Source organism: Phycisphaeraceae bacterium (assembly GCA_015709595.1).
In the GTDB taxonomy this organism is placed as follows: Bacteria; Planctomycetota; Phycisphaerae; order Phycisphaerales; family SM1A02; genus CAADGA01.
In genome coordinates, this window is the sequence record CP054178.1 from 1554340 (window position 1) to 2015712 (window position 461373).

Annotated in this window: 384 protein-coding genes, 3 tRNA genes and 3 pseudogenes (2 of these 390 cut by a window edge); 215 read left to right on the plus strand and 175 right to left on the minus strand. The window is 67.6% G+C overall.

What is annotated here, in order from left to right; all coding sequences use genetic code 11:
- The 4 genes from fliD to HRU76_06535 form a co-directional block, all read right to left on the minus strand.
- A protein-coding gene (gene fliD / locus HRU76_06520; protein QOJ17246.1) for a flagellar filament capping protein FliD crosses the window boundary here: on the minus strand, positions 1 to 690 show its start. The gene continues 2166 nt to the left of window position 1, outside the view; 690 of the gene's 2856 nt are visible here — the first part of the coding sequence; the start codon lies at positions 688 to 690; the stop codon falls past the left edge of the window.
- 18 nt (positions 691 to 708) lie between these two features.
- On the minus strand, positions 709 to 972 hold the full coding sequence (locus HRU76_06525; protein QOJ17247.1) for a hypothetical protein: 264 nt from the start codon (positions 970 to 972) through the stop codon (positions 709 to 711).
- 114 nt (positions 973 to 1086) lie between these two features.
- Complete coding sequence (locus HRU76_06530) at positions 1087 to 1578, minus strand: hypothetical protein (GenBank protein ID QOJ17248.1); 492 nt, start codon at positions 1576 to 1578, stop codon at positions 1087 to 1089.
- A 378-nt stretch (positions 1579 to 1956) separates the two neighbouring features.
- Positions 1957 to 3015 (minus strand): ParB/RepB/Spo0J family partition protein, encoded by a 1059-nt coding sequence (locus HRU76_06535; protein QOJ17249.1) that lies wholly within the window; start codon positions 3013 to 3015, stop codon positions 1957 to 1959.
- A 510-nt stretch (positions 3016 to 3525) separates the two neighbouring features.
- Here HRU76_06535 and HRU76_06540 point away from each other — a divergent pair.
- The 4 genes from HRU76_06540 (at position 3526) to HRU76_06555 (ending at position 7452) form a co-directional block, all read left to right on the plus strand.
- Positions 3526 to 4383 (plus strand): HAMP domain-containing histidine kinase, encoded by an 858-nt coding sequence (locus tag HRU76_06540; GenBank protein ID QOJ17250.1) that lies wholly within the window; start codon positions 3526 to 3528, stop codon positions 4381 to 4383.
- Positions 4384 to 4537: 154 nt separating this feature from the next.
- Positions 4538 to 5938 carry a PAS domain S-box protein gene (locus HRU76_06545; protein QOJ17251.1) on the plus strand — a complete coding sequence of 467 codons (1401 nt, stop codon included), beginning with the start codon at positions 4538 to 4540 and terminating at the stop codon, positions 5936 to 5938.
- Entirely contained in the window at positions 5935 to 6378 is a 444-nt protein-coding gene (locus HRU76_06550) for a response regulator (GenBank protein ID QOJ17252.1), read from the plus strand. Before HRU76_06545 ends, HRU76_06550 begins: the two co-directional genes overlap by 4 nt.
- 24 nt (positions 6379 to 6402) lie before the next feature.
- Positions 6403 to 7452 (plus strand): response regulator, encoded by a 1050-nt coding sequence (locus HRU76_06555; GenBank protein ID QOJ17253.1) that lies wholly within the window; start codon positions 6403 to 6405, stop codon positions 7450 to 7452.
- A gap of 82 nt (positions 7453 to 7534) precedes the next feature.
- On the opposite strand, the gene HRU76_06560 is transcribed toward HRU76_06555, so the two are convergent.
- A complete protein-coding gene (locus tag HRU76_06560) occupies positions 7535 to 8539 on the minus strand; it encodes a glycosyltransferase family 1 protein (GenBank protein QOJ17254.1) in 1005 nt (334 codons plus the stop codon).
- Between the two features lie 172 nt (positions 8540 to 8711).
- Between HRU76_06560 and HRU76_06565 the strand changes: the two genes are divergently transcribed.
- The 3 genes from HRU76_06565 to HRU76_06575 all read left to right on the plus strand — a co-directional run bounded on the left by HRU76_06565 (position 8712) and on the right by HRU76_06575 (position 12852).
- Entirely contained in the window at positions 8712 to 9407 is a 696-nt protein-coding gene (locus HRU76_06565) for an acyltransferase (protein ID QOJ17255.1), read from the plus strand.
- Positions 9408 to 9592: 185 nt separating this feature from the next.
- Entirely contained in the window at positions 9593 to 9802 is a 210-nt protein-coding gene (locus tag HRU76_06570; protein QOJ17256.1) for a hypothetical protein, read from the plus strand.
- 218 nt (positions 9803 to 10020) lie between these two features.
- Positions 10021 to 12852, plus strand: coding sequence for a serine/threonine protein kinase (locus HRU76_06575; GenBank protein QOJ17257.1), 2832 nt, complete (start codon positions 10021 to 10023; stop codon positions 12850 to 12852).
- A gap of 57 nt (positions 12853 to 12909) precedes the next feature.
- Here the strand turns inward: HRU76_06575 and HRU76_06580 are convergent, their stop codons facing one another.
- The gene (locus HRU76_06580; protein QOJ17258.1) at positions 12910 to 14052 is read right to left on the minus strand and encodes a redoxin domain-containing protein; all 1143 of its coding nucleotides are present in this window, start codon (positions 14050 to 14052) and stop codon (positions 12910 to 12912) included.
- A gap of 559 nt (positions 14053 to 14611) precedes the next feature.
- Here HRU76_06580 and atpD point away from each other — a divergent pair.
- Complete coding sequence (gene atpD, locus HRU76_06585; protein ID QOJ17259.1) at positions 14612 to 16126, plus strand: F0F1 ATP synthase subunit beta; 1515 nt, start codon at positions 14612 to 14614, stop codon at positions 16124 to 16126.
- Positions 16127 to 16300: 174 nt separating this feature from the next.
- Here atpD and HRU76_06590 read toward each other — a convergent pair whose 3' ends face one another.
- Complete coding sequence (locus HRU76_06590) at positions 16301 to 17257, minus strand: alpha/beta fold hydrolase (GenBank protein QOJ17260.1); 957 nt, start codon at positions 17255 to 17257, stop codon at positions 16301 to 16303.
- A gap of 197 nt (positions 17258 to 17454) precedes the next feature.
- Between HRU76_06590 and lptB the strand changes: the two genes are divergently transcribed.
- From lptB to HRU76_06640, 10 genes are all read left to right on the plus strand, one after another.
- A complete protein-coding gene (lptB, locus tag HRU76_06595) occupies positions 17455 to 18189 on the plus strand; it encodes an LPS export ABC transporter ATP-binding protein (protein ID QOJ17261.1) in 735 nt (244 codons plus the stop codon).
- A 168-nt stretch (positions 18190 to 18357) separates the two neighbouring features.
- Entirely contained in the window at positions 18358 to 19008 is a 651-nt protein-coding gene (locus tag HRU76_06600) for a hypothetical protein (protein QOJ17262.1), read from the plus strand.
- Positions 19005 to 19640: a nicotinate (nicotinamide) nucleotide adenylyltransferase gene (nadD, locus tag HRU76_06605; protein QOJ17263.1), complete on the plus strand. Its 636-nt coding sequence runs from the start codon at positions 19005 to 19007 to the stop codon at positions 19638 to 19640. Before HRU76_06600 ends, nadD begins: the two co-directional genes overlap by 4 nt.
- Positions 19641 to 19708: 68 nt before the next feature.
- On the plus strand, positions 19709 to 21604 hold the full coding sequence (gene rimO / locus HRU76_06610; protein QOJ17264.1) for a 30S ribosomal protein S12 methylthiotransferase RimO: 1896 nt from the start codon (positions 19709 to 19711) through the stop codon (positions 21602 to 21604).
- Between the two features lie 108 nt (positions 21605 to 21712).
- Positions 21713 to 22378 (plus strand): hypothetical protein, encoded by a 666-nt coding sequence (locus HRU76_06615; protein ID QOJ17265.1) that lies wholly within the window; start codon positions 21713 to 21715, stop codon positions 22376 to 22378.
- Between the two features lie 94 nt (positions 22379 to 22472).
- Entirely contained in the window at positions 22473 to 22952 is a 480-nt protein-coding gene (locus tag HRU76_06620; protein QOJ17266.1) for a hypothetical protein, read from the plus strand.
- Between the two features lie 117 nt (positions 22953 to 23069).
- Positions 23070 to 24878 carry an elongation factor 4 gene (gene lepA, locus HRU76_06625; GenBank protein QOJ17267.1) on the plus strand — a complete coding sequence of 603 codons (1809 nt, stop codon included), beginning with the start codon at positions 23070 to 23072 and terminating at the stop codon, positions 24876 to 24878.
- A 167-nt stretch (positions 24879 to 25045) separates the two neighbouring features.
- Entirely contained in the window at positions 25046 to 25774 is a 729-nt protein-coding gene (locus HRU76_06630) for an OmpH family outer membrane protein (protein QOJ17268.1), read from the plus strand.
- On the plus strand, positions 25740 to 26408 hold the full coding sequence (locus HRU76_06635; GenBank protein QOJ17269.1) for a group II truncated hemoglobin: 669 nt from the start codon (positions 25740 to 25742) through the stop codon (positions 26406 to 26408). Before HRU76_06630 ends, HRU76_06635 begins: the two co-directional genes overlap by 35 nt.
- A gap of 450 nt (positions 26409 to 26858) precedes the next feature.
- The gene (locus HRU76_06640) at positions 26859 to 27989 is read left to right on the plus strand and encodes a hypothetical protein (protein QOJ17270.1); all 1131 of its coding nucleotides are present in this window, start codon (positions 26859 to 26861) and stop codon (positions 27987 to 27989) included.
- 577 nt (positions 27990 to 28566) lie between these two features.
- On the opposite strand, the gene HRU76_06645 is transcribed toward HRU76_06640, so the two are convergent.
- Both HRU76_06645 and HRU76_06650 read right to left on the minus strand, forming a co-directional pair.
- Positions 28567 to 28767 carry a hypothetical protein gene (locus tag HRU76_06645; GenBank protein QOJ17271.1) on the minus strand — a complete coding sequence of 67 codons (201 nt, stop codon included), beginning with the start codon at positions 28765 to 28767 and terminating at the stop codon, positions 28567 to 28569.
- Positions 28768 to 29345: 578 nt separating this feature from the next.
- A complete protein-coding gene (locus tag HRU76_06650) occupies positions 29346 to 31217 on the minus strand; it encodes an MATE family efflux transporter (protein ID QOJ17272.1) in 1872 nt (623 codons plus the stop codon).
- A gap of 289 nt (positions 31218 to 31506) precedes the next feature.
- Between HRU76_06650 and der the strand changes: the two genes are divergently transcribed.
- The 3 genes from der (at position 31507) to HRU76_06665 (ending at position 35537) form a co-directional block, all read left to right on the plus strand.
- Entirely contained in the window at positions 31507 to 32988 is a 1482-nt protein-coding gene (gene der / locus HRU76_06655) for a ribosome biogenesis GTPase Der (protein ID QOJ17273.1), read from the plus strand.
- Between the two features lie 96 nt (positions 32989 to 33084).
- Positions 33085 to 34446, plus strand: coding sequence for a tRNA-dihydrouridine synthase family protein (locus HRU76_06660; GenBank protein QOJ17274.1), 1362 nt, complete (start codon positions 33085 to 33087; stop codon positions 34444 to 34446).
- A 248-nt stretch (positions 34447 to 34694) separates the two neighbouring features.
- Positions 34695 to 35537, plus strand: a complete 843-nt coding sequence (locus tag HRU76_06665; protein ID QOJ17275.1) for a hypothetical protein — start codon at positions 34695 to 34697, stop codon at positions 35535 to 35537.
- Between the two features lie 404 nt (positions 35538 to 35941).
- Here HRU76_06665 and HRU76_06670 read toward each other — a convergent pair whose 3' ends face one another.
- The 4 genes from HRU76_06670 to HRU76_06685 all read right to left on the minus strand — a co-directional run bounded on the left by HRU76_06670 (position 35942) and on the right by HRU76_06685 (position 40501).
- A complete protein-coding gene (locus HRU76_06670) occupies positions 35942 to 37588 on the minus strand; it encodes a hypothetical protein (GenBank protein QOJ17276.1) in 1647 nt (548 codons plus the stop codon).
- Positions 37589 to 37628: 40 nt separating this feature from the next.
- The gene (locus HRU76_06675) at positions 37629 to 37808 is read right to left on the minus strand and encodes a hypothetical protein (GenBank protein ID QOJ17277.1); all 180 of its coding nucleotides are present in this window, start codon (positions 37806 to 37808) and stop codon (positions 37629 to 37631) included.
- Complete coding sequence (locus HRU76_06680) at positions 37802 to 39052, minus strand: hypothetical protein (GenBank protein QOJ17278.1); 1251 nt, start codon at positions 39050 to 39052, stop codon at positions 37802 to 37804. The genes HRU76_06675 and HRU76_06680 overlap by 7 nt, the downstream gene beginning before the upstream one ends.
- A gap of 222 nt (positions 39053 to 39274) precedes the next feature.
- Entirely contained in the window at positions 39275 to 40501 is a 1227-nt protein-coding gene (locus tag HRU76_06685; protein ID QOJ17279.1) for an NAD-dependent epimerase/dehydratase family protein, read from the minus strand.
- 364 nt (positions 40502 to 40865) lie between these two features.
- Between HRU76_06685 and HRU76_06690 the strand changes: the two genes are divergently transcribed.
- Positions 40866 to 42209: a UDP-glucose/GDP-mannose dehydrogenase family protein gene (locus HRU76_06690; GenBank protein ID QOJ17280.1), complete on the plus strand. Its 1344-nt coding sequence runs from the start codon at positions 40866 to 40868 to the stop codon at positions 42207 to 42209.
- Between the two features lie 73 nt (positions 42210 to 42282).
- Here HRU76_06690 and HRU76_06695 read toward each other — a convergent pair whose 3' ends face one another.
- Positions 42283 to 43110 carry a DedA family protein gene (locus HRU76_06695; GenBank protein ID QOJ17281.1) on the minus strand — a complete coding sequence of 276 codons (828 nt, stop codon included), beginning with the start codon at positions 43108 to 43110 and terminating at the stop codon, positions 42283 to 42285.
- A 45-nt stretch (positions 43111 to 43155) separates the two neighbouring features.
- On the opposite strand from HRU76_06695, the gene HRU76_06700 reads away from it, so the two are divergent.
- On the plus strand, positions 43156 to 44355 hold the full coding sequence (locus tag HRU76_06700; protein QOJ17282.1) for a glycerate kinase: 1200 nt from the start codon (positions 43156 to 43158) through the stop codon (positions 44353 to 44355).
- 318 nt (positions 44356 to 44673) lie between these two features.
- Here the strand turns inward: HRU76_06700 and HRU76_06705 are convergent, their stop codons facing one another.
- Complete coding sequence (locus HRU76_06705) at positions 44674 to 46119, minus strand: UDPGP type 1 family protein (protein ID QOJ17283.1); 1446 nt, start codon at positions 46117 to 46119, stop codon at positions 44674 to 44676.
- A 30-nt stretch (positions 46120 to 46149) separates the two neighbouring features.
- A complete protein-coding gene (gene phoU, locus HRU76_06710; protein QOJ17284.1) occupies positions 46150 to 46833 on the minus strand; it encodes a phosphate signaling complex protein PhoU in 684 nt (227 codons plus the stop codon).
- Between the two features lie 361 nt (positions 46834 to 47194).
- On the opposite strand from phoU, the gene HRU76_06715 reads away from it, so the two are divergent.
- Together HRU76_06715 and HRU76_06720 are read left to right on the plus strand one after the other, a co-directional pair.
- Positions 47195 to 47992: a pyridoxine 5'-phosphate synthase gene (locus HRU76_06715; GenBank protein QOJ19128.1), complete on the plus strand. Its 798-nt coding sequence runs from the start codon at positions 47195 to 47197 to the stop codon at positions 47990 to 47992.
- Between the two features lie 363 nt (positions 47993 to 48355).
- Entirely contained in the window at positions 48356 to 49264 is a 909-nt protein-coding gene (locus tag HRU76_06720) for a 4-hydroxy-tetrahydrodipicolinate synthase (protein QOJ19129.1), read from the plus strand.
- Between the two features lie 37 nt (positions 49265 to 49301).
- Here the strand turns inward: HRU76_06720 and HRU76_06725 are convergent, their stop codons facing one another.
- Positions 49302 to 52022 carry a hypothetical protein gene (locus tag HRU76_06725; GenBank protein ID QOJ17285.1) on the minus strand — a complete coding sequence of 907 codons (2721 nt, stop codon included), beginning with the start codon at positions 52020 to 52022 and terminating at the stop codon, positions 49302 to 49304.
- Between the two features lie 140 nt (positions 52023 to 52162).
- Between HRU76_06725 and HRU76_06730 the strand changes: the two genes are divergently transcribed.
- Positions 52163 to 53212 carry a zinc-binding dehydrogenase gene (locus tag HRU76_06730; protein ID QOJ17286.1) on the plus strand — a complete coding sequence of 350 codons (1050 nt, stop codon included), beginning with the start codon at positions 52163 to 52165 and terminating at the stop codon, positions 53210 to 53212.
- 9 nt (positions 53213 to 53221) lie between these two features.
- On the opposite strand, the gene HRU76_06735 is transcribed toward HRU76_06730, so the two are convergent.
- A complete protein-coding gene (locus tag HRU76_06735) occupies positions 53222 to 54169 on the minus strand; it encodes a hypothetical protein (GenBank protein ID QOJ17287.1) in 948 nt (315 codons plus the stop codon).
- Between the two features lie 260 nt (positions 54170 to 54429).
- Here HRU76_06735 and HRU76_06740 point away from each other — a divergent pair, with 260 nt between their 5' ends.
- Entirely contained in the window at positions 54430 to 54699 is a 270-nt protein-coding gene (locus tag HRU76_06740; protein QOJ17288.1) for an HU family DNA-binding protein, read from the plus strand.
- A gap of 87 nt (positions 54700 to 54786) precedes the next feature.
- Positions 54787 to 55128, plus strand: coding sequence for a DUF952 domain-containing protein (locus tag HRU76_06745; protein ID QOJ17289.1), 342 nt, complete (start codon positions 54787 to 54789; stop codon positions 55126 to 55128).
- Positions 55129 to 55152: 24 nt separating this feature from the next.
- Here the strand turns inward: HRU76_06745 and thpR are convergent, their stop codons facing one another.
- On the minus strand, positions 55153 to 55704 hold the full coding sequence (gene thpR, locus HRU76_06750; GenBank protein ID QOJ17290.1) for an RNA 2',3'-cyclic phosphodiesterase: 552 nt from the start codon (positions 55702 to 55704) through the stop codon (positions 55153 to 55155).
- 8 nt (positions 55705 to 55712) lie between these two features.
- Positions 55713 to 56222 carry a hypothetical protein gene (locus HRU76_06755; protein QOJ17291.1) on the minus strand — a complete coding sequence of 170 codons (510 nt, stop codon included), beginning with the start codon at positions 56220 to 56222 and terminating at the stop codon, positions 55713 to 55715.
- Between the two features lie 163 nt (positions 56223 to 56385).
- Here HRU76_06755 and eno point away from each other — a divergent pair, with 163 nt between their 5' ends.
- From eno to HRU76_06785, 6 genes are all read left to right on the plus strand, one after another.
- Complete coding sequence (gene eno, locus HRU76_06760; GenBank protein QOJ17292.1) at positions 56386 to 57684, plus strand: phosphopyruvate hydratase; 1299 nt, start codon at positions 56386 to 56388, stop codon at positions 57682 to 57684.
- 95 nt (positions 57685 to 57779) lie between these two features.
- Positions 57780 to 58940 (plus strand): AAA family ATPase, encoded by a 1161-nt coding sequence (locus HRU76_06765; protein ID QOJ17293.1) that lies wholly within the window; start codon positions 57780 to 57782, stop codon positions 58938 to 58940.
- Entirely contained in the window at positions 58933 to 59568 is a 636-nt protein-coding gene (locus HRU76_06770; protein QOJ17294.1) for a hypothetical protein, read from the plus strand. The genes HRU76_06765 and HRU76_06770 overlap by 8 nt, the downstream gene beginning before the upstream one ends.
- Before the next feature lie 166 nt (positions 59569 to 59734).
- Positions 59735 to 60520 (plus strand): MotA/TolQ/ExbB proton channel family protein, encoded by a 786-nt coding sequence (locus tag HRU76_06775; GenBank protein ID QOJ17295.1) that lies wholly within the window; start codon positions 59735 to 59737, stop codon positions 60518 to 60520.
- A 58-nt stretch (positions 60521 to 60578) separates the two neighbouring features.
- Complete coding sequence (locus tag HRU76_06780) at positions 60579 to 61418, plus strand: OmpA family protein (protein ID QOJ17296.1); 840 nt, start codon at positions 60579 to 60581, stop codon at positions 61416 to 61418.
- A gap of 183 nt (positions 61419 to 61601) precedes the next feature.
- The gene (locus HRU76_06785) at positions 61602 to 63458 is read left to right on the plus strand and encodes a hypothetical protein (protein QOJ17297.1); all 1857 of its coding nucleotides are present in this window, start codon (positions 61602 to 61604) and stop codon (positions 63456 to 63458) included.
- 56 nt (positions 63459 to 63514) lie between these two features.
- On the opposite strand, the gene hslV is transcribed toward HRU76_06785, so the two are convergent.
- Positions 63515 to 64099, minus strand: a complete 585-nt coding sequence (gene hslV / locus HRU76_06790) for an ATP-dependent protease subunit HslV (GenBank protein QOJ17298.1) — start codon at positions 64097 to 64099, stop codon at positions 63515 to 63517.
- A 197-nt stretch (positions 64100 to 64296) separates the two neighbouring features.
- Between hslV and HRU76_06795 the strand changes: the two genes are divergently transcribed.
- A complete protein-coding gene (locus tag HRU76_06795) occupies positions 64297 to 64782 on the plus strand; it encodes a hypothetical protein (GenBank protein ID QOJ17299.1) in 486 nt (161 codons plus the stop codon).
- A gap of 119 nt (positions 64783 to 64901) precedes the next feature.
- Here HRU76_06795 and HRU76_06800 read toward each other — a convergent pair whose 3' ends face one another.
- Together HRU76_06800 and HRU76_06805 are read right to left on the minus strand one after the other, a co-directional pair.
- Positions 64902 to 65213: a hypothetical protein gene (locus tag HRU76_06800; protein QOJ17300.1), complete on the minus strand. Its 312-nt coding sequence runs from the start codon at positions 65211 to 65213 to the stop codon at positions 64902 to 64904.
- Between the two features lie 61 nt (positions 65214 to 65274).
- Entirely contained in the window at positions 65275 to 65739 is a 465-nt protein-coding gene (locus tag HRU76_06805; GenBank protein ID QOJ17301.1) for a RidA family protein, read from the minus strand.
- 1006 nt (positions 65740 to 66745) lie between these two features.
- On the opposite strand from HRU76_06805, the pseudogene HRU76_06810 reads away from it, so the two are divergent.
- Positions 66746 to 66895, plus strand: a pseudogene (locus HRU76_06810) (prepilin-type N-terminal cleavage/methylation domain-containing protein).
- A 958-nt stretch (positions 66896 to 67853) separates the two neighbouring features.
- Positions 67854 to 68705 (plus strand): prepilin-type N-terminal cleavage/methylation domain-containing protein, encoded by an 852-nt coding sequence (locus HRU76_06815; GenBank protein QOJ17302.1) that lies wholly within the window; start codon positions 67854 to 67856, stop codon positions 68703 to 68705.
- A 74-nt stretch (positions 68706 to 68779) separates the two neighbouring features.
- On the opposite strand, the gene HRU76_06820 is transcribed toward HRU76_06815, so the two are convergent.
- From HRU76_06820 to HRU76_06845, 6 genes are all read right to left on the minus strand, one after another.
- A complete protein-coding gene (locus HRU76_06820; protein QOJ17303.1) occupies positions 68780 to 69817 on the minus strand; it encodes an N-acetylmuramic acid 6-phosphate etherase in 1038 nt (345 codons plus the stop codon).
- Positions 69818 to 69943: 126 nt separating this feature from the next.
- Positions 69944 to 70912: an ABC transporter permease gene (locus HRU76_06825; GenBank protein ID QOJ17304.1), complete on the minus strand. Its 969-nt coding sequence runs from the start codon at positions 70910 to 70912 to the stop codon at positions 69944 to 69946.
- Positions 70909 to 72897 carry a peptide ABC transporter substrate-binding protein gene (locus tag HRU76_06830; GenBank protein ID QOJ17305.1) on the minus strand — a complete coding sequence of 663 codons (1989 nt, stop codon included), beginning with the start codon at positions 72895 to 72897 and terminating at the stop codon, positions 70909 to 70911. The genes HRU76_06825 and HRU76_06830 overlap by 4 nt, the downstream gene beginning before the upstream one ends.
- Before the next feature lie 15 nt (positions 72898 to 72912).
- Positions 72913 to 73581 (minus strand): flavin reductase family protein, encoded by a 669-nt coding sequence (locus HRU76_06835; protein ID QOJ17306.1) that lies wholly within the window; start codon positions 73579 to 73581, stop codon positions 72913 to 72915.
- A 31-nt stretch (positions 73582 to 73612) separates the two neighbouring features.
- A complete protein-coding gene (locus tag HRU76_06840) occupies positions 73613 to 76456 on the minus strand; it encodes a serine/threonine protein kinase (protein ID QOJ17307.1) in 2844 nt (947 codons plus the stop codon).
- Positions 76457 to 76478: 22 nt separating this feature from the next.
- Positions 76479 to 77057: a sigma-70 family RNA polymerase sigma factor gene (locus HRU76_06845; GenBank protein QOJ17308.1), complete on the minus strand. Its 579-nt coding sequence runs from the start codon at positions 77055 to 77057 to the stop codon at positions 76479 to 76481.
- 139 nt (positions 77058 to 77196) lie between these two features.
- Between HRU76_06845 and HRU76_06850 the strand changes: the two genes are divergently transcribed.
- The gene (locus HRU76_06850; GenBank protein QOJ17309.1) at positions 77197 to 80034 is read left to right on the plus strand and encodes a hypothetical protein; all 2838 of its coding nucleotides are present in this window, start codon (positions 77197 to 77199) and stop codon (positions 80032 to 80034) included.
- 89 nt (positions 80035 to 80123) lie between these two features.
- Here HRU76_06850 and HRU76_06855 read toward each other — a convergent pair whose 3' ends face one another.
- The 4 genes from HRU76_06855 to HRU76_06870 form a co-directional block, all read right to left on the minus strand.
- Entirely contained in the window at positions 80124 to 80837 is a 714-nt protein-coding gene (locus HRU76_06855; protein ID QOJ17310.1) for an N-acetyltransferase family protein, read from the minus strand.
- On the minus strand, positions 80834 to 81511 hold the full coding sequence (gene bshB1 / locus HRU76_06860) for a bacillithiol biosynthesis deacetylase BshB1 (protein QOJ17311.1): 678 nt from the start codon (positions 81509 to 81511) through the stop codon (positions 80834 to 80836). The genes HRU76_06855 and bshB1 overlap by 4 nt, the downstream gene beginning before the upstream one ends.
- A 130-nt stretch (positions 81512 to 81641) precedes the next feature.
- Positions 81642 to 83918 (minus strand): glycogen debranching enzyme N-terminal domain-containing protein, encoded by a 2277-nt coding sequence (locus HRU76_06865; protein QOJ17312.1) that lies wholly within the window; start codon positions 83916 to 83918, stop codon positions 81642 to 81644.
- A complete protein-coding gene (locus HRU76_06870) occupies positions 83915 to 84880 on the minus strand; it encodes a succinylglutamate desuccinylase/aspartoacylase family protein (GenBank protein ID QOJ17313.1) in 966 nt (321 codons plus the stop codon). The genes HRU76_06865 and HRU76_06870 overlap by 4 nt, the downstream gene beginning before the upstream one ends.
- Before the next feature lie 307 nt (positions 84881 to 85187).
- Between HRU76_06870 and HRU76_06875 the strand changes: the two genes are divergently transcribed.
- The 5 genes from HRU76_06875 (at position 85188) to HRU76_06895 (ending at position 89978) form a co-directional block, all read left to right on the plus strand.
- On the plus strand, positions 85188 to 85844 hold the full coding sequence (locus HRU76_06875; protein QOJ17314.1) for a sigma-70 family RNA polymerase sigma factor: 657 nt from the start codon (positions 85188 to 85190) through the stop codon (positions 85842 to 85844).
- A 31-nt stretch (positions 85845 to 85875) separates the two neighbouring features.
- Positions 85876 to 86520, plus strand: a complete 645-nt coding sequence (locus tag HRU76_06880) for a hypothetical protein (protein QOJ17315.1) — start codon at positions 85876 to 85878, stop codon at positions 86518 to 86520.
- Between the two features lie 107 nt (positions 86521 to 86627).
- Complete coding sequence (locus tag HRU76_06885) at positions 86628 to 88328, plus strand: PDZ domain-containing protein (GenBank protein ID QOJ17316.1); 1701 nt, start codon at positions 86628 to 86630, stop codon at positions 88326 to 88328.
- A 155-nt stretch (positions 88329 to 88483) separates the two neighbouring features.
- Complete coding sequence (locus HRU76_06890; GenBank protein QOJ17317.1) at positions 88484 to 88753, plus strand: MoaD/ThiS family protein; 270 nt, start codon at positions 88484 to 88486, stop codon at positions 88751 to 88753.
- A gap of 106 nt (positions 88754 to 88859) precedes the next feature.
- Complete coding sequence (locus tag HRU76_06895; protein QOJ17318.1) at positions 88860 to 89978, plus strand: exo-alpha-sialidase; 1119 nt, start codon at positions 88860 to 88862, stop codon at positions 89976 to 89978.
- Between the two features lie 30 nt (positions 89979 to 90008).
- On the opposite strand, the gene HRU76_06900 is transcribed toward HRU76_06895, so the two are convergent.
- The 4 genes from HRU76_06900 to HRU76_06915 form a co-directional block, all read right to left on the minus strand.
- Positions 90009 to 91466: an MCE family protein gene (locus HRU76_06900; GenBank protein QOJ17319.1), complete on the minus strand. Its 1458-nt coding sequence runs from the start codon at positions 91464 to 91466 to the stop codon at positions 90009 to 90011.
- Positions 91463 to 92131, minus strand: a complete 669-nt coding sequence (locus tag HRU76_06905) for a paraquat-inducible protein A (protein ID QOJ17320.1) — start codon at positions 92129 to 92131, stop codon at positions 91463 to 91465. Before HRU76_06905 ends, HRU76_06900 begins: the two co-directional genes overlap by 4 nt.
- A 107-nt stretch (positions 92132 to 92238) precedes the next feature.
- A complete protein-coding gene (locus HRU76_06910; GenBank protein QOJ17321.1) occupies positions 92239 to 93111 on the minus strand; it encodes a serine/threonine protein kinase in 873 nt (290 codons plus the stop codon).
- A gap of 351 nt (positions 93112 to 93462) precedes the next feature.
- Positions 93463 to 94155, minus strand: a complete 693-nt coding sequence (locus HRU76_06915; protein ID QOJ17322.1) for an N-acetylmuramoyl-L-alanine amidase — start codon at positions 94153 to 94155, stop codon at positions 93463 to 93465.
- A 400-nt stretch (positions 94156 to 94555) separates the two neighbouring features.
- Between HRU76_06915 and HRU76_06920 the strand changes: the two genes are divergently transcribed.
- Positions 94556 to 95761 (plus strand): methionine adenosyltransferase, encoded by a 1206-nt coding sequence (locus tag HRU76_06920; protein ID QOJ17323.1) that lies wholly within the window; start codon positions 94556 to 94558, stop codon positions 95759 to 95761.
- Positions 95762 to 95770: 9 nt separating this feature from the next.
- On the opposite strand, the gene HRU76_06925 is transcribed toward HRU76_06920, so the two are convergent.
- The 7 genes from HRU76_06925 to HRU76_06955 form a co-directional block, all read right to left on the minus strand.
- A complete protein-coding gene (locus tag HRU76_06925; protein ID QOJ17324.1) occupies positions 95771 to 98416 on the minus strand; it encodes a tetratricopeptide repeat protein in 2646 nt (881 codons plus the stop codon).
- A 116-nt stretch (positions 98417 to 98532) separates the two neighbouring features.
- Complete coding sequence (locus HRU76_06930; protein QOJ17325.1) at positions 98533 to 99090, minus strand: biopolymer transporter ExbD; 558 nt, start codon at positions 99088 to 99090, stop codon at positions 98533 to 98535.
- Positions 99087 to 99569 (minus strand): biopolymer transporter ExbD, encoded by a 483-nt coding sequence (locus HRU76_06935; protein ID QOJ17326.1) that lies wholly within the window; start codon positions 99567 to 99569, stop codon positions 99087 to 99089. Before HRU76_06935 ends, HRU76_06930 begins: the two co-directional genes overlap by 4 nt.
- Positions 99566 to 100381, minus strand: a complete 816-nt coding sequence (locus HRU76_06940) for a MotA/TolQ/ExbB proton channel family protein (GenBank protein ID QOJ17327.1) — start codon at positions 100379 to 100381, stop codon at positions 99566 to 99568. The genes HRU76_06935 and HRU76_06940 overlap by 4 nt, the downstream gene beginning before the upstream one ends.
- On the minus strand, positions 100378 to 101604 hold the full coding sequence (locus HRU76_06945) for a hypothetical protein (protein QOJ17328.1): 1227 nt from the start codon (positions 101602 to 101604) through the stop codon (positions 100378 to 100380). The genes HRU76_06940 and HRU76_06945 overlap by 4 nt, the downstream gene beginning before the upstream one ends.
- A gap of 80 nt (positions 101605 to 101684) precedes the next feature.
- Complete coding sequence (locus tag HRU76_06950) at positions 101685 to 102818, minus strand: hypothetical protein (GenBank protein QOJ17329.1); 1134 nt, start codon at positions 102816 to 102818, stop codon at positions 101685 to 101687.
- Between the two features lie 183 nt (positions 102819 to 103001).
- On the minus strand, positions 103002 to 103781 hold the full coding sequence (locus HRU76_06955) for a DoxX family protein (protein ID QOJ17330.1): 780 nt from the start codon (positions 103779 to 103781) through the stop codon (positions 103002 to 103004).
- Between the two features lie 147 nt (positions 103782 to 103928).
- On the opposite strand from HRU76_06955, the gene HRU76_06960 reads away from it, so the two are divergent.
- Positions 103929 to 104010 (plus strand) — tRNA-Leu (locus tag HRU76_06960).
- Positions 104011 to 104331: 321 nt separating this feature from the next.
- Here the strand turns inward: HRU76_06960 and HRU76_06965 are convergent.
- Together HRU76_06965 and HRU76_06970 are read right to left on the minus strand one after the other, a co-directional pair.
- Positions 104332 to 107778: a PD40 domain-containing protein gene (locus HRU76_06965; GenBank protein QOJ17331.1), complete on the minus strand. Its 3447-nt coding sequence runs from the start codon at positions 107776 to 107778 to the stop codon at positions 104332 to 104334.
- Positions 107779 to 108141: 363 nt separating this feature from the next.
- Positions 108142 to 109560, minus strand: coding sequence for a DUF1501 domain-containing protein (locus HRU76_06970; protein ID QOJ19130.1), 1419 nt, complete (start codon positions 109558 to 109560; stop codon positions 108142 to 108144).
- Between the two features lie 291 nt (positions 109561 to 109851).
- On the opposite strand from HRU76_06970, the gene HRU76_06975 reads away from it, so the two are divergent.
- On the plus strand, positions 109852 to 110157 hold the full coding sequence (locus HRU76_06975) for a NifU N-terminal domain-containing protein (protein ID QOJ17332.1): 306 nt from the start codon (positions 109852 to 109854) through the stop codon (positions 110155 to 110157).
- A gap of 1 nt (position 110158) precedes the next feature.
- Positions 110159 to 111277 (plus strand): A/G-specific adenine glycosylase, encoded by a 1119-nt coding sequence (mutY, locus tag HRU76_06980; protein ID QOJ17333.1) that lies wholly within the window; start codon positions 110159 to 110161, stop codon positions 111275 to 111277.
- A 93-nt stretch (positions 111278 to 111370) separates the two neighbouring features.
- Here the strand turns inward: mutY and HRU76_06985 are convergent, their stop codons facing one another.
- Entirely contained in the window at positions 111371 to 111919 is a 549-nt protein-coding gene (locus HRU76_06985) for a hypothetical protein (GenBank protein QOJ17334.1), read from the minus strand.
- A gap of 243 nt (positions 111920 to 112162) precedes the next feature.
- On the opposite strand from HRU76_06985, the gene HRU76_06990 reads away from it, so the two are divergent.
- Complete coding sequence (locus tag HRU76_06990) at positions 112163 to 112870, plus strand: hypothetical protein (protein QOJ17335.1); 708 nt, start codon at positions 112163 to 112165, stop codon at positions 112868 to 112870.
- Between the two features lie 9 nt (positions 112871 to 112879).
- Here HRU76_06990 and HRU76_06995 read toward each other — a convergent pair whose 3' ends face one another.
- Positions 112880 to 113503 (minus strand): DUF502 domain-containing protein, encoded by a 624-nt coding sequence (locus HRU76_06995; GenBank protein QOJ17336.1) that lies wholly within the window; start codon positions 113501 to 113503, stop codon positions 112880 to 112882.
- 109 nt (positions 113504 to 113612) lie between these two features.
- On the minus strand, positions 113613 to 115052 hold the full coding sequence (locus HRU76_07000) for a serine/threonine-protein phosphatase (GenBank protein ID QOJ17337.1): 1440 nt from the start codon (positions 115050 to 115052) through the stop codon (positions 113613 to 113615).
- On the opposite strand from HRU76_07000, the gene HRU76_07005 reads away from it, so the two are divergent.
- From HRU76_07005 to HRU76_07035, 7 genes are all read left to right on the plus strand, one after another.
- Positions 115047 to 115499 (plus strand): nucleoside deaminase, encoded by a 453-nt coding sequence (locus HRU76_07005; protein QOJ17338.1) that lies wholly within the window; start codon positions 115047 to 115049, stop codon positions 115497 to 115499. The two genes, HRU76_07000 and HRU76_07005, sit on opposite strands and share 6 nt — an antisense overlap.
- 42 nt (positions 115500 to 115541) lie before the next feature.
- On the plus strand, positions 115542 to 117128 hold the full coding sequence (locus tag HRU76_07010) for a DASS family sodium-coupled anion symporter (GenBank protein QOJ17339.1): 1587 nt from the start codon (positions 115542 to 115544) through the stop codon (positions 117126 to 117128).
- A 73-nt stretch (positions 117129 to 117201) separates the two neighbouring features.
- The gene (locus HRU76_07015; GenBank protein QOJ17340.1) at positions 117202 to 118437 is read left to right on the plus strand and encodes an AAA family ATPase; all 1236 of its coding nucleotides are present in this window, start codon (positions 117202 to 117204) and stop codon (positions 118435 to 118437) included.
- 94 nt (positions 118438 to 118531) lie between these two features.
- Complete coding sequence (locus tag HRU76_07020; GenBank protein ID QOJ19131.1) at positions 118532 to 119599, plus strand: mannose-1-phosphate guanylyltransferase; 1068 nt, start codon at positions 118532 to 118534, stop codon at positions 119597 to 119599.
- A 77-nt stretch (positions 119600 to 119676) separates the two neighbouring features.
- Entirely contained in the window at positions 119677 to 122775 is a 3099-nt protein-coding gene (gene purL, locus HRU76_07025; GenBank protein QOJ17341.1) for a phosphoribosylformylglycinamidine synthase subunit PurL, read from the plus strand.
- 103 nt (positions 122776 to 122878) lie between these two features.
- Entirely contained in the window at positions 122879 to 123346 is a 468-nt protein-coding gene (locus HRU76_07030; GenBank protein QOJ17342.1) for a heme-binding domain-containing protein, read from the plus strand.
- Between the two features lie 187 nt (positions 123347 to 123533).
- Entirely contained in the window at positions 123534 to 124358 is an 825-nt protein-coding gene (locus HRU76_07035; protein ID QOJ17343.1) for a phosphoribosylformylglycinamidine synthase subunit PurQ, read from the plus strand.
- Positions 124359 to 124467: 109 nt separating this feature from the next.
- Here HRU76_07035 and cyoE read toward each other — a convergent pair whose 3' ends face one another.
- A complete protein-coding gene (cyoE, locus tag HRU76_07040) occupies positions 124468 to 125568 on the minus strand; it encodes a protoheme IX farnesyltransferase (protein ID QOJ17344.1) in 1101 nt (366 codons plus the stop codon).
- 144 nt (positions 125569 to 125712) lie between these two features.
- Here cyoE and HRU76_07045 point away from each other — a divergent pair, with 144 nt between their 5' ends.
- The 5 genes from HRU76_07045 to HRU76_07065 all read left to right on the plus strand — a co-directional run bounded on the left by HRU76_07045 (position 125713) and on the right by HRU76_07065 (position 131841).
- Entirely contained in the window at positions 125713 to 127332 is a 1620-nt protein-coding gene (locus HRU76_07045) for a hypothetical protein (protein QOJ17345.1), read from the plus strand.
- 288 nt (positions 127333 to 127620) lie between these two features.
- Positions 127621 to 127884: a helix-turn-helix transcriptional regulator gene (locus tag HRU76_07050; protein QOJ17346.1), complete on the plus strand. Its 264-nt coding sequence runs from the start codon at positions 127621 to 127623 to the stop codon at positions 127882 to 127884.
- A gap of 688 nt (positions 127885 to 128572) precedes the next feature.
- Entirely contained in the window at positions 128573 to 129640 is a 1068-nt protein-coding gene (locus tag HRU76_07055) for a hypothetical protein (GenBank protein QOJ17347.1), read from the plus strand.
- Positions 129637 to 130356, plus strand: a complete 720-nt coding sequence (locus tag HRU76_07060; protein QOJ17348.1) for a DUF1573 domain-containing protein — start codon at positions 129637 to 129639, stop codon at positions 130354 to 130356. Before HRU76_07055 ends, HRU76_07060 begins: the two co-directional genes overlap by 4 nt.
- A gap of 189 nt (positions 130357 to 130545) precedes the next feature.
- Positions 130546 to 131841 carry a hypothetical protein gene (locus HRU76_07065; protein ID QOJ17349.1) on the plus strand — a complete coding sequence of 432 codons (1296 nt, stop codon included), beginning with the start codon at positions 130546 to 130548 and terminating at the stop codon, positions 131839 to 131841.
- Positions 131842 to 132144: 303 nt separating this feature from the next.
- Here HRU76_07065 and HRU76_07070 read toward each other — a convergent pair whose 3' ends face one another.
- On the minus strand, positions 132145 to 133188 hold the full coding sequence (locus HRU76_07070; GenBank protein QOJ17350.1) for a hypothetical protein: 1044 nt from the start codon (positions 133186 to 133188) through the stop codon (positions 132145 to 132147).
- Positions 133189 to 133518: 330 nt separating this feature from the next.
- Between HRU76_07070 and HRU76_07075 the strand changes: the two genes are divergently transcribed.
- Positions 133519 to 134448, plus strand: coding sequence for a tetratricopeptide repeat protein (locus tag HRU76_07075; GenBank protein QOJ17351.1), 930 nt, complete (start codon positions 133519 to 133521; stop codon positions 134446 to 134448).
- A gap of 685 nt (positions 134449 to 135133) precedes the next feature.
- Positions 135134 to 136438, plus strand: a complete 1305-nt coding sequence (locus HRU76_07080) for a hypothetical protein (protein QOJ17352.1) — start codon at positions 135134 to 135136, stop codon at positions 136436 to 136438.
- Positions 136439 to 136472: 34 nt separating this feature from the next.
- On the opposite strand, the gene lipB is transcribed toward HRU76_07080, so the two are convergent.
- Complete coding sequence (gene lipB / locus HRU76_07085) at positions 136473 to 137384, minus strand: lipoyl(octanoyl) transferase LipB (GenBank protein QOJ17353.1); 912 nt, start codon at positions 137382 to 137384, stop codon at positions 136473 to 136475.
- A gap of 138 nt (positions 137385 to 137522) precedes the next feature.
- On the opposite strand from lipB, the gene lpxA reads away from it, so the two are divergent.
- The 16 genes and pseudogenes from lpxA (at position 137523) to HRU76_07165 (ending at position 158362) form a co-directional block, all read left to right on the plus strand.
- Positions 137523 to 138350, plus strand: coding sequence for an acyl-ACP--UDP-N-acetylglucosamine O-acyltransferase (lpxA, locus tag HRU76_07090; GenBank protein ID QOJ17354.1), 828 nt, complete (start codon positions 137523 to 137525; stop codon positions 138348 to 138350).
- 134 nt (positions 138351 to 138484) lie between these two features.
- Complete coding sequence (locus HRU76_07095; protein QOJ17355.1) at positions 138485 to 139330, plus strand: MBL fold metallo-hydrolase; 846 nt, start codon at positions 138485 to 138487, stop codon at positions 139328 to 139330.
- Positions 139331 to 139470: 140 nt separating this feature from the next.
- Positions 139471 to 141081, plus strand: a complete 1611-nt coding sequence (locus HRU76_07100) for an SGNH/GDSL hydrolase family protein (protein QOJ17356.1) — start codon at positions 139471 to 139473, stop codon at positions 141079 to 141081.
- 347 nt (positions 141082 to 141428) lie between these two features.
- Positions 141429 to 142928, plus strand: a complete 1500-nt coding sequence (locus tag HRU76_07105) for an SGNH/GDSL hydrolase family protein (GenBank protein ID QOJ17357.1) — start codon at positions 141429 to 141431, stop codon at positions 142926 to 142928.
- 113 nt (positions 142929 to 143041) lie between these two features.
- Complete coding sequence (locus HRU76_07110; protein QOJ17358.1) at positions 143042 to 144958, plus strand: amidophosphoribosyltransferase; 1917 nt, start codon at positions 143042 to 143044, stop codon at positions 144956 to 144958.
- Between the two features lie 143 nt (positions 144959 to 145101).
- Positions 145102 to 146061 carry a hypothetical protein gene (locus HRU76_07115; protein ID QOJ17359.1) on the plus strand — a complete coding sequence of 320 codons (960 nt, stop codon included), beginning with the start codon at positions 145102 to 145104 and terminating at the stop codon, positions 146059 to 146061.
- Positions 146058 to 147176, plus strand: a complete 1119-nt coding sequence (locus tag HRU76_07120; GenBank protein ID QOJ17360.1) for a hypothetical protein — start codon at positions 146058 to 146060, stop codon at positions 147174 to 147176. The genes HRU76_07115 and HRU76_07120 overlap by 4 nt, the downstream gene beginning before the upstream one ends.
- 135 nt (positions 147177 to 147311) lie before the next feature.
- Positions 147312 to 148268, plus strand: coding sequence for a ZIP family metal transporter (locus HRU76_07125; protein QOJ17361.1), 957 nt, complete (start codon positions 147312 to 147314; stop codon positions 148266 to 148268).
- Between the two features lie 572 nt (positions 148269 to 148840).
- Positions 148841 to 151918 (plus strand): isoleucine--tRNA ligase, encoded by a 3078-nt coding sequence (gene ileS / locus HRU76_07130; protein QOJ17362.1) that lies wholly within the window; start codon positions 148841 to 148843, stop codon positions 151916 to 151918.
- Positions 151919 to 151964: 46 nt separating this feature from the next.
- Positions 151965 to 152375 carry a thioesterase gene (locus tag HRU76_07135; GenBank protein ID QOJ17363.1) on the plus strand — a complete coding sequence of 137 codons (411 nt, stop codon included), beginning with the start codon at positions 151965 to 151967 and terminating at the stop codon, positions 152373 to 152375.
- 97 nt (positions 152376 to 152472) lie between these two features.
- A complete protein-coding gene (locus HRU76_07140; protein ID QOJ17364.1) occupies positions 152473 to 153279 on the plus strand; it encodes an enoyl-CoA hydratase/isomerase family protein in 807 nt (268 codons plus the stop codon).
- A gap of 1 nt (position 153280) precedes the next feature.
- A complete protein-coding gene (locus HRU76_07145) occupies positions 153281 to 154099 on the plus strand; it encodes an enoyl-CoA hydratase/isomerase family protein (GenBank protein QOJ17365.1) in 819 nt (272 codons plus the stop codon).
- A gap of 54 nt (positions 154100 to 154153) precedes the next feature.
- A pseudogene (locus HRU76_07150) lies at positions 154154 to 154513 on the plus strand (four helix bundle protein).
- A 51-nt stretch (positions 154514 to 154564) separates the two neighbouring features.
- Complete coding sequence (locus HRU76_07155; protein ID QOJ17366.1) at positions 154565 to 155776, plus strand: 3-hydroxyacyl-CoA dehydrogenase; 1212 nt, start codon at positions 154565 to 154567, stop codon at positions 155774 to 155776.
- A gap of 55 nt (positions 155777 to 155831) precedes the next feature.
- Positions 155832 to 157064: an RdgB/HAM1 family non-canonical purine NTP pyrophosphatase gene (rdgB, locus tag HRU76_07160; GenBank protein QOJ17367.1), complete on the plus strand. Its 1233-nt coding sequence runs from the start codon at positions 155832 to 155834 to the stop codon at positions 157062 to 157064.
- Positions 157061 to 158362: a YkgJ family cysteine cluster protein gene (locus tag HRU76_07165; GenBank protein QOJ17368.1), complete on the plus strand. Its 1302-nt coding sequence runs from the start codon at positions 157061 to 157063 to the stop codon at positions 158360 to 158362. Before rdgB ends, HRU76_07165 begins: the two co-directional genes overlap by 4 nt.
- A gap of 75 nt (positions 158363 to 158437) precedes the next feature.
- On the opposite strand, the gene HRU76_07170 is transcribed toward HRU76_07165, so the two are convergent.
- Positions 158438 to 160234: a TolC family protein gene (locus HRU76_07170; protein ID QOJ17369.1), complete on the minus strand. Its 1797-nt coding sequence runs from the start codon at positions 160232 to 160234 to the stop codon at positions 158438 to 158440.
- A 179-nt stretch (positions 160235 to 160413) separates the two neighbouring features.
- Between HRU76_07170 and panC the strand changes: the two genes are divergently transcribed.
- From panC to HRU76_07190, 4 genes are read left to right on the plus strand one after another with little or no spacing between them, the layout of a single operon-like run.
- Positions 160414 to 161316, plus strand: a complete 903-nt coding sequence (gene panC, locus HRU76_07175) for a pantoate--beta-alanine ligase (GenBank protein QOJ17370.1) — start codon at positions 160414 to 160416, stop codon at positions 161314 to 161316.
- 59 nt (positions 161317 to 161375) lie between these two features.
- A complete protein-coding gene (locus HRU76_07180) occupies positions 161376 to 161630 on the plus strand; it encodes a hypothetical protein (protein QOJ17371.1) in 255 nt (84 codons plus the stop codon).
- 49 nt (positions 161631 to 161679) lie between these two features.
- Positions 161680 to 163239 carry an aldehyde dehydrogenase family protein gene (locus HRU76_07185; GenBank protein ID QOJ19132.1) on the plus strand — a complete coding sequence of 520 codons (1560 nt, stop codon included), beginning with the start codon at positions 161680 to 161682 and terminating at the stop codon, positions 163237 to 163239.
- 39 nt (positions 163240 to 163278) lie between these two features.
- Positions 163279 to 164217: an aldehyde dehydrogenase gene (locus tag HRU76_07190; protein ID QOJ17372.1), complete on the plus strand. Its 939-nt coding sequence runs from the start codon at positions 163279 to 163281 to the stop codon at positions 164215 to 164217.
- A 68-nt stretch (positions 164218 to 164285) separates the two neighbouring features.
- On the opposite strand, the gene HRU76_07195 is transcribed toward HRU76_07190, so the two are convergent.
- From HRU76_07195 to carB, 5 genes are all read right to left on the minus strand, one after another.
- Positions 164286 to 164687 (minus strand): CoA-binding protein, encoded by a 402-nt coding sequence (locus HRU76_07195; protein QOJ19133.1) that lies wholly within the window; start codon positions 164685 to 164687, stop codon positions 164286 to 164288.
- Positions 164688 to 164840: 153 nt separating this feature from the next.
- On the minus strand, positions 164841 to 165614 hold the full coding sequence (locus tag HRU76_07200) for a helix-turn-helix domain-containing protein (GenBank protein QOJ17373.1): 774 nt from the start codon (positions 165612 to 165614) through the stop codon (positions 164841 to 164843).
- 210 nt (positions 165615 to 165824) lie between these two features.
- Positions 165825 to 167201, minus strand: a complete 1377-nt coding sequence (locus HRU76_07205; GenBank protein QOJ17374.1) for a hypothetical protein — start codon at positions 167199 to 167201, stop codon at positions 165825 to 165827.
- A 75-nt stretch (positions 167202 to 167276) separates the two neighbouring features.
- Positions 167277 to 168122: a hypothetical protein gene (locus HRU76_07210; protein QOJ17375.1), complete on the minus strand. Its 846-nt coding sequence runs from the start codon at positions 168120 to 168122 to the stop codon at positions 167277 to 167279.
- Positions 168123 to 168280: 158 nt separating this feature from the next.
- Positions 168281 to 171868, minus strand: coding sequence for a carbamoyl-phosphate synthase large subunit (gene carB / locus HRU76_07215; protein QOJ17376.1), 3588 nt, complete (start codon positions 171866 to 171868; stop codon positions 168281 to 168283).
- A gap of 132 nt (positions 171869 to 172000) precedes the next feature.
- Between carB and HRU76_07220 the strand changes: the two genes are divergently transcribed.
- The 4 genes from HRU76_07220 (at position 172001) to HRU76_07235 (ending at position 176059) form a co-directional block, all read left to right on the plus strand.
- Entirely contained in the window at positions 172001 to 172768 is a 768-nt protein-coding gene (locus HRU76_07220; protein ID QOJ17377.1) for a 1-acyl-sn-glycerol-3-phosphate acyltransferase, read from the plus strand.
- Between the two features lie 151 nt (positions 172769 to 172919).
- On the plus strand, positions 172920 to 174419 hold the full coding sequence (locus HRU76_07225; protein QOJ17378.1) for a glycosyltransferase family 39 protein: 1500 nt from the start codon (positions 172920 to 172922) through the stop codon (positions 174417 to 174419).
- A gap of 31 nt (positions 174420 to 174450) precedes the next feature.
- On the plus strand, positions 174451 to 175086 hold the full coding sequence (locus HRU76_07230) for an ATP-dependent DNA helicase RuvA (GenBank protein QOJ17379.1): 636 nt from the start codon (positions 174451 to 174453) through the stop codon (positions 175084 to 175086).
- A 34-nt stretch (positions 175087 to 175120) separates the two neighbouring features.
- Positions 175121 to 176059, plus strand: a complete 939-nt coding sequence (locus tag HRU76_07235; GenBank protein ID QOJ17380.1) for a hypothetical protein — start codon at positions 175121 to 175123, stop codon at positions 176057 to 176059.
- Positions 176060 to 176137: 78 nt separating this feature from the next.
- Here HRU76_07235 and HRU76_07240 read toward each other — a convergent pair whose 3' ends face one another.
- Both HRU76_07240 and HRU76_07245 read right to left on the minus strand, forming a co-directional pair.
- A complete protein-coding gene (locus tag HRU76_07240) occupies positions 176138 to 178357 on the minus strand; it encodes a hypothetical protein (protein ID QOJ17381.1) in 2220 nt (739 codons plus the stop codon).
- Positions 178299 to 179699: a glycosyltransferase family 4 protein gene (locus tag HRU76_07245; protein ID QOJ17382.1), complete on the minus strand. Its 1401-nt coding sequence runs from the start codon at positions 179697 to 179699 to the stop codon at positions 178299 to 178301. Before HRU76_07245 ends, HRU76_07240 begins: the two co-directional genes overlap by 59 nt.
- Positions 179700 to 179865: 166 nt before the next feature.
- Here HRU76_07245 and HRU76_07250 point away from each other — a divergent pair, with 166 nt between their 5' ends.
- From HRU76_07250 to HRU76_07265, 4 genes are all read left to right on the plus strand, one after another.
- Positions 179866 to 180336 (plus strand): nuclear transport factor 2 family protein, encoded by a 471-nt coding sequence (locus HRU76_07250; protein QOJ17383.1) that lies wholly within the window; start codon positions 179866 to 179868, stop codon positions 180334 to 180336.
- Positions 180337 to 180392: 56 nt separating this feature from the next.
- On the plus strand, positions 180393 to 180890 hold the full coding sequence (locus HRU76_07255) for a ribosomal protein L7/L12 (protein QOJ17384.1): 498 nt from the start codon (positions 180393 to 180395) through the stop codon (positions 180888 to 180890).
- Between the two features lie 104 nt (positions 180891 to 180994).
- Positions 180995 to 182176, plus strand: a complete 1182-nt coding sequence (locus tag HRU76_07260) for a hypothetical protein (protein ID QOJ17385.1) — start codon at positions 180995 to 180997, stop codon at positions 182174 to 182176.
- Between the two features lie 63 nt (positions 182177 to 182239).
- The gene (locus HRU76_07265) at positions 182240 to 182644 is read left to right on the plus strand and encodes a hypothetical protein (GenBank protein QOJ17386.1); all 405 of its coding nucleotides are present in this window, start codon (positions 182240 to 182242) and stop codon (positions 182642 to 182644) included.
- 171 nt (positions 182645 to 182815) lie between these two features.
- On the opposite strand, the gene HRU76_07270 is transcribed toward HRU76_07265, so the two are convergent.
- The gene (locus HRU76_07270) at positions 182816 to 183796 is read right to left on the minus strand and encodes a hypothetical protein (GenBank protein QOJ17387.1); all 981 of its coding nucleotides are present in this window, start codon (positions 183794 to 183796) and stop codon (positions 182816 to 182818) included.
- Positions 183797 to 183966: 170 nt separating this feature from the next.
- On the opposite strand from HRU76_07270, the gene HRU76_07275 reads away from it, so the two are divergent.
- Entirely contained in the window at positions 183967 to 184371 is a 405-nt protein-coding gene (locus HRU76_07275; protein ID QOJ17388.1) for a multidrug efflux SMR transporter, read from the plus strand.
- Positions 184372 to 184374: 3 nt separating this feature from the next.
- Complete coding sequence (locus HRU76_07280) at positions 184375 to 185784, plus strand: PQQ-binding-like beta-propeller repeat protein (GenBank protein ID QOJ17389.1); 1410 nt, start codon at positions 184375 to 184377, stop codon at positions 185782 to 185784.
- A gap of 10 nt (positions 185785 to 185794) precedes the next feature.
- On the opposite strand, the gene truA is transcribed toward HRU76_07280, so the two are convergent.
- From truA to HRU76_07305, 5 genes are all read right to left on the minus strand, one after another.
- The gene (truA, locus tag HRU76_07285; GenBank protein ID QOJ17390.1) at positions 185795 to 186616 is read right to left on the minus strand and encodes a tRNA pseudouridine(38-40) synthase TruA; all 822 of its coding nucleotides are present in this window, start codon (positions 186614 to 186616) and stop codon (positions 185795 to 185797) included.
- Positions 186617 to 186634: 18 nt separating this feature from the next.
- A complete protein-coding gene (locus HRU76_07290; protein QOJ17391.1) occupies positions 186635 to 187858 on the minus strand; it encodes an MltA domain-containing protein in 1224 nt (407 codons plus the stop codon).
- Positions 187859 to 187890: 32 nt separating this feature from the next.
- Positions 187891 to 188814 carry a hypothetical protein gene (locus HRU76_07295; GenBank protein ID QOJ17392.1) on the minus strand — a complete coding sequence of 308 codons (924 nt, stop codon included), beginning with the start codon at positions 188812 to 188814 and terminating at the stop codon, positions 187891 to 187893.
- A 147-nt stretch (positions 188815 to 188961) separates the two neighbouring features.
- Positions 188962 to 190149: a galactokinase gene (gene galK, locus HRU76_07300; protein ID QOJ17393.1), complete on the minus strand. Its 1188-nt coding sequence runs from the start codon at positions 190147 to 190149 to the stop codon at positions 188962 to 188964.
- Positions 190150 to 190284: 135 nt separating this feature from the next.
- Positions 190285 to 191730 (minus strand): hypothetical protein, encoded by a 1446-nt coding sequence (locus HRU76_07305; protein ID QOJ17394.1) that lies wholly within the window; start codon positions 191728 to 191730, stop codon positions 190285 to 190287.
- A 107-nt stretch (positions 191731 to 191837) separates the two neighbouring features.
- Here HRU76_07305 and HRU76_07310 point away from each other — a divergent pair, with 107 nt between their 5' ends.
- Positions 191838 to 193547, plus strand: a complete 1710-nt coding sequence (locus HRU76_07310; protein QOJ17395.1) for an ankyrin repeat domain-containing protein — start codon at positions 191838 to 191840, stop codon at positions 193545 to 193547.
- Positions 193544 to 195433 (plus strand): ankyrin repeat domain-containing protein, encoded by a 1890-nt coding sequence (locus HRU76_07315; GenBank protein QOJ17396.1) that lies wholly within the window; start codon positions 193544 to 193546, stop codon positions 195431 to 195433. The genes HRU76_07310 and HRU76_07315 overlap by 4 nt, the downstream gene beginning before the upstream one ends.
- On the opposite strand, the gene HRU76_07320 is transcribed toward HRU76_07315, so the two are convergent.
- Positions 195364 to 196134 (minus strand): type II secretion system protein, encoded by a 771-nt coding sequence (locus tag HRU76_07320; protein ID QOJ17397.1) that lies wholly within the window; start codon positions 196132 to 196134, stop codon positions 195364 to 195366. The two genes, HRU76_07315 and HRU76_07320, sit on opposite strands and share 70 nt — an antisense overlap.
- Before the next feature lie 394 nt (positions 196135 to 196528).
- On the opposite strand from HRU76_07320, the gene HRU76_07325 reads away from it, so the two are divergent.
- The 11 genes from HRU76_07325 (at position 196529) to floA (ending at position 209430) form a co-directional block, all read left to right on the plus strand.
- Positions 196529 to 197392, plus strand: a complete 864-nt coding sequence (locus tag HRU76_07325; protein QOJ17398.1) for a hypothetical protein — start codon at positions 196529 to 196531, stop codon at positions 197390 to 197392.
- Positions 197385 to 197864, plus strand: a complete 480-nt coding sequence (locus tag HRU76_07330; protein QOJ17399.1) for a hypothetical protein — start codon at positions 197385 to 197387, stop codon at positions 197862 to 197864. The genes HRU76_07325 and HRU76_07330 overlap by 8 nt, the downstream gene beginning before the upstream one ends.
- A 1-nt stretch (position 197865) precedes the next feature.
- The gene (locus HRU76_07335) at positions 197866 to 198174 is read left to right on the plus strand and encodes a hypothetical protein (GenBank protein QOJ17400.1); all 309 of its coding nucleotides are present in this window, start codon (positions 197866 to 197868) and stop codon (positions 198172 to 198174) included.
- A 205-nt stretch (positions 198175 to 198379) separates the two neighbouring features.
- Positions 198380 to 199960 (plus strand): cysteine--tRNA ligase, encoded by a 1581-nt coding sequence (locus tag HRU76_07340; protein QOJ17401.1) that lies wholly within the window; start codon positions 198380 to 198382, stop codon positions 199958 to 199960.
- A 42-nt stretch (positions 199961 to 200002) separates the two neighbouring features.
- Positions 200003 to 200626, plus strand: a complete 624-nt coding sequence (locus tag HRU76_07345; protein QOJ17402.1) for a dephospho-CoA kinase — start codon at positions 200003 to 200005, stop codon at positions 200624 to 200626.
- Between the two features lie 89 nt (positions 200627 to 200715).
- On the plus strand, positions 200716 to 202365 hold the full coding sequence (gene rho, locus HRU76_07350; GenBank protein ID QOJ17403.1) for a transcription termination factor Rho: 1650 nt from the start codon (positions 200716 to 200718) through the stop codon (positions 202363 to 202365).
- Positions 202366 to 202636: 271 nt separating this feature from the next.
- Positions 202637 to 203455 (plus strand): prepilin-type N-terminal cleavage/methylation domain-containing protein, encoded by an 819-nt coding sequence (locus HRU76_07355; GenBank protein ID QOJ17404.1) that lies wholly within the window; start codon positions 202637 to 202639, stop codon positions 203453 to 203455.
- 283 nt (positions 203456 to 203738) lie between these two features.
- Positions 203739 to 205631 (plus strand): hypothetical protein, encoded by a 1893-nt coding sequence (locus tag HRU76_07360; protein QOJ17405.1) that lies wholly within the window; start codon positions 203739 to 203741, stop codon positions 205629 to 205631.
- Between the two features lie 93 nt (positions 205632 to 205724).
- A complete protein-coding gene (locus tag HRU76_07365; protein ID QOJ17406.1) occupies positions 205725 to 207503 on the plus strand; it encodes a hypothetical protein in 1779 nt (592 codons plus the stop codon).
- A gap of 121 nt (positions 207504 to 207624) precedes the next feature.
- Positions 207625 to 208209 (plus strand): hypothetical protein, encoded by a 585-nt coding sequence (locus HRU76_07370; GenBank protein QOJ17407.1) that lies wholly within the window; start codon positions 207625 to 207627, stop codon positions 208207 to 208209.
- A 222-nt stretch (positions 208210 to 208431) separates the two neighbouring features.
- Complete coding sequence (gene floA / locus HRU76_07375; protein QOJ19134.1) at positions 208432 to 209430, plus strand: flotillin-like protein FloA; 999 nt, start codon at positions 208432 to 208434, stop codon at positions 209428 to 209430.
- A 332-nt stretch (positions 209431 to 209762) separates the two neighbouring features.
- Here the strand turns inward: floA and HRU76_07380 are convergent, their stop codons facing one another.
- The gene (locus HRU76_07380; GenBank protein QOJ17408.1) at positions 209763 to 212879 is read right to left on the minus strand and encodes a hypothetical protein; all 3117 of its coding nucleotides are present in this window, start codon (positions 212877 to 212879) and stop codon (positions 209763 to 209765) included.
- Between the two features lie 288 nt (positions 212880 to 213167).
- Here HRU76_07380 and alaS point away from each other — a divergent pair, with 288 nt between their 5' ends.
- The 3 genes from alaS to HRU76_07395 all read left to right on the plus strand — a co-directional run bounded on the left by alaS (position 213168) and on the right by HRU76_07395 (position 217573).
- The gene (gene alaS, locus HRU76_07385; protein ID QOJ17409.1) at positions 213168 to 216023 is read left to right on the plus strand and encodes an alanine--tRNA ligase; all 2856 of its coding nucleotides are present in this window, start codon (positions 213168 to 213170) and stop codon (positions 216021 to 216023) included.
- Positions 216024 to 216129: 106 nt separating this feature from the next.
- Positions 216130 to 216588, plus strand: a complete 459-nt coding sequence (locus HRU76_07390) for a hypothetical protein (GenBank protein ID QOJ17410.1) — start codon at positions 216130 to 216132, stop codon at positions 216586 to 216588.
- A 193-nt stretch (positions 216589 to 216781) separates the two neighbouring features.
- Positions 216782 to 217573 (plus strand): sugar phosphate isomerase/epimerase, encoded by a 792-nt coding sequence (locus tag HRU76_07395; protein ID QOJ19135.1) that lies wholly within the window; start codon positions 216782 to 216784, stop codon positions 217571 to 217573.
- A gap of 19 nt (positions 217574 to 217592) precedes the next feature.
- Here the strand turns inward: HRU76_07395 and moaA are convergent, their stop codons facing one another.
- The 3 genes from moaA to HRU76_07410 all read right to left on the minus strand — a co-directional run bounded on the left by moaA (position 217593) and on the right by HRU76_07410 (position 220452).
- Positions 217593 to 218624, minus strand: a complete 1032-nt coding sequence (gene moaA / locus HRU76_07400) for a GTP 3',8-cyclase MoaA (GenBank protein QOJ19136.1) — start codon at positions 218622 to 218624, stop codon at positions 217593 to 217595.
- Between the two features lie 177 nt (positions 218625 to 218801).
- Complete coding sequence (locus HRU76_07405) at positions 218802 to 219869, minus strand: NAD-dependent epimerase/dehydratase family protein (protein QOJ17411.1); 1068 nt, start codon at positions 219867 to 219869, stop codon at positions 218802 to 218804.
- A 391-nt stretch (positions 219870 to 220260) separates the two neighbouring features.
- Positions 220261 to 220452: a hypothetical protein gene (locus tag HRU76_07410; GenBank protein QOJ17412.1), complete on the minus strand. Its 192-nt coding sequence runs from the start codon at positions 220450 to 220452 to the stop codon at positions 220261 to 220263.
- Between the two features lie 359 nt (positions 220453 to 220811).
- Between HRU76_07410 and HRU76_07415 the strand changes: the two genes are divergently transcribed.
- Both HRU76_07415 and HRU76_07420 read left to right on the plus strand, forming a co-directional pair.
- Entirely contained in the window at positions 220812 to 221438 is a 627-nt protein-coding gene (locus tag HRU76_07415) for a sigma-70 family RNA polymerase sigma factor (GenBank protein ID QOJ17413.1), read from the plus strand.
- Positions 221435 to 223582, plus strand: coding sequence for a serine/threonine protein kinase (locus HRU76_07420; protein ID QOJ17414.1), 2148 nt, complete (start codon positions 221435 to 221437; stop codon positions 223580 to 223582). The genes HRU76_07415 and HRU76_07420 overlap by 4 nt, the downstream gene beginning before the upstream one ends.
- Before the next feature lie 27 nt (positions 223583 to 223609).
- Here the strand turns inward: HRU76_07420 and HRU76_07425 are convergent, their stop codons facing one another.
- Positions 223610 to 225505, minus strand: coding sequence for a S8 family serine peptidase (locus HRU76_07425; protein QOJ17415.1), 1896 nt, complete (start codon positions 225503 to 225505; stop codon positions 223610 to 223612).
- A 170-nt stretch (positions 225506 to 225675) separates the two neighbouring features.
- On the opposite strand from HRU76_07425, the gene solA reads away from it, so the two are divergent.
- On the plus strand, positions 225676 to 226872 hold the full coding sequence (gene solA, locus HRU76_07430) for an N-methyl-L-tryptophan oxidase (GenBank protein ID QOJ17416.1): 1197 nt from the start codon (positions 225676 to 225678) through the stop codon (positions 226870 to 226872).
- A gap of 214 nt (positions 226873 to 227086) precedes the next feature.
- Positions 227087 to 227926, plus strand: coding sequence for a hypothetical protein (locus tag HRU76_07435; GenBank protein ID QOJ17417.1), 840 nt, complete (start codon positions 227087 to 227089; stop codon positions 227924 to 227926).
- A gap of 39 nt (positions 227927 to 227965) precedes the next feature.
- Here the strand turns inward: HRU76_07435 and HRU76_07440 are convergent, their stop codons facing one another.
- The 4 genes from HRU76_07440 to HRU76_07455 form a co-directional block, all read right to left on the minus strand.
- Positions 227966 to 228157 carry a hypothetical protein gene (locus tag HRU76_07440; GenBank protein QOJ17418.1) on the minus strand — a complete coding sequence of 64 codons (192 nt, stop codon included), beginning with the start codon at positions 228155 to 228157 and terminating at the stop codon, positions 227966 to 227968.
- Between the two features lie 74 nt (positions 228158 to 228231).
- The gene (locus HRU76_07445; GenBank protein ID QOJ17419.1) at positions 228232 to 228882 is read right to left on the minus strand and encodes an HAD family phosphatase; all 651 of its coding nucleotides are present in this window, start codon (positions 228880 to 228882) and stop codon (positions 228232 to 228234) included.
- Between the two features lie 51 nt (positions 228883 to 228933).
- Entirely contained in the window at positions 228934 to 229611 is a 678-nt protein-coding gene (gene tmk / locus HRU76_07450; protein QOJ17420.1) for a dTMP kinase, read from the minus strand.
- Between the two features lie 73 nt (positions 229612 to 229684).
- The gene (locus HRU76_07455; GenBank protein QOJ17421.1) at positions 229685 to 230044 is read right to left on the minus strand and encodes a hypothetical protein; all 360 of its coding nucleotides are present in this window, start codon (positions 230042 to 230044) and stop codon (positions 229685 to 229687) included.
- A 392-nt stretch (positions 230045 to 230436) separates the two neighbouring features.
- Here HRU76_07455 and HRU76_07460 point away from each other — a divergent pair, with 392 nt between their 5' ends.
- Positions 230437 to 232821 (plus strand): HDIG domain-containing protein, encoded by a 2385-nt coding sequence (locus HRU76_07460; GenBank protein QOJ17422.1) that lies wholly within the window; start codon positions 230437 to 230439, stop codon positions 232819 to 232821.
- Positions 232822 to 232888: 67 nt separating this feature from the next.
- On the opposite strand, the gene HRU76_07465 is transcribed toward HRU76_07460, so the two are convergent.
- Positions 232889 to 233467 carry a DUF1801 domain-containing protein gene (locus HRU76_07465; protein QOJ17423.1) on the minus strand — a complete coding sequence of 193 codons (579 nt, stop codon included), beginning with the start codon at positions 233465 to 233467 and terminating at the stop codon, positions 232889 to 232891.
- A 140-nt stretch (positions 233468 to 233607) separates the two neighbouring features.
- Between HRU76_07465 and HRU76_07470 the strand changes: the two genes are divergently transcribed.
- Positions 233608 to 233681 (plus strand) — tRNA-Ile (locus tag HRU76_07470).
- A gap of 56 nt (positions 233682 to 233737) precedes the next feature.
- Here HRU76_07470 and HRU76_07475 read toward each other — a convergent pair.
- From HRU76_07475 to HRU76_07485, 3 genes are all read right to left on the minus strand, one after another.
- Positions 233738 to 234568: a DUF4097 family beta strand repeat protein gene (locus HRU76_07475; protein ID QOJ17424.1), complete on the minus strand. Its 831-nt coding sequence runs from the start codon at positions 234566 to 234568 to the stop codon at positions 233738 to 233740.
- 211 nt (positions 234569 to 234779) lie between these two features.
- The gene (locus HRU76_07480) at positions 234780 to 235778 is read right to left on the minus strand and encodes an ROK family protein (GenBank protein ID QOJ17425.1); all 999 of its coding nucleotides are present in this window, start codon (positions 235776 to 235778) and stop codon (positions 234780 to 234782) included.
- 200 nt (positions 235779 to 235978) lie between these two features.
- On the minus strand, positions 235979 to 236629 hold the full coding sequence (locus HRU76_07485) for a DUF2959 domain-containing protein (GenBank protein ID QOJ17426.1): 651 nt from the start codon (positions 236627 to 236629) through the stop codon (positions 235979 to 235981).
- A 152-nt stretch (positions 236630 to 236781) separates the two neighbouring features.
- Between HRU76_07485 and HRU76_07490 the strand changes: the two genes are divergently transcribed.
- Positions 236782 to 237807: a hypothetical protein gene (locus HRU76_07490; GenBank protein QOJ17427.1), complete on the plus strand. Its 1026-nt coding sequence runs from the start codon at positions 236782 to 236784 to the stop codon at positions 237805 to 237807.
- Between the two features lie 22 nt (positions 237808 to 237829).
- Here HRU76_07490 and HRU76_07495 read toward each other — a convergent pair whose 3' ends face one another.
- The gene (locus HRU76_07495) at positions 237830 to 238096 is read right to left on the minus strand and encodes a hypothetical protein (protein ID QOJ17428.1); all 267 of its coding nucleotides are present in this window, start codon (positions 238094 to 238096) and stop codon (positions 237830 to 237832) included.
- 163 nt (positions 238097 to 238259) lie between these two features.
- On the opposite strand from HRU76_07495, the gene HRU76_07500 reads away from it, so the two are divergent.
- Together HRU76_07500 and HRU76_07505 are read left to right on the plus strand one after the other, a co-directional pair.
- The gene (locus tag HRU76_07500) at positions 238260 to 238658 is read left to right on the plus strand and encodes a DUF3568 family protein (GenBank protein QOJ17429.1); all 399 of its coding nucleotides are present in this window, start codon (positions 238260 to 238262) and stop codon (positions 238656 to 238658) included.
- Between the two features lie 85 nt (positions 238659 to 238743).
- Positions 238744 to 239730, plus strand: coding sequence for a hypothetical protein (locus tag HRU76_07505; GenBank protein ID QOJ17430.1), 987 nt, complete (start codon positions 238744 to 238746; stop codon positions 239728 to 239730).
- 56 nt (positions 239731 to 239786) lie between these two features.
- Here the strand turns inward: HRU76_07505 and HRU76_07510 are convergent.
- From HRU76_07510 to gluQRS, 4 genes are all read right to left on the minus strand, one after another.
- Positions 239787 to 239859: transfer RNA gene (locus tag HRU76_07510), tRNA-Glu, on the minus strand.
- A gap of 101 nt (positions 239860 to 239960) precedes the next feature.
- The gene (locus HRU76_07515) at positions 239961 to 241244 is read right to left on the minus strand and encodes a SpoIIE family protein phosphatase (GenBank protein QOJ17431.1); all 1284 of its coding nucleotides are present in this window, start codon (positions 241242 to 241244) and stop codon (positions 239961 to 239963) included.
- A gap of 87 nt (positions 241245 to 241331) precedes the next feature.
- Positions 241332 to 241847 carry a DUF192 domain-containing protein gene (locus HRU76_07520; protein QOJ17432.1) on the minus strand — a complete coding sequence of 172 codons (516 nt, stop codon included), beginning with the start codon at positions 241845 to 241847 and terminating at the stop codon, positions 241332 to 241334.
- The gene (gluQRS, locus tag HRU76_07525; GenBank protein ID QOJ17433.1) at positions 241787 to 242905 is read right to left on the minus strand and encodes a tRNA glutamyl-Q(34) synthetase GluQRS; all 1119 of its coding nucleotides are present in this window, start codon (positions 242903 to 242905) and stop codon (positions 241787 to 241789) included. Before gluQRS ends, HRU76_07520 begins: the two co-directional genes overlap by 61 nt.
- 225 nt (positions 242906 to 243130) lie before the next feature.
- Between gluQRS and HRU76_07530 the strand changes: the two genes are divergently transcribed.
- The 4 genes from HRU76_07530 (at position 243131) to HRU76_07545 (ending at position 247181) form a co-directional block, all read left to right on the plus strand.
- Positions 243131 to 243478, plus strand: a complete 348-nt coding sequence (locus HRU76_07530; protein QOJ17434.1) for a 4a-hydroxytetrahydrobiopterin dehydratase — start codon at positions 243131 to 243133, stop codon at positions 243476 to 243478.
- 654 nt (positions 243479 to 244132) lie between these two features.
- Entirely contained in the window at positions 244133 to 244996 is an 864-nt protein-coding gene (locus HRU76_07535) for a hypothetical protein (protein ID QOJ17435.1), read from the plus strand.
- A complete protein-coding gene (locus HRU76_07540) occupies positions 244993 to 245403 on the plus strand; it encodes a hypothetical protein (protein ID QOJ17436.1) in 411 nt (136 codons plus the stop codon). Before HRU76_07535 ends, HRU76_07540 begins: the two co-directional genes overlap by 4 nt.
- A gap of 5 nt (positions 245404 to 245408) precedes the next feature.
- A complete protein-coding gene (locus HRU76_07545) occupies positions 245409 to 247181 on the plus strand; it encodes a hypothetical protein (GenBank protein ID QOJ17437.1) in 1773 nt (590 codons plus the stop codon).
- 69 nt (positions 247182 to 247250) lie between these two features.
- On the opposite strand, the gene HRU76_07550 is transcribed toward HRU76_07545, so the two are convergent.
- The 3 genes from HRU76_07550 to kdsA all read right to left on the minus strand — a co-directional run bounded on the left by HRU76_07550 (position 247251) and on the right by kdsA (position 249969).
- The gene (locus HRU76_07550; GenBank protein ID QOJ17438.1) at positions 247251 to 248294 is read right to left on the minus strand and encodes a protein arginine kinase; all 1044 of its coding nucleotides are present in this window, start codon (positions 248292 to 248294) and stop codon (positions 247251 to 247253) included.
- A gap of 221 nt (positions 248295 to 248515) precedes the next feature.
- Positions 248516 to 249031 carry a UvrB/UvrC motif-containing protein gene (locus tag HRU76_07555; GenBank protein QOJ17439.1) on the minus strand — a complete coding sequence of 172 codons (516 nt, stop codon included), beginning with the start codon at positions 249029 to 249031 and terminating at the stop codon, positions 248516 to 248518.
- A 125-nt stretch (positions 249032 to 249156) separates the two neighbouring features.
- Positions 249157 to 249969, minus strand: coding sequence for a 3-deoxy-8-phosphooctulonate synthase (gene kdsA / locus HRU76_07560; protein ID QOJ19137.1), 813 nt, complete (start codon positions 249967 to 249969; stop codon positions 249157 to 249159).
- A gap of 234 nt (positions 249970 to 250203) precedes the next feature.
- On the opposite strand from kdsA, the gene HRU76_07565 reads away from it, so the two are divergent.
- The 14 genes and pseudogenes from HRU76_07565 to HRU76_07630 all read left to right on the plus strand — a co-directional run bounded on the left by HRU76_07565 (position 250204) and on the right by HRU76_07630 (position 266011).
- Complete coding sequence (locus tag HRU76_07565; protein ID QOJ17440.1) at positions 250204 to 251643, plus strand: HNH endonuclease; 1440 nt, start codon at positions 250204 to 250206, stop codon at positions 251641 to 251643.
- 396 nt (positions 251644 to 252039) lie between these two features.
- Positions 252040 to 252372 carry a hypothetical protein gene (locus tag HRU76_07570; GenBank protein ID QOJ17441.1) on the plus strand — a complete coding sequence of 111 codons (333 nt, stop codon included), beginning with the start codon at positions 252040 to 252042 and terminating at the stop codon, positions 252370 to 252372.
- Between the two features lie 194 nt (positions 252373 to 252566).
- The gene (locus HRU76_07575) at positions 252567 to 253424 is read left to right on the plus strand and encodes a transporter (GenBank protein ID QOJ17442.1); all 858 of its coding nucleotides are present in this window, start codon (positions 252567 to 252569) and stop codon (positions 253422 to 253424) included.
- A gap of 67 nt (positions 253425 to 253491) precedes the next feature.
- Complete coding sequence (gene mntR, locus HRU76_07580) at positions 253492 to 253932, plus strand: manganese-binding transcriptional regulator MntR (protein ID QOJ17443.1); 441 nt, start codon at positions 253492 to 253494, stop codon at positions 253930 to 253932.
- Positions 253929 to 254921, plus strand: a complete 993-nt coding sequence (locus HRU76_07585) for a zinc ABC transporter substrate-binding protein (protein QOJ17444.1) — start codon at positions 253929 to 253931, stop codon at positions 254919 to 254921. The genes mntR and HRU76_07585 overlap by 4 nt, the downstream gene beginning before the upstream one ends.
- Positions 254908 to 255744 carry an ABC transporter ATP-binding protein gene (locus HRU76_07590; protein ID QOJ17445.1) on the plus strand — a complete coding sequence of 279 codons (837 nt, stop codon included), beginning with the start codon at positions 254908 to 254910 and terminating at the stop codon, positions 255742 to 255744. Before HRU76_07585 ends, HRU76_07590 begins: the two co-directional genes overlap by 14 nt.
- Positions 255741 to 257141 carry a metal ABC transporter permease gene (locus HRU76_07595; GenBank protein ID QOJ17446.1) on the plus strand — a complete coding sequence of 467 codons (1401 nt, stop codon included), beginning with the start codon at positions 255741 to 255743 and terminating at the stop codon, positions 257139 to 257141. Before HRU76_07590 ends, HRU76_07595 begins: the two co-directional genes overlap by 4 nt.
- A 2-nt stretch (positions 257142 to 257143) precedes the next feature.
- Positions 257144 to 258469 (plus strand): annotated as a pseudogene (locus tag HRU76_07600) (metal ABC transporter permease).
- A 152-nt stretch (positions 258470 to 258621) separates the two neighbouring features.
- Positions 258622 to 260229 (plus strand): hypothetical protein, encoded by a 1608-nt coding sequence (locus HRU76_07605; protein ID QOJ17447.1) that lies wholly within the window; start codon positions 258622 to 258624, stop codon positions 260227 to 260229.
- Positions 260230 to 260433: 204 nt separating this feature from the next.
- Positions 260434 to 262284: an ankyrin repeat domain-containing protein gene (locus tag HRU76_07610; protein QOJ17448.1), complete on the plus strand. Its 1851-nt coding sequence runs from the start codon at positions 260434 to 260436 to the stop codon at positions 262282 to 262284.
- 12 nt (positions 262285 to 262296) lie between these two features.
- The gene (locus tag HRU76_07615) at positions 262297 to 262776 is read left to right on the plus strand and encodes a carboxypeptidase regulatory-like domain-containing protein (GenBank protein QOJ17449.1); all 480 of its coding nucleotides are present in this window, start codon (positions 262297 to 262299) and stop codon (positions 262774 to 262776) included.
- A 69-nt stretch (positions 262777 to 262845) separates the two neighbouring features.
- Positions 262846 to 263913 (plus strand): prolipoprotein diacylglyceryl transferase, encoded by a 1068-nt coding sequence (gene lgt / locus HRU76_07620; protein QOJ17450.1) that lies wholly within the window; start codon positions 262846 to 262848, stop codon positions 263911 to 263913.
- A gap of 102 nt (positions 263914 to 264015) precedes the next feature.
- A complete protein-coding gene (locus tag HRU76_07625) occupies positions 264016 to 264936 on the plus strand; it encodes an ion transporter (GenBank protein QOJ17451.1) in 921 nt (306 codons plus the stop codon).
- Between the two features lie 154 nt (positions 264937 to 265090).
- The gene (locus HRU76_07630; GenBank protein QOJ17452.1) at positions 265091 to 266011 is read left to right on the plus strand and encodes a hypothetical protein; all 921 of its coding nucleotides are present in this window, start codon (positions 265091 to 265093) and stop codon (positions 266009 to 266011) included.
- A 24-nt stretch (positions 266012 to 266035) separates the two neighbouring features.
- On the opposite strand, the gene HRU76_07635 is transcribed toward HRU76_07630, so the two are convergent.
- From HRU76_07635 to HRU76_07680, 10 genes are all read right to left on the minus strand, one after another.
- Entirely contained in the window at positions 266036 to 266752 is a 717-nt protein-coding gene (locus tag HRU76_07635) for a DUF2238 domain-containing protein (GenBank protein QOJ17453.1), read from the minus strand.
- A 57-nt stretch (positions 266753 to 266809) separates the two neighbouring features.
- A complete protein-coding gene (rpoD, locus tag HRU76_07640; protein ID QOJ17454.1) occupies positions 266810 to 268630 on the minus strand; it encodes an RNA polymerase sigma factor RpoD in 1821 nt (606 codons plus the stop codon).
- A gap of 115 nt (positions 268631 to 268745) precedes the next feature.
- Positions 268746 to 270635: a DNA primase gene (dnaG, locus tag HRU76_07645; GenBank protein ID QOJ17455.1), complete on the minus strand. Its 1890-nt coding sequence runs from the start codon at positions 270633 to 270635 to the stop codon at positions 268746 to 268748.
- Between the two features lie 512 nt (positions 270636 to 271147).
- Positions 271148 to 271423 (minus strand): 50S ribosomal protein L28, encoded by a 276-nt coding sequence (locus tag HRU76_07650; protein QOJ17456.1) that lies wholly within the window; start codon positions 271421 to 271423, stop codon positions 271148 to 271150.
- An 82-nt stretch (positions 271424 to 271505) separates the two neighbouring features.
- A complete protein-coding gene (locus HRU76_07655) occupies positions 271506 to 271865 on the minus strand; it encodes a DUF190 domain-containing protein (protein ID QOJ17457.1) in 360 nt (119 codons plus the stop codon).
- Positions 271866 to 271868: 3 nt separating this feature from the next.
- On the minus strand, positions 271869 to 272264 hold the full coding sequence (gene crcB / locus HRU76_07660; GenBank protein QOJ17458.1) for a fluoride efflux transporter CrcB: 396 nt from the start codon (positions 272262 to 272264) through the stop codon (positions 271869 to 271871).
- Between the two features lie 86 nt (positions 272265 to 272350).
- Positions 272351 to 273202, minus strand: a complete 852-nt coding sequence (locus HRU76_07665; protein QOJ17459.1) for a hypothetical protein — start codon at positions 273200 to 273202, stop codon at positions 272351 to 272353.
- 196 nt (positions 273203 to 273398) lie between these two features.
- Positions 273399 to 274751 (minus strand): ATP-dependent Clp protease ATP-binding subunit ClpX, encoded by a 1353-nt coding sequence (gene clpX / locus HRU76_07670; GenBank protein ID QOJ17460.1) that lies wholly within the window; start codon positions 274749 to 274751, stop codon positions 273399 to 273401.
- Positions 274752 to 275081: 330 nt separating this feature from the next.
- Positions 275082 to 277091, minus strand: a complete 2010-nt coding sequence (locus tag HRU76_07675; protein ID QOJ17461.1) for a 1-deoxy-D-xylulose-5-phosphate synthase — start codon at positions 277089 to 277091, stop codon at positions 275082 to 275084.
- Between the two features lie 67 nt (positions 277092 to 277158).
- Positions 277159 to 278091: a polyprenyl synthetase family protein gene (locus HRU76_07680; protein ID QOJ17462.1), complete on the minus strand. Its 933-nt coding sequence runs from the start codon at positions 278089 to 278091 to the stop codon at positions 277159 to 277161.
- 79 nt (positions 278092 to 278170) lie between these two features.
- Here HRU76_07680 and HRU76_07685 point away from each other — a divergent pair, with 79 nt between their 5' ends.
- The 3 genes from HRU76_07685 (at position 278171) to HRU76_07695 (ending at position 280932) form a co-directional block, all read left to right on the plus strand.
- Positions 278171 to 278929, plus strand: coding sequence for a MotA/TolQ/ExbB proton channel family protein (locus HRU76_07685; protein ID QOJ17463.1), 759 nt, complete (start codon positions 278171 to 278173; stop codon positions 278927 to 278929).
- A gap of 17 nt (positions 278930 to 278946) precedes the next feature.
- Positions 278947 to 280227 (plus strand): type II secretion system protein GspG, encoded by a 1281-nt coding sequence (locus tag HRU76_07690; protein ID QOJ17464.1) that lies wholly within the window; start codon positions 278947 to 278949, stop codon positions 280225 to 280227.
- Between the two features lie 63 nt (positions 280228 to 280290).
- On the plus strand, positions 280291 to 280932 hold the full coding sequence (locus tag HRU76_07695) for a methyltransferase domain-containing protein (GenBank protein QOJ17465.1): 642 nt from the start codon (positions 280291 to 280293) through the stop codon (positions 280930 to 280932).
- Between the two features lie 152 nt (positions 280933 to 281084).
- Here the strand turns inward: HRU76_07695 and frr are convergent, their stop codons facing one another.
- Positions 281085 to 281651, minus strand: a complete 567-nt coding sequence (frr, locus tag HRU76_07700) for a ribosome recycling factor (GenBank protein ID QOJ17466.1) — start codon at positions 281649 to 281651, stop codon at positions 281085 to 281087.
- An 86-nt stretch (positions 281652 to 281737) separates the two neighbouring features.
- On the opposite strand from frr, the gene HRU76_07705 reads away from it, so the two are divergent.
- Complete coding sequence (locus HRU76_07705; GenBank protein ID QOJ17467.1) at positions 281738 to 283483, plus strand: amidohydrolase; 1746 nt, start codon at positions 281738 to 281740, stop codon at positions 283481 to 283483.
- A 147-nt stretch (positions 283484 to 283630) separates the two neighbouring features.
- Here the strand turns inward: HRU76_07705 and HRU76_07710 are convergent, their stop codons facing one another.
- Positions 283631 to 284962 carry an ankyrin repeat domain-containing protein gene (locus HRU76_07710; GenBank protein ID QOJ17468.1) on the minus strand — a complete coding sequence of 444 codons (1332 nt, stop codon included), beginning with the start codon at positions 284960 to 284962 and terminating at the stop codon, positions 283631 to 283633.
- Positions 284963 to 285078: 116 nt separating this feature from the next.
- Between HRU76_07710 and amrB the strand changes: the two genes are divergently transcribed.
- Positions 285079 to 286278 (plus strand): AmmeMemoRadiSam system protein B, encoded by a 1200-nt coding sequence (gene amrB, locus HRU76_07715; GenBank protein ID QOJ17469.1) that lies wholly within the window; start codon positions 285079 to 285081, stop codon positions 286276 to 286278.
- A 49-nt stretch (positions 286279 to 286327) separates the two neighbouring features.
- A complete protein-coding gene (locus HRU76_07720; GenBank protein QOJ17470.1) occupies positions 286328 to 286777 on the plus strand; it encodes a D-tyrosyl-tRNA(Tyr) deacylase in 450 nt (149 codons plus the stop codon).
- Positions 286778 to 287193: 416 nt separating this feature from the next.
- On the opposite strand, the gene HRU76_07725 is transcribed toward HRU76_07720, so the two are convergent.
- From HRU76_07725 to HRU76_07740, 4 genes are all read right to left on the minus strand, one after another.
- Positions 287194 to 287937: a uracil-DNA glycosylase gene (locus tag HRU76_07725; protein QOJ17471.1), complete on the minus strand. Its 744-nt coding sequence runs from the start codon at positions 287935 to 287937 to the stop codon at positions 287194 to 287196.
- Positions 287938 to 287998: 61 nt separating this feature from the next.
- On the minus strand, positions 287999 to 289789 hold the full coding sequence (locus tag HRU76_07730) for a radical SAM protein (protein ID QOJ17472.1): 1791 nt from the start codon (positions 289787 to 289789) through the stop codon (positions 287999 to 288001).
- Positions 289790 to 289832: 43 nt separating this feature from the next.
- On the minus strand, positions 289833 to 290657 hold the full coding sequence (locus tag HRU76_07735) for a class I SAM-dependent methyltransferase (GenBank protein ID QOJ17473.1): 825 nt from the start codon (positions 290655 to 290657) through the stop codon (positions 289833 to 289835).
- Between the two features lie 38 nt (positions 290658 to 290695).
- Positions 290696 to 292342, minus strand: a complete 1647-nt coding sequence (locus tag HRU76_07740; protein QOJ17474.1) for a S8 family serine peptidase — start codon at positions 292340 to 292342, stop codon at positions 290696 to 290698.
- Positions 292343 to 292659: 317 nt separating this feature from the next.
- Between HRU76_07740 and HRU76_07745 the strand changes: the two genes are divergently transcribed.
- A complete protein-coding gene (locus HRU76_07745) occupies positions 292660 to 294246 on the plus strand; it encodes a YifB family Mg chelatase-like AAA ATPase (GenBank protein ID QOJ19138.1) in 1587 nt (528 codons plus the stop codon).
- A gap of 10 nt (positions 294247 to 294256) precedes the next feature.
- Here HRU76_07745 and HRU76_07750 read toward each other — a convergent pair whose 3' ends face one another.
- Complete coding sequence (locus tag HRU76_07750) at positions 294257 to 294985, minus strand: UMP kinase (GenBank protein QOJ17475.1); 729 nt, start codon at positions 294983 to 294985, stop codon at positions 294257 to 294259.
- A gap of 245 nt (positions 294986 to 295230) precedes the next feature.
- Here HRU76_07750 and HRU76_07755 point away from each other — a divergent pair, with 245 nt between their 5' ends.
- From HRU76_07755 to HRU76_07785, 7 genes are all read left to right on the plus strand, one after another.
- Entirely contained in the window at positions 295231 to 296211 is a 981-nt protein-coding gene (locus HRU76_07755; protein QOJ17476.1) for a VWA domain-containing protein, read from the plus strand.
- Between the two features lie 3 nt (positions 296212 to 296214).
- Positions 296215 to 297423 (plus strand): hypothetical protein, encoded by a 1209-nt coding sequence (locus HRU76_07760; GenBank protein ID QOJ17477.1) that lies wholly within the window; start codon positions 296215 to 296217, stop codon positions 297421 to 297423.
- Between the two features lie 9 nt (positions 297424 to 297432).
- Positions 297433 to 298227, plus strand: coding sequence for a MotA/TolQ/ExbB proton channel family protein (locus HRU76_07765; protein QOJ17478.1), 795 nt, complete (start codon positions 297433 to 297435; stop codon positions 298225 to 298227).
- The gene (locus HRU76_07770; protein ID QOJ17479.1) at positions 298224 to 298652 is read left to right on the plus strand and encodes a biopolymer transporter ExbD; all 429 of its coding nucleotides are present in this window, start codon (positions 298224 to 298226) and stop codon (positions 298650 to 298652) included. The genes HRU76_07765 and HRU76_07770 overlap by 4 nt, the downstream gene beginning before the upstream one ends.
- A gap of 9 nt (positions 298653 to 298661) precedes the next feature.
- On the plus strand, positions 298662 to 299084 hold the full coding sequence (locus HRU76_07775; protein ID QOJ17480.1) for a biopolymer transporter ExbD: 423 nt from the start codon (positions 298662 to 298664) through the stop codon (positions 299082 to 299084).
- A complete protein-coding gene (locus HRU76_07780; protein QOJ17481.1) occupies positions 299068 to 301722 on the plus strand; it encodes a hypothetical protein in 2655 nt (884 codons plus the stop codon). The genes HRU76_07775 and HRU76_07780 overlap by 17 nt, the downstream gene beginning before the upstream one ends.
- A 110-nt stretch (positions 301723 to 301832) precedes the next feature.
- Positions 301833 to 306089: a hypothetical protein gene (locus tag HRU76_07785; protein ID QOJ17482.1), complete on the plus strand. Its 4257-nt coding sequence runs from the start codon at positions 301833 to 301835 to the stop codon at positions 306087 to 306089.
- Between the two features lie 22 nt (positions 306090 to 306111).
- Here HRU76_07785 and HRU76_07790 read toward each other — a convergent pair whose 3' ends face one another.
- Entirely contained in the window at positions 306112 to 306582 is a 471-nt protein-coding gene (locus HRU76_07790) for a hypothetical protein (GenBank protein QOJ17483.1), read from the minus strand.
- Positions 306583 to 307065: 483 nt separating this feature from the next.
- Between HRU76_07790 and HRU76_07795 the strand changes: the two genes are divergently transcribed.
- Positions 307066 to 307584 carry a response regulator gene (locus HRU76_07795; GenBank protein QOJ17484.1) on the plus strand — a complete coding sequence of 173 codons (519 nt, stop codon included), beginning with the start codon at positions 307066 to 307068 and terminating at the stop codon, positions 307582 to 307584.
- Between the two features lie 100 nt (positions 307585 to 307684).
- On the opposite strand, the gene HRU76_07800 is transcribed toward HRU76_07795, so the two are convergent.
- Complete coding sequence (locus HRU76_07800) at positions 307685 to 307909, minus strand: hypothetical protein (protein QOJ17485.1); 225 nt, start codon at positions 307907 to 307909, stop codon at positions 307685 to 307687.
- 384 nt (positions 307910 to 308293) lie between these two features.
- Here HRU76_07800 and HRU76_07805 point away from each other — a divergent pair, with 384 nt between their 5' ends.
- The 4 genes from HRU76_07805 (at position 308294) to HRU76_07820 (ending at position 314134) form a co-directional block, all read left to right on the plus strand.
- Complete coding sequence (locus tag HRU76_07805) at positions 308294 to 308752, plus strand: hypothetical protein (protein QOJ17486.1); 459 nt, start codon at positions 308294 to 308296, stop codon at positions 308750 to 308752.
- A 235-nt stretch (positions 308753 to 308987) separates the two neighbouring features.
- Positions 308988 to 310211 (plus strand): aminotransferase class V-fold PLP-dependent enzyme, encoded by a 1224-nt coding sequence (locus HRU76_07810; protein QOJ17487.1) that lies wholly within the window; start codon positions 308988 to 308990, stop codon positions 310209 to 310211.
- A gap of 419 nt (positions 310212 to 310630) precedes the next feature.
- A complete protein-coding gene (locus HRU76_07815; protein QOJ17488.1) occupies positions 310631 to 311560 on the plus strand; it encodes a hypothetical protein in 930 nt (309 codons plus the stop codon).
- A gap of 177 nt (positions 311561 to 311737) precedes the next feature.
- The gene (locus HRU76_07820) at positions 311738 to 314134 is read left to right on the plus strand and encodes a hypothetical protein (protein ID QOJ17489.1); all 2397 of its coding nucleotides are present in this window, start codon (positions 311738 to 311740) and stop codon (positions 314132 to 314134) included.
- Between the two features lie 90 nt (positions 314135 to 314224).
- Here the strand turns inward: HRU76_07820 and HRU76_07825 are convergent, their stop codons facing one another.
- The 9 genes from HRU76_07825 to HRU76_07865 form a co-directional block, all read right to left on the minus strand.
- The gene (locus HRU76_07825) at positions 314225 to 314461 is read right to left on the minus strand and encodes an HPr family phosphocarrier protein (GenBank protein ID QOJ17490.1); all 237 of its coding nucleotides are present in this window, start codon (positions 314459 to 314461) and stop codon (positions 314225 to 314227) included.
- Between the two features lie 119 nt (positions 314462 to 314580).
- The gene (locus HRU76_07830; GenBank protein ID QOJ17491.1) at positions 314581 to 315057 is read right to left on the minus strand and encodes a PTS sugar transporter subunit IIA; all 477 of its coding nucleotides are present in this window, start codon (positions 315055 to 315057) and stop codon (positions 314581 to 314583) included.
- Positions 315044 to 315376, minus strand: coding sequence for a ribosome-associated translation inhibitor RaiA (raiA, locus tag HRU76_07835; GenBank protein QOJ17492.1), 333 nt, complete (start codon positions 315374 to 315376; stop codon positions 315044 to 315046). The genes HRU76_07830 and raiA overlap by 14 nt, the downstream gene beginning before the upstream one ends.
- A gap of 37 nt (positions 315377 to 315413) precedes the next feature.
- Positions 315414 to 316340 (minus strand): DUF502 domain-containing protein, encoded by a 927-nt coding sequence (locus HRU76_07840; protein ID QOJ17493.1) that lies wholly within the window; start codon positions 316338 to 316340, stop codon positions 315414 to 315416.
- A 162-nt stretch (positions 316341 to 316502) separates the two neighbouring features.
- On the minus strand, positions 316503 to 317924 hold the full coding sequence (locus tag HRU76_07845; GenBank protein ID QOJ17494.1) for a PDZ domain-containing protein: 1422 nt from the start codon (positions 317922 to 317924) through the stop codon (positions 316503 to 316505).
- A 172-nt stretch (positions 317925 to 318096) separates the two neighbouring features.
- Positions 318097 to 318819, minus strand: coding sequence for a phosphoribosylglycinamide formyltransferase (locus HRU76_07850; protein ID QOJ19139.1), 723 nt, complete (start codon positions 318817 to 318819; stop codon positions 318097 to 318099).
- 11 nt (positions 318820 to 318830) lie between these two features.
- Positions 318831 to 319247: an acyl-CoA thioesterase gene (locus HRU76_07855; GenBank protein ID QOJ17495.1), complete on the minus strand. Its 417-nt coding sequence runs from the start codon at positions 319245 to 319247 to the stop codon at positions 318831 to 318833.
- A 97-nt stretch (positions 319248 to 319344) separates the two neighbouring features.
- Positions 319345 to 320070 (minus strand): restriction endonuclease, encoded by a 726-nt coding sequence (locus HRU76_07860; protein ID QOJ17496.1) that lies wholly within the window; start codon positions 320068 to 320070, stop codon positions 319345 to 319347.
- Positions 320071 to 320072: 2 nt separating this feature from the next.
- Positions 320073 to 321050 carry a site-specific DNA-methyltransferase gene (locus HRU76_07865; protein QOJ17497.1) on the minus strand — a complete coding sequence of 326 codons (978 nt, stop codon included), beginning with the start codon at positions 321048 to 321050 and terminating at the stop codon, positions 320073 to 320075.
- A 317-nt stretch (positions 321051 to 321367) separates the two neighbouring features.
- Here HRU76_07865 and HRU76_07870 point away from each other — a divergent pair, with 317 nt between their 5' ends.
- Positions 321368 to 323071 carry a methyltransferase domain-containing protein gene (locus HRU76_07870; protein ID QOJ17498.1) on the plus strand — a complete coding sequence of 568 codons (1704 nt, stop codon included), beginning with the start codon at positions 321368 to 321370 and terminating at the stop codon, positions 323069 to 323071.
- On the opposite strand, the gene HRU76_07875 is transcribed toward HRU76_07870, so the two are convergent.
- Complete coding sequence (locus HRU76_07875) at positions 322954 to 324639, minus strand: hypothetical protein (GenBank protein ID QOJ17499.1); 1686 nt, start codon at positions 324637 to 324639, stop codon at positions 322954 to 322956. The two genes, HRU76_07870 and HRU76_07875, sit on opposite strands and share 118 nt — an antisense overlap.
- Positions 324640 to 324641: 2 nt before the next feature.
- Here HRU76_07875 and HRU76_07880 point away from each other — a divergent pair, with 2 nt between their 5' ends.
- From HRU76_07880 to HRU76_07890, 3 genes are all read left to right on the plus strand, one after another.
- The gene (locus tag HRU76_07880) at positions 324642 to 325367 is read left to right on the plus strand and encodes a sigma-70 family RNA polymerase sigma factor (GenBank protein QOJ17500.1); all 726 of its coding nucleotides are present in this window, start codon (positions 324642 to 324644) and stop codon (positions 325365 to 325367) included.
- The gene (locus tag HRU76_07885) at positions 325364 to 325609 is read left to right on the plus strand and encodes a zf-HC2 domain-containing protein (protein ID QOJ17501.1); all 246 of its coding nucleotides are present in this window, start codon (positions 325364 to 325366) and stop codon (positions 325607 to 325609) included. Before HRU76_07880 ends, HRU76_07885 begins: the two co-directional genes overlap by 4 nt.
- A 103-nt stretch (positions 325610 to 325712) precedes the next feature.
- Positions 325713 to 326831, plus strand: a complete 1119-nt coding sequence (locus tag HRU76_07890; GenBank protein QOJ17502.1) for a Nif3-like dinuclear metal center hexameric protein — start codon at positions 325713 to 325715, stop codon at positions 326829 to 326831.
- A 177-nt stretch (positions 326832 to 327008) separates the two neighbouring features.
- Here HRU76_07890 and HRU76_07895 read toward each other — a convergent pair whose 3' ends face one another.
- Entirely contained in the window at positions 327009 to 327986 is a 978-nt protein-coding gene (locus tag HRU76_07895) for an SDR family oxidoreductase (GenBank protein ID QOJ17503.1), read from the minus strand.
- Between the two features lie 217 nt (positions 327987 to 328203).
- Here HRU76_07895 and HRU76_07900 point away from each other — a divergent pair, with 217 nt between their 5' ends.
- Both HRU76_07900 and HRU76_07905 read left to right on the plus strand, forming a co-directional pair.
- Entirely contained in the window at positions 328204 to 329325 is a 1122-nt protein-coding gene (locus tag HRU76_07900; GenBank protein QOJ17504.1) for an anhydro-N-acetylmuramic acid kinase, read from the plus strand.
- A 94-nt stretch (positions 329326 to 329419) separates the two neighbouring features.
- A complete protein-coding gene (locus tag HRU76_07905) occupies positions 329420 to 330187 on the plus strand; it encodes a TerC family protein (protein QOJ17505.1) in 768 nt (255 codons plus the stop codon).
- Between the two features lie 103 nt (positions 330188 to 330290).
- Here HRU76_07905 and HRU76_07910 read toward each other — a convergent pair whose 3' ends face one another.
- From HRU76_07910 to HRU76_07920, 3 genes are all read right to left on the minus strand, one after another.
- Entirely contained in the window at positions 330291 to 330722 is a 432-nt protein-coding gene (locus HRU76_07910) for an Hsp20/alpha crystallin family protein (GenBank protein QOJ17506.1), read from the minus strand.
- 357 nt (positions 330723 to 331079) lie between these two features.
- Entirely contained in the window at positions 331080 to 331412 is a 333-nt protein-coding gene (locus HRU76_07915; GenBank protein ID QOJ17507.1) for a hypothetical protein, read from the minus strand.
- Positions 331413 to 332039: 627 nt separating this feature from the next.
- Positions 332040 to 332756, minus strand: a complete 717-nt coding sequence (locus tag HRU76_07920; GenBank protein ID QOJ17508.1) for a hypothetical protein — start codon at positions 332754 to 332756, stop codon at positions 332040 to 332042.
- Positions 332757 to 332892: 136 nt separating this feature from the next.
- Here HRU76_07920 and HRU76_07925 point away from each other — a divergent pair, with 136 nt between their 5' ends.
- Entirely contained in the window at positions 332893 to 334017 is a 1125-nt protein-coding gene (locus tag HRU76_07925) for a PA0069 family radical SAM protein (GenBank protein ID QOJ17509.1), read from the plus strand.
- Positions 334018 to 334055: 38 nt separating this feature from the next.
- Here HRU76_07925 and HRU76_07930 read toward each other — a convergent pair whose 3' ends face one another.
- Positions 334056 to 335882, minus strand: coding sequence for a glutamate mutase L (locus HRU76_07930; GenBank protein ID QOJ17510.1), 1827 nt, complete (start codon positions 335880 to 335882; stop codon positions 334056 to 334058).
- A 193-nt stretch (positions 335883 to 336075) separates the two neighbouring features.
- On the opposite strand from HRU76_07930, the gene HRU76_07935 reads away from it, so the two are divergent.
- The 3 genes from HRU76_07935 (at position 336076) to HRU76_07945 (ending at position 339307) form a co-directional block, all read left to right on the plus strand.
- Positions 336076 to 337119 carry a hypothetical protein gene (locus HRU76_07935; protein ID QOJ17511.1) on the plus strand — a complete coding sequence of 348 codons (1044 nt, stop codon included), beginning with the start codon at positions 336076 to 336078 and terminating at the stop codon, positions 337117 to 337119.
- Between the two features lie 119 nt (positions 337120 to 337238).
- Positions 337239 to 337541: a hypothetical protein gene (locus tag HRU76_07940; protein ID QOJ17512.1), complete on the plus strand. Its 303-nt coding sequence runs from the start codon at positions 337239 to 337241 to the stop codon at positions 337539 to 337541.
- A 71-nt stretch (positions 337542 to 337612) separates the two neighbouring features.
- Positions 337613 to 339307 (plus strand): hypothetical protein, encoded by a 1695-nt coding sequence (locus tag HRU76_07945; GenBank protein ID QOJ17513.1) that lies wholly within the window; start codon positions 337613 to 337615, stop codon positions 339305 to 339307.
- Here the strand turns inward: HRU76_07945 and HRU76_07950 are convergent.
- Positions 339299 to 339469: a hypothetical protein gene (locus tag HRU76_07950; protein ID QOJ17514.1), complete on the minus strand. Its 171-nt coding sequence runs from the start codon at positions 339467 to 339469 to the stop codon at positions 339299 to 339301. The two genes, HRU76_07945 and HRU76_07950, sit on opposite strands and share 9 nt — an antisense overlap.
- A gap of 197 nt (positions 339470 to 339666) precedes the next feature.
- Here HRU76_07950 and radA point away from each other — a divergent pair, with 197 nt between their 5' ends.
- The 3 genes from radA (at position 339667) to HRU76_07965 (ending at position 344679) form a co-directional block, all read left to right on the plus strand.
- Complete coding sequence (gene radA / locus HRU76_07955; GenBank protein QOJ17515.1) at positions 339667 to 341250, plus strand: DNA repair protein RadA; 1584 nt, start codon at positions 339667 to 339669, stop codon at positions 341248 to 341250.
- A 404-nt stretch (positions 341251 to 341654) separates the two neighbouring features.
- On the plus strand, positions 341655 to 342989 hold the full coding sequence (locus HRU76_07960) for a hypothetical protein (GenBank protein QOJ17516.1): 1335 nt from the start codon (positions 341655 to 341657) through the stop codon (positions 342987 to 342989).
- A gap of 265 nt (positions 342990 to 343254) precedes the next feature.
- Positions 343255 to 344679 carry a hypothetical protein gene (locus HRU76_07965; GenBank protein ID QOJ17517.1) on the plus strand — a complete coding sequence of 475 codons (1425 nt, stop codon included), beginning with the start codon at positions 343255 to 343257 and terminating at the stop codon, positions 344677 to 344679.
- Positions 344680 to 344709: 30 nt separating this feature from the next.
- Here the strand turns inward: HRU76_07965 and HRU76_07970 are convergent, their stop codons facing one another.
- Positions 344710 to 345483, minus strand: coding sequence for a type II secretion system protein GspG (locus HRU76_07970; GenBank protein QOJ17518.1), 774 nt, complete (start codon positions 345481 to 345483; stop codon positions 344710 to 344712).
- Between the two features lie 336 nt (positions 345484 to 345819).
- Here HRU76_07970 and HRU76_07975 point away from each other — a divergent pair, with 336 nt between their 5' ends.
- Positions 345820 to 346560, plus strand: coding sequence for a hypothetical protein (locus HRU76_07975; GenBank protein QOJ17519.1), 741 nt, complete (start codon positions 345820 to 345822; stop codon positions 346558 to 346560).
- A 19-nt stretch (positions 346561 to 346579) separates the two neighbouring features.
- Here HRU76_07975 and HRU76_07980 read toward each other — a convergent pair whose 3' ends face one another.
- From HRU76_07980 to HRU76_07995, 4 genes are all read right to left on the minus strand, one after another.
- Positions 346580 to 349999: a UvrD-helicase domain-containing protein gene (locus HRU76_07980; GenBank protein ID QOJ17520.1), complete on the minus strand. Its 3420-nt coding sequence runs from the start codon at positions 349997 to 349999 to the stop codon at positions 346580 to 346582.
- Complete coding sequence (locus HRU76_07985; GenBank protein ID QOJ17521.1) at positions 349996 to 352980, minus strand: PD-(D/E)XK nuclease family protein; 2985 nt, start codon at positions 352978 to 352980, stop codon at positions 349996 to 349998. Before HRU76_07985 ends, HRU76_07980 begins: the two co-directional genes overlap by 4 nt.
- A 29-nt stretch (positions 352981 to 353009) precedes the next feature.
- Positions 353010 to 353783 (minus strand): hypothetical protein, encoded by a 774-nt coding sequence (locus HRU76_07990; protein ID QOJ17522.1) that lies wholly within the window; start codon positions 353781 to 353783, stop codon positions 353010 to 353012.
- Between the two features lie 99 nt (positions 353784 to 353882).
- Positions 353883 to 356336: a S8 family serine peptidase gene (locus HRU76_07995; protein ID QOJ17523.1), complete on the minus strand. Its 2454-nt coding sequence runs from the start codon at positions 356334 to 356336 to the stop codon at positions 353883 to 353885.
- Between the two features lie 403 nt (positions 356337 to 356739).
- Between HRU76_07995 and HRU76_08000 the strand changes: the two genes are divergently transcribed.
- The 5 genes from HRU76_08000 to HRU76_08020 all read left to right on the plus strand — a co-directional run bounded on the left by HRU76_08000 (position 356740) and on the right by HRU76_08020 (position 361936).
- Positions 356740 to 357300: a DUF2752 domain-containing protein gene (locus HRU76_08000; GenBank protein QOJ17524.1), complete on the plus strand. Its 561-nt coding sequence runs from the start codon at positions 356740 to 356742 to the stop codon at positions 357298 to 357300.
- Complete coding sequence (locus HRU76_08005) at positions 357300 to 357983, plus strand: hypothetical protein (protein QOJ17525.1); 684 nt, start codon at positions 357300 to 357302, stop codon at positions 357981 to 357983. The genes HRU76_08000 and HRU76_08005 overlap by 1 nt, the downstream gene beginning before the upstream one ends.
- 68 nt (positions 357984 to 358051) lie before the next feature.
- Positions 358052 to 358759, plus strand: a complete 708-nt coding sequence (locus HRU76_08010; GenBank protein ID QOJ17526.1) for a hypothetical protein — start codon at positions 358052 to 358054, stop codon at positions 358757 to 358759.
- A 340-nt stretch (positions 358760 to 359099) separates the two neighbouring features.
- Positions 359100 to 360368 carry a glycosyltransferase gene (locus HRU76_08015; GenBank protein ID QOJ17527.1) on the plus strand — a complete coding sequence of 423 codons (1269 nt, stop codon included), beginning with the start codon at positions 359100 to 359102 and terminating at the stop codon, positions 360366 to 360368.
- A gap of 323 nt (positions 360369 to 360691) precedes the next feature.
- Entirely contained in the window at positions 360692 to 361936 is a 1245-nt protein-coding gene (locus tag HRU76_08020) for a hypothetical protein (protein ID QOJ17528.1), read from the plus strand.
- Between the two features lie 104 nt (positions 361937 to 362040).
- Here HRU76_08020 and HRU76_08025 read toward each other — a convergent pair whose 3' ends face one another.
- The 6 genes from HRU76_08025 to HRU76_08050 form a co-directional block, all read right to left on the minus strand.
- The gene (locus HRU76_08025; GenBank protein QOJ17529.1) at positions 362041 to 362949 is read right to left on the minus strand and encodes a hypothetical protein; all 909 of its coding nucleotides are present in this window, start codon (positions 362947 to 362949) and stop codon (positions 362041 to 362043) included.
- 83 nt (positions 362950 to 363032) lie between these two features.
- Positions 363033 to 363929 carry a hypothetical protein gene (locus tag HRU76_08030; protein QOJ17530.1) on the minus strand — a complete coding sequence of 299 codons (897 nt, stop codon included), beginning with the start codon at positions 363927 to 363929 and terminating at the stop codon, positions 363033 to 363035.
- A 129-nt stretch (positions 363930 to 364058) separates the two neighbouring features.
- Positions 364059 to 364553, minus strand: coding sequence for a 30S ribosomal protein S7 (gene rpsG, locus HRU76_08035; protein ID QOJ17531.1), 495 nt, complete (start codon positions 364551 to 364553; stop codon positions 364059 to 364061).
- 162 nt (positions 364554 to 364715) lie between these two features.
- Positions 364716 to 365090: a 30S ribosomal protein S12 gene (locus HRU76_08040; GenBank protein QOJ17532.1), complete on the minus strand. Its 375-nt coding sequence runs from the start codon at positions 365088 to 365090 to the stop codon at positions 364716 to 364718.
- A 254-nt stretch (positions 365091 to 365344) separates the two neighbouring features.
- Positions 365345 to 366931, minus strand: coding sequence for an FG-GAP repeat protein (locus HRU76_08045; protein QOJ17533.1), 1587 nt, complete (start codon positions 366929 to 366931; stop codon positions 365345 to 365347).
- 283 nt (positions 366932 to 367214) lie between these two features.
- The gene (locus HRU76_08050) at positions 367215 to 367721 is read right to left on the minus strand and encodes a hypothetical protein (GenBank protein QOJ17534.1); all 507 of its coding nucleotides are present in this window, start codon (positions 367719 to 367721) and stop codon (positions 367215 to 367217) included.
- A gap of 383 nt (positions 367722 to 368104) precedes the next feature.
- On the opposite strand from HRU76_08050, the gene HRU76_08055 reads away from it, so the two are divergent.
- The 6 genes from HRU76_08055 to HRU76_08080 all read left to right on the plus strand — a co-directional run bounded on the left by HRU76_08055 (position 368105) and on the right by HRU76_08080 (position 373497).
- Entirely contained in the window at positions 368105 to 368506 is a 402-nt protein-coding gene (locus HRU76_08055) for a RidA family protein (protein QOJ17535.1), read from the plus strand.
- A 118-nt stretch (positions 368507 to 368624) separates the two neighbouring features.
- Positions 368625 to 369173, plus strand: coding sequence for a sigma-70 family RNA polymerase sigma factor (locus tag HRU76_08060; GenBank protein QOJ17536.1), 549 nt, complete (start codon positions 368625 to 368627; stop codon positions 369171 to 369173).
- 110 nt (positions 369174 to 369283) lie between these two features.
- Positions 369284 to 370189 (plus strand): hypothetical protein, encoded by a 906-nt coding sequence (locus HRU76_08065; GenBank protein ID QOJ17537.1) that lies wholly within the window; start codon positions 369284 to 369286, stop codon positions 370187 to 370189.
- Between the two features lie 129 nt (positions 370190 to 370318).
- Positions 370319 to 371956, plus strand: a complete 1638-nt coding sequence (locus HRU76_08070; GenBank protein QOJ17538.1) for a hypothetical protein — start codon at positions 370319 to 370321, stop codon at positions 371954 to 371956.
- Between the two features lie 160 nt (positions 371957 to 372116).
- On the plus strand, positions 372117 to 372791 hold the full coding sequence (locus HRU76_08075; protein QOJ17539.1) for a sigma-70 family RNA polymerase sigma factor: 675 nt from the start codon (positions 372117 to 372119) through the stop codon (positions 372789 to 372791).
- Positions 372792 to 372807: 16 nt separating this feature from the next.
- Positions 372808 to 373497 (plus strand): hypothetical protein, encoded by a 690-nt coding sequence (locus HRU76_08080; protein ID QOJ17540.1) that lies wholly within the window; start codon positions 372808 to 372810, stop codon positions 373495 to 373497.
- Positions 373498 to 373530: 33 nt separating this feature from the next.
- Here the strand turns inward: HRU76_08080 and HRU76_08085 are convergent, their stop codons facing one another.
- Together HRU76_08085 and HRU76_08090 are read right to left on the minus strand one after the other, a co-directional pair.
- Complete coding sequence (locus tag HRU76_08085; GenBank protein QOJ17541.1) at positions 373531 to 374364, minus strand: hypothetical protein; 834 nt, start codon at positions 374362 to 374364, stop codon at positions 373531 to 373533.
- Positions 374361 to 375557, minus strand: coding sequence for a polysaccharide deacetylase family protein (locus HRU76_08090; protein QOJ17542.1), 1197 nt, complete (start codon positions 375555 to 375557; stop codon positions 374361 to 374363). The genes HRU76_08085 and HRU76_08090 overlap by 4 nt, the downstream gene beginning before the upstream one ends.
- Before the next feature lie 228 nt (positions 375558 to 375785).
- Between HRU76_08090 and HRU76_08095 the strand changes: the two genes are divergently transcribed.
- From HRU76_08095 to HRU76_08110, 4 genes are all read left to right on the plus strand, one after another.
- On the plus strand, positions 375786 to 376562 hold the full coding sequence (locus tag HRU76_08095) for a hypothetical protein (GenBank protein ID QOJ17543.1): 777 nt from the start codon (positions 375786 to 375788) through the stop codon (positions 376560 to 376562).
- A 90-nt stretch (positions 376563 to 376652) separates the two neighbouring features.
- Positions 376653 to 377048 (plus strand): DUF4870 domain-containing protein, encoded by a 396-nt coding sequence (locus HRU76_08100; GenBank protein ID QOJ17544.1) that lies wholly within the window; start codon positions 376653 to 376655, stop codon positions 377046 to 377048.
- 215 nt (positions 377049 to 377263) lie between these two features.
- Positions 377264 to 377560, plus strand: coding sequence for a DUF4870 domain-containing protein (locus HRU76_08105; GenBank protein ID QOJ17545.1), 297 nt, complete (start codon positions 377264 to 377266; stop codon positions 377558 to 377560).
- Between the two features lie 152 nt (positions 377561 to 377712).
- Positions 377713 to 378069, plus strand: a complete 357-nt coding sequence (locus HRU76_08110; GenBank protein QOJ17546.1) for a hypothetical protein — start codon at positions 377713 to 377715, stop codon at positions 378067 to 378069.
- A gap of 15 nt (positions 378070 to 378084) precedes the next feature.
- On the opposite strand, the gene HRU76_08115 is transcribed toward HRU76_08110, so the two are convergent.
- Entirely contained in the window at positions 378085 to 379884 is a 1800-nt protein-coding gene (locus HRU76_08115; GenBank protein ID QOJ17547.1) for an iron ABC transporter permease, read from the minus strand.
- Positions 379885 to 380057: 173 nt separating this feature from the next.
- Here HRU76_08115 and HRU76_08120 point away from each other — a divergent pair, with 173 nt between their 5' ends.
- On the plus strand, positions 380058 to 380798 hold the full coding sequence (locus HRU76_08120; GenBank protein QOJ17548.1) for a hypothetical protein: 741 nt from the start codon (positions 380058 to 380060) through the stop codon (positions 380796 to 380798).
- 18 nt (positions 380799 to 380816) lie between these two features.
- Here the strand turns inward: HRU76_08120 and HRU76_08125 are convergent, their stop codons facing one another.
- A complete protein-coding gene (locus HRU76_08125) occupies positions 380817 to 381398 on the minus strand; it encodes a hypothetical protein (protein ID QOJ17549.1) in 582 nt (193 codons plus the stop codon).
- A 140-nt stretch (positions 381399 to 381538) separates the two neighbouring features.
- Between HRU76_08125 and pyrE the strand changes: the two genes are divergently transcribed.
- Entirely contained in the window at positions 381539 to 382063 is a 525-nt protein-coding gene (gene pyrE / locus HRU76_08130) for an orotate phosphoribosyltransferase (protein ID QOJ19140.1), read from the plus strand.
- On the opposite strand, the gene HRU76_08135 is transcribed toward pyrE, so the two are convergent.
- Both HRU76_08135 and HRU76_08140 read right to left on the minus strand, forming a co-directional pair.
- Entirely contained in the window at positions 382032 to 382985 is a 954-nt protein-coding gene (locus HRU76_08135; GenBank protein ID QOJ17550.1) for a hypothetical protein, read from the minus strand. The two genes, pyrE and HRU76_08135, sit on opposite strands and share 32 nt — an antisense overlap.
- A gap of 50 nt (positions 382986 to 383035) precedes the next feature.
- Positions 383036 to 385465: a hypothetical protein gene (locus tag HRU76_08140; GenBank protein QOJ17551.1), complete on the minus strand. Its 2430-nt coding sequence runs from the start codon at positions 385463 to 385465 to the stop codon at positions 383036 to 383038.
- 248 nt (positions 385466 to 385713) lie between these two features.
- Here HRU76_08140 and HRU76_08145 point away from each other — a divergent pair, with 248 nt between their 5' ends.
- Positions 385714 to 386790 (plus strand): hypothetical protein, encoded by a 1077-nt coding sequence (locus tag HRU76_08145; protein ID QOJ17552.1) that lies wholly within the window; start codon positions 385714 to 385716, stop codon positions 386788 to 386790.
- 52 nt (positions 386791 to 386842) lie between these two features.
- Here HRU76_08145 and HRU76_08150 read toward each other — a convergent pair whose 3' ends face one another.
- Positions 386843 to 387130: a hypothetical protein gene (locus HRU76_08150; GenBank protein QOJ17553.1), complete on the minus strand. Its 288-nt coding sequence runs from the start codon at positions 387128 to 387130 to the stop codon at positions 386843 to 386845.
- 159 nt (positions 387131 to 387289) lie between these two features.
- Here HRU76_08150 and HRU76_08155 point away from each other — a divergent pair, with 159 nt between their 5' ends.
- The 3 genes from HRU76_08155 (at position 387290) to HRU76_08165 (ending at position 391138) form a co-directional block, all read left to right on the plus strand.
- Positions 387290 to 387493, plus strand: coding sequence for a hypothetical protein (locus HRU76_08155; GenBank protein QOJ17554.1), 204 nt, complete (start codon positions 387290 to 387292; stop codon positions 387491 to 387493).
- A 58-nt stretch (positions 387494 to 387551) separates the two neighbouring features.
- Positions 387552 to 388253 carry a hypothetical protein gene (locus HRU76_08160; protein ID QOJ17555.1) on the plus strand — a complete coding sequence of 234 codons (702 nt, stop codon included), beginning with the start codon at positions 387552 to 387554 and terminating at the stop codon, positions 388251 to 388253.
- A 164-nt stretch (positions 388254 to 388417) separates the two neighbouring features.
- Positions 388418 to 391138 carry a hypothetical protein gene (locus HRU76_08165; GenBank protein ID QOJ17556.1) on the plus strand — a complete coding sequence of 907 codons (2721 nt, stop codon included), beginning with the start codon at positions 388418 to 388420 and terminating at the stop codon, positions 391136 to 391138.
- A 19-nt stretch (positions 391139 to 391157) separates the two neighbouring features.
- Here HRU76_08165 and HRU76_08170 read toward each other — a convergent pair whose 3' ends face one another.
- The 3 genes from HRU76_08170 to HRU76_08180 form a co-directional block, all read right to left on the minus strand.
- The gene (locus tag HRU76_08170; protein QOJ17557.1) at positions 391158 to 391439 is read right to left on the minus strand and encodes a (2Fe-2S)-binding protein; all 282 of its coding nucleotides are present in this window, start codon (positions 391437 to 391439) and stop codon (positions 391158 to 391160) included.
- Positions 391440 to 391524: 85 nt separating this feature from the next.
- Complete coding sequence (locus tag HRU76_08175; GenBank protein ID QOJ17558.1) at positions 391525 to 391962, minus strand: hypothetical protein; 438 nt, start codon at positions 391960 to 391962, stop codon at positions 391525 to 391527.
- A gap of 80 nt (positions 391963 to 392042) precedes the next feature.
- Positions 392043 to 392501 carry a hypothetical protein gene (locus HRU76_08180; GenBank protein ID QOJ17559.1) on the minus strand — a complete coding sequence of 153 codons (459 nt, stop codon included), beginning with the start codon at positions 392499 to 392501 and terminating at the stop codon, positions 392043 to 392045.
- Between the two features lie 97 nt (positions 392502 to 392598).
- Here HRU76_08180 and HRU76_08185 point away from each other — a divergent pair, with 97 nt between their 5' ends.
- Together HRU76_08185 and HRU76_08190 are read left to right on the plus strand one after the other, a co-directional pair.
- Positions 392599 to 393255: a tetratricopeptide repeat protein gene (locus HRU76_08185; GenBank protein QOJ17560.1), complete on the plus strand. Its 657-nt coding sequence runs from the start codon at positions 392599 to 392601 to the stop codon at positions 393253 to 393255.
- Positions 393256 to 393442: 187 nt separating this feature from the next.
- Positions 393443 to 394396, plus strand: coding sequence for a metalloregulator ArsR/SmtB family transcription factor (locus tag HRU76_08190; protein ID QOJ17561.1), 954 nt, complete (start codon positions 393443 to 393445; stop codon positions 394394 to 394396).
- Positions 394397 to 394407: 11 nt separating this feature from the next.
- Here HRU76_08190 and HRU76_08195 read toward each other — a convergent pair whose 3' ends face one another.
- Positions 394408 to 394983 carry a hypothetical protein gene (locus tag HRU76_08195; protein ID QOJ19141.1) on the minus strand — a complete coding sequence of 192 codons (576 nt, stop codon included), beginning with the start codon at positions 394981 to 394983 and terminating at the stop codon, positions 394408 to 394410.
- Position 394984: 1 nt separating this feature from the next.
- Between HRU76_08195 and HRU76_08200 the strand changes: the two genes are divergently transcribed.
- Positions 394985 to 397150 (plus strand): tetratricopeptide repeat protein, encoded by a 2166-nt coding sequence (locus HRU76_08200; GenBank protein ID QOJ17562.1) that lies wholly within the window; start codon positions 394985 to 394987, stop codon positions 397148 to 397150.
- A gap of 45 nt (positions 397151 to 397195) precedes the next feature.
- Here HRU76_08200 and HRU76_08205 read toward each other — a convergent pair whose 3' ends face one another.
- A complete protein-coding gene (locus HRU76_08205) occupies positions 397196 to 398431 on the minus strand; it encodes a hypothetical protein (protein ID QOJ17563.1) in 1236 nt (411 codons plus the stop codon).
- 335 nt (positions 398432 to 398766) lie between these two features.
- On the opposite strand from HRU76_08205, the gene HRU76_08210 reads away from it, so the two are divergent.
- Both HRU76_08210 and HRU76_08215 read left to right on the plus strand, forming a co-directional pair.
- A complete protein-coding gene (locus tag HRU76_08210) occupies positions 398767 to 399879 on the plus strand; it encodes a hypothetical protein (protein QOJ17564.1) in 1113 nt (370 codons plus the stop codon).
- A 73-nt stretch (positions 399880 to 399952) separates the two neighbouring features.
- The gene (locus tag HRU76_08215) at positions 399953 to 401056 is read left to right on the plus strand and encodes a hypothetical protein (GenBank protein QOJ17565.1); all 1104 of its coding nucleotides are present in this window, start codon (positions 399953 to 399955) and stop codon (positions 401054 to 401056) included.
- Between the two features lie 54 nt (positions 401057 to 401110).
- Here HRU76_08215 and HRU76_08220 read toward each other — a convergent pair whose 3' ends face one another.
- From HRU76_08220 to HRU76_08295, 16 genes are all read right to left on the minus strand, one after another.
- Positions 401111 to 401653 (minus strand): thermonuclease family protein, encoded by a 543-nt coding sequence (locus HRU76_08220; GenBank protein ID QOJ17566.1) that lies wholly within the window; start codon positions 401651 to 401653, stop codon positions 401111 to 401113.
- Between the two features lie 64 nt (positions 401654 to 401717).
- On the minus strand, positions 401718 to 402008 hold the full coding sequence (locus tag HRU76_08225; GenBank protein ID QOJ17567.1) for a PAAR domain-containing protein: 291 nt from the start codon (positions 402006 to 402008) through the stop codon (positions 401718 to 401720).
- A gap of 78 nt (positions 402009 to 402086) precedes the next feature.
- On the minus strand, positions 402087 to 403697 hold the full coding sequence (locus HRU76_08230; GenBank protein ID QOJ17568.1) for a hypothetical protein: 1611 nt from the start codon (positions 403695 to 403697) through the stop codon (positions 402087 to 402089).
- A gap of 137 nt (positions 403698 to 403834) precedes the next feature.
- Complete coding sequence (locus HRU76_08235) at positions 403835 to 406222, minus strand: hypothetical protein (GenBank protein ID QOJ17569.1); 2388 nt, start codon at positions 406220 to 406222, stop codon at positions 403835 to 403837.
- An 18-nt stretch (positions 406223 to 406240) separates the two neighbouring features.
- Positions 406241 to 408625, minus strand: coding sequence for a hypothetical protein (locus HRU76_08240; GenBank protein QOJ17570.1), 2385 nt, complete (start codon positions 408623 to 408625; stop codon positions 406241 to 406243).
- 123 nt (positions 408626 to 408748) lie between these two features.
- On the minus strand, positions 408749 to 411616 hold the full coding sequence (locus HRU76_08245; GenBank protein ID QOJ17571.1) for a type VI secretion system tip protein VgrG: 2868 nt from the start codon (positions 411614 to 411616) through the stop codon (positions 408749 to 408751).
- Positions 411617 to 411759: 143 nt separating this feature from the next.
- Complete coding sequence (locus HRU76_08250; GenBank protein ID QOJ17572.1) at positions 411760 to 412407, minus strand: hypothetical protein; 648 nt, start codon at positions 412405 to 412407, stop codon at positions 411760 to 411762.
- Positions 412408 to 412535: 128 nt separating this feature from the next.
- Positions 412536 to 413177, minus strand: a complete 642-nt coding sequence (locus HRU76_08255) for a hypothetical protein (GenBank protein QOJ17573.1) — start codon at positions 413175 to 413177, stop codon at positions 412536 to 412538.
- 28 nt (positions 413178 to 413205) lie between these two features.
- Positions 413206 to 413928, minus strand: a complete 723-nt coding sequence (locus HRU76_08260; GenBank protein QOJ17574.1) for a hypothetical protein — start codon at positions 413926 to 413928, stop codon at positions 413206 to 413208.
- A gap of 191 nt (positions 413929 to 414119) precedes the next feature.
- Positions 414120 to 414971 carry an ATP synthase F1 subunit gamma gene (gene atpG, locus HRU76_08265; protein ID QOJ17575.1) on the minus strand — a complete coding sequence of 284 codons (852 nt, stop codon included), beginning with the start codon at positions 414969 to 414971 and terminating at the stop codon, positions 414120 to 414122.
- Positions 414972 to 415068: 97 nt separating this feature from the next.
- Complete coding sequence (locus HRU76_08270) at positions 415069 to 416394, minus strand: DUF1080 domain-containing protein (protein QOJ17576.1); 1326 nt, start codon at positions 416392 to 416394, stop codon at positions 415069 to 415071.
- 106 nt (positions 416395 to 416500) lie between these two features.
- Positions 416501 to 417484, minus strand: a complete 984-nt coding sequence (locus HRU76_08275; protein ID QOJ17577.1) for a hypothetical protein — start codon at positions 417482 to 417484, stop codon at positions 416501 to 416503.
- Between the two features lie 237 nt (positions 417485 to 417721).
- Entirely contained in the window at positions 417722 to 419818 is a 2097-nt protein-coding gene (locus HRU76_08280; GenBank protein ID QOJ17578.1) for a VWA domain-containing protein, read from the minus strand.
- 51 nt (positions 419819 to 419869) lie between these two features.
- Positions 419870 to 420883, minus strand: a complete 1014-nt coding sequence (locus HRU76_08285) for an AAA family ATPase (protein QOJ17579.1) — start codon at positions 420881 to 420883, stop codon at positions 419870 to 419872.
- Positions 420884 to 421049: 166 nt separating this feature from the next.
- Entirely contained in the window at positions 421050 to 422708 is a 1659-nt protein-coding gene (locus tag HRU76_08290) for a PQQ-dependent sugar dehydrogenase (GenBank protein ID QOJ17580.1), read from the minus strand.
- 151 nt (positions 422709 to 422859) lie between these two features.
- Entirely contained in the window at positions 422860 to 425484 is a 2625-nt protein-coding gene (locus HRU76_08295; GenBank protein ID QOJ17581.1) for a S8 family serine peptidase, read from the minus strand.
- Positions 425485 to 425849: 365 nt separating this feature from the next.
- Here HRU76_08295 and HRU76_08300 point away from each other — a divergent pair, with 365 nt between their 5' ends.
- Positions 425850 to 426479, plus strand: a complete 630-nt coding sequence (locus HRU76_08300) for a PH domain-containing protein (GenBank protein ID QOJ17582.1) — start codon at positions 425850 to 425852, stop codon at positions 426477 to 426479.
- A gap of 66 nt (positions 426480 to 426545) precedes the next feature.
- Positions 426546 to 427025 carry a hypothetical protein gene (locus HRU76_08305; protein QOJ17583.1) on the plus strand — a complete coding sequence of 160 codons (480 nt, stop codon included), beginning with the start codon at positions 426546 to 426548 and terminating at the stop codon, positions 427023 to 427025.
- Here HRU76_08305 and HRU76_08310 read toward each other — a convergent pair.
- A complete protein-coding gene (locus tag HRU76_08310; GenBank protein ID QOJ17584.1) occupies positions 427022 to 427999 on the minus strand; it encodes a DUF58 domain-containing protein in 978 nt (325 codons plus the stop codon). The two genes, HRU76_08305 and HRU76_08310, sit on opposite strands and share 4 nt — an antisense overlap.
- Before the next feature lie 118 nt (positions 428000 to 428117).
- Between HRU76_08310 and lepB the strand changes: the two genes are divergently transcribed.
- A complete protein-coding gene (gene lepB / locus HRU76_08315) occupies positions 428118 to 429722 on the plus strand; it encodes a signal peptidase I (protein QOJ17585.1) in 1605 nt (534 codons plus the stop codon).
- A 21-nt stretch (positions 429723 to 429743) separates the two neighbouring features.
- Here lepB and HRU76_08320 read toward each other — a convergent pair whose 3' ends face one another.
- From HRU76_08320 to HRU76_08330, 3 genes are all read right to left on the minus strand, one after another.
- The gene (locus tag HRU76_08320) at positions 429744 to 431714 is read right to left on the minus strand and encodes a hypothetical protein (protein QOJ17586.1); all 1971 of its coding nucleotides are present in this window, start codon (positions 431712 to 431714) and stop codon (positions 429744 to 429746) included.
- 177 nt (positions 431715 to 431891) lie between these two features.
- A complete protein-coding gene (locus tag HRU76_08325; GenBank protein ID QOJ17587.1) occupies positions 431892 to 432683 on the minus strand; it encodes a hypothetical protein in 792 nt (263 codons plus the stop codon).
- A 205-nt stretch (positions 432684 to 432888) separates the two neighbouring features.
- Positions 432889 to 433890 carry a polyprenyl synthetase family protein gene (locus HRU76_08330; GenBank protein ID QOJ17588.1) on the minus strand — a complete coding sequence of 334 codons (1002 nt, stop codon included), beginning with the start codon at positions 433888 to 433890 and terminating at the stop codon, positions 432889 to 432891.
- 206 nt (positions 433891 to 434096) lie between these two features.
- On the opposite strand from HRU76_08330, the gene HRU76_08335 reads away from it, so the two are divergent.
- From HRU76_08335 to HRU76_08350, 4 genes are all read left to right on the plus strand, one after another.
- Positions 434097 to 434789 carry a hypothetical protein gene (locus tag HRU76_08335; GenBank protein QOJ17589.1) on the plus strand — a complete coding sequence of 231 codons (693 nt, stop codon included), beginning with the start codon at positions 434097 to 434099 and terminating at the stop codon, positions 434787 to 434789.
- Between the two features lie 61 nt (positions 434790 to 434850).
- The gene (locus HRU76_08340) at positions 434851 to 436527 is read left to right on the plus strand and encodes a methylmalonyl-CoA mutase (GenBank protein ID QOJ17590.1); all 1677 of its coding nucleotides are present in this window, start codon (positions 434851 to 434853) and stop codon (positions 436525 to 436527) included.
- A gap of 197 nt (positions 436528 to 436724) precedes the next feature.
- On the plus strand, positions 436725 to 437009 hold the full coding sequence (locus HRU76_08345) for a DUF4258 domain-containing protein (GenBank protein ID QOJ17591.1): 285 nt from the start codon (positions 436725 to 436727) through the stop codon (positions 437007 to 437009).
- Positions 437006 to 437248, plus strand: a complete 243-nt coding sequence (locus HRU76_08350) for a YgiT-type zinc finger protein (protein ID QOJ17592.1) — start codon at positions 437006 to 437008, stop codon at positions 437246 to 437248. The genes HRU76_08345 and HRU76_08350 overlap by 4 nt, the downstream gene beginning before the upstream one ends.
- A 27-nt stretch (positions 437249 to 437275) precedes the next feature.
- On the opposite strand, the gene HRU76_08355 is transcribed toward HRU76_08350, so the two are convergent.
- Entirely contained in the window at positions 437276 to 438022 is a 747-nt protein-coding gene (locus tag HRU76_08355; GenBank protein ID QOJ17593.1) for an SDR family oxidoreductase, read from the minus strand.
- Between the two features lie 438 nt (positions 438023 to 438460).
- Between HRU76_08355 and HRU76_08360 the strand changes: the two genes are divergently transcribed.
- The 6 genes from HRU76_08360 (at position 438461) to HRU76_08385 (ending at position 445068) form a co-directional block, all read left to right on the plus strand.
- Positions 438461 to 438796 (plus strand): MGMT family protein, encoded by a 336-nt coding sequence (locus tag HRU76_08360; protein ID QOJ17594.1) that lies wholly within the window; start codon positions 438461 to 438463, stop codon positions 438794 to 438796.
- 246 nt (positions 438797 to 439042) lie between these two features.
- On the plus strand, positions 439043 to 440098 hold the full coding sequence (locus tag HRU76_08365) for a type IV pilus twitching motility protein PilT (protein QOJ17595.1): 1056 nt from the start codon (positions 439043 to 439045) through the stop codon (positions 440096 to 440098).
- A 78-nt stretch (positions 440099 to 440176) separates the two neighbouring features.
- On the plus strand, positions 440177 to 441400 hold the full coding sequence (locus HRU76_08370) for a type II secretion system F family protein (protein QOJ17596.1): 1224 nt from the start codon (positions 440177 to 440179) through the stop codon (positions 441398 to 441400).
- Between the two features lie 52 nt (positions 441401 to 441452).
- Positions 441453 to 442031, plus strand: a complete 579-nt coding sequence (locus HRU76_08375; protein QOJ17597.1) for a prepilin-type N-terminal cleavage/methylation domain-containing protein — start codon at positions 441453 to 441455, stop codon at positions 442029 to 442031.
- Between the two features lie 38 nt (positions 442032 to 442069).
- Positions 442070 to 444451, plus strand: coding sequence for a hypothetical protein (locus HRU76_08380; GenBank protein QOJ17598.1), 2382 nt, complete (start codon positions 442070 to 442072; stop codon positions 444449 to 444451).
- 53 nt (positions 444452 to 444504) lie between these two features.
- On the plus strand, positions 444505 to 445068 hold the full coding sequence (locus tag HRU76_08385) for a prepilin-type N-terminal cleavage/methylation domain-containing protein (GenBank protein ID QOJ17599.1): 564 nt from the start codon (positions 444505 to 444507) through the stop codon (positions 445066 to 445068).
- A gap of 22 nt (positions 445069 to 445090) precedes the next feature.
- Here the strand turns inward: HRU76_08385 and asnS are convergent, their stop codons facing one another.
- Positions 445091 to 446494 carry an asparagine--tRNA ligase gene (asnS, locus tag HRU76_08390; protein ID QOJ19142.1) on the minus strand — a complete coding sequence of 468 codons (1404 nt, stop codon included), beginning with the start codon at positions 446492 to 446494 and terminating at the stop codon, positions 445091 to 445093.
- A 365-nt stretch (positions 446495 to 446859) separates the two neighbouring features.
- Here asnS and HRU76_08395 point away from each other — a divergent pair, with 365 nt between their 5' ends.
- From HRU76_08395 to HRU76_08425, 7 genes are all read left to right on the plus strand, one after another.
- The gene (locus tag HRU76_08395; protein QOJ17600.1) at positions 446860 to 447357 is read left to right on the plus strand and encodes a response regulator; all 498 of its coding nucleotides are present in this window, start codon (positions 446860 to 446862) and stop codon (positions 447355 to 447357) included.
- Between the two features lie 129 nt (positions 447358 to 447486).
- Positions 447487 to 447777 (plus strand): co-chaperone GroES, encoded by a 291-nt coding sequence (locus HRU76_08400; GenBank protein QOJ17601.1) that lies wholly within the window; start codon positions 447487 to 447489, stop codon positions 447775 to 447777.
- Positions 447778 to 447887: 110 nt separating this feature from the next.
- Complete coding sequence (locus tag HRU76_08405) at positions 447888 to 448136, plus strand: hypothetical protein (protein ID QOJ17602.1); 249 nt, start codon at positions 447888 to 447890, stop codon at positions 448134 to 448136.
- Positions 448137 to 448191: 55 nt separating this feature from the next.
- On the plus strand, positions 448192 to 448422 hold the full coding sequence (locus tag HRU76_08410; protein QOJ17603.1) for a hypothetical protein: 231 nt from the start codon (positions 448192 to 448194) through the stop codon (positions 448420 to 448422).
- A 121-nt stretch (positions 448423 to 448543) separates the two neighbouring features.
- Entirely contained in the window at positions 448544 to 450181 is a 1638-nt protein-coding gene (gene groL, locus HRU76_08415) for a chaperonin GroEL (protein ID QOJ17604.1), read from the plus strand.
- Positions 450182 to 450457: 276 nt separating this feature from the next.
- Positions 450458 to 450985 (plus strand): HAD hydrolase family protein, encoded by a 528-nt coding sequence (locus HRU76_08420; protein QOJ17605.1) that lies wholly within the window; start codon positions 450458 to 450460, stop codon positions 450983 to 450985.
- Positions 450978 to 454529, plus strand: a complete 3552-nt coding sequence (locus HRU76_08425) for a hypothetical protein (protein QOJ17606.1) — start codon at positions 450978 to 450980, stop codon at positions 454527 to 454529. The genes HRU76_08420 and HRU76_08425 overlap by 8 nt, the downstream gene beginning before the upstream one ends.
- 9 nt (positions 454530 to 454538) lie before the next feature.
- Here the strand turns inward: HRU76_08425 and HRU76_08430 are convergent, their stop codons facing one another.
- A complete protein-coding gene (locus tag HRU76_08430) occupies positions 454539 to 455042 on the minus strand; it encodes a hypothetical protein (protein ID QOJ17607.1) in 504 nt (167 codons plus the stop codon).
- 142 nt (positions 455043 to 455184) lie between these two features.
- On the opposite strand from HRU76_08430, the gene HRU76_08435 reads away from it, so the two are divergent.
- The gene (locus tag HRU76_08435) at positions 455185 to 455697 is read left to right on the plus strand and encodes a prepilin-type N-terminal cleavage/methylation domain-containing protein (protein ID QOJ17608.1); all 513 of its coding nucleotides are present in this window, start codon (positions 455185 to 455187) and stop codon (positions 455695 to 455697) included.
- Between the two features lie 30 nt (positions 455698 to 455727).
- Here the strand turns inward: HRU76_08435 and HRU76_08440 are convergent, their stop codons facing one another.
- The 6 genes in view from HRU76_08440 to HRU76_08465 are tightly spaced (at most 47 nt apart) and all read right to left on the minus strand, a layout consistent with a single transcriptional unit that may run on beyond the window.
- The gene (locus tag HRU76_08440; protein QOJ17609.1) at positions 455728 to 456276 is read right to left on the minus strand and encodes a hypothetical protein; all 549 of its coding nucleotides are present in this window, start codon (positions 456274 to 456276) and stop codon (positions 455728 to 455730) included.
- Between the two features lie 47 nt (positions 456277 to 456323).
- On the minus strand, positions 456324 to 457496 hold the full coding sequence (locus tag HRU76_08445) for an ABC transporter permease (GenBank protein QOJ17610.1): 1173 nt from the start codon (positions 457494 to 457496) through the stop codon (positions 456324 to 456326).
- 18 nt (positions 457497 to 457514) lie between these two features.
- Positions 457515 to 458666, minus strand: a complete 1152-nt coding sequence (locus tag HRU76_08450; protein QOJ17611.1) for an ABC transporter permease — start codon at positions 458664 to 458666, stop codon at positions 457515 to 457517.
- A gap of 14 nt (positions 458667 to 458680) precedes the next feature.
- Positions 458681 to 459382 (minus strand): ABC transporter ATP-binding protein, encoded by a 702-nt coding sequence (locus HRU76_08455; protein ID QOJ17612.1) that lies wholly within the window; start codon positions 459380 to 459382, stop codon positions 458681 to 458683.
- Entirely contained in the window at positions 459369 to 460844 is a 1476-nt protein-coding gene (locus HRU76_08460) for an efflux RND transporter periplasmic adaptor subunit (GenBank protein ID QOJ17613.1), read from the minus strand. The genes HRU76_08455 and HRU76_08460 overlap by 14 nt, the downstream gene beginning before the upstream one ends.
- On the minus strand, positions 460838 to 461373 hold the end of the coding sequence (locus HRU76_08465; protein ID QOJ17614.1) for a TolC family protein. 862 nt of this gene lie beyond the right edge of the window; only the last 536 of its 1398 coding nucleotides appear in the window; the start codon falls outside the window, past its right edge — the gene reads right to left on this strand; it ends in the stop codon at positions 460838 to 460840. The genes HRU76_08460 and HRU76_08465 overlap by 7 nt, the downstream gene beginning before the upstream one ends.

Sequence of the window (461373 nt, forward strand, 5' to 3'; positions counted from 1 at the left end):
GGCGATGCCAAGGTCGGTGGCGGTGAAGTAGCCGGAGGCGTCGGCGATGGTGAGCGTCCCCCCGCCGCCGGAGAGGTCGGCGATGGTCAGCCGGTCGCCCGAGACCGATGCTCGCACGCGCACGCCGGCGGCGCCGTTGATGGCGTCGAGCACGTCGCCGACGTCGCCCGCCCTGGACAGGTCGATGGTGGCGGACGCACCGCTCTTGTCGGTGATGACGATCTTGCCGCGGCGCACGCCCTCGCCCCCGTTGAGCGAGGCAAGCTGGGTGGTTGCGGCCAGTTGCCCGCGCCCGAACTCGAAGGTGAGATCGGTCAGCCCCAGAGCCGTGGAGTCGCGGTCCGCGAACCCGCGTGAAAGCTGCTGGCTGGTGGAGACGAGCCGATCGACGAGGAAGGTATACGTTCCGGGCTGCGCCCCGGCGCGGGCGGCTCCGCTGAGCACGGACTCGCTCGACGATGCGGCGCGGGCGGACTGAAAGATGGAGTCTGTTCGCAGGCGCGTGGCGGCGCGGCTCATGTTCAGCAGCCGCGCGTTGATATCCAGCATGGCGGTCTGCTGCTGCTGCAGCGAGGCGATGCGTTGCTGAATGGACGCCTTGCCCCGTCCTTCGATGGCCAGCAGGCGCTCGATCAGCGTGGCGGTGTCGATGCCGCTGATAAGTCCCACGCCGGATGAGATCGAGCCCATGTCTGATCCTTGCGGTGGTTACGACGATCCGCGCCCGCGCGGCGCACGACCGGCGCGTGCGGCGCTCCAGCGGGGCGAGAGGGCGCCCGTTCGACGGAGCATCAGCACATCCGATGCCCATCCCGTCAGGACGCGCTGATACATCCGCCGCGCCTCGCGCAGCACGGGATCGTTCACGTCGTACATCGGCAGGAACGCGCCGATTCCTTGTGCATCAGCGTCCTCACGGTGCGGCGGAGAAGACGAGGCGGAGACGGCTGGCGGCGTGGGGGACGGCGTCATGTCCGACTTATCGGCGCGTGCAGGGCATGACTTTGCGCCAAGGTCGGCAAAAAACGAACAGTCCCGCCCGGAACGGGACGGGACTGCTCATGTTCGACTCGGATGACAAGCCGGTCAGCGGGCGGTGTACACGCCCCGCTTCACGCGACGGAAGAGGTCGCTGTTCTTCTTGGAGATGAGCTGCTGATTGGCCATGACGCGCAGATTGGGGCTGTCCGAGGCGTACCCGGCGGCCTTGATGGCCTCCACGGCCTCGGTGACCGACATGCTCTTGCCCTGGAGAATCTTGTGAAGCGTCATGGCGAGACTGCCTTCGCGCCGTCGTCCCCCGCGACCCCCGCCGCCCTTGCGGCGCCCGCCGCGCCGCCTGGGTGCTGCCGCGGCCGGCGCCGCCGCGAACGAGTCGCCCGTCAGCACCGACAGTTCCGCCTCCACCGACGCCAGCTGCGCCGCCAGCGCGTCGCGATGCTTCTGCAGCATCGACACCGATGAAGCGCGCCGCTTCAGTTCGGCCTGCAGAGCGAAGGTGGGGATTGCGGACAGCTTGCTGCGTCGGCCTCGCCGCTTGGGCACGCCGCCGGGCACGTTTGAACGTTTCTTCGCCATGAACACGGTCCTTCAAAATGGGTGTACGCAGGTCGTTGCTCGGGACGCCGCCCGATCGGCCCGCCGGGGAACTCGTAAGATGATAGTGGTGCGCAGGGGTTGCGCCAAATCAGTTGATTCACGCACGTCGAGACATGCTCCGCCAAGGGCCTCATTCGACCGGCGTCGTCCGCGCCGGCGTCGTTGCAAGGAAGGCGTGACGCATGACTTCCAGGACGCGCGGGGGCGATAACGCGATGCGGCGCTGATCGGGGCGTTGTTGTGCTGAGACGAGGCCCGTCGTCCGCAACCGCAGCACGGCGAGGTTTCCTCATCGCTTCGTCACCCGACGCCGCTCGCATCGCCCCAACGGACAGGAACAGAACCAGGCCGTCGGTCTCATTCTCCACCGTCAAATCCGAGGCGCTGCATCAGCCCGTCGAACTCGTCCAGAGAGTAGAAGTCGATGATGAGCTTGCCGCGCCCCTTGCGCCGACTGGGCTGAATGCGGACGCGCGTACCCAGGTGACGGCTGAGCCGCGCTTCCAGGTCCGCCAGGTGACGATTGGTCGTCGCGGCGGGCTTGACCGGGTCGTGCGTCGCCGGCGGCGTCGACACCGCGAGGTGCTGAACGACTTGCCGCTCCGTCTCGCGTACCGACCACCCATGCCGAACCGCCAGCCGGGCCACGCGGGCGCGGACGTCGGGTTGCTCGATGCCCAGCAGCGCCTTGGCATGACCCATCATCAGGGTTCCCGCGCGCAGCGCGTCGCGGCAAAAATCGTCTAACTCATTGAGACGAAGAAAGTTAGAAACACTTGACCGATCCAACCCCACGCGCTCGGCGATCTCCGCGTGCGTGAGCCCGAAGGTGTCGGCCAGGGCTCGAAACGCCTCCGCCTTCTCCAGCGGGTTCAGATCCTCGCGCTGCAGGTTCTCGATGAGCGCCCACTCCGCCGCGACTTGGTCATCCACGTCGCGCACCACCGCCGGAATGGTCGCCAGACCAGCGCGACCGGCGGCGCGCCAGCGACGTTCACCCGCGATCAGCGTGTACCGTCCACCTCGTTCGGGTCGCACCACGATGGGCTGCATCACGCCCGCCGATCGAATCGACGATGCGAGGGCCTCCAGCGCCGACTCATCAAAGTGCTGCCTCGGCTGACTCGGATTGGGAACGATGCACCCCAGCGGCAGATACGCAATGCGGGCCTCATCGGTCGCCGGCTGGAGCCCGCCTTCACGGGGCGTGAATGAAGGTGCATCGCCCAACGCCGATCTGGCTGGATCCGTCTGAACGGCGTTGCCGGATGACTCGGAACCGATGTCTCCGGTCTGCGGATCAGGCATCGCGACGGGATCGAGCCGCCTGGACGGTTCGCCTTCCCCGACGGGGCGTTTCACCTCGATCGTTCGGCCGTCATCGCCGGTGCGATCAATCGGGACGGGTGTTGACATCAGTGATCCGAGTCCCCTGCCGAGGCGTCGTCGCTTGGCCAGTTGCACCGGGTCGGTCATGGTCGATCCTTTCGATCGTGCGGCGGAATGGGCCGGATGATATCGGTCCATCAGGAGGTTCCACGTGGAACTTTCCACATGTCCAATCGTCTGGCGTTCCTGAAGCGGCTGCGGAACGGATCAATCGCCGCCCGACCATCGGCCCGGACCAACGGGCAGCACTTCGTGTTCGGTAGGTTCGACCATCCGCGCGCTGCCCGCGTTCGGCGATGCCCTGGGCGCATCCATGAGCAACGAAGGGGCTCGTGATGATGGTTCACGGTGTTCCACGTGGAACACGCGTGAGTGACCTCAGGACCTTTCCCGGCGGGAAATGGGGTCGTTCGATGATTCTCCCGCGCCAGTAACGTCCTATAACCATTCAACGTCCGATCTGGCGCTCGCGGGATGAACTCATCATCCGTTGAATCCCGACCGATACACGTGTCACCGATTCGCCGAATCCAGTCCGTGCGGTGCGCCACTGCCATGTGCGACGAGACATCCATCATCACGCCCGAAGCGATCGTGGATCGCATCGAGACGTTGCAGCGCGAGGTGGATCGTCTCAATCGCGAGCTGGACGAATCGTCGCGTCTGGCGACGCTGGGGCTGCTCGCCGCCACCATCGCTCACGAGTTGCGCAATCTGCTGACGCCGGTGCTGGGATACGCCCAGCTGGCGCGCTCGCGCCCGGATGATGCGAATCTCTGTCTGCGCGCGTTGGAGAAGACCATTCACGGGGTGGAGAGCGCCTCGCGGGTGCTGGAATCGACGCTGGAGTTCGGCGCGTCTCGTGAGCCGGATGGTCCGGTGGAATGCGACGTGCGCGTCACGGCCGAGGCCGCTCTGTCCCTGCTGGCGAGCGACATCAGCAAGAGCGGGGTGACGGTGACGCTCGATCTGCCCGCCGGTCTGACCGTGGCGATGGGGGGGGTGCAACTGCAGCAGGTGCTGCTCAACCTGCTGCTCAACGCGCTGCGCGCCCACCGCGACGGCGCGGCGGCGAACGCCAGGCGTGGATCTCGCTGGATCCGCATCGCCGGAAACCCCGCCGCCGACAACCGGGTCGAAGTGCGCGTCATCGACAACGGCCCCGGCATTTCCGACGGGATGATCGAACGCCTGTTCCAGCCGTTCGCACGCGGCGCGTCGGACCATGATGGAAGGGTGACCGAAGGCGGCGCTGGCCTTGGGTTGCACATCTGCCGGCGCCTGGTGGAGGAGCGGGGGGGCTCGATCCGCGCCGCGCCCACGCATGGCGGGGGGGCGACGTTCGCCATGACGCTCCCGGCGGGGGCGCGGGGGCGCCTGCGGCGGGCCGGATGAATCAACAGTCAACCCCGATCGTCGATGGACGGCGCGCCCGGAATTCCGCATAATGAATGAACGGTCGGTGCGTGCTGCGGGGCGCGTGCCTCTTCCGGACTCGACGGCCGGACTGTGATCGCGTCAGCCCGCGGACGCGCCGGAGGCACGGCCGATGACGAATCAGCGACCATCTCTCGGTCCACCGCCTGCCGCGTCGTGGTGGCCGCCGCGAGCGCGTTACGCGGCGCTGCTGGTCGCCCTCGGCTACTTCGCGGTGGCGGTGATCTGGATCCTGGTGTCGGACCAGATCGTCGGCATGATGACGAACGATCCGGCGCGGGTGACGATCATTCAGATGTACAAGGGCTGGGCGTTCGTCAGCGCCACGGCGCTGCTGCTCGGGTTCATTCTGTGGCGCTGGGCGGGACGGATGGAGCGTGAGTTCGAGGCGCGCCTCGAGGCGGAGCGCGTGCATCGTTCCCTGGTTGAACACGCGCCGGTGGGCATCTTCGTCTCCGTGGACGAGCGCATCGTCTACATCAACGAGGCGCTGGCGCAGACGCTCGGCGCCCCGAACCGCGCCGCGCTGCTGGGGCGGCCGTTCTGGAGCATCGTGCATCCGGACCGGCATGAGATCATCCGCGAACGCATGCGATCCATTCTTGACAGCGGGCGACCGACGAAGCCGCTCGAGCAAGACATCCTTCGGCTGGACGGATCGCTGGTGACGGTGGAGACGTCGGCCGTGCTGTGCGAGTTCGAGGGACGGACGGGGCTGCAGGTCATCGTGCGCGACATTTCCGAGCGCAAGCGCGCCGAGGATGAGATCCGTCGTCTCAACGCCTCGCTGGAGAAGCGGGTCGAGGAGCGGACCGCGGAGCTGCGGGCGGCCAACGAGGAGCTCGAGTCCTTTACGTACTCGGTGTCGCACGACCTGCGGGCGCCCCTGCGCGCCATGAGCGGGCTGTCGCGCGTGCTGCTGGACGATTACGCCGCGTCGCTCCCCGACGAGGCCCGTCGATACCTGTCGATGGTGTGCGACAACGCCTCGCAGATGGGCGCCCTGATCGACGACCTGCTGTCGCTGTCGCGGCTGGGGCGTCAGTCGATGACGATCGGCCCCGTCTCGATGACGGCGCTGGCCCGCGACGCCGCCGAAACGGTCTCGCGCGCCGAGCCCGTCCGCGACGTGGCCTTGACCATCGCCGACATGCCCGGCGCGCGCGGCGACGGGGCGCTGCTGAAACAGGTGTATCTCAACCTGTTCTCCAATGCGTACAAGTACAGCCGTCCGCGCCGTCCGGCGCGAATCGAGGCGGGCTCGATGGATCGCGGCGGCGAGACGGTGTATTTTGTGCGCGACAACGGCGTGGGCTTCGACATGCGATATGTTGACAAGGTGTTCGGCGTCTTTCAGCGACTGCATCGCGCCGACGAGTTCGAGGGCACCGGCGTGGGGCTGGCGATCGTGCGCCGCATCGTCGAGCGGCACGGCGGCCGCGTGTGGATCGAGTCGGCGATCGATCAGGGAACCACGGTCTTCTTCACCATTCACGGAGAGCATCAGCCATGAACCAGTCGGACGAGGTGGAAATCGTGCTGGTGGAGGACAATCCGTCCGACCTGGAGCTGACGCTTCACGCGCTGCGCAAGGGCCGGGTGACCAACCGCATCCAGGTGGCCCGCGACGGCGAGGAGGCGGTGACGATGCTGCTGAACGGGTCGAGCGGCCCGCCGCCTCACCTGCGGCTGGTGCTGCTCGACCTGAAACTGCCCAAGCTGAGCGGGCTGGAGGTGCTGGCCCGGATCAAGAGCGACGAGATCTCACGCCGGATTCCGGTGGTGGTGCTGACATCCTCGCGCGAGGACCGGGACATCGCCGAGGCCTATCGTCTCGGAGCCAACAGTTACATCGTCAAGCCGGTGGACTTCGAGCAGTTCACGCACGCGGTGTCGCAGGTGGGAATGTACTGGATGCTGATCAACCAGGCGCCGGTGCTGGCGCATCGGTGACCGATTCGCGGGGAGCGCGGGATCATGACGAGTCAGCCGCTGCGCATCCTGATCGTGGAGGATCGCCCGGAGGACGAGGAGCTGGTGCTTCATGAACTGAAGCGCGAGGGTCTGCGCTTCGAACACCGGCGCGTGGATGACGAGAAGGGGTTCGGCGCGGCGCTGGATTGGGCTCCGCAGATCATCCTGGCCGACTACAACCTGCCGCAGTTCACGGCGCGGCGCGCCCTGGAGCTGCTGCGCCAACGGGGGGACGACATTCCCTTCATCGTCATCACCGGCAGCATCAGCGAGGAAGTGGCGGTGGACATGATGAAGCGGGGGGCGGCGGACTATCTCATCAAGGACCGCCTGACCCGCCTGGGCGTCGCGGTGAAGCAGGCCCTGGAGCAGAAGCGCCTGCGCGACGCCCAGCGCGCCAACGTGGACGCCCTGCGCCGCATGGCTGAAATCGAACGGCTGCTGCGGCTGGAGCTCGATCACCGCGTGCGCAACAACCTGGCGTCGCTGCTTTCCCTGGTGGACATGACGCGCCGCACCACGCGCGACGTGGGCGCCTTCGCCGAGTCGATCGGGGGGCGCATCCGCGTCATGGCCGACGTGCACGGGCTGCTCTCCGCGGGTCGGTACAGCGCGCTGCCGGTCTCACGCGTCGTGGAGCTGGTGCGTCCTCCCGGGGCGGAGCGATGCGTGAGCGTGACCGGCGATGACCCGCTCGTTCCCACCTCGCAGGTGGCGTCGCTGGCGATCGTGCTCCACGAGTGCTTCACCAACGCGCAGAAGCATGGCGCGTTGAGCACCCAGGACGGGGGCATCGACATCGCCTGCCGCCTTGCGGAGGACGACAAGGGACATGCCATGCTGCGCCTGCGCTGGACGGAGCGGGGGGGGCCGGCGCCCTCCACGCCCCACGAGCCGGGCAACGGCACGCAGCTGATCGCGGGGGTGGTGCGCTCCGACCTGCGGGGCGAGATCCGGTTCCGCTGGCCGCCGCAGGGGGCGGATCATGAACTGTCGTTTCCGCTGGCGGCGGAGTCCGCCGCGGCGCCGACCGCCTCCGCCGCGGGCGAGTGAGGCGAAGCCCCGGTGCGCCGCGGACCTCACGGAGCGGGCGGCTTGCTCCGCGAGTCGCTCGGCTCGCGGCCTGATTGGTCGGTCACGCCGCCCGGGGAACGAGGTTGTCGAGGAACATCGCAGCACATCGGTCCCACGAACACTCCAGCGCCTGGGCGCGGCAGTCGCGTGGATCGAGCAGGAGGGCCTGCATGGCGGCGATGGCGATGTCCTCGTGCAGCACGCCGGTCACCCCGGGACGCACCACGTCGATGGGGCCGGTCACGGGGTACGCCGCCACCGGCAGGCCGCACGCCATGGCTTCGAGCATGACCACGCCGAAGGTGTCGGTGCGCGACGGGAAGACGAAGACATCACCCGCGGCCATGTGACGGGCCAGATCGTCGCCGGTCTGGAAGCCGGTGAAGACGACATGAGGATGGCGCGGCCGGAGTGAGGCCATGGCCGGACCGTCGCCGATGACGACCTTCGTGCCGGGCAGATCGGCGTGCAGGAAGGCCTCGATGTTCTTCTCCCGCGCCACGCGACCGCAGAAGAGAAAGATGGGGCGCGGGCGGTGGTAGAGGTTCTTCTCCGCGGCAGGTCGGAAGCGCTCGGTGTCCACGCCTCGCGTCCAGACCACCGCGTTGGTGAAGCCGCGGCTCCGCAACTCGCGCTGCACGCTGGGCGTGGGCACCAGCATGCGGGTCGCGGCGTTGTGGAACCGCCGCAGCACCGCGTACGACCAGCGCGTCGGGATGCGGAAATACTGCCGCCCGTACTGGGCGTACTGCGTGTGGTAGGACGTGGTGAAGCGCCAGCGCCGCCTCAGACAGAACCGACGGGCGGCGAAGCCCAGCGTGCCTTCCGTGGCGATGTGGATGGCGTCGGGAGCGAAATCGGTCAGTTGCTGCTTGAGACGTCGCGCCGGTGCAATCGCCAGGCGGATCTCGGGATACCTGGGCAGCGGAAAGGTCCGAAACTGACCCGGATGAACAATGAGCAGTTCGTGACCCTGTTGCCGGAGAAGGGTCGTCACCTGCTCCAGCGTGGTGACGACGCCGTTGATCTGGGGTTTCCACGCATCGGTGATGAGGGCGATTCGCATGGGGGCTCCGGGTGGTCAGGCGGGTTTCTCCGCCATGGATCATGATCGGGGGCTGTGACGGGTCGGTTCGGGCTTCATGGGCGCGGCGTTGGGACTGTGAAAAAAGTTGATGTCGGGGCTTGACAGGTCCGGCGAGTATGTTAGGATACACTAACTCATACGGAGAACCACCATGCGACTTTCAACCGAGCACGGCCAGATGATGCGGATGTCAGCGATCGACCTGGGCGCCCCGATCGGCGGCGGCGTCGGGGGGCAGGCCCTTCGGGCGGACCAGTCGGGGCTGGAGGCGTCCTTCGCCTTGCTGGAGGAGGTGACGGCGGGCCGGGCCGGCAATCCGGAGGCCGGGAATCCGGGGGCGGATGGCGGGCTGGATATCCGCGGGGCGGGTCACGGCATGCTCAACGCGGGTCGCGTGGTGTCGCGCTCGCGCATCGCCTGGCGACACGTCGTCGTCAAGGCGCTGTCGAAGCTGCCGGGCACACGATTCAAGAGCGCACTGACCCGGCGGCTCCTGGGGGTGCGCATGGGGCGCGATGTGGGTTTGGCCTACGGCGTGTTCCTTGACCCGTACGACCCGTCGATGATCTCGTTCGGCGACAACGTGCTGGTGGGGTTCGACAGCGCCATCTTCGTCCACATGTTCACCCTCACCCGTCAGCGCCTCCGCCCGGTGACCATCGGCAGCAACGTGATGATCGGGGCGAAGTGCCTCATCGCCCCCGGCGTGACCATCGGCGACGGGGCCTCCATCGCCCCCGGCACGGTGGTGTCGCGCGATGTGCCCGCCGGCGCCATGGGGATGGGCAACCCGATGGTCATCCGCCGCCGAGGAGAGCGAGGTCAGTCCACCGATGAGCACGGATGACGGGGGGAAGGAGACAGGAGAGAGGGGACGGAATCCGGTGGATCGGCTTGCCGGACGAGTTCATGGCTCGAAGCCCGCCGCGACGATTCTCAGCGCCCAGACACGACAGCGGTGGAGTTCGAAGCATCGGTCCACCAGGTCGGGATTCCCGGACCCAGCACCCGGTACCCGGTACCCGCGACACCATGAGACGTATTTCTTTCTGGCTCATCGCCATGCTCCACGTGACCATCATCGCCTTCTGCGCGGTCGGGTTTCTCGCCACGTTCGAGCCCGGCGATTCGGGCAACATGTGGGCGTGGCGGATCGGTTACGGCGTTGTCGGGTCGGGTTCGCTGGCGGCGATCATCGCGTTGCTCCTGCCCCGGCTCCGTGTTCGGCCGAAGCGGCGGTGAGTCGTTCCGCGAACCGTCGGCGACGGATGTGATACGATGGGAGGCGTCAGCCATGCGATGCCGCCCCTGGAGAACGGGCGGGACGACGCCGGTTCTCAAGCGTGACTTCGCAGTGGAGGCCCTGACGACACGGGCCGCCCAGACGTGCCGGGCGGCTCTGGCGCCGTACGGACGTTGCGAGACGGGCGAGTGCGGGTTGCATCGCACGCGAGGGACGCATGAACAGTGACAGGTCCGACCACAGCCAACCCACCGCCGATCTGCCGTCATCGCCCGCTGGCGACGTAACGGCGGACATGCCGCCTCCCGCCGCGGCGCCGGTGCGCGAGGGGCCGGGCAGCCGCATCGGACCGTACCGGATTCTCAGTCAGATCGGCGAGGGGGGGTTCGGCGTGGTGTTCCTGGCGGAGCAGGAGCGCCCGGTGGCGCGTCGGGTGGCGCTCAAGATCATCAAGCTGGGGATGGACACCCGGCAGGTGGTGGCCCGCTTCGAGCAGGAGCGCCAGGCCCTGGCGCTGATGGACCACCCCAACATCGCCAAGGTGTTCGACGCCGGCGCCACGGAGTCGGGCCGACCCTACTTCGTGATGGAGTTCTGCCCCGGCGAACCGATCGACGCGTACTGCGACCGCAACCGGCTCACCATCGAGCAGCGTCTGGACCTGTTCATCCAGGTGTGCGAGGCGGTGCAGCACGCCCACACCAAGGCCATCATCCACCGCGACATCAAGCCATCGAACATCCTCGTGGCCTCGCGCGACGGGCGTCTGACGGCCAAGGTGATCGACTTCGGCGTGGCCAAGGCCACGGTCAGCAAGCTCACCGAGAAGACGCTCTTCACCGAGCACCGGCAGTTCATCGGCACGCCCGAGTACATGAGCCCGGAGCAGGCCGAGGGAAGCCAGGACATCGACACGCGCACCGATGTGTACTCCCTGGGTGTGCTGCTCTACGAGCTGCTCACGGGCACCACGCCCTTCAGCGGGCGCGAGCTGCGTTCGGCCGGCTTCGCCGAGATTCTGCGCATCATCCGCGAGGTGGAGCCGCCCCGTCCCAGCACGCGGCTCAGTTCGAACACCGCGACGCTGGCCACGGTCGCCTCGCAGCGGCAGGCGGAGCCGACCCGCATCGGCTCGATCGTGCGGGGCGAGCTGGACTGGATCGTGATGACCGCGATGGAGAAGGATCGGGCCCGCCGCTACGACACCGCCAGCGCGCTGGCGCAGGACGTGCGCCGATACCTGGCGGGCGACGCGGTGCAGGCGGTGCCGCCCAGCCGGTCGTATCAGTTCCGCAAGTTCGTCCGCCGAAACCGGGTGATGGCGGGGGCCGTGAGCGCGGTGGCGGTCGCGCTGCTGCTGGGGGCGGGCGCGTTCGCCTGGCAGGCGCAGGTGGCACGCGAACAGCGTGACAAGGCCGTCGAAGCGCAGGCCTCGGCAGATCGCCAGCGCGATCGGGCCGTGCTCGCCGAGGCCGAGGCCAAGCAGCGCGCCGATGAACTGCAGCTCGTGGCCGACTTCCAGGCCGACATGCTGGCGCAGGTGGACCCCACCGAGGCCGGTCGGATGCTCTCCGCCGATGTGGCGGCGCGGCTTGCGGAGTCGCTGCGGAAGGCCGGTGCGGACGATGGCGCACGGGACGCCGCGATGCAGGCGTTCACGTCGCAGTGGGCCAACATCAACGCCACCGACGCCGCGCGCACGCTGATCGACGGCGTCATACTCAAGCCCGCGGCGGCGGCGATCACGGCCCGGTTCGCGGATCAGCCCGCGGTCGCCGCCCGTCTTCAGCAGGCGCTGGCGGAGCGGTATCACGGGTTCGGCATGTACGTCGAGGCCACGGCCCTGCTTCAGGCCGCGCTCGACACGCGCCGTCGCGTGCTGGGCGAGGATCATCCCGACACGCTGGAATCGCTCAACACGCTGGGGACGCTTCACCACGTCAGCGGGCGGTTGGCGGAAGCCGAGGCGGTCTACCGGGATTCGCTGGAGCGGTATCGGCGCGTGCAGGGCCCGGATCACCCGGACACCATCACCGCGGTCGGAAAGCTGGGCGCGCTCCTGTGGGAGATGGGCAAGCCCGAGGCGGCCGAGCAGTATCTGCGCGATGCGCTGGCCGGACATCGCCGCGTGCTGGGTGAGGAGCATCCCGAAACACTGCTCTCCATCAACAACATGGGCTTCGTGCTGCAGCAGCAGGGCAAGTTCGATGAGGCGGAGGCGCATTACCGCGAGGCGCTGGAGAAGTACCGCCGCGTGCTCGGGCCGGAACATCCGAACACGCTGGTGGCGCTGAACAACGTGGGCTATCTCCTTCAGGCGCAGAACAAGCTGGCCGAGGCGGAGCCGTTCTGGCGCGAGACGCTGGAGATCCGACGCCGCACGCTGGGCGAGGCCCACCCCGACACGCTCAACTCCATCAACAACATGGGGTACCTGCTGCAGATGCAGGGGAAGAACGATGAGGCGGAGCCCTACTGGCGCGAGGCGCTGGACGTGCGCCGACGCACGCTCGGGCCTGAGCATCCCGACACGCTGTGGTCGATGAACAACCTGGGCGGGCTGCTGGTGGTGATGGGGCGCCTGGATGAAGCCGATCCGCTGCTGGTCGAAGCGCTGAGCAAGCGTCGTGCGACGCTGGGTGAGGGGCACCCCAACACGTTGATGTCCGCCATCAACCTGGGCGGGCTGCGGGTGACGCAGCGGCGCTTCGCCGAGGCCCTGGCGGTCCTGGAGCCGATCGAGCCGCGGGCGCGCGACGTCTTCACAGGAGGCAATGCGCGGCGGCTGGTGTCGGTGCTGCTGTATCTCGGCAAGGCCCGCGCCGGGCTTGCCTCGGACAGCGCCGGCTATCAGGCCGCCGAAACCCGGCTGCTCGAGGCCCAGCAGTTGCTCGAATCGGCCCCCGGGGCGTCATTGCGGGACCGGCAGGAGTGCGCGAAGGCGCTGAGCGATCTCTACGAGTCGTGGCACGCGGCTGATCCCGGACAGGGGCATGACGCCAAGGCGGCGTCATGGCGCGACCGCTCCGGCGTCGAACAGGCACGGTGAATCACCGTCAGTCAGCCGATCGACGATCTCACATACCCGGCAGCCGATAGACGTTTCTCACTTCCCTCCGCTCCAACGGTAGCGGGAGAGCGTGGTTCCCGCCATGGAACTGTTGGCCGCGATGATCTGGCGCAGCGTCTGCTCGTTGAGTTCCGCCGGGTGGCCCTGCCAGCGGACGACCCAGTCGGCGCTGAGGACGAGGGCGTGCGGCCAGGCGTTGCCGTTCACGGCCTTCATGGTGCGGGTGGCGGGGTCGCTGGCGACGCTGAACTTGATCGACGCCGGGGCGATGTTGTACTTCGTCAGCCCGTCGCGGAAGGCCTGCGGCGTCTCGTTGGTGATGGCGATGATCTCCAGTGAGCCGCGGAATTTCTCCTGCAACTGGCTCATGTGCGGGAAGGACGCGCGGCAGGGGGGGCACCACGTGGCCGAGAAGTCGATGATCACCACCTTGCCCGTGAGGTCTGGTTGCGCGCTCACCCACGTCTCGGCGAACAGGGCTGGTCCCTTCTTGCCCTGGACGTTGGCGGCGCTCAGTCGCCCAGTGTTGTGAGGGGGCCACTCGATGTCGGACGTGTCCTTCAACTCCGGCGCCGGGCGCGGCTCGCCCTTCTTCTCCGGGTCGAATGCTTCATCAATCAACCCCTTCACCGCCTCGCGCAGGCCGTTGGGGTTCAGCCCGGCGTAACGGATGATGCCATGCCTGTCGATCACCACGTTGGCGGGCTTCCGGAAGAAACCGAACTCGTCGCAGAACTTGCCCTCGCGGTCGAGGATGATCGGCATGGTCATTTCGCGCTGCTTGAGGAACTTCTCCGCGGCATCCGCGCCGTCAGGCGTATGCAGCCCGATGACCACCACCTGCTCGCCGAAGGGTTTGAGCACGTTCTCCGCCCGCTCGATGGCGGCTCGGCCGGGGCTGTCCTTCGTCGTCCACGACTGCACCACGACCACCTTGCCTCGAAGGCCTTCCCACGACAGGGGCTTGTCGGTTTCCTTCCACTCCAGCCCGGTGGGCATCTCAGGCGCGGCGTAGCCGATGTTTTCATCGAGCAGACTCCGATCCAGATTGTCCATTTTCTCCAGCCACCGCGGATTCACTTCGGACTTCTTGTCGTCCTGCGCGAACGGCGCCGCGGCCAGACAAGACGCGACCAGTGCGGCGGGCAGCAGCGACAGAACCGGGATTCGTGAGGTCATGGAGTGAGTTCCCGTGGTGAGCAGCGGGGAATGAAAGGAACGAAGTGGTGGGGGAGTGGAGGACGCGAGGGCGTGGGCGCGAACACGCGGAACCGGGAGACGCGGATCGAATCGAGCAGCCGGACGGAGCGAACAAGACGATCAAAGTCCCAAACGGATGAGAACAGAGGCCGGGTGACTCGGTGATCCGCGTCTCCTGATCCCGCGCGGTTGCCGCCATGAATGCGAACAGGCGGGGCGTGCGGCAGGCAAACCATTGTGACGCGATGTCCCTCAAGGATATCCGTCACGCACTCCAGCAGATATCAACGCCGCCGGCGGGTTTTTGTTTCACATTCATCATGGGCAATCGAGCGGCCATTTCTCCACTCTCCGCCTCGGGTGGTTTCGGAGTGAGGGTGCTTCCTCATCGGCTCCGCTGCTCTCCATGTCTGAGCGGGATTCAGTCGGGGTGTTCCGGATCGGGTTCGATTGTGCGCCGTTCGATCTTGGCCTTGGGGCTGGTTGGGCCTATCCTCTTGGCCCGGTCTTCGTGAAGAAAGTCACGAAGTCGGACTCGATGTGTCCACCCGATTTCACGGGTGCAGTTGTCCTGACCTCGGTCCCAGTCCTCTGTCCCAGAGTTCCCGCCATGCCCACCACCGGCACGATCATTCAGGTCATCGGCTCCACCTTCGACGCCCAGTTCCCCGAGAGCGACCTGCCCGAAATCTACAACGCCGTGGAATGCCACATCGATGTGCGCGGCCAGAAGGTCCGCCTCGTCGGTGAGGTCGCCAAGCACCTGGGCGGCGGACAGGTGCGCTGCGTGGCCCTCGGCTCGACCGACGGCCTGCGCCGTGGCGACGACTGCACCGACACCGGATCGCCGGTTCAGGTGCCCGTGGGTGAAGAAGTGCTGGGACGCGTCTTCAACCTGCTCGGGGAACCCATCGACCAGCGCGGACCCGTCACCGCGAAGAAGCACGCTCCCATCCACAAGGCCCCGCCGGCCCTGACCGACCTGAACCCCAAGACCGAAATCCTCGTCACCGGCATCAAGGTCATTGACCTGCTCTGCCCGTTCGTTCGCGGCGGCAAGATCGGCCTGTTCGGAGGCGCGGGCGTCGGCAAGACCGTCATCATCCAGGAAATGATCGCCCGCGTGGCCCGCGAGTTCGGCGGCTACAGCGTGTTCTGCGGCGTGGGCGAGCGCACCCGCGAGGGCAACGACCTCTGGCTGGAAATGCAGGAGGCCGAGTACACCGACGAGAACGGCAACACCGCCCACGTGCTCGACAAGGTGGCCATGGTGTTCGGGCAGATGAACGAGCCGCCGGGCGCGCGTCTGCGCGTCGGGCTCTCCGGGCTGACCATGGCCGAGGAGTTCCGCGACGCCTCCGGCAAGGAAACCCTGATCTTCATCGACAACGTCTTCCGCTTCACCCAGGCGGGCTCGGAAGTCTCCGCGCTGCTGGGCCGCATGCCCAGCGCCGTGGGATACCAGCCCACGCTCTCCACCGAGATGGGCGAGATGCAGGAGCGCATCACCTCCACCAGCAAGGGCGCCATCACCTCGGTGCAGGCCATCTACGTGCCCGCCGACGACCTGACCGACCCCGCGCCGGCCACGGCCTTCGGCCACCTGGACGCGTTCGTCGTGCTGGAGCGCAAGATCGCCGAGAAGGGCATCTACCCCGCGGTCGATCCGATCGCCTCCAGCTCGCGCATTCTGTCGCAGGAAGTGCTGGGCGAGCGTCACTACCGCGTCGCCCGGCGCGTGCAGGGCATTCTGCAGCGCTACCGCGACCTGCAGGACATCATCGCCATCCTGGGCGTCGATGAACTGAGCGAAGAGGACAAGCTCACCGTGGCCCGCGCCCGCAAGATCGAGCGCTTCCTGAGCCAGCCGTTCTTCGTCGCCGAGCAGTTCACGGGCTTCAAGGGCATCTACACCCCGCTGGAGGAGACGATCGACTCCTTCGAGCGTCTGGCCAACGGCGAAGGCGACGACCTGCCGGAAGGCGCCTTCATGTACGTGGGCAACCTGGACGCGGCCCGGGCCAAGGCGGAGAAGATGAAGGCGGAGGTCTGAGAAAACGCCGCATCGCAACGACTGCAAGGCCCGCGTCCACGGACGCGGGCCTTGTGTTTCTTCGGAACGGTTGACGGGGCCATGCTCCGACTCGTGCTTGATCGTGATGATTGAACTTCGAAGTATCCCCGTCACCGCGCGCCGATGCTGCATGAGTTTCATGACGGGCGCCCATCACCGAACCAGGTTCGCGTAGTAATCCACCTGGGCGGGACGGGTCCAGTAGTCGCTGTGATGGTGCGCGTGCAGGTCGGGGTTCAGAATGGTCGTGGAGCGCGGGCTGAAGTCGTGCAGCTGGAACGAGAAGCTGTTGCCGGGCGCGGGCAGGATCTCGGCCACGCGGCGGGTCATCGACTTGAGCGGGTCCATCGACTCCGGGCCGGAGAAGCCCAGCGCCCGGTCCATCTCGCTGATGAGGAACGCCGAGCCCAGCACCTCATCGCCGCGCGACGCCACCATGTGCAGCGACCCCATGCCGAACGGCGCATCGGGAAAGTGGTATTCGTCCTGACGATCCGGTCGCTCGAACACGTCGTTCTCCACCGCCGGAGCCAGCAGCACGACGTTGTCGAATCGCGTGACGGTGCGGCGGCTGTAGCGCCGTTCGCCCAGAATGGCCGCCGCCCGAAGCCCCACGTGCGCCCCGAGCGAATGGGTGAACAGCGTCACGCGCGTCGCTCCGTGCGTTTCGACCGCGTCGCGCACCAGCCGGTACAGGGCCACGCCCGCTTCCTGCGCGAATCTCTGCCCGTCGCTGAACCACAGCGGGCCCACGTCGCCCGGCCAGGTGAAGGTGAGGTAGGCGTAGTCGTCCAGGTTGTGCCCGTCCGCCTGGAGCGACGCCTGCAGCTTGCCGAAGAAGTCCGCCCCCGAGCCGAGCGACTCCCGCTCCGTCACGTTGTATCCGTGGACGAAGAGAACCACGTGTTTGCCGGCGGCATGGCCGAGGTGGCGTGATCCCGCGAAGCGAGGCACGGCATGAATGGCGAAATCCGGCTGCGACAGCGAGCGCGAGCCCTGCGGACCCCGCGCCCCGGCGATGATCATGGGTCTGGGCAGCCCGCTCGAGGCGGCGTCGGCCTTCTGGTCGGATGGCATGACGGTGGGATTGCGGCGTTTGGCGGCGCCCATGAGATGCTCCTTGTCGGTTCGGGTGCGGACGGGTGGGGGGACGGGACGACGGTCTCCCCTCCATAGAGGCGTACGCCGACCCGTCGATGTGACAGGAACATGCGAATTTTTTGAGACATGTCGCCGAGCCGCGGAGATCATCGCCCGGCGGAACGCCCGCCGCGAGGGGGCCTTCGGGGTACACTCACCCTCGCACCATGGCTCTCCTCACCGCCAGACAGCTTGTGAAGTCCTATTCCGGCCGCCGGGTGGTGGACCGGGTGTCGCTTGAGGTCGATGCGGGCGAAATCGTGGGATTGCTGGGGCGCAACGGCGCGGGCAAGACCACCACCTTCCGCATGACCATCGGCATGATCACGCCCGAGGCCGGGCAGGTCATGTTCCAGGGCCAGGATGTCACCGTCTGGCCCATGTACAGGCACGCCCTGGCGGGGATGGGCTACCTTTCGCAGGAGCCCAGCGTCTTCCAGCGGCTGACCGTGGAGCAGAACCTGCTGGCCATCCTGGAGATTCAGGGCGTACCCCGAGCCGAGCGTCGGCGACGGGCCGCCTCGCTCATGGAGCAGTTCACCCTCACGCACAAGGCGGGCGACCTGGCCCGCACCTGCTCGGGAGGCGAGCGGCGACGACTGGAGATCGCCCGCGCCCTGATCGCCAAGCCGCGCCTCATCCTGCTCGATGAGCCGTTCGCCGCGGTCGATCCCCACACCGTCGAGGAACTTCAGGAAGAGGTGGTGAAGCTGCGCGACGACGGCATCGCCATCCTCGTCACCGACCACAACGTGCAGCAGACGCTCAAGATCTGCGACAGGGCCTACATCATCCACGAGGGCACGAACCTGGTGGACGGCACGCCCCGCGAGATCATCAACAACCAGGAGGTGCGCGAAGCGTACCTGGCCAGCACGTTCCGCGGCGACGAGTTTGATTGACAGGGAAGGGTGGCGCGGGCGGGGACGCCTACCCCACCGATCAGGGGACGCCCGCACCATTGACATCGCTTCACGGGTTCTCTCAGGATGCGGCGTGGCGTCGCAGACGCGCCCCAATGCTCCGGGTACGCTGATGGCGTGCCTGGAGTGTCCGAATCATCCCGCCCCGTGATCCTCTGCCCCGTGGAGTTCGAGCGACAGCGCCTGCTCGCCGCCGGGCTGGGCGACCGGGCGGAGATCATCTGCACCGGCCCCGGCGCGGGGCGCGTCGTCCACTGGTCGGAGACGAAAGGCCCCTTCGCCACGCGCGTCATCCTGGCGGGGCTGGCCGGGGCGCTGCGCGACATCAGCCGCCCGGGCGAGGCCTACCTTGTCGGCACGGTGATCAGCCATGACGGGCGCCAGTTCAACGCCGAGCCGGAGCTGCGATCAGAGGGACTGGACGGGCGGCATCACCGCCGGGCCGTGGTCGCCTCAGTCCCCCGCGTGGTGACCAGCGCCCACGAGAAGCGCATTCTCGCCGACAAGACCGGCGCGGACCTGGTGGACCTCGAGTCCGGCGTGTTCGCGCAGGCGGGCGCGATTCTCGGCTGGCGCTGGTCGATCGTACGCGGCGTGAGCGACGGCTGCGATGTCAGCATGCCGCGCGACATCGAGCAGTGGGTCGGACCGGACGGCCGCACGCGAGCGATGCGGGCCTCGTGGTCGATGGTGACGCATCCGTGGCGGATTCCGGGAGTTTTCGACCTTCGCCGCAACGCGCGGCGGGCGATGGACCAGGTGGCGGAAATCATCCGCGAGATGCTGGAGGCGGGATGAGCGACGCCTCGCCCATCCTGGTCTTCGGCGGCACGTTCGACCCCCCCCACAGGGCGCACGTGGAGCTGCCGCGGCTGGTCGCGCGGCAGTTGGGTTGCCGCCGCATCATCTACGTTCCGGCGGCGATCAATCCGCTCAAGCAGGGTGGTCCGTCGCCCACGTCCGCGGCGCACCGGCTGGCGATGCTGCGGCTGGCGCTGCGCGACGTGCCGGAGGCGGAGATATCGACCGTTGAAATCGACCGTCCCCCGCCCTCGTACACCGTGGACACGCTGCGGGAACTGCGGCGTCAGGTCGGTCCCGACGCGAAACTGCTCCTGCTCATCGGGGCGGACGCGGCGGCGTCGTTCCACCGCTGGCGCGACCCGGCGGGCATCGAGTCGCTCGCCGAGCCGGTGGTGATGCTCCGTCCGCCGTGGACGCGGGAATCGTTCATCGAGCACATTCGGCGCGAGCAGGGCGAGGCGGCGGCGATGAAGTGGGCGACTCGGATCATTGAGACGCCGCAACTGGACGTGAGCGCAACGAATCTGCGCGCCGGCGCGGCGCATGGGACGATTGCGGCGGATGAGGTGGACCCGCGCGTCCTGACGTACATCCGGGAGCATGGGTTGTATTGCAGCAAGCCATGACGCTGGTGCACCTCTCTCGGTCATCGTCGGCTCGTTTCCCCAGCCCGCCCGTCTACCATTGTCGTTCAATGCCCGCTTCCGCCGCGACAACCCGCGATTCCTCGACGAAACGGCCTGACGACGCCGGGGGCGTGTCGCGCGTGGCCTTCGTCTCGCTGGGGTGCCCCAAGAACCTCGTCGATAGCGAGAAGATGCTGGGCACGCTCGCCGAGGCGGGCCTGACGCTGGTGAGCGAGCAGGACAGCCCCGACGCCATCGTCATCAACACGTGCGGCTTCCTCGAAGCGTCCAAGGAGGAGTCGCTGGGCGTCATCCGCGACGCCATCGCACGCAAGGAGCGGGGCGAACTCAAGCGCGTCGTTGTGGCCGGCTGCCTCGTGCAGCGCCACCGCGCCAGGATGCTCGACTGGGCGCCGGGCATCGACGCCATGATCGGCGTCTTCGACAGGGATCACGTGGTGGAGGCGGTGGCGGGAGCGGCTGTCGGCCGTCAGCCGTCAGCCGTCAGCCAGGTGGTGGGCCTCGAAGACTCGGCCCATCCTACCGCCTCAGCGGTCAGCACCGACAACCGACAGCCGACAACCGACAACCACTCAGCACTCAGCACTCAGCACCCAGCACTCCCACCCTACTGGATCGCCGCCAACGCGCTGGTCGCGGCGAAGGAGCGCGGCATCAACACGGTCGGGCTGACCGTCAACGGCGCGGACGGCAAGGGCGTGGGGTACTTCGAGGATGACTCACGACGATTCCGGCTCACGCCGCGCCACTGGGCGTACCTGCGCGTGAGCGAAGGATGCAACCAGCGCTGCGCCTTCTGCACGATTCCATCGATCCGCGGCAAGATGCGCAGCAAGCCGATGGACCGCATCATCGCCGAGGCCCGCGCGCTCATGCAGGACGGCGCGTTCGAGATCAACCTGATCGGGCAGGACACGACGAGCTACGGGTACGACATCTACGGGAAGGACGCGGGGCCGCCGGCCGTCAGTCCGCAGTCCTCTCCTCTCGCCCACTCCGGCGACCTCATCGGCCTGCTGACCGCGCTCAACGACGTGGCGAGCGACTTCGGCGGAGCTTCCGGGGGGTGGATGCGGCTGATGTACGTCTACCCCACGTACTTCACCGACGCCATGATCGACGCCATCGCCCGGCTGCCCAACATCGTCAAGTACATCGACATCCCGCTGCAGCACATGTCCGACCCGATGCTGCGCGCCATGCGCCGCAACATCACCGCGCGGCAGCAGATCGACCTGCTAAACAAACTGCGCGAGCGCATTCCGGGGCTGGCCATCCGCACCACGTTCATCACCGGCTTCCCCGGCGAGACGGAGGAGGACCATCGCCAGCTCGTCGATTTCATCGGCGAGTTCCAGTTCGACATGCTCGGCGTCTTCAGGTACTCGCGCGAGGACGGCACGCCCGCCGGCACGATGGACCTCGACCCCGCCCTGCACGTGCCCGACGAGGTGAAGGCCGAGCGAGAGCGCGAAATCATGCTCACGCAGCAGACCATCGCCTTCGAGAACATGGCGTATCTGGCGGAAGAGCGATGCCAGTTCGACGTGCTGATTGACGGACCGGCGCTGGGCGAGGCGTCGTCCGAGCCGATCGAACCGCGTCGCTCTCACACCGAGCCGCGATCCCGCCACAGTGAGCCGCGACCGTCAGGAAGCGGTGACTCCTTCGCACCATCGAACCAACCGCTCCCTCACGGTCGCGGCTCGCTGGAAGGTGCCGAGCACTCGACACGCGAGTCGGGCCAGCTGCACCACCACGTCGGCCGGGCGTACTTCCAGGCGCCGCAGATCGATTCGGTGACGCACGTTCAGAGCATTCGTCCGCTTTCACCCGGCGAACTCGTCCGATGCACCATCGTCGATTCGCGGGGCTACGACCTCGTCGCCCGCCCGACGGAAGACCTGGAGCGGCGCACCTCGCTGCCCCTGCTGAGGCGTTGATGCGGGAACGGACTTGCCGAGGAGGTGGCGAATGAGGACAATTAGTTGTCGGCGCCCGGTGATCGGCCCGTGAAACCCGGCACATCGAACTTTCTCCGGAGCATCCCCATGCGTTCCACCACCATCATGCTGACCGCGTGTCTGCTTTCCCCCGTCGCGCTGGTTCCGGCGGGATGCGAGAGCCAGCCGCAGGCGCAGCCCGCCGCCCTGGGCGGACCTCTCTACTTCGATCCAACGGAGAAGTACGAACTGGGCGAGTGGTGGAGCAACGGCGAGCTGCTGCTGCGCATGCGGCGCAACGCCGCGTACGAACTCTACGCCGAGAACAACCGGTACCGCACGCCCGTCGAGCGCGGGCGGTGGACGCAGCGCAACTACGCCGCCCTGGAGTTCGAGCCGTATGAGCGGGCGGGTTCCCCCGTCGAGCGCGTGATCATCGACAAGGTCGGTCCCGGCGAATACGTGCTGCTGCTGCGCAACCTCAAGCCCTTCGCGAGCATCGCCAGCCCGCCCAATGTGCTGGAGGATCAACTGCTCGGCCAGTGGGTGAGCGACGAGCACGCCATCATGCTGCGCACGGACGGCAGCTACCGATACGACCGTCGCGGCAGCATTCCCGCGGGCCAGGCGGCGCTGGCCGGTCACGAGGGTGCGTGGGAAGTGCGCGGCGACACGCTGACGCTGCAACCCGCCGCCGCGGGACTGACGCCGCTGACCTTCAAGGTGGTGACGCAGGACAACGTGCTCACGCCGCAGGGAATGAGACGGCCGTGAGGACGGCGCGGGTGGCGCGGGCGCCACGCCTGCGATCGTGGCGAGGCGCCTCCCGGGGTTGACCAGGCGCGTCCCCGCCGAACAGGAGACGCCTGTGCCCCGCTGGATGTGGTTCAATCACGTGCCCGAAGGCATCGACCTGTCGCCCGACCAGGTGGCGCGGGTGAAGCGGCTGGTGCGCGACATGGGGCCGGGGCGGAAGCGGTACTCCAACATGTCCCGCCGCATGGTGGTGCGTCTCGTGCCGGGGATGCTGGCCATCACCGGGCTGTTTCTGTGGTGGATGCTGTGGTTCGTGGGGTCGATTCCGCCTGGCGGCACGGCGGCGGCGCTGCTGGTGGCGGGCATCCTGGGCTACAACCTGCTGCTGTGGGTGGTGATCGCATGGTCGATCAACCGGGCGGTGGCCCCGCTGGTGTGGCGGGCGCTCAACCGCATCGGCATCCGCGTGTGCGAGGGGTGCGGGTACATCCTGCAGAACCTGCCCGAGGCGACCCCGCGCTGCCCGGAATGCGGTGAAGGGTGGGAGCCGCCCCCTGGGCCGGATGCGCCGCTCACGATGCAGAGTCCTTGACGTCAGGACACGCGCCGGGGTGTTGTTCATGCGGCGGACCGGTCGCCCGGGAGCCGGCCGCGGACAGCCGACCCGATCGCGGGACTTGGGCAGGCCCCCCGCTAGAATGGCGGTCCCGTGCCTATCCGCAACTTTTCCATCATCGCCCACATCGACCACGGCAAGAGCACGCTCGCCGATCGCCTGCTGCAGGCCACCCACGCCGTCTCCGAGCGCGAGGCCAAGGAGCAGCTGCTCGACGACATGGACCTGGAGCGTGAGCGAGGCATCACCATCAAGGCCTCGGCGGTCACCGTCCATCATCAATACAAGGGTGAGGACTACGAACTCAACTTCATCGACACGCCCGGCCACGTGGACTTCACGTACGAGGTATCGCGGGCGCTGACCGCGTGCGAGGGCGCGCTGCTGGTGGTCGATTCCACCCAGGGCGTCGAGGCCCAGACCGTCGCCAACGCCTACCTGGCCATCAACAACAACCTCGAGCTCATCCCGGTCGTCAACAAGATCGACCTGCCTCACGCCCGGCCCGAGGAGGTGGCGCTGGAGATCGAGCACGTGCTGGGGCTTTCGGCGGAGTCCTGCATCTTCTGCTCCGCCAAGACGGGCGAGGGCATCGAGGAGCTGCTCAACGCCATCTGCGAGCGTCTTCCCCCGCCGCGCCCGCCCGAGATGGACCGCACCCGCGCGCTCATCTTCGACAGTCACTACGACGATTACCGCGGCGTCATCGTCTACTTCCGTCTGTTCGACGGCTCGCTGAAGGTGGGCGATCGCATCCGCATGATGGGGACGGGCCGGTGCTTCACCATCAGCGAACTGGGGCGCTACACGCCGCACCCGATCAAGGTGAAGGAGCTGGGGCCGGCGCAGGTCGGCTACATGGTCGCCGCCATCCGCACGCTCGAGGACGTGCGTGTGGGCGACACCATCACGCTCGACGCCAACCCCGCGCCGGCTCCGCTGCCCGGCTACGAAGAGCCCAAGCAGATGGTGTTCTGCGATTTCTACCCGGCCACGAGCGGCGTGGAGACCGGCAAGAAGGGCGACTACGAGACGCTGCGCGAGGCCATCAACAAGCTGCACCTCAACGACGCCTCTTTCACCTTCGAGCCCACGCATTCCGACGCGCTGGGCTTCGGCTTCCGCTGCGGGTTCCTCGGCCTGCTCCACATGGACATCATCCAGGAGCGCCTGGAGCGCGAGGGCGGCGTGGAGATCGTGCAGACCGCGCCCACCGTGTCGTACCAGGTGGCGCTCAACGGCGGCGAGGTCATCGAGATTCACAATCCCGCCGATCTGCCCGACCCTTCCAAGGTCATGGAGATCCGCGAGCCGATCGTCAAGGTCGAGATCATCTGCCCCAGCGAGAACATCGGCGACCTGATGAAGCTCTGCGACTCGCGCCGCGGGGTCTTCAAGGGCCAGAAGTTCGTCTCCGAGACGCGCGTCATCCTCGACTACGAACTGCCGCTCGCCGAGATCATCTACGACTTCTACGACAAGCTCAAGTCCATCACCCGCGGCTACGGCACGATGGATTACGAAGTGGTGCGATACCAGCCGGACCGGCTGGCCAAGGTGGACATCCTGGTCAACGGCACGCCGGTGGAGGCCCTGTCCCTCATCTGCCACCGCGATAACGCCGAGTTCCGCAGCCGCCACATCCTCACCAAGCTCAAGCAGCAGATCGACCGACACCAGTTCGAGATTCCGCTCCAGGCGGCCATCGGCGGCAAGGTCATCGCCCGCGAGACCATCAAGGCCGTGCGCAAGAACGTCACCGCCAAGTGCTACGGCGGCGACGTGAGCCGCAAGCGCAAACTGCTCGAAAAGCAGAAGGAAGGCAAGAAGCGCATGAAGTCGGTGGGGTCGGTCAATATCCCGCAGGAGGCCTTCCTGGCGGTGCTGGACCAGGGGGAGTAGGCGCTGCCGCCTGTTTCTCCCTCTGGGAGAGGGCTGGGGTGAGGGTCTCTGCAGTGTTCAGTCGTGGAACGCAGGGCTCCCCGATGGTGTCCTTCCGGTACATAGAATCGTCTCACACCCGCCGCGGGCACGCCACGTCGGTACGCCCCGGCGACAAGGAAACCGCCATGCGCTCCCGTGAACGCCTCGTCCTGCTCACCCTGCTCGGTCTGACGGTGGGCGTCAACCTGTTCACCCTGCTCGGTCGCACCGGCAGCCCCGCGGTCGCCTCCAACGGGGGCTTCCGGCTGGATGACCTGGGGCCCGCTGATCGCCTTCTCCTGCGGGGCGAGCGGGAACTCGCCGTGCGCAACGCCGACGGCCGCATGGCGTGGTCGGACAACGAGCACGGCCGGGCGTACTCGATGGCCTTCGTCGATGTCAACGACGTGCTGGTGAAGCTCATGGAGACCGACGGGTACAAGAACGACCGCGAGAAACTCACCGAGACGGTGCAGGCCGAGGAAAAGGAGTGGCTGGCCAAGCGCGATGCGCTGCAGGGCAAGTACGGAAACATCACGCCCGATGACCCGCGCATGGAGCAGGCCCGCGCCGAGTTCGGCGCCTGGCAGGCGGGCGTGCAGCAGTGGCAGCAGGACGCCCAGAACCGCGTCAACACCATGGCCATCGAGCAGCTCAAGAAGGCCTACGCCGAAATCGTCACCGCCGTGGACGTGGTCGCCGACAAGCGCGGCATCGATATCGTCTTCCGCTTCACGCCGGGCGATGAGCCGCTGACCGAAGGCATCAGTGGGCAGACGATGCTCGACATCCGGCTCCGCCCGGTGGTCCGCGCTCCCAAGGGGCTGGACATCACGGTCGATGTGCTGGAGGAAATGTCACTGCCGGTGGAGTGATGGGTTCAATCCTTTCAGTCCACCGACGAACTTGGATGAAGCGGGATCATCCGGGTGGCGCAGGCGCGAGCGCCACAGGCGTCCGTGGCCAAGGCGTCCCACCTGTGATCCTTCCTGTACGCTCAGCTTCACTCCGCGCCGTCGTCGCCACGTGTCTCGAACCTCATTCACTTCATCGGTGCTCATCCGTGGACCACTCCTGAATCAAGCCGTGGACCTGACGCAACCCCAGCCCCAGTCGAGTCACCCCTTCAGCGCGACGAACACGCCGTTCGACTCGCTTGGCGGCATCGACCGCGTGCGCAACCTGGTGGACACGTTCTACGACCACATGGACCGCGACCCCGCCTTCGCGGGCATTCGCGCCCTGCACAAGCCCGACCTGAGCGAAGCCCGCGACAAACTCTTCATGTTTCTGTGCGGCTGGATGGGCGGGCCGCAACTCTACGTGGAGCGCTTCGGCCACCCGCGCCTGCGGGCGCGCCACGCGCCGTTCCCCATCGGCGAATCGGAACGCGACCAGTGGCTGGCGTGCATGGCGAAGGCCATGAATGACTGCCGCGTCGAGGGCCCGCTGCGCGCGTTCCTGGATGCCCGCTTCGGCCACGTGGCGGAGTTCATGCGGAATCGGTGAATGGTTGCTGCTTCGGTGGCACACGCGAACATTCCGCCACTCCGGTGGCGCAGGCGTCCCGCCTGCGATCCTTCTCGTTCACTTGGCCGCGTCACCAGCACCGGCTACCCTCACCGCGTCGCCATTCCCTCAACCAGGAGGTGCGTGTATGTCCGCCATCACCCTTGTCACCGTCGGCCCCCGTCGCCGCGACGCTCGGGCTTGATGCGCACGCACGCCTTGGCTTGGCTCTGACCCCCCGGAACTTCGGAGACTCCGAAGCCGGGAACTTCAGGGCAGCGCAGAAGAACTCCGTGACGCACCACCCGCGCCGCACGCACCCGATTCGGGCGCGTGCCGCATGTCGTGCGACGCGTGGGCCGAACGCTCACACCGTTCACCCCCCCACGTCCGCCCACGCAATGCTGCCGCGCGCTCTCGCGGCGCCCGGCACGCACGGAGCCACACGCCATGCACGGCGATTCCACGTTTCACGAAGCCCTCTCCGACCTGTTCGACGGGGGCTGGATCGATGAGGTGCTGTACGAAGTCAGGAGCGGCAAGGAGGCGACGGTCTTCTGCTGCCGCGCCGGCGCTCGATCACTGGAGCGCCTTTCGGAGTTCTCGACGCCCCATTCCACCGCCCCTCGGCTCTCAGCCGACATCCTCCTCGCCGCCAAGGTCTACCGCGACCTTGAATCCCGCCGCTTCAAGAACGACGCCATCTACCAGACCGGCCGCGTCCACCTCGCCCGCGAGGGCCGCGTCAAACGCGCGGCGGACAACAAGTCGCACTTCGGCCGCCAGGTGCAGTACGGCATGTGGATCGAGCACGAGTGGGAAACGCTGAGGGTGCTGCACGAGGCCGGGCTGCCCGTGCCCGCCCCCATCGCGCGGGGCGAGCGGGCCATCCTGATGACCTACTTGGGCGACGCCGACGGCCCCGCGCCGGCCCTGGCCGAGATCGACCTGCCCCGCGACCAGGCGTGGGACACCTTTGACCACCTGCTCGACGCCGTGTTCGCCATGCTCTCGCTCGACCGCGTGCACGGCGACCTGTCGGCGTACAACATCCTGTGGTGGCCCACCGGAGGAGCGGAGAGTGCGAAGGGCGCGGGGGGTGCCGGGGAGCGCGGACGTGCCGTCCGCGCGGGTGAGGTGGACCCAAGGAGCGAGCGCGGACGTTCCGTTCGCGCGGGTGAGGTGGACCCAAGGAGCGAGCGCGGACGTTCCGTCCGCGCGGGTGAGGTAGGCGCCGGGAAAACCAAGGCGGGAATCTCTGAACAACTCCCTCTCCCACCGGGAGAGGGTCGGGGTGAGGGCGTTCCTCGGCCGGAAACGACGCTCATGAGGCATTCTATCGATGCACGGCAGGATTGTTCGGAGGTCCCATTGGCGCACCGGGCGACGATCATCGACTTCCCGCAGGCGATCGACCCGCGGCTCAACCCCGCCGCCCGCACGCTGCTGGCCCGGGATGTCGCCAACCTCTGCCGCTGGGCGGCGAAGCAGGGCGTACCCGCCGCCGCCTGCGACGGCGCCGCGGCGGAGCGGATCACACGGACGATGTGGGGGCGGTTTCGGGTGGGGGAGGTGGGGTAGGGTGACGCGAACTCGTGACACAGACGGGTTATGCTACGAGCGGGTCAGCCCGCGACCTCGTCGCGGCGCTCGGCGGGCGACATGGCTTCGGGATCGTCGTGATCGAGGCGCAACGACATCGCGGACTCCTTTCCGGAGCGTGGATAGGCGACCGTCCGTGGTCGGTCGATCGTGCTCGGGTTCGTTGCGGCTGTTAACCGCAGCCGCCTACTGGATACCTACGCGATGGCGAGGCGGAGTTGCGGAGCAGCAGATCAGTGCCAGCGCAGAAACTGATCGGCAGGGGGCGGAACTGTGGTGACATTCAGATGCGAATCTAGCAGTGGGAGCAGCACCGATGGTGCTGATGCGAACTGCCAACCGTTCGGGATTGGTGCCAGAGTGAAGGATGGTCACTACTCCGCGATCCTCCCGACGGCCACGGGCCTCAAGACAACCACCTCACATGTCAGGCGAGATCCCGATCACTGGTGCGACTGTAGCCGCACACCAGAGGCGACGAAGCGACAGCGCGCTCGCGAGCCGCATGCGGCATCGCAAACAGCGATCGCGGATCAGTAGCGAACGAGGGCCACGATCAGTCTTGGCGTGTGAGCACCTTAGCTGCGATCTTGGTGCCTTCGACCGCTCCCTTGGCGGTCTCCTTCGCCACATCACCGGTTACCTTCCCCACCTGGTAACCGACCTTCGCGCCTTCGATGGTCCCTTTGAGCACGAACTTCCCCACCATGCCAGCCACCGAACCAGATGCATCCAGTAAATCACCAATGAGTCCCATCGCCGAGGCCTCCTAAAGTGAGAATGCGGAGTGACAACTGCAGGAGGGTAGGATCAGACTGACCGAAGTTCCATGTACGCACCGGGGTGCCCAAGGGCCTTCTGCCCCCCAACTACGGGCTGCGATTTCCTCGATCTGAAAGGCCACCGAGAGCAACCCTGCTGTTAAATTCGCGGGGGTTGTCAACCAGAGAGCGCGAGAGTTCGAGAGGGTTGCGCTCGGTAGCCCGAGAGGAACCGTGGGGGTTGCGCTCGGACCCCGAGATTCGGTTTCGGAATCGAGAGCGCGGCCGTTCCCGGCCGATCGTCGGAAACCCTCGCGGTGACGGCACTTTGGCGCGATCTCGGCCGAGGCGTCCTCTCAGCTCAATCCGTCAACCAGCGGGTCGCCGTACTTCCGCGATTATGGGCAAACTCCCCAAGACAGTCTCGAACCCGCCACCCACAGGTGAACAGCCATGATCCGTGTTGGTGGCCCCTGCCCCAGATCATGCGGCCATTCTGGTGGTGGTTCGCTTCATGTCAACTTGTCCTCTCACAGAATGTGGACAACCAGTGAACAACTCGCCCTCAGGCCTCTCACGAACCCCCCGCCACCGCCTTCCCCTCGCTCTCCGCCAGATCCTCCGTCTCGCCGCTGGCGTCGCCGCCGGGGGCGGTGGGGATGACCGGGGCCACCTTGGCGGCCTCGCGGTGGAGGGATTCCACGGACGGCGCGACCTCGATGCCCGTCGCGCTCGCTCCCGTTCGCTCTCCACCACGACTGGCACCCACCCCCGCTCCCTCACGGTCGCGGCTCGCTTTCAGGCCTGGGCTCGCTTCCCGCTCGTGGCTCGCTTCGCCATCGAGTATCGACGCAGGCACACTCCCACCCGCCGGCCCAACCGCTCCCTCACGGTCGCGGCTCACTTCTTGGTCGCGGCTCGCTTCCGGACCTGGGCTCGCGTGCGCTTGCACGAACTCCGCTCCCTCACGGTCGCGGCTCGCTTTCAGGCCTGGGCTCGCTTCCCGCTCGGGGCTCGCTTCGCCAGCTCCCTTCCGCTCCACCAGATTGATCCGCCGCCACGGTCCGCGCTCGAAGCGCCAGGCCATGGTCAGCCCGAACAGAATGATGTACACGCTCGCGCCGATCCACGGGCCCACGCTGGTCCACTGGGGCACGTACTCCACCAGCAGCCAGCCGCCCAGCACGATGAAGACCCACGAGTAGATCATGGTCATCACGCCGGGCCACACGGTGTCGCCCGCGCCGCGCAGGGCGCCGGAGTACACCACGCCCAGGGCGTCGGCGGTCTGGAAGATCGCGGCGCAGATCATCAGCCGCGCGCCGATGGCGATGATCTCCTGGCGCATCTCGGGCGTCACGTTCTGACCACTGGCGAACACCGCCACCAGCGGTTCGCGGAAGAAGTACATCGCCACCGCGCAGATCGTCATGTAGATCATCGACACCGACAGCCCAAGCCGGGCCCGATGGGCGGCGGTGTCCGGCTGGCCCGCCCCGATGTAGCGGCCGACCAGCGAACTCACGGCCACGGAGAACCCCACTGCGGGCATGAACGACAGGTGCATGTAGCCCAGCACCGCCCAGCCGGCGGTCATGTGGTTTTCGCCGAAGCGGCCCACGAGCACGCTCATGAAGATGAGCCAGCAGATGATCTCGTTGCCGAACTGCACCGCCGCGGGCCAGCCGATGCGCAGCAGGTCGCGCATGGGCGCCCAGCGGGGCCTCCAGGCGGTGCGGCTCCTGAGGGTCTTGTTCAGCCCCGGGCCGAGGAAGATGGCGCAGGGAATCAGCAGTTCGCAGGTGGTGCCGATGATGGTGCCGATCGCGGCGCCGTACACGCCCATCGCGGGAATGCCCAAGGGCTCCACGCCGAAGATGAACACGAAGTTCGCACCCACGTTGACCAGGTTGCCGACGATGGCGGCGACGGTGATCACCTTGGGCCGATGCAGCCCGAAGAAGAAGTGGTGCATGGCGCGGCCCACCAGCAGCAGCACGCCGCCAACCAGCAGAATCTGCGCGTAGCCGGTCTCCAGGCGCACCAACTCATCGGAGTGACCCATCCAACTGAACACCAGCGGCGAGAGAGCCGCCATCGGCAGCAGGATCAGCGCCCACATGGCGATGCTCAGCCACACGCCCGCCCAGGCGTACTGGGGGCCTTTCTCCGGCTGCCCCGCGCCCAGGTTCTGCGACACGTAGGTGTTGATGACCGTGAGCACGCCCAGCCCGAAGGCCATGGGGGTGAAGGTCCAGATGCCGCCGTTGCCCTGCGCGGCGACCTCCAGCGCGCCCACCTGGGCCACCATGAGCTTGTCGATGAACTGCATGACCGTGTAGCTGGTCATGGTCAGCACCGTGGGCCACGCGATCGCCCACACCTCGCCCAGGGGCGAACGTGGCGGCGTGAAACCATCCTGCGATGTCGGTGCTGGCGCAGTCATGCAAGAACCGGGGTTGTGGGGTGATGAAGGGGTGAGTGTAGCCCCCCGGACGGGTTGGTCGAGGGGCGGTCTATCGGGGGACGCTCCGGCAGTTGAGGATGAAGCCGCGGCGGCGCGGGGGCCCCGCCATCCCATCCGGCAATGGCCCGGCAGTGGCCGGGAAACCACGAGTCGCCGCGCGGCAGGCGGCCAGGACGTGTCGCCAAAGAGCGGAAATGGCGACACGTTGTTCGCATGTGTCGCTGTGGACGACCGGTGGCTTGTCGCCCCCCGCCTATCATCCCCGTTCATGCCCCTGCCCCAGGTTGCCATCGTCGGCCGGCCGAATGTCGGCAAGTCCAGTCTGCTCAATGCCTTGAGCGGGCGGCGCGTGTCGATCGTCGATCCCACGCCGGGCGTCACGCGCGACCGGGTCTCCTCCATCATCGAACTCAGCGCCCCCGCCGAGACGCCGCGAGGCACCCCGGGCCGGTGGGTCGAGCTCATCGACACGGGCGGGTACGGGGTCTACACCGCCGAGGGCAAGCGGTTTGATGATGTGGGTGTGGACCTGTCGGCCCTGACGCCCGGGATTGAACAGCAGATTCGTTTCGCGGTGGAGAAGGCGTCGCTGGTGCTCTTCATCATCGACGCCCAGACCGGGTTGACGCCGCTGGATGAGACGGTCGCCGGTCTGCTCCGCAAGGGGGGGCATGCCGACAAGGTGCAACTGGTCGCCAACAAGGTGGATGATGAATCGTGGGAGTCGCACGCGGCGGAGGCCGCCTCGCTGGGGCTGGGCGAGCCGCTGGGCGTCTCCGCCACCACGCGATACGGTCTGCGGCGGCTTTCCGAGCGGGTGTACGAACGACTGGGGGGCGTCAAGGCGGCTCGCAAGGACGCGGAGCCGGACAAATCCGAACTCACGTTCGCCATCGTGGGCAAGCGCAACGCGGGCAAGAGCACGCTCATCAACGCCTTGGCGGGCGAGGAGCGGGTGATCGTGTCCGAGATCGCCGGCACCACGCGCGACTCGATCGACGTGCGCTTCGAGATCGAGGGGCATACCCTGGTCGCCATCGACACCGCCGGGCTGCGCAAGCGCAAGAGCATTCACGAGGACGTGGAGTACTACTCGCTGCGCCGGGCCCTGGCGGCCATCCGGCGGGCGGACGTGTGTGTGCTGCTGATCGACGCCACCGAGCCGGTGTCGCAGGTGGACAAGAAGCTCTCGCAGGAGCTGCAGGAGCAGTTCAAGCCCACGGTCATCGTGGTGAACAAGTGGGATCTGGCGGCGAAGAAGGGGCTGAAGCCGGAGGACTACGCCGAGTACCTGACCGCCGAGCTGCGCGGGCTGGACTACGCGCCGGTGGCCTTCATCAGCGCCAGGTCGGGCGAGGGCGTACGCGATCTGGTGGCCATGACCATCAACCTGCACCAGCAGGCGTGCCACCGCGAGAGTACGTCGAACCTGAACGAGGCGATCCGCGGCATCATGGCGGAGCGCGGACCTTCGTCACGGTTGGGTACGCAGGCGCGGGTGTATTACATCAGCCAGGTGGCCACGAACCCGCCGACGATCGTGCTGATGGTCAACGATCCGAAACTCTTCGAGGGGCAGTACGAGCGATATCTGCTCAACCGCCTGCGCGAGGAGCTGCCCTTCAGCGAAGTGCCGATCCGGCTCTTTTTCCGCCCCCGCAAGCGCATGGAACTGGGCGCGATGAAGCACCGCGGGCGTCGCCGCGAACAGACCACGGAGTTCGGCGAAGAGGTCGGCGACGAGTCGTGACGCATTCCGGTTGTCAGTCGTCAGAATCCGGAACTCCATACACCCCAGTCCTCTGCTCTCGTTCCCCGTTCCCCCGTCCCCTTTCTCCCATGAGTCATGTCCGTTCCCACCGACCTCGACTACGCGCTGGATGATCACGGGACGGAGCGCCCCATCGCCGAGATCGCGCGGTCGTTCACGCTCGATCCGCGTATTCCTGCGCTCGTGCCGGGGTTCGATGCGCCGTTCTTCCAGGCGGGGCTGGCGGGATATTCCGACGGGGCGATGCGCCTGATCGCCCGGCGGCATGGCTGCCCCTTCTGCGTCACCGAGGCGCTGCTCGATCAGACGCTCATCAACGGCGGCAAGGGGCGCACGCGCGAGGATCCCGACCTGCTGGCCGAGGAGTGCGGCACCGGCGATCCGGACGAGAACATTCCCGGCTCGGCGCGCGGGCTGGTGGATCATCCCATCGCCGGGCAGATCATGGGCACGTTTCCCGATCAGATGGCCCGCGGGTCGCTGCTGCTGGTGGGCATGGGGCACGACGTGATTGATGTGAACCTGGCCTGCCCGGTGAAGAAGATTCGCCGCCGGTCACGAGGTGGGCACTTCCTCATGGACCCGGTCGGCGCGATAGAAGTTCTGCGAGCCGTGCGCCAGGCGGTTCCGTCGCATGTGCCCTGCACCGTGAAACTCCGCCGCGCGTGGGACGACACGCCGGAGATGGCGCGCCACTTCGAGCGCATCTTCGAGGCGGCGTACGAGCTGGGCTATGCGTGGGCGACCGTGCATTGCCGCACTGTGGTGCAGAAGTATCATGGGCCGGGTCGCTGGTCATTTCTGCGCGACCTGACGCGACGCTACCCCGATCGGCTGATCTTCGGCTCGGGCGACGTGTGGCGCGTGGAGGACATCTTCGCCATGCTGGACCTGACGGGTGTGCATGCCGTGAGCGTGGCCCGCGGGTGCATCGGCAATCCGTGGATCTTCCGCCAGGCGCGGGAGTTGATGTCCGGAATGAGGATGGCAGGCGGGACGCCCGCCCCACTGACGCCCACCCCGCCGATGTCCGCCACACCGACGCGCGAAGTGAGCCGCGACCGTCAGGGGGCGTATGACCCACACGAAGTGAGCCGCGACCGTCAGGGAGCGGATGACCCACACGAAATGAACCGTGACCATGAGGGGGCGTATGACCCACACGAAGTGAGCCGCGACCGTCAGGGAGCGGATGACCCGTTCACTCCGACGCCGCCCACCATAGACGAGCAGCGCCAGGCCCTGCTGGAGCACTTTGACCTCGCCGTCGCCTTGCACGGCGAGCGATCCGCCTCGCAGCAGATGCGGAAGTTCGGCATCAAGTTCAGCCGCCATCACCCGCGGGGCGAACAGGTGAAGGCGGAGTTCATCCGCTGCAAGACCGTCGCCGACTGGCGCGCCGTGGTGGAGCGGTGGTACGCAAATCTTTCGGAGTGAGGCGTGCGGCAGCCCTCTTTCCGTGAGGCGTCTGGTCCACGATGGACACGGATGAATGGGATCGGCGGGGCCGATGGCGAAAGCCGGGACCGCGGCGTCAGCACTGGTCCGCTGGACCAGTCCGTGCGGGGGATCACTTTTTCCCACGAGTTTGTCACACTCTGGGGTCGGCGAACGCCCATATCTGGAGAGGGGCGCGATGGGCTGAAGCCGCCGGGGCGCTCACCCGCGGCACGTTTCTCAACCCCATGATCGATCCGACGGGACCGAACGGCATGGTGGACCTGGGAGTCAAGATCGACCTCAATGACCTCGTTGCCGCGGCGTCAGAGCCCGGTGGAGAACTCCTTCCGTTTCTGTCGCCCGAAGCGCCGCCTCCGATACCTGACGCGGTCGTTGAAGCACGTCAGCGCATCATCGTCGCTCTTGTGCGGTACAACGAGCAGTTGGAGCACGTGCTGCCTGGCATCGTTTACCGCAGTCTGGATGCCAAGCAGTCGCTGCGCTCCGCGTCATTTCGTGGGGATTCCGCCGCGGCCGCACGCCACCATTCGGAACGGGTGCGGCTGCGGCGGGTGCTTTTTGACCTGAATGAAACGGCGGCACAGGAGATCGCCATCGCCGTTCGGGAGATCGACAACGACAGCGCCGTCAGGTGGCTGCGCCGAGTCGATCAGGCCCACTTCCCGGAGACCATGCGCACCACCACCGTTGACATGATGCAAACGTGGCTGACGGGGCGCGATCTTGATGAGACGACAAGGGTGAGGGTTCAAGCGGCGTACCGGTCGTTTGTACCGGTCCGCGACGCCATCTGGCGAACGGCCAAGCCACTGGTTCTGCGGATGCACGACGAAGTGTCGATGTACGTCGCCGGATCGGAGAATAATGATGTCTTTGAGAGGCTTGATGAGGTCGATGCGGCCATGGCACAAGCGTGCGCCACAGCTCATGCTTCCGTCATCACGCTGCTGCCGCCGGAGGAGCAGACGGCGTATCGAAGTGCCTTATCGCGGCTTGAAGGTCAGCCGGGACCGGCCTTCGACATCCGAGAAGCACTGAGGCGCCGCCGCGATTCCTCTCTCCAGTGAGGGCGCGCTCACGATCATAACGAGGTCGGTGCGTTGCGTTGGGATTCCCCTCTCAACCCCAGCACGGGCGAGTAGCGTGGACACGCCGCTTTGGGCTTGGTCCCGCGCCCGTTTCGCTCGTGCGGGGCAACCACCGGCAACGCAGGGCCGTGGCCCATGCCACCCGAGGCGCTTCGACTGGACGGATACCTTTCGATGAGCGCGGCAGCGAACCCCCTTCTGCCAAAGACAACGCCCGCATTCGCGGGCGTTGACGTGAATCAAGTGTCATGTGCCGGCACGACAGAGGCGCGAATTCACCACCCCTTCCGCCCCCGCCCCTTCGCCGCGCTCGTCGCCCGCGCGGTGGACAGTTTCCTCACGCGCATGCATTTCCGCAGCGCTCGCCTTGACTGTTGCACCGATCACTTCAACGGTGCCGGCAACGGGTACTGCTCCTGTTGGCTCTGAGTCAGACTCCGAAATGCGAGCTCGCACGTCGCATTGATTTCACGTCGTCGCTGCACCATCAGATCATCCATCCTCCGCTGGGAGGCATCCATTCGGTTCATCTTCGCCGCCGGGTCGCGAACCGACAGCATGGCTTCCACGCGGTCGTCGCTGGCGTTGGTGATCGCCAGGTGAAGTTGCTTCACGGTGTGGACATGATTCTGCCTCAACGTCTCAAGGGCCGCACGCTGGTCATCGTTGATGGACACCTCGTTCAACAGCAGGTCAAGGTACCTGAGCGCGTGATCGGCCTGGTGCTGAAGCCACAGCGTGCGGCGGCCATCATATCGCTCGCGCAGCGCCTGGGCATCATCGGCCGATAGCATCTCCGTGATCATGAGGAGGTAGTTTCGATTGAGCACGCGAATTCGCTGGTGGTGTTCATATTGTTCTTTGATTCGACGGTCCCACTCTCCGGCGCCGCCGTGCAGCCCCTGCACCCAGACACTGCTGCCATCCGTCCGCGAGTGCTCGGCGATGCGTTTCCATTGATGGCGCATCTCTCCGACCATCCATGCTCGACGGGCCAGGAGCGCCTCGTTGAGCAGCCGTTCGTACTCGTTGACCAGGATCACGAACTGGTCAGGATCACGACTCTGTTGTGGAGTGATCTTCAGTACTTCGAGAAGATCAAGCACATCGATCCGTTCCTCACTCAGGATCCCAGCCGGGACAAGGTTGCGTCGAGTGTTCCACTGCCGCCACCGCCTCCAACCATCCTGCTGATCGTCACGCATGACCGCCATGAGGGCCTCGATCGCCGCCCCGTTGCGCGCCTCCTGTTGCTCGGCGCACTCCGAGATGAATCGCTGCCATTCGAGGTTGCCGACATGGTACTCGAGAGAACCGTGCCGTTCATTCTCAAATCGGTTCTTGATGGCCTGCTCGTTCGTTCGCTGTGACTGGACCCACTCGCGGAAACCCGACTCGAAGTCGCGATAGATTGCGTCGACCAAGGATTGCTGCTCCGGATCAAGGTCCGCGATGATGATGAGGCGGTCCAAGGCAGCCCGGGAAACCTCCATGCTCCAGGGGCGCTCGTCCGGCATCGCCCATTGACCCCGAGCGGATGAAGCGACCAGAACCGGTGCGATCAGGATCGTCAGATGACAGCTGAGTTTTGCGGATGATCCGAGAGGGATGGTCGCGTGTGTCGTCGATCGGGCGCACCAGAGAAGGGCGCCAATGAGAAGAAGATTCCGGAGCACGCCCGCTCCGGGACTGCCGGTCGCCCACCATTGGTCGAGTGCACCGAAACACCCACATTCAGCGGACGGGTTCGTGATCCAGATCGCGACAAGATACACGGTGAATCCAGCAATCAAGACGGCGCTGGCGTACAGTGCGTTCACGACTTGACGTCCGACAAGCAGACGGACACCGAGCCCGATCTCGATGCCGGATATCGCGAGGATTGTGAATCCAGCAAGGGATCGGCTGACGCCAACTCCGACGAGCGCCAGAATGCCATCGCCAGGATCGATGGCCTTCAGTAACCCAGCGATACCGATCAGCGCCCCTGCCAGCATGGCGACGAGACGCTTGCCCAACGGAAGCGGCATACTGGGGGTTCTCATCATGCATTGACCCCTGTACGGGCAATCACTGGCACGTGGTGCCGGTCAGATAGGCGCCCTCGCAGTACTCGTAGGCGATCCAATCGCTCTCCGCAGCGTACGTGCCGGATGAACAGCCGAACCACTTCACGAAGACCCAAACACGGGTTCCGGTGCCGTAGCACTGCGTCTTGCCCTGACCAACGGCGGGGACGCACTTCAGCATGTTGACCCGTCCGCGCACGCACATGGGTCCGCTCGTGCTATCGGGGCATGTGATGGGGTCACAGTCGGCTGTGCCGCACACGTAGTCGAAGACGGCCTGATAGCAGCCGAGCGGCCCGCCGCCTCCGGGATCCTGAGCGGCCAGCATGCCTGCGGCGGCAATCGTGAAAGCGACGAGGATGATTCTTGCGTGAGTACTCGTCGTCCAGTCTCCTGCTTTTGGGGTCGATTCGGAGCTCCTGTGCCCAGAAAAGTGAACCAGGCGATCAATGCCGTCAGTCCAAGACGTACCAGCAGGGCTGTTGAATCGAAGGCATTGCGATCGATGGCTGGCGCGTCATCTTCCCGTTGAAAGCGTACTGTTTCCGTAGAACTCGACCAATCGCCCTGTCCGGTCAGGTCGTAGTAGGTCAGTGGCTGATCGGGTCGGAAGGCAACGAAGATCCGCGGAACGTCCTGTGGCGTTGCCGGAAGGCGAAAGTCATCCGAAGCAATGCCGCGAAACCGGATCCGAATCAACCATGTATTGCCGATCCTCAGGTTCTTGCGGATGAGCATCCACTCGCCTTCTGATCCGTCCGGCTGGGCGTGTACTTGCCACAATGAAATGTCGGCGTTGTTCTGCGCGTCCCGAGCGGCCGCGATCGCCCTGATGTGCCGGTATCCGGCCGGCGCCTCTGGGAGTGGCTCGATGGGGACCAAGTCTCCGTAGGTCTTCGCGAATGCCTTCACTGGATCGCAGGTGAAATCGAACACAGTTTCCGCTGTTCGGAGACCGCCAACATTCGGAGCGCTGTATGGCGATCGTTCAATCTCCATGCGATCCCATCCGTTGCCGAACCATGCCAGTTCGCGGCAACGTCCGATGAATTGCGTGCCGATCGGAAAGTCATGGCGGTCCGACCTGGGTCGATGAAACCACTCCCACTTCGACAGCGAAGGATGCGATCGGAAGTTGACGTATTGGAACGAAACGCCGGCTTCGCCACCCCAGATCAGTCCGTCGAACAGAAACCCGCCGTGTTGTGGCTCAGTGGTGGACTGCAAGTCCGGAGAAGGTCGCATCGTCGAAAACAGGATATCATCTGCAACGGAGTCGATACGCCGCGCGAATCCGTAGACCTCGAATGCCCGTTCAGACTTGAGATTTGTCGGTGGTGACTCGACCGGTGGTGTTGTCGGCTGCTGCCAAGACAACGAAACCAGCAGAGCCATCAGTGCGGTGAAAGACCAAGTCGACGTCATGCGCCACCCCGAGAGCATGCATTTCGGAGGGTTTCCGAAGACAATGCCACGATAACGCTGCAGAACGTCGTGTCAAGCGGGAATTGGGTGACCCCCCCCGAGGCGAGCATGGAAGTCACTTTCCAACAACGGGTTGTGGCTGATCGAACTTTCTGCGTCTTTTTGCGATTGCTCAACTTCCGGAGATCATCAGCAGCTCGGCGCGTCCTCCTCAACGGCCCCTCACCGCCCCTTCCGCCCGCGCCCCTTCGCCCCGCTCGTCGCCCGCGCGGCCGCCTTCTTCTTCCCGCCGCCTTTGGCTGACGCCGGCTTGGCCGCCGTCGGCCGCGGGCCGTACCCGGCGGGGATGCCCTGCTTCCACGTGTCGAGTTTGCGGCTCTCGGCGATGTAGCCGTCGCCGGGGATCGGCTTGGACCCGTGGGTGAACGCGCTCACCTGGCTCTTGTGGGCCGTGCGGGCGGTGTACTTGGCGGTGAACTCGTCATGAATCCAGCGATAGGTTTTCTCCATGCCCACGCGCAAGGATGTGTCCGGCTCCCAGTTCAGATACGACTTGATCTTGGTGTTGTCGGAGTTGCGGCCCGCCACGCCGCGCGGCGCATCGAGCTTGTAGTGGCGCTCAAGCGTGATGCCCGCGATCTCCTCCGCGATATCCACCAGCTGGTTGATGGTCACCAGTTCCGACGAGCCGAGGTTGATGGGTTCGAGGATGTCCGAGTTGGTGATGAGGTTGATGCCCTTCACGCAGTCGTCGATGTACATGAACGAGCGGGTCTGCGTGCCGTCGCCCCAGATCTCGATGTCGTGCTTGCCGGAGATCTTGGCGGCGATGACCTTGCGGCAGATGGCGGCGGGGGCCTTCTCGCGCCCGCCCTCCCACGTGCCGTTGGGGCCGTAGACGTTGTGGAAGCGGGCGACGCGCGTGGCGATGCCGAAATCCTCGCGGAAGTGGCGGCACATGCGCTCGGAGAAGAGCTTCTCCCAGCCGTAGCCGTCCTCCGGCAGGGCGGGGTAGGCGTCGGCTTCCTTGAGCGCGGTGACGTGAGGGTCCTTCTGCTTGTCGGCGTTGTACACGCAGGCGGAGGAGGAGTAGAAGAAGCGCTTCACGCCCGCCTCCTGCGCCGCCAGCAGCATGTGGGTGTTCACCAGCACGCTGAGCATGCACAGGGCCTTGTTGTTCTCGATGAAGCCCATGCCGCCCATGTCGGCGGCGAGCTGGTAAACCGTGGTGGCGCCGCGGCAGAGCTTGCGGCAGACCTTGAAGTCGCGGCAGTCGCCCCGCAGGGGGCCGGCGTAGTTCTCCACGTCGGGGAAGACCTGATACCACTCGTCCAAGGGCTTGATGTCCGCGGCGCGGATGGTCTTCACGCCCTGCTGGCGGAAGTAGTTGACCAGATGCCCGCCGATGAACCCGCCGGCTCCGGCGATGACGACGACTTGATTCCTCATGACCTCTCCTGAATGCGGCCGCGGAATAGGGACTTCGGACGCCCTGAATCGGGCGCGGGCCGCCCGACCCGGCTGATCGCCCGTGCGGGGGCGATGGATGGCTCAAGGGCGGAGCGGACCCGCTGTGCTTCTACGAAATCGGTCCGGCACGGGTTCTGATTCAATGCCGATGCGCCGGTTCCGCCCACCATCGTGCGATCGGGCCTCACTTCTCGGAACCGGCGACACAACCGCGAGGCCGAATCGAGCGACCCGTCGGCGGTCGAGTGCGGCGGAGGCGCGTCCTGCCGATCATGGTGATCCGCTGGCCCTTGTCGGGGCCGCCTTGTACCATCGGACAGACCTCAGGGGCACCCACCTCACCATGCGCATCACCATCATCGGCACCGGGTACGTCGGCCTCGTCTCGGGGGCCTGCTTCGCCAGCACAGGCAACGAGGTTCTCTGTCTGGACCTGGATGAGGGCAAGATCGCCCGGCTCAACCGGGGCGAATCGCCCATCTACGAGCCGGGGCTGAGCGACCTGATCCAGCGCAACGCCAGGGCGGGGCGTCTGAAGTTCACCACCGACAAGGACGCCGCCTACCGCCACGGCGAGGCGGTGTTCATCTGCGTGGGCACGCCGTCCGGACCGGACGGCTCGGCGGACCTGCGCTATGTGCTGCAGGCGGCGGAGGACATCGCCGCCGCGCTCGAGCAATACGGCCGCGAGGGCAAGCCCCGGCTGGTGGTGGTCAAGTCCACGGTTCCGGTGGGCACCACGCACCGCGTGCGCGACGCCATCGCCAGGCGAACCACCGCGCCGTTCCTCATCGCCAACAACCCGGAGTTCCTCAAGGAAGGCGCCGCCATTCAGGATTTCATGAAGCCCGACCGCGTGATCGTGGGCGCGGACGACCCCGCCGCGGGTGAACTCATGCGATCCCTGCACGAGCCCTTCGTGCGTCAGGGCAACCCGATCCTGGTGATGGACATTCGGTCGTCCGAGATGGTGAAGTACGCCAGCAATGCGATCCTGGCGGCCCGCATCAGTTTCATCAACGAGATCGCCACGCTCTGCGAGCACTACGGAGCGGACGTGAAGTCGGTGCGCGAGGGCATGTGCGCCGATCAGCGCATCGGCAAGCACTTCCTCTACCCCGGGCTGGGCTACGGCGGCTCGTGCTTCCCCAAGGACACCCTGGCCGTCGTGGGCATGGGCCGGGCGGTGGGCTTCGAGTGCCGCCTCAACCAGGCGGTGCATGAGGTCAACCAGGGACAGCGCGAGCACTTCTGGTCGAAGGTGGTGGCGCATTTCGGCGGGAATCTTCGTGGCAGGACGCTGGCCTTCTGGGGCATCGCCTTCAAGCCGGAGACGGATGACATCCGCGAGGCGCCGTCGCTCACGCTCATCGAGCGGGCGCTGGATGCCGGCGCCCAGGTACGGGCGTTCGACCCCGTGGCGGTGGAATCGCTGAAGCGCGAGTTCCCGCGCAGCGCGGACGTGACGACCACCGACACCATGTACGCCGCGCTGGAAGGGGCGGACGCGCTCATCATCTGCACCGAGTGGTCGGACTTCCGCCAGCCGGACTTCGAGCGCATCGCCCGCACGCTGAAGGAGAAGACGGTGTTCGACGGGCGCAACATCTGGCAGCGCCAGAAGATGGCCGAACTGGGCTTCAGTTACTACGCGGTGGGCCGCCCGGCGGTGAACGGGCGGGCGTAAGGCGGACCGAACGTGCCGAGCGCTCCTTCTCCGACACCCTCTCCCTCTGGAAGAGGGTTGGGGTGAAGGTGTCCTACGCGCTGACCTGCGGCTTGGCCCGGCCGCGCGGCTTGCGGAAGCGCTTGAGCCACCGCGCCTTCGAGCGGGGCACGCGCCGCGGCGTGCCCCGGCTGCTCACCCACCAGTTGAGCAGGAACGCCCCGATCAGCAGCACCGCGATCAGCCCGATGAGGGCCATGATCAGCGTCAGCCCCTTGGCGCTGCCCACGATGTGGTGCGACACCATCCATCCGAACCCCAGTTGCAGCCCCACCGTCACGAACAGCAGCGTGCCGTTGGCCAGCAGGAACTTCCACGGCGACAGGTGCATCAGCCCCGCGACGATCATCGTGCTGGTGCGGCTGCCGGGCACGAAGCGCGCGGTCACGATCAGCCACGCCCCGCGCTCCTCGATCTGGTGCTTCGCCTGCAGCAGACGCCGCGGATGGGCCAGCCGCTTGAACCAGCGCTTGTGCAGCAGCGGCGTGCCGTAGCGATAGCAGATCACGTACCACATGCCGTCGGAGATGAGCGCCCCCAGCCAGGCGCAGAAGTACGTGCTCAGCCACGGCAGGTGCCCCTGCCCGATCAGAAACCCCGCGGGGATGATGATCACATCCTCCCCCATCAGCGGCATCACCAGCAGAAAGAGCACGGCGAAGGGGCCGTAGGTCTCCACCGCCTGCAGGATGCGCGGGTCGATGATGAAGCCGTCACCGTTGGCCGCCGCTTCCGCCCCGTTGCCACCGGCCAGGCCCGCTCCGGTCAGCCCGCCCAGAAGGGCGAAGAGCAGGCCGAACAGCGCGATGAACGCTGCGGCGGTCAGCGTGGTGCGGAGCAAAGCCAGAGGGTTCCCGGTCACTTCGGATAGTGTATCGGTCGGCGACGAATCGGGAACCCCCAGTCCGTGTCAAGATCGCGCATCATCCTGGCGCCGGACACCTTCAAGGGCACGCTTTCAGCCCCGGAAGTCGCCGCGGCGATGGAGCGGGGCGTTCGCCGCGCCCTGATGGAGGGCGCCGGTCGGTTCGTCGATCGCACCGTGGACCCCGCGGCGGATTCCCAGGTCGTGCCCCTGCCCATCGGCGACGGGGGCGAGGGCACGCTGGACATCCTGCTGCGCGGCGCCGCGGCGCGCGGGGATGGCTCGGCGGCAACCCACCATCGGCGCGTCACCGGCCCGCTCGGGCAGCTGGTCGAGGCGACGTGGGCCGTGCTGCCCGACGGCCGGGCGTACATCGAGTTGGCTCAGACCGCGGGGTTGACCCTTACCCCCCAGTCCGCCCGCGACCCGATGCGGGCAACCACCTACGGCGTGGGTGAACTGATCCTCGCCGCGATTGGCGCGGGTTGCCGCCGCCTCATCGTCGGCGTGGGAGGCAGCGCGACCGTGGATGGCGGAACCGGCCTCGCCCAAGCCCTCGGATTCCGCTTCATCGACCGTGCCGGACGCTTGATCGACCAGCCGATGTGCGGCGGGCGTCTGCTGGACATCACCCGCATCGAACCGCCGCGCTCACCACTGCCCGATATCACCATCGAGGTCGCCTGCGACGTAACCAACCCGCTCCTTGGCCCGCATGGGGCGGCGCGGGTCTATGGGCCGCAGAAGGGCGCGACCGCCGAGCAGGTGGAGCAACTGGAACGGGGGCTGGCCCACCTGGCGTCGATCGCGGGCGGCGACCCGGCGGCGAAACACGCCGGGGCGGCGGGAGGCACGGCGTACGGGCTGGCGACCTTCCTGAACGCGACGCTGCGGTCCGGCATCGACCTGGTCCTCGACCTGCTGCGATTCGATGAGCACGCCGCGTCGGCCCGGCTGGTTCTTACCGGCGAAGGGCGGCTGGACGGCCAGTCCCGCTTCGGCAAGGCGGCGCTGGGCGTGGCCGCCAGAGCGGGCCGGCACGGTGTTCCGACCATCGCAATCGTCGGCTCGCTCGGGCCGGGGTGGGAGGAGTGCGTGGATGCTGATCCGCATCGCGGGCGACTGGTCGATGTCATCTCACTCGCGGAACGATTCAGCGAGCGCGAGGCGCTGACCAATACAGCCGCGCTGATCGAACGCGCCGCGGCGGAGGCGATGTGCGGGTACGTCGATCGAAGTTGACGCCCAAGGGTGCGGGAGCGCACGCAGTGTGCCACGGCCGTCCGAAGGGTGTGCCACGGTCGTCCGAAGGGTGTGCCACGGTCGTCCGAAGGGTGTGCCACGGCCGTGTCGGCCGTGCGGGCACGCGGCCAATGTGCGCCGAAGGAAGCGTGGAGTCCCAGAGGTGATGCGCCGCGACGGGGTTCCCGCAGTGTCGTACGCCTCCGGCCGCTCGCACGGCTGAGACAGCCGTGGCACATGGTGGCGATCGCACCGCGGAACCTCTCCGGATTCTCTCGACGCCCTCCATGACGGGACCGACGCCGGTCTCCGCGACCCCTACAAAACCACTTCCTCCCCCGCGCGCACGGCCCGGGGCAGGTCGGCGGCGGGCAGTTCCTCGGCCGACAGAGCCGTCAGCGGGCTGATCTCGATGGTGGCATTGACCCGACCCGCGGCGTCGCGCGGGATGGCCACGCCCCGCTTCTCCAGCCAGCGGGCGTTGCGCTCCGACTGAATCGCGCGGCTGGAGCGGGCGGAATCCACCCCCTCGGCGTTCTTGATCGGCGCGAACTCCTCGATGCGGTCGGTCTCGTACACGATCGACGATTCGGCCAGCGGAATGGCGTCGAAGACGAAGGCCTCCAGCTTCACCGCGTTGGGCTTCTCGGGGTTCACGGCCTGGCCCGTGACGGGGTCCACGTGCGGCACCTTCTTGTCCGCCCGGTGCCAGGGGAGAGCGAACCGGCCCTTCTTCGTGAGGCGATCGACGAACGCCACCGACATGAGGTGAATGGCGATCGACCCGGCCAGGAAGCGCAGCTGCCCGGCGGCGTCGGTCTGCCGCGCCAGGTCGGCGGGCAGATCGGAGTACTCGATGACCATCGTCTTGCCCCCGGACGTGCAGAACACGCCGACCTTTTCATCCGGGCTCACCTTGGGCAGCATTTTGCTGGACATCTCGGCGGAGGAATCCGGCGCGGCGGCGTGCAGCCCGAGAAAGAGCGGATCGACGATGCGCACCAGCGGGTTATCCACCTGGAAGTAGGAGATGTGCTCGATGCCTCGCGCGGCCATGTCCTCGATGGCGCCGCTGTCGCGCAAGGCGCGCAGCGACCCGCCGTGCCCATCCGGGTTGACGGCCAGCTCGTGCCTCGATGCCAGCAGCATCCGCCCGGTGGCGGCGTCGAAGGAAGGCATCACCCCCTGCGGGAACATGAAGATGTCGCGGCGCTGAAGCCCGAAGTTGTTGTTGTCGGCGAAGAACGCGCGGGTGGCGGCGTCGTTGATCGGGCTGGTCATGATGTACCAGGGGATCGTGACGCCGTACTTCCGCTGGTTGGCGAGAATCTGCTCGGCGAAGATCCGGAAGAGCGGCTTGCCGGTGACGGCCGACGCGGGAAAGGTGCCCTTGGGGCCGTTCCACCCCAGCCGCGTGCCCTGCCCGCCCGCGACGGTGAATGCCGCGACCTTGCCCTGGCGGACGATCCCCTCGCCGACGGCGGCGTACTGCGCCGCGTCATACGAGCGTGCGGGAGAGGACGGATTGTTGGGGTAGTACGACGCGGGCGAGAGGTCCGGCGGGATGGGCGTCTCGGGACGCCTGAGCACGTAGTCGGCGATGAGACGGTCGATCTCATCGAGATCGAGCGCCTCGATCTGGTCGAGCAACTGCTCACGCTCGTGCGGAGCAATGCGGTCGGCGAAGGCCAGCAGGTGCTCCTGCCCGTGGGCGGCGAGCGACTGGCGAACCATCGAGAGTCGATCCGAGAGTCGATCAGTCATGGCGAGAAGCGTACCTGTCCCGTTCTTCAATCACAGCAGTTCCGGATTCTCCGGATCGGTCCAGCCGCTGGCGAGGTGGCGGACGATGCGTCCCGTCTCCAGGTAGATCACCTGCTCGCAGATGTTGGTGCAGTGATCCGCGGCCCGTTCGATCGACTTGGTGACGGCGTGGAGCCGGAAGGCGAAGTCAACGGGAAACGTGCCCGCCGCCACGCGCTTCTGGGCGTCGAGAAGAATCTCCCGCTTGAAGCGGTCCACGGTGTCGTCGAACTCGAGCACCGACTCGGCGGTGCGCACGTCGCGCGAGGCCAGGGCTCGGTTGGTGTCGCGGATCATGCCCACGACGCTGTTGGCCATCACGCGGAAGGTGGGGGGGATGGGCACGTTGCTGCCGTCGCCTTGCTTGACCGCCTCGGCGACGTTCACGGCGCAGTCGGCGATGCGCTCCAGCTCGTTGTTCACCTTCACGATGGTGAGGACCGAGCGGATGTTGTACTCGTCCGTCTCGCCCATGCCCAGCAGGGGGATGCAGGCCCGCTCGATCTCCACGTCCGCACGGTCGATGACGCGGTCGCCCTCGATGACCTGCTCGGCCTTGGCGACATCGTTGTCGAAGAAGCACTCCACGCCCCGCAGGAAAAGCTCCTGCACGCGCTGGGCCTGCACGACGATGTCGTTCTTCAGCCGGGCCAGATTGCGTTGAAAATCGCTCACGAACGGTTCATCCTTGCGCCGGCCGCGCGCCACGATTGCGGTCGATGGGTGAGGATAGCCGGGAGAGGCCGGTTCGGAAGGGGCGTTCGGCTCCCGGCTCTCAGCGAAATGCAACGGGAGGCACGGAGACACGGAGGTGAGAGGTCAGAGGTCAGAATGCTCCGCTGAATCGTGTCGGAGCGGATGATTGCAACGTCGAACCAACCACTCCCTGACGGTCGTGGCTCGAAGACTCGGCTTCTTGCTGATGGCCTCTTGCTGACGGCTGATAGCTGACGGCTGATGGCGGCTCTCCCCGCCATCTTGTGAAGCCGCCGCGCGCCTCCTACTGTTGCGCGGTTCCCGGGAGTTTTCAGCCGTGATCGACACCGCCAGCGAGCCGCTCATCGAACTCGGCGTCAACATTGACCACGTCGCCACCGTGCGACAGGCGCGTCGGACGTACGAGCCCGACCCCGTGTGGGCGGCGGTGGAAGCCCATCTGGGCGGGGCGGACGGCATCACCGTCCACCTGCGCGAGGATCGGCGTCACATCCACGATGACGACGTGCGGCGGCTGGCGGAACTCGTCCACATCAAGCTCAACCTGGAGATGGCCGCGACGCAGGAGATGGTGGACTTCGCCTGCGCCATCAAGCCGCAGCTCGCCATGCTGGTGCCAGAGAGCCGGCAGGAAGTGACCACCGAAGGCGGGCTGGACGTGGCGGGCCAGCAGCCGCGGATGAAGGACGTGGTCGCCCGGCTCGAGCAGCACGGCATCATCGTGAGCGCGTTCATCGACGCCGACGCCCGGCAGGTGGAGGCGGCGCGGGCGTGCGGCTTCCGCGTGTGCGAGATCCACACCGGCCCCTACGCCAACACCTTCTGGCGACAGGGACGCGACCCCGAAAGCCCCGCCGTCCAGGCCGAGCTGCGCAAGGTGCGCGAGGCGGGGGAACTCATCCGACAGGCGGGTCTGCGATTCAACGCCGGGCACGGGCTGAACTACTACAACGTCCAGCCGATCGCGGCGCTTCCGGGAGTGCGCGAACTGCATATCGGCCACTCCATCGTCAGCCGCGCGGTCATCGTGGGCATGCGGCAGGCGGTGGCGGAGATGAAACGGCTGATGCGAGAGGCGGCGACGGCGTCGCTGCGGGCGCGGCTTCTGACCGGATGACGGAGGACAGGTCCACGGATGAACACGGATGAACAGGGATGGTCAAAGACGAAGAGAATCGGCGGCTTCGACGGCGTACTTTCGTCCGTTGGTTCAAATGACGGAACGCATGTGCCGCCAGATCGACCTGCGATTGCGAGTCGCATGGGATCGACCGCTCCCTCACGGTCGCGGCTCATTTCGGCTGGACATCCAAACGCTCCCTGACGGTCGCGGCACGTCGGATCCGAATCAGCCCGTCGGCGCATCATCTTCCACTGAACCATCCTCTCCATCCGTGTGCATCAGTGGACTCTCTTCTCCTCTGCCTCTGTGCTCCCTACGGCTCCGTGGTGAATCATTCTCGACCAGGACACTCCCATGATTGACTTCCGCGGCGCGTTCACGGCCATCGTCACTCCCTTCTCCGCCGACGGGCGATTCATCGACTTCGACCGGCTGGAAGCCAACATTCGTCACCAGGCCGAGGGCGGCGTGCGTGGCGTCGTCCCGTGCGGCACCACGGGCGAGTCGCCCACGCTCTCGGATGACGAACAGCGGGCCGTCATCGAGAAGGCCGTCGAGGTCGGCAGGCCGCTGGGGCTGATGATCGTGGCTGGCGCGGGATCGAACAACACCGCCCACGCCATCGAGATGCACCGCTTCGCCAAGCAGGCCGGGGCGGACGCCTCGCTCCAGGTCAACCCGTACTACAACAAGCCCTCGCAGGAGGGTCTGTACCGGCACTTCATGGCCATCGCCGATTCCGCCGCGCTGCCGATCATGCTCTACAACATCCCGGGCCGCACCGGCGTGGCGCTCAACCCGGACACGGTGGCGCGGCTGTCGAAGCATCCCAACATCCGCGCGGTGAAGGAAGCCACCGGCTCGATGGACTCAGCCAGCGAGATCATCGAGAAGTCCACCAACATGCAGCTGCTCTCGGGCGACGACTCGATGACCCTGCCCTTCGCCAGCGTGGGAGGCGTGGGCGTGGTGTCGGTGGTGTCGAACATCCTGCCGGACAAGGTGAGCGCGCTCTGCGCCGCGTTCAACGCCCCCGGCGGAGGCGACTGGAAGAAGGCCCGCTCGCTGCACTACGAACTGTTCGCCGTCAGCCGCGGGCTGCTCTCGCTGGACACGAACCCGATTCCGATCAAGACCGCCATGAAGATTCTGGGCCGCGACACCGGCGCGCTGCGCCTGCCCATGTGCCCGCCGGGCGAGGCGGTGGCGGCGAGGATCCGGGCCCTGCTGGAATCCGCGGGGATTCGTGAGCAGCAGGCGGCCTGAGCGGCGACGCGAGCGTGTTCCCGCAGGGATCAGGCGATTACTCCGCCGTCAACTCCACCCAGTCGAAGTACGACTCGAAGGTGAACGCAAACACCGGTACGACCACGATGTGCCGCACCTGCAGTTCGATCGCGCCGTCGCTTCGCACGTACTTCGTCGCGTCGAGCCCCGTGACGGTGTGAATGGCCTCGGTGCTGCCGATGGCGTACTGGCTGATCGTCTCCAACTGCGTGGTGTTCCAGTTGCGCAGTCGCAGCCGCGCCGTGCCGGTGGTCTGGTTGATGCGAGACTCGACCGCAAGGTCGAGCGTCGTGGGGCTGGGCCGATCGGTCGTCGCCAGCACCGTCATCTCCAGCGAGTGGAGGTCGGTGAAGGTGGCGCCATAACCGGAGCGCGTGCGCAGCACGATGTCGTCCGACTCGCGCAGCGAACCAACATCGCCCGCCAGAACCTGCCCGCGCGTCACGGCGATGCCCGTCAGGTCCGCCGGCAGCAGCACGTCCGCCAGGTAGATGCCCCGCCCGTGCGTCACGGCCATCAGCGTGGCGTTGTCCTTCCAGATCAGTTCCTCCACCGGCACGGTGCCTGGGCCGTCGGTCACCACGTTCCACGTCGCGCCGTCATTGCGTGAGGTGAAGACGCCGATGTCCGTGCCCACGTAGATCCAGCCGGGCCTGGTGCGGTGGATGTTCAGCGCGCTCGCGGGGGCCGACGGCAGCGCGGTCAGGCCCGAGCCGGTGATGCGCGTCCACGTCTGGCCCGCGTTGTCGGTGCGCCACACGTTGTCCGGCTCCCAGCCCATCACCGCCACATACACGCGGCTGTGGTTGGTGCGGTCGATGACGATGCGCGACACCCAGCGGTCGGGCAGCCCCGGGCTGTTGCCATCCACGCGCGTCCACGCGGGGCTGGTGGCCGTGCCGTTGGTGGTGAACCACACCTCGCCGTTGTTGTGTCCGACCCAGATGATGTCGGAGTTACCCTCGGCGACCGCGATCGTCGAGATGTTGCGCGGATCGTTGCCCGCAAAGTGGGCCTGGTCCGGCGCCTTCGGCGCATCGGGATCCTCGGGACCGATGGAATCCTTGATCGAGGCCCACGAAGGCGTGGCCGCCTTCACGTTGTTGCTGCGCCAGAGACGCCGCCCGGCGACCAGCATGCGGTTGGGGTTGTTGGGGTCGAGCATGAAGTAGGGGATGAAGTTGACCGCCGTGGTGCCCGCGTCGGTGATGCCCTGGTAGATGTAGCTGGCGCTGCCGCCCGCGTTGGTGCTGCGGAAGATGCGGGCGTACTGCACCTCGCCATAGAAGTAGTTGGGGTCGGTGGGGTCGGCGGCGGAGTACCCGCCGTCGCCGCCGAACAGCGAGTTCCACGCCTGCGGATCGCCGGTGAAGCGCAGCGTGCCGTTGTCCTGCGTGCCGCCGACCACGCGCCCGGTCGTGGGGTTGATGCCCGCGCCGTAGAACTGCGTGATGCCCAGGTTGTTGTTGAGCGCGGTGACGGCGGTGCCGTACACGTCGGTGGTGCGGTAGAGGCCGCCGTCCGTGGCGAAGTAGACCGTCCGATTGGTTGTTCCATTGAAGCCCGGATGATGAACGATGTTGTGCATGTCGGCGTGGGCGCTGTTGAAGCGCTGGGCGAACGTCACACCACCATCGGATGAGCGGTAGAGCCAGACGCCGCCGAGGATGAGGAAGTCCGGATTGGTGGGGTCAACCCAGATGGTGTTGTTGTACGAGGCGTAGGTGGAGATGCCGCTACCGCTGGTTCGCAGGGCGTAGGTCTGCCCGCCGTCGATGGAGCGCCAGACGCGGATGCGGTCGCCGTCCTCGCTCACCGCGGCGTAGACGACGCTCGGATTGCCCGGGGCGTAGCAGAGTTCCTGCCGGTGTCCGCCCGCGCCGGTGGCCTGCTGCCAGGATTGTCCGCCGTCGGTGGAGAACCACGGGCCGTCCTCGGCGTGGTGGCCTCCCGCCACGGCTCTGTTGCCGTCGGTGGGGTGGTAGCGCACATCCAGCGCGTTGAACGTACTCGTCTGCGTCCACGTCTCGCCGCCGTCGGTGGATCGCCACACGCCGCTGCCGCACGCGGCGAGCATGATGTCCGGGTCCGCCGGGCTGAAGGCGAGCCGGTTGACCCAGTAGAAGTCCTCGTTGGCGGTGGAAGGAATCTGCTGCCACGTGGCGCCGCCGTCGATGGACCTGAAGATGCCCGCTCCGCGCACGGCGGCGGTATTGCTGGAGCCGCCCACCGTTTCGAAGAATCCTTCGCCGGTGCCGACGAAGAGCACATCCGGGTTCGTCGGGTGGATCACCATGCACCCGACGGCCAGCGAGGCCATGAAGTCATCCATGGGCTGCCAGAGTCCGCCGCCGTTGGTGGTCTTCCACACGCCTCCGCTGGCGGCGCCGACCCACATGATGTTGGGATCGTTGGGGTGGAAGATGACGGGCCGAATTCGCCCGCCGATGTTGCCGGGTCCGATCCAGGTCCATCGCTCGGGGTCGATGCCGCCGCCCAGCCCGCGGTTGAGCACCATCGAATCGCGGTGAAGTTTGGCGTTCCACAGGGCGTTGGGCGGGATCGTGCCGTCCTCGCTCAGGCGCGCCTGCCAGCGCTGGATCGCCGCGGCGATGGGTGAGTCGGGCCTCTCATCGCCCTCCCGGGCGACGTGCGGCGCGGCGCAGCCGGTGACCGCCAAGGCGCTGCTGACCAGGCCCAGCCAGGTCCGTCGGTGGGTGTGATGGCGAGTGTTCATCCCCGTTTCCTCCGCGCGTGCGAGCCGCCCGCCGGTTCGGGTCGGCGCGGCGCATGGTACCGCGCGGGGGGTTCCTTCCAATGGTCATTTCATGCGAATCGCGCCGCCTTGAGACTCACGCCCGCGCCGTAGAATCGCCCATGCCCAGCATGAATGCCGTCGTCGTGTCGAGGCAGGGGAAGCCCGTGGCGCCCAACGTGGCGTACGTGACCGACTTTCCCGCGCCCGAGCCGGGGCCGGGCGAAGCCCTGATCCGCACCGAGGCCAGCGCGCTCAACCACCTGGACCTGTGGGTGGGCCACGGGTTGCCGGGGCTTGATCTCACGTACCCGCGCATCGGCGGGTCGGATGGCGCGGGCATCGTGGAGCGCGTGGGGCCGGGGGTGGACCAGGCGTGGGTCGGGAAGCGCGTGCTGCTCAACGCCGCCAAGCCGCAGGTCGAGAAGCCGCTTCCGGGGCGAACCCCCGCGCCGCCCGACATCGTGATGATCGGCGAGCACGAGAACGGGGCGCATGCGCAGTTCTTCGTCGCCCCCGTCGCCAATCTGCTCGACGTGGGCGACGCCGACCCGGCGCAGGCGGCGGCGATCGGGCTGACCCACCTGACCGCCTGGCGCATGCTGCGCACCCGCGCGGGGCTGAAGCCCGGCATGACCGTGCTCATCACCGGCATCGGGGGCGGGGTGGCGCTGGCGGCGCTCAACATCTGCCGCCATTTCGGCTGCACCACCATCGTCACCAGCCGCCACCCGTGGAAACTCGACAAGGCGAAGGCGCTGGGCGCGACGCACGGCGTCCTGGACGCTGGCGCCCCCGGCGGCGACTGGTCGCGCGAGGTGCGCACGCTCACCGGCAAGCGGGGCGTCGATATCTGCGTCGATTCCATCGGCAAGGCGGTGCACCTGGCGGGCGTGAAGTCGCTGGCGCGCGGCGGCGTCTACGTCACGTGCGGCTGCACCACCGGGGCGGATGCCATCACCGACCTGGCGCGGGTGTTCTGGAATCAACTCTCGATCGTCGGCTCCACGATGGGCGACATGCAGGAATTCCGCGAGGTCGTCGCGATGTTCCGCGCCGGGTCGATCACGCCCGTCATCGAGCACGTCTTCGCGCCCACCGAGGCGCGCCGGGCGTACGAAACCCTCGAAAAGGGCGAGCAGTTCGGCAAGATCGTCTTCCGCTGGTCGTAGGCGCGGCCATCACCCCGCGGGATACTGCGGGCGCTGACCTTCAAGCACCGCCAGTACGTCCTTCACCACCCATGACATGTTGGTCATGGCGGTCTCGGTGCGGCCGGCCAGATGCGGGTAGAGGTTGGCGTTCTTCAGCCCCAGCAGCGGGTAGCCCGGTTCGATCGGCTCCGGCTCATGCACGTCGATCATGGCCTGTGCGTGCGGATTGCGCTTGAGAAACGTCGCCAAGGCGGACGCATCCACCACCATGCCCCGGCTGGTGTTGATGAACAGCGCATCCCGCTTCATGCGGTTGATGAGGTCGGCGTTGACGAAGCCCTTGTTGGACGGGCGGCTGTCGATGTGGATCGAAACGATGTCGCTCTTCTCAAACAGCTGCGGCGCCACCACCATCTGAGCCCCGTGACGCTGGTTGAGCGGAATGTTGGCGATGTCGTGGTAGAGCACCTGGCAGCCGATAGCGCCCGCCACCTGCGCCACGCGCTTGCCGATGCGCCCCAGCCCGAGGATGCCGAGCGTCAGGTCGCTGATCTGGCGTCGTCCGAAGGTCTCCTGACGCAGCTTCTCCCACGCCTTCCTGTCGAGCGGTTCGGAGACGGTGACGCGCGGACGCAGGGCGTCGCAGATGAGCGCCAGCACGTACTCCACCACGGCCTGGGTGTTGGAGTCCGGCGCATAGACCACCTTGACGCCCTTGGCGCGGCAGGCGGGCAGGTCGATGTTCTCCAGGCCGATGCCGGCCCGCCCGATGACGCGAAGGCGCGGGGCCTTGTCGAGCAGCGGCCTGTTCACCTGCGTGTAGGTGCGCACGATCAGACCGTCGGCGGTGGCGAGCGCCGCGTCGAACTTCGGGTCGTCATGCGGCACCACGACGAGATTGGCGCGTGAAGCCAGCCACCTGGCGGGCTCGGACGACAGGTGCTCGCTCTGGATGATCTTGAAGCGCTCGCTCACGATGATGCTGCCTGGTTCCGGTGTCGCACGCGGCGCCTCGCACGGGGGACGGCGTGAATCAGTTGGATAGCCGTTCGGCGCGCTCCGGTCAAGCGCGGATGATGATTCACGCTCATCCACAAGGCATCGACACGTTGCATCGCGGCGCGTTGACACGACGCCGTGCGCCGATACATTGGCCGTGTGACCTGAGTGCCGCGGACGACGCGGGGGGCGTCCGATCAACGATCATCCGAACCACCAGCCATGAGGAGTGTCGCATGAACAAGGGCGAGTTGATTGAGGCCGTCGCCGCCGAACTGGGCGAATCCAAGGCGCAGGCGTCGCGGGCCGTGGAGGCGATCATCAAGGCCATCTCCACCGGCGTGAAGAAGGACGACGCGGTGACCATTGTCGGCTTCGGCACGTTTCAGAAGAAGACGCGGGCCGCGCGCACGGGGCGCAACCCGGCCACCGGCGAGCCGATGAAGATCAAGGCCACCAAGACGGTGGGGTTCAAGCCCAGCCCGTCGCTCAAGAGCTCGCTCTGACGCGCCCGCCGCGTCGTTCATTGCATCCAGCCATGTCACGGGGGTCGATCCGACGGATCGGCCCCCGGTTCTGTTTCGGAGGATGCCATGCACACGCTTGTTCATCTGGTGCTTCCCGAGGAGCCGGGACCGGAGCACATCCGTGACGGCTGCTATCACCCACCCGGCGCCGGAGCGGACGCCCTGACCCTCTGCGCCGCCAGCGTCGATCAGGTGTTCGAGATCGCCGCCCATCGCTTCACGCACCACCCCTCGCTGGTGGTCTGGTCGATCGACGCGGATCGGCTGAGCCGGCCCGTGGTGATGCGTCCGCTGGCTGACCGTCCGGCGGAGGTGCGGCCGCATCTGCAGGGCGCGATCGAACTGAGCGCGGTGGTGGACCGGCGTCACATCGTCCGACGCGCCGGACGGTGGCGCTGGGAGACCTGACCGGCTCAGTCGTGGTAGCGCGCGTCAACCGATGGGAAACGTCCGCACCTCCACGTGCTCCGCGCCGTCGGGCCTGAGCACGCTGCGCATGAGGCGCACCTGGTCCACGTGGAACGGCTCGATGGCGCGGCCCGGGCCGACGTCGCTCAACCGCGATGGCGAACGGAAGCGGCAGAGCGTGAAGTGGGGCAGGAATCGTTCCACGTCACGGTCGCGCACGTTGCGGGCCAGCCGGTGGGCCAGCCGGCGGTGAATCTCCATCAGGTCGGGCGGCGCGTCCGTCTCGCAGGCGATCAGCCGAGCCGGACCCTGCTGGGGCAGGGCGATCAGCCGCCGCGGCGCGAGCGTGAAGGGCTTGAGCCCCGCCACGCTGCGTTCGATGGATTCCAGCACGCTGTCCATCTCCGCCGCGGGCGTGTCGCCGAGAAACAGCGCCGTCAGGTGAATCTGCTCCATCGGCGTCTCGCGGTGAGCCGGCAGCGTGAGCTTGCGCAGGGCGTTGCGCATCGAGCGGGCCGCGTCGGGAGGCGGGTAGACCGCCACGAACAGACGCTGGTTGGCGATGGGACGCGACATGGTGGACGTTACGGCGGGCCGAGCGCCAGGTACACCGCCAGCAGCGCCATGAGCGGCGTGAGGCAGCAGATGGCGGCGAGCAGGCGCCGCGCCGCGGGACGCGAGCGCCGCAGACGCCGACCGCACCGCACCCACGCGACGATCAGCCCGCCGAACACGACGGTGATCGAGGCGAACACGACGAGCACGTTCATGTCGCCGCGCGAACCGCCGCGAAACAGGGCGATCATTACGAAGAACAGCGTGAAGAGCCCGCCGAACCCCGCCGTCGCCGAGAGGGCGATCAATCCGGTGACGTACGCCCCCAGGTTCGGCGTCTCCAGCCCCACTCGCAGCACCAGCGATTGCCCGCACTCCGGGCAGTGGCGGCCCGTCAGCCCGTGCAGTTCGTACTGGCAGGAGGGACAGGGTTCGTAGTGCTCGGCAAGGAAAGCCAGGAGCAGTTGCTGGCGCGATTCCGCCTCCGCCCCTTCGCCCGTGGTGATCGTGCCGCCCGCAGGTGACGCATCGTCATTCATGGCTGACCCGTGTATCGTACCGACTGTTCAATGGTCACAGGCGGGGACGCCTGCGCCGATGGGGAAAGGAAGGGCAGGCGTGGACGCCTGCCCCATTGACGCCCGATCCACCGAAGCATGCCCCACTGTTCAGCGATCACCACTTTCTACCGAGGACGCCCCCATGTCTTTCGAGATCGAGATGATTCACGCCCGCCAGGTGCTGGACTCGCGGGGCAACCCCACGGTGGAATGCGACGTGACGCTGCTGGGCGGGGCCATCGGTCGGGCGGCGGTGCCATCCGGCGCCAGCACGGGCGAAAACGAAGCCGTCGAACTGCGCGATGGCGACAAGAAGGTCTATCTCGGCAAGGGCGTGCTCAAGGCGGTCAAGCACATCAACGAGCAGATCGCGCCGGAACTGATCGGCGTGGACGCCCGCGGACAGGAGCAGATCGACGCCGTGATGCTGGCCATGGACGGCACGCCCAACAAGTCGAAACTGGGCGCCAACGCCATTCTGGCGGTGTCGCTGGCGACGGCCAAGGCCGCCGCGCTGGCCACGCAGCAGCCGCTGTATCGCTACCTTGGCGGGGTGTCGGCCCGCACGCTGCCCGCACCAATGCTCAACATCCTCAACGGGGGCAAGCACGCCGACAACACGGTGGACTTCCAGGAGTTCATGATCCAGCCGTGGGGCTTTGATGACTTCGCCGCCGCCCTTCGCGCCGGCGTGGAGATCTACCACGCACTCCGCGGCGTGCTGCACGACAAAGGGCTTTCGACGGCGGTCGGAGATGAAGGCGGCTTCGCGCCCAACCTCAAGAGCAACGAGGAGGCGCTGCAACTCATCGAGCAGGCCGTCAGGAAGACCGGCTACTCGTGGGGCGAGCAGATCGTCGTCACGCTCGACCCCGCCACCAGCGAACTGGCCAACGAGGCGCGAAAGAAGGGCAAAGAGGGCTACTGCTTCTTCAAGAGCGATCCGTCGCGCGTCGCAAGCAGCGATGAGATGATCGACCTGTGGGCGGGGTGGTGCGCCAAGTACCCGATCCGCTCGATCGAGGATGGTCTGGCCGAGGATGACTGGACCGGCTGGGCGAAACTCACCGCGCGGCTGGGCGACAAGGTCCAACTGGTGGGCGACGACCTGTTCGTCACCAATCCCAAGTTCCTGGCGCGCGGCCTGCGTGAGAAGTGCGGCAACGCGATTCTCGTCAAGGTCAACCAGATCGGCACGCTGAGCGAGACGATGGAGGCGGTGGACCTGGCCCGCCGCCACTCATTCGGCGCGGTCATGAGCCACCGTTCGGGCGAGACGGAGGACGCCACCATCGCCGACATCGCCGTGGCGACGAACTGCGGCCAGATCAAGACCGGCGCCCCCTGCCGCAGCGACCGCAACGCCAAGTACAACCAGTTGATCCGCATCGCGGAGGAACTGGGGGACCGGGGGGTGTATGGGGGGCGGGGCCGCGGCTGAGCGACATGTGCGATGGGTGCTATCGCGAGACGCTATGATCGGTGGCTCTCAGCGGTTGAACAATCGGCGGACTTCTAGAAGCGGCTGGAATCACGATGGACAACGGGTCGTCGAAACCATCGCGGATCGGGCGCCTGGTGCTCGAGAACTGGCGAAATTTCCGCCAGGTTGACGCTCAGTTGCAGCGGCGCACGTTTCTCGTTGGTCCGAACGCGTCGGGGAAGTCGAATCTGCTCGACGCGTTGCGGTTTCTACGACACCTCGTTCGCGTCGGCGGCGGGTTTCAGGATGCACTGGCGAGTCGCGGTGGCGTATCGAGACTTCGTTGCCTGGCGGCTCGCCGGCACCCGGATATCCGTATTCACGTGGGCATTCTCGGCGACGACGGCACCGAAGCGTGGACCTACGAGTTGGCCTTCGGACAGGACAATTTGCGACGGGGCAAGATCCAGCGGGAGCGCATTACACGGCATGGGACGGTGATTCTCGATCGCCCCGACAGCGATGATCAGGCCGATCCGGAGCGCCTGACGCAAACCCGCATCGAACAGGTGCAGGCCAATCAGGAGTTTCGTGAGATCGCCGCGTTCTTCGGTTCCATTCAATACCGGCATCTTGTGCCTCAACTGGTGCGCGAGCCGGACCGCTCCGTCGGACGGCGGGATGATCCGTTCGGCGGTGATTTCCTCGAGCAGATCGCAGCAACAAGTTCGAAAACGCGAGATTCCCGACTTCGCCGTATCGGACAGGCGCTACGCATCGCGGTTCCTCAACTCAAGGAACTCGAACTGACGCGCGACTCACGGGGTGTGCCACACCTCCGCGGCAAGTACGAACACTGGAGGCCGAAGGGCTCCTGGCAGTTCGAGGAGGATTTCTCAGATGGGACGCTCCGCCTGCTCGGGCTTCTGTGGTCGATTCTCGACAGAAGCGGCCCGCTGCTCTTGGAGGAACCTGAACTGTCCCTACACTCCGGCATCGTTCGACTGTTGCCACAGTTGTTCGCACGAGTGCAGAAACGCTCCGGTCGCCAAATCGTCATCAGCACACATTCACCTGAGCTGTTTCAGGACAGTGGCGTCGGACTCGATGAAGTGCTGCTGCTCACACCGAGCTCAGAAGGCACACAGGTTCGAAACGCGACGGAAGTTCGTGACATTGGTGAACTGCTAGCCGGTGGTGTTTCCCTGGCCGATGCCATCATGCCCCATACGAGGCCGCGTGGGGTCGAGCAACTGACTCTCTGGGATGGCTGACCGATCCAGCCCCATCCCGACCATCTCCATCGTCGTCGAAGGCGACGCCGACGAGGCCGTGGCGCGTCGGCTTGTGGAGCACGTCGGGGGCATGTCGGGCACCGTGTACGGTCGATCCGGCAAGGCGAAGGTCCTCTCATCCGTGCATGGGTACACCAATGCTGCCCAACGCAGTCCCTGGTTTGTGCTGATCGACCTTGATCGCGATGCGGAGTGTGCACCAACCCTTCGAGCCGCCTGTCTGCCGCGGGTCTCGAAGTGGCTGTGTTTCCGGATTGCCGTTCGAGAGATCGAAAGTTGGCTTCTGGCGGATCGCCAGTCGCTGGCACGATTCCTTGGGGTTCGAGAGCGTGCCATACCGCGCGATCCAGACAACGACCCTGATCCAAAGGCGACCGTCGTGAACCTGGCCCGTCAATCGTCGCATCGGGGGATACGGGAAGACCTCGTGCCAACCGAGCGATCGGGTCGCCGCGTCGGCATCGCCTACACCTCCCGCATGATTGAGTTTGCCCGACAGCATTGGGACATCGAAAGGGCGACGGCAAGCTCACCGAGTCTCGAGTCGGCCGTCGCCTGTCTCGCAGACCTGGTCAAGCGGTATGCTGCCGAAGGGCACCTGTCCTGAGTCATCCGGAGCGCACTTCCTGCGCCCCGCTCATCCCGCACAACGATACCACACCGCCCCCCCAACCCTTCAGTCCCCCCCCGTTTGCGCCGATGAACCAGACGATGGCCGGGCCCCGTCCGCCCGCGCCCTCGGATGGATCAGAACGGACCGGAGGCGGGTTGCGATGGATAAATCCAGTCTCATCGGCGTCATCGTCGGCCTCGCCTGCATGCTGGGCGTGGGTTGGCTCGCCTCGCATGGCAACTGGCTCATGTTCTGGTCGGAGAAGGGCGTCATCGCCGTGTTCGGCGGCACCATCAGCGTCATCTTCATCGCCATGCCCATGGCGAAGATCAAGTGCGTGCCCGGCTACATCAAGCGCTTCATGTTCCAGAAGGGCCGCGAGCCGATCGAGGTGGTCCAGACCATGTCCTCGCTGGGCGAAAAGGCCCGGCGTGACGGCATCCTGGCCCTCGAAGCCGAGATCGAGAAACTGCAGGAGACCGATCCCTTCCTCGCCTCCGGCCTGCGCATGGCGGTGGACGGCGTCGATCCCGACGGCATCGAGGCCACCCTGCGCATGGAGATCATGGCCATGCAGGAGCGGCACAAGGCCGGCAAGAAGTTCTTCGACCTCGTCAAGCTCTACGCGCCCGGCTGGGGACTCGTGGCCACGCTCATCGGCCAGATCGGCATGTTCGGACACCTGGGAGGCGACATCGACGTGCTGGGCCACATGCTGGCGGTCGCCGTCGTCGCGACCATGTACGGCACCGTGCTGGCCAACGCCGTCGCGGGGCCGATCGGCGACAAACTCGCGATCCGCTCGGCGGAGGAAATCCTCAATCGCGAGATGATGCTGCAGGGAATCCTCTCCATCCAGGCGGGCGACAACCCGCGCGTCACCCTCGACCGCATGACCGCGTTCATTCCGCGCAACGATCGGGCGAAACTCAAACTCGCGGCGTGAACAGGGCGGGCATTCAGCACGCAATGATCCGGCGCCCGCCGCTCACTTCTGACTTCCCATGGCCGATGCACACGACCAATCCGGCGAGCATGGCAAGAAGCACGCCCACAAGCGGGGCGGGCACGGCCACGGTCACGGCGGAGGCGGGCACGAAGAAGGTCACGAAGGCGCGCCCGAGTGGCTCATCTCCTTCGCCGACATGGTAATGCTGATGATGGGCTTCTTCGTCATCCTCTTCGCGCTCAACGTCAACCCCACCGGACGCACCCCCGGCGGGATGAGCGAGGAGACCGACGAGCGCGGCTCCGGGCAGAAGGACGAGCACATGCTCGACCTGGTGCTCTCCATCCGCGAGGCCTTCAACAATCCCGTCTCGCCATCCTCCACCGATCCGAAGGATCAGCGACTCATCAAGCGCATGCTCGAGAAGGCCGGCAAGGCCGACGTGAATGATCCCGGCGTCAGCGGGCAGGATGACCGCGTGCAGTCGATCCGCCCCAGCGACTACTACTCGTTCAGCGGGTCCGTGCCGTTCGCCGACGCCTCGTCGGAGCTGTCCGGCGAAGGGGCCCGCGTCTCCGCGGAAATCGCGAAGAAGATCAAGGGGCTTTCCCTCATCGTCGAGGTGCGCGGACACGCCAGCGCCGCCGAATCACGACGCGGACCGGAGGAGGCGCTTCGCCTCGCCTCGGAGCGCGCTCTGGCCGTGGCGCGCGAACTGGCACGGCAGGGCGTTGACTGGTGGCAGATGCGACTGGTCATCGCCGGCGACAACGACCGGCTGGAATCCTTCCCCCGCGACGCCGATGGCGATCGACGCAACGCCCGTGTGGACGTGGTCGTGACCAACGAGGTCATGCCCAACAAGACGCCTGGCGGCGAGACCTCGCGTCGCTGAAGCGATCTGACCAACTGCTCCATCTTCTCCATTTTCTCCAGCCCTGTCATTCAGGGTGATTTCCGTTGCATCCGCGCGGTACGGTGGTACAGTGCCAGCGGCTTGGAACGGGACGGCGGCGGTTCGCGCCTTGGCTCGTGGAAGGCGCCGTCTGTCTCCCCAGATCGAGGGAAGGAGAAGATCATGACGGCCTCAGCCCGCCGCCGGTGGTTGGTGACACCCGCCATCGCCTTGTTCCTGGCGCTGCCGACCCTGGCGGACGATCAGCGCGGCAACGTGGGGTACCTCGACCTGATCGCGCGGCTCGGCTCCGGCAACGAACCGACCGGCGCGGGGGTTCGCGTGGGGCATGTCGAGGCCCCGCAGGCCGGCAGCTACGCCCCCAACACCGCCGACAATCACCTGCTGGGCAAGACCTTCAACTTCCGCAGCGGGGCGTCGGGTGCGTCCAGTCACGCCAACACGGTCGCCCGCCACATGTACGGCACCAGCTGGAGCGCCGCGCCGGGCGTGGATGTCATCGACCTCTACGAAGCCAATCACTGGATTCAGAGCGGGTTCCTCAACTTCGGCGGCGGCCCGCCCCTGACCGCCGAGGCCTCCCTCTTCAACTGCAGCTGGATCGGAACCACCCAGAACAACGCGCTGGACAACGAGATTCTGCGTCGCGCCGACTTCGCCGTCCACACGCAGCACCTGATTATGTGCGTGGGCGTCAGCAACGGCGCCGGGGCGTTCATCAACGCCGATCAGCTCATGAGCCACGCCTACAACCACGTCACCGTGGGGCGCAGCGACGGCGAGCACCATGCCGGCGGGACTCGATCCACGCTCGACGGCCCCGGGCGCATGAAGCCGGACATCGTCGTGCCCGAGAACACCACCAGCTGGGCCACGGGCGTCGTCTCGGGCGTGGTGGCCTCGCTCATCGAAACCGCCCGCGAGTGGCCGGGCCTGGACAACAACTCCAACGCCCGGCGCAGCGAAACCATCAAGGCCGCGCTTCTCGCCGGGGCCAGGCATCGCGCCGCCTGGACCAACAACCCCGGCTCCGGCGCCAACCGGGGCGTCACCGCCACCCCTTACGATCCCGTCTTCGGCGTCGATGAGGCCAACATCGACCGCAGTCACATGATTCTCACCGGCCTGGAGCAGGACGGCGCCACCACGGTTCCCCTCAGCGGAAGCGCCGCGCCCGCCGGATGGGATCTCTTCACCATCAACGCCGGGCAGAGCCGCTACTACCGCTTCGAGTTCCTCGGCGACAAGCCGGAGTTCTCCGTGCTGCTCACGTGGCATCGCCGCGTGTCCGCCAACTTCGGGTCGTTCTCGATGCCCAACCTGGATCTCGAACTGTTCGCCGTGACCAGCGGCGGGTCGCTCATCTCCCTGCGGGGCGATCCGGGCATTCCCGTGTTCGGGAGCGGCAACATCGCCTCGATCAGCGCCGTGGACAACGTGGAGCACCTGTTCATCCGCGACCTGGCTCCGGGCGCCTACGTGCTGCGCGTCACCCGCGCCTCCGACGGGCTGGAGCCCTGGGACGCCGCCCTCGCCTGGCTCACCGAGCCGGACAGCGTCGATCCCGCCGCCCTGACCGGGTTCACCATGATCCGCGGCACGCATACCGGCGGCGGGCTGACCGACCTGACCGCGTCGGACAATCAGTACCTGCGCACGCGCTCCGGGTTCGGCAACACCTTCACCGATCTGCACAGCATGGAGATCATCGTCAACGCCCAGACCGCCTCCGCCAACCGGCGCATCCTGCAGCTCACCGTTGAGTCCAGCATCAGTCACGCCGCCGGCGGCACCGCGCGCATCCGTCTGCGCAACCGCAACACCACGCAGTTCGAGCAGGTTGGCATTCACGCGGTCGGACAGTCGGACTTCGTCTTCCGCACGCTGATCACGAACCCGGCCAACTACGTCGGGTCAGGCGGCGAGGTGGACGTCTCCATCCGCCACATCGTGGTCGTGCCGATCTTCGCCTTCCAGTTCAACTCGTTCTTCGACGAGGTGAAGGTCGTCGTCAACTGACCGCGCCGCGCCAGGCCGACCCGTCGGGAGAGCCGCGACTGCCAGGAAGCGGCTTCTCACCCGCGCGCCGGCGCGCCCGTTCCGCCCAGCGTCAGCACCGTCACGTGCGCGTTGGTGTAGATGCAGATTTCACCTGCCACGCGCATGGCCTCGCGGCAGACGGACGGCGCATCGAGCGATGAATGCGCCAGAAGCGCCCGCGCCGCCGCCAGTGCGAAAGGGCCCCCCGAGCCGATCGCCACGATTCCGTCCGACGGCTCGATCACGTCGCCCTGTCCGGAGATCAGGAGCGATCGCTCCGCGTCCGCCACGGCCAGCAGCGACTCCAGACGCCGCAGCGCGCGGTCGGTGCGCCAGAGCTTGGCCAGTTCTATCGCCGCCCGCGTCAGGTTGGCGGGCGACTCCTTGAGCTTGGCTTCAAATCGCTCCAGCAGGGCGAAGGCGTCGGCGGCGGACCCGGCGAACCCCACCAGCACGCCGCGACCGCCCGCGCCCAGCCCATCCAGCCGCCGCACCTTGACGGCGTCGTGCTTGGCGACGGTGGGTCCGATGGTGACCTGCCCGTCGCCGGCGATCGCCACGTCGCTGTCGCGCCGCACGCAGAGAATGGTCGTGCCGTGATACCCGTGTTCGCCGCTCATGCGGGAGTGTAGAACCCTCTCATCGCTCCCTCTCTCCGGGAGAGAGCCGGGGGTGAAGGCGCCAATCTCCCTCTCCCTCCGGGAGCGGGCTGGGGTGGGGGAGCATTGTCCGGGGAATACACCTTCGCGGCGTTTGTCCCTTCTCTGTCGGCCGACGCGTTCGTTTCCCACGCACTCTCTCACGAAAGGACGCCGACATGACACGCATCCGCACGCACGCCTCACGCGGGCTTTTCATCATCGCCCTGCTGGTCGGGGGGCTGGCCGCCCTGCCCGCCGCCGCCGACCACGATCGAGGCCGCGGCTCCGGCAGGGATCCCGTCTTCGCCCAGTGCAATACGCCTCCCGTTCACGTGATCATCCGCGATCCGGTTCACCGCGCGCCCATCAGGACGCCCGCCCAGATCGACCGCGAGCGAGGCGAATGCGACGGCCAGCGGGCCGGCTACCGCGCCGGGTTTGACGACGGCTACCGCGGCCTGGCGCGTCATTGCGAGTGCCGCATCGACCTGGGCTGCGTGTCGAAGGCCTACGAGCGCGGGTTCCGCGAGGGCTTCGAACGCGGCTACGAGGCCGGCTACTGCGCCGGACTGGCCCAGCGCGAACGTGAACGCGATCGCTTCCGCTGCGGTACGGTCATCGGTCACGGTCACGGTCATTTCCAGATTCGCATCGGCTGGTGACCAGCCCGACGCGCGCCCCGGCACATGCGTGAGCACCAGCGCTTCGGGGTGGGGCCCGAATGACAAGCCCCCGGCCGCGCGGCCGGGGGCTTGGTGCGTTGATCGAAACGAGGATCCGCTCAGACCTTGGCGGAGAGGAACTGCTCCACGCTGCGCAGGTCCGCCAGAATCTGGGGCGTGACGTCCAGCGTGAAGGTTTCACCCGCCGCCACGTTCACCAGCTTGGTGGCCTTGACGCGACTGGTCCATTCGCGCCCGGCGCGGGGGTGGGTGACGTTGAGGTCACGCTCGCGGCGCTTGCTCAGGCGGCGCAGTCCGTTCTGAATGGAGCGCTGCATGCGCATCAGGCGGGTCAGCGTCTTGCGCTGGGCCTGGCGGGCGGGCACCTTGGTGATGGTGAACGTGATCTTCCTGCCGGCTTCGATGGCCATGACGGGGCTCCGCAGAATCTGGGGCGGGGATTGTAGCGGCCGCGAAAAGGCGATCCAGTGGCTATCGAACCTCGGCCAGCAGCTCCACCTCCACGGTGGCGCCGAGGGGCAGGGCGATGGACCCCACCGCGGCCCGGGCGTGCCGACCTTGCTCGCCGAACACCTGCTGGAGCAGCTCGCTGGCCCCGTTGGCGACCTTGGGCTGATCGGTGAAGCCGGCGTCGCAGGCCACCCACACCCCAACGCGAACGATGCGGACCACGCGCCCCAGATCGCCATCGAGCATGCCCGCCAGCACCGCCAGCCCGTTGATGGCGCACTGGCGGGCGGCCTGCTGGGCCTGTTCAATCGATTGGGCCGAGGGGACGGGCCCGGACCACGCCAGAGCGCCGTCGCGGATGGGCACCTGGCCGCTCACGTAGATCAGGTTGCCGGTTCGCACGGCCGGGACATAGGCCGCCACGGGCTTGGGGGGCTGGGGGAGTGTGATGCCAAGTTCCTGCAACCGCTGATGGGGGGTGGGCACGGGGCGTGGCTCCAGAAGGGGGATGCGAGGGGTGTGGGTGAGAAGATGAAGAAATTTTCTGATTTCGTGGAACCCTGCATCTTGACAGGGGGTTCGTGCGGATTATCTTGGTGGGTGGTGATGCGGTTTACCAGACGCACCACCTGACTGGCTCAGAAGGACTGAAGCGGCAGCATCATACGTCGGTATCAACGCTCTCATCCGCCGGACACGCCGGCCCTCATCAGCCGCCTCAGCCGACAACCCGAAGGCCACCTCTCGACGAAGGGTGGATCACCTGCCGGATGCACGGCGGGGTCCAGTGATCGAGAGGTCAGGCAAGGCGGCCAACGTCGCACAATACGAAGAATCGGCATGGATTGCCGGGACCGGTCGGTCTGCGTGCCATTGTCACGCCCGTCCAGGGTGCCTCACGTCGCTCCAGCGTGGAGTGTCGTGATGCGTGCCGCGGACGTGCGAAGTGAGGTACGGGGTTCGCCGGGGGGCGGGTCGTGTGGGGTCGCTCGTGGGGGTGTCGCGTGGGTTCCTCGTGGGCGGGGAACGCGGATGAAGAGGTTCACATGAAGGCACGGGTCAGTTCCATCCAGGCAACCGCACGTGCGACGAACCTCGCCGGGCGGAGTGGGCGTGGGGTGGGTCTGACGGTCCATCATCCGCGGAGGGGTGTCGAGGGTGCCTCGTGTCAGGGGCATCGGCCCCTGGTCGGGCGTGCAATGGGCTTCCACTGCCGGTGGGGCGGATTGGAAGCGTCTTCGCGGGCCTCTCGATGGGCTGTCGGGGCACGGCGTGTCGGGGGAAAACCAGCGGCATCCCGGACTCGGGTGCCGTCGGCTTGGTCGGACGTGGCGGGGGAATCGTGGGGGGCGTCGTGTCGGGGTGTCGGCTGGTGTGGATGGTCTGTGGATTTCTGAGCCTGCGCGGGTCTCGCTTCCCGCGGGCCCGCGCAGTTCGTCGGTTCGTTTTCATTCCCTTCATTCCCATTTTCTCGTTTCAAGGAGTCTGACACATGAGGAACGCACGACGGGGCTTCACGCTCATCGAGCTGCTGGTGGTGGTCGCCATCATCGCGCTGCTCGTCGGCCTGCTGCTTCCGGCCATCACCCAGGCGCGCCGCAACGCCGCCTCGATGAAGGACGGGGCCCAGATCAAGCAGATCCACCAGTCCATGCTGGTGTTCGCCAACAACGATCGCGGCTACATGCCCACCCCGGGCCGCATCAACCGTCTCGCCACCGAACTGGGCCAGGTGCCCGGCTACGGCGACGAGGATCACACCCTCAACCACACCGCCTTCATCTACTCGGCCTGCATCGCGCAGAACTTCTTCAACACCGACATCGTGGTCGGCCCGACGGAAGTCAACCAGCGCATCCGCCAGAAGCTGGACTACAACTTCGCGGCGTACGCTCCGGCGGTGGATTCGTACTGGGACACCACCTTCCGTGCCGGCATCAACGACGACACCAACGGCTCCAACACCTCCTACGCCCACGCCGGGCTGGCCGGTGACCGCCGCTCGGTGAAGTGGACCAACCGCACCGACGCGACCTACCCGGTCCTGGGCACCCGCGGCACGGGCGGCAACTACACCGGCGGCGCCTTCACCGGCCCCGGCGGTCAGCTGACCGGCACCGAGTACGACCGCAGCCCCACCCTCGAGCTGCACGGCGCCAAGCGTCAGTGGAAGGGCAACATCTCCTTCGCCGACAACCACACCGAGCAGCTGGACACCTTCTTCCCCACCCTCACGGCGCACGACATGGGCGACGGCACGGGCAAGAAGAAGGACAACATCTTCTCCTGTGAGTTCCCCTCGGGCCCGGGCGGCAACACCCGGCACTCCGCGGGCGATGCGTTCCTCATGATCGGCCTCGCCGCCGGTCAGGGCGAACTCACCCTCGGCCCGATCTGGGATCCGCTGCTGACCAACTGAGCATGAGGATCGAGGAGCGCTCGGCTCCAGCGCGTGCCCGGCCCCAACCGGCCGGCCACGCCTTCCCAACGGAACAGGGGCACGGACACCCCTGCCATACAGAGTGTCACGAACCCGTCAGGCGCGTCGGCGCGTCCAACCGGCCAACGCCTGCACGAACTCGAATACGGAGCGAAGTACCATGAAGAATCGCGGCTTCACCCTGATCGAGCTGCTGGTGGTCATCGCGATCATCACGCTGCTCATGGGCATCCTGCTTCCCGCACTGGCCAAGGCCCGCGCCGCCGCCGTGCAGGTGAAGGACGCCACCCAGCTCACCCAGGTCTACAAGGCCATGGCGACGTTCGCCCGCCAGTTCAACGGCGTGTTCCCCAAGCCGGGCCTGATCAACACGATCGGCACCGAGCCGGGCGTGGGCGCTGAGCAGATGGCGCTCAATCACTCCGGACCGATGTACTCGGCCTGCATCGCGCAGAACTTCTTCACCCCGGCGATCGTCGTCAGCCCGTCGGAGCCCAACGGCCGCATCCTGGCCAAGAACGACTACAACCAGGAGGCCTACCGGCCCATCAACGACGTGTACTGGGACACCACCTTCCAGACCGTCCTCAACACCCTGTGCCACACCTCCTACGCCCACAGCCCGCTGACGGGTCAGCGCGGTCAGCAGAACTGGCGCGACAACCTCGACTCCGAGTGGACCATGTTCAGCAACCGCGGCGTCGAGAATGGCGTGTTGACTTCCACGGTCTACGAGGCGTCGCTGACCCTCCAGATCCACGGCGGGCGCAAGCAGTGGGTCGGCAACATCTGCTACGCCGACGGCCACGTCAACGTCGAGGACTCCTTCCGCATTGAGGGCATCAACTTCCTCAATTCCGCCAGTGCCATCACCCCGGACAACATCTTCGATGAACAGACCATCGCCCAGTCCGGCGGCGGGGGACGCGGATCGGGGTATGACCGCTGGCTGGTCATTTACACGATCGCCAATCCCAACGGCCAGAACCTCAACGGCCTGCAGTGGGATTGATCGACGTCTCGGCGTCGTCGCAGCGCATGTCTCAACAACAGGACCGGCTTGAGCCGGTCCTGTTCGTTTGGTCCTCATGGGGCGTTCGCCGGGGTTGCGGGTGAACCGAGCACGCCGCGCAGCCGCCCGTCGTGCTCCGCCAGCAGCGTTCGGGCCGTGCCCAGGTCCACGCCCAGGCGCTCCATCACGAGCGCGGCCTTGAGTTCGCCCCGCGCCTCGTCGAGCGCGGCGGCGGCCTCGACGCGCGTCAGCCGCGGATTCAACTCGATCAGGATGCGCATCGCCCGGTCGCGCAGTTTGTCGTTGGTGGCCCGCAGGTCCACCATCAGGTTGCCCCACGTCTTGCCCAGATGCACGAAGCACGAGGTGGTGATGATGTTGAGCGCGATCTTGGTGGCGGTGCCCGCCTTGAGCCGCGTGGAGCCGGTGAGCAGCTCCGCCCCGGTGTCGAGCACGATCAGGTGGTCGCATGCCTGGGGCGCGGCTCGACGCACGCAGGTGAGCAGCCCGGTCATGGCGGTTGATGCGGGCGTCTGCATGTCGGGAGTCAGCGGCGCAGGCGTCTGTGGCACAGGCGTCAGTGGCGCAGGCGTCCCGCCTGTGGTCACATGGGCGTCCCCGCCCGCGGACAACCTCTTGGCCAGCGTCAGCGCCCCCAGCACATAGGGCGTGGTGCCCCCCGCAGCGATGCCCAGCACGGTGTCACGGGGCGAGAGGGCCAGGATCTCCAGCTGCTCGCGCGCCCCATCCGGATCATCCTCGCGCGACTCGGACGACCGCCTCAGCGAGGCGTCGCCCCCGGCGATGATCCCGACGATCTGACCGGGGTCGGCGTTGAAGGTGGGGGGGCACTCGCTGGCGTCGAGCACGCCCAGCCGCCCGCTGGTGCCAGCGCCGACGTAGATGAGCCGCCCCCCCGCCCGAAGCCGCGGGACAAGGGCGTCGATGAATCGCTCCAGATCCGCCGCCGCGTCGCGCAGGGCGTCCAGCGCGGCGTGCTGGTCGTCGATCATCAGGTTGATCATCGCTCTGGTGGGGAGCGCATCGAGGTCCGTCGAGGCATGATGACGGCGCTCGGTGGAAAGATGGCCGCGATCGGGCGGAAGCGCCATGCGGGATGGTATGAAGCGTCCCGCCGCCCGCCACGTCGGTCGTGACGTGCGCCGCGAAGGCGTCGGCCTCGCGGGAGTCGCTCGGCGCGAGGGGTGACGGAAGCGCCATCGGCGGGACGGCGCGCGTTACGTCACCCGAATGCGCGGGTCGATCCACGCGTACAGCACATCCACCACCAGGTTGAACAGGATCAGCATCGTTGCGTACACGATCACCACGCCCATGATCATGGTCAAATCCTTGCCCAGCACGGCATCGACGAAGTGCGTGCCCACGCCCGGCACGGCGAAGACCTTCTCCACCACGAACGATCCCGTCATGGCCGCCGCCGCCGCGGGACCGAGGTAACTGAGCACCGGCAGCAGGGCGTTCTTGAGGGCGTGGTGCAGGACGACGCGGTGCTCCGGCGCGCCCTTGGCCCGCGCGGTGCGGATGTAGTCCTGCCGCAACTGCTCGATCATGCCGAAGCGCGTCAGCCGCGCGATGTACGCGGCGGGGGGCAGGGCGAGGGTGATGGCCGGCAACACCAGGTGGCCCGGTGTGCCCCAGCCCGCCACGGGAAACCAGCCCAGCATGAAGGCGAAGACGATGAGCAGCACCGTGCCCGTGACGAACGCGGGCAGCGAGATGCCGATGAGCGCCACACCGAGCGTCACCGTGTCGGACCACGAGCCCGGTCTGACCGCCCCGATCACGCCCGCGGTGACGCCGATCACGCACGCCAGCAGGATCGCCGCCAGCCCCAGCGTGATCGAGACCGGCAGCGTGCCCGCGAGAATCTCGTTGACGGTCCAGTCCTGGTGCTGCAGCGACGGGCCAAGGTCGAACGGCCGCGCGTGCCCCGCGCCGAGGCCCGCCTTCCCCGCCAGCCACGACACGCCGGTGGCCTTGCCCAGGTAATCCCAGTAGAACGCCCACGGGCTGTTGAGGTTGTATTGGGCGAGCATGGCCTCCGCAACTTCGGGAGGCGGGCGGCGGCCATCCTGCTCCAGCGGGTTGCCGGGAATCAGCCACGCCAGCGCGAACGTGACCGTGTAGATCACGAACAGGAGCACGGGAAGGAGCAGCAGGCGTCGGAGGATGAGGGCGGTCACTCGACCACCTCCACCTGCCACAGGTACTGGCTCAGCCGCGGGTGATGCGTCAGCCCGCGCACGCGGCCCGGCTCGTAGAGGTACAGCTGCACCAGGTTGCACAGCACGAGCATGGGCACTTCCTCGGCGAAGAGGTAACGCTCGCACTCGCGCAGAATGGCGAAGCGCTTCGCCGGGTCGGTCTCGCGGGCGGCCTGGTCGAGCAGGTCATCCACGCGCGGGTTGGAATAGCCGCGGTCGTTGTTGCCGTCGCCGGTGCGGCAGATGTCGAGGAACGTGGTCGGGTCGCCGTAGTCGCCGTACCACCGGCCGCGCCCGATCATGAACTGCCCGCTGCGAAGGTCTTCCTTGAACGTCTTGTTCTCCTTGCCGCGCAGCTCGACCCGGACGCCCAGTTCGCGCTGCCACATGTCGCGCAGGGCGAGTGAAATGTCGCGGTAGCGCGAGGTGTTGGTGGAATAGAGCAGATCGACGATGGGGAACGGCTCGCCGCGTTCGTTTTCGATCAGGCCGTCGCCGTTGCGGTCCAACCACCCGGCCTGCTTCAGTTGCTCGCGAGCGTAGACCGGGTCGTAGCCCAGCCCGTCGGGCACGTCGTAGCCAGGGATGGAGCGGGGCGGCGTCAATGCGGTGGCGACCGGCTCGTTCAGCCGCGTCACCTGCGTGACGATGGCGTGACGGTCCACGCTGGCGACGAACGCGCGGCGGACGCGGGCGTCGTGGAACGGGTTGTTCCGACCGTCCGCCAGCAGCGGGCGGCAGTTGAAGGAGTAGAAGTCCGTGCCGAACGTGGGCAGGATGTGAATGTCGCGCCGCTCTCCCTGCCGCGCATCCGGCGGCGGCAACTGGGCGAGGGCCTCATCCATCGACATGCCGGTGCCGAGCAGTCGATCGAGTTCCGAGCGGTGTCGCGCCAAGTATCGCTCGAGCTGGTCGATCAGGTCCGGCTGATAGTCCACCGCGACTTCGCTCACCCAGTCCACGTCACCCCGCTTGAAGGCCAGGATCGCCGTGTTGGGGTCGCTGATCGACACCACCGCGACGGAGCCGCACTTGACGCGCTCGGGCGAGTGGTAGTGCGGGTTGCGCTCCAGCCGGATGCCGCGCTTGTACCGCCAGTCGGTCAGGATCAGCGGTCCGTTGGTGACCAGGACGCCCGGCTTGGTCCACTCGTGCTGTTGCTCGATTCGGCCGGAACTGGGATGCAGCGTCACAAAGGCGCGCCGGTCGAACGGCGGCGGCTCGATCGTGTGCCAGCCGCGATCGATGACCGCCTGCCTGGCCGCGTCGTCCATGCGCCACCCCTCCACGCACGGACGGTAGACGGGATTGAACGGACCGAAGCAGAGCAGGTCGAGGAAGTAGGGAGTGGGGCGTTCGAGCGTGAGGCGCAGGGTGTGATCGTCGATGATGTCGATGCCGACGGCGTCGCGGAAGCGCTGTTCGGTTTCGAGCCACAGCGCGAGGGCGGGGTCGAGCTGGTCGGCAGCACCCTCACCCCCGGCCCCTCTCCCAGGGGAAGCGGCGAGAAGGAAGGTGCGCAGGCGCTCGGCACGCCACTCGAAGAACGCCCGCGCGCCTTCGATGTGAAAAAACATCATCGTGTAGTCGGCGGCGGTATCGGGCAGAATGGCTCGCATCCAGCTCCAGGCGAAGTCGTGGGCCGTCACCGGCGCGCCGTTGGACCATTTCGCATCCCGCCGCAGACGGAAGGTGTAGGTGCGGCGATCCTCGCTGACCTGGGGCATCGACTCGCACGCGGCGGGCACGATGGAGAAGTCGTCGTTCCGCCAGCGCACCAGCGGCTCGTAGAGCGCGTACGCCATGCGGAAGTCCTGCATCCACGACATCCGCTGCGGGTCGAGGGTGAAGACTTCATCGCGATCGACGAACACGAAGTCCGCGCGCGGCTGGGGGCGATCCAGCCAGACGGACATGCCCAGCAGCGCCAGCAGAACCAGGAACGGGGTGACGAGGCGGATCACGGTGAGAGTGTATCGTCACCCCTCCAGCCCGAGCGTCGCCGGATCGAGTTCCAGCGCGCCCGGCCCCATCGGCATTTCGAATCGCTGGCGCGTGGTGCAGTACCCCAGTCCGCCCATGCGACCGATGGCGCGAAGCGACGCCGGATCGATGTGCAGCCGCTCATTGACGATCGAATCGTCGAGATGGACGTGAACCACCTGCCCGATGACCACGTTCCCCCCGGCGGGCGCGCCGGGGTTGGTGCGAACGACCGAGAGCGTCTCGCACTCGAAGGCCCACGGCGAGCGGGCCACCCGGGGCGGCGCGACTTTCTCGCTGGGTGCGGCTTCCAGACCGGCCAGTTCCCACTCGCTCTGGTCCGGGGGCAGGTCGGCGGACGTGGCGGCCATCTCCCGCGCCAGGTGCTCGCTGGCCCCGCAGACCACGAACTGTCCCGTGCCGCCCTCGCTCCGCGGCTTGCAGTTGCGAAGCGTGTCCTTCTCCTGCCCGGCGCTGTTGTTGGCCGGGCAGATGATGATCGTCATGGGGTTCGACCCCACGCCGTTGAAGAACGAGAACGGCGCCAGGTTCCGCGCGCCGGCGGGCGACACGGTGGACACCCACGCGATGGGTCGCGGCACGATGCAGCCGATGAGCAGCTTGTAGCGTTCGCGCGGCGCGAGCGATTCGGGGTTGATCTCCATGAAGGAGTGTAGCGAACGATCGTCTCACGTTTCATCGTGAACCGCGCCAGCGGCCCAGTTCGGCGACCGCGGCGTCCCGTTCAGCGGTGTTGCCGACCGCCTCGTAGAGGCGGATGACGCGCTCCAGAGCTTCGAGGCGGCGCGCGTGCTGGTCTCCCAGCACTTCCCGAAGCCGGCGCTCGCCGTCGAGGATCAAGGGACGCGCTTCCTCCAACCGCCCCTGCGCCAGCAGGCATCCGCCCAATACGGTGGCGCTGTTGGCGGTGAGCCAGTGGGCCGCGTCCCATGCCTGGCGCAGGTCGTATGCCCGTCGAAGCAGCGATTCGGCCTCGGCGAGTTGTCCATCGTCCACCAGAACCGATCCGAGGATGGACAGCGTCTGCGTGATCCGCTGATCCCCCGCGGGGAGCACGGCCTCGTGGATGGTCAAGGCGTGCCGGCCCGCCGCTTCCGCCTCGTCCAGGTCGCCGCAGGCGCGGAGCGCCAGCGCCAGCATGGCATACCGTCCCGCGAGATTGGCGTCGTCAGCGTATCCGGCGTTGCGAAGCGCGATCGAATATACCTCCACCGACTCACGCAGCGCCTGCACGCCGCGCTCCGGTTCGCCCGCGTCCACCAGCATCGAGCCCAGTTGCATCAGCGCGGAGGAGACCTGGGGGTGGTAGTCGCCCAGAATGGCGCGTCGAAGGCGGATGACTTCGTTGAAACGCGCCTCCGCCGCGCGATAGTCGCCGCGCGCCTCCTCCGCCAGCGCCAGGTTGTGATTCAGGGTCACGAGGTCGGGATGATCGGCTGGGAGAATGACTTGGAACATCGTCAGGGCCTCGTGCCACAGGGCGGCGGCCTCCGCGATCTCCCCGCTGCTGAACAAAGCGTTGGCCAGACTGTTGATGCCCGTGGCCAGATCGGGGTGATTGGCGGGGAGCGTTGCACGCGCGATCTCCACGTGCCTTCGGTGCATGGCTGCGGCCTCGCGCCAGTTCCGCCGCGAGGCGTGCGAACGGGCGATGGCGTCCAGCACGGGAAGAACCTGCTCGCCGGCTTCGCCGAAATGCCGCTCCGCGATGCGACGGGCCTCGGCGAGGTCGGCATCCGCCTCGTCATGGCGACCAGCGGTCATCCGGAGCTCACCCAGCCAGAGATGCGCCCGTGCCGCGACGTCCGGTCGCTCCGCGGGAGCGCGGTTGCAGCGTTCCACGGCCTCAATCAGGTGGGCCTCCGCCTCGACGACGCGGCCAAGTCGGAACTCGCACCATCCGAGTTCCGACAGGATCATCGCCACGCGCAACGATCCGATCGCGTCGGTCGGCTCGGGGGCGACCGCCCGGGCGCGCTCGAGCAGCACCAGAGCGGCTCGGTACTCGCCCAGGGAGCGGTACGTCGTCCCCAGCGTCGCCAGCACTTCCGCCATCACGGCGGGCTGGTCCGCCAGTTCGATTTCGGCTCGCTCCGCCGCCCGCTGCGTCACTTCACGCATGGTGATCTCGCGGCCCAGGGCGACGTGCGGGCGGGCAGTGGCCAGCGTGTCGTGCAGAAACCGGGCGACGCGGGCCGCGATTCGCTGCTGCGTCTGGGCTTCCGTGGCGCTGCGCTGGGCCGCCTCCGCAGATAACTCGGCGAGATCACGCTGACGTGTGGCGTGCGCCGCGACGCTGGCGATCACCGCAATGGAGGCCACGAGGATGAGAAACAGGGCCCCCATCGCGCCTACCAGCAGCCGGTTGCGCCGGATGAACAACCGTGCGTGATAGGTCACCGAAGCCGGATGCGCTCGGATGGGTTGATGCGACAGGTATCGCCGCAGATCCTCGGACAGTTCGCCCACCGATTGGTAGCGCCGACCGCGCTCCTTCTCCAGGGCCTTCAGAATGACAGTCTCCAGGTCGCCGCGCAGCACAAGGGTGATCGTGGAAGGGCGCGTCGGCGGGGACTCCTGAATGATCCGCAGCGCTTCGGTGATCGGACGTTGTTCGACCTGGTAGGGAAGCCGCCCCGTGAGAAGTTCGTACAGGATCACCTCCAGCGAATAGACGTCGCAGCGCGGGTCGATCTCGCTTGCATCGCCTCGTGCCTGCTCCGGGGCCATGTACTGAAGCGTGCCGATGATCTGGCCGACCCCCGTTCCCTGTGCAAGAGTGACGCCCGCGGCCTCAGCGCTGCGCGCGATCCCGAAGTCGATGATCTTCGGCTCACCGTCGGCGACGAGGATATTCCCCGGCTTCAGATCGCGGTGGATGACGCCGCACGAGTGGGCGTACCGGACCGCGTCGCACACCTTGAGGAAGAGCGACAGGATGCCCTTGAGGTCCAGCCCCGTCTCGGATGCGTGAACATTCAGCGGCCGCGCGTTGGGCAGAAACTCCATGGCGAACCACGGAATCGGCCCGGTGCCGTCATCGTGAAGCCCCGCGTCGTAGATGCGAGCCATGCCGGGATGCTGCAGGCGGCCCAGGGTCTCCTTCTCGAACTCGAAACGCCGCAGCGCGGATCTGGAGAACAGCACCGATCGAAGCAGCTTGACGGCCACGGTGCGTCGAGGCGACTCCTGCGTCGCCTCGTACACGGCCCCCATGCCGCCCACGGCGATCAGGCGCTGCAGCGTGAACGGACCAATGCGCCGGCCGACAAGCCGTTCGCCGGGCTCCGGATCGTGAACGCCCGGCAACGCGAGCTCGCCGGGTGGAACGATGAAATCGACATCGGCGGCGTCATGACCGGTCAACAGGTCGGCGAGCGCGTCGTGAAGCGCTGCATTCTCAGCGCGCACCTGGTCCAGCATGGCGGCCCGCGCCGCACCATGCAGCAGGAGTGCTTCGTCAAAGAGCGTCTCAAGCTGCTGCCACGCATCCCGGTGAATCGCTGACTTCTGGTTCATGCGTGCGATGGGAAGAGCCGGTTCAGGTTGAAGTCGCGCCGCCTGCGATACGACTGCGCAGAAACGCCCGCGCCATGGTCCACTGGCGTTCCACCGAGCGCAGGGGCATCCCCATCAACTCCGCGACGGCGGCCATCTCCAGCCCGCCAAAAAAACGCAGTTCGATCAACCGGGCCTTGGTTTCATCCAGCCGCGCCAGTTCGTCCAGGGCCTCGTCCAGCTCGACCAGGTCGATGGCCCGCTGCTCCACGGCGGCGAGAGCGTCATCCAGCGGCTCGCCAACGACGCTGCCACCCCGTTTCAGTCGCCGCCGCGTCCGGGCGTGATCGACGAGAATCCGTCGCATGGCTCGGGACGCGACGCCGAAAAACTGAGCTCGATCGCGGAAGCCGATGCTGTCTTGACCGACCAGCTTGATGTAAACCTCGTGAACCAAGGCGGTTGCGGAGAGCGTGTGCCCCTGTCGCTCACCGGCGACGTAGCCCTGAGCCAGCCGTCGCAGCTCGCCATACACGATCGGAAAGAGGGACTGCACGGCCTCGCGGCTGCCGCCCGAGGCCAAGTTGAGCAGCCGAGTGACCTCGCCTGGCTCACCCTGCATGAAGATGGTTTCCCTTCCCCTTCAGAAAAGTGGCGGACAAGTCAGGTCGCTGTCGCGGCGTGGAGCAGGCCGTCCCGGGCCAATCACCATCTTGCCATGATTCCCGATCGGTGCAAGCCGATTCGGGCGGAGAGAAGCCATGAATCGGCGCCTGAAACCTCGTCTCATCGGATCGATAGCAACGCTGGCGTGCCTGGCGTCCGCCGCCAACGGGCAGACCATCATCTACACAGGTCCGTCAGGAGGCAGTTGGGGCGCGTCCGCATTCTGGGACCTCGGAGTTGTCCCCGACCAGGGATGGGGCGGTCCCAGCTACACCGTGCTGATCAACGGTGGAGGCATCCCGGTTGTGGTCATCATGAATGTCGGCATCCCCTACAACGTCCCGGCTGTCAATGTGGACAGGATGATCGTCGACGCGGGCGACGAACTGCTGATCCCGGACGCCAGGTTGTTGCAGGTGAATCAATGGATCACCAACAACGGGCTGATTCGGCTTGAGGGCAATGGCGACTTGGGCAACTTCGGTGCGCACCTTGCGCTCCACTGGTCGAGTGGTCCTTTCACGTTGGGTGGGTCGGGGGAAATCCTGATGGCCACAGCCGATGCGTCCGTGGAGGGCACATCAGGCGGGCCGACGAATGTCATTCATGAGGCGACGCACACCATCGAGGGCTTCGGACGCATCGGCGCCAACATGATGCAGCTCGACAACCGCGGGCTGATTGACGCCAACGTGAATGGCGAGACACTCCTGATCGATCTTCACCCGGTCGGCAACCTCAACAGCGGCGAATTCCGCGCCAGCAACGGCGGCATTCTGAGCTTCCTCGGCGGATTCGATGAAGCCATCGACAACACGGGCGGACTGATCGCCACGGATGCCGCCTCGCGCGTCGAGATGTGGAACTACGCCTTCACGGGGGGGATGCTCGATGGGGAGTTTCACTCCCTCCCGGGAGGGTTGAACCGCTGGACTGACCTTGACTTCAACGGGGTGCTGCGCATCCCCGATGCCGCGCTTCTGCTCCTGCGCGGGACGATTCGCAATGATGGCTCGATCGTGGTCGAATCGACCTCCGGCGACGCCCAGCTTGGCATTCTCGGCGACACGCTGCTCACGGGAACAGGGTCGATTCATCTCACGGGCACGGGCGTCAGCCGACTCGATTCGCCCTTCGGCATCGGCGATCGGCTGACCAATGATGCGCAGCACTTGATTCGCGGATCTGGCATCATCGGTGCGGTTCTGACGATCGAGAACCGGGGCGTCATCTCCGCCATGGACCCGAACGGGCCGCTCGTGCTCTCGCCGCGCGCCGGGCTGCCCAACTCCAACAGCGGGCAGATCCTTGCAGCGTCAGGGGCCACGCTTCGGATGACCAACGGAGTCCAGTGGGACAACACCGGCGGCATCATCGCCGCGACCGTCGGCTCACTGCTGGAGCTCGATGATGTCGGCATTCTCGGCGGCGTCGTGCAGGGGGATGGACCCGGCGGCGCCGGCCTGGGCGAAGTGCGCGTGGTCAGGACCGCGCGCCTCACCGACGTGACCGTGGAGGGATTCCTTCGAGTCACGGATCAGCCCTTCATCGTGGACACGATCCGGGCATCAGGCACGCTCACGAACAACGGTTCAATCCTGTACGACAACACCACCACCGCCGCGATGTACCTGGTGCTGGAGGACGCGCTCCTGATCGACGGCTCCGGCCAACTGCGGTTCGGCGACGGACCGGAGAACGTGGTGATCGGCACGTTTCCGTTCACCAACGGGCCGAATCACACGCTCCGGGGATCACTGGTGTTGGACAACAGGAATCCCGTCATCAACCACGGCGTCTTGATCGCGGATGGTTTCTATCCGCTGCGCCTGATGTCCGTGGACTCGTTCACCAATCATGGCGAACTGCTGGTCAGAGCCGGTTCCGAGCTGCTCTCGCAACAGGTGACGGACGACTTCATCCTCAACGAAGGCCGCTTGGCGGTGGAGTCGGGTGGTCTGTTCAACATCGAGGGGCAGGATGACTACCGCCAGATCACCGGAGAGACAATCGTCAATGGCGAGATGCGGATTACGCTCCACTGGGGACGCATCCTGGACCTGCGCGGGGGTCATCTGCACGGCGAGGGTCTGATCGTCGGCGACGTCGTCAGCACGGGCGGTGTGGTCAGCCCCGGGCAGCCGATGGCCGGAACGGGTGACGTATCAGGCACGCTGACGATCAGCCGGAACTACACGCAACTCTCCGGCGCCCGGCTCCACATTGATGTGGAAGGATCGACGAGCGGCGAGTTTGACGTGCTGCGGGTCACCCGCGACGCCATGCTCGGCGGCGTGCTCTCGCTGGGGCAGGGGCGATCCTCCTTCGTTCCATCGCCGGGGGACGCCTTCACCATCATCACCGCGGATGAAGTTGTCGGCACGTTCGCCTTGGTGGAAGTCCCGGCGGCCTGGTCAGCGCTCTGCGTGGAGGTGACCTACACCACCACGGAAGTCATCGTGTCCTTCACCGGCGCGGCGCCCGTCTCCACGCTGAGCATCGTGCGAGGCACGCACCTGGGCGGCGGCATCCCGGAGATCGAGCAATCCGACGATCAGCGCTACCGCGTCCGGTCGGGAATCGGCAACACCTTCGTCAACCTGCACTCCATGATCCTGGAGGCCACGCTCGTGGCTTCGCAGAGCGCCCCGCTCACGCTCGACCTGCGTATCGAGTCGCGGCTGGTCACCAATCAGGGCGCCGGTACGGCGACGGTGCGCCTCTACAACTGGAACACCAATCAGTTCAATCAGATCGGCGTGCATGCTCTGGGCAGCACGGACCAGACCCGCGACTTCAACGGATTGGATGCGACGAAATACGTGCGAGGCGACGGCCGAATCGTGGTGCAGATCGAGCACCGCGTCGTGGTTCCCGTCTTCGCGTTCTTCTTCAATTGCGAGTTTGACCAGATTCGCGCCTGCACGCACTGAATGATGAGTGGTTCAGGGGGCAACGGTCGGGCCGTCAGCCCGACCGTTGGTTTCATGTCGCTGACGCACTCATTGCACGTCACTTTCTTTCAGGGGCCGCGCCACGCCGCCTTGACGGGTTCGATCGGACCCGGAGGCGGGTCGTCCATCGTTCCGCTCGGGTCGCCTTGCAGATGCAGCTCCCAGTACCCCACATCCCACCAGCGGCCGAACTTCCAGCCGACGCGTTCGAGGTGGGCCACCTTGCGAAAGCCGCATGCTTCGTGGAGTCTGACGCTGGCTTCATTGGGCTGGGTGATGCCGCCCAGCAGCGTGCGCCAGCCCTGGGCGCGCATCAGGTTGATGAGACGCGAGTAGAGCGCCCGTCCGAGGCCCCGGCCGTGCGCCTCGGGTCGGAGATACACGCTCGTCTCCGCCGTCCAGTTGTACGCGCAGCGTCCCTTCCACGGCGAGGCCTTGGCGAAGCCAAGAAGGGGGGAGGCGCGGAGGGCTGAGGGATCCGTGGATTGTGAGCTGAACGCCTCATCGGGGCGCGTCGTCGCAGAGGATGCCGGTCCGTGCGTGGACGATGGCGTCTCGACGGCGACCAGCCACGGGAACCTCTCATGCGTGGTCCGCCAGGATTCCCGCCATGACTCCAGCGACTCGGGTTCGACCGCGAAGTTGGCGTGCGTGGTGAGCGCGTAGTGATTGCTGATGGCCACGATGGCGGGCAGATCGTCGAGCGTGGCGAGGCGGATGGTGACCGCGTCGCCCGGATGACCGGCCGCTTGAGCGGTCGTTGTCACGCCTGGCGAGGTCATGCCAGCCCCTCCAACCCCGTCAACCCGATGGGCTCCTTGGTGAAGAACGGCTCGGCGGCGGTGGTTCCGATGCGGCTGCCGAAGTAGCGGTTGGAAGCTTCGATCCACTCCACCACCTTGCGATTCCTTTCCGGCAGCACGAACTGCGAGTGGTAGGCCACGATCGCCTCTGTCTTGCGGTTCTCGAAGCCGGAGATGTCGAGCAGGAAGCTCGGGTTGGCCACCCAGCGCAGGTGCGTGGCGTAGTAATAGAACAGCCACCGGGGATACGTCGGCTCGCCGGGCAGGTCGATCCTGGTGAGCTTGGCGTCAAAGCGCGCGTCCTCGACGATGCGCGTGGTGGCGACGTGATCAGGATGGGCGTCCTCGAAGAATGGCGTGAAGACGATCTGCGAGCGGTGCTGCCGGATGATCGCCGCCACCTTGTGACGGGCCGCCACCGAGTGCTCAACGAATCGATTGGGCAGATCGAGCGTGAGCCGCCGCACGCCGAGGATTCTCGCCGCCGCCGCCGCCTCGCGGGCGCGGGTGTCGGGGTCGCCGTGCGGCGTGGGCTCGCCGTTGGTCATGTCCAGCAGCAGCACATCGTGCCCCTGCTCGGCGAGCCGGGCGATGGAGCCGCCCATGCCGAGTTCCTGATCATCCGGATGCGGACCGACAATGAGAATGTTCATGGGATGCGGGAAATGGCGGGGTGCGAACGAATCAGCGTGACACGGTCGCCCCTTTGGCGCGTTGGGTTCGGCGGCCTGATCGTACGTCATTGACCACGGTCAGGCGGATGGCGGTGTTCAGCACACGCCGTTACGCCGGCTCGACCATCGCCAGCAGCCGCAGCACTTCCGCCACGCTCCAGGCCTGGGCGGGACAGCCGGAGGGCCGGTGAGGCGGGTCGCCGTCGTACACCTCGGCGATCTGGCCCAGGCAGGCGGCGCCGGTCGTGCGCATGGTCTCGTCAAGCAGGGGCTGAAGCAGTGACCGCACTTCGCGTTTCGCCTTGTCCGAGAAGTCGCTCACGCGCAGCACCGCCTCGCCGTACGGCCCGATGAGCCACGGCCAGACCGTACCGTTGTGGTAGGCGGCGTCGCGCTGAAAGAGCGTACCCTCGTAGCGCGGGTGGTAGTCTGGGTCGGCCCGGTCGAGCGTGCGCAGCCCGTAGGGGGTGAGGAAGCGACGCCGCACGCACTCGACCACCAGCCGCTGCTGCTCGCGCGTGAGCGGCGAGTAGGGCAGCGAGACCGCGAAGATCTGGTTGGGGCGCAGTTTGCCATCGGGCGTCCAGACCAGGTCCGAGGAGGCGGCGTTGTCAGTCGTGGGCTGTCGGGGGTCGTTGCTGATCGCTGACTTCTGACCTCTGACTTCGGTGCGCCTGTTCTCCTGTTCTCCTGTGCTCGCGCTCTCATTCGCCTGACGACTGACGGCTGATGGCTGACGGCTCTCCGCCCCCGCCAGAGCGGGAAACCGATACGACCCGTCCGGCACATACTCAGGCGCGGGCGGCCGGGGCGGGCGGAGCGACAGCACATCGTGCAGGCATGCCTTCTCACCCCACCAGAAGTGCATCTGAAAGGCGATCGCGGTCTGGCCCGCGTATTCAATGAGCCCCTCGCGCTCGCGATCGGTTTCAACCATGTCGGCCAGGCAGCGGATGGCGTGATGCCAAAGGGCGTTGACTTCGACAGCCAGCCCGTACCGCGGGGTGAAGACCACGCCGTCGCGGGCCGCGTCCATCCAGGTCAGTTGCGTGGTCTCATCGCCTGCGCTGACCAGACCGTCGCGCGTGACGCCGATGTTGATGCGCGAGCCGTGATGACCCGCGCGGGGTTCCTCGAATCGGATGCCCGCACGGTAGGCGTGGATGACCGCGCGGCAGGCGGTGAGGAGTTCGGGGCTGATGGCTGACGGCTGATGGCTTCTGAGCATCCACACCGCGTGCACGAACCACAGCGATGCATCCACGGTGTTGTAGTGCGGCTCGCCGCCGTCATCGTCGAAGCGGTTGGGGATCAGCCCGTGCTTCATGTGCTGCGCGAAGGTGAGCAGCACGTCGCGTGCTTCATCGAGGCGGCCTGTCGAAAGCAGCAGACCCGGCAGGGCGATCATGGCGTCGCGTCCCCAGTCGGCGAACCAGGGGTATCCGGCGATGATGCTCGGCCGCGCCGCCTGTTCATTCACGCGCTGGACGACGAAATCGTCCGCCGCTGCGAGCAGCAGGTTCCGAGCGTTGGCCTGTCGCTCATCCTGCCGGGCGAACCGCCTTCGGTGAGGATGAGAGCGACTTCCGCCTGATGGGCTGCGGGCATCCAACGAGTCGATACGGAACCCCAGCGACACGGCTGGCCCCGGTTGGAGCCGTGTCTGCGCCGGCAGCACCGCCTCAAAGAAACCCGGGGAATACACATCCTCCACCCAGTCCTGGCCGCGATCCCGTTCGACAACGTACGCGAACCGATCCCACCAACAGGCGTCGTCCCGCCATGCCGCCGCCACGAACTGTTTCGGCACGGGGTTGAAAATCGAGAGCGACGTGTCTTCCAGTTCGATCCGCACGCTGCCGTCGCAGCGGCTTACGCCGAAGTCGCGGCGTGTCGTCATCAGTTGATGAAAGTCACGCAACGCGATCATCGGGCGCAGACGCAGTCGGCACGGCGGCAGGCGATATCCGATGTAGCTGATCCCGATCTCCTGATCCGGATGCCACCGCATCACACGCGTCAGCCGCCCTTCGCCGATCTGGTACGTCCATGTCGCGCCGGTCCACGCAAGCTCGAACCGCACCAGCCGCCTCCATCCCTGCGGATGCAGCATCGGCTCGCCGTCAGCGTCGACGAACATCTGCGTCGAAAGGTCGATCACCTCCTCCGACCCATCCTCACGCGGGATCACCAGTTGCTCGATCATCGAATGAAGCGCGACCACGCGCTCGACAGGCGGCTTCATCGACGCCACCAGCAGGCCGTGATAGCGCCGGGTGTTGACGCCCAGCACCGTGCCCATCGCGTAGCCGCCCAGCCCGTTGGTGAGCAGCCACTCGGTGTGCAGGTGGTCGGGTGGGTTGGGGTGGTCGATGAAGAACGTCATGCCGTCGCCTGCCCGTCATCCATGCGCCCGAAGGCCATCACCGGTGCGCCGGGAAAGGCCACCGATGAATCCGCGTGGCCCAGCACCACGGCCTCGCTCGGCGCGTTGATGGTCTCCTGCAGTTTGCCGAAGGCGTTGTAGACGCGGGCCACCGGCTGGCCGGGCTTCACCACCGCGCCGGGTCGGACGAGAAACCGCAGCACGCCGCTCATGCTGGCGTAAGGACGCGCGGTGTAAGGCAGAACCCGGCCCATGGCGTGGGCCGGGCCGTCCCACACGAAGGGCGGCTGGGGTGGGTCGATCACGCCCAGATGTCCCAGCATCGACCACACCGATTGCACGCCGAAGTCCACGTTCTTCTCGTTGACAACGTAGGCCTCGCCCAGTTCGATGGTGATGGACGGCACGCCTCGCGTCATCAGCGCGAAAGGCAGCGTTCGACGCAGGTGGTCGTCATCGCGGATGATGAGGAATCCGCTCGACGAGGCCAGCCGCAGCGCCAGCGACGCCACCTCGGCCGGCGCCTCAGGCGGCAGGGGGTCCACCACCGCGTAGGGGATCGAGTGAATCCAGTCGTTGTGCAGGTCGATCACCGCGGCGGGCCTGCTGGTCATGATGGTCGAGAAAATGCGATCCGCAATTCGTTCCGCCAGCGTGCCCGTCGGGCTGCCGGGAAAGGAGCGGTTGAGGTCCTCCTCGCTGGCGGCGATCTGGCGGGTGCCGACCTCGAAGCCCAGCGGATTCATCATGGGAAAGGCATGGAGCGAGCCGCGCTGCAGCGGGTGCTTGCGCAGACGCTTGAAGATTTCCTGGATGACCACCAGCCCGCCGACCTCGTCGCCGTGGGCACAGGCGGTCAGCCACACGACGGGGCCGGGGGCGCCCGAGTGGGCCTCCATCACCGGAAGGCGGCGGCGCGACAGGTCTGACGCTGAGTGAATCTTGAGGAACGAATACCGCATTGACGCCCGCGGCGCCGGACGCTTGGCTGGAGCGGCGGATGCCGCTGGTGACGGGGAGGATGACGTGGACGGGGACGCCGAGGGCGTGGTGGGGGGGTGGCCCGCACGTCGGGAGCCATGCTGGGGAGGCGGAGCAGCCATCGGAACGGATCATACGAGGTGGGAACGCATCCCATTGGCGTCAGTCCGGCTGGCGTTCCCCCAGGAACACCGATGAATCCCGAACCGTGAACGGATAAAGTCTGATAACCATGTTCACGCGCACTTTCTGACGGATTCGCCCGCGGCGGGCGTACACAATTCCCGGATGGCTGACACCGATCCCTTCCAGGGCGAGCCCCCGCAGATGGACGGGCACGCCACGCCGGCTCCAGCCGAAAGCCCCCGTGCCCCACGCATGGAGGCGCTGGTGCGGCTGTGGCACGCCCATCGCCGGTGGGTGGCGGCCGTGGTCTACGCCCACAAGCCCAGGGATGTGGAGGTGGATGACCTGCTTCAGGATGTGGCCATGCGACTGGTTCGCAACATGCATCTGCTTCACGATCCCGACGCGGTGCGCCCCTGGCTGCGGACAGTGGCCATCAACGTGGCCCGCAGCGCGGGGCGCCGCACGCGGGCGCGGTCGCGGGTGGTGACGTTCGTGGACGGCGAGAAGGCGCAGCAGATCGCGTCCGACGAGCCGCAGGAACGTCGCCCGCATGACCGCACGGCCAGCGAACGTGGTCGGCGTGCGCTGGAGCTGGCCTCGGGCCTGCCGCCGCACTATCGCGAGCCGTTGCTCCTGAGCATCCGCGGGCTGTCGCAGAAGCAGGTGGCGGACATCCTGGGCGAGCCGGTGACGACCATCGAGACGCGCCTGATCCGCGCCAGGCGAATGCTGCGCGACGAACTGCTGGCGGAGGAGAAGGCGTCGGAACCTGGCGTGGCCGTGGTGAAACCGGGCGCCGCCGCCAGCGCCGCCTGACGGAGGACGGATTGACGGAAGGAATCGACCCATGACCCATGTCCACGAAGACAACCTGATCGGTCGAATCGCCGCCAACGAAGCCGACGGCGCGGAATGGAAGGCGCTGGAGCAGCATGCCTCGTCGCACCCCGGGGCGTGGGAGCGTCTGGCCCGCGCCTTGCGCGATGAGTTGCAGGTGCGCGGCGCCTTGGCCGAGGCGCTGGACGCTGCTGATGGAGTGGAACTGCCGGAGCACGTGCCCGCCGAGTCGCCTCGACTGGCGTTCGGACACCACGGTGTGAGCATGTGGGGGGGGTGGGCGATGGCGGCGATGGTGGCGCTGGCGTGGTTCGGACTGTCGTTCTTCGCGCCTGATCGACCGGGGCTTTCGCCCGCCGCGGGCGGCGGGCCGTCCATCACGCAGGCCGACCTGTCCGCCGACGACGCCCTGAGGCAGTACGTGGAGCGCGGCGCCCGTGAGGGCCGCGTGCTGCAGGAGCTTCCCATGATCATGGTCGAGATGCGTCAGGACGACGGATCGGGCCGCATGGACGTGGTGTACATTCGTCCGTTGCTGGAGCGTGCGCCCATCGAATCGGCCTACGAGCTGCGCCGCGACGAGCTGGGACGCCCCGCCCCCGGACGCATCGACCTGGCCACGTTCCAGAACCGGTCGAAGGAATCCGACACGTAAGCCATCACCCGCACGCCTGACCGGACGGCGCCGCTCAGAAACGCCGTCCGTGAACTTGACGCCGACGATTCACCAACGCATTCACGGAGAAGCAAGCCATGTTCGCCATGTCCCATCTCTTGTTTGTTCCCTTGGCCGCCGCCGCGGTGGCGGTCACGTCCGACCCGGTGTCCCCGTGTCCGACTCAGTCGGGCGACGGCCCGCGGGTGATCCGCGTCTCGCCGGAGCAGGCGGCCCGCTGGATGGGGCTGGACTCCGAGTCGCGCCTGTTCGTCGCTTCCGCGGTGGCGGACGAGTTTCAGCCGGCGGTCTTCCGCCGGGCGATGCTCCCCGAGCCGATGGTCTGGCGTGCGGCGTCGCTCCGTCCCCAGGACGTGGTCGTCAAGCGCGACGGGCAGTCCGTCACCCGGTCGAAGCGCGTGATCGTCGTCACCGACGAGAGCGGCGAGCTCAAGGTGGTGGACGAAAACGGCCAGGTGCAGGCGTTCCGCGACGGCAAGCCCGTGCCCCCCGAGCGCATCAAGCGGCAGGACGGCAAGATCATCATCATGGATGAGAACGGCCAGGTGCTGCGTGAAGTGAGCGTCGGAGCGGGCGGCACGAAGGTTCGGATGGGCGACGTGGGGGCCGTCCTGAAGATGGAGAACATGCCCGAGGGCGCCGTTCTCGAAGGCGTGCTGAAGATGGAGAATCTTCCCGAGGGCGCGTTCAAGGTGCTGGGGCTGGGTGCGAATCCCAAGCCGCGCATCGGCGTGTCGATGGGTCCGGTCGATCCGGCGCTGGCGGAGCACCTTGGCATCGACGCACAGGGCTCGTTCGTCATCACCTCGGTGGAGGACGGGCTGCCCGCCGCCAAGGCCGGGTTGCAGAAGAACGACATCGTGGTGCGCGTGAACGAGGGGACGGCGGAGCCGGACCGTCTGCGCGAGATTGTGTCGGGCAGCGAGCAGGGCGATGAGATCCGCATCCGCGTTCTGCGCAAGGGCGAGCCGAAGGACGTGGTCGTCAGGGTGGAGAATGTCGCCGACACGAACCACCCCATCCTGCGGCTGGACGCGCTGGACGGCAAGCTGGGCGACATCGAGGGCCGCATCCTGCGACTGATGCCGGAAGGCGCGCAGAAACTCCGCGAGTTCCGCGTCAAGGTGGATGGCGACCGTGATGTCGACTTCGACTTTGATTTCGACGTGGATCTCGATCATGACGCGGACTTCGACGTGCAGTTCGATCAGGATTTCATGCGGCACTTCGACGCGATGAAGGAGTTCGACATTCAGATCGAAGGCGTTCCGCAGGAAGCGCTTCAGAAGCTGCGTGAGCGGATGAAGGCGGGCGGCGCTCGCCTGAAGGACACCTTCGACCACGAAACGATCCTCGACCTGCAGAAGCAGATGCACGGCGCCCAGGAGCACATCCTGCGCTTCATGGGCGAGCAGGGCGACTGGCGCGAGCGCATCCACAAGTCGATTCAGGAGGCCCTTCAGAGCAACCTGGCCGACAAGGTGGATGACGCGACGCGACGGGCCATCGAGCAGAAGGTGCGCGAAGCCCTGGACCAGGCGGGCAAGGCCGGCGAGCGCTTCACCCACGAGTGGAGGCCCGTCGAGAGGGGCGTGATGACCTTCGAACTGGCGCCCAGCAAGGAAGGGGGCCAGGTGATGATTCTGCCCGAGGCGGCGACCCGCGTGGGGATCGCGGCTCGTCCCGCCGTGACCATCGAGCATCGGCTGGAGGCGCTGGAGGCGCGACTGGCCAAGCTTGAAGCCCTGCTGGAGAAACTCGGACGCGACAGGCAGCCCCTGCCCTGAGCCGGGGACCGGACCTTGCGACGCGCCGGTGGATGACACTCACTCCAGCGACACGCCCGCGGCCTGCCCGCGGGCGTGTTGTTCCTGGCGCTGACCGCGAGCCCGCTCCGAGATCGTCGGCTGAGTTCCTCGTCCCGTCGCCGGTAGAATCCGTCGTGCCAACCTTGCGCTTCACCGAGAACATTCAGCGGCATGTCCCCTGCCCGACCAGGCAGGTGAGTGGCGCGACCGTGCGGGCCGCGCTGGACGCCTACTTCGCCGACAACGTCCGTGCTCGCGGCTACGTGCTGGATGAGGTCGGCTCGCTCCGTCAGCACATGGTGATATTCGTCGATGGACGCCTGATCGCGGATCGTCGGACCCAATCCGACCCGGTTGACCCCGCCAGCGTGATCGACGTGATGCAGGCGCTGTCGGGGGGGTAATGGGCGCATGGCGGGCGCGCCCGATGCCTCGGCGCCCCGATCCGGTATCATTCGCCGCTTCGCCTCCCGCACACGCCCCGCGGGCGGCCGCGGGAGATACGCCAACATGGCCACGCGCCTGCTTGTCTCGACCCGCAAGGGTCTCTTCACCGTCGATCGGAGCGCATCGGGTTGGAAGGTAACCCGCGAGCGATTCTTCGGCGATCATGTCGTCATCGCCGCGCACGACCCGCGCGACGGCGCCATCTACGCCGCCCTCAATCACGGACACTTCGGCAACAAGCTGCACCGGTCGGATGATGCCGGCGAGACGTTCATCGAGATCGCCACGCCCGCCTACCCGCCCATGCCCGAAGGCGAGCAGGAAGTCGCTCACCCCTTCACCGGCAAGGTTATTCCGTGGAAGCTGCGCATGATCTGGTCGATCGAGCCCGGCGCGGCCTCGCAGCCCGGTCGGCTCTGGTGCGGCACGCTGCCCGGCGGACTGTTCATCTCCAACGACCACGGGCAGACCTGGTCGCTGGTGGACGACCTCTGGCGCCGGCCCGAACGGAAGGAATGGTTCGGCGGCGGGTTCGACGAGGCCGGCATTCACTCCATCTGCATCGACCCGCGCAACCCGGCTCACGTGATCGTGGGCATCTCCTGCGGCGGGGCGTGGCGCACCGAGAACGATGGCGGAAACTGGACCATCTCCGCCAAGGGCATGCGCGCCGAGTACATGCCCCCGGAAAGGGCCTACGAGGAAAACTCGCAGGATCCGCACATCGTCGTGCGCTGTGCCGGTCAGCCCGACAAACTCTGGTCGCAGCACCACAACGGCATCTTCCGCACCGTGGACAACGCACGCACGTGGACGGAGGTTACGGGCGTGCAGCCGTCGGTCTTCGGCTTCGCGTGTGCTGTCCATCCGACCAACGGCGACATCGCCTGGTTTGTGCCCGCGCAGAAGGATGAAAAGCGCGTGCCGGTGCGCGGGCAGGTGGTGGTGACGCGCACCACCGATGGCGGGAGATCGTTCGACACGCTGCGGAAAGGGCTGCCGCAGGAGTTCGCCTACGACCTGGTCTTCCGCCACGCGCTGGACGTGGATGAATCGGGCCAGCGGCTCGCCTTCGGCTCCACCACCGGCTCCCTGTGGACCAGCGAAGACGGCGGCGACTCGTGGCAGACCGTCTCCACGCATCTGCCGCCCATCTACGCCGTGCGGTTCATCAAGGAGTGACGCATCGCGCCGGATCGGGACAGGATTGCGTCAGGGGAGAGGCGACGGCATCAGCGCGACCCGACCGGCCCGTCTGTCCACCAGCAGAAAGCCCACCAGGGCGCCATCCGTGCGCGACAGCACGCATGCGCCATGCATCGAGGCGTCGAACCCCATCGCCTCGTCGATGCGCCAGCCGTCGTTCCGTGTGGTGAGCCGCGCCGCCGCCAGCGGTATCGGCGCCGCCGTGCTGTCCGCCACGATCAGGCAGTCCTCCGGCGCCTCCGGACGGCGCAGGGCGGATTTCGGCCACGGTCGTCCGATGACTGGCGATGAGAGCATCGCCAGTCCGCCCTGCTCCCACGTCGGGTTGGTGAGTGGAACGGATTGGCCCGCTACCTCCAGCGACGCCGTGCCGGCGCGGGCGTCCGCCGCCGGCTTGAGCAGGTCCGCCGGGCCGATCAGTCCGCCCTCGATGGGAAGCACCCACCCCGTGCGCGATTCGTTCGATCGGAAGACCCTTCCCTCGCGCCACGCCAGTTGCGCTCGCTCCGGGGCAGGCAACGGCGCGCCGGGAGGCAGCAGCGCGGAGCCGATGGGCACCGCCGGATCCCACTCCAGCCATTCCTTCTGCGGCTCGGGCGCACAGGCGAAGCGGTGACCCGTGCGCACCGGCTGGCCGCCGTCGCGCGGGGTGGCCAGCGACACGCCGCCGATCATCAGCGACGCCAGCGAGTCCATCTCCATCGAGACGCCGGTGATGCCCACGTTGAACTTCGCTCCGCCGCTGTCCCAGAAGCGCGTGCGCTCGCGGACCAGCGCGGCATAGGCCTGCTCGACGTGGACACGGGCCTCAACAGCGCTCCCATCGCTGGCCAGCCCCACCGAGAGCACCGTGCCGATGCGCACCTGCCGATACATCACCGGCCCGCCCGGCTGCAGCGAGCCGCGGTTCTTCGCCTGCAGCACGATCTCGAGGTCGCCCGGGAAGACTTCCTCCACGACGGGCGGATCGGACAGCCCCACGAACTCGCGCCGCGGGTCGGCGGCGGGGTCGTCGCCGGGTTTCACCGCGACCCACCGCGGGCCGACGACTGTGTCCAGGCCGGTCACCCCGCTCGGGCCGACGCGAGGGCGCACGATCCAGAACTGCGTGCCCTGTCGGGCGATCCGCCCGGCGTGCGAGCGCAGCGTGACGGTGACCTGTACGCCCTCGAGCGATGGAACAAGGTCGATGTGCTCCACGCGCCCGACCACGATCCCGCGATGGCGGACCTCATCGCCGATCTTCAGACCGTGCCCCTGGTCGAACAGCACCACGAGGCGCTCGCCGCGCATCGTCCACGCCTGCCAGCCCAGGTACCCGACGAAGAGCAGCGCCAGCAGCGGAACCACCCACGCCCACGAGGTGCGGCGCTCGACCGTCACGATGGCGCGCGGAAGCGATGGCGCCGCCGACCCCGCAGTCGCGGGCGAAGTGGACGGTGCTGGCGAAGCCGGCGTGCTCACGTCCTCGTCTCCGGCAGGGTGGTTTCATTCGCTTGACCTTCCGCGACCGGAATGTCATCCCACAGCGTGTGCGGATCGAACGTCGCCGTCGCCAGCAGACTGAGGATCACCACGCCGGTGAAGGCCAGCGCCCCCGGCCCGGCCGAGAGCTCGATGTTCGACCCCAGCTTCACCGCCGACACCAGAACCGCCACGGCGAGCACGTCCAGCATGCCCCAGCGGCCGGTCCACTCGACGAAGCGGTAGGTCCGGGCGCGATGACGGTCGCTCGTCACCACGCGCCCGGTGGAGAGGGCCAGCAGACCGGCGAGTTTGGCCAGGGGCAGAATGACCGAACAGAGCAGCACGATCACGCCCACCCAGAAGTGGCCCTCGGTCAGCAGCGTCGCCGTGCCGTCGAGGATGCTCGACTCGTTGGTTCTTCCCAGTTGCGCCAGCCGCATGATGGGCATGGTGACGGCGAAGGGGTAGAGAATGAGCGCCGCCAGCGCGATCGCCGCCGTGCGCGACCCGCTTCGAAGCCGATCCGTGGGGGCGTGAATGACGGTGCGGCATCGGGCGCAACGGGCCCGCTGACCCGGCGCGAGCACCGGCGACCACTGCGCCAGCCCGCAGCAGGGGCAGCACCGGATCAGGTCGGATGGTTGGCGTTCGGGCGCGGGCATGACGACGGTCCCGGAATGATTGGGAACCTGCCTTCAAGCGTACCACAACCAGCCGTGTGGGGAGGCGGCCATCGATCCGTCACGGGCGTCGAAAACCCGACCGCGGTCTACATCGTGGAGTCGCCTGATGCTCCACTGGCGGCGGCGGCGCCGGGGGGCGGGGCGTTCATCAGCTCCTCGATGATGCCCAGCCGGTCGATGACATGCTGCATGGTGGCGGGTCGCTTCTGGGGGTCCAGTTCCACACAGTCGAGAACCAGCTTTGACAGGACGGAGTGGACTCGCGGGTTCTTCTCGTGGGGGGGGACCGGCCGTTCGATCATCGATTCGTCGACGGCTCCCTTCACCAGCGAGCCGTTGCTGCTGTCGCTGCCCTTGCCCTTGGGGGGCATGGCGGTGGGGACCACCTCGCGCACCAGCACCCAGTACATGGTGGCCCCCAGGTTGTAGATGTCGGTCTGCGGCGTGATCTCGCGCCGGAAGGCCTGCTCAGGAGCCATGTACCCGGGCGTGCCCTGGATTCGCTTCTTGATGGTGCCGACCGGGCATGACTGGCCCAGGTCGATGATCTTGGCCATGCCGCCTTCGGTCACCAGCACGTTGCTGGGCTTCATGTCAGCGTGGACCCAGTTCCGCTGGTGCATGTGAGCCAGCCCCTGGGCCATCTGTCTGAAGATGCGGACCGCCGCCAGCGACGTGCGCGGCAGGCGCTGATCCAGCGGCAACCCGTCCACCAGCTCCATCAGCAGCACGTAGTCGGTCACGCGGAAGAACTTGCGGTGCTTGATGAGACGGACGACGCGCCGGATGTTGGGGTGATCCAGCTTGGAGCCGATGATGTATTCCTGCTCGCACTGGTCGAGGAACCGCTGATCCTTGTCGGTGACCTTGTGGACCTGCTTCAGGGCCCAGACCTGCTTGGTCTTGAGATCCTGAACGGCGTACAGCTCAGACGCGGCACCCTTGCCGATCTCAGCCAAGACCCGATAACCGGCAATATGTCGTCCTGGAGCGACTGATGCCATGGGAAAGGTCGGAACACTCGTGCCCGCGCCCGAAGAAGTGACCACGTGACATCGGGGAGGGCGGATCATGATGCGGATCGGCTCTCCTCGTCCGATCCGTTTGTCAAATCGAGACTTACGTCCCCCTATACGCACGCCTTCGGGCGATGGTTGTACCTTCCTCCCGTGATGGCGAGAATGCCATCAGGTCGGATCGTCCATCGGGTTCGGCGACTTGAGGCAGATGGCGCAATGACATGCGGGCGTTCACAGCCCCAATCCGCTCGAACCATTCATCCCGTAGAGTACGGGAGATTGGACATTTGTTCAACGGGGCAGAGGCAGGAGCCGCTCACGAAACGCCGCCTCGGGAAAAAACCGACCCGGGCTGCGGACCGAGGCCACCTCGCGGTGGAGCCACACCCGCTCGGCGGGAATGCCGAAGCGTCGCTGCAGATCCCGCACCAGGCGCACCAGCGACTCGATCTGGTGATCGGTGAACGCGCGTGACTCGCCGTTGCCCACCAGGCAGATGGCGATGGAGTGCTGGTTGTGCCACGACGCGTCAGGCCCCAGCGCGTGGGCGCCGGGCAGTTGTTCCGCCCAGCGGTAACCGATCGCGACCTCGCCCTCGCTCATGCCCGACCCGTTGCCGATCACGAAGTGATAGCCCAGTCCGTCCAATCCGTGCGACACGTGCTGGCGATGAAGCGTGGTCGCGTCGCCCGCCGGTCCGCCCGAGTGGTGAATCACGATTCCGCCCCATCGACCCGAGTCGATCGGAACGCGCGTCTCGAACAGCGCGGAGTCGGACGATCCCCCGATCGCCACGCCCGGCCCCAGCATCGGCAGCGCCACCTGCTCGCCTCGCGAGCCGTCCGCCAGCAGCAGCAGCCCGCACGCCCCCGTCATGGCGGCCAGAAACACGCCCCACACCGTGCGGGCGCGCCGATTGACCGACGCCGGGGCGGCGCTCCGTTTCGGGCGCGAGGAGCGCGACGCGGGACGACTTGGTTTCATGGACGTGCTGGTCGCTCGGCTCACCGGGGTCTCATCCGTGATGACGCGGTGCGGAATCGTAGCGATTGTTCGGACGCGTGACGCGCCGAGGGGTCCATCGACGCAGCGACCGAAAACTCTTTCAAATCGGATCGCGCACGCTTCTCGGACGCAGCAGCCGATCGATGGCGCGGCTGATGCGCGTCACCTCACTGCGGCCGGTTCTCGCTCGACGCGAGTGGCGCGTGGAGAGATCACGCCACCTGTCGGGCGTCGCCAGCCAGCGCATCCCGCGGTATCATCCGCGCGTTGCCATCTTCACACGGACGGTCTACCATCGATGATTCATCCGATCATCCGGATGAACGAATGGATACGTCCGACCCCCTGCCTTTCTTCGACCCTGGATGGGAGACTTCGCATGCCCCTCGGCCAGCACCTGTTCACCTCTGAGTCCGTCTCCGTCGGTCACCCGGACAAGGTGGCGGATCAGATTTCCGATGCCGTGCTGGACGCCATGCTCGCCGAAGACCCCCGCGCCCGCGTGGCCTGCGAGACGCTGGTGGCCACCGGCATGGCGGTGATCGCCGGCGAGGTGACCTGCGAGGGCTACGTGGACATCAACCACATCGTCCGCAACACCATCCGTGAGATCGGTTACACCGACGGGCGCATGGGCTTCGACGCCGATTCCTGCTCTGTGCTTGTCTGCCTCAACCAGCAGAGCCCTGATATCGCCATGGGCGTCAACGAAGACCCCACCAAGGGCAAGGAGCAGGGCGCCGGCGACCAGGGGCTGATGTTCGGCTTCGCCTGCCGCGAGACCGATTCGCTCATGCCGCTGCCCATCGACCTGGCGCATCGGCTGGTGGCCCGTCAGGCGGACGTGCGCCGCAAGAACATCATCCCCAACCTGCGGCCGGACGCCAAGAGCCAGGTGACCGTGGAGTACGACGGGCTGACGCCCCAGCGCGTTCACACGCTGGTGCTGTCCACGCAGCACGGGCCGGAATGGAACGCCCGACAGAACCTGCTTCGCGACGCCGTCATCGAGCACATCCTCAAGCCCGTGCTGGGCGAGTGGTGGAACAACTCCATCAAGATTCACGTCAACCCCACCGGCAAGTTCGAGATTGGCGGTCCGCACGGCGACACCGGGCTGACCGGACGCAAGATCATCGTGGACACGTACGGCGGGCGCGGCCGACACGGCGGCGGAGCGTTCTCCGGCAAGGATCCCAGCAAGGTGGATCGCTCCGCCACCTACATGGCCCGCTACATCGCCAAGAACGTCGTCGCCGCCGGCCTGGCCGACGTGTGCGAGGTGCAGCTCTCCTACGCCATCGGCGTCGCCGAGCCGACCTCCATCTGCGTTGATTGCCAGGGCACGGCCCGCGTGGACGAGGACCGCATCGCCGACCTGATCCGCGAGCACTTCTCGCTCACGCCCCGCGGCATCATTCAGTCGCTCAACCTGCTGCGTCCCATCTATCGTCCCACCGCGGCGCACGGTCACTTCGGGCGCGCCCCAGGCGAAGGCGGCGAGGGCACGTTCACGTGGGAGAAGACCGACAAGGCCGACGCGCTCCGCGCCGCCGCGGGCCTGCGCGAGCCGGCCCGGGTGTGACGAATCCCCTCAGCGGTGCTTGTTGGCCAGGGAGTCGAACGTCGGCTTGAACCTGGGGCCCCCCAGCGACGGGTCTACCTGCCGCAGGCGGTCGATGCGCGGGCGGATCTGCTGCGTATTGCGATTCACGCGATCGAGAATCTCGAGCTGGCGCAGTTCCGCGTGCCAGTAGTAGCGATCCCGCGCTTCCTGCCGCGACGCGCTGATGCGGCGGAACTCGATCATCGCCTCCTCGTACCGCGCCAGCGCGAAGAGGCAATCCGCCCGACCGAACACCGCCTGGAGCACCCCCGGCTGGGCGCGAAGAGCGTCCTCGTACAATGACAGGGCGCGGTCGAAGACGCCCGCGGCGCGGAAGGCGTCGCCCAGGCGCACCCGCAGCGGGGGCAGGGTTTCCGCCTCCAGCGGAGCCGTCGCCAGCCACTCGCTCAGCGCCTCGGCGAGCGGCAGCAGGTCCGTCCGCGCGCGGCGGCGGGCCTCGTCCACGCGATCCTCGTCGAGCAGACGCTCCACGTCGTCCTGCAGCGAGGCGAGCATCGACGGCGCCACCGAAACGGCCTGGTCCGGAATCGAGTCCAGGAACCGCGTCACTTCCCGCACCACGTCCGCCGAGCGGCCCAGCGCGTGATACGCCTTGATGCGCAGCGACATCGACTCGCCCAGCAGCCGGCGGTCCTCGAGCGCGCCCAGCGAGTCCAGCCGGGCGAGCGCCTCGACCGCCCGACCGCCCAGCAGGTGCATTTCGGCCTCGTGAAGCGTGAGCCGGTCGAGGGCGAGCGTCAGCGCTTCGCGTCGGACCGCCTCGGGCTCGCTCGACTGCGCGTCGCGGATCGCGGCCCGCGATTTCTCGATCTGCGCCAGGGCCGCCTCGAGGCGCGCCGCCCGACGCGATTCGTCCTGCTCCGCCAGCGCCTCGGCGCGGGCCACCGACGCCAGCATGAAGCGACTGTCGGCCCACGGGGCGCTGCCGGGCGCCACGGCGGCGAAGTGTTCGCGAGCCCCGGCCAGGTCGCCGCGCTCGTAATGCAGCCGCCCCGCCTCGAAGCGCCATCGCTCCACCGAACGCAGGTTCGGATACCGCTGCAGCAGCATGGACAGCGTGCTCTCGTACTGCGCGTTCACGTCGGCGGAATCGGGCGCGGCGGCGCGGGCCTCGGCCAGGATTGACGCCGCCAGTTCGATCGCCGTCTCCGCCTGCCGATCGGTAGGGAACTCACGGGCCACCTGCTCGAAGCGACGGGCGGCGTCGAGCCAGCGGCGTTCGGCGGCCAGGGCGCGGCCCAGCGCGAACGCCGCCATCGCCTTGGTGGGCTGATCGAGATCGGCGCGGCGAAGGGCCTCCTCCAGCATCTCGACGCCCCTCGCCCGCGTGGAAGCGTCCCGGGCCAGATTCTCCGCCCGCGCCACCGTGATGATGGGAGGAAGCGCCTCCAGCGGCGCATCCTCTCCCGCGGCATTGGCGAGTCTGGCGAACACCACCGCGCGGGTCGTTTCCACCGGTACGCCGAGGTCACGCGACAGCAGGTCGGTGTACGACGCGAACGCCTGCGACAGCAGCCGGGCGCGATCCGCGGGCGACGCCTGCGCGGCGAGCTGCCGCCGCAGCAGGAACCGACGATCCGCGATCAGCACGCGGAAGAAAAAGCCCTCGGCGCCGGTGTATCGCTCCTCGATGGAGTCCAGCGCTTCCAGTCCCGCCGCCGGTCCGCGCGTGACGGCCCGGTTGAGGGCCGCCCCCATGCGGGCCGCGAAGACATCCGACGGTGTGGCGTCACCATCGCCCGCCACGGCGCGGAAGGAGTCATCCGCCTCGTCGAAGCGTCCGAGTCGCGCCAGCGCCAGCCCCGCGTAGAGCCGGGCGCGGGGCCGCAGGAAGCCCTCCAGTTCGCCCACGAGCGGCGCGAGCAGTTCCGAAGCCAGTTCAAACGCGGCCCGCTGTTCGAGCCGATCGTCAACGTTGAACATCGCGTGCAGATAGGCGCCCACGCCGCGCAGGTACGGCACGCGCCGGTCGCGTTCTTCGCGCGACAGTCGCCTTCGCCTGAGCTGCTTCGACAGGTCGGCGGCGTAGCCCGGCTCGCCCTCGAGGTTGATGATGAGTTCCGCGATGGCCAGTTCCGCCTCCGCCGCGAGGTCGTTGACCTCACGCGCAACGGATCGGGCGCGATCCAGCTGCGCGGGCGTGGGCAGCCCGAACTCCGCGGTCAGCCACGTGGCCTCGTGCGGATAGAGCAGAAAGAGCAGATCCGCCGCCTGGTCCGCCAGCCACAGGGCGCGGCGTTCGTCGTGGGGATGCGCCGCCAGCAGCACGCGACGGGCTTCGAGCATCCGTTCGATGCGATCCAATCGCTCGGCGGGCGCGAGCGCCGGGTCGTTGGCGGCCAGACGAAGCGCGGCGATGCGGTACAGGGCGCTCTCCGACGGGTCGCCGCCGCCCTTCGAGGCGACATAGTGCTCCAGCACTTCCGGCAGCCGGTACTCGCCAAGCCCGCGAAGGAATCGCTCCTCGTCGAGCTGGTCTTCGAGCGACTGGGCCATGATGGGGTGGGTGAGCGGGACGTTCAGCGCGACGAGCGAGGTAATGATGACCCGCAGCAGGGCGGGTCGAATCCGCCAGCCCCACCAGTCCTTGTGCGGGTGCGGCGGAGTCGGCATCGTTCGGTTGACCGTTGAGGCCGACCGAACGATCGCAGGCGGGACGCCCGTGCCACTGATAGGAAGCGAAGGCGGAGCGCCTGCCTCACCAAGCATCGGAATGGTCGCTCGCTTCCTCACTTCGGCTCCGCGAAACGGATGTTGGTGTACCGCGCCCGCGCCGCGGCGTTGAAGGCACCCACCGTGTGATCCCAGACGGCGGTGCGGGCCGGTTCAATGATGATCGGGTGGTCCGGCAGGAACAGTCCCGCGGGGTGGTCCGGGTTGATCTGCCGATCCAGCAGGAAGCGGTGCAGCTCGTCGAACGACGCGGGCTGCGCGAAGGGACCGTCGATGCCCAGCCGGTACTGGAACCGTCCCGGCCCGGTGGAGAGCACCTGGATGCGCAGCGGTTGTTCATCCAGCTGAAACGGATCACGCTCCGCCTGGCTCTGCAGGTTGCGCGGCAGGTCGAGTCGGTACACCTCCTCGCCGACGCGGAAATTCGTCGCCACCATGAAATAGATCAGCAGCAGAAACACCACGTCGATCATGGCGGTCAGGTTGAGCGTGAGGCGCGCCCGGCCTCGCCCGCGCCGCGATCGCGCCGAGCGATGCTCCACCACGTCCTCATCCGGCAGGAAGGCGCGGGCGGCGTCGTGCGGCGCATCGGGTTCGAGCGGCGGATCGCTCACGAGCCGTCATCCTCCGGAATCACGACCAGGTTCACGCGCGGGCGGGTGTTCACCTGCCCGCTGCGCGACGCCGCCTCCACCACGGCGCGCATGGCCGGCTCCACCCACTCGTAGTGCGTGGCCCGGTCAGCGCGCAGGTTGACGTTCAGATTGGGGTTGGCGGCGTAGAGCGCCGCCAGGTGCGCGATCATTCCATCCACGCCGTCCTTCGTGGGCGGAAAGGCCCGGCCTCCAACGCGGTATGACTCGATCTCCGACGAGCCGCGCGACCGCGGAACCACGTTGATGACCACCCGTCGATCATCCTCCATGCGGGCCGTCAGCGGGCGCTCCGGCTGGGGCAGGTTGAGATCGACGTGCTCCACCTCCACGATCTGCGACACCAGCACGAAGAAGACGATAAGCAGAAACGTCACGTCGATCATCGGCGTGAGGTTGGCCTCCATCTCGGCTCGGCCGCGCCGGTAGACCGCGCTCACGACCTTGGCTCCGAGGGGGGCTTGGCGCCGCGCGACCTGGGCCGGAACTGGTTGAGCAGGTGCTCGGCGGTGTGCGTGGCCTCGGTGGTCAAGGCGTCGATGCGGTTGCGCACCACGGCGTAGCCCGCCAGGGCGGGAATGGCCACGATCAGCCCCCAGAAGGTCGTCACCAGCGCGGTGCCGATGCCGCTGGCGAGCTGGATCGGGTCCGCCGCCCCGCCCGCGATGACGATGGCCCGGAAGGCCAGGATCATGCCATACACCGTGCCGAACAGCCCGATCATCGGGGCCACCTGGCCCAGCACGTTGAGGTACTCGATGCGCCGCAGGCGGATGGTGGTGTGCTCGTCGGAGGCCAGCTCCAGCCCGCGGATCATGGCGGAGTAGCCGTGGCTGGCTTCGTTCAGTCCCGCGTTGATGACAGTGCTGAAGTAGCTGGCGTCGCGCGCCGTGAGCGCGATGGCGTCCTTGAAGCGGCCTTCCTTCAGGTGGCGCGTCACCTCCTCCACCACGCCGTCGGGCACGATCGCCTTGCGCTGGTTGGTGAGCGCCATGTGACCGATCAGGCCGATCGAGACCATCGAGAGCGCCAGCAGAAACCAGATGATCATGCTGCCGAGCAGCTCGATGGAGCGTTCGCCGGTGCGTGCGTCGGTGTGGGCGGAGTAGAAGAACACGCTGGCGAAGCTCTGCGCCGACGGCGCGGCCCGGGCGGCGCCGCCTTCGCCGCCCTCCCCCTGCGCCAGGGCGGGCAGCATCAGCAGGCACACCACACCGACCAGCACTCCCAATCGCACCACGGAACGAGTCATGCCATCTCCTGAGTGGAAAACTGACCAGAAACACTCATCGCGTTGGCGAGGAGCGATCGCGCCCGCTCAGCCAGCGCGGCGTCGCCGATCTGCTCGGCGATCCTGGCGGCCTCCTCGAACAGGCGCCGCGCCACGTCGGGGTTCTTGAGCGCATCGCGGTAGATCAGTCCGGTTTCGATCAGCCCCCGCGCCGCGGCCCGCCCGCCGGGGAAGTGGATCACCGCCTGCATGAACGCCACCGCCGCGTCCATCGGACGGCCAAGCCCGTTGAGCGCCAGCCCGCGGTGCACGAGCAACTGCCCCAGGTCGCGGTCCACCGGATTGCGGACCGCCCGCTCGCACGCCTTGAGGGCCTCGTCGAACTTCGAGGCGGCCAGCAACCGCTCGATGGATTCGGCGGAGTCGGGATCACCCGGCGTCGCGGGAGGCGAATCGCCCGGCGGCGTTGTGCCGGGGCGCGTGAGCGGGGGGGCGGGCGGCGTCGCACCTGGCGGCGTCACCACGCGACCCGTCCCGCTGCGCCCGGGTCTCGGCTTGCCCAGGTCGCGCATGGGAATGCCCGACACCGTCGAGCCGGCGCGGTAGCGCCGCTGCGCATTGTCCTGCTGCACGCGGTCGAACAACGGCCTGATGGCGGCATCCAGCCGGTCGAGCGTCTCACGCACCGTCACGTCACCATCGGGCGCCGCGGCCTTGCGCCTGGCGCGGTCGATATTCGTGATGGCCTCCGCCGCGCTGTTGAAGGTGGGTTCGTTCAGGCCGCAGGTGGGGACGAGGCGCGTCCAGACGGGCGAGGGGTCGAGTTCCAGCAGCGCCGCCAGGTTGGACGCCGCCTCGATGTAGTCGCCCGCCAGGTTGTGCGCCGTCGCCAGCCGCGCATGCAGCCACATGCGCTGCGGCTCGGTGGTCGCCCTGGCGTAGCCCGCCAGGAGTTTGTCCAGCGCGTCTTCGACCTCGCCGCGCGAGAGGAAGCGCTCGGCGTCGTCCAGCTCGACCAGACCGTCGAAGCGAATGGCGCTGATCGTCGCCGCGTCCACCTGCTTGAGATCACCGCCCGCGTCGGTGAAGAACACCTGTCCGCCTCGAACGGTCTGGACGCGGATGTCGGCCAGGCGCGTGCCGCCCGCGGTGATGACGTCGGCAAGGGCGCGCGGCGACGGGATGATGCACAGGAGCAGACCCGCGAGAACGGCGAGACGGATCGGCCTCGCGCGGTCGGCCATTGAGGCCGCCCGAGCGATCGCAGGCAGGACGCCTGCGCCACGGATGCCGGGGAACCGGAATGTCATCCATCGTGCAGCGATCATTGCAGTCCGATCCCCAGTTCGCGTCGGTCGAGAAACTTGTATCCGCGCGGGCCGCCGTGAATCTCCGCGATCTTGCGCAGCGTGTCCAGCGGATCGGGGTCGAGAAACTGCACGCATTGAATCTGCGTGCGTCGGCGACCCGTGGTCCGATCCACCGGGTTGAGCTGGTCCAGCAGGTCGAGCAGATCCTTCTGGTCGATCTCGAACACGCCCGCGCCGGTGATGTTGTTGCTCAGCAGAAAGATCACGTCGGGCTTGAACGACAGCCCCTTCTCGATGGCCGCCACGGGGTTGGAGCGGCCCGCGGGAATCACCGTGTCCCGCGCCCACTGCAGCACGCGGAGTTTCTCCTCCGCCGTGGCCCGCATCAGTCGCGTTCCGGGCGGGGCCGTCAGTGCGTCGTTCCTCTGAAAGAACACCACCGCGAACTCCTGGTCCGCCGAGAGGGCCTCGATGGAGCGGGCCAGCTCCTCGATGATGATGGGAAGCGTGCCGATCATCGAGCCGGAAGCGTCCACGATGTACACGATCTTGCGCGCGTTGGAGCCGGTCAGCCCCACGAACGACGCGGTGGCCTCGCGCGGCCTGGGGGCGAACTCCGCCAGCTCGCTGGGCGAGGCCGCGTCGGAGATGACGCTGAGCGGGTCGATCTCCAGCCGCCGCAACTGCTCGGTGAGCGTGGAGGCGACGGCGTCGGTGGGCCTCTGATCCTGCGCGGCCCGTTCGGTTTCGGGTGAGATGTTGGGGTTCATCAGCGCCAGCGGCTCGTACCGCGGCTGGTTGAAATCGGCGACGATGAGAACCGGGTCTTCCTCGCGCATCAGCCGAACCGCCGTCACCACCGCGAAGCCCAGCACGATCAGTCCGAGGTGGGCCACGAACGAGGTCACCCAGGGCAGCACGCGCTTGAGCCGCCGCTCCGCTTCGGTTTCCGCGCCCAGCTCGCGCAAATGCTCGGCCAGCGCATCGATGGGTTCAGCCGGGTGCGGCTGGGTCTCCGCCCCGACCGCCGCCCCGTCCGCCCCCGCCTCCGCCGCCAGGTCGCGCTGGGCCTCGATGAGCGCGGCCAGACCCCCGTCGGCCTCGTCGGCCTCATCGGCCAGGACGGGATGAACATCACCCGCGGTCACGCTTCTCTAGGATAACCAGGACCGGCCAAGAGGGCACGAACGCGTGGTGGCGACCGCGGGGCTCACCGGCTCTCACCCTCCCACGCAGGTTCTGCATGGTGCCGTCAGTTTCATTGGGGCGGGGTGAATGGTCACAGGCGGGACGCCTGTATCACTGACGCCTGCGCCGCTGACCCAGGCGGGTCAGGACTCCGCCTCGGCCCCTTCGTCGCCGCCCTTGAACAGGAAGCGGTCCAGACTCGCCGCCCCCGGACCCGTCACGACGATGCCCAGCGACATCACCAGCAGCGACAACTGCAGGTACATGATGGCGTTCTGCACGCCCTTCTCCGGCGACGACGCGAGGGCGAAGATGTTGAACCCCGCCTCGGTGAGCATCGGCCACGAAGTCAGGTAGAACGCCACGCCCATCACGCCCACCAGCGACAGCGCCCAGAAGCGTGCGAACAGCCCGACGAGCACCATCGCCCCGCCCACCAGTTCGGCGATGGTCGCCGCCCAGGCGAGGTACTTGGCGTACGGCTCGCCCGGCGTGCCCTTGAGCATGGTGGCGATGCCGTACAGCTTGTACGAACGCACCGTTTCACCGGCTGGCGGGGTGGGCGCCTGGCCCGCTCCTGCGTCGCCGCCGCCCTGCTGGGCGCCGGCATCGGTTCCGCCGCTGGTGGGGGGAACCGTGGGGGGCGTCGTAGGGGGGGTCTGTGTGCCGCCCTCATCCTGCCCGCCGCCGATCGGCTGGCCGCTGCCGCCCCCCGCGGGATCCTGCGGCGAGTACGAGGCGCGGTGCAGCGTCACGCCCGGCCCGGCCGCCAGCACGCCCAGCTCGCGCAGCGTCCTCAGGTCGTCGCCGGTGTAGTCCGTCTGCCCCAGTTTGCTCGCTCCGGCGGTGATGAACACCGCCCCCAGCACCAGCCGGGCCAGGAATGGAACGAAGTTGGCGGCGCAGGATTGACTGAATGCCATGACCATGCCTCCTGGAGCCCGATGGGCTACTTCCATGATCCTACCGACGTTCCGCCGCGGAGGAACCAGCGAACCTCGCGGGGGGAAGGTCGGCGACGGACTGGCCCGATCGGGTTTCCTGACGATAATCCTATCGGCTACTCTCCCGCGGGCGTGGCGAAACTGGCAGACGCGCCAGATTTAGGTTCTGGTGGGGCAACCCGTGGAGGTTCGAGTCCTCCCGCCCGCATGATGCCGATCCCCGCTCGGGCTGCGCCCGACAAGCGCCCGCCTCGTCTGCGACGAACCGGGTTGCGATGTCCGTCGCGCCAGACCTCCACCTTGTTCGGCATTGGACGATGGCTCTTGCGCGATTTTCTGACTGGCACGCCCCCGCCGGGCGTCCGTGTGATCCGGCCAGCCCGCAGCCCTCGTGGGGACGGAGCATGGAGCGTCGTCTGACGCCACCTGGGGCCGGCCATGCTCAGAAAACGTCCCCGTCGCACCGCAAGGCCTGGTAGGGCGTGCCAGACCTTGGCGGCGGGGTTTTTGGGGGGCGTGCGGCGCCCTGTCACCCCCCGCCCCGCCTCGGCGGAAACGACAGGTCCGGGTGCGGCGGCGCGGGCGGCACCTCCACCGGCTGCTCGGCGATCTTGCGCTTCAGGAACTCGATGGCGGCCTTGAGCTGCGCATCCTCGCCCCGGAAGGTCGCGTGGGGCGGGTTGTCCACCACGATGTCCGGGTCGACGCCGTGGCCTTCGATGAGCCATTCGCCCTCCGGGCCGTACACGCCGAACTCGGCGGCGGTGGCGATGCCGCGGTCCACCAGCACGTTGCTGCTGGTGAGCCAGATTTCGCCGCCCCACGTGCGCGTGCCGATGATCGTGCCCAGCCCGAGGCGGCGGATGCCTTCGGTGATGGCCTCGCCGTCCGAGGCGGTGCGCTCGTTGCACAGGATCACGATGTGCCCGCGGAAGGCGTACTGCATGTTCCAGTAGGGTTCGCCCGCGCGGCCCTGCCAGTAGAACCACGCCTTGCGCAGCAGTTCGGAGAGAATCCACGAGTCGATGTTGCCACCCCCGTTGTGGCGCACATCGATGACCAGCCCCTTGCGGTCGAAGACGGGGTAGAAGTCGCGCGTCCATTGCGCGATGTCGCCCGAGCCCATCGCCCGCAGGTGGACGTAGCCCATGTCGCCTTCGCCATCGCGCTCGACGATGAGCCGGCGTTCGTACTCCCACTCGGTGTAGCGCAGCCCGTCCTCCGCGCCCGGCGAGATGGGCGTGACGATGACCTGTCGCTCCTCCTCCGTCTCGCCGTCGCGCAGGTGCAGCAGCACCTGCTTGCCGGCCTGGTTCATGAGTAACTCGCCGAGGTCGCGTGCTTCGAGCACGGCGCGGCCGTTGAGGCGGATGATGACGTCGCCCGGCGCGATGTCCAGCCCGGGTCTGGCGAGGGGGGATCGCTCGCCGGGGTACTCGGGGTCGGTCTGGTGGATGTGCTGGATGACGTAGCCGCCCGCCGCCGGGTCGCGGACAAGCCGCGCGCCGAGGGCGGCGGGTTCGGCTCCGCGGGGGGCGGAGCGCTGGTCGCCCCCCCGCACGAAGGTGTGCAGGGCGGAGAGTTCGGCGACCATCTGGGCGATCACGTCGCTCAGCTCGGCGCGGGTGCGCACGCGATCGACGAGGGGTCGGTACTTCTCCAGCATGGCGGTCCAGTCCACGCCGTGCATGCCGCGGTCGTAGAAGTAATCACGCTCCAGGCGCCAGGCCTCGGTGAACATCTGCCGCCATTCATCGCGCGGGTCGACGGTGAAGCCCCAGCCGGAGAGGTTGACGCGGGAGTCGTTCATGTCCGCGGGTCCGCCGCCGATGTCGATGATGTGCATGGCGTCGCCCTTGCGGACGAGGGCCTTCCTGCGGTCCATCGAGTACTCGCCGAAGGAAATGTCCGACGCGATGGTTTTCGTTTCGATCTTCTTGTTGTTGAAGTCGAGCGCCACGAGATGGCGCGTCGATCCGCGGCCGGAGCCCTCGCGGGTGACGAAGAGCAGCCGCTTGTCGGTGGCGAAGAGGTTGGAGTAGTCGCCGTTGGGCACGGGCACTTCGTAGAGTCGATCGGCGAGCCCGTCGGCGTCGATGATGACGGGCCTGGCGGCGTCGGGCTTCTCGCTCTTCGCGGGCTTGTCGCCCGGCGGGGTTGTCGGCGCTTCCGCGCCGGCGGGGGCATCCGGTGCCGCGGGCGGCTCGCTCGGCGTCGGTTCGGTCGCGGGGGGGTTCGTCGTGGGCGGGGCCGACTTCTTCGGCTCGTCCTTCTTCGCCGCGTCGAGCTCGGTGTCGGGGTCGAAGGGGAACTTGAGTCCCTTCACGAGCGCCAGCGCGTAGATCTTCGTCGTTCGCTCGAAGTGCGGCTTGGGCGCACGGAAGCCCCATGGGCTGGGCACGCTCGATTGCAGGTGCCGCTCGCTGAGGAAGTAGAGCCACTGGCCGTCGGGCGTCCACGCGGGGGAGTGGCTGATCTGCCGGTCGGTGGTCAGCGCCAGCCGCGTGCCGTCCTCCACGTTCCGCACGATGATCTGGGGGTGCGAGTTCCTCGCGGGGCGCACGTACGCCAGCCACGTGCTGTCGGGCGACCAGGTGAGATTGGAGAAGGCGTCATCCCATTCGAGCCGGTCAATCTCGGTGTTCTCGCGCGTCTCGACGTTGTGCAGAAAGAGCCGCAGGTTCTTGTCGTGGTGAGCGATCCACCTGCCGTCGGGCGAGGGGATTCCCTCCCAGCGCAGCACCACGCCGTCGCTGGAAATCTGCTGCTTCTCGCCCATGCCGTTGGCGGGATGGGTCCAGAACTCGACCTCGCCCGATTCATCGGAGAGGGTGAGCAGCGTGGCGCCATCCGGCAGGAAGCGTGCATCGCGGTGCCGGACGGTGCGGTCGCGCGTGACCTCGATGAGCCGGCCTTGCTTGGCGGGAGCGACATAGATCTGACCGCGCGCGGTCATCACCACGCGGTCGCCGTCCGGCGAGAGGTGCGAACTGGTCACCCAGGAGAGCGGGTCGCCGACCCACTTCTCGCGGGTCTGATCGAAGTCCGATCCCAGGGCGATGGTCAGCCGGGTGACGCCGTCCGCCGCGATGTCGTAGCGCCACAGGTCCGCGCCGACCTGGTAGGTGATGCGCCCGTTCGTGAGGTCGGGTGAGAAGATATCGAAGCCCTCGTGGCGCGTGTGCTGCCGCGGATCCGTGCCGTCGGGCTTCATGGACCAGAGGTTCATGACGCCATCGCGGTCGGAGGCGAAGTAGATGCGGCCGTTCCAGAGCATGGGATCCTTGCTGGTTCCCGCGTAGTCGGCGGTCAGGTTGACGGCCTCCTCGCCCTCCACGCCCGACCAGCGCCAGATCTGCTCGACGGTGCCGCCCTTGTATCGCTTGGTGTGGCTGCCGTTGAAGGGAAGTCGGGTGAAGAACACGGCCCCGCTGTCGGGATCGATGACGCCGTCCGCCGCCTGGGCGAGCGGGAGGATGGTCTTCTCACCCGTGGCCGGGTCGAGCGTGAGGAGCTGCCAGTTGGGCAAGCCGGAGTGCGCCCGCGAGGCGTAGAGGATTCTGCCGTCCGCCGTCCACCCGCACACGCGGGCGGTGCGGCCTTCCCAGGTGCGCCGCTGAGGCGCCCCGCCGGTCAGCGGCATGGTGTAGACCTCGGTGGGTCCGTCGTACTGGGCGCTGAAGGCGACGGTGGCTCCATCGGGCGAGATGGCGGGGTGCGACTCCTCGCCCAGGTGCGTGGTGAGCCGCCGGGCCGTGTCCTCGCCGGCGCGCAGCACCCACAGGTCGCCCTCGGCGCAGAACACGGTCACATCGCCGCGGACGGCGGGCATGCGGTAGTAGCCCTGCGGGGTGGGCTGAGGCGCTGGCTGGGCCTGCCGGGCCACGGCGTGAACAGGCGCCGCGGTTGAGGTCAACCCAGCGAGGGCCAGCATGGTGAGCACGACGAACGAGAGAGCGGCGGAGCGGGTTCGCACGGGCGTCTCCGAAGAAGGCGAAGGGTCGGGGGCGAAAGGCCGGGGGGGCGGACCACGACCCGCCAGCCGCGGTGAATGCGGATCATACCGATTCACGGGCGCGGGGTGACGGCTTGCGGCCTGGGGTTGCGAGCCGAAAGCCCCTCACGTGCCACGGCTCTGGGAGCCGTGCGCGCGGTCCGTGGCCTTCGAGCGCGGGGACGCCCTGCGTGCCGCGTCCACTTCACGAGATTCCGCTTGCGCCGCCGGATGTCTCCCGCGCGCCTGTACGGCCGCACGGTCGTGGCACACGATCGAATGACCGACGGCCTGCCCTCCGTCAGAGGGCTGGCTCCGCGTGCAGACGCCGTCACGCCAAGACCCTTACGCCAGGATGTCCCCCACCACATGCCCATGCACATCCGTCAGGCGCATGTCGCGGCCGCCGAAGCGGAAGGTCAGCTTGGTGTGGTCGATGCCCAGCAGGTGCAGCATGGTGGCGTGCAGGTCGTAGACCTCCACCTTCCGGTCCACGCTCTTGTAGCCGTACTCGTCGGTGGCGCCGTAGGTCATGCCGCCCCTGATGCCGCCGCCCGCCAGCCAGATAGAGTAGCCGAAGGGGTTGTGGTCGCGTCCGTTGCTGCCCTGGGCGAAGGGCGTGCGGCCGAACTCCGCGGCCCAGATGACGAGCGTCTCGTCGAGAAGCCCGCGGCGCTTGAGGTCGGTGAGCAGCCCCGCGATGGGCTGATCGACGGCGCGGGCGTTGTTCTCGTGGCCTTCCTTCAGGTTGCCGTGCTGGTCCCAGCGGTCGGCGCCGACGTTGGGGCAGGTGAGTTCGATGAAGCGCACGCCCCGCTCGATGAGCCGCCTGGCCAGCAGGCACTGGGCGGCGTAGATGCGCGTGGGCTCGTACGAGGCGTCGATGCCGTAGAGGGACTTCGTCTCGGCAGTCTCGTCCGACAGGTCCATCAGGTCGGGCACGGCCATCTGCATGCGAAACGCCAGCTCGTAGTTGGCGATGGCGGACTCGATGGCGTCGTGCGCCGGCGTCGTTCCCGGCGCGGAGAGATCATCGATCGCGCGGGCCAGGTCGAGTTTGTTCCGCTGCAGCGCGGCGGTCGCCTCGGTCGGCTTGATGTTCGCCACCGCCTGACCCGTGGGCTTGAAGATCGACCCCTGGTACGTGGCGGGCAGGAAGCCCGAGCCGAAGCAGTCCAGCCCGCCGGGCGGGATCAGCCCGCCGTTGAGCACCACGAACCCCGGCAGGTTGCGGCATTCGCTGCCCAGGCCGTAGTTCACCCACGCGCCCATGCTGGGCCGCCCCGCCAGCCCCAGCCCGGTGTGCAGGAAGTAGTTGGCGTTGGTGTGCTCGGAGAACTCGGAGACCATCGAGCGGATGATGCACAGGTCATCGGCGCAGCGCCCCACGTGCGGGAACAGGTCGCTCACCGGCAGGCCCGACTCGCCATAGCGGCGGAACTTCCACGGCGAGCCCAGCGTGGCGCCGTTGTTGTTGAACTGCGTGGGCTCCATCGTCATGCCGAAGGGCTGGCCGCTCTCGGCGCTCAGACGCGGCTTGGGGTCGAAGGTGTCCACCTGCGAGGGGCCGCCATCCATGTACAGAAAGATGATGTTGCGGGCGCGCGGGGTGTGGTGGGGGAAGGGCGCAGGCGAAACGCCTGGGACACTGTCCGATGGACGCGCGACGCGGAGCGTCGCGCCACCCGGCCCGCCGAACGCCTTGTCCGCCAGCAGCCCCGCCAGCGCCACCATGCCGAAGCCGCCGGCGCAGCGTCGCAGCATGTCGCGGCGAGAAACGGGGGGCGGAATGAAGCGGCCGCAGTGGTGCATGGTGGGGCGGCGTGAGGTGATGAGGTGTGACGAAGTGCTGAGTTCCACAGTTGATCGGGCAGGACGAGTCCGAGTCGTCCGCGATCGAATCGGCATCCCATCCTACCGCGCCGGGACGGAGATGCACGCGCGAACTCGTGACCATCGACGGCGCCCGGTCGGCCGCGATTCTCCCCGGCCGGTCCGGTACTCCCATTCGCCCGCGGGCTCCCACATCCGCCCGCCGCCGCCCTATCCTGCATCATGCCCTTCACGATCGTCCGCTACGAGACCACGCCCAACCCCAACGCGCTCAAGTGCATTCTGGACCGGCCCATCAGCGCCGGGCCGCGCAGCTTTCTGAACGCGACGATGGCGGCGGGCGACCCGCTCGCGGCGGCGCTGTTCCGCGAGGCGCCCATCACCACCATCCTGATGAACGGCGGGTGGATGACGATCAACAAGAGGCCCGATGTGGAGTGGCGCTCGGTCAAGCCGAAGGTCGAGCGCGTGCTGGCCGCTGCTCCGGCGGCGACGCCGGATGCGCCGGTCGCCGCGTCGGAGCATTGAAATGCCCCGGAAGTTGAAACGCGGAGAGCGCGGAGCGAAGAGGAGAGATTGCGGCGATGGTGTCAGTGGCACAGGCGTCCCGCCTGCGACACCAGCAGTCATCACCCGCGCCATCATTGGCTGGTTCCGCGCGAGCGCCCGCGACCTGCCGTGGCGTCGGAGGCGATCCGGCTACGCCGCCCTGGTCTCCGAGGCCATGCTTCAGCAGACGCAGGTATCCCGCGTCGTTGAATCCTTCGAGCGGTTCATGCGGGCGTTTCCCACGGTCGAGCGCCTCGCCGACGCCGACGAGCAGCAGGTGCTGTCGCTGTGGCAGGGGCTCGGCTATTACCGACGCGCGAAGAATCTGCACGCCGCGGCGCGGATGATCCGCGATGAGTTCGGCGGTGTCGTGCCGCACGAGGTCGCCGAGCTTCGGCGTCTGCCCGGCGTGGGCCGTTACACCGCGGGGGCTATCGCCTCCATCGTCCACGGGCGGGCCGAGCCGATCGTGGATGGCAACGTGTCGCGCGTGCTGGCGCGGCTCCACGGCTGGCGGGATGAATCCACTTCAAAGGAGGCGGTGCGGCGCACGTGGGACGCCGCCGCCGCGCTGGTTCGGGAGGCGGACGACCCCGGCGCATTCAACGAAGGCATGATGGAACTGGGGGCGACGGTCTGCACGCCCGCCGCGCCCGCGTGCGGCTCGTGCCCGGCGGCGACCTGGTGCGAAGCGCGTCGGCTGGGCATTCAGCGGGAGATTCCCCCCGCCAAGGCGCCCGCCAGGCAGCGCCCCTGGCACCACCACGTCGTCGTCGTGAAGCGCGGCGACATGATTCTGCTCGAGCAGCGACCGGATCACGGCATGTGGGCGGGCATGTGGCAGGCGCCCACCGTCGAGGCGGCGCGATTGCTCCACGCGACGGAGATCGTTAAGTCACTCCGCCCGCGCGTGAGCCGGATCAGCTGGCTCGCCTCGTTCCCGCACCAGACCACCCATCGGCGCATCACGTTTCACGTCTTCGCGGCGACCACGCGCGTTCGCGCCGGCCAGTGGAGAGAGGCGAACAACCTGGCCGACCTGCCCATGAGCAACCCCCAGCGGCTGATTCTGAGCCAGTGGGGAAACGCGGGGGTGTGATCTGTGGATGTGCGGCGCGAGCCGGTCTGATCGCAAGGCGCGATCGTCGGGATGCCGGTTACCAGGCGCTCATCGCTTGATACCTCTTCCCCGTCACTTCCACGCATCCAGGAAGCCCTCGATCCACAACCCCTGCCACCAGCCGCGGCGGATGAGCATGCGGTGGTCGGACATCATGAAGACCTGGCCGTTGGTGAGTTTCACGAGGCGCAGCCGGGCGTTGCCCGTGCCGTAGCTCCACGTGCCGTTGCGCCAGTCGTAGAGCGAGACGCGGCCGCGGGCGTTGGCCATCTGCACGATGCGGGTGTTGTCGATGGGGCGGTCGAGCGTGTAGTCGAGGTAATCCTCGATGCCGTTGTCGCCGTACGACCAGGTCCGCATGCGCCACCCGTACAGCGAGACGCGCCCGCTGTCGAAGTAGTCGCCCGTGTCGCCGTAGTAGTCCCATGAACCGTTGAAGTCGTGGTCGTAGACGCCGGCGACGAACCTGGCGATGTCGGCCTGGGCCGGTCGGGTGAGCAGGGCCAGCAGCAGCGCCACGAACGCCAGGAAGCCCGCCTGCAGCACAGCGCGGCTGTCACCCGCGGATCGGTGGTCGGAGGTGGTGTCGGCAGCGTCGGTGCGATGGGACGTGGTCTTCATGGCTCGTTTCCCGCTGGGGGGTTTCATGAATGACCCGCACCGACGGTGGATCATCCATGATTTCGCCAGTTTTCCGGCAATGAACCATGCCGTCAGGCCAGGCGCGAACCCGGGTTCCGGGCGGGGGACCGCGAGAATCGTCGGGAAATCGCGTGGCGGACGATCCCGCACGAGGTACACTGACCTCAAGCGACCCGGCGCCATCGGATGGTCGGGTCGTCGCGTCGTCAGGAGGAGAGGATCATGCGCGGGAACGGGAGAATGGTGGCCGGGGTGCTGGCGGGCTCGCTGACCGGGTTGGCTGCGGGGTTGGCGATGGCCGATAACTTCCGCGGTCCGGAGTGGGTGGAAGAGGGCGACGCCGGTTCGCTGCCGGGCGGCGCCCAGAACACCACGGGAGAAGGTCCGCTCGGCGCGCTGCGGGGCATGCTGGGAATCGGCTTCGGCCAGCCCGACGCCGAGGACATGTATTGGATTCGGATCGACAATCCCAGTCAGTTCTCCGCTCGCACGCTGTCGCCCGGCTTCGCCCAGTTCGACTCGCAGCTGTGGCTCTTCCGCGCCAATGGACTGGGCCTGCTGGCCAACGATGATGCTCCCGACTCCGAGAGCGGCGAATCGCTCCTGCTGCCGCTGGCCAACGACGGCACCAACGCGCGGGTTGATCGACCGGGGTTGTACCTGCTGGCGATCACGATCTTCAACAACGACCCCTTCAGCAAGGGCGGCCCGATCTTCACGCAGGATCTGCGAACGGAGATCTCCGGTCCCGACGGGCCGGGCGGATCACTCCGCATCATCGGCTGGTCGGACAACCGGGGCGAAGGGTCGGGACAGTTGGAATATCGGATCATGCTGACCGGCGCTTCGTTCGCCAACCTGCCGGCTCCCGGCGTGTTGGGGGTGTTCGCCCTGGCGGGGTTGATGAAGCGAAGGCGGCGCTCCGAGTGAACTGGCGGCTCAGGGCCGCGTCGGTGCAGTTGGATTGCCGACATCTCCCGCACGCCGCACCACGTCCACCACGCCTTCCGTCTTTCCCACGCTGACGAGCGCCTTGAGGGCCTCGCTCACGGGCATCGACACCGCGTGGACCTTGCTGGCCTCGATGACGACCAGCCGCCCGGCGGTGGGCGTGGGCGAACCGGGGATGAAGACCGTGAACATCCGCCTTCCCGCGTCGTCCACCAGGTCGTTGGTCACCAGTCCGATCTCGACGCCCTTGCTGTCGCGCCCCGGCACCAGCACCACCTGCTGGAAGAGACCCTCACGACCCTCGCCGTAGCCCAGCACCTGCTTGAGCGTCTTGTACAGCGCGCCCAGGGCAGGCAGCGAATCGAACAGCCGGTCCAGCCGGTTCCATATCCACCGGCCCAGAAAGGTCGTCACCGTCAGTCCGATCAGGTAGATGATGATCGCCGCCGCCACCAGCCCGAGCCCGGGAAAGTACCACCATTGCCTGCGGACCCAGTCATTGGCGATGGTCGTTTCGAGGTAAACCACCGTCAGCACCGTGCCGCCGATGGGCAGCAGGGCGACGATGCCCGCGATGAAGACCCGTGCAAGATGGCGGCCGAGGGCGTGCATCGCCAGAGTGTGGCGGCCGGGACGCGGGTGTGTCAAGTTGGATGGGGAGAGAGGATCGCCGGCTCCCGGCTGTCGGCTTCCGACTTTCAGCCAGGCGCAGCCGGATCACTCATTCCTCGAGGCGCATGGCCACGATGGTCTGGTCGTCGCTCAGGGCGGCGGCGCCCACGTGGGCATCGAGCGCGTTGTTGATCGACTCCACGGTGCATCGCGCGGCGCCGGAGCAGTGCGCCACCGCGCGCTCGATGCCCGCGATGCCGAACATCTGGTGGCGGACGTCCATGGCCTCGGTGACGCCGTCCGTGTAGAGGATGATGGTCTCCCCCGGCTCAAAGCGGTCGGTGTGCTCGTCGAGTTTCTGCTCGGGGTCGATGCCCAGCGGATAGCCGCCCACGCGGTCGAGGCGGCGCATCGAATCGCCCTTCTTGACGAGCGGCGGGTTGTGCCCGGCGCGGGCGTAGGTGAACTCGCGCGTCTTCGCGTTGTACACGCCGTAGATCGCGGTGACGAAGGAGTTCTCGATGCGCTTCTGGCACAGGTGGTGGTTGGCGTGCTCCAGCACCGCCGCGGGCGAGTGCGTGTGCCCCGCGAAGGTATGCACGATGGCGTGCAGCATGGCCATCACCACCGCCGCCGAAGGCCCGTGGCCCGAGGCGTCGGCGATCAGGATGCCCCAGCGGCCCGACGGGTCGGGCGAACCATCCGGCAGGCGGTCGAGCGCGAAGAAGTCGTAGTAGTCGCCCCCCGCCTGTTCGCTGGTGCGGTAACTGGCGGCGAGCGACAGCCCGTGGATGGTCGGCAGCGGATCGGGCAGCAGGGCCCGCTGAATGCCGGCGATCTGCTCCACCTCGCGGCGGATGCGCGTGTTGGCTTCGCGCAGCTGTTGGGCCATCACCGCGTTCTTGGTCATTCCGCCCACCAGGTTGGCGCGCAGGATCGCGTCCTCCAGATCCTTCACGGTGAAGAAGTCCGGGTCGCGGTGCAGCGTGACCGACCAGTTGAGCGGCTCGCCGTTGTCGAAGATCGGCACCGCGATGAGCGACCCGTAGGGGGCCAGCAGGTCGCCGACGGCCGGGTCATCCTTGATGTCCAGGTGGTGGATCAGTTCCGGCCACGCCGAGCGGATCAGTTCACCGAAGAAGCCGCCCTTCATGGTGGGCAGCGTGTGCCACTGACGCCACGGGTCGTTGATGCGGGTCTCGGGCCGGTCGGGCACCTCGATGCGGGTGATCTTGTATTCCCCGGCGTTCAGCCCGCGCGTGGAGATGCCCACGTAGGCGTTGATGCCCAGCAGTTTCCCGATGCCTGAGCGGAAACGCTGGTAAATTTCCTGCGGCGTGGCGGCCCGGCTCACCGAACCAACCATCTCCATGAGCAGCGGGATGCGCGGATTGGTGGATGTATCCACGCAGTACATGCGCCGGATTCGATCCGCACTCAGAACGCGCTCGATGATGGGCGGCATGCTGCCGGTGGACACAATCACGCTCCTGGGCTTCCATGCCCCGGTTTCGATGCCCACATCCCGCGGGAGATACGTGCCATGCATGATACGCGGTTCGGGGATTGGCTCCGTGAAGCCATCATTCAGGCCGAGAAATCATGGCGTGAAGGAGGCATCCCCATCGGATCGGTGCTGGTGCGGCACGAAACCGGCGACATCGTCGCCCGCGGGCACAACCAGCGCGTCCAGACAGGCGACCCCACCGCCCACGCCGAGGTGGACTGCATCCGCAACGCCGGTCGCCGCCGGGACTGGCGTGAACTCACCCTCGTCTCCACGCTCAGCCCCTGCCCCATGTGCTCGGGCACGGCGATCCTCTTCCGCATCCCGCGCGTGGTGGTGGGCGAGCATCGCACGTTCATGGGCGCGGAGGACTGGATGAAGCGGAACGGCATCGACGTGACCGTGATGGACGACGAACGGTGCGTCGCCCTGATGGAGCGGCTGCAGCGTGAGAAACCGGACCTGTGGGCGGAGGACATCGGGAAGTGATTCTCGCCCACGACCCTGACGCGGCTCGCTACAGTCACCATCATGGCATCCGAGTCCGATGGCTCCACGAGGCGGGCGGTGCAGTGGGCGGGGCTGGCCCTGGGGCCGGCGCTGGCGCTGCTGGCCTACTGGCTGCTGCCCGCGACGTACGCCAACGCCGCCGGCGAGGTCGTGCCCTTCACTCCCGCCGGGCGGGCCACGCTGGCGATGATGATCTGGATGGGCACGTGGTGGCTGACGGAGGCGATCGACATCACCGCCACGGCGCTGCTGCCGCTGGCCGTGTTTCCGCTGCTTGGCATCGCGGGCATCAGGCAGGCCGCCGCTCCGTATGCGGATGAGACGATCTTTCTGTTCATGGGCGGGTTCATCCTGGCGCTCTCCATGCAGCGCTGGGGGCTGGACAAGCGCATCGCCCTGCTCACCCTGCGCGTGGTGGGCACGCACCCCATCAACATGGTGGGCGGGTTCATGCTGGCCACGGCGATGATCTCGGCGTTCGTGTCCAACACCGCCACGGCGGCGATGATGATGCCCATCGCGCTGTCGGTCATCAACCTCGTGCGCTCCCGTCTGGGCAAGCCGACCGTGGACGCCTCGAACCCCGGCGCCACGCCGCTGGGCCACTTCGGGCTGTGCCTGATGCTGGGCATCGCCTACGCCGCGTCGATCGGCGGGCTGGCGACGATCATCGGCTCGCCGCCCAACGTGATCGCGGTGGGGTTCCTGCGCGACCGCATCGCGCCGCAGCATCGGCTGGACATGAGTTTCGCGCAGTGGCTCGAGCTCGGGCTGCCGCTGACGCTGATCTTCCTGCCGCTCACCTGGCTGCTGCTGACGCGCGTGCTCTATCCCATCCGCATGGGCCGCATCGAAGGGGGCGGCGACATGATCCGGTCGGAGTTCCGCGCCCTGGGACGCGCGGGCCGGGGCGAGTGGATCACCTTCATCGTGTTCATCGTGACCGTGATGCTGTGGATCACGCGCCCGCTGCTGACCGCGGGCATCGGCGGATCGACCGATGCCGCCACGGGTGAGGCGTCGTGGGTCATTCCGCCCATTCCCGGGCTGACTGATGCGGTCATCGCCATGCTGGCGGCGCTCGTCCTGTTCATCCTGCCGGTGAACGCCAGGAAGCGCCAGTTCACCATGGACTGGCCCACGGCGTCGGGCCTGCCCTGGGGCATTCTGCTGCTCTTCGGCGGCGGGCTCTCGCTGGCCGGCGCGGTGCAGTCCAACGGCGTGGCGGAGTTTCTCGGCAGTCACGCGGGCGGGCTGAGCGCCCTGCCGGACTTCCTCATCGTGCTGATGGTGGTGCTGGCGATCATCTTTCTGACCGAGCTCACGTCGAATACCGCCACCACCGCGGCGCTCATCCCGGTGCTGGCGGGGCTGGCGCCGGGGCTGGGCGTCAGCCCATACCTGCTGGTCATTCCCGCCACGTTCGCGGCGAGCTGCGCCTTCATGCTGCCGGTGGCCACGCCCCCCAACGCCATCGTGTTCGGCACGGGGTTCGTGACGATCCCGCAGATGTGCAAGGCGGGGCTGTGGCTGAACCTGGTCGGCTCGGTGCTCATCACCATCGCGGCGTTCATCATTCTGCCGCACGCGCTGGGGGATCGGCTGTAGGCGCCGGGTTGATCGCGCCGCGCCATGCATCGCTTCCCCTATACTCATCGCCCGCCCCGGAGCACTCCTGCGCATGCGAGCCGTCATCACCGGCCAGATCGGCATGGACAAGAAGGCCTACCTCAACGCCGTGGCCCGGCTGGCGGGTGAGCGGGGCGTGCGGCTGGAGCTCTTCCACCTGGGCGACATGATGTACCGCGAGGGGCCGGACGTGCGTCCCGGGCGGATCCTCGACCTGCCGCTGTCGCGCCTCAACTCGCTGCGCCGCGCGGCCATGAAGGACGTCATCGCCTCCACCAGCCCCGCGCACGAGCACCCCAACGTCATTCTCAACACCCACGCCACCTTCCGCTGGCGTCACGGGCTGTTCCCCGCCTTCGACTTCGACCAGATTCAACTGCTCAAACCCAACATGTTCATCTGCCTGGTGGACAACATCGAGGTGGTCCACCACCGACTGCACGCCGAGCACGTGATCGACGCCACGCTGAAGGACTGCATGGTGTGGCGCGAGGAGGAGATTCTCGCCACCGAGCTGCTGGCCCAGTCGCTCGATTGCCGGGGCGAGTTCTACATTCTCTCGCGCGGCCGCCACGCCATGACCACCGAGACCTGTCTGCGTCTGGTGACGCGGCGCGACATGCGCAAGGTCTACCCCAGCTTCCCCATGAGCCACGTGGTGGACATGCCCGACATCCTGGCGGAGATCGATCACTTCCGCGCCGAGCTGGCGAAGCACTTCATCGCCTTCGACCCCGGCGACGTGGACGAGAAGCTCCTGCTGGACCGGGCCATCGCCGCGGCGCGTGCAGGACAGGACTGGATCGAAGTCGGTGGTTCTTCCGGCGGCTCGGCTCTCCGAGCCGAGTCGGTTGGCTCCGTTCCGGGCGTCGATCCGGAGCAGTCATCGATGAGCAAGGTCAGCCCAGCCATCAGAGATGAACCACGCGCGACGCGGAGCGCCGCGCCACCCATGCGCGTCTCGGTGCGCGAGGTGCTCGACATCGCCGGCGACATCGACGGGCAGATCTACATGCGCGACTTCAAGCTCATCGACCAGAGCGACATGATCTGCTCGTACATTCCCGAACTGCCGGGCGGCATTCCAGGACTGTCCTCGGGCGTGGAGCGCGAGCTGCAGCACGCCTTCGAGCACACCAAGGAGGTCTACGTGGTCTGGAAGCCGAAGAAGACCCCCTCACCCTTCATCACCGAAACCGCCACCAGGATCTTCCCGTCCGTGGATGACGCCCTGGACTACTTCGAAAAGCGAGGCATGTTCCCGGAACGCGACCTGTTCGGAAACTGATTCAGTTCTCGTGCGGCACACGCATCCGCGGTTCCAAACCCCCTGTGTCTTTCTCGTGCTCCTCTCGTGTTGAAGAACCATGACGCGATACGCCATGATCATGGCCGGCGGGTCGGGGACGCGGCTGTGGCCGATGAGCCGCAAGGCCGCGCCCAAGCAGTTGATCCCCTTCATCGGGGGGCGTTCGCTGCTGCAGGTCGCCGCCGAGCGCATCGAGCGGCTGGTGCCGGTCGAGCGGCAGCTCATCTGCACGAGTGAGTCGTTCCGCGGGTCAATCCGCGACTCTCTGCCGCGCTTCACCGATGAGCACATTCTCGGCGAGCCGGAAGCCCGCGACACCGTGAACGCGGTGGGACTCACCGCCGCGGTGCTGGCGGCGCGCGACCCCGGCGCCATCTTCGCCGTGCTCACCGCCGACCACCTGATTTCGCCTGAAGGGCGGTTCCGCGACACCATGGACACCGGCTTCCGGCTGGTGGAGCAGGATCCATCCCGGCTCGTCACCTTCTCCATCCAGCCCACCTACCCGGCCACCGGGTACGGCTATGTCGAACGGGGCGAGCCGATCCGCGGCTTCGAAGACTGCTGGCGCGTGGCCCGCTTCGTCGAGAAGCCCGATGAGCCGACCGCCAGACGCTACGTCGAGTCCGGTCGTTTCGGCTGGAACAGCGGCATGTTCGTCTTTTCGGCGCGGGGTTTCCTGCGCGCGTTGGAGCGGTTCTTTCCCGGCTCGCGCTCCGGGCTCGATGAAATCGCGCGCGACTGGGATACGCCGCGCCGGATTGACACGCTCCGCCGGGTGTATCCCACGCTGCCGAAGAAGAGCGTGGACTTCGCGGTGATGGAGCCGGCTTCGACCTCCGCCGACTGCCCCGTCTGCACCGTGAAGATGGCCGTCGAGTGGATTGATGTGGGCTCGTGGCCCAGTTATGGCGAGACGCTGCCGGCCGACGCCTCGGGCAACCGGGCCAACACGCCCACGCTGCACCTGGGCTCATCGAACGTGCTGGCGGTGTCGGATGACCCTTCGCACACGATCGCCACCATCGGTTGCCGCGACCTGATCGTGGTTCACACGCAGGACGTGACGCTGATCTGCCCGGCGTCGGAAGCCCAGCGCGTGAAGGACGCGGCCAACGCCGCCCCTCCCCTGTTGCAGTGACCCGCCGGGCCGGGCGGATACACTCCGGTGCCATCCGCCGCGATCACCATGTCTCCCGACGGGGCTCCTCCACGATCATGCTCCACAGAATCGAAGTCCGTCCCAAGCCCGGCCTCGCCAACCCCCGAGCCGAGAGCGTGCGGCGGGACGCGGCGGCGCTGGGGCTGAACGCCGCCCCCACGCGCGTCGAGCACGCGGACGTGTACCTGATCGAGGCGGACCTGCCCGCCGAGGACGTGCGTCGGTTGGCCGAGGAACTCCTCGCCGACCCGGTGACGCAGGCGCCGCTCATCGGCGCGGCCCCCCCCACGGGCGACGCCTACATCGAAGTGCAGCCCCTGCCCGGCGTGATGGACCCGGCGGCGGAGGCGGTGCAGACCGCGATCCGCGCCATGCTGGGCATCGACGCCCGCGTGCAGACGGGGCAGCGCTACGACCTGTTCGGCGTGGACGGCGCGGCGGCTCGCACCATCGCCGAGCGCGCCCTGGCCAACACCGTCATTCACGCCATCCACGAGGCGCCGTTCACGCCGGCGGCCCTGCCGCGCGGTGCGGCCCACGACTTCCGCATCGTGGAAGTGCCCCTGCGCGACCTGGACGACGCCGCGCTGGAGAAACTCTCGCGCGACGCCCACCTGTTCCTCTCGCTCGAGGAGATGCAGGCGATCCGCGACGAGTACCGGCGGCTGGGACGCGAGCCGCGCGAGATCGAGCTGGAGACGCTGGCCCAGACCTGGAGCGAGCACTGCGTCCACAAGACGCTCAAGGCGACGATTCGGTATGTGGAGTGGGGGAAGGCATCAAGGAATCAAGGCATCGAGGCATCGAGCGGCGAGGGCTCCGATCTCCCCTCTCCCCCCGGGAGAGGGGCCCCCGGAATCGGGGGTGAGGGTTCCGGTGCATCAGGCATCATCGACTTCACCAACCGTCCCGGCCACGTCATCAACCCCGACGGTTCGGTCACCATCCACAACCTGCTCAAGTCCACGGTGGCGGCGGCGACGCACGAACTCATCAGGGACGGCATCGACTGGTGCCTCTCGGTGTTCGTGGACAACGCAGGCGTCATCGCCTTTGACGACCAGTGGGCCGTGTGCTTCAAGTGTGAGACGCACAACCACCCCAGCGCCATCGAGCCGTACGGCGGGGCGGCGACGGGCATCGGCGGCTGCATCCGCGACATCATCGGCACCGGGCTGGCCGCCAAGCCCATCGCCGCGACGGATGTATTCTGCGTGGCGCACCCGGATCTTCAGGATGTTCCCAAGGGCTGCCTTCACCCGCGGCGCGTGCTGACGCAGGTTGTCGCGGGTGTGCGCGACTATGGCAACCGAATGGGAATTCCCACCGTCAACGGCGGCGTGTGGTTCGATGACCGCTATGTGGGCAACCCGCTGGTGTACTGCGGCGTGATCGGCGTCATGCCGCGCGACCTGATCGCGGGTTCGCCCGGCGCCGGCGACCGCATCATCGCGCTGGGCGGACGCACGGGGCGCGACGGGATTCACGGGGCCACCTTCTCCAGCGCGGAGCTGACCGACACGCACGCCGACGAGTTCGCCCACGCGGTGCAGATCGGCAACGCGGTGACGGAGAAGATGCTGCTGGATGCGATCCTTGAGGCGCGCGACACCCAGACCGGGCCGCTCTTCAGCGCCATCACCGATTGCGGCGCGGGCGGGTTCTCCAGCGCGGTGGGCGAGATGGGCAAGGAACTGGGCGCATTCGTGACGCTGGAGAACGCGCCGCTCAAGTACGAGGGTCTCTCGCCCACCGAGATCTGGATCAGCGAAGCGCAGGAGCGCATGGTCCTCGCCGTGCCGCCCGGCAACGTGGCGGCGCTGCGGGCCATCTGCAACAAGCACGGCGTGGAGATGTGCGATCTGGGTCACTTCGGCACGCCCGACGCCGACCTGATTCTGACCTACAAGGGCGTCGAGGTCGGGCGCATGCCCATGCATTTCCTGCACGAAGGCATTCCCAACGCCACGCGCGAGGCCGAGTGGATGGCGGACGAAGAGCAGGAGAACGGGGGAGCAGGAGAGCGGGAGGCGGCGGCCTCGAAACCCGGAACCCGGAACCCTGAACTTGGGTATTCCCCAGCACTTCGGGACACTCTCCTCCGCCTCCTTGCTCACCCCAACATTGCCTCGAAGCGCTGGATCATCCGCCAGTACGACCACGAGGTGCAGGGGGGCAGCGTGGTGAAGCCCATCGTGGGCGCGCCCGGAATCGACGGTCCGTCCGACGCCGCGGTCATTCGGCCAGTTGGAGATTCCGATCAGGGGCTCGCCATCGGCAACGGCCTGGCGACGGGTCTGGCCGCCGATCCATACCTGATGGCGCTGGCCGCGATCGACGAGTGCGTGCGCAACCTGGTGTGCGTCGGGGCCGACCCGTCGCGCATCGCCATTCTCGACAACTTCTGCTGGCCCTCGTGCAGGAAGCCGCGCAACCTCGGCTCGCTGGTGCGCGCCGCGGAGGGCTGCTACGACGGGGCCAAGGCGTACCGCACACCCTTCATTTCGGGCAAGGATTCGCTCAACAACCAGTTCACCACCGAGGACGGGCGCACCATCGAGATTCCGCCCACGCTGCTCATCTCCGGCATCGGCATCGTGCCCGACGTGGCGAAGTGCGTGACCATGGACGCCAAGCGGGCGGGCCACGTGCTGGTGATCGTGGGCGAAACGACTGGAGCGATGGGCGGCTCGCACGTGGCGATGGTCGCGCCGGAACTGGTCGGCGACCGAACGCTGCCGCGCGTGGACCTGTCGCTGGGGCCGGCCATCGCCCGCGCGGTGCATGAACTCATCACCGCCGGGCTGGTGCGCAGCGCGCACGACTGCTCGGAGGGCGGCCTGCTCGTCGCCGCGGCGGAGATGGCCTTCTCAGGCGACCTGGGCCTGCGCCTGGACCTGGCCGGGCTGCCCGGCGCGAAGAATGGACCGGGTCCATGGTTCCGGTGTTTCGCCGAGACGCCGTCGCGGTACCTGTTGGAAGTCGCGACGGACGACCTGCCCGCCCTTCGCCGCATTGTCGGCAATCTGCCCGCGGGCGTGATCGGCTGGTTCGATGACACCCGGAGACTGCGCCTGGTTGAGGACGATGACACGCTGCTCGATGTCGGCATCGACGAGCTGCGCGAGACGTGGCTCAGCGAGTTGGACTGGTGATTCCGGTGAACAGGGAAGTTTCCCCGGCGGCGAGGCAATCCCGGCTCCGAAGAATCCCGTGGCTTTCGAGGGTGGGTGAATCGTCATTCAGGGAGGTGCGCAGATGCGTCGCATCATTCGATGGGTGATCGCGATCATCGTGACGGCGACAATCGCCGTTCAGTTCGTCCCCGTCGATCGGAGCAATCCGCCCGTATCGCGTGATGTCGGCGCGGCGCCGGCCGTGGCTTCGATCCTCAGACGGTCGTGCTACGACTGCCACTCCAACGAAACGGCGTGGCCGTGGTACAGCTACGTCGCGCCAGTTTCATGGCTGGTGGCGCGCGACGTGCATGAGGGACGCGAGCACCTGAACTTCTCCACGTGGGACGCCTATTCCCCGGAGCAGCAGGCCAAGTTGATCCGCGAGGCGATCGAAGAGGTGGAAAGCGGCGAGATGCCCATGTCGATCTACCTGATCACGCATCGAAACGCCGCGCTCTCGAACTCGGATCTGGCGACGCTCCGGGCATGGGCGAATGCCGCCGCTCGATCGGAAGGCGGCCGCTCGGGCGATGGGGACGACGACTGATCTTCTGGCTCACGCGCGAGGCCTCAACGGATCGGTCTCGGCCCTCACCGGCGCGGGGAGCGGCTTTGCTTCCGTCGAAGTCGATCTACGATTGCGCCGAAGCGCTGCGGCGTCCGCCTTGGCCGATACGGCAGGGCGGTGGTCGATCGGCGATCCGGGCGTTCCTCCTCACGAACCTGCTCTCCCCATGCCCACTGCACTTGTCATCACCGCCGCCGGCATCAACTGCGACCTGGAGCTGGCCCGCGCCTTCGCGCTGGCCGGGGCGCGGGTCGAGTCGATTCACCTGCACACGCTCGTCGAGAATCCCACCATTATCGACCGCTTCGACCTGATCGGGCTTCCGGGCGGGTTCTCGTACGGCGACGCGGTGGCGGCGGGGCGCATCATGGCGCACCTGATCCGGCAGCGGTTGTTCGCCTCGCTGGCAGGCGCGGTGGAGCGGGGCGTGCCGATCTTCGCGCCGTGCAATGGATTCCAGATCGCCGTGCAGGCGGGTCTGCTCCCCGGCCCGGCGCCGGGCGAGGCGTGGCCCAGCGAGGCGCCGACGCCCGTCGCCGCGCTGTCCGTCAACCAGACAGGCCGATTCGCCGACCGCTGGACGCGGGTGGAGATTCCCGACCAGACGCGATGCATCTGGACCAAGGGGCTGACCGGGCCGGAGTCGGGCTTCATGCTTCCCAACGCGCATGGCGAGGGCCGCTTCGTCGCCGAGAACGCCCTGCTCGACCAGCTCGAAGGCGAAGGTCAGGTCGCCATCCGCTACGCCGAGGGGGACAACTTCAACGGCTCGATGCGCCGCGTCGCGGGCATCTGCGACGCCACGGGGCTGGTCTTCGGGCTCATGCCCCACCCGGAGCGGTTCACGCGCTGGACGCAGCATCCCTACTGGACTCGGCTGTCGGCGGATGAACGATCCGGCGAGACGATCGGACTGCAGATGTTCCGCAACGCGGTGCGATGGGTTGAGGCGAGGCAGGAAAGACGCGAAGTGCTGAGCATGGGACGCTGAGCGGCGGCTTCGGCGCGTCACGGGTCCGGCGGTCCGCAACTGCCCCAATCATCGCGAGGCGCGCCGATGCACGCACCACGCACCGTCAAGCCGTGGATCGAGCCCGACGCTATCGCGAGGCCGACATCTGCACGAAGGCCGCCTGCGCCGCGGCGGGCGGGCGGGGCTGGTCGAGCACCAGTACGAGCAGAACGAGCGGCAGGTACAGGATCGACGCAAGGAACACGCGGCGGGCATTGTCGCGCGAGCGCTCGCGGAACAGCCGCCACCCCTGCAGCAGGAAGTACATCGTCAGCCCCGTGCTGACGATGGCGAAGACCAGGCCCCCCCAGCCGGTCAGCCCGGCGGAGATGCTCCATCCCTGCGCCGGCTGGGCTCGCAGCGCCATCATCATCATCAGCCCGAGGGGAAGCAGGAGCATGGTGGTGATCACCACGATGCGGCCGGTCAGTTCGCCCGACGGGTCCACAGCGGGCAACATGCGGAAGCCGCCCCGGGCGTAGTCGTCGCGGTACATCCATGCCAGGGCTAGGAAGTGCGGCAGCTGCCAGACGAACAGGATCGCCCCCAGCAGCCAGGCGCCGAGCGAGAGCGTGCCCGATGCGGCTGCCCAGCCGATCATCGGCGGCACCGCGCCGCACACCGCGCCCACCAGCGTGTTGAGCGTGCTGCGCGGCTTCATGGGCGTGTAGACCAGGATGTAGAGCGTGGCGGTGAAGAGCGTGAGGAACCCCGCCAGCGGGTTGACGGCGAAGAACAGCAGACCCGCCCCGACCAGCACCATCACGCTTCCGGAAAGGAACGCCTCGGAACGCTTCATCGCGCCGGAAGGCAGCGGACGATCCGCGGTGCGCGGCATGGCGGCGTCACGCTCCACCTCCAGCCACTGGTTCAGCGCGCTGGTGCCGCCCGCGGCCAGACCGGCGCCGATGAGCACCAGCGCGAAGGTCAGCCAGTTGATCGAGCCGAAGGAGACGCGCCCGAGGGCCTCCAGCGTGGACCAGTCACCGGCGAAGAGCGCGATGAACGCCTCGCGCGAAGCGTCCAGCCAGTTCACGCCGCTGGGAAGCCCCAGCAGGTAGCCCACGGCGGTGGTGACCAGCACCAGGCCGCTCAGACGCGCCTTCGTCAGTTCCAGGTACATCGCCCGCCGGCCGGGAGACGCCGGCGACAGGGCCGTGGATGAGGGATGCTCCGCGGAAGGCGTCATGGTTTGAAGACGGATCGGAAGTCGGATGAGGGCGGAAATGCGGCAGGAACGGGCGGGAATCTGGCCTTTGTGAAAAAAGGCACATATGGTAGGTCGCGGCCGCGTGACGGGCGAGGGACCACGCCGGACCGGAAGCATTCGACCATGCGCCCCCCCACCACGCCACACCCTTCCACCGAGGTCCGGCCCGTCCAGAGGCGGCGTTCCTGCGACATCCCCGCCATCGCCTTCGGTACCGTGGTCATCATGTGGGCGGCGGGGTACCTCTGCCGCATGTCACCCGCGCTCGTTCCCGCCTGGGCGGTGCTGGCGCTGCTGGTGGTCATTCAAACCACGGGCGGCTGGGTGGTGGGCCGGTGGACGGCGCGCGGCATGGCCGGGGCGGCGATGACCGGGATGCTCACCGGGGCGATCAACCTGCTGGTGCTCGGCGCGATCCTGGCGGAAGGGCACTCCCGCACCGAACAACTGATCGGCGTGGTCGGCTTCCTCGGCGTGACCGTCGCGCTCACGCTCGCCGGGTGGGTGCTGGGCGGACGCGGAGCCCGAGGGGGACCGCACGAGATGATCAACTGGCTCGGCTGGTTCGCCAAGATCGCGGTGCTGGCCACAGGCGTGCTCATCATCGCGGGCGGGCTTGTGACGGGCCACGAGGCGGGGCTGGCCGTGGTGGACTGGCCCAATACCGAGGGACAGCTCATGTTCCTCTACCCGCTCTCCAAGATGACGGGCGGCGTGTATTACGAACACGCCCACCGCTTATACGGCGCACTGGTCGGATTGACCACACTTGCATTGTTGATTGCGATCTGGCGGTGTGATGGGGCGGGGGGAGAGCCCTCAGCCGTCCGCCGTCAGCCGTCGGGCGGAGAAGAGCAGGAGAGCAGAAGAACAGGAGAGCAGGAGGGACTGAGGCGCGAGGCCGGAGATCGGGGGGCGGAGATCAGGGACCGTGGCGTCGAAGCAACAGAGCACCAGGATGCTAAACCCTCGGAACCCGGAACTCGGAACCCGGAACTCGGAACCCCCCCCACAACTCGCCCCACAACTACCCCCCCTCTCGCTTCATCACTTCACTTCGCACGCCCCCGCCCCTGGCTCCGCGCCTTCGCCGTTGCGGCGTTCATCCTCGTCTGCATCCAGGGCGTGCTGGGCGGCCTGCGCGTGACGGGCAAAGTCACGCTTTCCACCGACCCCGCAGAGACGCAGCCGCAGGTGATTCTCGCCATCGTGCATGGCGTGACGGCGCAGGTCTTTCTGGCGATGATGGTTTCGATCGCCGCGTTCACCTCGCGGGCGTGGCGTGAGCGGTCGCCCCTGCTGACCCACCCCGGCGCCTCGACCGACCGCACCGTGAGCGCCGTGCTTGTCGGCACACTGCTCGCGCAGACGCTGCTGGGCGCGACCTTCCGACACCTGCACAACCACCCGGACTACCCGCAAGGCGCGGTCACCGGCGTGCTGCACCTGCACATCGTGGTGGCGGTGGTGGCGCTCACGCTCATTCTCTTCCTCGGCGTGCGGGCGTGGGGCATGTATCGCCACCAGCCGCGCGTTCACAAGAATGGCCAGGGGCTGATGCACGCCGTGGGGATGCAGATTCTGCTGGGCATCGTCGCCATGGTCGCCGTGCTCTCGCGCGGCGCAGACGAGCCGATCCCGTGGTGGGAGGTGCTGATCACCACCATGCACCAGGCCCTCGGCGCGGCGATGCTGGCGCTGGCGACGCTCCACGCCATCTGGACGCGGCGGCTGCTGGCGTGAGCCGCCCCACGACTGATGCCGAAGGCGGCAGACAAGAGCACGGGCCGCGGCCCGGGCCTGCAAAGCGCGGGGGGACTATTTTTTCTTCAGAAGTATGTCACACTCGGGGGTCGGCGAACGCCCATATCTGGAGAGGGGCGCGATGGGTTCGCGCGAACCAGCCGCGACCGGGAGGCGAACAGACCATACGGGAGACAAGCCGTGGAAAGCCATCAGCCGACAGCCATCAGTCGACAGCCAACAGCCAACAGCCAACAGCCAACAGCCAATCCTACGATATCTGGTGTCATGACATCACTGACAACCCCACATCCAGTGGTTGCAGCACCGCGTGCGATGGAGGGACTTGGCCGCCTCGGCCTGTCGGCCCGGCAGGCGGAAGTGGCGTTGCTCTTGGCGGAGGGGATGACGGAGGAGGCGGCCGCGGATCGGCTGTGCCTTTCGCCGCATACGGTGCATGACCACGCCAAGGCGATCTACCGGCTTCTGGGCGTCCACAGCCGGGTGGAACTGGCGGGAAGGATCTTCAGGATTCTGGCGGAAACCCCCTGAGGAGGGGATTGAAGACGGTCAACGACTGAATGATCATTTTATCGGTGGAAACAAACACACAACAGTGAAGTACGGTTACCTGCCCGTCGTACGAGCGGGTTCACTCCACCCGAAAACAAGAACAAGGGAGACATCAATGCTGACCCGCCGCGTAGTCGAGTGTCTGATCGTCGTGATTGGCGGCCTCGGGATGAGCGTGATCACTTACGGCCAGGTGATTGGCAGTGGCACGGATTTGTGGGCCTACTGCACTTGGCCGACGACTTGTCCTTCTGATCAGGTCTGCACGAACCCTAACGAGATCTGCTGGTACTGCACAGATCCTCAGAGCGAAGGCAAGTGTGAATTCGCTTGGACGACGGACTGCAACTGGGCGGTCTGGGGTACGACGAACGGATGTGGCTCGAAGCGATACGGTGTCTGTCCTGGTCCTGGGTGGCTCTGCACACAGTCGCCACACAGCGACTACGGTCACACATGCACTAGGTTCGCATGCTGGACAGTCGAGTAAGCGAATGCAGTACTCATCCACTGGTGTTACATGACCGCAATCTTGCACTTGGAAGGCGCAATGAATACAGTTGTGTGCCGCCTCGTAGCATCGATCTCTGTCACGCTGTACGCAGGAACTTCGGTACACAGCGCACCCCCATCGCCCGACGAGATCGCGGCTCGGCTGAAGGACTCGATGATACTGAATGTCGATTATCGCTCCGAGGTAGTCATGCGATCGGTGCGTCCACTCGTATGGGGGAATGGCGAACCGAAGCCGGAGGATTCATCCCGTCGTCCCGGCGTGTGGACGACGCGTGAGGTCGCATCGGTCTATTCAGCAGACCGCCTCCGTCATGTCGTAGTGCTCACGGAAACGCCGCCCGGTGAGGGAGCCACGCCAATCCGTTCGGAGTGGATTGAAACATGGGACGGCACCGCATGTTACCGGGCCACGCCGGACTGGAAGCAGATCACAATCCGTGACCTGACATCCTCAGGTGTACTTGTGCATGAGGGCGGATTGTTTGATATGGTCGTCGGGCGTTATCCCGCCCACACTGATCTGTTTGATCAGATTCGACGCGGTCGCGTAATTGATACGACACTGAAAGATGGGTTACTTACGCACCGCTGCACATCGCCGGATTCGGAGACGACTATTCTTGAGGTCGTGGCAGACTGGTACCCAGAGTTCCGTCTCCGGGAATTCGCTCTGTCCGGCAGCGGAGAGCGTCATCCTTTCACAAACCGACTTATCATTGATGAGTGGGCCCGCTTCAATGGAATCATGCTCCCCGTACGCGGGCGTGTCATTGGCGCCGCATTTGGCCTGCCTCCGCACGATGATAAGTGGATTGACAACGTGATATACTATGAGCGCAGATCGTGTGACATACTGCTCGATGCAGCATCGGCCACAGCGCATACGGACTGTGTTCCAAGGTATCTGGATGGGGCACGAGTAACGGACACCAGACTCAACCTGTCATTCCAGATCGGTTCCGACGTCTTGGCTGTCGATGGCGTCGTCTACAAAGTCAGCGCGCCCTTGAATGTCCATCCGGGTGTGCACTTAGGCGACGTCCTGCGTGACGCGGTCATCATCTCCCGTACAGCACTCCCACCGGGCGGAAGTACTCAACGAACGGACAGTATTCGTCCGTTGGCGTGGGTCGCGGGTGTGGGAGCCGGTTGCGTTACGGGCATCGTTCTGTTGTGGGCGCTACGCCTGCGCCGATCCCGCCGGGAGGTGAGCCGATGAAGCGTCGGATCGAGTTGCTCGCCATGATCGCCGCCGCAGGCATGCTGATTGTCGGCATTGCAGCGGCAATCTTACTGCCACAAATGCGGCTCCCCTTGCTTGAGGGCAACTCGTTCCATGACTTCGGTGTTGTGGATCTCCCCGGAGAGTCCGCCGTCGAGGTCAAGCATCGATTCACACTTGTCAATCGGTCTGGTCGTCATCTGGAGATCCGTGCTGTACTTGCCACTTGCGGGTGTGTGACAGCCGGGGTCAGCGATAACTCGCTCGCGCCTGGCGAGGCGACACATCTTGATGTGGTACTGAAGGTCATGACCAGTGGCCGGACCTCCGACGGCATTCGTGTGATGCTCGCGGATGGAACATCGCATGACGTCTGGGTAGTGGCAAGTGGACGTCGGCTTCGATACATGAGTGTTGTGCCCGGAGTTGTCAATGTGCAGAACGAAGACGGTCATACGCTGGTAGTAACGGCGCTCAACTACCAGGATGACTGCGTCCCTCCATTGCCTCTTTTCGAGCTGCCGGATCGGTTCAGCGTGGAGTACGGAGAATGGAAGCTTGTACAGTCCAGGGACTTGATCGCCGGTGCGCCGGCGCGGTGGGAACAAGCTGTTGTGCTGCGACCGCGAACATTCGACCGTGACGACATGACGGTACTGCTTGTCCGGGTAGCGGGGTATGGTGACGCCAAGGTCCGCGTATACTCGCCCTGACAGTGGGGTGTCTGACTCACGGATCGAGCATATCTCGGTGGCCCGAGTTGGGCGATGCGCGTTGAGTAGCACATCATGCTGGAAGTGAAATCCATGTGGACATCAGTCAGCAGGACATTGTGCATTCAGGCCGTGATGTTCTTGTCCTGTGCGATCGGCGTGACCTCTGGCCCAGCTGTTTTGATTTCGGTGTCGTTTCCGACCACACAGGACCCCCAGCAGCGGTCCCGCGAGATGGTCGAGATCCGCATCCGCGAGCCGGAATGGACCGCTCTGCTCGATCGCCTGCGGCTGAACACGGCACAGGTCGAGACGGCGCGGCAGGCGTACGCCGCGTATCAGAAGGGGCTGGCCGAGCTGGATGGGCGCATCATGCAGCGCGCGTTGCGTGAGATCGGGGTGGAGGACCTGAGCCAGGCGCCACAGGTGCTGCGGTCGATGGACCCAGCCGATCAGGCGGCCTTCACCCAGCGGCTGCAGCGCCTGGTGCGCGGCAGCCGGGGCGAGTCGGATGCGCTGCGTCAGACGCTGCTCGGCATGGTGAAGGAGGCGCTGAACGACGAGCAGGCCGCGCGGTGGCCGGGCGCGGTGCTGGCGCTCAAGCGGGCCATCATGCTCAACCCGCGGCTCGACCCGCGCAGCGCCAACGTGAGCATGAACCTGGGCGTCCACATCGACCTGATGACGCTGGTGGAAGAGGCCGCGACGCCGGAAGGCGAACTGGCGTCGCTGCTCGCCGCGCCCGACCCGGCGCCGGCGGCGGACGATCCGTGGCACGAGCGACACGCCGAGGCGGTGCGCGCCCTGGATGACTACCAGGCGCGGCTGGATGCGCTGCTTGACGCCGAGGCCCTGACGACGATGGATGCGCTGCAGGATCTCCGCGCCGCCGCCATGGGGGGCGACATGGCTGCCGTCGCGCGCCTCCACAAGCGCATGTGGAGTTACCGGGAGCGGTTGTACCGTCTCAATGAGTCCGCCGCGGCGCAGTTGGCCCGCGGGCTGGAGCAACTGGGCGAGCCGCACAACGCCCGCCGGTGGCTGGAGCGGGTGTACGCGGCGCATTTCCCGGAGATTCACCGCGCCGAGTTCATCGATCACCTCGCGGATCGCCTGCTGCGGGACGCGACGATGGATGAGGCCGCGAAGAGCCACGTGCGCGAGATCATGGCCCAGCACGAGCGCACGCGCGACGCTCTGCGCGCCCAGTTGCGCGCCGCGGTGCTGAAGGTGCATGAAACCGCGTCGCCCTACCTGCCGCCGGATGCGTCGTTGCTGCGGGAGTTCGATGGGCTGATCACGCGCTGGAGCGAGCAGCACGCCGGCACGATCGCACAGCTGCGCGGGGCCGCCACGCCCGAGGCCCGCGCGGCGATGGATCAGTTCATCGAATCGAACGAGTCGATGCGCCTCAACCAGCCGCCGTCGGACCGGATGATCGACTGGCTGCGGGCGCAGGCGGCTCAGCGGGGCGAGGTGGAGTGAACCGCGCCGCTGCGGCGCGTGGCGCCGAGTTCTGATTGCGCACGCCTCGATTCCGCAGATGGCGAGTTTGAAGGCCGGGATCAGATTCAACGGGCGATCTCATGGCTGCAACGTCGCCGAACACGACTTCTCCAGGCCGCTGACGATCAGGCGTGCGGGGTTGCGGCGCGGCGACCTTCAGCGATTTCCGAGGCGGCGGGATCAGCGATCTGCTCGCAGTAGCCGCTGCTTCGCGCATGAAAAGCCCCGGCGGGAACCGGGGCTGCTGTTGATCGCTGACAAGAAGCGCATCCTGATCGAGTATCAGCGGTTGGCTCTGCCGCCCCCTCCGCCGCCGCCGCGACCGAAGCCGCCGCGCAGTTCGTTGGCGTCGAGCGCGCCGTCGCCGTTGGCGTCGAGGCGATCGAACATCTGCTGCATCTGCGTGGGGACTTCGTCCTTCTGGAGCTTGCCGTCGCCGTTCTTGTCGAACTGCTGGATGATCTGCGCCCCGCCCGCGCCGCCGCCCACGCCCGGTCCGCCGGAGGCGCGCTGGAACTGTCCGAACTGCTCCTCGTTGAGCAGTTCCTTGACTTCATCCATCATCTTCTGGCGTGCCTGCATGACGGCCTGGATGGTGGCCTGCCGGTCGCTGGCGTTCTCGCGGGCCTTGGCGGCGGAGACCACGTATTCCTCGACGGCCCAGAGCACGCCCAGATGCGTCTCGGGGGCGAGCTTCATCTTGTTGACCGCGTTGGCCATGTTGTCCCACTGGGGATCGAAGGAGCCGAACGCCGCCAGAGCACGCTCGTACACCTTGCCCTCAACGACGCCCTTGAGGTCGGCGGCGAGTTTCTCACGCTCGGCCTTGTTGAGGTTGTCGAGGGCCTGCTGGAACTCGCCCATGGGGCCGCCAGGGGCGCCTCCGCCGGGAGGCGCACCGGCGCCGCCTCCACCGCCACGCCCTTCACCGCCTCGTCCACCCCCGCCGCCCCCGGCTCCGCCTCCACCACCGCCCTGGCCGCCTCGTCCCCCGCCTTCGCCGCCGCGCTCTCGGATCTGCTCGCGAATGGTCTCGCGCATCTTGGCGTTGGCGTCGGCATGGCTCTGACGCGACTTCTGGTACACCTCGACCAGTTTCTTCGTGGTCGCGTCATCAAGGTTCTGGCCGGCCGCGAGCGCCTTGGCCTGCGACTCCCACGCGGCCTTGGCCTCCTCGGGCGTCAGCGGCTGCTGACGGGCGCCGGCGGGCTGACCGGCGGGGCGCTCGCCACCCTGCGGCGGACGAACGGGGCGATCCTGGGCCAGCACGGGCGAGGCGATCACGCCGATCAACGCAGCCGTGGCCACCAGTTTCATCGAACGCATGGCGTCAACTCCTGATTGTGGTTGGTCCGAACCTGCGGCATCGGGCGATCCACCCGCCTGCCGGAACTGCTCAACGCCTCACTCGCCCGGCCATTGCCGCACGAGATGGCGGTGAAGTATGTACGAGGGGCGATGGAAAGGCCATCCCCCGATGGCCGCCGGCTGGGATTTCGGACTCGGAAGCCGCCCGATCCTTGGTTTCAGGTTCTCAGCCCTCCTCAGCCCCCCGCGGCGTTCCTCCTTGTCCCCGGCGTGTTCCGCCAATAGGATCACGTCCGCCCAGCCCCGGCAGCGGGGAGGGGTGTTTGTGTCCCCACAGGGAGCCAGTCCGTGACAGAAGATGTGCTCGACATGATGATCGGCTCGACCGTGAAGGCCGCCGACCCCAAGGCCGCCAGGGAAGCGTTTGAGAAGGCCCAGCAGCATGAGCGGGCCGGGGAGCGCTACCAGGCCATCGAGCACTATCGACGGGCGGTGGAGCTGGACGCCACGAAGAACGAATACAAGTTCCGGCTGGCGTTCCACCTCGACCTGGTCGGCGAGGAGCACGAGGCGCTGGCCCTGTACGAGGAAATCGCCAACAACCCCTCGCCTCCGCTCAACGCGCTGCTCAACCTGGCGGTGATGTACGAGGACCGGGGGGACATCAACCGGGCCGAGAAGTGCCTGCGGCAGATTCTGGACACGCAGCCCACGCATCCGCGGGCCACGCTGTACATGAAGGACGTGCTGGCCTCGCGCAACATGGTCTACGACGAGGAGCACGTGCGCGACGTGGCCAAGCGCAACGCCCTGCTCGACACACCCGTGACTGACTTCGAGCTCTCCGTCCGCGCCCGCAACTGCCTCAAGAAGATGCAGATCCGCACGCTGGGCGACCTCCTGAAGGTCACCGAGGCGGAACTGCTCTCCTACAAGAACTTCGGCGAGACCTCGCTGGTCGAGATCAAGGCCATGCTCGCCGCCAAGGGGCTGAAGTTGGGACAGGGGCTGGAGGGCACGGGCCGCATCCGCCGGGAGGTCTACGAGGAACTCAAGGGCAAGGCCCCCGAAGCGGTGCTCAACAAGCCGATCTCGGTGCTGGACCTCTCCGTCCGCGCCCGCAAGGCGCTGCAGCTGCTCAACATCCAGACGCTCGGCGACCTGGCCACCCGCACCGAGGCGGAACTGATGGGCGTGAAGAACTTCGGCGCCACTTCACTGATGGAAGTGAAGGAGAAGCTGGCCCATCACGGGCTGCAGTTGCGCACGCTGGATTGAGCGTTCCTCCTGCTGCCTGCTGCATTCGCGTGAATCGGCGCGGCGGCTTCGGACCCGGTTGTTTCCTCCCGCGCCGTTTCACGATCACGCGTTGCACCGCCGCGTGGATTTTGTGTTTTTTTTTTGCGTTTGGGTCTTGCTCTCTCTCTCTCTCTCTCTCTCTGATAGTAATGCGCCCTGTCCGGTATGCGGACGTCGCGTTGTACAGCGGGCAGCACGCCGGGAGAGCCAGCAACAGGGAGACAATGATGTCAGGGAAGTACGCGATCTGGGGCGTCTGCTTGGCGGTTGGAATCGCAACCAGCGGAAGCACATACGCCGATGCGTTTCCGTATGGAATGAATGGTTTCTCGGAGCTGTTTCCTGATGGATACGAGGGTTATCCAGGGGGTCACGACGACAACGATGACAAGCCCGATGGTGGCAAGGGCGGCGACGCGGGTGACGGCGCTCCGCCCGGAAACGCGCGCTCAGGCGGCGCTGGGGGGAGTGGATCGAATGGAGCGTCCGCCGGGCAGAGCGGTGCTTCGGGAGCGGCCGGCAACCACATGATCTGTCAGCCGAGCGGAGGGGGTGGCACGTGAATCCACAGAGCCGGGTTGGCATATTCGCTTTGATGGCCGTCGTCCTTGTCACTCTGCTCATTCCTGCAACGCCCGCTGCTTCGCAGGTGAATGCGCCAATCATGGAGGACGAACTGAAGCGATACACTCGCTGGCTGCGTCTCACTGACGATCAAATACACCTGATGAAGCAGTTCCATCAGGAGTACGAGGCGCAAAGCCGAGCGGACGTCTTCGAGGACGCTCGCAACTATTGGCAAGCACTCCAGCACCTTTCGCGCCGCGCCGATGGTCGGGTTCCCGGCGCCCCACGAGAGGATCCTGCGACGTTTCTGCATCGCGAGTACGCCATCCTCGAAGCGCAACGGCTCGACCTGACGCGCCGCAAGACGGAGCTGGATGCGCAGTTCTTCGATGACGTTCGGTCACTTCTGTCCAAGGAGGCGCTGCCTCGCATGCAGCGCGTTGAACTCGGACGCACACGACTGTTCTACAACCGCTATCGCGGCGGTCTGCCTGGAGGCAACGTCGATCTCATGGAGCTGATCGACTCCCTGCCGCTCTCTCAGGACGACTACGACCGCATCGAGCGCGGGTTCATCATGGAGTTCGAGCCGCTCTGGGTTGCCGCCGTCGAGCGCCGGATGGAGAACGACCGTGCATGCGGCGTGCGATACTTCGAGGTTCGGGCGCTCAGATACCGCCTCGAGTACGGCGGCCTGTCGGAGCAGGAGCAGTCTCAACTGGGCGTGGAGATTCTGCGACTCAATCGTGAAATTGGAAAGGATAAGATCGGACCGGAACTCATGCTCGTGGATCTGAACGGCCGGTCGATTCCTCAGATTCTCGAACTCCTGCCCGAAGACATTCGCCCCCTGTTCATGCAGATGTGGCTTGAGACGTCGTATCCGATGGTCTACCCGGACCCGGCCGACGCCGAGGTTCTGTACGCCCACGCCTATGAACTCGATGATCTGACGGATGACCAGCGCACAGCCGTCGAATCACTGCACCAACGATTCAGTTGGCATCACGACCTGCTCACCGAGCGCATGGCCGAGGCGGTGTTCTTTCGTCGGCGAGCGGGTCTGGCGGGCGACCCGCCTGAGTACGGCACGAGCAGTCAGCACGAGGTGACCGTGCTCAACATCGGCGAGCAGCGCGAGGTGCTCAACCAGCAGCAGTTGTCGCTTCTGGCCATGGTGCTGACGCCTGAGCAGATGGCTGGCTTCCCCGAGTGGGACTTCAAGAAGAACCCGCGCCCCCGCCCGTGGGACTTGACCTACGAGGACCGGCGGAAGGACGCAATCAAGCGCCGACTGCTGGAGTCGTTCCGCGAGCCGGGCGAGTTCGAACGGTACGTGGAGAAGCGCCAGCAGGAACTCAAGCAGCAGGAAGAGGAGTGGCGCAAGAAGCACGAGAAGTAACCGCGGCGCAGGGGAGCACACCCCGGCGGAGTCATCAGCCCGTGCGCCCCGTCTCCGCCACTCGCGCCGAGAAACACGACGCCAGCGCCTCTTTCACTTCATCCATGCTCGGGCATTGCTCGCCCAGTTCACGGGCCATGCTGGTCACGCCGCGCCCCACGAGGCCGCAGGGGATGATGAGGTTGAAGTGGTCGAGGTTGGTCGTCACGTTGAGGGCCAGTCCGTGCATGGTGACCCAGCGTGACACGCGCACGCCCATGGCGCAAATTTTGGCGTTGCGGGCGGCGCGATGCTCAGCCGTGGCCACCCACACGCCCGTGGCGGTATCGTCTCGATGCCCCTCGATGCCGAAGCGGGCCAGCGTGTCGATGACCACCTGCTCCAAGAGGCGCATGTAGCCGTGCAGGCGCAGGCCGAGCGTGTTGAGGTCGAGGATGGGGTAGACCACGAGTTGCCCCGGGCCGTGATAGGTGATGTCGCCTCCCCGGTCGGTCTCGCACACCTCCACGCCCGCGCGGGCCAGCATGTCGGGCGTGGCGACCAGGTGCTGCCGCGCGGTCTTGCGGGCGGAGACGGTGATGACCGGCGGGTCGTGCTCGACGAGGAGCAGGTGCATGGCGCGGGGGGGCTGGGGAGTGCTGAGTGCTGCGTGCTGGGTGCTGAGTGCCGGGGGGGGTTGTCGGTTGTTGGTTGTCCGTTCTCGGTTCTCGGTATTCGGTTCCGACCTCTGACCGCTGATGTCTGACTTCTGACCGCTGACGGCTGACGGCTGAGGGCTGACAGCTCCCCACTGACGACTGCCCACCACCGCCTCGTGCAGGTCGCGCTGGATCGCCAGGGCCTCCATGTAGGGCATCCGCCCGAGGTCGCGGACGATGAGCGACCACGGCTCGCGTGAAGCCGCAGGGGCGGCCGCCGCGTCGGATTCGATGCCTTCCATCGCCATGCGGAAGGATAGGGATCGGCCGCGCGATTGGCGGAGCAAGCCCGGCTGCCGGATGGTGGGCCTCGACGCCATCGGCCACCGGCTCGGAACCCGGAACTCGGACCCCCCTCGGCACCCAGCACCCATACACTCAACCCCATGCCGACCATCCACCCCACGGCGATCCTCGAAGGCGACATCGACCTCGCCGATGATGTCGTCATCGGTCCCAACTGCGTGCTCACGGGCGCCGCCGGGCCGGTCAAGGTCGGCGCGGGAACCACGCTCATCGGCAACGTCTACCTGCACGGTCCGCTCACGATGGGTGCGGGCAACGTGGTCTATCCATTCGCCTGCCTGGGCTTCGCGCCGCAGCATGTGAAGTACGACCCGCGGAAACCGGGCATGGGGCTGTCGATCGGCGACGGCAACACGTTTCGCGAGGGCGTGACGATCCACCGCGCGTTCGTGGAGGATCGGCCCACCATCATCGGCAGCCGCAACTACTTCATGGCCGGCAGTCACGCCGGGCACGACTGCCGAGTGGGCGACGACTGCACCTTCGTCAACAACGCGCTGCTGGGCGGGCACGTGGAGGTGGGCGACAAGGTCACGATCGGCGGGGTGACGGGAGTCCACCAGTTCGTTCGCATCGGGCGCGGGGCGATGCTGTCGGGCGGCGTGGGGACCACGCTGGATGTGCCGCCCTTCTTCATGCTCACCGAGATCAACCGCATCGGCGGGCTGAACATCGTGGGGCTGCGGCGGGGCGGGTTTTCGCACGACCAGATCGACGATGCGCGGTGGGTCTTCCGCATGCTGTACCGGCAGGGCATGACCGTCAGGAGCGCCCTGAATGTGCTGCGTGAACGGGCCGAACGACCGATGGTCGCGGAGTACATCGCGTTCATCGAGGCATCGAAGCGCGGCATCTGCACCGCGCGCGGGCGGCGGCGGAGCGTGATGGCGCGGGAGGATGAGGTGTGATGATGGATGGTGTATTGATGATCTGAGGAGGCGAAGTTCAACGAGTGAGCCGCGACCGTGAGGGAGCGGCCTTGGCGCGGGTGATCAGCCCCGCTCCCTGACGGTCGCGGCTCGCTTCGGCGCAGGAGTCACGGATGGCCCTTCGATTCTCAGTGCTGGGCAGCGGATCGGGCGGCAACTGCACGCTGCTGGTGATCGGCGAGGGAGACGCCGCGCGCCGCGTGCTGATTGACGCCGGTCTGTCGCCCCGGGAGACGGCCCGTCGCCTGGAGCGGTTCGGTGTTGCGATTCCCGACCTCGACGCGATTCTCATCACACACCTGGATGGCGACCACCTGCGCGAGTCGTGGCCCCGCGTCTGCGCGCGAAACGGAATCCGCATGTGCCTGCATCGCCGCCATGCGAGGCACGCTCCGTTTCACGCTGAACTGCGCGACCTGCTGATGATCTTCGAAGGCGGGTTTGAACTCGACGGCGGCGCTCTGGTCCAACCCACGCTTCTGGCCCACGATGATCTGGGCACGGTTGGTTACGTGATCGAGCACCAGGGCGAGCGGCTGGGTCTGGCGACTGACCTGGGTCGTGTGCATCCCGGGCTCTACGAGCACTTCGTCGATCTGGACGTGCTGGCGATCGAGTCGAACTACGACCGTCGGATGCAGATCGAGAGCAATCGCCCGCCGGTGCTCAAGCGGCGCATCATGGGCGGGCAGGGGCACCTCTCCAACGAGCAGTCGCTGGAGGCGGTGCTGGGCATCGCCTCCCGCTCGCGCCTGCGTCACGTGGTGCTGCTGCACCTGAGCCGCCAGTGCAATGACCCGGCGATCATCGAGCGACTCTACGCGGCCAAGGCCCCGGCGCTGGCGCCGCGGCTGGTCATCAGCAGCCAGTTCACGCCGACCCCGTTGCTGGGGGCGTGCGACCGTCCCTCGGTGCGGGTGGGCGGCGTGCTTCAATCCACCCTGTTTCAGTCATTCTGAGGCCCGCCGGCTTCAGCGGCCCTCGTGAACGTCCGATGACTCCCGGCCGCCGCGCGGGTGGCGCGGATGTCACGTTCCGCCCCTGATGGGCGGGCGGTCCCGCCTCCTCGTCGGCAGGTTCTGCGAGAGGACCGCGGATCATGCGCACACGGAATCACAGGGTGCTTTTCGGGCCGGCGGGACTGGCGATCTGGCTGGCCTTGGGCGTCGCGGCGTTCATCTGGTCGGGAGCAGCCGGCGCCCAGCGACCCCTGGACCGGAACCTGCAAGGGACGCTGCGCGACTGGAAGACGCTGCTGGAGAATCAGCGCGTCGCCCCCTATGTCGTCATCGGCGACTCGGTATCGTTCCGCAAGGACACCTGGACATGGCACCTGCGCCCGATGCTTGAGGCCCGCTACGGGGTGGCCGGCGACGGGTACGTCGCCTTCAACGGCTCCTTCGGGCACGAGGATGACGGCACCGTCAACCAGAGGCCCGGCGTGGCCCTTGAGCGATCCGGCAACTGGGCGGTGACCACCTCCGCCTCGGGAAGCCGCTCGGAGTACGGCGAGCGGTCCGTGGACGGCATCTACACCCGGATCGGAGCGCACGGCTGGGTCGAAGTACGGTTCTACGGACCGGCGGCGACGCTGCACTACATCCGCGAGCCGGGCGCGGGCGTCATTCGCATCGAGGTCAACGGCGCGTGGGAGGCGGACGTGGATGCTTCGTTGCCGGCCGGTCCGCCGCAGCTGGGCACGTACACCTTCATGACCGGGCAGGAAGATCCGAACGTGCTGAACGTGGCGCGATTCTCGCTGTTCGGCGCCAGCACGCAGAACCCGCAGTGGACGCAGTTGAACGGTCTGTACATGTTCACGGGGAATCCCGGTCCGCTGTACTCGCGCCTGGCGCGGGGCGGCGTGGGGCCTGAGGACTTCCTGCGCTGCGACCCGACCATCTTTCAGGACACCCTCGCCGCGCTCGACCCGGCGCTGGTCATCGTGATGCTCGATCGCGACAACCTGCCGGGCTATGGTGCGTTCCTGCAGGCGCTGGTGCAGCGAATCGAGGCGGCGGTTCCCGATGCCGAAATCCTGCTGATGACGCACCATCATTTCGCCTCCGGACGCGCCTCCGACGTGGACGTCATGGAAACGCTGGCCATCTCGCGCGGACACGGCTTTCTCAATATCTTCCACCTGCATCGAGATCCCGCCCACGTTCAGTCGCTGGGCTTCCTCATCGACTCGGTCCACCTGTCCGGGATCGGCGGAAACTGGTACGCCTCGCGGGTATATGAAGCCATCCATGGGTGGGCCCAGCCCATATCGCTGACGATCGGGCAGGGCGTCGTCGTGCAGGAGGACATCTACGGTCTGCGCGTGACGGATGACATTCCGTTGCAGGTCAGGTCGGACACGCCGCGTTCCTTCGCCGGCCTGCATCGATCGATCGTGCGGGCCAGGTTCCGCACCGACGTGTATCAGCCGCAGCGCATCGACATTCGCTACAGGGCGCGTCTGGACCACCACGCGGGACTGTTCCGGGTTCTGCTCTGGAACTGGCGCACCTCGCGCTTCGAGTCGGTCTCTCACGGACGCCTCAACTCGTCGGACGAGACGTTCACGATTCGCGCCCGCAACCCCGCGGATTACGTGAGCCCCAACGGTGAGATCGCCGTCGCGGTGCGGCAGGTGGTGGCCAACCCGCAGAGCGCATTCCGATTCGACACCCTGATTGACGAACTGCGCGTCCGGGTGCGCTAGGCGACCAGTCGCGCGCCGAATCGCCGACCATTCCGGGCTCACCGGCTCGGATTCGGGTGGTCTGGTGCGCGCGTACGCCCAATTGACGGGAAACTGGAGAAACTGCGGAATACCGGCTGTTCAGCCGGGACCGCGGCCCAGGTTTTCTCAATTTTTCTTGGACTTGGCGCGATCCGCCCGTACATTTCGAGTCACCTCAAGAGACCGGCTTCCCGGGAGAGGTTGACCGTGCCATGAACGAACGTTGCGGCAGACAACGGTGGATGCGGAGGCGATCGCACCTGCTCTCGTGGTCCATCCTCGTGACGGGCGTTGTCGGGTCAACTTTCGCCTACGCCGATCGTCCCATGGATCGTTCACTCAAGGCCACGGCGGCCGACTGGCTCGAGAAACTGGAGAACCATGACGTCGCGCATTACGTGGTGATCGGGGATTCGATCTCCTTCCGCGCCGATACGTGGACGTGGTTTCTGCGCAACATGCTGGAGCAACGGTTCGGCGTGGCGGGGGACGGCTACCTGGGGTTCAACGGCGCCTTCGCCTTCACGAACGACGGCTCGATCAATCGTCGTCCGGGGCTCAAGTACAGGCGGTCCAGCAACTGGGCGTATTCGACGACCGGCGCGGGCGCGCGCCTGCCGCTCGGAGAGCGCAGTGTCGATGGTCTGTTCACCTGCATCGGCGCCACCGGTTGGGTGGAAGTGGAGATGTTCGGTCCGAAGGCGACGCTGCACTTCGTGCGTGAACAGGGCGCCGGCACGCTCCGCATCCAGGTCAACGGCGCGTGGGTCGCCGACGTGGACGCCGCGTCGGCCGAATCGATCCCATCGCTGGGCGTCTACACCTTCTCAACGGGTCAGTCCAATCCCAACGTGATCAATCGGGTTCGAGTCTCGCTCGTGGGCGCGACCGAGGAAAACCCGCAGTGGACGCAGGTCAACGGATTGTTCATGTCCACCGGCGAACCCGGTCCGCTCTTCTCGCGGCTGGCGCGGGGGGGCGTGGGACCGGAGGACTTCCTGCGGTGCGATCCCGGCATCTTCCGCGACACGCTGGCGTCCCTCAACCCCGATCTCGTGATCATCATGCTCGACCATGATGACATCTTCATCTACGCCGATTCGATGGCCATGCTGCTCGACCGGGTGGAGCAGGCCGTCCCGGACGCCGAGATTCTTCTGGTCACGCATCACCACTTCGGCGAGTCGCGGGCCTACGACGCGGACGTGCTGAACGATCTGGCCGCCTCGCGCAGTCATGGATATCTGAACTTCTTCGACCTGCACCGCGACTTCGCGCACCTTCACGCCCTGGGTTTTCTCATCGACTCCGTCCACTTTTCGGCTGTCGGCGGCGCGTGGTTCGCGCGGCAGTACGACCTGGCGCTGCAGGGTTGGACGCAGCCGGTGAGCTTCGGCGTTGATCGAGGTGACCTGCTGGGGGGCGAGCTGTACCAGATCCGCGGGTCCGACGACGATGCTCTGCGCATCCGCTCCGGATTCGGAAGCACGTTCACGGACCTCCACAGCATGCACGCCTGGGCGGAGTTCGTGACCGACACGCCCGACCCCCATGCCCTCGATCTGTTGATCGAGACGAGCGTCAACCAGCCGTCGGGGATGCTGCGCGTGCTGGTCTGGAACTGGCGCACGAATCAGTTCGAGTCTGTCGGACAGGCGCCGGTCAACCAGACGGACGAGGAAATCATGATCGACGGGCTCTCGGTCGCTGACCGCGTCTCGACGGACGGGCGGGTGCTGGTGCAGGTGCGTCACGTGGTGGTGGCGCCGGTCTTCGCCTTCCGGTTCGACAGTCTTCTCGACCACGTTCGCGCCCGGGTGCGCTGATCGCCGTCTTCACCCGGCTGTCTCGCCGACCGTCCGCGGGCGACCGTGGCGAGCCGTTCCGGGTGATCGCGGCCTTTGCGGCGACTCGTGCCGCGCATACCCTTGCGCTCCCCATGAGCGACCCCATCGGGCATTACTGCGGCATCGCTTGTCTGCGGCTCCGCAAGCCCCTGTCCCACTACGCCGAGAAATACGGTGACATCCTCTGGGGCATGCGCCGGCTGTATCTGCTGCTGGAGAAGCAGCGGAATCGCGGTCAGGACGGGGCGGGCATCGCCGTCGTCAAGTTCGACATGCCCCCCGGCGATCCGTACCTCGTGCGGGCGCGGTCCGCCGAGCCCAACCCAACCGAGGCGGTCTTCCGCACCGTGATGCGCGGCTTCCGCCGCGCCGGCGAGATCGACCTGAACGCCCTGGATGAGCGGAAGGCGAAACACTGCATCGAGTTTCTGGGCGAGGTCGCCATCGGGCATCTGCGTTACGGCACGCACTCCGGCTACGGGGTCAAGATGTGCCAGCCATACGTGCGTCGCAACAACCAGCCCAGCCGCAACATCGCCCTGGCCGGCAATTTCAACATGACCAACTCGTCCCGGCTCTTCGCCAAGCTGGTCGAGTACGGCCTGCACCCGGTGGGCGACTCCGACACCCAGGTGGTGCTGGAGAAACTGGCCTATTCGCTGGACCTGGAGCACGACCACCTGCGCGCCACGATGGGCCCCGGCTCATTCCGCAACCTGGAGGGGCAGGCGCTCGCCGCGGCGATTTCGGAGGACATCGACCTGGCCCGCGTCTTCCGACGCGCCAGCGCGGAATGGGATGGCGGCTATGCCTTCGTGGGGCTGGTGGGCAACGGCGACGCCTTCGTCTGCCGCGACCCCGCGGGCATTCGTCCGGCGTTCTACCTGATGACTGACGAGGTGGTGGCGGTGGCGTCGGAGCGGGCCGCCCTGGTCACGGTGTTCAATGTCGATCCCTCGGAAGTCCGCTCCGTTCAGCCCGCCCATGTGCTGGTGATGAAGCGTGACGGCCGCGTGATGGAGCAGCCCTTCACCGATCCTCTGCCCACGCGACACTGCACCTTCGAGCGCATCTACTTCAGCCGCGGCAACGACCGCGACATCTACCGCGAGCGCAAGGCGCTGGGCGAACAGCTCGCGCCGCGCGTGCTCGACGCGATCAACCACGACCTCGATCGCACGGTCTTCAGCTTCATCCCCAACACGGCTGAAACCGCGTACCTGGGGCTGATCGAGGCGGTGGAGCATAGCCACCACGTCCGCAACGCCGAGACGCTCTGGCGACGCATCCAGCAGGGGGGAGTGACGCGCGACGAGGTGGATCGCCTGATGAACGGTCGCCTGCGCGTGGAGAAGGCCGCCCACAAGGATCAGAAGCTGCGCACCTTCATCACGCGCGACGTGGGCCGGGGCGACCTGGTCTCGCATGTCTACGACATCACCCCTGGCGTGGTGACGCCGCAGGACACGCTGGTGGTGCTGGACGATTCGATCGTGCGCGGGACGACGCTGCGCGACTCAATCATCACCATGCTGGCCCGGCTCAGGCCGAAGTCGATCATCATCGCCAGCAGTTCGCCTCCCATCATGTACCCGGACTGCTACGGCATCGACATGAGCCAGCTGGGCCGGTTCATCGCCTTCGAGGCGGCGGTGTCGCTGCTCCACGACCGCAACGAGGCCGACCTGCTGGCCGAGGTCGAGCAGCGCTGCCGCGAACAGGCCCACCTGCCGGACTCGATGCTCAGGAACCACGTGCGGCTGATCTACGACCGCTTCTCACTCGATGAGATTTCCGCCAAGGTGGCGCAACTTGTGCGCTCCGATCGACTCACCTGGAAGGGCGACCTGCGGGTGATCTACCAATCCATCGAGGGGCTTCGGGCCGCCATGCCCGCCTGCACCGGCGACTGGTACTTCACGGGCGACTACCCCACGCCGGGCGGGTATCGCGTGCTCAACACCGCGTACCTGAACTGGTACAACCGCGTCGAAGGTCGGGCCTACTGACGGCTGGCGCGGCTCGCGGCACGCCCCGGCGAGCCACGGGCTCGGGGAGTGACCCGCGCACCCGCAGCCCAGAGACGAATCCCGCTCCAGCCGGACCTCCGTCGGTCCGATAGGAGTGGTGGACGCACCCCATGAGCGACCAGATGCGACAGACCGCCGCGGGGCTGGCCCGCGCCATCGACGCGGCGCTGTCACGGCGCGATCTGGTCGAGGCCCGGGTGCTCGCCGACGCCGGTCTGCGGCTGCCGCGTCGCACGCCCGCGCTCGCCGAGGCACTCGCCCGGTTTCACCTGGCGCATGGTCGGCCCGAGTCCGCGCTGCGCATGCTGTCCGATCTGCCGCGTCCTGGCGCGTCGACCCGTCATCTTCGCGCCGTGGCCCTTCTGGCGCTGGATCGCACGATTGAGGCCCGCATGGAGCTGCTGCACGCCGCTGGCCCGGAAGCGCCGGCCGAATCGCGTCTGCTGGCGGCGCTGCTGGCCTGGGAGGCGGGGGACCATGACGAGGCCGCGTCGCTGGCGCGGTCGGTCGAGCGTGGTCCATGGGCGCCGCTGGCGGAGGTCATCCTCACCGCGCTGCACGTGTCCGCGGGTGATCTCGAGGCCGCCGAGGCGCCCGCCGCCCGGCTGCATGCGCTGGCCGCGCTTCCGGGTCTGCGGCAGGTCATCCGCCTGTTTCTGGCGTCGCTCGGTCTGCGCCGTACGCACGAGGTGCCCGATGCCGACCCGGTGCAGGTATCCGAGCTTTCAGACGAACTAGCCGCCGCGCCGGCCCTGCTTGCCCGGCTGGTGGATGAGTCGCGCCGGACTCAGGATCGCTCCGCGGCGCGTCTGTTGCGCTGCGTCCTGATCGCGCGGATCGCCGCCGAACCCGAACGCAGCGACCTGATCGTCGCCCTGGCTGACCTGACCGACCTGCTGGACGGCCCCGTCATCGCCAGCGAGGTGACCAGGCGAGGCCTGGCCGATCATCCCCTGTCCGCCACGCTACGGCTGCTGGATGAGCAGTTCCGTCGGCGGGTCGAGAACGTGGAAACGGACGCGCCCGACGGCGCGACGATCGAAGCCGGGGCAGCGACTCATCTTCGGAAGATCGCCGCATGACCGAGGCGGATCGCATCATCGCCGCGCGTCATCTTCGCGAGGCCCGGCGATCAACCGGGCACGAGGCGCTGGAGGCGGTGGCGTGGGCTCGCTGCGCCGTGCCGCGGAGCGTCCGGGCCATCGTGTTCGAGGCCCGGCTGACGATCGAGCAGGGCGACGCCGCCGAGGCGGATGCGCTCATCGCCCAGGGGTTGCTGCTGGCTCCCGCCGACGCCTCGCTGCTCACGCTCCATGCCCGTCGTCTTCTCGACCGCGGGCTGGTGGAGCGAGCCGGGCGCGTCGCCGACCTGGCGCTCTCGAAGCGACCATATCACGTCGGGTTGCGCCGTCTGGCTGCGCGGATCGCGCGGGCGCGGGGAGACGCGGCGCAGGCCGCGGACCATCTGCGAGCCGCGTTGCGGATCGGACCGGCGGGCCGGCGCGGCGTGCTGTCCGACCTCATCGTCGTGCTGCTCGAGCTGGATCGCACCGAGGAAGCACGAACGCTCGTGAACACGCTTGACCCGCCCTCGCTCTACCTCGAGTCGCTGATCGTTGAGCGACTGGAAGGACCGCTGGCGGCCCTCGACCGGCTGACGGACGCCAGTCCACCGGCGGAGCATGCTTCAGGCGCCGTCGCGCCCGCGGATGAGTCGGACTCTGATTCATCCGACCATCGGCTGGAGCGCCGGATCGATCTGGCCGATCGCGTCGGCGACGGGGGCCGTCTTGATGACGCCCTTCAGGCGGTTTCGCGCGCTACGCCGCGGGCGCTTCGCCGCGCGGTCCGAGTGTGGCTTCGCCGCGGCGAGTTCGAGACCGTGCTCGAGCGACTTGAGATCACGACGGACCGCCCGGACGCATCCCGCGAGCGACCGAGCGATCCGACGGCTGACCAGTCCATCCTGGCGGCCGTCGCGCATGTGGCTCTCGGGCGGTCCGATGAAGCGGAACTGCTGCTCTCGCGGCACCCGCGACGAGAGAGCGCCTGCTGCCGCCATCACGTGGCGGACGCCTGGCGTGATGCACTCATCGGGATGCTCACGCGGGGCGTGACGCGACCGGATGGTCGCCTGCCGTTCGACGGGGCGCCGCTTCTCGGCGCGTTCCTGTCCGGCGACGAGGTTCCGGTCTGATCCGCCGCGGTCGGTGCGGCGCCGTGGAGCGCGTAGCCAAGGCCGGGCGGCCGCATCCAACCGGCATTGGCCGTCCGGTCGGCTACACTGGTGGCCGCATTGTTGACGGCGCTGGCGTTCGATCACACTGCCCGCATGTCCACCCTCTTTCTCATCGTGTACTGCGTGCTCATCGTGGGCGCCTCGCTGGCGGGCGGACTGGTGCCGCTCTTCACGCGGGCCAATCACCGGGCGATGCAGTTCATCCTCAGCGGCGTGGCGGGGGTGATGCTGGGCGTGGCCCTGCTGCACCTGATTCCGCACGGCTACTTCGAGTATCGCGAGGCGGGGCATGGCGCCGCCTCCATCGATCTTGTGATGCGCTGGGCGCTGGGCGGCCTGCTCCTCATGTTCCTGCTGGAGCGGTTCTTCTGCTTCCATCACCATGAAGTGGAGGGGCTGGAGGACGGGTGCGGCCACGAGCATGCCGCGACCCCCGCCGAAGACCGTCACCGCCACGACGGCCCCTGCGATCACAACCACCGGCACGCACCGACCGACGCATCCGCTCATCATCACCGGCTCGGTTGGACCGGCGCCGCCGTGGGCATGACCATCCATAGTCTGCTGGAGGGCGTCGCCCTGGCGGCGAGCGTGGAGGCGGGTCTGCATCACGGCGGGGCGACCACCCTGGCCGGCTTCGGCACGTTCCTGGTGATTTTCCTGCACAAGTCGTTTGATTCGCTCACCATCGGCACGCTCATGGCGAAGGGAGGGCATGCGCCCGCGGTTCGCCACCTGGTGAACGGGCTGTTCGCCCTGATCGTTCCGGTGGGCGTGCTGCTCTTCGCCTTTGGACTGAAATCGCTGCCCGCCAGCGCCCACGAAGTGCTGGGGGCGGCGCTGGCGCTCAGTGCGGGCACATTCATCTGCATTGCGCTGAGCGACGTGCTGCCCGAACTCCAGTTTCACCAGCACGACCGGGTGAAGCTCTCCGCCGCCCTGCTGGCCGGACTGGCCGTGGCCTTCGTGATCGGGCTGTTCGAGGGCGGCGCCCACGGTCACCTCGACGTGGATGTGCCCGGTCACGAGCATCACGATCACGACCATTGATTCGGCGGCGCCGGACGCCGCGTCCGCCCCCGTTCCTCCCGGGGCGCCGCCGCTCATGTCTTGACGATCGGGGGCCGATGACTATCCTGACCCGTCATGTCACTCCGCACCGCCGACATCGCCATCATCGCCATTGAGAGCCCCCGTTAAGGGCGACGGCGATTGGTGCGGACCAGCATGATCCACCACTCGGCCTCGCCCACGCGGGGCCGGTTGTGTTTTGAGCCGAGGTTCAACACGAGAGAGACGCGAGAGGGACACCGAGAAGAGGTGTGAAACACGGAGGACCACCGAGGGCCACGGAGAGAAGAAGGTGGTGATTCGAGATCAGCAGGCAGAAAACAGGAGACAGGAGACAGAGTTTCGGAGGCGAGAACGAACGGGTGCTTGTGATCGTTGTTTCGGGAGAGTCTCTGTCAGTGTTCAGGGATGTGCATCCGTGCTTTGATCTCATCTGATCATCCTCCGTGGCTCTCCGTGTCTCAAACTCTGATTCGATTCCGCATTCCTCTCGTGTGTCTCTCGTGTCCCTCTCGTATTGAATCACTCTTCGCCGCTCCAGAGATCGACCCATGACCGACACCGCAACGACCAAGCCGAACTACAAGAACACGCTCAATCTGCCCAGGACCGACTTCCCCATGAAGGCGAACCTGTCGCAGAATGAGCCGCAGTCGGTCAAACGCTGGGCCGAGGCGCGGCTGTATGACGCGATCATGCGCGCCCGCGCCGAGTCCGCTTCGCCCCCCTTCGTGTTTCACGACGGCCCGCCCTACGCCAACGGCGACATTCACGTGGGGCACCTGCTCAACAAGGTGCTCAAGGACATCGTGGTGCGCACGCGCCTGATGGAGGGCTCTCACACCCCCTACGTGCCGGGGTGGGACTGCCACGGCCTGCCCATCGAACACAAGGTGATGACCGACCTGATCGAGAAGGGCAAGATGGACAAACTCGCCACGCTGCCGGACGACCAGCGGCGCATGGTCATCCGCCGCGAGTGCCAGAAGTACGCGGAGAAGTACGTCAAACTGCAGGCGGAGCAGATGAAGCGGCTGCTCACGCTGGCCGACTACGACCACCCGTACATGACCATGGCGAAGGAGTACGAGGCGGCGGTGCTGGAGGTGTTTGCCACGCTCGTCGAGCGCGGCTTGGTGTACCGCGCGCTCAAGGCGGTGCACTGGTCGATCGCCAACGAAACCGCGCTGGCCGAGGCGGAACTGGAGTACTACGACCGCGAGGACCTGTCGATCTACGTGGACTTTGAGGCCGCAGACCGCGAGGCCGTGGGCGCGGCGTTCGGTGTGGAACTGGATGAGACGCCCAGTTTCATGATCTGGACCACCACGCCGTGGACGCTGCCGGCCAATCTGGCCATCGCGGTCAACCCGCGCTTCACCTACGCGCTGGTTCGGATCGATGGCGCGCTGACCATCGTGGCCCGCGAGGCGGTGGAGCGGATCACCAAGGCGGCCAGGAGCGTGGATGTGGAGGTGCTGGCCGAAACCGCCGGTGAGAAACTGGTGGGGCTGCGGTATCGGCATCCGTTTGTGTCGATCGTGGAGCGCGCGGAGGGTCCGAATCAAGAACTCACGTTGCGCCTCGGTCGCCCTCCCGCTTCGACGGATGATCTTGGCGCAGTGTCTACGGTCGTCGCCGCCGACTACGTCACGCTCGAAGACGGCACCGGGCTGGTCCACACCGCGCCGGGCCACGGGCAGGAGGACTACCAGACCGGCCTGCGCGTGGGGCTGCCCATCTACTGTCCGGTGCGCAAGGACGGCACATACGACGACACGGTTCCCGAGTGGCTGCGCGGCATGTCCATCTGGGACGCCAACGAGAAGATCAGGCAGCACCTGGAAACCAGCGGCCATTTGTTCTTCTGGCACACATTCACGCACTCCTACCCACACGACTGGCGCGGCAAGTCGCCCGTCATCTTCCGCGCCACCGAGCAGTGGTTCGTGAGCGTGGACAAGCCGTTCGAGTTGTCTCGGGGCGACACGCTCCCCTCTCCCTCCGGGAGAGGGGCCGGGGGTGAGGGCGAGCGTGAGGGCTCTTCCCTCCGCACCCGCGCCCTTGCGGCGGCGAGCAGCGAGGTTCAGTTCATCCCCGAATGGGGCCGCAACCGGATGCGCGGCATGCTGGAGTCGCGCCCCGACTGGTGCCTCTCGCGCCAGCGGGCGTGGGGCGTGCCGATCCCGGCGTTCGAGGGTCCGGACGGGCAGGTGTTCCTGACCGCCGCCAGCGTGCGCGCCGTGGCGAAGGTCGTGGCCGCGAAGGGCTCGGATGCGTGGTTCACGGATTCGCCGGAGCAACTGCTGGCCCACTATGACGCGACCTCCGACCCCGATGCGCCGGATTGGGTGAGATCCATCAGCCGTCAGCCATCAGCCGTCAGCCCGTTGCCGACAGCCGCCCCAGCACTCCGCAAGATGCATGACATCTTCGACGTCTGGTTCGAGTCCGGCTCATCCTGGGCCGCCGTGCTGCACCAGCGCGGGCTGGCGCGCACCGACGGCGGCCCCTCCGCCGACCTGTATCTCGAAGGGTCCGACCAGCATCGCGGCTGGTTCCAGGCGTCGCTGCTGCCCTCCATCGGCGTGCGCGGCGTGGCCCCCTACAAGGCCCTGCTCACCCACGGCTTCATCGTCGACAAAGACGGCCGCAAGATGAGCAAGTCGCTGGGCAACACGCTGGAGGTGGAAGACCTGCTCAAGGACCACGGCGCGGACGTGTGCCGCTGGTGGGTCTCGTCGCTGGCGTTCGAGAACGACATCAAGATGGACGCGGAGTTCTTCCGCGTGGCGGGCGAGTCGTACCGCAAGGTCCGCAACACGCTGCGATTTCTGCTGAGCAACCTGTCGGACTTCGTGCCGGGAGCGGGAAACAGCGGCGCAGGCGTCAGTGGCGCAGGCGTCCCACCTGCGATCCTCACCACCCGCGTCAATCTTCACGCGCTCGCGCCCGTTTCGCTCGACGCGTACGCGCTGGCCATGGCCGCCAAACTCCAGCACGAGGTGCGTCAGGCGTACCTGGAGTACCGCTTCCGCGACGCGCATCAGGCGCTCTACGACTTCTGCAACGACACGCTGAGCGCGGTGTACTGCGCCGCGGTGAAGGATCGCCTGTACTGCGACAGGCCGGATTCGCCCCGCCGCCGCGCCACGCAGACCGTGATGTGGGAGATTCTCGAGGTTCTCACGCGGCTGCTGGCCCCGTTGATGCCTCACACGGCGGAGGAAGCAGCGAAGTCGATGGGACGAACCGAGTCCATCCACCTGACCACGCACCACGATCTGGATGTCGCCTGCGACGCCGACTGGCCCCGCGTGCTCGAGGCCCGCGAGCAGGCGCTCAAGGCGCTGGAAGCGGCCAAGCAGCGCGGCATCGAGAACCCGCTGGATGCGGGCGTCACACTGCCCGACCCGGACGGGGTGCTCAAGCGTTTCAGCGCCGACCTGGCCGACCTGCTGGGGGTGTCGCGCGTGGGATTCGACGCCGCGGCGAAGGAGGTCTTCATCCACGACCTGCGGAACGAGCCGCGCTGCGAACGATCGTGGCGCCGGGACGGCACCGTCAAGCTGCGCTCCGACGGCGGGCTGCTCTGCGACCGCTGCGCGGCGGCGGTGGGGGTGGCGTAGAGTCCTCCGTGGTGGCGTCACGCCGCGCCGGCACTACACTCCGTTCATGCTTCCCTCGCTCCAGGTCGGCAACACCGCCGAGGTGATGGTCGTCGTCACCGAGGCCATGTGTCCGTCCTTCGACGGCGTCATCGTCCACCGCGTCTACTCCACCTGGTCGATGGCGCATCACATGGAGCTCGCAGCCCGCATGGTGCTCGCCCCGCACCTGGAGGAGCACGAGGAGGGGATCGGCTCGCACCTGTCGATCGACCACGTGGCGCCCACGCCGCTCGGCCACCACGTGCGCGTGGAGGCGAAAGCCGTTGAGCTCGGTCCGACGACCCTGGTCTGCGACGTGATCGCGTACCATGTCCGACCCGACGGTCGTGAGACGATCGCGGGGCGGGGAAAGCAGGTCCAGCGCGTCCTGCCAAAGGACAAGCTGGCGGCGTTGATTCGTCGGGCGGGGGAGTAGCCGTCAGCCCTCAGCAGGCAGGTACCGGTCATCAGTTGCGAAGATTCCAAGATTGAAACCCCGTCACTCAATCCTCAGCATTCCCACGAGCCCGCCCATGACCACCGCCATCGAATCCAAGCCCGCGACCGCCGAAGAGTCCCTCATCCTTGTCGAACAGGATGGTCCGGTCGCCATCATCCGCCTCAACCGCCCCAAGGTGCTCAACGCCCTCAACCCGGCGCTCATGAAGGAGCTCGCCGAGACGATGGAGCGGCTGGACAAGGATCCGTCGGTCATCGTCTTCCTGCTGGCGGGCAGCGAGAAGGCGTGGGCCGCCGGAGCGGACATCGGCGACATGGCCGAGCAGTCCGCCATCAGCATGTACGAGCGCGATCAGTTCGCCACGTGGGAGCGCATCAAGCGGATCAAGAAGCCCATCGTGGCCGCGGTGTCCGGCTGGGCGCTGGGCGGCGGCTGCGAGCTGATGATGCTCTGCGACGTGGTGGTCTGCTCCGAGACGGCGCAGATCGGCCAGCCGGAGATCAACATCGGCGTGATGCCGGGCGCGGGGGGCACGCAGCGACTGACGCGCGCCGTGGGCAAGCATCTGGCCATGGACGTCATCCTGACTGGCCGCTTCCTCACCGCGAAGGAGGCGCTGGCGCATGGTCTGGTCAGCCGCGTGGTTCCGAAGGAGCACTGGTACAGCGAAGCACTCAGGATCGCCCACGAGATGGCGAAGAAGGGCCCGATCGCCCTTCGACTGGCCAAGGAAGGCGTGCTCAAGGCGTTCGAGATGCCGCTGAGCGAGGGGCTGGAGTACGAGCGCAAGCTCTTCTACACGCTCTTCGCCACCGAGGACCAGAAGGAAGGGATGCGGGCGTTTGTTGAGAAACGGAAACCAACTTTCAAGGGGAAGTGAGATGACCGCGACGACCACCGTACCAGCGACCGAGAAGGCCATCAGGACCGAATCCGCCGACGGCGTCTGCACCATCACCTTCAACCGGCCCGACAAGTACAACGCCATCAACGACGCCTTCTCCACCGAACTGCTCGAGGCCCTCAAGCAGGCCGAGCGCGACCCGGCGGTGCGCGTCATCATCCTCACCGGCGAGGGCAAGGCCTTCTGCTCCGGGCAGGATCTCGGTGACCTGAAGGAGAAGTACAAGCCCGGCTACGTGCCCCACCTGGGGGATGACCTGCGGCGGCGCTACAACCCGATCATCCTGAAGATGGCGATGATGGACAAGCCCATCATCGCCGCGGTCAACGGCGTGGCGGCCGGCGCGGGCTGCTCGCTGGCGCTGGCGTGCGACATGCGGGTGGCTTCGCAGGAGGCGTCGTTCATCGAAGTGTTCATCAACGTGGGGCTGGTGCCCGATTCCGCCAGCACGTGGTTCCTGCCCCGGCTGGTCGGGCTGGGCAAGGCGATGGAGCTCTGCTGCACCGGCTCGAAGGTGCCCGCCGATGAGGCCCTGCAACTGGGGCTGGTCAACCGCGTGGTGGACCCGGGATCGCTGATGTCCGAGACGTTGACGCTGGCGAAGAAACTCGCCTCGTTGCCGGCACGCGGCATCGCCCTGACCAAGAAACTCCTGCGCGAGTCCTTCGAATCCACGCTCGAACAGCAGCTGGAGGCCGAGGCCTACGCCCAGGAAACCGCCGCGAAGACCGAGGATCACTTTGAAGGCGTGATGGCGTTCATTGAGAAGAGGAAACCCGCCTTCAAAGGGAGGTGAATCCAAGCCGTCGGCTATCAGCCGTCAGCCGTCCGCAGGAAGAGGCGGAGCAGGATGCAGGCATTCAGCGACATCAAGGTGTGGCAGAAGGCCCACGCGCTGACGCTTCAACTGTACCGCGATACGACTTCCTTTCCGACGGACGAGCGATTCGGACTGACGAGCCAGATTCGATGATCGGCCGCTTCGATCGGCGGAAACATCGCCGAGGGGTGCGTGAAGGGCAGTGATGTTGAGTTCGCAAGGTTTCTGCGAATCGCCCTCGGGTCAGCGAGTGAGCTGCCGTATCACCTGTTGCTCGCGCGGGATCTGGGCTTCCTTGATCCGGCACGGCATGAGTCGTTGAATGGCGGTGTGGAAGAGGTCAAACGCATGCTCACGGCGTTCATCCGAACGCTTCTGGCTGAGGGCTGACGGCTGATGGCTGATGGCTTTCTTCAAGTTGGAGTCCTCGGCGCCGGCGCCATGGGAAGCGGCATCGCCCAGGTCGCCGCGGCGCACGGCTGGAGCGTCTGGCTGATGGATGTGGACGACGCCGTCGCGCGGCGTGGAGTTGATCGCATCCTCGAACAGTTCGACCGGCTGGTGGAGAAGGGCCGCATGACCGCCGCCGAGCGCAACGCCGCGTCGAGGCGGCTGGAAGTCGCCAACGCGCCGGGCGATTTCGACGAGTGCGAACTGGTCATTGAGGCCATTGTCGAGGACATGGCGGTCAAGACGCGCGTGCTGCGCGACCTGATCACGTCGCTGCGAGATGACTGCATCATCGCCTCCAACACGTCATCGCTCTCCATCACCACGCTGGGCGAGCGCATCGGCCAGCCGGAGCGCACCGTGGGCATGCACTTCTTCAACCCCGCGCCGGTGATGAAACTGGTGGAAGTGATCGCGGGAAAGCAGACGGACTCTGCCGTGGCCGACCGCACCGCGGCCATCGCCAAGTCGTGGGGCAAGGTCGTCGCCCGTGCGGCGGACGTGCCGGGGTTCATCGTCAACCACGTGGCGAGGCCCTACTACCTCGAGGCGTTTCGCATCCTCACCGACGGCTTGGCCACCCCCGACGAGATCGACCGGGCCATGAAGGAACTGGGCGGCTTCCGCATGGGCCCGCTGGAACTGACCGACCTGATCGGGCAGGACGTGAACGCCGCCACCACCCGCAGCGTGTGGGAGCAGCTGGGCAAGCCGCCTCTGCTGGCCCCCGCCGCGTTGCAGGAGCAACTGGTGCGGGAGGGTCACCTGGGGCGCAAGACGAAACGCGGCGTGTACAACTACGTCACCGATCCTCCCGCGCCCGCGATTACCATCGAGCGCCGGAAGATCGACCTCTCCGAGGCGCAAGCCGCGGCGCTGGACGCCTTCATCAACGCGGCGGTGAGTCCGACCGCCGGCCACCAACCGCCTCCCGTCGATCGCGCCTCACCGGCACGCCTCTCCCGCTACGTCTTCACCCGCATCCTCGTCGCCATCATTGCGCAGGCCCACCTGGCCTTCGAGCGCGGCGTGGCGACGAAGGAGGACATCGACGCCGCCATGAAGTTCGGCGTCAACTATCCGCGCGGTCCCTTCGAGTGGACCGCCCAGATCGGCCCGGCGCGCATGCGCGACTGGCTGCGCGTCCTCAACGCCGCGGCGGCTGACGGGCGGTTCGCCCCCCCGAAGTCGCTGGGTGCGTGAAGTCGGATGACTCGCCGACCGCGGAGCGCAACGACTCTCTTGCGTACCGTTGCGCATGGTCAAGTCGTCGACGCCATGCTCCGCCACCGGCGCCATCCTGATGGGCGGGCGCAGCACGCGCATGGGCACGCCCAAGCACGCGATCATGCTGCCCGACGGCCGCGCCATGATCGAGCACGTCGCAGATGTGCTGCGCCCGGTCTGTCCGCGCCAGGTCGTGCTGGGGCCTCAGTCGCCCCTGCCTGGCGTACACGCCATCCCGGACCTGCGGCAGGGGCTTGGCCCGCTGGCTGGCATCGAAGCCCTGCTCGTCTCGGGACTCGATGACACGTACCTCGTCGTTCCTTGCGACACGCCGCGGCTGACCGCTGACGTGCTTCGTGCCCTGCTGAGCGCGCCGCCCGCACCGGTGGCGGTTCTCCGGCTCGCAGGGGAAGTGCAGTCCCTGCCGCTGCGGGTCTCGACCGAAGCCCTGCCCACGATCCGCGCCATGCTCGACCGGGGCGAGCGGGCGGTGCATCGGCTCATCGCCTCGCTGCCCGTGGCCTTCGTGGAGGCGCCGCCCGCCTGGGCCGACCACCTCGTCAACATCAACACGCCCGATGAGTTGTCATGGGTGATCGGCACAAACGCCGCGCCGCGGGCATCGACTGACCGCACCATTCTGCTCGCCACCTCGAACCCGCACAAGATCGAGGAGGTACGCGCCATCCTCGCTCCGCATGGATACGAGGTGATCGGGCTGGACAATGTCGGCATCTCGATTCCTGAGCCGGAGGAGGACGGGCCGACCTTCGAGGCCAACGCCCGCATCAAGGCCATTGCCTATGCGAAGGCAACCGGCCGCGTCTGTCTTGCCGACGACTCCGGGCTGGAAGTGGATGCGCTGGGCGGCGCACCGGGCGTTCACTCCGCGCGCTACGCGGGGATCGGCGCTACCAGGGCCGAGCGCGACCGCGCCAACAACGAGAAGCTCCTGCGCGAACTGACCCGGCTCAACCTGCTCCCGGAGCAGCGCACCGCCCGCTTCGTCTGCGTCATGTGTCTCGCCGCGCCGGATGGCCGCATCCTCGCCGAAACGCGCGGCACGTTCGAGGGGCTTATCGCCGACACCCCGCGCGGCGACAACGGCTTCGGCTACGACCCGCTGCTCTTCCTTCCCGACCGCGGCTGCACCAGCGCCCAGTTGCCGCCCGAGGAGAAAAACGTCCGTTCCCACCGGGGCCAGGCCGCGCGGCGGATGGCGGCGGCGCTGGATCGACTCGGGCACTCGTACACTTCACCGTGACCCTGCGGCTCACCATCCTCCAGCCCAACCTCGCGGGGCAGCGTTACTCCTGCCACGGCTGCGGCAACTGCTGCCGCGACTTCACCGTGCAGCTGCGCGAGGAGGACATCGACAAGATCCGCCAGCAGGGGTGGACGGAGAAACTCGGCTTCGACCCGGTCGTCGAGTTCCGCGGCGAACGCTACCTGCGCCAGCGCGATGACGGGGCCTGCGTCTTCTGGCTGGACGACGGCCGCTGCCGCATTCACGCCGAGTTCGGCTTGTCCGCCAAGCCCATCGCGTGCCAGATGTTCCCCTTCTCGCTCACGCCCGTCACGGGCGGGGCGGTGATGGGCATCAACTTCGCCTGCCAGAGCGTGCTGGAGAACAAGGGCGCGGAGCTGCGCACGCACACGCGCGACCTGGAGCGCATGGCCCGCTCGCTGCCGGAAGTTCACGCGCTGAACCGCCCGCCCATGCTCACCGACAAACTGCGGGCGAGCGTCGGCGAGATCAAGGCGCTCGTCAACCGCCTCGACGCCTGGTTCCGCCGCGATGACATCGACCTGTCCACGCGATTGGATGGGCTGGCGTGGGTGATCGCCTCGCTGGGCAAGGCCAAACTGGCGGGTGTGCGCGATGATCGCTTCGCCGACCTCTTGGATGTGCTCTTCGGCGCACTGCCTGATGAACTGGGCTTCCACCCCGTTGATCCTCCCACGCGCGGCCAGCGGAAAATGCTGCGACAGGCGGTCTTCGCCCGCATCGAGGATCCCAAGATCGGTCGCGTTCACCGCACGGGCCGGATTCGCACGGTGCTCTCGCAACTGCGGCGCAGCCGCCGCTTCGCCTCGGGCAAGGGGGTCGCCCCGCGCGTGGGCGACGGCTGGCCGGAGGGCGTCCGGCTGGAAGCCGCCGAGCAGGTGGCGCCCGCGAATGATCCCAACGTCGTCACCGCCATTGATGATCTTCTCACCCGCTGGCTGCGGGCGACCATCCTCGGCGGGCGAGCGTGGGGCGCGGGGTACTACGGCTGGAGCGCCTTGGCCGGGCTGCGGGCGCTGGTGCTCAACGTCGCCGTGCTGGGCTGGCTGGCCCGGCTGCACGCGGCGGGGCGGGGTGGGGGTAGTGGGGGGGGTGGTGGGGCGGAGCGACTGGCCATCGAGGATGTGCGGGCCGCCCTGTCGCGCATCGACCGAACCGCGGGCCGGGCCCGCTGGCTGGGCGGCGTGTCGGAGGAATGGCGCAGCGCCTACTTCGACACCGATGACGGCCTGCGGCGACTGCTGGCGGCGTATCCGCTCATTGAGTCGGAGTGAGGAATGCACCCTCACCCCGGCCCTCTCCCAGGGGGAGAGGGAGTGAGCGCCTCACTCACAGGCGGGACGCCTGTGCTACTGGCCGAATGTAATCCCGTTCATCGACATACCCACACCCATCGCGCGGTACAGCCGGGCCACCGCCTTGTTGAAGTTGGCCAGGGCCTCCAGTTCCTGCAGCTCCGCCGTCGCCAGCGTGTCCTGCCGCTGGAACTTGAGATTCAGAAACTCCGGCGTCAGCCCCGCCTTGAACTCCTCCTCCACCAGCAGCGTTCGCAGGTTCTCCGTCTGCGCCAGTCGGAAGGAGCGCGTGGCCTGAATGAGTTCATAGTTGGCGACCACATCGCGCAGGGCGTTCTTCACATCCTGCACGATGTTCTGCACCGTCTGGCGGTAGGCGATGGCCGCCGCCGACTGTCGCAGCCGCGACTGCCGGTACCCCGCCTCGGCGGCGCGGTTGCCGATGGGCTGTTCGAAGGCCAGCCCGACTACATAGTCAATGAACGAGTTGTCGAAGGCGTTCTGGTACGATCCGCTCAACGCGTCATCAAGCCCGACGTACTCCATGCGGGCGGTGAAGTTGAGCAGCGGCAGCCGCAGGTTGTCGGCCACGCTCACGCCGATGGCGGCGTCATCCAGGGCCAGCAGCGCCTGCGACACCTCGGGCCGCTCGGTCACGGCGGTCACGATCGCCTGCCGCGCGTCATACTCCAGCGGGGCTTCGACCATGAAGTCCACGGGGCTGACGAGCAGTTCGGACCCGACGGTCACGCCCGGGTCGTTCATCAGCTGCTTGAGGATGTCCGATGCCGCCCGCACGGCGCGGTTGGCGCGGATCACCTCGGCCCTTCGGCGCTCCACGGTGGCCACGGCGTCGGCGAACTGGCTGGGGGTCACATCGCGCACCTGACGGCGCTCCATGCGGTCACGGACTTCGATGCCCTCTTCGAGCACGCGCTGGCGGATGAGCAGCGCCCGCCGGGCGACCGCCAGATCCCAGTACGCGCTTTCCACGCGCTCGATCAGCGCCAGCAGTTCGCTCTTGAGCTGCTGGATGCTGCGCCGGTCGTCGTTGCGCGCCAGGCGGATCTGCGCCTCGTTCACATCCGATCCGAAGCCGCGCAGCAGCGGCTGGTCCAGCCCCAGGGCGATGCGGGCGGTGTAGCCGGGATCGGGCGTGAGGGAGAAGTTGGGCGTCTTGCTCCGCGCCCGGCTCAGCGTGGTCGAGAGCGAGATCGTCCCGCCCGTCGTCAGTGGCTTGCGGATGCCCGTTTCGAACACCGTCTGCTCGCGCACGTTCACCGAACTGCCCAGCGGGATGCCGTTGAGCACCGGCACCGTGGTCGGCTCATCCAGCCGGGTGTGGTCGAGATTGGAGAAGAACACCGCGTCGAAGCGGGCCTCCGCCGCCGCCACATCCGCCTCGCGGATGGCCGGCTGCAGGCGGGCGATCTGCACCGACAGGTTGTTCTTCACCGCCGTGGCGATGGCCTGCTGAAGCGACACCGCCACCTCCTGCTGAGGCGAGCCGGTCAGGTCGGGGGAGTAGGGGGGCGTCTCGTCGCGGTAGGCGCCCGGGCCGGCCATGCGCTCCAGTTCATCCCGCCGACTCGCCAGGGCCTTCTCCACCTCGCCCGCGGGCTGGGTGGTGCGCTGCGCGGTGGTTCCCGCGGCGCTCTCGGGAAGCGAGCGAAGTTCTCGCTCCACCGACTCAATGAGGGATCGATGCAGGGCTTCAGGGGTATCCCGGTGGAGCGGACGCTCGCATCCCCCCATGACCCCCGCCGCCGCCATCACCCCTGCCAGCAGCAGACCGCCTCCCGCAACAGACGACGCTACGTATCCGGACCTTCGCCGATCGAGTTGACGCATGGGGTGAAAGCATAGGCGGGCGACCGGACGGGATTGGGCAGGAGGCATCAAGGCATCGAGCAGTTGAGATCGTGGGCTGAGATATTGAGATATCGGGCGCCTGCCGCCGCTCCGACCCGGAACTCGGTTCGCATCCTGCACTCATCACCCGGCACTTTCCTCTCCCTACCATCCCGCCCATGCGTGTGCTGCGGACCATCGAGGAACTTGCGCCGTTCCAGGGCGGTGCGTTCGTACCCACCATGGGCGCCTTACACGCCGGACACGCGGCGCTGATCGAGCAGGCGCGGTCGATCGCGGGGGGTGTGATATCCGGGGGCGTGGTATCCGGGGGTGGGTCGCCCGTAGTTGTCTCGATCTTCGTGAATCCCACCCAGTTCGGCCCCAACGAGGACTTCTCCCGCTACCCGCGCACGTTCGAGGCCGACCGCGAGGTCGCGGCCGGAGCGGGGGCGGATGCGGTCTTCGCGCCGGATGTGGAAACGATGTATCCGTCGCCCCCTCATCCTCCCACCCCGGAGCCGCCCCTGCCGCCCGTGGCGACGATGCCGTTGCTGGAAGATACGTGTCGGCCGGGGCATCTGGCGGGCGTGTGCCAGGTGGTGGCCCGGCTGTTCGACCTCGTGCGGCCGCGCTGGGCGGTCTTCGGCGAGAAGGACTACCAGCAACTGCGGACGATCGAGGCGATGGTGGCGATGCAGAACGCCGCCTCAACCCCGCGCTGGCCCGGGCTGGAGATCGTGGCCCACCCCACGGTGCGCGAGCCGGACGGTCTGGCGATGTCCAGCCGTAATCGGTATCTGAACGAAACCGATCGCCCCCGCGCGCTGGGGCTGTTCCGCGCGCTGCAGGAGGCCCGGTCGCTAGCCGCCCCCGGCAGGCCCACGCGACGGATCGAGGAGGCCATGCGGGCGGTGCTGGTGCGTCATGGGCTGGACGTGCAGTACGCGGTGGTGCGCGACGCCCTGACGCTGATGCCGATCGACATGGTGCCACGGCCGGGCTCCGGCTCATCCGCCCGCGCCCTCATCGCCGCCCGCCTGGGCGACGTGCGGCTGATTGACAACGTAGCGATTGGCTGAGCCGTCGGCCGCCGTCCATCGCGCTGGCGGCGGGCCGGGCGTCCCTATACTGGTCCGCCATGGCACTCGAAACCGCATCGTTCCAGGTCGGCGACCGCGTGAAGGTGACGCAGCAGGTCGCCAAGCGTGATGAAACGTGGACCCAGACCGTCGAAGGCGTGGTGACGGGCTTCCGACGCGCCAAGACCGGGTCGTGGTACGCCCACGCCAAGGACGACCGGCTCTGGCTCGACCGGCTGGAAGTGCGGCGGGATGACGGCGAGATCGTGACGCTGAACCTCGATCAGTACAGCCGGATCGAGCGGGTGGGGTGAGGAACTCGACATGAGCAGGCGCTCCGGTTCCGATGCCGCGCCGTCACCGATGCAATGGGACTACGCCCCCGCGCCCGAAACGCTGAAGGTTGACATCAGGGACCGCTACCGGCTGTTCATCGGCGGGCGGTTTGTCGCGCCGAAATCGCGGCGTCACGTCGTCACCATCAACCCCGCCACCGAGCAGCCGCTGGCGGAGGTGGCCGAGGCGGGCCGAGCCGACGTGGACGCCGCGGTACGGGCGGCCCGCGCGGCCTTTCCCGCATGGGCCTCCCTCGACCCGCGCGAGCGCGGCAAGCACCTGTTCCGGCTGGCCCGCCGCATCCAGGAGCGGGCCCGCGAACTGGCTGTGCTTGAGACGATCAATGGCGGCAAGCCGATTCGCGAGTCGCGCGACGTGGATCTGCCGCTCGTCGCGCAGCACTTCTTCTATCACGCGGGGTGGTGCGACAAGCTGGCGTGGGCGGCGGGTTGGCGGCGGGGCGCTCCGCGTCGCGCGAACCGTTCACGCACGACGCGCCGCGTTGCGCCGCCAGGCGCCGTGCCATGTCCGATCGGCGTCTGCGCGCAGATCATCCCGTGGAACTTTCCGCTGCTGATGGCGGCGTGGAAACTCGCCCCCGCGCTGGCGTGCGGCAACACGTGCGTGCTCAAGCCCGCCGAGACCACGCCGCTCACCGCGCTCATGCTGGCGGAGATCCTCGAGGAGATCGACTTCCCACCCGGCGTGGTGAACATCCTCACCGGCGCTGGCGAAACCGGACGACTGCTGGTCGAGCATCCGGACGTGGACAAGATCGCCTTCACCGGCTCGACGGAGGTCGGCAAACAGATCGCTCGCGCCGTGGCGACGGAGGATCGGCCTGCCTCGCGCCGACCCAAGCGTCTCACGCTCGAACTGGGCGGCAAGAGCCCCAACATCATCTTCGAGGATGCCGCGCTCGATCAGGCGGTTGAAGGCATTGTGCAGGCGATCTTCTTCAACCAGGGCCACGTCTGCTGCGCCGGCAGCCGCCTGCTCGTGCAGGAATCAGTGCTGGACGACGTCATCGCCCGGCTCGACCATCGCATGGCGTCGCTGCGGGTGGGCGACCCGCTGGACAAGAACACCGACATCGGGGCCATCAACTCGAAGGCGCAGCTCGAGAAGATCGAGCGGCACCTCGCCATCGGCGAGACGGAAGGCGCGACATTGCACATCGGCGGCGTGCCGACCGGCTTCGCCGCGAACAACATCCAGCGCTCTGCAATTCCTGCCGGACCCGGCTTCTGGTGTCGCCCCTGCTACTTCACCGGCGTGCAGCCGAGCCACGCGATCGCGCGCGAGGAGATCTTCGGCCCGGTGCTGGCGGTGATGAGCTTCCGCACGCCGCACGAGGCCATCCAGCGGGCCAACAACACGCCCTATGGCCTGAGCGCCGGCGTGTGGACCGACAAGGGATCAAAGATTCTCGACATCGCGCGGCAGCTGAAGGCCGGCGTCGTCTGGTGCAACACCTTCAACCGTTTCGACCCCGCCAGCCCCTTCGGCGGGTACAGGGAATCCGGCTTCGGGCGCGAAGGAGGCATTCACGGGTTGCGGGCGTATCTTGACGTGGATGACGCCTGACCACCGCCATCCATTGAAGCGTGACGCGTGAAGATCATCATGACGCGACTGCCAGTCATCAAGACGTACAAACTCTTCATCGGCGGGCAGTTTCCGCGCAGCGAGTCCGGTCGCTCGCAGCCGTTGAATGATTGCACGGGGCGAACCATCGCCCACCTGTGCCGGGCGTCACGGAAGGATCTGCGTGACGCGGTGGAGGCGGCGCGCCACGCCCAGCCGAAATGGGCGGCGCTGAGCGGATACAACCGCGGACAGATCCTCTACCGAATGGCGGAGATGCTCGAAGGACGCGCGGCGCAGTTCATCGAGGCGATCGAATCAGTGGAGGGAACGGGCGAGCACGGCTCGCGGAGCCGGGGCGCGCGGAATCATAACGCACAGCGCCTCGGCGCCCGACGCCGTTCGTCGCGCGCGGCGGCGGAGGCGGCCGCGTCGGTCGATCGGCTGGTCGGCTTCGCGGGGTGGTGCGACAAGTACGCGCAGGTGATGGGTTGTCAGAACCTGGCGGCGGGTCCGTACGACACCTTCACCACGCCCGAGCCGATGGGGGTCGTCGGCATCGTCGCGCCGGACAATCCTTCGCTGCTGGGGCTGGTGTCGCTGCTGGCCGCTGCGCTCTGTCCGGGCAACGCCTGCGTGGCGCTCGCGGGGGAAGCCAACCCCCTGCCGGCGGTGATTCTGGGCGAAGTGCTGGCGACCAGCGACCTGCCGCCCGGCGTGGTGAACATTCTCACGGGAACGCGCGCCGAACTGCTGGATCCGCTGGCGACGCACCGCGAGGTGAACGCGATCAGCGCCGCCGGGCTGAACCGGGACGAGGCACGGACCGTGAGAACGGGCATGGCGGAGAACCTCAAGCGTGTGCGGGTCATCGAGCGCCCCGGCGCGATGTGGCATGACCACGACCTCTGTCACGCGCCCGCGGAGATCGAGCCGCTGGTCGAGTTCAAGACGATCTGGCATCCGGCGGCCTGCTGATCGGTGGATGCGGCTCGACGGGCGGCGGATGACGGCGTCGAGGCCTGAAGTCCGCGCGGGACATCGCGTCAGTGTTCGCGGTATCCCATGACCACCAGGATGCACGGCCCGCCCGCGATCACTTCGATGCCCGCCCGCTCGGCGTCGCGGATGGCCCGTTCGCTCTCCGCGCCGGGCTGCATCCACAGCATGGGCACGCCGGTCTCAATCGCGTCCCGCACGACCGTCTCGGTGATCGCGGGAGGCGTGATGATCGAGACGCCATCCACGCGCTGCGGCAGCGACGTCAGGTTCGGATAGCAGCGCACGCCTTCGATCCGGGCGGCCCGCGGGTTCACCGGATAGACCGTTCGCCCATGTTGCAGGTAGCAGCGCAGCACCTTGTTGCCGTACTTGGCGCGGTTGGTCGAAGCGCCGACCACGGCGAAACTGTCGCCTTCGAGAAACCGGGCGATCCGCCGGGCGGTGATGTCGGTGTCGTCGGTCATGGGAGTTCCGAGTTCCGAGTTCTGAGTACCGACACCATGCCTCGCCGCCCTGATGCCTCGCCGCCTTGATGCCCTCCCCGAAACAAACAGCCGCGAGCCATCGCCCGCGGCTGCATGATCACTCGGGATGAGGGCTTACTCCGAGGCCTTGCCGATGAAGAACCCGATGCCTCCGAGCACGATGGTGACGACGGCCAGTCCGCCGGCCCACACCATCAGGTTGCCGGCCATCTGGGTGGCCAGCCCGGAAGAAGCGCCCGTCACGCCCACCGCCACCACGAGCGCGGCGCACACCAGTGCGACCAGCGCGCCAAGCATCAGCCCGACGCCCAGCCCCGAACCGGCGCCGTCATACGCCTCCATGATGACCGGGCCGACGGCCATGGGTGCGCCCACGACATTGCCGGGGCTTTCGGCGCCCGCGGCGTCGAACAGGCCCGAGGCGTGACCCGGCACTTCCACCTTCTCGGGACCAGAGTAGACCTCCTCGATCAGCTCCGCGCCGAGCGACGTGTCATCGCTCTCGCGCGTCAGGTCGAGCAGGCCGGAGCCGGAGCCGACCGACTCCAGCGACAGTTCATCTTCGATCGACTCCGTCACCTGCGTATCGCCGGCGTCCGCCGCGGGTCGATCGCCGGTGTCGAACACGGAAATGCCGGTGTCCTCGCGGCTGTCCACCAGTCCGATGGCCGAACCGGACCCGCCCGAGGCGTCCAGGCCGGTCAGGTCGTCGATGTGGACGGGCTCATCACCGCCGGCGAGCAGATCGATCTGCTCCACCTTGAACATGAGCTTGTCGCGGTCGCGGAACTCCTGCACCTGGCCGGAGCGTGCCATCTCCTTGACCTTGTCAGGCGTGACGCCCAGCTTCTTGGCGGCTTCGTCGAGCGTGTAGAACATCTTGGCCATTGCGGAGATCCTCACAAGAGCGCGACAGCACCGCGCCCCGGTTGATCGAACGGGCACCCCGCCCTATCGCGGTTGCACGAGCAACCGCCCACCGCGGGGAAGTTGGCACTGTACCGGAAAACCACCCATCAATGCAAGGGGATTGCCCGTCGTGCCTGGATTCGCTCCTCAGCCGACACAGGTAATGTTATCGGACTATTCGTCAGCCAGTCAATCGAATGGGTCATCAGGCAGACGGATGCCGAACGGACGCTTCACCAGGAACGCCCGCCACTTCAGCAGCCAGAGGCCGATCCCCGATGCCCCCTGCATCAGCCCCGTCTGCGGGGCGCGGTTGTCTGGCTGCGCGCGATGCTCGGCGTGCGTCCACTTACGAAGCCCCAGGTCCACGTCCACCTGCGAGCGGGCCATCAGGTCGGCGGTGAGTCGCTTGCACAGGTCGAGGTACGCCGGATCATCCGTCTCGCGGTACATCGCCAGGGCGAAGTCCGCCACGCCCGCGTTGCCGCAGCACACGCCGACGTTGCTCCAGAACCCTTCCGGTCGTTTCTCGGGAATGCCCGCGTCCAGCAGTGACTTGCCGCAGCGGTCGCGCCAGCCGCGCCACTGCCCATCGCCCGTGACTTTGTAGAGCAGGTGGAACAGACGCCCCGTGCCCGCCGGGCCGTGACACCACCCCAGGTAGTGGAGCGGCGACTCGCCCTCGCCGTACTCCGATGGGTCGAACCGGGGGATCAGGCAATGGTCGTTGGTCGTGTCGGCGATGGAGATGAGGTACTTCGCCCCTCGGATCGCCGCCTCGGTGTACTTCGCGTCCTTCGTCGCCGCGCCCAGCGAGGCAAGGAAATATGACACGCCCGCCGTACCGTGGGAGAAGTTGGGATACGTGTTCTTCACGCCCGCCGCCATCGGCCACATGGTCCCCTCGCCCCGCTCGACGCCCATCGCCACCAGCCGGTCGCCCAGTTGCCGTGCGAGCGGCAGGGCCCTCGAATCCTGCCACTGCGCGTGGGCGTACAGCAGAAACAGCCCCGTGCCCGCATACCCCGCGATGACGTCCGTCACCTCGCCCGCGGCGTCGGGCTGGTCCTTCCGCGCGTTCCACTCGCGCTCGATGATGCTCACGCACCGCGCCGCCGCGTCGCGGTGACGGGCCAGTTGCGTGGCCTTGTGCGTCTCGTTGAGGGTGTATCCCGCGCCGGCGACGCCGACGTACAGGCCCAGCCCGTCGGATACCGCGAGATCCTCGAGGTGCGCCACCAGGTCGTCCGCGCCCATCGACGCTTCTTCAAGGTACGTCTGGTCGCTGGTGGCCCGGGCCAGTTCGAGGAAGAACAGGATCACCCCCGGCGTGCCGTGGTACAGGTTGCGAACGATGCGGTCATCGCCCTCGGGCGAGGCGGGCCAGGCCAGTCCGCGGGCGGTCTCAACCTGGTGCGTACGGATCCATTTCGCCGCCTCAGATGCCGCCTGCACGTAGATGGCGGGATCGACGGGTTGCGGCGGCGCGGCCTGCGCCCCGACCGGCCATGACAAGGGAAGGACAGCGACGCACGACGCAATGATGGTGGTGAAGGCGGGTCGCATGGTGACCTCCTGCCGAAGGCGACGCGCGGGAGGGACGATTCGCCCCACCATGCCCCGGCGCGTGCCTAGGGAATGTTACCACCGATTCATCTCGGCCTTCACCGCATCCCGGCGCAGCCACGTCAGCACGAAGATGGGCCAGATCAGCCCGCCGAGCATGAGGGTGATGTGGATGGCGAGCGCCGTTCGGCGAAGGGCGTCGTCCGTATTGGCGTAGATCTGCGACCCACTCGCGGCGGCGGCGATGGCGCCGCCGTTGCACATGATCGTCAGCGGAATCTTGGCGATGGCCCATTCGCGAAGCCGCATGGCCAGCCGCTTGTTTCGTCGGAGCATGCCGATGCCGCCCACCACCGCGTAGCAGGCCACCAACCCCAGCAGGGTGGAGCGGACAAGCGCGCCCGCCGCCAGACCCGTGCGATAGCCGGAGCGGTAGGACGGATCGCCCGGACCTTTCATCGCCGACATGAACGTGTCGTCCGACGCGACGACGAACCCGCCGAGCGCCTCCATCGCGGCGAACCCCAGGCCGCCCAGCCCGATGATGATGGAAATCGCGCCCACGACCACGGGCCAGTTGGCCGATCCGCCGCGAGAGGGCGGCCCGGACATCACCTGTACGCCCATCGTGCCGCCGGTCTGCGCGTTGTAGCCGCAGTTGGTGCAGATCAACGCGCCGCCGGACATCGGCTGGCCGCAGCCGGGGCACGGCGCTGGAGCCGCCTCCGCCCCTGTCGCGCCGATCAACTCGTTGAGCATCGAGTATTCGCCATCGGAGGTTCCGGACCCACGACCACCCGAAGAACTCGCCCGTTGCCGGCCCTCGTAGCACGCGGTGTGGTAGTAGCGCCCCGTCGGGTCCTTGCCGCGCGGCTGCCCGGCGCAGTCCTTGCCGCAGAAGACGCAGAGTTTTTCACCCACGCCCGCCATGCTGCCCCTTTCGACACCGATGCGAAGCAGCCCGCGCGCCAACCCACGACTCGGTCGAGCGAGGCGCCGTCTATCGGGCGGCAGCATACCCCCGCCGTCGTCCGCGACGCAAGCGGGAACACGCGAATGCGCCGAATCCTCGCGGGCGCTCAGGCCAGCACGGGCTCTTCCCGGGCGACGCGGCGGACCGGACCCCGCGCCAGGTGCGGGAAGTAATCCTGCACCGCCGCCACGGACCACGCCCCGGCCCGCAGGGCGGCGATCGACTGCACCACGGCCCTCGCTCCGGTGATGGTGGTGCACATCATCACGCCGGTGCGCACGGCGGTGGCGCGAATCTTGCCTTCATCGGTGTGCGCGCCCTTGCGCGTGGGCGTGTTGATGATCAGGTTGATCTCACCGTTGCGGATCATGTCCAGCACGTTGGGCCTTGCGCCTTCGGAGATCTTGGGCAGCGCCACCGTGTCGAGCCCGTGCGACTTGAGCAGTTCCGCCGTGCCCGACGTGGTGTAGACCGTGAAGCCCATCGCCACCAGGTTGCGCGTGATGTCAACCGTGTGGGGCTTGTCCGAATCGCGCACCGACAGGAACACGTTGCCCTTGAGCGGAATCCTGCGCCCCGCGGCCATCTGCACCTTGGCCACCGCCACGGGCATGGAGCGGTCCATGCCCATCACCTCGCCGGTGGAGCGCATCTCCGGTCCCAGCACCACGTCCACGCCGGGGAACTTGGCGAAGGGGAAGACCGACTCCTTCACGCTGAAGAAGCCGGTGTCGGGCAGCTCCTTCACGTTCAGCTCGGTGAGCGAGGCGCCCATCATCACCTTGGCGGCGACGCTCGCCCACGACACACCCTTGGCCTTGCTGACGAAGGGCACCGTGCGCGAGGCGCGGGGGTTGACTTCGAGGATGTAGACCACGCCGTCCTTGACGGCCATCTGCACGTTCATCAACCCGCGCACCTTCAGGCGCTCGGCCAGGCGGCGTCCCTGATCGCGGATGCGCTCCACGATCGGCGCGGGCAGCGAGTAGGGCGGAATCGTGCACGAGGAGTCGCCGGAGTGGATGCCCGCCTCCTCGATGTGCTCCATCACGCCGCACACCAGCGCCCTGGGCGGCGGCGCACCGGGGCGCTTCGTCGAGGCCGAGGTCGAGTCCGGATCGAAGTCCGCGACCACGTCCACGTCCACCTCGATCGCCTCGGAGAGGAACATGTCGATCAGCACCGGCGCATCCGCCAGTTCCGACACGTCCACGGCGTTCTTCATGTACAGACGCAGCGACGGCTCGTCGTAGCAGGTCTCCATGCCGCGCCCGCCCAGCACGTAGCTGGGGCGCACCAGCACCGGGTAACCGATGCGGTTGGCGATGGCGACGGCCTCCTCGAGCGAATGCGCGATGCCGCTGGGCGGCTGCTTGAGCCCCAGTTCATCGCACATGGCCTTGAAGCGGTCACGGTCCTCGGCGAGGTCGATCGAATCCAGCCCCGTACCGATGAGCGGCACCCCCGCCGCCACCAGCCCGTGCGCCAGGTTGAGCGGCGTCTGCCCGCCGAACTGCACGATGACGCCTTTGACGTGCCCGGCGCGGGTCGGCACATCCACGCCGCCCCCGTTGAGCCGTTCGATGACGTTGAGCGTGTCCTCCAGCGTGAGCGGCTCGAAGAACAGCAGGTCGCTGGTGTCGTAGTCGGTCGAGACCGTCTCCGGGTTGGAGTTGATCATCACCGACTCGTAGCCCATCTCCGCGGCGGCGAAGGCGGCCTGTACGCAGCAGTAGTCGAACTCGATGCCCTGCCCGATGCGGTTGGGCCCGCCGCCCAGGATGATGATCTTCTCACGCTCGGTGACGCGGATCTCGTCGTCGGAATGAGCCGTGACCGTGAGGGCGCGGTTGGTCCGCGCTTCATCATCGGGTGCGTCCGCTCCCTGACGGTTGCGGCTCGCCAGAGGCGTTTCGTACGTCGAGTAGTAGTACGGCGTGACGGCCTCGAACTCGGCGGCGCAGGTATCCACCAGCTTGTACACCGGCTCGATGCCGAGTTTCTTGCGATGAGCGCGTACCTTGAGAATGGTCTTCGTGCTGATGTCGCCCAGGTACAGGTTGGCCAGCTGCGGGTCGGAGTAGCCCAGACGCTTGGCCTCGAAGAGCACCTCGCGGGGCACGTCCTCCAGCCGCGCGTAGCCGCACAGCACATCCTCGAACTCGATCAGCTGCCTGATCTGGTCGAGGAACCACGGGTCGATCTTCGTCAGGTCGCGCACGCGCTCGATCGACCAGCCCATCTTGAAGGCGTAGCGGATGTAGTACAGCCGCCCCTGGCTTGGCACGGTGAGCTTGCGGATGAGCTTGTCTTCGGGAATCGGCCACTCGATGGGCGAGCCATCCGCCGCCACCAGCCCGTTGGGCGTGACCTCGCTGGTCTCGCCGGTGAAGCGCAGGTGCCCGGCCTCGACGGCCCGACGGGCGGCGAGCCACTTGTCGTTGCGGTCCAGACCCAGCCCGAACCGCTTCACCTCCATCGAGCGGATGACCTTCTGCAGCGACTCCTTGAACGTGCGCCCGATGGCCATGGCCTCGCCCACACTCTTCATCTGCGTGGTGAGGGTTTCATCCGCCTCGGGAAACTTCTCAAACGTCCAGCGCGGCATCTTGGTGACCACGTAGTCGATCGACGGCTCGAAGCACGCGCTGGTGCTGCCCGTGATGTCGTTGCGCAGCTCGTCGAGCGTGTAGCCCACCGCGAGTTTGGCCGCGATCTTGGCGATGGGGAAGCCGGTGGCCTTGCTGGCCAGCGCGCTGGAGCGGCTGACGCGCGGGTTCATCTCGACCACCACCATCTCGCCATCCGCCGGGTTGACCGCGAACTGCACGTTCGATCCGCCCGTTTCCACGCCCACGGCCCGCAGGATGGCGAAACTCGCATCCCGCATGCGTTGGTATTCCTTGTCGGTCAGCGTCATGATCGGGGCGACGGTGATCGAGTCGCCGGTGTGGACGCCCATGGGGTCGATGTTCTCGATGCCGCACACGATGATGCAGTTGTCGTGCCTGTCGCGGATGACCTCGAGTTCGTACTCCTTCCAGCCCAGCACCGACTGGTCGATGAGCACCTGGCGGATCATCGAGGCGTCGAGTCCGCGGCGGATGATCTCCTCGAACTCCTCCAGGTTGTAGGCGATGCCGCCGCCCGAGCCGCCCAGCGTGAAGGCGGGTCGGATGATGGCGGGCAGGCCAATCTCGCGGACGAAATCCAGTGCATCGCTGACGTTGGTGACGGTGCGCGACTTGGGCTGCTTGAGCCCCACCGACTCGACGACGCGGCGGAACTGCTCGCGATCCTCCGCCCGGTGGATGGCGTCGCGGGTGGCCCCGATCATCTCCACGCCGAACTCGTTCAGCGTGCCGTCATCCGCCAGGGCGCAGGCGCAGTTGAGCGCGGTCTGCCCGCCCAGGGTGGGCAGCAGCGCGTCGATGGGGGCGCCCATCTCCCGCTCCTTGAGCAGAATCTTGCGAACCGCCTCGGGCGTGATGGGCTCGATGTAGGTCCGATCCGAGAAGGCCGGATCGGTCATGATGGTGGCGGGGTTGGAGTTGACGAGGACGATGCGGTAGCCCTCCTCCCGGAGGGCCTTGCATGCCTGCGTGCCCGAATAGTCAAACTCGCAACCTTGCCCGATGACAATCGGTCCTGAGCCGATGATCAGGATCGTTTCGATATCGTCTCGACGGGGCATGAGTGGTCCCGACGCGGCCGGCCGGCATGGTCCGCGCAAACTGGGCAAGCGTAGGCGGCGCATTCACACCCGACAAGGCACGGGATCGGCTTCCGTTTGACACGCGCCGAAAAACCCCGATCCTTTCCCGACATGTCCCTCACCGGGTGGATCATCACGCTGATCGCCGTCGTCGCCGGAGGTGTCGGTGCGGCGGCGTGGCTGCGACCGTGGCTGACCGTCGGTCCGCGCGGCAGCGTGACGCTCGGGGCGGCGTGGCGATTCGCGCGGTTCTTCTGCCGCGTTGTCCACCAGGTGCGCGTGACCGGGCTGGAGCACCTGCCGCCCGGCGGCAACCGTCCCGGGCCGCTCATCGTCGTCTCCAATCACACCTGCGGGCTGGACCCGCTGCTCATCGCCGCGGCGTGTCCGTTTCACATTCGCTGGATGATGGCCTCCAACTACATGACCCCCGAGGCCCGCTGGTTCTGGCGCTGGGTGGATGTCATCCCCGTCTCCCGCGACGGCAAGGACACGGGTCCGGCCCGCGAGGCCATCCGTCACGTGCGTGAGGACCGGGGCTGCGTCGGCATCTTCCCCGAGGGCGGCATCCCCGACCCGCCGGGGCGGATTCGACCCTTCCAGCCGGGCGTTGGGCTGATCGTGTCGCGCAGCCGGGCGCCGGTGCTGCTGACGTGGGTGTCGGGCACGCCGCGCGGCACATCGCCCTTCGGTGCGGTGATCAAGCCCAGCCGCTCGCGGGTTCACTTTGTGGGGTTGTTCGACTTCACGGGCGAGCGCGACCCGCAGGCCATCGCCGACCGCCTGCGCGCGGAACTGGCCCGCGCCAGCGGGTGGCCGCTGGATGACCAGCCCGTCCCCACGGCCCGCAAGCGGGCTCGCGACCCGTTCGGCGTCTGATCCGCGCGGCCGGATGAATGTTGGCCTGGACGTTGGAGTTCAGCCGGGGCCCGTCTACCGTTTCCGATGCGATTCAGCAGGCCGGTCGGACGCTCATGACCGTCGTCGGGCGGGGTGACAACGCGGAGGGGTGGGAGGCAAGGGCCGACGCATGAAAGACGCAGGCGCAGCGTTCCCTACCATCCACAGGGGCGGTCCGACCACAACCACGTGGCTGGCGATTGGCGTCGTGCTCGTCATGGCCATCGCGGGTCTGGGCGTTCGCCCACTTTGGGAGCCGGATGAGGGTCGCTACGTGGCGGTGGCGCTGGAGATGCTGCGGAGCGGGGACTGGCTGCACCCGGCGCTGCATCATGAGCATCCGCACTACACGAAGCCCCCGCTGACGTACTGGGCCATTGCGGCATCCATCGGAATCTTCGGCCCGCACGAATGGGCGGCCCGGCTTCCCAACGCGCTGGCGTTCATCGGCGCCGCGCTGTGCGTCGCCGGGCTGGCCCGCCGCATCGCGCCCGGGCGGGCCGCCGTGTGCGCCATGGTCTACGCCACCGCCGCCATGCCGTTCATCGCCCATCAGATCGTCACCACCGACACGCTGCTGACCCTGTTCACAACCGCCGGTGTGACATTCTTCGTGTACGGATGGCGTTCCGGACAGACGTACGGACGCCGGTGGATGGACGCGATGTGGCTGGCGTTCGGCCTTGGGTTTCTGACCAAGGGGCCGCCCTCGCTGCTGCCGCTGGCGGCGGTGCTCGGCGCGGTCCTGATCCACGACGGGCCGGGCGGCCTGCGGCGCCTGCTGTCGCCCGTCGGCGTGACGCTCTTTCTCGCGGTGGGCGGTGGGTGGTTCGCCCTCGTCATGCTGCAGAAGCCGGAACTCGCCGGGTACTTCCTTCACGACGAGTTCATCAATCGCGTCGCCAGCGACGCGCATCATCGGAACGCCGAGTGGTACAAGGCGATGATGTACCCCGGCCTGCTGGTCGCCGGCATGCTGCCCTGGGCGATCGGATGGTTTCGTCAGCCCCAATGGTGGCGGCCCGCGTGGCTGGTCAGGTGGCTGCGTGATCCGTTGCTGGCGCTGATGCTGCTCTGGATCGGTCTGTCGCTGATGGTGTTCATGCTCTCCAGTTCGCGACTGCCGCTCTACATTCTCCCGCTGTTTCCGGCGCTGGCGGTCTGCACCGGACGGATCATGCCGCTGTCTTTTCCTCATGATCGCGGGGCGCGGGCCTCGCTGGCGGCGACGGTTGGAATCGCCCTTCTGATCACGGCCGCCGGCGCGGTCATCGAAAGCCCGAAGGACGCCCGCCGCATGACGGCGGAGCTTCACCTCACGCCGGGCCTCGCCGAGGTGGTCTACGTCGATCGCCATCCGGTGTACGGCGTGTCGTTCTATTCGGGGCTTTCCGTTGAAGAGGTCGCGCTCCTTGATGATGCAAGGCCCGGCGCTCATTCCTTTGCGCAGGAGCTGGCCGAACGGGAGGGCCGCCTGGCCTTCGTAATCGGCTCGGACAAGGCCGACGCCCTGCGGCGGGCGCTGCGGGATGGACAGTGGCGCATCATCGACGAGATCGCTTATCGCAACAAGGTTCGCATCGTCGCCGAACCGGAGTCATCGCCGGAATCACGTGACAGGACCAGTTGACCCGTTCGGTCCGGCGCGGTTCCATACGCCCGTGATCAGTCGCCTTCAAGGAACCCTGCGCGTGGTGCGCGACGGTGCGGCGGATGTCCACTGCGGGCATCTCACGTACACGCTCCTCATCCCCGGCGTCGATCAGCAGCGGCTGGCGCGGCTGGTGGGCGAGACGGTCGAGTTCCATACGCTCCACTACCTCGAAGGTCAGGGGCAGGGGGCCAACTACCTGCCGCGGCTGATCGGCTTCGCCTCGCCCGAGGATCGCGCCTTCTTCGAAGTCTTCACCACCGTCAAGGGCATTGGCAACCGCAAGGCGCTGCGGGCGCTGCAACTGCCCTTCGCGCAGGTCGCCGAGGCCATCGCGGGCAAGGACGTGGACACGCTGACCTCGCTGCCGGAGATCGGCAAGCGCACGGCGGAGACGATCATCGCCGAGCTCTCGGGCAAGGTGGATCGCTTCCTGAGTCTGCCGGAGTCCGCTCCGGGCCGCCCCGCCCGCGCTCCCGCGGTCCGCTCCATCGCGGACGACGCCATCGCCGTGCTGACCTCGCTGGGCGAGCCCAAACTGGCGGTCATGCAGCTGGTCGATCGCGCCCTGACCGCCGACCCGGCGATCGGCTCGTCCGAGGAGCTCATCGCTGCGGTGTATCGACTCAAGGCCGCGCCGGTGTGAGGTCCACCGAGGCGGCTCGCTACCATGTGAGCCGATGCCCGTCTCGCCTTCCGAGTTCGGCAAGGGCCTGCCGCCGCCCCGCTCCATGAGCGTGGACCGGCCCTGCGCCTCGTGCGGGTACAACCTGCGCGGACTGAAGGTGGGCGGCAGATGCCCGGAGTGCGGCGAGGAGATTCCCCCGCCCCCCACACTGGATGACGATTCGCTCAGCCGCATGCCCCAGCCCGTGATCCGCGCGTTCATCCGCGGGGCGGTCACGGCGGCGGGCTCGATCATCCTGCTTGTCGTCGCGGCCCTGGCGGTTCTCTTCGGCTGGATGTCCGTCCACCTGCTCGGGGGCGTCGTTGGCGTCGCCCTTCTGGGGTGGATGCTGGCGATGTGGTGGCTCACGCCGGCGCTGACGATCCGAGAGGGCGTGTCGCGCGGCTTCTCCCGGCGCGGCGTGACGCGGCACATCGCCCGCTGGGGGCAACTCGGTTGGCTGCTGGGGGCGGGCGTTCTGCTCGCCCGCGAAGTCGCCAGCCCGGCGCAGAAGGTCGCCGACGGCATGACGTGGGCCGCCTTCGGGCTGGGCGCCATCGGCGTCATCGGCACCATCGCCATGGCGGTGATGATGGAGCGGCTGGCGGAGTGGACCCGCGACGCCACCGCCGAGACGATCTTCCAGTGGTTCCAGTGGCTGCTGCCCTTCGCGGCCATCGGCCTGCTGCTGCTGCCGACGGGCAGCATCTGGGGCCGCCTCGCCGGGTTGATCGGCGCGGTGGCGGTGCTGGCCTTCCCCATCGGCGTGCTCATGCTGGCGGGCTCGGTGTGGCTCTCGGGCATCCACCACCTGGAGCACACGGCCCGCGAGACGCGCCGCTATCGACGCCTGCGGGCGCATCTGAACGCAATCTCGGCCCGGTCGATGGCGGCGGATGGGGGGCAGCCGCCGCCTTCCGGAAAGCCCGTTCCCCCGCGTCGGCGCGGCTGAGCATCGTGACGCCGCGTTCCGTTCGCCCTCAGTCCGAACCCGGGTGAAACGCGACGAGCGGGAATCGATGCCGCTCCGCTACCCTCTTCCCTCCGGGTCGGTGCCGTCGAAGCCGAGGAGCGTGGGGATGGGCGTGGTTCGCTCGCCGAGCGAGTCAAGCAGTTCCGCCGCCAGCCCGTTGAGGTAGGCGCTGCATTCCCGCGCCACGGACTCGCGGTTGTTCGTCCGCGCGAAATGCTCCTCCAGGGCATAGCGGCACAGGTGCGCCAGCTCCACCCGCTTGGACAGCATGAAGGCGTCCTCGCGCGGTCGGGCGGCGCACTGGCCGATGATGCCGACGGACCCGCCGGGCAGCCCCTGCAGCGCGGGGCCGACCACCATCGCCAGCCGCCCGACGATCTTGGCCATGGCGGCGTCCTGGTCGATGCGGGTCAGTTGCGAGGCGAGTTCGCGCTCGTTACCCTCCAGCGCGGCACGGGTGGCCAGTCGCAGCCGGTTAGGGACATCGTGCACCGCCGGGGCGATGGCCCGCGGCGCGGCCTCCCACGCCGCCCACGCGTTGAGCGGGCCGGCGTCGCCGCCCAGCCGCGCCACCTCCGCGCTGTCCGCCATGGCCTGCGTGAGTCGGAAGAGCAGGAGCAGCCGCTTGGCGGCATCGCTGCCGGCGTTGCCGAGCGCCCAGCCGTCGGCCCAGCGCTGGCGCTGGGCGTCGATCTCGCGGGCCAGCCGGTCGTGCAGCCCGCCGGTGACGAGCGCGGCATCCTCGCCCCCGGCGCGCAGGTTGGACTCGAAGGGCATCGACAGGAAGAGCCCCGCCTGCTGCTCGTACTGCGTCATGGCGAGGATGGCCTCATCCCGACGCGCCGGCTCCAGCAGCCACTGGGCCATCTTGCGCGTCTGCGCCGTGAAGCGCTCGACGGCGCCGGGGCGCAGCGAGCGGATCTGATCGATCCATCGCGGAATCTTCTCCAGCCGGATCACATCCTCGAGGTACTGGGCCTGGTTGGCCATGACGCTGGTGAAGGCGGGATCGCTGATCGCTCGCGGGTCGGCGGTGATGCGCTCGATCTCCTTGAGCAGCGAGGCCTCGGCATCCCGGTACTCGCGCTCCAGCCGCGTCGCCAGCGTGCGATGCTCGCCCCGCACCTCGCCCCGGCGCAGCTCACGCCAGGCGATCATGCGGTCCAGCACCAGCCGCAGCTTGGCCATCTGTTCGCGCCCCGTGTCGGCGAGCGCGGGGTTGTCGAGCAGTTGCTCGCCCGCGATCAGCGCGGCGGCGAGAGGCCTGATGTTGGGTCGATCGCGGTTGATCTGGGACAGCAGCGTGATGCGCTCGATGATGAGACGCGAGGACTCGAAACGGCGCAGCAGGGCCTCGCCGCGGTCGCGGGCGGCGCGATCCTGAAACAGCGCGAGCGCCTCGTGAATCCGGGCGTCATACGCCTGTCGCGACGTCTCCTCCATCCACGCCGCGTGGCTCAGCGCGTCGCACAGGTCGAACAGCCGCGTGAGCAGCGCCCGGTACGCCTCCACGCGCGGACGGAACTCGGCGAACTCCTGCCCCTGCTCCAGGATGTCCAGCACCGTGACCACGATGCCGCGCGTCTCTTCACGCAGGGCGGCGGCGACGGCCCGCCCGCGCAGCTCGTCGATGGTGTTGACGCCGCGCGCCGACGCGCTCGCGCCGCCCGCCATGTTGGCGGCCGGTCTGATGAGCGACGACGACACCCAGTGATTCGCCCCTTCCTGCCCGTGAAACGCCGACAACGCCGTCGCCAGAGGCGCCAGCAGGATCGGCAGATGCTCGTCAATCGACGACGCGGAGGGCGTGCGGAGCAGCTCCCTGAGCGAGCGGATGTCCTCGTTGAACGTGCGCAGGGATTCGATCGCCCGCCGGGCCTGCGGCGCATTGGCGGCGGTCGCGTCCCGCGCCGCGGCGAGCACGGCGCTGAGCGACTCGTCCACCTGCTCGCGCCCCTGCGCCAGCGTCAGCCCCGTGACGATGGCCACGCTGCCCTCATGCCCCGCCGCGTCGCCCAGCGTGAGCAGGTCGGCGGCGAGGATGCGCAGATTGGTTCCGGCGCGCAGCGCGATCCTCGCCATCTCGCCGGCGTCGGCTTCGGCGGCGACGCGCTGGGCCACCTCGCGCTCCAGAACGCCCGCCAGATCCTTGGCGTAGGTGAACGTGTCCAGCCGGGGCGGCGCGGGACGACCAAGGTTGAGCGTCTGGCACGAGGCGTCAGCGACGAGCGCCGCGCCCAGCAGAGCGGCCGCCGCGATGCTCCAGAACCGACGCATAGACCCGCTCCAGTTCATCCACCATGGTCTCCGCGGAAAACCGCGTGCGACAGAGTTCGCGCCCGGCGACGCCCATCGCAGTCCGTTCCTTGGGGTGATCCATCATCCAGCGCACCGCTTCGCACAGACCGGGCAGGTCTCCGGGCTTCACGAGCCGCCCGGTTTCGCCGTCCCGACAGCATTCCTTCGTGCCGTCAACATCATACGCGATGACGGGGCGTGCGCTGAGCAGCGCCTGCGGCACCGTGCGGGGCAGACCCTCGCGGTAACTGGGGTGCGCCAGGCAATCCATCGCCTGCACGTATTTCGGCACCTCCTCGGGAGGCACCAGCCCCGTGGTGATGACGCGGCCTGCCAGACCGGCGTCCCTCAGCCGCGCGAACAGCCGGTCGCGCCACCACCCGTCGCCCACCCACAACAGGCGCAGCGAGGGTCGTTCGTGCATCAGCGGGCCAAGGGCGTCGATCAGGTCATCATGGCCCTTGAGCTCCGCCAGCCGCGCCACGGTGCCGAGGATGAACTCATGCTCGGCGACGCCCAGCTCGCGCCGGACCTGCTCGCGCGTCCAGCGCGGGTGGAGAAATGAGTCGATCTCCATGCCGGAGTAGACGGTGACGTACTGCTCGGGTCGTCCAATGCCGGCGGCGAGCGCCTGGTCACGCATGGCGTCGGCCACGCAGACGATGCGGTGGCAGCGCCTCGCCGCGATTCGCTCGGACAGAATGTACACCGCGTTGCGCCACTTCTTCTCGTAAGGATGAAACGGCAGGCCGTGGATGGTGTGGATGATGCAGGGAACGCGCTCCTTCCACGCGGCCAGGCGACCCAGGATGCCCGCCTTGCTGGAGTGCGTATGCACCACGTCGGGCTTCCAGTCGCGGATGATCCGCCGCAGGTCGCGCAGACAGCGACGATCCTTGAGCGGGGCCAGCTCGCGCACCAGGTTGGGCGTTTCGATGAGCTCGATGCGGCGGGAAGAGGTGGGGGAGTGCGGAGTGCCGAGTGCTGAGTGCTGCGTGCCGGGTGCGTTCCGAGTTCCGAGTTCCGGGTTCCGGGCGCCTGGGTTGGGTGGCTCTGCGGCTCTGTCGTGCGGTCCCTCCGCCGCTTCGCCGCGCTGCCCCCCGTCCTCCGTGGCGCCCAAGGGCTGACGGCTGACGACGTCCTCCCCCGCCCGGAATGCCGCCGCACGATCGTACAGCGACCCTTCCGGGCCGTAGATCGGGCCATAGACCAGTGCGACGGCATGTCCGCGACGAACCTGCCCCTCGCACGAGAGGACGGTGTTCTCCTGCGATCCGCCCAGGATCAGCCGCGTCGAAATGTGCATGATGCGCAGCGACATGTGGGGAATCCACCGATGAGCACGGATGGGCACGGATGATAGGAAGAGGCAGACGCCGGCCGGGCACATGGGGAGCGCTTCTGGTACGATGGTCCCGCTTCCGTGGGTCGATCCGAATGAGTGGTCGCGTCAGTCGTCCGCCGTCGTGTACATGAAAGGGGAACCCATGCGTCAGTCTTCGTCACAGGTTCTGATCGTGGCGTTGCTGCTCGGCGCGGCGTTTCTGTCCGGCTGCCAGTCGCCGAACAGTGCGACCGTGGATGACGCCTTCCGGTCGGAACTGATCGCCATGGAGCATCGCATCTGGGACGTGCAGAAGCGGCAGGACGCCGCCGCGCTGGCCGCCCTGCTGCCGGACGACGCCTATGTGATCGAGGACACGGACGGCGAGATCGCCTCGCGCGAGGACTTCCTCGCCGCGCTGCCCGATCTGGTCATCACTGAGTACGCCATGGATGACGTAACGGTGCGGCGCATCGGCCCGCGCGCCGGTGTGCTCACCTATCGCCTGCTGGTGCGCGGCTCGTACGCCGGGCGCCCCTTCGGCAACACCTGGACCACGGTGTCCTCCATCTGGGTTGATCGAGGGAAGGGGTGGCAGAACCTGGGGTACCAGGAGACGCCGGTGAAGGAGTGACATCGCACTCGTCCGGATCGCTCCGATCGTCCTCCCCGCATCACGACTGGTGACTCATGGCGTCCGATCCCCATCCCGGCAACCAGACGCCCGACGAGATTCTGGATCAGCTCCAGCTGGCGATCCTTGACGGCCGCAAGATCGAGGCCGTCAGGATCATGCGCGAGGCCACCGGCGTCGGGCTGAAGGAGGCCAAGGACGCGGTCGAGGCGCTGGAGGCGGCGCTGCGGCAGAGTGGACCGGTGTCGATGACCGACGCCGCGGCGGCGGGACTGCGCGAGCCCTCGCCGGTGGACATGGAGCGCGTGCGCGAGGCGCTGCGGATCGGCAACTCGATCGAGGCGATCCGGATCTTCCGCGATGCCACGGGCATGTCTCTGAAGGACGCCCGAATCATGGTCCAGGAGGTGGAGAAGGAGCTGCGCGACCGCGTGCCGCAGCAGTTCGCCAGCCGGTCAGCGAAGCGCGGCTGCCTGGGCGTGCTGGTGGTCGCGGCCGGCGCCGGAGTGCTGCTCGGAGGGGTCGTGCGCCACGCGGTGCGCGTGATCGGTTGAAGTGAGTTCCAGCGGATGCGCCGTTCCGCCGCGTCGCCCGGCGCGGTACGATGATCCGACCGTCGCGCCGCGGATCGGCGCGGGGTGACTGGGGAGACTCGCCCATGGGCGTGGCACGAGCACGAGGCGCGTTCGGCGATCACCGGGTCGGGTGCGTGTTCTGGCCCGATACGCTGGGGGTCGAGCCGTGGCGCGATTATGACGGGCTGCATTACTACGGAATGCCCGGCGTGGTGGGAGCGCAGCCGGCCACGAGCGCCGGCGCGAATCCGGGCGCCGCAACCGGCGAGAACGCCTCCGTCGCCGACTCCGAACTCGACAAGAACGAACTCCAGCTGCTGCAGGAGATCTACGGCGTCCTCCGCAAGGACGGGTCGGCCTACAAGACCAAGGACGCCAAGACGCAGAAACTCGTGGACGACGTGGCCGCGTATGTCTCCGACCGCGACGCCTACTTCGGCTCGGCGGACGATTACAAGACGTATCGCGCCACGGCGAAGGCGGAGCTGGACGCCGACGGCGCCAAGCTGCGGCGCTTCATCGAACCCCCGCTGAACAGCCGCAAGGGAGAGAAGTGGAAGGACGCGCAGGAGGTCTTCTACGCCTGGGTGCGCAAGGGGTACGAGAAGGAAGTGGGCGCCGGAACCGACATCCCCAAGCTCATCCGCAGCGGCATGTCCGAGGCCATGAAAGAGGCCCTCAAGAAGGTTGAGACGAGTTACGGCAAGAAGTTCAAGGCGGGCGGGATGAACCCGCGACCGATGAAGCTTTCCGGCAAGTACCGTCTCGGCACGCTCAGCGATCACGCCACCGGCACGGCGGTGGACGTGGACGCCTCCAGCAACCCGCAGATTCCTTCGGCCACGTGGTCGGCGATCCTCAAGTACACGGGCAAATCCCTCGATCACGCCACGCGCAAGAGCAAGTGGAAGAGCAAGCCCAAGGATCTCTACGACACGATCAAGGAGATCAGCGATGAGTTCGTGAAGAAGGTGGGCGAGGCGGTGAAGAAGGAGGAGGAGGCCGCCAAGAAGGAGCAGCAGGCGGCGGAGGAAGCCGCCAAGAAGGCCGGCAAGCCCGCTCCCAAGCCCAAGAAAGTGGACGCCCTCGACGCCGCCATCGCCAAGGACGCCGACCTCAAGAAGGTGGGCAAGGCCTTCATCTCCAAGTATCACAAGACCGGGTTCCTCGGTCTGGAGTGGTCGCTGGTGGAGGCGTTCCACAAGGCGGAACTGACGTGGGGCGCCACCTATCCGGACGTGGACCTGCATCATTTCAGTCTGTAAGTCGGGCGAACTTCGCGGGCCGGCGACGAAGGCCGCGCGACACGATCGCCCAGGAGCAGTTGCATGGACTTTGCACACTACGACGCGGCAGTGAAGGCGGCGGCGGCCCGCTTCGAGCAGGGCGACCACGCCGGGGCGGCGGAGGCGTTCATCGCCATCGTCGAGAGCGACATCAGCGATCTCGACAAGGCCATGATGTCGCTCAACGTCGCGGTGGCGATGGACAAGATGGGACGAGCCGACGAGGCGCTGTCGTGGTTCGACGTGGCGATCGGCTACGAGCAGCCCTACTGCCGCGTGAACGCCGTGGAGCGCAAGGCGGCCTACCTGCACACCTCGGGCAACAACGCCGACTCGCTGGCCCTCTATGAGTGGCTGGCGGATCAGCCCTACGCGCTGGAGCACGAGAAGGAGCGATTCCGTTACAACGTCAGCGCGCTGCGCGGCCTGATGGCCGGGGCGCGGTGATCCGCGGAACCAGCGCCGTCCGCCCGCGTGACGTGAGGCGGGAACGACCCATGACGCTGACGGCGCCAAAGCATGGAACTGCGATCGTCAGGGAGCGGTCGAAGTCACCACTCGCTCACGCGCAACGTGGAGCGTCATGCCATGCATGCCGCGCCGCGTCACCCCCGCCGCCTATTCCGCTGGCGTCAGCTCCATCAGCACGTCGCGCAGGCGGGCGCGGAAGTCGGCTTCCTCGAGCCAGCCGCCGCTTTCCATGTCGGGAATGAAGCGGTGCTCCAGCGTGTTGCCGACCGCGGTCAGGCCGATCGACTCGGGCGACTCGGCCCGGATGAACCGGATCGACCGCAGCGACGCCCGCACGTGCCCGCCCGCCTGGGCGTCTTCCTGCACCAGGTCGCCGATGCCTGACCCGCAGGCGTAGATGCCGTGCTGGCTGATGTGGTGCTCGATCATTCCCAGCCAGTTGACGAAGCGCTTCTGGTAGAAGCCGTCGTAATCGATGTCGAACTCCGCGTTCACGCCCAGCGATTTGAGCCAGTCCGACACCTGTCCGGCGTATTCCCGCCCGCTGCTGATCGCGTAGGCGGCCCAGTCGTCGGGAACCAGCGATTCGTCGACGGCGAAGGGGTCGTACTCGCCCGACGCGATCGCCTCCTCGTCGGACGGAATCTCATCCAGCATCTCGACGTCATCGGGCTGTTCGAACGCGCTTCCCATCGCCTCGCCCATGGCTTCGCCAAGGCCGCTCATGGCCTCGCCCATGGCCTCGCCGACCTGCTTCATGCCCTCGACCATGGCGTCCATCATGGCGTCGGGTGAGAAGCCGAACGTCTTCTCCATGGTCTTGTTCATGTCCACGCGCCAGCCGCCGTTCTCGCGCACCAGCACGTGCTGCAGCGCGCAGGGCGGGTTCTGCGAGGGGTCCTCCACCACGTTGAAGTGGACGGGCACGACGACTTCGCCGTCCTCCACGCGGGCCTCCTCGCGGCGAAACTCCAGCGTGCCGGGCGGCGCGGACATGGAGAAATCCGCCGCGCACTTGGCGGTCAGCAGCGACTTGAGCGCCGACTCGTCGCGCTTGACGAAGGCGGCGAGAAACTCGTCCATCACCTTGTTGGCGGCGGTCAGCTCGGCGGGCGACAGTTCGGACATCGTGGTTCTCCCTCAGTCAGCGCGAAACGGAGACCGTGCGTCCGTCGCGCACCGTGGATTGTCGCATGAACCACGGGTCCGCCGCAAGCCCGCGTGAAGCGATTTGCCGCGGATTCCCGACGAGGCGATCGTCCTCGCCGCGTGCGGGTACGATCCGGCGGAGATTCCCAATGGCATGGTTTCTGCTGATCGTTGCGGGGCTGCTGGAAGTCGGCTGGGCCGTCGGGCTCAAGCAGACGGACGGTTTCACCCGGCTGTGGCCCAGCGTGCTCACCATTCTCACGATGGCCGCCAGTTTCTGGGTGCTGTCGCTGGCGGTGCGCACGATTCCTCTCGGCACCGGCTACGCCGTGTGGACCGGCATCGGTGCGGTCGGCGTGGCGGTCGTCGGCATGGCGTGGTACCGTGAACCGGCCACCGCGGCGCGCCTGGCGTGCATCGTCCTGATCGTCGTGGGCATCGTGGGGCTGAAACTGGCGTCCCCCGGCGGGAAGTCGAGCGGCGGCGACGCGGCGTCGATTCGGCCCGATGGGGAACTTCCCGCGGCGCCGGGCGTTCAATCGGAGAGGAGTTGACGCATGAACCGAACCATTCCATCGATCCTGGCCGCCGTTCTGATCTGTTCGTTCCCCGGCGCCGCCCTGGCGGATGCGCCCGGCGACGCTCTGGACACGGTGAACTGGCCGCAGTGGCGCGGACCGGGGTTGAACGGCGTCAGCCCCGCCACCAACCTGCCGGTCGAGTGGAGCGCGGAGAAGAACATCATCTGGAAGACCCCGCTGCCCCACTGGAGCGGCTCGACGCCCGTCATCTGGGGCGACCGCATCTTCGTGATGTCGCCTTCCGCTCCCGCTCCGCGCCCGGTGGAGGAGGCGGCCGACGACCCGCAGGATCCGCCCCCCGGCGGCCGCGGCGGACGGGGCGGACGAGGCGGGCGCGGGGGCGGACGCGATCCCGGCGGCAACGACATCCTGCTCTTCTGCATCTCCAAGGCCGATGGCTCCATCCTCTGGCGGCACAAGATGGATGAGGGCAATCAACTGCACATGAAGGCCAATCACGCTTCGCCTTCGCCGGTGACGGACGGCACGCATGTGTGGGCCGTCACGGGCAACGGCACCGTCACCGCCCTCACCATGACGGGCGAGGTGGTCTGGTCGCGCAACCTGCAGCAGGACTACGGCCCCTTCGGGCTGAACTGGGGCTTCGCCGCCTCGCCGCTGCTGTACGAGGGCAGGATCATCATCCCCGTGCTGCACGGCATGCGGACGGATGATCCCTCGTATGTCGTCTGCTTCGACGCCCTCACGGGTAAGGAACTCTGGCGGCAGGAACGTCCAACCGACGCCCCCGCCGAGTCACCCGACGCCTACACCACGCCGGCGGTGCTGCGGCACGGCGACGGCAGCCAGATCGTCGTCTCCGGCGGCGACTACGTCACCGGCCACGATCCCGACTCAGGCCGGGAGCTGTGGCGCGCCGCCGGGCTCAATCCCGGCAAGCAGCGCAACTACCGCATCGTGGCCTCGCCCGTCGTCGTGGGCGACCTGATCTACGCTCCCACCCGCGTGCGCCCGTTGCTGGCCTTGCGCTACGAAGGCGGCGAGAGCGAGCCCACCACGCTGGCGTGGAAGTGGGACGCTCAGGGCGCGCCCGACGTGCCCACCCCCGTCTGCGACGGCACGTACTTCTACATGGCCAGCGACAACGGCATGGTCACCTGTCTCGACGCCAGGACCGGCGAGGTGAAGTGGGGACCGGAGCGCACCGTGCAGGGCACCGTGAGCAGCTCGCCGATTCTCGCCGACGGTCGAATCTACCTGACCAACGAAGAAGGCGTGACCGTGGTGCTGGCCGCCGGGCCCCAGTTCAGGATGCTCGCCACCAATGAACTCGACGGGTCGTACACGCTCTCCTCGCCCGTCACGTCCGGCTCGCGCCTGTTCATCCGCACGGGAACGCACCTGTACTGCATCGGAAGCGAGTGACGGTCGATCTTCAGTACTCGATTGACCGCAGGCACAGCCCCTGCGGCGGCAGGGTCGGACCCGCGGCCCGGCGGTCGCGCGCGGCGAGAATGGTCGCCGCGTGTTCCGGCTCAATGCGCCCGCGTCCGACTTCCAACAGCGTGCCCGCGATGATGCGCACCATGTTGTAGAGAAACCCGCTGCCCGTCACGTCGATGTGGCAGCGATCCGGCGCGGTGGCCGTCACCGAGCAATCGAAGATGGTGCGGATCGTGGTGGCGCGGCCGTGATCGATCTGGGCGAAACTGGCGAAGTCGTGTTCGCCGACGATCAGGCGGGCCGCCAAATGCATGCGCACCGGGTCGAGCCGATGGTACGTGTAGTACAGGTACCTGCGGTCAAAGAGCGGCGGCGGCGAGGCCAGCGGCGCAAACGGGCTGTCGGCTGACGGCTGATGGCTGGCGGCTGTGGGCTCCACCCACGGCCCGCCGTGCGCGATCGAATACCGATACGTCTTCCGCCTTGCGTGGCTGATGGGATCAAAGTCATCCGGCGCCACCTCGGCGCGCAGCACCTGCACATCATCCGGCAGTCGGGAGGAGATGGCGCGGGCCAGACGCTCGATCGGGATGCGTGTCTCGGCGCTGAACGCCGCCACCTGCCCGATGGCGTGGACGCCCGCGTCGGTGCGCGAGGCGCCGAGCACCTCGACCGACGCACCGACCGTCTCTCGCACCGCCTGCTCGATCACGCCCTGCACCGTGCGCAGGGGCGGCGCACCGGGCGGTTCCTGCCGCTGCCAGCCGTGGAAGTCGGTGCCGTCGTAGGCGATGGTGAGCTTGTAGCGTGGCATGGGGTGGCGTCGCCGGGGTCAACGTGGCGGCGTGGCCTCGATCATCGCCGTGCGTCGGATGAGGGGCGCGATGAAGCCGCCCGCGGTGAAACGGCCCGCGCGATCCCCGGCAACGTCGCCCGCGCCGGCGTACAGGTCGATGCGGTTCGGCCCGAGGATCGCCCCGCCCCGGTCATGATCCACCACGAACCGCGCCTGCATCTCGGGGTCATCGAGAAACGCGGACGGCCCAGCTGAACTTCCGTCGCCCGGCGGCGCGACGGCCACCCGCTGGAACCGCACCAGCATCGGTCCGCCGGGCGGGTAGACCCGCTTGTCGGTGGCGACCGATCGCCCTTCGACGAGCGTGATGCCCAGCCCGCTCCGAGGCCACTCCGCTTCGGGAATCGCCTCGAAGAAGACGTACCGCTGATTCCGCCACGCGAAGGGGTGGAGCTGGTCGGGATGGGCGTCGAAAAACGCGCGAATCGCCTGAAGCGAGACGCCGTGCGACGGCAGCACGCCCGACTCGATCAACTGGCGTCCGATGCTCGTGTACGGGCGACCATTGGTGCCCGCGTGGGCCAGGTGAATGGTGGCGCCATCCGGGCCGCGCAGCCGCACCGAGCCGTTCACGTGCGCCACGTAGGCGTCGAAGGGATCGCGCAGCCAGCCCACCTCCATCCCGGCGTAGAGACCTTCGCGTTCGATCATCTCGCGCGTGGGCAGCGGCTCGATGCGGTCACCCACGCGGCGGCCGATGACTTCGCCGGTGCGTTCATCGCGCGCCAGATCGGGCGGCGGGGCGTAGAGCGGCCAGTCGTAGCCGGGCGTTCGCGTCGCCACGCCCTCGAAGGCCGCCGCGTAGTAGGCGGTGAAGAGCGCGTCGTCCCCCGACGAGCCGCCCGCCCGCGCCGCGACGGGCGGCAGGAAGTTTTCGCGGACGCGCCGCGCCAGCCACGCCGCGTCCGTCGCCGCCGCGATGAGGTTGCGAAAGCACCGGGTCGCCGCATGCGTGGCAATGCGCTCCGTTTCGCTGTCGAAAAAAGTCGCTGAGCGAGCGTCATCCGCCAGCCAGGCCAGCGAGCGGTCGAGCGCCAGCAGCAGGTCATCGCGGCTGGCGGGATTCCGCAAGAGCTCTTCGCACGCCGCCAGCAGATGGATCTCCCACGTGGACCAGCCATCATCGGCGTAAGTCGCCTCATGATCGGCGCGCCACGGCTGACATCCGCCCGCCAGGGCGAGCAGCGTGGCCACGATCATGCAACGGGACGCCGTTGGACGATCCACGCCGATCATCGCCCCAGGTTGCGGCTGGGCCGCTCCACCTGGTACATGGTGGGCAGCAGGAAGTTGCGCCCGCGATACGCCAGCACTTCGCCAGACATCAGAAGGATGGGCGGCTGGGGACGCTGCCGCAGCAGGTCGCGCAGCTGCTCCAAGAGCAGGCAGGGAAGGATGGTCATGGGGGGATCGGCCAGCCCGCTGGCGTCGGCGGCGAAGACGAAGCGCCAGCCGCCCTCGGGGGTGCGCGTCACCGTGCCTCGACGGGAGAAGATGAGCGTGCCGTCGCCACGAGGCGGGGCGGCGGGCTCAGCGCCCGGCTGGCTCGATGAGCCGGCGGGCTCGGTCGTCTCCGCCGCCAGACTGCGCACGATGGGCACATCGGTCTTCAGGTCGCGGATGAGCGTGGCGGCGTCGGTCGGGGGCGCGGCAGGGGGGGATGTCCCTTCGCCGGGCGGCGGGGCGGTGGGCGACGTCGTCGGTGCGCCCGGGGCGGTCCGATCCAGCAACGAAGCGGACAAGGGCAGCAGGTAGTTCCGTTGCTCGAAGACGAGCACCCGGCCCGTCACCTCAAAGAGCACCTCCTGCTGCCTGAGCGCCTCGACGCTTCGCTGCATCTGCTCGAGCTTGGCGCAGGGCAGCAGCACGAACTCCGCCAGCGGACGGGTGGAGTCGGCGGGGCGTTCAGGCGTGAACACCCACAGTCCATGCGAGTCATCCCTTCGGATGCGTCCGGCGACGCCCGCGAAGAACGCCCCTTCGCGCAGCAGCGCGGGGCGCGAGGGCGGCGTCACAGCGGGCTCCCCTGCGGCGGGGGGATTGGCGGAGCCGGACGGGGGGGGAGAGCCGGGATTGGACTGCTGGACGCCCATCGCGGCGCTCGCCCAGAGCACCAGCGAAACGCTCAGACCGACGGTCGTGCGTGCGTGGCTCATCGGTTCTTCCTTCGGCTGAATGGTAGGTGGAACGGGAGAAGCGGGAGGTGCCAAGCCAGCGGTCGAATCGTCCAGCGGCCAAGACGGCCGGTGGCCCAGGCGTCCCAGTGGCCCAGGCGTCCCGCCTGTGATCCTCACTCCACCACCTCAGTGCTCCACCCTGCGCAGACCGGCTCCCCCCGAGGCCCGGGCCGCAAAGACGCGCGGTTCGCGCCCGAACTCCATCTGAAACCGCGCGGTCAGGAACTCCGACACGGATGACGCCACTCCCGCGCGGCAGTAGACGATGGCGCAGCCCCCGAAGCCGCCGCCAGTCATTCGTGCTCCGAAGAAGCGATCTCCCGCCGAGCGGGCCAGCTGCCTCGCGCTGTTGACGAGCAGGTCAAGCTCCGGGCAACTGACCTCGTACAGGTCGCGCAGGGAGTCGTGGCTCTCGAACATGCGGGCGCAGAACTCGTCGATGCGTCCCCGGACGAGGGCCATGATCGCCAGGGCCACGCGGGCGTTCTCGGTCACGACGTGCGTCGCCCGCTTCGCCTCCAGGTCGGTCAGGCCGCCTGATTCGATCATCTCCAGCGTCGCCTCGCGCAGCGTGGGAACGCCCAGTTTCCGGGCCGCCGCCTCGCAGGCGGCCCGTCGCTCCGCATACGCGCCGCCGGCCAGGTTGTGCTTCACGCCCGTGTCGGCGATGAGCAGCGTCATCTCGTCCGCGGGCGGCAGGGGGATGGGAGCGCACTCGTTGGTCAGGCAGTCAATGGCCAGCGCGGCGCCTTCCACGGCCATCACGGAGATGAACATGTCCATGATGCCGCACGGCGTGCCGGGAAAGGCGTGTTCCGCCCGCTGGCAGAGCAGGGCCTTCTCGACGGGCGTCAGCGTTCGGCCCGTGACCGCCTCCAGCAGCGTCGCCATCGCCACCTCGACCGAGGCGCTGCTCGCCAGTCCCGCGCCAAGCGGGACGCTGCTGGCCACCACCGCGCGCAGGTTGGGCGGCGCGGCCCCCAGTTCGTGAAACTGCTGCACCACGCCCGTGACGTAGTTGGCGAAGGCGTGAGGCGACTGGCGCGGTATCGGCCCAAGCGGACGCGACAGATCGAGCGTGATCTCCCTGCCCAGGTCGGCGGCGACCAGCGTGGACGGCTCATCGTCGCCCGCCACGGGTGACGCCACGATGACTGTCTCCCGGTCGATCGCCACCGGCAGCACGTACCCGCCGTTGTAGTCGGTGTGTTCGCCGATGAGGTTCACCCGTCCCGGCGCGGCGGACGCGAAGCGAGGCGCCTGGCCGAACCGCGCGGCGAAGCGGTCCACGGCTCTCTGGAGAGGGGATGACATGGGTGAGGATAGTCGATCGAGCGATTCGATCGTCTTGAGTCCGCTGATGAGCGCGGATGCGCACCGATGCGCGGGCGCCGTTGGAAGGAAGACTGCGGTGACGGCGTCCGGCGTGGAGTCGCCAGGGCCCGCTCGTCAGCGGCCGTCATCGCGCCCGCCGTCCCCGCGATCGTGAGTCGAGGCGTCGATCTCCACCTCGCGTACCGCGGCGATGAGCCCGTCAATCTGCCCGAGCCGCGCCGCCAGGCCGTCGATGCGGAAGCGGTCGGCGTCGCTCCGGTCGTTGAGCGAGCGTCGGTAGTCCTCGAGCCAGTGGGGGAGTTCGCGGACGCCGCTGATGCGCGCCGCCAGCCCGGCGACGAGCGCCGCCATGATCTGCCGGCGCTCGCGGCGCAGCGACAGGGCGTGGCGCTCGGTCTCGGCGGCGTCGCGGGCGTGGAGCAGCAGCTGCTCGCGCGTCAGCGCGTGCGGATGGTCGAAGTCGTGTCCCGGCGCGAGGCGGCGGCCGGTCAGCGCCTCCTCCGCCAGCCGATCGAGCCGGGGGCGGGCCGCCTCCACCTCCGCCTCCAGCGAGGCGATCTCGTCGGGTCGGTCGCTCAGCAGGGACAGGCCGCGCGACAGGGCGTCGTGAAACTCCGTCTCTTCCTCGAAGAACTCTGGTTCGACCTGCCGGTAGAACCTCGCCCGAAAGGCCCACGACCGGCTGCGCGGCAGCGTGTCGGCGATGCGGCGCATGAATGACCAGTTGATCTCCGCCAGCGTCAGTTCGGTGGGTGAACCGACGGCGCGCCACTTCTCGAACGCTCGGTTGACGCGCAGGCGCGATTCGTCATCCAGCACGTACTCCCAGCCCACGCCCAGTTCAAGCTCCCGCAGCGCGGCGCGCAACTCCCGCCGCATGGCCCATTCGTAGTCGCGGGCGGTGAGCGCCCGGATGATGGCGACGTGGTACTGGTCGAGAATCGGCTCGATGGCGGGGCGTTCGGGCTCGGTGGGTTCGAACGCGGCGACCAGTTCCGCCAGGTCCACCCGGTCCTCCGCCCAGTCGGAGAGCGGTTCGAGCAGCGCTCGCAGCCGCGCCGCCTGCATGGCTCGCAGCCGGGGCAGACGTTCGGGGGGCGCCAGCCCGCCGATCACGCTCACGGCATACTGATCCGCCGCCAGGATGGCCCGCATGAGCGACTCATGCTCCCGGAGCGTCTCGGTCAGCGCCGGGCTGGGAATGGCCTGCACTTCTCTGCGGTCGCGGCTGTACTCGAAACTGGCGGGCCAGAGCGAGCCCAGCCGCCGCATCGCTCGGGCATGCACCTCGCGCACGGTGTTGTCATAGTGGTTCACCATCAGGTCGATGGGCTCCTGGTGTTCGGGTCCGACGCCCAGGTCGGCGGCCCATCGGCGCAGGTCCGCCTCGGAAAGGGGCGTGGGGATCAGGTGATCCCGGTGGCGGCTCAGACGCATGGCGCGCTCCATGTCTTCGAGCGTGCGAAGCGAGCCATCCTGGCTCGACGCCGCATGCGCTGACGCGAGAACGATCAGCGCCGCCATCGCCAGTCCGGTCACGAACGCGCGATTCTGGTGCATGTGCCGTTTCCCGTCGAATGAACCGGGCTCCCGTGCGTGTCTGTATGATGACGGGTCACCCCACGCAAGGCCACCCCTTTGTACGGGGCGGCGATGGAGCGGCATCCATGCCATTTCACGGGTCGGCGACCATCCTGGCGGCCCTGGTGACGCTGGCGGGCCTGATCTGCGACCGAATCGCCGTGGTCCGGGTTTCGGACTCGACGCGGGCGCTCCCCGCCTCCGACCGGGAGGCGGCTGATCCGCTTCAGCCGCCGGTTCAGCGAGACAGCGCGGGGCGCGCCGCCATCCACCGGGCGGCGATCGAAGGCGACCTCGACGCCCTGACGGCCGAACTGCGGTCGGGCGTGCCCGTGGACCTGCCCGTCATTTCCACCGATCCGGACGAGCAGGGCAAGACGGCGTTGATCTTCGCCGCCTCGGCCGCCAGGGCGGATGATCGAGTGGTCGCCGCGCTGCTGCGGCATGGCGCCGATCCCAACGCCGCCACCGGATCGGGAATCACCGCGCTGATGGGCGCGGTGCTGCGCGGCGACGTTGATCGCGTGCGCCCCCTGCTCAGCGCGGGCGCCAAGGTCCGCCACGCCGACCGCGACGGCGTGACCGCCCTGCACCTGGCGGCGGGGGGCGAGTCGATCGAGATCGCGCGCCTGCTGCTCGACGCCGGGGCGGACGTGAACGCACGCGACGCCACCGGCGCCGCGCCCGTGGGCGAGGCGGCCGCCGCCGCCCCGTGGGAGATGGTCCAGTTGCTGCTCGACGCGGGAGCCGACGTTGAATCCCGCGACCAGCGCGGCTTCTCGCCGCTCATGAACGCCGCCTGGCGCAACGATGCGGTCATGCTGCGACGCCTGCTCGATCGCGGCGCCAGGCCCGGCGCTCCCAACCGCGACGGCTACACGCCCCTGATGGCGGCGGCCCATCGCGGCTCGCCCGAGTTGATCACGATGCTGCTCGAAGCGGGGGCGAACGTCGAGGCGCGATTCACCGGCTTCGACCCCGCCGACCCCGCCAACGCCGGGCGCGAGCCGGACGGCTCCACGCCGCTTATCTTCGCCGTCAACTTCGGCGCCGCGGCCAACGTGCGCACGCTGATCCAGGCGGGCGCGAACGTCGAGGTCCGCGACCGCACCGGCAACACGCCCCTGCTTCACGCCGCGCTGCGCATCAACCGCGAGAAGGTCGCCATGCTGCTCGAGGCCGGTGCGGACGTGAACGCAACCGACCCCGCGGGACAGACGGCGCTGATCTTCGCCTCGTGGTACGGCAAGCACGACATCGTGCGGCTGCTGCTGGACAGGGGAGCGGATGTCAACCACGTCGATTCTTCCGGCTTCACCGCGCTGCTGTGGAGCGCCCTGGACCCGCAGAGCAATGTGGCGACGCTGCGCACACTGCTGGACGCGGGCGCCACGGTGAACCACCGCACCGAGGACGGCGTGACGGCGCTCTTCCTCGCCGCGGACCGCGACCAGGTGGAGATGGTCGATCTGCTCCTGGCCCGCGGGGCTCAGGTGAACGCGGTGGCGGCGGACGGCACCACCGCGCTCTTCGCCGCCGCCGGATCGGGCGGGCACGACGCCCTGCGCCGCCTGCTTGCCGCGGGCGCGGACACGCAGAAGCGCGACGAGAAGGGGCGCACCGCCCTGATGTGGGCCGCGGCCACGGGCGTGCCCACCGCGGTGGAGACGCTGCTCAAGGCGGGCATCGACCCGAAGGCCACGGACGCCCAGGGCAACACCGCGCTGGAATACGCCAGGGTGCGCACCGACCTGGCGGGCAGGACGATCATTGAAATGCTGGAGCGGGTGAAATGAACCTGGCGAAGTCGGCGCGACTGTTCTCGGCTGGATTCCTGGCGGTCCTTACGCTCGCCGCGCACGGTCAGGACCAGGCCCGCGCCACGCCCGAGGACGCCACCGGCGGTGCGTCGATCCACCACGCCGCCCAGCGGGGCGACATCGAGGCCATCCGCCGCGAACTCGCCAAGGGCGTGGATGTGAATCTCATCATCCAGAGTGATCGCCCGCGCAAGCACGGACTGACGCCGCTGCACCTGGCCGCCTCGCACGCCGACGCCGCCACGGTGCGGTTCCTGATCGAGCACGGCGCCAACGTCCACGCCCGCAACGGGCAGGAGTCGCTGGCGCTGATTCTCGCCGGCGCGTACGGCGACGCGGAGCGTCTGCGCGTGCTGCTCGATGCCGGCGCGGAGGTGAACGCACGCAACATCCTCGGCTCCACCGCGCTCACGGTGGCGGTGGCGTATGGCACGCTGGATCGGGTGCGCGTGCTGCTCGACGCCGGGGCCGATCCGAACATCCCCGACGAGCGCGCCAACACGCCGCTCATCTACGGCTGCCGCTTCGCCGAGGCGGCCATCATTCGCGCCCTGCTCGATGCAGGCGCGAAGGTCGAGCCCGTCGGCGAAGGCGGGCTGACCGCCCTGAGCATGGCGGCGGGGTGGAACAGACCCGACGTGGTGACGATGCTCCTCGACGCCGGGGCGGATGTGAACGCCGTCGCCCCCAACGGACGCTGCGCCTTCCTGGCGGCGATCGAGTTCGGCCACGATCGCGTGCTCGATGTCCTGCTGGAGCGCGGCCTGAAGCTCGACCAGTTCGCGCAGGATGAGTTCACGCCTCTTTCCGCCGCCGCGTTCTTCGGACGGGACGAGATGGTTGAGACGCTCCTGCGGCGCGGTGCGAACGTGACGCTGACGTCGCCCACCGGGCGCACCGCGCTGCTGGCCGCGGTGATGGGCGGGCACATGGACATCGCCAGGCGGCTCATCGAGGCCGGCGCCGTGGTGGACGCCCGATCCGAGCAGGGCGCCACCCCCCTCATGCAGGCATGCGGCGAGGGATCGATCGAGATGGTCAATCTGCTGCTTGACCACGGCGCGGCCGTCAACGCGCGGGACAGGTTCGGCTCGATGCCGTTGCTGGCCGCGGCGGGCAGCCCCACCGACTCCGGCGCGAAGATCGTCCGACTGCTGGAAGCCGGCGCGGACCTGAACGCCGTCAACACATCGAGACAGGGCGCGGTGCATGCCGCCGCATGGTCGGGCAACGTCGAGGCGCTCAAGGCGCTCGCCCGGGCTGGCGCCGATCTCGCCGCTCGCGACAAGACCGGCTACGGCGTGCTCCACTGGGCCAGCCACGGCGGGCACGCGACGGCCATCAAGCACCTGCTCGCCGCGATGAAGGATGAACTGGAGCGTGCGACGGACGAAGGGCTGACGCCGCTGATGATCGCCTCGCGCGAGGGTCGAAATGAGGCCATCGGTGTGCTGCTGGCCGCCGGGGCGAACATCGAGGCCCGCGACCCGCGCGGCCGCACGCCCCTGATGCATGCCGCGACGCGCGCTGGCGTGACCACGGTGGCGCTGCTGCTCGAAGCGGGGGCGGATCGTCAGGCCGAGGACGCGCAGGGCTGGACGGCGCTCGACTACGCCGGGGCGCGCAAGGACGAGGCGAGCGATGCGGTGGTGGAGTTGTTAGGCCGCAGTATGGGGATGGCGTGGCAGTGCCGATTCCGGATGACTGTCCCGGCACTCAGCCAGTCCGAGAACGCCGATTGGCTTGGGCAGCGCGTGACTACGGGACACCTGAGACAAACGGTAATGCGAAGTCAGAAGTCGATCCCGCGCAGCCCGTCACGGGTCGAAAAAACCGGGTGCGCATCAAAGCCCGGTCGATGAATCCAACCGCCGCTGCTGACAAACGGACGAACGGCCACGGAACCATCACCGGCGGCCATTCCGAGGTGGGTGAGGTGTAAATCGGGTTGCGACTGCGCCAGATTGCTCCCAATATCGACCAGAATGCCCTTGCGTGCGGGCCATCGCATCTCCGTCATGCGCGTGCCCCGCAGCATGCCGCTGTCGTACGGCGCATCCGAGAAGAAGGTGGGGCTGGCGAAGACCGTGTACGTGATCCTGAAGCGGTTGAGAAAGAGTGAAGGATCAATCCGCAGTTCCTTCTCGATGTTCAGTGGGTGCAGGTGGGGGCGGGCGTCGAACGAAAGGGGCTGGAGATCGGGAAATCCGCTCATGTACGGAACCACCATGTTCGCCCACGTCCACGACTGGCGATCGAAGTGACCACCTGCCGGAAAGTTGAAGACGTTCCTGCCGTACAGTTCGTAGGGTCCGTCAATGTCCCCCGGAACGCCCCAGTAGGGGAACGCCGATTCGTTGCTGTTGGCGTAGAGAACGAGCGCGGCAAACGTCTGGCGCAACGCCACCAACGCCGCCGCATCCTGCGCCGCGTTCCGAACGCGTCGTACCGCGGGCAGGGCGAGTGACACCAGCATGGCGACAATCGCCAAAACAACCAGCAGTTCGACGAGTGTGAACGCTCTCCGCACGTCAGCAGCTACGACGCCGTGAGAATGGCCCATGATCTGCTCCTTTTCACTCGTTCGCCAAATTCTCAAGAAGAATGGGCCGATCCGGACTTGGCATCCTACGGTGGGGGGGGGTAGTCTGTCAACACGTGTCTCGGTCAACACGCAAACCAAAGGATCCGACCATGAAGCCGCGGCTCACACTCGTTCTGGCGCTCACCTTGGCCGTTTCGTGCCTTCCGGCGCTCGTCGCGTGGGCGCAGGGCGATCCGGGTGATAGCGCACCCGTTGACTGCGTCGGTCAATGCACGGGGACGATTCAGTGCTCCGGTCTCAACCGAGTTTGCTGCTGTACCAGCGGGACAACGTTCATCCGCACATGCCTGGAACCGGATTCGCCGTATTGCAGGAACGGTGCCTTGAATGACCACAGGTGCTGAGGTGATCCATGCGTGACCGGGGAAGTCTCGATCAGCGGGTGCTCTTGCTGATTGCCGCGATACTCGTGGCGGGCGCGGTTCTCTTTGCATGGCTGCGTTGGGATACCCGTGAGACGGCGGCACAGTACGTCAAGCGACTGGCCGATGAGGCGCAGGTTCAGTTCGCGACGTTCAGTTTCACGCCCATCAGCGAAATCAGGGATGTCGCGGCACATCTGGCGTCACACGCCGTCAATGGTGTCGGAATCGAACTTGCCACCATTGAACAACGCTCGGCTCTTCTCGACGCGGTCAGTGAGCATTTGAGGATGCGATTCGGTCAGGACGACCCCGCGCGATACCTCGAGTGGCGACGGTCGTTGGGAGCACCGCTCCGCCCCACAGCGACGCTGCGGGACGAACTCGCGCGGTACCTTGCCGCAGCGACTGGCCAGGAGTTCACTCCAGAGATGACTGGCGAAGAGGCCTTCACTTTGTCGTGGACTGCCTTCAACCAGTCTCGCTCGGGGGGCAATATCCCCAACGCGCTTGCCGAAGCACCAAAGAGCACGTTCATCAGTTTTCAGACGCTGTCGTCTCGGGCCATGTCACCGCCAGTGCACTCGCGGGATGACGCCCACATCCGCTTGTGGAACGGGGGGATCGCCTACAGCTCTCCGCACTTCACAGACACGGACCCGCCGCTGCGGACACGTTTGGAGGCGGACCCCACGCTTGGCGGATTCGTGACGAGTGTCGTGAAGTATGGAGATGGGGTTCCCCGTCCGACCACATGGTGCTTCTTTTGGGATGAGGGACGCACGCGGTGGGTTCTCTATCACATTGCGATCAACAACGCCGTCGGCGATGGAGTGCGGCCCCCAGATGTTTGAACCGCAAGTGTGTTCATCTTGGTCGCTCAGCCATCAACGTGCGGAGCGCATCATCGAGTTGCTTGTCGGTGGCCTGTTCCTCTTGACTGGCGTGTTCAAGTCGTGGGGTGTAGTGGGATTTGTCACGGTCATCTCCAACCTCATGATCGCTGCGAGACCCGAATGGCTTCCGGCAGCCGTGCCCGTCGCCCTCGCCGTTCTCGGGTGGGAAGTTCTGCTCGGTGCCTGCCTGGTGCTGGGCGTACGCCCAGCCATCTTCCTGCCGGCGACTCTGCTGACCTTGGGGGTGTTCTCGGCGGTGCTTGTGCGCATCTGGATGAATCCCACACTTGAGAATTGCGGCTGCATGGGTTCCATCTCGATTCTCGGCGACCGATTCGCGCATCCAACGTTCGGATTGGCGCGCAACGTGGTTCTCATGGCGCTCGTCGCTTTCGCATGGCATCGTCGCTCGACATCCATTCCAAAGTGACGTGACCGGCGGTAATCAAGGCCCGCTCCGCGTTGAACAACGGTATGTGGCGGAAGCGTCCAAGCGATCGCGTCGGGCATCCAGCGGTCCGTCTCACTCGATCCGGCCCGGAACGCGCCCGTTCCTCTACCGCCGGCTCGACCCCGCAGCCGACCCTCTCGGGCGCGGCTACACGCTGTACGTGCCCGGCGCGGACAGTGTTGACGACGGCGGCCGCTGGAATCCGGAAAACCCAGACGCCGCGACCGATCCGGTCAAGGGGCGCGGGTTCGATCTGGTCTTCAACCTGCCGCGCGAAGCGCCTCGATAGCGGCGAATCGGTCAGGGTCGATGCCGCCTCTCCGTCGCCCAGCGATGTACCTTCACTGGGGCGGCTTTGCGCGGCGCTCCTGGTTCAATGAACGATGACGCGGTGATCGCTCCAGCAACCGCTCCCTGACGGTCGCGGCTCACTCCTTCAACCGTGGGTGCACCGAGAATGCGATTGCTCTGTGTGCCCTCCTACCGTTCTGCCCATGCCAGTCCTGCACCTCTCCAACACGCTCACGCGGCGGGTCGAGCCGTTCGTGCCCATCGACCCGGCGGGCAAGGTCATCACCTTCTACTCCTGCGGGCCCACGGTCTACGACTTCGCCCACATCGGGAACTTCCGGGCGTTCCTCAACGCCGACCTGCTGCGCCGCACGCTGGAACTGCTCGGCTACACCGTGCGCCACGTCATGAACATGACGGACGTGGGGCACATGACCGATGACGAGGTGGCCGACGGGGGCGGCGAGGACAAGATGCAGGAGGCCAGCCGCCGCCTGCTGGAGGCCAAGAAGTCGGGCAAGCTGCCGCCCGATGCGGGGGATGTGGATGCGAGCAGCCCGTGGGCGATCGCGGACTACTACATCAACGCGTTCCAGCGCGATGCGCGCCTGCTGGGGCTGAAGGTGGCGCTGGAGGAGGAGGCGGATGCGAAGAACCGCGCGCCGGGCGCGCCATCCCCCTTCATGCCCCGCCCCACGCAGTACGTCAAGGGCATGATCGAACTGATCCAGCGGCTCATCGAGCGCGGCCACGCCTACGTGGCGCGCGACGGTGTGGTGTACTTCGATGTGAAATCGTTTCCCGCCTATGGGCAACTCTCCGGCAACACGCTGGAGAACCTGCGCGCGGGCGAGGGCGGGCGCGTCAGCGACGCCAACCAGGCGGTGAAGCGGCACCCGGCGGACTTCATGCTGTGGAAGCCCGATTCCACGCACATCATGAAGTGGCCCAGCCCCTGGGGCGAGGGGTACCCCGGCTGGCACATCGAGTGCTCGGTGATGGCCAAGGCGCTCCTGGGCGAGGAAATCGATATTCACTCCGGCGGCGAGGACAACATCTTCCCCCATCACGAGTGCGAAATCGCCCAGACCTGCAGCGCCACCGGGCGGCCCGCCTTCGCGCGCCACTGGTTCCACACGCGGCACCTGTTCGTCGAAGGCGAGAAGATGTCCAAGAGCAGGGGCAATTTCTACACCCTGCGTGACCTGCTGGCCAAGGGGGCGTCCCCCGCGGCGGTGCGGCTGGCGATCACCAGCACCCATTACCGCAGCAACGCCAACTTCACGATGCAGGGGCTGCGGGATGCGCAGAAGCAGGTGGAGCGGTGGATGCGCGTAAGAGGGGTGAGGGGTGAGCCGCCAGCCGCCAGCAGAGGTGCGGGGGCGGACGGTGCGGCGACACGGCGCGGCCCGCTACAGAGCGCGCTGGAGCGCTTCACCGCGGCGCTATGCGACGATCTCAACGTCGCGGGCGCGATCGCGGCCCTCAACGAAGGCGTCAACGCTACGGAGGCGCTCGGCGGCGCCGGTGCGCCGACCTCGGACGAAGCAGCAGCATTGGGCGCGATGCTCGATACGCTCGGAATCGGCGGCCTCGCAGTCGAGAGTACGTCGCCGCCCGATGACCTGAGCACGCGCGTGGAACTCCTGCTGAAAGAGCGCACCGCCGCGCGACAGGCGAAGAACTGGGCCGAAAGCGACCGCATCCGCGATGAGCTCAAGTCGATGGGCGTGGCGATCAAGGACGGTCCGAGCGGCACGACGTGGGAGAGGGTGATCGAATGATCGATCACGATTCATCCGTGTCGATCTGTGGACGGCCCAACCATGAGTGAGGCACACCGCGTTCCGGTGATCGGGTTGTGCGGCGGCGTCGGCGCCGGCAAGACCGAGGTCGCGCGCCTCCTCGCCGAACTCGGCTGCGTGGTCGTCAACTCCGATGAACTGGCCCGCGAGGCCCTGCGCGACCCCGCCGTCATCGCCACGCTGAGGCGGTGGTGGGGGGATGGCGTCCTCGATCCGGCGGGGGCGGTGGATCGCTCCAAAGTCGCCGCCATCGTGTTCAACGATCCCGCCGAGCGCCGGCGGCTGGAGGGTCTGACTCACCCGTGGATCGAGCGTCGTCGTCGGGCGATCTTCGACGCCGCCCCGCGCGGCACGAAGGCGCTGGTCATTGATGCGCCGCTGCTGCTCGAAGTCGGGCTGGACCGCGAATGCGACGCGGTGATCTTCGTCGAGGCGGACCAGGCCGCGCGGCTGGCGCGCGTGCGACAATCCCGCGGGTGGGATGAGCGGGAACTCAATCGTCGAGAAGCCGCCCAGCTCCCACTTGACGAGAAGCGGCGGCGGGCCGATGATATCATCGTCAACACGGGCGACCTGAACTCGCTCTGCGAGCAGGTTCGCCGGGTGTTCGAGCAGATCCTCCTCCGCCATCACTCCCGCGGCTGACGAAGCAGGGCGTCCTCCCTCGAGGCGCCGGGCATTCCGATGCGTGGCCTCCTTCGAGTCATTCGCAGGATGCTGACGCGGAAGTGCGTATGGGCCGACGTGGCGGCGGACCGGGCGCATCGCGCCTTGGCCCTGACGCCTCCCCCGCGTCCGCGGCCCGAGCCGGTCGGTCCCGCGAGCCGTCCGCCAGTCGTTGGCGCGGCCCGCGAGCGGGCGACGCGGCCCCACCTTCCCTTTCCTCCGTCAACTCATTCCCCCTCGCAGGAATCCGCATGAACAACTTCAAGAAGGGCAACCGCCGTCGGCGGAAGCGCATGGGTCATCATCCGCGCCCGCCGGTGAACGCCGTGCCCATTCAGCCGGGCGACGTGCCAAGCGACGAGGCGCTCGAACTGGAAGCTGAAGCCCTGGAGGCGGAGACGCAGGGGCGCTTCGACGAGGCCAAGAAGGACGCCCTCAACCTCGCCGCCCTGCAGCGCATGAGCAACGAGGAGCTGGCCAAGCTCGCCAAGCAGGAGGCGATCGAGGACGCCGCAACCCTTCCCAAGCAGGAGGTCATCTTCCGCATCCTCAAGTCCCGCGCCGAGAGCCAGGGACTGATGATCGGCGAGGGCACGCTCGACCTGCAGCCGGACGGCTTCGGGTTCCTGCGTTCGCCCGAGTACTCGTATCTCCCCTGCGCGGATGACGTGTACGTCAGCCCCTCGCAGGTGCGGCGTTTCGGCCTGCGCAAGGGACAGGAGGTCAAGGGACTCATCCGCCCGCCCAAGGAGCAGGAGAAATACTTCGCCCTGCTGCGCGTGGACGAGGTCAACGATCACAACCCGCAGGATCTGCACGATCTGCCTCGCTTCGAGAACCTCACGCCGCTGCACCCCAACCGGCGGATCATCCTGGAGACCGAGCCCTCGCTGGTGGAGACGCGCATCATCGATCTGGTGGCGCCCCTGGGCTTCGGGCAGCGGGCGCTGATCGTGGCCCCGCCTCGCACGGGCAAGACGGTCATCCTGCAGCAGATCACCAACGCCATCGCCAGAAACTACGGCCCGGACCGCGCCAGGAAGGACTGGCCCCGCGCCCGAGTGATCGTGCTGCTGGTGGACGAGCGCCCCGAGGAAGTGACGGACTTCCGCCGCAACACGCCCGACCACGTGGAGGTGGTGGCCAGTACGTTTGACGAGGAGGCGTCGCGCCACATCGCCGTGGCCGAGATCGTCATGGAGAAGGCCCGCCGCTACGTCGAGTTCGGCGAGCACGTGGTCATCCTGCTTGACTCGATCACCCGCCTGGCCCGCGGGTACAACAACGCCATGCCCACCACGGGCAAGATCGGCACGGGCGGCGTGGACACCCAGGCCCTCATCAAGCCCAAGAAGTTCTTCGGCTCCGCCCGCAACATCGAGAATGGCGGGTCGCTCACCATCATCGCCAGCGCGCTGGTGGATACCGGCAGCAAGGCGGACGAGGTGATCTTCGAGGAGTTCAAGGGAACGGGCAACAGCGAACTGCATCTGACGCGCAAGCTGGTGGAGAAGCGCATCTACCCCGCCATCGACATCGCCGCCTCGGGCACGCGCCGCGAGGAACTGCTTCTGGACCCCAAGGAGAAGGAACTGGTCGATCGACTCCGCAAGGTCGTCAGCGACATGAACGTGGTGGAGGCGATGGAGCTGCTCCGCGGCCGGGTGGGCAAGACCAAGAGCAACATCGAGTTCCTGATGACGATGTCGCTGGGGTGATGGATTTCGACTGTCCTGGCCTCAGGCAACGTCGATCCGGCCCGCTCCACCGGGACGGATGACGCGGAATTCCATGCATCTATCTCCTTGCGGCACTTGAACATCCGGCAAAAGAGAGTACGCTGGATGGTGCCCGCCCAGGGTTCCCGGACGTGCCTATCGTCAGGCGTCGGGTGTCGAGGCGGGCCGCAACCGCCGGCAAACCCCCGGCGGATCATGTGGGGTTGGGCACGCGTTCCGGTCCCGGGCAGGCGCGAACAGGAGCATCGCCATGTCGCATCGTCAACGGCGGGTGGGGTCGAAGCGGGCGTTCACCATGGTTGAACTGCTCGTGGTCATCGGGCTGGTGGGCGTGCTCGTCGCCATTCTGGTGCCCGCGCTCTTCGTGGCCAAGGGGCAGGGCGCCCGCGCACAGTCGATGAAGAACATGGCCGACATCGGCAAGTGGATGTCGCAGTACTCGATGGAGTACAAGCAGTACATCCTCCCCAGCCGCTTCAACTACAACGGGGCGCTCTTTCCCGGCAAGGTCCGATCCAATCCCAGCAACGAGGGATACGTCGTCGGCCAGGGCACGTGGACTGACATTCTCTGGACCCTGTACGTCGAGGTCACGCTGCCCGGCGCCGTAACCTCCGGGCTGGGCCACGACTACACCACCGATTCCCCCGATACGCCGTTCTACAACATCGACGCCAGCTTCCGTGAGAACCCGCTTCGCTCCACGGAGCAGAACCAGAAGGGCAACCTGCGGGCGCACCCCGGCTTCTTCGCCGCCAACCAGTTCTTCAACGCCGACGCCTCCACCGCGACCTACAACGGCTGGTGGACGGTGGGGCAGATCAAGGATCCGGCGAGGTCGATGTACCTGATCGACTCATTCGTCGGCGAGACCATCGAGGATGACTTCGGCTACTGGGGACGCAACTCGACCAACCTGCAGGTGGATTACCGCTACGCGGGCGACGCCCTGCTCCTCTTCCTCGACGGGCATGTTCGCGGCGAGGGCGTCATCGACGGCAACAACGCCAACGACCTGACCATCCTCGAGACGGAGCGCAAGGTGAAGGTGCGAAACCTCGACCGTTGACCGGCGGCGCGAAGTCAGTAGTCAGCGCGGATGGCGAAACGCGCAGCGTGGCGCGGGGCGTCCGTCCCGAGCCGCGCGGACAACGTACCGATCCCGTTTCCGTGGCTCCGGCTTGAGCCGCGACCGTCAGGGGTCGGCTTGCAACGCGACGGGCCAGTCCGCTCCCCGCGATCGGGCTTGTTCTGGTTCATGTGATGGTTCTGTTCACCGCGTTGACCGGTATCAGGATGGCCTTCGCCGCGCTACCATCCTTCCTCAATCCCGTTTCGACCGGAGTTTTTGCATGCGACGCACTCGACTGCCCTTCATCGCCGCCTCCGTTCTGGCTGCGTTTCTTGCCTGGTCGCCCGCCACGATCGCCCTTGCCCAGGATGACGCCGTCGGCGAGGATGGGCTGCCCGATCTGACCGAGATCAAGGCCACGTTGGAGAAGATCCGCGGACTGCGTTTTCTGCGCGACGTGCCCGCCGAGCGCCAGAGCGTGGAGGACTTCAAGGCCTACCTCACCAGGGATCTGGACAAGACCTATCCGCCCGAGAAGTTCGCCGACATCATGGACGGGCTGCTGCGGCTGGGCATGCTCAATGAGAAGATCGACCTGGGCGAGGCCTTCATCGGCGCCATCATGTCGCAGGCGGCGGCGCACTATGACCCATTCGCGCGCAAGTTCTACTACCTGATGGGCGACATGCCCATGTCGGCGCTGCAGACCGTCGCCGCCCACGAACTGGTGCATGCCCTGCAGGACCAGCACTTCGACCTGCAGGCCCTGATGCTGAAGTTCGAGGCGCCGCCCGACGACGCGCCGCGCAACGATGACGCCATGCAGGCCATCCGCTTCCTCGTCGAGGGCGAGGCCACCTACGTCCACACCGTCTGGCAGATGAAGGCCATGATGAACATGGACATGATGGCCAACCCCCAGATGGAGGAAACGCAGCTGGGCATGATGGCCCGCATGGATGTGGGGCAGATGGCGAAGATGGCCGCGGCGCAGGTCGGCAACGACGGCGCCATGGCCCAGGCCATCAAGGACATGGAGAAGATCCCCAGCTACATCATGGTCCCGCTCTACGCGGCATACATGCAGGGGGCGTACTTCACCATGAAAGCCCGCCACGCCGGCGGGTGGGAGCGCGTCGCCCAGGTCTGGGCCGACCTGCCCGTCTCCACCGAGCAGGTGATGCACCCCGAGAAGTACCTTGGCGAGGAGCGCGACGTACCCTCGGTCATCACGCTGCCCGAGTTTCAGACCCTTGAAAAGAACGGGTGGAAGGTGATCGACGCGGCGATTCACGGGGAGCTCATGCTCAACCTGCTCCTGCGCGAGCAGGGCGTGCCCCGTCGGCAGGCCGATCGCGCCGCCGAGGGGTGGGACGGCGACCTGTACCGCGCCTGGCGCCGTGCCGAGGACGGCCGCGTCATGATCGCCCTGGCCACCACCTGGGACAGCGAGGAGGACGCGCGGCAGTTCTTCGCCGCCTATCGCGTGGCGCTCGATCGCAAGTATCCCGACAAGGTGCTCGCCGAGGATCAGGAAGGGCTCATCACCTACGCCTGCGGCAAGGGGTTGGGCGTCGGCGCTCTGGCCCTGCGCGGGCAGGAGGTCTTCGCGCTCGAGGGGGTCGATGAGAACATGCTCGCCGACCTGCTCCCGCAACTGCTGGATTCCGCCATCGAGCGCATCGGCCGCGTCAGGCCCCAGGCCGCCCTCCCCCGCGTGAAGGCGGCGGGGCTGTCCTTCGCCATTCAGCCCGGCTGGGAGCAGGAGACGCCCGCCAACGAGATGCGCGTCGCCCAGTTCCTGCTTCCCGCGGCGCCGGGCGATGCGGACGAAACCCGCCTGATCGTGTTCTTCTTCGATCACCACACCGGGGACGTACAGGCCAACCTCGATCGCTGGATGGATCAGTTCGACCTCGACGCCGATCCGACGATCACGGAACGCACGGCGGGCGAGATCGTCATCACCACTGCGGACCTGTCGGGCCGCTACGTGGCGGAGTCGCGCCCCGGCTCGGGCGACTTTCAGAACAAGCCCAACTGGCGCATGCTGGCCTCGATCGTCCAGACGAAGCAGGGGCCGTACTACTTCCGCATGGTCGGACCGAAGGCGACCATCGACCGCTGGGCCTCCAGCTACCAGGCCATGCTCGCCAGCATCGCCGGGGAGTGACCGGGCGGGGGCGATGACCGCTCATATCGCACATGTCCCGCGCCACCGGCTTTGAGACAAGTCGGCGGCTGCGAAACGCCCAACCCTATACTGATGTCGATGCTCCCCAGGGGGACATTCCGGTGGTCGCTGGCCCGTGCGGTTCAGGCCGGTGCGGGGGTGTCGCTGTTGTCGTCGCTCCTGCTCGGCGTGATGGGACCATCGAGGCAGGGAAGCGGCGCAAGCGCCGGCGGCGGGGGCGTCACGCCCGTCGTGCCCGCCTACCGGAAGGCGGAGAAGGGCGTCGCGGTCATCACCGTCCGAGGCGAGATCGACTTGATCACCAGTCAGTCGCTGGAGCGCCGAATCCGCGAGGCGCGTGACGCGGGATTCGACGCCATGGTCATCGAGATCGACACGCCCGGGGGTCGCAGCGACGCCGCGCTGGACATCGATCGACTGCTCAAGACCGAGGCGCCTCCCAACACCGTGGCGTGGATCAATCCCACCGCCTATTCAGCGGGGGCCATCCTGGCGCTGGCCTGCCGCGAGATCGTCGTGCATCCCGCCTCGGCGTGGGGAGACTGCGCCCCGATCGCCATCGGGCTGGAGGGGCTGATCGCGCTTCCGCCCGCCGAGCGCGCCAAGGCCGAGGCGCCGCTGCTCGCGGTGGTTGTGGATTCGGCGCGGCGCAACCACTACGACGAGCGACTGGTGGAGTCGTTCATCTCCGTGGGTATCGAGCTGTGGATGATCGAGCACGTCTCGACCGGCGAGCGCGTCATCGTCAATCGAAGCGAGTACGAGACGGTGTTCGGCGAGCCCCCGCCCGATCAGTTCTCCGCCACCACCCCCAAGGTGGGCGGGCGGGCGGTCACGCCGCTGTTCGGCTCGCCGCTCAATCCCATCGACCCCCGCGATCCGTCAACCGTCTCGCCCGAGCAGCAGCGGCGCGAGATCGAGCGCGCCCAGACCCTGCCCTCGACGCGCACCGTGCTCACGTCGGCCGACCGCGGCCAGTGGCGACTGGTGCGGCAGGTGATCTCCTCCGACCGTCTGCTGGTGGTGCGGGCGGAAGAGTCCATCGAATACGGACTGGCCAGCGAGGTGATCCGCAACGATGAGGAGCTCAAGGCCTACTTCGGCACGACCGTGCTGCGGCGTTATGACGAGTCGTGGTCGGAGGGACTGGTGCGGTTCCTCATCCACCCCGTCGTCCGGGGCGTTTTGATCGTGCTGTTCGTCATCTCGATCATCATCGAGATGGCGGCGCCCGGCTTCGGGCTGTTCGGCGCGCTGGCGGGGGTGGCGCTGCTGCTGCTCATCGGCGCGCCCTATCTGGTGGGCATGGCCCAGTGGTGGGAGATCGTGCTGATCCTGCTGGGGCTGGTGCTGGTGGCGGTGGAGATTTTTGTTCTTCCCGGCCTGGGCGTGGCGGGCATCGCCGGGGCGCTCTGCCTGCTGGTGGGCGTGGTTGGCACGTTCGTGTCGGGCGACCTGGGCAGCGCGCAGGGGCAGAACGAGGCCCTGACCGGGCTGGGCGCCACGGTGGTGGCGGTGGCGGCGGGGCTGGTCGGGCTGTGGCTGCTCTCCAAGTCATTCAAGGACTCGCCCCTGTTCCAGCGGTTCATCCTGTCGGCGACGACCGAAGGCCGCACCAGCACCCACGAGATCGAGGGCGTGCCCCATGCCCTCGGCGAACCGTTGCGGCCGATGGAGTCGCTCCAACCCGGCGACCTGGGCGTGGCGGAAACCGACCTGCGACCCGGCGGACGCGCCCGATTCGAGGGTCGGCTGGTCGAAGTCGTGACGCAAACCGGTTACATTGATGCCGGCACCCCGGTGCGCATCGTCTCCGCCGGTCCGTTCAGCGTTGAGGTGGAACGGGCGTGAGGAGAAGGGGTGAGCCACCAGCGACCGGAGGGAAGGTCTCTGGCGTCAAGCATCAGGCGCCAGGTGGAAATCCGGAACGACCTCTGCACACTCAGCACTTCGCACCGAGTATCCCCGTCCCATGCACGACATCCTTGTCGCCACCTTGATGCTCGCCCAGGATGCGCCTGATTCGGCGTACCTCGTCTGGGGCGTGGTGCTCTTCGGAGCGGCGGTGTTCTTCGTCGCGCTCGAACTCATTCTGCCATCCGCGGGCATGCTGGCGCTGCTTTCGGCGGGCAGCGTGATCGCCTCCATCGTCGCGTTCTTTCTGCACAGCCCCACGGCGGGGCTGGTGGCGGTGCTGTCGTATCTGGTGCTGGTGCCCGCCGCGCTCACCTTCGGATTGAAGTGGTGGATGAACTCGCCGCTGGGGCGGCGACTGGTGCTGAGCAGCTCCGTGGAAGGCACGCGCGACGCGGATGAGGCGTCCGACGGCGATCGACCGCTGGCCGACGGCGTCGCCGGTCGTCGTCCGGGCGCATCCCTGCGCGAACTGATCGGCGCGGAAGGTGTGACGGTGACGCCCCTGCGTCCCGTGGGCACGGTGCGCATCGAGGGCCGACGCGTGGACGCCCTCTCCGAGAGCGGCACCATCGACGCCGACACGCCGATCGTGGTGACCGACGTGTACGACAACCAGGTGAAGGTCAAGGCGAGGGTGTGAGGGGGAGGAAGGGAGTGCTGGGGGTCGGGTGCTGAGTGCTGAGTTGCTCGTGTCCAGTGCCGGATGCCTGGCGCCTGACGCCCAGTGCCTTCTCCCCACGGTGGCTCAATCCTCACCCCTTCCCCTGCACAACTGCTCCCCATCCGCTAAGATCGTCGCCCAAGAGAAACTCTGTGTGAGGACTACGCCATGCTGAACAACGGTTCGACGCTCGTCCTGGCCCTGGAGCCGTGGGTCATTGGCATCATCGTCGTGGCGGTGCTGGTGGCGCTGATCATCGGCGGCCTGGTGCTGCAGTACGTCGGGCTGTGGGTGCAGGCGTGGGTGTCGGGCGCCAAGGTCGGGTTCGTCAACCTGATCATGATGCGCTTCCGCAAGGTGCGTCCGCACACCATTGTCTTCAACCGCATCAGCGCCAAGAAGGCCGGGCTGGACATCCCCACTGACCTGCTGGAGGCCCACTACCTGGCGGGCGGCAACGTGGATCGGGTCATCCGGGCGCTGATCGCCGCCGACAAGGCCAAGATCGACCTGCCCTGGGACCGGGCGACCGCCATCGACCTGGCCGGGCGCGACATCCTCGACGCCGTGCGCACCAGCGTCGATCCCAAGGTCATCGACTGTCCGGCGCCCTCGTCCGGGCGATTGACCATCGACGCCGTGGCGCAGGACGGCATTCAGCTCAAGGCCCGCGCCCGCGTGACGGTGCGTGCCAACCTGGCGCGGCTGATCGGCGGCGCCACGGAGGAAACCATCATCGCCCGCGTGGGCGAGGGCATCGTCACCACCATCGGCTCCGCTCCCTCGCACAAGGCGGTGCTGGAGAACCCGGACCGCATCTCCAAGACCGTGCTGAGCAAGGGGTTGGACGCGGGCACGGCGTTCGAGATTCTCTCCATCGACATCGCCGACATCGACGTGGGCGAGAACATCGGCGCCAAACTGCAGGCCGATCAGGCCGAGGCCGACAAGCGCCGCTTCCAGGCCGAGGCCGAAAAGCGACGCGCCATGGCCGTCGCCCAGGAGCAGGAGAACAAGGCCCGCATCGAGGAGAACCGCGCCATCGTGGTGCTCGCCGAGGCGGAGATTCCCAAGGCCATGGCCGAGGCCTTCCGCAATGGCAACCTGGGCATCATGGACTACATGCGGCTGAAGAACATCCAGGCCGACACGTCGATGCGGCAGACCATCGCCGGCCAGCCCGACTCGCGCAAGGGCTGATGACGCCAGTCGCAGGTATTGTTGGGTGTGCCACGGCTCTGTGAGCCGTGCGAGCGTCACCGGGCGACCGATGATGCGGGAGTCCCATCGAGTCCCCTCGCGGCCTATCCACCTCACGACTTGATCACGCCTTGTGTGGCACACGAGACCTCGCGCCCGCACGGCCGAGACGGCCGTGGCACACGAGACCGCGCGTCCGCACGGCCGAGACGGCCGTGGCACACGAGACCTCGCGTCCGCACGGCCGAGACGGCCGTGGCACACGAGACCTCGCGCCCGCACAGCCGAGACGGCCGTGGCACACTGTGCGAGACCGTCGCCACGCGGCGTCGCTACTCCACCTCGATCCTGATCTCATCGAAGAACGAATCGAAGCGGAAGGCGAACACCGGCACGACCACGTTGTGGCGGACCTGGAGGGTGATGACGCCGTTGTTCACGTAGCGCGAGGCGTCGAGATTGTCGATCTCATGCACCAGGTCGGTCTGGCCGATGGCGTAGGCGCCGACATTCTCGAAGTTGCCGGTGTTGCGGTTGCGCAGGAACACGCGGGCGGTTCCGGAGGCGTGGCTGATGCGCGACTCGATGGTCACCTTGAGGCGCGTGGGGTTGGTGACGGCGGTGGAGGCGGTGACGTTCAGACGCAGCTGATGCAGGTCGGTGAACGTGGTGCCGAAGCCGGACTTGGTTCGCAGATAGTCGTCGTCGGATTCGGTCAACTGGGCCAGCCCGCCGCCCAGGTGATCGCCCAACACCACGTTGAAGCCGGTGAGGGTGGCGGCGACGAGCGTGGAGGTCTTCACCTTGGCGATCCACGTGCGCCAGCCGTTGGGCACATCCGTCCATTCGTGGGTGCCCCAGAACTCGCCCATCACGCCGGGCGTCGGTTCGACGTGGCTGTAATCGCCCCAGCGGTTGGCGGCGGTGTAGGGTGAGGTGGATTCCTTCACGAACTCCATGGGGCGGAAGGTGTTGAGCGGGTCATCATGCCGCCGGAAGGCGCGCCCGATCGAGATGAACTCGCTGGTCGAGGAGCGCGAGAAGAAGATGACCGCGTTGCCCTGGGCGTCGGCGGCGATGGATGGGAAGAACGTGTGAATGCCTCCGCCGTAATCCAGCTCGCCCCACTGACGCAGGGTCGGGTTCTGGCCTGACTGGGGCCAGCCGTTCATGCGGAACTCGTACCACCGCGCCCGGGCGCGGGTGCTGTTGACGTGATGCACCGCCCACAGCGAACCGTTGACGTACATGCACGACCAGAAGCGCGGCTCGAAGAGGAACGGTCGATTGGACGTGCCCTGCTGGGGCGGCTGGTTGGGATAGGAGTAGGTCGGCACCGCCACGTCGAAGGTGACTCGGGTCGGGTTGGTCAGCTGGTTGCGGATGGCGTGCATCCGCACCTCGCTGAACGTGATGCCGTTGGGCGTGTTGGTCTCCGCCGACTGGATCATGTACTGAGCCGGCGCGGTGGCGTCGTACGTGATGGGGATGCCGATCGATTGCTCACTGGCGCCGATGAGCGTGAACTCGCGCGAGTTGATGGCCCCGCCCGAGAGCAGCGGCGCCTTCTCGATCATCAGCACCTGGTACTTGTCGGGCCCGAAGAAGTCCGCCGTCAGGTACACCACGTCGGCGTCCACCGCCATGTTGGGCGAGTCGATATCGTTGTCCACGTGGGTCACGTCGATGCGGTACTTGTGCCACGTGCCCATGGGGTTGGAGTCGTCCGACACCGCCAGCAGGTAGTAGCTGCGGCTTCCCGTGCCTCGCTCGCAGGCCATGGCGAAGAAGCGCCCCGAGTGGGGGTCGTAGAGGCACTCGGGGTCGAAGACGAAGCCCGTGGCCCCCTGTGCGCCCCAGAAGCCGAATGAATCCTCGATCTCATCCTGGAAGAGCAGATTGCCGGCGAGGTCGAAGAACGCGATGGCTCCGTTGGTCATCTGCACAATGTGATTCGGACCCACCGCGATCTCCGGATCGGGGGGCGTCCAGCCCGTGAAGTTGACGCCCAGGAAGCCGAAGTCCGGCCCGGGATGCGGGTCGGGCAGCGGGGGAGGCAGCGGCTTGAAGTTGGGGTCCCAGATGGGCGGGATCGGCGCGACCACGCCCTCGGACGCGCCCGCGGCGCGCGCCATGAGATTGCGCGACGGCGTCTCAGCCATCAGCCCGGCGGGAGCGACCAGCGTGACGTGGACGCCGGAGGAATCATCCAGCCCGCCCTCCCCCGACCAGGCCAGACCGACGAGATCGACGACAGACCAGACCGACCGCCTCGCAGGCGAGGCGATGGTCAGGTACTGCAGGCCGTTCGGCGCTTCGTGGGCCGCGACGGCGGGTCCGCTCGGCGTGCCCATCGCGTCGTAGGTTCGCTTCACCACGCTCAGGTCGTGCGTCTCACCCGCGCGCTGGCGGTTCCAGGAGACGACGAAGCGGCCGTCCGGTGCGGAGGCGACCGAGACGCCGCTCAGCCAGTCACCTGCCGCGCGGGCGACGAGGAACTCCCCACCGAGCGGCATGCCCGAGGCGTCGAAGCGCCGTGCGACCACGTCGTGCCCCTCGCCGTCGCCGCGCATCCACGCGATGGTGATCCTCCCCTGGTTGTCCACGTCCACGCTCGGCTCGATGTGCATGCCCGGCGCGGCATTGACCGCCACGACCGGCCCCTGTGCGACGCCGTCGGTGCGGATGCGGCGCATCAGGATGTCCGACGTCGCGCCTCCCGCGCCGCGGTCTGCCCAGGCGGCGACGAATCCGCCCTCCGTTCCGCGAAGACCGGCCAAGGCGACCAGCGTCTCGACCCGCCCTGCCGCGTCGTCCGACAGCGGGAACTCATCGCCGAGCGGGGCTCCGTGGTCATCGAACAGCCGCGCGCGAACAACCGAATGACCCGGCGCGTCCGTGGGGGTCGTCCACGTCACCAGCACGCGGCCGCGACCATCCACCGCCGCCGCGGCATCATGCTGATGTCCGCTCGTCACGGTATTGACGACCTGCTCCGGCGTGAGCGGCATGAGATCGCGGTCGAAACGCTGCAGCATGATCGACCCGGCGTCGCCATCGGCGCCGAGCAGGGTCCAGGCGATCCACGCGCCGCCATCCCGTGTCGCCGCCACGGCGGGGCGCATCGCCCCGGACCGCGACGAATCCCCCACGGGAACCTCGGGGGTCAGCGGCTGTCCGGCCGCGTTGAGTTTGCGGGCGAACACGCCGTACTGTCCGCCCCGCTGGCGACGGCTGTCCCATGCGACGATCACGTTGCCCCGGTCATCGGCGTCAAGGGAGGCGTTCTCCTGGTTGCTGGCGGTGAAGACGTTGGCGCGGGCGACGTGCGTCACGAGGGATGAACCGTGGTGCGGTTGTTCCAGGTCGCTCGTGGTGGAGACCGAGGCGCACCCCTGAAAGACGAGGGCGACGGTGGTGAGCAGAACCAGCGGTGGGAACGTGGACATCACAGCATCTCCTCGTCGGCTGTCAGGTCAGCGGCTCTCTGCATGGAAGCCCGGAAGTACAGTGGCGGCAGCAGCTTCCTTGTTCGCCCATGAGGCGACCGGCGCTACCCCAATCATGCGTGGTTCAATGTACCGGCGCACGAACTCGATACAAGCGCAAACCCGGGAACAGCCCCAGACGCCGCGCGGAGACGGGCGAACTGGGAGGGTCGGGCAGCTCCTGGAGCGGCTGAAGCCGGTCCAATGACCATCGGGCAGGCTCGAGAAGGGTGCGGTAGAATCCCTGCCATGAAGACCGCCGCCCAGATTCGACGCGAGTTCATCGACTTCTTTGTCCAGCGGCATGGACACACCTTCGCCCCGTCGTCGCCGGTGGTGCCGCTGGATGACCCCACCCTGCTCTTCACCAACGCGGGGATGAACCAGTTCAAGGATGTCTTTCTCGGACGCGGCAAGCGTGCCTATGTGCGGGCCGTCAACAGCCAGAAGTGCATCCGGGCGGGCGGTAAGCACAACGACCTCGAGGATGTGGGCAAGGACACCTATCACCACACCTTCTTCGAAATGCTCGGGAACTGGTCGTTCGGAGACTACTTCAAGCGCGAGGCCATCGCCTGGGCGTGGGAACTGCTGACCAAGGTGTGGGGACTCGACCCGGCGCGTCTGCACGCCACCTACTTCCAGGGCGACCCGGCGGAGAAACTCGCGCCCGACCACGAGGCCCGCGACCTGTGGCTGCGCCTGCTGCCCAAGGACCACGTCCACCCCGGCAACAAGAAGGACAACTTCTGGGAAATGGGCGACACCGGCCCGTGCGGGCCGTGCTCCGAGATTCACTACGATCAGACGGACGACGGCCAGGGCGGCGCGCTGGTGAACCGGGGCGACCCGCGCGTCATCGAAATCTGGAACCTGGTCTTCATCCAGTTCGATCGCGGGCAGGACGGCAAGCTCACGCCCCTGCCCGCGCAGCACGTGGACACGGGCATGGGCTTCGAGCGCATCGTCCGCGTGCTGCAGCGCAAGACCAGCAACTACGACACCGACCTGTGGATGCCGGTGTTCATGGCCATCGAGAATCACACCGGGGCGCATCCCTACACGGGCCATCTCGATGACCCGGTGGACATCGCCTACCGCGTCATCGCCGACCACATCCGCTGCCTGACCGTGGCCATCGCCGACGGGGCGGAGCCGAGCAACGAGGGGCGCGGCTACGTGCTGCGGCGCATCCTCCGCCGGGCGGTGCGGCATGCGCACCAGACGCTGGGCGTGCGCGGGCCAGTGCTGCATCACCTGGTGCCGTCGGTGGTGGAGTCGATCGGCGACGCCTTCCCCGAGCTGGCCGGCAAGGCGAGGCATGCGTCGGACGTCGTCCACCGCGAGGAGGAGTTGTTCCTCAAGACGATCGACCGGGGGATCGAGTTGTTCAATGATGCCGCGGCACGGGCCGCCGGGACGGGCGTCATCGCCGCCAAGGACGCCTTCAAACTCCACGACACCTACGGCTTCGACATCGACCTGACGCGCGTCATGGCGGAGGAGAAGGGTCTGAAAGTCGATGAGGAGGGCTTCCACCGGCTGATGGAGGAGGCGCGATCGCGCAGCCGCCCGCAGCGGTTCGCCAAGGAGAAGCAGGAGGTGGATTTCACGCTGCCGCCCCATGCGCTGGCGCGGCTGCGTCACCTGCAGATTCCCCCCACGGACGACATCGACAAGTACCACGGGCGACCCATCACCAGTGAGATCCGCGCCATCTGGAACGGGCGCGACTTCGACAACATCGCCCGGCAGGGGCGGCGGGTGGCGCTGATCCTCGACCGAACCAACTGCTACGCCGAGCAGGGAGGGCAGGTGGGAGACAAGGCCGAGATCCGACTGGAGGGCGGACGCAATACGCCCAAGGCGGGCGATCTGCACGGCTCGCCCACCGCGGCGGGAGCGTGGTTCGAGGTGCAGGACACCATCCGCTCCGGCGACTACGTGCTGCACGTCGGCGAGATGCACTCCGGGGCCATGCGCATCGCGGAGCGCGTAACCGTGGCCGTGAAGCCCGAGCATCGCGAGCCGGTCAAGGCCCACCACACCGGCACGCATCTGCTCAACCTGGCCTTGCGTCAGGTGCTGGGCGATTCGGTGCAGCAGCGCGGGTCGCTGGTGGCGCCGGATCGGCTGCGCTTCGATTTCTCCTTCAGCCGGGCGCTGACGCCGAAGGAGATCAACGCGGTCGAGCGCCTGGTCAACGCCGCGATTCATCAGGATCTGCCGGTCCACGTGCAGGAAGTGCCGCTGGCCACGGCCTACAAGATCAATGGCGTGCGCGCTGTGTTCGGCGAGAAGTATCCGGACCCGGTGCGCGTGGTGTCGATCGGCCCGTCCATCGACCGGCTCATCGCCCAGCCGGACCTGGAGCGCTGGCAGGAGTGCTCCATTGAGTTCTGCGGCGGTACGCACCTGAGCACCTCCGGCGAGGCCAAGCGCTTCGTGCTGCTCAGCGAGGGCGCGGTGGCGGCGGGGGTGCGGCGGATCATCGCCCTCACCGGACCGGCCGCTCTGGCCGCCGAGGTCGCCGGGCGCGAACTCGAGGCGCGGGCCTTCCGCGCGATGTCGATGGAGGGTCAGCAGCTGGCCGAGGAAGTCGCCGAGATCGGCCGCCAAATGGAGGAGCTTTCCATCGGGCTGGTGGCCCGGAACCGCCTCTCCGAGCGCCTGGAGGAGTTGCGCGAGAAGGTCAAGCAGCAGCGAAAGCAGGCGACGGCCAGCACCCGCGACCTGGTGGTGAGCCAGGCCCGCGTGCTTGCCGAGAGCATTCAGGGGCGCATCATCGTCGATCGCCTGCTGGGGGCGGACGCCGAGTCGCTGCTCGCCGCGGGCGATGTGTTCAAGGCCAGGCGTCCCGACGCCGCCTGCATGCTGTTCTCCGGCGACGAGATCGAGTCCAAGGTGAGCATTCTGGCCGTCGTCCCGAAGGATCTGATCGCCAAGGGGCTCAAGGCGGGGGATTGGGTGAAGGAAGTCGCCGCCATCTGCGGCGGAGGCGGTGGCGGGCGACCCGATCAGGCCCAGGCGGGCGGCAGGTATCCCGAGCGCATTGACGAGGCCATGCAGCAGGCCAAGACGTACGCCGAGTCGGTGCTGAAGTAGATCATCTCCCGTCAGGAGAGGGGTGGGGTGAGGGGGCTTTCTTCGAGGAATCAACCGACCTGCGTGTTGGATCGACTGCACGCGAAAGGTCGAGGGACAGGTTCTCATGCCCGGCAGGAAGCACTCGAATCCGAAGTCCGCCCCATCCGCGTCACCGGGGGGGAGCAGGCCGCCGACGCCGCCAGCCGAGAAGGAACCGCAGCCATCGGCGCCGGGGGCGAAGCCCGAAGCACCCGCGCCCGAGGACGACTCTCCCGGCGGCTTGCCGACCTATGTCACCACCATCGCCTCGCTGGAGGAGCAGGTGGGCGGCAACGTGGTTCGCGCCCTGCAGCACGAAGGGGCGATGGGTGCGCTGACCGTGGTGCAATCCACGCCCGCTGGGCAGCGCATCGTCTCCGTGCCGCTGAGTGAAGAACTGCTCTCTCGCGTCAGCGACGCGATCGGCTCCGCGGAGGAGTCGGAGGAAGTCGATTCGGTGCCCTGCATCGGGTTTCACTGTGCGCTGCCGCACCGCTCGCCGCCCAACCAGGAGAAGGAGTCTCGCCGTGATTCGAAGCCATGACCATGCCGATGATCGATCTGGTCTGTCGCGCCGCGCATTCGTCGGCGCCGCGTTCGTTTCAACCGCATCGCTCGCGGCGGCGCGACCTGCTCGCGCGCTGGCCGGGCTGCTGCAGGAGGACAACCCCTTGTTCCGCATTTCGCTCGCCCAGTGGTCGCTGCATCGCGCCTTCCGCGGCGGAAGCGCCGATCCGATGGACTTCGCCCGCATCGCGCGCGAGGACTACGGGCTGGACGCCATCGAATACGTCAACTCGTTCTACAAGGACAAGGCCCGCGACCGGGCGACGCTCGACGGGTTGAAGAAGGCCGCCGCGGATCACGGCGTGAAGTCACTGCTCATCATGTGCGACGGCGAGGGCGCCCTGGGCGACGCCGACCCCGTCCGGCGCACGAAGGCCATCGAGAACCACCACAAGTGGGTGGAGGCGGCCAGGCACCTCGGCTGTCACTCCATCCGCGTCAACGCCCAGTCGTCGGGAACCTACGAGGAGCAGCAGAAACTCGCCGCCGACGGGCTGCGCCGGCTCACCGAGTTCGCCGACGGCTTCGGCATCAACGTCATCGTCGAGAACCACGGGGGCAACTCGTCCAATGGCCAGTGGCTGGCGGGCGTGATGAAGATGGTCGATCATCCGCGCTGCGGAACGCTGCCGGACTTCGGCAACTTCTGCTTCGACTGGAGCCGCCAGCACGAGCCCGACGCCTGGTACGACCGCTACAAGGGCGTCGCGGAGCTCATGCCCTTCGCCAAGGCCGTCAGCGCCAAGAGCCACGAGTTCGATGACCAGGGCAACGAGACGAAGACCGACTTCGAGAAGATGATGCGCATCGTGCTCGACGCGGGGTACCGCGGCTACGTGGGCATCGAGTACGAGGGATCGAAGCACACTGAGCCGGAGGGCATCCGTCTCACCAGAACGCTGCTGGAGCGCGTGCGCGATGTGCTGCGGCGAGAACCGAAGTACCGCACGGTGGACGAGTGAGCCCTCGTGGTTGACGGGACTACCCCCCGATCGCGCTCATGGTGCGCGCCGGCTGGGCGAAAGTGCGCGACCCGATGCCGTGACCGGCCTGCTTGGTCCATGTGGCGTCGATGAGGAAGCGGGTGAGGCGCTCGTCCATGCCAGGATCATCGAGCGGCACGGATCGCAGCACAGCCCGCAGATCCCACTCATCATGGCTGAACAGGCAGGGCCGCACCTTGCCGTCGGCGGTGATGCGCAGGCGGCTGCACGCCCCGCAGAAAGGCCGCGTCACCGGGGCGATCAGCCCGATGCGGGCATCCGCCCGGCCCGCGATGCGGAAGTTCATCGAGGTGCTCGACGGATCATCCTGCTCGGGCGTGAGCGGGTGGCGACGCTCGATGCGCTCCCGCATCTCCCGCGCGCTGACCACGCGGTCCATCGACCACTGGTGCTGCGAATCGAGCGGCATGAACTCGATCAGCCGGTAATCGACGCCGTGCTTCAGCGCGAAGTCGGCGAAGTCGGGCAGTTCATCGTCGTTGACACCGCGCAGGATGACTGCGTTGACCTTGACCGGCCCCAGCCCCGCGTCCTGCGCCGCGCGGATGGCCTGGATCACGGCGCTCACGCCGGTCTTGGAGCGGGTGATGGTCCGCACGCGATCATCGCGCAGCGAGTCGAGCGAGAGCGTCACGCGCCCAAGCCCCAGCCGCTTCCAGCGGGCCGCCCGCTCGGGGGTGAGCAGCGAGCCGTTGGTGGTCATGGTCAGGTCGGGCACGCCCATCGCCGCCAACCCCGCGATGACCGCGTCCAGATCGGGGTAGAGCGTGGGCTCACCGCCCGTCAGCCGGATCTTGGTGACGCCCAGGGAGCGCAGCACGCGGCCGAGGGTCAGGTACTCCTGAAGCGTGAGCAGTTCGCGCTTGGGCATGTACCGGAAATCCGGGTCCATGCAGTAGACGCAGCGGAAGTTGCAGCGATCGGTGAGCGAGAGCCGCACCTCGCGGATGGTGCGGCCATGGGAGTCGATCAACCGCCGCCTGGCCGGGTCGAGGGCGTCATCATGCAGGGGCTGGGGGGCGCGAGGCGGGCCGTTGAATGGCTCGTGCGGGGGTGCGGCCGAGTTGGGGACGATCGGCAGGCGGATCACGGGGGATGATAGATGAGCGGCGCCCTCGACGATGCACGATCCCTCGGCGGCGGAATCACAGGCGGGACGCCTGTGCCACTGGCATTGACGTTCTGCTCACGCGTACCGGGCCCGGATCGCCGGCACCAGGTATTCGCTGAACGCCTTCTCGAAGTCGTGCTTCGGCCTGTAGCCCCAGTCCCGCCGGGCGGCGGCGTCATCGCAGTCAGCGGGCCAGCTGTCCACGATCTGCTGGCGCTGCAGGTCGGGCTGGAAGGTGATCGACGCGCCCGGGAATGACTTGCGCACCCGTTCGGCGAACTCACCCGCGCTGGGGCTGAACGCCGACACGTTGTAGACCACCTGGGTCAGCCGGGATGCGTCGGCGCTGGCCAGCGTGAGCAAGGCCTCGATGGCGTCGGGCATGGTCATGAAGGGAATGCGCGAATCCTCACGCACGAAGCAGGCATAGGGCACGCCCTTGGCGGCGGCGTGGAGCATCTCCGGGCCGAAGTCGCTGGTGCCTCCGCTGGGCAGGGTGTGGGCACTGATGATGCCGGGGAAGCGAATGGATCGGAAGTCGAGAATGTTCGGAATGCGGTCCTTGGCCAGCAGGCGGTAGTGACGGGCGTAGTAGCGGCCCAGGTGTTCACACGCCAGCTTGTTGCAGCCGTACATGGTGGCGGGCATGCACCATTCGTGCTCCTTCACCGCGCCGGCCCTGGCCTTGGTGACGAGGTCCGGCATGCCATAGGCGGCGATGGAGGAGGGGAAGATGAACTTCACCCGGCGACCGTGGGAGCGTGCCTGCTCCGCCGCGAGTTTCAGCAGGTTGAGCGTGCCCTTGACGTTGACCTCGTGGGCGGCCTCGGGGTTGAACTCGCTGCGCGTGGAGAGAAGCGCGGCAAGATGGTAAACCTCGGTAATCTCATAGGTCGCAAGAAGCCGCTCCATGAGTGATGGATCGCAGATGTCCCCGACCAGCGCCTCGTGGCACTTGGACTTGAGCTCCGCATCCAAGTCGCGAACGTCCATCGCCACCACGCTGCCCCGGTGGTCGGTGTGGAAACGCTCGATCAGCCCGTGGCCGATTTCTCCGCCGGCTCCGGTGATGAGAATGGCTCCAGGTCGTCGGGCGCCGGAATGGGATGGGGCGGGTGCTTCGGCGGTGTGCGTGGTTGGCATGGGGAAGACAAGTGTGTGGGATGGCCCGGATGGCGTTGGGACAGCCGCACATGGGCCGTCATCGGACCGATTCTAGCGAGCCGCCATTCCATGACTCGACCCCACGACTCGATGCCGGTGTTTTCTGTTCTTCACGATGCGGCCGATGCGGGTCAAAAAAGACGGACCCGACGTGGATGCTGCATTCCATGGGAGCATCCGATCGTCAGGTCCGTCCAAGTGGCGAGGTCCGACCCCCGGTTCGGCTTCCTCGCCTAGGCCTCGACCCCTGCTGATCCCACATAAAGGAGTCGAGGTGTTCCCCCAAAGGTGAGCGCGTAAAGGCCCGCGCCCGCGCGGGTTGGCATCGCGCAGGCGTGGGCGGGAGAGGCGGGATGATGCGGATGACGGGTCAGGCGACGCCTCCTCCACCACCCGGCGGCGGGGGCGGCGGCGGAGGCGGTCCGATCCAGCCGTCGCCGTCGATGTCCGCCTTCAGGATGATCTCCCAGTCCCACAGCGGATCGCTGGCCAACGTCGTCGCTGCTGACTGGTTGGTGACGGAAAGTCCCTCGCCAGCGATGTTTGGAGCACTGGATGCCACGGTTGTCGTGCTGCAATATGCAGCGATAACGGCGGCACAAAGCCATGGCATGGCGTGGCGACAGGTTCCTGCGGAATCTTCTCCAACGAAATGCGACCGCGTGGTACGATGATGATGCATTGGCCCCATGACGATGCCTCCTCGAAGGTCGGTTCGGGCCGTGCGAGGGGTCACGATTCCCCTCGGACCACGGCTCAAATCCGCTTCGCCACAGATAGGGGCGTTCGCCGAAGGCCGAGTGTGACAAACTCATGAAGTTTTTTTTTTCGGAGGGCTGGTGAACGATGGGGTTGGTGGTGCTTCAGGCAGGTTCATGGGCCCGTTCCGGGGTGACCGGACGGGTCGCCGCGCCTGTCGAAATGCCCCCACCAGCGGGTCCGACGTCCGAAGGTGGTGATCTGACCAGCGTTTCCGGGGTCGTGGCGGACCTGCTGCAGCGCATGCGATCGGGGGATCGATCCGCCGCCGCCGAGTTCATGGCCCGGTATGGCGCCCGCATCCGGCGGCGGGTGCGCTGGAAACTCAGCCGCCCCATGCGTCGCCTGTTTGATTCAATGGATGTGCTCTCCACCGTCACGCGGCGGCTGGATCTGTACGTGGGCCAGGGCAAGATGGAGGCCACCGTACCGAAGGAGCTCTGGTCGCTGGTGTTCCGGATGGCGGACCACGCCGTGGTTGATCGGTCGCGCGTCACCCGGCGGCTCCGGCACGTGGAGGGAAGCGACAGCGCCTTCGCCGCCGCCATGCTGCGTCGTCTGGGGGAAGCGGGGAGCGAGAAGCATTCCAATGTCGAGGTTGAACTGGAGCAGGTCTTCCGCGCCCTGCAGGATCCGCTGGATCGCCAGTTTCTCGCGCTCTGGCTGGAGGGGGAGACGCACGACTCGATCGGCGAGCATCTGGGCATGTCGGGGTCAGCCGCCAGGCAGCGGTGGCATCGCATCCGGGAAACGCTGCGCCGTCTGATCGACGATGGAGCGCTGGGATGAACCGGGCCGCGCCTACGCCGCGCGATCGCACCCTGGCGCTCTATCGAAAGACCGGCCGCGACCTGCCTTTCGCCGACGTGGTTCATGACGTGTCGCCCGGCGCGTCCGACGACGCGCTGGCGGAAATCATCGAGGCGGACGGTCGGTATCGCATCGAGCGCGGGTTGGAGGTGACGCTCGAACGGTATCTGGACGCCATTCCTGATCTGCGCGATCGTCTCGTGTCGCTGGATGCGGCGCTGGATGTCACGCTTCGCGCCCTGTCGGGCTCGCGTCGCGCCCACGGGCAGGCGGTCGAGTCGCTGGTGGAGCGGTACCCCGACCTGGAGACGGAGATTCGCGAGGCCGCCGCGCTCAACGGCGCCATCTGGTCCACCACGGGGCTGCGCGACGCATTCGTGCGTCAACCGACGAAGTCGCTTCCGGGCGAGTTCGGTCCATCGACGGGCGGTGGACGGCGCCGCTACGAGCTGCGGGAGTTGCTGGGGGTGGGGGCCTCGGGTCAGGTCTACCTGGCGGTGGATCGACTGTTGTCGGAGCGCGACCATGAGGCCCTGGTGGCGATCAAGGTGCTCGCCGTGCGTTCCACGGAAGAAATGACCCGATTCCGCCTGACTGACGAGGCGACCAAGGCGCGGCGGGTGACGCATCCGAACGTCGTGCGGATTCTCGATCGAGGCGTCTCGACCGACAACGAGGATTACATCGTCGCGGAGTACGTCGAGGAGGGCGATCTGGGAGAGTGGCTGGAGCGGCAGGATCGACCCATTGCGGCGCGCGAGGCCGTCCGCCTGGTCCGCGACGTGGCCCGGGGGATGCATGCCGCCCACACCGCCGGACTGGTGCACTGCGACCTGAAGCCGGGCAACATTCTGCTCACGTCGGACGGGGTGCCCAAGATCACCGACTTCGGCATCGCCATGCGGCTCGGCGAGTCGGAGGAGTTTCCGCGTCGCTACCAGACGGACGCGCCGATCGGCAACCTGGCTTTCATCTCGCCCGAGCAGTACCGGCTCGATGCGGGCGCCTTCACCACCGCTTCGGACGTGTACGCTCTGGGCGGCATCCTCTACCTGCTGCTGACCGACCGCCTGCCCAACGGCGATACGGCGGCGGACATCGCACGGACCCACGACGCCGTCACGGGGCGGCGCACGCCTCCCTCGCTGGACGTCGGCCAACGACGGATTGATCCCGATCTGGCGGCCATCTGCCGCCGGGCGCTGGAACCCGATCCATCGCGTCGGCACGATTCCGCCGCCGCCCTGGCGGATGATCTGGATGCCTGGCTGCGCCACGAACCGATTCGCTGGGCGAAGCCGTCGCTTTACCGCCTGTTGCGACTCTGGACCAAGCGCCATCCATCAGTGGCTGCTGGGAGCGTGATCATCGCAGTCACGATTGCTGCGGGTGGGATGGTGGCGAGGCACTTCGCCAGGCAGGCAGGCGTTGCGATTGAGGAGTATTCAGCACTCAGGGGGAGCGCCATCGATAATGCCCAAGTTCTGTTCGCCCGTGCCGCCACCCAATCCGCCACATCCCGGCTGCTTTCCCAGGTGTGGGTCAGCCATTTCATGCTCAGCGGGATCGGCTTGGATGATCCTCTGGCCGCCGAGACCCTGTTCAACGCCCAGGTGCTGGTTCTGGAGCGACTGGTCGAGCGCGAGAACGCCGCCGGACGCGGGCATCACCTCGATCCGCTGAACCACAAGTTTCTGCTCGCGTTCTGGCGTCTGGGCCAGGGGCGCATCGACGAGGCCATGACGCTGCTCGATGAGATCACGCCGAGGTTCAAAGCGATCCTACCGCCCGACGACACGCGGCTGGACGATCTGGAGGCCCTCGCCGCGTGCGTCGCCGTGCAGCGGGCGGTCCGTACGCCCGGCTTTGACCCGGCTGTTGATCCATCGCTGGGCGAGGCCATTCGAGCGCTGATCGACCTGGAGGATCGCTATCGCCGGTTCGACCACCGTTCGCCGCTTCACCTGGCCGTGCTGGAGGCGCTGGCGTCGGGGTACGGACCGGGGGGCCTGAACGACCCGGAACGGGAACGCGTGGTGAACCTGCACCGCGACCTGCTGCGTCAGGAGCATCAGGTGGAGCACCTCGACCTGCGCACCGCGCTGCAATCGGCGGCACGGTGAGGATTCCGCCTCATCATGGGGCTTCTGCTAACGCGCCCGGATCGTCACCACGTCGAACCGTGACTCGAACGTGAACGCGAAGACAGGCACCGCCACCACGTGCCGGATCATCAGGTCGATCACCCCCTGCGCCTGCACGTAGCGCGAGGCGTCCAGACCTTCCACGTCGATCGTCTCCTCGACCGGACCGATGGCGTATTGGGCCACCTGTTCGAACTGGCCGGTGTTTCGATGGCGCAGCCGCAGCCGGGCGACGCCGCTGGGATGGCCGATCGAGGACTCCACGGTGACATCCAGTGTTGTCGGATTGGTCACGCTCGTCCTGGCGCGGATGATCATGTCCAGCAGGTGAAGGTCGGTGAAGGTGGTTCCATAGCCGGATCGCGTTCGCAGGCGCACATCGTCGGAGGCGTTGAGTCGCTCGATGCCGCCTTCGAGCGCCTCGCCCGTCACCAGCGTGAGGGATTCCAGGGTGGCCCGATCCCCCGTCAGCCGCAGGCCCGCCGCCAGCACGTTGGGGAAGGGGCCGATGTGCCCGCCCGCGCCCTGTGGAATGCCGGTCTCGACGAGCAGCTGGCGCATCTCGGCGGGTGTGAGCCGCCGCCCCAGGTGCTCCACGGCCAGCGACTGCAGCGCCAGGCACGCCGAGGCAACCAGAGGCGTGGCGGAGCTGGTGCCGCTGAACCCCGCGGTGTAGCGCTGGTTCTTGTCGCCCCCATGCTGCGCGTATGAGCCGTACCCGAGCGTGAAGACGTTCTGCCCCCATCCCTGCACGTTGACGCGCGAGCCGTAGGTGCTGAACGACAGCTTGTCGTGACTGGTGTTGCTCGACCCCGCGCCCACGATGATCGCGCCGCTGTCCCCCCGGGCCATGTACGGGGCGTAGGCGGAGGAGTCGAGATTCTGGTTCCCGTTGCCTGCCGCGGCGACGACGATGATGCCGGCGTCCGTGGCGTTCTTCACCAGCGTCCACACGCTGCTGTTCAGTTCCGCCGGGCCGTAGCCGCCTCCCGCGCCGGTGGTCTGCATCTCCAGCACGACGATGTCGCCCGCATCCATCGTCGCGATGGCGTTGGCGATGCACGTGGCCCGGCGGCTTCCCTGCTCGACCGACCACTCGGTGAAGAAGTACGCCTCGGCGTCCGGGGCCAGGCCCAGGCATCCGTAGGCGTTGTCGCCGGAGATCATCTCGCCGAACACCGCCGTGCCGTGCTCATCCCACCCGTTGGCGATGACCTGCGGGTGGATGGTCTGTCCCTGCTCCATGGTGATCCAGCAGAGATCCTCGTGGTTGGCGTTGTAGCCGTACTCGCAGTCCGCGACGCGGATGCCCCCGCCTCGCGCCGAGCCCAGCGTCCACGCGGCGTCCATGTTCAGGCCGGGGTTCGGGCCGCGATACGTCTGATTGGTTCGGTAGCTGGGCGTGACGGGCGCGATGTCCTCGCAGCCCCCGCCGATGATGAAGGGCGGCGGCGGCAGCACTTCCTCGAACTCCACCCACTCCACGAATCGAAGCGCCGCCAGATCGTTGGCCAGCGCCTCGATCGAGTCGTCGACGACTTCCACCCGCATCATCGACCGCAGATCGGGCTGTGGCTGACCGCTGTTCAGCAGCGCCCGCGACTCAAGCCGCTCGATCGCATCGTCGGGCAGCTGGATCAGTTGATGCAGCGCCGCGCCGTGGCGCGCCAGCGCTGCGCCGGCGGCCGACAGATCCACCCCCGCCTGGGAGACGAGTCGCCCGTCCCGGACGCGAGCCAGCACGTGGTCCGAGAACTTGATGACGAGACGACATTCAAATGCCGGACGCACGAATGGTGGGCCAGCAACCGGATCATCCAGAACGGGCGCCTGGGATGAGACGGGATTCGCCAGCCCGCCCATTCCCGCCAACAACGCCATGACAGTCATTGTCAGACGCATGACTCTCCACTCCCGTGAACCGACCGCCGATCAGGCGCGTGCATCGCGCTTCCGGCGGCTGTAGCCCGTCAAGGTACACTGAAACCCGCGAAAACGGATGGCAAAAGTGAATGAAGAACCGGCGGTTCGCCGCCTGGTGAAACGGCTTGAGGGGTATCCTGCCTCATCGAATGGCCGGTCGAGCGGAATACGACATCATCGTTCTGGGCGTCGGCGCGATGGGCACCGCATGCTGCCTGGAGTTGGCGCGCCGGGGCGAGCGCGTGCTGGGCGTCGAGCGGTTCACCATCGGGCACGCGCTCGGGTCATCGCACGGCGAATCACGCATTTTTCGCGTCGCGTACTACGAGCACCCGGACTACGTGCCCCTGCTTCAGCGCGCGCGAAAGCAGTGGCTCACGCTGCAGGAGCAGGCGGGCGAGACGCTGTTTCACCCCAGCGGCGGATTGTGGATCGGCCCGCCGGACCACCACCTGATCGCGGGCACGCTGGACACGGCCGGTCGTCACGGCCTGCCGCACGAGGTGCTCGACGCCGGTTCGCTTGTCTCACGCTATCCGTTCATCCGTCCCATGCCGGATGACGTGGGCTTCTTTGAGCAGGATGCGGGCACGCTCTTGCCTGAGCGGGCTGTGACCGCGATGGCGCGGCTGGCCCGTGAAGCGGGGGCGGCGATTCTTGACAACACGCGGGCGCTCCACTGGCGTGAGCAGGACGATGAGGTGATCGTCATCACGGATCGGGGCGAGTTCCGCGCCGGTCATCTCATCCTGAGCGCGGGCGCGTGGTCGTCGGATGTGATCGAGCCCCGGGGGTCCGTCGATGAACTGCGCGACGCGGAGCGTCGCGGCTCCAGCGCTCCCGGCGGTCTGGCCCTGCGCGTGTCGCGGCAGCCCGCCGTGTGGTTCGCCATGCGCGACCCGATTCGATTCCGCCCGCGGGTGACGCCCTGCTGGGGTGTGGCGCGGGCCGTTGATTCGTTCTACTACGGTTTCCCCTGCGTCAACGATCACGGTACGGGCAAGGTGTCGCTGCACTTCGCCGGGGAGACCTGCGACCCGGAGACGCTCCCCCGCCGCGTGCGGCCCGACGAGATCGCCGCGCTCAAGCGATTCCTCGATCTCACGTTTCCGGGCGTGTACGGCGAAGCCGTCGCCTCGAGCGTCTGCCTGTACACCAACAGCCCGGACGGTCACTTCATCATCGACCGGCATCCGATCCACCGGCGCGTCACCATCGCCTGCGGCTTCAGCGGGCACGGCTTCAAGTTCGCCCCGGTGGTGGGGGAGGCGCTGGCCGACCTGGCGACGCGCGGCAGGACCGACCTGCCCATCGGCTTCCTCGCCGCGGCGCGATTCCGCGCGTGATCGACGCGGGGCAATCTGGTACGCTGCCGACATGTCGCGCTGTCCCATATTGATCCACACCGCCGCGGTGCTTCTGCTTGTCGGGGCGAGCGCCTCCTGCGCAAGCCACCGGACAGATCGGCATGACGGGACATCCGCTCGTCTCGCCGATGCGTTGGACAGCGAATCGCCGATCGAAGCCATTTCCCTCCTGGGATCACCCCTGCGGCGGCCGATGTTCGATGACGAGCGTCTGGCGGCGCTGGAGCGAGATCTGGCCAGAGCCCGCTCGAACTACGAGCGTGATTCGTCCGAGGAGGCGAACATCATCTGGTACGGCCGGCGGCTCGCGTACCTGGGCCGGTATCACGAGTCGTATGCGGTGTTCGAATCGGGGCTGCGGACGCATCCCGATTCCTTCCGTCTGCTGCGACATGCGGGACACCGGCTGATCACACTGCGCCGGTTCGAGGCGGCGGTTGATCGGCTTTCGCGCGCGGCCGATCTGATTCAGGGCCTGCCGGATGAAGTGGAGCCGGACGGCGCGCCCAACGCGCTCAACCTGCCGCGCTCGACCACCCATTCCAACATCTGGTATCACCTGGGGCTGGCCCATTTCCTGCTGGGCGAGTTCGACCGCGCCCTGCCCGCGTTTCGCGCGTGTCTCGGCGTTTCCACGAACGACGACATGCTTGTCGCCACCACGCACTGGCTGTGGATGACGCTCCAGCGGCTGGGGCGGCATGACGAAGCCGCCGACGTCCTGCGGCCGATTCGCCCGGAGATGGAGATCATCGAGAACCAGGCGTATCACCGCCTGTGCCTGCTGTACCAGTCGCGCGGATTGGGAGCGAACGCCGACGAGCCGGGGCTCACCGCGCCATCGGCTCATGCGGATGACTGGGCTGCCTCGGCCATGGGAGACGCGGCCCTGGCCTTCGGGCTGGCCCATCTCGATCTCGTGGAAGGTCGGCGCGAGCAGGCGATGAATGAATTCCGGCGCATCGTTGAGACGCACCCGTGGGCGTCATTCGGGGCCATCGCCGCCGAGGCGGAACTGCTTCGCGCCCGCTGAGGAAGCGGATCAAGGTGCTGATCACGGCATGATTCGCCGTCACTTCGCGCAGAGCTTGCACCAGCAGCCGAAGACGATGATCCCCACGCCGCCGACGAACAGGTGAAAGGGGTTCATGGTCATGAACGCGGGATCGCCCTTGCCTACCTGTCGCAGGATGACGGCGAGCACGCACACCGCCGCGCCCAGCACGCCGCACACGTTGCCGATCATGTCGAGTTTGGGTTTCACGGCGCGTGGCTCCGCACGCCCCCCATGCGTTGTGTGAGTAACGGGTAGTGTAGCGGGTGACGGGCCGTCTGCGTTCACACGGCAATGCCCCGCGTCCGCGCGGCGGCGAGGATCTGCTCATCCGTGCGCCCCGCGTGATTCACGTGAACCGCGTCCCACCCCACCTCGCGGGCCGCCGCCACGTTGGGTTCGAGGTCGTCGAAGAACAGCACCGACGATCCCTTGGCGCCGAATCGCGCCTCCGCGGCGCGGTAGATGGCGTGGTCCGGCTTGTGCAGCCCCAGCAGGTGCGAGGCGAGCGGCACATCCAGCCGATTCATCACCGGGTAGTCCCACAGTCCCCGCCAGTGAGCATCGTTGGTGTTGGACAGGCAGGCCGTGCGCAGGCCCGCCTGCTTGAGGCGATCCAGCGCCTCGGCGACGCCTTGATACTCCTCGATCACCCACGCGCGGTGGACATTCATCACTTCTTCGGGCGTGTAGGCCCCGCGCAGAATCTCGCTCAGCCGCTGGGCGAACGTGGGGCCGTCAATGCGTCCGGTCTGGTAGTCGTAGACCACCTGCTGACGTTCCTGAACCGTCTCCTCGCGCCGCTGCGGGTCGCGCACGGGCAGCCCCACGCGGGCGCAGCCCTCGGCCCAGGTGCGGCAGATGCGGATGAGCACGCCCCCCAGGTCGAAGCACGCCACGCGGATGGGCCCTGTGTTGCCGACGACGTTCACCATGTCCGATCGTAGGAGGTCAGCAGAACGGGCTGATGACGGCGTCTGCAGCCATCAGGCGTTCGCGGGGGCGAGGCGATCACGGATACCTTCGCACAGCGAGGTGAACACCGCGTCGGCATCGCGCGAGGCGTCGATGACGAGGTGTCGATCCGGGTCACGGGCCGCCTGGTCGAGGTACCCCCGGCGCACGAGCCGGTGGAACGCGGTCCCTTTCTGCTCCATTCGGTCGAGCAGGGGGTTGAGACGACGGGCCGCGGTCTCTTCATCCACGTCGAACACCACGACCAGGTCGGGCCAGTCGTCGCCGATGGCCACGCGGGCGACGGCGTGAATGTCCTCGAGCGGCAGCCCTCCGGCGGCCCCCTGGTAGGCGAGCGTGGAAGAAACGAACCGATCCGCGAGCACGAAGCGCCCCTGGCGCAGCGCCGGGCGGATGCGCTCCTCGATCAACTGCGCCCGCGACGCCATGTACAGCATCATCTCGCAGCGCAGCGACATCTCGGCGTTCGCCGGGTCGAGCAGCACGCGTCGGATCTGCTCGCCGATCGAGGTGCCGCCCGGTTCGCGCACTTCGACGGGATCGACGCCGTGGGAGCGGCAGTAACCCGTGAACCGCTCGATCTGGGTGCTCTTGCCCGAGCCGTCCGGTCCGTCGAAGACGATGAATCGTCCGCCGAGTCGTCGGACCCAGGCGCCGTCTGAGATCGGTGGAGAACCGGTTGCAGGCATGGGGCGGACTATCGCCTCTTCAGGTCGATCAGGCAAGCGCGGATGCGAGCGGCGGCGGTGAGCGCGGGCTGGTTCACCGCCGCTTGCGTCCGAGGGCGCGCATCCAGCGATCGATGGCGTTGATCAGCGCCTGCTCACGGGATGCGCGGGTGTTGAGGAATCGTCCGATCGAGGCGCGGGCTTCGTAGACGCGCGGGCCGTCCACCCGCTCGATGATCAGGACGCCGGGCCAGCCCTCGATGGTCTTCAGGTCGTAGATGAAGCCCCACTCGAAGTCCCGTCGGCGCACCGTGGCCAGTTCGACTCCCGGCTCCGCGACGGCCCAGTAGACCGCCAGGTCGATGTCCTCCCAGCGTCCCCGCTCATGGCTCGCCGGGGTGGGCGGAGCGGCGGCCGGATGGTCGGAGGCGGCCAGCCGCAGGGCCTGGAGCACTTGGGCATCCCGCGAGGGTTCCTCCATCACGTTGCCGGGACGGGGGGCACATCCGACACCCACCCAACCAAGGACACTCAGGGACAGGCACAGCCAGCACGTCGAAACGTGCTCCGTTTTTTGTCGATCTGCGCCGAAATGTCTTGTTTTTGCTCCGATCATGCACGAAACTGGCAAAGACGCAGAGCCCGAGGAATAGTTATTCGGACGTTCCTGAACGAGAAGGAGAACCATCCGAAACCCCCAATCGGCTGGTTGCCTGGCGTCGCGTCGTCGATAACGATGATACCCGATGGGGGATGCCTAGGGTGAGGCGGCGTGGAGGGGGAGCGGGGGATGGTGGGGGATGGAGGGACGACGGGCCCCGGCCTCGACGCCGACCCGACTGACGCATGCCCAACGACGCGACCAAGTCCAAGCCCGCGACGATTCGCTCGGAACGGCGCCGCCAGGAACTGCGCCGGATCATTCCGCGCACGGGCATCGACCTGCGCGGGCTGCTGATGCGGCGTGATCTGGTCAACACCGTGCTGGTGTACGCGGCGTTCTTCTTTGTCGCCGCCACCATCGTCGCCGTGTCGCACGATCAGCTTCGACTGCAGGTCGGCGCGGTGATGACCGAGGCGCGGCTGAAGCGGGTGGATTTCACCATCATCAACGCCGCCGCCACCGAGGAAAAGCGCCGCGAGGAGCGGGCCAGGGCGCCGCACGTCTTCCGGCTCAACGAGCAGTTGGTGACGGACGTGCAGCAGGAGCTGCTCAACCTGCCGCGCGTGGTCGAGAAGATCACCGACTTCTCCCAGGTCGCTCCGGAGATCCGCGCCGCCTTCGACCTGACCGAGCGCCGTCTGGCGACGCTTCAGTCGTTCATCAACGAGGAAGGCGAGCCCAACGACGCCTGGCGCACGTGGATCACGGTCGATCTGCTGGAGAAGGTCATTCTGCGCTCGCCTTCGATCTCGAGTCAGGACGCCCAGATCGAGAAGCTGCGCCTGACCACCGAGTTCCGGGCCGGCGAGCGGTCCTTCCAGTCGCGCACCTTCATCGAGGTCCGCCCCGAGGCGGTGGAGGAGTTGCGTCTGCGCTGGCGCGAGGCCCTGCGCGACCTGCGCCTGCCGGACGACGCCGCGGCGGTGATCGCCGCCCGTCTGGCCCACCGGGGTGAGCCGTTCTTCGTGTTCGACCGGGCGGCGACGGACAAGCGGGCCGAGGAAGAGGCCGCCCGCGTGACCGAGGTGAAGGTGACGCACCGCGCCGGCGACCCCATCTTCAAGCCGGGCGACATTCTGACGCCCGAACAGTTCACCACCGCTCAGCGCGAGGCGGAGGAGTACCGCGCCCAGGCCAGCACGGTCTCCATCGTGGTGCGGCGACTGGGTTCGTGCGGCGTGGTGGCGCTGCTCAGCGCCATCATGGCGGCGTACCTGGTGCGCTTCTACCCCCGCATCACGCGCAATCCGCTGCGCGTCATCGCCCTGGCGCTGCTGAGCGCGGGTTCGCTGGGCGTCGCGGCGGGGGTGGCCTCGGAGGCGCCCGCCTTCTCACTGCCGGCCAGCGTGGCGGTGACGCTCTTCGCGTCGATGCTGCTGGTCATCGCCTACGACCAGCGGCTGGCGGCCACCATCGCCGGGCTCCAGACCGCGCTGCTGGTGTTTGCTCTCGAGCTCTCCATCGCCCACTTCGTCCTGCTGGTCGCGGTGGGCGGAGCGGCGATCGCCTGCCTGGGCGAGGTGCGTCACCGCAATATCCTGGTGCGGGCGGCCATGCTGGCGGCCCTGATCGGCGGGCTGGGATCGCTGCTGCTGGGGCTCTTCGAGGTTCCGCTCTACGACGCGGCGCAGCGGCTGATCCCCGGCGCCTGGTCGCAGATCTGGATGGAGGCGGGTCTTTCCGCCGCCGCCGCCCTCATGGTCGGCTTCTTCGTGCTGGGCATCCTGCCGAGCATCGAGCGACTGTTTGACATTCCCACCGGCATGACGCTGGTGGAGCTGCGCGACCCGCGCAACCCGCTGCTCAAGCAGCTGCAGGAGCGCGCCCCGGGCACCTACACCCACTCCCTGGCGGTGGCGTCGATCGCCGAATCCGCCGCCGACGCCATCGGCGCCAACGGACTGCTCACCTACGTGGGCGCGCTGTATCACGACATCGGCAAGATGAACAAGCCCGACTACTTCGTCGAGAACCAGTCGGGCGGCCCCAGCAAGCACGACAAACTCAGCCCGGCCATGTCGCTGCTGGTGATCGTGGGCCACGTGAAGGACGGCGTGGAGCTGGCACGCGAGGCCGGCCTGCCGCGCGTGCTGATCCATTTCATCGAGTCGCACCACGGCACCACGCTGGTGGAGTACTTCTACCACGCGGCCCGGTCGAGGGCCGAGGGCGAAGGCGAACGGGATCGGGTCAGCGAGCTGGAGTTCCGCTACCCCGGTCCGCGCCCGCGCACCAAGGAGGCCGCGATTCTCATGATCGCCGACGCCTGTGAGTCGGCCACTCGCGCCATGAGCGACCCCGCGCCCGCCGCCATCGAGAACCTGGTGCGCAAACTGGCCCGCAAGCGGCTCAACGACGGTCAGTTCGACGAGTGCGAACTCACTCTGCGCGAGCTGGCGGTCATCGAGGAGTCGGTGATCCGGTCCATCTGGTCGCTGCACCACGGACGCATCGCCTACCCGACGCAACCGGCGCAGCCCTTCGACACCATGACCTCCGAGGGCCCGCGCACCGGCGAAGTGAAGCCGGAAGCCGCCGAGGCGGAGCCGGCGCGTCAGACGGCCTGAGCGTGGGACTCCAGCCGCGGCGCGATGGCGTGGCGCGGGCGTCCCGCCTGCCGCATGTCCGGGTTTTCTACCGGCGCTTGGTGGTCGTCTTCTTCTTGGTGTTGCGCTTCGCGGCCTTCTTCTTCGCGGGCCTGGCGGCGGGCTTCGATGCCGCCTTGCGGGCCGCCAACCGCGCCGCGGCCTGTTTGCTCGTGCGCAGCAGGGTGCGCTCGTAGAACTCGATCCACCGCCTGGTGGGGACGCGCCGGATCGCCTCGCCGATCACGTCCAGCGCCAGGTCCTCCACCCGTTTGAAGCGGATGCAGCACTTGCCCATGTCCAGTTTCTTGCCGGTCTTCGCCCACTCCCTGCGAAACCACGACTCATCGTCGGTGCCCTCGCCGTACACCGGCATCAGGTACAGCGACATGTAGTTCTTCTGCGAGGCAAGGGCGGCGAATGGGAGCGGCTGCTTCGGGTTGCAGTGATACCCTGCCGGATAGACGCTGTGCGGCACGCAGTAGCCGATCATGCCGTAGCTCATGCCCTCCGCGTAATCCTTGTCCAGGTTCTTCAGGATGACCTGCCGCACCGCCTCGATGGCCTGACGGCGATCGGGAGGGAGTTCGGCCAGATACTGCTCGACGGTGGCGGCTTTGGACTGCATGATGGGCAGTGTACCGCGCCGCGATGCCGCGTTGACCGGGTGATCGCGGCCCCGGCGCCTCAATCTCACCATCTGGCCCGCCGCGACCGGTCGGCTATACTCTCAACCCCGTCGGCATGGGCCAGCCGCCGACGGGCGAAGGGCTTGTAGCTCAGCTGGCTAGAGCGCACCCCTGATAAGGGTGAGGTCGACGGTTCGAGTCCGTCCAGGCCCACTTGTTCAACCCCTGTGACGCCGGAACGAATCGCCGGAACGATCGTTACGGCGGCGTCACGACCCCCGCTGAATCTCGAACGTGATGCCGCCGTTGCTGGTGTCGATCACCGACTCGGTGGACTCGTCGCCCACCACGATCACGCCGCCCGACCGCTTGAGGTTCGACTTCACCACGCGCCCCGGTCCGTCTGTCACCCGCACACGGCCGTTGGAGGTGTCGAAGACCACGCGCCCCGTGAAGGACTCGTCCACCACCACCTGCACGCTGCCGTTGCTGGTGTCCATGTTCATCGGACCGGCCACGTGCTCCGCGGTGACGGACCCGTTGGATGTGTCCACCGTGAGCGGCCCGTTCAGCCGCGTCACCGTCACCGAGCCGTTGGAGGTGTCCACCTCGGCGGGGCCATCGTGATCAGTCACGCGCACGCGCCCGTTGGAGGTGTTGATCCGAAGGTGGCCGCCGAGTTTGGCCACCTCGACCGCGCCGTTGGAGGTCACCGCCGTCACACCGTCGGCGTCGGGCAGCCGAATGTCGAACGCCGCGCTGTCGTTGGAATGCTTCGGCTCGGGCCAGTGGACGCGCACGGTCAGCACGCCCTCGGCGTTGCGGCGGACGTCAAGCACGGTGGCGAGCAATCGCTGATCGGCCTCGTCCTGGGTCAACCCACCCGCGCTGATGGTCGCCGTGACCTGCACGTCCGACGCGGCGGGATCGCCGGTGATGGTGATGGCCCCGTTGCGCGTGGCGACATCCAGCGCCGCCCCGGGCACATGCGGCACGTTGTTCACCTGTGTGGTGGTGGCCTTGAAGCCGGTCAACCCGCAGCCCCCGGGAACCAGCAGCATGGGAAGCAGGAACAACACACGCAGCATGTTTCGACGCATGGGGGTGACTCGGAGGGTGGAAGGAAGAGACGACCATCGCGCCCGGTTGGTCAGTGATTGGGGGAGGCGGGCGGGTGGTTTCAGCGCGGTCGTCAACCGTCAGAGGGGGATCGGGCACGAGGCACTGGAACCCGGAACCCCCACACCTCTCAGTCCTCAGTCCTCAGTCCTCAGTCCTCTCCCCTCCGTGGCCCTGCGTGTCCTCCGCGTTTCAACGCTTTCCCGCTCGCTCACCTCTTCTCTCCTCGCGCGCCAGCAGCGCCGCGCCCAGTAGCCCCGCGTTGTCCACCAGTTCGGTGGGGATGATGCGGCAGCCGCGGCAGACGTCGGGGAAGACATGGCGATCGAACGAGGCGCGAATGCGCTTGAGGTAGGGTTCGCCAAGGGCTTCGGTCACGCCGCCGCCCACGATGACCGTGTCCAGCGCCAGCAGCGTGACGAAACTCGCGATGGCCACGCCCAGCAGGTCGGCCGCGGTGTTCACCACGTCCACCGTCAACGGGTCGCGGCGCTTGTATGCCTGGGCCAGCACCTTGGAGCCAGCCACGCCCGTGGCCGGGTCGATCAGTTTGTGCAGCACGGACTTCGGGTAGGCATGCAGCCGGGACACGATCATGCGCGACATGCCGGTGCGGCTGCAGATTTCCTCCAGTTTCGACTGCCCCCACGGCTCGCGCACGTCGAGGATGGTGTGCCCCACCTCGCCTGCGGTGAAAAATGCGCCGTGGTAGATGCGTCCGTTGAGCACCAGCCCGCCCCCCACGCCGGTGCCCACCCAGATTCCCAGCACGTCGCCCTGCCCGGCGGTCTTGCCGAGCACGTACTCGCCCCACACCGCCCCGTTCACATCGTTCTCCAGCACCACGGGCACGCCCAGCCGCTTGCGCAGGATGTCGCGGAAGGGCAGGTCGATCCAGCCGAGATTCGGCGCGTTGAGCACCACGCCCTTGGGAATGTCGATCGCCCCCGCCGCCGCCACGCCCACGGCCTTCAGGTCCGTCACCTTGATGCCTGCCTGCTCGCAGGACTCCTCTACGCCGCGTGCCAGCCGCTCGATGACCGACTTGGCCCCCTCGGCGGCCTTGGTCTTGAGTTTCAGCCGCCCGTGAATGTGGTTGTGGCGATCCACAACCCCCAGCTGCATGTTGGTGCCGCCGAGATCGACGCCGACGACGGGGTTGGAAAGACGAGTTCTGGCGCGCTTGGGCATGAGGGACTATATCGGCGTTCCAAGGGGCTGAAACGCGGAGGGACGTGGGGAGCGGGTGGGGTGATTCTGTGAACTCCGCCGCGTTTCATCCGCTGCTGGCTCTCCCGCGACGCCCGTCGGCGGGGTTCCTGGAGCATCATCCCGCCCTGCGTGCCGCTCATCACCAATGCGTGACGCCCCGCGCCCGGAACCTGCGCCCCTCACCCCTGCCCCATCCCCTCGATGAACGCATCCGCCTCGGCGATGGCGGCGTTCATTTCCGCGATCAGGGCGGCGATGTCGTTCTCCATCTCCGCCACGTCTCCTTCCAGCGAGGCCACCGCCTGCGCGTTGAGGTTGTGCTTGAGGAACAGCACCTGATCGTTGAAGGCCGTCAGGATGGGCGGCATGCGCGACTCAGCCCGCTTCATCGCCGCGATCAACTGGCCGTACCGCTGCTGCGTATCGCGCAGGGCGCGCTCGCTGCGCTGTTTCAGGTCCGGGTTGCTGTACTGGTTGAGTTCTGTTTCCCACTCCTCGAAGAGCGCGGCGGCGACGCTTTCGATGGACTGGATTCGGTTGGTGACGGCCTTGGCTCGGTCGCGGCACTTGCTCAGTTCGCCGTTGAGCCGGTCGTAGAGCGCCCGCAGATCGCCGCCCTTGAAGCCCACTAGGGCGCTGAACTGGTCCAGCGCGCTCTGGAACTGCTGCTTGGCGGCCTGCTGGTCATCGCGGCCTTCCTCGACCCGCTCGACAAGGATGTCGCGCTTGTGATAGCCGAACTTCTCCATCGCCCCGTAGTAGGTGGACTGGCAGCCGAGCACGAGGAGCAGGACCAGGCCGAGTGGAAGCCATTGAAGGTGACGGACCATGAGTCTGATCTCCAGCAAGGCGCCGCCTGCATCGGGCTGACCACCCAGGCCCGGATCGACGCGGCGGGGGCGCACACGCCATCGTTGACTGGCCGCGTGCGCCGCCGATAGTCTACCGTTGAGGGATGAGCGCCGTTCAGGAGGTGATCACCATGGGGCCGCGAATGTCCGGGGGGCCGCTGGTGGCCGATGCTCTTCGATTCGGCGGGACGGCCCTGCTGACCGCGCTGCTGCTCATCGCGTGCGCCAAGGCCGATCGAGCCGCCGATCCGCGGGATGAGCGAGCGATCATGGCCGCGCTGTCGCCGCCCGCGGCGGACGCCTTGGCGCCGATCGACCTGCCGGGATTGCGCAACGTGGTCGCGTTTTCCGAGGGGTTGTACAGCGGTTCGGCGCCCGATCCGGATGAAGGCGCGTTCGAGACGCTGCGATCCCTGGGCATCCGCACCATCATCTCGGTGGATGGCGCGCAGCCGGAGGTCGAACTGGCCGCGCGGCACGGGCTGCGTTACGTCCACCTGCCCATCAGCTACAACGGCATGACGGAGGAGCGCAAACTCGAGATCGCGCGGGCCGTCCGCGATCTGCCGGGGCCGATCTACATTCACTGCCATCACGGCAAGCACCGAAGCGCGGGAGCAGCCGGGGCGGCGGCGGTCACGCTCGGGCGGCTGACCAGCGAGGAGGCGGTGTCGCGCATGAAGGTTTCCGGCGCCGCGCCGGACTACGTGGGGCTGTACCAGTGCGTCAGCATGTCCACGCTGGCGGCGCCGGACGTGATTGACTCGGCCAGCAGCGCCTTCCCCGAACGCTGGGTCACCACCGGCATGGTGCAGTCCATGGTCGAGATCGACCACGCCTTCGAGCACCTGAAAGTCATCGAGAAGTCGGGCTGGAAGGCGCCGCCGAACCACCCCGACCTGGTGCCCGCCGCCGAAGCGGGTCGCCTGGCCGACCTGCTGCGCAACCTGCGGGACGACCCGGAGTCGTTGGTCCACCCGCCGGAGTTCGTCGAGTGGCTGCTGGAGGGAGCGCGCCTCGCCTCTTCGATCGAGAGCGGGCTGATCGCCGGTCTGCCCGCCGAGACGTTGAGCCGGCACCTGACCGACCTGAACCGGTCGTGCAAGTCATGCCATGTGAAGTACCGCGACGCGATCGTCACGGCACGACTTCGGTGAGAAGTCGTCGCCTCGCTTCCGGCTACTCCACCAGCTCGTAGAACCCCTGTCCGGTGTCGCGCAACTTGCCCTGGGCGACCAGGGCGGCCCACACCGAGGGCGGATACTCGCGCGGCGGCTGAATGGCCACAATGTTCGAGGATCGGCCCCCGGTCACGTATCGGTTGCCAAGCCGCGACTCGTCGTCCAGTTTCGTAAGCTTCAGCCGCTTGCGAAAGGCCTTCAGGGCGCGCTTGAGGGTTTCGGCGTCGGGCTGCGCCGGGTCGGAGGCGGACGTGGGGTCGGACATGGTGGCGCCTCGATTCGGGAGATGGCGTAACGATGGTGACGACGGCCGCCGGGGTGCGTCGATCAAGATGGGTTGATCCTATCACGCGGCGGACGCGATCCTCAATGTCCCTTCACACCGCTTCCCGCGCGGTATGATGCTGCTCCCTTCACGGAGCTTCACCATGCGTTCATCGCGTTTCGCTGCGTCGGGTCTGGCGTCGATCCTTCTGCTCGTCGGCGCGCTGTCGCCAACCGGCTGTTCCACCACCGCCACCGCGGGCGGAACGACGGTCACCGAATCCGCGGGCACCTACGAGACGATCTACAACGCGGGGACGATCGAGGTGGTGGACGCCGCCAAGGCCGTGCTCGAGGACATGAACATTCCGATCACGTCTTCCGCCGCCACGGCGGTGGATGGCGAGGTGGTGGCGCGAACCGCGTCGGACGACCGCATTTCGATCTCCGTGAAATCCGTCACCGAGAAGTCGAGCCGGCTGAAGATCCGCGTGGGCACGTTCGGCGACAAGGCGGTGAGCTTCAACATCCTCGACCGCATCAAGGCCAAGCTGGACGACTGAGCGCCCCAGCCAGCGCCGGGCATGCGGTTCAGCGCTCGTGACAAACCTGTGACGGGGGCGGCGGCCGCCATGCGGTACCATCCGCATGATGTCGCATCGACTCTGGTTCTCGTCAGCGGGTGCGGCGGCGATCGGCGCGGCGGGGGCATGTGCCGCGCTCTCGGCATGCCTGTCCGTCGCCCCGGAGCACGCCCGGGCGCCGTCCGATGCGGGTCGCGCCGCCTCGCATGAACGCGATGAACGTGCGGGAGATGCCCGCCGTGCGGACGAACCCGCCCCGCGATTCACCGACGCCGACTTCGAGCGGCACGTCGAGCAGTTGAAAAGGCGACTGCCCCACGACGGCTTCACCATCATCATCGAGAAGCCATTCGTGGTGATCGGAGACGAGTCGCCCGCGATGGTGAAACGTCGCGCCGAAGGCACGGTCCGCTGGGCCGTTGATCATCTCACCAGGCGCTACTTCAGGAACGACCCGCTTCACATTCTCGACGTATGGCTGTTCAAGGACAGGCAGAGTTATGAGAAGCACCACCGCGAGTTGTTCGGCGGCGACCCCGGCACCCCCTTCGGGTTCTACTCCGCCAGGCACCGGGCGCTGGTGATGAACATCGCCACGGGCGGGGGCACGCTGGTCCACGAGATCGTCCACCCCTTCATCGAGGCCAACTTTCCCGACTGCCCGCCGTGGTTCAACGAGGGGCTCGGTTCCCTCTACGAGCAGTGCGACGAGCAGAACGGCGTCATCCGCGGTCTGACCAACTGGCGTCTCGCGGGCCTGAAACGCTCCATCGAGCGAGGCGACCTGCCCACGTTCGAGGCGCTCTGCGCCATGAAAGCCCACTCGTTCTACTCGTCGGGCGGCGACAACTACGCCCAGGCGCGGTACCTGCTGTACTACCTGCAGGAGCGGGGCCTGCTGCTGGACTTCTACCAGCGATTCACCGCGGGTGTGAAGAATGACCCGACGGGGTACGCCTCGCTGCGGGCCGTGCTGGGCGAGGACGGCGACGACATGGCCGCCTTTCAGAAGCGATGGGCGGAGTGGGTCATGAAACTGACGTTTCCGTGACGATCACGCCCGCGGCGGATTGCCGCGCCTGGCATCGTGCGCCTCTCGTGACAAAGCACCCCCTAGGGGAGTCGAACCCCTGTTACCAGGATGAGAACCTGGTGTCCTGGGCCACTAGACGAAGGGGGCGAAGGCCGTCGCGGGACGGTCATAACCCTATCACCCCCGCGGGTCGGGTCAATCGCTGGCCGAATGGGACGTTGTTCGCAAGGTGCGACGAGGCCGTCCGCTCATCGCGTCAGCGTCGGCACGCCGCCCGCTCGGCGCATCGCGGCGCCGCCGGTGGGCGGTGCGGCCAGATCGCCCGCGTGCAGGCAGATGAGCGTCAGGTCATCCACCTGGTGCAGCGAGCCCGGCTGCGCGTTCACCCGCTCGGCCATGGCGCTCACCATGCCTGTCGGTGTGTCGTGTTCGATCAGCCGGGCGAACTCGTCGAGAAACCGCTTGGTGGGAAGCCGACGTTCGCTGCTCTCCGCCTGCTCGTCCGGGAAGGCCACTTCGAAGCCGTCGGAATAGATCAGCAATCGGTCATCCCGATGGAGCTCGAGTTCGATTTCGGGAAACGCCTCGTCCTCGAAGACGCCCAGAAGGCCGCCGGGCGTGGCGAGTTCGCGCATCGGCTGGCCCGCTCGAAGCAGCAGGGGGGCGGGGTGACCGGCTCCGGCCAGGCGCACCGTGCGCGAGCGGCAGTCGATGAGCGCGTACACCGCGGTGGCGAAGCGCGTGTTGTCGCCCTTGCGCCGGATCATGTCCTGGTTCAACCGCGCCAGCGCCTCGCCGGGAGGCACCAGCCGGTAGCGATTGCCCGTGACTTCCTTCGTGGTCAGGGCGCGGGCGATGACCATGGTGAGCAGCGCGGCGGGTACGCCGTGACCCACCGCGTCGGCCAGGAACACGCCGATGTGATCCTCGTCCAGCCGGATTACGTCGTAGATGTCGCCCGACACGTAGTTGGCCGGCCGCCACATCACCCCCAGCGACACGCCATGCACCGTAGGCAGCGAACGCGGCAGCAGCTCCTGCTGCACCATCGCGGCCAGCTGCATCTCATCGTGCATGCGGTTGATCTCGCCCTTCAACCCCCCCTGAAAGCGCTGGGCGATCGCCAGTTCGCTTCGAAGCCGATGGACGACGCCCTGTCGCTCGAGCACTGCTTCGAGCCGTCGCGCGGCCTCTTCCGGCGTTACGCTGGAGAGGTCGCGCCAGGCGGCGCCCGCGGGTGAGACGTTGACCGCGTCGCCCGTGTTCTCCGCCCAGGTGAACCAGGGCGTTTCGGCTTCGTCGAGCACGTCGATCACGTCTCGCCAGGAAGAGGCGTCCGAGGCGGCGCATCGGTACAGCACGATCAGCGTGTGGCGCGCCGCGTCATCCGGTCCGAAGCCGTCCACCGGGGCCACGGCGATCCTGTCCTTCCAGCGCGGACCCAGCGAGGCGCCCAGCGTCGCCGCCGCCTCGCCGGCGCGATCGGCGTCCGAGCGTGAACACAACAGCAGCATGGACGATCCGGCGATCATGGGCGGTTCGGCACGAAGCGCGGGGACAAACGGAACGCGCGGGGGTTATCGGTCGCCCAGGCGGCGACTCTCTCCACCGGCATCGGTTCAATGCGCCAGACGCTTGAGCCGGGCCACGTCCATCGACAGACGATCGTTCATCTTCAGCCCCAGCCGCCTGATCGATCCGGCCTGCAGCTCGATGGCGAAGAGCGCGCGGCGCTGGGCCGGATAGCGGGCCAGCCGGTTCTCGTAGGCCATTTCCGTCTCGTTGGGACCGCGGGGCGGCTCGGCCTTCATCTCGTGAAGCCCCACGATCACGCCCACCTCGTCCACGAAGATCACGTCGATGTCCACCAGGCAGTTCTTCATCCAGAACGACGGAATCCGCGGCGCCTTGAAGACGAACAGCATGCCCCCCTTCGGGTCGATCGACTCCCGCCCCATCAACCCGCGCTCGATGGCCGCGTCGGTGGCCGCCACCTCCAGCGTGAAGGTTTCACCCGCCAGCGTCACCTGCACGGTCGAGGGCTTCTCATCCGGCCTGGAGAGAAACTGGTCCATCACGAGCCATGTGAGGGCGGCGACGACCAGGATGATCGCGACATACCGGAGAGCAGCCATGCGTGATCGGCTCCCGTAAAAGTGACGGGCGAACGGGACAGTCGGGCGGGATCGAACGCCCGTGCGAAGTCCAACGCGGACATGGTATCGACCACGCCGTCGCGACAGGTGGGCGCCTCGCGGCGTACGGATGCGCCGCCCACGCCCGACCAGCGGGCCAGCAGCGCGATGATCCGCTCAGGCGGCACGCCCTGCTCGCGATAGAAGGCCACCCGCGTATCCCCGTGCCGCTTGGCCAGGCGGCGGCCGTCCCGGCCCACTACCAGCGGCAGGTGCCACCAGCGAGGCGCGGGCAGCCCCAGTGCTTCGTACAGCAACTGCTGGCGGGCCGCGCTGGGCAGCAGATCGTCGCCGCGGATGACATCGGTCACGCCCTGCCGCGCGTCATCCACGACCACCGCCAACTGGTACGCGGGGGTCGCCCGCTTGGTCCAGATGACGAAGTCGCCCACTTGCCGCGACGGGTGATGAACGGAGTCACCCGCGAACTCGTCATGCACCGTCACGGGCCCGTCGGGTACGGCGAAGCGGTAGTTGGTGTCGAGCCGATCGACGCGCCAGCGGGCCGAGTCCTCGTGCGGCGGGCGCAGGTTCCGGGGGTAGGGCTGTTCGTGATCCCCCGCGTGCGGGGCGGAGCCGGCCTGCTCGATGTCGGTGCGCGAGAGGTCGCAGGAGAACGTATGGCCGCCAGTGGCCAGCCGTTCGAGTGCGGCGCGGTAGGGCGACAGGTCCGCCGACTGCACCAGCACCTCGCCGTCCCAGTCCAGCCCGAGCCATGCCAGGTCGCGGATCGCGCCCGCGGCGGCATCGGGCTTGATGCGGGGACCGTCGAGGTCTTCGATGCGCAGGATGACCCGCCAGCCGTTCCGCCTCGCCATCGCCCACGTGATGAGAAACGTCCGTGCGTTGCCCAGGTGGAGTGCGCCGGTGGGAGAGGGGGCCAGCCGGGTGATGCGCAACTCCGGCGCGCCGGGAACCGGCGTCTCCGTGTGCGGGCCGGGCAGCTTTTCGACTGCTTCGCCGATGGAGTCGGGATTGGGTGTGACAGGGGGGCGCATCTCGGGTACAGTGTCATCGGTCAAACGGTCGGCGGCCGCGCAGGCGTGGTGTTGGGGGACGCGGGTGGTGTGAGGGTTGGGGCGGCGTGCCGGAGATGGCCCGGGATGGGGGATGACGGGGGCGGCGTGGGGGATGCATGGCGCGGCGCTGCGGGAAACGGTCCGCCGCCCGCCGGTTCGCTTGCTGATTCTTCCGTTCGTGGGTGCCCAATGGAGTCGGACGCCATGGACAAACTCGCCGAGGCCGACATCGAAGCCCGTCTGGCCGCGCTCCCCGAATGGACGCAGCAGGGGGAGAACATCCAGCGGACGTACAAGTTCGCGGACTTCGCGGAGGCGATGGCCTTCGTCAACCGCATCGCCGAGCACGCCGAGCGTGTCAAGCACCACCCGGACATCCTGATCCGCTGGAACAAGGTGATGCTGACGCTCTCGACCCACGACGCGGGCGGACTGACGGCGATGGACTTCGACTTCGCCGACGCGGCGGACGGCCTGGCTTCGCCGGTGGAGGCGGGGAGCGGGGCAAGTGGAGGGAGTGGGGGGGGTGGAGGGCGGAAGGGGAAGAAGTAGGGCGGGCGGCATCGCGCGAATCATCGAAAGCGATACCCGCGAGAGCGGTTTCCGACGTGTCGGGTCACTACCTCGCGTCGGGGGCGGTTCGCCGTTGGTTACCATGACGCCCGAGTTTCGATGCGTTCGGATTTCGATGTAATCGAGTTTCGATGTGTTGCTCGGCCCCAACGGGGCCCGACCACGGGTTGCGCTTCGCCCGGCTGTGACCGGGCGGCGCTCCACCCGTTGCGACAGTCCTTGGCCCCGCTGGGGCCGAGGACTGAGTCGTCGAAATGTGCTCAGGACCGCGATAGATTTCGACTTCGCCGACGCGTCGGACGGCCTGGCGTCGCCGGTGGAGGCGGGAGGCGAGAAGGCCGTGGCGGGAAACGTCGATCCGAGTCGCCCTGAGCGAGCGCTGTAGGCCCCTTCGTAGAGGGGCCGCATTTTTTCACTTTTTGGTGTTTTTTTTTGGCTTGACAGCGCCCCCACACGCGGTATCGTCAAGTTATGGGGCTGTGGCGGCGTCCAATTCGATTGCTGGAATGCCTTTCAGTGACTTTGTACACGATCGCGTGTGCTGGGACTCATCTCGCCGACTCGCCATCGGCGCAGCCGTCCCTGACAACTCAAGCAACTCAGGTACTCGAGTTCCGTGGGTACCGAGTACTCGTGTCTACGACGAATCTCAAGGAACTGGACCAACTCCAGTACGAAACACTCGCCCGACAGGACGCCACAGACCGGCCGAAAGGGTATTTTTTCGACGGTTTGCTCTGGGGCACCGGCACAGCGGACACGAGTACGTACGCTGGGCAGTTTGTCGATGCGGTAAACGTGCAGCAGGTCTCCTCGTTCAGGTTCTTTGATCGAATCGAGAGAGATCGAGCGATGGAGTTCCCTCATCGGGCCGCCGTGTTTGGGAAGTCAGTGGGTTTCGCGTGGCGGGGCGACCCGCTGCGCGGCGTGATCGTGCAGTCAACGAACGGGGACGTTGATGTGGGTTTCAGGGCCGGCATTGACCTGTTCGATCAACTGTACGGCTACTCCACCGATCCACTGGAGTTCTTCGCCCGGCGGTTCGCATTGCCCGATGTGCGTGTCGAGCAGGCGACGAAGGGGGAGCATGAGCAGAAAGAGAATAGACAGTTGCTGGCGCTGCGTGCTGACGGCGCTTGGCGCGCGTCTCTCACCGTGAAGATCGGGGAGAGCGGTGAGGTTCAATCGTGGATGCTGCACGAGAGAATGAGTGATTCACTTGTTCTCACGTGGAGTATCGATCTCCGACGTGTCTCGGAGCATACGCGAGCTCTGCCAATCGCCCCGTCCATGATCCGCAATATCCACTCCGATGTGGCTGGAATGGATAGGACCGTCCTTCAGGATGTCACCGGGAAGCACTTGGGGCAGGACGGCGTGGTGAGCAATCCTGAGAGACAGTCTCTGGAATCGAGGCGGCGGTTCTACACGATCGCGGGGGCGATTGCCCTCTTCGCAGTGTTCAGCGTGGTAGCAGCAAAGGAGAAATCACGATGAACTCCGGTCGATTCGTCAACGGTCTTGCGTGTCTGACCGTCCTCTTTCTTGTCATGGGCGGTCTGCAGGGACCACCTGGTGGTGGTGCGGATTTCTGCTATGTTCTCGAGTGGCAACAGGGAGCGTGCTTCGATACGCAACTGAACGGTCCAACCCTGAACTGCCAGTACGGCTCCTACTACCAGTGGGTCGTCTTGCCGATGTCGCGACAGGCCTGCACCTCGGACTTTGCAGGACAGGGCTACAAGAACTGCATTCCACAGAGCGGGGAGCTGTTCTACCCCGTCAAGCGGCACTACATCTGCAGCAACGGATACGTTGTCGAGGCGGGTCAATCGGAATACACAGAGAATCCCTGCCGTCACGATGCGTACCCTGACCCCTTGCCTGATACTTGCAATCAATAGGCAGCGTGGATCCAATGTTCATGCGGGTGGATCAAGTGCGAGTGGTGACCTCCTGGGTCAGCCACGTCGTAATCGGCGTGGTCATGATGGTCGCTGGGATCAGCAAGGTCGCGGATGCGAGTGGGCTCTCGCAGATCCTGCTATCGATGGGACTAGGCGGTCATTGGGGCGGCTTGGTCGTGATCCTGCTTGTGGCTGTGGAACTCGCAATTGGTGCCGCGTGTCTCCTGGGGCGCTGGTCGCGATTTCTTACGTGGGCCATCCTGTCCACGCTCGGAGCCCTGACGCTCGGAATGATCGTCGCCTATGTCTGGATTGACTCGAGTGCATGCGGTTGTTTCGGGGCGGCTAGGGGATGGTTCGGGGAGGCCACGTTCGAGGTCGCGTTGGCGCGGAATCTGGCGCTCATGGTCGTCGCACTGCTGCCAACGGTGGTGCATGGGCTAGTGCGCCAATCGGGCACGCAAGGTAGCGTTCGAGGTTCGCCAACCGCATTGCTTACCTTGGCGTTCACGGGTGCCTGCTTTCAGGACCTTGCGGTTCAAGGCCAAACCACTTGGCATGTGGCTCCTTGGCATATGCACTTGGAATCGCGGCTCGAGACCACCCTTCGCCCACTCCATGTCGATGAGATAGTGCGGCGGGTGGCACTGAGCGACGATCAGGCGACTCTCCTCAAGGCACTGTACCAGGAGCATCGAACCAGAATGGCGGTTTTTCGGGCCGAACATGAGAAGTCGGTCGCCAAGGCGTTCGAAGGCGTGGATGTCGACCGTCTCGTTCGGACCAGCAATCGCGACCGAGAGGCGGCTCTTGCACCGCTCGCGGAATCCGAGCCGCTCTTGGCGCGGATTGCCGACGATCAAGCGCAACTGGACGCTGACTTTCTGGAGTCGGCTCGGTCAGTTCTCAGGGAGGATCAAGCCGGGCACTGGAAGTCGTACCTGCGCTGGTTGAACCGACAGCGATGGCTCCGCGCCGGGAGCGGCTACCCGGGGGATCATCTCGATCCCTTCGCCATCCTCGAAGGCATGGCGATCGATGAAGGCGACCTGATCGTGCCTTTCGACCAGTTTCAACAGCTTCTAACGCAATCGGAGGATGATCTTGACCGCGCTCTCGAACGTCGCGCAGTGTTCGCCATCAGACAGGCGCGTATGACATTTAGAACCGCACTGCGTCAGTCCAGAGCGGGGCGGCCCATCCACATCCTCAACGACGACGGAGATGTGATTGACGTCGCGTTCACTGATCCCGAGTTTGCGGCCATCATGCTCCGCGATGGCGCCGAATGGAATCGGTTGATTCGTGACGTGCATCAGATGCAGGAGTCCATTCGACAGCGGATCGCTCAGAGTCTAAGCGTGGAGCGTGCGACGGAGTTTCGGTCACGGGTCCGGGAGCTCGCGTCGGCCCATCAGCCCTTCCGCGCGGAGGGCTATATCGAGGAGCTTCTTCGACCCGAAGAATTGAGCGATGATCGCCGCGCTTTTCTTGAAGAACTCCTGACTGAGTGTCGTCGGCGTCACCGGGCATTCAACGATGAGCGGTACGAACTGCTGATTCGGCAGGCCGAGATTCGCTTTGAGGCCGACGCCCCGAGATCCGCAGACCACCCGCGCTTGCTCGAGTCATACGAGATCGGCGATCGACTTCATCGGATGACCCAGGAATGGGCGCAGGTGGATGACCAGTTCATGCTTCGCGCCTGGGGAATTTTTGATGCTGTCGAGCAATCGAGCATGACGCCTCCGCCCCTGTGGCGGAAGCGGAACTGATTTGAGTGTGCGCCCAGCGACAATCGGTCATCACGACCGTTGGGTGATCCGTGATTGGGTTCCGCCTTTTCAGATCGCGTTTCCCACCGCCCGCCGCACCAGGTCCGCCCGCGCGGCGAGCAGGTCCCCATTCGTGATCGCCTCGCCCGCGCTCTGCTGCAAGTGGGCGGTCTGAATCTGCGGGAAGAGCCGGTCGATCGCCGCCGCGGTCAGTTCGGGGACGCGGCCCAGGCACGCGCCCAGCCGCACGCGGCTGAGGAGTTTCATCGCCTCGTTCTCACCCAGCAGCCGCGCGCGGCTGAGGACGCCCAGCGCCCGCTGCACGCGGTCATCCAGTTGGCGGGGGTCCTTCTCCAGCAGCGAACGCCGCGCGGCCCGCTCGTACTCGATGAGCCGGGGCACGATCACCTGGTCGAACTCGGCCAGCAGCTGCGATTCCGGCTCGCCAAGGGTGACCTGGTTGGAGATCTGGTAGAAGTCGCCGGTGGTCTCGCTGCCCTCGCCGTAGAACCCGCGCACGGCGAGGTTCAGGTCGCGGCTGGCGCGCTGCAGCCGCTCCAGTTCGTTGGTGAGTTTCAGGGCGGGCAGGTGGACCATCACGCCCAGCCGCAGCCCTGTGCCGACGTTGGTGGGACAGGCGGTGAGATAGCCGAAGCGGTCGGAGAAGGCGTAGGTGAGCCCTCGTTCGAGGGCGTCGTCCACCTGGTTGGCCCGCTCGAAGCAGGAGCCGACCTGCCGCCCCGGCAGGAGCACCTGCATGCGCAGGTGATCCTCCTCGTTGATCATGATGGCGAGGGTTTCGTCGCCGCTCACCGCCACACCGCAAGGGGCGGCGGAGGCGGCGAGGTGGCGCGAGATCAGGTGCCGCTCGACGAGGAGTTGTCGATCGCGCGGCGTGGCGTGGTTGAGTTCCACCCACAGCATGGTGTCATCGAGTTTTGCGCCCAGGATGGCCTTCTTGGCCAGCAGCAGCACTTCCAGCCGCTGCTGATTGCTGGAGCGGCCCACGAAGGGGTAGCCCTGAATGTTGCGGGCCAGCCGGGCGCGCGAGCAGAGGATGACATCCGAGTCCGGCGCGGCATCAGGTCGGGCTGATCGTTCGAGAGATTCCACGGGAAGTCCGGGGGCAGGAGAACAGGAGAACAGGGGTGTTCGCTCCGGGCTCGACCCGGGGGTTGATTCGACACCGGCGAGAATGCACAAACCGCCGCATCACGCCATCACGCCGCACGAGTACCGACGATCATCAGCCGTCAGCCGTCAGCCGTCAGCCATCAGCCAAGAGCCAACTCTCCGTAGACCCCGACATCCCGACATTCCCACACGCCGCCCCCTCATCCCTGCGACTCCTCCGCCGGCTCCAGGGCGTTGAGACGGTCGCGGATCTCGGCCGCGCGCTCGTACTGTTCGGCGGCGATGGCCCGGTCGAGTTCCTTGAGCAGCCGCTGCAGTTCGCGCTGGCGGTCGAGCCCAGCGCCGGTGCGGCGTGGCGTCTTGCCGACGTGGTGCGTCGCGCCGCGCTGGGCCCGCTCGATGAGCGGGCCCAGTTCATCCACGAACGCCTCGTAGCACTTCGGGCAGCCGAGGATGGCGTTCTTGCGGAACTGGGCGAAGGTCAGCCCGCACTCGCCGCACTTCTTCGAACCGGTGCTGGTCGTGGTGACTGCGGCAGAGGAGGAATGGGCCACCACGAACTGCTTGAGCAGGTGCTCGATGGGCGCGTCGGCCTGGTGGACGACGAAGCCCGCCTCGGCCGCATGCTCGGCGCAGAGGTGGATTTCCTTGCGCTTGCCGTGCTTGATGGTCACTTCGTGGACCATCGCGGGTTTGTCGCACTTGTCGCAGTTCATGCGCTATCTCGCCCGTGTGGATTGTAGATCGGCGCGGCGTGGGTGGAAGCAGGAATCCTGCTGATGAGGATCACAGGCGGGGCGCCTGTGCCACGCAGCACCCAGCACGCCATACCGCCCAGCGCTCACATCGCCCGCCGCAGCCGCACAATACTCTCGATCAGCGGTCCCATGCTGTCGAGAGGCAGCATGGTCGCCTTGTCCGACAGTCCCTTGGCGGGGTCGGGGTGGCACTCGAAGAACAGGGCGTGAACCCCGGCAACGGTGGCGGCACGGGCCAGCAGGGGGGCGCGGTCGGGGCGGCCTTCGGTGTGGGTGCTCCCCCCGCCGGGCAGCTGGGTGGAGTGCGTCACGTCGAAACACACCGGCGCGCCCAGTTCCATCAGGTCGCCCAGCCCGATGAAGTCGTTGACCAGTCGGTGATAGCCGAAGAAGGTGCCGCGCTCCGTAAGAATGGCGCCGGCCGCGCCCGCCTCACGCAGTTTCGTCAGGACGTTGGTCATCTCCGCCGGGGCCATGAACTGCCCCTTCTTCACGTTGACCGGCTTTCCCGTTCGGGCGCAGGCGATGAGCAGGTCGGTCTGGCGGCACAGGAACGCGGGCACCTGGAGCAGATCGACCACTCCGCCCGCCGGGGCGGCCTGGTGCTCGTCGTGAACATCAGTGGTGACGGGGACGCCGAGGGCGTCGCGCAGGCGGGCGAGTTCCTTCAGTCCGGCCTCCAGCCCCGGCCCGCGCCCGGAGTGAATGCTGGATCGGTTGGCCTTGTCGAAGCTGGCCTTGAAGACGTAGGGCAGCCCCAGCCGCGCGCACAGGTCGCGCATGGTTCGGCCGATGAGCAGGTTGGTCTCCGGGCTCTCCAGCACGCAGGGGCCGGCGATGATGAGCAGGGGCTGACCCGCGCCAACCGTGTGAGGCCCGACTCGGCAGAGATTCATCATGGGAAACGGTAGGGTATCGCCTGCCATCGGGGATCGGTGGGGCGAGTCGCTCGCAACTGCACACATCTTTCCCACATTCTCACTTTTTCCTGTCAATTCCGCGCGGCGGGGTTTATCCTCTGATACCTCTCTGGCACGGAAGCCCGGGCGCGGGGGTCGGACCCCGCGTAGACCCACGGATGATCGGGCTTTTCGTGCAGGGACGGCGTCCACGACACGAAAGGCCTGTCGATGTCCGGATACATCTTCTCCGCCGAGCTGGTCGAGCAGTTCCGCCGCAACCCCCTGCACGAAACCCTGCGTGATCTGGGCAAGGCCGCGCGTGACGCCAACGTGCTCGCCTCGGCTGATTTCCGCAAGCTGCTGGGCTACCTGACCGAACTGGCCGACGGGCGCGACCGGCGCGAGCCGATGACCCCGGTGGCGGGCACGCACCGCCCCCAGCCGCGCTTGCGGGTGCTGATCGACGCCGCGTTCACGAACCTGGGCGACTTGACGTGGTTCCGTCTCAACAAGATCGTCAACCAGTCCAAGCAGCCGCTCAAGGGCATGTTTCAGCGCATGGCCGCCAGCGTGGGGCGGCTGAGCGATGAAGACCTGGAGTCGGTCGTCACCGCGCTGGTGTCTGATTCACCCGACCGAAAGCTGCTGAAACTGCTCAATGAAAAGGGCGGCCGCGTGCCCAACTGCGGACTGGAGCTGTTCGCGCGACTGGCCTACCTCTTCCGCCCGGACCTGTACTTCGTGCTTCCGCGCCGCTGGGGCGAGGAGTCGGGCGTCTACAAGTTCATCGACAACGATCTGCGCAAGTATTGCGCGGTCTGCCGCACGCTGCGGTCGATCTGCGACGAGGTGGGCTTCCCCGCCGACATCCGCGCCACGCTCTTCGACCGCGCGGTGGAGATGGACCCGGTTCATCCCACGCTCGAGGCGGCGATCAATCACTCCATCGGCAGCGCCCTGGCGTGGGCCAACGTACTCGAGGCGGGCGATGGCTACGTGCCGGGCAAGCGTCCCAACGACGAGATCTCCATGCCGCTGGAAGTCGCACCCGCCGCCATCCGCGTGCGCCGAGGCGAGGCGCGGCTGCGGAACCAGTTGATCCGCGCCTACCGCGGATGTTGCGCCATCTCCGGCAAGTGCCCCAAGGACGTGCTCGAGGTGGCCTACGTCGCGCCCTACCCGGCGGGCGACATCCACTCCCCGCGCAACGCGATCCCCCTGCGAAGCGACCTGCACACCCTGTGGGACTGCAACCTGATCGCCTTCGACCCCGAGACGCTGGAACTCCACCTGTCCGAGTCGCTGCGCGGCACGTGCTACGAGCCCTTCGCGGGCGTGAAACTGTCCGAACCGGACGAGGGCCTGCGTCTTGACGGCGTCGCCCTGCGCGACCGCTGGGCGCACTTCCAGTCGATGCGCAAGGCGGGCGCTTCGGCGTCACCGCCCGCCGCCGCGCCGGCTCAGGTCGCGCCGCCGCCCGCGCTGATCGGCGCTCCCGGCACAACGGGCGAACCCCGCTACGAGAAGGCGGACGTGGAGATCGAGACGTTCGAGGCATTCGAACCGCGCAAGTCCGCCTCCAGCGGCATCTGGCGGGTGAGGCCGGCGGCGAGCGGGCCGACCATCCCGCTGGCCCCGATCGACGCCGAGGAGCCGGTGGAGGGATAATCCGGGGATCGGAACCTTGCGAACCACCTCGCCGCGCGGTACGTTGACGCGCGCGGAGTGAGGTGTGCGATGTCCGATGGGGTCGGCATCACGCGTGGAAGGGCGGCGGCGCTGAGCGTTGCGGGAATCGTTCTTGGCTGCGGCGTGTGGACCATGATCCGCGATGCCGCCATGACCCCGGAACGAGGCATCATCCAATCCGCGGATCGAGGCGAGAGGCCGGTGCTTCTTGAACATGTGACGCATGAGAGGGCGCACGCCTCGCTGGCGTCCGTCCGGTCGCGTTCGCAGGCGAGCGGCGGTGCAGTATCGTCCCCGGCCGCGCGCTTGCCGCACCAGCGCGACGTCGACGCCCTCGAAGCATCCATCGCCGAGGCGCGATCGGGATCGATGCCCGTGACGCCGCTCACAGACGACGTCCCGGGCGCGACGCCCGCTCTGGCCATTCGGCTCATCGAGGCGCAGCCCGTGGAACCCGGCGCGGGCACGTGGCGACTGTCGCTGGCCGTCGTGAACGTCAGCGACGGGATGCTCGGCGCGGCCGGGTTCACGCTGTCGTGCGACGGGCAGCCCGTGGGCGGCGGGGCGCGATTCACGGTGCGCCCGCTTCCGCGAGGGCGCGGCGACATGGTGGTGGCCCTCGTGGACGGATTGTCGCAGGACTTCGATCCCGCCCGCCTGTCAGCACGCATCGTATCGCACGGCGACCGCATCGCGACGGCGGAGTGACCACGTCGCGCGGACCGACGGCGCCTCGCGGCGCAAGTCGTGCCGGCCGGAACGTCATGACATGTCGTGTGCTGGTTGAACCGGCGCCTCCCTTGACGGCGCGGTCCGCGGCCGCGCCTTCCAGCCCCGGTGAACGCGAGACTTGACCAGTTTGTAGCATATGCTACACTTGGGTTCATCCAAGGAGTCAGGTCATGCGGGGATCAGCCGGTGCGGCGTGGATCATGGGTTCGTGCGGCGTGGCGTGGTCGCTTTCGGGCGCCTTGGCGTCGTCGGGGCAGGAGGCGTCGTACCGCGATCTCGGCACGTCGTCGTACTCGCTCTTCAACCCCACGCCGCGAGAGTTGCGGCGGGGCATGAGCCCGGATCGACCCGACACCACCGAAAGCCCCATCACGGTCGATGCCGGGGTGGTGCAACTGGAGATGAGTTTCTTCGACCTGTCGAAGAACGGTTCGCATCGCACCTGGACCGCGGCGCCATTCAACCTGAAACTGGGGTTGACGGAGTCGATGGACATCCAGTTCGTGCTGGACCCGTACCTGCACGTGCGCGAGGATGGCCGGGGGCGGCTCGCTCACGGGCTGGGCGACCTCCAGGTGCGGCTGAAGCTCAATCTGTGGGGAAATGACGGGGGAAGCACGGCCTTCGGCGTCATGCCCTTCATCAAGGTTCCCACCGCCGGCGCGGGGCTGGGCAACGATCACGTCGAGGGCGGCGTGATTCTGGCCTTGTCGTGGGATGCCGCGCCGGGCGTGGGGCTGGCGTTCATGGTCGAGCCGGACATCGTGTACGACGAGGCCGACGACGACCACGATCTTGAACTGCTGCACACCGCGGTGCTGGGGCTGGACATCACCGATCGGGTCGGCTGGTTCATCGAGTACGCGGGCGTGGTGAGCGCGGATGCGTCGCCCTACCGCGCCGAGGCGATCACCGGCTTCACCCTGGCGGTGACGGACGACCTGATGCTGGACTGCGGCGTGCGTCTCGGGCTGACCGGGGATGCCGACGACTGGGGACTTTTCGCGGGTATGAGCATTCGCTTTTAGCGGGATGAATGTAGCCGTTGCCACGAGGTCGCCTATGCTACACCTGAAACGATTCCGGAATCTGGCCATGACCGCGATCCGCCGCCCCGTCAACTCGTTCGCCAAGGTTCGCGCCGATCACGCCACCGAGACGGCGGAGGACTACGTGGAGGCGGTCTCGGACATTCTGCACCGTCAGGGTGAGTGTCGCGTGAAGGACCTGGCGGACGTGATGGGCGTGACGCACGTCACGGTGACGCGCATCATCGCGCGGCTGCAGGAGGAGCGGCTGGTCGAAACCGAGCCGTATCGCCCCATCCGGCTCACGGCCAAGGGCGAACGGCTCGCCGCCGACAGCCGAAGGAGGCACGGGATCGTGCTGCGATTCCTGCGCGCCATCGGCGTACCGCCCGAGGACGCCCAGCGCGACGCCGAGGGCATCGAGCATCACGTGGGTGAGAAGACGCTGGAGTGCATGCGCCGCTTCGCGGACGAGCGCGAGCGGGAATCATCAGGAGGTGCGTCATGAGCGGACGACGCCTGGGCATTGTGCGGTGTCTTCTTGCGGCGGGCGCCGGGCTGCTGGCTTCGTGCGCCGGCCCGTCCGGTTCGGATGTCGCCGCCACGGACGGCAGGCCCCGCATCGTCTGCACCGTGGGCATGGTGACAGACATCGTGCGCCGCGTGGCGGGGGATCGGGCGGAGGTGATCGGCCTCATCGGCGCGGGCGTGGACCCCCACCTCTACAAGCCCACGCGCGACGACGTGGAGATGCTCTCGAAGGCGGACATCATCTTCTACGCGGGCCTGATGCTCGAGGGCAAGATGGCCGACACGCTCGTCAAGGTCGGCCGCAGCCGGAAGGTCTACGCGGTGACGGAGGAGATCGACGACTCATTCCTGCTGCACCCCGACGGGGCGGAGGGGCACGCCGACCCGCACGTATGGATGGACGGCAGCGCCTGGGCCGAGTGCGTGAAGGTCGTCGCCCGCGCCTTGAGCGAGTTCGATCCGCTCCACGCCGCCGACTACGCCCGGCGCGGCGACGCGCTCATCGCCGACATCATGGCGATGCATGAGTACGGCAAGCGGGTGATCTCGACCATCCCCGAGCGCAGCCGCGTGCTCATCACCTCGCACGACGCCTTCAACTACTTCGGCCGCGCGTACGGCCTGCGGGTGGAGGGCGTGCAGGGGCTCTCCACCGAATCGGAGGCGGGGCTGAAGCGCATCAACGACCTGGTGGATTTCATCGTGAAGCACGAGGTGCGCGCCGTGTTCATCGAAACCAGCGTGTCGCCCAGGAACATCCAGGCGCTCATCGAAGGCGCCAGATCGCGCGGGCACGCGGTCGTCATCGGCGGGGAACTCTTCTCCGACGCCATGGGGGAGGAGGGAACCTACGAGGGCACCTATCTCGGCATGCTCGACCACAACCTGACCATCGTGGCCCGCGCCCTGGGGGGCGAGGCGCCCGCCGCAGGATGCCACGGGAAACTGAGCCATGCGAGCCATTGACGCCAGCGTCGAATCGCCGAGCCGTCCCCTCCCCATCGGGCGCGTGGGCGTGGCGACGGGGGAGGAGCACTCCCCCGCCGCCCCGCTCTCGATTCACGATATGACGGTGGCCTACCACCGCAAGCCGGTGATCTGGGACATCGACCTGGACGTGCCGGAGGGGAAACTCGTCGGCATCGTCGGTCCCAACGGGGCGGGCAAGAGCACGCTCCTCAAGGCGGTGCTGGACCTGGTGCCCAAGGCCTCCGGGCGCGTGCTGATCTACGGCGAGCCGTATCACCGGCAGCGGCGACTCGTGGGCTACGTGCCCCAGCGCGAGAGCGTGGACTGGGACTTCCCCGTCAGCGCGCTGGACGTGGTGACGATGGGGCTGTACGGCCGCATCGGCTGGTTCCGCCCGGTGCGGAAACGCCACCGCGAGCAGGCCATGGCGGCGCTTGAGCGCGTGGGCATCGCGGACCTGGCGCACCGTCAGATCAGCCAGCTTTCCGGCGGGCAGCAGCAGCGGGTGTTCCTGGCCCGCGCGCTGGTGCAGGAGGCGAGGGTGTACCTGATGGACGAGCCCTTCGCCGCGGTGGACGCCGCCACGGAGAGGGCCATCGTGGACATTCTGCGGGAACTGCGCGACCGCGGACGCACCGCGCTGGTGGTGCATCACGACCTGCACACCGTGCCCGAGTACTTCGATCACGTCATCCTCATCAACATGCGCGTCGTGGCGCACGGGCCGACCGAGGAGGTCTTCACCCGCGAGAACCTGCAGAAGACGTACGGCGGCCGCCTCACGCTGCTGGATGAGGCCGCGGAGGCCCTGGCCCGATGAGCCGGGGAGAAGCCCCATTCTGGGGTGACGTGGCGCGGGTCTTCCTGCTGCAGGATTACAACACCCGCGTGGTGGTGCTGGGCGCGGCGGCGCTGGGGCTGGCGGCGGGGGTGGTCGGCTGCTTCACGCTGCTGCGCAGGCGGGCGCTGATGGGCGACGCCCTCAGCCACGCCACGCTGCCGGGCATCGGACTGGCGTTCATTCTCGTCACGCTGACCGGGGGCGACGGCAAGTCGCTGCCGTGGCTGCTGCTGGGGGCCACGCTGGCGGGCGCGGCGGGGCTGGGCGTCATTCTGCTCATTCGGAATCTGACGCGGCTGAAGGAGGACGCCGCGCTGGGCGTGGTGCTGAGCGTCTTCTTCGGGCTGGGCGTGGCGACGCTGGGCGTCGCGCAGAACATGCAGGCGGGTCACGCGGCGGGACTGGAGTCATTCATCTACGGCAAGACCGCCTCGATGACCGCGTCGGACGCGCGGCTGATCGCCGTGGCCGCCGGGTTGTCAGTCGCGGCCTGCGCGATGCTGTTCAAGGAGTTCCGTCTGCTCTGCTTCGACGCCGCCTTCGCGCGAGGACAGGGGCGACCCACGCTGCTGCTGGACATGCTCATGATGGCGGTGGTGGTGGCGGTCACGGTGATCGGGCTTCAGGCGGTGGGGCTGGTGCTGATCATCGCGCTGCTCATCATCCCCGCTGCGGCGGCCCGCTTCTGGACCGAGCGGCTTCAGTGGATGACGGTCATCAGCGGGGCGATGGGAGCCCTCTCCGCCGCGCTGGGAGCGGCCATCAGCGGGGTGAGGCCGGACACGCCTTCCGGTCCGATGATCGTCATCGTTGCGGCGGCGCTCTTCGCCTTGAGCATGGCCTTCGGCGCGGCGCGGGGCGTCGCGCCTCGGCTGCTGCGACAATGGCGACTGGCGCGGCGCATCGGGCGACAGCACCTGCTGCGGGCGGTGTTTGAGTTGAGCGAGGGCGAGGCACACCCCGCTCCCTCACGGTCGCGGCTCACGTCGAACGCGCGCGGCGACGTCACCGAACCGCCGCTTGTGTCAATCAGTGATCTCGCCTTCATGCGTTCATGGTCGCCTCGCTCGCTGCATCGCCAGATCGCCCGGGCGCGGCGGGCGGGGCTGGTGAATCCGGCGGGCGATGGAGTTCGACTCACCGAGACGGGCCTGATCGAAGCGGCCCGGCTGACGCGCAATCACCGGCTGTGGGAGATGTACCTCATCACCCACGCGGATGTCGCGCCGAGCCACGTTGACCGCGATGCCGACCATGTGGAGCACATCCTGGGCCCCGCGCTGACCGCGGAGCTGGAGCGCCTCATGGCGTCCGACCTGCCCGCCCGCGTCATGCCCGTCAGTCCGCACGTGCTGAATGAAGGGAGCCGCGCGTGACCTGGACGCTCAACGACACGTGGATCGTGGTCGCCGGTGCGCTGGTCGCCGCCTCGTGCGCCCTGCTCGGCTGCTTTCTCGTGCTGCGCAAGATGAGCATGATGGGCGACGCCATCAGCCACGCGGTGCTGCCGGGGCTGGCGATCGCGTTTCTGCTCACCGAGAGCCGGGCCAGCGTGCCCATGTTCGTCGGCGCGGTCATCGCCGGGCTGCTCACCGCGCTCCTGACGCAGTGGATCAGGTCGCACGGCAGGGTGGATGAAGGGGCCTCGATGGGCGTGGTCTTCACCGCGCTCTTCGCCATCGGTCTGATCATCATCGTGGACGCGGCGGACCGCGTGGACCTCGACCCCGGTTGCGTGCTCTACGGCGCCATCGAGTTCACGCCGCTGGATACCGTGGCGCTGCTGGGGTGGGAAATCCCCCGCGCCGTGGTGGTGGGGGCGATTGTGCTGCTGGGCAACGTGTTCTTCGTGGGGCTGCTGTGGAAGGAACTGAAGATCACTTCGTTCGACCCCGCCCTGGCGACCACGCTGGGCATCCGCGCGGGACTGATGCACGCGCTGCTCATGGCGTTCGTGGCCATCACCACGGTGGCGGCGTTCGAGAGCGTGGGCAGCATTCTCGTGGTGGCGATGCTCATCGTGCCCGCGGCGGCGGCGCACCTGCTGACCGATCGACTTGGATGGATGGTCTGGATCGCGGTGGGGCTGGGCGTCGCCGCGGCCCCGCTGGGACACGTCAGCGCCGTCGTCGGCCCGGGACTGCTTCACGAGGACTGGCGGAGCACCAGCACCGCGGGCATGATCGCGGCATGCGCGGGCGGGCTGTTCCTGCTGGCGATGCTCTTTGCGCCGCGGCAGGGCGTGGTCAGTCGCGTCCTGTTCCGTGTGGCGCTGTCGCAGCGCATCCTGAGCGAGGACATGCTGGGTCTGCTCTACCGCATTGATGAATGGGGCCAGCGGGTCTCTCCCGGCGAGTTTCGACGGCGCTTCCGCCGGGCGTTGGGGGTGGGAACTTTGGCAACCTGCGCGGCTTGGAGAAACCTGGGTCGCCGGGGGTTGGTCACCATCGAGCGCCAAAACGGGATGTCAGGCGATGGGGTTGCGGTTCACCTGAGCCCCGACGGACGAGAAGCCGCGACACGTCTCGTCCGCTCGCATCGGCTCTGGGAGGCCTACCTCGTCGATCACCTGGGCCTTCGGCCCGACCACGTCCACTCCACCGCGATGCGTCTGGAGCACGTGACCGATGATCGCATGGCGGGGCGTCTGGCTCGACGCGTCGGCTCCGGAAGCGCCGACCCGCATGGGCGGGATATCCCATAATCAGCACCCGGCCGCGCTCGAGGGTCGATCTTCGAACCGACGGAATCTCCAGAAAATGCTGGCGTCGAGGTTCATCCGGCGATAAAGTTGGCTGGGTGCGGGGTTTCCGTGCAGACGATCCGTCCCAGGTTCCGCCATCAGGAGATCAGTTCATGTCGAGGTTGCTCGGCTCGCTTTCACTCTCAACCGTGCTGGCTGCGGTGCTGCTCGCTTCGCCGGCTTCATCCGCTCAGGACGTGGCGGGGCTTGATCGGGGGGACGAGGTCAACGCCCTGCTGGGCCTGACGGACAGCGTCGTGTTCACGCTGGACATCAACACCGAACCGGGCGTGCCGCTGGTGGCGGCGATTCCGCTGGAGGGCCAGTGGCGTCTGCTCAATCTCTTTCCGCACTCCGTGCGCGGGCGACGCTACCAGGTGCTCGCCCAGGTGGGCGAAGGCGAACTGGTGCCGGTGACGCCCTCGCCTGAGCGCACCCTGCGCGGCGAACTGCTGGACGACCCGCAGATCATGGCGGCTGGCTCCACCTCTGACGAGGGGCTGTACGCCCGGATCATCCTGCCCGACGGATCGAACTACTGGATCGAGCCGCTCTTCGGACGCATCCAGGGCGCGCCGCATGGCTCGCACGTCATCTACCGGGGCGAGGACACCTCCTGCTCCGGCATCTGCGGCACATCCGACGATCATCGCCTGGGCGGCGACCTCGACCTGGTCGAGCACGGCTCCGGCGGCGACGGCGCGCTCAAGGTGGCCGAGGTCGCCTGCGACGCCGACGTGGAGTACTTCACCCGCTGGGGCAGCGTGGCCAACGTGGAGAGCCGCATCAACAGCATCTTCAACTCCATGAACATCCAGTACGAGCGCGATGTCAACATCACGCACGTCATCACCACCATCATCGTGCGCACGGTCGAGCCGGACCCGTACAGCACCACCAACTCCGGCGCCCTTCTGGACCAGTTCCGCAACCACTGGAACGCCAATCACGGCGCCATCCAGCGCGACGTGGCCCACCTCTTCACCGGCAAGAACCTCAACGGCTCGGTCATCGGCATCGCCTACGTGGGCGTGATCTGCAACACCCCCTGGGCCTACGGACTGGTGGAATCGCTCAACAACTTCGCCTGCGCCACCGACCTGTCGGCTCACGAACTGGGGCACAACTGGAACGCCGACCACTGCGTGTGCGAGACCTACACCATGCACGCGGGGCTTCAGTGCGCCAACCGCTTCCACCCCACCTTCGACATTCCGGTCATCACCCAGTTCCGCGACTCGCGCGGCTGCCTGAGCGACCCCGAGCCGGAGGATCTGGACTGCCCGCTCAAGAGCTTCAACATCACCAAGGGCACGCTGAACAGCGGCAACCTGGCTGCGCTGGACAACTCCGATGACAACTACATGATCATCGACCCGCTGCAGGGCAACAACTACGCGGTCAACATGGTGGTCAAACTCACCAGCCCGATCAACAACGTGTCGCAACTGGACCTGACGCTCGAAACCAGCGCCATCAACCCCAACGTGCGAACCAAGATCTACGTTCGCAACGTGAACACCAACGCCTGGGTGCTGCTGGATTCGTTCATCCAGCCGCAGACGGACACGGTCAAGACCTACCTGTCGATTCCCAACCCCAACAACTACATCAAGGCCACGAACAGGGAAATCCAGATCCGGATTCAGATGACGCGAAAGCTCACCGCCGGCACCTTCATTACGCTGATCGACAACGTGCAGGCCACGGTTCGCGATTGATTGATCTTCCGCAACGTCGCTGTCAACGCGCGGCCCGGACGCCTGTCCGGGCCGCGTTCTTTGACCCTCGTGCGCCGCCGCTTCGTGAGCCGCGCGGGACGCTTGAGTCCATCGATCCCGGCATCGCGTACCGAGATCACATCCCGGCCCCTCACCCGTCGCCGTGCCCGCCGATACAATGCGTCCACCTTGGGAGCGCGGTGCATGACGGGTCGGTTCATTCGTGCGGCGGCGGTGACGGTGGCGGCGGTTCTCTCCGTTGCGGCGGGATCGTCCGCGCCGGCGCAGAGCCGGGCGGAGCGCGAGCCCCCGCTCCACCGCGCCGCGCGCGAGGGCGACGGGCTCACTCTTCAGCGCGAACTGGACCGTGATTCGTCCCAGGTTTCGCACGCCCACGGACCCAACCTTGAAACCCCCCTCATGTTCGCCGCGCGCAGCGGCGAGAAGGACGTGGCGACGTGGCTGCCCCGCCTGGCGCCCACGCGCGAGGCGCTCAACGCCCGCGCCCGGGATGGCCGCACCGCGCTGATGATCGCCGCCAGCCACGGCGTCAGCCAGGTCGTCGCCGCCCTGCGCGACCTGGGCGCGGACGTCTCGCTGGTCGATCACGACGGGCGCACCGCGCTCATGCACGCCGCCCGGCTGAGCCGCGACGGCGTGCTCGAACTGCTGATCCCCGGCTCGACGCTTGACGCGTCGGACGACGCCGGCTGGACCGCGCTGCATCATGCCGCATGGTCCGGGGACGCCGTTCGGGTGCGCCTCCTGGTCGAGGCCGGCGCGACCATCGACGCCGCCGACCGCTCGGGCCGAGCGCCTCTGCACGTGGCGGGCAAGGTGGGCGCGGCGGAGGTCGTCGAAGCCCTGCTGGACGCGAACGCGAGTCCCGCGCTCACGGACCGCGAAGGCGTCACGCCGCTGATGCTGGCGGCCCAGGCGAGCACGCCTCGGGCGCTCAACGCGATGCTGGCGGCGCGCGACAGGCATGCCCCCGGGCTGGACGCGAGCGACGCATCGGGCCGCACCGCGCTGATGCACGCCATCCTCACCCACCGCCCCGATCACGCGCGGCGGCTGATCGAGGCGGGGGCTTCCGTGTCGCCGCGCGACAGCGACGGTCGAGATGCCTTGTTTCACGCCATCGCCGCGGGGGATGCGGCGCTCGTGCGTGAACTCCTCTCGCGTGGAGCGGACGCCGCCGCCGCGGATCGCAACGGCCGCACGGCGCTGATGGTCGCCGCCGCGCTGCGCGCCGTGGAAGCGCGGAACGACGGTCCCAGCGCCGGCGCGCCCGACGCCGCGATCATCGACACCCTGCTTGCTCACAACACGCGTCCCGCGGTCAACGCGGTCGGTCCCGGCGGAACAACCGCGCTCATCGAGGCGGCGGCGCGGGGCGGACCCAGGCAGGTCGCCGCCCTGCTGCGCGCCGGCGCCGCGGTTGATCACGCCGACGAATTGGGCCGCACCGCGCTGATTCACGCCGCGGGCGCGTCGCACGACGATGCCGCCGCGCGGGTCGTGCTTCTGCTCGACGCCGGGGCGTCCATTCACCACCGCGACCTCGGCGGGCTCGATGCGCTGATGCACGCCGCCCGGCGCGGGAGCGCGGCCAGCGTCCAGACCCTGTTGTCACGCGGCGCCAACGCGGGGGCGCGGGGCGAGAAGGGCGAATCCGCTCTCATGTTCGCGGCGGGTCGATCAGACCGCGCGGCGGAAGGAATGGTCGAACTGCTCGCCCCCGTCGATCCCCGCATCAACGACGCCGACGAGCGCGGTATGACCGCCCTGCAGTACGCGGCGCGGCATGGCACGGTCGCGGGCATCCGGACCATCGTCGCTCGCGGCGGCGCCGTCAACGCGCGCGACCGGCTGGAACGCACGCCCCTCATGCACGCCGCCATGTCGGGGCGCCTCGAGCACGTCGAGGCGCTCCTGGCTGCCGGGGCCGATGCCGCGATCACCGACAAACAGGGACGCACCGCGCTGGATCACGCCCGTTCGCTCGGCGTGCGCGGCGAGCCGGTGGTCGCGCGGCTTTCGCGGGTCCGGTGAAGGAGATCGACCGTGCTGTTCTCCCGCCGCGCCGTTCGATTGAAGCCCCGCTTCCACCGCGTGATGCTCCTCGCCGCGCCGATGGCGCTGCTGTTCGGCTGCTCCAGCGGCGCGTCGCAGCGGGGGGTGCTTCGCGTGACGGACGCCGTCTCCGGCGCGCCCGTGGCGGGGGCGCGCGTCGAAGCGCTTGCCATGGAGTTCTTCCTGCCCGTGGATCCCTTTCCCACGCTCGACCCCGCCAGTCACCCACCCTCGCGGGTGATGACGACGAACGACGGCGCCGCGACGCTCCGTCTCCCCGCCGACCTGCCGGTCCGGTTGACGGTCGAGGCGGCGGGGTACGAGCGGCTGCAGGCCATCATCGAGCCGAGCCGGCGGCGTGGTCCGACCGGGGCCGCGCCTCGCTGGTGGATCAGCGGCGTCACGCACACGCCGCCGGTCGGCGCGACCGCCCCGATACCTCGATTGGCCGTCGAGATTCTTCCGCCCTGACGCCGCCGCCAGGCGCGATACCATGTGCCCATGACTCCCGGCCCGAACGCTCCGCACAGCATCCATCTCGTGGCCGACGCTTTCATGCACGACCTCGACCCCGTGCTGGTTCATGTGGCGGGGCCGTTTGCGATCCGCTGGTATGGACTTTCATACCTGGTCGGATTCATCGTGGCGTGGCTGATCCTGCGCTGGATGGCGGCGACGAAGCGGCTGGCTGTCACCCCCCAGCAGGTGGGCGACTACATGATGGCCGTGGTCGTGGGCGTGCTCGTCGGGGGGCGGCTGGGCTACGCGGCGTTCTACGACCAGTCGCTGCTCCTTTCGCCGGTGGATCTCATCAAGGTGTGGGACGGCGGCATGGCCAGCCACGGGGGGATGATCGGCGTCATCCTCGCCACCATGTGGTTCGCCCACCGCCGGGGCGTGAGCCAACTGCACATGCTCGACGCCGCCGCCTTCACCTGCCCGCCGGGTCTGGGTTTCGGGCGCGTGGCCAACTTCATCAACGGCGAACTATGGGGTAAGCCCATCCCTGCGGATCAACAGGTCAACCCGCCGTGGTGGAGCATCCAGTACTGGGAACAACTGCGCCTCTTCGCCCGCCACGACCCCATGAAACTGGCGGATATGACCGATGTGGCCACCGCCGCGGGGCTGGACGGCGGCGCCTGGCGACGCGAGGCCCTGCTGCTGGGCGTGGATGGCGCCCAGGGGCAGGAAGCGGCCCGTCTCATGCACGGCTGGATCGACGGGATCGGCCAGCAGGTGCGCGCGGGCAACGAGCAGGTCATCGACGCCCTCCGGCCCGTCCTGACGGCGTACTACCCCTCGCAGATCATCCAGGCGATGGCGGAGGGGGTGATCCTCTTCGCCGCCCTGGTGCTGATCTGGCTGGTTCCCCGCAAGCCGGGCGTGGTGGGGTCGTGGTTCCTCACCATCTACGGCGTGCTGCGGGTCTTCACCGAACTCTTCCGCCAGCCGGACGAGGGGGTGGCGGTGATCGCGGGGCTGCAGCGCGGGCAGTTGCTGAGCGTGGCGATGATCCTGGCCGGTCTGGCGTGCCTGATCGTGGTCAGTCGGCGGAAGGTCAACCCGGTGAGCGGCCTGATGCGGATTCAGCCCGCGCGGGCGTGAATTGTCCGCCGGGCCCGTTCCGCGACGACGCTGGTCTCCCCGAACGCCTCCATCGTCCATTAGAATCCGCCCCTTGCCACCTGTCCAGGCGGGAGACACGTCATGGCCGCGTCATTGCATCGCATCGTTCAGTCCAACTGGTTCTCGACGCTGGTGTTCCTGGCCATCGTCCTCACCAGCGTGCTGGTGGGGGTGGAGACGTACGCGGCGTTTGATCCCGGCACCACCGCGGGTCAGACGGTGCTGCTCGTTCAGCAGGTGATCCTGTGGTTCTTCGCGCTGGAGATCGTGCTGAGGATGGCCGCCCGGTGGCCCCGCCCGCACACGTACTTCACCGACGGGTGGAACATCCTCGACTTTCTCGTGGTGGCGGTGTGCTTTCTGCCGTTCGGCACGCAGTACGCGGCGGTGGTTCGCCTGGCCCGCACGCTGCGCGTGCTGCGCCTGGTGACGGTGCTGCCCAAGCTGCAGGTGCTGGTGGCGGCGCTGCTCAAGTCGATCCCCTCGCTGGGTTACGTCGGCGCGCTCCTGTTCGTTCACTTCTACATCTACGCGGTGATCGGCGTGTTCCTGTTCGGGCAGAACGACCCGATGCACTTCCGCAACCTGCACACGTCGCTGCTGACGCTCTTTGAGATCGTGACCCTGGAAGGGTGGATCGACATCATGAACATCCAGGTGCATGGGTCGGACGTGGTGGGATACGCGGACGTGCCGCCGTCCATCGCCTCGCTCCCCCGCGTGTCCGCCGAGTTCCCCACCGTGGCCCCGATTTACTTCGTCAGTTTCATCCTGCTGGGCACGATGATCGTGCTCAACCTTTTCACGGGCACGATCATCGCCGGCATGGAGGAGGCCCGCGACGAGGCCATCCGCGAGCGGCTGGAGAAGGCCAAGGCCGCCAGGGGCGGCACCACCGAGGCGCAGGATCTGTCCGCCATCTCCGACCAGATCGCACGCCTGAGCGAGAGCGTGGCGATGCTGCAGAAGCGGCTGGAGAACGGGGCGCGGTCGTCGCCTTGAGCAAGGCGTCCAACCCACGGGCGGTGACTCCGTGGCGTTCGCCCCGCCGCCCGCCTACCGAATTGGACGGTGACCGGCGGATGGCGCATCCCGTGAAGGGGCAGGCGTCTCCGCCCATGAACGGAGCCGCTCGCCTCCCTGCAAGGGGGTTTCCATGCGTGAATCAACCCGCCGAACCGCGATGCTGTGGCTGGTGGTCGCCGTGGGCGGCGTGGGGCCGCTGGCCGCAGGTCAGGCCGCGCCGCCGCCTTCTCCACCCGCCGCGCCCGTCGAGCCGGAGCTCTCGCCTCAGATGAAGATGCTGCAGGCGCTCGGGTACACGCGCATGACCTTCGACTTCCGCGAGACGCGGGCGGAGGAGGCGTGGGAGAAGTTCCGCGAGGCGCTGGGGGCCAACCTGATCGTGCGCTATCTCGATCACCGCACGGGCGTGAGCGGTATCGACCCCGACGCGCCCATCACCCTGTCGGTTGAGAACCGGCGGGCCATCGAAGTCATCGAGATGCTCGTGGAGCAGTGCGCCGTGACGGAGGAATGCACGTGGCAGATTCGCCGCGGCTTCATCGAGGTGGGGACGAAGGACCGTCTGAGCGTGGGGCAGGCCCGCGAGACGCGGGTGTATCCCATCAGCGACATGCTCCACGAGGCGCCGGACTTCGATAACGCGCCGTCGCTGCGTCTGGAGGATCAACTGGCGGGCGGCTGGCTGGTGAATCCCTACATCCGCGGCTGGTGGGGCAGGCCCCTCGACCCGTCGTACTACGGACGCTTCCACTCGGGCACGGGCTTCGGGGGCACGGCGTTCGCCGTCGGACGCGGCAATCGACCCGCCAGAAGTCCGCAGGAGGAGGCCCGCAGCGCCCAGGAATTGATCGAGGTCATCATCCTCGTCATCGAGCCGGACGCCTGGGAGCAGAACGGAGGCGAATGGGCCGCCATCACCTACCGCGACGGCTCGCTGGTGGTGCGCGCCCCGGACTACATCCACCGACAGATCGGCGGCTACCCGCCCGTGCCGCCGCCGGTGGAGAAGAAGCAGGATGCGTCCGAGCCGGACAAGAAGGGCGGGGAGTGATCCGTCGCGGATGCTCTCCGGACGTTACGACGTGGTCGATTTGCGTCGCGCATCGCCGCGGGCGCGCACGACGCGGAGCGCGGCGCCACCCACGAGTCGCCTGTGCATCCCGATCACGACCGCAGCGATGATCGACCCCGTCAGCGCCAGCGTCATGTCCTTGTGGGCGTCGAACATGTCGCCCTGCTGGCCGTTGTACTGCTCCGCGTCCTCGGGGTCCATGATGAGGGCGATCATCCACTCGGCGACTTCGTAGAGTTTGCTCAGCACCGCGAGGAAGGCCACCGCCACAATGAGCGCCTGCCCGCGCCCCAGCGGCAAGAGCCGTTCCACCGTCTCCAGCATCGGCAGCAGCATCATCACGCCGAACAGAAAGTGGACCAGCCGGTCGTAATGGTTGCGCGGCAGGCCGGTCTCCTTGTTGATCGGCACGCCCAGCGCCTCGCTGATGCTCGTGCCGAACAGGGAGCGCGACCAGTCGTCATAGGGCACGTACGAGTAGAGGTAGTGCGCCCCCAGCACGTGCAGCAGCAGGAAGAGGAAGATGAGGATGTACGAGAGGTTCGAGAGCGGCCGGTGCTTCCACTCCAGCCACCACAGGAACAGGACCAGCGGCGGCAGGGGCAGCATTTCCAGCCGGTAATCGGCGAAGTCGGCGGCGCCGATGGCGCTCACCAGCATCGCCAGGATGACGATGATGAGCAGCCACAGCCGCAGCGGCCATGACGAAGGGCTGGCCATGGAGCCAGTGTAGCGAAAGGATCACAGGCGAGGACGCCCGCGCCACCGTTGCGACTTCTACGCCTCCACCTCGCCGGTCAGGAAGGACGAGAGCCGCTTGCGGCGCACCGGGTGCTGGAGCTTGCGGATGGCCTTGCTCTCCACCTGGCGCACGCGCTCGCGCGTGACCTTGAAGATGCGGCCGACCTCTTCGAGCGTGTAGGTATACCCGTCGCCGATGCCGTAGCGGAGCTTGAGGATCTCCCGCTCGCGGTAGGTGAGGGTGCGGAGCACATCGGCGATGCGCTGGCGCAGCATGTCGTTGCCGGCCTGCTCCGACGGGGCTTCCTGGCGCTCATCCTCGATGAAGTCGCCGAAGTGCGAGTCCTCGCTCTCGCCCACGGGCCGGTCGAGCGAGATGGGGTGCTTGGAGATCTTCATCACCCGCCGCGTCTCGTCGATGGGCATCTTGGCCCGCTCGGCGAGCTCCTCGATGGTGGGCTCGCGGCCCAGCTCCTGCATCAGGTGCTTCTGGATGGTGCGCAGTTTGCTCATCGTTTCGATCATGTGGACCGGCACGCGGATGGTGCGGGCGTGATCGGCGATGGCGCGGGTGATGGCCTGGCGGATCCACCACGTGGCGTAGGTGGAGAACTTGTAGCCGCGCTTGTACTCGTACTTGTCAACCGCTCGCATCAGGCCGGTGTTGCCCTCCTGGATGATGTCGAGAAACGGCAGCCCGCGGTTGCGGTACTTCTTGGCGATGGAGACGACCAGGCGCAGGTTGCCCGCGGAGAGGTCGCGCTTGGCCTGCTCGTACTCGAAGAAGACCCGCGAAATCTGATCGATGCGCCGGTCGAGGTGGTCCGGCTCCTCCAGCACCAGGGACCGAAGCCCCTGCAGTTCCTCCCGCATCACCAGAGCGTCCTCGGCGTCATACTTGGCCGGGAATTTCTCGGCCCGCAGCAGCTCCTTCTGCAGATCCTTGATCTTGTTGTTGATGGCCTGCAGTTTGCGGTAGATCGGGATGATGCGCCCGGTGCGCAGGCACAACTCCTCGAGCAGCGTGGCCACCTTGCGGCGACGGCGCTTCAGATCGTCCTCCAGCCGCACGCGCGTGCCCTTGCGGATGCTGGGCGACTGCAGCGACTCCCATGTCACCCGGTTGAGCTCCAGCAGTTTCTTCACCGTCACCAGGTTCACGGGAATGCGGTAGGCGATGGTGTCCTTGTGGTTCTCCTCCAGCGTGGAGATGCGCATGGTGCGGTCGAAGGGCAGGTGACCGGCGTTCACCTGCTCCAGAATCTCCACCGCCTGCCGGGCGGCGTAGTCGGACTCGAGCACCCGGCGGCGGAAGATCATCCGCGTCGTCTCGATCTTCTTCGCCAGCCGGATCTCCTCCTCCCGCGTCAGCAGCGGGATCGTGCCCATCTGCGTGAGGTACATCCGGATGGGGTCGTCCACCCGTCGGCTCACGTGCTCCTCAATGTCCTCGTGCAGCGCGGCCTGAACCTCGGCGTCGTCCATCAGCTCCGCCTCGCCCGGTTCGGCGTCCTCGGAGGCCGGCTCAGCCAGCCCGTTCGACGGACCATGACCATCCTCCGGACGCGGACGCGCCGCGGGCAGACGGCGCATCGGGTCGTCGCGCTTGAACTTCAGGTTCGTCTGCAGCGGCGCCTGGAACGTGACGAAACCCTGGCGCCTGACCTCCGGCTCGTGGATCATGCGGATGTCCAGCGAGTCGATCAGGTCGAGCAGTTCATCGAGCTTCTCCGCATCGACCATCTCGTCGGGGAGGGTCGTGTTCAGTTCCTCGTAGCTCATCCACCCGCGTCGGATGCTCAGCTCGACCAGGGAGCGGAGCGTGGGATGGAGGTCCGGAAGCGTCTTGGTCGTCACGTCGTGTCTCTCCGTCGTGGAAATCACACGTCTCTCGATCCTAGGCGGCAAGTCCCACCGACAGCCGCCTTTCCAGTCAACCCGTCCCCACCCTGGAACCAACCCCGGCGTCCGGCTATCCGGATCGCACGCTTCGAGGAAGAACCGCCCGGTCATCCCCGATGGCTCGCCTTTCCTCCAGCAGCCGCACAAAGGCCGGTACGTCCGCGGTCGGCTCGCCGCTCGATCCGCGCAGCGCCTCGGCGCGCCGGCGCAGGGTCTCGCGGTCGCGGAGCTGATCCAGCCCGCGCACGGCGGCGTTGAGTCGCGCATGAGCGCGCGATTCGTCGTCGCCGCACAGGTCGCGCCCGCGGGCGTACAGGTCGGTCACGTACCGCTCCAGCCCCGCGCCCGCCAGGTGCGCCTGCAGCCCCGCTACGTCGGGCGCGACGCCCGATTCCGCGTGCTCGAAGATCGCCTCGAACACGGTGCGGCAGGGCGCATCCTGGAACGCCTGCGGCTGGAACGCCTCGCACAGCGGCAGCAGGTGCCCGTCGCCGACATCGACCGTCGAAAGCGCCAGCTCCGGCTGGAAGACCAGCACGCTCAGCACGTCCTCCTCCGCCACGCGGCGCGCCCTCGGGGCGCGTTCGGCGAACAGGTCCGCCGCGGGGTCGTGCGTCGTCGATCCGTTGTCGCCTGGCGCGGACTTCGACTCGACGTGCGTTGCGGGTCTCGCGCGACGGCGCGGAACGTGCTTCTCCACCTCGTCCGCCGGAACGCGGAAGAGGTGCGCCAGCGTGAGCAGCACCGGCCCCTTGCGCACGCCCGACATGGACCAGTATCCCAGATCGGCGAGCCGCTGGCCGAACTCCTCCAGCCGCTTCTGCCTTCCCGCGCCCCCTTCGGCGCGGGCCAGCACGACGCGGAATCGGTCGATCAGGAATGTCAGCGCCTCCACCGCGCCGTCGATGACCTGCTGCAGCACTGCGCGACCCGCATCGCCCTGCCGCACGAGGTCGTCGGGATCCTGCCCCTGCGGCAGAATGGCGATGCGCACATCGACGGGATGGGAGAAGAACACCTCCACCGCGCGGTCGGCGGCCTTCTGTCCCGCCTCGTCGCCGTCGAAGAGCAGCACCACGCGGTCGCACAGCCGGGTCAGCAGTCGCGCATGATCCTCGCTCAGCGCGGTGCCCAGCGTGGCCACGGCGTGCGTGAAGCCCGCCTGGTGGAGCGCCACCACGTCCATGTATCCCTCGCACACGATGGCCAGGTTGTGCTGCTGGATGGCCCGCTGCGCCAGGTGCAGGCCATAGAGCGTGCGCGACTTCTGAAACACGGCCGACTCGGCGCTGTTGAGGTACTTGGGCTGATCCTCGGGGTCGATGACGCGTCCGCCGAAGGCGATGGGACGGCCCATCTGATCGCAGATGGGGAACATGAGGCGGTTGACGAAGGCGTCGCGCAGCCCGCTGCCGCGTTCCTTGAGCAGCCCCGCCTCGTGGTACGCCCGCTGGTTGTACCCGCGCTTGCGGACGAGCTTGAGCAGCCCTTCCCAGTCGGTCGGGGCGGCCCCGATGCCGAAGGTTTCGATGGTTGTCTGGTCGAGCCCGCGCTTCGACGCCACCTGTCGCGCCGCCGCCCCGGCCTGCGGGTGCGCCAGCACGTTGCGGAAGAACTGCTCCGCGAAGGCGTTGGCCTGCATGAGGTCGCCGCGCGTCGGCGCGTCCGGGCCGGCCGTCTCCGGTTGGGCGCGCTGCGTCAGTTCGATGCCGGCGCGATCCGCCAGCAGGCGCAGCGCCTCGCGGAAGTCCATCTTGTGGTACTTCATCACGAAGTCGATGGCGCCGCCCGACTCGCCGCACGCGAAGCACTTGAAGAACGGCGTCCCCTTGTGCGACACCACGTGCATCGAAGGCGAGCGATCATCGTGGAAGGGACAGAGCCCCACGTGCTCGCGGCCCTTCTTGCGCAAGGTCACATGCTCACCGATGAGCGAGACGAGGTCGGTCGCGGCGAGCACGCGATCTCGATCGGAATGTCCGGGAAGACCCTTCACGTACCGCACTGGCTCCGTCCGACGCCGCGGCGACAAGGCCGCGTCCGTCGGTCGTGGTTCAACACCCGCGTTGGTGTCGCTGGCTCAGTCGTTGAGCCGGCATCGCCACGCACCGGCCCGGGGGCCGGGGCGTCCCTTCCGTGGAGGCGCCGCGAAACCGCTTCCCAACACCATGGATTGTCCGAACACAACGCCCTTCGACCGATTGCCCGGCCGATGCGGTCGCACGCGAAGGTCAGTGCTGGTCGCGCCGCATGGTCCCGCGGGGACTGGGCGATCGACCCTGAGTATTCGTGCGCCGGATCATCTTTACGGTACGTCAACACGCCCGCCGGTCAAACGATCACGCGAGATTTCCCGCAAGGTCGTTTCGAAGCCCGCGGCCTGAACACATCGACCCGGCGGAGACCGGGTCGATGAAGTGATCGGAAGTTTTTGATTGGCAGCGGTTTGCGGTGAACCGGCAGCAACGCTGCTCAGTGGCCCGCCGCCTGCTGCTTGCGCGTGTAGGCGTACTTGCGCTTGAGCGGCTTGACCACCAGCCCCATGCGGATCGCCCGCGTAGACACCTTGATGCGCCTTGGCGCCCCGTCGATCACGGCGGTCAGCGTCTGCAGGTTGGGGCGGAAGGTCCGCGCGGTGCAGGCGGTGATCTTCTTGCCCACGCCGCCCAGGTACTTGGCGCGGCCTCGGTAGCGCTTGCTGTTGCCCGTCTGCGTGCGGGCGCCGGTGAAATGACAGACTCGGGACATGGCGAACCTCGTCTCCAGGAACCCTGTGGGGTGGGGAGTATAGCCGGCGCGGCAGGTGGGACAACCCGTGTCTCGCCCGCTTTCACGCCCCGCCTTGACCCCCGGATGAACCGGAGGCGGCGTAGCGGATCACCTCCACCCGCTCCAGGGTCACCAGGCAGCCGGTCAGCATGGGCTCGATTTCGCGGAGCAGGGCTTCGATGCGCTCGCGGGCGTCCACCACTTCCACCACGATGGGCAGATCCTCCGACAGGCGCAGCACCTTGGCGGTGTGAAGGCGGCTGCTGGCGCCGAACCCCATCGACCCGCGCAGGACCGTGGCGCCCGCCAGCTGCATCTCGCGGGCCTTGAGCGTGATGGCCTCGTAGACCGGGCGTCCGGACCATCGATCGGATTCGCCCAGAAAGACGCGCAGCAGGCATCCGTCAGCAGGGATTCTCATGGCTTACGCTCCCCACCATCGCTCGCCCAGCCGGTAGGCGATCCAGACCGAGGCGAGGCAGGCGACGTTGGTGACGAGGACGTTGGCCGCCGCCCACGTCCATTGACGGTCGTTGATGAGTTGAAAGGTCTCCAGCCCGAAGGTGGAGAAGGTGGTGAACCCGCCCAGCACGCCCACGAGCAGGAACAACCGCGTTTCCTCACGCAGCATGTGGGGCGAGGCGAACAGGGCGGCGAGCAGGCCGATCAGCAGACAGCCCGCCACGTTGACCGCCAGCGTGCCGATGGGAAAGAGCTCCACGGCGCCGATGGCGAGCCGCTGCACCCAGCCGCTGATGGCGTATCGCATGACCGACCCGATCGCGCCGCCGCAGGCGATGAGGAGGAAATTGAGCGCCATCTGCAAAGTGTAGCGCCGCTCACGCCGACTCGCATTTCAGGCAACGCGCCGGCGGCTCGTCGTCTGCATCCCGTGACAGCAAACGCTCAGTCGCACTCCGGGCACCCTTCAGGTCCGTTGTACTCGTCGCCGCAAACAGGTCCAACCTTCGTGCAGTTGATCGTCCCGGTCAACTCATCAAAGCAGCTGGACCCAAGGATGCCCCATTCACAGGGGATCCATTCGGCCGGATCAGTGGCGCGAATCCAAACGCACGCGCCGTCCGGGATTTCCAGGTCGCCACATGGCGCGTTGAACGAGAGCTTGTACCAGTGGTCCTGCCCCATCGGGCGAATTGAAGTGGCGGGACATGCTGTCTTGAGATTGTCCCACACCGATTTGTGAATGTACCCCAAAGTGCTCTTGCGTGCCTCCCCTTCGCACCAGATCAACTTCACGCTGTAGACCTGGCAATCCGCCTTGTTGTTCTCAGTCTCGTGCGGTGAGACGCCAAGGTGTTCAAGCGCCACGGTCGCCAGCACCACGGCCGTCGCGCGGTCCTCACCCGATGCCTCGAAAACGACCGCCAGCAATGTGTGCGGGTTCGCGGCACGCCAGTCAAACTCCTGGAAGCGCTGGGAGCTCGGCGACGCTAGGCCGAGACGCGCAAGCGCGAAGAGCACGCGGTCAACCGCCATCTGGCGCTCCATGCCCGTCGCCTGGAAGGCCGCCGTCAGGAACGCGAGCAGATTTCCACGTCGCCACTCGAAACGCGGGCGTGCGTCAGCGTCCTTGGGCGGTGCTGGGTTCTCTGATTGGAACACCTGCTTGGCGGGCGGCGGATTTTGTGACACCTCGCCGACCACACTGCGACCGACGCCGGCCCCGATCACGCTTGCGACCAGTACCGCACTCATCCACAGACTCGCGGCAGGTCGGCTGAGAATAGACGGCAACATGGCTCGTCTCCTGCCGAAGTGTCTGGCGTCTTCGTCTTTCGATTGGCGGTGCCCCCGAATGGCAAGGCCGCTGAACTGTCGCATGATCGCAAAAAAAAGATGGTGGTCAAGCGAAATCCAACAGAATACCACAGGACATGTCTATGCACTGCTTCTGTAAGCATTTGTGAATCTGACGCCCTCATGGAATCGTCGCTCACGCCGACTCGCGCTTGACCCGCCGCGGCACGTCCGCCAGTTTCAAACCGGGGCTGGCCACCGTCTCGGCGTCGATCACGTACGTCACGCCCGCGTTGTCCGCATCGGGCAGTTCGTACATGAGTGAGAGCATGATCTCATCCATGATGGCGCGCAAGGCGCGGGCCCCGGTGTCGCGCTCGATGGCCTTGAGCGCGATGGCCTCCAGCGCATCATCGGTGAACTCCAGTTTCGCGCCCTCGATCGAGAAGAGCTGCTGGTACTGACGCACCAGTGCGTTCTTCGGCTCGGTGAGGATCGACACCATCGCCGTCAGGTCGAGCGGCATGAGCGGGGTGAGCAGGGGCAGGCGGCCCAGCAGTTCGGGGATCATGCCGAACTCGAGCACATCCTCGGTGGTCACGTGGGCCAGCATCGACCCACGCGGGGCGCGGAGCATGCCGGTACGCGTCTCGTTGGGCGAGTGGAAGCCGATGCGCGTCTTGCCCATGCGGCGGCGGATGATCTCGTCCAGCCCCACGAACGACCCGCCGCAGATGAACAGGATGTGCGTGGTGTCCATCTGGATGTACTGCTGCTCGGGGTGCTTGCGCCCGCCCTGCGGCGGCACGTTGGCCACCGTGCCCTCGAGCATCTTCAGCAGCGACTGCTGCACGCCCTCGCCGCTCACGTCGCGGGTGATCGACACGTTCTGGTTGGTTTTGCCGATCTTGTCGATCTCGTCGATGTAGATGATGCCCCGCTGGGCGGCGTCGAGGTCGTAGTCCGCCGCCTGCAGCAGCTTGAGCAGCAGGTTCTCCACGTCCTCGCCCACGTAGCCGGCCTCGGTGAGCGTGGTGGCGTCGCCGATGGCGAAGGGCACGTTGAGCATGCGCGCCAGCGTGCGGGCCAGCAGCGTCTTGCCGGTGCCGGTGGGGCCGACCAGCAGCACGTTGCTTTTCTCGATCTCCACGCCCGAGGACTCGTTGTCCATCTGCGTGAGGCGCTTGTAATGATTATGCACCGCCACGGAAAGGACGCGCTTGGCGTGCTCCTGCCCGATCACGTACTGATCGAGGAACTCCTTGATCTGCCGCGGCGCGGGAATGGTGGAGAAGAGCGGCCTGGCGGCGCTCACGCGCCGACGCTCCTGCCGGAAGATGTTCTGGCACAGGTCGGTGCAGTTGGAGCAGATGTAGACGTCGCTGGGGCCTTCCACCATGGGGCCGACCTCGCGCGAGGTCTTCCCGCAGAATGAGCAGGTGGTCACCTTCTGGCCCCGGAAGCCCCCGCCGCCTCCATCGTGACCGGAAGAACCGCCGCCCCTGTGTGATCCGCGTCCGCCGCCGGGGTTGGTTGGATTGATCGGCATGGGGAGATTCTTCAAACTCCGGCGCGAAGACCGGCTCCTGGGACGATCCGCGACGAACCGCCCGCCCGACCGGAGCGACGACGCCCCGGCGGGACATGCTTCCTGCGCCTGCCCGCCAGGGGTGCAAGGCCGTACGACCGATTCCTTCATCGGGCGACGCGGCGGGCGGCTTCATTCTTGAACCGCGCCATTCTACCGCCGATCGCAGACGATGCCAGCCGGGAGACTTCGGGAAAGGACGACGACGCTCGCGGACACGTTACCGGCCCCGCGGCATGCTTCCGGCGAAAACTGCGCGAGCATCGACGACCAGACAGACGCCACGAGCGGCTACGAACGGGGCTCCGCCACCGAAACCACCTTGGATTCGACGGTGGTCGCGGGCGGCGAGTTCGCCGCGTCGCCCCGGCGGTCAAGCATCCGGCGCACCGCGCGGGCGATGGACGGCGCGTCCAGACCCGCTTCCTCGAGTTGCCCGTTCCGCGAGCCCTGGTGAATCCAGCGGTCGCTGGGCAGCCCAAGCCGCGTGATGAGCCGCGTGTCCAGGCCCCGTGCGTGGCAGGCGTCGATGACACATGAGCCAAAGCCGCCTTCGAGCCCGTGATCCTCGACGGTGATGACCGGGATGTTGCGCGAGATCAGTGAATCGAGCAGGTCAATGTCAACGGGCGTGGCGAAGCGCGCATCGTACACGTTCACCCGATACTCGCCGCTGAGCAGGTCGGCGGCGTCCATGGCGTTCAGCGCCATGACGCCCAGCCCCAGGATGGCCACGTCCGGCCGAGTTTCCTCGCGCAGGGCACGGGCCTTGCCCAGTTCGAACGGCGGGCAGGGTTGGTCGGCGAAGCGACCGGAAACATTGTCGCGCGGGTACCGGATGGCGGAAAGCCCGGCGTCGTAGCCGCGCATGAACTCCAGCCCGGCTCGCAGCGACGGCTCATCCATCGCCGCCAGCACGCACGCCTGCGGCAACACGCGAAGCAGTGCGATGTCGCAGAAGCCGTGGTGGACCGCGCCGTCGCCGCCGACAAGGCCGGCCCGGTCGAGGCACAAGCGCACCGCCAGCCCCTGCAGAGAGACTTCCTGGAAGCACTGGTCGAAGGCGCGCTGCAGGAAGGTGGAGTAGACGGCGAAGAACGGCCTCCAGCCGGTCTTGGCCAGCCCGGCCATCATGTCGAGCGCGTGGCTCTCGCAGATGCCGGTGTCCCACGTGCGAGCGGGGAAGAGCGGCATCACCTTGTTCAGCCCCGTGCCGTCGGGCATGGCGGCGGTGCAGGCGACCACCTTCTCATCCCGCTGCATCACGTCAATGAGGGCGTCGGCGAAGGCGGTGGTGAAGGATCGCCCGCCGCCGGTCAGTTCGACGCGGCAACCCTCGCTCTGCAGCGTGACGCCATTGACCACGCGGAATGGCGAAGGCGAGTGGAAGGTGCAGGAGTCCTCCTCGGCGAAGTCGAACCCCTTGCCCTTGACGGTCTTGACGTGCAGCACCAGCGGGCGATCGACGTCGCGCACCGCCAGCAGCATGTCGATGAGCGTGGGCAGGTCGTGTCCGTCGATTGGTCCTACGGTGACCAGTCCGAACTTCTCGAACCAGGCGTCCTCGGCGATGGCGTCCTTGGCGATTTCGCCGGCGCGGTGGTACATCTCCTGAATGAGCGATCCGCCGGGGAGCTGTGTGAGCATTTCCCGCGCGGCCTTCTTCATAGAGCGGTAGGTGTTGCTGACGCGCACGCGGTCGAAGTACGCCGCCACCGCGCCCTGCGGCTTGGCGATGGACATGCCATTGTCATTGAGCACCACGAGGAACTGCCGCTTGAGCGTTCCGGCGTTGTTGAGGCCTTCCATGGCCACGCCGTTGACGATGGAGGCGTCGCCGATGAGCGTGACGACCCGCCTGCCGTCACGGTTCCTCTCCGGGTCGAACGCCTCGCCGTTGAGCGTGTCGCCCCGCGCCATGCCCACGGCGGTGGAGATGCCGGTGCCCGCGTGCCCGACCATGAACAGGTCGTAGTCGCTCTCGCGCGGATCGGGGAAGCCCGCCATGCCCCCGCGCTGGCGGAGTTTCGAGAGCAGCGGATATCGCCCCGTGAGCAGCTTGTGGGGATAGCACTGGTGGCCCACGTCGAAGAGAAGCCGATCGTGGCCGAAATCGAAGACGTAGTGCAGCGCGATGGTCAACTCGACCACGCCCAGGTTGGGGGCGAAGTGGCCGCCCGTCCGCATGATCTGCTCGGTGATCGCCGCCCGGATCTCCTTCGCCAGTTCTGGAAGCCGCTCGATCGGGAGCTTCTTGAGATCGGCGGGCGTGCGGAGCGTGGGGAGGATGGCGTGGTCCATGCGGGGGTTCTCATTCGCTCACAGGCGGGACGCCTGTGCCACTGGTGCTTCTTCGGAAAGGGTAGGTCTACTTGGTTCGTATCGCCAGATAATCGGCCACCTCGGCGAGCAGTACGCCGGTGTGTCCGAAGGGTTCGATCGCCTGGCGGGCGGCGATGTGAAGCCGGGCAATTTCCTGACGGGACTGGTCCATGCCCAGCACGCCGGGAAAGGTCTTCTTGCCCGCCTCGATGTCCTTGCCCGACCGCTTGCCAAGGTGTTCGCTGGGCTGGGTGACGTCCAGCACGTCGTCCACGATCTGGAACATCAGTCCGACGGCTTCGCCGAAGTCGGAAATGCGTTGCAGGGCGGCGCCATCCGCGCCGCCGCACAGACCCCCGATTCGGCAGGAGGCGCCAAGCAGCGCCCCCGTCTTGTTGCGGTGGATGACCTCCAGGTGATCGCGCGGGGAAAGCCCCGCCGGTACGCCGCCCAGCGTGTCGTAGACCTGCCCGGCGATCATGCGCGTCGTGGCCATCGACAACTCGCGGATCAGACGACCGGACAGCGCCGCCGGGTAACGCTCGTCGCACAGCAGCTCGAAGGCGAGCGACTGCAGGGCGTCGCCGGCCAGGATGGCCATGGCCTGACCGTACTTCACCCATACGGTGGGCATGCCGCGACGCAGTTCGTCGTTGTCCATGGCGGGCAGGTCGTCGTGGACCAGCGAAAAGGCGTGAATCAGTTCCGTGGCGGCGGCGGCGGGCAGGGCGCGGGCGCGATCGCCCCCCACCGCCTCGCACGCCAGCAGCGTGAGCAGCGGTCGCAGCCGCTTCCCGCCCCCCAGCACCGCGTATCGGCAGGCCTCCAGCAGGTTGTCAGGCAACCCGCGACCGTCGAGACAGCCGTCGAGGTACCGCTCGATCTCCGCCAGGTGGGGCGCGATGGCGTCAGGTGGGCGGGGTGGCTCGGGCATCACGGGGCGGATCACGGGGGTCAGGGGTCGGGCCATCGTCGGCATGGGCGGATTCTATCGACTCGTGAGGATGGGTGATGGATGCGGGGGCGCGAGTGTTGGAAGCGACTCGCTATCATCCCGTGTGCAGACCCTCATCGACCTGACGAGCCAGTTGGTGGATCGCGGCGGGATCGTGATGATCCCGCTGCTGGGGCTGAGCGTCATCAGCGTCACCCTGATCCTGGAGCGGTGCTGGTTCTGGATTCGCACCAACCGGCCCAGTTCACTGCGGCGGGTGGCGCGCCTGATCGACCTGCTGGCGGCTGGCGACGCCCGCGCCGAAGGGCTGATGGCCGGTGACGGCACCATCTACGGGGCCGTGGCCCGTTCGCTCACCCGCCGATCGCCGACTCAATCGACGGCGCTCTCGGCGGTCGAGGCCGTCCGGCCCCGTCTGGAACGGTGGATGGTGACGCTCTCGACGATCATCACCGCCGCGCCGCTGCTGGGCATTCTGGGCACGGTGCTGGGAATCATCCAGTCGTTCAACCTGCTGGGGCAGGATCAGACCCTGGCCGAGCCGAGCCAGGTGTCCGCCGGCATCGCCGAGGCCCTGCTGACCACTGCGGCGGGGCTGGTCGTGGCGCTGGTGACGCTCTTTCCGTACATGATCTTCAAGGGTCAGGTGGACCGCACGCTGGGACGGCTCGAATCCCTTATTGCTGCCGCGATGGAACAGGCGGGAACACAATCGTCGGCGCCGGTGTCACACGAGAGGCCGATTGGGCAGGCGTCCCGCCCGCCATCCTCAGACCCAGCGGTACAGGCGTCCCCGCCTGAAACAGCCCATCATCCCAGCCGAACAACTGGTCGTGCCGCCGCCTCCGGCGCTTCCGGCTGAGCCACAAGGTTGACACCATGAGCATCTTCCGGTCACTTCGTTCCCGCTCCGCGTTGCCTCTGGTCGCGGGGTTGAGCGTCCTCGTGCTGGGCGCGCCTGCATGGGGCCAGGAGGCGGAAGGCCCGCGCTACCTGCGCGTGGTCGAGGAGGAGGGCAAGTCCATCCGGCTCGAGGTCGCCGCCCGCCGCTTCGAGCGGGCCGAGGGCGAAGGCCCCGAAGTCTGCCTTGTCAGCGTGGCTCATATCGGCGACCGCGGGCTGTATCGCTCGCTGCAGAAACTGCTCGACGGCTTCGACGTGGTGCTGTACGAGTCGGTCAAGCCCGCCGGCGCGGCCAGGCCGGGCGGCAAGACCGACGAGGAGCGCATCGCCAGCACCCGCGCCTCGCTGCAGTTCATCGCGGGCGTGGTGGAATCCAACAGGCATCACAAGCAGGCCGTGCCCGCCACGCTGGATGAGCTGAGGCAATCCATCGAATCCATCGACCCCCGGCTCTCCGAATGGACCGCGCTGGCCTCGATCGACGCCTGGGGGACGGCGGTGCTCTACGCCCGCGACACTGACGGCGGCTACTCGATCCGCAGTCTCGGCGCCGACGGCAAGGAAGGCGGCGAGGGGGCCAACGCCGACCTGATCGTCACCGGCAAGGACGGCGTCGCCGCGCTCGCCTCCAGCAAGGATGACGGGCTTCAGGCGCAGCTGGCCAAGGCGCTCAACCTCGACTTCCAGCTCGAGGCGATGGACTACGGCCGTCCGCACTACCGCTGCAGCGACATGACCATGGATCAGATGAATCGCGCCATGAAGGAGCGCGGCGTGGACTTCATGGAGTTCGGCGGCACGCTCGCCGGCACCTCGCTGCCCGCCCGCATGGTCAACCTGCTCCTGCAGGCGATCCGCCTGTTCGACGCCATGGCCGACGGCATGATGTCCGACATGGTGAAGGTGGTGATGATCGAGGTGCTGGGCAACGAATCCATCACCGAGGGCGCGCTCAATCAGCAGTTCGGCCGGGGCTTCGGGGAAGTCATCGTCGGAGAGCGCAACCAGGTGGTGATGGATGACCTGGCCGAGCTGCTCAAGAACGAGCCGGATGTCAGGAGCGTGGCCATCTTCTACGGCGCCGCCCACATGAAGGACTTCGAGGAGCGCCTGGCCAAGCAGCTCGGCTACGCCCCGACCACGGTGGAGTGGATTTCCGCCATCGAGGTGGACCTGGCCAACTCCGCGGTGGACCCCGCTCAACTGGCGTCGATCCGGCGCATGATGAAGTCGCAGCTGCGGAACATGACGCGATAGGGGGTCGCCGCCGCGCCTGGCGTGGCGCGATCGTGCCCGACCACCACCGGCCTACCGTGACCCATGCCCCACGCCCGTGACGGCCAACAGGCGATTCTCCGCCGCTACGCAATCATGGCGCCGCGCTACGACCGGCTGTGGCGCTCCTACAGCGAGATCACGCTGTCACAGGCGGAGCGTCTGATCCTGACGCATGCGCCGCCCGCCGCGCGGCTGCTGGACGTGGCGTGCGGCACGGGGCTGCTCGCCGAACGCTTGCGCCGTTCGCGTCCCGCGATGTCGCTGACGGGCATCGATCTGAGCCCGGCCATGCTCGCCCAGGCCCGCGCCCGTCTGCCCGAGAGGCCGGGACTGCGCTGGGTGGAGGGCGGCGCGGACCAGTTGCCCTTTGAAGACGGCGCCTTCGATGCGCTCACCTGCACCAACGCCTTTCACCTGGTGCCCGACCAGCCGCGCGCCCTGGCGGAGTTCCGCCGCGTGCTGGCCCCGGGGGGACTGCTCATCATCCTCGACTGGGATCGCTCCGGGTGGACGATGTCGCTGCTGCACCGCGGCTACCGCCTGCTGGGTCGGGCGCCGCGGCACATTCTCACCGCCGACGAGATGAACGCCCTGGCCGCGCGGGCCGGGTTTGATTTGCTGGAGCGCTCCCGCGTGAGCGCGGGGTGGTTCTGGCGACTCAACGCGATGGCGTGGCGGCGGTGAGAAGTGAGTGTGCCACGGCTCGTCGCTCTGGTGCCACGGCTCATCGCTCTGGTGCCACGGCTCTGTGAGCCGTGCGCGATGGGTGGGGCGTCATGGGCGCGGACAGCATGTCCGCCCTCCCTGACCACCCTCCACCGACCATCGACCACCCCCTACAACGTCTCCACCTCGGCCGCCTTCTTGTTGGCCAGTTCGTCGATCCTGGCGATGTGCTGCTTGGTCAGCTCCTCGATGGCGTTCTTGGCGTCCTTGGCCTGATCCTCGGAGACGTGGGCTGACTTGTCCTTGACCAGCGTGTCGATGTGCTTGTTGGCGTCGCGCCGCTCGTTGCGGATGGCGACGCGCGATTCCTCGGCGATCTTGCGCACCTGCGCCACCAGCTGCTTACGCCGGTCGGCGGACGGGGCGGGCACGTTGATGCGGATGGCGTTGCCCTCGGACATGGGGTTGAAGCCCAGCGCGGCGATCTCGATGGCCTTGATGATCATCTGCTTGGCGCCCGGGTCGTAGGGCTTGATGAGAATCTGCGTGGGCTCGGGCACGCTCACCTGGGCCAGTTCGCGCAGGTCGGTGGGGCTGCCGTAGTAGTCCACCTTCACGTAGTCCACCAGCGCGGTGGAGGCCCGCCCGGTGCGGATGCCGCGCAGCTCGCGCTGCAGGTGCTCCACGGTCTTGTTCATGCGGTCTTCGCACTCGAGTTGAATGGAGTCGAGGTCCATCGCGCCATGCTCCTGACAGGTCGGGAAGACGGTAGGATAGCCGGAAACGCGGGTGACGCGGGGCTGAATGCGTGATGGAGAAAACCATGCGACGAATCGCGCGGACGGGCGGTCGGAGCGGAATCGCGGCGACGACGTGGGCCTTGGGTGCGTGGGCGACGGCGATGGCGGCGACAGCCGAGGCGAAGCCCTTGCACGAGGACGCCGCCCCCGCCGACCTCGTCGTCATCAACGCCAAGGTGTGGACGGGCGACGCCCATCACCCGCACGCCGAGCGTTTCGCCGTGCGCGGCGGCGTGTTCGTGGGCGTGGATGATGAAGTCGATGTCGCCGCGCTCACCGGGCCGGACACCGTGGTCTTCGACGCGGGCGGGCGGCGCATCCTGCCGGGGCTGATCGACACGCACGTCCATCTGGGCGGGGCGGCGGCGGACTTCCGCTATCTCGACCTGCGGGCGGCGACCAGCAAACAGGATCTCCTGAAACGCCTGGCCGACTACGCTCGTCCGCTGGGGCCGGATGACTGGGTGGTGGGCACGCGGTGGAGCAGCGAGTCGTGGCCCGATCAGACGCCCCCCGGCGCGGATGAGATTGATGCCGCCACCGGCGGGCGCAAGGCGGTGCTGATCCGCATGGATGGGCACTCGCTGCTGGCCTCGCGATCGGCGCTGGAGTACGCCAACATCACGAAGGACGGACCCGCCGACCCGCCCGGCGGCACCATCGGGCGTCTGGCCGACGGAACGCCCAGCGGCGGCATCTTCGAGCAGGCGATGGGGCTGGTGCAGCGGCACGTGCGCCTGCCCGCGGTGGATGAGAAGGAACTGCTCCTCAAGGCCGTGCGCGAGGCCAACCGCTTCGGCGTCACGCAGGTCGGCGCGATCGAAGGGCCGGACACGCTGCGCCAACTGGCGGAACTGGACCGCGAGGGGAAACTGACGCTTCGCATCGCGGGGACGATCCGCGGCGCGGGGGATTCTCTTTCCGCGTGGGAAGCCGCGCTGAAGTGGGGGGCGGAGAACGCCAGCCCCAGCCCGATGGTGCGGGTGGTGGGCTTCAAGGGCTACATGGATGGCTCGCTGGGCTCACGCACCGCGTGGATGATGGAGCCCTACCTCGACAACCACATGGCCCCGGACAAATCGCCCGACAACGCGGGGTACCCGCTGGCGATGGCGGCGGAAGGCACGCTGGCGGACCTGATCCGGCTGGGCGCGGGCATGGGGTTGCAGCCGGCAGTGCACGCCATCGGCGACCAATCCAACCATGTGCTGCTCAACTGGTACGAATCGCTCACTACCGAGCAGCGGAAGGCGCTGCGGCCGCGCATCGAACACGCCCAGCACCTGCTGCCGGCGGATGTGGTCCGGTTCGCCGCGCTGGGCGTGGTGCCGTCCATGCAGCCCTATCACAAGGCGGATGACGGCCGCTACGCCGAGCAGCGGATCGGGCCGGAGCGCATCAAGTCCAGTTACGCCTTCCGGCAGCTGCTGGATTCCGGCGCGCTGCTGGCCTTCGGCAGCGACTGGCCGGTGGTGTCGGTGGATCCGTTCCTCGGCATTCACGCGGCGGTGAGCGCGCGCACGCTCGATGACAAGGTGTTCGCGCCCGAGCAGTCGATCACGGTTGAGGAGGCGCTGACGTGCTACACGCGCTCCGCGGCGGCGTGCCTGCTGAGCGAGTCGTCCACCGGCATGATCCGCGCGGGGTATGCGGCGGACTTCATCGTGCTCGACCGAGACGTGCTCACGACCACCGCGGAGCAACTGCGCGACATTCGCGTGCTGCGAACATTCGTGGCGGGCAGGCCGGTGTACGAGCGCGCGGAATGAGAAGGTTCACCACGGAGTATCACGGAGTTGAAAGAAGGGGTTGGCTGAGTTGGTCGAGGTCACACGACAGTCAGTTTGCGTGCGTGTTCCTGTCCTCAAGGGAGTGGACGCCTCGATCCCCTGATCCCGCGACGCCTGCCCTCTCCCTCACCCGCCCTTCTTCGCCATCTCGGCCTTGAGATACTCCACGATCTGCTGCCGCTTGGCCTGCTCGGCGCCGCGCGAGGCGCCCATGAGCACCACGGCGTGATGCAGCGCGTTGTGCCCCTTGCGGTCGGCGGCGTGCAGTTCCGCGCCCGCCTCGACGAGCGCCCGCACGTTGTCGATCTGGCCGGACTTCACGGCGGACATGAGCGCGGTCTCGCTGAAGGGGCCGCGGGCGTACGGATCGGCCCCGGCCTCGAGCAGCAGCGCGATGGTTTCAGGCGTTCCCATGCGGGCCGACCAGTAGAGCGCGTTGCGCCCGAACTGGTCGACCGCGTTGACGTTCAGACCCGCCTCGAGCAGCAGGGTCAGCGTGGATGGGTGGGATCGGTTGGACATGGCGGCGGCGATGAGCACGGTGCGCCCGTCGCGGGCGGTGGCGTGCGGGTCCGCCCCGAACTCCAGCAGGGCCTTGAGCCGATCGGTGTGGCCGGTCATGGCGGCGTGGAAGAGGGCGGTTAGACCCTGCTGATCCGCCTCCATGAGGTCGGCGCCCTCGTCCAGAATGTCGCCCAGGTCGCCCAGTTCGCCCGAGCCCTTGGCCCATTCGATGAGCCGCTTGGTGGGGCCGGTCGTCTCCAGCCGCGACGAGCGGATCATGAGCGAGTCCATGCGCGGATGGTCGGTGTAGATTCGGATCAGGTTGAGCCGGTGCTGCAACTGGCGGAGTTTCACCGCGGTGAGACGCACTTCGTGCTCCACGCGCGGCTGGCGATCGACGCCTTCGAGAATGCCTGGGTCCGCCGCCAGCAGCGAGAAGGGCTTGCCGTCGGTGGCGCGAATGCGGATGACCTGATCCTTGTCGGCGTCCGGCTCGAACATGGCCGGCTCAACCGTCAGGGGGGAGCGCACGTTGGCGGCGATGGCGAGCTGCACGTCGCCCTTCTGATCCGCCAGCACGAATCGCGCGGTGGAGCCGAACGGGCCGACGCTCTTGGAGGCGAACTCGACCGCCACCTCCACCGTCGCACCCGGCGGAATGGGCTTGTCCGGAATGCTGGGCACGGTGCAGTTGCAGGTGGTGAAGGCGCGCACGATGCGGATGGGCTCCGACGAGATGTTCGTCAGCTGCACCATCCTGCGGAAGGTCTCACCGCGATCCACTTCGCCGAAATCCAGCACGGTGGGGGTGATGCGGAGATACCTGGCGCCGGTGGAGGTCGAGTCGTCGATGTCGGTGACCTGGCGCTGCGGAAGCGTGTCCTGGGCCGATGATGGAGCGGCGACCATGACGGACGCCAGAAGGACGAGGCACGAAGCGACGGATCGGCGCATGGTCAATCTCCCGGCATGAAGTCGGCGTCGATGCTGCAAGGATAGCCCGTCAACGGGGCGCGCCCAACGAAATACCCGACGGACACGTCATTTCCGGCGCGCTACCATGTGCCCCCATGACGACTACACCCCTGCCGGATCACCTCCGCATGCCGCATCTGCGGCCGATCCAGCCCATCGGGCTGCAGAAAGACGGCAAGCAGTTTGTCGCCCTGCGCGACCCGCAGATGCTGTGCAAGCAGACCATGGTCATCCCCGTGCAGGCGATGCCGGTTCTCCAGTTTTTCAGGGGCGAGGAGGATCTGGACGCCATCGCCCAGCGCCTCAAGGCGCCGGTGGAGCAGCTGGCCGCGCTGGTCCAGGGGCTGGACCAGGTGGGGCTGCTCTGGGGTCCGACCTTCGAGCGGCTGGAGCGGGAACTGAAGGAGGAGATCGCCACGCGCGGCGCGTACCCGATGGGCGCGGCGGGGTCGCTGGGCGAGTCCGCCGAGCAATGCCGCAAGCGACTCGACGCCTGGCTGGCGGAGACGGACGACCCGGAGCTGGATGAGCCGGTCCGCGGGCTGGTGGCGCCGCACCTCGATTACGAGCGCGGCTGGCCCAACTACGCGGCGGCGTATCGCTGCATCGAGCGCGTGGAACGGCCCGACCGAATCGTCATTCTCGGCACCAACCACTTTGGTCTGGGAGACGGGGTGGTGCTGGCGGAGCATGGCTTCGAGACACCGCTGGGGCGCGTCAGCTCCGACGTGGGCATCGTCAGCGCCATGATCGAGCGGCTGGGCAAACCGCTGATCATCGACCAGCTCGACCACATGCCGGAGCACTCGGTGCAGCTGCACCTGCCGTGGCTCCAGCACCGTTGGGGCGATGTGCCGATGGTGGCGGCGCTGGTGCCCGATCCATTGGCGCCGATGGTGGAGGAGGACGGCGAGCGCGTCACCGGCGAACGGTTCGTCGAGACGCTGCGCGAGGTGCTCGACGCGGCCGGCGGGCGCACCTTCTTCATCGCTTCCGCCGATCTGAGCCATGTGGGTCCGCAGTTCGGCGAGCCGCGCCCCGTGGATGACCAGCGGCGTCATGACGTCGAGCTTCATGACCGCGAGATGATGGCCAAGTTCCTCACCGGCGACGCCGAGGAGTTCCTCGGCGCCATGCGCTGGTGCAACAACCCCACCCGCTGGTGCAGCGTGGGCAACATGTCCGCCGCCCTGATGCTGGCCAGGCCCGCGGGCGTCGAACTCATCGACTACCGCCAGGCGGTGGACGAGCAGGGCATGGTGCTGGTGAGCAGCGCGGCGATGGCGATGTTCTGATCGCAGCCCCGTCTGACTCGGACAACAGGGACAGGGAAGCGGCACAGGCATGATCGCGGTCGTTCAGCGCGTCGCCGAGGCCTCGGTGGAGGCGCCCGAGTCGGACCACCGGGCCGCGATCGGCGCCGGACTGTGCGTGCTGCTGGGCGTCGAGGTCGGCGACACGCCCGATCAGGCCGACTGGATGGCGGACAAGATCGCGCGGCTTCGCATCTTCCGCGATGAGGCGGGGCGAATGAACCGCTCCGTGCTGGATGTCGGCGGCGGCGTGCTGGTCATCAGCCAGTTCACGCTCGCGGGCGATGCGTCGCAGGGGCACCGCCCCAGTTTCACCAAGGCCGCCCCTCCCGACGCAGCCCAGCCGCTCTACGAGCGGGTCGCCGCGCGCCTGCGAGATGTCCACCAACTCCCGGTGGGAACGGGCGTCTTCGGCGCGATGATGCAGGTGCGGCTGACCAACGACGGGCCGGTGACGATCATCCTGCGAAGCGGCCGCTGATGGGCGATCGTCCGGTTCCGCCCCACACCTCCGTCGGAGAAAGAGTCACGGAAAGAAATGAGGGCCCGACGCAGACACAAGTGTCGCGCCGGGCCCCTCGTGGGGGGGGCACAGGTTGGGGAGGGCGGGGATTCCACCGACCTCTCCATGATAGCCGCTTTCAGCGGCGTTTCATTCCCCGGAAGGGGGAAAAAGGGCCCGGCGCTGGAACCTGAGTAGCGTCGGGCCCCTCGTGGGGGGGGCAAGTGAACGCCGATTGGCCAGCAGCCAGTCGGCATTGGCTATCCGCATCATGCCATCCAGCGGTTCCACACTCCACGAACTTTTTTCTTTTTTTGTGAAACGCGGATGAATGGGGGACATGGGAGAATCGGATTGTGACTGCAAGTCGTTGTCAAAAAAAGAGATACGATCAATCACGACCGCTCCGCCAGTTTCGCCATCACCGCCTGCATGTCGGACCAGACCTTGGCGCGGGTGTCCACCGTGTAGTTGCGCAGCAGGTAGGCGGGGTGGAACGTGGGCATGACGGGGATTTCCACATCCCCGTCCCGCCAGACGTGCCAGGAACCACGCAGCCGCGTGATCCCCTCATCCGTCTGCAGCAGCAGCTTCGAGGCGGGTCCGCCCAGCGTCACGATCACCCTGGGCCGGATGATCCGGATCTGCTCGACCAGGTACGGCCCGCACCGCGCTACCTCGTCCGGCAGGGGGGTGCGGTTGCCCGGCGGGCGGGCCTTGAGCACGTTGGCGATGTACACGTCCGCCCGCCGCATCTTCATCGCGGCGATGATCTCATCGAGTTTCTGCCCCGCCCGGCCCACGAAGGGCCTGCCGGTCTCATCCTCCTGCTCACCCGGGGCCTCGCCCACGAACATGAGGGCCGCTTCGGGGTTGCCCTCGCCGAAGACGATGCGTTTGTACCCCGTGGCCGTGGTGCAGTGGGGGCACTCGGCGGCGTGACGGGCCTCGAGAGCCGCCAGTAACGCCGCCTTGTCGGACAGGTCACTCACGGGTGGGGAAGCAGGAGCAGCCGAAGCGGGCGCCGCGACCACGGCGGTCTCGGAACCGATGGGAACGAAGTCCACGCCCAGCATCAGGCACGTCTTGAGTTCCTGGCGGGCGGAGCGGAGCGTCATGGACATGTCGGAAGCAGCCATGCGGGCATGGTACCCGCCCAACCGAACAATGTACCAAGTACATTTTTCGGGGCCTCAGCACTCAGCACTCGACCCCCTCCCGCACCAACTCGCCCCGCAGAATCAGCGGCCCCGAGCCCGTCACCCGCACGGGCAGGATGCGGCCGACCAGATCGTCGGGCGACACGCCCTCCGGAGCGTCGAAGGCCACGATCAGGTCGCCGCCCGTGCGGCCGGTCATTTGGATGCGCGGCGATTCCGCGGCCGCGGGCTGCCAGCGCAGTTCCACGCGCGACGCGGTCTTCGCGCCCAGCACGCTCACGCCTTCCACCAGCACTTCGACGGTGCGGCCGACCTGCTCGGCGTGGACCTGCGCGCCGATGGCCGACTGCACCCGCAGCAGTTCGTTGTTGCGGCGGCGCTTGATCGCGTCGGGCACATCATCGGTGAAGCGGTCGATCGCCACCGTGCCGGGGCGGGGCGAGTACTTGAAGATGAAGCAGTTCTTGTATCGCACGCGCTGAAGCAGGCGTTTGGTCGCCTCGAAGTCCTCATCCGTCTCAGTGGGGAAGCCCACGATGATGTCGCCCGCGATGGAGATGTCGGGCATGATCGCACGAGCGCGGTCGATGAAGTCGAGGTACTCCTCCACCGTGTAGCCGCGGTTCATGAGTTTCAGGATGCGGTTGGAGCCCGACTGCGCCGGCACGTGCAGGTATCGGCAGATGCGGGGGGAATCGGCCATCACGCGCAGGGCCTCATCGGTGAAGTCGCGCGGGTAACTGGTCACGAAGCGCAGCCGCCGCAGGCCGGGCACCTCCTCGTGAATCCGGTGGAGCAGGTCGGCGAAGGTGGTCACACGTGAAGAGCGAGCCGCGACCGTGAGGGAGCGGTTCAGGTTCGGATCACTCGTCCAGCCGTCCGCTCCCTGACGGTCGCGGCTCACTTGCTGGTGGTCGCGGCTCACTTGCTGGTGGTCGCGGCTCACTTGCTGGTGGTCGCGGCTCACTTGCTGGTGATCGCGGCTCACTTGCTGGTGATCGCGCCTCGCGCTGGCCTTGAAGAACCCCAGCCCCGGGCCGATCTGCGGCGCCTCGCGCCCATCGGCCGTCATCGCTTCGCCATGCACGTACACGTAGTGATTCACCGTCTGCCCGAGCAGGGTGATCTCGATCACGCCCGCATCCACCAGCCGCTGGCACTCATCGACGATGGCGTCGGGCGGGCGATGCACCTCCGCCCCGCGGGTGCGCGGCACCACGCAGTAGGTGCAGAACTTGTTGCACCCGCGCGTGATGCGAACGTACGCGCTGCGCCGCGCGGCGGGGGATGACCCATCCTCCGCCGCCTCCAATCCGCGCTCGGGGTCGAAGGCGCGGCTCAGGTCGAGCAGTTCCAGGTTGTCCTCCGCCGCCGCCAGCGTGCTGCTGCGCCGATGGTTGTCGCCCTGCAGGGCGATGCGCTCGGCGCGGCTCACGTGCTCGGTCTTCATGGCGTTGTCGAGCAGCAGGGGCAGTTTGTCCAGTTCGCCCGGCCCGCACATCAGGTCCACCTGCGGGTACTTCGTCATCATGCCCGCGCCGTCGCGCTCGGCCATGCAGCCGATCACCCCGAGCACCACATTGCGGCCGCGCTCCTTCTCCTTGCCCACGATGCCCATGCGGCTGAGCACCTTGTTTTCCGCCTGCTCGCGCACGGAGCAGGTGTTGTAGATGATGACATCCGCCGCGCTCGCGTCGCGGGTGAAGGTGTATCCCAGCGCGCCCAGCTGGCCCCGGACGAGTTCCGAGTCCAGTTCGTTCATCTGGCAGCCGAAGGTCTCGAGGTAGACCCGCTTCGACCGCCCGGAGATGGTCGGTTGCACGGTGGTCATGGCCGGTCAGGATGGTACGCCGGTCATTTCGAGCGACCCCTGTTTACGATGCGGCCATTCCGACGCGATCGGCCCGATCCGCCAGCGTCACTTCGCAGACCTGCGCCAGCGTGACCGCGTCTCCGCTCCGGTGGGCGGCGTGCAATGCGATCAGGTCCGCCTCCAGTTCCTCGCGCCACGGGCCGGGGTCGGGCCAGTAGGATGAACTGCGGGCACGACCCAGAAGACCCTCCAGCGTGTAGATGGCGTCATTGCGGAACCGGAGCCGCCTGACGTTGATGAAGTGCCCCGTCCGCGCGGGGTCGGCGGCCCGTTCACGGCGCACGATACGGCCGGCGGCCTCCGCGGCGTCCTGGGCGCGTCGGACGACGCGTTCGAACCACTCCGCCGGCGCATCGCCCGGCTCGCGGACGTTCCACAGCAAGGCGAGCCGCCCGCCGGGGCGCAGGATGCGGTGGAACTCAGCCAGGGCGCGGGGGGCGTCGAACCAGTGAAAGGACTGGGCGCAGGTGACGATGTGGGCGAAGCCGTCGGGCAGCCCGGTGGCCTCGGCGCGCCCGTCGCGGTAGTCGATGCCGAGCGGCTCGCGTTGCTCCGCTTCAGCGGCGGCGCGGCGCATGGCCTGTCCGGGCTCGATGGCGATCACGCGGGCGCCATGCCGGGCCAGCAGTCGGGAGAGGATTCCGGTGCCGCTGCCGACATCGATGACCATGGCCGGAGGCGCAAACCCGTCCAGCACGACCCGCACCGCCTGATCGGGGTAGGCGGGTCGATGTCGGGCGTACTCGTTCGTGCGCGAGGCCCAGAAGCCGGTCACGTCGCCGGGCGTGTCGCGGGTTGAAAAAAACGATGCGTCGGCTTCAGGCACGACGCATCGTAGGAATGCCGCGGATTCGGGGATGTTCCTTACGGGCCGGTGACGATCACCTCAACCCAGGCGGTCCACTCCGAGGGGCCGGCCCGGTTGACGGATCGGATGCGGTAGCGGTAGTGACCCGCGCCGGGGTTGTCGATCATGGTCACCTTGTTGCGGCCCGGGCGGTTCACGTTGATCCAGTCCACCCAGGCGGCCCCGTCGCGCCGCTGACGCTGCACGAGGAATCGGTTCTCGTTGCTGGAGTTGTCCGTCCACTCCATGAAGGCGCGTCCGTCCTGCAGGTCCGTCAGCACGGGCGTGCCGGGAACGGCGGGAACCACCGTCTGATCACGCAGCGCCCGGTAGGCGTTGGGCACCGACCGATAGATGGTCTTGCCGTTGAGCGCCGCGACCTTGCGCCTCGAGTTGAGAATCCGGGTGCGGATGCGGGTGGTGTCCCACGTGTACTGGCTGGCCAGAAGCACCGCCAGCCCGGTGACGTGCGCAGCAGCGGCGGAGGTGCCGTTCACCCACACGTAGCTGCCCAGCCGGTGCGTGGAGAAGATGCTCACGCCCGGAGCGCCCATGTGAACGGTGTTGGCCCCGTAGTTGGAGAAGAAGGCCAGCTGGTCGTTGTTGTTGGTGGCGCAGATGGAGATGACATTGCCCACCTGGTATGACGCCGGGTAGAAGGGGTTGACATCGTTGTTATTGGTGTCGTTGCCCGCCGCGGCGATCACCAGGTGCGTGCCCACCAGGGCGGTCAGGGCGTCCAGGAACGACTGGGAGAAGTCGTATCCGCCGAAGCTCTGGTTCGAGAATCGCACGTTCTTGGCGGCGGCGTACTCCATGGCGAGAATCACGTCCGACACCAGCCCGCCGTTGGCCCCCAGCACGCGCAGGATGACCATCTGGCACCGCCACGCCACGCCGGTGATGCCCACGCCGTTGTTGCCGCGGGCGCCGATGATGCCGGCCATCAGCGTGCCGTGGCCCGTCATGTCGGTGGGGTTGCCGTCGTCGTCGTAGAAATCCCAGCCGTTCACGTCGTCGATGTAGCCGTTGCCGTCATCGTCGATGCCGTTGTTGGGGATCTCACCGGTGTTGACCCAGATGTTGGCGGCCAAGTCCTCGTGATCGAGCTTGGCGCCGGAGTCGATGACCGCCACCGTGACCGAGGACGACCCCGTGTTGACGTCCCAGGCGTCGAACATGTCCAGGTCGGCGTCGGTCTTGCCGCTCACGCCGCGGATGTTCTGGCCGAAGTTCTCCAGCCCCCACTGGTTGCTCAGGTTGGGATCGTTGGGTTCCGCGGTCGGCCGGACCACGAAGTTGGGCTCGGCGTACATGACCGCGTCCACCCCGCGGAGCAGCTGCACGGCCACCTCCACGTCAAGCAGGGTCGAGATGCGCTCCAGCCCCGGCACCACGCGGTAGGCGGTGAGTCGCTCGCCGCCCACCATGCCGCGAACGATGGCCTTCTCTTCCTCGCTGACGCCTTCGTGGAAGCGGATCAGCAGGGTGTAGGGGTCGAAGCGCAGCAGCGGATCACGCTCCAGCGCCAGTTTGCCCGCTCGCGCGAGGTCGTTCACGTTGTTCGAATGAACCATCTGCCCCTGAACCGACCCCGCTGCCGTGACGCCGACCAGCGTCGCCACGGTCGCCACCCGAAGCGCGCAGTTGCGTCGAGTCCTCATGGCTGAATCTCCTGTCTGTCTCGAAACGATCTCACAGCGACCCGGAAAAGGCCCACCTTTCCTCACGGTCCAGCCCCAATATACACCGGTCACCCCTGGGTTGAAACACAATCCGGCAAAGAACTTGCGGCGAACCGGGGCGATTTCTCACGTCAAAGCCCGTCAAACCCCCTCCCTTGGCACGGTTCGCGCCAGCCCGGATGACGCCCGGGGCCTGATAACCATGCTCTCGCCCTGTTCCATGTCGCGACGCCGCCCGTCGCTTGCGGAATCCAGTGCGGCGCGTGACCCGAGCCATCCAGTACAATCCGCCCGCCATGATCGCCCGCGTCGAGAGTTTCGTGCTTCAGGGGATCGACGCTGTCCCCTGCGAGCTGGAAGTGGACCTGAGCCCGGTTGGGCTGCCCAAGCAGACCATCGTGGGTCTGCCTGATGCGGCGGTACGTGAGTCGATCGAGCGAGTCCGCACCGCCCTGATGAACTCCGGCTACCGGTTCCCGCTGACGCGGATGACCATTAACCTGGCCCCGGCGGACCTGCGCAAGGAAGGCCCGGTCTACGACCTGCCCATCTCGCTGGCGATTCTGGCGGCGGAGGGAACCATCGCCCCGCTGGATGACGCCAGGCCGGGGCTGAGCGATTTCCTGATCGCGGGGGAGCTGGCGCTCGATGGTCGGGTCAGGCCGGTCAACGGGGTGATCTCGCTGGCCATTCTTGCCCGTCAGATGGGGAAGCGAGGCGTGGTCGTGCCCGCCGAAAACGCCAGCGAGGCGGCGGCGGTGGACTCGCTCGAAGTCATCCCCGTGCGCACGCTTGGGGAAGTGGTGGGTTTCCTCAATGGAACGCTGGAGGTCGAGCGGGTCAGGCCCGTGGACGCCGAGCGAGAAATCCTCGACACCCCGCCGGAAATCGACTTCGGCGAGATTCGCGGGCAGGAGGCGGCCAAGCGGGCCATGACCATCGCCGCGGCGGGTGGGCACAACATCCTGATGATCGGCCCGGCGGGCACGGGCAAGACGATGATGGCCAAGGCGCTGCCGGGCATCATGCCCCCGCTGACGCGGGATGAGGCGCTCGAGGTGACGCGGATCTACTCCAGCGTGGGCATGGTGCCGCGCGGCGCCTCGCTGATGACCCGCCGACCCGTGCGCATGCCGCACCACACGGCGAGTGGTCCGGCGATCGTGGGCGGCGGCCCGATTCCACGTCCCGGCGACGTGTCGCTGGCTCACCGCGGGGTGCTGTTTCTCGACGAGTTGCCGGAGTTCAACCGGGCGGTCCTCGAAAACCTGCGCGAGCCGCTCGAGGACGGCGCCATCACCATCGCCCGGGCGCAGGGATCGGTGAAGTTCCCCGCCCGGTTCATGCTGGTGGGGGCGATGAACCCATCGCCCAAGGGCGACTTCGCCCGCAACGAGCATGACCAGCGCTCGATGGACCGTTACCTGTCACGGCTGTCCGGCCCGCTCATCGACCGTATCGACCTCCACGTGGAAGTCCCCGCCGTGCCTTTCCAGCAGCTGACGGGTCAGGCCCGGGGCACCGACACCGCGACGATGCGGGCCCGCGTGGAGCGATGCCGGGCAGTTCAGCACGAGCGGAACCGAGGCGACGGCAGAGGTCAGAAGGCAGAGATCAGGGGTGTGGCGGCGGGGAGCGGGCGTGGACGACCTCTGCTCAACTCCGAACTGCGGGGCAAGGCGCTGGACCGCGTGGCGCCGCTCGACGAGGCGAGCAAGTCGCTGCTGGAGCAGGCCATGCGGGAGATGGGCCTGAGCGCGCGGGCCTACGACAAGATCCGTCGCGTGGCGCGCACCATCGCCGATCTGGAGGAATCGCCGGGCGTCCAGATGGCCCACGTGTCCGAGGCGGTGCAGTACCGTCTGCTCGACCGGATGCGGTAGATCATGCTGCTCAGGCGGTAATGAGCGTGCCGAGCGGCGCGCCCTCGATGACGCGCCGGATGTTGCCGCGCACCTTGAAGTCGAACACCTTCACCGGCAGGCGGTGCTCCATGCACATGCTCAGGGCGGTCAGGTCCATGACGCGCAGTTTCCGCTCCAGGGCCTCGGAGAAGGTGAGCTTCTCGAATCGGGTGGCGTCGGCGTGGCGCACGGGGTCGCGGTCGTAGACGCCGTCCACCTTGGTGGCCTTGAGCAGGATGTCCGCGCCCAGTTCCGCTCCGCGCAGGGCCGCGCAGGTGTCGGTGGTGAAGAACGGGTTGCCGGTGCCCGCCGCCAGGATGACCACGCGGCCCTTCTCCAGGTGACGCAAGGCGCGCCCCCGGATGAACGGCTCGGCGACGGCGGTCAGGTTGATCGCCGAGAGCACGCGGGCGGGCTGGCCGATCGTCTCCAGCGCTTCCTTGAGCGCCAGGGCGTTGATCACCGTGCCCAGCATGCCCATGTAGTCCGCGGTGGCCTGGGCGACCTGTCCCTTGGCGGCCAGCACTGCGCCGCGGATGATGTTGCCCCCGCCCACCACCACGGCGACCTGCGTGCCGCAGATCGTGGCGTCCTTGATCTCCTGCGCCATCAGGGCCAGTTCATCCGGGTCGATCCCGAACTCGCCCTGCTTGGCGAAACTCTCCCCGCTCACCTTGAGCACAACGCGACGGTAATAGGGCTTGGGTGCGTCCGGCATGGAGTGGGTCTGTCGCGCGTGGGGGTGGGAAGGAATGGTCGGCGTGACGGATGACATGACGATTCCCGGGGTCGGTCAGGCAACCGAGTCCGTCGAACCGCCGTACGGGCTCATTGGACCGGCGGGAAAGTGTAGGGTCAAGGGGCCAGCGGCGCAAGGCCGATGGTTGTGGCGGCTATATGATGCGGTGCCGGGTCGGAGACAGACCCGGCCTGACAGCGCCCGACGCCTTCCGCGGATTCGCCATGAGCCGAACGTTCACCCAGCCCGCGCCGCTCGTGCGACCATCCCGACAGGCGATGGAAGCGCGCCTGGCGGAGCTGGAAGCCGAACGCGAGGCGCTGGCGAAGCAGAAGCGGCGCAACATCCTGTTCATGGGCGCGGCCATCTCGCTCATGGTCCACCTGGCCATCCTGCTCTACCTGGAGACGGTCAAGCGGCTGGGACCGGGAGGCGACGGACCGGGCGAGGTGATCGTCGAGTTCGCCGTGCTCCCCCAGCAGGATCTGTCGGAGCTTGAACTGGTCGAAATCCAGGACTCAGACGCCAGCTCCGACCTGAACCTGGAGGAAGCCGACCCCGCGCTGGAACTGGACGTGAAGCCCCCCGCCGCGGAGCTGCTGGCGCTCAACGACGGGTCGATGCCCTCGCTGGGCGCGGGCGGGTCGAGTTCGGGCGACATGTCGATGGGCGGCGGCGGCGCCGGGGCGAGCTTCTTCGGCGTCTCGTCCACCGGCCAGCGCTTTCTCTTCATCGTGGACGTATCCGGCTCGATGCAGGAAGGCAACCGCATTCACGTGGCCATGCGCGAACTGTCGCGGTCGATCTCGGAACTGCCCGACTTCGCGTACTTCTACGTCATCCTGTACAACCACGAGCCGATCATTCCGCGCTTTCAGAGGGGATGGCAGCGCGCCCGCCCACGCGAGGTGGACGACATGCTCGACTACCTGCGCAACGTCACGCCCGGCGGGGGAACCGTACCCGTGGGCGCGTTCGCCGCGGCCTTCGCCCTTGACGTGCCCCCGGACGTCATCTTCTTCCTCACCGACGGGCTGATCCCGCAGGAGACGCCCGATCGGGTCCGCTCGATGAACGCTCGCGGCAAGCGCGTGGTCATCAACACCATCGCCTTCGGCGATCAGTCGTCCGCCGACCTGCTCAAGCGGATTTCGGACGAATCCGGCGGGCGATACCGCTTCGTCCCCGTGCGCGGAGGTGGGTGACTCGTGCGCCTCGTCACGATGGTCATGCTGCTGTTGACGGCGTCTGCGCCAGTGTTGGCGGCGGGCGGCGGGTCGGCGGCGGGAGGCGCCCGGTGCTCCGTCGTCGGTTGTCAGTTGCTGGCGGGCGTCGTGATTGCAGCCCGCCATCCTCAGCCCTTGGTCCTCGCCTCTCCCGACGCCGTGTTCCGGCGCGGGTCGGAGTCCACGCTCACCGGCGCGGTGCAGCAGGTGGATGACAACGGCGTGACGATCCGGAGCGACCTGGGGGCCGTTCACGTCGTCCCGTGGGATCGGGTGCGGCGCGTCGTCACGGACAACCCGGATCGCGATTCGATGATCGCGCGGCACATGGAGCACGCCGCCGCGCTCTGGCGGGCGCGATCGCGCGTGGAGCGGATGGACGTGACGCTGGCCGAGCCGCTGTTCGAGCGGCTCTTTGAGCAGTATCGCGGGTCCACGCACGAGACCGCGCTGGTGACGGCGGAAGGGCTGCTGCGTTGCCGCCTGGCGCGCGGGGCGCACACGCTGGCGATCATTCCGGCGCTGGAGGTGATGCGCCTGCGCCGCGCCGGGGTGAGGACGGAGTCGTACGCCGCTCTTCCCCCGGTGTACGACGAGGCGATGGGGCTGTGTCCGGCCCTGGCGCCGGTGTGGTTCGAATCGCCCGCGCTGCGCCGCGTGGAGCAGGAACTGCGCGAGTACGTCGCCCCGGGCGACGAGGTCACCGCGGCGGTCGCCTGGCTCTACGCCGAGTCGGTGCGCCGGGCCCTGGGCGTCGCGGACGGCCCGCCCCCGCCTGGCGCGTGGCCGGAGGGCGAGGGGGTGCGCCTGCTCATCGACCTGCTGGCCTGCGGCGAGGCGGATTCCAACCGTCGTGAAAAGGCCCGCGACGACCTGCTGCGCCGGGAATCGTCGCTGCCCGGCTTCGCCCGCGCCTGGGCCCGGTTCCACGTGGGCTGGTCGCTGCTCCGCGAGTCGGGGGTGGTGCGCCAGCAGCGGGGCATGCTGTCGCTCCTGCACGTGCCGGCGGCGCATGGTTCATCCCAGCCGTACCTGGCCGGTATCGCCCTGTCGCTGGTGGCCGGCGCGCTGGAGCAGTCCGGTTCGCGCGAGCCCGCCGCCATGCTTCGAGGCGAGCTGGACGCCCGGTTTCCGTTTCATCCCGTGCGCACGGCCCGGCCCGCGCCGGTGACCGCGCCGCCACGGACGTAAGGAGTTCGGATGACGACGTTTCAACAGGCCGCCCTGCTGCTCGCCACTCCGTCCGGGGAAGGCGGTGAATCGCTGCTCGATCTCGTTCAGAAGGGTGGGGTGATCGCCTACATCATTCTGGCTCTCAGCGTGGGCGCGCTGGTGCTGATCATCTTCCACCTGGTGCAGATCCGGCGTGCCGCCCTGCTGCCGCCGGAGCAACTTGACCAGGTGGATCACCTGCTGGCGCGAGGCGACGCCAGCGCGGCCCTGGCGTACGTCGCCGATCCGGCGAATGACTCGTACTTCGCGCGCATCATGACGGTTGGGCTGACGCGATTCCAGAAATCCGCCTTCGGCGCCTTCGAGATCAAGAGCGCCATCGAGGAGGCGGGCGAGGAGCAGACCGCTCGCCTGTACCGATCGACCGACGCGCTGCAGGTCATCGGGGCCATCGCGCCGCTGCTGGGGCTGCTGGGCACGGTGCAGGGCATGGTGGGTGCGTTCTCCACGCTCTCCAAGAGCGCCGCGACCAAGCCCGAGCTCCTCGCCAACGACATCTCACTGGCCCTCATCACCACGCTCATGGGGCTGACGCTGGCGATCCCCTGCATCGCGCTCTTCACGTTCTTCCGCAACCGCATCGACGCCTTCGCCGCCGAGGCCGGGCGCGAGATCGAGCGGATGATCCTGCATCTGGAATCGGCGGCCCCGGCGCCGACCGGGGCCCCGGCCCGTCCGGCGCCCGTGCCGACGGGCGGTCCGGCGCGGCCCGTGAGGCCCGCCGCGGGTCCGGCGCCCGCGCCCGGAGCGCCAGCGCGATGAGGTTCTCGCCGCACGGCCATCGTGACCGGGCGCTCCACATCGACCTCACGTCGATGGTGGACGTGGTCTTTCTGCTCATCATCTTCTTCCTCACCACCACGCAGTTCGCGCGCATGACCCGCGCCGATGTGGAGCTGCCCGTCGAGCCGGGCGAGCAGCAGCCCGAGCCGGACGAGCCGGGCATCGTCATCAACCTGCTGCACGACGGGTCGATCGTGGTGGATGACGAGACGCTCGACCTCGAGGGGCTGCGGTCGCTCATCCGCGCCGAGATCACCGGTTCGCAGCGGGGCCGGGCCGACAAGGTGAAACTCATGCTGCGGGCCGACCGTCGCCTGCCCGCGGCGCGGCTCAACCAGGTGGTGAAACTGCTGCAGGACATGGGCGTCGGACTGGGTCGGTTCGCCACCGAGCAGCCGCGCTAGGAGTCGATCGTGCGCATCCAGGTCAGGCCATCCCGTCGGCGGCCCACGCTGCTGGTGCTCAACCTCGCCAGCATGATCGACGTGACATTCCTGCTGCTGATCTACTTCATGCTCACGATGGTGTTCACCAAGCCGGAGGATCGGCTCTCCTCGGCCCTGCGCGCCAAGACCGAGGCCGCCTCGGGAAGCACGAGCGATTTTCAGCCGCAGGTGGTGGACGTGATCGTGACGGACGGCGCGCCGGCGTACCGGCTGGGGGCTCGGCTCTTCCGCGACAAGGCGTCGCTCACCGCGGCGCTGGAGCCGCTCAACAAGGCCACGGGGCTGTTCATCAGGGTCAGCAACGAGCCCCCCACGGGGTTCGTGCTGGCCGCGTTCCAGGCCGGGCACGATGCCGGCTTCGAGAAGGTGACCTATGTCGCGGTGGAGTGACAGATCGGCGATCGGCGGCTGGCTGTTGGGTGTTGGCTGCCGACTCGCCGCCGCGCTGTTTCTCTGTCTGACTGCTTCGTCCGCGCTGGCGGCGCCGGACGACGTGGCGGCGTACCTGGAGCGCCACGGACTCAAGCATCTGCTCGCCCTGCACCTGCGCGAGCGCCTCGACAAGGCGCCCGCGGAGGAACGCGACGCCGTCGCCGTGCGGCTCGCCGAGCTGTACGCCGAACTGCTGGAGACGACGGATGATGCGGCGGTGCGGCTCGACCTGGAGAACCGCGCCCGCGAGCTGCTCTCGCTTGTTCCCGCGGAGAGCGCGGATGAACTGCGGCTGTCCCTGCTGCGGGGGGGCTACGTGGCCGCCGAGAAGATCGCCGAGAACCACCGGCTGCGGCTTTCCACGCCCGAGGACGTGGCCCGCGCGATGGAGATGCTGCGCGACCTCGTCCCCAAGTTCGCCTCGCTGCGATCGGCGCTCAAGGACAAGCAGGACACCACCGAGCGCCGCCTGCACCGCGCCACCGGCGCGCAGGCCGCCCTGCTGACGCAGGAGCATGACCGGGCGCGTCGTCTGACGGCGCGATGCACCTTCCTGTCCGCGTGGTCCCACTACTACCTGGCGTGGCTCGAGGGCAAGCCCGATCACGCGCGGCTGGGTTTCGACCTGTTCGCCTCGGTCATCGACCCCGAACTCAAGCGGTTGACGGTGGAGGACGTGTCGCGCGATCTGCTGGGCGTGGAGCCGATGGCGCGGTCGGTGCTGGGGCTGGCCCTGTGCCGCTCCATCACGCATGGCCCCGATGAGGCCCTGCGCTGGCTGGCGCTGCTGGAGCAGGAGGCGGCGCACGAGCAGCTGCGTTCCATGGCGCCGGCGTGGCGTCTGGCCATCCTGCTCGATCACCGCGACTTCCGCCGCGTCCGCCAGTTGCTGGAGATGGAGCGCACCGAGGGGCGCGAGATGCCGCTGGTGTGGGTGCGTCTGGCGGCGGCGCACGGGCTTGAGAATGCGTCGCGCGATCCCGAGGCCGCCGATCTGGCGAGGCAGTCGATCGCCGAACTGGCGGCGCGGGGCGAACTGCAGCAGGTGCTGGACCTGGCCGACCGGTACGGGGTGGATTCGATGGGCGACGCCGGGTTCGCCATCCTCTACGTGCGCGGCGCCCGCGCCTACAAGCAGGCCCGCGACCTGCACGGCGACGAATCCCCCACCTCGCGTTCCGACGTGGTCGCTCTCTACGCCCAGGCGTCGGGCCTGCTGCAGGACGCCCAGCGCCAGCCGGACGCCTCGCGTTTTCCCGTGGCCGCGGCGGGAGCGCAGTCGCTCATCGGCTGGTGCCTGTATTTCCAGGGTCGATTCCTCGACGCGCGACAGGCGTTCGAGCACGCGGCGGGACTGCTCCCGCCGGCGGAGGCCGCCGAGGCGCTGTGGATGGCCATTGTGTCGCTGGATCGCGTGGTGCGGGCCAGGCCCAACGCCGCGCTCGAGGCCGACCTGCAGGGCATGATCAAGGCGTTCCGCGAGCGGTTTCCCTCCAGCGAGTACACGCCCCGGCTGGTGCTGCGCGGGGCGGACGTGACGCAGGGCGAGCCCACGCCCGAACTGGTGGCGGAACTGCTGGCGATTCCACCAGGCAGTCCGGATTACGACGCCGCCCGACGTCGCGCCGAGCAGATGCTGTACACGCTCTATCAGTCCGCCGCGGGCGATCGTCGCGTGGAGTGGGCCGATCGGTACCTGCAGGCGGCGCTGCCGATGCTGCTGGCGGTTTCGCCCGACGCGCTGCGCGAGGGGCTCGAAGCGTCCGAGCCGTTCCTGGTGCGATCCCGGCGCGTGCTGGAGGTGTCGCTGGCGCCGGGCGTCGAGCAGCCCCGCGTCGCCGAGGCGATGCTGGCCCGCCTGGATGAACTGGCCGCCGCAGGCGCGATCGACGTGTCGCCCGTGCAGGATGAGCTGGAGTACCGTCGTCTCCGCGTAGCCATGCTCAGCGGGCTGATCGACCCGGCGCGGGCCATCGCCGAGCGTCTCTGGTCGCGCGACGAGGATTCCCCGTGGGCGCAGTCGGCGGCGCGGGCCATGTTCAAGCACGCGGTGGACACGTGGCGGTCCATCCCGCCCGCCTTGCTGGCGAGCGATCCCCAGGCGCCCGGAGTCCTGATCCAGGTGGTCACGTGGGGCGGCCGCGCCCTGCACGAGTACGAGGATCGCGCCAACGCGCTGGACGATCCGTCGGTGCTCAGCGCCTACGCCGTGGTGGCCGAGGCGGCCCACGCGCTGTGGGATCTCACGCAGGAGAAGCAGCAGGGTGAGCGGGCGCTCTTCCTGTACGAGAAAGTGCTGGAGGCGAAGCCCACCAGCGCGGCGTTCCTTCGCGCCGTGGGCGTGCTGGCCGAGTCGTTCGGCAAGCCGGAGCGGTCCATCGAGTGCTGGCGTCGTCTGTCCGTGGGACTGCCGCCTGATACCGATGGCTGGTACGAGGCCAAGTATCACCTGATCCGTCTGCTGTCGTCCTCGGATCCGGCGCGCGCCCGCGAGGTCATGGATCAGCACAAGGCGCTCTATCCTGAGTACGGACCGGCCCCGTGGCGCCAGCGGATGGAGGAACTCGATCGGCGGCTTCGCGGGGACGAGGAATGAACGTGAGGACCGAGTGACGCCTTCGCGCGTCGGGCGGTCCGAACCCGCCAGGCCCGCCAGTCAAGCCATCCCCGGAACCGATCACCGAGAACCGTCAACCTGCCACTCCCATGTCCGATCCGCTTCACAAGTTTCTCGGCGTCACCGGCGGCACGGATGCCTTCCGTCTGCTGGCGCTGACGCCCGGCCAGCGCCATCCGTTGGCGGTGCAGCGGTCGCTCGAGGCGCAGCTGGCGCGGGTGAATCGTCACCCGGAGAATGGCTCGCCCGAGGCCGCGATGGTGCGCCAGTGCCTGCTCGAGGCGGCAAGGCAGATCCGCGAAGGCGACCCCGCGGCGCTCACGCCGCGCACGATCTACTACGTCAGGCCGGGAGAGGGGGAAGGCCGTCAACCATCAGCCGTCAGCCGTCAGCCGCCGCCCGCATCGGGTCGTCCATCCGGGCCGTTGGGCGGCGCGTCGCCGGCTCGTGCCGCTCCGCCGCCGGTATCGTCCCGTCGCGCCGCGGCGCCGGTCGGCGGGATTGCCCCGGCGCCCATGTCGGGCGCGCCGGGACCATCCGTCGCCTCGCGTCCGGCGGGCGCGCCGGCGCCGCCCGTTCACCCGAGCTACCCGGCGCGACGCACGAGTCCGCCGCGCCGCGCGCCGGGGCTTGACCTGACGCCCTTCGACCGCTGCGTGCTGGCCATGCTCATCGCGTACGGCGGGTGGAACGCCGCGAGCCGCGCCAAGCTGGTGGCGATGGCGGCGTCGCACGGCGTCTCGCCCCAGGGTCTGATGAAGGTCGTCACGGGCCTGACATCCCAGGCGCGTCACGCGGGTCGCCGCATCGACGTGGCGCAGGTGACGCAGGGCGCGGCGCGATTCGTCGATCCCGGCGCGACGGTCGATCGCGCCGCCGCGCCCCAGCCGGAATGGGCCGACAGTATGCTTCCCGAACTGCGGGGCGGCGGCGCGTGGGCCACCTTCAAACTCTCGATCCTCTTCGGCGCCGTCACGCTGCTCATGGGCGTGCTGTTCGTCCGCATGCTGATGCAGCCCGACCCGCGAAGCGTCGCCGTGCTCCCGCCGGACGGGAACTCGACGCCCGGCGTCGTTACTCCGGGCGGCGCGTCCGGACCTGGCGGGGGGGGCGCGGGGGGCGTGGGGGGGGCGGGCGGCGCGACGCCCGCGGCTCCCGGTGGAAGCCAGGGCGGCGCGGCGACGGGCTCGCCCCGGCTCGTGCCGTGGTCCAATCCCCCGACGTTTCGCGGCGACACCAGGCCGCGCATCGTCGCCGACGCCCTCGATCAGAGTCCGCGCCTGCCCGCGATCTTCGATCAACTGGGGCGGCAACTGACGGTGGTCGCCACCCCCTCGCGGGCGGCGCTGGTGGATTGGCGTTTCGCCAATGACCAGATCGGACTGTGCTGGCCCGTCGTGGAGCAGCCGCTGCTTGATGCGGTGCGCGGAGATTTCTTCGAGGTGCTCTTCGCCGTGTCCGACCGGCCCACGGTGGTGACGGATCTGGTCTCAACGCTGGCGGCGCAGGCGGGCAAACTCGAGGAGCCCGCCGACGTGTGGCGCGGAGCGTGGGCGGCGGGCATGCTCGGGGCCGTTCTGGCCCGCTCCGACGCGCCCGCGGTGCTGCGCGACGAGGCGCGGCGCGTGCTCGAACAATCCGTCGGCGACGCCCTGCGCGACGACCTGCCCACCTTCGATCTGGCGGCGGCGGCCTGGCTCGATCGGGCGGCGACGCGGCTGGTGTCGATCACCGAGATCGACCGGCGATCGCCCGACTTCTGGGAGTTCTGGCTGGCGGCCCAGTCGCGCGTGGGCACGCGGGCGCGGTTCGACGCCGCGATGATCGCCGCCATCGGCGAGGTGCTGCGCTCCAGCATCGATCTGGCCCGCGACGGTCCGACGGTCAACGTGCTGGGGCGGCTCGTGGAGGAAGCCGACTTCCGCGATCCGCGCTCCGTGGGCGGCGCCGCCGGGGGGCACGGCATCGGCGCGGTGCGCGAAGGATTCCTGGGCTTCTTCAGCGACCCGCAGGTGACCTCGCGCGACCTGTGGGCGCTGGGGTCGCTGCTGGCGGCGCGCCCCGGACTGCGATGGTACGGCGAGGATCTCATCGTGCCCGATGGCGCCGAGACGCCCCAGCGCCTGGCGCTGATGCGGCTGGTCGAACGCCGCTGGCCAAGTCCGTCGGGAACGGGCGGTGACCCGTCGGGGCGGACCATCGCGGGGACGCGCATCGTGGTCAACCCCGCCCTGGGCGAGCGGTGGCGCGGACTGGCCCAGGCCCAGTTCGACGACCTGGCCGCGCTGCGCCAGCCGGTGGAGCAGACGCCCGAGCGATACCTGCGCCGGCTGGTGCTGGCGGCCTGGCTCAACGAAGCCGCCGCGGCGCTGGCGACCCGCGACGAGCAGCAGGCGCACGACCTGCTGCGCCGCCTCGAGGTCGGCTGGCAGGCGACCACGTCAGGCGGCTCCGGCGCCGCGGGCGGCGGGGTTCCGATCACGCCTCCCCCCGGGTCGCCCCCGCCTCCAACGCCCCCGCGCGGACCCGGCGGAGTACCCATCGTGCCCATCGGCGGGGGCGGTTCGGGCGGAGGCGTCCCGCTGCAGCCGGGCTCGCCCTCGGGCGTCGATGGTCAGTGGAAGCAGGCCTACGACCAGGCGATCCGCAACAACGAGGAGCGGATGAACCTGCTCCGTTCGCTGCGCAACGTGACCTCGGGTGATCTGGGTCCGATTGACGCCCGCGCGTTCGTGCTCGAGGTCTACCGCGCCGGCGTGCCGGAGATTCGCGCCTTCGCCCAGGCGATCCTGCTGGAAATGTTCTCCGCGGGCCCCAACGTGGCCATCGCGCTGGTCGATCTCTTCCCCGACGCCCAGGCGCGTGATTCGACCTCCGAGCTGATCAGTTCGCTTTCCGGGCGTCTGCTGCCCTCGGTGCGGTCGTCATCGTGGAAGCGCGAGGCGCGGTTGGCGCTGGTGACGCACGCCCTGCGCCTCCTGCCCACCACGGCCAACGAGATCGACGAGGCGGCCAACGTGATCGCCCGATCGTGGGCGGCGCAGGCGGGGTGGCTCAAGCCGGACCTGGGTCGAACGCGCGCCGACGGACGCGACCCGTCGCCCTCGGAGGCGGTGGATCGACTGCTCGCCGCCTGGCGCGCCCTGGCGGGCGGGATGGTGGTGTCGCGTCCGATTCCGGACGTGCCCGCGGCGCTGGAGCGCCGCCATGAGACGCGCCTGCTGCTGGCGGAAGGGCCGATCGAGCGCTCGATCGCCTCGCAGGTCACCATCCTCGAACATCTCGCCTTCGTGGTGGCGGGCGAACAGCCGATCCTGGCGGATGACGTGCTCAAGGTGCTCGGCGACTGCGCCCGCGCCCGACGCGACGCGGTTCATGTGCTGGAGCAGGCGATCCAGGTCGAGGCGGCGCAGGCCAGGTTGTGGTCGTTGCGACTGTCGATCCCCGAGGCGGGGGGGAGCGGCGGGCGTCAGTCGGCGCTGGACGCGGGGGAGCGAAGGCATCGAGGCATCGAGGCGTCGACGCATCGAGGAGTGGAAGCGTCGATTGATCAAGGGGCGCCGCGGTGGGCGTCGCGGACTCGACCCGCCATCCTCGATCCTCAATCCTCGATCCTCATTGCGTTCTCTTCCGATCCGCCCGACTGGACGCCTCGCCTCGAGGCCCTCACGCCGCGTCGTCCGGAGCAGTACTTTGACCTGGCGGAGGAGGTTGCCGACGCCGCGGGAGCGGGTGATGAAGCCGCGCTCGGCCTGGCGAGGCATCTGTTCCGGCTGGCGGGCGTGCTGGACCCCGATCGACTGGGACGCGGCGCGTGCCTGGCCCTGGCGGACCTGGAGCGTGATCCCGCCGAGCGTCGTCGGCTGCTGGCGTTGGCCACGCTGCTGAACCGTCGTTCGGGCGAACCGAACTGGCTGCCGTCGCAGTCGTCGGCGTCGGATGATGACTTCGCGGCGGCGGTGGCGCTGGCCGACGCCTTCAGCCACTACCGCAGCGGGTATGGCTCGCGGGCGGAGGCGGCGCTGAACGCCGCCGCCGGGGCGCGCGACCTGCTGCGGACTCATGAGCACGTGGTGGGTGGCGAGCGCCGCTTCCTCGAAAACCTGCGCGCGTATCGCAGCGGGCAATCGCCCGTGCGTTCCCGCGCGGAAGTCATCGACATGCTGCGGCTCGAAGCCGCCCTGCTCGCCGGCGAAGGGCGGACGTGGTCGGGCGATCTGATGCTCAGTCGCGGACGGACGCTGGTGGAGGTCGATCCGGAGCGGCTCGCCGAGGCGCTGGGCGTGGACGCCTCGCGCCCGCTGTATCGGCAGGGTCGCTGGGTGTTCGCGGAAGGTCGCGAGTAGACGCCGGGTGGGTGCGTGTTGATTACGTCACCCGTGACTGCGAGCGGGAAAACGCCACCTGCTCCCGCGCCAGCGCGGCCACCTCGTGAAGCAGCGTTTCGCTGGTGATCGACCACATGCCCCATTCCGTGTCGAACGGCTCGGCGGCAAGCTCCAGCCCTTCACGCAGCGCCCTCCGCAGCCGACGCACCAGCACCGAGCGCACGAACGCCTGCTGCACCGGCACCGCCACCTGGAGGTCGGAGGGATTGGGAATGATGATCGCCGCGACGCGACCCAGGTCCGGCGCGTGGTAGGCGAACGTCCAGCGCCAGCAGGCGCCCTGCCAGGCGATGCGTTCCTCCAAGCCGGGGATGTCCGCCAGTCGCTGCCGCGCCTGCTCCAGCAGCGAGGCGTGGGGCGAAGGAAGCGGCGCGCGGAGCATCCGATCCGTCGGTCGGTTGAACCGGTCGGCCCACGGGAGCCGTTCGTACTGGTGCCGCGCGCGAACCATGATGCAGACGATCCTCCCCGCGTGTATCGCCTCGTCGGAGCACGATCCCCTGAAGAAAGACGCATGTTCGGGCCGGATCGTTCAGATTTCCCGCAAAGACGGCCCACTGAGTTGTTGGGATCGCCTCACGCCGGGTTGCAGCCGCGAGTTCCCCGCCGGGAAATGGGGGGAACCTCGACGTTCCGCATGTTCTCGGACCTGAACGGCCGTGAAGCGTCCGGCGCCCATCCCATGCAGGTTCGCCCGAATCGACCCCGTTCGCCGATGTGTGTACCATTGGCGTTCCCGCGGCCAATGGCGCCAGGAACCCGGCGCCGCGTCGGCGGACCCTTGCATCCGGCGCATCGCGGGTGTCTTGTTCGATCAAGCCGGGATATCTTGACCCATCCCCAGGGAGTTTCGAGGACTGAGACGCGGAACGCTCCGCGGATTGACCCTCGAAAGCCCCCAATCACCCCCGGCTTCCAGTCAGGCGGCTCGACGATGAGTCAAACCACACAGACAGGTGTTCTGTCCGGTCCGGGTGACTTTGACCTGTCCAGCACCACGGTCCTGCTGGTGGATGACAACGAGCAGAACCTCGAGCTGATGCAGGCCTACCTGGAGTCACTTCCCTGCACCATCCTGGTGGCGCGGGACGGCATGGAGGCGGTTCGTCTCATCGACGAGAACGCCGTCGATCTCGTCCTGCTCGACGTGATGATGCCCCGCATGTCCGGCTTCGAGGTCTGCCAGAAGATCAAGAGCAGCCCGGCGACCCGCGATATCCAGGTCATCATGGTCACCGCCCTGCACGAGGTGGGCGATGTCGAGCGGGCGGTCGAGGTGGGGACCGACGGCTTCGTCACCAAGCCCGTCAACAAGCTGGAACTGCTCACCCACGTGCGCTCGCTGCTCCAGTTGCGGCTGCTCAAGCGCCAACTGGCGGCGATGGAATCCCTCCACGGGCGAATCGGTCCGGACCTGATCGGTCGGCTGGAGGCGGGCGAAAAGCTGGAATAAGCCCTGCAAACCGCGCCCTCGGACGCCTGAACGCCGGAAGAGTCGGGCGGGCTGGCGTGTCCTTCCGGGACAGGACACCTCGGGCATGACCCTTCGACCGCTATTCCGCGTCCATCAGCCGGGCGGCCACCGCGTGACCGCTTCGCCGCGTCCACCGGCTGTGACCGCCGCGCGGCTCGATGACCAGTTGCAGGTGGTCCAGGTATTCCCGCAGCTCCTCCACGTCGAAACGGCTGAGCCACTCGGTCGCCGCCGACTGGTTCACCTCGCGGATCGCGTTGATCAACTGGCTCTTGGTGAGAACGGTGGTCTCGACAAGTCGCATGGCAAGGTGACTCCAGGGATGAGCCGCGACGTGCGGCGAGAAGGGTCTATCGGACCGGTCCGAGTCGGTTCGCCCGGTGATAACCGTTGTGGACACAAGCACTTGCGACGACCATCCAGACGTCAAACCACAGCCGGTTGTGGGTGGTCAATCTCCGCCCTCTGGATGTTGGGGTTGCTGGTGAGCGCGGGGCTGATGGGCTGCCCTAGGCAGACCGCTTCCCCCGGTGATTCCCGGTCCGGAATCACCCACGCCATGACGGATTCGGGGGCATCAGCCAGTCCCCGCGACCGAGAACCTGCCACTGGCGACCCCGGGCCGTCCGAGAACCGGGCCTCCAGCGTTCGCACCGTCTCCAACGACGCAGCCAGCGAACAGCCCACGATGAAGGCCGCCCAACCCCCGGTCACGACGGACGCCAACCCTGGCGCCATCCCCGCCCAGACCCTCGACCCCGGCTCGGTGCGACTGGTGAATGACCTGCTCGAGGCCATCGGCGAGCCCGGCGCCGGGCTGGTCATCGCGGTGCGGGGCCTGCGCAACCAGTCGCGCACCCCCGGCGATGAAATGACCACGCTGCGCGAGCGCCTCCACCAGTTGCTCGCCGCCGCGGGTGAGCCGCGCGGGCTGCGCGTCACGCTCGACGAGCCGACTGACGCCGACTACACGCTCAGCGGCACGGTGTATCTCGTCAACCGCGACGGCTTCGACCAGTGGGAGATCTACCTCGCCCTGCGCCCCGCCGAGGCCAACTGGACCATCTGGCGCAACGATGACCCTGTGCGCCTGATGCGGCAGCAGCGAGCCGCGGGCGATGCCCTGCTGGTCGCGCCCAGGCGGTGAACCTCGCCTTGTCTCCCTCCGGGAGAGGACCGGGGTGAGGGTGTTCTCAACAGGCACTCGACGACCAGCCCCGCTCGACACGGAGCGTCGCGCCACCCCATCTCATTGCGCATCGTGAGCCGCGACCGTCAGGGAGCGGCCTGATCTGCGCATCGTGAGCCGCGACCGTCAGGGAGCGGCCTGATCCCCGTGTGCCCCATCAGACCGGCGCCCCGCACCCCTACCATCCTGCGCCATGCCAAGCCCGACACTCGCGCATCCAGCCGCTTCATCGCACACCACTCCCGCGCCGCTCTCGCCGCCGACTCCTCTCGCGCCGGACATCCGCTCGCACTGGACGCTCGACCCCTCGGTCGCGTTCCTCAACCACGGCTCGTTCGGCGCCTGTCCGCGCGAAGTGCTCGCCGAGCAGCAGCGGCTGCGCGATGAACTGGAGCGCGAGCCGCTGCTCTTTCTCGACCGCACGCGCGACGGGCGGCTGGATCAAGCTCTCACCGCCGTGGGGGCGTTCATCGGCGCCACGCGCGGCAACCTGGGCTTCGTCACCAACGCCACCGAGGGCTGCGCCGCGGTGATCCGCTCCATCGACCTGAAGCCCGGCGACGAACTGCTCACCACCGCCCACGCCTACGACGCCATCAGTTTCACGCTGCAGCACGTGGCCGACCGCGCCGGGGCGAAGGTGATCCGCGTGCCCATCGACACGCCTTACGTGGGCGATGACCGCTTCGTTTCGCTCATCGACAGCGCCATCACGCCCCGCACGCGGCTGGTGGTGGTGGATCACATCACCTCGGTCAGCGCGCTGGTGCTGCCGGTGAAGGCCATCGTCGAGCGCTGCGCCGCGCGGGGCGTGGATGTGCTGATCGACGGCGCCCACGCCCCCGGCATGATTGACCTGAACATCGAGCAACTCGGCGCCGCGTGGTACACCGGCAACCTGCACAAGTGGGTGTGTGCGCCCAAGGGCGCGGGCTTCCTGCACGCGCGGCGGGACCGCCAGCGAAACCTGCACCCCGCCATCGTGAGCAACCACTACGGGCAGGGCTTCGCGGCGGAGTTCAACTGGCAGGGCACGCGCGACATCACGCCGTGGCTGAGCGCGCCCAGGGCTATCGAGTTCATGGGCCAGTTCGGCTGGGACCGCGTGCGCCAGCACAACCACCAGATGGCCGCGTGGGCGCAGCGGCTCCTGTGCGAGACCTGGGGCGTTGAGCCGCTCTCGCCGCTGGATGGCTCGTCTCTCGGCTCGATGGCCAGCGTGCCCCTGCCGCCGCGCGTGGCGGCGCGCTACGCCGACCGGGGCGAATGCGTGCGCGAACTGTTCGAGCGCTTCCGCATCGAGATTCCTGGCATGGTGGTCAACGGCCTGCTCACGCTGCGCTTGTCGTGCCAGGTGTATAACCGGGCGGAGGAGTACGAAAAGCTGGCGGCGGCGGTGGTGGGGTTGGGAGGGTGAGTGAGGGCGTCCACTGATGGACACGGATGGGGGGATGCGTGGAAGCGAGTAGGGCGGGTGGAGCGAGTCTTCAGGCGCAACCCGCCGCCCCGCCCCCGCGCGATCGCGCGGTGAACGTGCGTCAGTCTCGGGCTCGCACGGCTGGACAGCCGTGGCACACGGGCGCACGGCTCACAGAGCCGTGGCACACGGGCGCACGGCGTGGATTATGGCGGTGTGCCACGGCCGTGTCGGCCGTGTGTTCGCGCGTTGAACGTGCGTCAGTCTCGGGTTCGCACGGCTGGGACAGCCGTGGCACACGGGGATGGAAGCCATCAGCCGCCAGCCATGAGCCAACAGCCCTCTCGCCTGTATCATCCGCGGCACGCATTCACCCCGGCGCGGCGGGGGGTCGCCTCGTCCTGGTCACGGAGTCTCTCATGCTCGATGACATGCTCAGCGCGTGGAACGATCCCTCGATGCGTCACGCCATGATCGTTCACTTTCCCGTGGTGCTGTCGGTGCTGGGCGTGCCGGTGGCGGCGGTTTCGTTGTTCATGCCGCGCTCGCGGTGGGCGCGGGGCGTGGCGATTGGGCTCTTCGCGGGGCTGGCGGCGTCGTGCCTGATGGCCGCGCGGAGCGGCGAGGGGGCGGAAGGATCGCTGGGCGCCAACATGACCCAGCAGGCGGCGGACGCGCTCGAAAAGCACGAGGAACTCGGCAAGAACGTCTTCGTGGCGGCGGGCGGGGTGGCGCTGCTGCTACTGATCGCGTGCGTGCCCAAGCCGGCGGTGCGGAACACGGCGGCGACGCTGGGGTTGCTGGGCTCGCTGGGCGTGGCGGGGTGGGTGGCGACCACGGCCCACCACGGCGGGGTGCTGGTGTACGAGCACGGGCTGGGCGCCGGGCGAAGCGGGGGCGGCGGTGGTGGAGGAAGTGGAGGAAGTGGGGGAGGTGGGGGAGGTGAGGGGGGTGGGCAGGGGTCGGGTGGGCTGGTGGCCGCTGATCCGAGGGTGGTGTTCTTCGAGCGCGAGGTGCGTCCCATCTTCGAGGATCGCTGCTGGGGCTGTCACAACCCCGTTCGGGCGGAGCGGAACGGCAAGCTGGACATGACCTCGATCGCCAACATTCTCAAGGGTGGGGGTACGGGTAATCCGGCGGTCGTTCCGGGGCGGCTGGATGCGGGGGAGCTGCTCATCGCCATCAGTTACGAGGACGAGTTCATGCAGATGCCCCCGCTCAAGTCGGGCGGGAAGCTGCCGGACGAGCAGATCGCGCTGATTCGTCGCTGGGTGGAGGAGGGGGCGGTGTGGACCGTTCCCGCCGGGGAGCGACGCTGGGAGGCGGCGACGGACGAGGAGGACGGCTGATGCCGGGTCGAACCGCGGATGGGGAGCGTGCGGAATCTTCGTGGGCGACGGGTGTCTCTCCCTGATGGGTGGGGGTGATCGTGGGGGGTGATTGCGGCATCCGCCATGTCGGCGGCGGTGAGGTACGATTCAGAGACTGACGGCTCGCTTTCAAGAGAAGACGATCGGAGCATCATCATGTGGCGCACTCGACTCGCAGCCGTGGCGTTGGCCGGTGGGGTTCTCGCGGTGGGCCTGCCTGGGACGGTGCTGGGTGCGGATGCTCCGGCGGCGGCGGCGTCGAAGCAGGATCGTTCGCGTCAGCCGACTCGTCCCGCGCGCGAGAGCGCGCCGCCGCAGCGGTCGTCGGATCAGGCGCGACAGCAGGAGCAGGCGCGTCAGCGTCAGGTCGAGCAGCAGCGAGCCGCCGAGCAGGCGCGTCAGCGTGAAGCGCAGCAGCGTGCGGCGGAGGATGCGAAGCGCCGCGCCGAGCAGGCCTCGCCGCCGTCGCGCGACCCGATCTCGCGTCCCGCGGACGAGGCCCGCAACCGTGTTCTCGACCAGCAGCGTGCGTCGGACCTGGCCCGGCAGCGCGAAGCGCAGCAGCGTGCGGCGGAGCAGCAGCGCGCCGCCGACGAGGCGAAGCGCCGCGCCGAGGAGCAGCAGGCCCGCCAGCGTCAGCTCGATCAGCAGCGTGCGTCGGATGAGGCGAGGCGGCGTCTGAATGATCCCGTGGTCGCGCCGCGCACGGAACCGTCGCCGCGGAACCTGCCGCCCACGCGGGTGGAGGGCGGGGATCGAACCGCGCCGCCCGGCGGCGATCCGATCGTGCGCGATCGCACACCGGTGCGGACGCCGCCCTCGTCGGTCAAGGAGCCCACGCTGGCGGAGCGGATTCGCGAGCTGGAGCGCCAGCAGGCGCAGGATCGTCTGCGGACGCCTGCGGCGTCGAAGGATCCCGCGGCGGGCGCGCCGCCTTCGACCGGCAGGCCGCCGGCGACCGTGGCGCCGCCTTCGGAGGGGCGCGACCCGGTGACCGGCGTGACGCCGCCTCGCGGGGCGCCTCAGGCCCCTCGCACGGGCGGCGACGATCCTGCGGGAGGCGGGCGCATCGTCATCACCCCCGGTCGCGGCAGCACGACGGATCGCGACCCCACGCGCGGCGGACCCGGCGCGGACCTGCCCGGGCGGGGCGACGTCAAGCCGTCTGACCCGGTGACGCGCGATCCGATCTCGCGTCCCCCGTCGACAGGCGGTCCAGCGACGCGCGATCCCATGACGCGAGAACCCGCGGCGGGTGGCTCGACGGGTCGGACGCCGATCACCGGCGCGCCGACGACGCGCGACCCGATCGCGTCGCGCAATCCCGTGGAGCTGCCGCGCACGCCCGCGTCCGGTCCGACGGGCGGGGGGCGATCGCCGATCGTTGATGATCGCAACCCCGTTCGCGGCGGCCCGTCGGTTGGGCTGCCATCGGGCGGCATGTCGCGCGACCCCGTCGTTCCGGGGCTGGGCAAGGATCCGGTCCATCCGGCGCGGCGGATTGATCGTGACGACTGGCAGGGCGGGCGAGACTGGCGGGATGATCGGTTCCACAAGGATCCGATCTACGCGCCGATCCGGCGCGCCGACTGGTGGCGGAACGACTGCCTGGATGATGACTCGTGGCGGTGGCGTCATCGGTCGGTTTATCACTCGCACGTGTGGTACGGGCATCGTGATTGGTGCGACCCGTGGCGCGACTACGACTGGTTCTGCCGCAGTTCGTCGTCGTGGTCATTCCGGTTCTCCTGGGGCGGCCACGGTTCGTGGTGGTCGATCGGCTACCGGAGCGGCTCGTGGTGCCCGCCGTCGTACGGCACGTACGTGGCGTGGCGGATTCACCGGCCCTCGTATCTCGTCTCCACGTGGTGCGCCCCGGCGTGGTACGACCACTACTGCGACTGGTACTACGGCCCGTGGTACCGTCCGTATACGCACGTGACGAAGATCGTGTACGAGACGAACTATTACACGGCGCCGTCAACTTTCGTGTCGTCATCCGGATCGCCGGGCGTGTCGCAGTACGCCTCGGGCACGTGGGACGGCGGCTTCTCCTCGCCCGCGGTGTACGAGGCGCCTCCCGCCGTGGCGGCGCAGGCGACGCTGGACGGCGCCTGGGAGCTGCTGGAGGGCGGGTTCCTGGTCGAGGCGCGCGAGGCGTTCGTCGAGGTCGGGTCGCTCTTCCCCTTCGAGGGCGGGCCGCAGATCGGCTACGCCATCGCGGCCGGGCTGCTGGGCGACCGCGACGCCTCCATCCACGCCATGCGCAAGGCGCTGCGCGATGAGCCGGGCTCGCTGTCGCGCGTGCCCGCCTCGCTGGCGATGCAGGTTCACGTGCGCTCGCTGCTGGATCGTCACGCGCTAGATCTGCGCGAGGGACGGGCCGACCGCGACACGCTGTTCATGCTGGCGTCGCTTCGGTACCTGGCCAACGAGCACGAGGCGGCGTACTTCGCCATCAACGAGGCGATCGACCAGGGCGACCAGGATCCGAGCACGCTGGCGCTGAAGGAGCTGCTGCGGGGCGCGTTGTTCGACCGGCTGTACCGGTGAACGGGTACCCCGAGCGCGGCGCGAGGGCGTGGTCTGATCGGCCGCACCCTCGTGGTCGCGGCTCATCGCCGGGGTGCGTTCGGGTCGCCGTCATTCCTCGTTGAAACCGCCCTTGATGAGTTCGGCGAGTTCCTGGAGGGCGGCGTCGGCGTCGTCGCCTTCGGCCTCGATGACCAGGGCGGTGCCTTGGGTGGCGGCGAGCATCATCACCTGCATGATCGACTTGCCGTCGAAGACCTCGTCGCCGTTGTCGGCGCGGCGCACGCGCACGTTGGCGTTGAAGCGCGAGGCCGTCTCCACGAACATCATCGCCGGTCTGGCGTGCATGCCCAGCCGGTTGGAGATGGTGACCGTGATGGAGGCCCTGGCGGCGATGGCGGTGCTCCGGCGTCATTCCGCGCATCGCCTGGCGGGGAGCGCGGGGCAAGGTGTGAATTCGAGGCGCCTCAGTGGCCCAGCTGCTTCTCGTCCGCCTCGACGAGCAGCGTGAGCACTTCCTCCGCGGTGCGGGCCTGCCGCAGGAAGGCGCGGAACGTGGCGTCGTTGAGGTTGCGGAAGATGAGCTGCATGGCGTCGATGTGTTCGTCGGGTCGATCGGCGGGGCTCAGGAGCAGGAAGATCGAGTGGACCGGCTTCTTGTCCAGGGCCCTGAAGTCCACGCCGCTGTGACTGACGGCGATGGCCACGCGGAGCTGCTTGACGCTCTTGTGCTTGACGTGGGGGATGGCCACGCCGTGCCCCAGGCCGGTGGTGGAGCGATCCTCGCGGTCGATGATGGCCTTGACGAACTCGTCGCGCATGGATGCGCTGACCACGCGGGCCTTGACCAGGGCGTCGATCATCTCACGGACGGCGTCATCGCGGGCCGTCGCGGCCAAGGCGGGCAGGACGGCCTCCTCGACCACGATCTCACGCAGCTTCATGCGGGTGGCTCCCAGACGTGTGCGAGTGCTTGTTGTCGCGCAGGCGGCTCTTGTGATCGCTCAGCTGCCTGATCGACTTGTCGATCGTCAGGTCGATGCAGGCGTAGAGATCGTGCTCGGTCATGCTGGCGACGAATGGCTGGTGATGCTCCACGTCGGTGAGAATCTCCACCTTGTAGCCGTTCTTCTGCTTGTCGATGAGGATATCCACCTGCTGGATGCGGTCGAAGTGGCGCAGGAGTTTCTCGCCCTTCCTCCGGGCGTACTCCTCGATCGCGGGGGTGAGGTCCATGTGGCGGGCGCTGATGTTGAACTGCATGAAGTCGAATCCTTGGTGTGGATGACGCGAAGACGTGTCACGTGGTCCGGTCGGGCGCCGCCGCGCCGCCGACCGGCGTGCTGCTCACCGGCGCGGGGGTCGGCGCCTGCTGCCCCGCGGGCAGCGACGCCGCGGTCGGCTCACCCGGCTCGGACGTCTGCTGATGGTGCGGCACCAGCACGCCGCCCGAGACGACGAAGCGCAGGGCCTCGTCGATGGTGATGGGCAGATCGTAGACCTCGCGGCGCGGGACGTTGATGGTGTACCCGGTGAAGGGGGTGGGTGAACTGGGGATGAAGACGGTGATGATCTCGTCGTGGGCCCGCTCCTGCACGGCGCGGAAGGTGCCGCCCGTCATCAGCCCGATCGACCAGATGCCCTTGCGCGGGTACTCCACCACCACCACGCGCTTGAACTCAATCTGCTTCTCCTGTCCGAAGAGAAAGTCCACCACCTGCTTGATGGATGGGTAGACCTGCTTGAAGACGGGCAGGGCGGTGATGGCGCGCTCGATGCGCCGGTAGATGCGCCGGCCGATGATGCCGCCCAGCAGCCGACCCGCGGTGTACACCGCGAGAATGGCCACGAGAATTCCGATCAGGTCCATCGAGCCGAGCCAGCTGCCGCGCCACCACTCCAGGATGTTGCGCTTGCGCAGCGCGACGACCACCTCCGCCTCGCTGGCGGGCTTGCGGCCCGTCTCGCGGATGCGCCGGGCGATCTCCGAATCGATCGCCTCTCGGGTGGGGTCGAACTTCTCCCGCATCGACTCGACATGCGGGGTCGCCTCGGCGATGGCCAGGCGGATGCCCTGATTGATGGGTTCGGCGATGGACGCCTGCACGAACTGGTAGGCCTTCACCACCAGCCACAGCGTCAGCACCGAGGGCAGCAGCACCACCAGCCCGCGGACGAAAAAGAGTTTGAAACCGGATGTCGACGTGCGGGAGGTTGGGTCGCTCATCGAACTGACGCCAGCATCCCTGGAACCGCGCCCGCCCACGGGTGCGGATCCGCGTGGACCCACGTCACCCGGCCGGCTGAAGCGCATCAAGTGTACGCGATCGCCTGTTGGCGTTCCATGATGCGCCGCGGTCCGACCACGCCGCGCACCGGGGGGAAACCCCTAGCGCAGGGGCCTGAGCGTCACCTGCGCCGCGTGGTATTCCGCCCCGCGCCGCACGCGCACCGTCACCACGTCGCCCACCTTGCGCCCGCCGATGACGGGCAGCAGCTCGAGGAACGACCGGGTGGGCTGCCCGTTGACGGAGACGATCACGTCGCCTGAGCGCAGGCCCGCCTCCTCGGCGCCGGAGCCGGGCAGCACGCGCACGATGAGCACCCCGTCGTTGCTGCCTTCCTGATCGAACTCGACGCCCAGCGAGGCGTCGCCCCGGCGCACCACGTCGTCCACCATCGGCTGCACGCGCACCCACTGCTTCCAGCGGCGCTCCACGTCCGCCAGCGGCTCGTTGAACACCGTCTCGAACGCTCTGGCCCCGGTGGGGTCGTCGTCGAAGGACTCGGTGTAGGCCCGGTACCACTCCGTCAGTTTGCGCCGCGCCAGCAGGAAGTGAAAGATCGACCGCGCCACCGGGTAGGTGTGCTCGGCCTGGTCCATGAAGGCGTCGCCGGACATGGCGAACAGGTCCGACCACGCGGGAAGCTGGTCGCGCTGCAGCAGGAACTTCACGATGTTGTGCCGCTGGTTGGGCAGGACGCGAAGGGTCTTGCCGTTGATGATCTCGTACGATTCGTACAGGCAGGCGATGCCCTCCTGAATCCAGATGGGGTGGCTCTGGCGCAGCCGCTCCATGTGCCCGTAGTGCATCAGGTGCGTGAACTCGTGACGCAGCATGATGCCGATATCGCGGGCCACCAGCCGCCGGCGCGGATGCTCGTAGATGCCGCCGATCTTGGCGTCGCGGATCAGCCGGGCCGAGTCCTCCGGCGTGGGCACGGCGATCAGGGTGTAGTAATCGGGCGGGGCCTCAAAGAGCACCGCCGCCAGGTGGTCCGCCTGCACCCGCAGCATGTCGCGCATCTCGGCGTGGGCCACCTCATCCAGCGCGGTGGCGAAGTTGAGCCGATGCTCGCGATCCGTCTCGTAGCGATAGCCGTTCTCGCCGAACTGGCGCCTGGCCCCCTCGAGCTGGCGCTCGGCGAAGCGGGTGAAGGCCTCGTCGCGGATGTCGAGAATCTGGCGGTAGACCGGATGCTCCCGCATGGCGTCGAGGTCGGGGTCGCGCTCCATGTGCGCGAAGTCCATGAACCCCGCCTGCACCGCCTTGAACAGTCGGTCGCTGGCCCGGTCCAGGTCGCCCAGGCGGCTCCACGCGCAGGCCGCGTTGTAGAGCACCACCGGGTCGTTGGGCGAGCTCTTCAGTTGCCGCTCCAGCAGGTCCGCCGCCTTGCGGTAATCGCGGGCGTCGAACGCCTTCTGCACCTGCTCCTCGAACGAGTCGGATGTGATCGGCTCCACCTGCGCCGCGACGCCGCGGGCGAGCAGGAGCACGACGAGCAGGAGCGTGGTGCGGAGAAGGGGCATGGGAGAGGAGAAGGACTGAGGACTGAGGACCGAGTGTGCGTGGTGGGGGTTGAGTTCCGGGCTCCAGGTTCACCGGCGAGGTGTCGGCTTTCGGCTACTTCCACTGCCGGGCGCCTGTCGCCACGCGCCTCGCTCCCCTCATCCTACTGACGCCCCGCACTGGCGTTGCCGGTCACATCCTACCGGCCTCGCGCGTCTCCGGCGGCAGGATGCTCACCCGCCGCCCCTCCACCCGCACGCGGCCGGCGGCGATCAGGGCCAGCGCCGCGGGATAGGCGATCTTCTCCTCCTCGAACACCCGCGCCGCCAGCGTGTCGGGGGTGTCCCCCTCCAGCACCGGGCAGCATCGCTGCAGCAGGATCGGCCCGTTGTCGTACACCTCGTCCACGAAGTGAACCGTACACCCCGACACCTTACACCCGTGAGCCAGCACCGCCTCGTGGACGTGGCGGCCGTACATGCCCTTGCCCCCGAACGAAGGCAGCAGGGCGGGGTGAATGTTCACGACCCGTCCCGCGAAGTCCGGGGGGATGGGCACGTGCCGGATGTACCCGGCGAGCACGACCAGATCGACCGATCCCCCCTTTGCCTGCCGCAGCGCGGCGAGGATCGCCTCATTGGCCCGCTCCACGGACCCGTGCCCCCCCGCGTGCGTGCGCGGGTCAATCACCCGTGTTTCCAACCCCCGCTCGCGGGCGCGGGCCACGCCGGGCAGATCCTCGCGCGAGGCGATGACCAGGTCGATCGAGGCGTGCAGGTCGCCTCGCCGGATCGCATCGTGCAGATTGATCAGCGTGCGCCCGCCCCCCCCGATGAGAACGCCCAGCCGCAGGGGCTGCCGGGGCTTCGACCGATCCTCCGCGCTCGTCGCACGGGCGGCGGCGTCCGCGGGCATCGAGGGGTGGGTCATGCGGTGATCCCCACCGTGGGCGGGCTGGAGAAGGGCACCGGCTGGCCGTGGGCATCCACCGACACCATCACCATGCGGGCGTGTGTGACATCGACCTCTTCGCCGGTCAGGTATCGCTCCGATCGCACCTGCACCTCCACGGTGACGGACGACCGCCCGGTGGCGATGGTGCGCGTGTTGAGGGACACCACGTCGCCCACGTGGATGGGGGCTTTGAACTCCACACGGTCGATGGCGACGGTGACCCATCGGTGCAGCCCGTGCTTGCGGGCCTCGATGAAGCCCGCCTGGTCGATGAACGAGAGGATCACGCCGCCGAACACCGTGCCGTACTGGTTGGTGTCGCGCGGCAGCATGATCGTCCGCAGAGCGTTGATGTAGGCAGGCGGACCGGAGTCGATCGGGTCGGGCATGGGGAATCGTAGACGGGGCGAACGCAGCCACATCCGGCCCGCCGCCTTCTCGGACAGCGTGACCTGAATCAGAAGCCAGTCGCCTGCGATCATGGCGTCAGTGGATCTCGCGGCGGATTGAGGAACCATGCGCCAGGAGCGGCGCGAGGAACTTGGCGAACGTCAATTCCGGATGGGGCTCGGTGTATGCCCCGTCCGCGACCGCTTCGACGTTTGACAGGAGGAAGCACGCACCGTCATACAACCGTTCGCGCAGAAGCTTCTCGATCAGGATCGCGGAGCGATCGCGGTACGAAGCGCCGCGGAACTCAGAAAAGACCTTGAAGTGCGGCTCAGCGACCTTCACGGGCGATCGCGACCGCTCGCAGTCCTCGAGAAGCATCAGGTAGCCGAGGAAAGGTCGTGACGATGGCTTGAACGCGCCTTCGCGATACGCCGCCCAGATGTCCGCGGCGCTGCCGATCGCTTCCTCGGTTCGATTGTTGAAGTTGTTGCCGAACGAAGGCCCGATCTGCGACTTGAACTCGACCGCCGCGAGAAGCTCGCCCTCGTGAACAATGACCAGATCCCACTGCTTTTCCGCGCGGAACCAGCCCGGGAGTTCAATCCGCTTGTCGATGGCGATGCTCGCCTCGGGGACATTCGCGTCGATGAGCCGTCGGCGGACGAGCCGGACGAAGCCATCCATCTGCTTGCCCCCGGTGACGGCGGCACGCGCTCCCCGGTCGAGATCGACTCCGCCGCCCTGCTTCGACGATTGACGCTGGCGCGTTTGCCAGAAATGGCGGACGGCGGCGCGAATGTCCTGTTCAAGATCCAGCATGTTCACGCGATCCGCGACCTGATCCGATGGGTGAGGTACAGGTCCGCGCCGGCGGCGGCAATCCGCCTGTGAGCAATGTCCATGTAGATCGGATCGAGCTCGATGCCGATGCTGTTTCGTCCCCAGGCCGCGCAGGCGAGATTGGTCGTGCCGGTGCCCATGAACGGATCCAGCACGACGTCGCCGACGAACGAGAACATGCGAACCAAGCGTTCGGCGAATTCGACCGGAAAGGGCGCGGGGTGCTTCGGGTGCGAAGTGCCCCGCACGTCAGACCAGATCTGCCGGAACCATGTCTGGTAGTTCTCGGCGCTGATGATGCTCAGCAGTCGCTCCGCGTGAGTCGGACTGCGGTAGCCGCCCGGCTTGCGCTGCATCAGCACGAACTCGACGTCGTTCTTGATGACGGCGTTGGGTTCGTATGGTTTGCCGAGAAATCCACCGCCGCCTCCGACTTCGTAGTTCGCGTTGGCGATCTTGTACCAGATGATCGGCGCGAGGTTGTCGAATCCGATGGCCTTGCACCGCTCCTGGATTGTGGCGTGCAGTGGGACCACGGTGTGGCGGCCGTTGTTCTTCCGTCGTGACAGGCACACGTCGCCGACATTGATGATGAGCCGACCCCCGGGAACGAGGGCTCGGTAGCAGTTGGACCAGACGGCGTCGAGGCCATCCATGAACTCGTGATAGTCCGCGACATGGCCCAGCTGGTCGTCGTGTTCGTTGTAGCGCTTCAGCGTCCAGTAGGGAGGCGATGTGACCACCAGGTGAACGGACCCGGGTTCAAGGGAGGACGCTGATCGAGCGTCGCCGAGGATCAGTTCGTGATTCGTGGCGCGGCGGCGCACCACCGCCTCGATGCGCTGCAAGGCGCGTTCATCGCGCGCAAGACGAGGAATGATGTCGTCGGGATTCCCATCACCGACATACTCGGCGAGGAGCGACAACTCCGTGTCCGTGGGCGGGATCGCGCGAATCATGAGTCGGGCTCACCCATGGCGCGACTCGGCGAGCCGGTTGCGGGCGTGATGGGACGAACTGATCGTTCTGAGGGCACGGTCGAAGTCCGGGAGTACAAGGCATCGCGGCCGCGTGTTGTTGATTGACGCCAGCGTGGAAATTGCGGCGATGAGGTCGAGGCGGCCAGTCGTTCCCGTTCGTGTAGCGGGTTGCTCCCATGTGGTGAGGTCACCGTACAGGACAGCCCCCGAACAGTCAAGTCATGCGAAGGGTGCTCGTCGACAGCCGCGCACTGCGGCATTGCATACGGAGGCGCGACTGCGCCGATGATCTTCTCATGCCTCCCGCCCCCCGTCTCTCCATCCTCATCCCCAACTTCAACAACGGCCGCTTGAGTTCGCGGGATGGCTCGATTGATTTCATCGGCGACCTGCTCCAGTCGCTGGCCGACACCCTCAGGCACGATCCCACGCCCGTGGAGATTCTCGTGCTGGACGACGGCTCGACGGATGATTCGCTGGCGACCTGCCGGGCCTGGGCGGCGAAGACCTGGAGCGACGTGGGGGGATGGCGCGGCGACGCGGAGGCCCATCGCGGCGAACCCTTCCTGCGCCTCATCGAACGCCCCCACTCAGGCGTCCTGAGCATCAACGCCAACCTGCTCACCCGCGAGGCGCGGGGTGAGTTCTGCGCCCGGCTGGATGGCGATATCGTCATCCACACGATGAGCTGGGCCCGGCGGCTGTGCGCGGCGTTCGACAGCGGCCCGCCCGACCTGGGCGTCATCGGCCCCAAGCAACTCACGCCCGAGGGCTGGGTCCACGCCGCGGGGGACTGGATTCTCCACCCGCGCGGGTATCACCACATCGCGGCGGGCGCGCACCGCGACGCCGTCACGCGGGCGATGGAAGTCGATCATGTCATGGGCTGCTTCTACTGCCACCGCAGGCGCGTGTGGGAGGAGGTGGGGGGGTACGACGAGACCTTCCTGCGCGGACAGACCATCGACTTCGGCCTGATGGCCCGGCTCAGGGGCTGGCGGGCGTTCTTCACGCCGGACATCGAGTTCACCCACAGGCACGTGCTGCGCAAAGCCCGCAACACCACGGCGGACACGACGGGCGGCATCGACAAGTCACTCCTGCGCTTCGAGGAGAAGTGGGGATTCTCGCGGCTCGCGCCGGACCTGGATGTGGTGGCGGCCAAGTACAAGGGCACGCCGCTGCTGTGGAACGCCAAGGTGTTCGGCCCCCGCGTGGACCTGCCGGTGAAGGCGAATGCGGGCGGGGGGAGCGGATTGACGGTGGAGCAGACGGAGTGGAAGCGGTTTGCGTCCGACGCGGGGTACCAGGAGGCGGTGAAATCGCGGCTGGCGCTGCTGGGAGCGGCGCGGGCCGCCGCAAGGCCGCCTGCGCGCGAGCGGCCCACCGTGGTGCATCTCTACGGGCGGGCGGGGCTGCTGTGCCACCTGCTGGCGAAGGAGGGCGTCAGCGCCATCGGCATCGACCCCGACCCGCAGCACGTGGCCCTGGCGCGGCGCATCACGGCGCGCGAGACGTACCCCGCGGCCAGGCCGGTCTTTCACGTGCAGACGGGGCCGTGCGCCCTGCCGCTGGCGGATGGGTCGGCGGACATCGTGCTGCTGCCCAACGTGCTGGAATACCACCACAACCCCGTGGGGCTGCTCAAGGAAGTTCATCGCGTGCTGGCCCCCGGAAGCGCGGGGGGCGTGGGTGGGGTGGTGGCGATCCTCGCTCTCAAGCGGACGGTTCCGTTCGACCTGGAAGGTGATTCGACGAGCTGCTTCCGACCCCACGAACTGGCGCAGCTGCTCAAGCAGTCCCGGCTCTTCGACCTGTATTCGATGGAGGGCTACCAGCCCCCGGCGGGGATGACCCACGCGGTGGCGGTGCGGAAGGCGACTCAATCCGGCGCGTCGCCGGTCGATCCCGCGCCCCCGGCGCCCCCGGCGGCGTCGGCCCCCCCGGCGCCCCCGGCGGAACCCAAGCCGCTGGCCGTGGAAGTCGTGTCGATCGCGTAGACGGCCCGACCGGGGTCAAAGCGCAACCGGCGGCTGAGGATGACGCGGAGCGCATCGAGCGCCTCGAAGTGCAGCAGCACGGCGCGGGCGTCGCCGCCCACGGGGCGGCCGAGTGGCGCCGCCAGCGGGGGCGCGAAGCGCTCCAGCAGCCACGAGCGCCACTGCACCGCCCACGTCGCGTCGTCGAGCGACGGGCGCGACGTGAGCGCGGCGAGCGCCCGCGAGTCGCCCGCCAGCAGCGCGCACGCCACGATGTCCGGTCGCGGCTCGGCGTGACCCGCGCCGCTGCCCGGAGCCATCGCCAGGGCGAGCCGCTCGGCATCCACCGCGGACCCCCCGCGCCCCCGCGCCGCGGCGAGCCATGCGAAGTCCATGAGGGCCTTCACCTCGGATACATCCTCGCGCGCCGCGGCCTGCTCCAGGGCTTCGAGCGGCCCGCCTTTCAGCGCCGCCAGCAGCGCGCCGGCCCGCTTGAAGTCGTCGTTGAAGTCGGCGAGCCATGTCGCCGCGAGCGCGCGGGCGTCGAGGTCATCCAGCAGCCGCTCCGCCAGCAGGGCGGCGGCGAGGACCGAGCCGTCCGTCTCGCGCGGGTCGGCGGCGAGCAGACGCCGTGCGGGCACGGGCAGGATTCGTTCCGGCACGCGCCACGCGGCCAGTCGGCGGAGCGTCGGCGGCTGCGACTCGTCGCGCAGAACGAGCCAGGCCGCCTCACCGTCACGTTCGGGATCGCGGGCCTGCAGCACGCGCCGAGCCAGCACATCGCCCGCCTCGGCTCGTTGTTCGAGGAATGAGCGTACGCGACGATCGGTGCCGGCGCGGAGCAGGTAGGCGATCGGCAGCTGCGGCCCGTGCGGCGTGTCCGCCGCCGCCAGAATCGGCGAGCAATCGTGCGGCGAGAGCATGCCGTGCGCGAACAGCCGCGCTTCCAGCACATCGAGCGGTTCGTTCGATCGCGCGGGGAAGTCCGGCTTGCCGACGCGAGGCAGGAAGACGCGAGCCAGCCAGGCGAAGCGCTGCACACGCGGCGACGAATCCGCCGTGGCGAGGTAGGCGTATTCGGCGGCTTCCTGAGCCGGCGCCCACGCCAGCGCCGCCCGCAGACCCGTGAAGCGCACGGCCTCATCCGCGCTCTGCGCCAGGGCGTCGAACACCGCCGCCACGCGAGGCGGGCTGGCGTCCAGCGGACAGGTCTCCATGCGCGTGGCGGCCTGATGCTGCGCGGCCATGTCGCCATGCAGGGCGTGGTGCTCCAGCTCGCGCAGGATCAGCGGCGCGGGCGTCGAATCCCACGACCAGCGGCCCGCGAGGGCCAGCCGCTCGGCGGCGTCGAGCACCGCGTCGTCGGCGGCGCGGTCCAGCAGGGCGAAGACCTCATCCAGCGACGCCAGGATGCGGGGCTGTTCGACCGGGGACATGAGCCGGTCCCACGCGGCCCGGCGCGCTTCCGCGTCATCGCTGGCGACCGCCCGGATTGCCTGCGCATCGAGCCATCGTGGCACGAGGAGCCACGCCGCAACGCCCCCGGAAATCAGGGCGAGCACTCCCGTGATGACCCAGCGCCGAAGCATCGATGGAGCGTACGCCGGTGGGACCGACCGCGCCCGGAGGCGGGGGAACGGAATACCCTGTGCGGGTTGTCGGTGCGTCGTCCGCACGCTCACCCGATCCTCGGTCCTCCATCCCTTCCACCGTGCCACCCGTTGAACTCGAACAGGATGAACGCGACCTGATCGACGCCCTCAAGCGGGGCGACGAGCAGGCGTTCGAGCAGCTGGTCCGCGACCACGCGGGGTATCTGCTGACGGTGGCGCGGCGGTTCATGCCCAACGAAGAGGACGCCCAGGACGCGGTGCAGGAGGCGTTTCTGGCCGCGTTCAAGTCGATCGGCAACTTCGAGGCGGCCAGCCGCCTGCGCACGTGGCTGCACCGGGTGGTGGTCAACGCCTGCCTGATGCGCCTGCGGTCGAAGTCGCGCCGACCGGAGCGGAGCATCGAGGATCTGCTGCCGCGCTTCGACGGCGAGGGTCATCGCCACGACCTGGCGCCGGTGTGGAACCTCTCGCCCTCCGAGGCGTCGGACCGGGCGGAGACGCGGGCGCTGATTCAGCAGGCCATCGGCGAGCTGCCGGAGGATTACCGTACCGTGCTGCTGCTGCGCGACATCGAAGGATTGAACACCCAGGCGGCGGCGGAAGTGTTGAACATCACTCCCGGCGCGGTGAAGATCCGCCTGCACAGGGCACGACTGGCGTTGCGTGAGCTCCTTGACGCGCACTTTCGCGGAGAAGCGGCATGAACTGCCGTGAGATGATCGACTTCCTGACGGCCTACGTCGAGGGCGACCTGCCCGAGGTCGAACGCGCCACCTTCGAGCGGCACATCGGTCAGTGCGCGCCGTGCAAGACGTACCTCGACTCATACCGCAAGGCGATCGAACTGGGCAAGGCGGCCTGCTGCTGCGGCAACCTGCCCACCTGCGATGACGTGCCGGAGTCGCTCATTCAGGCGATCCTGGCGGCCAGGCGGGCCGGCGCGTAAACGCATCCGCGGCGCATACCATCCGGTCGGCTTGCGGGGCGTCGGCGCCGTCGCGCCGGTTCTCAAGGACTGGTCGGCCCGCGGGTCGGCCGGGGGATCACGCATGAACGTCGGCGACGTCGTCCAGATGCTCGAAACCATCGCCCCGCCGCGCTTCGCCGAGCCGTGGGACAACGTGGGCCTGCTGGTGGGCGGGCGCGACTGGCGGGTCGAGCACGTCATGCTCACCATCGACCTGACCAGCGCGGTGCTGGATGAGGCGGTGAAGGACGGCGCGACGATGATCGTGGCCTATCACCCCCCGATCTTCGAGCCGCTCAAGTCAATCTCGGACCGTTCGCCGCGCGAACGCCTGGTGCTGGAGGCGGCCAGGCGCGGAATCGCCGTCTACAGCCCGCACACCGCGCTGGACGCCGCGCCGGGCGGAGTGAACGACTGGCTGGCGCAGGGGCTGGGCGCCGGGGACGTGCGCTCGCTCACGCCGCACGCTCATGTGCCCGCGTCGGAGGAAATGAAGATCATCACCTTCTGCCCGGCGGAGGCGGCGGATCGGCTGCGCACCGCGCTCTCCACCGTGGGCGCGGGTCGGATCGGTGAGTACGAGATGTGCTCCTTCGAGACGCCCGGCACGGGCACGTTCTTCGGCCGCGAAGCCGCCCGTCCCACCGTGGGCAAGCCGGGACAGCTGGAGCGCGTGAGCGAAGTGAAGCTGGAGATGGTCTGCCCCAGGCGGGCGCTGGCGCTGGCGGTGATGACGATCCGGCGGTTCCATCCTTACGAGGAGCCGCCCATCGAGATTCACGAACTCAAGCCGCGCCCGGACCGCACCACCGGGCAGGGGCGTCGCGTGGTGCTGGATCGTCCGGTGTCGTTGCGCACGCTGGTGGACCGCATCCGCGACACGGTGGGGAGCAAGCGGATTCTCGCGGCGGTGGGGGATGGCGCGCCCCGACAATACGACCGCATCGGGCTCTGCGCCGGGGCGGGCGGCTCGCTGCTGCACCTGGCCATCGACGAGGGCTGCCAGGTGTTCTTCACCGGCGAGATGCGCCACCACGATGTGCTGGCGGCGCAGGCGCGGGGCTGCACGGTGATTCTCGCGGGCCACACCAATACCGAACGCGGGTATCTCAAGATCCTTCGCAAGCGAATGCTCGAATCGCTGGGCGAGGCGGAGATCGTGCTGTCCAAGCGCGACGCGGACCCGCTGACGCTGATGTGACGGAACGACCATCGCGTGACGGATCAGCCGGCCCGGCGTCGTCGCGGCGCGAGCATCGACATGGCGTGACGATGCATGAGCGCCTCCCCCCATCCATCTGGCGGGCGAGCGCGGCGGAGCGATCCTTTCACGCGAAGCGCATGGCACCACGCATCGTCATCGACACAACGAAGAAGTTCAGTAGTTCGGCGTGGGAGGCCGGTACGCGGTGATGTCGATCGAGCGAAACCACGCCACGGTTTTCGCCAGCCCGTCGCGCAGGGGCACGCGCGGCTTCCAGCCCAGCACGGTCCCGGCCAGGGTGATGTCCGGTTGACGCTGCTGTGGATCATCTTCCGGCAATGGCCTGGCCGTGATGAGTCGTGACTTCGACCCGGTCAGCTCGACCACCTGCCGCGCCAGGTCGCGGATGGTGAACTCGTCCGGGTTGCCCAGGTTGATGGGTCCGGTGTGCTTCACGTCGTCGCGCATCATGGCGAGAATGCCGTCGATCAGATCATCGACATAGCAGAAGGAGCGGGTCTGCGAGCCGTCGCCGTAGAGCGTGATGTCCTGCCCGGCCAGCGCCTGGCGGATGAAGTTGCTCACCACGCGCCCGTCGTAGGGGTGCATGCGCGGGCCGTAGGTGTTGAAGATTCGCGCCACGCGGATGTCCACGCGGTTCTGCCGGTGGTAGTCGAACATCAGCGTCTCGGCGCAGCGCTTGCCCTCGTCGTAGCAGGCGCGCGGACCGATGGGGTTGACGTTGCCGCGGTAGGTTTCGGGCTGGGGGTGGCACTCGGGGGGCGGGTCGCCGTACACCTCGCTGGTGCTGGCGTGAAAGACGCGGGCCTTGACGCGCTTGGCCAGCCCGAGCACGTTGATGGCGCCCAGCACGCTGGTCTTGGTGGTCTTGATGGGGTTGTACTGGTAGTGGCCCGGCGCCGCGGGGCAGGCCATGTTGTAGATCTCATCCACTTCGAGGAAGAAGGGATGCGTCACGTCGTGGCGGATCAGTTCGAAGTTGGGTTTGCCCAGCAGGTGGGCGATGTTGGACTTCTGGCTGGTGAAGAAGTTGTCGAGGCAGATGACATCGTGCCCCGCCGCCACGAGCCGGTCACAGAGATGCGACCCGAGGAACCCCGCGCCGCCGGTGATGAGGATGCGTTTGATCATGGATGGGTCCAGGGGCGGGTGGGGTGGAAAGTTCCGGGTTCCAGGTTCCGAGTTCTGAAGCTCCGTCGCGCTGTCCTGTGACCTCTGACCTCTTCCGCTTCCGCTCTCCGTGTCCCGCGTGGCTCGGTGGTCGCCTCGGACTTCGTTGCGGAGCGCCCACGAGGATAGGGGAAGTCGTCCGCTGGAAGAAACCCGCTCGCGTGCCAAGTATCACGGCATGACGAACCCCGAGGACGATGTCCGCACCGTGGTCGGCACCATGACGGGCACGAGCATCGACGGGATCGACGCAGCCATGGCCCGCATCATCGGTCGGGGTCTGGGTCTGCGCGCGGAGCTGGTCAAGCACACCTCCGGCTCCCTCGGTCCGCTGGCGCCGCAGTTGCGCAACGCGGCGATGCAGCAGCCGATGACCACCGGCGACCTGGCGACGATGGCGTGGGAGTTCGGACGCATCCATGCGGACGTGATCGCCTCGATGCTCGAGCCGGGCGAGAAGATCGACCTGATCGCCATTCACGGACAGACGGTGTTTCACGACCCGCCGATCTCATGGCAGCTGCTCAACCCCGCGCCGATCGCGCACCAGTTCGGCTGCCCGGTGGTGAGTTCGCTGCGACAGGCGGACCTGGCGGCGGGCGGGCAGGGCGCGCCGCTCACGCCGCTGGCCGACTGGGTGCTCTTCCGCGATGCGCATCGCAGCCGGGCCATTCTCAATCTGGGCGGATTCTGCAACGTCTCGATTCTGCCCCCCTCGAACAACACGCACGATACGGGGGGCATCCAGGGCTACGACATCTGCGCCTGCAACCAGGTGCTCAACGCGGTGGCGCGGGTGGCGCTCGACCAGCCCTATGACGAGGACGGCCAGGCGGCGATGGCCGGGACAATCCACGAGGAACTCTGCACGTCACTGTACGAGACGCTGGCCCGCCAGCGCGAGCCGGGGCTGTCGCTGGGCACGGGCGATGAAACCGTGGACTGGGTGGTCACGCACGCCAAGGACGTGGCGCCCAATGATCTGGCCGCCACCGCGACCATGGCGGTGGCGCTGTGCATCGGGCACGAGGTCAACCGGGCGCGCGTGGATGAAGTCATCGTGGCCGGCGGCAGCGCCAGAAACAAGGCCCTGATGACCGCGCTGCAGAAGTCGCTGGATGCGCCGGTCCGGCTGAGCGATGAACTGGGCGTGCCCGTGAGCATCCGCGAGGCGTTCTGCATGACGGTGCTCGGAGCGCTCTGCGCCGACGGCGTGCCCATCACCCTGCCGCAGGTGACCGGCTGCGACACGCCGCCCCCGGTGGCTGGCATGTGGTCGATGCCGTTCGGGTGGCTGTGAGTCGAGTCGCCCGGAGCCGTTGCCTGTACGTCATCAGGTCCTGGTATCCTCCCGTGGGCCGGTCTGGTTCACCGTTGGCGCGGGAGCAATCGACGTGGAACACCTGCTGACGCTTGAGAATCTCGCCGCCCTGCTCACGCTGGCGGGGCTCGAGATCGTGCTGGGCATCGACAACATCGTCTTCATTTCCATTCTGGCGGCGAAACTGCCGCCCGAACGCCAGCAGCGCGCCCGCACCATCGGGCTGCTGCTGGCGATGGTGATGCGCATCGCCCTGCTGCTGGCGATCACGTGGGTGATGGGGCTGACCAGGACGCTCTTTACGCTTCCGTTCTTCAGTCCGGGCGAAGCCACGGAGATCTCCGGGCGCGACCTGATCCTCATCGTGGGCGGGGCGTTTCTCATCGCCAAGGCCACCCACGAGATTCACGACAAGCTGGAGGGTTCGCACGAGACGCTGCACCAGCCCAAAGCCAGCGCGCGCTTCCCGTCCGTCATCGCGCAGATCATCATGATGGACCTGATCTTTTCGCTCGACTCAGTCATCACCGCGGTCGGCATGGTGAAGGCGCCCAAGGGCGAGTCGCTCTTCGGGCCGATCGCCATCATGGTGACGGCGATCGTGATCTCGATCGTGGTGATGCTGCTCTTCGCGGGCGCCATCGGGCGCTTCATCGAGCGCCACCCCACCACGAAGATGCTGGCGCTCTCCTTCCTGCTGATGATCGGCGTGATGCTGGCGGCGGACGGCTTCGGCCAGCACATTCCCAAGGGGTACATCTACTCCGCGATGGCCTTTTCACTGTTTGTGGAACTGCTGAACCTGCGCGTGAAGAAACTGCAGGAACGGCGCGGAAGTTGATGCATGAGCCGCGACCATGAGGGAGCAGAAGTGCATCGCTCTCGCCGCCGTTGAGGCGACGAGAGCGATCACAGGCGGGACGCCTGCGCCACTGGGACGTGGATCACTTGATGGCGATCTGCTTGGGCTTGGCGGACTCCGCCTGCGGGATGGTGATCTTCAGCACGCCGTCCTTCAGTTCAGCGGTGGCCTTGTCGAACGCCACGCTCTTGGGCAGGGCGACGGTGCGGCTGACGGAGCCGACGCGCCGCTCACGCCGGTAGTAACGGCCTTCCTGCGACTCCTTCGACTCTTCCTTGCGGGCGTCGATGGTCAGCATGCCGTCGTGCATCTTGATGTCGATCTGGTCCTTGCTGAAGCCGGGCAGCGAGGCCGTCACGACCACGTCGCCGTTCACATCTTCGATATCCACGGCCAGCGCCTCGGAGGCGTCGAACGGCACCTCGATGGCGCGGAAGAACGGGTCGTTGACGAAGGCGTTCATGAACTGACGGAGCGGACGATCGAGCGTGCTGGAACGGGTGATCTCGAACATGGTGCATCCTCCTGTTGACTGGGTTCCACGGGGTGACGTCGAGCGCCCCGGCAGTGAGGATGCAGAATTCGTGCCAGACGCCGATGCGAGGCCCGGTGTCTGCGGGCAGCGCCGTGACGACGGGCGAGGGCGATCGTCTGCCGATTTGGCAACCTCTCCCGCGTGGGCGTGTCAGGATGGCGAGCCGGTCGGCCCTTCCGGATGATTGCTGAGACCGCGGAATCCCGGGCGTTCGGGCCCTGATCTTTGATGCCTCGATCCTGGTCAGAAAAGCCGGGGGCGACCCCGCGGGCCGCCCCCGGCCTGATGCATCACGGCAGCCGTGGCCGCAACGCTCAATCGGGTCGCGGCGTCATGTCAGGGCGACGTGGTCACATCCACCCGCGTGGCGATGCGGCCCTCGTGCTTCACCACCGCAGTGTGGCCCTTCTTGAGGGCCTCCTCGCGCTTCGCCTCCTTGCCGTTGATCGTGAAGACCGTCTTCTCGTTGATGACGATCGTCATGTCAGCGTCGGCGTGGCGGATCTGGAAGTAGTTCTTCTCCAGGTCCACCTTCACGATCTCGCCGGAGGCCTCGTCGATGAAGGGCATCGACAGCACCGGACCGGGGAGCGTGGCGGCCGCGTGCGCGACCGGAGCGAGAAACGCCAGCGAAAACACGCCGATGGTGGTGGGCATCCGATTCCTCATGATTGTCTCCTTCTGATGGTCCCGGGCGGACGCCGCGCCGGTGCGCGACGTTCGCCCCCGGCCCGATCACGATGCGACGATCGGGCCGACGCAGGAGAGAGCTCACGCCATCCCACGCCACATGGGGCCATCGACGAGTGCGTCGCTTGGGGTGGGGAGGGCCGGGAGTCGGACGGTGTCCCGCAGGACGCTGCCGGGCGCCGCATGAAGTGACCATCAGTCACGGCGACGCGAGTTCGGCCAACATGGAAGTCCGTTCATCCGACGCGCTCCCCGCCACGAGGCGTGTGAGGATGGCGTGCGTTGAGTGACTCTCCTGTCGATGCCCAACACTACGTCGAACGGTTTCCGCCGGTTCCGGGTCGCGCGTCCCCGTCTCATCACCCACCCCCGTTTTTGGGGTACAGGCGGGGGTCAGCCGCGTTTTTGACCCCGTGAACGGGGGTCGGTTTTTTGTCATGTTTGCAGGATGATCGGGGGAACAGACCACGACCAAGCCGCGGTCGAACGCCCGGATGGTTGTGCCGTCGCGTCCAATCGCCCGCGGCGAGATTCGGGCTCTTCGTCCCACGCGCGCCTTGATGGGGATCGCGGTGTGAATCACTCACTTCGTGGTTGCCTGGCGGATCAATGATCTTCCTGGCAGCCGTCCAGCGTGACCGTGAGCGCCTTGGTGTCCTCGTCGTAGTCCATGTCGAAATAGAGGCGCCAGGTGGTGCCCGCGCCCATCGAGGGCTGGTCGATGTAGGCCTTCCACGCCTTCGAGCTGGGGTCCATGTGGACCTTGTGCTGGCTGAAGTTCGGCTCCCAGCCCTTGCCCATGGCGGTCTTGCCCACGTACTCGTAGTTCTTGGGCTTGTTCATTTCGCCCAGCAGGTGCTTGAGGTCTTCCTTGATCTTGGCGGGCGGGTTGCCCACGCCGCCGGTGATCTTCACCTTGGCGGGATGCGCGCCTTTCTTGAGTCCCTCCTCGCCGCCCTTGTCGGGCTTGTAGCCGACCCGCTTGGTGGGATCGCTCTTGGCCGGGGCGGCGAAGTCGATCTTGCCCTTGTGCTCGTGCTTGCCGGTCTCGACCGTCAGGTCATGCACGCCAAGGCCCGTGGCGGTCATCTGCTTGACGGTCACGTCATCCTTGAACTTCTTGACGGCGGGGACATTCTCCACCAGCGCCTTGATGAGCGCCTTGTCCTTCCATTCCGCGGGTTTGGCGAAACCGTCGTTGACGGTGAGATCCTCATCCGCCACTTCGAGAGTGATCGTCTTGCCCTTGAAGACCTTCTGCAGGTAGTCCTCGTCCTTGTCGGAGAGATCGGCGGAGGCGAGCGAAAGGTAGACCTTGCCCATGACGCGGTGCTCCTGCGGGGGTGATTCGTGGAGGGGTTGATCCTACCACGGCGAGGTGAGCGACGTGATGGGTGGTCGGCGCCGAAGGCCGACCGCCCCTTGACGCTCCTGACAATGTTCGTACAATGTTCGGTATATGGACACCGAGGACTACGCCTACCGCGACGCCCTGCCGCGCGGGCCGGCTCATCGACGCGGCGCAGGGCTGAACCCCGGAAACCGCTTCGAGGATGTGCGGCTGCACATTCTGGGCGAGGAGCTCGACCGCCAATGGATCGAGTGCGAGAACGTGGACGGCTCGCCGCACCGCGTCGAGCGCACGGTATACCTTGATCGAACCAAGCACATCCTCAACCGCGTCGCGCCCACGTCCGATGTGCCTTTCGACTGGACGCTCAACCCCTACCGCGGCTGTGAGCACGGCTGCGTGTACTGCTTCGCCCGGCCTTACCACGAGTATCTTGGCTTTAGTTGCGGGCTGGACTTCGAGACGAAGATTCTCGCCAAGCCCGATGCGCCGGACCTGCTGCGGCGGGAACTCGCCTCGCCCAAGTGGAAGCCGGAGCCGATCGTCATGTCGGCCATCACCGACATCTACCAGCCCATCGAGCACCGCATGAGAATCTCGCGCCGCTGCCTGGAAGTGCTGGCGGAGTGCGGGCAGCCCGTCTCCACCATGACCAAGAGCGCGCTGGTGCTGCGCGACACCGACCTGTGGTCGCGGCTGGCCGGGATGAACGCGGGGCGCGTGATCGTCACGCTGGTCACGCTGGATGCGGACCTGGCGAAGGCCCTGGAGCCGCGAGCCACGCTGCCGGCGGGGCGGCTGCGGATCATCCGAGAACTGACGGCGGCGGGCGTGCCCGTGTCGGTGAACGTGGCCCCGGTCATTCCGGGTCTGACCGATGTGGAAGTGCCGAGAATTCTCGAAGCGGTGGCCGAGGCCGGCGCCCGACGCGCCGCCTGGGTGCTGCTGCGGCTGCCGTATCAGTTGAAGGACCTGTTCCTCGACTGGCTCAAGCGCTGCGTCCACCCTGACCGCGCCCGCAAGGTGGAGTCGCTGATCCGCCAGTCGCGCGGCGGGAAACTCTACGAGGCGGCGGTGAACCGGGGCCGCGGCCGCGGACCGATCGTGGAGCAGATCGCGCAGACGTTCGACGTGTTCACGCGGAAGTACGGGCTGAACCGGAACATCCGGCCGCTCTCCACGGCCCACTTCCGAAGGCCGGAGGCGCAGGGGCAGGGGCGGCTGTTCGGGTGAGCGATGGATGGCGGGGTCAATACAGCGAATTTTCCGATTCACCCGCCCGGATACAGATCCAGCGCCTTCACCCACGCGCTCATCGTCTTCTGGCACTCGGCCCGGCCCTCGGGCAGACGCAGCGGGCGGCCCCGGGCATCGAGGATCAGGCCCACAGTGCCGCCCTTGGCCATTTTCTCCACGCGCTTGCCCGGGCCGGCTCCGAAGTCGAAGCCCTTGGCCGGCTCGATGGCGACTTTCACGGTCTGGCCCTCGGCCAGCGGAATGAGTTTGAGATCGCCGAAGAGCATTTCGCCGGAAACCGCCGGTGAGCCGGGGCTGGCGCCGATCTCGTAGGAGAAGCAGGGCTTGCCCGCTTTCCCCTCGCCCTTGGCGGCGATGCAGGTGCCCAGGTAGATCAGGCAGTCACGCTCGAACACTTCCAGCGAGGCCTTGGGGTGGACCTCGGCCAGCACCCCCAGGTGGGGCATCATGAAGATCGAGTCCTTGGCGAGGGTGGTGAAGCCCTCCGGCTCAAAGGAGTCGATGAGCATCATGGCCGTCTGGTGCATGCGCGGAGCGTGGGAGAGCACGCCGCCCGAGGCGACCAGCAGGTCGAGCTTCATGTTGTCCACGATGGTCTGGCCGCTGCTGGCCTGCGTGAAGGTGTCGCCCACGGTGCGCTGCTGCTGCACGCCCTTGAGGGTGGTGGCGAACTCCTTGTGCTGGATGTACGCCAGCCGCAGCGCCTCGCGGGCCACGGCCTGCTCGAAGATGAGCGCCTCGCGCGTCTGCGGGATCGTCGTCGGGCGGATCATCTTGTTCTTGACGCGGTTTCGCAGCTCGCGCTCGTCCATGTCGAAATGGACCCAGCGCAGCACGTTGGCCATGCCCGCCTCGGCGCAGACGTTGGAGATCGAGTACGACATGCCCAGGTTGGCGGAGACGGTGCGGTTGAAGGTCTCCTCGAAGACGGAGAAGACGTCGGTCGTCGCGCCGCCGATATCGACGCCCACCACGTTGATGCCCTGCATGCGGGCGATGGTCTGCAGGATGTTGCCCACGGCGCCGGGGGTCGGCATGATGGGCGCATGCGTCCACGCCATGAGCTTGTCGTAGCCGGGGGCGTGGGCCATCACGTGCTCGAGGAAGAGGTCGTGAATGGCGTCGCGGGCCGGGCCGAGGTTCTCGCGCTCCAGCACGGGGCGCAGGTTCTCGACCATCTTCAGCTCCACACCCTCATCAAAGGTGCGGGCGATGGCCTCGCGGGCGTCGGTGTTGCCCGCGTAGATGAGCGGCATGGTGTACCGCGCGCCGAAGCGCGGCTGGGGCTTGGCGGGGGCGATCAACTCCGCCAGTTGGACGACCTGCGTGGTGTTGCCGCCGTCGGTCCCGCCGGAGACGAGGATCATGTCCGGCCGCAGGTCGCGGATTCGCTGAATCTGCTCGTGCGGGCGGCGCTTGTCGTTGCTGGCGATCACGTCCATCACGATCGCCCCTGCGCCCAGCGCGGCCCGCTTGGCGCTCTCGGCGGTCATCTGCCGCACCACGCCGGCGACCAGCATCTGCAAACCGCCGCCCGCGGAGGAGGTGGAGATGTAGATGTCCGACCCCACGTTGCCTTTGGCGGGGTGAATGAGCCGGCCGTTCTCATCGATGAACTTGCGCCCGGAGAGGTCTTCCAGCTCCTGCACCGAGTTGAGCACGCCGATGGTGACGTTGGCGAAGGGTTCCTCGACGGTGGTGGGCGCCTCGCCGCGATGGGTCTGGCGATAGTGCCCATCCACGTACTGGATGAGGATGGCCTTGGTGGTGGTCGATCCGCAGTCGGTGGCGAGGATGACCTTGATGGCGTCGGGGTTGACGTTCGGCGATGGGTGGGACATGGGGGAGGCGAGTGCGTTGAAGGTCGGCGAGCGGAGAGGGAAACAGGGGGAAGTCATCATTCTACACCTGTTCCAACCCGCTCGTCCTCTGAGACGGCGTCTGGTGAGGGCTCCGCAGAGGAGATCAGAGAATTTTCCCGATTCTATCAGATTTCGCTAGCCCCCCGCCCACCCCCTGTTAAACTGGTTAAAAATGAAGGATATGCGTCCCCAGCGGCTTCTACTCCGGATCACATCTGTCATCGCGGTGTTCGCGATCACGAACACTTCGAGGATTCAGGCCGCCGCACCGCAGCCGCACTCGGATGACTCGAACGGTCCCGATATCGCGATCGAGTTCTACGGATTCCGGGTACTCGTTGATTCAACGGATGAGAGGGAACTTGACGCCGTTACTCGCGAATCACTCCTCGCGATGGATGAGGCGTCGAGGCCGAAGGGCTACTACTTCGACGGCTTGATCTGGGGTCGAAAGGACAAGGATGGATCCGTGACGTATGCGGGACAGTTCCACGATCCCGTCCGCGAGAGTAGAGCGGACTTCGAGTTCTACCACCGCGTGGATACCGAAGTCTCGCCGATGTTCCCCCCCTCTGCCACTGTATTTGGAAGGAGTTCGGAATTCGCGTATCGCGGGGATCCCCGCCGCAACGTCATCTTTCGTTTTCGAGATGATCCGCCGCATCCAAATTTCCAAGCCGACATCGATAAATTCGATGTGTTGTTCGGGCTCTCGACGCACCCGAGCGCATTTTTCCGTCATCGGTGGGGTGATGCAACCCGTGGATTGAGGATTGAGGCGACCGAATCGACCAAGAGCGACGGCAAGCGGGTTGTCGAACTTCGCTCGATTCACGCTGACCAAGGAATGCACGCGCGCTTGACGTTCCAAGCCAACGCGGGTGCAGACGAGTTGCCGTCGTGGTGGTCACTCGATCAGATCCTCGCCGGCGGGGAGACGATGCGCTGGACAATCGTGCTTCGCAAACACTCGCCTGGCAATCGTCTTCTTCCAACACGGCCGCACGACGTGATGAGAGTCCATGCGGACGTTCAGGGCATGGACGATCCACCCTTGGCTCGTCTGGGGGGCGGCCTGATTGGGAATGGCCGCATGACAGAGGATGATCTCGCATCAGTTCGGTCTCAACGGCAACTGATCGCGGTCGGCGTGGCACTCTCAGTGTTCTACTGCTTCTGGTTCATCCACCGCAGGAAGGAGCACTCATCATGTTGACCTCTCGTGTCGCGCACCTCTCGCCCGTCTTGGCCGTCGCACTTCCCTTCATGACCGCGCAAGGGCCACCGGGGTCAGGCGTCGGCTGCTATCTGGTCAAGTGGCAACAGGGTGGCTGCGTGGCTGAAGACCTGTTCGGTCCGGAACTCATCTGCGCCGAGGCGTGGGGGCACCAGTGGGTGGTTTACCAGGAGTCCAGGCAGGTTTGTTCCACAGACTTCGTCGGGCAAGGCAAGGTCAACTGCATCGATACGCCAACGCAGGAGCAGGGTGGCGAACCTTGGCACCCTCAGAAGCAGTGGTACAGGTGCGATGGAGCCGGCCAGATCATCGAGTGGTACAAGGAGGATCACCTCCAGGTCACCTGCGTCAACGCGATCTACGGCACTCCCGCGCCGGCAAACTGTGAACGAACGGGCTGAGGATGGCCGAACCGCCTCGGAGATCTCGAGCCAGTTTTCCATGCCGACTGTGCTTTGGCATCGTTGGGGTCGTGCTCATGCTGGCGGGTATCGCCAAACTTGTCGATGCGAGCGATTTGGTCCGTGCCATCTCTTCTGTCGGGATTCGCACGCACGTCGAGTTGGCGGCTACGAGTCTCATCGGCCTCGAGCTTGGACTCGGAGCAGCGTGTGTATTGGGGCTTCATTCGCGAGCTCTCGCCACGGCGACGCTCGTCACCCTGATGGTGTTCACAGCTGGTTTGATCGTACTCCGGTTGCGATCAGGTCACTCGACCTGTGGGTGTTTCGGTGCGATCTTCGCGGGCGCCGGAGGAGAATCATTTGGATTTGCACTGTGGCGAAATGCGATGCTGATCGGACTGGTGGCCGCTCCAGGCACGTGGGAGGCGATCAAGCGGCGCGCGAGTTCGAAGACCGGCTCGCAGGCCAAAGCGGCCGCCCCGCCCATCATCACCATGAGTGTCCTGCTGCTGGCTTCGTTGTACAGCCCCACGACGACCGCACAGTTGAGTTCGATGTACTCCCCGTGGCATCCTCACCTCGAACGGCCATTGCGGACATGGTTCACACCGGCGATCGTCGAGGAGATCGTCGAACGGGCGCGGCTCGATGAAACTCAGGCGATCCTGGCGAGGCATCTTTTCACCGAGCACCAGGCGCGCATGCTGGCGTTCAGGGAGCAGCATGAGGAGGCCTGCGGTTTTTCCAGAATGGCCGAGGACTGCGAGGCGCTCTTGAAGTTGAGGGGCGAAGACCGCATCGAGGCGCTCATTCCGCTGGCGGACCGCGAGGCGAAGTTGGAGTCGATCGCCGATGCGCAGGCGGCGCTTGAACAGCGATTCGTCGACGAAGTCAGGTCCCTGCTGACGGACTCGCAGAAGGAGTACTGGCCGATTGTCTTGGAGTGGCTGCACCGAAGGCGCTGGCTCGCGATCGGCAGCGGGTACCCCGGGGACCGATTCGACCTCTCATCGCTCGTTGAAGATATGAAACTGATCGAGTCCGATCTGGTGGTGCCACCGGAGCAGTTCGCCGCGGTTCTGCAATCGCACCTGTCGATGCTGGATGCCGCCATTGTGGAGCAATGTAAATTTGCGATCAAACAGGCCCGCGGCGTCCTGCGGTTCGAGTTAAGGCGCGAGCGAGCGAATCGGCCCATGAAAGTCTATGAGCAGGGTGTCCACGTCGACACCGTTTCGCCGGATCCCGGATTCCGCGAACAGGTCGTTCAGAACCTCCGAACCGCACACGAATTGGCGAGGCGTGTCCACGATTGCCAGATCCGGATTCAAAACGTGATCATCGCAAGTCTCGTGCCGCAACGCGCCGAGGAATTCAAGTCACTCTATTACGATCGCGTCATCGAACAGCCACCGCCCCGGGCCAAGTCGTACATCGAGTCGCTTCTGTCAATGGAGTGGCTGGATGATGATCGGCGCGACGCCCTTGTCCGCCTTCAGTCGAACTGCCTTGCTCGCTTTCGGCTTTATGCAATTGAATCGCACGAGATCGCTGAACGGCAAGCCGAAATCCGCTACTCCAATGACGAGATTCGAAGCGCCAACGATCCGGGTCTCCTCGAATCAGCCGCCTTGACTCTGCGGATCAACGCATTGGGAAGTCGGCGCGCCCAGGACGATGATCGCACCATGAAGGAGGCCTTGGCGATGTTCACGGTTGACGAACATGCCCTGCTGCCTCCCGCGCCGTTCTGGTCAAAATGAGCGACAGGACGGGTCGTGTCCCGCAGCAAACCCGCCGCGATGGGTCTGGCGGTAGTGCCCATCCACGTACTGGATGAGGATGGCCTTGGTGGTGGTCGATCCGCAGTCGGTGGCGAGGATGACCTTGATGGCGTCGGGGTTGAGTTTCGGGGCTGGGTGCATGGTCGATGATTGCGACGAGAGGGATCGAGTGCCCGCCGACCGGGTGTGAGCGGTGAAACGGAGGGGAGCGGCGATTCTAGCCGGACGATGGGGGTGGGCGGGGGTCGTCTCGCCCCGCGCGGGCGCGTTGTGTCGCGGCCGGCGCATTGATGAGGATCAACCGTCCCAGTCGCGGGGTGTTCGGCTACATTCCCCGCATGGCGAAGCCACGCGTCAGTTACCTCTGCCGCCAGTGCGGCGGTGTGCAAGCCCAGTGGATGGGCAAGTGCCCGGACTGCGGCACGTGGGATGCGCTGGAGAAGTACATTGAGCCGAAGGCCGCGAAGTCCGGGGCAAGCGGAATGCTCGCGGATGAGGCAACCGGCGAACCGGATGATCGCGCGGCGCGCCCTCCCGTGGCCGAGCCCCTCACCGCGGTGAAGGCGGGTGAGGTATCGCGGCTCTCGACGGGCATCGGCGAGCTGGACCGCGTGCTGGGCGGCGGGCTGGTGCCGGGGTCCGCCGTGCTGGTGGGGGGCGACCCCGGCATCGGCAAGTCGACGCTGCTTCTTCAGGCGGCGGCGCGGCTGGCGGAGAGTCCGGGGGAGGGTCCGGGGAAGTCGCGCTCGGCGGGGAGATCCATCCTCTATGTCAGCAGTGAGGAGTCGGCCTATCAGACGCGGCTGAGGGCGGAGCGTTTGTTTGGTGATGGTGATGGGGAAAAGGAAGGCAGGCGGGGACGCCTGCCCCACTCAGAGGAGACAGAGGATGGGTTGTCAGGTCTCGACAACCTCTATCTGCTGGCGGACACCAACCTGGCCCGCATCATCGAGCAGGTGCGGAAAGTCAACCCGGCGGTGGTCATCGTGGATTCGATCCAGATGATTCACCGTCCGGACCTGGAGGCCGCCCCGGGGTCGGTCGCGCAACTTCGGCGCTGCTGCCTGGAGCTGGTCCATCTGGCCAAGGTGTCGGACATGGCGGTGATCCTCGTGGGGCACGTCACAAAGGAAGGCATCCTCGCCGGGCCGAAACTGGTCGAGCACCTGGTGGACACGGTGCTGTCCTTCGAGGGTGATCGACATCACGCGCACCGGGTGGTGCGGGCGATCAAGAACCGCTTCGGCGCCACGCTGGAGGTCGCGCTCTTCGAGATGACCGGTTCGGGACTGAGGGAGGTCGAGCCGGGGGCGATTCTGCATGACCTGGGGCAGGGGCCGCGGCCCGGCTCGATCGTCTGCCCGGCGATGCACGGCTCCCGCTGCCTGCTGGTGGAGGTGCAGGCGCTCACCGCGCCGGGGTTCCTGGGTAACGCGAGGCGGAAGGCCTCCGGGCTGGATGTCAACCGGCTGGCCATGCTCATCGCGGTGCTGGAGAAGCACGGCGGCCTGCGGCTGGCGGATCAGGACGTCTTCGTCTCGACCACGGGCGGGCTGAAAGTGGCGGAGCCGGCCGCGGATCTGGCGCTCTGCCTGGCCATCGCGGGGGCGTTTCAGGGTCGGGCGATCGGCGCCGGGGAGACGCCGACCGCTGTCGTGGGCGAAGTCGGGCTGGGCGGGGAAGTGCGGCGAGCGCCGTCGATGGAAGCACGGCTCATGGAGTGCGCCCGGCTGGGGTATCGGCGGGTGCTGACGCCGCGTTCGGTCCGCGATCTGCCTCGCGTGAAGGACGTGGAGGTGGTGGCGGTGGGTTCGGTGTCGGAAGCGATGGAGCATCTGGACGTGGCGGCGTCGGTGACGCGGGCGCGATCATCCGGCCGCGGGTCGGCGGTCCCGGCATCGACCCGGCGCGACCCCCCGTGATGGGGGATTGGGGCGGGTGGGGAAGGCAAATCTCAGAAAATTGTGGAGCGGAGTTATCGGGACTGACCTGTGGACAACTGACGATCCCGGGGACGTGCAGGTCGCGTCGGTCGGTCGGCGCAGTTTCCGCAAGATTGGTCCTTGCAATGGTTTACGGCAACGGCCCGAGGTCTGAACGCGAATCGTCAAGATTTTTGGTGGGTTTTGTTTGCGTTCGCTGGTCTGGCGTGTTGACCTCGGTATGATCTTCGCGTCGTGGAATCGGCGGAAATCTGCCGATAATGCTTCAAGCACGTTCGATTCGGGCCTTGGTGGCTCGAGTGGAAGTCGAACGGGTGGATGATGTGGATGCCGAGGCACCGGGTGGTGCGGGCATCCGGACAGGTAACAAGGAGAGTCCAAGAATGAGTCTGACGAAGCGAGTTGGCCTCGTGGCCGGTGCCGCTGCGCTGACGCTCACTGGCGCCAGCTATGCCGGCACGGAAACGACGGACCAGGATCTGCGTGCCCGCGTCGCCCAGATGGAGGCGGAGCTGGCGAAACTGAAGGCCCAGGAGGGCTCGAACTGGCTGACCGAGCAGCGCGCGACCGAAATCCGCGCCCTCGTGCAGGACGTTCTGGCCGATGCCGACACCCGCACCTCGCTGCTCCAGGGCGGCACGGCGGGCTGGGACAACAACTTCTTCCTGGCCAGCGGCGATGGCAAGTTCCGTCTGAACATCGGCGGGCAGCTCCAGTTCCGCTGGATGTACAGCAACCAGGACGACGAGGCGTCGGAAGACACCAGCCGTTCCGGCTTCGAGAACACCCGCACCAAGCTGGTGTTCTGGGGCCACGTGGTTGACCCCGCCTGGACCTACAAGGTCGAGGGCGACTTCAACAGCCGCAACGGCGGCGGCGGCTCCTTCACCCTGGAGGACGCCTGGATCAACTACAACTACGACAACGGCTGGGGCGTGAAGGTCGGCCAGTTCCGGTCGCCGGCCCTGCGCGAGGAACTCGTCCACAGCAGCATGCAGCTGGCGGTCGAGCGGTCGGTGCTCAACAGCGCCTTCACCGCCGGCATGACCCAGGGCATCATGCTCCACTACACGGGCGACAACTTCCGCATGGCTCTGTCGTACAACGACGGCGCCCGCAGCGCCAACGGCGCGGCGATGGCCTACGACACCGAGTGGTCGTTCTCCGGTCGCGGCGAAATCCTCTTCGCCGGCAACTGGAACCAGTTCAACGACTTCACGTCGTGGAAGGGCGAGGAGTTCGGCTTCATGCTGGGCTTCGCCGCTCACTACCAGAGCGCTGAGTACGGCACCGCCGCCACCAACGAGCTCGAAGTCCTGGGTCTGACCCTCGACGCCTCTCTCGAGTTCGGCGGCGCCAACCTGTACGCCGCGGTCATCTGGACCGACCTCGACAACGACAACGGCATCGACGCCAACCCCTGGGGCTTCCTGGTCCAGGGCGGCATCTTCCTCACCGACGATGTCGAGCTCTTCGGCCGCTTCGAGTGGGGCGATTCGGATGATCTCACCTCCGAGGATCTGATGATCGCCACCATCGGCTTCAACAAGTACTTCTCGAAGCACCAGATCAAGTGGACGACGGACTTCGGCTACGCCTTCGAGCCCGTTGAGGCCGCCTGGCTGGCCAACTCCGACGGTCGCGAGGGCTGGCGGGCCGACGGCGCTGACGAGGACGGTCAGTTCGTCATCCGCACCCAGCTCCAGCTGCTCTTCTGATCGAGCCGCTGACGGCTGAGAGGGTCATCCACCCGGCGAGTCTCATTCGGCCACGGGTTGACCCACATCCGAATGAGGTTCCGACGACTCAGTCGGCCGGCCCCCACGGGCCGGCCGACTTCTTTTTTCCCTCACCGACCTTCCCACCCGTGGGCCGCTCGACTTTGGACGATTCGGCCCGCCCCTGCCGATATGACCCACGATGCCGCGCACTTCCGGCGCGGCGCGATGCCCACGGGCCGGGGCGACCGGCAGGAGAGCACGGATGAGCCGACAGGCGAAGGCGCGACAGTTCGCAATCCCGGCCTTGTTCGCGGCGACGGCCGCCATTCCCGCGGCGCTGGCCTGGGCCGAACCCCCCACCGGCGACGACGTGCGCCAGCTGCTCGACGAGGTCCGTCGGCAGCGCGAGGAGATTCGCACCCTGCAGGCCGAGGTCGCCACCCTTCGCGGCATGAACGATGAGCAGTGGCTCACCGAGCGCCGGGCGCAGGAGATCAGGGCCCTCGTGTCGGACGTGCTCAACGACGCCGGCACGCGCGAGTCGCTCCTGCAGGGCGGCATGACCGCCGGGTGGGACGAGAACTTCTTCATGAGCTCCGCCGACGGGCGCTTCCTGCTCAAGATCGACGGACAGATGCAGTTCCGCTGGCTCTTCAATCACACCAACGACCCCGACCGATGGCGGCAGGGCTTCGAGAACACCCGCACCAAGCTCACCTTCCGCGGACACGTGTTCAATCCCGACCTCACCTATCTCGTGCGCATGGACGTGACGCGCAACGAGCCGGAGCTGGTGACGGGGCTGTTCTTCCTGCAGGACGCCTGGGTGCGCTGGCAGATGAACAACGACTGGTCGATCCGGGCCGGTCAGTTCAAGGCGCCCTTCAACCGCGAGGAGCTGGTCTCCAGCGCCTATCAGCTGGCGGTGGAGCGCACGGTGCTCAACGAGTCGCTCAACCTCGGACGCACCCAGGGCGTCGAGATGGCCTTCGCGGGCGAGCACTTCCGCTTCTCCTTCGTCACCGGCGACGGCGGCACCGACAGCGTGGGCGGCTTCGGCCTGATCGAGCCGGGCGGCAAGGCCATCAACACCAACGCCCTGCTGGCGGACGTGGAGTTCGCCGTGCATGGTCGCGGCGAGTGGAAACTGGCCGGGGCGTGGGACCAGTTTTCCGACTTCACCAGCCCCATCGGCGAACCCTTCGCTCTGATGCTGGGCGCCGCCGCCTTCTACCAGAAGGGCGAGCACGGCGAAGCCGCCGCCTCGCGCACCGAGGAGGACTGGTGGGGTTACACCGTTGATCTTTCCGCGGAGTTCGGCGGCGCCAACCTCTACGCCGCGTGGATCGAGCACCGCATCGAGACGCCCACCTTCGACGTGAAGGGCTACGGCTTCGTGGTGCAGGGCGGCGTGTACATCACGCCCAAGTGGGAGGTCTTCGGGCGATACGAGTGGGGCAAGCTCACCACCAACCTCGCCGACACCTTCTTCGACACCCTCTCCATTATCACCGCGGGCGTGAACTACTACATCGACGGGCACGACGCCAAGCTGACCGTGGACGTGGGCTACAGCATGCGCGAGATCGATTCCGCCTGGGACACCGACATCGCCGGCTGGCGCACCGACGCCGCCGGCAGCGAAGGACAGTACGTCGTCCGCGTGCAGTTGCAGCTGCTGTTCTGACCACGGGGCGCGGCTTCCCGGCGGCGCGGCCTACTGATTGTTCGCATCGTCCCCACTGGCGCCGGTTTCTCCGGCATGGGTCTGGCCATCGCCGCCGATGCGGTGCGTCTGGCCATCCACGTCGACGGTAATGGAGCCGCCGTCGCGCCCGCCGCGGATGTTGATGCGCTTGTCGCCCACGCGGAGCTGGACGGCGCCGCCCTCGCCGCCCGAGACCGAGACGTTCCCATCGAGGCCCCAGACCTCGCCCAGGCGGCTGAGGCGGATGTCGTCGAGCGTCTCGGGGCGTCCGTCCTCGCCGTCGGAGATCACGTCGAAGCCCATGTCCAGCTCGTCGTCGAGAATGTAGCGATAGGTGCGACCCCACGGGTCCACCAGGGCGTCGGCTCGAAGTCCGTGCAGGATGGTGAGCGTGGCGGGCAGCACCCCGTCGTTCTTCTCGCGGTAATCGAGCACCTGGGCCGCGATCTGGGCCATGTCGGCGGACACCTCGACCTTCTCCGCGTTGGCCAGCGTGAAGGCGAGCACCCCGATGCCCAGGATCGCCAGCAGGGCGGCCCCGAAGATCAGGAACAGGATCAGTCCGCCGCACGTGCCCAGGAAGCCCAGCACCACGCCGGCGATGGCCAGGCCGCGGGGCGGGCGGCCCAGGGCGACCAGCCCCAGAATCAGCCCGATCGGGGAGAGCAGCCCGCCCGTGAACAGCCCGATCAGCGAGCAGACGAACGCCGCCACGCCCAGGCCGTTGGACGGGGGGGCATACGCGGCGGGCGGACCGTACGGGCCGGGAGCGTAGGTGGACATGGTGGACCTTCCGTCAGGGTGCGAGCGTGATTGTGCGTCCCCAGCCGCGCCGCGTCAATCAGTCCGAGCGCTTCGTAACCTTGTTCGGAGCGGGAGGAAGGGACTTTCGGGCGCGCGGGAGAGCCGCGGGGCTTTCGGATGCCGTGCTCGTCTGACGCTTGTGGCAGGACCGCAGCGAAAGTCCGCTTCATGCGTTGCCCATCCCTGTCGATCCGTGGCCTTGCGCCCATGCCGAACAAAAACCTGAAAAACATGTCGTTCGGGACTTGACCGGGTGTCGCGGCTGCGGCACAATACCGAACAGATACCGCCCGAATGGCGGTTCGGGAGCCAGCCATGCTCAGCATTCCGCAGATTCGGCACCTGGTCGACGCCCGTGCCTACGAGCGGCTGATCGACCGCGTGCTCACCAGCGGTCGCAGCGGCAACCTGTCGGTGCGTCTGCGTCTGGGCGCGCCGCAGGCCCAGCCGCCCGCCGCGCTGGGGCTCGCGCTGCAGCGCGTGGTGGAGCTGACCTACGGCCCTACGCCCCTGGCGGCGGATCTGGCCACGCGGATCATCCACCTGCAGCGCGCCGACGGCCTCTTCGGAGGGGAAGCGGCTGAGAGCGACGCGCCGCCGGAGTCGGGTGATCGGCACACCCTCACCTCGACGCCGGAGGGTGACCGGCCTGTCGGATCGGTCGGCGGCGTGAGCGGGTCGTTCGCATTCCCCGGCGGGTCACGGGCGAGCGCGGCGGCGTCAGGGGCGGAGCCGGTCTCGCCGGCCGCCACCGCGGCGGCTCTGCGCGGGTTGATCGAGCATCGGCGCCAGCGGGTCGAGTCCGGCGCCGCGCCCGACCCGGTGGTCGAGGCATCCATCGACCGGGCGCTCTTCGCCCTTGCCCAGCGTCAGCAGTGGAACGGCCTGATCGGCGAGGACGCGGTGGAGGGGGCCATCGTCCTCTGGCAGCTGGGCGGCGTGCCGCGATTCCGTCAGGCGGTGCGCTTCGCCGATCTGTGCGAGGCCGTGGACACCGTGGGCGAAGGCGTCGTGACGCACGAACTGGCCCGACTGGCGCACGCGATGGCCGCGTGAGCAGCGCCTGCTGTTGGTCCTACGTCACCGGGGTCACGACGCCCGGATGGACGTAGACCAGCACCAGACCCACCGCGGATTCGTCGATCCCCAGCAGCGACGCGGCGGCGGCGCGATAGTCCAGCATCTGCCGCCGGTAGCGGGCGGCGTGGGCGGTCGCTTCCGCCGCATCGACGGCGTCGGTCTTGAAGTCGATGACCCGCGCCGCCACGTATCGGCCCGCCTCGTCCTGCGTCGCTTCCAGTCGGTCGATCGTGCCCTGCTGGATGACGCCGTCGTGCTCGCGCACGAACCGCCGCTCGCGCCAGACGCGGCGGACGGCGGGGTGAGCCGCGACTTCCGGGTTCCGGGTTCCCGGTTCCGGGCCGACGGCCGACGGCTGATGGCTGACGGCTCGCTCCAGCACCCCGCGCACGGGCGGCTTCTCCAGCGCGGCGCGGAACGAGGCGATCGACCGATCAATCCACGCTTCGCCGCGCCGGGGCAGGACTCGCGCCACGATTCGCCGCAGCACGGCGTCTTCCGGAACTCCATCCTCGATCCATTCGACCTGCTCGAACATCGCGTGCATGGCGGTGCCGAGGTCGAGGGCATCCTGATCCGGCAGGCGGAACGGCTCGGCGCTCGTGGACGGGGGGACGAGCGTTTCCGTCTCCGCGGAAGGGCTGGCGGCGGACGCGACGGCGGCGCGTCGGGGGGGCGCCAGCGGAATCGCCGTACTCGCCTCGTCGAGCGCGTCGGGAGACGCCGCCATCGGTTCCCGAGTCGCCCTCGCGCGCGCCAGGTGATCGAGGAAGCCGGGGTCGCCTGACTCATGCACGAGTTCACCCGGCTTGCGCCCGCGGTCCGGGGCCAGGGCCGCCAGCAGCAGGGCGGCGTGGGAGCACTTCGGGGCGCGCTTCACCGGGCCGTCGATCAGCATGAACAGTCCGCCGATCGCCCGCGTCATCGCCACGTAGAGCACGGCGAGCGACTCGCGCGCCAGCCGCTGCTTCGTGGATTCGTGCAGAGTCCGCAGGTCATCGAAGTGCCCCCACTGATCCTCCGACACCCAGCGGGTGATGCGCGTGACCGGCCCGCCCGGCCCGGACCGCTCCACCGCCACCAGCGCGTTGTCGGTGCGGATCAGCCGGCCATCAAGATCGGGCAGGATGACCAGGTCGAACTCCAGTCCCTTGGACTTGTGGATGGTCATCACCTCCACGCGCGCCGACATGGGATCGGCGACGGCGGTGGTCTCGACCAGCCGGATGAAGTCGTCCAGTCGCGGCGTGGGCCGGGCGTCGAACGCGGCGGCCAGTTCGACCAGCTCGTGCAGACGCCGCAGCTCGCGGGCGTCGCACGATGGCGCCAGCAGCCGCACCCAGCGGGCGATGGTGCGCGCCAGGCCGTGCTCCAGCACCAGGCGTCGGATGTGGCGGGAGAGCGCCGCGGCGCGGGCGGGAGAGGGGAGCGCCGCGCTGCGAGCACCGCGTGGTGCGTGCTGAGTGCTCAGCGGCGAATCAGCCGCCGGCGGCCGGTCGTCGCCTGTCGGCGTGGGCGTCTGACCGTCGGCCCCCGATCTCCGATCTCCGATCTCCTGCTCACCCCCGGCAGATGGCAGGCGGCTGGCGGCTGATGACGCCCCATGCAGCACCGTCCACAGGGGCGAACTTCCCACGTGGAACGACGCGATGGTGTGATCGGGATGCTCCGCCAGGCGCAGGGCGTCGAGCACGGCGTTGACGGGCGCGGCGTCGGTGAGCGGGCCGCCGCCCCGGCCTGTGGCGCGCACGCCCATCGAGGTGAGTTCGTTGAGAATCCGGCCCACGGCCTTGTTGGATCGCGTCAGCACGCCGATCGAGAGTTCGGGTTGCCGCCGGTGCAGGTCGCGCGCCAGTTCCGCCGCCTGTCGCAGTCGCGCGGGCTCAGCCCGTTCACTGTCTTCCACGGCTCGGCAGACGCGCAGCTCCACGCGCCCGGGCAGACGCCGGTTCTTCTCCACGGCGGCGTGCTCGTGGAACGTCGCGTCCCACGCGGCGGCGGCCTCGGCGAACTCGGCCATCACGGGATTCGACGCGACGGCGGTGAAGACGCGATTCACCGCGTCGATCACCACCGGCGAAGAGCGCCACGACCTGTCCAGCGAGTCGGACCGGATGGACGGGAACAGGTCCGGCAGTCGCTCCAGCAGGTCGGGCGCCGCGTCGCGCCAGCCGTAGATGGACTGCTTGACGTCGCCCACGCAGAAGAAGGTGCGCGAGCCGTCGTAGGTGGCCAGCACCTCGCGGGCGATGGGCATGAGGGCCCGCCACTGCTCCACGCTGGTGTCCTGCATCTCATCGAGCAGCAGGTGCTGCACGCGGGCGTCGAGCCGGAAGTAGATGTCGTTCAGTTCCAGGGAATCGGCGCGCCCGGCGATGGCCGCGGTCAGGTCGCCGAAGGTGATGGCCCGCGCCGCCCGCCTCGCGTCCAGGGCGGCGGCGTCGTACCGCTCCAGCAGGTCGCGCGTGGCCAGGGTGCGCGAGCGGATGGCGTTGCGGACCACGGCCCGCGCGTGCCGGATGAGCGGCGCGTAGGCGTCCACCAGCAGGCGGTCGATGGGTTTGCGGTAGTACACCGCTTCGCGGAGCGCGACGGGTTTCGCCAGACCGCTGTTGAGGAACGTCGCCCAGTCATCCGCCAGCCCGGGGGCGCAGGCGGCCAGCTGCGACAGGTTCTTCTCCAGCGCGGCGCGGTGACGCTTGTCGGGATGCGCGGCGTGCTCGCCGGCCGCCTCGAGCGACGCGACGGCGCGCCGCAGCGCCTCGTCATCCAGCGTCGACGTGTGTGGAATCGTGTCCCATGCCTGGCGCGGGGCCTCGACGAAAAGCCCGTGCAGGCCCGTGACGGCGCGCTCGATCTCGTCCATCACGCCCCGGTCGGCCCGGCCTTCGATGAACTCGCGCAGCAGGTCGATGAGCCGCTGGGAGTCGCCGTCGGCCAGCATCAGCCGGATGGCGTCGCGCGTGAGCAGGCGCTCGCGCTCGCCCTCGACGATGTCAGGCGCGGGCGGCAGGTCGAGCGAGAGCGCAAAGCAGCGCACGATGCCCGCGAAGAAACTGTCGATGGTGCGCACCTGCAGGGCGTGCAGGTCGCGCGTCAGCGATCCGAGCAGACCGCGCAGGCGCGCGGGCGACAGGTCCGGGTGCGGCCCGTCATCGAGTTCGACCTGCATCGAGGCCGCCAGCGCGTCGCGCTCGCGTTCATCCACGCACGCCCTGGCCAGGCGGGCGAGGATGCGGTCGCGGATCTCGCCCGCCGCGGCGCGGGTGAAGGTGGTGGCGAGGATCGAGCCCGGACGCGCCCCGGCCGCGAGGAGCGCCAGGTAGCGGCTGCTGAGCCGGTATGTCTTGCCCGAACCCGCGGAGGCCAGGATGCTCACGTGCCCGGCGCCGCGGGCGGATGCGGAAGCGCTCATGGCTCGTCCCCCTCCGGGCCGGCGGCCTCCTCGTCATCCGCGTCGTCCTCGGTGACGGCGGCGAAGACCGTGGCGTGACAGATCGCCGCGAAGGGGTCGGGCGAGGGCGGCGTGCGGCTGATCGGAAACCGGCCTTCCCGCACCGCCTTCACGATGCGCCGGGCTTCCTCCACCGCGTCGGCCCGTTCCTGCGGCGACCACTCGGCCACGAGCAGCCCGGCGTCATCCTGCCGGCGGGGCAGCACGAAGTAGGCCAGCCGCGTGGACTGGGGCGTCGCCCCGGGCTGGACGAACGTCCGGTACAGGTGTTCATACAAGGGCAACTGCAGGTCGGTCCACCGACCGTCGCGCCGCGGGCCGTGGGTGCGTTCGGGCTTCTCACCCGATTCCGACGACTTGTAGTCGATGAGCAGCCATTCTTCGCCGCGGCGATCGACGCGGTCGATGCGGGCGGTGAGGGGCATCGGCTCCTGTCCGGGCACGTCCAGCACCGCGTTGTCGGGCAGTGGGAACTCGACGCACTCGATCTCCCACCCATCGCGCCGATGGGCCGCCTGGGCGCGGGCGAAGGCCTCCAGCCGCTGCGTCAGGCGCGCCAGCTGCACCCGAACCGCGGGCATGGGGTCGTCACCATAGGTCGCGCGGGCGCGTTCTCGAAGGGCCTCGCGCAGCGCCTCGGCGATGGGCTCGGCGCGGGTGGCGTGACGCAGCGCCTGGTCCTCGCCCACCAGCCGAAGCACGCCGTGCAGCAGCGAGCCGAAGTGCAGCGGGTCGAGTTCATCCGCCCGGTCGCCCGCTTCCTTCAGCCCCAGCATCTGCCCGAGCCAGAAGCGGTAGGGGCAGGCGAGATACGCCTTGAACTGCGTGACCCGCAGACGCGGCACGTGAATCGGACCCGCGGGGGGGTCGGGCACGACGAAAGCCGAACCGGCGCCGGCCCGCGGCGCGCCCAGCGGCGCCGGCCACGACCGCGCGTGAGCCCCGTCCGTCAGCAGCAGCACGCGCTGGGGCAGCTCCTGCGGCGGCACGGCCAGCAGCAGGCGGCTGGGCGGAAGCGGCTCGCCCTGAGCGTCGTGCCTTCCGAGAATCACGGTGAAGGACGCGCGCGATCGACGCATCGCCTCCAGCAGGTAGGCGTCGCGCGCCAGGCGGCGGCGATTGTCGAGCAGACCCAGCCGCCCGCGCAGTCCGTCGGGCAGGAAGGGATCGGCGGTGACCGCCGCGGGCACGCGCCCGTCGTTGAACCCCGTGACGATGACGTGCTCCGACGGGTCGAGGTGCAGCTCCAGCCAGCCCACCGCGTCGATCTGCCCGGCCCGCACGGGCCAGGGCGCCGACTGACGCGCCGCGATTGACAGCGCCAGCCGCAGCGCCTGGGCGCCGGAGACCCGCGCCTGCAGGAAGTTCGGAATCTGACGCAGCGATCGACACGCGTCGCGGATCGCGTCGCCAGCGGCTCGCGTGGTCGGGTCGAGGTCGAACCCGACATACACGCGGTTGAGCACGGTCATGATGGCGCCGGTCCAGTCGCCGAGCGCGGCGGGGGGGCCGTCGATCGATGCGCTGAGCGAGGCGACCGCCTCGCGCACGCACCGCAGGCGATGCTGCGTCGCGTCATCGCCCGGGGGCTGGCCATCCAGCCGATCGTGCAGGTGATCGGAGAATGACTGGTCGAGGAGCGACAGGATGCCGCGGCGCTCGGGGCGGCGGGGCGTCTCATCGGTGTTGTGGTCGTGCGACACTCCCGTAGCGGCTTCGTCTTCCTGGTCGTCCCCCGGATCACCCCCGCGGCCGACGGCGGACAACTCACCATTCAGCCAGCGCTCCATGTCCGGATGCCTCACCAGCGCGGCGAGGTGCGCGAAGCGCGGTTCCGCCAGCCAGCGCTGCAGCGCATCGAGCAGGCGCCACGGTCCGGTGCGCTCCAGCGGTGTGCCGGGCGCGAGATGGATGAACAGGGGTTGTGTGCATTCAGTGTTCGGCTGACGGCCGACGGCTGATGGCTGATGGCTGATGGCCGCCACCTCCTCCGCGGCGCGCGAGATGGGTTCGCCCAGCGATTCATCGCCAAGCCCGATGATGACCTGGTCCGGGCGCAATCCGTCGGTGCGCCTCGACAGGGCGGCGAGGGTCCGGATCGCCGCCTGCGCCTGGTCGCGCGGTCGGTCGCACAGGATGATCGACTCGCGCGGCAGGTCGATGGTCGCCTCGGCCCACGGCTCGGGGCGCACGCAGCCGAGATCATCGAAGCGATCCGCGAGCGACGGCGGTGCGTGGATCAGGGCGTCGGCGCGGTCCGCGAACGCGGTCACGACGGCCCGCTGCACGCGAGTCAGTTCCGCCACGCCGAGCAGGACAAGCCGCGCGGGCTGCGGTGTTTCCCGCGTCGACCGGGAGCCGCCACGCGACAACCGCTCCATTACCGCCTCATCGGGATCCGCCAGCCCGCACGCGGCGAGGTGCTCGATCACTCCGGCGCGCAGGGCGTCGAGCGTCCGCCAGCGCGTCACTTCGGCGTCGAGAGCGAGTTCCTCGCAGGCCTGGATCACGCGGTCGAAGGCGACCTGTTCGCCGCCCAGTTCGCGGTGAATGTCGGCCAGCATCGTGGCGATCTCGTGCCACCCGGGGTGGTCCGACTCGTCAGGCGGGCGGCGCATCAGGCCGCGGGCCAGGTCGCGCCGCGTTCGCAGCACGTGCATCCACGCGAGCACGCGCTCGATGTGGGTGGCGACCGGGCGATCGAAGCCCAGCGCCGCCTCCGCCAGCGCGCTGGGGGTGACGACGCGGGGCGGGGCGAGCGGGATCGACCGGTCCCGCGACGCTTCCAGCAGCGTTCGCAGCAGCAGCCGTCCGGCCCGGGCGCCGGGCGTCACCACCAGCCACTCGCCCAGTTCTCCAGGCGTGTCCGCGTGGTCGAGCAGCCACGCGCCCGCCTGCGGCAGGCAGGGTTGCGACCAGTCGAGCCAGTGACGCCGGATCATGGCCGCATCGTAGCGACCGGGCGGCTCGATCACCCCGGCGGCGAGGTGCGCTCCGCGGCCTTCCGGCGCTCGTGGTCACGCGGACTTCCGTCAGGCCTGGTGCGGCAGGTAAAGAGCACGCCATCGGGCTCCAGTTCGACGGCGAACACTTCGACCACCCGCCCGTCGGCGAGCTCGATGACCGGCTCGATGGTCTGACGCCCGAAGAAGAGGTCGGTGAGGAACGTGAGATCGTCCTCCTCCACCTCTTCGCCCAAGGCGCCGCGCAGGGCCGACAGCACGCGATCGGCCGCGAAGCCGGGAATGGCCAGCCGCCCGATGGCGACGCGGTCGGTGACGAGACGCAACTGCCCCTCGTCGATGGTCGGCGTGACGCGCAGGGTGAGCACACGCCCGCCAAGACGATCCATCACCTGAATGCCCACGTGCAGTCCGTCGAGGCCGGCCGACACCTGCGGCACGCTGACGCCTTCCGGCCAGGGCTCGCCCGTTTCGTGCTCCATCCATCCGGGCAGGTTGGCCGCCAGCCAGGCGTTCATGTCCTCGTTGCGCAGGCGGAATCGCCAGGCGTCGTCCGGTTCACGGATCTTGTGGAGCTGTTCGAGCACGAACATCTCGGTGCGTCCGCCCGATTCGCGCACGGAAGCGTCGGTGCGGCTGGGGGGCGCCCACCAGCGGGGATCGGACTCGATGGCCCACCATCCCCAACCCGCGACGACGCCGAGCAGGAGCAGCACGATCATCAGCCGCCGCGCGAAGCGGCGAACGCGAGCACGCCGGAATGATGACGTTGTCCGGGCCATGCGACCCAGCATGGTATTCGGTTGTCGGCGGTCGGTTGCCGGTGAACGGCGTGGACCTTCGACGTCCACCGTTCCGCACCTTCCGCGGCGCGCGGCGGGTCACTCGCGCACCACGATGCGGACATGATCCACCCAGGTGTCGAACGAACTGCCGAACAGCAGCACCGCGGCGGTGTGCCTCAACTGCACCTGGAGGCGTCCGTCCGAGGCCCGCACGTAAGTCGCGCCGTTCAGTCCCTTGACGTCAATGACAACCTCATCCAGACCGACGGCGTACGACGCGACTTCCTCGAACCGGTTGAGCACCCAGTTCCGCATCATCACCTTGCCTGCGGCGGCCACGTCGTCGATGCGGGTTTCGATGCGCACGTCCAGATCAGAGGGGTTGACGGCGTCGGTCTGGGCGTCCACGCGCAGGTACATGCTGTGGACCCCAGCGCCGCCCTCCTCGGGCGCCGACCGGGCGCGCAATGCCACGTTGTCCGACACGATCAGATCGACGAACGAGCCGGAGACGAGTGTGCCTCGCGTGACCACGGCGTTGGTGAGCGACGTGGTCACCACGCGGCACGAATCGGGCAGCACCATGAAGGCGTCGATGGCCGCCTCGGTGATCGAGTCGTCCGGTTGATCCGCCACCTGGAATCGCAGCATCACCTGCGACGTGGGCGCGATGACATCGGCGACCCGGAAGCGTGTGGTCTGCCAGCCCGCTCCGTTGCCTACGCGCTCCACCAGCGTCCACGTATCGCCGCCGTCGTTGGAAATGTGAACCCGCAGCCAGTCGCCGGGTCGATCGGTGGTGAACCATCGCGCGTAGGTGATGTGATAGTCCAGCCCGCCCGACAGGTCGAGGATGGGGGAGAACAGCCGCGTGGGCCCGCCATCCACGTCGCTGTTGCCGGGCGCGTTGCCGGTGAGATAGCACTGTCCGGAGCCGTCAGAATCGGTCGGCGGGTCGCCTCGCGAGCCGTCGCCGGCGGGCACGCCGCGCTCCCACTGGCCGCTGAGCAGCGTGTCGCTGCTGACGGTCCACCCCTGGTCGGTCTCGAAGAGATCGACGAAGACGGGCTCCCGCACGACAGGGGCGATGAAGCAGCGATCCGGCGCCTCGGGCGGGTCATAGGCCCGAACGCCCATGGCGATACGGATCGAGAAGTAGTAGCGGGTCACGCTGCCGCACGGCAGGGGAGGGAAGACCGCCTGGTAGAGGTTTCCGCCGAGGTGAGGCATGAGCGTGCTGCGCCACTGCACGCCGTCGTGGTAGTGCAGCCGGGCCGTGCCCTCGACGCCTGTGTAGCCGTACGGCGAGACGGTGACGCGCATCGACGTTCCGCCGGTGGGGTCGATGATCGCGGGAAACCCGTCCGGGTAGTCCCAGAGAACGGGCGCCACGGAATCGCGCAGGGTCTTGTAGACGTTGATTCGCCCGTACCCGAACACGCTGTCCACACCGGGCGCGCCCAGGTCGTCGCACCCCTGCTTGAGCAGGTGCTCGACCTCATCGGGCGTCAGGGTTGGTTCGGCGGACCAGATCAGCCCGATCAGACCCGCCACCAGCGGTGCGGCGTAACTGGTGCCGCTGGGGCTGCCGTACTTCCGGTCGCCCCCGTTGGTGGTGGTATGGATGTCATCGCCCGGCGCGAAGAGATCGACGTATGACCCGTAGTTGGAGTTGATCCACCGTTCGTCGGCCGGGTTGGTGGCGCCGACGACAATCAGGTCATCGGCGTCGCGGTCGGTATGAAGGAAACTGCCCCCATTTCCCGCGGCCCACACCAGCAGGCCGCCCTTCGACTTGATGTACGTGGCCGTGGTGCGCGCGGTGTCGGTCGTGGTTCCCGCGTAGCTCACGCTGGCGACGCGGTCGCCATTCTCCACCGCGGTGCGCGCCGCGTGGGTGATCGTGCTGATGGTGCTGCCCCCGGCCTGGGAGTTGGTGATGCGCATCATCCGATGGCCCAGGTTCCAGCCAACACCCGACACGCCGACGCCGTTGTTCCCGTTGGCTGCCGCGGCCCCGAGGACGCCCGTGCCGTGACCGTTGATGTCCGTGATCTGCCCGCCCTCGCCCTCCCAGAGTCGATCGACGGCGTTGTAGCCGGGCTTGCGATGGAGCAGCAGATCCTGATGGGTCACCCGGACGCCGGTGTCGCAGATCGCCACGGTCACGCCGGGGTCGCCGGTGAACAAGGCCCAGCCCTCGCACGACTGCATGATGTTCGTGGCATGGTGCCATTGCCGATCAAGTCGCGGGTCGTTGGGGCAGTTCGACGAGGCGGGGTAGCAGATCCAGTCCGGCTCGACGTACTGGAAGAGGCCAGTAGCCAGCAGTTCAGCGGCCGCGTCGTTCTCCGAGACACCATCGGGCAGGGCGAGCAGGTATTCGTCCGTGGCGGCGACGTGTTCGATGAGCGTGAACGCCTCGATGGCCAGATGCACCGCGTCCCGCGCCGCGGCTTCCCCGTCGGGGCGACGCATCAACGCCTGATCCGGACGAGCGATGAGACGCCCGGAGAACTCCAGCTCCCTGGGCGTTTCCGAGAAGAGCACGGCAGGGGGGCGATGCTGTGACGGCCGCTGCGAGGTGGAGTAGCTCCTCTCACTCGGGCTCAACAGTGCCGATACCACCCCCACTATCACCGCTGCGGCGGTTCGCCTCAACCCCATGATGATCCCCTTTCGTCACGACATGACCCCGGAACAACCGAGCGCTGAAGCCGCCCGTGATTGACGCTGCGCCACGATGCAACACCCAACGTGACAGCACCTTACAGCGATTCATATGCCGGTGCACTGGGGCGGCTTGCGCACCAATCAGAAGAATGTTTCCGACATGCACACGGGGCGACGCATGAACGTGGCTGACGGCTGTCGCGGAAACGGCTTCCGACCACCGACCGCCGATTCCTCACAGCATCACCGTTGATCCGCGCCCTACCATCCAGTACGCTCCATGTCCTTGGCACCCCTCGACTCCCAATCCGGCGTCGGTCCGTCCTCCCTCGGCGTCGATGGGGGGGCGGCGGTCATGTCGGCCTCCACCGGTTCGCCCCCCGTGGCGGTGCTGGAGCGTGCCGCCGCCGGGGACGGCTCCACCTTCGCCCGGCGCATGGTGGCGCTCATTGTCGCCCTCGGCTGCCTGGGCGTGCTGGGTGTGGCGCTGAGCATCGCGCCGGATGCTCGCGGGCACGGCACGCATGAACAGCTCGGCATGCCCGCCTGCCGCTGGGTGGAGAGCTTCGGGCTGGCCTGCCCGACGTGCGGGATGACGACATCCTTCGCCCATGCGGTGCGAGGCGACCTGCTCGCGTCGTTCCTGACCCAGCCGATGGGCATGGTGCTTTCGATTCTGACTGCCGCCGCCCTGATCGTGGGTCTGTATGTGGCGGCGACGGGTTCGGCGCTGGGGGGGTTGCTGGGACGGCTGTGGACGCCCCGGATACTCTGGCTCGCGGCGGCGATGACCACGCTGGCGTGGATCTACAAGATTCTGGTCGTTCGGGAGATCCTCTGATGCTGCGATCCCTGTGCCTTCTCGTGGCGGCGGCTGCTCTCTCGGGCTGCGCGGTCACCAACCTGATCGGCGGCGCGGCCCAGAACGCCGAGTATCAGAAGCTGATCGAGGTGCCCGCCCGCTACAACGGGCTGTCCGGGCACAAGGTGGCGGTGCTGGTCAACGTCAATCACACGATGATGTACGAGCACCCGCGCCTGGCCGGGCAGGTCGCGCTGGGGGTGGCGTACAACATCCGCCAGAAGGTGGAGAACGTGCGCGTCATTGCGCCCGAGCAGACGATGCAGTGGCAGAGCAGCACGCCCCACTGGCATCTGATGGCCTATGGCGACATCGCCGACGCGCTGGGCGCGGAGCGGATCATCCTCATCGACCTCTACGAGTACCGGCTCACGCCGCCGGGCAACCGCTACGAGTGGGACGGCGTGTGCGCCGCCCACGTGCGCGTCATCGAGGTGGACGAGATCAACCCCGACCCGGTGGCCCCGGTGGAGGAGTTCAACATCATCGCCAAGTTCCCCGACATGCAGGGCGTGACGTGGGAGTCCACCAACGCCTCGCAGGTGTCGCAGGGGCTGATCGTCAAGTTCATCCAGAAGGTGGCGTGGCTCTTCTACCTGCACGAGGAGCCGAAGTACCCGGACAAGTACAACCCGCGGCTGGCGCAGTCGCAGAAGAAGTAGATTCGACGCGCGGCACGGTCGCGGGCGTTGTGTGCGGGTGGGAGGTGGGGGCTGGACCAGGAGTCATCATGCGATCATCCCCTGCCGGTTCAAACTGTCGGTGGCTGGCCTGCGGCGTGCTGCTTGCGATGGGCGCGGCCGGGCTGATGCACGGCTGCAACATCGTCGGACCGATCGCGGTGCTCGCCAGCCCGCCCCCGACGCAGGACGCCGAGTACAAGATGGCCGACCGCGTCACCGCGGTGTACGTCGATGACCGCAAGAACGTGCTCAACGACCGCGGGCTGCGCATGTTCATCGGCGACCGCGTTCTCGAACACCTGATGCGCAACAAGGTGCTGAAGGACTCGATCAAGACCAGCAACACCATGGCGGCGGCGGGCTCGGAGCGGGCCGGGGCCCTCAAGCCGCTGGAGCAGATCGGGCGCGAGGTCGGCGCCGCCCAGCTGATCTATGTCGAGATGCTCAGTTTCGGGCTGGAGCCGGACGCCTCCGGCGCGCCCCGCGCCCAGGCCACGCTGCGCGTCAAGCTGATCGACGTGGAGAACCGCGTTCGTCTCTTCCCGCCGACGGGCGAGGACGTTGCGGACGCCCGGTACATGACGGTCACGCTGCCGCCTGAGCAGACCTACCAGCCGGTGCTGACCCGCGCCAGCCAGGCGGAGGCCAACCGCACGCTGGCGGAGATGATCGCCGACCGCGTGGCCAAGCTCTTCTACAAGTGGGAGGTTCGTCCGCTGGGCGACAACAGCGCGCCCAAGTCGGCCTTCGATTGACTCCGCCACCGCGCTGTGTGCCACGGCTCTGTGAGCCGTGCCCCCCCACGTGCCCGTGTGCCACGGCTCTGTGAGCCGTGCCCCCCCACGTGCCCGCGTGCCACGGCTCTGTGAGCCGTGCGGGCGGCCTGCGGCGCTCGATCTCGCACCCGCCACACTCAGAGTGACTCCCTCACCACTCGATGGTCTGCGACGTTGCGGCTTCCCCGCGGCCGACACGGCCTTGGCACTTCGAGGGCGGCTTTCGGCTGTCAGACATCAGCCCGAGTTGATGACCGACAACCGATCACGGTTCACGCCCTGCCTTGCCCCCGCGCCGGGTTTCTGACATGATGATGTCATGCGCGTGCTTCACGTCGTCGATCCCGGCAGCCCCGGTGGTGGGGCATGCACCCTGCAGCTCATGGCGGCGCCCCTGGCGCGACTCACGTCGGTGCGTCAGGATGTTCTGCTGGTGGGTAACGGGCGTCACGAGCGACTGGCCGAGCGCTGCGGCGTGCCCGTGACGGGGCGGCTGACCGCGCCTCGTCACCAGCCGGTGATGGCGGGCTTCCTGGGCGGGGCGTTCAGGCGGTTCGTCCGGTCGCGCGAGGAAGTCTTCGGTCGATACGACCTCGTCCACGCCTGGACGGCGCGGTCCGCGCTGCTGGCGGCCATTGCCGCGCCGGCTCGCAGGCGCGTGGCGACCCTGACGATCGGGCCGGTCAACGGCTTTCTGATGCGCCTGCTGGCCAGGGCCATCGACAGTCATCCGACCTTTCTGCTGGCCACGTCGGTGGCGGTGAAGCGTGATTACATCGCGGCGGGCGTGGGGGCGCGGCATCTGGACGTGCTCAGGCCGGCGGTGCATCCCGAGGCGGTGGAGGATGGCTCCGACGACCGCGACCATGTCCGTCGACGCTGGGGCGTGGACGAGCGGTCGTTCGTCATCGGGCTGCTCTGCGAACCGGTGTCCTGGTCGGACGCGAGGCGGGCGGCGGTGGTCCTGTCGCTCGCGGCCGAGGCCGGGCGCGACGTGCGCCTGGTGGTGCATCCCGCCGCCCAGCGCCGGGTGGAGGCGGTCCGCTGGCTGATGCGCATCGGGCACGCGCATCGGCTGATCGTGGATGAGCAGCTGGCCGAGCCGTGGCGCTGCGTCCACGGGCTGGACGCCGCGCTCATCCTGGGCGACGACACCACCACGCTGGACGTGAGCGAGGGCGGCTCGCCCTTCTCGCTGCTGTTCGGCGGAGGTCGTGCCCTGCGCCCCATGCCGGGCGTGATGCCCGCGCTGTGGGCCATGGCCACCGGCGTGCCCGTCATCGCCGAGCGGTCGCTGGCCATGCAGGAGGTCATCGACCATGACCACACCGGGCTGCTGGTGGACCAGCGCGACATCAACGCGGCGGCGTCGTGCGTGGTGCGCTTGTTCGACGATCCCGGCGCCGGCAGCCGGCTCGGGCAGGCGGCACGGGCGTCCATTCACCGGGCGCACCACGTCAGCGCCTACTGCGTGCAACTGAAGGAAGTCTACGAGCGGGTCATCGCCGGTCGGGTGGCGGCGGTGGTGCAGGAAGGCGGCGAGGCCGTCATCGAGCAGCGCCGCTCCGGCGCCGACCTGCGCGGCTGAGGCGCCACCCTGCCGGAACTGCATCGACACCAACAACCGACGACCCAGCACACGCTCCCACAATCGAAAGTGCGGCGTGGCGCCGCAACTGGTCGATGAATGTGGCGGCTGTTCACGCGGGTTGCCGGCCGAGTGGTCGCACGAACGACGAGGCAAAACAGGCAAGCGGGGCAAGCCCCTCGGTGGACCGAGCGCGTATGAGCGCGGGAATCGCGCAGGTGATCCATTGACAGATGCGATGGGCAGGCCGCATACTGCGGCTGCTGATCCCATCACGTTCCTTACCCCGGAGAGAGTTTCAAGACATGAAAGGGAGATCGGCCATGAAGCAGTTCTTCACTCGCGGAGCGGCGGCGGCCTGCGCCTGCGCCATCGGCGCGCTGGCGTGGGCGGACACGAATGTGGTGGTGTATTCGCAACCGGGCGGCGCGGCCAACGGCAACCCCTTCGCCGCGGAGTCCACGATGAACTCCACGTTCTTCGGCGCCAACCCGAGGTCGGCGGATCGGTTCACCCTCGGCGCCGACGAAACGATCGTGGAAGTGGTGTGGTGGGGGGAGTCGCTTGACGAGGAGAACGTGCTCGAGTTCGTGACGAGCGCCGGCGCCTTCGGCAACGTCGATTCCTTCACCATCGAGTTCTTCGCCAGCAGCGGGGGATCGGTGGGTGCTTCCATCGCGTCAGAGATCATCCCCGCCTCCAACGTGACGGTCGTCGCCGACGGACTGAGCATCGATGGCGTGGCCGATCAGTACCGCTATTCCGCCTCGCTGACCAGCGGCGTGGCGCTGACGGGCGGCACGGAGTACTTCATCTCCATCGCCGCAACGCTGACCGACGGGTCCAGCGCGGTGCTGTGGGTGTGGCACACCAGCAACGCCGGGCCGCAGGATGACTTCGAGTTCGCCTTCGGTGGCCCGTTCAGTCCCGCGGGTTTGCCCGGGGCCGACGGCGATCTGGCCTTTGAGTTGCTCGCCGCCGGCGGGGGGCCGGTCGATACCGACGGCGACGGGCTCACCGACGACGACGAGATCAACCTGTACGGAACCAATCCGCTCAACGCCGACACCGACGGCGACGGATTGAATGACGGCGTCGAGGTGAACGAGCACTTCACCGACCCGCTGAACGCCGACACCGACGGCGATGGGCTCTCGGACGGTGACGAAGTGCTGGTGCTGGGCACCAATCCGCTCAGCGCCGACACCGACGGTGACGGCGTACCCGACGGCGTCGATCCGACCCCGACCGTTCCCGGCGTGCCGCAGTCGTTCCTGGCGGAATGGGCGCGCGACGTGGCCCACGACATCTGCTCCGCCAACACGTCGCTCTTCACCGGCCCGAACGTCGTCGTCAGGAGCGTGCGGCGCAACGTCCTCTGTTCGCTGACCGCCATGGCCGCCAACCTGATCGAGTGCGGGCACGACGCGGCGGCCGACGCCCTGCTCTGCGCGGTGCTGGCGTTCGTCGATGGTCAGCCCAACCCGCCCGATTGGATGGTGGCCTCGCCGCAGAAGACGGCCATCGCCGCCGAGATCGAGGTCATCCGCTCGCTGCTGTGGTACTGATCCGACCGAGGCGAATCGCGTCTGACCTGTCCCCCGCCCCCGGCCCGCGCCGGGGGCGTTTTCTTTCTTCCAGGAGACGTGCGTGGCTGCGGCGTTGGGCCAGCTCACCGGGCCAGCGCCCGCACCCACTCGTTCACCTCGAAGTCATACACCGCCGCCTCGTCGAACTGGGCCTCGACGGCATTCTCGTTGCCGATGCCCACGCGCGTCACGATCGGCGCCCGCAGTCCGATCATCGACCGGGCCGCCTGGGCCAGCCGGGCGCGGTGCTCGTCGGTCAGTTCGGCGTGGCGTTTCGATTCCTCGAACCGCCGCAGGATGTCGCGCTTGGGCCCCTCGGCGTTCCACCCCGCGGAGACCAGCGCTCGAACACGCTCCAACCGCATCAGGTGGGCGCGGAATGTACTTTCGCCTGCACTGCGCTCCAGCCAGCGGCGAATCTCCAGCGCGGGCCGGTTGAGGTTGTTGATCTCCGACGCTCGCCTGGTAAGGGCGGCGTCCGCCTCGCGGATCGCCTGCGCCTCCGCATCGCTCACCTGCTGGCGGCGGATGGCGTCATTCACGCGGGCGATGAAGGCGCGATCCGTCCGCGGGTTGGGCAGCAGGGCAGGCAGTTCCTCGATCAACCGGTCGAGGTCGGCATCCTTGAGCGAATCGCCGGGCCACGCGGGGTTGAAGCCCAGCAGTTGCCAGCGAACGTACGCGTCGATGAAGGCGTCCCTGTTCGTGCGCCGCTCGAATCGCTTCCACACCAGGTCGCCGGGGACCGACTCACGTCCGTGCTCCCGCAGGAACTCGGCCGCAAAGGTGGTCTCCTGCCGGGGCAGGCGGTTTTCCTTCTGACCCTGCCGCGCCTCGGCGGTGAGCAGAGCGATGGCCTTGTTGACGAGGGCGGCATCGCTGGGCGGTGGTTGTGCAACGGCGTACGACCACCCGGTCGTGGCGGGCGACTTCTCCGGCGTCCTTTCACCCATTGCGGGCAGAACGCACAACGCAACGAACGCGCCCAGCATTGACCGTCCACATCGAGATGACTTGCGATGCGCCATGAGTCGGAATCAGCACTGGAACTGTTGCCGGATATCCATCCGCACGATCACTTCGCCTCCCCCGCCAGCCGCCGGCGCCAGGTTTCCAGGTTCTCGTTGGTCACCTGCGCCGTGGATTCCGACGCGCGGATGGCGCCGTTGGCGAGGAACGTCACCTCGCCCGCGAAGACGCGCTTGCGCCCGCGCAGCGTGAGGAGCTGGGCGTAGACCATCTCGCGCTGCTCGGGCGTGAAGGACTGATCCGATACCGACGCCGTGAAGTTGCGCGTCATGGCGGCCTTGATGTCCGACACATCCCACCCCGCGGTGATGCGGGCGGCCAGTTCCTCGATCATCCACTGCCGGGGGCGCGGGCCGGTGTCGCCGAGTTTCTTCGCCACCCAGGCGCGGAACTCGATGGCTGGGCGGTTCATGGCCTCGATTCGCCGGGTGCGATCCTCCAGCGCCGCCAGATCGGCGCGGAGGTGCGTGATGAACTGCGGCGCCAGCGGTCCGCCGCTCTCCGCGCGGCGAAGAACGTCCAGCACGTTGGGGTCGGCTCGCGGGTTGTCAAGCAGTCGCGGCGTGCGGTCCATGAACCTGGCGAAGGCGTGGTCGTCCAGATCGGGCCACGCGGGATCGAAACTCGTCAACTGCCAGCGGATGTAGGCGTCGATGAACGGCTCGCGATGCTGAGGCGTCGTCAATGCGGCGACCAGGTCGGATTCGAGAATCGGCCCGCCCTGGAATCGCGCGCGAACGTCGGGCCTTGACAGCGCATCGATCCGTGCTTCCCGCAGCGCCTGCTCGGCCTCGGCGGTCAGCTGCCGGATGGCCTGTTCGAGGGCCTTGGCGCTCTGGCGCGACCCGGGCGGCGGCGACTGCGCCCGGGCGACCTGAATGGCTGCAGTCGCCAGCATCAGGGCCGGCAGAAGAAGATGGCACGTTGCAGTGATGCGGCGCATCGGTTGATCCCATGTCATGCTACCACGCCCATCCCGGCTTGGAACCCAACGACCGGCGAAACAACGCCGCCCCATCGCGGGATGGGGCGGCGGCAGAATGCTTGACTTCTGTGAACCCGACGACCGATGTCACCACGCGAAGTGGGCGAAGGCCTTGTTGGCCTCGGCCATGCGGTGGGTGTTCTCGCGGGTGGTGATGGCCTTGCCCTCGCCCTTGGCGGCGTCGTAGATCTCCTTCGCCAGCCGCACGGCCATTGGCTTGCCCTTCTCTTCGCGGGCGGCGGTGATGATCCAGCGGAAGGCCAGCGACTGCTGACGCCGCGGACGCACCTGCATGGGTACCTGATAGTTGGCGCCGCCGACGCGCTTGGAGCGGACCTCGACGCTGGGGCGCACGTTGTCCACCGCCTGCAGGAATACCGCCAGCGCGTTGGCCGGGGCGTTGGGGTTGTTTTCCTTCTCCAGGCGCTGCTGGATCATGTCCAGCGCGTCGTACACCACACGGGTGGCCACGGCCTTCTTGCCGTCGTGCATCACGCAGTTGATGAACTTGGCCAGCGTGGTGTTCTGGAAGCGGGGATCGGGACGCAGTTGATCGTCGGACTTGGTGATGCGACCGGCCATTGGCTGAATCTCCTTGGCTCATCTGTCCGCCAGCGGCGGACGCTGTTCACCGGGTCGACCGGCCGGGCCGACCCGATTACTTGCCGTGTGGGGGCGTTGGGTTGTCGGCTGTCGGCGGGTGTTCGGCTGAGAGCCGACATCCGAAGGTCGACAGCCGCCATGTCACTTCTTCTTCCGCTTGGTGCCGTACTTGGAGCGGCCCTTCTGGCGGCCTTCGACGCCGAGGCAGTCGAGCGAGCCGCGGACCACGTGGTAGCGCACGCCGGGCAGGTCGCGGACGCGCCCGCCGCGCACCAGCACGATCGAGTGCTCCTGCAGGTTGTGGCCCTCGCCTCCGATATAGGCGGTGACTTCCTTGCCGTTGCTCAGGCGGACGCGGCAGACCTTGCGAAGCGCCGAGTTGGGCTTCTTGGGCGTCATGGTGCGCACCTGCACGCACACGCCTCGCTTCTGCGGCGAGCCGGCGAGATCCTTCGTCTTGCTCTTCCCGGCGACGGGACGACGGGGGCGACGAACCAGTTGATTCACGGTCGGCATGGGGGGCACACCCTCAGGTCACTTCAGGCAAACACACAGTCCCACGCCGCAGGGCGACGGGGGACTGAGAGTGTAGCCGGAGGGATGGACGGGACAAGCCCGGCGAGGGGACGAATCAGGGCAATCGCTTTTTCCGATTCTCGATTTACCCGAGACAACTTTCCAACGTCGCCAGGGGGGTTTCAAAGGAGACGACGGCATCGAAAACCGAAAAAGCGATTGCCCTGGGGGACGAATGACGGGGCCGAGCCGCGCTACCGTCCCACGCCCAGCGACCGCCCGAACTGGTCGCCCGCTTCGGGAATGTCGATGGTCGTCCGCCAGCCCTGGTACCAGAACTGGTTGTTGGCGGCGGTGAGCCGGTTCGCCGAGCCGTAGATGATGGCAATGGCGCCGGCGAAGGGCTGCCCGTTGATGTTCTCGCCGGGAATGCCGACGACCAGGTCATCAAAGCCGTCGCCGTTGATGTCGCCGGCGGCCAGGGCGCGCCCGAACTCGTCGCCCGCGCCGGGTCGGTTCTTCATCCCCTCGACCAGCTGGTGCCAGACCTGGTTGAAGTGGCGGAACAGCCCGTTGGAGGTGCCGTAGATGACGTGGACGACGCCGATGCCGTCCAGTCCGTAGCGTCCCTCCCCGGGCGCCCCGATGGCCAGATCGTCGAACCCGTCGTTGTTGAAGTCGCCGACGGCCAGCGAGGCCCCGAACTGATCCCGGGTCTCCACCACATCGGGGATGCCCGGCGAGTCCTGGTGCCAGAACTGGGCGCCGGTCGCGGTCAATCCCGATGCGCTGCCGTACACCACATGCACCGCGCCGGCGTTGGCGAAGGCGGATTCATCAATGATGAAGGTGTGCTCGGGCACGCCGATGGCCAGGTCGTCGAACCCGTCGTTGTTGAAGTCGCCCACCGCGAGCACGGAGCCGAAGTTCTCGAACTGGGGCGGCGTTCCCTCGAGCGCGATGAAAGGCCCTCCCGCGCGGTGGATCATGGTGTCCTGCGTGTTGGTCAGCCCGGCGGCGGACCCGCGGATGACGTTGATCGCCCCGGCGCCCTTCACGCCCACGATGTTGTCGCCTGGTACGCCGATGGCGAGGTCATCGAATCCGTCGTTGTTGAAGTCTCCAGCCGCCAGCGCCCAGCCGAACCGGTCGTTGGGCCTGGCCACGCCCTTGAACTGGGGCACGTCCTGATGCCACCACTGCTTGCCGGCTTCCTTGAGCCCGTCGGCGGACCCGTAGATGACCTCGACGCCTCCGGCGCTGGAGTGGTTGCCGATCTTGGCGCCGGGCACACCGATGGCCAGGTCGTCAAAGCCGTCGTTGTTGAAATCGCCGACCGCCAGGGCTCGCCCGTAGAAGTCGCTCGCCAGCGCCGGTCCGCTGGTCCCTTCCCGGCGCCAGAGTTGATTGCGTCCCGCCCAGAGGCCGGTGGACTGGTTGAGGCCGTAGATCACGTTGACCGCGCCGCCCAGAAAACCCTCATCGGTTTCGAATGGCACGCCCACGGCCATGTCGGTGAAGCCATCGCCGTTGAAGTCACCGATGGCGATCGCGAAGCCGAACTGGTCGTTGGGGTTGCAGTCCTCGAGAATGCCGAACTTGTCCTGATGCCAGAACTGGTTCTTCACGTCGCGGATGCCGCCGAACGTGCCGTAGAGCACGTTGATCGCCCCGGCGTCGATCTTCCCGCTCACGTCCTCGAAGGGCACGCCCACGGCGATGTCGGCGTATCCGTCGCCGTTGAAATCGCCCAGCCGCTGGGCCGAGGCGGTCGCGGTCACGCCCGTCGCCGCGGTCACGAGGCACAGATGCCGCATCCAGTCGAGTTCGATCTTCATCATGGTGTCAGACTCCCACCACCCCCCGGCAGCCCGGGTGGGGCGTTCACGCACTCCTGACACAATACCCCGGAATTGGGAAAAAGCCGATGAATCCCGCCCGGAATGGACGTGACGAGGTCGATTTCACCTTGCACCGGGCGGCAGAACCCGCACAACCGGGCGGCGCGGGTTTTCGGACGGAACGGTCCAGCCGGCTCCATCAACCCAGGAACACGGAGCGACAGCGTTCATCCGCGCCGACGCGCGCCGACATGGGGGGCGGGGCTCTCCGTCGGCGCCAGGTTCAGTGCGCGCGGGCGTCGCGCGAGAGAAGCAGGGTCGCCGGGCCGGAAGCGCGGTCAAAGTCCAGCCGCTCCAGCACGCGCAGGCGAATGACCTCGCAGGCGGCGGTGCGCGCCTGGTCCCAGGGCAGGTCGGCCAGTTCACGCACGAGCGGCTTGAACGAAAACGCGACCGCTCCGGGAGTGGACGACGGATCCGGGCAGATCGCGAGATGGTCGATCGACCGCAGCGATCGGCGCGGCGTCGTTTCACGATTGGTCGGCGCATCGGCCACCCGTGCCTCGCGCTGCGTGTTCCCGACCGGCTCGGCGACGAGGGCGCTCGACGCGTCCGCCGTGTGCTCGGCGGGCTTCGCGGCGATGCTCGATGTCAGCAGCACCTGCACGAACACCGCGAGGGCCAGCACCAGCACGCCCAGCCCGACCAGCACATATTCCACGGGATCGCGTTCGAGCGACTGCTCGCCCGGATCGAAGTCGTCATGGTGCTGTTCGGGGGCCAGACGCATGGGAAGGTGGGAAATCGAGTGAATGGGAAGAGGCGGGGTGCGGTTCAGACGTGGAGGGGGAGCAACCATCGGTTGAGCAGGATTCTTCCGATCCGCGCCGGGATTCTTTCGTCACACGGTTCGCATGACGACGCGGGGCGGATTCGCTCCATCCCAGACGCGGCTGACGGGCGATCCCGTCAGGATTCATACGAGGATGAGGCCGCATCTATTGCCTCGTGGGCGGAATCAAGCACGTTCCACCGGCGAAAGTGCCTGTTCCGGCGTCAAGATCGAGGGTTGGCTTCCGGGTCCGGGTCGTGGCCCGATGTCCGGCGGCCTAGGGTGTTGGCGCCGGAACCATCCGTCCCGGCGCGGGATCAACCGGACCCGTGGAGATTCACATGGCGTTCGAACGTGTCTCATCCGGCGCTCCGTGGGAAACAACCGTCGGGTACTGCCGTGCGCTGCGGGCCGGGAACATGATCTTCGTGACCGGCACCGCGCCGATGAACCCGGATGGAAGCGTCCACGCCCCCGGCGACGCCTACGCCCAGGCGCGGCGGTGCTTCGAGATCATCGATCGAGCGCTGCGCCAACTGGGCGCGGACCGGTCCCGCCTGGTGCGCACGCGGATGTACGTGACCGACATCACCCGTCACGCGGAGTTCGGGCGGGCGCACCGGGAGTTCGTGGGCGAGCACCGCCCCTGCGCCACGATGGTGGGCGTCTCATCGCTGATCGACCCCGCCATGCTGATCGAGATTGAGGCGGACGCGGTGATCGAGGATGCGTCCGTCCCGTGACGGTCGGGCATCATCGCCATCCCATCACCGGAACCACGGCGGCGCCGCGCCGGTGACGAGCCGAGCCGGTGGTGTTTCCGGGTATCATCGCCGATCATCGGCCTGGTACGAGGCGCGCGTGGAACGATCCGCCTTTGAACAACTCGCGCTGGAGCACTTCGACGCCGTGTATCGCATGGCGCTGCAACTGTCGCGTCACCCCGACGAGGCCGCCGACCTGACGCAGGAGACGTACCTGAAGGGTCTGCGATCCTGCGAGGGGTTCGAGGATCGGGGCGCGGGGGTGCGTCCCTGGCTGTTCAAGATTCTGCACAACATCTTCTACAGCCGGGTGCGGCGTGAACGGCGCGGTCCGATCAGCGGCGCGGAGTTGATCGACGCGCCCGACGACGCCTCCGGACCCGGCGACCCGCCGCCCTGCTGGGACCTGGCCTCGCTGGACTGGCAGCAGGTGGACGGCCGGCTCAGGAAGGCGGTCGAGTCACTCAGGCCGGAGTTCCGGTCCGTCCTGCTGCTCTGGGGGGTGGAGGGGCTGAAATACCGGGAAATCGCCGAAATACAGGACATTCCCATTGGAACGGTCATGAGCCGGCTGCACCGGGCTCGTTCGATTCTGGCCGGGGAACTTGCGCAACTGCGGGAAGAGATCGACGGCGCGGGGCGTTGACACAGGACGGGGGAGTGGGGGGGCGGGGTCCGGGTTCGCCACGATTGCGGACCGGTCCGGGGCGTACACCTAGGATGGCGACGATCGTTCGTCGCGAGGCAGGTTGATTCATGGATGCGGCACGGATTCGACAGTACGTGGATGGTGAACTGAGCGCGGCGGACGCCGCCGCGGTGGAGCACGCCCTCGCCTCGGACGCCTCATTGCGTGACGCCGTGGCGTTTGAGCGGGAACTGCGGGTTTTCGTGGCCCGGCATCTGGCGTGCGACCCGCCGAGCGGGCTCCGCGACCAGGTGGCGCGGACGTTGGCCGCCGAGCGTACCCGGTGTGAAGTCCTGCCAGCGGGTTCTGGTCGCGTCTCCAGCCGAGGGGAAGGCGGCGGCGCGGCCCCGCATCGCCGGTGGTCGTTCCTGCAGAATCCCAGCCACGCCAACGTCTTCGCGGTGGCGGCATGCCTGGTCATCGTCGCCGGGGCCATTGCGTTCGGCGTCTTCGGACCGCCGCTGCTCCGTCCGATGCCGCAGCAGGCCGCGTCGGCCAACCTCGAACAGCTGGGCGTCACCGCCGACGCCGCCAGCGTGGAGCACGATCGCTGCTCGATCAACTCCGAGGCGCTGGCATCGAAGGCCAGGTATCGTGACCTCGCGTCCATTCAGCAGCACCTGTCGCCCCGGCTTGGGGTGTCGTCGGTGCCGGTGTTCGACCTGCGCTCGGCGGGCTTCAACCTCGTCGGGGGCGGGGAATGCGGGCTTTGCCCGACCGAGCGCAACTCGGTGCATCTGTCATACATCCGGCAGGACGGCAAAACGCGCGTCAGCGTCTTTCTTCAGCCCAACATGGGCCAGTTCGGGGGATTGCAGATCGGACGCATCTACTGGCCCGAGGACTTCGGCACCTGTCAGGACACACCCGCCTGCGCCTGGACCGACGGCGTGCTGATCTACGTGCTCCTGGCCTGCGATGAGCAAGATCACGCCCGGGCGCTCGAAGCCATTCGGCGTACAATGGGCCGATAACCTCGATCGCCCCATCCGCTCCCCGTCTCCGAACCAGGGCGGTGGATGGGGCGTCTCACTCCTGTGAAGGCGCGGCTGTCCGGGCGTCGGCCCGGCGTTGTGCCGATACAAAGACGACCAGGAGGTTCCATGCGCGCCCTTCGATCGCCTTGTCGTGTTCTCGCCCTGTTCGCCTGTTCGTGGGCGACGGCTCTTCCGGCGACGGCTCAGACCGCGGTGGGGGACGGCCGCGCCCTGGACGCGGATCGTCGGGTCGGCGGCGACGGGCGCGTCGAGGCGACTCCCCAGGAGGACTTCCGGCTGCGCAATCTGCTGGTGACGAACAGCGTCGCGGGCGGGCGAGGTTTTCGAGGCGCGCTGGGCTACACCGCGCCGGAGGACTTCCGTGGTCGGCTGGGTTCGAACGACCTCTACGCCTTCGAGCGACGGGCGTCGGCGTACTCGTCGCTCGGCGCGATTGTCGGCGCGATGGGCAACACGCCGCTGAACCTGGGGCAGGAACTGGGGCTGGTCGAGCGGCGCCGCGCGGGGCTGGGGGAGACGCTGGGCACGCTGAATCGCCGCGCGGACGACCGCGCCCGCGACATCGCCCTGGCGGAATCATGGTTCCAGGGCGTGCTGCTGTCGCATCAGTCCGCGGCGATGCGTTCGATGGGGGATGCGCCGTATCAGATGCTCGGTCAGTTCCAGACCCGTGAAGGGTCGGTGATGAACATCACCGCCACGTCGCTGCAGGGCATTCAGTCCACGCCGGCCGGCATGGATCCGCGCATGATCGGGTTGTCCAGTTACGAGCGGGCGCGGATGATCCAGGAGGGTATTTCCGGGAGCGGAACGCTGCTGCCGGGACGCGCCTGGCAGCCGCCGTTCGAGGATCTTCGCATCACGGATGGACGCGTCGCCGGCGCGCTGGTGGATCACCGCATCAACATGGCGATTCCGCCCGGGTACTCCGACATGGTGAGCGGCATGGCGACGCAGGCGGGCAGCGCCGACCCGGCCAAGGCCGGCGCCGCCCTGCAGACGACGCTGCAGCAGTTGCGCGACATGCTGGACGCCGAGGAAACAATCGAGCAGCCCCCGGTTGATCCCTCCTTCCCCGTGGCGCCTCAGGGAGAGACAGCGCCCGCCGAGCCGACGGAGCCGATCCACGGCGCCGTGGGGCAACCCGCTCCGCCCAAGCGCGTGACGCCGACTCCGGAGTCGATCGCGCTGCTGCGGCATGGTCGCGCCCTGGACGACCTGGTCGCCGATGACGCGGTGGGTCGGTTCGGCGAGATCATGACGGAAGCCGAGCGCCTGCTGCGCCGAGGCGAGTACCTGTCGGCGGAGCGCCAGTTCATCCGGGCCCTGCGCTACATGCCCAATCACCCCACGGCGATGGCGGGACTGGTCAACGCCCAGGTCGGCGCGGGCGTGATCGGGGCGGCCGGCGCCAGCATCCGCAACCTCTTCGCCCATCATCCGGAGATGATCGACGTGGTCTACACCGGCGATCTGCTGCCCAGCGCTGATCGTCTGCGCGACCTCGCCGCGTCGATTCAGACGCGAGGGGAGCAGGGGCGATGGACCGCCGCCCAGGCGCTCACACTGGCGTTCCTGGGGCGTCAGGTCGGGGATCGCGCCTTGATGGAGCAGGGGCTGAAGCGGCTGTCGGAGGTCTCGCCGGGCGACGCGTTGACCGGAATTCTGCGGCGGGTCTGGCTGGAGGCGTCGCCCCCGTCCCAGGCCCCCGTGGGCGGCGGACAACCTTCCGACGGCAAGTGATTCGCGCGCCGACCCCCGGAAATCGAGGCGTTTTGGCTTCGGGCTGCCGAGCGTGATTCCGCCATGGCCCGGTCGGATCAAAAAACCCTGAAGTTCCCGATCCCAACCGGCTCGGGGCGCGGTACACTCGTGAAGGTCGAGGGGTGGGTGTGAGCGTGCCATGGCCCGATTCCAGCAAGAGCCCGAGCGATGGGAGGAGGCGGCGTTGACGGGCGTCGACGTGACGCCCGAGGCCTTGGCGCGCCGGGCTCAGACCGGGTCGCTGGCGGCCTACGCCCAGCTGGTGGCGCTGTTCGAGGCGCGGCTGTTCAACTTCATCCTGCGACGCACCGGCAACTGGGCCGATGCGGAGGAGCTGACCCAGGAGGCCTTCGTGCGCGCCTGGGAGCGGATCGACCGCTACGACGATCGCTGGCGGTTCTCGACGTGGCTGTTCACCATCGGGTCGCGCCTGGCGGTGAGCCGCCATCGTTCGAAGCGCCGGACCCGCTCCACCGATCAGCTCGACCTGCGTCAGGCGGCGTTGGAAGACCCGGTGGACGCCGCCGAGCGTCGCGAGTCGCGCTCGCCGACATGGGAGCTGGCGGCCCGTGTGCTGACGGAATCGCAGCACACCGCCCTGTGGCTGCGCTACGCCGAGGGTCTGTCGATGCGCGAAATCGCCCACGTGATGGGCAAGTCGCAGGTGTCGGTGCGGGTGACGCTCTTCCGCGCCCGTGATCAGTTGGCGGCGCACATTCTTCGCCTGTACCAGGAGCGCCAGCGAACGGGGGATCGCAGCGATCTGCCCGAGAACATCGAGGTGCTGCTGCAGGCCGCCGGAGCGGGATCGTGACTTGGGGAGGTGGATCGTGCTGAACTGGCTCACACGCTGGCGGCTGGCTCGTTCGATGGCGGTCCACGCGCCGGTGTCGGGCGGTGACGAGGCCGCCCGGTACGTGGAGCAGGTCCGTCGGATTGAAGCGCGCCTGACGCGCGAAGCCCCGCTGGACATGGAATCGCCGCCGGTGCGCCTCCGTCGTCGCACGCTCGACGCGCTGCACGAGATCACCCTGTATCGGCGTCGCAGGCCCGTCGTATGGTGGCAGCGCCCGCCGGTGGCGGCGGCGTTCGCGGCGGTGGTGGCGCTGCTCATCGGCGCTCTGGCCGGCCTGCTCACGGTGGGCGCCGATCCCTACGCCCGGTATGGCCGCTCCGTGGGTTCGACTGGAGATGGGCCGGGCGGCCTGAGCGGGGACAGTTGGCACGCCGCGGGTGCGGATCGGCTTGCCGCGGGCAGCCCGTGGGGCCAGTCGGGTGATGAACCACCCGCCGTGCTTCAGATCATCTACGAGCTGGACGCCATGGCGTCCGACGCCCGTCGAGCCGCCGACTATCTGGTTTCGCAGTTCACCGCGGCCTCGCGGGCCCGCGAGCAGTCACGCGGCAGCGCGAGTGAATCGACGGCGGATGGAATCCATCCCACCAACCCGTCGGGCGGCTCCGCTCCGCCTTCCAACGGCCCCAGGCCCAACGGCGGACAGGCGCCCAGGCCCCAGTGATGCGTTCATCTCTCGGGCGCTCGGGCCCGTTCTTCAGCCGTCGCGCCTGGCTGAAGCGTTCGGGTCGTCCACCTCTCTGGTGCGCTCGACGGGCGTGAAGGAGTAGCCGTCGCCGACCGGCGTTTCGGGCCTGACGGCGATGTCGCGCACGGAGCCGTCCATGAAGAGCACCGGCCCGGCGCCGGGGCGTTCGTACCAGTCCGCCTGCCGCCCGGTGCGATAGAGCGTCTCGAACCAGAACGGCGGCCCCATGATGACCACCTGGTCATGGGGTCGGGAGACTTCCGTGACTCGCAGCGGTCGGCGGACGTTGTCCATTCCCGTGATGCGTGCGTCCAGCAGCATGGCGTTGGCGCGGTAGCTGGTGCCGAAGAAGCGATAGGCGGTCTGTCCGCCCGTGCCGTCGCGTCCATTGGGGCTGATGATGCCGCGGTCGAGCGGACTTTCAAAGATGCCCGGCTCGCCGGGTCGGCGCCATCGCGCTTCCAGGTGCCGGTTGAGCGGTCGCGCGAAGTCCAGCGCCGGCTCGCCGCTGACTCGTGAGAACGACACACCGGCGTAGCGCCAGTCGGGATCTTCCTCGATGTCGGGAAAGGCCTCGGTCTCGCGCAGGTGCATCAGCCACGCGGCGCCGATGGAGGTCTGATTGAGGCGGCATCGATCCAGCCGTGCCTGGTTGCGGGCGCGAAAGAGCATGGGCAGCAGGACGGAGACCAGGACGATGACGACCACCAGGGCGCCGACCGCCTCGTATACCGTGAAGGCGCGTCGAGATCGACCCGGGATGCCGCTTCGTCCGCGCCGCGCCGCGCCGCCGCGGCGCGGCACGCCCCGGGATGTCGGATTGTCCTGCGTGGGAGAGGTCATCGTTCCGCGCGCCGGCGCACGTTGTCCAGCACGTTCATGAAGTTGATGTAGGAATCGTAGGGGCTGTCATAGGGGCTGAAGTACTTGTGGACGTCCCCGTCCGCCCAGTACTTGGTGCACATGTAGTACAGGTGATCGCTGGTGGTGAGCTTGCGCCAGTCCTCGAGAATCCACTCGTCCCCCGCGGCGTGCTTCGCCTTGACGGCCTTCTCCAGCCGGTACAGCTCGGTCGCGGCGTTGGTCTGCATGTCATTGCCCAGCCACGCCGAGAGGTCGCGCTCGGTGTCGGCCCACGAGATCATGCGCGGCACGTCGTACACGCCCACCGGCGGGTACCACGCCAGGCACTCGCTGGGCAGTTTGAAGTCGTTCTGCCCCGGGTTCACGTCGTAGATGAACCCCGGCAGGGCGTCCAGGAACTCGAAGATGCCGGTGTGATGCCACTGGTGCTCGCCGAACGTCTCGTAGTCCATGAACAGGTTGCAGACGAAGCCGTCGCCGTTGATCTGGTTGACCCACGAGGCGAACTTCTCCGCCGTCAGGGGCCACTCCGACCAGTTGCGGTCGGAGAACCGGAAGGCGATGTCGTCGCTGAGACGGAAGTTCTTCAGCAGCAGCGACAGGTGATGCGAGTGCGGGGGGCGATACACGTAGTTGGGTGAGCGGTAGCCGAGCAGCCCGTCCACGCCCTCGCACAGGATGCCGCGATATCGCGGGAAGGTCGTCTCGAGGTGCGCCGCCAGTTCGTTGGAGTAGGTCAGCTCCGTGTTGCGAAAAACCACCGGCTCGGCGCCGAAGAGCTCCTTGAGCGTGCGCTCCTGCCGACGCACCTGTTCGTTGAACTCCTCGCGCGAGTAGAGAAACGAGAGCGAGTGGTGGCTGGTTTCGTTGATGAACTCGCAGGCGCCGGTGGCGGCGAGCTGCTGGAACATCTCGATCAGGTCGGGCGTCCACAGACGCATCTGCTCGAGCACCGTGCCGGTGATGGCGTACGACACCCGGAAGCGGCTGTCGTGGCGGCGGATCAGGTCGAGAATGCGCGCCGTCGCCGGGCGATAGCACTTGTCCGCCACCTTGAGCAGGATCGCCTTGTTGGCCTCGTTGTCGAAGTAGAACGGGTCGGAATCGAACACCGTGTACCGGCGGAGCCGGAAGGGCTGGTGGACCTGGAAGTAAAAGCAGACGGAAGCCATGGGCGGCATCATACGGCCTGTGTGGGACTTCCGTGGAGCCGATGAGAAAAGGGGTCGTCCCGCGAATCTGGGGAACCTGCCCGTTACCTCAGCACCAAATGGCTTTTCTTGCGCCGACTCTGGAATTGCCTTCAGAGGTTGGACTGAATCTGTATACTACTTGGCGAAGCTCAAGGGGCTGATGGCGCCCGGAGAGGGCGCGACGGTTGGAGAGAAGAGGAGAACGACATGTCATTGCATCGCAGGTGTGGAGTGGTCGGGCTGCTTGCGGCCATCGGCGGCGCATGTGGTTCGGCATCGGCCGGCAACGTCCTGATGCTGTCAACCGGCAACGGAGCATGGGACAACCAGATCGCCGCCTCGCTGCAGGGCTTTGGTCACACGGTGACCGTGGGTCCGGAGTACACCGCGTTCAACGGCAGCACGAACCTGTCCGGCGTGGACGCCGTTCTGCTGCTGACCAATCTGAACTGGGCCCAAGGCGACATGCCGGTGGCCGGCCAGACGCAACTGGTCAACTACGTGAACAACGGCGGCGGCCTCGTCACCGGTGAGTGGCTGCTGTGGAAGCGGGCCGCCCAGAACAACTTCCTCACGCTCGACGCGGTTCTGCCCGGCACGACCACCGGCACCTTCTTCGGCGGCGCCCAGACGACCTATTCGCAGGCGACGCCGGACCCCATCCTCAACGCGGGTCTGCCCGTCAACATGCTCTTCAATCTGGGCAGCATCTCCGGCACGGAAACCGTGGTGACGCCCAAGGGCGGCGCGACGGTGTTCTACACCAGCAGCCAGACGAGCGAGGCGGGACTGGTGGGCTGGCAGGCGGGCGCCGGTCGCGTGCTCAACTTTTCCACCCTCATCGGCAGCACCGAGATGAATGACCCCACCTACGCTCGGCTGGTGAGCAACGCCCTCAACTGGGTGGCGGTGATTCCCTCTCCCGGCGCCCTGGCGTTCTTGGGACTCGCGGGTCTGACGGTCTCCCGTCGGCGCCGCGCCTGATTGCCGGGGATCGGCACTGGTCGGACAAACTGAAATCCCCCTGGCTATCATCCCAACAAGCACGGGAGGAGACCTGCCGTGCATGTGGCCATGAGCAACCCGGAACCCACCTTCGGTCGCCCGGTTCAGTACCCGGCTCCCCGGCTCAGGCACGAGGGGCTGGACGCCAACCACAAGAATCTGGCGGTTCTCATCCACGTCGCGCCCTTCGCGGCCTTGGTGCTGGCGCCGCTGATCATCGCGCCCCTGTTCCTGTGGCTCATCAAGAAGGATGAGTCGTCATTCGTGGATGACCACGGCCGGGAAGCGATCAACTTCCTCATCAGCAGCGTGATCTGGGCGTTCGGGCTGTCGATCACGGTGGTGGGGCTGATCGCCCTGCCCGTCTTGGTGGTGCTGGTGCCGGTCAACATGATCCGAGGGGCGGTGGCGGCGAGCAACGGCGAGTATTTCCGCTACCCGTTCACGATCCGGATGATCAGCTGATCCGAGGCAGGAGGTTGTCGGATGTCAGCCCGCACGGGATTGACTGTCCACAATCCATCCAGATCCGATCGTGTCAATCTGTGGACAACTTGCGCCATTGGCTTGCGGGATTCCCCATTTTCGGGGACGATGGGGGGCATGAGCGAAGAGAACACCACCCCCCGACCGATTCGTCCGCCTCTGCCGCAGCCGCCGCTCCCAGCGAGGAGCGAACGATGGCGATGCTTTCGCATCTGCTGGCGATCTTCTTTGGCTGGCTGGCGCCGCTGATCATCTGGCTGGTGAAGAAGGAATCGCCCTTCGTGGCGGATCAGGCGAAGGAGTCGCTGAACTTCCAGATCACGGTGTTCATCGCCTACCTCGTCTGCTTCGCGCTTTCCTTCGTCCTGATTGGCTGCTTCCTGATGCCAGTGGTGGCCGTGGCGAACATTGTGTTGTGCATCATGGCCACTCTGGCGTCCAACAAGGGCGAGCGGTATCGCTATCCCTTCGCGATCCGCCTCATCAAGTAACGTGGGCGATCACACCCTGCGCCTCGCCCGCGAGCGCGGTTATCCAGCCATCGTCTGGATAATCCGCGCGGGTGTTGCGCCCGTTGAAGATTCCCGCGAACCCGCGCCGATGACCGCTGGCGTCGCCAATGATCGGAGATAGACTCGCACCGATGGACATTCGCGGCCCCATCCCGTTCCACGTCGCCAGGGCGTACGGCGTGCAGCCGGCGCTCAATGCGACCAAGATTGGCGCGGTCCGACCGATGGGCGGCGTCGCGGCGCCGGTTGGCCCGAGCGGCGTGCGCCAGGTGGACGCGACGGGCGACCTCAGCCGCGTGGAAGGGGTCACGCGCTCCCGCGGGCTGGATCACCTCGTGGGAGGCACGGTGAACCGGCCGATCGCCTTTGATGGAGCCGCCACGACTCAGCCCAGCGCGGGATCGCTGCCCATGTATACGCGAGCCGCGGACAAGATCGAGGCCGCCGTCGCCGTCAACCTGGGCCGCATGCTTGACGTGCAGGGTTGACGCTCCACGTTCCGGCTACGCCCGGAACACCGCGCCCATCCGCCGGCCCATGAGCATCGCCGCCCCCACCAGCGTCACCGTCAGCAGCGCCATGCCCCACACACCCATGGCGCTGGCGATGTGTTCGCCGTCGCCGAGTCGATGCACGAGAACGTAGATCGCTTTCGTGATGGGAAAATGCTGTTCGCGCTGGGCGAGGATGAGCGAGTCGGAAACCTCGAGCATGGCGAAGCTGAAGGCCAGCAGCGCGCCCGCCACCAGATTGGCGGCGATGAGCGGCAGCGTGATCGCCCGCAGCGTGCGGAACCGCCCCGCGCCGAGGTTGAGCGAGGCCTCTTCCAGTTCGCGGGGCGTCTGCTCCAGCCCAGCCGCCGCGCTGCGCACGACGTAGGGCAGCCGCCGCACCGCGTAGGCGATGATGAGCAGCGGGACGGGATTGGGATCGGCCCCGAGCACATCCGCCCAGCCGGACAGCGGGGCGTGGTTGAGCCAGTCGAACCACGACTGGGGCAGGACGGGGTCGAGCAGCGAGGCCATCCACCGCGGCATCGACCCGGCGCAGGGCCAGCGCAGCGTCAGCGCCACGTAGCCGAAGGCCATCACCAGTCCCGGCACCGCCAGCGGCAGCATGGCCAGCGCATCCAGCACCGAACGACCCCACGCGCGCGTGCGCACCAGCAGGTGGGCGATGGCCAGTCCCAGCACGATGTCCACGAGCACCGCCGCCGAGGCCAGCAGCAGCGAGTTGCGGATTGAGCCGATGGCCAGCGGATGCCCCAGGGCGTTCTCATAGTGGCGGAACGTGATCGACTGGGGAACGACGGAGCGATACCACGTGCCGCTCTCGGCAATACTGGCGAGGATGACGCCGGCGTGGGGCAGTGCGGCGAGAAGGATCACGCCCGCGAAGGCGGCGCCGGCGAGCAGCCCTTTCATGCCCCGCAGGCGGGGCAGCACCGCGTGGCGCGACGCCTTGCCGGACATCGCCTCGCCGCGGCGTCCGAAGCAGAGACGCCCGCCCGCGTAGAGCAGCACCGCGCTGGCGAGCATGACCACGGTGAGGGCGTAGGGCTCGGCCTTGGCGTTCATCTCGCGGATGCCGTTGAAGATCTGCACCGGCGTGACGTGGTGGTACTCGAACATCAGCGGCGTGCCGAGCTCGGTGAATGACCAGATGAAGACGATCGTCGCGCCCGCGAACAGCCCCGGGCGCATCATGGGAAGCACGATGGTGCGAAAGCGCCGCCACGCCGAGGCCCCGAGGTTCTCCGCGGCCTCCTCCAGCGACGGGTCGATGTTGGCCAGGGCGGCGGCGGCGTTGAGGTACAGGATCGGGTAGAGGTGCAGGGCCTCGAGAATCACCACCGCCCAGAACCCGCCCCGCCCGATGAAGTCGATGCCGGTGTCGATCAGCCCGGCATGCATCAGCAGGGTGTTCACCGCGCCGTTGCGACCCAGCAGGTGATGCAGTCCGATCGCGCCGACGAAGGGTGGCAGGATAAGCGGCGCCAGGATCAGCGCGCCGAACAGCGCCTTGCCGCGGAAGTCGTATCGCGCCGTGAGCATCGCCAGCGGCACGCCGATCAGCAGGCACAGCGCCGTGGTGCAGGCGGCGATCGCCAGCGAGTTGAGCAGCCCCCACAGCAGGCGCGGCGTGGTGAAGACCGACTTCAGGTGAAAGAGCGTGAACGACTCGCCGTCAATCGAGCGAAACCCGCCTTCGACGGTGAGCCAGATGGGATAGAGGAGAAAGACGCCGAGCAGCGTGACGAGCGTGAGGGAGAGCGCATGGCTTGACCAGCGTGTCCGCCGCATGGGCCTCATCGTAGGTGACCGGGCGGGCCGCGCGACGCGGAGCGTCACGCCACCCCGTGCGGTGCGTCGCGACCATCGTTCTCGGACTCGACCAGAAGGAATCTCTTTGCCCGCCTTGCGCAGGCCGCACGGTCGTCGGCTGGGCTCTCAACCCCGGCTCAAGATGGGCCGAAGTGGTCAACATGACCGGCGGGCTGTCGGACATCCTGAAATGGCTGACCGGGGCCGAGGTTCGCGCCGACCGGGTGCGAGAACTGCTCCAGGTGGCATGCCGCGCCCGAGCGACCATTGACCTGCTCGAGGCCGACGCGATCCTCCCGCGACTCCTGTCCGCCACGGTGGTGCGCGTCGGTCGGAACGACCTGCTGGTCAGCCAGCCGGTCGGCATGGCGGGGCGCGTGAAACTGCTTCCCAACTCGCTGCTTCGGTTTGTCGTGGAGATCGAGGGGCGTCGCTGGCTGGGCACGTCGCGATTGCTTGGTCGGGACAGCGCCGTGACCGAAGGGGGCGGCGCGATCTTCGGCTATCGACTCGCCTTGCCCAGTCGGCTCACGTGCGTGTGGCACCAGGGGGCCGGTCACGCCGTGGAGCAACTGGTCTGCGTCTCGGCCCATCTTCGCCTGCTCGCGGACCGACCCGTGGCGGTCATCGGCTGCGTCGAGGAACTCAGCCCCGGGGGCATGCTGCTGCACACGCGCACACCGGCCGACCAGGCGTGGGTCGGCCGGCATGGAACGATTTCGGCCCGGCTGCCCGACCCCGCCGGCGCCATCGAGGCGCCCGTCACCGTGCGCTGCGCCGAGCCGGCCGACGCCTCGGGGCGCAGCGGGCTGATCGGCGTCAGCTTCGATCGCGCCATGCCCGAGATCGAGGCGCTGCTCAGCCGGATGTCCCCGCGCGTGCGCGCCGGGTGAACGACGAACTCCGCGCGGTCACACCGGCAGGGTCACCGACGAAGCCGGCCACAGCAGCCCAAACACCACGCCCGTGAGCAGCCCGTAGGCGACGCCGTCGATCAGGTCGTTGATGAAGGCCCGCCTGGATTGACCGTACCAGATCGAGTGTCCGAAGAATCCGAAGCAGTGGCCCATCACCCCGGCGGTGGCGGTGAAGCGAAAGACCGCGAGAAAGTCCTCGCCCCTGTGAAGAGCCACCGACGCCAGGTAGGCCACGAACAGCGTGATCAGCAGATAGGTGGCGAACGTCAGCGCCAGGTTGCGCCCCATGCTCACATTGCCCGGCCAGATGGTCATGGTCCCCATCGGTCCCGCCTCGAGCTTCTTCTTCATCTCGGGGTTCTGCATCTCCTTGTAGTCGCAGCAGTGCGGGAACATGTACTGTCCCGCGGGCGCCTTGGCGGCGCGCATCATGTCCAGAAAGGCGTCCTCGTTGGGCAGCTTGCTCCAGTCGCCCTTGTGGTGCTTGAGCACCATGTGCGCCGCGAAGCTGGCGAAGAACACCACCACGGCCGCCGCGAGAATCGGCAGCCACAGGTCCAGCAGAACAACGTCCATGATCGGCTCCTTGTTGTATGCCCCAGCCGATGAACATTGTCGATTCGCAGGCCGATTTCCGTCAACCTGAAAAGCAACGATCGCATGGCATATTTTCGTTCGCCGAGGTGTACGATGAGGCCATGACCATTTCTGGCGTGATCGATCATTCCGATCTGGCCCGGCGCATCGCCGAGGTCGCCCTGCTGCGGGGCGAGTTCACCCTGCGCTCGGGACGCAAGTCGTCCTTCTACCTCGACAAGTACCTCTTCTCGACGCAGCCGGACATCCTGTCGCGGCTGGGGGCCATGTTCGCCCAGCGCATTCCGCCGGGCACGACGCGGCTGGCCGGGGCGGAGCTGGGCGGCATCCCGCTGGTGACCGCGGCGTCGCTGGCTTCAGGCCTGCCCTGCGTCTTCATCCGCAACCAGAAGAAGGATTACGGCACCGCCAAGCAGCTGGAGGGCGTGCTCGGCCCGAACGACCGCGTGATGATCGTCGAGGACGTGGCCACCACCGGCGGGCAGGTGCTCGAGGCGGCCGGGGTGATCGCGGCGACCGGAGCGACCATCGTGAAGATCGTCGCCACCATCGACCGGCTGGAAGGCGCCCGGGAGAACATCGAACAGGCGGGCTACGCCTTCGATGCACTCTTCACGACGCGCGATCTCGGGGTGACGGCGTAGTTTCGGTCGCCCGCCGCGCCCGTCGCAGCACCGGGGCCAGGCCGACCAGTCCCGCGGCGCCGAAGACCATCGTCATGAGCACCTCGATCGCGCGATGCACGAGATCGGCCAGCATCGCCTCGGGGGAGGCGACGCCCACCACCATGAGCGGGGCGACATAGCCCACCGCCCACTCGCGCAGCCCCAGCCCGTTGGAAAGCAGCGGCACCATCGAGGCCACGGTGCTGACGCACGCCAGGGCAAGCGCGGTGTCGAAGTCGATCTCCCGTCCGATCAGTCCGAAGGCCAGCACGTAGCGCGCGCTCCAGACGAGCACGTCAATGAGCCGCAGCACCATGGCCAGGCACGCGCTCCGTGAAGTGCGGGACGCCCCGCCCAGCGCCACCAGCAGCAGAAAGAGCGACAGGGGAACCGCCGCGCTCAGGCCCGTCCATCGCGCCAGCCCGATCGAGGTCAGCATCATGGCGGCGGCGGCGATGCTCAGCGTCATCGCCGCCACCACCGCGAAGGCGGTGTGACGCACGGGGATCTGATTGACCAGCCGGTGGTACGCGGCGCGTCCGAGCAGGCCGGGGCGCAGGGGCAGGTAGTTGATCAGCGTGGCCGAGGCGATCAGCCCCTGCATCTCGATCAATCCGACGCGCCCGAATCGGCGCATCAGGATGGTGAAGATCAGCCCCGTCACGACAAGATTCAGCAGCACGCCCGCCGCCAGCCCGGCCAGCACCAGGGGAGAGGGAGATCGAAGCGCGCTCAGCCCGCGCGACAGCGCGTCGGGGTCGCGTGTCAGGTGGAAAATCGCTCCCGCGACGAGCCCGACGCCGATGAGGACGCCCGCCGCGTGTGTGAGTCGGCGGGTCCGATCCCGCCTTCGGGCGCCGTCGATCGCCGCCTCGTCGGGTTGGCTGGCGGTGTCGCTCATGCCTCGGCTCGTGGCGGATGCTCCCTCGGCGACGGGTCGCCGCGGACGGCTCACTGGGGCGTCGTCGAGGCCCCGCCGCGCGTGATGGCCTCATGCACCTCGATCAGTTTCAGCATCTTCTCGGCGAAGTTGCGCTGGCGCGGGCGCTCGCTGCGGAGGGCGGCTTCGAGCATGGGGTCATCCCGCTTGGTGACGTTGGTCAGCAGATACACGATGCGCACCAGGTCGTGATCGATCCCTTTGGCCGCCTGTCGCACCGGCTCGAGCCGGGCGCCGGCGGGCAGCACGCCGATCAGCCACGCCTGCGACACCGCGTCGAGCTTGGCGAACGACCTGGCCAGTTCCTCGACGATGCGATCCGCCCGTGCGACCACGTGTTCATTCTGCCGCGTGCCGCCGAAGGTCACGCTCTCCGCCAGCAGCGACATGAGCACGAGATCGTCCGGCGTATCCGGCTCGGCGATGGAGGCCAGGGCGTCGTCCAGCCACTCGGGGGTGACGCGAACGCCCTCGACGCGCAGCGGAGCCGGTCGGGCGGTGGCGCCCAGCACGCCCGGGGCGATGGCATTGTTGTCCACCAGCACGTAGTTCAGCGTGCCCCGCAGTTCCACGCCGCTGCCCTGGATCGCCACCGCGCCGATGATGTCGCCCAGCGATGTCTGGCTCAGGTCCACGATGAAGGACAGCGCCTCGCGCGGCTCCAGCCGAAGACGCCGCGTGATCTCCACCACCACCGGGGGAGGCGGGGTGGACATGGTCACTCCCGCCACGTACAGGCGCGGCTCGATGACCAGCGTGGGACGGATCGGCGCGTTCGAGCCGATTCCCAGCGAGAACGGCGCGGTGTTGGTGATCGTCACGCGAACGCGGATCGGCTCGTGCGGCTGAATCACCGCGCTGAGCGGCTCAACGCGAAGCGACACCAGACGACCCGGTTCGGTGGGAAGCCGGTCGATCACGCCGGGAATCGTCGAGGCCAGTCGCTCGAGGGCCGAGGCCAGATCGCTGGGCGCGACCTGCGAACCCATGAGCGACGCCAGTTGATGTCTCGCCCACACGCCCAGCACGCTGCCCGGCGTGCGGCTGACCACGAAGGCGAACTGGCGCATCGCGCCCAGCGCGTCCTCGCCGTGCCGCAGCGCCAGCCCCAGCCCGGCGGCGGCGGCGGGGTCGGATTCCGCCAGGGGCGTCAGTCGCTCGGCGGCGGCGGAAACGTCGCCTCGACGCAGGGCGATCCACCCGTCGAATCGTCCTCTGGCGGCGTCGGTCAGCGGCTCGAGCGCCTCGGCCTGCCGCAGCATCGCCTCGGCGCCGTCGGCATCCTGCCCCAGCCAGACCATGAGCCAGGCCAGTTCGAGCGCGGCCTCGGCGCGCAACGCGGCGGGTGGCGGCTCCGCCGCCCGGGCCATCGTCTCGTACTGCTCGCGCAGCAGTTTCAGCCGCTCGGCGTCGGGCGGCTCGCCGGCGGCGTCGCGCATGGCCATCTGCACCGTGGACAGCAGCAGTGAGAGGGGCGTGGTGATGGCGCCGCGCTCCTCGATGGTCATGCCGGGGCGCTGCTCGGACGCCTGCATCCGGGCCATCGCGTTCATCTCCAGCTGACGCGTGCGGATGGTCGAGCGGGCGCCCACGTCATCGCCCGAGGCCCACTGCGCCAGGGCCAGGTCGGCCATCAGGTCATCAGGCGCGAAGCGTCTCGCGGTGCGGTACGTTTCGATCACGAGCCGGTGCAGCCGCGCCGCACCTCGATACGCGCCGTGCTCCAGCAGGTGACGCGCCAGCGCCCCCTGCGACACGATGTCCGTCGGGTCGGCCATGAGCAGATTGACCAGCAGTTCGCCCTGGGCGAACGGGTCGTTGATCTGCATGCGGAAGTACCCCGCCGCGGTGGCGGCGGCGGCCTTGTTGGACGGATCCAGGGCGACCGCCCGGCTGAGTCGTTCGGCGAACCCGACGGGGTCGTCCATCCGCTGACGCAGGATCGCCGCGTCGAACGCCAGCCGACTGGCGACCGGGGGGCCGAGCGAACCGGTGTTGGCCGGATCGAGGAGTCGGTCGTACGCGGCGGATAGTTGCTCGGCGGTCTGGTAGCGATCCAGCACGTCGTTGATCCGTTCCAGCCGCAACACGTCGTCCGCTGGGTCGGCGGCGACCATGGCTTCGACATGGGCCCGTCTGGCGCGATCGTCGTCCGATAACCGGGCAAGCGACAGGGCATTGCGGCGGAGTTCCGCGTCCAGCGGGTCGAGTTCGAGGGCGAGGTCATACAGATGACGAGCCACGTCAATGGCGGCGGACGTCAGGGGATCGACCGTCACCGCCCGGTTGGCGCGTCGCGCGAGCATCGCCGCAAGTGCTTCATCGGGCTGGAATTGGGCTGATGCAACGGGCGTGATCGCGCTCGACAGCGCCAGGATCAGCAGCATGGTGGACAGGCCGACAGCGCGGCGTGAGATCGTGAACGTGGGAATCTGGGTCATTCGGAGATCCTCACCCGGCCTCAGGGGGCGGGGTCTTGCGAATATCGACCGTTCACGAAGGGCCGATCCAGTCCGGGCGGGTGATACGATATCAGGAGTACGGACGTTCAAGGCAATCCGGGGATGAACCATCCTCGCCCGGTCAGCCGCGGGTGATTGACAGGCGTCGATGGACTTGATACGGTCCCACCTTGCGCGGGCGATGGTGGTCACCGTTGGGTTCTGATCGCGTTCGGAGCAAATGAACCATGCAGATTCGTGATGTCGGGCTCCGGGTGGGAATGCTGCTGGCGCTGCTGGCGACGGTGCCGGTCTGGAGCCAGGGGCCGGTTCTTTCGCGCGAGATCATCGCCACGCGGGAAGTGACTCCCGCTCAGCGCGCGGAGATCGCCGGGTTCGTCGCTCACTGGGTGCAGGAGCTTGGCTCCGACTCCACGATGCCGGACGCTTTCACACGCATCACCAACGCCAATCGGGCGCTGGGCAGCAATATCTTCCGCTCGCCGGAGGTGTCGGTGCCCTTTCGCCTGGCGTACAGCGAGGCGCTGACGCCGCATCTGACCCGGCTCATCGGTGGGAGCGACGTGGCCGCCGCGGTGCGCGCCATGAACATCGCCGCCCGTCTCGGGACCGACGCCGCGCTCAACCTGCTGATCAACGAGATTTCGTCCGCTGACCCGACTCGGCGCAACGCCGCGGCGCGCAGCGCCCGGCTGGCGGTGCAGGACTTTCAGGTCGGCTCCGCCCGCAGCATCGTGACGCCCGCGGCGATCTCCACGCTGGCCCGCAAGGTGGAGCAGTCAGCGCTGGAGGAGGCCAACGCCTTCGCCCTGCAGCGTCAGGTGGAGGTTCTGGACGCGATTTTCAACGCCGCCGTGGCCCGTCCGGATGCGCTCACGGGCATGGACACCGCGATTCAGGACGCCCGCATCCGAGTGCTGGCGGCCCAGGCGGCCCGCATCTCGCCTCACGAGGCCGACACGCTCACGATGATGGTGGCGACGCTGCGGGCCCATTACCAGGCCTCGCCAGCGCGCCAGGCGACGGACGGACCGAAACTGGCCACCGCCGTGAACACCATGCTGGCGACCTGCCTGCGCGACTGGGACGAGGTGCGCCGCGATTCCGCCGCGCTCTCCTCGTTCCAGCGCCTGGTGGAGGATTCGGAGAACTTCCTGATCTTCATCGATTCGACGCTTCGCAGCAGCAGCAGCACGCCCAAGACGCAGCTCAAGCAGTCGTGGCAGAGCAACGACAAGCAGCGATTCAAGACCGATCACGAGCAGTGGAGCTCGATCCTGCAGCGCGAACCCTACCGTCGATGAGTGCGGTTCGGCCGGTCGTCCGGGACACGCGAAGCAGCGGAGCCGTGTCGGCTCAATAATCCGAGTAGCGCCGACGGTACTCGCGCTCCTTGGCCTTGTCCGATTCGTTGCCGATGATGTATCCGCCCAGCGCCCCGCCCGCGGCGCCGATGGCGGCGCCTTCGCCGCCGTGACCGGATTGATGCCCGATGACCGCACCCGCCGCGGCACCCAGCCCGGCGCCGATCAACGCCCCCGTCTGGGCGTCGTTCTGGCACCCGGAAGTGCCAATCACCACGCAGGTTGCGGCGAGCAGCGAGGCGGTGGAAACAATCGTCTGTCGGGTGACGTGGCGCGGCATGGGGGGTATCCTCCGTGCGTTCGGCTCGGCCTGGCCATGGTTCCGGATGACGCGGCCTCACCTTTCTGGACAGGGAAACACCTCATGGTATTCCCCACGGACGGATTCGACTGCCAGCGGGGGCGCCCTCGACGCGACCCCGATTCGCCGGGAGCTCACATGGTCCGGTATCACGGCCACTGGCTGTCGCTGGCGCTTCGTTCGCACCGGGTGTTCCCGAGGATCCCGCTGCGAAAGGTGTCCGAGGGCGGCTTCGCGGCCCTGCTGGCCAGCCCTGATGGTCGAAGAACCGCCGACACCTGGTGGTCGGCGGCGCTGCAGACAAGCGGGCTGTCGGTCGATGAACTCGAGTCGCCGCAGTAGTGGGGAACGGACAGCCATCACCCGGTCGTCGAGAACCGCCATCCAGGTACGCCCTTCCATGCCCATCCGCACCGCCGTCGCCACGCATTTTCTCTGGCGCAAGATCATCGAGGCCGTCATCTGCGCCGTGCTGGCGGTGTGGGGGTGGTACGACCTCAACTACACGCTGCCCAACCGGCGGCTCTACGCGGAGGAGCACGCCAAGCGTGTGGCGGCGTCCGACGCCCTGCAGGAGAAGGCCAACCAGCCCGGCGGCCTGACGCCGGAGGAAAAGGACCTCTACGAGCAGCTCACCAACTGGATCAAGGATGCGTCGGTGCCCAAGGTGGTGCGGGCCTACGACGAGCCGGTGCAGTGGGTGTTCATCTCCTGCATCCTGTGGGTGCCGTGGTGCTTCTGGCGCATTCACGTGCTGCGCCGCCGCGTGTACGAACTGAACGAGCAGGGCGATCTGTCGCTGCCCGGCGGGCGCGTGTGGAAACGCGACGACATCAAGTCCATCGACATGTCGATCTGGATGGACAAATCCATCGCCACGGTGGAGCACGTGGACGGTTCGCGCGAAAAACTCGACGCCTACCTGCACAAGCGCCTGGAGCTCATCATCGGGCACATCGCCCATCGCTTTGAGCCGGACAGGTGGCAGCCGGACGGGCGCAAGGCGACGCCGAAGGACGAGCCGGGCGAAGCCGCGGCGCCGGATGGTGCGTCCGACGACTCATCGGACGCCGATTCGACTGGCGTCACGCGATCCGGGTGAGCACGTAAACTCCAGCCGCGGATGATCTTGCTGTTGTCGCGTCCCGGTGATCGGCGCGGCGGCGGTTCGGCTGTATCCTGATTCATGGAAGGAAAGCGGCCTTGCGCTGCTCTTTCATCGACCGGGCTGCGCGCCGCGGGAGGCGCTGAATCAGGGGCGAGATCATGATCCGAGGACGCATCATCGGCGCGGCCATGCGAACAGCAGCGGCCGCACTCTTCGTCTGGTGTGTTTCAATCGACGCGATGGCGCAGCAGGCCGGCCTGGCCGACTACGCGCAGGCGCTGCGTCAGTTGACCACGGGCGAATACGAACAGGCCTCCGCCTCGTTCGAACGCGCCCTGAAGGCGGATGACGAGATCGCTGATCGTCACGTGGGTCGGGCCATCGCCCTGCTGCTGAATCGTCAGGGTCAGGCGGCCAAGCCGCATCTGGATCGGGCGCTTCGGCTGCAGGCGCGTCATCCGGCGGCGCGTGTGTGGCATTACTTCTACGACTGGGCGTACGCGCCGCGCGGGCGGAGCATTCCCGAAGTACCGCACGACGCGCCCGAGCCATACGCGCACGATCTCATCAACGCCACCACCGAGTACTGGGGCGCCCGGGAGCGCAATCAGCCCGACGGCATGGCCGCGGCCTGGAAGAAGGTGGAGCAGTGCGCCGCCGCCTGGGCGTGGCGGCAACTGGCCGCGCCCGAGCTGGTGCAGGCGCAGTTCGACGACATCAAGGGCATGTACGAGCGCAAGGAGTATGCGTCGTGCCTGGCGATTACCGAGCGCCTGCTGGAGACCAACCCCGCCGACGCGCGTCTGTGGAGCATTGCCGGCGGGTGCCGCCTGGCGCTGAAGGACTACCACGGAGCCCGGCTGGATTACACGCGGGGTCTGTCGGTCAGTCCGGTCTCGGCGGCCATGCTGCTGGGTCGCTCCATCGCCGCCGCCAACACCGGCGGGCTTCGCACCGCGCGCGAGGATGCGGCCCTGGCGGCCCGGATCAATCCTGACCTGGCGGCGCGGTACAAGGCGGAACTGGACGGCGCGATGGCTCAGGCGACCGGGCGGGTCTCGACGGCCCCCGGAGCCGAGGTGCTGGCGAAACTCACCACCGACGCGGCGTCGAAGCCGATGGACGCCCTGTTGCCGATCGCCGATGGGCTGGTACGTGCCGACGCGGCGGAGCGGCTGGTCGCGGCCGAGGCCCGCACGCGCGAAATGGGGCGGCTGCAATGGGAGTTCGATCGCGATCCCCGGAACGTCGAGAAGGCGGTGGCGCTGGCGGCGTTCTGCATCCGACCCACAGTCGAGACGCCGGCGAAGGCAGGGGGCAAGGCCGGAATGGCGCGGGTTCGGGTGGGCGAGCCGGACCTGGACCGGGCGCGAACCGCCCTGGACGCGGCGGGGCAACTGGATCGCACTCATTACGGTGCGCTCACGCAGCAGGCGCTGTGGATGCGGGCCAAGGGCGCGAAGGATCGGATGATTCAGACGGTGGCCTACGCCTTTGAACAGGGCGCGCTCAACTACGACCTGGCCATGATGCACCTGGATTACTACCAGGAGCAGGCGGCCTCGCTGGAGGGAGAGGCCGCTGCGCTGCGCTCCCCGCGGGTTCACTACGAGAACCGATCCGACGGCCGCTACCAGGTGACGACCTACCCCAGCCAGGCGGACCTGGCCCGTGCCGCGCAACTGGAGGCACAGGCCAGGGAGCATCGCCGCGTCAGCATGCAGCCCCTGCAGCGGCTGGCCGCGGCGCATCCCGACACCGCGATCGGCAAACTGGCTCAGGCGGAAGTGGAGCGGATGATCGGCGAGTACGACCGGATGCTGGCCACCGCCGAGGCGGCGCTGGCGATTGACCCGTGGCACCTGGAGTCGCGGGAGTTCATCATCGAACACGCGCCCCGGGTCGGGCTGAACGACATTGCGCTGAAGCATCTGGACATCATGGAGAACCTCTATGGCCCATCGGCGCGCGTCACCATCGGTCCCGCGCCGACGCTGATGAACGAGACGCGATACACCAGCGCCGTCAAACTGCTGGAGCAGGGTCAGCAGGTGGAGCCGTCCTCGGGGCGGGCGGCGGCGCTGCGCGCGATCGCGTTGACGCTGGCGGATCGGAAGGACGAGGCGGAGACGGTGTTCCGCGTCGCCTCCGCCATCGAGCGAGCGCGGCTCGCCATGCTCGCGCCGCACGAATCCACGCCGCTCCAGGCGGACGCGGCCGCTCTGGCGATGGCGATTCAGTCGGCGTGGTCCGCGATGCTGCAGGGGACCGACGCGCCCGGCGCGTGGTCGCAACTGGAATCGCTGCTGGCGATCGCCTCGCGCGTGCCTCGCTCGCAGTGGGACCGTGAACTCCCGGCCACCAACGTTCCCACCGTGTACGCGCACAGCGACGATCGACGCCGCGTCGGCATGACCACGCGGGAACTGGTCATCGCCGCCCAGATGAACGGCGCCAAGCTGCTGGCGGCGCAGGATCGCCTTGAGGATGCGGCCCGCCTGCTGGTGGCGTGCCGGGCGGACCATGAGTCCTCGGGCCGGATGCCGCCTGTTGACGCGGCGGCGTATCCCATCATTCGCAAGATGGGCGAGGAGCGGGCCGCCAGGGTCTTCCCGCCCATCATGATGGAGGGGTACCGCATGATGAGCCGCATGGGCGGGAATCTCAACAATTCATCGCGCGGCACCGAGACGCTTGGCAAGGAAGGCGATCGTCTGCAATGGCTGCGCGCCCGCCTGGTGGAGATCGATACCGATCTCGAATTGCTCAGACAGTCGCAGACCATGACCGCCATGCGCAAGCGCGAGGAGCTCATGAACGAACGACGCGAAGTGGAGGCGGAGATCGCGGAGCTTACGCGGCGTCGGCGGGGCGGATGAGCCGAGAAGTCGGATGGTGCTATTCCCCCTGCTCCGCCGCGTCATCGCGCACGCCCACCTGGTGATACCGCTTGCGCCGTGCGGCGTACTCGGCGGGCGCCACCGGCAGGTGAGGCGTCTGTCCCGCCTGCCACTGGGCGTGGATCTTCCGCAGGAAGGGAACGCACCACTGGCACCCGGTTCCCGCGCCCAGGCAGTCGGCCAGCTGCGAAGCAACCAGCGGCTGCGTCTGGTGCATGTAGTTGGTCAGTTTGCGCAGACTGACGCGGAAGCAGAGACAGACGTGGTCATCCGGGTCCACGCGGGAGTGTACTCCCGCCGCGCCGGTTGCGATAGTTCGCTCTGAGCGAGCCGCGACGATCAGGGAGCGGGGGCTTCAGGGCCGCCTACACCCATACCTGCACGATCAGCTGGTCCTCGCGGATCTTGCCCACGAACGGGCCGATGCACGCGGAGACGAACTTCACCTCGTACTCGGGGTGGCTGTCGAGCCACTCGTTGATCTGTCCATCCATGTAGCTCAGAGCATCCTCGGAGAGCTTGGAGTGGAAGGTGCGCACGTGAATCGCGCCGTGGCCGGTGGCGTTGGGCGTGCGGTCCCATTCCTCGGAGTGGCGTCGGGTGACATTGCCGAAGGCGCGAATCTCCTTCTTCGGGGGCTCAGCGGGAAGCGCGGAAGCGCCCGCGGCGGCCTCGCTCGCGGCGCGTGGCGAGACGGCCTCGGTCGGCTGACTCGTCACCGGCGGCGTCGCGGCGGCGCCGATCGGCTGGCCGAGCGCGGTCTGGGAGTGGCGGATCTTGCTGACGGGCGCGGGGTCGCTCATGACGAGGCCTCCACAATCGAGTCGGGCGGACCGGCCCCGCCGGAAGCAGCGCGGTCCGCTTCATGCTGGATGTGACGCCCTCATTGTGCCCGATGCGGATCGACTTCGCCAGTCAAAACCAGCCGCCAGCGATCCGGTTTCTCCGACAGCGTGAGGCGCGCGGTCAGCGCGTGAGGCGCCACGTCTTCCTCCCGATCGGCCCGCCAGAGCATGCGCGCCAGCAGCGAACCATCGGGCTCGCGCGACCACGTCACCTCGCCATGCGCCAGCCGCGTGACGTACCCGCGACCGCCGGACAGCGGGCCTTCGTAGTCCAGGTAGTGCGGGCGATGCGGGCCGATCCGCTCGATGAGAATCTCACGACCGGCGGGCAGTCGATCAAGGGCGTCCGGGACACGAAAGGCGACAAGCGGCCCCTCGCCATCGGCGTCGGTGGCGATCATCCAGTCCACGTGCCAGTCGCCATCGGGCAGATCGTGCCGCAACTGCACCGCGGACAAGGTCACGCCCAGCACAAAATGATCGACGGGCGGCTCCACGATTGACTGTAGGTTCGGGTCGCCGGGGCGGGACGATGCGGGCGCCGCCCCGTACAATGAGCGATCGGACGCCAGACCTGTTGAACGGAGTCACGCCATGTTCTTCCGCCGAGTTTCGTGCGCGATCTCGCTGTCGCTGGTGATGCTCGCCGGCTGCGCGGTGCGCCCCACCGAGTCGATTCGATCCGATGGCGACTTCGCCTTTTCGCGGCGGGACTACGCCGTCGCCGCGAGCCACTACGAGCAGATCGTCGATCGTCATCCCGGCGACTGGCAGGCCCAGTACCGGCTGGGCATCTGCCTGACCGAGCTGGGGCGTCCGGCGGAAGGACGCCTGGCGCTCGAGCAGGCGCTGAGTCTGCGCCCCGGCGACGAGGACGTGGCCGACGCCCTGGCCGAGGCCATGCACCGGCAGGGCGCGGTGGATGAGCTCTTCGCGTTTCTGCGCGGTCGGGCGGATGTCACACGCACCGCCAAGGCCCATCTCGACCTGGCGCGATACGCCATGGAGCACGACGATCTTGACACCGCCTCGGTGGCCCTGCTCACCGCGATCGAGGTGGATGGCGGACGATCGACCAACCCCTATCTCGCCCGGGCCGAGTGGGCCGAGCGCGTCGGCAACACCAACGAGGCGGTGCGCCGGCTCCGCCAGGCGTACGGCATCAACCCGCACGATCCGCGCGTGCTGGCCGGGCTGCGAACCTACGGCGAGACGCCCGGTCCCACGCTGGCCCTGCCCCCGGGGCGGTGAGTGATCGGCCATCTGGCGCCAGCCGCTCGAACCGCTCCAAGGGCTGGCGTCACCGCTGCGGCGCGAAGGTCAAGGAGAACAGCACCGTATCCCGACGCCGTATGCTGTGTGGTCCCGGGGTGAAGTCTTCCAGGGAGTCCTGGGATCGTTCCTCGGCACTCGCCCGCATTACTCAGCAGGCACCCGCATGCCCGCCCGATCCACGAATGACGCGCCCGAACTGCTGGACTGGCTCGCCCTGCTGGGCGACCTGACGCGGCTTCGCATTCTGCGGCTGCTGGGTGAGGAGGAGCTCGGCGTGGGCGAGTTGGCGCGCGTCGTCCAGGCGCCGCAGTCCAGCGTCAGCCGTCACCTCAAGTCCCTGCTGGAGAGCGGATGGGTCATCAAGCGCTCCGTGGGCACGTCAAGCATGTACCGCTTCGATCTCTCGTTGCTCGATGGCGATGCCCGCGACCTGTGGACCGTGGCGCGAAGGCGGCTGGAGCAGTCACCGGCCTTCGACGGCGATGCGCACCGACTGCGCGAGGTGCTGGCGTCGCGTCACACCGACACCCGCGCCTTCTTCGGACGCATCGGAGGCGAGTGGGATCACCTGCGATCCGAACTCTTCGGCGATCGCTTCACCGCCGAGGCCCTGCTGGCGTTCATCAACCCGGACTGGGTGGTCGCCGACATCGGTTGCGGCACCGGAAACGCCGCCGAACACCTGGCGCCCCTGGTGAAGCGGGTGATCGCCATCGACCGCGAACCGGCGATGCTGGAGGCGGCTCGCAGGCGGCTTGCGGGGTGCGGGAACGTGGACTTCCGCTCCGGAGATCTGTCGCGACTGCCGCTGAAGGATCAGGAGATCGACGCGGCGCTGGTCTTTCTCGTCATGCATCACGTGTCCGACCCCGCCGCCGCGGTGCGCGAAATCGCCCGGTCCCTCAGGCCGGGCGGGATGGTCATGATCGTGGACATGCTGGCGCATCACCACGAGGCGTATCGACACACCATGGGGCATATCCATCTCGGGTTCACCGAGAAGGACGTGCGCGCGTGGGCCCGCGCCGCCGGGCTGCACCTGGTGCGCTACCGGCCCCTGCGACCCGACACCGAGCGCCGCGGACCGGGGCTGTTCGTCGCCACGCTGAAGAGGTGACTCGCCTTCCGTCAGCCGGACGCCGCCGCAGAATCGTCGTCCAGGATGAGCGGCGGGCGATTGGCCTTGCGCCGGATCCAGTCGACGGCGCGGCGCACCGACGGGCGCGAGACGATGGCTCGCTCCAGAGCGAACTTGCCGGGAAAGTTCAGCAGCGACAGACCCAGCAGCATGGTGATCAGCCCCTGGCCCGGCAGCACCAGCATGGCGAGACCCGCCGCCAGCAGCACCACGCCCAGCAGGTTCTTGAGCACGAGCAGCACCATACGGATGACGGGGTGGCTCTTCCGCAGGGCCGATCGAGGCCGATGCGCCGCGAAGTAGTCCGCCGGCAGCCGGGCCAGCAGCCACGGAACGAGGATGAGCGTGCCCAGGAATGTGACCGCGGAGAGGGCGCCGAGCCACCAGAACAGGTGCGGATTGTCAAGAAGTCGGTCCAGCACGGGTTTCCCGTTATCATTCGCTCCCTTGAGCCGATCCGACACATCGTTGGGAACTTCCGGCGCCGCTTCCGAACCCGCGGCGGCCCCGGGGTCAGTCCGCCTGCCGGCATGGTGGACATGGGCGGCGGCGGGGCTGCTGACCATTGTGACGTTCATCGCCTACAGCCCCACGCTGCAGGCCGAGTTTATCTGGGATGACAACGACTACGTCTGGCGCAACCCCGCGCTCAAGAGCACGCAGGGGCTGGACGGTCTGCGCGCCATCTGGACCCCCCGGCTGACGCCCCAGTACTACCCCATGGTCTTCACCTCGTTCTGGATCGAGGAGCAACTCTACCCCGACGACCCCGAGGCGCGGGGCGGGAAGGCGGTGATCGGCTATCACCTCGTCAACCTGCTGCTGCACGTCGCCAGCGCGCTGCTGCTGGCGGTCACGCTGCGGCGCGTCGGCCTGAGCGCGGGCGTCGCCTGGGCGGCGTCGTTCCTCTTCGCGCTGCACCCGGTCCACGTGGAGACGGTGGCGTGGGTAACGGAGCGGAAGAACGTGCTCTCGATGTTCTTCTTCCTGCTGGCGGCGCTGGCGTATCTGCGGTTTGATCGGGAGCGGGAGGGGGCGAGGAGCCGTCAGCCGTCAGCCATCAGCGATCCGCGGAAGGCGCATACGCCGTGGTCGTGGTATGGCCTGGCCCTGCTGCTGTTCGTGGCCGCGCTGCTGAGCAAGAGCGTGACGGCCTCGCTGCCGGTGGTGCTGGGAATCGCGCTGTGGTGGCGTGGCGAGCGCTTGGCGCTGCGCCGTCTGGCGCCGCTGCTGCCCATGCTGGCGCTCGGCGCCGCGGCGGGGCTGCACACGGGATACCTGGAGCGCGTCCACGTCGGCGCCATCGGCGCGGACTGGGACTTCACGCTCCTCGACCGCGTGGTGATCGCCTCACGCGCGGTCCTGTTCTATCCGTGGAAGATTCTCTGGCCTCATCCGCTGCTCTTCGTGTATCCACGCTGGGTGATCGACTCGAGCTCGATCATGTCGTACTGGGCGGTCGGCGCGGGGGTCGTGCTGCTGGCGGTGCTGCTGCTCATCTGGCGGCGCGGCGGCCTGCGAGGCCCGCTGGCGGCGGCGGCCACGTATGGCGTCATGATCTTCCCCGCGCTGGGGTTCGCCAACATCTTCCCCATGCGGTTCTCCTTCGTGGCCGACCACTTTCAGTATCACGCCAGCATCGGCACGCTGGTGCTGGCGGCCGGCTCCTTCGCGTGGCTGGTGCGGAACGCGCGGCTGCGGCTGGCCGCGCTGACGCTGGCGTCGCTGATCTGCGCGGCGCTGACGTATCGCCAGGCGACGATCTACCACAACGAGGAGACGCTCTACACCCACACCATCGAGCGCAACCCCGCCGCGTGGATGGCGCAGACCAACCTGGCCAGCTGGTACCTGGGCCAGGCGGAGAAGCACCGTGTGCGGCAGGATGCGTCGGGCGTCGAGGACGCCGCCAGGAAGGCCGAGCGCCACGCCCGCGCCGCGCTGGAAGCCCGGCCCGGGCACGACGTGGCGTGCTCCAACCTCGCCGAAGCGCTGCGCATGCAGGGGCGGTACGACGAGGCGATGACGTGGCTCGACCGGGCGATCGAGTCGGCCAGCGCGGAACTGGCCGATCAGCAGCGCCGCGGCAATGAACTGAAGGTCCGTCTCGCCAGGTCCGATGTGGCCGAGTACAACGCGCTGCGCGGCCGCCTGTTTGAACTCATGCGTGAGCCGGAGCGGGCCATCGAGGCGTACGAACGGGCGATCGAAGTCGAGGATCTGCTGCTCGTACATGAGGCGCTCTCGCGCCTGTACGCCGCGGCGGGGCGGCTGGACCGTGCCGCGCCGCATTACGAGGCGATTCTGCGCAGGCACCCCAACGACATGCCGTCGCTGCTGGCGCTGGGCGAGCACCATCGTCAGGCGGGACGGTATCGCCAGGCGCGCGACCTGCTCGCCAAGGCGCTCGACGCGGCCCGCAGCCAGGACGAGGAGATGCAGGCGGCGTGGCGTCTGGGATGGCTCTGCGCCACGGCGCGGGACGACGCGGCGCGCGACGGTCGCTACGCCCTGCTCGTCGGCGAGATGATGGTGCGAATGACGGGCGGCTCCAGTCCGCACGCCTTCGACCTCTTCGCCGCGGCGCTGGCGGAAACGGGGCGTTTCGAGGAGGCCATTCACGCCGCCGAGCAGGCCCGCATCATCGCCCAGGCGCACAACCTGACCGACCTGCTGGCGGCCATTGAGGCCCGCCTGGAAGAGTACCGCGCGGGGCGGCCCCACCGGGAGTGAGATGGGTTGGGCAGACGAGCACAGGCGGGACGCCTGCGCCGCTGCTCATGCCTCCGGCGGCACGAAGGCCATCGTCACCTGGGAGCCGTAGATGGGGTACTCGATGCGGCTTCGGTAGCCGCGGAACGAGTCGGGCGACCAGCCCAGCCGGGTGAACACTTCGCCCAGCAGATCGGCGTAGTTCGAGATCTCAGGCGCGGGCCAGCGCGACGAGCCGCGCCCCAGCAGCTGGATCGACTCGCCCATATCCAGCCGGTCGATGTCGCGTCCGCGGTCGTTGACGTTGGCGACGCCTTCAAACGCCGTGTCGTAAAGGATCAGTTCCGGCTCGGCGCCGGGGTACACGTCGTCATGCACGAACACGTCGTACTGGAGACGGCGCGAGGGCGTGGAGACCTCGGAGAAAAAATACGCGCGGCGTCCGGAGCCCGCGGGCACCGCGCGGGGAATCTCCGCGCGGTTGCTTTCCGCCAGAACAAAGTCCACCGCGGACCGAGGCCCGAAGGCGTCGCCCGCCAGTGTGTAGTGAACCACGTCGCCGGACTCCATCACGTCAAAGGCCGGCAGCGGACGGGAGCAGAACCGGTCCAGCAGCAGCCCGGACAGATCCGCCACCGGATGGTCCTCGAGCGTGCGCGGATGGCGCGGACCATCGGGCGAGGCGATGCGGCGCGTGGCCAGCTTCACCGAGGCGCCCGGGCGAAGCCGGTGCAACCCCAGCAGCCCGAAGACCCAGATCACGTCCAGGCGAGCCGGGTTGTCGTGCGACGGCGCGACGATGACCGCCGACAGGTTCGTCTGAGCCATCACCCCCTTGATCTGGCTCATCGCCTTGAAGGCGGCCTGCTTGCGTCGGACCTCGAACTCCGCCCGGGCGCTGGGCAGCCAGGCGGCGATGATGGTGTCAAGTCCGCTGCGGTCGCCCGCTTCGGAGCGGATCAACTGCTCGAAGCGGCGCACGGCCCGCTCGGCCCGATCGACCAGCTCCATCGGCACCCGCTGGCCCGACGCCCCCCGAAGGACGCGGCGCAGCGGGTCCGGTCCGGGCATCAGGTGAGCCACCGCCATGGGGTTGCGGCTGCGGGCGGCCTTGAGAATGCGGCTGGAGAGCACCTTGTCGATGTCCAGACGACGAGCCAGCTCAACCGTGCCATGTGGTCCCCCCGGAACCGCGGCGATAACCGCAGCGAAGGCCTGCCCCAGCTCCTCGCCGACACGCTCCACGCGCTCTTCAAGGGTGGCCTGACTGGTTTCGGTCGTGATGATGGGCGGTGGGGACATGATGTGAGCGGGTTGTGGATTCTTTGTGCAGATTCAGGTGCGTGTTGTGCGGACGCCTGTGAATGAGTCATTCGATCACCCCACTGTATGCGATGGAGGGGTGGTCTGCAAGGGTTCCGGGTATTTTCTTGGAAGTTTCAGGGAAACATTTGACGACCGTTCCCGAACAGGTATGATGCCACGTCGGAGGTGGGTTGCCGCGGGAACGCCTGCGCCCCTGATGCCCCTCCGACCACGATCCTCCACCGACAGAACTCGCCTCATCGGCGCTGACTTCACGAACTCGGCTGACGCCCGGCGACGCCCGCCGCTCACGAACGACAGGAGAACCCCGAATGACCCGTGTCCGCACTTTCGTCGCTCCCCTTGCCGTCGTGTCCCTGGCCATGGCGCCGGCAGCCGCCGCCTGCGCCGACACCTTCACGGAAACATTCACCAACGGCATCAACACCGCAGGGTGGTCGTACGGGGGCAACGAACGCATCGAGGCCGCCGGCGGCAATCCCGGGGCCTATCTGCACACGTCGGAGCTGGACACGTTCGCGCCGCAGTTGTGGACCGAGCCGGGGCGTCCGTCCAACTTCACGGGTGACTACCGCGCCCGCCAAGTCACGTCGATCGGCATCGACCTCAAGACCTTTCACGTGGACTTCTCCGCCGAGGATCGCCCGCTCACGCTGATTCTCGTGCATGACAACAACACGCCGGTGGACTTTGATGACGACTACGGCTTCTACTTCATGGGGCCGAACATTCCGCTGGTGGGCGAGGGTTGGCTGAGCTACGAGTTTGAGATTCCCAGCCAGGCCGCGCAGCCGCCGCAGGGCTGGCGTCCGATCGAGCTGGGCTTCAAGTCGCCTGAGCCGGACTGGAACGCGCTCATCAAGAACGTCCGCCGGGTGCAGTTCTTCTACGGCGACCCGGAGATGTTCTTCATCTTCCAGATGTGGGAGGTCGGGGCCGACAACATCAGCATCACCAGCGTGCCGCAGAGCGACGCCACGCTCACTGGCCTGAATGTGCTGCGGGGCACGCTGATGTCGGGCGGCCTGCCGGAACTGGCCGAATCGGACAACCAGTCTCTGCGCGTGAAGTCCGGCTTCGGCAGCACGTTCACCGAATTGCACAGCATGGTGACCGACGTCACCGCCAACACCACGGTGTCATCGCCCACGACCCTCGGACTGACCATCGAGGCCCGCGTCAGCCACACGTCCGGCATCGGGCGTCTGCGCCTGCTGAACCACAACACCACGCAGTATGACCAGGTGGGCCAGTTCGCGCTCAGCGGCATCGACACCACGCACGCCTTCAGCGGGATCGCGGCGGCCAACTACGTGTCCGGCGGCGGCGACATCACCGTGCAGGTGCGCACCACAGTGGTGGTGCCGATCTTCGCCTTCACTTACGACACCTTCATCGATCACCTGCGCATCACGGTGAACTGACGCCACGCGGCGCCTCTGGTGACCGCCTGTTCTCTCCGCCCGTGTGCCGCGCCACTCTCTCCAGGGATCATCCATGAACCGCGTTCAACGTGCCATTCTGTACAGCGCCGCGCCCTTGGCGTTCGCGTGTTCCGCGCTCGCCGCCGACACCTACACCGAAACCTTCGCCGGCGGGGTCAACGCGGGCGGGTGGACCTACTGGTCGCCCAACGAGACCATTGAGACCGCCGGGGGCAACCCGGACAACTATCTGCACGCCTGGGAGCTGGACACGTTCGCGCCGCAGCTGTCCACCGAGCCGGGACGCGCCTCGGCCTTCACCGGCGACTACCGGGCGCGGCAGGTCGCCCGCATCGGCATCGACCTCAAGACCTTCCACGTGGACTTCTCGGCGGGCGGGCGTCCCCTGACGCTCATGCTCATCCATGACAACAACACGCCCGCCGACCTGAGCGACGACGTGGCGGCCTACTACCGCGGCCCGAACATTCCGCTGGTGGGCGAGGGCTGGAAGCGCTACGACTTCGAGGTGCCCAGTCACGCCGCCACGCTGCCAGCCGGGTGGCGCACCATCCAGCTCGGCGAGAACTCGCCCGCGCCCGACTGGAGCACGATCATCACCGGCGTGCGCCGCGTGCAGTTTTTCTACGGCGATCCGGAGATGTTCTTCATCTTCCAGATGTGGGACATCGGAGCGGACAACATCAGCATCATCGAGGATCCACTCACCCCCGCCGCGCTGCGGAACATCAAGGTGCAGCGCGGCACGCGCCTTTCGGGCACGCTGGCGTCGATCCTCTACAACGACCCGTACTACTACAAGGTCACGTCCCAGCCGGGCGACGTGTACCACGTGGCGGAGACCACGGTGCGGGCGGTGAGCGACGCGCTCAACCCCGCGAACCTGATCATCCGTACCGAGACCCGCGCCACCGAGTCCGTCGTGCAGACGCGCATCGCCCTGCGCAACTTCACCACCGGGCGCTGGGACACGGTGGACACCTTCTGGCAGCCAACCATCGACGCGGTGCGCGTGATTGACTCGATCGCCAACCCGCAGGACTACGTGCGGCAGTCCGACGGCCTGATTCGCGTGCGAATCCAGATGATCCGGGCGCTGCAGCGCGGCCCGTTCCAGCAGTGGATCGACCAGGTGAAGGTGTCGGTGGGGGAGTGATCGGGCTTCCGAGCAGCGCGGCGCTGATGCGATCCGTCGGCGCGGCTGAGTCGATTATCGCGCCGGCGCGCTCCACACGCCGATCTTCGCGCGGCGGGCGATCAACTCGGCCTGCTCGTACTGGCGCAGTCGCGCGTGGGGCCAGCGGTCCTCCGCCCTGGCCAGCCCCGCGGCGAGCAGTTCACGGTTGAGCAGTGCGCCGTCGGGCAGCTCCACGTGGGCGAGCAGTCTGTCGTAGGGGTCGCGCGGCCTCGCCGGGTCGATGAGCAGCGTGACGTACGCCCCTTCGACGAGTCGGCGCGAGAACGCCGTGGCCTCGGCGGCCCACGGCTCGGGCAGGCCGGCCCCGGCGTTCATCTCCGGGCAATCGACGCCGATCAGCCGCACCCGCGTGCGCGGGCGGCTGGTGCGACGATCCGGCAGATCGACTTCCAGCGTGTCGCCGTCGATGACGCGCGTGACGCGGGCCGATCGCCCCTCGTATCGAGCCGGATCGTCCTGCGCCGGCGCCAGCAGATGCCCCCGCTGGTCGAGCAGAACCAGCAGCGCGATCACCAGGATCAGGGCGGGGACAAGGCCGCGCCGTCGAAACGACAATCGTCGCGGTTGTCGAGAAGGTCGGCGTCCGCGCCGGCGGGTCATTGGAGCGCCGATCATCCGCTTACCCGATCATCACCGTCGGGCATCCGGGAGGTGAGATCACGCCCCCGTGCGCCGTGCTGTCACCCACGCGGGCGGCGGGCATGTTGCCGATCATCACCGTGGCGGAGCCGGCGGCGATGCTGTCGGGCGGCCCGGTGCAGGTCGCCATGTCGCCGGCGCGGGCGGCGGGCATGTAGCCGATCATCACCGTCGCGCAGCCGGGCGGATTGATCGGTCCGCCCACGTGCGGCTTGGGGCCGTCGGACACCGGACAGGCGTGCATGTCACCAACTCGTGCGGCAGGGGGCATGGCCTTCTCTCCTGCGAGGGGCAAGCGACAAACGAGAACTGAGAACCGACAACCCCTGGCTGACCTTTCCGTGCTGCTTCAATGCTGATGCGCGTGTGCGTGCTCCGCCGGGTCGCGCTCGCCCGCCGGCGACAGAAGACGGTAGGCGATGCGGCCGTCCTTGGGTTTGAGGAAGCGGACGTACACGAACGGCAGCACGCCTTCCGGGCCGGAGGCCATCAGCAGGGGCTGCTGCGCCGGCGTGATTGATTCTCCAGCGACCTCCGCCAGCGGCGTTACGTCGCGCGTGGCGGAGGAGCCCACGTGATACGTGTTGGCGGCGTCAAGCAGCAGCAGCGTCACCTGTCGATCATTGTCCAGCACGCTCTGGACCACGCGCGGCCCGTTGAGCTTGGACACATCCAGCAGGGCCTCGGCTCGCGAGCGGTTGTCGGTCACGTTCACGCGGGTGCAGGAGAGGACGCCCTCGCGCCGTCCGATGACCCAGAGCATCTCCTTGGGAGGCGGCGGCTCGACGGGGCGCTCCTCCGGCGGCGGTGCGTTGTGCTCGAAGGCCGGCTGCTCCTTCATCGCGGCGTCCACGTCGAGGTAGCCGTGCAGCCAGGCGACCGGCTCCTTCGAGGCGAAGGCGGTTCGAACGACGGGCGGAGCGTTCACGTCGTCCAGGAAGAACATGGTCGCGGTGACTTCACGCCCGCCCGCGGCGCAGGCGAAGAGCCGCAGCGTCTCGGTCATCTCCCAGCACAGCGAGTACGAGCCCACCGGTCCGGCCCGCCCGAAGTCGAACGACTGAGAGGCGACGGAGCCGTCCGACCGGATCTGCGCCAGCATCGCCTGGCGACCGCCGGGATCGCAGGAGACGAGCATCACCGATCCGTCGGGCATGCTTCGGGGTGATCGCAGGATCGGTCCCGGCAGCCGAAGCGTGGGCGTGAGCACGCGGGGAGGCGGAGGGGGAGATTTGTCCGTCAGGTCGAGAGCCGCCACGCGCGGCTTGCCGCCTTCCACCCACAGCAGGTGCCCGAAGTTCTGGAACGTGCTGGCCACGGTGGCGGGCGCCAGGTCATCCACGGTCGAGGCCGGACCGATCCGCCAGCAGCGCCTCGGGTTGCGGGGCAGCGCGCCGCTTTGCACCTGGTGGAAGACGAGCAGTTGACCGCCTTCCTGGTGCGTCCACGCCGCCATCGCCGGCACGTCGTAGGCGTCATGGGCGGGTACGGCCGAGGCGTGCGCCACGGGGCTGGCGGGCTTGACCGCCAGCATGGCGGGCTCGGAGACGATCATCTCGTCGATGCCGCGGTGCTGCGCGGTGACCTTGTATCGTCCGGGCTTGAGCTCCCCGAGCCATTCCAGCACGTCACCGGCCTTGGCCAGCGTGGCGCCGGGAGCCAGGGTCTCCGTCGGTGCGGCGTGCGGGCCGTGTTCATGGCGACCATCGCGCTCCAGCGAGGACATCTCGGTGCCGACGATCGCGTCAGGCGAAAAGGGGTCGGGCAGGTCGGGGTTGACGGGCCTCGCGCCCTCCGGCTCGGCGACGAGAAACAGCGCCTCGGCGTGACGGTCGAAGGAGGGAAACTCCTCGATCACCGTCTTGCCGCGATTCTGCAGCGTGACGCGGAAGGGCACCGATTCGCCCCGGATGCACTCCGCCTTGCCGAGGGTCAGGTTGATGGTGATCACGTCGGACATGGTGGGCTTCCTGGAGTCAGGTGGACGGTGGGCGGCAGGTCTTCGCCGTCAGGCGTCGGGCGCGGGCATCGAGGTGTCGGATCATCGGAGCACTTCCAGCTTCTGTCTTCAGTTCTCCATCCGGAATCCGCCGGGCGTCACGGGTCGACCTGGATGCGAATGGACGCGGTGGGATCGAGACCGTTGCGGAACGTGAGCGTGACGAGTCCTCGCGCCGTTGCCGTGACGCGCACGCGCAGCAGCGGTGTGCCGCTGCCCCGGAAGGCAAGATCCACCCTGGCGTTGGGGGTGGACGGGTCCGCCGTGCGCGTGAACTGCGAGGCGATGGTGGTGCCGCCCAGCAGGATGATGTTGGGTCGGCAGCGCAACGGAGTGCCGCCGAGGCGGGAGATGGACTGCTCGGCGCCCAGCACCAGCAGTTCGGCGCTGCGCTGGGCGGCGTTGCCAAGCCGCAGCGTGATGGTGGCGCCGGCGGCCTGCTCCGCCAGGGCCAGCGCCGCGCCGGTGCCGGTGTGGAGAACGAACGACGCCGGCCCGTACGTTCGCTGGATCTCATTGCGGTAGTTGGCCGCCTTCTGAATCTCCACGCGGTCGTAGAATCGCATGGACAGCGCGCACAGCCCGCAGGGGCCGGCCATGGTGCTGTCGTTGTTGGTCATGCTCGTCGCCGAGTACGACATGATGCACTCGAAGGCGTCGCGCCCGTCGTGGTCGATGGGGAAGACGTTGCCGTTGTTGGGGTGCGACACCTGCAGCACGTAGGCGTTGCCGCCCGCGTCGGTGAAGTTGACCGCCCGCGTGGCGGTGTGGGAGTGGCGCAGCGACTTGACGTGCCCGAACTCGTGGGCCGCGGTGAAGGTGACGTCCTCGATGTCCAGCGCGTCGGTGGGCTGGAACTGGCGCTTGGCCATCCAGAAGATTCGGTCGCCGACGTAGGCGCCCAGGAACGACCTTGCGTCGCGGCAGAGGAACATGTACAGCCCGTTGCCGTCGGACTGCTGGTCGCGGGCGGCGCCGGCCGAGGGATCGGGCAGGGTGCCGCCGCCCGGCGCGGGGGTCTGCGAGCACGCCAGACGGATGGCGGCGCGGGCGAACCGCTCCACGCGCGAGTCGGGAATGTCCAGCCCGAAGTTCTCGTGGAACAGCGTGCGGTCGAAGACCGACTGCTCGTAGCGAATGGCCTGGTTGACGCCCGGGGCGCCGTTGAAGACCGAGTTGCGCGTGATGTCGCGCCACTGGTCGCGCGTGAGCGAGTAGAACGTCGCCGGCTCCACCACCTCGATGAACATGCGGCGGTAGCTCTCCGTCACCTGCGACCACGTCAGGTCGTTGCGCGTCAGGCCGTTGCACAGCACGCACAGGCGGAACTCGATCTTCTTCCAGATGGTGAACTTGCCGGTCACGTAGGCGCGCGGCTTGGGGATGACGCGCGACCGATCGTCCTTGAAGATGACGTTGGCGCCGTTCTCCCGCGTGTCGCGGATGTCCTGGTCGCCGTTGAGCAGCGTGAGCAGGAAGCGGTAGTTGTCGCCCGCCACGGGAAAGGGCATGAAGGCGAAGTCGGCGACGCCCACCTTTACGTCCGTGGTGCCCACGCGCTCGTCCACCTCGGTCAGGTCGAACCTCACCTTGACGGTCTGGTGTTCGGTGGGGTTCGTGAGTTCGTCGAACTGCACGCGGTCGGCGGGGATCGGCGTGTCGCTTCGATCAACCACCGGCTCGTTCTTGTAGGGCATGACCCGGATGACGTCCGACGCCTTGAAGCCGGGCGAGTCGCCAGGATGCGTCCGGGCGCCCTTGAAGGCGGTGGGCGCGTTGTCGTCGCCGGTGGTGACGCTGCCGGTGTTGCGGTTGTACTTGGTGAAGAAGTCGTTGAGGAACCGCCGCCGGGCGCCGTCGTTCTGCGTGAGCTCCTCGGGCGGATCCTTGATCTCCAGCACCGGCTTGATGGGTTGATCGATGTTGACCTGGCGATCGCCGATGTACTTGCGCACGATGATGCGGAAGGGCACGGCGGGCCAGATGTCGGGCATCCACCCGCGGGCGCGGTAGTAGGCCACGTTGGATGTGTTGTCGCCCCCCGGCGAGCCGAGCAGGTTGAGATTTTCCGCCGTGCGCGTGGCGTGATTGTCGAGGATGGTGATGCGATGCAGCGTGTCGAAGATGGGCCGCGCGTTGGTGCCGCCCTGGGAGACGGGCGTGGCGGCCTTGACCGTGTCCTGGTGCGTTTCATCGGGGGCGACGACGTTGAGGATGCGCGCCAGCTGTCCCATGGGCGAGGGCTGCCCGCTCCACGGATCGATCAGGTCGCCGCTCACCTCGTAGCGGCATCGGTAGGGGGGCGGGCGATCGACCGCGCCCCCGCCCCCGGCCGCGGCGCGGGCAATGCGGTCGTGCCCCAGGTAGATCAGCGTGAGCCGATAGCTGACCGGCTGAAGCCGCACCACCGTGGTGGCGGCGCTGGGGCCAGTCTGCTTGGCGGTTCCGCCCGATCCGCCTCCGGATGTTCCACTTCCGTTTGACATGCTGGGTGCCCTTGGATGCTACGGCGGTTCCACTCGAACGATGACCTGGCAGGTGGGATCGCGCCCCGACCGGAACGTCAGCCGGACGTCGCCCTCGCGCTCACCCGTGACGCGGATGCGCACGAGCGGCGTGTTGGCGCCGCGGAAGGCCAGCGACACCCGCGCGTTGGCGGTGATCGGCGCGTTGGCGAACTGCGTGCTGAGCGGCGACTCGAAGAGATTGATGAGATTGCCGTGGTAATTGCGCGCCGGGGGGGTCACCTGCGGAATCGACCGGGCCGGCCCCAGCACGATCAGATCGATCGAGCGGCCTCGCTTCACCGTCACCGTGCCTCCGTCGGCGATGGCCGTCACGGTTCGCGTCGTAGAGGCGGGGTTGCCCCCGGCGGCGGGCGTGGTGACCTCGACGTACTGGTGAAACAGCGCAGGCCCGTGTCGCGCGTTGAGATGGTTGCCGTAGTTGGCGGCGCTCTGCACCTGCACGCGGTCGAAGTGCCGAAGCCACAGGGCGCACAGGGCGCAGGGCGACTTGATGGTGCCATCGGCGTTGTCCAGCGTGAAGCCGGCGTAGGCCATCAGGCAGTCGAAGGCGTCCACGCCGTCGTGATCGCGCTGGAAGTGGTTCTTGTCGTCCGAGGTGGAGTTGGGCTGGGAGATCGAGATCACGCCCAGCGCCACGCCCCCCGCGTCGTTGAAGTTGATGTTGTGGCGGAAGTCGGTGTGCGAGTGGCGCAGCAGCCGCGCGTGTCCGAACTCGTGCGCGAAGGTGTTGGTGCCGTCGATTCGCTGCGCGGCGGGAGTCAGGGTCGGGTTCGCCACGTCGCCCCAGAACATGCGGTCGCCCAGGTAGCTGCCCGCGGTGTTGGGCGAGCGCACGTTCTTGCACAGGAAGACGTAGAACCCGTTGCCGTCGCGCTGGTCGGCCCGCGGTTTGCCGGTGTGCGGATCGGGCAGGCCTGTCTGGCCGCACGCCAGCGCGATGGCCCGCTGGGCGAATCGCTCGGTGCGCGAGGTGGGTTGCGAGGCGCCGTAGGCCACGGGGTAGAGCGAGGCGTCGTACACCGCCTGCGCGAAGTTGGCCGCGTTGTTGTTGTGCGCGCTGCCCGGAAAGGTCTGCTTGATCATCGTCTCCCAGCGGGCGCGGTCGATGTCGAACGTGCGCAGCGGCCCGCGCACGTCAAGGAAGCACTTGCGGAAGGCGGCCTTGGTGTACTCCCAGTCCAGGTCGGCCTCGCGCACGCCGTTGCACGTGACCAGCAGCTGAATGTCGGCCCGCTTCCAGATGACGAAGCGACCCGACATGTACGAGCACGGGGTGGGAATCGGCCGCGACTGGTTGTCGGCGAAGCGGACGGCGGCGCCGTTCTCCTGCGTATCGCGGATGTCCTGGTTTCCGTCCACCAGCGAGATCAGGAACCGGTAGTTGTCGCCCGCGGACGGGTAGGGGAGAAAGGCGAAATCAGCGATTCCCACGTCGATGCCCCCGCCGCCTTCCGCTCCACCCGCGGGCTGCGGCTCGCTGACGGTCTGCAGGTCGAGCAGCACCTTCTTGGTCTCATGCACGGCGGCGTCGGTCAACTGGTTGAACTGGACCAGATCCGGACCAGGAGCGGGGTTCATCGTGTCCACCACCGGCTGGTTGCGATAGGGCATGACGCGGATGACGTCCGCGGCGCGAACCCCCTGCGTGCCGGGGTGCTCGCGTAATCCGCTGAACGGCCTGGGGCAGTTGTCATCGCCCTGGGTGTTGCTGCCGGTGTTCTGGTTGTAGGTGCGGAAGAACTCCTGCATGAAAGCCCGGCGTCGTCCGTCGGTGACGTCGAACTCCTCCGCCGTGTCCTTCAGTTCGACGACTGCCTTCAGCGGACGATCGAAGGGCACCTGTTGGTCGCCGATGAACTTGCGCACGACGATGCGAAAGGGCACGGCGGGCCAGATGTCGGGAATCCACCCGCGGCGACGGTAGTAATCGGGAATGGACTTGTTGTCGGCGGTGCGCCAGAACATGTCCAGGTCCGCCTCGCGCCCGCCGTGGTTGTCGAGGATGACGACGCGGTACTCCCAGTCGATGAATGGCCTGGCGTTGGTTCCACCGCGCGAGAATGGGGTCGCCGCGGCCCGCGTCGGGTCGTTGGAGCCGTCGGTCACGAGATTCATCACCCGCGCGCAGGGGGTGAGCGAGGCGCGGTCGCCTTCGAGCGTGAGCAGGTCGTTGGTGACGTCGTAGCGGCACCTGTAGGGCGGCGGACGAGTCACGACGGGAAGGGAGTTTCCCGGCGCGTCGCGCCGGATGCGATTGTTGCCCAGGTAGATGAACGTCAGCCGGTAGGTGACGGGCTGCAGTCGCACCACGGTGGTGGCGGTCGATGGACCTGGCTGCTTCGTCGTTCCCTGGCCGGACACTCGTCTCCCCTCGCGTGGTGTGGGCGTCGATGTGGGTTTCCTGGTGCGGCTCGTGGACGTGTGGTCTTGGGGTGACGGCGTGCGTTCGACTGATTCGGCGACGGCGCCCGAGGGAACTTGCCGCTACCACCCGCCGCTGGCGCCGCCTCCTCCGGAGGAGCCGCCGCCGCCCGAGTAGGGGTCTTCTTCTTCGCCTCCGCCTTCGTCTCCCCACCCGCCCGAGGCGCCGCCTCCGGACCCACCGGATGAGCCGCCTTCGCCGCCCCAGCCGCCATCCGCGCCGCCCGAACCCCCGGAGGTGCCTCCCCCGGTCGAAGACCCGCTGCCCCCGGTAGAGCCCCCTGCAGCGCCGCCGCCCCCACCCCCACCGCCTGATCCTCCTGATCCACCACTACTTCCGGAGGAAGCCCCGCCTCCGGACGAGCCGCCCCCTGACGCGCCGCCGCCGGAACCGCCTGACGATCCGCCGCCACCCGACGATCCGGCGCCTTGGGCGGAAGCTCCGCCCGACCCACCCGAGCCGCCCGAACCCCCGCCCCCGCCGCTGGAGGGTGAGCCGCTGCCGCCCCCGCCGGATGATCCGCCTCCCGAGCCGCCGCCGCTGAAACCCTCGTCACCGAAGGCGTCGGTTTCTTCGGCGTCGGAGCTGGTCGTTGCGGCGGCGCCGCCCGAGTTCGTGCCGCCGCTGGCGGTTTCGCCGCTGCTCGCCTGCTGGTCGCCTTCGTTCTCGACGCGGATGAAGGTCCACTCCCCGTCCTTGCGATCGGGCAACTGCAGCTGGTAGGTGCCGTGATCGACTTCCTGCAGTTTGACGATGCCCTGGCTGTTGGTGCGAGATTCCTGCGTACTGCCGTCGGGCTTGTGGATGATGGCCCGCTCGTTGGCGATGGGCTGCTCGGCGGCGTCGAGCACCTTGAAGGCGACCCACGTCTTTTCATCGACGGGTTCTTCGCCTCCGCCCCCGCCCCCTCCGCCGCCTCCACCTCCTCCGCCGCCTCCGCCTCCCCCGGCTCCTGGCGGCTCTTCGAGCTCGCCGGGGTTGGCTGTGGTGGCGTGCTTGGCCTCATCGGGGGCGACGCACTGTCCGCCGCAGCCGCTTCCCGCGGCTCCGCCGCTGTTGATGAGCACGGTGGCGCCCTTGATGGCGACGCCCGAGGGGCCGATGTCCACGAAGTTCCCGCCGACCACCAGGGAGATCTGGGCGTCGGCCTCAAGGATGATCTTGGCGCCGATGATATGGGTTTCGCCGGTGGCGACGGCCCAGTTGCCGGTGATCTCGGCGTTGTGGTTGCCGCCCACGGAGAGGAACGAGTCGGTGTCGACGCGTTCGCGTTTCTCGCCGACGATGGTGACGTTCTCGTTCTCCTCGATCTTGGTGAACCGGCTCTTGCCGACGATCTGGTGGCGTTCGCCCCCGACGCTCTCGTAGGACGAGGCCTTGGCGCGCACGTCCATACGGCGCTGGGCATGGATGAACAGCTGCTCCGAGCCCTTCTTGTCCTCGAATCGGATTTCGTTGAAGCCGCCTCCGCCCTTGCTGGACATCGACTTGATGGTGGACATCGTCGCCTTGCCGGGCAGTTCGTAGGGCGTCTTCTGCACGCCGTTGTAGACGCGCCCGGTGATGATGGGCCGGTCGGGATCGCCCTCGAGAAACTCGACGATGACCTCCTGCCCGATGCGCGGCAGGAAGATGGCGCCCCATTTTTTCCCGGCCCAGTTCTGGGCCACGCGGATCCAGCAGGATGACGTCTCATCCGCCTTGCTCCACCGATCCCAGTGGAACTTGACCTTCACGCGCCCATGTTCATCGGTCCAGATTTCCTCGCCGGACTTGCCCGCCACAATGGCGGTCTGCGGCCCCTGCACCACGGGCTTGGGCGTGATGCGGCGCGGGCGGAACTGCTGCGAGGAGGGGATGCACGTGAACTCGCAGCGATACATGCTCACGCCGCCGTATTCCGCACTGGCGACCCCGAGCGACGCCATGGGGCTGGTCTCGCACGAGAACGACGTGGCGATCACCAGGTATTCGGCGTTCTGGTCGGTTCGATGGTGTTCGTCGAGCTTGAAGGTATAGCCCGGACGCACGTCGGGCGTGTTGGTCTGGCCCACGATGGTGTCGAAGGAGGCGTGATACTCCTCGATGCGGATGCGCGAATAGTCGTCGCCCTCGGCGAGCGTGACGTACTCGCCGGGGTAGTCGAAGATCTCCGCGCTGGCCTCGGCGTGGTCGCGGGTGATCACGGCCCGCGAGAGCATGTCCTTCTTGGGATCGACGAAGTCGAAGTCGAGCTGCGCGTAGGCGCCCGGCTGCAGCGCCTGCCGCCTGGCCCAGTGCGAGACGTGCTCCACGTTCTCGGGCGCGCCGTCTGGACGGAACACCAGCGTCTCCACGCCCGGCGCCGGACCATGACCGGCGATGGCGTCCACCAGCATCATGGTGTGCTTGCCCTGCTCGTGCGTGAAGTAGTAGTAGATGCCCTCCTGCTCCATGAGGCGGGAGATGAAATTGAAGTCCGTCTCCCGGTACTGCACGCAGTATTCCCACGTGCGATAGGAGCGCGAGAGATTCTCGCCGATGGTGATGCCCGCGTCGCCCAGGATCTTCTTGATGATGTCAACCGCGGTCTGCTCCTGGAACATGCGGCAGTCGGCGCGGCGCGTCAGCAGCCACAGGCGGGGCACCAGCGTCATCCGGTACCCGTACAGGATGTCGCCGTCGGCGGTGACCTGATCGTCCGCCGACGATTGCGAGAAGCGGTTGACGATGCCGTTGTAGAAGCGGGACACGCCGGTCGTGCGCTTCATCTCCACCGTCACGCTCTGCCCCACGATGTCCTTGAAGACGATGGCCCCGTTGGTGCTGAGCACGACCAGCTCGTATTCGAACAATCGCCCCAGCTCCTCCCGGGCGTGCATCTCCTTGAACAGAAGCACTTCCTCGCCGAGAGGCGATGTGATGACGATGTCGCGGTCGGCGGCGGGCATGGGGCCTCCCCTTCAGGCGGCCTGATTCTACTGGAAAGCAGATCGCGCCGCCAGACGCAAGTCTGCACCATGGGGGATGGAAGAACATCCCCCGGCTCGACAACGCCCGCGGGCGAGAAGAATCAAAGGCATTCGACAGCCGCTCATTCGCCGCTGGCGGCGTCGCGGCAGGCCTCGGCCAGACGCTGGTGGAGCTTCTCATGATCCACCACCGCGTCCAGGCGCTCCAGCAGGGCGTCCACGCGGCGGAGCGGGGTGAGGGCGGCGTCGATCTCGTCAATCGCCGCGTCCCCCAGCTGCTCCAGGGCTTCGAGGAACCAGGTTCGGTCGGGCTGGCGTGCGTTCCGAGGCGGTCGGACCTTGGTGCGAATCACCAGGTCGCCGATGGCCACCACCGGCTGCAGCCCGACGGACGTGAGAGGTTCGCGGCAGAGCACCACCGCCGGAACGCGATGCTCCAGGGCCTGCGTGCGGAGCCGGCGGGCGTCCGCTGCGACCAGCATGGGCTGAACCAGGTACAGCCCGGACTCCTGCGGAAAGCGATCATCAAAGGGCTGATCCACGGTCCGTGGTCGTCCGTGATCGGCGTCGGCCGCCTGCATCAGTCGCTGGCGCCGCGCCTCCTGCAACGGCAGGCAGATGCGGGCCATGCGGTCGTAGTCGCGGGCGCGATGGGCCAGGTGCAGCGCCCGGTCGGCCAGCAGCTCCGCATCGATGTAGGACGTGGCGGCCAGCGCCTCGCTGGCCTGCTCCATCAAATCGTCGATCTGCTCCTGCCGCGCGCCGGGCATGGGTGTGGTTCCAGGTTTCAGGGGCCGAGATCCGTGTTCCGTGTTCCGACTGTCGAATGCTCAAGGAATGGCGCCTGGTCGCTGATGCCGGTCACTGACGCCGAGCGCCTGACGCCTCGATTCCCGACTTACAGTTCGAACCCAACGGTCCGTTGTTCCGCTCGTCCTTCCGCGGTGCAGGCGGACGCGGCGGCTTCGAGCAGATCGCGCCACAGGGCGATGACGAGGGGCATCTCGTACAGGAGCGTATCCGTGAGCAGCACGACGTCGCGGGTCTTGAGCGCCGAGGCCAGGCGCGTCAGGTGGTCGTTCAGACGCGCCACGCCTTCGGGCATGGCCACGTCCCGGGCGCCGATGCGTGAGAGGTCCACCGAGGCGAACCGCGAACCATCGAGCGCCGCGTCGCGCACCTGTCTCCAGAGCGAAATGGCCTCGCCGAGAGACCGCATCGCATCGACGCCCTGCCCCTGTTCGATGAGCGCCGCGGCCTGCTGCTGCAGGGCGTCCACCGTGAGGAGCGTGTCGCGCGCTTCCAGCAGCGCCTCTCGCGCCAGCGAAGCGGGGTCCACCGAGGTCAGGCGCACTTCGGCGGCCTGACCGGCGAGCGTGTCGTCATCGCAGAGCCGATCATCGGTCCAGACCTCGCCGTCCACGCACACCTCGATGACGCGCCGTCCCTGGCGCCGGGCCTGGGCGTCGCCCGCGGCGATGGCGTCGCCGATGGTGTGGCCCGTCACGTGGCACGTCCGATTGTCCAGCATTACGCGCATGGTCGCTTCCTTGACGCCGCGACGGCGTTCATCGAGTCATGATCAGCACCGCCGCCCAGGACAATCCCGCCCACGCCGCCAGCGTCAGCACCGTGATGCTGACGCGCTGACGCCCGGAGTCGCTCAGGCCGCGCAGCGGCGCCGCGAACACGCTGAGCGAACGACGAGCCAGCCGGTCCATCCGTCCGCCGAAGGTCATGATGCTCGAGGGCGTCGGCGGCTGGGCATCGACGCCCCCGGCGCCGGACGTTCCGTCTTTCTCCTGACGCCGGGCGTTCGCGCTCCGTGTCACGTCGGCGTCGGGCGACGGGGACGACGCCGCGTCCGCGTGTTGCGCCTCACGCCGGGGCGTGGCGGGCTTCGTGAAGCCGCTCAGATCCACCTCGATAGGGTCGTCGGAAAGAGGGGCGGCTGCGGATGGTTCGGGATCGGCGAGTGCGGATCCGGGTGGCGAACCACTCAGGGGTGAGGCGGTCGGCGGCGCCAGGTCGTGCGCGACCTTGGCTGCCTTGGCCAGCCGTTCATCCAGCGAGCCGATTGACTCGGGTTCCGCGACAGCGCCTGACGGCATCGCGTCCGGGTCGTTCGTGGACGGCCCCGTCGCTTCCGCCGCGGCGTCTCCAAGCGTCCGGGCGATGGACTGCGTTCGGTCCAGCAGGGCGTCGATTTCGGACGGGTCAAGAAACGTTCCGCCCGGGTCGGGCAGAGACGCCGACGGCGAGGACGTTGCGGTCGGATCGTCGCCTGTCATGGCTCCTTCGGATGGTCGTTCGGTCGCTTCGAGCATGATGACACCACCCGCACGCCGGTGCGGCCAATCGGTGATATCGGCTGGTTCGCGGGCTGGTCTGGACTCAAACCTGATCCGAGAGGCCGCCTTGACGCGCAACAACTGCGGCGTCCGACCGCTTCGGTTCGACTCGACGGTCGATGTTCAACCGTTCAACCCAGCGCCGCCGCGCCGGCCACCACTTCCATGAGTTCGGTGGTGATCTTGGCCTGTCGGGCCCGGTTGTACTGACGCCGCAGCGACTTGCCGAGCGACTTGGCGTTGTCGGTGGCGCCCTTCATGGCGATCATGCGCATCACCTGTTCGCTCACGATGGCGTCATTGAACGCCAGGAAGAGCGAAGTCTTCACCGATTCGGGCAGCAGGACGGCGAGCAGCTCGGCGGCGGAGGGGCTGAACTCGTAGATGGCGCTGGCCTTCTTCGATTCGGTCGAGGCGCTGGCCGCGGGCGTGGCCAGCGGCAGCAGCTGCATCACCTGCGCCTGCTGGCGGGTATTGCTGATGAAGCGGGTGGAGACGATGCGAATCGCGTCAAACTCGCCCGCCACGTAGGCATCGATGTACTTCTGCGCCAGTCGCTGCACGTCCTCGTAGCGGGGACGATCGGCGAACACGGTGTGACGCTCCGCCACGGGCAGCCCGGCGAAGCGGAAGAAGGCCACCGCCTTCTTGCCCGAGATCTCGTTGACGACCTCGATCCCCTTGGCCTTCGCCTGCCGGTTGAACTGCGACGCCATCCGCAGCACGTTGCTGTTGTATGCGCCGCAAAGCCCCCGGTCGGAGACGATGGTGAGCACGAGCTCTCGCTTGCGGGGCGCGGTCGGCGTCTTGAGCAGCGGGTGCTCCACGTCCCCCGCGGCGGCGGCCACGTCCGCCACCATCTGACGGATCTTCAGCGCGTAGGGCTGCGTGGCCTTGGCCCGCTGCAGGGCGCTGGTGAACTTGGCGGTCGCGATCATCTGCATCGTCTTGGTGATGCGTTCGATGTTCTTGACCGCAACCATCCGCTTTTTGATCTCACGAATCCGTGCCATAGGGGCGGAAGTGTAGACGGGGTGGGGGGGTGGGTCGAAGGGACGGACTGGACGCCCCAGGCGGCGCTTACTCCCCCAGTTCCATCAGGGTCTTTTCGATCTGAAACCACCACAGCCCGTACGCCTCGGGCGAAAGGTGCAGGAAGTCGGGCATGACGGTGTTGCTGATCGAGCCGTCATCCTCGATGAACAGGTGGCCGATGGGGCGGAAAAACACCCGTTCGCCATCGTGCAGTCGGGCGAGAATCTGGTTCACCTGGGCGATCTTGCCGCGCTGCGGGTTGGGCTTGTCGCCCCGGGGGAAGATATCCCACAGCACGATCTTGGTCGTCGGCAACCGATCGCGCAGGGTGTTGACGATCGCCCGCACGCCGTCGGCGATCTCGGTGACGGTGTTGTCCTCGCCGTTGGAGTTGTTGGTGCCGATCATCACGAAGGCGAACCTGGGCGCGATGCCGTCCAGGTTGCCGTTCTTCAGCCGCCAGAGCACGTGCTGCGTGCGGTCGCCTCCGATGCCCAGGTTGACCGCCTTGCGCGGCAGCAGTTCACCTTCCCACGGCGCCTTGCCGGGGCCTTCCCACCCCTGGGTGATCGAGTCGCCGATGAGCAGGATCTGAGCGTCGCCCTTGTTCACCTCGGCTTGCATGGCCTCGAACCGCTGCTTCCACCAGGCATCACCCCGCGGCACGGGGGTGACCGCGGAGTGGCTGGGCATGTCCAGATCGCGGATGCGGATGTTGCGGAACCACACGTCGTTGCCGTGGTCCTGCAGCGCGATGCGCCCCCGCGCGTGCTGGCCGAAGTCGGCGTAGACGCGGAACTTGCTGGCCGCCACCCGGCTTTTCCAGTCATCTCCGTTCAGGTCATCCTCCAGCAGTTTCACGCCGTTGAGCCAGTGTTCGACCACGCCCCGATTGAGCACGATGCGCGTCTCGTTCCACTCGCCGGCGGGCCTCACCACGGCCTTCTTGTCCGCGCTGGGCTTCTTCAGGTCATAGAGCGCGCCGGTGGAGTTGATGTGATCGGGAGCCAGGTTGTGTCCCAGGTCATCGAAGATCTGGTACTCCGGCCCGGTGTTCCACGTCGAGCCGCCCGTCTCGGCCACGCGGTACATGACGCCGCTATTGGCGCGGGGGGCGGCCTTCCACTCCAGCACCAGCTCGAAGTTCTCGAAGCAGTCTCTGGTGACGATGTCCCCGCCGCCCCCGCCCGCCATCACGCGCAGGGCTCCATCCTCCACCACCCATCCCCTGGCGGGGAACGTGCTCTGCCGATACCCCCGCCACATGGCGGTGGACGAACCGTCGAACAGGGTGATCCATTCTCCGCCGCGCGCTGTAGCGGCGATCAGAAGCGTGGCGACGAGGAACGCCAACAATCGAACAGGTTTCATGGGGGGGTCCTTTGCTGGTCCGCGGTTGCGTCTCGGCGTGGTGCTGGGCAGGTGAAGGCCAGCCGTCCGTCATCAGGCGGTGGGGGCGGGCAATCGGAGTCAGCGCTCAGAACCGGATAGTACCGCTCAAGGAGACGAACGGAGCGGCTGAGAACTCATCATCTGCCAGTCGATCGCCATCCTCATCCTCGAGTCGCAGTTCGCCGAACATGGCGGCTCCCGCCGTGAGGGAGATGGTGAAGGTCGGGCAGGGAGTCCACGACAGACGGGCGAAGACGGGCAGGATGGTTTCCTGGCCGATGCCGTCCGGCGCGATGTCATCCTGGTTCAGTCGGAAGCGGCGGGTTTCGTAGCGGGCGCCGATGGCGGCTTCCCAGCCCTTGCAGAAAGTCCAGGCGAGTTCGGCTCCGCCGCCGAAGCCCGTGCCCCCCCCACCCGTGGTGCGAAGGGTCCAGTCGGGGGCGAACTGCCAGTTGAGGATGATGATGGGAAAGATGGAGATGGAGTCTTCGAGTTGGGACTGGACAGCGACCCCGCCGCCGAGCGTGAGGGTGTCGCTGGCGCGGTAGGTGACGCCGATGGAGCCCCCGGCGGTCCAGACGCCGCCATCGGTGTCCTCATCATCGCCGTGGTCATCCTCGACCATGTGGACGAATCGCGGCCCGCCCCAGAGCGACCACTGCTCATTGAGGCGCAGGGTGAGGACGGGGGAGACGGACCAGGTATCGACGCCGTCCCACGCCTCGAGGGCGGCGAAGCCCTCGTTGCCCGAGAAGTCGTAGGCGTCGTGGGCGTAGCCGAAGCGGATATCGAGATTGAGGTTGGGCACGATGTCGAACGACACGCTGGCGGCAAGGCCGTAGCGCGAGACGCTGTATTCGCCGCCATCATCGAGATCGGCCTTGAACTGGGCGGTGTAGCCGGTGTCGATGCGGAAGCGGAGGTTCCAGCGCTCGGCGGCGGAAGGAGTGGCGGCGGGGGACGTGGAAGACGCAGGGGCGTCATCCTGAAGCGGTGCGGCCGACACCATTGACGATGTCACAGTGAGAAGGATCAGCGAAGCGAGGAAGGTCAGTTGTGCGGTGGGCATGAGTGGTTCCGAAGAGAGATCATGGGAAGCGTAGCCGCGCCGTGCGCCGCGGCTCGGCAGACGTCTGCCGCGGCCGTGCCGGCCATGCGAGCGTTACCAGGCCACCGACGATACAGCAGTCGCCCGATGGCATGCCCGCGTCACGACTCGATCGTTTCATCTGCCGCACACCCGCTGCGCGGCCGCACGACCGAGACGGCCGTGGCACACGCGCGACGGGGAGCGTCGCGCCACCCGTCACACGCGCACCCGGCGAGCGTAGACCAGCCACTCGATGACCAGCAGCGTCAGCGCAACGGCGGCGAGCCACGGCCAGAGCTCGCGTGGAGTGACTTCGCCCGCCGATCCGGCGCGGATTCGCTCGGCGTTGACCCGCAGTGACTCGACCGGGCGGATGTCCGTTTCACCCGCGTCGGCCAGATTGATCGCCAGTCGATCGAAGGGCGGCTCGACCCCCTCCACCATCGCCACGCCCACGCGCGACGGCGTGGGCAGCGTGAGGCGGCCGTGACCCTCGACGGGCAGGTCGGCGGCGGTCAGCCCCGTGACGCGCACACGCGACGCGCCGGGGAGGGGCGTGACGGCGAGCGTCTCGCCAGGACGGAAACTCACGCCTTCCGACCCATGCCGCAGCCGCGGCGCGGCGTCCAGCAGGTTCTGCAGAAAGACCAGCACGCTGACCCGGGCCGGCCAGTTGCTGTCGATGAGCCGGAAGGTGGTGGCCACGTGCCTCCGCTCACCCGCCCGGACGGCGATGATCGCGGGTCCGCTCGGCCCGCGCGCGAGCACCTCGATGCGATCCGTGAAGTCCTCGTCGATGTCGAACGATCCGGCGGGGGCGTGAATGACGTCATCCAGTTCAACGTGACGCAGGAAGGGGTGGGTGCGGTCCCAGCTGATGAAACGCTCCGCGGGGGGGCGCTGCCCCCCCGACGGGAGCGCGGCCGGGGTGAACGATGCGCCCGGCAGACCGGCCGCCAGCACGAGCGCCGGGGCGGGGAAGCCCGCCAGGGCGATGTCGATCGATGGCGTACCGACTGCGGCCCCGAACACGCCGCCAGAAGCGCCCGCGGGGTCGAAGCCGTCGTACACCACCAGGTCGAAGCCCGCGCCAGCGGGCGAGCCGTCGGCGGCGCGGGGCGGCTCCTGCGAGCTCACCACCAGCTGCTCCGGCTCAAGCGCCTCCAGCACGCCGCGCAGGTATGGGTCGATTCCACTCTCGCCCGTGATCACCGCGATGCGGGGGCGCCGAGGCGGAGCGAGGGAGATCGAGGCCTGATCGTCAGATGCCAGCGCGTCCGGGCGACGCACCTGCACCGTGAGCAGGCCGCCCTCCGGCAGATCGACGCGGAAGGTGCGCACGGCTTCGCCCGGAGTCTCGTCGTTCGCGCCGGGAATGGACACGCTCACGGCGGTGCCGACGCGGCCGTCGATCATCACGACGACGGGGGCCTCCACCGGCAGGCGAGAAGCGTTGACGAAGCGGGCCAGCACGTCCACGAACACCGGGTCATCCGGATCGCGCCGCGCGGCGAGAGAGGTGATCCCCACGTTGTTCACGTCCGCCTCGGCATCCGGTCCGACGCGGACGAAGTGGAACGCGCTGGCGCGAACCGTGAGAGGCGACGAGAACGTACCGCGTCCCGCGTTTGGCGCGTCCGGGTCCGCCGGCAGACGACTGACGGCTGACGCCCGCCGGCTCCCTTCCCCCACACCCCCGTCGGAGAAGAGCGTCACCTCGGGCAGGTCCTGCTCATCCGCGGCGGCTGCGGCCGCAAAGGCGTCCGCCAGCCGGAGCCCAGCGGCCAGGTCGGCGGATTCGTCCGTGGCGTCCAGCGTGCGGATGGCGTCTCGCACCTCGCCGATGGTGGCCCCGAAAGGGGCGATGACTCGCGCGGTGCTTGCAAAGGCGATGACCATGATCGCCGCGGGGCGTTCGCTGCCCGCCAGGCGATCGACCAGCCGCAGGGCTTCGTCGCGGGCGGCGTCGAGGCGTGAGCGTCCGGCGCGATCGACATCGCGAGCGCTCATGGAGGCGCTCACGTCGATGAGCAGGATGTGTCTCGACGAACCCGTACCAGCCGCCTCGATCACGGGCCGTCCCAGGGCCAGCACGATGGCCAGCACGATCAGCGCCTGCAACAGCAGCAGCAGCGACCACCTGAGCCGCTGGAAGGGCGCGTTGACCTGCAAGTCCTCGATGGACTTCATCCACAGCAGCGTGCTGGGGACGCGCCGGGGCAGACGGCGCAGCTTGAGGAAGTAGAGCAGCAGCAGCGCCGGAAAGGCGATGAGACCGGCGGCTAGGGCTGTCCACGGAGCGAGCAGGGTCACGGCGGATTATTGCGATGGTTTGGGTGCGCGAAGCCGCCGCTGAGCGCGGCGCTACGCCGCCATTCCCACATCCGTCGGCACCGTTTCCACGATGTTCTTCAGGATGTCGTCCGTGCGCATGCCTTCCGCCTCGCCTTCGAAGTTGAGCAGGCAGCGGTGGCGCATGGCGGGCAGCACCACCTTGCGGATGTCCTCCACGCTCACGTTGGCGCGTCCCGCGAGCAGGGCATGCACCTTGGCGGCGAGGATCAGCGTCTGGGCGGCGCGGGGGCTGGCGCCGAAGCGCAGGTACTGGTTGACCATCGGGGTGGAGAACTGCCCCTGCGGGTGGGTGGAGAGCACCAGCCGCACCGCGTAGTCCTGCACGTGCGGGGCGACGACGACCTTGCGCACCAGCCCCTGGTGCGCCAGGATGGACGGCGCATCCAGCACGCGCTCGATCCTGGCCGACTCGCCCGCCGTGGTGCGGTTGAGAATCTCGGCGAGTTCGTCGCGTGACGAATACCCGACCTCCAGTTTGAAGAAGAAGCGGTCGAGCTGCGCTTCGGGCAGGGGGTAGGTGCCCTCCTGCTCGATGGGATTCTGCGTGGCCATCACGAAGAAGGGCTTCTCCAGCGCGTACGTGGTGCCGCCCACGGTGACGGATTTCTCCTGCATGGCCTCCAGCAGCGACGACTGCGTCTTGGGCGTGGCGCGGTTGATCTCGTCGGCCAGCACGATCTGGGCGAAGATCGGCCCCTTGCGGAACTGGAAGTCGCGCCCGGTCTCCGTCTCCACCACGATGGTGGTGCCGGTCACGTCGGCGGGCATGAGGTCAGGCGTGAACTGGATGCGCGAGAAGTGGAGCTGCAGCGCCTCGGAGAGGGAACGGATGAGCAGCGTCTTGCCCAGACCCGGCACGCCCTCGAGCAGCGCGTGTCCGCCGGCGAAGAGGCACGTCAGCACCCCGTCGATGATCTCCTCATGGCCGACCACCGCCTTCTGAATCTCGATCTTCGTCTTGCGATAGTCGTCGCGGAACTTCTGCGCGGCGGCTTCGATATGAGCGAGGTCGGTGCTGGCCATGCGATGCGGCTCCCTGATGGATCGGGACATGGTACCGTCCGGGCGCAGGGCTGTCCCGTCTGAAGCACTGTTCGGAAACGGGCCGTCGCGGGTTCACCAGGACATGAAAACGCCCCGCGACGGCGGGGCGCTGAGCATGGCGTCTGGGTGGATGAGGAGGCGAGAATCAGGGAGAGAACTCCCACACCGCCCGGTCGATGCCCGTCACCCACACGGGAGCGATGGAGAAGGCGATCGCGTTGCACTGGATCAGCGCCCGGACGCGGCGGTTGTTGGGGTTGACGTACTGCGCCGGATTGGTCGTGTTGACGATCTGCACCGTGACGTCCGACGTGGTCAGGATGCGGGTGTTGACCTGATCATACTGGTCGGTGAAGAAGTTGTAGAGCAGGATGCGCTGGTTGATGTTGGCCCGGTCGGCCCGTGATTCAAGTGTGAAGCGCAGTTCCGACGGGTTGGCGACGGGACACGTGCCGTCCACGCGCACCTGAACCGGAGGCACGCTGGAGGTGCGGAACACGTCGGGCCGGGTCTCCAGCCGGTTGTCGTCATTGAACTTGAGCGATTCCAGGTCGCCCGAAACGGGCAGGCCGCGCACGCGGGTGAAGGTGTCGCCGTAGATGTAGGGCGACTGCTGGGGGGCGAGTCGCCGCACCGTGCCGTTGAAGGATACGACGTAGAGCTCGCCGCTGGAATCCTCGCCGAAACTGGCGACGTTGCCGATGAAACTGCTGCCGCCCAGTTCGGCGGTGTGCTCGCGCACGTCGCTGGCGACGCCCTCGCCCTGCTGGTTGGTGGTGATCTGCATGGAGAAGATCTTGCCGAGCACGTAGTCGGCGAAGAAGTAGCGTCCCTGCCAGGCGCTGCCGAGGTTGTAGCCGCGGTACACGAAGCCGCCGGTGATGCTGCGTCCCACGGCGTGGCTGTATTCGTGGATCGGCTCGGTGAGCGGGGTGTAGGCGGCGGGCAGCGACGTGTCGTAGTTATGCGCGCCCTCGCGGAGTCGCCAGCCGTAGTTGCGCCCGCCCCGTCCCGCCGGCTCGTAGTTGATCTCCTCCCAGGCGTTCTGACCCACGTCGGCCATGACCATGGCGCCGGTTCCGCCCAGGGCCGGGTTGTCGAACGACCATCGCCAGGGGTTGCGCACGCCGAAGGCCCAGATCTCGTGCCGGGCGGGGATCGGGTCGTTGTCCACGAAGGGGTTGTCGGCGGGAATGGCGTACCCGGTGGTGGGCGACACATCGATTCTCAGCATCTTGCCCAGCAGCGAGTTGGGGTTCTGGGCCAGGTGGCTGGGGTCGCCGCCTGAGCCGCCGTCGCCGTTGCCGATGTACAGGTAGCCGTCCGGCCCGAACACCAGGTTGCCGCCGTTGTGATTGCTGAACGGCTGGGCGATGGTGAGCAGGATTTCCTGCGAGCCGGGCAGGGCGCGGAGCGGGTTGTTCGGGTCGCGCTGAAAGCGTGCGACGATGGTGGCGCCGTCGCTGTTGCGCGTGTAGTTGACGTAGAGGCGCCCGTCCTGTGCGTAGTTGGGCGGAAAGGCCAGCCCCATCAGCCCGCGCTCGCTGCCGCTGGTCGAGGCGACGCCCGTCAGGTCGAGCAGGTCATTGGCCTGCACCACCCCGTTGACCAGCACGCGGATGCGGCCGCGCTGCTGCAGCACGTACTGCACGCTGGGGTTGGAGGGGTCCTGCACGAAGCCGAGCGGGAGCGAAAAGCCCGAGGCCACGTTGTCCAGCCGGATGGGCGGCGGCGCCGCCAAGGCCGACCCGGCGGTCAGAAACGCGGAAGTGGTGATCGCCAGGATGAATCGCGTGGTCTTCATGAGCGGCCGTTCCTTGCTGGCGGGCGAGATGCGCCGCCAAGAGTGACACTGGAGCATACCCGCGCCGGCGCAGGCCGAAGCGGAACCCCGCCTCCACCGATGGCATGTCCCCCGGCGACGGTCGTCTTGCACCGACCGGTCCGAGAAGTGATCAGTTCAGCGACACCTCGACGTGGTCGATCTCGGTGTCGAAGGTGAAGGCGAAGATCGGCACCACCACGAGGTTGCGCAGCTGAATCCGGACCGACCCGTCTCCGGCTACATAGTCCGCGGCGGGAAGGCCGGTGATGGTGCGGACCACGTCGGTGGTTCCGATCGAGAACGAATCAACCAGGTCGAAGCGGTTCTGCGGCCAGTTGCGGACCCAGAGGCGCCCCGTGCCGTTCTGCGACACCAGCCGCTGCTCCACCTTCACGTCGATGGTGGATGGCGAGCCGGCGGCCTGGGCGTTGATCTGCATGTTCAGCCGGTGCAGTTCGGTGAAGGTGTTGCCGAAGCCGGACCGGACCCGCAGGTACTGGTCATCGGACTGGGTCAGTTCAGGCAGCCCGCCGGACAGGAGCGTACCGCTCTGGATGGTGAAACTGGTCAGCGTCGCCGTGGTGGATGGGGGTACGACGCCGGTGACGATGAGTGCGAAGTCGGCGTCCACGGCCTGGGTTTCGCGATGGCCGTCCTGGTTGATCTCGGAGGCGATGACCTCGACGCGCCACACCCCCTGCTGGGGGTTCTGCACGAAGACGTTCTCCACCGTGTCGCGCGTGTTGGCGCTTCCGCCCGAGGTGGACCACAGACCGTCGGCGAGCCCGTTGTTGCCCCAGTAGATCGTGCCGCCGGGCGAGGTGACCTTGAGCGACAAGTCGTTGATGCGGTGGAGCGTGGACGACGTGGTGCCGCCGGGGTCGGCGTAGGTCATGGTGGCCCGGAACTCGGGCGTGCCCGGCTCGACCGCCAGTTCGTAGGTCGCGGTCTGAAGCAGGGTGAGCACCCGATCCTCGTTGACGATGAACATCTTGTTCCGGACGTTGTGCAGGCGGCTGAGATCCGCCATGCCCCAGCCCTGCTTGGCGCGGCTGAGGTTGTGAGTAGGGCCGGTGAAGGGATAGGGGTCGGCCGTGTTGATCATGATCGCCTTGGCGGTGGTCATGTGGGGCCGATTGGAGAAGACGGTGCCGTTGGAGTCCACTTCGTTGCCGAAGATACCCTCGTGCCACATCTGGAAGAACAGGGCGAAGTGCCCCGCAGTGATGGGCGTGGCGCCGCTGGTGCCGCCGAAGGACGAGGTATAGGCGGTGTTGTTGGTGCTGGTGGTGGTGAAGATGCTGTCGTAGAAGTGGGCCAAGTCGGGCTTGATCCGACCGTCGGCGGCAGGGCCGATGCTGGCGCTGGTCCAGGCGTCATCGGACTTGGTCAGCGTGTTGCGATGGGCGATGCCCCCGACGGAGACGATGTTCTTGGCCCACGCCTGGGGACGCGAGTTCTGGTTGCCCGTGTTGCTCTGCGATTGGCAGATCACGATATCGTTGATGAACAGGATGTCATCCATCTCGGTGGAGATGTTGGTGTACTGCGTGGTCTGCGTCGAGCCCCACGAGTTGCTCTGATAGACGGCGAAGTACGGCGCCTGAAGCAGCTCCGCCGTGTGCTGGTAGCGGTTCGTCAAGGAGGCGTAGGAGGCGAAGATGCCCTGCGCCGAAGGCGCCATGCCCTTGCCTTGGGCGTTGGCCGTACCGGTGCCGAAGTTGATGCCGTACGTGGCCGTGCCGTGACTGGCGCTGCCGGAGCGTGACCCGTGCAGCAGGACGGGCGGGTTCTGGAAGTCCACGTGGGTCGTGAGAACGTTGCCATCCATCACCTCGGCCCGCACGCCCTGGCCCGTGTACCCCAGCGTGTTGTGGACGAAGTTGCCGCCGCCGATCTGCCGGGCGATGTCCATGTCGGACTCATAGGGGCTCCAGCGGTCGATCCACAGCACCTCGGGCATGGCGGCGATGTCCATCACCTGCAGCCCGTCGAGCGTGGCCTCCAGCAGGAAGCCGTCGGGAATCATGGCGTTGACCTGGCCGCCGATGGCGGCGACGCGGGCCGCGACGCGCTCCTTGTCAACCAGCCCGCGCTCCATCACCTGAATGTACAGGCGCGTGGCGGTCAGCCCGAAGGGATCCTCACCCATCGCCTCGAGCAACTCTTCCTCCAGTTTGTATGCGGGGTGATACGCGCCCACCCAGCGGACGAAGGGCATCGCCTGCACCCGCGCCAGCCCGGCGGCATCAAGATGCACGATGTAGGAGTGATGGGCCAGGAAGCGGTGGATCACACCGCCCGCGTGGCGGATTGCCTCGCGGTAGGGCTCCAGCGGCTGGGTGATGAACTGCACGATGTACGCCTGGCGGCCCTGTTCAGGGTCGCCCGCGGTCAGATGCGGGGGCACGGGCGGCTCGCCGGTGAAAACCGGGTCGAACTCCGCGTAGCGCAGCTTCAGAATGTACGAAGCGTCGTCCACGCGATGCCACGGTCCGCCCGGCTCCATCTGGACCGCGAAACCGCTCCGCGGGACCGCGCCGGCGGCGAGGCGGCCGCTCTCCCACGTGGCGACGGTGATGCCCGAGCCGTCGAGCCGCAGGGTCCGGGCGCCGGCGGGAAGCAGGTTCGACCCGTCTCCCGTGGGTTCCACCGCGGCGAGAACAGCCATTCCCGGCGCCGGGGCGATTGTCAGTCCCACGAACACGCCTGCCAGCACCAGACCCGCCACGCTTCGCCGCGCTCGATTCAGCATCGCACCACTCCATCAAGGAAGTAGAAGGACTCGGAAAACACACAACCCGCAGCGATGGCCTGCGGATCCACCCACCCCAGAACGTGTGATCCCTCCACGGTATATCACCTCGGGCGGGATACGCAAGGGCATAGTTGGGCGTTTCGAAAAACAGCCGTTCTCTCTGGGTTGCCCAGTTTGACAGCGAGCGGCTTCGTTCACGCGACGGCGCTGTCCCTATCATTGTGTTGGTGAGTTGTGAACGCGATCAGCACGAGTCCGTCGCCGAATCGGAGTGTGAAAGCACCGGCCGTCCCGGAAGCGATTCGTCACCTGCGCCCATCGGCGATATGGGTCGTGGCGTGGGCTTGATTGATGATGGGCGCGTGGCGGCCGGGGATGGCTCCACTGTCGATTCGCGTGAGACGACTCTTCAGGCGCCCGCACTCACCTCGGGAGGGGCGCTGAACCCCCTTCCGAATGCAGAACCGGGCGTCGATATCGCCGACGGCGTGCTCCACCCCGTTGATCCCGCCTACCGCGATGCCGAACTGCTCGGGTCGTGGATCGGTTTCGCGGTCATTGCCGGCGGATCGGGCGTGGGGGCGCTGGTTCTCTGGCTGCTGGGGGGCGTGGGGACCGGATGGGGGCTGATCCTTTCGGGCGCGTGGGTGCTGCTGGCCGGCTGGCTGGCGTGGTTCTCCGCGGTGTGGCCCGGCAAGGAGTACGCCCGCACCCAGTACGCCCTGTCGCCGGAGGGCATCGAGATTCGCAAGGGCGTGGTGTGGCGTCGGATCATCAACGTCCCGTGTTCGCGCGTGCAGCACACCGATGTCATCCAGGGTCCGATCATGCGGCGGTTCGGGATCGCGGTGCTGCGCATTCACACCGCCGGAACCGAGAACGCCCAGGTGGATCTGCCGGGGCTGAGGCATGACGCGGCGCTGCGCATCCGCGACGCCCTGCTGCGCGGCCGCGCCGGGGCCATGGCGGAGCAGGCCGACGACGCCGTGTGACGCTTTCGCGCCGCTGCGGATCGGCAGGTTGAACGCCGGGCCGTCATGCCTCGTAGGATCATGGACATGACTTACGAGGCCTCGTCATCGACGACCGCGACCCCGCCGACATCGCCCCCCGAGTCCGGTTCGCCGTCCCCGGATGCTCGCCTGGCCCGTCTGGAGCGGCGGCTGAAGTGGATGCTTATCGGCCTGATCGCCTGCGCTGCGCTGGCGGCGGGGCTCGGCGTGCTGTCGATCGCGGTGGTGCGGGACTATGCGTCGCACCTGGCGCGGCAGCGGATGGAGCAGGCGGCCCAGCTCCGGTTGCTGCAACAGTTGCAGCAGGACTTCGAGGCCCTGGACGTGCGCGTGCCGCGCAACCAGATCGAGGCCTACGGCCAGCTGCGCGAGCAGCTCGGCCAGTTGCGGGGGTTGTACGGCGGCATTGAGCGGTACGACCTGACCGATCCGATGGGATCTCTTGACGCGCTGCTGGGGGTCAAGAAACCCAAACCACCGCCCGCTGAAACGGAGCACGATGATGACGGCGGCGCGCCGCGTTAGCCCATCTTCGTCCGCTTGATGTACGCGTTCCGACGCGCCATCAGGCGGCTGAGCATGGGGCCGACGGACTCGTGCGTGTCGGCGCGTTCGTAGTCGAACCCGAACCCGCGGGCCGTGGCGGCGATGGCGCTGGTGTGTTCGGTGAGCGCCTGGAGATACGCTTCGCGCAGCGCCCGCGGGTCCACGCGCAGGCGGCCCTCGCCTTCCATGCCCAGGAACGGCGCGGGCTGATTGAAGTCGAACCGCATCTCCTGGCGGTCGAGCGTCTGGATCAGGATCACGTCATGCCGCCGGTGCCGGAAGCGCGCCAGCGACTGTCGGATGGACTCGATCGAATCGAAGAAGTCCGACAGCACCACGAACAGGCAGCGGTTGGTGACCTTGCCCAGCACCTGGTCGGTGACGTGGGCGAGGTTGGTGGTCTGCTCCACCGGCTCGCTGTTGAGGGCGGTGACGATCCGACGCCACTGCCCCTGCGCGTTGGAGCGCTCGACCATGCGCCGGATGCCCTCGGCGAAGACCACCAGCCCCACGCGGTCCTGCTGCTGCAGGCACAGGTAGGCCATGGCGACGGCGGCGGCGGTGGCGCAGTCGAACTTGGTCCACGACCGGCGCTCGCGGCTGGCCTGGGTCAGCCCCCAGTTCGACTTGATGTCCAGCGTGCCGAACTTCATCGACGCCGACGAATCCACCAGCACCATCACGTCGAGGTTGGTTTCCTGCTGGTATTGCTTGATGTACAGCTTGTCGCTGCGTCCGAAGACCTTCCAGTCCAGGTGCTTCAGGTCGTCGCCGGGCACGTACTGACGATGCTGGGCGAACTCCACCGCCATGCCCTGGTATGGCGAGCGGTGCATGCCGGACATCACGCCCTCGACGATCATCTTGGCGCGCAGCTCGAAGGGCGCCAACTGCCCGAGCGTCTCGGGGGCCAGGTAGTTCTCGGCACGGATGGCGGTGGAGGTGTCAGGCATCGACATCAAGTGGAACGGTGAGCGACGCCGATCATACCCGTGCGGCGTGCCTGGGTTGATTGATCTGCGCCCTCGGGCGGCACATCGCGAACTTCAATCGTACGATGCAATCCAGCCCATGCCGACACAGGACCATCCGAAATCGCCCCGTTCAGAAGGAGAGGCCGATCCCTCCGACGGCGGCGTGCCCGACACGCTCATCGCCCTCATCACCGCGTTCGTGATCGCCATGGCTTTTCGCGGGTTCGTGGTGGAGGGGTTCGTCATTCCCACCGGCTCCATGGCGCCGACGCTGCTGGGGGACCATCTGCGGATCACCTCGCCCGAGACCGGCTACGACTTCGCGGTTGACGCCAGCGACCGAACCCTGGACGACGTTTCGATCGACCCGCGCCACGTCTTCTCGATCGCCGACCCGATGGGGCGCCCCGAGGACGCCGTGATCCGACGCACGCGCGACGCGCTGTCGCGGAGCGTCCGGCCCGGGGACCGCGTGCTGGTGCACAAGTGGCTCTACACCTTCACCGACCCGGGCCGCTATGACGTGATCGTGTTCAAGAACCCCACGCGGCCGCACGAGAACTACATCAAGCGGCTCGTGGGCCTCCCCGGCGAGGAGCTCTGGCTGGCGGATGGCGATGTGTTCACGCGACGGGCGGACCAGCCGCAGGAGCCCTTCCGCATTCAGCGCAAGCCCGTTCACGTGCAGCGGGCGGTCTGGCAGCCGGTGCATGACAGCTCCTACAGGCCCTCCGGCGCCGATGCGGAGCCGCTCGATGAAGCGTGGATCGGCGGCGCGCGGACTGAATCAGGGCGCGACGCCTGGCGCGTTGAATCCTCCGGTCGGCCCCTTCTGCTGGAATGGGACAATCGTCGTCGCGCGCTCGACGACTGGAACGCCTACAACATGCTGGGACGGCGTCAGCAGGTGTTTCCGGTGAGCGACCTCCGCGTCCGCGCCGCGATCGAACCGGAGACGGCGGGGTTTCAGACATCGCTTCATCTGACCGCGCGGGGCCACCGATTCGCGTTCTCCATCGCCGGTTCGACGGCGACGGTGCGGTACGGCCTGATCGGCGACGAGGACAATCCCTCGGCCGTTCACTGGATTGACTCGCGCGGCGGCGCGACCACGGCCTTCCGGCCCGGACGCACCACCGAGGTGGAGTTCTGGCACGTGGATCAGGCCATGTCGATCTGGATCGACGGGCGCGAGGTCGTCCGCCTGGAGTACGACTGGACGCCCGAGGAGCGGCTGCGCCACGCCACGGGCCGCAGCGTCGAAGAGGTGCTGGAGCGAGGCCGCAGCGGCAACCCGTGGGTGGGGGAGTATCGCCCCAGTTCGCCGACGCTGCAGTGGTCGCTTGAGGGCGCGCCCGCCGTCATTCACCGCGCCGCGGTGGATCGCGATCTGTACTACCAGCCCGCCACGCTCTATACCGGAGGCCCCCCCGCGATGGCCACCCACCCGAAGGCCACCGCCGTACTGGGACCGGATCACTTCTTCATGTGCGGCGACAACAGCGCCGCCTCGCACGACAGCCGCAAGTGGGGCGATCCGGATGATCTGGTCGCCGAGCAGATCGACGAGGCGCCGTACGTAGTGCATCGTCGCCTGCTGGTGGGACGGGCGTGGTGCGTGTACTTCCCGGCTCCGCTGGGGTTGAGCGAGGAAGGATCGCGCTTCATCCCTGATTTCGGTCGGATGCGGCTGATCCGTTGATCCACCGGCGCGACGAGACAATCAACGCAGCAGCAGCCGCGCATCGCGCAGGCGCTGTTCGATCGCTTCGACCCGCGCCGCCGCCTCCGGCGCCTTGCCAAGGAACAGATCGAGCAGTTCGCCCGGGTGACCCGCTTCGACGTACACGCCGCGCTCACGAGCCAGGATGGCTTCGGCCTCGGCCGCCGGGCGAGTCCGGAAGGCCTCGAGAATCGTTCCCAGCAGCCGATCCGCCGCGCGGAGCGAGTCGGTCACCTCCCGGAACGTCAGGTCGACCAGCGCGTGCTGGACCGACAGGCCGCCGCGCTGCGCGACCTCCTCCAGCCCCTTGACGAGTTGATCCAGTTTCTCAATGGAGGCGAAACGACGAAGAAACCATCCGATGGTGAGCCGTCGGTGCTTCCCCAGCGCCGGGCTGAGGCCGAATCGCGAGGTGAGCGCTCGTGCGATGGCGGAGGCGATCGGCTCGCCATGCCGGGCGAGCGCCGGTCGATGCTGAAGCGAGGCGATCAGGGCGTTCAACCCCACTTCGGCGATGTCGGCTGAGACGATCACGCTCGCCGCCCGCTCGTCGCTTCCCAGGTGTCGAGCCATGATGAAGCAGGCGCTCAATCCCTCCGCGACGATCTGTCTTGATTCTTCATCCACCTCCGCCGAATGCAGCCGGTTCAGCGCGCTGGCCGCCATGAGCCGGGCGTTGCGCTTCATGCCCGGCAGGTGGGGGAGCGGAAGCATCGGGCCCTGCGCATCCCAGGTGGATTGCAGGTCGAAGGTGCAGGACTCGATCGATGCGGCTTCACGCAGGATGTCGAGGATGGGTTCGGCCTCTCGCAGTGCATCCATGACGGCGTCGGGGGTGTCGGCGCCCGGCGCGCCCGAGTACGCCTCGATCGCCTGCCATCCCGCCTCGTCGATGGTCGACTGCAGTTCGATCGCGTGCAGATACCACAGCGCGGCGTTCCGCATCGTCTTCGCGGCTTCGGGATCAGCCGTCAATCGTTCCAGGTCGCGCAGAAGCAGGTCCATCTGGCCGTATACCTCGATCATCACGTCCATCACGCGCTCCAGCGATGGCAGCATGCCCTGGGCGACGGGTCCGTAGACGCCGTTCTCCGCGTCGCGCGCGATGGCGGCGATGTCGCGCCGCGCCTGGTCCAGATCATCCTGGCTCGCCGCGTCGATGACCTTGGCCATCACCAGGTCGTACTGGTGCAGCGAGGTGACGAACTCGTTCTGCGTCATGCCCACGATCTCGCGGGCGACCGGATCGGCGTCCATGATGCCGACAAGCTCTCCCAGGAATCGCTCCTTGCCGCCCTCGCCGGACAGGTTGTCGATCATCCACTGACCGAAACCGGTGCGCTCTCCCTTGAGCGCGCCGACGAAGCCCAGCGGATCATCGGTGGCGATGGATCGAACCGCGTCGAGTACGGCGGCGGCCTCGACCTGGCCCAGTTCGCCCTTGCCGATGAACTCGCGCAGCGTGTTGTTGCCCAGTTTGAACATCGCCGCGCCGACCAGCGTGTTGATCAGCACCGGATTGTCGGTGGCGTGATCGCTCATGCGCATGCTGGCGGCGAAGGCCTCCGCCGCGCCGCGCGAGTCCCCCGACTCCATCCGCACCCGTGCGTCGGCCATCATCAGGATCATGCCGCTGCGCATCGGGCTCAGGTGGGGCAGCAGCGTGTATGGCCCGTCGGAGAGATCGATGCCGAAGTCCACGCTTTCGGCGGAGGCCCCGCGCCGCAGCGAATCGAGAATGGGCCTGGCGCGGTCGAGCGCGGCGCGCACCTCGGGGGTCACGCCGCCCCTGGGGTTGGCGACGAAGTCGCGGATGGTCTGGTCATCGGGCGTCTGACGGAAGGCGTCATATCGCTCGAAGGCCTTCCAATAGTGGTCCGCTCCGTTCTGGCGCGGCGGCTGAGCATGCGAGGCGGCCGCCATGTAGAGGGGCGCCAGCCACGCGATGATGAGCAGGGAGGTGCGGCTCACGGGTGATTCCGTCGTCGGGGTTGGATGCGGCGGGAAGGCGGGAGGTGACGGGGCCGTTGGTCGGCGGCTGGCGGCTCACCCCGCTTTCTTATACTATGTGTGACAAGGTATACGTTGACCCGGGACTGGCGGTTGCAGCCGACGCAGGGCGAGCCGAATCCTCGCATCCACCCCGCCTCACACAAACACCGAAGCAATCCTCAACCACGCCTCCGTCGGCGCCGCCTGCCAGATGCCCCACGACAGCGCGATGATGATGGCCACACCCGCGGCGAAGAGACGGTCGAAGCGGTGGATCGTCGCGTACAGCGCCACCAGCAGCACCGCCAGCACGTCGGTGATGAAGAACGGGCCGAACAGGCGCTCCATTGCCGTGCCCACGTACAGGTTGTTCAGCACGTCGATGCGGCTGATGGGCGCGGACATGATCGACAGCGTCCCCACCATCATCATCGCCCGATGGATCGCCGGCTTCTTGCGGTACGCGATGGCCAGCGCCACGAAGGCGCCGAAGATGAAGACCGCCGTGAATGGGACGATGAAGAACTCCTTCGGCGGCAGCCCCCAGATGCGGGCCTCGCCGGGCGTGACCTGTGCCGAGCGGATCGCGACCACAAGGCCCGTGGCGCAGACCAGCAGGGCGATCACGGCGCCGACCTTCCCGAGCGTCATGTGCAGTCGATGCCTGCGGAGAGAGATCAGCGTCGGTTGGACGAACAGAAGAATCATCCACGCGCTCATCACAACCGCGTGAATGATGACGACCGTCTTGATGGGTGGGGCGATCTCGCGGCCGGGGTAGGCCATGCCTTTTGTGTAGAACGGGCCGAACCCCCACGCCGTCATCGCCAGCAGGAGCAGAGCCACCGCGGGGAAGAAAAGCCGCGCGGCGCCGGATGCCCGTGCGCCGCCCGATTTCGCGCCGCGAACCGTGCGAAGATCACCCGACGATGCCTGGATGTGTGACATGGTCTGCCCGTGATGAGGGCGGGAGCGGCGCTGCGCGGTGTCGCTCGGAGACGCCTCCGACCGCCCGGCCGCACGCAGTTCGTGACGTGCCCCGCCAGTGGCGGCAAGTGTAGCGCGGCGAGCGGAATCCGCAAGGTCAGGTGCGAGGCGGGGGCTGTCCAGCGTCCCAACCCTCAGCCCGCTCCGTCATGCGTCGAACACGTGCTCAGAAGGGCCGCATGACCAGGCGGTCGGCGAGCGAGTCGAACAGGTCGCGCGCGGGCCCCGCGGGCAGGGCGGCCAGCCGCCGCTTGGCGCGGGAGACGAACTCGTTGGCCCGATCGGTGGCGCGGGCGATCGCGCCGCCCGCCAGCAGCAAGCCGGTGAGGGACTGGTGATCGCGCTGCTCGATGGATCGCAGTGCCTCGCCGCGCTCCACCGGGGATGCCTCGCCCAGATGCAGGATCAGCGGCAAGGTCAGCTTGCCCTTGTCCAGGTCGCGGCCCAGCGACTTGCCCACCACCTGCTGGTCGCCGACAAGATCGAGCAGGTCGTCCTGAATCTGGAAGGCGATTCCCAGCGCGGTGCCCGCCTCGGCCAGCGCCTCGGCCACGTGAGGGGGCGCGCCGCAGAGCATCGCGCCCAGCCGGCATGCCTCGGCGATGAGCGACGCCGTCTTGCGCTTCACGATCTCGAAGTACGTCGCTTCATCAATGCCGTAGTGATTGCGGTGATGCAATTGCAGCAGCTCGCCTTCGCACAGGGTGTTGGTGACGCGGCCCAGCGCCAGGTTGATGGCCGGGTCACCCACCGATGAGCAGAGGTGGAAGGCGTTGGAGATCAGGTAGTCGCCCAGCATGACGGCCATCTCGTTGCCGTGCAGCGCGTTTACCGTCGCGCCGCGGCGGCGCTCGGCGGCGTCATCCAGCACATCATCATGCACCAGCGTCGCCATGTGGATCAGTTCCGTCACGGCGGCCACCGTGCGATGCGCGGGCGTGAGGGCGGCGGCGTCCTCCGCTCCCACCGACGCCAGCCCGGAGAGCAGCACCATCGTGGGCCGCAGCATCTTGCCGCGATACCGCTCCACGTGGCGGCACAGCGCGTTCACCGCCGGCAGGTCGCTGGCAAGTTGCCGCTCAATGACGAGAGCGACCTCCTCCAGCTGCGACTCCAGCAGAGAAAGCAGGGGGCGGTCGGCGGCGGGATGGTCGAGGAGACGTGGCATGGCGCGTCGGGTGAGAGACCGGGTTCCAACCCGCCCGGCTCGGCGGGGATGGGCGATTCTACACCCAAGCGGGGGCAAGTCCGATCGCGAGATGCCGCAGGCGGATTCCTATTCTGGATGAGTCGCTTCGACGCTCGATCTCAACACCCGACTCGGACTCCCCAGTCCTTCGACGAGGCACACTGAGTCGGCTTGAATGCGCGGCCATGACTGACCGGGCGACTCCATCCGGTTGCTACTGCCTCGGCTGCGACTACGACCTGCGCACGCTGCCGGCGGGCGCGTGCCCGGAGTGCGGCCGCGCGTTCGACCCGGCGAATGCCAGGTCATTCCGAGCGCGGCCGCGCGGCGAGGCGGAGCGCATCGCCCTGCGAACCAGCCGCCCGGTGGTGCTCGCACTTCTCGGCGTGCCGGCGGTCGCGGCAATGGGGCTCTCCGCCGCGGGGTTCGATCCGATCATGCTGCTCTTCGGCTCGTGCATCGCCACGGGCATCATTGGCCCGGTGGTCGGCACGTGGGCGACCCTGGAGTGGCGGGCACGCTCCTTCAAGGCGTGGCCGATGTTCGCCGTGCTGTTCTGTCTGCTTGCGATCGCGACGACTCTGCTCTTCCACTGGCCGCTGCGGTTGAGTTTCGCCCTCCACCGCCCGGCCCTGGAGCGTCTGGCCGCCCAGGCGCAGGCGGGCACGCCGCCTGCTCTGCCCACGCGGGTCGGGCTGTACACGATTCGTGGCATCGATACAACGACCTATCCCGGCGTGATCGGCCTGCACACGGATACGAGTCCCAGCGGCCCCACGGGCTTCTACCTGACCGCAGTCCCCGTCAACTCGCCGCCGGCCAACGAGTGGTCGTGGGTGCGGCTGACCGACCGGTGGTGGTGGATCAAGGAGGATTGAGAGTGTTTTCGCACTGGAGCGAACGACGCTTCGGACCCCGTTTTCGTCGTATAGTTGCTCCATGAGCACTCTCGAAAAGCCCGATCTCGAGATCGAACGACGCCCCGCTGACGGCAACCCCCACCTGTCCACCCGCGGGCACAAGCCAGGCGACGTGGATCCGGAAACCGTCACCATCTCCGGCTACGTGGTCGATCGGCGGTATGGCCCGGATCGGGTCGAGACGACCTCGCCGGACGATCCATCCAGGCCCCATCCGCGCATCGGCGAGCCCGGCAGGTTCCCCTACACGCGCGGCGTCCACGAGACCATGTACCGCAGCCGCCTGTGGACCATGCGGCAGTTCGCCGGCTTCGGCAGCGCGGATGACACCAACCGCCGCTTCAAGTACCTGCTCGAGAACGCCAAGGGAACGAAGGCCAACACCGGTCTGTCCACCGCCTTCGACCTGCCCACGCTCATGGGCCGCGACAGCGATGATCCGCTGAGCGCCGGCGAGGTTGGGCGCTGCGGGGTGGCGATCTCGACGATCGACGACATGCACCGCCTCTACGCCGACATTCCCATCGACGAGGTGACCGTCAGCCAGACCATCAACGGCCCCGCCGCGGTGATCTGGGCCATGTACATCGCCATGGCGCAGGAGCGCGGCATCGACATCGCCAAGCTCGGCGGCACCCTGCAGAACGACATCCTCAAGGAGTTCCATAGCCAGAACGAGTTCATCTACCCGCCCGAAGCCAGCGTGAAACTGGTGGTGGACACCATTGAATTCGCCTCGAAGTTCATGCCGCGCTGGAACAGCGTGTCGATCTCCGGCTACCACATCCGCGAGGCGGGCAGCACCGCCACGCAGGAGCTGGCCTTCACGCTCCGCGACGGCATGGAGTACGTGGAGGCGGCCATGAAGCGCGGGCTGGACGTGGACGCCTTCGGGCCTCGGCTCTCGTTCTTCTTCAACAGCCACAACGAGTTCTTCGAGGAAATTTGCAAGCTGCGCGCGGCGCGGCGAATCTGGGCTCACGCCATGAAGGAGCGCTACGGCGCGAAGAACGAGCGCTCGCTGCTGATGCGAACGCACGTGCAGACCGCGGGGTGCTCGCTCACCGAGCAGCAGCCGCTCAACAACATCGTGCGCGTGGCCTACCAGGCGCTGGCGGGCGTGCTGGGGGGCTGCCAGTCCCTGCACACCGACAGCATGGATGAGACGCTGGGGCTGCCCACGGAGACCGCCGTGCGCGTGGCCCTGCGCACGCAGCAGATTCTCGCTCACGAGACGGGCGTGCACCGCACGGTCGATCCGCTCGGCGGATCGTGGTTCGTCGAGGCGCTGACCGACCAGATGGAGAAGGACGCCAACGCCATCATCCGCGAGATCGATGACATGGGCGGCGTGGTGGAGGGCATCCACAAGGGCTACTTCCGCCGCTCGATCGCCGAGGCCAGTTACCGCTTCGGCCAGGAGATGGAGGCGGGCGATCGCATCATCGTGGGCGTGAACGCCTACACCGACGGCAATGAGGACAAGCAGGTGGAGATTCTGCAGATTCCTCACACGGTGGAGGAGCAGCAGTGCGCGCGGCTGGCAAAGTTCCGCGCCGAGCGCGACGCGGGCGCGGTGAAGCGGGCGCTCGATGCCATCCGCGCCGCGGCACGGGGCGGCTCTCTCCTCTCCCACCGGGAGAGGGCCGGGGTGAGGTTCTTCCTCCCTCTCCCTCGGGGAGAGGGGCCAGGGTGAGGGTTCTTCCCTCCCCTCTCCCTCGGGGAGAGGGGCCAGGGGTGAGGGTGCTTCGTCTTCAGGCCTCTCCCCCGACAACGTCATGCCCGCCCTCATCGCCGGCGCCCACGCCCGCTGCACGCTGGGCGAAATGGTGCAGGCGATGGCGGATGTGTATGGGCGTTATACGGGCGGGCCGGAGTGGTAGGGGGTGGCCCGTGTCTTCACGAATCAACGTCTTTCGCCGAAAAGTCGCGCTGGGGCACTACGAACTCACCGGGCACGCGAAGTCCGAGATGGAGCAGGACGGATTCACCATCGAAGACATCAAGTCGGCGATTTACACCGGGCGCATCGCCGCGGTACAACGGCATGGACGTGGTCGAAGAAAGGACGTCGTGCATGGCAAGGGAGTTGACGGGCGGGGCATTCGGCTTGTGTGTCGTTTGACCGAACTGGGCCGACTGCGCATCATCACGGTGTTTGCCGCGAGGACACGATGAAGTACGACCGATGCGAACTCTGTGACGGCGTTGTCCGCGAGCAGATGGTCACCGTGGACCTGCGGCGCGGCAGCCAACTGACCGTCTTCGAGCACGTCCCCGTCGGCGTCTGCAGCAAGTGCGGCGAGCGGTACTATCCGGGGCCGCTGCTGGAGTCGCTCGATGCACTGGCGCAGCACGGCGTCAACGGCGCGAAGCGGCGCGCGGTGCCCGTGGTGGACTACCGCAAGGCGGGGTAATCCCGCCGCGTCGATGTGGATGAACAGTCACGCCCCAACCCCCGCCGTCGCGCGCTCCACCGCCTTGTGATCCGCGCGCCACTGCTGATACAGGTCGCGCGCCATCGCGTCCGGGAAGACCTCCTCCGCGCCGTCCGACAGTCCTTCGAGGATCGCCTGCGTCACCTGTTCGGGCGTGGCCTTCTCCATTTCGATGTCGGCGGCCATGTCGGTATCCACCGGGCCGGGATGCACTGTGACCACGCGGATGTTCCGCCCGGCGAGCAGGCCACGCAGGCCGATCGAGAGCGACCACACCGCCGCCTTGCTGGCGCTGTAGGTGCCGAACGACGGGAAGTTCACCATCGAAACGATCGACGCCACGTTGATGAACGTCCCGCCACCCTGCCGCTCGAACACCGGGGCGAACGCCCGCATCATCGCCAGCACGCCGAAGTAGTTGACCTCCATCTCGCTTCGGGCGTGGTCGAAGTCCTTCTCGCCCAGCCCCGTCGAATCGAACGCCACTCCCGCGTTGTTGAAGACCAGGGTGACATCGCGCGCCGCCTTCGCCGCGCTGGCGACCTCCGCGGCATTGGTCACATCAAGCCGCAGTGGCACGACGCGGTCGCCCAGCGCGATCTGAAGCGGCCGCAGCGTTTCCACGTTCCGGGCTCCGGCGTACACCTTCTTCGCGCCGGCCTTGATCAGCCCCTCCACCAGCGCCTTGCCAATGCCCCGGTTGGCGCCGGTGACCAGCGCCACGGAACCCGCGATCGTGGTTGTCGATGACATGCGATTCGCTCCCGCATGTCCGTCGCCTGACGCAGCACGCGGCTTCGGCCCGCACAGACGCCGGCGATCGGACGTGCCACCTTCGATGCGCGAAACTCGATGCGGATACGCCGCCGCCTGCCGTACGCCCGATCGTGTCGAACTCATCCCGGCGTTCTCTATGAGAGTCTGACCGCACAACCGCGGAGCGCGGAGACCGAAGCCCTGGATGCGTTCTCTCCGCGCCCACTGCGGCTCAGCGGTGAATCCGGGTTCAGAGCGGATTCGACCAAAGCGTCGCGGGTGGCATGGTCAAGCCGCTTTGGGCTTGACCGTGCTGACGGCGGCGATCGTTCGTCTCCTCCCGTCCGACACGGGCAACGCAGAGCCGTTGCCCATGCCACCCGAGACGCTACGACTTCGCGAGAAGAGCTCTAGGAATCGGTTCTACGCTCACCCATGCCCGCCGGCGCGTACGCCCGCATCTACGCCGTCATCCGACGCATCCCGCGCGGGCGCGTGGCCACGTACGGGCAGGTCGCGCGCCTCGCCGGTCTGGGCGACCATGCGCGGCAGGTGGGCTACGCGCTCAGCGCCACGCCCGAGGATCTCGACCTGCCCTGGCATCGCGTGATCAATGCCAAGGGCGAGGTGTCCCGCCGGACGATCGCCGCCACGCCCGAGCAGGATGAAGACGCCCGCGACCAGCGGCGGCTGCTGGAAGCGGAGGGCGTGATCTTCGACGAGCGCGGCCGGGTGTCGCTTCAGCGGTTCCAGTGGAAGCCGCGCCGGTGACGGCGGGGCGCCTGCGCCACCGTGCTCCACCGCAGTCGGGGACGCCGGCGCCTCCGGTATTCCTCGGCGCCGTCTCTGTTCGGAAGGGGAGGCCCGGCCGCGCAACCCGCACAGTTTCACGATTGTGCGCCGTCGTCAGGGCCGTCATGGTTTTCGGCACCCGTCCTGATGTCGCGCCCTTGCCCGACCGATACAGGACGAGCGTCGGTGCATGCCGCGCCGAGTGCGTCTCCAGGATGCCGATCCATGCAGCTGAGCGACATTCTCCGATCCGCGAAGGACCAGGATGCTTCCGACATCCACCTGATCGCCGGGCACCCGCCCATGATGCGGGTTCATACGGTGATGACGCCGATGGACTACCCCGTGCTGACGCGCGAGAGCATGCAGAAACTGCTCGACGCGATGACCAACGAGCGTCAGCGGGAGATCTTCAAGACCGGCATGGACCTGGACTTCTCGTACGAGGTGCAGGGGCTGGCCCGCTACCGCGTCAACGCGCACATGAGCCGCACCGGCATCGGCCTGGCCATGCGCGCCATCAAGACCAAGGTGCCTCCGCTGGCCGACCTCAACCTGCCCGAGGTCATCAGCCGCCTGACCTACCTGCCGCGCGGCCTGGTGCTGGTCACCGGCGACACGGGTTCGGGTAAGTCCACCACGCTGGCGGCGATGATCCAGGCGATGAACGACCGCTATCGCAAGCACATCATCACGCTCGAGGATCCGATCGAATACACCTTCGAGTCCAACCGCTGCCTCATTGAGCAGCGCGAACTGGGGCACGACATGCCCACGTTCGCCTCGGGTCTCAAGCATGCCCTGCGTCAGGATCCGGACATCATCCTGGTCGGCGAAATGCGCGACCTGGAGACGACCGCCCTGGCCATCAGCGCCGCCGAGACGGGCCACCTGGTGCTCTCCACCCTGCACACGGTGAACGCCAGCCAGACCGTGGAGCGCATCATCGACATGTACCCCGCGGGTCAGCAGAACCAGATCCGTTCGATGCTCTCCAACACGCTGCAGGCGGTGGTGTCGCAGACTCTGTTCTCGCGCATCGACAAGCCGGGCATGGTGCCGGCCATCGAAGTGCTGCTGTGCACCCCCGCGGTGCGCAACCTGATCCGCGAGAACCGCACGTTTGAAATCCCCAACGTGATCGACACCAACCGCGCCCTGGGCATGATCTCGCTCGACAACGCCATCGCCGAACTCTACTTCAACGGCATGATCGGACGCGAGGACGCCATCGCCCAGGCGGCCTTCCCCGACAAGCTGGAGCGCCAGCTGGCGGCGTAAAGCGGAGGGCGAAGGCGTCGACGCATGCGTACGAACGACTGACTTCTGACTGCCGACCTCACACCCCCCCGAACTCCCATGCCACAGTACCGCTACCAGGCGCGACTCTCCTCCGGCCAGATGCAGGCGGGCGTTCTCGTGGCCGAGAGCGCGGCGGCGGCGGCCAACCTGCTGCGGGGGCAGGGGCATCACGTGATGCAGCTGACGCCGATCGCCAGCGCCGCCAAATCGGGCTCGCGACTGAAGGAGCTGCTCAACTATTCCTCCGGCCCGTCGCAGAAGGACATTCTGGATTTCACCACGCAGCTGGCGGTGATGGTCCGCGCGGGCATCGCGCTGCGAGCGGCGCTGGAGGGCATCTCCGAGCAGGTGCAGAATCCCAAGTTCCGGCGCATCATCAACAGCGTGCGGAACGACGTGGAGAGCGGCAAGCAGTTCTCCGAGGCCATCGCCAAGTACCCCAAGCAGTTCAGCGCCCTGTACGTCAACATGGTGCGCGCCTCGGAAATGTCCGGCTCGTTCTCCAAGATGCTGGACCGGATCGCGGCCTACCTGACGCAGCAGATCGAGACGCGCAAGATGGTGATCGGGGCCATGATCTACCCCGGCATCATCGGCACCATGGCGGTAGGCGTCACCATCTTCCTGCTCGCCTTCGTGCTGCCGCGCTTCGCCCAGGTGTTCAAGGGCAAGGAGCACGCGCTTCCGGCGCCCACCAAGTTCCTGATGAACCTCAGCGCGTTCATCGTGTCGCACTGGTACGTGCTGGTGGGCGCGCTGGTGGTGCTGATCGTCGCGTTCCTGCTGTTCATCCGGACGGAAGTCGGACGCTGGTGGTGGGACGGCGTCAAGCTGACCATTCCGCTGTTCAAGCGCATGTTCCGGGCGCTGTATATCAGCCGCTCGCTCAGCACGATGGGCGAACTGCTGAACGCCGGCGTGCCGATGCTTGATACGCTCGCCATCACGGGCGACATCTCGGGCAACATGCTCTATCGCAAGATGTGGCGCGGCGTGTACGCCGCGGTGAAGCAGGGCAAGAAGATCGCCTCGCAGCTCACCAAGTCGAAACTGCTGCCCAAGTCGGTGGTGCAGATGGTCGGCGCCGGCGAGGAGTCCGGTAAGCTGGGCGAGGTGATGAACGACGTGTCGGACTTCTACCTGAAGGCCCTGCGCGACGCCATCAAGGCCGTCACCAGCATGATCGAGCCCATCATGATCGTCGTCATGGGCGGAATTGTCGGATTCATCGCCATGGCGATCATCCTGCCCATCTTCAAGATGTCCTCGATCGTGAGCTGACGAATCGTACGGTTGAGAGGTTCGTGAAGGGGCGTCGAGGCGGGAATTGACCATGCCGATCGCATCACCCAACCCGGTGGCACGCAGGGAACGCCGCGCCCGGCGCGGCTTCACCCTGCTCGAAACCGCCCTGGCGATCATCATCGTCGGCGTGGGCGTCCTGGCCATCGTCTCCGCACAGCAGGCGTTTCACCGAAAGAACAGCTGGTCCACGCACGCCTCCACCGCGACGTGGCTGGCCAATGAAATCCGTGAACTGACGCTGAACCTTCCGCGTCACGACCCCGTCACCGGCAAGGCGACGTGGGGTCCGGAAGGCAACGAAGTCTCGGTCGAGGACTTCGACGACCTGGACGACTTCGACGGCGAACTGGGCGAGGGAACCGTCTTCTCCGCCGACCTGGCCAACGGACCGATCAACGCGCGGCGTCAGATCATTCCCAACATGGCCGGGTGGTCGCAGACGGTGCGTGTGTTCAACGTTCACCCCAACAACATCACCGCGGAGCCGAATGAACTGCTCGACGGGCAGACGGACATGATGATCGTGGAGGTCGTGGTGTCCTACCGCGCCCCCAACGAAGTTGAGCCCATGGAGATGATCCGAATGCGCTGGGTGTCGCCCAACTGAGCGGGCGGGAACGTCCCAGGAGGCCGACGGGAGCACGCATGATGTCTCGCACGCACAGCATGGTTCGACGGTTCCCACGGCGCCCCGCGCGTCGGCGCGGCGTGGCGTCGGTGCTGGCGATGATGTTCCTGGTGATCTTCGGCTCCCTGGCGGCGGTGATGGCGGTGGTGGCGCAGTCCAACCTGCGAACCGCCGACTCGTACCTGAAGGTGACGCGCGCCACCAGCCAGGCGGAAATGGGGCTCGTCTTCGCCAAGCGGCGTCTGGCCGAGGCGGCGCGCCGCTTCGTCGTGACCAAGGGCGTGGTGACCGACGACTTCGGGGAGAAGCTCTGGCTGGGCACGTATACCTCGCAGGACGGCACGGTCACGGTGCTGCCGCCCACCTTCGACGAGGGATCATCGCCGCTCGGACTGGCCGAGGCGATCCGCAACGCCCATCTGGCGGACGAGCACCACATCGAGGTCGAGCCGGGCGACGCGCTGCTTCCTTCGATCGACGAGTTCGGCACGCTGCGCGTGCAGCCCATCGGCACGATCGAGAGCGACGTGGTCGGTCCGCACTTCCGGCTCAAGTACGAACTGCTCGCCGACGGGCGGTATGTCCGCGTCACCTCGCAGGGCGTGGACGGCGACGTGCGGCGGACGCTTCAGATGGACTTCCAGATCGTCAAGAAGATCGAATATGCCGTCATCAGCCCCAACCGCATCATGATCGGCAAGAACGTGCGCATCGAGGGGCCGCTCGGGTCGCGCTACGGCATCATGAACGGCGAGCTGGCGCCCCAGAACGGCAACCCGCTCGTCATGCGTTCGGACTTCTATCACCTGCATCCCGATCTGAACACGCTGCTCAACGACTTCTTCGCGGGCGTCGCCGAGTTCGACGTGGATGGAGACGGGCGGCTTCGACCCAACCACGTCACCGAGGCCAACGGCCTGACCGAGCAGATGCCGGACTACGACGGCGACGAGTACGTGGACGACTTTGACCTGTTTCTGGCCCATTTCGACGCCAACAGCGACGGCATGGTGGTCTGGGACAAGGACCTGGCCGCCTCGCACGGGCTGTCCGGCCTGACCAACGAGTTCACCCTGGACGACCAGTTGGCGAAGCTGATCGACAACGCCAACTCGGACCGGAACGGCGACGGCGTCGTGGACGCGCTGGACCACGCGCTCGGATACGCCAACGGCGTGATCGACCGCAACGATTCCTACGCCAAGGTCAGAGGTCGCCTGGCCTTCGCGGTCAGCAAGAGCGACTGGGAAGGCGCCCGCAACGCCTCCTACCAGACGATGGTCCACGGGCCGATCGTCACCGACCCGGATCGGGCGCCGGTGACGTTCGAGGTCTCGGAGGCGGATCTGCTCAACATCACGACCGCCGACTTTGAGGAGACCGAGACCTGGCTGGTGGATAAGGCCCAGTCAGGCGCGTCCTTTGCGGACCAGGTGGCCTCCAACCTGGGAACGGGCGGCCTCTACACGGCGGAGTCGGATGCGCCGTGGGAGACCGTGCCCTGGGGAGCCAAGGGCTACTACGACTGGTACCGTCGGCCCATCTACGAGAACATGACGTTCCAGAATGTCGTCATTCCGATGGGCAACAACGGTCTGTTCAAGAACTGCACCTTCATCGGCGCCGTGTACATCGAAACGCACACCGACAACGGCGACGTCAACTGGAACTACGCCGGCATGGTGGACCGATCGGGCGGCGACATGGTGCCCAAGTACCCCGGTCTCACCGCGGACTACAACGGCACGCCCGTCGAGGACACGCGGCCCTACTCCAACAACATCCGGTTCCACGACTGCCGGTTCGCCGGTTCGATCGTCGCCAAGGCCACGACGCAGTACACGCATGTCCGCAACAAGATTCAGTTCACCGGCGACACCGTCTTCACGCTGGAGAATGAGAACCTGACCGAGGAGGAGATCGAGGAGCTCGCCAAGAGTTCGATCCTCATGCCCGGCTACTCCGTGGACGTGGGCCACTTCACGAACAGTTCGCTCGTGCCGGTTCAGCTCAAGGGCACGATCATCGCCGGCGTGATGGACGTGCGCGGCTCGGCGGACATCTTCGGCACGCTGCTGATGACCTTCCGCGCCGTGGAAGGCGAGGGGCCCCTGCACTATGGCGGTACGCCCGACGCCTTCAACACCACCATCGGCTACTTCGGGCCGGACGACGGCGACGCCGAGTCGGTCGATCCCTCCACGCTGTCGGACACCGACGGCGACGGCTTCCCCGACATCGGGGTGGATCTGGACGGCGACGGCTTCAACGACCCCTTCCTGGGCTTCGGCGAGATCACCATCCGCTACAACCCGGACGGCAAGCTCCCGGATGGCATCCCCTGGCCGATCACCATCGAGGCGGTCGAGGGCACCTACGTCGAAGGAGGTTCCCTCTGATGCGAGCGATTCACCCGCGAATCCCGATCGCGTCCGTCCGGCGAAGGCGCCCCATGCCGCGCCGGGGCTTCTCGCTCGTTGAAATGCTGATCGCGCTGGCGATCACCTCCACGCTGCTGACGGCGGTGTTCGTGGCGCTGGACGTGTCCTTCCGCGCCTATCAGAAGACCACTGAGGAGGCCTCCACCCACACCATCTGCCGCCTGACCATGCACCGCATGCTCACGCTGATCCGCACCGGGCGGGACTTCGGACCGTTCCCCAACACCATCAGCGCCAACGCCGTGGTGGAGAGCGACTTCATCGAGTTCTACGCCAGCAACGGGCAGTTGATGCGGCTGGAGTACGTGCCCAACGAACAGGCGCTGTACCTGGTCAAGATCAACGGCGGCGAGGAGGACGCCTCGCTGCTGCTTCAGGGCGTCACGCAGCGTGACAGCGAGAACAACTACATCCCGCCCTTCACGCTGGAGTACCGCAAGGGCACCCAGCTCTACCGGGCCACCATCGACCTGACGGTCGTACCGGACGACAACCTCAGTCTGCAGATCGAGGGCAACGAGCCCTTCGTCATCCGCCTGGTCGCCAGCGCCGTGCCGCGCGGGCAGGCGTATTGACGGGCGGACGACGTGATCTGCTTCAAAACTCCGCCTGCTTGGGTGCCCGCGGGAACGGAATCACATCCCGGATGTTCTGCATCCCCGTGGCGTACAGGATCGTCCGCTCGAAGCCCAGGCCGAAGCCCGCGTGGGGCACGGTGCCGTAGCGCCGCAGGTCGCGGTACCACCAGTAGTCCTGCTTGTGCAGGCCCATCTCGTCGATGCGGGCGTCGAGCACCTCCAGCCGCTCCTCGCGCTGGCTGCCGCCGATGATCTCGCCGATGCCGGGGGCGAGCACGTCCATCGCGGCCACGGTCTTCCCGTCATCGTTCACGCGCATGTAGAAGGCCTTGATGTCCTTCGGATAGTTCATCACCACCACGGGGCGCTGGCAGATTTCCTCCGTCAGGCAGCGCTCGTGCTCACTCTGCAGGTCCATGCCCCACTTGACGGGAAACTCGAACTTCCGGCCCGAATCGGCGGCCCGCTGAAGACGTTTGATCGCCTCGGTGTAGTCCATCCGCTCGAAGCTGGCGTTGACGAACGACTCCAGCCGCGCGATGCACTCCTTGTCGATGCGCTCGGCGAAGAACTTCATGTCATCGCCGCGCTCGTTGAGCACCGCGCGGAAGATGAACTTCAGGAAATGCTCGGCCAGATCAGCGTTGGCGGCGAGATCGTTGAAGGCCACTTCCGGCTCGATCATCCAGAACTCGGCCAGATGGCGGCTGGTGTTGCTGTTCTCAGCACGGAACGTGGGTCCGAAGGTGTAGACCTTGCTCAGCGCCAGACAGTACGTCTCGACGTTGAGCTGGCCCGATACGGTCAGACGCGCCTCCTTGCCGAAGAAGTCCTGCGCGAAGTCGATCTGCCCGTTGGGCAGCCGCGGCGGGTTGACCATGTCCAGCGTGGAGACGCGGAACATCTCGCCCGCGCCCTCGCAGTCGCTGGCGGTGATGATGGGCGTGTGAATCCACAGGAAGCCGTGCTCATGGAAGAAGCGATGCACCGCCATCGCCAGTGTGTGCCGCACGCGCGCGACGGCCCCGAAGGTGTTGGTGCGTGCCCGCAGGTGGGCGACTTCGCGCAGGTACTCGAAGGTGTGCTGCTTGGGGCTGACGGGGTAGGTGTCCGGGTCATCGACCCAGCCGACCACCTCGATCGACTCCGCCTGCATCTCGTACTTCTGCCCCTTGCCCTGGCTCTCGACCAGCGCGCCTGAGGCGATCACGGCGCAGCCGGTGGTGAGTTTGAGCACCTCGGTCGCATAGTTGGGAAGCGACGAGGCCGCCACCACCTGCAGCGGGTCGAAGCACGAGCCGTCGCTGACGTGGACGAATGACAACCCGCCCCCGGACTTTGAATCCCGCCGGGTGCGGACCCATCCCTTGATCGTGACGTGGCTTCCCGCCGGTACGTCGCCCGCAAGAATCGACTTCACCATCGTCTGGGACTTGGGGCTGGTCATGCGTGCTTCCTTGCTCAGGTAGGGCCTTGATTGGATGCCTCGACTCGTCGAACGGATGCCCCCGATGGCTCAGGACGGGGAGTATTGAGCCGGGGCCGGGTACTGGCAAGTTGAGCGAGTTTCCGATACGTCCCGTCCCCGGCTCATCCGCCAATCTGGCAGTCGCACCGGGTCGCGGAACGAACGCTGGCAGGGGGCCAGCGGGTCGGTCCTTGATGAAACATGGCTCAAATCATTGCTGGAATGGGATTTACGTGTCACGAAATCAGCGATCAATCGGCATGGCCCTTGCCCTTGCTCCGAGGGGGCGTGCTGTTGCCTCGCCCGGCTGGCTTCATTCCATGATCGACACTGGCGCCCAACTTCAACCCCGATTGAACCTGCTGCTCACCGACGGCGGCTGGCGGTCGGAGTCGTGGTCGGATCAGCTGCCGCGGCTGTTGGAGCCGGTGGGCATCCGCTCCATCAAGGTTCGTTCCGGGCGCGAGGCGGAGGAGCTGATTCGTTCGACGCCCGTGCATATCGCCGTGATCGACCTGCGTATTCCCCTGGATGGTTCGGCGGCTTCGGGCGACGCCGCTCGCGCCAGCGGTCCGCGCGTGCTGCAGCTGCTGCGGCGGCTGAACCCAGCGCCGCCCACCATCGTGGTTCGTGACGCCCAGCCCAGCGAGCGCGAGGGCGCCCGCACGCTCGCCGCCGCCCTGCGCGAGGGCGCGTACGCGGTGCTCGACCACCCCGTGCGGCTGGAGACGATGCTCGAGGTGCTCCGCCGCGTCACGCGACGCTTCTACGCCGACCTGTGGGGCAGCAGTCGCCCGGGAGGCAACGCAATGGCGTAGGTGAAGCGGCTGAGGTGAGCGCCGAGTTCCGATTCTCACTCCCGCCATCCCTGCCCAATGCCCAGGCGCCTGATGCCACTGATCTCTGACCTCTGACTTCCGTTCACCGATTTCTGGAGAGATGACCCCATGAAACTGAAACCACTCGGCGACAAGATCATCGTCAAGCGCGATGAGGCCACCACTCGCACCGAGTCGGGCATCTATCTGCCCGAGACCGCCAAGGACAAGCCCAAGCAGGGGACGATTCTGGCGACAGGCAGCGGCATCCTGAACAAGGACACCGGCGAATACATGCCCTTCTCCGTCAAGAAGGGCGACAAGGTGATCTTTTCGTCCTACGCCGGCACCGAAGTGAAGCTGGATGGCGAGGAGTTTCTCATCATGACCGAGGATGACATTCTCGGCGTGATCGAGTGACCCGTTGCGCCGAGCCCGATCACCCCTGTGACCACGTCGCCGCCCGGCTTCGCCTCGCGATTCCGGCCGTCACGCGACCCGTCCCACACACCCAGAAGGGAACCTGAATCATGGAACGCGGACCGCTGCTGCGGATTCTCGAGCAAATGAAGGGCACCGACAAGGAGCTGGATCTGATCATCATGGGTCACGGCGAGCCCAAGCAGATCGTCAACGTCGTGGACTGCGAGGAACTGCGCTCCTCCCACGGCATCAAGGTCACCACCAAGCAGAACTTCATCTGGATCGACGCCTCCCACGTCTCCATGGCCTACCAGGCCAGGGCCGACATCGAAGGCGAAATTCCCGGACTCGATTGACTTGGACTTTCCTCTTCTCGATCCCTCAACACCTTGATCCCTCGAACCCCTCCTCATGACATCCGACCAGCTCCGCAAAGCCCTGCATGAACTCGACGGTCAGCGCGACCTGCGCGTGATCTTCGATCATGCGCAGGCGTGCCTGATCCGCGGGGCGCTGCTGATCCCCGAGGAGGCGGACGCGATGGTCAAGGTCACCGATGGTTCACGGGTCTTTCTGCTCGACGCCCACCGTGTGGCATGGCTCATCATCGGCAAGAACCTGGCGGGCGAGGTGGTGAAATAGGGAACGCGAGGAGGGGCCGGAGCGCAAGCTCCATGTGCCGCGTGCGCGGCTGACCACGACCACCGATCACTGACAACCGACAACGACAACCAACAACACCGATCACCGGAGACTACGAACCATGGCTGCGAAACAGATCGCCTACGACACCGACGCCCGCGAGCGCATCCTGCGCGGCGTGCAGAAGCTCTCCAAGGCCGTCAAGGTCACGCTCGGTCCCTCGGGACGCGTCGTGGTGCTGGAGAAGTCCTTCGGCGCGCCCACCGTCACCAAGGACGGGGTGACCGTCGCCAAGGAGATCGAACTGAGCGACCCCTATGAGAACATGGGCGCCCAGATGGTCAAGGAAGTCGCCAGCAAGTCCAGCAAGGACGCGGGCGACGGCACCACCACCGCCACCATCTACGCCGAGGCCATCTTCTCCGAGGGGCTCAAGAACATCACCGCCGGCGCCAACGCCAACGCGGTGAAGCGCGGCATCGACATGGCGGTCGGCGCCATCGTCGAGGAGCTCGGCCGCATGTCCACCCCCGTCAAGACCAGCGAGCAGATCGCCCAGGTCGGCACCTGCTCCGCCAACCAGGATGCTCACATCGGCAAGATCATCGCCGAGGCGATGGACAAGGTCGGCAAGGACGGCGTGATCACCGTCGAGGAGGGCAAGTCGCTCGAGACCGAGGTGCAGCTTGTCGAGGGCATGCAGTTCGACAAGGGCTACCTCTCGCCTCACTTCATCACCAACCCCGCCACCATGGAGTGCGTGCTGGAGGACGCCTACATCCTCGTCCACGAAAAGAAGATCACCAGCGCCAAGGATCTCATCCCGGTCCTGGGCAAGGTGGCGGAGAGCGGCAAGAGCATCCTCATCGTCGCCGAGGACATCGAGGGCGAGGCCCTGGCCACCCTCGTGGTCAACAAGCTGCGAGGCGTGCTCAAGGTCTGCGCCGTCAAGGCCCCGGGCTTCGGCGACCGACGCAAGGCCATGCTGGAGGACATCGCCGTGCTCACCGGCGGCACCGCCATCATGGAGGAGCTGGGCATCGACCTGGAGAAGGTGACGCTCAACGACCTGGGCCGCGCCAAGAAGATCACCATCGACAAGGACAACACCACCATCGTCGAGGGCGCGGGCAAGACCAGCGACATCCAGGGCCGCATCGAGCAGATCAAGGCCCAGATCGAGGCGTCCACCAGCGACTACGACACCGAGAAGCTGCAGGAGCGGCTCGCCAAGCTGGCGGGCGGGGTGGCGCAGATCAACGTGGGCGCCGCGACGGAAGTCGAGATGAAGGAGAAGAAGGCCCGCGTCGAGGACGCCCTGCACGCCTGCCGCGCCGCGGTGGAGGAAGGCATCCTGCCGGGCGGCGGCGTCGCCGTGCTCCGTGCCCGCAAGGCGCTGGAGAAGGCCCGCAAGAGCGCCAAGGGCGATGAGAAGATCGGCGTGGACATCGTCAGCCGCGCCGTGAGCGCCCCCATCAAGCAGATCGCGGCCAACACCGGGCTGGACGGCTCCATCGTGGCCCAGAAGGTGGAGGAGTCGAGCGACCAGAACTTCGGCTTCAACGCCATGACCCATCAGTACGAAGACCTGGTGAAGTCGGGCGTGATCGTGCCCACCAAGGTGGAGCGCGTGGCATTGCAGAACGCGGCGTCCATCGCCGGGCTCCTGCTCACCACCGACTGCGCCATCGTGGAGATCAAGGAGAAGAAGGAAAAGGCCCCGGCCGGCGGCGGCGGGATGGATGACATGGATTATTGAGCACCGGGCCAGTGGCTCGGGTGTCCCTGCCCGTGCCGACAAGCGAGTCGCATTCATGCAACCGCCCGCCGCAAGGTGGGCGGTTGCGTTCCTGCATCACCTGGGTGCTGCTCATTCGCTACGCCCTGCCGTGCGAATCATGTGAATCCCAGGGGTGTTCCTGGCGGCAAGGGGTTGGAGACTTGCTCCGCGAGTGGCCTCGGAGCCAACCGGCGCGGAGCGTCTCCACCCCAACCACCTCTCTTCCGGTAGAATCCCGCGCAAGGAGGCGCGCTCATGGCGGATGATCCCGGCGAGATTCGGCTGCTCTGTCTCGACGTGGACGGCGTGCTCACCGATGGCGGCATCTTCATCGACGATCAGGGGGTGGAGACCAAGCGATACCACGTCCGCGACGGCAGCGGGCTGGTCATGTGGCGCAAACTGGGGTACCAGACGGCGTTGATTTCCGGTCGCACGGGCATGTGCGTCACGCACCGGGCGCGGGAACTGGGCATCCGCCACGTCCTGCTGGGGGTGCCGGACAAGGGCGAGGCGGTGGGGCGACTGGCGACGGAACTGGATATCCCGCTGGAGCAGGTGGCCGCGATGGGCGACGACCTGCCCGACCTGCCCATGCTGCGGATGGTCGGCTATCCTATGGCTGTGGCCGACGCCTGCCGCGAGGTACGCGAGACGGCGCGGTTCGTCACGGTGCGTCCGGGCGGCTTCGGGGCCGTGCGCGAGGCGGTGGAGCACCTTCTCAAGGCGCACAACCGCTGGTCGGACGCCTTGGCCCTCTTCGGAATCCAGGACCATGACTGACCCCGTCGTCCGTTCGTCGGATGATCCCCCGCCCGTGGACGCCTACGGCCGCGGGCGTCGCTGGCTGCTGGTGACGTGCGGCGGCCTGCTGGCCCTGGCCCTGCTGGTGGTGGCGTTCAACCTGGATGGTCCGGACGATCCGGTGCGTCCGTCGGATGACGGGTCGCCGGTCGCGGAGATCAAGCCGCCTTCGATCGCCGATGCGGCGTCGGGCGGGTTCTCCAACGTGCGCGAGGGCGACTTCGTCCTGGAGCGCGGCGGCTGGGTGCAGATCGCCGACGCCCAGGGACGCCTGGTGCAGGAGTACACCGCCACTCGCCTGGAGCCGAAGCCGGGCGGAGAGATCGAGCTCATCAACCCCAGCGGCCGGTTTTACCTGTCGAATAACCGCATCCTCGTGGTGTCAGGCGATCAGGCCACGGCGCGCCGGCGCGACAACCGCATGCTGGAATCAGGCCGCATCAGCGGCAACGTGCGCATCGCACTCTACGAAGGAACACGGGATACCCTGCCCGATCCGCGCACCATGGGGCCATCGGTCTATGTGACCACCAGCGAGGCGGTGTTCGACAACCTGCGCGGCGAGATCCGCTGCGACGCCGACCTGCACGTGCAGACCACGAGCATGGAGTTCTTCGGGCGCGGCCTGCTGGCCGATTACGACAAGGTGTACGGATTGAGGCGGCTGACGATCGACGAGGCGACTCGGCCGATCCGCATCGCGGGAGCGGCGCTGGCGAAGGCGACGAGCGGTTCGACGGAAGCCGCGCCTTCCACCGACGGCGCCTCCACGCTTCGTCACGCGCCGGACCTGACCGGTCCCCACGCCGCGCCGGGCGGCGTGTCGGGTCGCGGGCTGGAGCTGCCTCCGTTCGTCGCCTCGGTGCGTCCTCAGTCGGCCCCGCCCCGCCCCGGCCCGGATGCCTCGGCGGCGGAGCGGCGCGACTGGCTGCGCGCCCGGCGCGAGATGGCCGAGCGCCGCGCCCGCGAAGCGTCGCGTCAGGCCGAGCCCGATCGCTTCTACCGCGCCACGTTCGAGCGCGACGTACACCTGTGGCGAGGCGTCGAGGCCGATCCTGACCAGTTCATCACCGGGGACGTGCTTCGCCTGGTTTTCTCGATGGACAACTCCGAATTGCGCGAGTCGTCGGTGGCGGCGGCGGGTCGATCGCGAAGCGGCGGGGCGTGGATTCCCAGCATCCGCCCGCGCGACGTGGTGGCGACGCTGGTGCTCGCGGCGGCGCAGGATCCCGTTGATCCCTCGCGCGTGGCGCCAGCACCGGGGCCGGACGACGTCTACCTCTCCTATGCCGGGCGGCTCATCGTGCTGCCGGTGGAGCCCGGCGAAGTGCATCTGGCGTCGAAGGACGACGTGCATGCCGAACTGGTCGGCTCGCCCGTCACGCTGGTGGACCGGGCCAAGGAAGCCACGGCCACGTGCGGGCGCATCGAGTACATCACCGCGGGCGAGCGATTGGCGCTGCTCGGCACCGACGAGCACACGCTCACGCTCGACAGCAGCGAAATCTCGCTCAAGGGAACGCGCTTCGACTACAGCGTCCGCGACAGCCGGGGCGAACTGGTCGGGCCGGGCATGATGCATCTGGCCGAGGGCGTGGCGCGCATCGAAGGACAGGCGGCAGAGGCGGGCGCGATCGATCCGAACGCGCCGGCCCGGCCCGAGGCGCCGGCGCTTGACGGCGGCCTCGACATCGAGTGGTCCAGCGGCGTCGAACTGGTGTTCCTCGACAGCCCGAACGCCGGCGCGGGCCAGGGTGGGGGAAGCGGCGGGCGCGGGCGACTGGAGAAGGCCATCTTCCGAGGCGATGTGATCGTCAACGAAGAACGTTTCAACATGCAGAGCGATCTGCTGGAAGTTCACTTCGACACCGAGCAGCCGCGCGTGGCGGACGCCGCCCAGGGCGAACGATCCGAGGCGATCCGGGAGATCGTCGCCGCGGGCGCGGTCATCGCCCGGGGGCTGGATGAGCGGGGGGGGCTGCTGGGCACCGATCACCTGCGCATTCTCTTCGCACCCGATCCGGATGATCCGAAGCAGGAGCGCAAGCCGCGCGAGATGTTCGCCACGGGCCGGTCGATGGTGCGCGACGCGACGCAGGAGGTGAAGGCCTCGAACCTGTACGTGCTGCTGGAGCCCGCGCCGCCGAAGCCGGTGGGGGAAGGCGCCGCGCCGACGCCGGATCGTTCCACGCAGTTCTCCGATCGGCGCATCCGCACGTTCCGCGCGGAAGAGAAAGTCGAGATCGTCATGGACAACGGGGCGCGGGCCTCGGGCGATCTGCTGGTCGCCGACGCGATCGCCGAGATCGCCGATCTGACGGGGCGTGAGGTGGTGGTGACGGGGTCGGAGGAAGGCGTGAATTTCACCGCCTCCGGCACGCACGCCAAGGTGACGCGCGAGCGAGGCCGCGCCACCGTGACGCTGGTGGGCGCGGGCAAGGCGAATATTCTCAACCCCGGGCGGAAGGACGCGAAGGAGTCGCCGGCGGAAGGCGCCGCGCCTCCCGCGCCGCCGGTCGATCCGCCCGCGGCCCCCTCGGATGCGCCGCCCGGAGGAAACGAGGGGCTGGAGTCGCTTTCGCTCGACGCCCGCACCATCGATCTGGAGTGGACGGATCGTCTGACGTTCACCGAGGGGGCTGCCGCCGGCTCGGGCATGCTGGACGTGCGCGGCTCGGTCAAGGCGCGCTCCGAGACGCCGCTGGAGCGGAACTTCATCGACGCTCTCGTGCTGACGATGGAGTTCGAGGAGGAGGCGATTCCCGGTGCGCCGCCGGGGGAGGGCGGCAAGCCGGCCACGCGACGCGTGCTCAGGCGGTTCACCGCCAAGGGTGATGCGAAACTTGAAACGCACCTGTGGGATGAGCCGGGTTACACCGGACCGCAGCGGATTCACTACATCGCCGGGCAGCACGTGGATTATCACCAGCGCACCCTCGAGGCCACGGTGCTGGGCGCCGGGGAGCTGCTGATTCACGACCCGCGCCCGGAGACATCCGATGCGGGCGCGGAACGCGGCGTCACCGAGGCCGGACCGGTTCCCATGATGGGCATGACGGGTCGGGGCACCACGCTCTTCCAGTGGCAGGGCGGCATGGTGATGAAGCAGCAGGTGGATGAGCGATACCAGATCGTGATGCAGCGAGACGTGACCATGCAGCGCAAGGGGCTGGATCACTCCACCATGACGCTCTCGACCGCCAAGCTGGACGTGGCCGTCAAGCGTCGGCCCGGCGCGGAGCGCCAGCCGGGACTCGACTTCGGCGGCTCCACTGACGTGGAGAAGTTCGAGGCCCGCGGCGCGGTGCTCTTCAGCGGGCTGGGCCGCCGCGTGGACTGCGACGCGCTGACCTACACGAAGGCCACCGAGATCGCCGAGATCGCCGGCACGCCCACACGCGACGCGGAGATTTCCACGGAGCGCTCGCCCATCCCCACGCGGGCGCGCCGCTTCCGCTGGGACATGCTCGCCGACCGCGTGCAGATTCTGGAGCCGTCCACCACGGTGCCGCGCGGGGGGTGACCACGCCGGTTACGGTGCGGCGGACTCCTCCACCGGCTCCCCATGCGCCCGCAGCAGGAATCGATCAAGGTATTTTCGCTCGAACAGCGAGAGCGCGTCGTGCGTGGCGGAAGGATTTACGCCCCACACGCACGACTTCAGCGTCGTCAGCTCGAGGTCCAGGTGAATCTGCAGTGAGCCGTCCAGCGTGAGCGCCGCGGGAATCCGGCCAGCCAGCCAGGCCGAGGCGGCGTTGACCCCCGGCGCGCCGATGACGATGGACGGCCGCTCCATCAGATCGAGGTTGTTCAGATACCAGAGATCGGTGCAGACCATGATGTCGAGCCCCGACTGGGCGACGTCGATCCACTCGCCCCGGCGGGTGCGCCCGTCGATCCAGCCCCGGATGCGATCCCGCAGCCGGTAGGCGACCGGACGGTCGAAGACTTCCGCGCGCAGGTGGGCGCCGACCACGATCAGCAGCGAGCGATCGATGTCGAGGGGTTTGGTCTCGATCAGAACGGACTGGCTCATGGCAACCTGTATCGACTATCCGGTATGGGCAGGTTGACTGGAGCGGCTCCATCGGCCCATCCAAACCGGATCGCCCAACCTGCCTCGTCATCCAGCCGATCCTTGCGGGGACACGATGCGCCGCGCCTCATGCGCCATCCCGATGTCTGACCGGAAGGTTCAGGGTCGCCCCGCGCGCGGCATGACGCTGGTCGAACTGCTCATCGTCATCGTGGCGCTGGGGATCCTGGCGGCGATCGTCTTCCCCAAGTACAACTCGATCGAGTCCGAAGCCAGGGCCAAGAGCGCCGCGTCGAACGTGCGCCGCGTGCGCGAGCTGATCCAGGTGCACCGGCACTCCGGGCTGTATCCGCTCAACGAGCAGGGGGTGCCGGAGGAGATTCACGCCGAGTGGTTCCGGGGCACGGGCATTCCCGAGCACTCCTGGACGGGCCGGGTGATGCGGATTCAGCGCATCGCCGCCGGGGCGACGACGCTCTACCCCCTCGAGAAGACGTTTGACCTGAACGACGCCAACGCGGTCAACGCGTGGTACAACCTCGACAATGGCCGGTTCTGCATCCTCGTGCCGCCCCGCGCTGACGATGCGGACACATTGGCGCTGTTCAACCTCGCCAACTCGTGCGAGGCCGCGTCGCTCGATCAGACGCAGTAGGGCTGCCGTCAGTCAGGAGCCAACGGTCTCCTACTGCACGATGAAGATTCCGGTGGCGTCCACCACGAGCAGGTCGCCTTCCGATTGAGCCACCGTGCCGACGACGATGATCTCGCTCAGCTCGCGCAGTCCACGGGCGCCCTTGGCGTTCACCTTCAGCGGCTGACCGGCGGCATCGACGATGCGGATGGTCGCCGAGTGCTTCGCCAGCGACTCGCGCGGTTCACAGCAGTAATCCCAGGGTGTGCGGCATTCGTCGCCCGGCGTATCCGAGCATGCCGCCGGTCCCGCGCCGACGATGGTGAACGCGGCGCGTCCGTCCACGAAGGGCGTGCGGCTGCCGCCGATGCGTCCGCGGAGCGTGATCGGCTGGCCCGCGGCGGCGCCGGTCTTGGCGTCCGCCACGCCTGGCGCGGACTCGGGGGCGGCGGGCAGGAACAGCGAATCCGGCAGCGTCGCCGCGGCCGCGCCGTTGACCGGCGCGCCTTCACCGCCACCGTTGCTCCCGCATCCCGTCACGCCGCTGGTGAACATGATCGCGGCCAGCAGTGAGCCCGCCGTCCATCGTGTGAATCGCATCGAGGCACTCCTTTCAGACAGCATATGAACCCGGTTCGGGTTCGGTTTCAGACCGCCTTGAGCGCGCTGGGGATGGGCATGCGCAGACAGCGTATGCCGGGCGGCATCGCGCCGATCACGCCCAGTATCAGTCCCGCGCCGAGCGACACGCCCAGCACGGGGGCGTCCACCACCAGCCCGAACGCGCCGATGGAGAACCGCACCGCCACGCCGTCCAGCAGCCACAGCCCAAGGGCGCTGCCGATCAGCGCCCCGGCGGCGGTGGCGACCACCGACTCCTGCACCAGCGAGGCGAGGATGGCGACGCGACGAAACCCCAGCGCCTGCAGCGTGCCAAACTCGCGCACCCGCGACACGAAGGCCGCGTACATGGTGTTCAATCCGCCCAGCAGCCCGCCGATGGCGATGAGTCCGGCGGTGATCCATACCACCGCGCGGATCGGCGCGAAGAACGCCGACAGCCGGGCGTAGTAGGCGGTTTCGGGAATCGCCGTCAGCTCCAGGTCCAGCCGGGTGCGCGCGAAGAGATCGACATCGGAATACTCTCCTGCTTGGGGATCAAGCGTCAGGATCACGCATGAATCCGTCTCACGCTTCATGGCGGTCTTGAGGTCGGTCAGCGATGTCCAGATCTCGGCGTCCATCACCGTTCCCAGCGCCTCGAAGCGGCCCACGATGATCCACGGCTGCTTGTCGATCCACAACTCGCCTCCGACGGCCAGTTCGTCGGAACGCACGCCCAGCCGCGTGGACGTTGCGCCGCCGACCATCACTTCATTGCGCCCCTGCATCGGCAGGCGTCCTTCGACGAGGCGCACCTGGTCGTGCACGAGCAGTGCGGCGGGGGTGACGCCTCGCACCATCACCAGTGCGCCTCGCTCGCCGTCCCGCGCGAGGCGAGTGGGGAGCTGCACGTGGACCTCGGGCGAGACGAAGGGGGTGCCCATGTCCTCGCGGATGCCGCGGATGGTGCCGGCCACGATGCCCGCCACGCGGGCGCCGATCTCGCTGCGCTCCACCGATTCCTCGCTGCCCGTGCCCAGCAGGATGACGTTGTTCGCCCCGCCCGATCCCTGCAGCGACAGCCCCATGCCGCGCACGAACGCCGCCGCCGTGAGCACGATGAGGACCAGCAGGCCGCTGCCGCCCACCGTGAGCAGCAGGCGCGTGGGCGACCGCCCGAGGTTGCGGATGGCGTAATCGAGGGGGAGTCGTCGCACGTGTCAGTTCCTTCCTGCTCACACGGCGCGGAAGCACGCGGCGATCTCGCGTCGCCCGGCCTGCCACGCGGGAACCAGCCCGGCCAGCACGCCTACGCCGCCCGCGATGGCCAGTCCGACGCCGAGGGTCGTCGGATCGATGTTGACCAGCACGCTCAGCCCTTCGTTCGAGAGGGTGAACGACCCCCAGTGCAGCACCGCGCCGGCCGCCCCGGCGCCCAGCAGGCCGCCGAGCATGCTCAGGAGCAGTCCTTCGGTGACGATGAGCCGGGCGATCAATCCGCCCCGGAAGCCGAGTGTCTGGAGAATCGCGTGCTCCTTGATGCGATCCTGCACGCTCAGGATGGTGGCGTTGGCGACCAGCCCCAGCACCGCCAGCAGGCAGCCCCATCCGACGAAGCGCGTGAATCGCACCAGTTCGACCACGTCCGCCCCGGCCTGGGCCACGAAGGCCTTCTCGGGGCGCGTGTGCGTGGGCTCCACGTCGTGGCGGAACTCCTCGTCGATGCGCCGGGCGACCTCCTCGAGTTTCGCCGGGTCATCCACGCGCACGTTGAACTGCGTGACGATGCCCAGCTTGCTGCCCCGCGCCGCCTGCTGCAGAAATGGCAGCGACACGTACGCCACGTTCTGGTCCTGGTGTTCGGTGGAGCGCAGAATGCCCGCGATGTTGACTGTGACGCCCGCGGCGTCGAACGACTGGCCCACCTTCAGACCGCGGCGCGAGGCGAGCCGCTCGCCGACCAGCGCGGCATCCGAGCGCCGACGCCACTCGTCAATCGATCCGTCGAGGATGGTCCAGTGCTTCGCCAGGTCATCGAGGCGATCCCCCGGCACGCCGCGGAAGGTCACCACGTCGAGCGACGCGCCGCAGTTGTTCACCACGATCTTCATCGGAACCACGTTCGTCACGCCCGGCAGCCGCGCAATGCGGTCGCCGTAATACTCCGGCAGGCGGCTGGTGGCGGGGCAGAAGCGGTTTTCGCGGTAGACGACGAGCGTGGTGTCCGCGGCGGTGACGCTGGTGGCCTCATGCACCCCGCGCTGCAGCGCCTGCACGGTGACGAAGAGGAACATCGCCACCGCGATGCCCGCGATCGTGAGCGCGCTGCGCGTGCGGTGACGCCAGACCTGCTTGAGCGTGAGCGGGATGTATCGTGGTCGGATCATGTCATGCTCCAGGATCAGCGGGCGCCGACGGCGACGACCTGTTCGGCCTCCACCAGCCGCCCCTTCTCCAGATGGACCGTCCGCCCGGCGTACGACGCGCAGTGCGCGTCATGCGTCACCATGATGAGCGTGCGCCCCAGTTCCTTCGACAGCCGGGTGAGCAGGTCCATGATGTTCGCGGCCGATTCGCGGTCGAGGTCGCCGGTGGGCTCATCGGCGACGATCAGCGTCGGTTCGGTGACGATGGCCCGCGCGATGGCCACGCGCTGCTCCTGCCCACCGGAGAGCTGCCTCGGGTAGTGGTCGTGGCGGTCGGCCATGTCCACCAGGTCCAGCGCCGCCCGCACCCGTTCGTGCCGCTGACGCCTGGACAGACCATGCAGCAGCAGCGGCAGCTCGATGTTCTCGTAGGCGGTCAGCACCGGCACCAGGTTGTAGAGCTGGAAGATGTAGCCGACGTTCTTCGCCCGCCATGAAGCCAGCCGTCCGCGCGACAGCGTGGCGATGTCGGTGCCGCCCACACGCAGCACGCCCGTGGTGGGGCGGTCGATTCCCGCGATCAGGTTGAGCAGGGTGGTCTTGCCGCTGCCGGACGGGCCCATCAGCGCCAGGAATTCCCCCGGCTCCACGTCCAGGTCGAGCGACTGGAGCGGCGTGATGGTCACGTCGCCCTTGTAGTACGACTTGCTGAGATTGCGGCACTCAATGAAGGGCATGATCGACGGCTCCTTCCATGGCGTGGACGGCGATCGAATCATCGCGGACGCGCACGATGCCGCCGGGCGCCAGCGGCCCACTCGATTGAACGATCACACGGTCGCCCGCCTTCACCCCGTCGAGAACCCGGACGTAGCCGGCGTCAGCGGCGGACTGGAGCGTGACGTCGCGCCGTTCCGCCACGGCGCGGCCGCCGCGCGTGGGACGGGCCAGCCATACCACGGCGCGATCCGACGCTCGCTCGGTCAGCGCGGCCTCGGGCACATACAGCCGAAGTTCGGCGACGGCCTCGCCGTCGCGCGGCGCCCCGGCGCCGGCGGATGTCGCCTCGCCCCCGCTGACGAAGCGCACCCGCATCAGCATGTCGGGCTTGAGCACGGAGGGCGGCGCGTCCAGCACCACCTTCACCGCCACGGTGTTGCGCTGAATGTCCGCCTCATGCACGATGCGGCGCACCTCGCCGGTCAGCACGACATCGGGCAGGGCCTCAGTGGTCACTTCGGCTCGCGTGCCCAAGGCGATCTTGCCGAAGTCGGCCAGGGGCACATCCGCCCGCACCTGCAGCCGCGCGGGGTCGTAGAGCGAGAGCATCGCCGACATGCCCGCGCCGCCCCCCCCGGCCCCGCCCCCGCCCCCGCCCCCGGAAATCGCCATGCTGATGCGCGTGCCCGGCTGCACGGTGCGCGACAGGACCACGCCCGACACGGGCGCGCGGATCACCGTGCGCTCCAGGGCGAGCTGAGCGGTGCGGCGCTCGACTTCCGCCCGCTTCAGCGCCGCCTCGGCCACGGCGACGGCCGCGCGAGCGGCGTCGGCCTCCGCTTCGGCCGCCTTCAGGCGCAGCGTCAGGCGGGTGAACTCGCCTTCGGAAATGCCGCGAATCTCGACCAGGCCGCGCTTGCGCTCAACCTCATCGCGCAGTTCGGCGACGCGAGCCAGCGCGATCGGCAGGTCGGCCTTCATTCGCTCGACGGACGCCCGCTCGGTGAGCACTTCCGCATCGGCCCGTTCGAGCGCCAGCCGCGCATCCTCGTCGATCAGCGTGACCACGACCTGCCCCGCCTCCACGCGCTCGCCCTCGAGCACGTGCACCTCGCGCACCACGCCCTCAATGAGCGGCTGGACCAGCACCGCGTAGGGCTCCGGCTCGACCCATCCCGGGGCCTGGGCGAGAATCACCCGCGCGGCCGGAGTGGACGCGGATCGTGCTTCGGGCGACGCTTCGATCAGCGCGGGCGGGCGTGCGATGACTGGCAGCACCGTCACCTCGACCGCGGGTCGCAGCGACTCCCGGGCGCTGTAGCCCAGCACCCCCACGGCGCCCAGCAGCATCGCCAGGGGCAGCAGCACGCGCGTGGACCAGCGGAAGCGGGGGCGGGGAACGTCGATTGCGCCGCCTCGCCCCCTCGTCGGGGCGCCCGCGGCCAGCGTGAGCAGATTGCCGGTGGATCGGGTCACCATGACGCGCCTCCTTCCGTCGTGCTGGGGGGAGCGGAATTGTCATCCGTGTTCGACGGACCGAGAAGCCGCGACAGCGCCACGCCCGCGCGAGCTTCCGCCGCGATCAGGTCGATCAGTCCGAGCCGCCCTTCCAAGCGCTGCCGAAGCGTCTCGAGCAGCATGAAGGTGTCCACCTCGCCCAGTTCCGCGATGCGGCGGGCGTCGTCGAACTGGGCGTCGATGAGCGGCAGAATGCGCTCTTCCATGACGCGGCGGCGCTCCGCCGCGCCGTGCAGTCGGGCGATGGCCTGGGCGCGGTCCGAGGCCAGGGTTTCCATTGCGGTTTCGAGCATCACCCGGGCTGCGTCGCGCTCGGCGCGGGCCTCGGCGATGGCTCGCTGGTTGCGATTGAAGATTGGCAGAGGCAGCATGAGGCCGACGCGGACCCTGTGCTCCTCGTCCTCGTACTCGTAGCCGGGCCCGACGCCCAGGTCGGGGTACTGCCTGCGGATCTCATGCGCCAGGGTTCGCTCCGCCGCCTCGTGCATGG

Excerpts from the sequence above, each read along its gene's own strand:
- HRU76_06525 (QOJ17247.1), bottom strand. The coding sequence starts at position 972 with ATGACGCCGTCCCCCACGCCGCCAGCCGTCTCCGCCTCGTCTTCTCCG.
- HRU76_06530 (QOJ17248.1), bottom strand. The coding sequence starts at position 1,578 with ATGGCGAAGAAACGTTCAAACGTGCCCGGCGGCGTGCCCAAGCGGCGA.
- HRU76_06535 (QOJ17249.1), bottom strand. The coding sequence starts at position 3,015 with ATGTCAACACCCGTCCCGATTGATCGCACCGGCGATGACGGCCGAACG.
- HRU76_06545 (QOJ17251.1), top strand. The coding sequence starts at position 4,538 with ATGACGAATCAGCGACCATCTCTCGGTCCACCGCCTGCCGCGTCGTGG.
- HRU76_06550 (QOJ17252.1), top strand. The coding sequence starts at position 5,935 with ATGAACCAGTCGGACGAGGTGGAAATCGTGCTGGTGGAGGACAATCCG.
- HRU76_06555 (QOJ17253.1), top strand. The coding sequence starts at position 6,403 with ATGACGAGTCAGCCGCTGCGCATCCTGATCGTGGAGGATCGCCCGGAG.
- HRU76_06560 (QOJ17254.1), bottom strand. The coding sequence starts at position 8,539 with ATGCGAATCGCCCTCATCACCGATGCGTGGAAACCCCAGATCAACGGC.
- HRU76_06565 (QOJ17255.1), top strand. The coding sequence starts at position 8,712 with ATGCGACTTTCAACCGAGCACGGCCAGATGATGCGGATGTCAGCGATC.
- HRU76_06570 (QOJ17256.1), top strand. The coding sequence starts at position 9,593 with ATGAGACGTATTTCTTTCTGGCTCATCGCCATGCTCCACGTGACCATC.
- HRU76_06575 (QOJ17257.1), top strand. The coding sequence starts at position 10,021 with ATGAACAGTGACAGGTCCGACCACAGCCAACCCACCGCCGATCTGCCG.
- HRU76_06580 (QOJ17258.1), bottom strand. The coding sequence starts at position 14,052 with ATGACCTCACGAATCCCGGTTCTGTCGCTGCTGCCCGCCGCACTGGTC.
- atpD (QOJ17259.1), top strand. The coding sequence starts at position 14,612 with ATGTGTCCACCCGATTTCACGGGTGCAGTTGTCCTGACCTCGGTCCCA.
- HRU76_06590 (QOJ17260.1), bottom strand. The coding sequence starts at position 17,257 with ATGGGCGCCGCCAAACGCCGCAATCCCACCGTCATGCCATCCGACCAG.
- lptB (QOJ17261.1), top strand. The coding sequence starts at position 17,455 with ATGGCTCTCCTCACCGCCAGACAGCTTGTGAAGTCCTATTCCGGCCGC.
- nadD (QOJ17263.1), top strand. The coding sequence starts at position 19,005 with ATGAGCGACGCCTCGCCCATCCTGGTCTTCGGCGGCACGTTCGACCCC.
- rimO (QOJ17264.1), top strand. The coding sequence starts at position 19,709 with ATGCCCGCTTCCGCCGCGACAACCCGCGATTCCTCGACGAAACGGCCT.
- HRU76_06615 (QOJ17265.1), top strand. The coding sequence starts at position 21,713 with ATGCGTTCCACCACCATCATGCTGACCGCGTGTCTGCTTTCCCCCGTC.
- HRU76_06630 (QOJ17268.1), top strand. The coding sequence starts at position 25,046 with ATGCGCTCCCGTGAACGCCTCGTCCTGCTCACCCTGCTCGGTCTGACG.
- HRU76_06635 (QOJ17269.1), top strand. The coding sequence starts at position 25,740 with ATGTGCTGGAGGAAATGTCACTGCCGGTGGAGTGATGGGTTCAATCCT.
- HRU76_06640 (QOJ17270.1), top strand. The coding sequence starts at position 26,859 with ATGCACGGCGATTCCACGTTTCACGAAGCCCTCTCCGACCTGTTCGAC.
- HRU76_06645 (QOJ17271.1), bottom strand. The coding sequence starts at position 28,767 with ATGGGACTCATTGGTGATTTACTGGATGCATCTGGTTCGGTGGCTGGC.
- HRU76_06650 (QOJ17272.1), bottom strand. The coding sequence starts at position 31,217 with ATGACTGCGCCAGCACCGACATCGCAGGATGGTTTCACGCCGCCACGT.
- der (QOJ17273.1), top strand. The coding sequence starts at position 31,507 with ATGCCCCTGCCCCAGGTTGCCATCGTCGGCCGGCCGAATGTCGGCAAG.
- HRU76_06660 (QOJ17274.1), top strand. The coding sequence starts at position 33,085 with ATGTCCGTTCCCACCGACCTCGACTACGCGCTGGATGATCACGGGACG.
- HRU76_06665 (QOJ17275.1), top strand. The coding sequence starts at position 34,695 with ATGATCGATCCGACGGGACCGAACGGCATGGTGGACCTGGGAGTCAAG.
- HRU76_06670 (QOJ17276.1), bottom strand. The coding sequence starts at position 37,588 with ATGCCGCTTCCGTTGGGCAAGCGTCTCGTCGCCATGCTGGCAGGGGCG.
- HRU76_06675 (QOJ17277.1), bottom strand. The coding sequence starts at position 37,808 with ATGCTGAAGTGCGTCCCCGCCGTTGGTCAGGGCAAGACGCAGTGCTAC.
- HRU76_06680 (QOJ17278.1), bottom strand. The coding sequence starts at position 39,052 with ATGACGTCGACTTGGTCTTTCACCGCACTGATGGCTCTGCTGGTTTCG.
- HRU76_06685 (QOJ17279.1), bottom strand. The coding sequence starts at position 40,501 with ATGAGGAATCAAGTCGTCGTCATCGCCGGAGCCGGCGGGTTCATCGGC.
- HRU76_06690 (QOJ17280.1), top strand. The coding sequence starts at position 40,866 with ATGCGCATCACCATCATCGGCACCGGGTACGTCGGCCTCGTCTCGGGG.
- HRU76_06705 (QOJ17283.1), bottom strand. The coding sequence starts at position 46,119 with ATGACTGATCGACTCTCGGATCGACTCTCGATGGTTCGCCAGTCGCTC.
- HRU76_06725 (QOJ17285.1), bottom strand. The coding sequence starts at position 52,022 with ATGAACACTCGCCATCACACCCACCGACGGACCTGGCTGGGCCTGGTC.
- HRU76_06730 (QOJ17286.1), top strand. The coding sequence starts at position 52,163 with ATGCCCAGCATGAATGCCGTCGTCGTGTCGAGGCAGGGGAAGCCCGTG.
- HRU76_06740 (QOJ17288.1), top strand. The coding sequence starts at position 54,430 with ATGAACAAGGGCGAGTTGATTGAGGCCGTCGCCGCCGAACTGGGCGAA.
- HRU76_06745 (QOJ17289.1), top strand. The coding sequence starts at position 54,787 with ATGCACACGCTTGTTCATCTGGTGCTTCCCGAGGAGCCGGGACCGGAG.
- thpR (QOJ17290.1), bottom strand. The coding sequence starts at position 55,704 with ATGTCGCGTCCCATCGCCAACCAGCGTCTGTTCGTGGCGGTCTACCCG.
- HRU76_06755 (QOJ17291.1), bottom strand. The coding sequence starts at position 56,222 with ATGAATGACGATGCGTCACCTGCGGGCGGCACGATCACCACGGGCGAA.
- eno (QOJ17292.1), top strand. The coding sequence starts at position 56,386 with ATGTCTTTCGAGATCGAGATGATTCACGCCCGCCAGGTGCTGGACTCG.
- HRU76_06765 (QOJ17293.1), top strand. The coding sequence starts at position 57,780 with ATGGACAACGGGTCGTCGAAACCATCGCGGATCGGGCGCCTGGTGCTC.
- HRU76_06770 (QOJ17294.1), top strand. The coding sequence starts at position 58,933 with ATGGCTGACCGATCCAGCCCCATCCCGACCATCTCCATCGTCGTCGAA.
- HRU76_06775 (QOJ17295.1), top strand. The coding sequence starts at position 59,735 with ATGGATAAATCCAGTCTCATCGGCGTCATCGTCGGCCTCGCCTGCATG.
- HRU76_06780 (QOJ17296.1), top strand. The coding sequence starts at position 60,579 with ATGGCCGATGCACACGACCAATCCGGCGAGCATGGCAAGAAGCACGCC.
- HRU76_06785 (QOJ17297.1), top strand. The coding sequence starts at position 61,602 with ATGACGGCCTCAGCCCGCCGCCGGTGGTTGGTGACACCCGCCATCGCC.
- hslV (QOJ17298.1), bottom strand. The coding sequence starts at position 64,099 with ATGAGCGGCGAACACGGGTATCACGGCACGACCATTCTCTGCGTGCGG.
- HRU76_06795 (QOJ17299.1), top strand. The coding sequence starts at position 64,297 with ATGACACGCATCCGCACGCACGCCTCACGCGGGCTTTTCATCATCGCC.
- HRU76_06800 (QOJ17300.1), bottom strand. The coding sequence starts at position 65,213 with ATGGCCATCGAAGCCGGCAGGAAGATCACGTTCACCATCACCAAGGTG.
- HRU76_06815 (QOJ17302.1), top strand. The coding sequence starts at position 67,854 with ATGAAGAATCGCGGCTTCACCCTGATCGAGCTGCTGGTGGTCATCGCG.
- HRU76_06820 (QOJ17303.1), bottom strand. The coding sequence starts at position 69,817 with ATGGCGCTTCCGCCCGATCGCGGCCATCTTTCCACCGAGCGCCGTCAT.
- HRU76_06835 (QOJ17306.1), bottom strand. The coding sequence starts at position 73,581 with ATGGAGATCAACCCCGAATCGCTCGCGCCGCGCGAACGCTACAAGCTG.
- HRU76_06840 (QOJ17307.1), bottom strand. The coding sequence starts at position 76,456 with ATGAACCAGAAGTCAGCGATTCACCGGGATGCGTGGCAGCAGCTTGAG.
- HRU76_06845 (QOJ17308.1), bottom strand. The coding sequence starts at position 77,057 with ATGCAGGGTGAGCCAGGCGAGGTCACTCGGCTGCTCAACTTGGCCTCG.
- HRU76_06850 (QOJ17309.1), top strand. The coding sequence starts at position 77,197 with ATGAATCGGCGCCTGAAACCTCGTCTCATCGGATCGATAGCAACGCTG.
- HRU76_06855 (QOJ17310.1), bottom strand. The coding sequence starts at position 80,837 with ATGACCTCGCCAGGCGTGACAACGACCGCTCAAGCGGCCGGTCATCCG.
- bshB1 (QOJ17311.1), bottom strand. The coding sequence starts at position 81,511 with ATGAACATTCTCATTGTCGGTCCGCATCCGGATGATCAGGAACTCGGC.
- HRU76_06865 (QOJ17312.1), bottom strand. The coding sequence starts at position 83,918 with ATGACGTTCTTCATCGACCACCCCAACCCACCCGACCACCTGCACACC.
- HRU76_06870 (QOJ17313.1), bottom strand. The coding sequence starts at position 84,880 with ATGCGGTATTCGTTCCTCAAGATTCACTCAGCGTCAGACCTGTCGCGC.
- HRU76_06875 (QOJ17314.1), top strand. The coding sequence starts at position 85,188 with ATGGCTGACACCGATCCCTTCCAGGGCGAGCCCCCGCAGATGGACGGG.
- HRU76_06880 (QOJ17315.1), top strand. The coding sequence starts at position 85,876 with ATGACCCATGTCCACGAAGACAACCTGATCGGTCGAATCGCCGCCAAC.
- HRU76_06885 (QOJ17316.1), top strand. The coding sequence starts at position 86,628 with ATGTCCCATCTCTTGTTTGTTCCCTTGGCCGCCGCCGCGGTGGCGGTC.
- HRU76_06895 (QOJ17318.1), top strand. The coding sequence starts at position 88,860 with ATGGCCACGCGCCTGCTTGTCTCGACCCGCAAGGGTCTCTTCACCGTC.
- HRU76_06905 (QOJ17320.1), bottom strand. The coding sequence starts at position 92,131 with ATGCCCGCGCCCGAACGCCAACCATCCGACCTGATCCGGTGCTGCCCC.
- HRU76_06915 (QOJ17322.1), bottom strand. The coding sequence starts at position 94,155 with ATGAAACCAAGTCGTCCCGCGTCGCGCTCCTCGCGCCCGAAACGGAGC.
- HRU76_06920 (QOJ17323.1), top strand. The coding sequence starts at position 94,556 with ATGCCCCTCGGCCAGCACCTGTTCACCTCTGAGTCCGTCTCCGTCGGT.
- HRU76_06925 (QOJ17324.1), bottom strand. The coding sequence starts at position 98,416 with ATGCCGACTCCGCCGCACCCGCACAAGGACTGGTGGGGCTGGCGGATT.
- HRU76_06940 (QOJ17327.1), bottom strand. The coding sequence starts at position 100,381 with ATGACTCGTTCCGTGGTGCGATTGGGAGTGCTGGTCGGTGTGGTGTGC.
- HRU76_06945 (QOJ17328.1), bottom strand. The coding sequence starts at position 101,604 with ATGGCCGACCGCGCGAGGCCGATCCGTCTCGCCGTTCTCGCGGGTCTG.
- HRU76_06955 (QOJ17330.1), bottom strand. The coding sequence starts at position 103,781 with ATGGCATTCAGTCAATCCTGCGCCGCCAACTTCGTTCCATTCCTGGCC.
- HRU76_06970 (QOJ19130.1), bottom strand. The coding sequence starts at position 109,560 with ATGCTGCGACGCTGCGCCGGCGGCTTCGGCATGGTGGCGCTGGCGGGG.
- HRU76_06975 (QOJ17332.1), top strand. The coding sequence starts at position 109,852 with ATGCCCTTCACGATCGTCCGCTACGAGACCACGCCCAACCCCAACGCG.
- mutY (QOJ17333.1), top strand. The coding sequence starts at position 110,159 with ATGCCCCGGAAGTTGAAACGCGGAGAGCGCGGAGCGAAGAGGAGAGAT.
- HRU76_06985 (QOJ17334.1), bottom strand. The coding sequence starts at position 111,919 with ATGAAGACCACGTCCCATCGCACCGACGCTGCCGACACCACCTCCGAC.
- HRU76_06990 (QOJ17335.1), top strand. The coding sequence starts at position 112,163 with ATGCGCGGGAACGGGAGAATGGTGGCCGGGGTGCTGGCGGGCTCGCTG.
- HRU76_06995 (QOJ17336.1), bottom strand. The coding sequence starts at position 113,503 with ATGCACGCCCTCGGCCGCCATCTTGCACGGGTCTTCATCGCGGGCATC.
- HRU76_07005 (QOJ17338.1), top strand. The coding sequence starts at position 115,047 with ATGCATGATACGCGGTTCGGGGATTGGCTCCGTGAAGCCATCATTCAG.
- HRU76_07000 (QOJ17337.1), bottom strand. The coding sequence starts at position 115,052 with ATGCATGGCACGTATCTCCCGCGGGATGTGGGCATCGAAACCGGGGCA.
- HRU76_07010 (QOJ17339.1), top strand. The coding sequence starts at position 115,542 with ATGGCATCCGAGTCCGATGGCTCCACGAGGCGGGCGGTGCAGTGGGCG.
- HRU76_07015 (QOJ17340.1), top strand. The coding sequence starts at position 117,202 with ATGCGAGCCGTCATCACCGGCCAGATCGGCATGGACAAGAAGGCCTAC.
- HRU76_07020 (QOJ19131.1), top strand. The coding sequence starts at position 118,532 with ATGATCATGGCCGGCGGGTCGGGGACGCGGCTGTGGCCGATGAGCCGC.
- purL (QOJ17341.1), top strand. The coding sequence starts at position 119,677 with ATGCTCCACAGAATCGAAGTCCGTCCCAAGCCCGGCCTCGCCAACCCC.
- HRU76_07030 (QOJ17342.1), top strand. The coding sequence starts at position 122,879 with ATGCGTCGCATCATTCGATGGGTGATCGCGATCATCGTGACGGCGACA.
- HRU76_07035 (QOJ17343.1), top strand. The coding sequence starts at position 123,534 with ATGCCCACTGCACTTGTCATCACCGCCGCCGGCATCAACTGCGACCTG.
- cyoE (QOJ17344.1), bottom strand. The coding sequence starts at position 125,568 with ATGACGCCTTCCGCGGAGCATCCCTCATCCACGGCCCTGTCGCCGGCG.
- HRU76_07045 (QOJ17345.1), top strand. The coding sequence starts at position 125,713 with ATGCGCCCCCCCACCACGCCACACCCTTCCACCGAGGTCCGGCCCGTC.
- HRU76_07050 (QOJ17346.1), top strand. The coding sequence starts at position 127,621 with ATGACATCACTGACAACCCCACATCCAGTGGTTGCAGCACCGCGTGCG.
- HRU76_07055 (QOJ17347.1), top strand. The coding sequence starts at position 128,573 with ATGATACTGAATGTCGATTATCGCTCCGAGGTAGTCATGCGATCGGTG.
- HRU76_07060 (QOJ17348.1), top strand. The coding sequence starts at position 129,637 with ATGAAGCGTCGGATCGAGTTGCTCGCCATGATCGCCGCCGCAGGCATG.
- HRU76_07070 (QOJ17350.1), bottom strand. The coding sequence starts at position 133,188 with ATGCGTTCGATGAAACTGGTGGCCACGGCTGCGTTGATCGGCGTGATC.
- HRU76_07080 (QOJ17352.1), top strand. The coding sequence starts at position 135,134 with ATGGAGGACGAACTGAAGCGATACACTCGCTGGCTGCGTCTCACTGAC.
- lipB (QOJ17353.1), bottom strand. The coding sequence starts at position 137,384 with ATGGCGATGGAAGGCATCGAATCCGACGCGGCGGCCGCCCCTGCGGCT.
- lpxA (QOJ17354.1), top strand. The coding sequence starts at position 137,523 with ATGCCGACCATCCACCCCACGGCGATCCTCGAAGGCGACATCGACCTC.
- HRU76_07095 (QOJ17355.1), top strand. The coding sequence starts at position 138,485 with ATGGCCCTTCGATTCTCAGTGCTGGGCAGCGGATCGGGCGGCAACTGC.
- HRU76_07100 (QOJ17356.1), top strand. The coding sequence starts at position 139,471 with ATGCGCACACGGAATCACAGGGTGCTTTTCGGGCCGGCGGGACTGGCG.
- HRU76_07105 (QOJ17357.1), top strand. The coding sequence starts at position 141,429 with ATGGATCGTTCACTCAAGGCCACGGCGGCCGACTGGCTCGAGAAACTG.
- HRU76_07110 (QOJ17358.1), top strand. The coding sequence starts at position 143,042 with ATGAGCGACCCCATCGGGCATTACTGCGGCATCGCTTGTCTGCGGCTC.
- HRU76_07115 (QOJ17359.1), top strand. The coding sequence starts at position 145,102 with ATGCGACAGACCGCCGCGGGGCTGGCCCGCGCCATCGACGCGGCGCTG.
- HRU76_07120 (QOJ17360.1), top strand. The coding sequence starts at position 146,058 with ATGACCGAGGCGGATCGCATCATCGCCGCGCGTCATCTTCGCGAGGCC.
- HRU76_07125 (QOJ17361.1), top strand. The coding sequence starts at position 147,312 with ATGTCCACCCTCTTTCTCATCGTGTACTGCGTGCTCATCGTGGGCGCC.
- ileS (QOJ17362.1), top strand. The coding sequence starts at position 148,841 with ATGACCGACACCGCAACGACCAAGCCGAACTACAAGAACACGCTCAAT.
- HRU76_07135 (QOJ17363.1), top strand. The coding sequence starts at position 151,965 with ATGCTTCCCTCGCTCCAGGTCGGCAACACCGCCGAGGTGATGGTCGTC.
- HRU76_07140 (QOJ17364.1), top strand. The coding sequence starts at position 152,473 with ATGACCACCGCCATCGAATCCAAGCCCGCGACCGCCGAAGAGTCCCTC.
- HRU76_07145 (QOJ17365.1), top strand. The coding sequence starts at position 153,281 with ATGACCGCGACGACCACCGTACCAGCGACCGAGAAGGCCATCAGGACC.
- HRU76_07155 (QOJ17366.1), top strand. The coding sequence starts at position 154,565 with ATGGGAAGCGGCATCGCCCAGGTCGCCGCGGCGCACGGCTGGAGCGTC.
- rdgB (QOJ17367.1), top strand. The coding sequence starts at position 155,832 with ATGGTCAAGTCGTCGACGCCATGCTCCGCCACCGGCGCCATCCTGATG.
- HRU76_07170 (QOJ17369.1), bottom strand. The coding sequence starts at position 160,234 with ATGCGTCAACTCGATCGGCGAAGGTCCGGATACGTAGCGTCGTCTGTT.
- panC (QOJ17370.1), top strand. The coding sequence starts at position 160,414 with ATGCGTGTGCTGCGGACCATCGAGGAACTTGCGCCGTTCCAGGGCGGT.
- HRU76_07180 (QOJ17371.1), top strand. The coding sequence starts at position 161,376 with ATGGCACTCGAAACCGCATCGTTCCAGGTCGGCGACCGCGTGAAGGTG.
- HRU76_07185 (QOJ19132.1), top strand. The coding sequence starts at position 161,680 with ATGCAATGGGACTACGCCCCCGCGCCCGAAACGCTGAAGGTTGACATC.
- HRU76_07190 (QOJ17372.1), top strand. The coding sequence starts at position 163,279 with ATGACGCGACTGCCAGTCATCAAGACGTACAAACTCTTCATCGGCGGG.
- HRU76_07200 (QOJ17373.1), bottom strand. The coding sequence starts at position 165,614 with ATGGCCAAGATGTTCTACACGCTCGACGAAGCCGCCAAGAAGCTGGGC.
- HRU76_07205 (QOJ17374.1), bottom strand. The coding sequence starts at position 167,201 with ATGCGACCCGCCTTCACCACCATCATTGCGTCGTGCGTCGCTGTCCTT.
- carB (QOJ17376.1), bottom strand. The coding sequence starts at position 171,868 with ATGCCCCGTCGAGACGATATCGAAACGATCCTGATCATCGGCTCAGGA.
- HRU76_07220 (QOJ17377.1), top strand. The coding sequence starts at position 172,001 with ATGTCCCTCACCGGGTGGATCATCACGCTGATCGCCGTCGTCGCCGGA.
- HRU76_07225 (QOJ17378.1), top strand. The coding sequence starts at position 172,920 with ATGAAAGACGCAGGCGCAGCGTTCCCTACCATCCACAGGGGCGGTCCG.
- HRU76_07235 (QOJ17380.1), top strand. The coding sequence starts at position 175,121 with ATGCCCGTCTCGCCTTCCGAGTTCGGCAAGGGCCTGCCGCCGCCCCGC.
- HRU76_07240 (QOJ17381.1), bottom strand. The coding sequence starts at position 178,357 with ATGCGTCGGTTCTGGAGCATCGCGGCGGCCGCTCTGCTGGGCGCGGCG.
- HRU76_07245 (QOJ17382.1), bottom strand. The coding sequence starts at position 179,699 with ATGTCGCTGCGCATCATGCACATTTCGACGCGGCTGATCCTGGGCGGA.
- HRU76_07250 (QOJ17383.1), top strand. The coding sequence starts at position 179,866 with ATGCGTCAGTCTTCGTCACAGGTTCTGATCGTGGCGTTGCTGCTCGGC.
- HRU76_07255 (QOJ17384.1), top strand. The coding sequence starts at position 180,393 with ATGGCGTCCGATCCCCATCCCGGCAACCAGACGCCCGACGAGATTCTG.
- HRU76_07260 (QOJ17385.1), top strand. The coding sequence starts at position 180,995 with ATGGGCGTGGCACGAGCACGAGGCGCGTTCGGCGATCACCGGGTCGGG.
- HRU76_07265 (QOJ17386.1), top strand. The coding sequence starts at position 182,240 with ATGGACTTTGCACACTACGACGCGGCAGTGAAGGCGGCGGCGGCCCGC.
- HRU76_07270 (QOJ17387.1), bottom strand. The coding sequence starts at position 183,796 with ATGTCCGAACTGTCGCCCGCCGAGCTGACCGCCGCCAACAAGGTGATG.
- HRU76_07275 (QOJ17388.1), top strand. The coding sequence starts at position 183,967 with ATGGCATGGTTTCTGCTGATCGTTGCGGGGCTGCTGGAAGTCGGCTGG.
- HRU76_07280 (QOJ17389.1), top strand. The coding sequence starts at position 184,375 with ATGAACCGAACCATTCCATCGATCCTGGCCGCCGTTCTGATCTGTTCG.
- truA (QOJ17390.1), bottom strand. The coding sequence starts at position 186,616 with ATGCCACGCTACAAGCTCACCATCGCCTACGACGGCACCGACTTCCAC.
- HRU76_07290 (QOJ17391.1), bottom strand. The coding sequence starts at position 187,858 with ATGATCGTGGCCACGCTGCTCGCCCTGGCGGGCGGATGTCAGCCGTGG.
- HRU76_07295 (QOJ17392.1), bottom strand. The coding sequence starts at position 188,814 with ATGAGCCACGCACGCACGACCGTCGGTCTGAGCGTTTCGCTGGTGCTC.
- galK (QOJ17393.1), bottom strand. The coding sequence starts at position 190,149 with ATGTCATCCCCTCTCCAGAGAGCCGTGGACCGCTTCGCCGCGCGGTTC.
- HRU76_07305 (QOJ17394.1), bottom strand. The coding sequence starts at position 191,730 with ATGCACCAGAATCGCGCGTTCGTGACCGGACTGGCGATGGCGGCGCTG.
- HRU76_07310 (QOJ17395.1), top strand. The coding sequence starts at position 191,838 with ATGCCATTTCACGGGTCGGCGACCATCCTGGCGGCCCTGGTGACGCTG.
- HRU76_07315 (QOJ17396.1), top strand. The coding sequence starts at position 193,544 with ATGAACCTGGCGAAGTCGGCGCGACTGTTCTCGGCTGGATTCCTGGCG.
- HRU76_07320 (QOJ17397.1), bottom strand. The coding sequence starts at position 196,134 with ATGGGCCATTCTCACGGCGTCGTAGCTGCTGACGTGCGGAGAGCGTTC.
- HRU76_07325 (QOJ17398.1), top strand. The coding sequence starts at position 196,529 with ATGCGTGACCGGGGAAGTCTCGATCAGCGGGTGCTCTTGCTGATTGCC.
- HRU76_07330 (QOJ17399.1), top strand. The coding sequence starts at position 197,385 with ATGTTTGAACCGCAAGTGTGTTCATCTTGGTCGCTCAGCCATCAACGT.
- HRU76_07340 (QOJ17401.1), top strand. The coding sequence starts at position 198,380 with ATGCCAGTCCTGCACCTCTCCAACACGCTCACGCGGCGGGTCGAGCCG.
- HRU76_07345 (QOJ17402.1), top strand. The coding sequence starts at position 200,003 with ATGAGTGAGGCACACCGCGTTCCGGTGATCGGGTTGTGCGGCGGCGTC.
- rho (QOJ17403.1), top strand. The coding sequence starts at position 200,716 with ATGGGCCGACGTGGCGGCGGACCGGGCGCATCGCGCCTTGGCCCTGAC.
- HRU76_07355 (QOJ17404.1), top strand. The coding sequence starts at position 202,637 with ATGTCGCATCGTCAACGGCGGGTGGGGTCGAAGCGGGCGTTCACCATG.
- HRU76_07360 (QOJ17405.1), top strand. The coding sequence starts at position 203,739 with ATGCGACGCACTCGACTGCCCTTCATCGCCGCCTCCGTTCTGGCTGCG.
- HRU76_07365 (QOJ17406.1), top strand. The coding sequence starts at position 205,725 with ATGTCGATGCTCCCCAGGGGGACATTCCGGTGGTCGCTGGCCCGTGCG.
- HRU76_07370 (QOJ17407.1), top strand. The coding sequence starts at position 207,625 with ATGCACGACATCCTTGTCGCCACCTTGATGCTCGCCCAGGATGCGCCT.
- HRU76_07380 (QOJ17408.1), bottom strand. The coding sequence starts at position 212,879 with ATGTCCACGTTCCCACCGCTGGTTCTGCTCACCACCGTCGCCCTCGTC.
- alaS (QOJ17409.1), top strand. The coding sequence starts at position 213,168 with ATGAAGACCGCCGCCCAGATTCGACGCGAGTTCATCGACTTCTTTGTC.
- HRU76_07390 (QOJ17410.1), top strand. The coding sequence starts at position 216,130 with ATGCCCGGCAGGAAGCACTCGAATCCGAAGTCCGCCCCATCCGCGTCA.
- HRU76_07395 (QOJ19135.1), top strand. The coding sequence starts at position 216,782 with ATGGACTTCGCCCGCATCGCGCGCGAGGACTACGGGCTGGACGCCATC.
- HRU76_07405 (QOJ17411.1), bottom strand. The coding sequence starts at position 219,869 with ATGCCAACCACGCACACCGCCGAAGCACCCGCCCCATCCCATTCCGGC.
- HRU76_07415 (QOJ17413.1), top strand. The coding sequence starts at position 220,812 with ATGCCCCCACCAGCGGGTCCGACGTCCGAAGGTGGTGATCTGACCAGC.
- HRU76_07420 (QOJ17414.1), top strand. The coding sequence starts at position 221,435 with ATGAACCGGGCCGCGCCTACGCCGCGCGATCGCACCCTGGCGCTCTAT.
- HRU76_07425 (QOJ17415.1), bottom strand. The coding sequence starts at position 225,505 with ATGCGTCTGACAATGACTGTCATGGCGTTGTTGGCGGGAATGGGCGGG.
- solA (QOJ17416.1), top strand. The coding sequence starts at position 225,676 with ATGGCCGGTCGAGCGGAATACGACATCATCGTTCTGGGCGTCGGCGCG.
- HRU76_07435 (QOJ17417.1), top strand. The coding sequence starts at position 227,087 with ATGTTCGATGACGAGCGTCTGGCGGCGCTGGAGCGAGATCTGGCCAGA.
- HRU76_07445 (QOJ17419.1), bottom strand. The coding sequence starts at position 228,882 with ATGGTGAACGTCGTCGGCAACACAGGGCCCATCCGCGTGGCGTGCTTC.
- tmk (QOJ17420.1), bottom strand. The coding sequence starts at position 229,611 with ATGCCTGCAACCGGTTCTCCACCGATCTCAGACGGCGCCTGGGTCCGA.
- HRU76_07460 (QOJ17422.1), top strand. The coding sequence starts at position 230,437 with ATGCCCAACGACGCGACCAAGTCCAAGCCCGCGACGATTCGCTCGGAA.
- HRU76_07465 (QOJ17423.1), bottom strand. The coding sequence starts at position 233,467 with ATGCAGTCCAAAGCCGCCACCGTCGAGCAGTATCTGGCCGAACTCCCT.
- HRU76_07475 (QOJ17424.1), bottom strand. The coding sequence starts at position 234,568 with ATGCGTCGAAACATGCTGCGTGTGTTGTTCCTGCTTCCCATGCTGCTG.
- HRU76_07480 (QOJ17425.1), bottom strand. The coding sequence starts at position 235,778 with ATGCCCAAGCGCGCCAGAACTCGTCTTTCCAACCCCGTCGTCGGCGTC.
- HRU76_07485 (QOJ17426.1), bottom strand. The coding sequence starts at position 236,629 with ATGGTCCGTCACCTTCAATGGCTTCCACTCGGCCTGGTCCTGCTCCTC.
- HRU76_07490 (QOJ17427.1), top strand. The coding sequence starts at position 236,782 with ATGGGGCCGCGAATGTCCGGGGGGCCGCTGGTGGCCGATGCTCTTCGA.
- HRU76_07495 (QOJ17428.1), bottom strand. The coding sequence starts at position 238,096 with ATGTCCGACCCCACGTCCGCCTCCGACCCGGCGCAGCCCGACGCCGAA.
- HRU76_07500 (QOJ17429.1), top strand. The coding sequence starts at position 238,260 with ATGCGTTCATCGCGTTTCGCTGCGTCGGGTCTGGCGTCGATCCTTCTG.
- HRU76_07505 (QOJ17430.1), top strand. The coding sequence starts at position 238,744 with ATGATGTCGCATCGACTCTGGTTCTCGTCAGCGGGTGCGGCGGCGATC.
- HRU76_07515 (QOJ17431.1), bottom strand. The coding sequence starts at position 241,244 with ATGATCGCCGGATCGTCCATGCTGCTGTTGTGTTCACGCTCGGACGCC.
- HRU76_07520 (QOJ17432.1), bottom strand. The coding sequence starts at position 241,847 with ATGGCTGCTCTCCGGTATGTCGCGATCATCCTGGTCGTCGCCGCCCTC.
- gluQRS (QOJ17433.1), bottom strand. The coding sequence starts at position 242,905 with ATGCGCCCCCCTGTCACACCCAATCCCGACTCCATCGGCGAAGCAGTC.
- HRU76_07530 (QOJ17434.1), top strand. The coding sequence starts at position 243,131 with ATGGACAAACTCGCCGAGGCCGACATCGAAGCCCGTCTGGCCGCGCTC.
- HRU76_07540 (QOJ17436.1), top strand. The coding sequence starts at position 244,993 with ATGAACTCCGGTCGATTCGTCAACGGTCTTGCGTGTCTGACCGTCCTC.
- HRU76_07555 (QOJ17439.1), bottom strand. The coding sequence starts at position 249,031 with ATGAACTGCGACAAGTGCGACAAACCCGCGATGGTCCACGAAGTGACC.
- kdsA (QOJ19137.1), bottom strand. The coding sequence starts at position 249,969 with ATGAATCTCTGCCGAGTCGGGCCTCACACGGTTGGCGCGGGTCAGCCC.
- HRU76_07565 (QOJ17440.1), top strand. The coding sequence starts at position 250,204 with ATGTCCGGATACATCTTCTCCGCCGAGCTGGTCGAGCAGTTCCGCCGC.
- HRU76_07575 (QOJ17442.1), top strand. The coding sequence starts at position 252,567 with ATGCGGGGATCAGCCGGTGCGGCGTGGATCATGGGTTCGTGCGGCGTG.
- mntR (QOJ17443.1), top strand. The coding sequence starts at position 253,492 with ATGACCGCGATCCGCCGCCCCGTCAACTCGTTCGCCAAGGTTCGCGCC.
- HRU76_07585 (QOJ17444.1), top strand. The coding sequence starts at position 253,929 with ATGAGCGGACGACGCCTGGGCATTGTGCGGTGTCTTCTTGCGGCGGGC.
- HRU76_07590 (QOJ17445.1), top strand. The coding sequence starts at position 254,908 with ATGCGAGCCATTGACGCCAGCGTCGAATCGCCGAGCCGTCCCCTCCCC.
- HRU76_07595 (QOJ17446.1), top strand. The coding sequence starts at position 255,741 with ATGAGCCGGGGAGAAGCCCCATTCTGGGGTGACGTGGCGCGGGTCTTC.
- HRU76_07605 (QOJ17447.1), top strand. The coding sequence starts at position 258,622 with ATGTCGAGGTTGCTCGGCTCGCTTTCACTCTCAACCGTGCTGGCTGCG.
- HRU76_07610 (QOJ17448.1), top strand. The coding sequence starts at position 260,434 with ATGACGGGTCGGTTCATTCGTGCGGCGGCGGTGACGGTGGCGGCGGTT.
- HRU76_07625 (QOJ17451.1), top strand. The coding sequence starts at position 264,016 with ATGGCCGCGTCATTGCATCGCATCGTTCAGTCCAACTGGTTCTCGACG.
- HRU76_07630 (QOJ17452.1), top strand. The coding sequence starts at position 265,091 with ATGCGTGAATCAACCCGCCGAACCGCGATGCTGTGGCTGGTGGTCGCC.
- HRU76_07635 (QOJ17453.1), bottom strand. The coding sequence starts at position 266,752 with ATGGCCAGCCCTTCGTCATGGCCGCTGCGGCTGTGGCTGCTCATCATC.
- HRU76_07650 (QOJ17456.1), bottom strand. The coding sequence starts at position 271,423 with ATGTCCCGAGTCTGTCATTTCACCGGCGCCCGCACGCAGACGGGCAAC.
- HRU76_07655 (QOJ17457.1), bottom strand. The coding sequence starts at position 271,865 with ATGAGAATCCCTGCTGACGGATGCCTGCTGCGCGTCTTTCTGGGCGAA.
- crcB (QOJ17458.1), bottom strand. The coding sequence starts at position 272,264 with ATGGCGCTCAATTTCCTCCTCATCGCCTGCGGCGGCGCGATCGGGTCG.
- HRU76_07665 (QOJ17459.1), bottom strand. The coding sequence starts at position 273,202 with ATGTTGCCGTCTATTCTCAGCCGACCTGCCGCGAGTCTGTGGATGAGT.
- clpX (QOJ17460.1), bottom strand. The coding sequence starts at position 274,751 with ATGCCGATCAATCCAACCAACCCCGGCGGCGGACGCGGATCACACAGG.
- HRU76_07675 (QOJ17461.1), bottom strand. The coding sequence starts at position 277,091 with ATGGACCACGCCATCCTCCCCACGCTCCGCACGCCCGCCGATCTCAAG.
- HRU76_07680 (QOJ17462.1), bottom strand. The coding sequence starts at position 278,091 with ATGCCGACGATGGCCCGACCCCTGACCCCCGTGATCCGCCCCGTGATG.
- HRU76_07690 (QOJ17464.1), top strand. The coding sequence starts at position 278,947 with ATGAGCATCTTCCGGTCACTTCGTTCCCGCTCCGCGTTGCCTCTGGTC.
- HRU76_07695 (QOJ17465.1), top strand. The coding sequence starts at position 280,291 with ATGCCCCACGCCCGTGACGGCCAACAGGCGATTCTCCGCCGCTACGCA.
- frr (QOJ17466.1), bottom strand. The coding sequence starts at position 281,651 with ATGGACCTCGACTCCATTCAACTCGAGTGCGAAGACCGCATGAACAAG.
- HRU76_07705 (QOJ17467.1), top strand. The coding sequence starts at position 281,738 with ATGCGACGAATCGCGCGGACGGGCGGTCGGAGCGGAATCGCGGCGACG.
- HRU76_07710 (QOJ17468.1), bottom strand. The coding sequence starts at position 284,962 with ATGCGCCGATCCGTCGCTTCGTGCCTCGTCCTTCTGGCGTCCGTCATG.
- amrB (QOJ17469.1), top strand. The coding sequence starts at position 285,079 with ATGACGACTACACCCCTGCCGGATCACCTCCGCATGCCGCATCTGCGG.
- HRU76_07720 (QOJ17470.1), top strand. The coding sequence starts at position 286,328 with ATGATCGCGGTCGTTCAGCGCGTCGCCGAGGCCTCGGTGGAGGCGCCC.
- HRU76_07725 (QOJ17471.1), bottom strand. The coding sequence starts at position 287,937 with ATGGCTGCTTCCGACATGTCCATGACGCTCCGCTCCGCCCGCCAGGAA.
- HRU76_07730 (QOJ17472.1), bottom strand. The coding sequence starts at position 289,789 with ATGACCACCGTGCAACCGACCATCTCCGGGCGGTCGAAGCGGGTCTAC.
- HRU76_07740 (QOJ17474.1), bottom strand. The coding sequence starts at position 292,342 with ATGAGGACTCGACGCAACTGCGCGCTTCGGGTGGCGACCGTGGCGACG.
- HRU76_07745 (QOJ19138.1), top strand. The coding sequence starts at position 292,660 with ATGATCGCCCGCGTCGAGAGTTTCGTGCTTCAGGGGATCGACGCTGTC.
- HRU76_07750 (QOJ17475.1), bottom strand. The coding sequence starts at position 294,985 with ATGCCGGACGCACCCAAGCCCTATTACCGTCGCGTTGTGCTCAAGGTG.
- HRU76_07755 (QOJ17476.1), top strand. The coding sequence starts at position 295,231 with ATGAGCCGAACGTTCACCCAGCCCGCGCCGCTCGTGCGACCATCCCGA.
- HRU76_07765 (QOJ17478.1), top strand. The coding sequence starts at position 297,433 with ATGACGACGTTTCAACAGGCCGCCCTGCTGCTCGCCACTCCGTCCGGG.
- HRU76_07770 (QOJ17479.1), top strand. The coding sequence starts at position 298,224 with ATGAGGTTCTCGCCGCACGGCCATCGTGACCGGGCGCTCCACATCGAC.
- HRU76_07780 (QOJ17481.1), top strand. The coding sequence starts at position 299,068 with ATGTCGCGGTGGAGTGACAGATCGGCGATCGGCGGCTGGCTGTTGGGT.
- HRU76_07785 (QOJ17482.1), top strand. The coding sequence starts at position 301,833 with ATGTCCGATCCGCTTCACAAGTTTCTCGGCGTCACCGGCGGCACGGAT.
- HRU76_07790 (QOJ17483.1), bottom strand. The coding sequence starts at position 306,582 with ATGGTTCGCGCGCGGCACCAGTACGAACGGCTCCCGTGGGCCGACCGG.
- HRU76_07795 (QOJ17484.1), top strand. The coding sequence starts at position 307,066 with ATGAGTCAAACCACACAGACAGGTGTTCTGTCCGGTCCGGGTGACTTT.
- HRU76_07800 (QOJ17485.1), bottom strand. The coding sequence starts at position 307,909 with ATGCGACTTGTCGAGACCACCGTTCTCACCAAGAGCCAGTTGATCAAC.
- HRU76_07805 (QOJ17486.1), top strand. The coding sequence starts at position 308,294 with ATGAAGGCCGCCCAACCCCCGGTCACGACGGACGCCAACCCTGGCGCC.
- HRU76_07810 (QOJ17487.1), top strand. The coding sequence starts at position 308,988 with ATGCCAAGCCCGACACTCGCGCATCCAGCCGCTTCATCGCACACCACT.
- HRU76_07815 (QOJ17488.1), top strand. The coding sequence starts at position 310,631 with ATGCTCGATGACATGCTCAGCGCGTGGAACGATCCCTCGATGCGTCAC.
- HRU76_07820 (QOJ17489.1), top strand. The coding sequence starts at position 311,738 with ATGTGGCGCACTCGACTCGCAGCCGTGGCGTTGGCCGGTGGGGTTCTC.
- HRU76_07825 (QOJ17490.1), bottom strand. The coding sequence starts at position 314,461 with ATGCACGCCAGACCGGCGATGATGTTCGTGGAGACGGCCTCGCGCTTC.
- HRU76_07830 (QOJ17491.1), bottom strand. The coding sequence starts at position 315,057 with ATGAAGCTGCGTGAGATCGTGGTCGAGGAGGCCGTCCTGCCCGCCTTG.
- raiA (QOJ17492.1), bottom strand. The coding sequence starts at position 315,376 with ATGCAGTTCAACATCAGCGCCCGCCACATGGACCTCACCCCCGCGATC.
- HRU76_07840 (QOJ17493.1), bottom strand. The coding sequence starts at position 316,340 with ATGAGCGACCCAACCTCCCGCACGTCGACATCCGGTTTCAAACTCTTT.
- HRU76_07845 (QOJ17494.1), bottom strand. The coding sequence starts at position 317,924 with ATGCCCCTTCTCCGCACCACGCTCCTGCTCGTCGTGCTCCTGCTCGCC.
- HRU76_07850 (QOJ19139.1), bottom strand. The coding sequence starts at position 318,819 with ATGCCCGCGGACGCCGCCGCCCGTGCGACGAGCGCGGAGGATCGGTCG.
- HRU76_07855 (QOJ17495.1), bottom strand. The coding sequence starts at position 319,247 with ATGCCCGACCCGATCGACTCCGGTCCGCCTGCCTACATCAACGCTCTG.
- HRU76_07860 (QOJ17496.1), bottom strand. The coding sequence starts at position 320,070 with ATGCTGGATCTTGAACAGGACATTCGCGCCGCCGTCCGCCATTTCTGG.
- HRU76_07865 (QOJ17497.1), bottom strand. The coding sequence starts at position 321,050 with ATGATTCGCGCGATCCCGCCCACGGACACGGAGTTGTCGCTCCTCGCC.
- HRU76_07870 (QOJ17498.1), top strand. The coding sequence starts at position 321,368 with ATGCCTCCCGCCCCCCGTCTCTCCATCCTCATCCCCAACTTCAACAAC.
- HRU76_07875 (QOJ17499.1), bottom strand. The coding sequence starts at position 324,639 with ATGCTTCGGCGCTGGGTCATCACGGGAGTGCTCGCCCTGATTTCCGGG.
- HRU76_07880 (QOJ17500.1), top strand. The coding sequence starts at position 324,642 with ATGGAGCGTACGCCGGTGGGACCGACCGCGCCCGGAGGCGGGGGAACG.
- HRU76_07885 (QOJ17501.1), top strand. The coding sequence starts at position 325,364 with ATGAACTGCCGTGAGATGATCGACTTCCTGACGGCCTACGTCGAGGGC.
- HRU76_07890 (QOJ17502.1), top strand. The coding sequence starts at position 325,713 with ATGAACGTCGGCGACGTCGTCCAGATGCTCGAAACCATCGCCCCGCCG.
- HRU76_07895 (QOJ17503.1), bottom strand. The coding sequence starts at position 327,986 with ATGATCAAACGCATCCTCATCACCGGCGGCGCGGGGTTCCTCGGGTCG.
- HRU76_07900 (QOJ17504.1), top strand. The coding sequence starts at position 328,204 with ATGACGAACCCCGAGGACGATGTCCGCACCGTGGTCGGCACCATGACG.
- HRU76_07910 (QOJ17506.1), bottom strand. The coding sequence starts at position 330,722 with ATGTTCGAGATCACCCGTTCCAGCACGCTCGATCGTCCGCTCCGTCAG.
- HRU76_07915 (QOJ17507.1), bottom strand. The coding sequence starts at position 331,412 with ATGAGGAATCGGATGCCCACCACCATCGGCGTGTTTTCGCTGGCGTTT.
- HRU76_07920 (QOJ17508.1), bottom strand. The coding sequence starts at position 332,756 with ATGGGCAAGGTCTACCTTTCGCTCGCCTCCGCCGATCTCTCCGACAAG.
- HRU76_07925 (QOJ17509.1), top strand. The coding sequence starts at position 332,893 with ATGGACACCGAGGACTACGCCTACCGCGACGCCCTGCCGCGCGGGCCG.
- HRU76_07930 (QOJ17510.1), bottom strand. The coding sequence starts at position 335,882 with ATGTCCCACCCATCGCCGAACGTCAACCCCGACGCCATCAAGGTCATC.
- HRU76_07935 (QOJ17511.1), top strand. The coding sequence starts at position 336,076 with ATGAAGGATATGCGTCCCCAGCGGCTTCTACTCCGGATCACATCTGTC.
- HRU76_07950 (QOJ17514.1), bottom strand. The coding sequence starts at position 339,469 with ATGCACCCAGCCCCGAAACTCAACCCCGACGCCATCAAGGTCATCCTC.
- radA (QOJ17515.1), top strand. The coding sequence starts at position 339,667 with ATGGCGAAGCCACGCGTCAGTTACCTCTGCCGCCAGTGCGGCGGTGTG.
- HRU76_07960 (QOJ17516.1), top strand. The coding sequence starts at position 341,655 with ATGAGTCTGACGAAGCGAGTTGGCCTCGTGGCCGGTGCCGCTGCGCTG.
- HRU76_07965 (QOJ17517.1), top strand. The coding sequence starts at position 343,255 with ATGAGCCGACAGGCGAAGGCGCGACAGTTCGCAATCCCGGCCTTGTTC.
- HRU76_07970 (QOJ17518.1), bottom strand. The coding sequence starts at position 345,483 with ATGTCCACCTACGCTCCCGGCCCGTACGGTCCGCCCGCCGCGTATGCC.
- HRU76_07975 (QOJ17519.1), top strand. The coding sequence starts at position 345,820 with ATGCTCAGCATTCCGCAGATTCGGCACCTGGTCGACGCCCGTGCCTAC.
- HRU76_07980 (QOJ17520.1), bottom strand. The coding sequence starts at position 349,999 with ATGAGCGCTTCCGCATCCGCCCGCGGCGCCGGGCACGTGAGCATCCTG.
- HRU76_07985 (QOJ17521.1), bottom strand. The coding sequence starts at position 352,980 with ATGATCCGGCGTCACTGGCTCGACTGGTCGCAACCCTGCCTGCCGCAG.
- HRU76_07990 (QOJ17522.1), bottom strand. The coding sequence starts at position 353,783 with ATGGCCCGGACAACGTCATCATTCCGGCGTGCTCGCGTTCGCCGCTTC.
- HRU76_08000 (QOJ17524.1), top strand. The coding sequence starts at position 356,740 with ATGTCCTTGGCACCCCTCGACTCCCAATCCGGCGTCGGTCCGTCCTCC.
- HRU76_08005 (QOJ17525.1), top strand. The coding sequence starts at position 357,300 with ATGCTGCGATCCCTGTGCCTTCTCGTGGCGGCGGCTGCTCTCTCGGGC.
- HRU76_08010 (QOJ17526.1), top strand. The coding sequence starts at position 358,052 with ATGCGATCATCCCCTGCCGGTTCAAACTGTCGGTGGCTGGCCTGCGGC.
- HRU76_08015 (QOJ17527.1), top strand. The coding sequence starts at position 359,100 with ATGCGCGTGCTTCACGTCGTCGATCCCGGCAGCCCCGGTGGTGGGGCA.
- HRU76_08020 (QOJ17528.1), top strand. The coding sequence starts at position 360,692 with ATGAAGCAGTTCTTCACTCGCGGAGCGGCGGCGGCCTGCGCCTGCGCC.
- HRU76_08025 (QOJ17529.1), bottom strand. The coding sequence starts at position 362,949 with ATGCTGGGCGCGTTCGTTGCGTTGTGCGTTCTGCCCGCAATGGGTGAA.
- HRU76_08030 (QOJ17530.1), bottom strand. The coding sequence starts at position 363,929 with ATGCGCCGCATCACTGCAACGTGCCATCTTCTTCTGCCGGCCCTGATG.
- rpsG (QOJ17531.1), bottom strand. The coding sequence starts at position 364,553 with ATGGCCGGTCGCATCACCAAGTCCGACGATCAACTGCGTCCCGATCCC.
- HRU76_08040 (QOJ17532.1), bottom strand. The coding sequence starts at position 365,090 with ATGCCGACCGTGAATCAACTGGTTCGTCGCCCCCGTCGTCCCGTCGCC.
- HRU76_08045 (QOJ17533.1), bottom strand. The coding sequence starts at position 366,931 with ATGATGAAGATCGAACTCGACTGGATGCGGCATCTGTGCCTCGTGACC.
- HRU76_08050 (QOJ17534.1), bottom strand. The coding sequence starts at position 367,721 with ATGCGTCTGGCCCCCGAACAGCACCATGACGACTTCGATCCGGGCGAG.
- HRU76_08055 (QOJ17535.1), top strand. The coding sequence starts at position 368,105 with ATGGCGTTCGAACGTGTCTCATCCGGCGCTCCGTGGGAAACAACCGTC.
- HRU76_08065 (QOJ17537.1), top strand. The coding sequence starts at position 369,284 with ATGGATGCGGCACGGATTCGACAGTACGTGGATGGTGAACTGAGCGCG.
- HRU76_08070 (QOJ17538.1), top strand. The coding sequence starts at position 370,319 with ATGCGCGCCCTTCGATCGCCTTGTCGTGTTCTCGCCCTGTTCGCCTGT.
- HRU76_08075 (QOJ17539.1), top strand. The coding sequence starts at position 372,117 with ATGGCCCGATTCCAGCAAGAGCCCGAGCGATGGGAGGAGGCGGCGTTG.
- HRU76_08085 (QOJ17541.1), bottom strand. The coding sequence starts at position 374,364 with ATGACCTCTCCCACGCAGGACAATCCGACATCCCGGGGCGTGCCGCGC.
- HRU76_08090 (QOJ17542.1), bottom strand. The coding sequence starts at position 375,557 with ATGGCTTCCGTCTGCTTTTACTTCCAGGTCCACCAGCCCTTCCGGCTC.
- HRU76_08095 (QOJ17543.1), top strand. The coding sequence starts at position 375,786 with ATGTCATTGCATCGCAGGTGTGGAGTGGTCGGGCTGCTTGCGGCCATC.
- HRU76_08100 (QOJ17544.1), top strand. The coding sequence starts at position 376,653 with ATGAGCAACCCGGAACCCACCTTCGGTCGCCCGGTTCAGTACCCGGCT.
- HRU76_08105 (QOJ17545.1), top strand. The coding sequence starts at position 377,264 with ATGGCGATGCTTTCGCATCTGCTGGCGATCTTCTTTGGCTGGCTGGCG.
- HRU76_08110 (QOJ17546.1), top strand. The coding sequence starts at position 377,713 with ATGGACATTCGCGGCCCCATCCCGTTCCACGTCGCCAGGGCGTACGGC.
- HRU76_08115 (QOJ17547.1), bottom strand. The coding sequence starts at position 379,884 with ATGCGGCGGACACGCTGGTCAAGCCATGCGCTCTCCCTCACGCTCGTC.
- HRU76_08125 (QOJ17549.1), bottom strand. The coding sequence starts at position 381,398 with ATGGACGTTGTTCTGCTGGACCTGTGGCTGCCGATTCTCGCGGCGGCC.
- HRU76_08135 (QOJ17550.1), bottom strand. The coding sequence starts at position 382,985 with ATGAGCGACACCGCCAGCCAACCCGACGAGGCGGCGATCGACGGCGCC.
- HRU76_08140 (QOJ17551.1), bottom strand. The coding sequence starts at position 385,465 with ATGACCCAGATTCCCACGTTCACGATCTCACGCCGCGCTGTCGGCCTG.
- HRU76_08145 (QOJ17552.1), top strand. The coding sequence starts at position 385,714 with ATGCAGATTCGTGATGTCGGGCTCCGGGTGGGAATGCTGCTGGCGCTG.
- HRU76_08150 (QOJ17553.1), bottom strand. The coding sequence starts at position 387,130 with ATGCCGCGCCACGTCACCCGACAGACGATTGTTTCCACCGCCTCGCTG.
- HRU76_08155 (QOJ17554.1), top strand. The coding sequence starts at position 387,290 with ATGGTCCGGTATCACGGCCACTGGCTGTCGCTGGCGCTTCGTTCGCAC.
- HRU76_08160 (QOJ17555.1), top strand. The coding sequence starts at position 387,552 with ATGCCCATCCGCACCGCCGTCGCCACGCATTTTCTCTGGCGCAAGATC.
- HRU76_08165 (QOJ17556.1), top strand. The coding sequence starts at position 388,418 with ATGATCCGAGGACGCATCATCGGCGCGGCCATGCGAACAGCAGCGGCC.
- HRU76_08175 (QOJ17558.1), bottom strand. The coding sequence starts at position 391,962 with ATGAGCGACCCCGCGCCCGTCAGCAAGATCCGCCACTCCCAGACCGCG.
- HRU76_08185 (QOJ17560.1), top strand. The coding sequence starts at position 392,599 with ATGTTCTTCCGCCGAGTTTCGTGCGCGATCTCGCTGTCGCTGGTGATG.
- HRU76_08190 (QOJ17561.1), top strand. The coding sequence starts at position 393,443 with ATGCCCGCCCGATCCACGAATGACGCGCCCGAACTGCTGGACTGGCTC.
- HRU76_08195 (QOJ19141.1), bottom strand. The coding sequence starts at position 394,983 with ATGGTCAGCAGCCCCGCCGCCGCCCATGTCCACCATGCCGGCAGGCGG.
- HRU76_08205 (QOJ17563.1), bottom strand. The coding sequence starts at position 398,431 with ATGTCCCCACCGCCCATCATCACGACCGAAACCAGTCAGGCCACCCTT.
- HRU76_08210 (QOJ17564.1), top strand. The coding sequence starts at position 398,767 with ATGACCCGTGTCCGCACTTTCGTCGCTCCCCTTGCCGTCGTGTCCCTG.
- HRU76_08215 (QOJ17565.1), top strand. The coding sequence starts at position 399,953 with ATGAACCGCGTTCAACGTGCCATTCTGTACAGCGCCGCGCCCTTGGCG.
- HRU76_08225 (QOJ17567.1), bottom strand. The coding sequence starts at position 402,008 with ATGCCCCCTGCCGCACGAGTTGGTGACATGCACGCCTGTCCGGTGTCC.
- HRU76_08230 (QOJ17568.1), bottom strand. The coding sequence starts at position 403,697 with ATGTCCGACGTGATCACCATCAACCTGACCCTCGGCAAGGCGGAGTGC.
- HRU76_08235 (QOJ17569.1), bottom strand. The coding sequence starts at position 406,222 with ATGTCAAACGGAAGTGGAACATCCGGAGGCGGATCGGGCGGAACCGCC.
- HRU76_08245 (QOJ17571.1), bottom strand. The coding sequence starts at position 411,616 with ATGCCCGCCGCCGACCGCGACATCGTCATCACATCGCCTCTCGGCGAG.
- HRU76_08250 (QOJ17572.1), bottom strand. The coding sequence starts at position 412,407 with ATGCCCGGCGCGCGGCAGGAGCAGATCGACGATTTGATGGAGCAGGCC.
- HRU76_08255 (QOJ17573.1), bottom strand. The coding sequence starts at position 413,177 with ATGCGCGTAATGCTGGACAATCGGACGTGCCACGTGACGGGCCACACC.
- HRU76_08260 (QOJ17574.1), bottom strand. The coding sequence starts at position 413,928 with ATGACAGGCGACGATCCGACCGCAACGTCCTCGCCGTCGGCGTCTCTG.
- atpG (QOJ17575.1), bottom strand. The coding sequence starts at position 414,971 with ATGGTTGCGGTCAAGAACATCGAACGCATCACCAAGACGATGCAGATG.
- HRU76_08270 (QOJ17576.1), bottom strand. The coding sequence starts at position 416,394 with ATGAAACCTGTTCGATTGTTGGCGTTCCTCGTCGCCACGCTTCTGATC.
- HRU76_08275 (QOJ17577.1), bottom strand. The coding sequence starts at position 417,484 with ATGCCCACCGCACAACTGACCTTCCTCGCTTCGCTGATCCTTCTCACT.
- HRU76_08285 (QOJ17579.1), bottom strand. The coding sequence starts at position 420,883 with ATGGCCAGCACCGACCTCGCTCATATCGAAGCCGCCGCGCAGAAGTTC.
- HRU76_08290 (QOJ17580.1), bottom strand. The coding sequence starts at position 422,708 with ATGAAGACCACGCGATTCATCCTGGCGATCACCACTTCCGCGTTTCTG.
- HRU76_08295 (QOJ17581.1), bottom strand. The coding sequence starts at position 425,484 with ATGCTGAATCGAGCGCGGCGAAGCGTGGCGGGTCTGGTGCTGGCAGGC.
- HRU76_08305 (QOJ17583.1), top strand. The coding sequence starts at position 426,546 with ATGACTTACGAGGCCTCGTCATCGACGACCGCGACCCCGCCGACATCG.
- HRU76_08310 (QOJ17584.1), bottom strand. The coding sequence starts at position 427,999 with ATGCCTGACACCTCCACCGCCATCCGTGCCGAGAACTACCTGGCCCCC.
- lepB (QOJ17585.1), top strand. The coding sequence starts at position 428,118 with ATGCCGACACAGGACCATCCGAAATCGCCCCGTTCAGAAGGAGAGGCC.
- HRU76_08325 (QOJ17587.1), bottom strand. The coding sequence starts at position 432,683 with ATGTCACACATCCAGGCATCGTCGGGTGATCTTCGCACGGTTCGCGGC.
- HRU76_08330 (QOJ17588.1), bottom strand. The coding sequence starts at position 433,890 with ATGCCACGTCTCCTCGACCATCCCGCCGCCGACCGCCCCCTGCTTTCT.
- HRU76_08335 (QOJ17589.1), top strand. The coding sequence starts at position 434,097 with ATGACTGACCGGGCGACTCCATCCGGTTGCTACTGCCTCGGCTGCGAC.
- HRU76_08340 (QOJ17590.1), top strand. The coding sequence starts at position 434,851 with ATGAGCACTCTCGAAAAGCCCGATCTCGAGATCGAACGACGCCCCGCT.
- HRU76_08350 (QOJ17592.1), top strand. The coding sequence starts at position 437,006 with ATGAAGTACGACCGATGCGAACTCTGTGACGGCGTTGTCCGCGAGCAG.
- HRU76_08355 (QOJ17593.1), bottom strand. The coding sequence starts at position 438,022 with ATGTCATCGACAACCACGATCGCGGGTTCCGTGGCGCTGGTCACCGGC.
- HRU76_08360 (QOJ17594.1), top strand. The coding sequence starts at position 438,461 with ATGCCCGCCGGCGCGTACGCCCGCATCTACGCCGTCATCCGACGCATC.
- HRU76_08365 (QOJ17595.1), top strand. The coding sequence starts at position 439,043 with ATGCAGCTGAGCGACATTCTCCGATCCGCGAAGGACCAGGATGCTTCC.
- HRU76_08370 (QOJ17596.1), top strand. The coding sequence starts at position 440,177 with ATGCCACAGTACCGCTACCAGGCGCGACTCTCCTCCGGCCAGATGCAG.
- HRU76_08375 (QOJ17597.1), top strand. The coding sequence starts at position 441,453 with ATGCCGATCGCATCACCCAACCCGGTGGCACGCAGGGAACGCCGCGCC.
- HRU76_08380 (QOJ17598.1), top strand. The coding sequence starts at position 442,070 with ATGATGTCTCGCACGCACAGCATGGTTCGACGGTTCCCACGGCGCCCC.
- HRU76_08385 (QOJ17599.1), top strand. The coding sequence starts at position 444,505 with ATGCCGCGCCGGGGCTTCTCGCTCGTTGAAATGCTGATCGCGCTGGCG.
- asnS (QOJ19142.1), bottom strand. The coding sequence starts at position 446,494 with ATGGTGAAGTCGATTCTTGCGGGCGACGTACCGGCGGGAAGCCACGTC.
- HRU76_08395 (QOJ17600.1), top strand. The coding sequence starts at position 446,860 with ATGATCGACACTGGCGCCCAACTTCAACCCCGATTGAACCTGCTGCTC.
- HRU76_08400 (QOJ17601.1), top strand. The coding sequence starts at position 447,487 with ATGAAACTGAAACCACTCGGCGACAAGATCATCGTCAAGCGCGATGAG.
- HRU76_08405 (QOJ17602.1), top strand. The coding sequence starts at position 447,888 with ATGGAACGCGGACCGCTGCTGCGGATTCTCGAGCAAATGAAGGGCACC.
- HRU76_08410 (QOJ17603.1), top strand. The coding sequence starts at position 448,192 with ATGACATCCGACCAGCTCCGCAAAGCCCTGCATGAACTCGACGGTCAG.
- groL (QOJ17604.1), top strand. The coding sequence starts at position 448,544 with ATGGCTGCGAAACAGATCGCCTACGACACCGACGCCCGCGAGCGCATC.
- HRU76_08420 (QOJ17605.1), top strand. The coding sequence starts at position 450,458 with ATGGCGGATGATCCCGGCGAGATTCGGCTGCTCTGTCTCGACGTGGAC.
- HRU76_08425 (QOJ17606.1), top strand. The coding sequence starts at position 450,978 with ATGACTGACCCCGTCGTCCGTTCGTCGGATGATCCCCCGCCCGTGGAC.
- HRU76_08430 (QOJ17607.1), bottom strand. The coding sequence starts at position 455,042 with ATGAGCCAGTCCGTTCTGATCGAGACCAAACCCCTCGACATCGATCGC.
- HRU76_08435 (QOJ17608.1), top strand. The coding sequence starts at position 455,185 with ATGTCTGACCGGAAGGTTCAGGGTCGCCCCGCGCGCGGCATGACGCTG.
- HRU76_08440 (QOJ17609.1), bottom strand. The coding sequence starts at position 456,276 with ATGCGATTCACACGATGGACGGCGGGCTCACTGCTGGCCGCGATCATG.
- HRU76_08450 (QOJ17611.1), bottom strand. The coding sequence starts at position 458,666 with ATGATCCGACCACGATACATCCCGCTCACGCTCAAGCAGGTCTGGCGT.
- HRU76_08455 (QOJ17612.1), bottom strand. The coding sequence starts at position 459,382 with ATGCCCTTCATTGAGTGCCGCAATCTCAGCAAGTCGTACTACAAGGGC.
- HRU76_08460 (QOJ17613.1), bottom strand. The coding sequence starts at position 460,844 with ATGGTGACCCGATCCACCGGCAATCTGCTCACGCTGGCCGCGGGCGCC.